396 protein-coding genes and 4 pseudogenes (2 of these 400 only partly in view) are annotated in these 461,373 nt (G+C 71.3%); 180 read left to right on the top strand and 220 right to left on the bottom strand.

Annotation, left to right across the window (positions count from 1 at the left end; translation table 11 throughout):
- Both OHA21_RS50885 and OHA21_RS50880 read left to right on the top strand, forming a co-directional pair.
- On the top strand, positions 1–766 hold the 3' portion of the coding sequence (locus tag OHA21_RS50885) for an arsenate reductase/protein-tyrosine-phosphatase family protein (RefSeq protein ID WP_328468112.1). The gene continues 287 nt to the left of window position 1, outside the view; only the last 766 of its 1,053 coding nucleotides appear in the window; its start codon lies off the left edge, out of view; the stop codon is at positions 764–766.
- Positions 763–1,146, top strand: a complete 384-nt coding sequence (locus OHA21_RS50880) for a VOC family protein (RefSeq protein WP_328468110.1) — start codon at positions 763–765, stop codon at positions 1,144–1,146. Before OHA21_RS50885 ends, OHA21_RS50880 begins: the two co-directional genes overlap by 4 nt.
- A gap of 1,004 nt (positions 1,147–2,150) precedes the next feature.
- Here the strand turns inward: OHA21_RS50880 and OHA21_RS50875 are convergent.
- Complete coding sequence (locus tag OHA21_RS50875) at positions 2,151–3,374, bottom strand: FAD-binding oxidoreductase (protein WP_328468108.1); 1,224 nt, start codon at positions 3,372–3,374, stop codon at positions 2,151–2,153.
- 91 nt (positions 3,375–3,465) lie between these two features.
- Between OHA21_RS50875 and OHA21_RS50870 the strand changes: the two genes are divergently transcribed.
- Complete coding sequence (locus OHA21_RS50870) at positions 3,466–4,113, top strand: DUF3159 domain-containing protein (RefSeq protein WP_328468107.1); 648 nt, start codon at positions 3,466–3,468, stop codon at positions 4,111–4,113.
- Between the two features lie 129 nt (positions 4,114–4,242).
- Here OHA21_RS50870 and OHA21_RS50865 read toward each other — a convergent pair whose 3' ends face one another.
- Positions 4,243–5,094, bottom strand: coding sequence for a slipin family protein (locus OHA21_RS50865; protein WP_328468106.1), 852 nt, complete (start codon positions 5,092–5,094; stop codon positions 4,243–4,245).
- 203 nt (positions 5,095–5,297) lie between these two features.
- Here OHA21_RS50865 and OHA21_RS50860 point away from each other — a divergent pair, with 203 nt between their 5' ends.
- Positions 5,298–5,831, top strand: coding sequence for a hypothetical protein (locus OHA21_RS50860; protein ID WP_328468104.1), 534 nt, complete (start codon positions 5,298–5,300; stop codon positions 5,829–5,831).
- Here the strand turns inward: OHA21_RS50860 and OHA21_RS50855 are convergent.
- Positions 5,821–6,015 carry a ferredoxin gene (locus OHA21_RS50855; RefSeq protein ID WP_328479051.1) on the bottom strand — a complete coding sequence of 65 codons (195 nt, stop codon included), beginning with the start codon at positions 6,013–6,015 and terminating at the stop codon, positions 5,821–5,823. The two genes, OHA21_RS50860 and OHA21_RS50855, sit on opposite strands and share 11 nt — an antisense overlap.
- A 77-nt stretch (positions 6,016–6,092) precedes the next feature.
- Complete coding sequence (locus OHA21_RS50850) at positions 6,093–7,298, bottom strand: cytochrome P450 (RefSeq protein WP_328468102.1); 1,206 nt, start codon at positions 7,296–7,298, stop codon at positions 6,093–6,095.
- Between the two features lie 66 nt (positions 7,299–7,364).
- Between OHA21_RS50850 and OHA21_RS50845 the strand changes: the two genes are divergently transcribed.
- Entirely contained in the window at positions 7,365–7,976 is a 612-nt protein-coding gene (locus tag OHA21_RS50845) for a TetR/AcrR family transcriptional regulator (protein ID WP_328468100.1), read from the top strand.
- 974 nt (positions 7,977–8,950) lie between these two features.
- Here OHA21_RS50845 and OHA21_RS50840 read toward each other — a convergent pair.
- Positions 8,951–9,253, bottom strand: a complete 303-nt coding sequence (locus tag OHA21_RS50840; RefSeq protein WP_328479049.1) for a DUF1905 domain-containing protein — start codon at positions 9,251–9,253, stop codon at positions 8,951–8,953.
- Between the two features lie 51 nt (positions 9,254–9,304).
- Between OHA21_RS50840 and OHA21_RS50835 the strand changes: the two genes are divergently transcribed.
- Positions 9,305–9,757, top strand: a complete 453-nt coding sequence (locus OHA21_RS50835) for a YybH family protein (protein WP_328468098.1) — start codon at positions 9,305–9,307, stop codon at positions 9,755–9,757.
- Positions 9,758–9,761: 4 nt separating this feature from the next.
- Here the strand turns inward: OHA21_RS50835 and OHA21_RS50830 are convergent, their stop codons facing one another.
- From OHA21_RS50830 to OHA21_RS50820, 3 genes are all read right to left on the bottom strand, one after another.
- Positions 9,762–10,094, bottom strand: coding sequence for a hypothetical protein (locus OHA21_RS50830; RefSeq protein WP_328468097.1), 333 nt, complete (start codon positions 10,092–10,094; stop codon positions 9,762–9,764).
- A gap of 324 nt (positions 10,095–10,418) precedes the next feature.
- Positions 10,419–11,534 (bottom strand): FAD-dependent monooxygenase, encoded by a 1,116-nt coding sequence (locus OHA21_RS50825; protein ID WP_328468095.1) that lies wholly within the window; start codon positions 11,532–11,534, stop codon positions 10,419–10,421.
- Positions 11,535–11,544: 10 nt separating this feature from the next.
- A complete protein-coding gene (locus OHA21_RS50820; RefSeq protein ID WP_328468093.1) occupies positions 11,545–12,732 on the bottom strand; it encodes a PucR family transcriptional regulator in 1,188 nt (395 codons plus the stop codon).
- A gap of 126 nt (positions 12,733–12,858) precedes the next feature.
- Between OHA21_RS50820 and OHA21_RS50815 the strand changes: the two genes are divergently transcribed.
- The 3 genes from OHA21_RS50815 to OHA21_RS50805 all read left to right on the top strand — a co-directional run bounded on the left by OHA21_RS50815 (position 12,859) and on the right by OHA21_RS50805 (position 20,252).
- Positions 12,859–15,075 (top strand): aminotransferase class III-fold pyridoxal phosphate-dependent enzyme, encoded by a 2,217-nt coding sequence (locus OHA21_RS50815; RefSeq protein ID WP_328468092.1) that lies wholly within the window; start codon positions 12,859–12,861, stop codon positions 15,073–15,075.
- Entirely contained in the window at positions 15,076–16,668 is a 1,593-nt protein-coding gene (locus OHA21_RS50810; protein WP_328468091.1) for a xylulokinase, read from the top strand.
- Between the two features lie 137 nt (positions 16,669–16,805).
- Positions 16,806–20,252 (top strand): CHAT domain-containing protein, encoded by a 3,447-nt coding sequence (locus OHA21_RS50805; RefSeq protein ID WP_328468090.1) that lies wholly within the window; start codon positions 16,806–16,808, stop codon positions 20,250–20,252.
- A gap of 3 nt (positions 20,253–20,255) precedes the next feature.
- Here OHA21_RS50805 and OHA21_RS50800 read toward each other — a convergent pair whose 3' ends face one another.
- Positions 20,256–20,786 (bottom strand): DUF6817 domain-containing protein, encoded by a 531-nt coding sequence (locus tag OHA21_RS50800; protein ID WP_328468089.1) that lies wholly within the window; start codon positions 20,784–20,786, stop codon positions 20,256–20,258.
- A gap of 110 nt (positions 20,787–20,896) precedes the next feature.
- On the opposite strand from OHA21_RS50800, the gene OHA21_RS50795 reads away from it, so the two are divergent.
- From OHA21_RS50795 to OHA21_RS50785, 3 genes are all read left to right on the top strand, one after another.
- The gene (locus tag OHA21_RS50795; protein WP_328468087.1) at positions 20,897–21,466 is read left to right on the top strand and encodes an RNA polymerase sigma factor; all 570 of its coding nucleotides are present in this window, start codon (positions 20,897–20,899) and stop codon (positions 21,464–21,466) included.
- Complete coding sequence (locus tag OHA21_RS50790) at positions 21,463–22,239, top strand: hypothetical protein (protein ID WP_328468085.1); 777 nt, start codon at positions 21,463–21,465, stop codon at positions 22,237–22,239. The genes OHA21_RS50795 and OHA21_RS50790 overlap by 4 nt, the downstream gene beginning before the upstream one ends.
- 73 nt (positions 22,240–22,312) lie before the next feature.
- Positions 22,313–22,693, top strand: coding sequence for a hypothetical protein (locus tag OHA21_RS50785; RefSeq protein ID WP_328479047.1), 381 nt, complete (start codon positions 22,313–22,315; stop codon positions 22,691–22,693).
- A 36-nt stretch (positions 22,694–22,729) separates the two neighbouring features.
- On the opposite strand, the gene OHA21_RS50780 is transcribed toward OHA21_RS50785, so the two are convergent.
- Positions 22,730–23,230: a QsdR family transcriptional regulator gene (locus OHA21_RS50780; protein ID WP_328468084.1), complete on the bottom strand. Its 501-nt coding sequence runs from the start codon at positions 23,228–23,230 to the stop codon at positions 22,730–22,732.
- 196 nt (positions 23,231–23,426) lie between these two features.
- Here OHA21_RS50780 and OHA21_RS50775 point away from each other — a divergent pair, with 196 nt between their 5' ends.
- From OHA21_RS50775 to OHA21_RS50755, 5 genes are read left to right on the top strand one after another with little or no spacing between them, the layout of a single operon-like run.
- Complete coding sequence (locus OHA21_RS50775) at positions 23,427–26,294, top strand: glycoside hydrolase (protein ID WP_328468082.1); 2,868 nt, start codon at positions 23,427–23,429, stop codon at positions 26,292–26,294.
- A 42-nt stretch (positions 26,295–26,336) separates the two neighbouring features.
- Positions 26,337–27,788, top strand: a complete 1,452-nt coding sequence (locus OHA21_RS50770) for an MFS transporter (protein WP_328468080.1) — start codon at positions 26,337–26,339, stop codon at positions 27,786–27,788.
- A gap of 9 nt (positions 27,789–27,797) precedes the next feature.
- A complete protein-coding gene (locus OHA21_RS50765) occupies positions 27,798–28,385 on the top strand; it encodes a TetR/AcrR family transcriptional regulator (protein WP_328468078.1) in 588 nt (195 codons plus the stop codon).
- 28 nt (positions 28,386–28,413) lie between these two features.
- Entirely contained in the window at positions 28,414–30,213 is a 1,800-nt protein-coding gene (locus OHA21_RS50760) for a glycoside hydrolase family 15 protein (protein WP_328468076.1), read from the top strand.
- A 7-nt stretch (positions 30,214–30,220) separates the two neighbouring features.
- Positions 30,221–30,979 (top strand): sulfite exporter TauE/SafE family protein, encoded by a 759-nt coding sequence (locus OHA21_RS50755; protein ID WP_328468074.1) that lies wholly within the window; start codon positions 30,221–30,223, stop codon positions 30,977–30,979.
- Here OHA21_RS50755 and OHA21_RS50750 read toward each other — a convergent pair whose 3' ends face one another.
- The gene (locus tag OHA21_RS50750) at positions 30,980–32,947 is read right to left on the bottom strand and encodes a methyl-accepting chemotaxis protein (RefSeq protein WP_328468073.1); all 1,968 of its coding nucleotides are present in this window, start codon (positions 32,945–32,947) and stop codon (positions 30,980–30,982) included.
- A gap of 104 nt (positions 32,948–33,051) precedes the next feature.
- On the opposite strand from OHA21_RS50750, the gene OHA21_RS50745 reads away from it, so the two are divergent.
- Complete coding sequence (locus OHA21_RS50745) at positions 33,052–33,594, top strand: RNA polymerase sigma factor (protein ID WP_328468071.1); 543 nt, start codon at positions 33,052–33,054, stop codon at positions 33,592–33,594.
- A complete protein-coding gene (locus OHA21_RS50740) occupies positions 33,591–34,265 on the top strand; it encodes a hypothetical protein (RefSeq protein ID WP_328468069.1) in 675 nt (224 codons plus the stop codon). The genes OHA21_RS50745 and OHA21_RS50740 overlap by 4 nt, the downstream gene beginning before the upstream one ends.
- Here OHA21_RS50740 and OHA21_RS50735 read toward each other — a convergent pair.
- Positions 34,262–35,677, bottom strand: a complete 1,416-nt coding sequence (locus tag OHA21_RS50735) for a sensor domain-containing diguanylate cyclase (RefSeq protein WP_328468067.1) — start codon at positions 35,675–35,677, stop codon at positions 34,262–34,264. The genes OHA21_RS50740 and OHA21_RS50735 overlap by 4 nt on opposite strands.
- A 79-nt stretch (positions 35,678–35,756) precedes the next feature.
- Positions 35,757–36,530, bottom strand: a complete 774-nt coding sequence (locus OHA21_RS50730) for an arylamine N-acetyltransferase family protein (protein ID WP_328468065.1) — start codon at positions 36,528–36,530, stop codon at positions 35,757–35,759.
- Positions 36,531–36,634: 104 nt separating this feature from the next.
- Here OHA21_RS50730 and OHA21_RS50725 point away from each other — a divergent pair, with 104 nt between their 5' ends.
- The gene (locus tag OHA21_RS50725) at positions 36,635–37,003 is read left to right on the top strand and encodes a PadR family transcriptional regulator (protein ID WP_328468063.1); all 369 of its coding nucleotides are present in this window, start codon (positions 36,635–36,637) and stop codon (positions 37,001–37,003) included.
- Positions 37,000–37,989, top strand: a complete 990-nt coding sequence (locus OHA21_RS50720; RefSeq protein WP_328468061.1) for a permease prefix domain 1-containing protein — start codon at positions 37,000–37,002, stop codon at positions 37,987–37,989. Before OHA21_RS50725 ends, OHA21_RS50720 begins: the two co-directional genes overlap by 4 nt.
- On the opposite strand, the gene OHA21_RS50715 is transcribed toward OHA21_RS50720, so the two are convergent.
- Positions 37,970–38,731 (bottom strand): SDR family oxidoreductase, encoded by a 762-nt coding sequence (locus OHA21_RS50715; RefSeq protein ID WP_328468060.1) that lies wholly within the window; start codon positions 38,729–38,731, stop codon positions 37,970–37,972. The genes OHA21_RS50720 and OHA21_RS50715 overlap by 20 nt on opposite strands.
- A gap of 122 nt (positions 38,732–38,853) precedes the next feature.
- Here OHA21_RS50715 and OHA21_RS50710 point away from each other — a divergent pair, with 122 nt between their 5' ends.
- Complete coding sequence (locus OHA21_RS50710) at positions 38,854–40,215, top strand: hypothetical protein (RefSeq protein ID WP_328468058.1); 1,362 nt, start codon at positions 38,854–38,856, stop codon at positions 40,213–40,215.
- A gap of 72 nt (positions 40,216–40,287) precedes the next feature.
- Here the strand turns inward: OHA21_RS50710 and OHA21_RS50705 are convergent, their stop codons facing one another.
- The 3 genes from OHA21_RS50705 to OHA21_RS50695 form a co-directional block, all read right to left on the bottom strand.
- Positions 40,288–40,776 carry a helix-turn-helix transcriptional regulator gene (locus OHA21_RS50705; RefSeq protein ID WP_328468056.1) on the bottom strand — a complete coding sequence of 163 codons (489 nt, stop codon included), beginning with the start codon at positions 40,774–40,776 and terminating at the stop codon, positions 40,288–40,290.
- 125 nt (positions 40,777–40,901) lie between these two features.
- Complete coding sequence (locus OHA21_RS50700) at positions 40,902–42,515, bottom strand: ABC-F family ATP-binding cassette domain-containing protein (RefSeq protein WP_328468054.1); 1,614 nt, start codon at positions 42,513–42,515, stop codon at positions 40,902–40,904.
- Between the two features lie 105 nt (positions 42,516–42,620).
- A complete protein-coding gene (locus OHA21_RS50695; protein ID WP_328468052.1) occupies positions 42,621–43,040 on the bottom strand; it encodes a ribosomal maturation YjgA family protein in 420 nt (139 codons plus the stop codon).
- A gap of 3 nt (positions 43,041–43,043) precedes the next feature.
- On the opposite strand from OHA21_RS50695, the gene OHA21_RS50690 reads away from it, so the two are divergent.
- Positions 43,044–43,781, top strand: a complete 738-nt coding sequence (locus OHA21_RS50690) for a TetR/AcrR family transcriptional regulator (protein WP_328468051.1) — start codon at positions 43,044–43,046, stop codon at positions 43,779–43,781.
- A gap of 27 nt (positions 43,782–43,808) precedes the next feature.
- Here OHA21_RS50690 and OHA21_RS50685 read toward each other — a convergent pair whose 3' ends face one another.
- Both OHA21_RS50685 and OHA21_RS50680 read right to left on the bottom strand, forming a co-directional pair.
- Entirely contained in the window at positions 43,809–44,084 is a 276-nt protein-coding gene (locus OHA21_RS50685) for a hypothetical protein (RefSeq protein ID WP_328468050.1), read from the bottom strand.
- A 175-nt stretch (positions 44,085–44,259) separates the two neighbouring features.
- Entirely contained in the window at positions 44,260–44,949 is a 690-nt protein-coding gene (locus OHA21_RS50680) for a DUF4386 domain-containing protein (RefSeq protein ID WP_328468048.1), read from the bottom strand.
- A gap of 86 nt (positions 44,950–45,035) precedes the next feature.
- Between OHA21_RS50680 and OHA21_RS50675 the strand changes: the two genes are divergently transcribed.
- Positions 45,036–45,698: a TetR/AcrR family transcriptional regulator gene (locus OHA21_RS50675; RefSeq protein WP_328468046.1), complete on the top strand. Its 663-nt coding sequence runs from the start codon at positions 45,036–45,038 to the stop codon at positions 45,696–45,698.
- Between the two features lie 14 nt (positions 45,699–45,712).
- On the opposite strand, the gene OHA21_RS50670 is transcribed toward OHA21_RS50675, so the two are convergent.
- Positions 45,713–47,101: an aminotransferase-like domain-containing protein gene (locus OHA21_RS50670; RefSeq protein WP_328468044.1), complete on the bottom strand. Its 1,389-nt coding sequence runs from the start codon at positions 47,099–47,101 to the stop codon at positions 45,713–45,715.
- Here OHA21_RS50670 and OHA21_RS50665 point away from each other — a divergent pair.
- A complete protein-coding gene (locus OHA21_RS50665; RefSeq protein WP_328468042.1) occupies positions 47,100–48,092 on the top strand; it encodes a DMT family transporter in 993 nt (330 codons plus the stop codon). The genes OHA21_RS50670 and OHA21_RS50665 overlap by 2 nt on opposite strands.
- Here OHA21_RS50665 and OHA21_RS50660 read toward each other — a convergent pair.
- Genes OHA21_RS50660 through OHA21_RS50650 form a run of 3 tightly spaced genes read right to left on the bottom strand, consistent with a single transcriptional unit; the run spans position 47,999 to position 50,717 of the window.
- Positions 47,999–48,835, bottom strand: coding sequence for a carbohydrate kinase family protein (locus OHA21_RS50660; RefSeq protein ID WP_328468040.1), 837 nt, complete (start codon positions 48,833–48,835; stop codon positions 47,999–48,001). The genes OHA21_RS50665 and OHA21_RS50660 overlap by 94 nt on opposite strands.
- 2 nt (positions 48,836–48,837) lie before the next feature.
- Positions 48,838–50,298, bottom strand: coding sequence for an FAD-binding oxidoreductase (locus OHA21_RS50655; protein WP_328468038.1), 1,461 nt, complete (start codon positions 50,296–50,298; stop codon positions 48,838–48,840).
- A gap of 53 nt (positions 50,299–50,351) precedes the next feature.
- Positions 50,352–50,717: a hypothetical protein gene (locus OHA21_RS50650; RefSeq protein ID WP_328468036.1), complete on the bottom strand. Its 366-nt coding sequence runs from the start codon at positions 50,715–50,717 to the stop codon at positions 50,352–50,354.
- A gap of 83 nt (positions 50,718–50,800) precedes the next feature.
- Between OHA21_RS50650 and OHA21_RS50645 the strand changes: the two genes are divergently transcribed.
- Positions 50,801–51,346, top strand: coding sequence for a PadR family transcriptional regulator (locus OHA21_RS50645; protein WP_328468034.1), 546 nt, complete (start codon positions 50,801–50,803; stop codon positions 51,344–51,346).
- 12 nt (positions 51,347–51,358) lie between these two features.
- Positions 51,359–53,059 (top strand): acyl-CoA dehydrogenase family protein, encoded by a 1,701-nt coding sequence (locus OHA21_RS50640; RefSeq protein ID WP_328468032.1) that lies wholly within the window; start codon positions 51,359–51,361, stop codon positions 53,057–53,059.
- Positions 53,060–53,143: 84 nt separating this feature from the next.
- On the opposite strand, the gene OHA21_RS50635 is transcribed toward OHA21_RS50640, so the two are convergent.
- From OHA21_RS50635 to OHA21_RS50605, 7 genes are all read right to left on the bottom strand, one after another.
- Positions 53,144–53,467, bottom strand: a complete 324-nt coding sequence (locus OHA21_RS50635) for a hypothetical protein (protein WP_328468030.1) — start codon at positions 53,465–53,467, stop codon at positions 53,144–53,146.
- A gap of 58 nt (positions 53,468–53,525) precedes the next feature.
- On the bottom strand, positions 53,526–53,822 hold the full coding sequence (locus OHA21_RS50630; RefSeq protein ID WP_328468028.1) for a hypothetical protein: 297 nt from the start codon (positions 53,820–53,822) through the stop codon (positions 53,526–53,528).
- A gap of 11 nt (positions 53,823–53,833) precedes the next feature.
- Positions 53,834–54,823 carry a WXG100-like domain-containing protein gene (locus OHA21_RS50625; RefSeq protein ID WP_328468027.1) on the bottom strand — a complete coding sequence of 330 codons (990 nt, stop codon included), beginning with the start codon at positions 54,821–54,823 and terminating at the stop codon, positions 53,834–53,836.
- Positions 54,820–55,140 (bottom strand): WXG100 family type VII secretion target, encoded by a 321-nt coding sequence (locus OHA21_RS50620; protein WP_328468026.1) that lies wholly within the window; start codon positions 55,138–55,140, stop codon positions 54,820–54,822. The genes OHA21_RS50625 and OHA21_RS50620 overlap by 4 nt, the downstream gene beginning before the upstream one ends.
- Positions 55,134–55,466, bottom strand: a complete 333-nt coding sequence (locus OHA21_RS50615; protein WP_328468024.1) for a YbaB/EbfC family nucleoid-associated protein — start codon at positions 55,464–55,466, stop codon at positions 55,134–55,136. Before OHA21_RS50615 ends, OHA21_RS50620 begins: the two co-directional genes overlap by 7 nt.
- 64 nt (positions 55,467–55,530) lie before the next feature.
- On the bottom strand, positions 55,531–56,205 hold the full coding sequence (locus OHA21_RS50610; RefSeq protein ID WP_328468022.1) for a DivIVA domain-containing protein: 675 nt from the start codon (positions 56,203–56,205) through the stop codon (positions 55,531–55,533).
- 157 nt (positions 56,206–56,362) lie between these two features.
- Positions 56,363–56,710 (bottom strand): hypothetical protein, encoded by a 348-nt coding sequence (locus OHA21_RS50605; RefSeq protein WP_328468020.1) that lies wholly within the window; start codon positions 56,708–56,710, stop codon positions 56,363–56,365.
- A gap of 225 nt (positions 56,711–56,935) precedes the next feature.
- Between OHA21_RS50605 and OHA21_RS50600 the strand changes: the two genes are divergently transcribed.
- Entirely contained in the window at positions 56,936–59,431 is a 2,496-nt protein-coding gene (locus OHA21_RS50600; RefSeq protein WP_328468018.1) for an ATP-dependent Clp protease ATP-binding subunit, read from the top strand.
- Between the two features lie 3 nt (positions 59,432–59,434).
- Here OHA21_RS50600 and OHA21_RS50595 read toward each other — a convergent pair whose 3' ends face one another.
- Together OHA21_RS50595 and OHA21_RS50590 are read right to left on the bottom strand one after the other, a co-directional pair.
- Positions 59,435–60,214, bottom strand: a complete 780-nt coding sequence (locus OHA21_RS50595; RefSeq protein WP_328468016.1) for a hypothetical protein — start codon at positions 60,212–60,214, stop codon at positions 59,435–59,437.
- Between the two features lie 37 nt (positions 60,215–60,251).
- On the bottom strand, positions 60,252–61,127 hold the full coding sequence (locus OHA21_RS50590; RefSeq protein ID WP_328468014.1) for a LysR family transcriptional regulator: 876 nt from the start codon (positions 61,125–61,127) through the stop codon (positions 60,252–60,254).
- Between the two features lie 70 nt (positions 61,128–61,197).
- On the opposite strand from OHA21_RS50590, the gene gabT reads away from it, so the two are divergent.
- From gabT to OHA21_RS50575, 3 genes are all read left to right on the top strand, one after another.
- Positions 61,198–62,520: a 4-aminobutyrate--2-oxoglutarate transaminase gene (gene gabT, locus OHA21_RS50585; RefSeq protein ID WP_328468012.1), complete on the top strand. Its 1,323-nt coding sequence runs from the start codon at positions 61,198–61,200 to the stop codon at positions 62,518–62,520.
- Between the two features lie 118 nt (positions 62,521–62,638).
- The gene (locus OHA21_RS50580; RefSeq protein ID WP_328468010.1) at positions 62,639–64,015 is read left to right on the top strand and encodes an NAD-dependent succinate-semialdehyde dehydrogenase; all 1,377 of its coding nucleotides are present in this window, start codon (positions 62,639–62,641) and stop codon (positions 64,013–64,015) included.
- 217 nt (positions 64,016–64,232) lie between these two features.
- Positions 64,233–65,006, top strand: a complete 774-nt coding sequence (locus OHA21_RS50575) for an SGNH/GDSL hydrolase family protein (RefSeq protein WP_328468008.1) — start codon at positions 64,233–64,235, stop codon at positions 65,004–65,006.
- Here the strand turns inward: OHA21_RS50575 and OHA21_RS50570 are convergent.
- Positions 64,975–66,060 carry a hypothetical protein gene (locus OHA21_RS50570; protein ID WP_328468006.1) on the bottom strand — a complete coding sequence of 362 codons (1,086 nt, stop codon included), beginning with the start codon at positions 66,058–66,060 and terminating at the stop codon, positions 64,975–64,977. The two genes, OHA21_RS50575 and OHA21_RS50570, sit on opposite strands and share 32 nt — an antisense overlap.
- Positions 66,061–67,107: 1,047 nt before the next feature.
- Here OHA21_RS50570 and OHA21_RS50565 point away from each other — a divergent pair.
- On the top strand, positions 67,108–68,778 hold the full coding sequence (locus tag OHA21_RS50565; RefSeq protein ID WP_442874930.1) for an ISAzo13 family transposase: 1,671 nt from the start codon (positions 67,108–67,110) through the stop codon (positions 68,776–68,778).
- Positions 68,779–69,160: 382 nt separating this feature from the next.
- On the opposite strand, the gene OHA21_RS50560 is transcribed toward OHA21_RS50565, so the two are convergent.
- Positions 69,161–69,481, bottom strand: a complete 321-nt coding sequence (locus tag OHA21_RS50560; RefSeq protein ID WP_328468004.1) for a PadR family transcriptional regulator — start codon at positions 69,479–69,481, stop codon at positions 69,161–69,163.
- Between the two features lie 53 nt (positions 69,482–69,534).
- On the opposite strand from OHA21_RS50560, the pseudogene OHA21_RS50555 reads away from it, so the two are divergent.
- Positions 69,535–69,693, top strand: a pseudogene (locus OHA21_RS50555) (SDR family NAD(P)-dependent oxidoreductase); the annotation flags it as partial.
- 207 nt (positions 69,694–69,900) lie between these two features.
- The gene (locus OHA21_RS50550) at positions 69,901–70,539 is read left to right on the top strand and encodes an SDR family NAD(P)-dependent oxidoreductase (RefSeq protein WP_328479045.1); all 639 of its coding nucleotides are present in this window, start codon (positions 69,901–69,903) and stop codon (positions 70,537–70,539) included.
- An 11-nt stretch (positions 70,540–70,550) separates the two neighbouring features.
- Here OHA21_RS50550 and OHA21_RS50545 read toward each other — a convergent pair whose 3' ends face one another.
- The gene (locus OHA21_RS50545) at positions 70,551–72,203 is read right to left on the bottom strand and encodes a methyl-accepting chemotaxis protein (RefSeq protein WP_328468002.1); all 1,653 of its coding nucleotides are present in this window, start codon (positions 72,201–72,203) and stop codon (positions 70,551–70,553) included.
- A 182-nt stretch (positions 72,204–72,385) separates the two neighbouring features.
- On the opposite strand from OHA21_RS50545, the gene OHA21_RS50540 reads away from it, so the two are divergent.
- Positions 72,386–73,840, top strand: coding sequence for a glycoside hydrolase family 43 protein (locus OHA21_RS50540; RefSeq protein ID WP_328468000.1), 1,455 nt, complete (start codon positions 72,386–72,388; stop codon positions 73,838–73,840).
- A 27-nt stretch (positions 73,841–73,867) separates the two neighbouring features.
- Here OHA21_RS50540 and OHA21_RS50535 read toward each other — a convergent pair whose 3' ends face one another.
- Both OHA21_RS50535 and OHA21_RS50530 read right to left on the bottom strand, forming a co-directional pair.
- Positions 73,868–74,557 (bottom strand): response regulator transcription factor, encoded by a 690-nt coding sequence (locus tag OHA21_RS50535; RefSeq protein ID WP_328467998.1) that lies wholly within the window; start codon positions 74,555–74,557, stop codon positions 73,868–73,870.
- On the bottom strand, positions 74,554–75,732 hold the full coding sequence (locus tag OHA21_RS50530; RefSeq protein WP_328467996.1) for a sensor histidine kinase: 1,179 nt from the start codon (positions 75,730–75,732) through the stop codon (positions 74,554–74,556). The genes OHA21_RS50535 and OHA21_RS50530 overlap by 4 nt, the downstream gene beginning before the upstream one ends.
- 173 nt (positions 75,733–75,905) lie before the next feature.
- Between OHA21_RS50530 and OHA21_RS50525 the strand changes: the two genes are divergently transcribed.
- The 3 genes from OHA21_RS50525 to OHA21_RS50515 all read left to right on the top strand — a co-directional run bounded on the left by OHA21_RS50525 (position 75,906) and on the right by OHA21_RS50515 (position 80,247).
- Positions 75,906–78,038 (top strand): MMPL family transporter, encoded by a 2,133-nt coding sequence (locus OHA21_RS50525; protein ID WP_328467994.1) that lies wholly within the window; start codon positions 75,906–75,908, stop codon positions 78,036–78,038.
- A gap of 90 nt (positions 78,039–78,128) precedes the next feature.
- On the top strand, positions 78,129–79,280 hold the full coding sequence (locus OHA21_RS50520; RefSeq protein WP_328467992.1) for a monooxygenase: 1,152 nt from the start codon (positions 78,129–78,131) through the stop codon (positions 79,278–79,280).
- A gap of 10 nt (positions 79,281–79,290) precedes the next feature.
- Positions 79,291–80,247 (top strand): TIGR03885 family FMN-dependent LLM class oxidoreductase, encoded by a 957-nt coding sequence (locus tag OHA21_RS50515; RefSeq protein ID WP_328467990.1) that lies wholly within the window; start codon positions 79,291–79,293, stop codon positions 80,245–80,247.
- Between the two features lie 91 nt (positions 80,248–80,338).
- Here OHA21_RS50515 and OHA21_RS50510 read toward each other — a convergent pair whose 3' ends face one another.
- Entirely contained in the window at positions 80,339–80,917 is a 579-nt protein-coding gene (locus tag OHA21_RS50510) for a TetR family transcriptional regulator (protein ID WP_328467988.1), read from the bottom strand.
- Between the two features lie 64 nt (positions 80,918–80,981).
- Between OHA21_RS50510 and OHA21_RS50505 the strand changes: the two genes are divergently transcribed.
- The 3 genes from OHA21_RS50505 to OHA21_RS50495 all read left to right on the top strand — a co-directional run bounded on the left by OHA21_RS50505 (position 80,982) and on the right by OHA21_RS50495 (position 83,398).
- Positions 80,982–81,764, top strand: a complete 783-nt coding sequence (locus tag OHA21_RS50505; RefSeq protein WP_328467986.1) for an SDR family NAD(P)-dependent oxidoreductase — start codon at positions 80,982–80,984, stop codon at positions 81,762–81,764.
- A gap of 126 nt (positions 81,765–81,890) precedes the next feature.
- The gene (locus tag OHA21_RS50500; protein ID WP_328467984.1) at positions 81,891–82,466 is read left to right on the top strand and encodes a hypothetical protein; all 576 of its coding nucleotides are present in this window, start codon (positions 81,891–81,893) and stop codon (positions 82,464–82,466) included.
- A 353-nt stretch (positions 82,467–82,819) separates the two neighbouring features.
- The gene (locus OHA21_RS50495) at positions 82,820–83,398 is read left to right on the top strand and encodes a pentapeptide repeat-containing protein (protein ID WP_328467982.1); all 579 of its coding nucleotides are present in this window, start codon (positions 82,820–82,822) and stop codon (positions 83,396–83,398) included.
- 754 nt (positions 83,399–84,152) lie between these two features.
- Here OHA21_RS50495 and OHA21_RS50490 read toward each other — a convergent pair.
- A complete protein-coding gene (locus tag OHA21_RS50490; protein ID WP_328467980.1) occupies positions 84,153–85,124 on the bottom strand; it encodes a hypothetical protein in 972 nt (323 codons plus the stop codon).
- 58 nt (positions 85,125–85,182) lie between these two features.
- Here OHA21_RS50490 and OHA21_RS50485 point away from each other — a divergent pair, with 58 nt between their 5' ends.
- Complete coding sequence (locus tag OHA21_RS50485) at positions 85,183–86,169, top strand: hypothetical protein (RefSeq protein WP_328467978.1); 987 nt, start codon at positions 85,183–85,185, stop codon at positions 86,167–86,169.
- 154 nt (positions 86,170–86,323) lie between these two features.
- Here the strand turns inward: OHA21_RS50485 and OHA21_RS50480 are convergent, their stop codons facing one another.
- On the bottom strand, positions 86,324–86,971 hold the full coding sequence (locus OHA21_RS50480) for a GntR family transcriptional regulator (RefSeq protein WP_328467976.1): 648 nt from the start codon (positions 86,969–86,971) through the stop codon (positions 86,324–86,326).
- A gap of 87 nt (positions 86,972–87,058) precedes the next feature.
- Here OHA21_RS50480 and OHA21_RS50475 point away from each other — a divergent pair, with 87 nt between their 5' ends.
- The 5 genes from OHA21_RS50475 to OHA21_RS50455 are packed head-to-tail and all read left to right on the top strand — an operon-like array spanning position 87,059 to position 91,656.
- The gene (locus OHA21_RS50475; protein ID WP_328467974.1) at positions 87,059–88,030 is read left to right on the top strand and encodes an aldo/keto reductase; all 972 of its coding nucleotides are present in this window, start codon (positions 87,059–87,061) and stop codon (positions 88,028–88,030) included.
- A complete protein-coding gene (locus OHA21_RS50470) occupies positions 88,027–88,851 on the top strand; it encodes an amidohydrolase family protein (RefSeq protein WP_328467972.1) in 825 nt (274 codons plus the stop codon). Before OHA21_RS50475 ends, OHA21_RS50470 begins: the two co-directional genes overlap by 4 nt.
- Positions 88,848–89,672, top strand: a complete 825-nt coding sequence (locus OHA21_RS50465; protein ID WP_328467970.1) for a fumarylacetoacetate hydrolase family protein — start codon at positions 88,848–88,850, stop codon at positions 89,670–89,672. The genes OHA21_RS50470 and OHA21_RS50465 overlap by 4 nt, the downstream gene beginning before the upstream one ends.
- Positions 89,669–90,940, top strand: coding sequence for an enolase C-terminal domain-like protein (locus OHA21_RS50460; RefSeq protein WP_328467968.1), 1,272 nt, complete (start codon positions 89,669–89,671; stop codon positions 90,938–90,940). Before OHA21_RS50465 ends, OHA21_RS50460 begins: the two co-directional genes overlap by 4 nt.
- Positions 90,931–91,656, top strand: coding sequence for an SDR family NAD(P)-dependent oxidoreductase (locus OHA21_RS50455; protein WP_328467966.1), 726 nt, complete (start codon positions 90,931–90,933; stop codon positions 91,654–91,656). Before OHA21_RS50460 ends, OHA21_RS50455 begins: the two co-directional genes overlap by 10 nt.
- On the opposite strand, the gene OHA21_RS50450 is transcribed toward OHA21_RS50455, so the two are convergent.
- Positions 91,653–92,141: a hypothetical protein gene (locus tag OHA21_RS50450; protein WP_328467964.1), complete on the bottom strand. Its 489-nt coding sequence runs from the start codon at positions 92,139–92,141 to the stop codon at positions 91,653–91,655. The genes OHA21_RS50455 and OHA21_RS50450 overlap by 4 nt on opposite strands.
- A gap of 155 nt (positions 92,142–92,296) precedes the next feature.
- Between OHA21_RS50450 and OHA21_RS50445 the strand changes: the two genes are divergently transcribed.
- The 3 genes from OHA21_RS50445 (at position 92,297) to OHA21_RS50435 (ending at position 94,522) form a co-directional block, all read left to right on the top strand.
- Positions 92,297–93,037 (top strand): pectate lyase, encoded by a 741-nt coding sequence (locus OHA21_RS50445; protein ID WP_328467962.1) that lies wholly within the window; start codon positions 92,297–92,299, stop codon positions 93,035–93,037.
- Positions 93,038–93,151: 114 nt separating this feature from the next.
- Complete coding sequence (locus OHA21_RS50440; protein WP_328467960.1) at positions 93,152–93,514, top strand: VOC family protein; 363 nt, start codon at positions 93,152–93,154, stop codon at positions 93,512–93,514.
- Positions 93,515–93,577: 63 nt separating this feature from the next.
- Complete coding sequence (locus OHA21_RS50435) at positions 93,578–94,522, top strand: GlxA family transcriptional regulator (RefSeq protein ID WP_328467958.1); 945 nt, start codon at positions 93,578–93,580, stop codon at positions 94,520–94,522.
- Here the strand turns inward: OHA21_RS50435 and OHA21_RS50430 are convergent.
- A complete protein-coding gene (locus tag OHA21_RS50430; protein ID WP_328467956.1) occupies positions 94,519–95,070 on the bottom strand; it encodes a CGNR zinc finger domain-containing protein in 552 nt (183 codons plus the stop codon). The two genes, OHA21_RS50435 and OHA21_RS50430, sit on opposite strands and share 4 nt — an antisense overlap.
- 69 nt (positions 95,071–95,139) lie before the next feature.
- Here OHA21_RS50430 and OHA21_RS50425 point away from each other — a divergent pair, with 69 nt between their 5' ends.
- Positions 95,140–96,114: an EamA family transporter gene (locus tag OHA21_RS50425; protein WP_328467954.1), complete on the top strand. Its 975-nt coding sequence runs from the start codon at positions 95,140–95,142 to the stop codon at positions 96,112–96,114.
- Here the strand turns inward: OHA21_RS50425 and OHA21_RS50420 are convergent.
- Positions 96,047–96,700 (bottom strand): alpha/beta fold hydrolase, encoded by a 654-nt coding sequence (locus OHA21_RS50420; protein ID WP_328467952.1) that lies wholly within the window; start codon positions 96,698–96,700, stop codon positions 96,047–96,049. The genes OHA21_RS50425 and OHA21_RS50420 overlap by 68 nt on opposite strands.
- 56 nt (positions 96,701–96,756) lie before the next feature.
- On the opposite strand from OHA21_RS50420, the gene OHA21_RS50415 reads away from it, so the two are divergent.
- Positions 96,757–97,740, top strand: a complete 984-nt coding sequence (locus tag OHA21_RS50415; protein WP_328467950.1) for a helix-turn-helix transcriptional regulator — start codon at positions 96,757–96,759, stop codon at positions 97,738–97,740.
- Here the strand turns inward: OHA21_RS50415 and OHA21_RS50410 are convergent.
- Positions 97,717–98,043 (bottom strand): winged helix-turn-helix transcriptional regulator, encoded by a 327-nt coding sequence (locus tag OHA21_RS50410; RefSeq protein WP_328467948.1) that lies wholly within the window; start codon positions 98,041–98,043, stop codon positions 97,717–97,719. The genes OHA21_RS50415 and OHA21_RS50410 overlap by 24 nt on opposite strands.
- A gap of 84 nt (positions 98,044–98,127) precedes the next feature.
- Here OHA21_RS50410 and OHA21_RS50405 point away from each other — a divergent pair, with 84 nt between their 5' ends.
- Entirely contained in the window at positions 98,128–98,772 is a 645-nt protein-coding gene (locus tag OHA21_RS50405; protein ID WP_328467946.1) for an alpha/beta hydrolase, read from the top strand.
- 19 nt (positions 98,773–98,791) lie between these two features.
- Positions 98,792–99,493 carry a class I SAM-dependent methyltransferase gene (locus OHA21_RS50400; RefSeq protein ID WP_328467944.1) on the top strand — a complete coding sequence of 234 codons (702 nt, stop codon included), beginning with the start codon at positions 98,792–98,794 and terminating at the stop codon, positions 99,491–99,493.
- On the opposite strand, the gene OHA21_RS50395 is transcribed toward OHA21_RS50400, so the two are convergent.
- A complete protein-coding gene (locus OHA21_RS50395) occupies positions 99,466–100,266 on the bottom strand; it encodes a cyclase family protein (protein WP_328467942.1) in 801 nt (266 codons plus the stop codon). The genes OHA21_RS50400 and OHA21_RS50395 overlap by 28 nt on opposite strands.
- Positions 100,267–100,276: 10 nt before the next feature.
- Positions 100,277–100,474 carry an SAM-dependent methyltransferase gene (locus tag OHA21_RS50390; RefSeq protein ID WP_328467940.1) on the bottom strand — a complete coding sequence of 66 codons (198 nt, stop codon included), beginning with the start codon at positions 100,472–100,474 and terminating at the stop codon, positions 100,277–100,279.
- Between the two features lie 270 nt (positions 100,475–100,744).
- Between OHA21_RS50390 and OHA21_RS50385 the strand changes: the two genes are divergently transcribed.
- Together OHA21_RS50385 and OHA21_RS50380 are read left to right on the top strand one after the other, a co-directional pair.
- Positions 100,745–101,032, top strand: a complete 288-nt coding sequence (locus OHA21_RS50385; protein ID WP_328467938.1) for a hypothetical protein — start codon at positions 100,745–100,747, stop codon at positions 101,030–101,032.
- Between the two features lie 39 nt (positions 101,033–101,071).
- Complete coding sequence (locus tag OHA21_RS50380) at positions 101,072–101,953, top strand: helix-turn-helix domain-containing protein (RefSeq protein WP_328467936.1); 882 nt, start codon at positions 101,072–101,074, stop codon at positions 101,951–101,953.
- A 6-nt stretch (positions 101,954–101,959) separates the two neighbouring features.
- Here the strand turns inward: OHA21_RS50380 and OHA21_RS50375 are convergent, their stop codons facing one another.
- Positions 101,960–102,157 carry a DUF397 domain-containing protein gene (locus OHA21_RS50375; RefSeq protein WP_328467934.1) on the bottom strand — a complete coding sequence of 66 codons (198 nt, stop codon included), beginning with the start codon at positions 102,155–102,157 and terminating at the stop codon, positions 101,960–101,962.
- A gap of 313 nt (positions 102,158–102,470) precedes the next feature.
- Between OHA21_RS50375 and OHA21_RS50370 the strand changes: the two genes are divergently transcribed.
- Positions 102,471–102,719, top strand: coding sequence for a hypothetical protein (locus OHA21_RS50370; protein WP_328467932.1), 249 nt, complete (start codon positions 102,471–102,473; stop codon positions 102,717–102,719).
- Between the two features lie 94 nt (positions 102,720–102,813).
- On the top strand, positions 102,814–103,776 hold the full coding sequence (locus OHA21_RS50365; protein ID WP_328467930.1) for a hypothetical protein: 963 nt from the start codon (positions 102,814–102,816) through the stop codon (positions 103,774–103,776).
- A 2-nt stretch (positions 103,777–103,778) separates the two neighbouring features.
- Here the strand turns inward: OHA21_RS50365 and OHA21_RS50360 are convergent, their stop codons facing one another.
- The 3 genes from OHA21_RS50360 to OHA21_RS50350 all read right to left on the bottom strand — a co-directional run bounded on the left by OHA21_RS50360 (position 103,779) and on the right by OHA21_RS50350 (position 110,015).
- Complete coding sequence (locus tag OHA21_RS50360; protein ID WP_328467928.1) at positions 103,779–106,574, bottom strand: FAD-binding and (Fe-S)-binding domain-containing protein; 2,796 nt, start codon at positions 106,572–106,574, stop codon at positions 103,779–103,781.
- Positions 106,575–106,710: 136 nt separating this feature from the next.
- Positions 106,711–107,460 carry a TetR/AcrR family transcriptional regulator gene (locus OHA21_RS50355; protein WP_328467926.1) on the bottom strand — a complete coding sequence of 250 codons (750 nt, stop codon included), beginning with the start codon at positions 107,458–107,460 and terminating at the stop codon, positions 106,711–106,713.
- Between the two features lie 104 nt (positions 107,461–107,564).
- Positions 107,565–110,015, bottom strand: a complete 2,451-nt coding sequence (locus tag OHA21_RS50350) for a GH36-type glycosyl hydrolase domain-containing protein (protein WP_328467924.1) — start codon at positions 110,013–110,015, stop codon at positions 107,565–107,567.
- 274 nt (positions 110,016–110,289) lie between these two features.
- Between OHA21_RS50350 and OHA21_RS50345 the strand changes: the two genes are divergently transcribed.
- On the top strand, positions 110,290–110,793 hold the full coding sequence (locus tag OHA21_RS50345; protein WP_328467922.1) for a VOC family protein: 504 nt from the start codon (positions 110,290–110,292) through the stop codon (positions 110,791–110,793).
- Here OHA21_RS50345 and OHA21_RS50340 read toward each other — a convergent pair.
- Positions 110,788–111,813 carry a hypothetical protein gene (locus OHA21_RS50340; RefSeq protein ID WP_328467920.1) on the bottom strand — a complete coding sequence of 342 codons (1,026 nt, stop codon included), beginning with the start codon at positions 111,811–111,813 and terminating at the stop codon, positions 110,788–110,790. The two genes, OHA21_RS50345 and OHA21_RS50340, sit on opposite strands and share 6 nt — an antisense overlap.
- Positions 111,810–112,151 carry a PadR family transcriptional regulator gene (locus OHA21_RS50335; RefSeq protein ID WP_328467918.1) on the bottom strand — a complete coding sequence of 114 codons (342 nt, stop codon included), beginning with the start codon at positions 112,149–112,151 and terminating at the stop codon, positions 111,810–111,812. Before OHA21_RS50335 ends, OHA21_RS50340 begins: the two co-directional genes overlap by 4 nt.
- Positions 112,152–112,259: 108 nt before the next feature.
- Here OHA21_RS50335 and OHA21_RS50330 point away from each other — a divergent pair, with 108 nt between their 5' ends.
- Positions 112,260–112,877 carry a M23 family metallopeptidase gene (locus OHA21_RS50330; protein WP_328467916.1) on the top strand — a complete coding sequence of 206 codons (618 nt, stop codon included), beginning with the start codon at positions 112,260–112,262 and terminating at the stop codon, positions 112,875–112,877.
- Here the strand turns inward: OHA21_RS50330 and OHA21_RS50325 are convergent, their stop codons facing one another.
- Both OHA21_RS50325 and OHA21_RS50320 read right to left on the bottom strand, forming a co-directional pair.
- Positions 112,878–113,588 carry a hypothetical protein gene (locus OHA21_RS50325; protein ID WP_328467914.1) on the bottom strand — a complete coding sequence of 237 codons (711 nt, stop codon included), beginning with the start codon at positions 113,586–113,588 and terminating at the stop codon, positions 112,878–112,880.
- Positions 113,589–113,609: 21 nt separating this feature from the next.
- Positions 113,610–114,161 carry a thymidine kinase gene (locus tag OHA21_RS50320; protein ID WP_328467912.1) on the bottom strand — a complete coding sequence of 184 codons (552 nt, stop codon included), beginning with the start codon at positions 114,159–114,161 and terminating at the stop codon, positions 113,610–113,612.
- A gap of 140 nt (positions 114,162–114,301) precedes the next feature.
- Here OHA21_RS50320 and OHA21_RS50315 point away from each other — a divergent pair, with 140 nt between their 5' ends.
- Positions 114,302–115,159: an AraC family transcriptional regulator gene (locus tag OHA21_RS50315; RefSeq protein WP_328467910.1), complete on the top strand. Its 858-nt coding sequence runs from the start codon at positions 114,302–114,304 to the stop codon at positions 115,157–115,159.
- Here OHA21_RS50315 and OHA21_RS50310 read toward each other — a convergent pair.
- The 4 genes from OHA21_RS50310 to OHA21_RS50295 are packed head-to-tail and all read right to left on the bottom strand — an operon-like array spanning position 115,156 to position 120,006.
- Complete coding sequence (locus OHA21_RS50310; protein WP_328467908.1) at positions 115,156–117,015, bottom strand: glycoside hydrolase family 127 protein; 1,860 nt, start codon at positions 117,013–117,015, stop codon at positions 115,156–115,158. The genes OHA21_RS50315 and OHA21_RS50310 overlap by 4 nt on opposite strands.
- Positions 117,016–117,017: 2 nt before the next feature.
- On the bottom strand, positions 117,018–117,824 hold the full coding sequence (locus OHA21_RS50305) for a carbohydrate ABC transporter permease (RefSeq protein WP_328467906.1): 807 nt from the start codon (positions 117,822–117,824) through the stop codon (positions 117,018–117,020).
- Positions 117,824–118,714 (bottom strand): carbohydrate ABC transporter permease, encoded by an 891-nt coding sequence (locus OHA21_RS50300; RefSeq protein WP_328467904.1) that lies wholly within the window; start codon positions 118,712–118,714, stop codon positions 117,824–117,826. The genes OHA21_RS50305 and OHA21_RS50300 overlap by 1 nt, the downstream gene beginning before the upstream one ends.
- A complete protein-coding gene (locus OHA21_RS50295; RefSeq protein WP_328467902.1) occupies positions 118,711–120,006 on the bottom strand; it encodes an ABC transporter substrate-binding protein in 1,296 nt (431 codons plus the stop codon). Before OHA21_RS50295 ends, OHA21_RS50300 begins: the two co-directional genes overlap by 4 nt.
- Before the next feature lie 152 nt (positions 120,007–120,158).
- On the opposite strand from OHA21_RS50295, the gene OHA21_RS50290 reads away from it, so the two are divergent.
- A complete protein-coding gene (locus OHA21_RS50290; RefSeq protein WP_328467900.1) occupies positions 120,159–121,166 on the top strand; it encodes a LacI family DNA-binding transcriptional regulator in 1,008 nt (335 codons plus the stop codon).
- Here OHA21_RS50290 and OHA21_RS50285 read toward each other — a convergent pair whose 3' ends face one another.
- Positions 121,167–122,144 (bottom strand): intradiol ring-cleavage dioxygenase, encoded by a 978-nt coding sequence (locus tag OHA21_RS50285; protein WP_328467898.1) that lies wholly within the window; start codon positions 122,142–122,144, stop codon positions 121,167–121,169. It abuts the gene before it with no gap.
- 140 nt (positions 122,145–122,284) lie between these two features.
- Between OHA21_RS50285 and OHA21_RS50280 the strand changes: the two genes are divergently transcribed.
- Positions 122,285–123,100 (top strand): SAM-dependent methyltransferase, encoded by an 816-nt coding sequence (locus tag OHA21_RS50280; RefSeq protein WP_328467896.1) that lies wholly within the window; start codon positions 122,285–122,287, stop codon positions 123,098–123,100.
- Between the two features lie 464 nt (positions 123,101–123,564).
- Here OHA21_RS50280 and OHA21_RS50275 read toward each other — a convergent pair whose 3' ends face one another.
- The 5 genes from OHA21_RS50275 to OHA21_RS50255 all read right to left on the bottom strand — a co-directional run bounded on the left by OHA21_RS50275 (position 123,565) and on the right by OHA21_RS50255 (position 133,901).
- Positions 123,565–124,572: a 1-aminocyclopropane-1-carboxylate deaminase gene (locus OHA21_RS50275; RefSeq protein WP_328467894.1), complete on the bottom strand. Its 1,008-nt coding sequence runs from the start codon at positions 124,570–124,572 to the stop codon at positions 123,565–123,567.
- 8 nt (positions 124,573–124,580) lie between these two features.
- On the bottom strand, positions 124,581–125,216 hold the full coding sequence (locus OHA21_RS50270) for a GntR family transcriptional regulator (RefSeq protein WP_328467892.1): 636 nt from the start codon (positions 125,214–125,216) through the stop codon (positions 124,581–124,583).
- A 38-nt stretch (positions 125,217–125,254) separates the two neighbouring features.
- Complete coding sequence (locus tag OHA21_RS50265; protein ID WP_328467890.1) at positions 125,255–131,272, bottom strand: DUF7507 domain-containing protein; 6,018 nt, start codon at positions 131,270–131,272, stop codon at positions 125,255–125,257.
- A 298-nt stretch (positions 131,273–131,570) separates the two neighbouring features.
- Positions 131,571–132,752, bottom strand: coding sequence for a hypothetical protein (locus OHA21_RS50260; RefSeq protein WP_328467888.1), 1,182 nt, complete (start codon positions 132,750–132,752; stop codon positions 131,571–131,573).
- 681 nt (positions 132,753–133,433) lie between these two features.
- Positions 133,434–133,901, bottom strand: coding sequence for a nitroreductase/quinone reductase family protein (locus OHA21_RS50255; RefSeq protein ID WP_328467886.1), 468 nt, complete (start codon positions 133,899–133,901; stop codon positions 133,434–133,436).
- A 52-nt stretch (positions 133,902–133,953) separates the two neighbouring features.
- On the opposite strand from OHA21_RS50255, the gene OHA21_RS50250 reads away from it, so the two are divergent.
- Both OHA21_RS50250 and OHA21_RS50245 read left to right on the top strand, forming a co-directional pair.
- The gene (locus tag OHA21_RS50250) at positions 133,954–134,790 is read left to right on the top strand and encodes a MarR family winged helix-turn-helix transcriptional regulator (protein WP_328467884.1); all 837 of its coding nucleotides are present in this window, start codon (positions 133,954–133,956) and stop codon (positions 134,788–134,790) included.
- A gap of 627 nt (positions 134,791–135,417) precedes the next feature.
- Complete coding sequence (locus OHA21_RS50245; protein WP_328467882.1) at positions 135,418–138,555, top strand: SCO7613 C-terminal domain-containing membrane protein; 3,138 nt, start codon at positions 135,418–135,420, stop codon at positions 138,553–138,555.
- A 6-nt stretch (positions 138,556–138,561) separates the two neighbouring features.
- On the opposite strand, the gene OHA21_RS50240 is transcribed toward OHA21_RS50245, so the two are convergent.
- The 4 genes from OHA21_RS50240 to OHA21_RS50225 all read right to left on the bottom strand — a co-directional run bounded on the left by OHA21_RS50240 (position 138,562) and on the right by OHA21_RS50225 (position 150,493).
- Entirely contained in the window at positions 138,562–142,539 is a 3,978-nt protein-coding gene (locus OHA21_RS50240; RefSeq protein WP_328467880.1) for a bifunctional nitrate reductase/sulfite reductase flavoprotein subunit alpha, read from the bottom strand.
- A 178-nt stretch (positions 142,540–142,717) separates the two neighbouring features.
- The gene (locus OHA21_RS50235; protein ID WP_328467878.1) at positions 142,718–143,797 is read right to left on the bottom strand and encodes a DUF3068 domain-containing protein; all 1,080 of its coding nucleotides are present in this window, start codon (positions 143,795–143,797) and stop codon (positions 142,718–142,720) included.
- 64 nt (positions 143,798–143,861) lie between these two features.
- Entirely contained in the window at positions 143,862–148,817 is a 4,956-nt protein-coding gene (locus tag OHA21_RS50230) for an alpha-(1->3)-arabinofuranosyltransferase domain-containing protein (RefSeq protein ID WP_328467876.1), read from the bottom strand.
- Positions 148,814–150,493 (bottom strand): substrate-binding and VWA domain-containing protein, encoded by a 1,680-nt coding sequence (locus tag OHA21_RS50225; RefSeq protein WP_328467874.1) that lies wholly within the window; start codon positions 150,491–150,493, stop codon positions 148,814–148,816. Before OHA21_RS50225 ends, OHA21_RS50230 begins: the two co-directional genes overlap by 4 nt.
- A 161-nt stretch (positions 150,494–150,654) precedes the next feature.
- On the opposite strand from OHA21_RS50225, the gene OHA21_RS50220 reads away from it, so the two are divergent.
- Positions 150,655–151,836, top strand: coding sequence for a glycosyltransferase family 4 protein (locus OHA21_RS50220; RefSeq protein ID WP_328467872.1), 1,182 nt, complete (start codon positions 150,655–150,657; stop codon positions 151,834–151,836).
- On the opposite strand, the gene OHA21_RS50215 is transcribed toward OHA21_RS50220, so the two are convergent.
- Genes OHA21_RS50215 through OHA21_RS50200 form a run of 4 tightly spaced genes read right to left on the bottom strand, consistent with a single transcriptional unit; the run spans position 151,821 to position 156,294 of the window.
- Positions 151,821–151,979, bottom strand: a complete 159-nt coding sequence (locus OHA21_RS50215; RefSeq protein ID WP_328467870.1) for a hypothetical protein — start codon at positions 151,977–151,979, stop codon at positions 151,821–151,823. The two genes, OHA21_RS50220 and OHA21_RS50215, sit on opposite strands and share 16 nt — an antisense overlap.
- Positions 151,955–153,682: a hypothetical protein gene (locus OHA21_RS50210; RefSeq protein WP_328467868.1), complete on the bottom strand. Its 1,728-nt coding sequence runs from the start codon at positions 153,680–153,682 to the stop codon at positions 151,955–151,957. Before OHA21_RS50210 ends, OHA21_RS50215 begins: the two co-directional genes overlap by 25 nt.
- A 3-nt stretch (positions 153,683–153,685) precedes the next feature.
- Positions 153,686–155,539 carry a hypothetical protein gene (locus OHA21_RS50205; RefSeq protein ID WP_328467866.1) on the bottom strand — a complete coding sequence of 618 codons (1,854 nt, stop codon included), beginning with the start codon at positions 155,537–155,539 and terminating at the stop codon, positions 153,686–153,688.
- Positions 155,536–156,294 carry an FkbM family methyltransferase gene (locus OHA21_RS50200; RefSeq protein WP_328467864.1) on the bottom strand — a complete coding sequence of 253 codons (759 nt, stop codon included), beginning with the start codon at positions 156,292–156,294 and terminating at the stop codon, positions 155,536–155,538. Before OHA21_RS50200 ends, OHA21_RS50205 begins: the two co-directional genes overlap by 4 nt.
- A 101-nt stretch (positions 156,295–156,395) precedes the next feature.
- On the opposite strand from OHA21_RS50200, the gene OHA21_RS50195 reads away from it, so the two are divergent.
- From OHA21_RS50195 to OHA21_RS50155, 9 genes are all read left to right on the top strand, one after another.
- Positions 156,396–157,601, top strand: a complete 1,206-nt coding sequence (locus OHA21_RS50195) for a nucleotide sugar dehydrogenase (RefSeq protein WP_328467862.1) — start codon at positions 156,396–156,398, stop codon at positions 157,599–157,601.
- A complete protein-coding gene (locus OHA21_RS50190) occupies positions 157,598–158,383 on the top strand; it encodes a glycosyltransferase family 2 protein (RefSeq protein ID WP_328467860.1) in 786 nt (261 codons plus the stop codon). Before OHA21_RS50195 ends, OHA21_RS50190 begins: the two co-directional genes overlap by 4 nt.
- The gene (locus OHA21_RS50185) at positions 158,380–159,405 is read left to right on the top strand and encodes an NAD-dependent epimerase/dehydratase family protein (RefSeq protein WP_328467858.1); all 1,026 of its coding nucleotides are present in this window, start codon (positions 158,380–158,382) and stop codon (positions 159,403–159,405) included. The genes OHA21_RS50190 and OHA21_RS50185 overlap by 4 nt, the downstream gene beginning before the upstream one ends.
- A gap of 11 nt (positions 159,406–159,416) precedes the next feature.
- Positions 159,417–160,637 carry a polysaccharide biosynthesis protein gene (locus tag OHA21_RS50180; RefSeq protein ID WP_328467856.1) on the top strand — a complete coding sequence of 407 codons (1,221 nt, stop codon included), beginning with the start codon at positions 159,417–159,419 and terminating at the stop codon, positions 160,635–160,637.
- 109 nt (positions 160,638–160,746) lie between these two features.
- On the top strand, positions 160,747–161,898 hold the full coding sequence (locus tag OHA21_RS50175) for an AI-2E family transporter (protein WP_328467854.1): 1,152 nt from the start codon (positions 160,747–160,749) through the stop codon (positions 161,896–161,898).
- Positions 161,899–161,974: 76 nt separating this feature from the next.
- Positions 161,975–163,384 carry a DUF4331 domain-containing protein gene (locus OHA21_RS50170; RefSeq protein WP_328467852.1) on the top strand — a complete coding sequence of 470 codons (1,410 nt, stop codon included), beginning with the start codon at positions 161,975–161,977 and terminating at the stop codon, positions 163,382–163,384.
- Between the two features lie 55 nt (positions 163,385–163,439).
- Positions 163,440–163,874 carry a hypothetical protein gene (locus OHA21_RS50165; RefSeq protein WP_328467850.1) on the top strand — a complete coding sequence of 145 codons (435 nt, stop codon included), beginning with the start codon at positions 163,440–163,442 and terminating at the stop codon, positions 163,872–163,874.
- 39 nt (positions 163,875–163,913) lie between these two features.
- Positions 163,914–164,534 carry a sigma-70 family RNA polymerase sigma factor gene (locus OHA21_RS50160; protein WP_328467848.1) on the top strand — a complete coding sequence of 207 codons (621 nt, stop codon included), beginning with the start codon at positions 163,914–163,916 and terminating at the stop codon, positions 164,532–164,534.
- Positions 164,531–165,544 (top strand): maleylpyruvate isomerase family mycothiol-dependent enzyme, encoded by a 1,014-nt coding sequence (locus OHA21_RS50155; protein WP_328467846.1) that lies wholly within the window; start codon positions 164,531–164,533, stop codon positions 165,542–165,544. The genes OHA21_RS50160 and OHA21_RS50155 overlap by 4 nt, the downstream gene beginning before the upstream one ends.
- Here the strand turns inward: OHA21_RS50155 and OHA21_RS50150 are convergent, their stop codons facing one another.
- From OHA21_RS50150 to OHA21_RS50135, 4 genes are read right to left on the bottom strand one after another with little or no spacing between them, the layout of a single operon-like run.
- The gene (locus OHA21_RS50150) at positions 165,545–166,381 is read right to left on the bottom strand and encodes a carbohydrate ABC transporter permease (protein ID WP_328467844.1); all 837 of its coding nucleotides are present in this window, start codon (positions 166,379–166,381) and stop codon (positions 165,545–165,547) included.
- Entirely contained in the window at positions 166,378–167,268 is an 891-nt protein-coding gene (locus OHA21_RS50145; RefSeq protein ID WP_328467842.1) for a carbohydrate ABC transporter permease, read from the bottom strand. The genes OHA21_RS50150 and OHA21_RS50145 overlap by 4 nt, the downstream gene beginning before the upstream one ends.
- Positions 167,265–168,293: an ABC transporter ATP-binding protein gene (locus OHA21_RS50140; protein WP_328467840.1), complete on the bottom strand. Its 1,029-nt coding sequence runs from the start codon at positions 168,291–168,293 to the stop codon at positions 167,265–167,267. Before OHA21_RS50140 ends, OHA21_RS50145 begins: the two co-directional genes overlap by 4 nt.
- Positions 168,294–168,296: 3 nt before the next feature.
- The gene (locus OHA21_RS50135) at positions 168,297–169,697 is read right to left on the bottom strand and encodes an ABC transporter substrate-binding protein (protein ID WP_328467838.1); all 1,401 of its coding nucleotides are present in this window, start codon (positions 169,695–169,697) and stop codon (positions 168,297–168,299) included.
- A gap of 94 nt (positions 169,698–169,791) precedes the next feature.
- On the opposite strand from OHA21_RS50135, the gene OHA21_RS50130 reads away from it, so the two are divergent.
- From OHA21_RS50130 to OHA21_RS50115, 4 genes and pseudogenes are all read left to right on the top strand, one after another.
- Positions 169,792–170,277 (top strand): RrF2 family transcriptional regulator, encoded by a 486-nt coding sequence (locus OHA21_RS50130; RefSeq protein ID WP_328467836.1) that lies wholly within the window; start codon positions 169,792–169,794, stop codon positions 170,275–170,277.
- Between the two features lie 54 nt (positions 170,278–170,331).
- Positions 170,332–171,612, top strand: a complete 1,281-nt coding sequence (locus OHA21_RS50125; RefSeq protein ID WP_328467834.1) for an FAD-binding oxidoreductase — start codon at positions 170,332–170,334, stop codon at positions 171,610–171,612.
- A 441-nt stretch (positions 171,613–172,053) separates the two neighbouring features.
- Positions 172,054–173,723 (top strand): annotated as a pseudogene (locus tag OHA21_RS50120) (ISAzo13 family transposase).
- 160 nt (positions 173,724–173,883) lie between these two features.
- Positions 173,884–174,735, top strand: coding sequence for a M15 family metallopeptidase (locus OHA21_RS50115; RefSeq protein ID WP_328467832.1), 852 nt, complete (start codon positions 173,884–173,886; stop codon positions 174,733–174,735).
- Between the two features lie 424 nt (positions 174,736–175,159).
- Here OHA21_RS50115 and OHA21_RS50110 read toward each other — a convergent pair whose 3' ends face one another.
- The 4 genes from OHA21_RS50110 to OHA21_RS50095 all read right to left on the bottom strand — a co-directional run bounded on the left by OHA21_RS50110 (position 175,160) and on the right by OHA21_RS50095 (position 184,209).
- Positions 175,160–180,352, bottom strand: coding sequence for a diguanylate cyclase (locus OHA21_RS50110; protein WP_328467830.1), 5,193 nt, complete (start codon positions 180,350–180,352; stop codon positions 175,160–175,162).
- Positions 180,353–182,722: a putative bifunctional diguanylate cyclase/phosphodiesterase gene (locus OHA21_RS50105; protein WP_328467828.1), complete on the bottom strand. Its 2,370-nt coding sequence runs from the start codon at positions 182,720–182,722 to the stop codon at positions 180,353–180,355.
- A 78-nt stretch (positions 182,723–182,800) separates the two neighbouring features.
- Positions 182,801–183,550, bottom strand: coding sequence for an MBL fold metallo-hydrolase (locus OHA21_RS50100; RefSeq protein ID WP_328467827.1), 750 nt, complete (start codon positions 183,548–183,550; stop codon positions 182,801–182,803).
- A 68-nt stretch (positions 183,551–183,618) separates the two neighbouring features.
- Positions 183,619–184,209: a TetR/AcrR family transcriptional regulator gene (locus tag OHA21_RS50095; protein WP_328467826.1), complete on the bottom strand. Its 591-nt coding sequence runs from the start codon at positions 184,207–184,209 to the stop codon at positions 183,619–183,621.
- Positions 184,210–184,314: 105 nt separating this feature from the next.
- On the opposite strand from OHA21_RS50095, the gene OHA21_RS50090 reads away from it, so the two are divergent.
- Entirely contained in the window at positions 184,315–185,139 is an 825-nt protein-coding gene (locus tag OHA21_RS50090; RefSeq protein ID WP_328467825.1) for a hypothetical protein, read from the top strand.
- A gap of 1 nt (position 185,140) precedes the next feature.
- Here OHA21_RS50090 and OHA21_RS50085 read toward each other — a convergent pair whose 3' ends face one another.
- From OHA21_RS50085 to OHA21_RS50060, 6 genes are all read right to left on the bottom strand, one after another.
- Complete coding sequence (locus OHA21_RS50085; RefSeq protein WP_328467824.1) at positions 185,141–186,091, bottom strand: hypothetical protein; 951 nt, start codon at positions 186,089–186,091, stop codon at positions 185,141–185,143.
- A gap of 2 nt (positions 186,092–186,093) precedes the next feature.
- Positions 186,094–186,579, bottom strand: coding sequence for a SigE family RNA polymerase sigma factor (locus tag OHA21_RS50080; protein WP_328467823.1), 486 nt, complete (start codon positions 186,577–186,579; stop codon positions 186,094–186,096).
- A gap of 51 nt (positions 186,580–186,630) precedes the next feature.
- Complete coding sequence (locus OHA21_RS50075) at positions 186,631–187,851, bottom strand: alpha-amylase family protein (protein ID WP_328467822.1); 1,221 nt, start codon at positions 187,849–187,851, stop codon at positions 186,631–186,633.
- 38 nt (positions 187,852–187,889) lie between these two features.
- Positions 187,890–191,102: a helix-turn-helix transcriptional regulator gene (locus tag OHA21_RS50070; RefSeq protein ID WP_328467820.1), complete on the bottom strand. Its 3,213-nt coding sequence runs from the start codon at positions 191,100–191,102 to the stop codon at positions 187,890–187,892.
- 57 nt (positions 191,103–191,159) lie between these two features.
- Entirely contained in the window at positions 191,160–192,131 is a 972-nt protein-coding gene (locus tag OHA21_RS50065; protein WP_328467818.1) for a helix-turn-helix domain-containing protein, read from the bottom strand.
- Positions 192,132–192,309: 178 nt separating this feature from the next.
- Complete coding sequence (locus tag OHA21_RS50060) at positions 192,310–193,533, bottom strand: MFS transporter (protein ID WP_442875224.1); 1,224 nt, start codon at positions 193,531–193,533, stop codon at positions 192,310–192,312.
- Positions 193,534–193,612: 79 nt separating this feature from the next.
- Between OHA21_RS50060 and OHA21_RS50055 the strand changes: the two genes are divergently transcribed.
- The 6 genes from OHA21_RS50055 to OHA21_RS50030 all read left to right on the top strand — a co-directional run bounded on the left by OHA21_RS50055 (position 193,613) and on the right by OHA21_RS50030 (position 201,174).
- Positions 193,613–194,245, top strand: coding sequence for an alpha/beta fold hydrolase (locus tag OHA21_RS50055; RefSeq protein ID WP_328467816.1), 633 nt, complete (start codon positions 193,613–193,615; stop codon positions 194,243–194,245).
- Between the two features lie 421 nt (positions 194,246–194,666).
- Entirely contained in the window at positions 194,667–195,641 is a 975-nt protein-coding gene (locus OHA21_RS50050; RefSeq protein WP_328467814.1) for a TerC/Alx family metal homeostasis membrane protein, read from the top strand.
- Positions 195,642–195,795: 154 nt separating this feature from the next.
- A complete protein-coding gene (locus OHA21_RS50045) occupies positions 195,796–197,310 on the top strand; it encodes an ABC transporter substrate-binding protein (protein WP_328467812.1) in 1,515 nt (504 codons plus the stop codon).
- Positions 197,311–197,312: 2 nt separating this feature from the next.
- The gene (locus tag OHA21_RS50040) at positions 197,313–198,254 is read left to right on the top strand and encodes an ABC transporter permease (protein WP_328467810.1); all 942 of its coding nucleotides are present in this window, start codon (positions 197,313–197,315) and stop codon (positions 198,252–198,254) included.
- On the top strand, positions 198,251–200,200 hold the full coding sequence (locus OHA21_RS50035; protein ID WP_328467808.1) for a dipeptide/oligopeptide/nickel ABC transporter permease/ATP-binding protein: 1,950 nt from the start codon (positions 198,251–198,253) through the stop codon (positions 200,198–200,200). Before OHA21_RS50040 ends, OHA21_RS50035 begins: the two co-directional genes overlap by 4 nt.
- A gap of 80 nt (positions 200,201–200,280) precedes the next feature.
- Complete coding sequence (locus OHA21_RS50030) at positions 200,281–201,174, top strand: ABC transporter ATP-binding protein (protein WP_328467806.1); 894 nt, start codon at positions 200,281–200,283, stop codon at positions 201,172–201,174.
- Here the strand turns inward: OHA21_RS50030 and OHA21_RS50025 are convergent.
- Entirely contained in the window at positions 201,135–204,005 is a 2,871-nt protein-coding gene (locus OHA21_RS50025; RefSeq protein WP_328467804.1) for a hybrid sensor histidine kinase/response regulator, read from the bottom strand. The genes OHA21_RS50030 and OHA21_RS50025 overlap by 40 nt on opposite strands.
- Before the next feature lie 126 nt (positions 204,006–204,131).
- Here OHA21_RS50025 and OHA21_RS50020 point away from each other — a divergent pair, with 126 nt between their 5' ends.
- Positions 204,132–206,153 (top strand): response regulator, encoded by a 2,022-nt coding sequence (locus OHA21_RS50020; protein WP_328467802.1) that lies wholly within the window; start codon positions 204,132–204,134, stop codon positions 206,151–206,153.
- Positions 206,154–206,219: 66 nt separating this feature from the next.
- The gene (locus OHA21_RS50015; protein ID WP_442875051.1) at positions 206,220–208,076 is read left to right on the top strand and encodes a VanW family protein; all 1,857 of its coding nucleotides are present in this window, start codon (positions 206,220–206,222) and stop codon (positions 208,074–208,076) included.
- Positions 208,077–208,170: 94 nt separating this feature from the next.
- On the opposite strand, the gene OHA21_RS50010 is transcribed toward OHA21_RS50015, so the two are convergent.
- Positions 208,171–209,253, bottom strand: coding sequence for a class I SAM-dependent methyltransferase (locus tag OHA21_RS50010; protein ID WP_328467798.1), 1,083 nt, complete (start codon positions 209,251–209,253; stop codon positions 208,171–208,173).
- 58 nt (positions 209,254–209,311) lie between these two features.
- Positions 209,312–212,296, bottom strand: a complete 2,985-nt coding sequence (locus OHA21_RS50005) for an AfsR/SARP family transcriptional regulator (RefSeq protein ID WP_328467796.1) — start codon at positions 212,294–212,296, stop codon at positions 209,312–209,314.
- Positions 212,297–212,701: 405 nt separating this feature from the next.
- Between OHA21_RS50005 and OHA21_RS50000 the strand changes: the two genes are divergently transcribed.
- The gene (locus OHA21_RS50000) at positions 212,702–213,625 is read left to right on the top strand and encodes a diacylglycerol/lipid kinase family protein (protein ID WP_328467794.1); all 924 of its coding nucleotides are present in this window, start codon (positions 212,702–212,704) and stop codon (positions 213,623–213,625) included.
- 70 nt (positions 213,626–213,695) lie between these two features.
- Positions 213,696–213,848: pseudogene (locus tag OHA21_RS49995) on the top strand (ribonucleotide-diphosphate reductase subunit beta); the annotation flags it as partial.
- Positions 213,849–213,899: 51 nt separating this feature from the next.
- Here OHA21_RS49995 and OHA21_RS49990 read toward each other — a convergent pair.
- Positions 213,900–214,847: a sulfite exporter TauE/SafE family protein gene (locus OHA21_RS49990; RefSeq protein WP_328467792.1), complete on the bottom strand. Its 948-nt coding sequence runs from the start codon at positions 214,845–214,847 to the stop codon at positions 213,900–213,902.
- 165 nt (positions 214,848–215,012) lie between these two features.
- Between OHA21_RS49990 and OHA21_RS49985 the strand changes: the two genes are divergently transcribed.
- Together OHA21_RS49985 and OHA21_RS49980 are read left to right on the top strand one after the other, a co-directional pair.
- On the top strand, positions 215,013–215,378 hold the full coding sequence (locus tag OHA21_RS49985) for an MmcQ/YjbR family DNA-binding protein (RefSeq protein ID WP_328467790.1): 366 nt from the start codon (positions 215,013–215,015) through the stop codon (positions 215,376–215,378).
- A gap of 184 nt (positions 215,379–215,562) precedes the next feature.
- Positions 215,563–216,126, top strand: a complete 564-nt coding sequence (locus tag OHA21_RS49980; RefSeq protein ID WP_328467788.1) for a GNAT family N-acetyltransferase — start codon at positions 215,563–215,565, stop codon at positions 216,124–216,126.
- Between the two features lie 114 nt (positions 216,127–216,240).
- On the opposite strand, the gene OHA21_RS49975 is transcribed toward OHA21_RS49980, so the two are convergent.
- The 16 genes and pseudogenes from OHA21_RS49975 to OHA21_RS49900 all read right to left on the bottom strand — a co-directional run bounded on the left by OHA21_RS49975 (position 216,241) and on the right by OHA21_RS49900 (position 228,726).
- Positions 216,241–216,957: a YcnI family copper-binding membrane protein gene (locus OHA21_RS49975; RefSeq protein WP_328467786.1), complete on the bottom strand. Its 717-nt coding sequence runs from the start codon at positions 216,955–216,957 to the stop codon at positions 216,241–216,243.
- Positions 216,958–216,968: 11 nt separating this feature from the next.
- Entirely contained in the window at positions 216,969–217,568 is a 600-nt protein-coding gene (locus tag OHA21_RS49970; RefSeq protein WP_328467784.1) for a copper resistance CopC family protein, read from the bottom strand.
- Positions 217,565–218,094 (bottom strand): annotated as a pseudogene (locus OHA21_RS49965) (Dyp-type peroxidase); the annotation flags it as partial. The gene OHA21_RS49970 and the pseudogene OHA21_RS49965, both read right to left, overlap by 4 nt.
- A 39-nt stretch (positions 218,095–218,133) precedes the next feature.
- Positions 218,134–218,394 carry a hypothetical protein gene (locus OHA21_RS49960; protein WP_442875223.1) on the bottom strand — a complete coding sequence of 87 codons (261 nt, stop codon included), beginning with the start codon at positions 218,392–218,394 and terminating at the stop codon, positions 218,134–218,136.
- Between the two features lie 61 nt (positions 218,395–218,455).
- The gene (locus OHA21_RS49955) at positions 218,456–218,770 is read right to left on the bottom strand and encodes an ArsR/SmtB family transcription factor (protein ID WP_328467782.1); all 315 of its coding nucleotides are present in this window, start codon (positions 218,768–218,770) and stop codon (positions 218,456–218,458) included.
- Complete coding sequence (locus OHA21_RS49950) at positions 218,767–219,543, bottom strand: metal ABC transporter permease (protein ID WP_328467780.1); 777 nt, start codon at positions 219,541–219,543, stop codon at positions 218,767–218,769. Before OHA21_RS49950 ends, OHA21_RS49955 begins: the two co-directional genes overlap by 4 nt.
- Positions 219,540–220,370 (bottom strand): metal ABC transporter permease, encoded by an 831-nt coding sequence (locus OHA21_RS49945; RefSeq protein WP_328467778.1) that lies wholly within the window; start codon positions 220,368–220,370, stop codon positions 219,540–219,542. Before OHA21_RS49945 ends, OHA21_RS49950 begins: the two co-directional genes overlap by 4 nt.
- The gene (locus OHA21_RS49940; protein ID WP_328467776.1) at positions 220,367–221,098 is read right to left on the bottom strand and encodes a metal ABC transporter ATP-binding protein; all 732 of its coding nucleotides are present in this window, start codon (positions 221,096–221,098) and stop codon (positions 220,367–220,369) included. The genes OHA21_RS49945 and OHA21_RS49940 overlap by 4 nt, the downstream gene beginning before the upstream one ends.
- Before the next feature lie 2 nt (positions 221,099–221,100).
- Positions 221,101–221,937 carry a metal ABC transporter substrate-binding protein gene (locus OHA21_RS49935; protein ID WP_328467774.1) on the bottom strand — a complete coding sequence of 279 codons (837 nt, stop codon included), beginning with the start codon at positions 221,935–221,937 and terminating at the stop codon, positions 221,101–221,103.
- A 180-nt stretch (positions 221,938–222,117) separates the two neighbouring features.
- Positions 222,118–223,014, bottom strand: coding sequence for a hypothetical protein (locus tag OHA21_RS49930; protein ID WP_328467772.1), 897 nt, complete (start codon positions 223,012–223,014; stop codon positions 222,118–222,120).
- Positions 223,015–223,145: 131 nt separating this feature from the next.
- Positions 223,146–223,835: a TIGR03943 family putative permease subunit gene (locus tag OHA21_RS49925; protein WP_328467770.1), complete on the bottom strand. Its 690-nt coding sequence runs from the start codon at positions 223,833–223,835 to the stop codon at positions 223,146–223,148.
- Positions 223,832–224,827, bottom strand: a complete 996-nt coding sequence (locus tag OHA21_RS49920; RefSeq protein ID WP_328467768.1) for a permease — start codon at positions 224,825–224,827, stop codon at positions 223,832–223,834. Before OHA21_RS49920 ends, OHA21_RS49925 begins: the two co-directional genes overlap by 4 nt.
- 235 nt (positions 224,828–225,062) lie before the next feature.
- Positions 225,063–225,470 carry a hypothetical protein gene (locus OHA21_RS49915; RefSeq protein ID WP_328460650.1) on the bottom strand — a complete coding sequence of 136 codons (408 nt, stop codon included), beginning with the start codon at positions 225,468–225,470 and terminating at the stop codon, positions 225,063–225,065.
- 8 nt (positions 225,471–225,478) lie between these two features.
- Positions 225,479–226,306 (bottom strand): IS5 family transposase, encoded by an 828-nt coding sequence (locus tag OHA21_RS49910; RefSeq protein ID WP_328460648.1) that lies wholly within the window; start codon positions 226,304–226,306, stop codon positions 225,479–225,481.
- A gap of 979 nt (positions 226,307–227,285) precedes the next feature.
- Positions 227,286–228,347, bottom strand: coding sequence for a calcium:proton antiporter (locus OHA21_RS49905; protein ID WP_328467767.1), 1,062 nt, complete (start codon positions 228,345–228,347; stop codon positions 227,286–227,288).
- A gap of 85 nt (positions 228,348–228,432) precedes the next feature.
- Positions 228,433–228,726, bottom strand: coding sequence for a SelT/SelW/SelH family protein (locus OHA21_RS49900; protein WP_328467765.1), 294 nt, complete (start codon positions 228,724–228,726; stop codon positions 228,433–228,435).
- 72 nt (positions 228,727–228,798) lie between these two features.
- Here OHA21_RS49900 and OHA21_RS49895 point away from each other — a divergent pair, with 72 nt between their 5' ends.
- On the top strand, positions 228,799–229,614 hold the full coding sequence (locus tag OHA21_RS49895; RefSeq protein ID WP_328467763.1) for an SGNH/GDSL hydrolase family protein: 816 nt from the start codon (positions 228,799–228,801) through the stop codon (positions 229,612–229,614).
- Here the strand turns inward: OHA21_RS49895 and OHA21_RS49890 are convergent.
- The 4 genes from OHA21_RS49890 to OHA21_RS49875 all read right to left on the bottom strand — a co-directional run bounded on the left by OHA21_RS49890 (position 229,604) and on the right by OHA21_RS49875 (position 234,755).
- Positions 229,604–230,722, bottom strand: a complete 1,119-nt coding sequence (locus tag OHA21_RS49890; RefSeq protein WP_328467761.1) for a glycosyltransferase — start codon at positions 230,720–230,722, stop codon at positions 229,604–229,606. The two genes, OHA21_RS49895 and OHA21_RS49890, sit on opposite strands and share 11 nt — an antisense overlap.
- Positions 230,712–231,644, bottom strand: a complete 933-nt coding sequence (locus tag OHA21_RS49885; protein ID WP_328467759.1) for a glycosyltransferase family 2 protein — start codon at positions 231,642–231,644, stop codon at positions 230,712–230,714. The genes OHA21_RS49890 and OHA21_RS49885 overlap by 11 nt, the downstream gene beginning before the upstream one ends.
- Positions 231,645–231,771: 127 nt before the next feature.
- Positions 231,772–233,493, bottom strand: a complete 1,722-nt coding sequence (locus tag OHA21_RS49880) for a glycoside hydrolase family 3 protein (protein WP_328467757.1) — start codon at positions 233,491–233,493, stop codon at positions 231,772–231,774.
- A 32-nt stretch (positions 233,494–233,525) separates the two neighbouring features.
- A complete protein-coding gene (locus tag OHA21_RS49875) occupies positions 233,526–234,755 on the bottom strand; it encodes an MFS transporter (protein ID WP_328467755.1) in 1,230 nt (409 codons plus the stop codon).
- Positions 234,756–234,878: 123 nt separating this feature from the next.
- On the opposite strand from OHA21_RS49875, the gene OHA21_RS49870 reads away from it, so the two are divergent.
- The 4 genes from OHA21_RS49870 to OHA21_RS49855 all read left to right on the top strand — a co-directional run bounded on the left by OHA21_RS49870 (position 234,879) and on the right by OHA21_RS49855 (position 239,577).
- Positions 234,879–235,541 carry a TetR/AcrR family transcriptional regulator C-terminal domain-containing protein gene (locus tag OHA21_RS49870; protein WP_328467753.1) on the top strand — a complete coding sequence of 221 codons (663 nt, stop codon included), beginning with the start codon at positions 234,879–234,881 and terminating at the stop codon, positions 235,539–235,541.
- Between the two features lie 30 nt (positions 235,542–235,571).
- A complete protein-coding gene (locus tag OHA21_RS49865) occupies positions 235,572–238,067 on the top strand; it encodes an HAD-IC family P-type ATPase (protein WP_328467751.1) in 2,496 nt (831 codons plus the stop codon).
- Between the two features lie 136 nt (positions 238,068–238,203).
- Positions 238,204–238,746 (top strand): DUF1269 domain-containing protein, encoded by a 543-nt coding sequence (locus OHA21_RS49860; RefSeq protein ID WP_328467749.1) that lies wholly within the window; start codon positions 238,204–238,206, stop codon positions 238,744–238,746.
- A 150-nt stretch (positions 238,747–238,896) separates the two neighbouring features.
- Positions 238,897–239,577, top strand: a complete 681-nt coding sequence (locus tag OHA21_RS49855) for a hypothetical protein (protein ID WP_328467747.1) — start codon at positions 238,897–238,899, stop codon at positions 239,575–239,577.
- Here OHA21_RS49855 and OHA21_RS49850 read toward each other — a convergent pair.
- Positions 239,564–240,127: a GNAT family N-acetyltransferase gene (locus OHA21_RS49850; RefSeq protein WP_328467745.1), complete on the bottom strand. Its 564-nt coding sequence runs from the start codon at positions 240,125–240,127 to the stop codon at positions 239,564–239,566. The two genes, OHA21_RS49855 and OHA21_RS49850, sit on opposite strands and share 14 nt — an antisense overlap.
- A gap of 109 nt (positions 240,128–240,236) precedes the next feature.
- Positions 240,237–241,187, bottom strand: a complete 951-nt coding sequence (locus OHA21_RS49845; protein WP_328467743.1) for an NmrA/HSCARG family protein — start codon at positions 241,185–241,187, stop codon at positions 240,237–240,239.
- Between the two features lie 150 nt (positions 241,188–241,337).
- Here OHA21_RS49845 and OHA21_RS49840 point away from each other — a divergent pair, with 150 nt between their 5' ends.
- Together OHA21_RS49840 and OHA21_RS49835 are read left to right on the top strand one after the other, a co-directional pair.
- Positions 241,338–243,998: an ATP-binding protein gene (locus OHA21_RS49840; protein ID WP_328467741.1), complete on the top strand. Its 2,661-nt coding sequence runs from the start codon at positions 241,338–241,340 to the stop codon at positions 243,996–243,998.
- Between the two features lie 135 nt (positions 243,999–244,133).
- A complete protein-coding gene (locus OHA21_RS49835) occupies positions 244,134–244,643 on the top strand; it encodes a GAF domain-containing protein (RefSeq protein WP_328467739.1) in 510 nt (169 codons plus the stop codon).
- Between the two features lie 14 nt (positions 244,644–244,657).
- On the opposite strand, the gene OHA21_RS49830 is transcribed toward OHA21_RS49835, so the two are convergent.
- Positions 244,658–245,476: a siderophore-interacting protein gene (locus OHA21_RS49830; protein WP_328467737.1), complete on the bottom strand. Its 819-nt coding sequence runs from the start codon at positions 245,474–245,476 to the stop codon at positions 244,658–244,660.
- Entirely contained in the window at positions 245,454–246,218 is a 765-nt protein-coding gene (locus OHA21_RS49825; RefSeq protein ID WP_328467735.1) for a helix-turn-helix transcriptional regulator, read from the bottom strand. The genes OHA21_RS49830 and OHA21_RS49825 overlap by 23 nt, the downstream gene beginning before the upstream one ends.
- A 102-nt stretch (positions 246,219–246,320) precedes the next feature.
- On the opposite strand from OHA21_RS49825, the gene OHA21_RS49820 reads away from it, so the two are divergent.
- Positions 246,321–248,105 (top strand): siderophore-interacting protein, encoded by a 1,785-nt coding sequence (locus tag OHA21_RS49820; RefSeq protein WP_328467733.1) that lies wholly within the window; start codon positions 246,321–246,323, stop codon positions 248,103–248,105.
- Here OHA21_RS49820 and OHA21_RS49815 read toward each other — a convergent pair.
- Complete coding sequence (locus OHA21_RS49815; RefSeq protein ID WP_328467731.1) at positions 248,083–248,580, bottom strand: DUF3592 domain-containing protein; 498 nt, start codon at positions 248,578–248,580, stop codon at positions 248,083–248,085. The genes OHA21_RS49820 and OHA21_RS49815 overlap by 23 nt on opposite strands.
- A 55-nt stretch (positions 248,581–248,635) precedes the next feature.
- Between OHA21_RS49815 and OHA21_RS49810 the strand changes: the two genes are divergently transcribed.
- Positions 248,636–249,448, top strand: coding sequence for an alpha/beta hydrolase (locus OHA21_RS49810; protein WP_328467729.1), 813 nt, complete (start codon positions 248,636–248,638; stop codon positions 249,446–249,448).
- A 145-nt stretch (positions 249,449–249,593) separates the two neighbouring features.
- Here OHA21_RS49810 and OHA21_RS49805 read toward each other — a convergent pair whose 3' ends face one another.
- On the bottom strand, positions 249,594–250,394 hold the full coding sequence (locus OHA21_RS49805) for a DUF559 domain-containing protein (RefSeq protein WP_328479041.1): 801 nt from the start codon (positions 250,392–250,394) through the stop codon (positions 249,594–249,596).
- Between the two features lie 485 nt (positions 250,395–250,879).
- The gene (locus tag OHA21_RS49800) at positions 250,880–251,488 is read right to left on the bottom strand and encodes an HAD-IA family hydrolase (RefSeq protein ID WP_328467727.1); all 609 of its coding nucleotides are present in this window, start codon (positions 251,486–251,488) and stop codon (positions 250,880–250,882) included.
- A gap of 387 nt (positions 251,489–251,875) precedes the next feature.
- Here OHA21_RS49800 and OHA21_RS49795 point away from each other — a divergent pair, with 387 nt between their 5' ends.
- A complete protein-coding gene (locus OHA21_RS49795; RefSeq protein ID WP_328467724.1) occupies positions 251,876–253,564 on the top strand; it encodes an ABC transporter ATP-binding protein in 1,689 nt (562 codons plus the stop codon).
- Positions 253,564–255,297, top strand: a complete 1,734-nt coding sequence (locus OHA21_RS49790) for an ABC transporter ATP-binding protein (protein WP_442875222.1) — start codon at positions 253,564–253,566, stop codon at positions 255,295–255,297. The genes OHA21_RS49795 and OHA21_RS49790 overlap by 1 nt, the downstream gene beginning before the upstream one ends.
- On the opposite strand, the gene OHA21_RS49785 is transcribed toward OHA21_RS49790, so the two are convergent.
- Both OHA21_RS49785 and OHA21_RS49780 read right to left on the bottom strand, forming a co-directional pair.
- Entirely contained in the window at positions 255,294–257,753 is a 2,460-nt protein-coding gene (locus OHA21_RS49785) for a LuxR C-terminal-related transcriptional regulator (RefSeq protein WP_328467721.1), read from the bottom strand. The genes OHA21_RS49790 and OHA21_RS49785 overlap by 4 nt on opposite strands.
- Before the next feature lie 193 nt (positions 257,754–257,946).
- The gene (locus tag OHA21_RS49780; protein ID WP_328467720.1) at positions 257,947–258,816 is read right to left on the bottom strand and encodes a hypothetical protein; all 870 of its coding nucleotides are present in this window, start codon (positions 258,814–258,816) and stop codon (positions 257,947–257,949) included.
- A gap of 402 nt (positions 258,817–259,218) precedes the next feature.
- Between OHA21_RS49780 and OHA21_RS49775 the strand changes: the two genes are divergently transcribed.
- Both OHA21_RS49775 and OHA21_RS49770 read left to right on the top strand, forming a co-directional pair.
- Positions 259,219–260,487, top strand: coding sequence for a threonine/serine ThrE exporter family protein (locus OHA21_RS49775; protein WP_328467719.1), 1,269 nt, complete (start codon positions 259,219–259,221; stop codon positions 260,485–260,487).
- Positions 260,488–260,539: 52 nt separating this feature from the next.
- Entirely contained in the window at positions 260,540–261,013 is a 474-nt protein-coding gene (locus tag OHA21_RS49770; RefSeq protein ID WP_328467717.1) for a DUF2231 domain-containing protein, read from the top strand.
- Here the strand turns inward: OHA21_RS49770 and OHA21_RS49765 are convergent.
- The 6 genes from OHA21_RS49765 to OHA21_RS49740 all read right to left on the bottom strand — a co-directional run bounded on the left by OHA21_RS49765 (position 261,004) and on the right by OHA21_RS49740 (position 264,705).
- Entirely contained in the window at positions 261,004–261,540 is a 537-nt protein-coding gene (locus tag OHA21_RS49765) for an HdeD family acid-resistance protein (protein WP_328467715.1), read from the bottom strand. The genes OHA21_RS49770 and OHA21_RS49765 overlap by 10 nt on opposite strands.
- Before the next feature lie 22 nt (positions 261,541–261,562).
- Positions 261,563–262,024 carry a hypothetical protein gene (locus OHA21_RS49760; RefSeq protein ID WP_328467713.1) on the bottom strand — a complete coding sequence of 154 codons (462 nt, stop codon included), beginning with the start codon at positions 262,022–262,024 and terminating at the stop codon, positions 261,563–261,565.
- A gap of 11 nt (positions 262,025–262,035) precedes the next feature.
- Complete coding sequence (locus OHA21_RS49755; RefSeq protein WP_328467711.1) at positions 262,036–262,704, bottom strand: potassium channel family protein; 669 nt, start codon at positions 262,702–262,704, stop codon at positions 262,036–262,038.
- Positions 262,705–262,733: 29 nt separating this feature from the next.
- Positions 262,734–262,982, bottom strand: a complete 249-nt coding sequence (locus OHA21_RS49750; RefSeq protein WP_328467709.1) for a hypothetical protein — start codon at positions 262,980–262,982, stop codon at positions 262,734–262,736.
- A gap of 7 nt (positions 262,983–262,989) precedes the next feature.
- The gene (gene ppk2, locus OHA21_RS49745) at positions 262,990–263,775 is read right to left on the bottom strand and encodes a polyphosphate kinase 2 (RefSeq protein WP_328467707.1); all 786 of its coding nucleotides are present in this window, start codon (positions 263,773–263,775) and stop codon (positions 262,990–262,992) included.
- A gap of 78 nt (positions 263,776–263,853) precedes the next feature.
- Positions 263,854–264,705, bottom strand: coding sequence for a M48 family metallopeptidase (locus tag OHA21_RS49740; protein ID WP_328467705.1), 852 nt, complete (start codon positions 264,703–264,705; stop codon positions 263,854–263,856).
- Between the two features lie 86 nt (positions 264,706–264,791).
- Here OHA21_RS49740 and OHA21_RS49735 point away from each other — a divergent pair, with 86 nt between their 5' ends.
- Positions 264,792–266,108 carry a diacylglycerol/lipid kinase family protein gene (locus OHA21_RS49735; RefSeq protein WP_328467704.1) on the top strand — a complete coding sequence of 439 codons (1,317 nt, stop codon included), beginning with the start codon at positions 264,792–264,794 and terminating at the stop codon, positions 266,106–266,108.
- A gap of 110 nt (positions 266,109–266,218) precedes the next feature.
- Here the strand turns inward: OHA21_RS49735 and OHA21_RS49730 are convergent, their stop codons facing one another.
- On the bottom strand, positions 266,219–266,764 hold the full coding sequence (locus OHA21_RS49730; protein WP_328467703.1) for a hypothetical protein: 546 nt from the start codon (positions 266,762–266,764) through the stop codon (positions 266,219–266,221).
- A gap of 143 nt (positions 266,765–266,907) precedes the next feature.
- Between OHA21_RS49730 and OHA21_RS49725 the strand changes: the two genes are divergently transcribed.
- From OHA21_RS49725 to OHA21_RS49715, 3 genes are read left to right on the top strand one after another with little or no spacing between them, the layout of a single operon-like run.
- Entirely contained in the window at positions 266,908–267,318 is a 411-nt protein-coding gene (locus OHA21_RS49725) for a hypothetical protein (RefSeq protein ID WP_328467702.1), read from the top strand.
- Between the two features lie 22 nt (positions 267,319–267,340).
- Entirely contained in the window at positions 267,341–267,754 is a 414-nt protein-coding gene (locus tag OHA21_RS49720) for a DUF7144 family membrane protein (protein WP_328467701.1), read from the top strand.
- On the top strand, positions 267,751–268,743 hold the full coding sequence (locus tag OHA21_RS49715) for a YihY/virulence factor BrkB family protein (protein ID WP_328467699.1): 993 nt from the start codon (positions 267,751–267,753) through the stop codon (positions 268,741–268,743). Before OHA21_RS49720 ends, OHA21_RS49715 begins: the two co-directional genes overlap by 4 nt.
- Here OHA21_RS49715 and OHA21_RS49710 read toward each other — a convergent pair.
- Positions 268,668–270,104, bottom strand: coding sequence for an MFS transporter (locus OHA21_RS49710; RefSeq protein ID WP_328467697.1), 1,437 nt, complete (start codon positions 270,102–270,104; stop codon positions 268,668–268,670). The genes OHA21_RS49715 and OHA21_RS49710 overlap by 76 nt on opposite strands.
- 27 nt (positions 270,105–270,131) lie before the next feature.
- Positions 270,132–270,716 (bottom strand): Rv1733c family protein, encoded by a 585-nt coding sequence (locus OHA21_RS49705; protein ID WP_328467695.1) that lies wholly within the window; start codon positions 270,714–270,716, stop codon positions 270,132–270,134.
- A gap of 106 nt (positions 270,717–270,822) precedes the next feature.
- Between OHA21_RS49705 and OHA21_RS49700 the strand changes: the two genes are divergently transcribed.
- Positions 270,823–271,317: a hypothetical protein gene (locus OHA21_RS49700; protein WP_328467693.1), complete on the top strand. Its 495-nt coding sequence runs from the start codon at positions 270,823–270,825 to the stop codon at positions 271,315–271,317.
- Here the strand turns inward: OHA21_RS49700 and OHA21_RS49695 are convergent.
- From OHA21_RS49695 to OHA21_RS49680, 4 genes are read right to left on the bottom strand one after another with little or no spacing between them, the layout of a single operon-like run.
- A complete protein-coding gene (locus OHA21_RS49695; RefSeq protein WP_328467691.1) occupies positions 271,314–272,066 on the bottom strand; it encodes a metallophosphoesterase family protein in 753 nt (250 codons plus the stop codon). The two genes, OHA21_RS49700 and OHA21_RS49695, sit on opposite strands and share 4 nt — an antisense overlap.
- 1 nt (position 272,067) lies before the next feature.
- Entirely contained in the window at positions 272,068–273,255 is a 1,188-nt protein-coding gene (locus OHA21_RS49690) for an arginine deiminase (protein ID WP_328467689.1), read from the bottom strand.
- A 1-nt stretch (position 273,256) separates the two neighbouring features.
- Positions 273,257–274,129: a class II glutamine amidotransferase gene (locus tag OHA21_RS49685; protein ID WP_328467687.1), complete on the bottom strand. Its 873-nt coding sequence runs from the start codon at positions 274,127–274,129 to the stop codon at positions 273,257–273,259.
- A gap of 27 nt (positions 274,130–274,156) precedes the next feature.
- Positions 274,157–276,166, bottom strand: coding sequence for a phage holin family protein (locus OHA21_RS49680; RefSeq protein WP_328467685.1), 2,010 nt, complete (start codon positions 276,164–276,166; stop codon positions 274,157–274,159).
- Between the two features lie 85 nt (positions 276,167–276,251).
- Here OHA21_RS49680 and OHA21_RS49675 point away from each other — a divergent pair, with 85 nt between their 5' ends.
- On the top strand, positions 276,252–277,145 hold the full coding sequence (locus tag OHA21_RS49675) for a YhjD/YihY/BrkB family envelope integrity protein (protein WP_328467683.1): 894 nt from the start codon (positions 276,252–276,254) through the stop codon (positions 277,143–277,145).
- Here the strand turns inward: OHA21_RS49675 and OHA21_RS49670 are convergent.
- From OHA21_RS49670 to OHA21_RS49645, 6 genes are all read right to left on the bottom strand, one after another.
- Positions 277,127–279,760, bottom strand: a complete 2,634-nt coding sequence (locus tag OHA21_RS49670) for a LuxR C-terminal-related transcriptional regulator (protein ID WP_328467681.1) — start codon at positions 279,758–279,760, stop codon at positions 277,127–277,129. The genes OHA21_RS49675 and OHA21_RS49670 overlap by 19 nt on opposite strands.
- Before the next feature lie 360 nt (positions 279,761–280,120).
- Positions 280,121–282,775: a LuxR C-terminal-related transcriptional regulator gene (locus OHA21_RS49665; protein WP_328467679.1), complete on the bottom strand. Its 2,655-nt coding sequence runs from the start codon at positions 282,773–282,775 to the stop codon at positions 280,121–280,123.
- Positions 282,776–282,889: 114 nt separating this feature from the next.
- The gene (locus OHA21_RS49660) at positions 282,890–284,359 is read right to left on the bottom strand and encodes an alpha-amylase family glycosyl hydrolase (protein ID WP_328467677.1); all 1,470 of its coding nucleotides are present in this window, start codon (positions 284,357–284,359) and stop codon (positions 282,890–282,892) included.
- A complete protein-coding gene (locus tag OHA21_RS49655) occupies positions 284,356–287,088 on the bottom strand; it encodes an MGH1-like glycoside hydrolase domain-containing protein (protein WP_328467675.1) in 2,733 nt (910 codons plus the stop codon). Before OHA21_RS49655 ends, OHA21_RS49660 begins: the two co-directional genes overlap by 4 nt.
- Positions 287,089–287,141: 53 nt before the next feature.
- On the bottom strand, positions 287,142–288,827 hold the full coding sequence (locus tag OHA21_RS49650; RefSeq protein ID WP_328467673.1) for a SulP family inorganic anion transporter: 1,686 nt from the start codon (positions 288,825–288,827) through the stop codon (positions 287,142–287,144).
- Positions 288,828–288,891: 64 nt separating this feature from the next.
- Positions 288,892–289,386 (bottom strand): DUF1269 domain-containing protein, encoded by a 495-nt coding sequence (locus OHA21_RS49645; protein WP_328467671.1) that lies wholly within the window; start codon positions 289,384–289,386, stop codon positions 288,892–288,894.
- A 227-nt stretch (positions 289,387–289,613) separates the two neighbouring features.
- Here OHA21_RS49645 and OHA21_RS49640 point away from each other — a divergent pair, with 227 nt between their 5' ends.
- From OHA21_RS49640 to OHA21_RS49615, 6 genes are all read left to right on the top strand, one after another.
- Positions 289,614–289,892, top strand: coding sequence for a hypothetical protein (locus OHA21_RS49640; protein ID WP_328467669.1), 279 nt, complete (start codon positions 289,614–289,616; stop codon positions 289,890–289,892).
- 10 nt (positions 289,893–289,902) lie between these two features.
- On the top strand, positions 289,903–290,346 hold the full coding sequence (locus OHA21_RS49635) for a DUF7144 family membrane protein (RefSeq protein ID WP_328467667.1): 444 nt from the start codon (positions 289,903–289,905) through the stop codon (positions 290,344–290,346).
- A gap of 57 nt (positions 290,347–290,403) precedes the next feature.
- On the top strand, positions 290,404–291,579 hold the full coding sequence (locus OHA21_RS49630) for an AI-2E family transporter (RefSeq protein WP_328467665.1): 1,176 nt from the start codon (positions 290,404–290,406) through the stop codon (positions 291,577–291,579).
- Entirely contained in the window at positions 291,576–292,070 is a 495-nt protein-coding gene (locus OHA21_RS49625; RefSeq protein ID WP_328467663.1) for a DUF1269 domain-containing protein, read from the top strand. The genes OHA21_RS49630 and OHA21_RS49625 overlap by 4 nt, the downstream gene beginning before the upstream one ends.
- Entirely contained in the window at positions 292,067–293,455 is a 1,389-nt protein-coding gene (locus tag OHA21_RS49620; RefSeq protein WP_328467661.1) for a DUF2252 domain-containing protein, read from the top strand. Before OHA21_RS49625 ends, OHA21_RS49620 begins: the two co-directional genes overlap by 4 nt.
- A 791-nt stretch (positions 293,456–294,246) precedes the next feature.
- Positions 294,247–295,548 (top strand): IS256 family transposase, encoded by a 1,302-nt coding sequence (locus tag OHA21_RS49615; protein ID WP_328467659.1) that lies wholly within the window; start codon positions 294,247–294,249, stop codon positions 295,546–295,548.
- A gap of 277 nt (positions 295,549–295,825) precedes the next feature.
- On the opposite strand, the gene OHA21_RS49610 is transcribed toward OHA21_RS49615, so the two are convergent.
- Positions 295,826–297,283, bottom strand: a complete 1,458-nt coding sequence (locus OHA21_RS49610) for a hypothetical protein (RefSeq protein ID WP_328467654.1) — start codon at positions 297,281–297,283, stop codon at positions 295,826–295,828.
- 209 nt (positions 297,284–297,492) lie between these two features.
- Between OHA21_RS49610 and OHA21_RS49605 the strand changes: the two genes are divergently transcribed.
- From OHA21_RS49605 to OHA21_RS49590, 4 genes are read left to right on the top strand one after another with little or no spacing between them, the layout of a single operon-like run.
- Positions 297,493–297,942, top strand: a complete 450-nt coding sequence (locus tag OHA21_RS49605) for a DUF6325 family protein (RefSeq protein ID WP_328467652.1) — start codon at positions 297,493–297,495, stop codon at positions 297,940–297,942.
- A gap of 8 nt (positions 297,943–297,950) precedes the next feature.
- Positions 297,951–298,154: a hypothetical protein gene (locus OHA21_RS49600; protein WP_328467650.1), complete on the top strand. Its 204-nt coding sequence runs from the start codon at positions 297,951–297,953 to the stop codon at positions 298,152–298,154.
- A 9-nt stretch (positions 298,155–298,163) separates the two neighbouring features.
- Entirely contained in the window at positions 298,164–298,637 is a 474-nt protein-coding gene (locus tag OHA21_RS49595) for a DUF6325 family protein (RefSeq protein ID WP_328467648.1), read from the top strand.
- Positions 298,638–298,642: 5 nt separating this feature from the next.
- Entirely contained in the window at positions 298,643–298,960 is a 318-nt protein-coding gene (locus tag OHA21_RS49590) for an SHOCT domain-containing protein (protein WP_328467646.1), read from the top strand.
- A gap of 58 nt (positions 298,961–299,018) precedes the next feature.
- Here the strand turns inward: OHA21_RS49590 and OHA21_RS49585 are convergent, their stop codons facing one another.
- From OHA21_RS49585 to OHA21_RS49570, 4 genes are read right to left on the bottom strand one after another with little or no spacing between them, the layout of a single operon-like run.
- On the bottom strand, positions 299,019–299,141 hold the full coding sequence (locus OHA21_RS49585) for a hypothetical protein (protein ID WP_328467644.1): 123 nt from the start codon (positions 299,139–299,141) through the stop codon (positions 299,019–299,021).
- Between the two features lie 4 nt (positions 299,142–299,145).
- A complete protein-coding gene (locus tag OHA21_RS49580) occupies positions 299,146–299,604 on the bottom strand; it encodes an RDD family protein (RefSeq protein WP_328467642.1) in 459 nt (152 codons plus the stop codon).
- Positions 299,601–300,080, bottom strand: a complete 480-nt coding sequence (locus OHA21_RS49575; protein WP_328467640.1) for a hypothetical protein — start codon at positions 300,078–300,080, stop codon at positions 299,601–299,603. Before OHA21_RS49575 ends, OHA21_RS49580 begins: the two co-directional genes overlap by 4 nt.
- A gap of 18 nt (positions 300,081–300,098) precedes the next feature.
- The gene (locus tag OHA21_RS49570; RefSeq protein WP_328467638.1) at positions 300,099–300,587 is read right to left on the bottom strand and encodes a DUF6069 family protein; all 489 of its coding nucleotides are present in this window, start codon (positions 300,585–300,587) and stop codon (positions 300,099–300,101) included.
- A gap of 186 nt (positions 300,588–300,773) precedes the next feature.
- On the opposite strand from OHA21_RS49570, the gene OHA21_RS49565 reads away from it, so the two are divergent.
- From OHA21_RS49565 to OHA21_RS49550, 4 genes are all read left to right on the top strand, one after another.
- Positions 300,774–302,042: a pyridoxal phosphate-dependent aminotransferase gene (locus OHA21_RS49565; protein WP_328467636.1), complete on the top strand. Its 1,269-nt coding sequence runs from the start codon at positions 300,774–300,776 to the stop codon at positions 302,040–302,042.
- A 68-nt stretch (positions 302,043–302,110) separates the two neighbouring features.
- Entirely contained in the window at positions 302,111–304,198 is a 2,088-nt protein-coding gene (locus OHA21_RS49560) for an ATP-binding protein (RefSeq protein ID WP_328467634.1), read from the top strand.
- A gap of 20 nt (positions 304,199–304,218) precedes the next feature.
- A complete protein-coding gene (locus tag OHA21_RS49555; RefSeq protein WP_328467632.1) occupies positions 304,219–305,406 on the top strand; it encodes a GAF domain-containing sensor histidine kinase in 1,188 nt (395 codons plus the stop codon).
- A gap of 29 nt (positions 305,407–305,435) precedes the next feature.
- Complete coding sequence (locus OHA21_RS49550; protein ID WP_328467630.1) at positions 305,436–306,020, top strand: hypothetical protein; 585 nt, start codon at positions 305,436–305,438, stop codon at positions 306,018–306,020.
- Between the two features lie 51 nt (positions 306,021–306,071).
- Here the strand turns inward: OHA21_RS49550 and OHA21_RS49545 are convergent, their stop codons facing one another.
- Positions 306,072–308,114 carry an ATP-binding protein gene (locus OHA21_RS49545; RefSeq protein ID WP_328479039.1) on the bottom strand — a complete coding sequence of 681 codons (2,043 nt, stop codon included), beginning with the start codon at positions 308,112–308,114 and terminating at the stop codon, positions 306,072–306,074.
- A gap of 118 nt (positions 308,115–308,232) precedes the next feature.
- Between OHA21_RS49545 and OHA21_RS49540 the strand changes: the two genes are divergently transcribed.
- The 3 genes from OHA21_RS49540 to OHA21_RS49530 all read left to right on the top strand — a co-directional run bounded on the left by OHA21_RS49540 (position 308,233) and on the right by OHA21_RS49530 (position 312,707).
- Positions 308,233–309,399 (top strand): S8 family peptidase, encoded by a 1,167-nt coding sequence (locus tag OHA21_RS49540; protein ID WP_328467628.1) that lies wholly within the window; start codon positions 308,233–308,235, stop codon positions 309,397–309,399.
- Positions 309,400–309,483: 84 nt separating this feature from the next.
- On the top strand, positions 309,484–311,652 hold the full coding sequence (locus tag OHA21_RS49535; RefSeq protein WP_328467626.1) for an ATP-binding protein: 2,169 nt from the start codon (positions 309,484–309,486) through the stop codon (positions 311,650–311,652).
- A gap of 122 nt (positions 311,653–311,774) precedes the next feature.
- On the top strand, positions 311,775–312,707 hold the full coding sequence (locus tag OHA21_RS49530; protein ID WP_328467623.1) for a 1-phosphofructokinase family hexose kinase: 933 nt from the start codon (positions 311,775–311,777) through the stop codon (positions 312,705–312,707).
- On the opposite strand, the gene OHA21_RS49525 is transcribed toward OHA21_RS49530, so the two are convergent.
- The gene (locus tag OHA21_RS49525; RefSeq protein WP_328467621.1) at positions 312,691–313,251 is read right to left on the bottom strand and encodes a dephospho-CoA kinase; all 561 of its coding nucleotides are present in this window, start codon (positions 313,249–313,251) and stop codon (positions 312,691–312,693) included. The two genes, OHA21_RS49530 and OHA21_RS49525, sit on opposite strands and share 17 nt — an antisense overlap.
- Positions 313,252–313,428: 177 nt before the next feature.
- On the opposite strand from OHA21_RS49525, the gene OHA21_RS49520 reads away from it, so the two are divergent.
- On the top strand, positions 313,429–314,400 hold the full coding sequence (locus OHA21_RS49520; protein ID WP_328467619.1) for a glycosyltransferase family 2 protein: 972 nt from the start codon (positions 313,429–313,431) through the stop codon (positions 314,398–314,400).
- On the opposite strand, the gene OHA21_RS49515 is transcribed toward OHA21_RS49520, so the two are convergent.
- The 4 genes from OHA21_RS49515 to OHA21_RS49500 form a co-directional block, all read right to left on the bottom strand.
- Positions 314,397–316,649: an FdhF/YdeP family oxidoreductase gene (locus OHA21_RS49515; RefSeq protein ID WP_328467617.1), complete on the bottom strand. Its 2,253-nt coding sequence runs from the start codon at positions 316,647–316,649 to the stop codon at positions 314,397–314,399. The genes OHA21_RS49520 and OHA21_RS49515 overlap by 4 nt on opposite strands.
- 107 nt (positions 316,650–316,756) lie before the next feature.
- The gene (locus OHA21_RS49510) at positions 316,757–319,024 is read right to left on the bottom strand and encodes a ricin-type beta-trefoil lectin domain protein (protein ID WP_328467615.1); all 2,268 of its coding nucleotides are present in this window, start codon (positions 319,022–319,024) and stop codon (positions 316,757–316,759) included.
- Positions 319,025–319,250: 226 nt separating this feature from the next.
- Positions 319,251–320,459, bottom strand: coding sequence for a hypothetical protein (locus OHA21_RS49505; protein WP_328467614.1), 1,209 nt, complete (start codon positions 320,457–320,459; stop codon positions 319,251–319,253).
- A 29-nt stretch (positions 320,460–320,488) separates the two neighbouring features.
- A complete protein-coding gene (locus OHA21_RS49500; RefSeq protein ID WP_328467613.1) occupies positions 320,489–322,477 on the bottom strand; it encodes an MDR family MFS transporter in 1,989 nt (662 codons plus the stop codon).
- Between the two features lie 107 nt (positions 322,478–322,584).
- On the opposite strand from OHA21_RS49500, the gene OHA21_RS49495 reads away from it, so the two are divergent.
- On the top strand, positions 322,585–323,577 hold the full coding sequence (locus OHA21_RS49495; RefSeq protein WP_328467612.1) for an SDR family NAD(P)-dependent oxidoreductase: 993 nt from the start codon (positions 322,585–322,587) through the stop codon (positions 323,575–323,577).
- Position 323,578: 1 nt separating this feature from the next.
- Here the strand turns inward: OHA21_RS49495 and OHA21_RS49490 are convergent, their stop codons facing one another.
- The gene (locus OHA21_RS49490) at positions 323,579–324,121 is read right to left on the bottom strand and encodes a TetR/AcrR family transcriptional regulator (protein ID WP_328467610.1); all 543 of its coding nucleotides are present in this window, start codon (positions 324,119–324,121) and stop codon (positions 323,579–323,581) included.
- Between the two features lie 166 nt (positions 324,122–324,287).
- Here OHA21_RS49490 and OHA21_RS49485 point away from each other — a divergent pair, with 166 nt between their 5' ends.
- Positions 324,288–325,352, top strand: a complete 1,065-nt coding sequence (locus OHA21_RS49485) for a hypothetical protein (protein WP_328467608.1) — start codon at positions 324,288–324,290, stop codon at positions 325,350–325,352.
- Positions 325,353–325,406: 54 nt separating this feature from the next.
- Here OHA21_RS49485 and OHA21_RS49480 read toward each other — a convergent pair whose 3' ends face one another.
- The 8 genes from OHA21_RS49480 to OHA21_RS49445 all read right to left on the bottom strand — a co-directional run bounded on the left by OHA21_RS49480 (position 325,407) and on the right by OHA21_RS49445 (position 336,012).
- Positions 325,407–325,703 carry a MoaD/ThiS family protein gene (locus OHA21_RS49480; protein WP_328467606.1) on the bottom strand — a complete coding sequence of 99 codons (297 nt, stop codon included), beginning with the start codon at positions 325,701–325,703 and terminating at the stop codon, positions 325,407–325,409.
- Positions 325,700–326,815, bottom strand: coding sequence for a WD40/YVTN/BNR-like repeat-containing protein (locus OHA21_RS49475; RefSeq protein ID WP_328467596.1), 1,116 nt, complete (start codon positions 326,813–326,815; stop codon positions 325,700–325,702). The genes OHA21_RS49480 and OHA21_RS49475 overlap by 4 nt, the downstream gene beginning before the upstream one ends.
- An 88-nt stretch (positions 326,816–326,903) precedes the next feature.
- Positions 326,904–328,445 carry a methyl-accepting chemotaxis protein gene (locus OHA21_RS49470; RefSeq protein ID WP_328467594.1) on the bottom strand — a complete coding sequence of 514 codons (1,542 nt, stop codon included), beginning with the start codon at positions 328,443–328,445 and terminating at the stop codon, positions 326,904–326,906.
- A 70-nt stretch (positions 328,446–328,515) separates the two neighbouring features.
- Positions 328,516–329,184 carry a response regulator gene (locus OHA21_RS49465; protein WP_328467592.1) on the bottom strand — a complete coding sequence of 223 codons (669 nt, stop codon included), beginning with the start codon at positions 329,182–329,184 and terminating at the stop codon, positions 328,516–328,518.
- The gene (locus OHA21_RS49460) at positions 329,181–331,658 is read right to left on the bottom strand and encodes a DUF4118 domain-containing protein (protein ID WP_328467590.1); all 2,478 of its coding nucleotides are present in this window, start codon (positions 331,656–331,658) and stop codon (positions 329,181–329,183) included. The genes OHA21_RS49465 and OHA21_RS49460 overlap by 4 nt, the downstream gene beginning before the upstream one ends.
- A gap of 24 nt (positions 331,659–331,682) precedes the next feature.
- The gene (locus tag OHA21_RS49455) at positions 331,683–332,915 is read right to left on the bottom strand and encodes an SLC13 family permease (protein WP_328467588.1); all 1,233 of its coding nucleotides are present in this window, start codon (positions 332,913–332,915) and stop codon (positions 331,683–331,685) included.
- A gap of 34 nt (positions 332,916–332,949) precedes the next feature.
- Complete coding sequence (locus OHA21_RS49450) at positions 332,950–334,245, bottom strand: hemolysin family protein (RefSeq protein WP_328467586.1); 1,296 nt, start codon at positions 334,243–334,245, stop codon at positions 332,950–332,952.
- 96 nt (positions 334,246–334,341) lie between these two features.
- Positions 334,342–336,012, bottom strand: a complete 1,671-nt coding sequence (locus OHA21_RS49445) for an FAD-binding protein (protein ID WP_328467585.1) — start codon at positions 336,010–336,012, stop codon at positions 334,342–334,344.
- A gap of 79 nt (positions 336,013–336,091) precedes the next feature.
- On the opposite strand from OHA21_RS49445, the gene OHA21_RS49440 reads away from it, so the two are divergent.
- Positions 336,092–336,643: a TetR/AcrR family transcriptional regulator gene (locus OHA21_RS49440; protein ID WP_328467584.1), complete on the top strand. Its 552-nt coding sequence runs from the start codon at positions 336,092–336,094 to the stop codon at positions 336,641–336,643.
- Between the two features lie 35 nt (positions 336,644–336,678).
- Positions 336,679–337,689, top strand: a complete 1,011-nt coding sequence (locus OHA21_RS49435) for a DUF2278 family protein (protein ID WP_328467582.1) — start codon at positions 336,679–336,681, stop codon at positions 337,687–337,689.
- Positions 337,690–337,945: 256 nt separating this feature from the next.
- On the opposite strand, the gene OHA21_RS49430 is transcribed toward OHA21_RS49435, so the two are convergent.
- From OHA21_RS49430 to OHA21_RS49420, 3 genes are all read right to left on the bottom strand, one after another.
- A complete protein-coding gene (locus OHA21_RS49430) occupies positions 337,946–338,143 on the bottom strand; it encodes a hypothetical protein (protein WP_328467581.1) in 198 nt (65 codons plus the stop codon).
- Between the two features lie 391 nt (positions 338,144–338,534).
- Positions 338,535–341,360 carry a PAS domain S-box protein gene (locus tag OHA21_RS49425; RefSeq protein WP_328467579.1) on the bottom strand — a complete coding sequence of 942 codons (2,826 nt, stop codon included), beginning with the start codon at positions 341,358–341,360 and terminating at the stop codon, positions 338,535–338,537.
- A 91-nt stretch (positions 341,361–341,451) separates the two neighbouring features.
- The gene (locus OHA21_RS49420) at positions 341,452–342,024 is read right to left on the bottom strand and encodes a TetR/AcrR family transcriptional regulator (RefSeq protein ID WP_328467577.1); all 573 of its coding nucleotides are present in this window, start codon (positions 342,022–342,024) and stop codon (positions 341,452–341,454) included.
- A gap of 140 nt (positions 342,025–342,164) precedes the next feature.
- On the opposite strand from OHA21_RS49420, the gene OHA21_RS49415 reads away from it, so the two are divergent.
- The 5 genes from OHA21_RS49415 to mdlC all read left to right on the top strand — a co-directional run bounded on the left by OHA21_RS49415 (position 342,165) and on the right by mdlC (position 347,841).
- On the top strand, positions 342,165–343,730 hold the full coding sequence (locus OHA21_RS49415) for a CocE/NonD family hydrolase (protein ID WP_328467575.1): 1,566 nt from the start codon (positions 342,165–342,167) through the stop codon (positions 343,728–343,730).
- Between the two features lie 115 nt (positions 343,731–343,845).
- Positions 343,846–344,811: an ABC transporter substrate-binding protein gene (locus OHA21_RS49410; protein ID WP_328467573.1), complete on the top strand. Its 966-nt coding sequence runs from the start codon at positions 343,846–343,848 to the stop codon at positions 344,809–344,811.
- Entirely contained in the window at positions 344,808–345,560 is a 753-nt protein-coding gene (locus OHA21_RS49405) for an ABC transporter permease (protein ID WP_328467571.1), read from the top strand. The genes OHA21_RS49410 and OHA21_RS49405 overlap by 4 nt, the downstream gene beginning before the upstream one ends.
- Positions 345,557–346,285, top strand: coding sequence for an ABC transporter permease (locus OHA21_RS49400; protein ID WP_328467569.1), 729 nt, complete (start codon positions 345,557–345,559; stop codon positions 346,283–346,285). The genes OHA21_RS49405 and OHA21_RS49400 overlap by 4 nt, the downstream gene beginning before the upstream one ends.
- Complete coding sequence (gene mdlC, locus OHA21_RS49395; RefSeq protein ID WP_328467567.1) at positions 346,282–347,841, top strand: benzoylformate decarboxylase; 1,560 nt, start codon at positions 346,282–346,284, stop codon at positions 347,839–347,841. Before OHA21_RS49400 ends, mdlC begins: the two co-directional genes overlap by 4 nt.
- On the opposite strand, the gene OHA21_RS49390 is transcribed toward mdlC, so the two are convergent.
- The 4 genes from OHA21_RS49390 to OHA21_RS49375 form a co-directional block, all read right to left on the bottom strand.
- Positions 347,821–348,591 carry an ABC transporter ATP-binding protein gene (locus OHA21_RS49390; protein WP_328467565.1) on the bottom strand — a complete coding sequence of 257 codons (771 nt, stop codon included), beginning with the start codon at positions 348,589–348,591 and terminating at the stop codon, positions 347,821–347,823. The genes mdlC and OHA21_RS49390 overlap by 21 nt on opposite strands.
- A 523-nt stretch (positions 348,592–349,114) precedes the next feature.
- Positions 349,115–350,656: a hypothetical protein gene (locus OHA21_RS49385; RefSeq protein ID WP_328467563.1), complete on the bottom strand. Its 1,542-nt coding sequence runs from the start codon at positions 350,654–350,656 to the stop codon at positions 349,115–349,117.
- Between the two features lie 130 nt (positions 350,657–350,786).
- Entirely contained in the window at positions 350,787–351,449 is a 663-nt protein-coding gene (locus OHA21_RS49380) for a class F sortase (RefSeq protein ID WP_328467561.1), read from the bottom strand.
- Positions 351,446–352,708, bottom strand: a complete 1,263-nt coding sequence (locus tag OHA21_RS49375; RefSeq protein WP_328467559.1) for a hypothetical protein — start codon at positions 352,706–352,708, stop codon at positions 351,446–351,448. Before OHA21_RS49375 ends, OHA21_RS49380 begins: the two co-directional genes overlap by 4 nt.
- A 203-nt stretch (positions 352,709–352,911) precedes the next feature.
- On the opposite strand from OHA21_RS49375, the gene OHA21_RS49370 reads away from it, so the two are divergent.
- Positions 352,912–354,351 carry a serine/threonine-protein kinase gene (locus OHA21_RS49370; protein WP_328467557.1) on the top strand — a complete coding sequence of 480 codons (1,440 nt, stop codon included), beginning with the start codon at positions 352,912–352,914 and terminating at the stop codon, positions 354,349–354,351.
- Here OHA21_RS49370 and OHA21_RS49365 read toward each other — a convergent pair.
- Entirely contained in the window at positions 354,332–356,257 is a 1,926-nt protein-coding gene (locus OHA21_RS49365; RefSeq protein ID WP_328467555.1) for a PAS domain-containing sensor histidine kinase, read from the bottom strand. The genes OHA21_RS49370 and OHA21_RS49365 overlap by 20 nt on opposite strands.
- A 176-nt stretch (positions 356,258–356,433) precedes the next feature.
- Here OHA21_RS49365 and OHA21_RS49360 point away from each other — a divergent pair, with 176 nt between their 5' ends.
- From OHA21_RS49360 to OHA21_RS49335, 6 genes are all read left to right on the top strand, one after another.
- Positions 356,434–357,408: a 3-oxoacyl-ACP synthase III family protein gene (locus OHA21_RS49360; protein ID WP_328467553.1), complete on the top strand. Its 975-nt coding sequence runs from the start codon at positions 356,434–356,436 to the stop codon at positions 357,406–357,408.
- Positions 357,405–358,145: a glycosyltransferase family 2 protein gene (locus OHA21_RS49355; RefSeq protein ID WP_328467551.1), complete on the top strand. Its 741-nt coding sequence runs from the start codon at positions 357,405–357,407 to the stop codon at positions 358,143–358,145. Before OHA21_RS49360 ends, OHA21_RS49355 begins: the two co-directional genes overlap by 4 nt.
- A 2-nt stretch (positions 358,146–358,147) precedes the next feature.
- The gene (locus OHA21_RS49350; RefSeq protein ID WP_328479037.1) at positions 358,148–359,599 is read left to right on the top strand and encodes a class I adenylate-forming enzyme family protein; all 1,452 of its coding nucleotides are present in this window, start codon (positions 358,148–358,150) and stop codon (positions 359,597–359,599) included.
- A gap of 160 nt (positions 359,600–359,759) precedes the next feature.
- A complete protein-coding gene (locus tag OHA21_RS49345) occupies positions 359,760–360,518 on the top strand; it encodes a glycosyltransferase family 2 protein (RefSeq protein ID WP_328467549.1) in 759 nt (252 codons plus the stop codon).
- The gene (locus OHA21_RS49340) at positions 360,515–361,582 is read left to right on the top strand and encodes a cytochrome P450 (RefSeq protein WP_328467547.1); all 1,068 of its coding nucleotides are present in this window, start codon (positions 360,515–360,517) and stop codon (positions 361,580–361,582) included. Before OHA21_RS49345 ends, OHA21_RS49340 begins: the two co-directional genes overlap by 4 nt.
- 277 nt (positions 361,583–361,859) lie before the next feature.
- On the top strand, positions 361,860–362,759 hold the full coding sequence (locus tag OHA21_RS49335) for an NAD-dependent epimerase/dehydratase family protein (RefSeq protein WP_328467545.1): 900 nt from the start codon (positions 361,860–361,862) through the stop codon (positions 362,757–362,759).
- 586 nt (positions 362,760–363,345) lie between these two features.
- Here the strand turns inward: OHA21_RS49335 and OHA21_RS49330 are convergent.
- Complete coding sequence (locus OHA21_RS49330; protein WP_328467543.1) at positions 363,346–364,524, bottom strand: amidohydrolase; 1,179 nt, start codon at positions 364,522–364,524, stop codon at positions 363,346–363,348.
- A 183-nt stretch (positions 364,525–364,707) separates the two neighbouring features.
- On the opposite strand from OHA21_RS49330, the gene OHA21_RS52890 reads away from it, so the two are divergent.
- Positions 364,708–365,346, top strand: coding sequence for a GtrA family protein (locus OHA21_RS52890; RefSeq protein ID WP_442875050.1), 639 nt, complete (start codon positions 364,708–364,710; stop codon positions 365,344–365,346).
- Here OHA21_RS52890 and OHA21_RS49320 read toward each other — a convergent pair.
- The 5 genes from OHA21_RS49320 to OHA21_RS49300 form a co-directional block, all read right to left on the bottom strand.
- A complete protein-coding gene (locus OHA21_RS49320) occupies positions 365,231–365,788 on the bottom strand; it encodes a TetR/AcrR family transcriptional regulator (protein ID WP_328467539.1) in 558 nt (185 codons plus the stop codon). The genes OHA21_RS52890 and OHA21_RS49320 overlap by 116 nt on opposite strands.
- A 373-nt stretch (positions 365,789–366,161) precedes the next feature.
- A complete protein-coding gene (locus OHA21_RS49315) occupies positions 366,162–367,508 on the bottom strand; it encodes a hypothetical protein (protein WP_328467537.1) in 1,347 nt (448 codons plus the stop codon).
- Positions 367,509–367,653: 145 nt separating this feature from the next.
- Positions 367,654–369,402: an aa3-type cytochrome oxidase subunit I gene (gene ctaD / locus OHA21_RS49310; protein ID WP_328467535.1), complete on the bottom strand. Its 1,749-nt coding sequence runs from the start codon at positions 369,400–369,402 to the stop codon at positions 367,654–367,656.
- 93 nt (positions 369,403–369,495) lie between these two features.
- On the bottom strand, positions 369,496–370,062 hold the full coding sequence (locus tag OHA21_RS49305) for a S41 family peptidase (RefSeq protein ID WP_328467533.1): 567 nt from the start codon (positions 370,060–370,062) through the stop codon (positions 369,496–369,498).
- Between the two features lie 638 nt (positions 370,063–370,700).
- Positions 370,701–372,383, bottom strand: a complete 1,683-nt coding sequence (locus OHA21_RS49300) for a DNA polymerase IV (RefSeq protein ID WP_328467531.1) — start codon at positions 372,381–372,383, stop codon at positions 370,701–370,703.
- Between the two features lie 266 nt (positions 372,384–372,649).
- On the opposite strand from OHA21_RS49300, the gene OHA21_RS49295 reads away from it, so the two are divergent.
- Positions 372,650–374,803 carry a sigma-70 family RNA polymerase sigma factor gene (locus OHA21_RS49295; protein WP_328467529.1) on the top strand — a complete coding sequence of 718 codons (2,154 nt, stop codon included), beginning with the start codon at positions 372,650–372,652 and terminating at the stop codon, positions 374,801–374,803.
- 12 nt (positions 374,804–374,815) lie between these two features.
- On the opposite strand, the gene OHA21_RS49290 is transcribed toward OHA21_RS49295, so the two are convergent.
- The gene (locus OHA21_RS49290; RefSeq protein WP_328467527.1) at positions 374,816–375,322 is read right to left on the bottom strand and encodes a hypothetical protein; all 507 of its coding nucleotides are present in this window, start codon (positions 375,320–375,322) and stop codon (positions 374,816–374,818) included.
- Between the two features lie 157 nt (positions 375,323–375,479).
- Here OHA21_RS49290 and OHA21_RS49285 point away from each other — a divergent pair, with 157 nt between their 5' ends.
- Positions 375,480–375,746 carry a GlsB/YeaQ/YmgE family stress response membrane protein gene (locus tag OHA21_RS49285; RefSeq protein WP_328467525.1) on the top strand — a complete coding sequence of 89 codons (267 nt, stop codon included), beginning with the start codon at positions 375,480–375,482 and terminating at the stop codon, positions 375,744–375,746.
- Positions 375,747–375,802: 56 nt separating this feature from the next.
- On the top strand, positions 375,803–377,035 hold the full coding sequence (locus OHA21_RS49280) for an NYN domain-containing protein (protein WP_328467523.1): 1,233 nt from the start codon (positions 375,803–375,805) through the stop codon (positions 377,033–377,035).
- Between the two features lie 40 nt (positions 377,036–377,075).
- Here OHA21_RS49280 and OHA21_RS49275 read toward each other — a convergent pair whose 3' ends face one another.
- The gene (locus OHA21_RS49275; protein ID WP_328467521.1) at positions 377,076–377,684 is read right to left on the bottom strand and encodes a TetR/AcrR family transcriptional regulator; all 609 of its coding nucleotides are present in this window, start codon (positions 377,682–377,684) and stop codon (positions 377,076–377,078) included.
- Positions 377,685–377,833: 149 nt separating this feature from the next.
- Between OHA21_RS49275 and OHA21_RS49270 the strand changes: the two genes are divergently transcribed.
- Together OHA21_RS49270 and OHA21_RS49265 are read left to right on the top strand one after the other, a co-directional pair.
- Positions 377,834–379,087, top strand: coding sequence for an MFS transporter (locus OHA21_RS49270; protein WP_328467520.1), 1,254 nt, complete (start codon positions 377,834–377,836; stop codon positions 379,085–379,087).
- A gap of 18 nt (positions 379,088–379,105) precedes the next feature.
- Positions 379,106–381,334 (top strand): glycoside hydrolase family 3 C-terminal domain-containing protein, encoded by a 2,229-nt coding sequence (locus tag OHA21_RS49265; protein WP_328467518.1) that lies wholly within the window; start codon positions 379,106–379,108, stop codon positions 381,332–381,334.
- Positions 381,335–381,356: 22 nt separating this feature from the next.
- On the opposite strand, the gene OHA21_RS49260 is transcribed toward OHA21_RS49265, so the two are convergent.
- Positions 381,357–381,731 (bottom strand): response regulator transcription factor, encoded by a 375-nt coding sequence (locus OHA21_RS49260; protein WP_328467516.1) that lies wholly within the window; start codon positions 381,729–381,731, stop codon positions 381,357–381,359.
- Positions 381,732–381,892: 161 nt separating this feature from the next.
- On the opposite strand from OHA21_RS49260, the gene OHA21_RS49255 reads away from it, so the two are divergent.
- Together OHA21_RS49255 and OHA21_RS49250 are read left to right on the top strand one after the other, a co-directional pair.
- Positions 381,893–382,135, top strand: a complete 243-nt coding sequence (locus OHA21_RS49255; RefSeq protein WP_328467514.1) for a hypothetical protein — start codon at positions 381,893–381,895, stop codon at positions 382,133–382,135.
- Between the two features lie 164 nt (positions 382,136–382,299).
- Positions 382,300–384,084, top strand: coding sequence for an anthranilate synthase family protein (locus tag OHA21_RS49250; RefSeq protein ID WP_328467512.1), 1,785 nt, complete (start codon positions 382,300–382,302; stop codon positions 384,082–384,084).
- A 62-nt stretch (positions 384,085–384,146) separates the two neighbouring features.
- Here OHA21_RS49250 and OHA21_RS49245 read toward each other — a convergent pair whose 3' ends face one another.
- Positions 384,147–385,163 carry a fatty acid desaturase family protein gene (locus tag OHA21_RS49245; RefSeq protein WP_328467510.1) on the bottom strand — a complete coding sequence of 339 codons (1,017 nt, stop codon included), beginning with the start codon at positions 385,161–385,163 and terminating at the stop codon, positions 384,147–384,149.
- Between the two features lie 142 nt (positions 385,164–385,305).
- On the opposite strand from OHA21_RS49245, the gene OHA21_RS49240 reads away from it, so the two are divergent.
- Positions 385,306–385,884, top strand: coding sequence for a DsbA family protein (locus tag OHA21_RS49240; RefSeq protein WP_328467508.1), 579 nt, complete (start codon positions 385,306–385,308; stop codon positions 385,882–385,884).
- Between the two features lie 42 nt (positions 385,885–385,926).
- Here the strand turns inward: OHA21_RS49240 and trpA are convergent, their stop codons facing one another.
- On the bottom strand, positions 385,927–386,658 hold the full coding sequence (gene trpA / locus OHA21_RS49235) for a tryptophan synthase subunit alpha (RefSeq protein WP_328479035.1): 732 nt from the start codon (positions 386,656–386,658) through the stop codon (positions 385,927–385,929).
- Between the two features lie 2 nt (positions 386,659–386,660).
- Entirely contained in the window at positions 386,661–387,842 is a 1,182-nt protein-coding gene (gene trpB / locus OHA21_RS49230; RefSeq protein WP_328467506.1) for a tryptophan synthase subunit beta, read from the bottom strand.
- A gap of 143 nt (positions 387,843–387,985) precedes the next feature.
- On the opposite strand from trpB, the gene OHA21_RS49225 reads away from it, so the two are divergent.
- Positions 387,986–388,258, top strand: a complete 273-nt coding sequence (locus OHA21_RS49225; RefSeq protein ID WP_328467505.1) for a hypothetical protein — start codon at positions 387,986–387,988, stop codon at positions 388,256–388,258.
- Between the two features lie 196 nt (positions 388,259–388,454).
- Here the strand turns inward: OHA21_RS49225 and OHA21_RS49220 are convergent, their stop codons facing one another.
- From OHA21_RS49220 to OHA21_RS49195, 6 genes are all read right to left on the bottom strand, one after another.
- The gene (locus tag OHA21_RS49220) at positions 388,455–388,862 is read right to left on the bottom strand and encodes a VOC family protein (protein ID WP_328467504.1); all 408 of its coding nucleotides are present in this window, start codon (positions 388,860–388,862) and stop codon (positions 388,455–388,457) included.
- A gap of 146 nt (positions 388,863–389,008) precedes the next feature.
- Positions 389,009–389,272: a LuxR C-terminal-related transcriptional regulator gene (locus tag OHA21_RS49215; RefSeq protein WP_328479033.1), complete on the bottom strand. Its 264-nt coding sequence runs from the start codon at positions 389,270–389,272 to the stop codon at positions 389,009–389,011.
- A 122-nt stretch (positions 389,273–389,394) separates the two neighbouring features.
- Positions 389,395–391,968 (bottom strand): FtsX-like permease family protein, encoded by a 2,574-nt coding sequence (locus tag OHA21_RS49210; RefSeq protein WP_328467503.1) that lies wholly within the window; start codon positions 391,966–391,968, stop codon positions 389,395–389,397.
- Positions 391,965–392,636 (bottom strand): ABC transporter ATP-binding protein, encoded by a 672-nt coding sequence (locus OHA21_RS49205; protein ID WP_328479031.1) that lies wholly within the window; start codon positions 392,634–392,636, stop codon positions 391,965–391,967. Before OHA21_RS49205 ends, OHA21_RS49210 begins: the two co-directional genes overlap by 4 nt.
- 151 nt (positions 392,637–392,787) lie before the next feature.
- On the bottom strand, positions 392,788–393,090 hold the full coding sequence (locus tag OHA21_RS49200; RefSeq protein WP_328467501.1) for a hypothetical protein: 303 nt from the start codon (positions 393,088–393,090) through the stop codon (positions 392,788–392,790).
- Between the two features lie 118 nt (positions 393,091–393,208).
- Entirely contained in the window at positions 393,209–395,845 is a 2,637-nt protein-coding gene (locus OHA21_RS49195; RefSeq protein WP_328467499.1) for an MGH1-like glycoside hydrolase domain-containing protein, read from the bottom strand.
- A 90-nt stretch (positions 395,846–395,935) separates the two neighbouring features.
- On the opposite strand from OHA21_RS49195, the gene OHA21_RS49190 reads away from it, so the two are divergent.
- Entirely contained in the window at positions 395,936–397,819 is a 1,884-nt protein-coding gene (locus OHA21_RS49190; protein WP_328479029.1) for an amylo-alpha-1,6-glucosidase, read from the top strand.
- Positions 397,820–397,876: 57 nt separating this feature from the next.
- The gene (locus OHA21_RS49185; RefSeq protein WP_328467497.1) at positions 397,877–399,364 is read left to right on the top strand and encodes a GGDEF domain-containing protein; all 1,488 of its coding nucleotides are present in this window, start codon (positions 397,877–397,879) and stop codon (positions 399,362–399,364) included.
- A gap of 87 nt (positions 399,365–399,451) precedes the next feature.
- On the opposite strand, the gene OHA21_RS49180 is transcribed toward OHA21_RS49185, so the two are convergent.
- Positions 399,452–400,126, bottom strand: coding sequence for a response regulator transcription factor (locus OHA21_RS49180; RefSeq protein ID WP_328467495.1), 675 nt, complete (start codon positions 400,124–400,126; stop codon positions 399,452–399,454).
- A complete protein-coding gene (locus tag OHA21_RS49175; RefSeq protein ID WP_328467493.1) occupies positions 400,123–401,496 on the bottom strand; it encodes a sensor histidine kinase in 1,374 nt (457 codons plus the stop codon). Before OHA21_RS49175 ends, OHA21_RS49180 begins: the two co-directional genes overlap by 4 nt.
- Positions 401,497–401,718: 222 nt before the next feature.
- On the opposite strand from OHA21_RS49175, the gene OHA21_RS49170 reads away from it, so the two are divergent.
- Positions 401,719–402,153 carry a DUF1707 domain-containing protein gene (locus OHA21_RS49170; RefSeq protein ID WP_328467491.1) on the top strand — a complete coding sequence of 145 codons (435 nt, stop codon included), beginning with the start codon at positions 401,719–401,721 and terminating at the stop codon, positions 402,151–402,153.
- A 101-nt stretch (positions 402,154–402,254) separates the two neighbouring features.
- The gene (locus OHA21_RS49165; protein ID WP_328467489.1) at positions 402,255–403,076 is read left to right on the top strand and encodes a metal-dependent hydrolase; all 822 of its coding nucleotides are present in this window, start codon (positions 402,255–402,257) and stop codon (positions 403,074–403,076) included.
- A 192-nt stretch (positions 403,077–403,268) separates the two neighbouring features.
- Here the strand turns inward: OHA21_RS49165 and OHA21_RS49160 are convergent, their stop codons facing one another.
- Positions 403,269–403,838 carry a TetR/AcrR family transcriptional regulator gene (locus OHA21_RS49160; protein ID WP_328467487.1) on the bottom strand — a complete coding sequence of 190 codons (570 nt, stop codon included), beginning with the start codon at positions 403,836–403,838 and terminating at the stop codon, positions 403,269–403,271.
- Positions 403,839–403,912: 74 nt separating this feature from the next.
- On the opposite strand from OHA21_RS49160, the gene OHA21_RS49155 reads away from it, so the two are divergent.
- Positions 403,913–405,433 carry a carboxylesterase/lipase family protein gene (locus tag OHA21_RS49155; protein WP_328467485.1) on the top strand — a complete coding sequence of 507 codons (1,521 nt, stop codon included), beginning with the start codon at positions 403,913–403,915 and terminating at the stop codon, positions 405,431–405,433.
- Between the two features lie 40 nt (positions 405,434–405,473).
- Here OHA21_RS49155 and OHA21_RS49150 read toward each other — a convergent pair whose 3' ends face one another.
- Both OHA21_RS49150 and OHA21_RS49145 read right to left on the bottom strand, forming a co-directional pair.
- A complete protein-coding gene (locus OHA21_RS49150) occupies positions 405,474–406,673 on the bottom strand; it encodes an NAD(P)/FAD-dependent oxidoreductase (protein ID WP_328467483.1) in 1,200 nt (399 codons plus the stop codon).
- 44 nt (positions 406,674–406,717) lie between these two features.
- Positions 406,718–407,140 (bottom strand): winged helix-turn-helix transcriptional regulator, encoded by a 423-nt coding sequence (locus OHA21_RS49145; protein WP_328467481.1) that lies wholly within the window; start codon positions 407,138–407,140, stop codon positions 406,718–406,720.
- A gap of 79 nt (positions 407,141–407,219) precedes the next feature.
- Here OHA21_RS49145 and OHA21_RS49140 point away from each other — a divergent pair, with 79 nt between their 5' ends.
- Entirely contained in the window at positions 407,220–408,149 is a 930-nt protein-coding gene (locus OHA21_RS49140) for an NADP-dependent oxidoreductase (protein WP_328467479.1), read from the top strand.
- Between the two features lie 730 nt (positions 408,150–408,879).
- A complete protein-coding gene (locus tag OHA21_RS49135; RefSeq protein WP_328467477.1) occupies positions 408,880–409,059 on the top strand; it encodes a hypothetical protein in 180 nt (59 codons plus the stop codon).
- Here the strand turns inward: OHA21_RS49135 and metH are convergent.
- The 4 genes from metH to OHA21_RS49115 form a co-directional block, all read right to left on the bottom strand.
- The gene (metH, locus tag OHA21_RS49130; protein ID WP_328467475.1) at positions 409,044–412,643 is read right to left on the bottom strand and encodes a methionine synthase; all 3,600 of its coding nucleotides are present in this window, start codon (positions 412,641–412,643) and stop codon (positions 409,044–409,046) included. The genes OHA21_RS49135 and metH overlap by 16 nt on opposite strands.
- A gap of 118 nt (positions 412,644–412,761) precedes the next feature.
- A complete protein-coding gene (locus OHA21_RS49125; protein ID WP_328467473.1) occupies positions 412,762–414,402 on the bottom strand; it encodes a bifunctional 3'-5' exonuclease/DNA polymerase in 1,641 nt (546 codons plus the stop codon).
- A gap of 30 nt (positions 414,403–414,432) precedes the next feature.
- Positions 414,433–415,422 carry an L-glyceraldehyde 3-phosphate reductase gene (gene mgrA, locus OHA21_RS49120; protein ID WP_328467471.1) on the bottom strand — a complete coding sequence of 330 codons (990 nt, stop codon included), beginning with the start codon at positions 415,420–415,422 and terminating at the stop codon, positions 414,433–414,435.
- Position 415,423: 1 nt separating this feature from the next.
- A complete protein-coding gene (locus OHA21_RS49115; protein WP_328467469.1) occupies positions 415,424–416,278 on the bottom strand; it encodes an aldo/keto reductase in 855 nt (284 codons plus the stop codon).
- Positions 416,279–416,356: 78 nt separating this feature from the next.
- Here OHA21_RS49115 and OHA21_RS49110 point away from each other — a divergent pair, with 78 nt between their 5' ends.
- Positions 416,357–417,244 carry a LysR family transcriptional regulator gene (locus OHA21_RS49110; RefSeq protein WP_328467467.1) on the top strand — a complete coding sequence of 296 codons (888 nt, stop codon included), beginning with the start codon at positions 416,357–416,359 and terminating at the stop codon, positions 417,242–417,244.
- Positions 417,245–417,270: 26 nt separating this feature from the next.
- Here the strand turns inward: OHA21_RS49110 and OHA21_RS49105 are convergent, their stop codons facing one another.
- The 8 genes from OHA21_RS49105 to murD all read right to left on the bottom strand — a co-directional run bounded on the left by OHA21_RS49105 (position 417,271) and on the right by murD (position 426,891).
- On the bottom strand, positions 417,271–418,179 hold the full coding sequence (locus tag OHA21_RS49105; protein WP_442875221.1) for a carbohydrate ABC transporter permease: 909 nt from the start codon (positions 418,177–418,179) through the stop codon (positions 417,271–417,273).
- Positions 418,180–418,191: 12 nt separating this feature from the next.
- Complete coding sequence (locus tag OHA21_RS49100; protein ID WP_328467463.1) at positions 418,192–419,097, bottom strand: carbohydrate ABC transporter permease; 906 nt, start codon at positions 419,095–419,097, stop codon at positions 418,192–418,194.
- Between the two features lie 33 nt (positions 419,098–419,130).
- Positions 419,131–420,576 carry an N-acetylglucosamine/diacetylchitobiose ABC transporter substrate-binding protein gene (gene ngcE / locus OHA21_RS49095; protein ID WP_328467461.1) on the bottom strand — a complete coding sequence of 482 codons (1,446 nt, stop codon included), beginning with the start codon at positions 420,574–420,576 and terminating at the stop codon, positions 419,131–419,133.
- Positions 420,577–420,592: 16 nt separating this feature from the next.
- Positions 420,593–421,450 carry a carbohydrate ABC transporter permease gene (locus OHA21_RS49090; protein WP_328467459.1) on the bottom strand — a complete coding sequence of 286 codons (858 nt, stop codon included), beginning with the start codon at positions 421,448–421,450 and terminating at the stop codon, positions 420,593–420,595.
- A complete protein-coding gene (locus OHA21_RS49085) occupies positions 421,450–422,421 on the bottom strand; it encodes a carbohydrate ABC transporter permease (RefSeq protein ID WP_328467457.1) in 972 nt (323 codons plus the stop codon). The genes OHA21_RS49090 and OHA21_RS49085 overlap by 1 nt, the downstream gene beginning before the upstream one ends.
- Positions 422,422–422,481: 60 nt before the next feature.
- Positions 422,482–423,792, bottom strand: a complete 1,311-nt coding sequence (locus tag OHA21_RS49080) for an extracellular solute-binding protein (RefSeq protein ID WP_328467455.1) — start codon at positions 423,790–423,792, stop codon at positions 422,482–422,484.
- A gap of 41 nt (positions 423,793–423,833) precedes the next feature.
- Positions 423,834–424,811: a MurR/RpiR family transcriptional regulator gene (locus OHA21_RS49075; RefSeq protein WP_328467453.1), complete on the bottom strand. Its 978-nt coding sequence runs from the start codon at positions 424,809–424,811 to the stop codon at positions 423,834–423,836.
- A 727-nt stretch (positions 424,812–425,538) separates the two neighbouring features.
- Positions 425,539–426,891, bottom strand: a complete 1,353-nt coding sequence (murD, locus tag OHA21_RS49070) for a UDP-N-acetylmuramoyl-L-alanine--D-glutamate ligase (protein WP_328467451.1) — start codon at positions 426,889–426,891, stop codon at positions 425,539–425,541.
- 89 nt (positions 426,892–426,980) lie between these two features.
- Between murD and OHA21_RS49065 the strand changes: the two genes are divergently transcribed.
- Positions 426,981–428,282 (top strand): hypothetical protein, encoded by a 1,302-nt coding sequence (locus OHA21_RS49065; RefSeq protein WP_328479027.1) that lies wholly within the window; start codon positions 426,981–426,983, stop codon positions 428,280–428,282.
- 162 nt (positions 428,283–428,444) lie between these two features.
- Here the strand turns inward: OHA21_RS49065 and OHA21_RS49060 are convergent, their stop codons facing one another.
- The gene (locus tag OHA21_RS49060) at positions 428,445–428,894 is read right to left on the bottom strand and encodes a MarR family winged helix-turn-helix transcriptional regulator (RefSeq protein ID WP_328467449.1); all 450 of its coding nucleotides are present in this window, start codon (positions 428,892–428,894) and stop codon (positions 428,445–428,447) included.
- 72 nt (positions 428,895–428,966) lie between these two features.
- Between OHA21_RS49060 and OHA21_RS49055 the strand changes: the two genes are divergently transcribed.
- Both OHA21_RS49055 and OHA21_RS49050 read left to right on the top strand, forming a co-directional pair.
- Complete coding sequence (locus OHA21_RS49055; RefSeq protein ID WP_328467447.1) at positions 428,967–430,058, top strand: serine hydrolase domain-containing protein; 1,092 nt, start codon at positions 428,967–428,969, stop codon at positions 430,056–430,058.
- A gap of 10 nt (positions 430,059–430,068) precedes the next feature.
- A complete protein-coding gene (locus OHA21_RS49050) occupies positions 430,069–430,431 on the top strand; it encodes a signal peptidase I (protein WP_328467445.1) in 363 nt (120 codons plus the stop codon).
- Positions 430,432–431,306: 875 nt separating this feature from the next.
- Here OHA21_RS49050 and OHA21_RS49045 read toward each other — a convergent pair.
- Complete coding sequence (locus OHA21_RS49045) at positions 431,307–432,977, bottom strand: FAD-binding oxidoreductase (RefSeq protein ID WP_328467443.1); 1,671 nt, start codon at positions 432,975–432,977, stop codon at positions 431,307–431,309.
- Positions 432,978–433,064: 87 nt separating this feature from the next.
- Here OHA21_RS49045 and OHA21_RS49040 point away from each other — a divergent pair, with 87 nt between their 5' ends.
- The gene (locus OHA21_RS49040) at positions 433,065–433,571 is read left to right on the top strand and encodes a hypothetical protein (protein WP_328467442.1); all 507 of its coding nucleotides are present in this window, start codon (positions 433,065–433,067) and stop codon (positions 433,569–433,571) included.
- Between the two features lies 1 nt (position 433,572).
- Here the strand turns inward: OHA21_RS49040 and OHA21_RS49035 are convergent, their stop codons facing one another.
- The 4 genes from OHA21_RS49035 to OHA21_RS49020 all read right to left on the bottom strand — a co-directional run bounded on the left by OHA21_RS49035 (position 433,573) and on the right by OHA21_RS49020 (position 436,802).
- Complete coding sequence (locus OHA21_RS49035) at positions 433,573–434,424, bottom strand: TrmH family RNA methyltransferase (RefSeq protein ID WP_328479025.1); 852 nt, start codon at positions 434,422–434,424, stop codon at positions 433,573–433,575.
- Entirely contained in the window at positions 434,391–435,056 is a 666-nt protein-coding gene (locus tag OHA21_RS49030) for a hypothetical protein (RefSeq protein WP_328467441.1), read from the bottom strand. Before OHA21_RS49030 ends, OHA21_RS49035 begins: the two co-directional genes overlap by 34 nt.
- A gap of 155 nt (positions 435,057–435,211) precedes the next feature.
- Positions 435,212–436,321: an SPFH domain-containing protein gene (locus OHA21_RS49025; RefSeq protein WP_328467440.1), complete on the bottom strand. Its 1,110-nt coding sequence runs from the start codon at positions 436,319–436,321 to the stop codon at positions 435,212–435,214.
- Between the two features lie 31 nt (positions 436,322–436,352).
- Positions 436,353–436,802, bottom strand: coding sequence for an NfeD family protein (locus tag OHA21_RS49020; protein WP_328467438.1), 450 nt, complete (start codon positions 436,800–436,802; stop codon positions 436,353–436,355).
- A gap of 111 nt (positions 436,803–436,913) precedes the next feature.
- On the opposite strand from OHA21_RS49020, the gene OHA21_RS49015 reads away from it, so the two are divergent.
- Positions 436,914–438,218, top strand: coding sequence for a serine hydrolase domain-containing protein (locus OHA21_RS49015; RefSeq protein ID WP_328479023.1), 1,305 nt, complete (start codon positions 436,914–436,916; stop codon positions 438,216–438,218).
- Positions 438,219–439,028: 810 nt separating this feature from the next.
- On the opposite strand, the gene OHA21_RS49010 is transcribed toward OHA21_RS49015, so the two are convergent.
- Entirely contained in the window at positions 439,029–439,970 is a 942-nt protein-coding gene (locus OHA21_RS49010) for a DMT family transporter (RefSeq protein ID WP_328467436.1), read from the bottom strand.
- Between the two features lie 65 nt (positions 439,971–440,035).
- Here OHA21_RS49010 and pdxR point away from each other — a divergent pair, with 65 nt between their 5' ends.
- On the top strand, positions 440,036–441,454 hold the full coding sequence (gene pdxR, locus OHA21_RS49005; RefSeq protein WP_328479021.1) for a MocR-like pyridoxine biosynthesis transcription factor PdxR: 1,419 nt from the start codon (positions 440,036–440,038) through the stop codon (positions 441,452–441,454).
- On the opposite strand, the gene OHA21_RS49000 is transcribed toward pdxR, so the two are convergent.
- Positions 441,435–442,241: a DUF3097 domain-containing protein gene (locus OHA21_RS49000; protein WP_328467434.1), complete on the bottom strand. Its 807-nt coding sequence runs from the start codon at positions 442,239–442,241 to the stop codon at positions 441,435–441,437. The genes pdxR and OHA21_RS49000 overlap by 20 nt on opposite strands.
- An 89-nt stretch (positions 442,242–442,330) precedes the next feature.
- Between OHA21_RS49000 and OHA21_RS48995 the strand changes: the two genes are divergently transcribed.
- Both OHA21_RS48995 and OHA21_RS48990 read left to right on the top strand, forming a co-directional pair.
- Entirely contained in the window at positions 442,331–443,113 is a 783-nt protein-coding gene (locus OHA21_RS48995; protein ID WP_328467432.1) for a hypothetical protein, read from the top strand.
- Positions 443,113–443,616 (top strand): NUDIX domain-containing protein, encoded by a 504-nt coding sequence (locus OHA21_RS48990; protein ID WP_328467430.1) that lies wholly within the window; start codon positions 443,113–443,115, stop codon positions 443,614–443,616. The genes OHA21_RS48995 and OHA21_RS48990 overlap by 1 nt, the downstream gene beginning before the upstream one ends.
- Position 443,617: 1 nt before the next feature.
- Here the strand turns inward: OHA21_RS48990 and OHA21_RS48985 are convergent, their stop codons facing one another.
- From OHA21_RS48985 to OHA21_RS48960, 6 genes are all read right to left on the bottom strand, one after another.
- Positions 443,618–444,694 (bottom strand): hypothetical protein, encoded by a 1,077-nt coding sequence (locus OHA21_RS48985; RefSeq protein ID WP_328467428.1) that lies wholly within the window; start codon positions 444,692–444,694, stop codon positions 443,618–443,620.
- A 93-nt stretch (positions 444,695–444,787) separates the two neighbouring features.
- Positions 444,788–445,183: an NUDIX hydrolase gene (locus tag OHA21_RS48980; RefSeq protein ID WP_328467426.1), complete on the bottom strand. Its 396-nt coding sequence runs from the start codon at positions 445,181–445,183 to the stop codon at positions 444,788–444,790.
- A 5-nt stretch (positions 445,184–445,188) separates the two neighbouring features.
- Positions 445,189–446,025 carry an HAD-IIA family hydrolase gene (locus OHA21_RS48975; RefSeq protein ID WP_442875220.1) on the bottom strand — a complete coding sequence of 279 codons (837 nt, stop codon included), beginning with the start codon at positions 446,023–446,025 and terminating at the stop codon, positions 445,189–445,191.
- Positions 445,968–446,996, bottom strand: a complete 1,029-nt coding sequence (locus tag OHA21_RS48970) for a ferrochelatase (protein WP_328467422.1) — start codon at positions 446,994–446,996, stop codon at positions 445,968–445,970. Before OHA21_RS48970 ends, OHA21_RS48975 begins: the two co-directional genes overlap by 58 nt.
- Before the next feature lie 20 nt (positions 446,997–447,016).
- A complete protein-coding gene (gene fabI / locus OHA21_RS48965) occupies positions 447,017–447,784 on the bottom strand; it encodes an enoyl-ACP reductase FabI (protein ID WP_328467420.1) in 768 nt (255 codons plus the stop codon).
- A 39-nt stretch (positions 447,785–447,823) separates the two neighbouring features.
- On the bottom strand, positions 447,824–448,528 hold the full coding sequence (locus tag OHA21_RS48960) for a beta-ketoacyl-ACP reductase (protein ID WP_328467418.1): 705 nt from the start codon (positions 448,526–448,528) through the stop codon (positions 447,824–447,826).
- A 205-nt stretch (positions 448,529–448,733) separates the two neighbouring features.
- Between OHA21_RS48960 and OHA21_RS48955 the strand changes: the two genes are divergently transcribed.
- Both OHA21_RS48955 and OHA21_RS48950 read left to right on the top strand, forming a co-directional pair.
- Positions 448,734–449,825 (top strand): sensor histidine kinase, encoded by a 1,092-nt coding sequence (locus tag OHA21_RS48955; protein ID WP_328467416.1) that lies wholly within the window; start codon positions 448,734–448,736, stop codon positions 449,823–449,825.
- Positions 449,822–450,466 (top strand): response regulator transcription factor, encoded by a 645-nt coding sequence (locus tag OHA21_RS48950; protein WP_328467414.1) that lies wholly within the window; start codon positions 449,822–449,824, stop codon positions 450,464–450,466. The genes OHA21_RS48955 and OHA21_RS48950 overlap by 4 nt, the downstream gene beginning before the upstream one ends.
- Positions 450,467–450,795: 329 nt before the next feature.
- Here OHA21_RS48950 and OHA21_RS48945 read toward each other — a convergent pair whose 3' ends face one another.
- From OHA21_RS48945 to OHA21_RS48935, 3 genes are read right to left on the bottom strand one after another with little or no spacing between them, the layout of a single operon-like run.
- Complete coding sequence (locus OHA21_RS48945) at positions 450,796–451,746, bottom strand: VWA domain-containing protein (RefSeq protein ID WP_328467412.1); 951 nt, start codon at positions 451,744–451,746, stop codon at positions 450,796–450,798.
- On the bottom strand, positions 451,743–452,756 hold the full coding sequence (locus OHA21_RS48940) for a DUF58 domain-containing protein (RefSeq protein WP_442875219.1): 1,014 nt from the start codon (positions 452,754–452,756) through the stop codon (positions 451,743–451,745). Before OHA21_RS48940 ends, OHA21_RS48945 begins: the two co-directional genes overlap by 4 nt.
- Positions 452,738–453,901: an AAA family ATPase gene (locus tag OHA21_RS48935; RefSeq protein WP_328467408.1), complete on the bottom strand. Its 1,164-nt coding sequence runs from the start codon at positions 453,899–453,901 to the stop codon at positions 452,738–452,740. The genes OHA21_RS48940 and OHA21_RS48935 overlap by 19 nt, the downstream gene beginning before the upstream one ends.
- 321 nt (positions 453,902–454,222) lie before the next feature.
- Between OHA21_RS48935 and OHA21_RS48930 the strand changes: the two genes are divergently transcribed.
- From OHA21_RS48930 to OHA21_RS48915, 4 genes are read left to right on the top strand one after another with little or no spacing between them, the layout of a single operon-like run.
- A complete protein-coding gene (locus tag OHA21_RS48930) occupies positions 454,223–454,462 on the top strand; it encodes a hypothetical protein (RefSeq protein ID WP_328467406.1) in 240 nt (79 codons plus the stop codon).
- A gap of 9 nt (positions 454,463–454,471) precedes the next feature.
- On the top strand, positions 454,472–455,038 hold the full coding sequence (locus tag OHA21_RS48925) for a PH domain-containing protein (protein WP_442875044.1): 567 nt from the start codon (positions 454,472–454,474) through the stop codon (positions 455,036–455,038).
- Positions 455,035–456,642 (top strand): PH domain-containing protein, encoded by a 1,608-nt coding sequence (locus tag OHA21_RS48920; RefSeq protein ID WP_328467404.1) that lies wholly within the window; start codon positions 455,035–455,037, stop codon positions 456,640–456,642. The genes OHA21_RS48925 and OHA21_RS48920 overlap by 4 nt, the downstream gene beginning before the upstream one ends.
- A gap of 9 nt (positions 456,643–456,651) precedes the next feature.
- The gene (locus tag OHA21_RS48915) at positions 456,652–457,044 is read left to right on the top strand and encodes a thioesterase family protein (protein WP_328479017.1); all 393 of its coding nucleotides are present in this window, start codon (positions 456,652–456,654) and stop codon (positions 457,042–457,044) included.
- 53 nt (positions 457,045–457,097) lie between these two features.
- Here OHA21_RS48915 and OHA21_RS48910 read toward each other — a convergent pair whose 3' ends face one another.
- Positions 457,098–458,036: a carbohydrate kinase family protein gene (locus OHA21_RS48910; RefSeq protein ID WP_328467402.1), complete on the bottom strand. Its 939-nt coding sequence runs from the start codon at positions 458,034–458,036 to the stop codon at positions 457,098–457,100.
- Between the two features lie 358 nt (positions 458,037–458,394).
- Here OHA21_RS48910 and OHA21_RS48905 point away from each other — a divergent pair, with 358 nt between their 5' ends.
- The 3 genes from OHA21_RS48905 to OHA21_RS48895 are packed head-to-tail and all read left to right on the top strand — an operon-like array spanning position 458,395 to position 460,955.
- Positions 458,395–458,958, top strand: coding sequence for a superoxide dismutase family protein (locus OHA21_RS48905; protein WP_328467400.1), 564 nt, complete (start codon positions 458,395–458,397; stop codon positions 458,956–458,958).
- 33 nt (positions 458,959–458,991) lie between these two features.
- Positions 458,992–460,443 (top strand): aminopeptidase P family protein, encoded by a 1,452-nt coding sequence (locus OHA21_RS48900; protein WP_328467398.1) that lies wholly within the window; start codon positions 458,992–458,994, stop codon positions 460,441–460,443.
- Between the two features lie 29 nt (positions 460,444–460,472).
- A complete protein-coding gene (locus OHA21_RS48895; protein WP_328467397.1) occupies positions 460,473–460,955 on the top strand; it encodes a hypothetical protein in 483 nt (160 codons plus the stop codon).
- Here OHA21_RS48895 and OHA21_RS48890 read toward each other — a convergent pair.
- On the bottom strand, positions 460,952–461,373 hold the 3' portion of the coding sequence (locus OHA21_RS48890) for a response regulator transcription factor (RefSeq protein ID WP_328467395.1). Its footprint extends 238 nt past the window's final position; the window shows 422 of its 660 coding nt (coding positions 239–660); its start codon lies beyond the right edge, outside the window; its stop codon occupies positions 460,952–460,954. The two genes, OHA21_RS48895 and OHA21_RS48890, sit on opposite strands and share 4 nt — an antisense overlap.

Below are 461,373 nucleotides of genomic sequence, written 5' to 3'. Positions count from 1 at the left end.
GCTCGCCCCCGCCGCCCTCGCTCCGCCCCCACATCCACTCACCGCCCCACCCACCGCGACGGCCAGCCACACCGGCACCCTCCCCACACCGCCACCCACCGCCGGCACCACCCATGCCGGCGCCCTCCCCACACCGCCACCCACCGCGACTGCCGGCGACCTCCCCGCGCCGCCGCCCGCCGCCACTCCCAGCCACGCCGCCGCGCGATCCGCCGCCACTTCCGGCCACGCCGACTCGCGCGTCCCCATGGACACCAGCCCTCGCCCGACCCCGCACTCCCCCACGCGCAGCCATGCCGGCCCGCGCCGAAGCTTCGCCGGTTCCGGTGACGTTCCGCGGGCAGCGAGCCCACAACGCACGAGGGTGTTGTTCGTCTGCACCGGTAACAGTGCGCGCTCACCGATCGCCGAAGCCTTACTGCGCCACCGGTCCGGCGGCCGGGTCGAGGTCGTCAGCGCCGGCTCCCACCCACGCTCCGCCGGCCTGCATCCGCACGCGGTCCGCGTCCTGCGCGACCAATACGGCATCGACGTCGCCGCCAGCCGCCCCCGTCACTGGGACACCTTCGCCGACCACCGTTTCGACTATGTGATCAGTCTCTGCGACCGCGCCCGCGAAACCTGCCCGACCTTCCCCGGCGAACCCCGCCGAGCGCATTGGAGCCTGCCCGAGCCCACCGACTACCCCGGCCATCTGCGCACCGCGGCCGGCATCGACACCCGCATCCGGCACCTGCTACCGCTACTCGAGGAGGTCCAGCCATGACCACACCGACCCAGTACGCCAGCGTCCGCTACCTCGTCGACGACGTCCCCGCAGCCGTCGACTTCTACACCAGCCACTTGGGCTTCACCCAAGGCCCCAGCGCCAACCCGGCTTTCGCCGACGTGATCCGCGGCCCGCTGCGCCTGTTGCTCTCCGGCCCCGCCAGCTCCGGCGCCCGAGCCACCCCCGACAACGCCCGAACCGCCGGCGCCAACCGCATCCACCTCGAATTCGAAGACCTGGCCACCGAGATCACCCGCCTACGAGCCGCCGGTGTCACTTTCACCAGCGACATCGTCACCGGCCCAGGCGGCAGCCAGATCCTGCTGACCGACCCCGCAGGCAACCTGGTCGAACTCTTCCAGCCCGCCACCCGCTAGCCACCCAACGTCCCCGCCATCCGCGCCGACCCCAAAGCCACTCAGCCCCAGCCCACCTGCACCCACCACGGGCACCTCCGGCTGGCGCTGAGTGTTGCTTCCCGCCCTCGCAAACAGCTCCGAAAGCCAGCCGAACCGACCGGCTGACGCTCAGCGTCGTTTCCCACCCACGCAGACAGCCCCGAAGACTAGCCGAACCGCCCAGCTGGCGCCCAGTGTCGTTTCCGGCCCACGCAAACAGCCCTGGAAGCCAGCCGAGTAGTCCGGCTGACGCTCAGTGTCGGTATCTATCAAGCCGGTGCTCGAACGCCTCGGCACGCCGGTCAGCCAGGAGAAGAAGTCAGCGCAACGCGGTCAGCTGGCCAAGCAGCCGCTCGAGGCGGGTATCGCCGAACAATTACCAGCCTGCGCTACGGCTGGCGCGCTGGATCCTGGAGCTGCCGAGGCCGACGCGAGGCCGCGAGCCGTCGCCCACGCTTGCTATCGAGGTCGATTACCAGCATCCGGTACGGCTGAGGACCGCGAGCCGTCGCTCACCCTTCCTACGAGGGTCCGAAGGCCAGCGTGCGCTACGGCCGAGCGCACCGAGCCGTCGCTCACCCTTCCTTCGAGGGGTCCGATTACCAGCGTGCGTTACGGCCGAGTGCACCAAGCCGTCGCCCACGCTTGCTACGACGGCCGGATTGCCAGCATCCGCTACGGCCGGGCACGGTGAGCCGTCGTGCACGACGGCTCGGTTACCAGTTTGGACACGAGTGAGTTCGAAGAGGTCAGCACAGCGCTTCGCGGAAGACCGGATGTGGAGAGATTCGCCCACGGTCATCGCGGGCGCGGCGTTGGGAGAGTTCAACCCCGATGGCCAGGTTGGAGACCACGGTAAGACCGGCCAGGATCGGCTGCCGCGCAGCGGCGCCTCGTCGAGGAAGCGCCGGGAGACGGCCGAGGCCGGCTGGCGCTGGGTGCCGTATAAGCAGGCTGCGTTGTACCTGGTCGGGCACGGTAGATCAGGCGGAGGCCTGCAGGGCGGCCGGCGGGACAGCGAGCCCGGCGCTGAAGAAAGCGCCCGGGTCGTAGGCGGCCTTGACCCGGCGCAGCGCCGCCCAGTTGGCCGGGGTGAAAGCCGTCTCGACCCGAGACGGGTCGGGAAGGAAGTTGAGGAAGCTGCTGCCGATTCCGTCGCGGGCCAGCGCATCCGTCACCCGCGCCGAAGGGACGGTGTCCAGGATGACCGAGAGCGGGGCGTCGCGGTGAGCGGCCGCGCCGGTGTCGCGGGCGATGCGGCCGCCCCAGTGGCGGATCTCCACGGTGGTGTCCGGCTCGTTGACCAGGGCGTGCACCAGGTCGTCGGACAGGGCACGGACCTGGTCGAACGTACGCGCGAACGTCCCACCCATAGCCGCCCCGGCGTAGTCGACGACCTGCATCGTGTCCGCGAGCGGAGGACCGGCGGCCTGCCACAGCGGGGCCAGCAGGCGGCGGCCCCGGTCGAGGTCGTCGCCGGAGTACATCGCCTTGACGACGAGCCGGCCGTCGCGGGTCAGGAGCAGAGCGGTGCTCAGCTCGTCCGGCGCCTGCTCGATCCAGCGGCGGTAGCAGGCCAGCGTCTCGGCGGCACGCTCCCGGCCGAAGGTGACCGCACCGGCGTAGACGCGGCTCACCGGGTAGAGGCGGAACTCCAGGTCGGTGACGACGCCGAACGAGCCGCCACCGCCGCGCACCGCCCAGAACAGGTCGGCGTTGCGGTCGGCATCGGCCGTGACCAGTTCGCCGTCGGCGGTGACGATCCGGGCGCGCTGCACGCTGTCCGCGGCGAGGCCGTGCCTGCGGGCCAGCCAGCCGAGGCCGCCGCCGACGGTGTAGCCGGTCACGCCGACGTCCGGCGACGAACCGGAGAGCGGCGCCAGCCCGAACGGCGCGGCCGCGGCGAGCACGTCGCCCCAGCGCGCGCCCGGGCCGACCTTGGCGATCCGGCGGTCCGGGTCCACCAGCACGGACGCCATCCGATGGGTACGCAGCAGCAGCGCGCCGTCGTGCGCCACGTGCGTGCCGTGCCCGGTGGCCTGCACGGCGAACGCCAGCCCGCGACGGCGTGCGCTGAGCACGGCGGCGCGGACGTCGGCCGTGGTTTCGGCCAGGACAACTTCGGCGGGGTACGGGTCAAGCGCTGGATTCAATGCCTTGCGGTTGTCGTCGTAACCGGCGTCGCCGGGCTGAAGATGAATGCTCATGCCGGTACGACCAGTGTCGCGCCCGGAACTCATCGGTAGAGGCCGCACGACAGTGAGTTAGGCTCGCCTAACCTCAACAGACAGGGTGGAGATGGCACAGCCGGAATCGCTGACGCAGTTGCTCGACGGGCGGCGGGCGGCAGTCGACGCCTCGCTGCCGGCGGTCGGGTTCGTCGCCGGCTGGCTGCTCGGCGGCCAGTCGATCTGGGGCGGCACGATCGGTGCGGCGATCTTCGCGCTCGCGGTCGCCGGGTGGCGGCTGCGCGCCGGCGACCGTCCCCGGGCGGTGCTGATCGGGCTGCTGGGTGTCTCCGTGGCGGCGCTGATCGCGTTGCGTACCGGTAAGGCCGAGAACTTCTTCCTACTCCAGCTGTTCAGCAATGCGGCGAGCGCGCTGGCCTGGGCGGTCAGCATCGTGATCCGCTGGCCGCTGCTGGGCATCATCGTCGGCGCCGTCCTCGGCCAGAAGACGAGATGGCGGCGGGATCCGGCACTGCTGCGGGCGTATTCGCGCGGCAGCTGGGTGTGGGTCTGCCAGTACCTGATCCGGATGGCGGTGTTCCTGCCGCTGTACAGCGCGGGGATGGTGACCGCCCTGGGCGTCTCGCGGGTGGCGCTGAGCTGGCCACTGGTCGCCGCCTGCCTGACGGTGAGCTGGTGGGTGATCCGCCGCAACCTGCCGGCGGACCACCCGGGCCTGCGCCACCCGGTCGACCAGCCCGCCGACCGTTCGGTGTGACAAGGCCGACCGCCGAAAACGTGCATGAGCCCGGCGGTCGCCGGGCGGCCGGGAGTGGGCACCCGGATCGCGCCGTAGTGGGGGACGCGTAGCTGCGGTTGGGGACGGCGTCGCGCGTACCAAATAGGGTTATTCGGTATTGAGCCGGTCGCTGTGCTTGTCGAAGCCGATGTAGAGGCGCGCCGCGGCGTTCGCGCCGAGAGCGCCCATGGTCTCCAGCTCGCGCAGGCGCAGCAGCGCGGGGTGCTCGGCGTAGGCCTCGGCCGCAGCCGCGAGCCGGCGCAGGGCGTCCACCTCGGCCTCGGCACGGATGCGCTTGGCCTCGGCGTCGGCCTCCGCGGCGAGCCGGGTGGACTCGACGCGGGCCTGCGCGGCGACCCGCTCGGCGTCGGCCTTCGAGACGGCCTCGAGGGCTTCGCGGTCCGCACGGGTACGGGCCTCGACCATCTGCGCCTCGGCGAGGCGCTGGGCGGTGAGCACCCGGTTCATCACGTCCTGCAGGTTGCCGGGGAAGACCAGGTCCTTCACGTCGGCGCGGATGATCTCGACGCCGTAGCCGGCCGAGACGCCCTCGACGTCGCGCAGGATGTCCTCGCTGAGCTGGTTGCGGTTGGTGAGGATGGCCTCGAGGGTCATCGACGCCAGGTACCGGCGGGCGGCGAGCTGCACGTCGCTGTAGACGCGGTCGACATAATCGGTCACGCGCTCGATCGCGGCCACCGGGTCGACCACCCGGAAGTGCGTGATGATGTTGACCCGGACCGCGACCTTGTCGGCGGTCAGGATCTCCTGGCCCTTGATGTTGAGCTCGCGCTCGCGCAGGTCGACCGAGACGACGTCGACGGTCGGCACGCGCCGGCCCGGGAAGCGGCCGGCCGGCATCTCGTAGCGGCCCGGCTCGAGGACCTGGTCGAATCGGCCGTCGACGTAGCGCAGGCCACGGAATCCGCTGCGGACGATCACCTCGCGGTTCTTGGACATGGTTCACCTCTGTGACAAATAGATAAGGGTGGCCCCGTAGCGGATCCGACGGGAAGGATCCGTCGCCGGGAAGGCAGCGGGACGAGCGTGGTTTGATCGCCAGTGCGTCCGCTGTGGAGGCGCTTTCTTCTGGAGCCGCCGGGGCCGCATTGAGAGTGGCAAACTCTCCGATCGACCACAACGCAATATCGACAGGGGGCGCCGTGCTCGCCGAGTACGTCCGTGATGCCGCGATGACCGCGGCGATCTTCGGGTTCTTCGCGATGGCCTGGTTCGGCTGGGCATTGGAGGCGCCGCCGCCGGCATGGCGCCGTTATCTGTACGGCGGACTGGTCATTTCCGGACTCACGCTGGTGGCCGGCGCCGTGGTGGCGGCGACCCACTGGTCCGACGGGACGGTTTTCGACGAGTCGGTGAGCCGCACGTACGGGATCATCGTCGGCATCGAGTTCGGCGTGGCCGGGATCGGCGCGGCGATGCTGGGGGTGGCGCGCCGGCAGTCGCTGATCCCGGTCTGGATCGCGTTCGTGGTCGGCGTGCACCTGTTCCCGATCGCCGCGCTGCTGCACTACCCGGCGATCCACGTGGTCGGGGTGCTGGTCACGGCCGTGGCGCTGGCCGCGATCCCGGTGTCCCGGGCCACCCGGTTGCATCCGAGCGCGATCACCGGAGTGGGCACCGGCGTGTCGCTGCTCGCCGGCGCCCTCTACTCCCTGGTGGTCGCCCTCATTCTCTGATGCTGATCGCGCTCGTCGGGCACACGGCCGCGGCCTCCCGCGCGACGTCGTGCAACTGCCCGGGCGGCTCCGGGTCGAGCACGGTCACGATGCCGTCCTCCTCGCGCTGGTCGAAGACCTCCGGCGCGAGCAGGACGCACTGCCCGGCGCCGCAGCATTTGTCCTGGTCGGCGCTGACGTGCATGGCCACCTCCGGCTCAGTCGTGGAACGTGGCGCCGCCGCAGACCACGATGCTCTTGCCGGTCAGGCCGAGCATCGGCTCACCACCGGACCATCAAACGTTCCAGGCCGCCGATGATCAGGCCCTCGCGGCGCGGCAGCTCCTCCGGAGAACCGTCCAGGCGCAGGCCGGGCAGGCGGTTTAGAAGGACATTCAGGGCGGTCTGCAATTCGGTACGCGCCAGCGCCTGCCCGATGCACGAATGCGGGCCGGCGCCGAAAGCGAGGTGCGGGTTCGGCGTACGCCGCAGGTCCATGTCCCCGGCGTTGTCGAACGCCTCCTCGTCCCGGTTCGCCGCCGCCATGCTGCTGATCACCGTCGTACCGGGCGGCAGCTTCGTGCCGCTGACCTCGATCTCCTCGGTGAGGTAGCGCGGCATCCCGAAACCCGGGTTCGCGTCGAACCGCAACGCCTCCTCCACCGCCGACCGCACCAGCGCCGGCTCGGCCAGCAGCTGCTCCCAGCGGTCCCGGTCGGCGAGCAGCATCGCGGTCATCTTGCCGATCATGTTGGCGGTGGTCTCGTGCCCGGCGACCAGCAGGCCCTGCGCGGTGCCGATCAGCTCCATCTGGGAGAGCTGGCCGTCCTCCGCGTCGGCCACCACGATCAGGTCGCTGATCAGGTCGTCACCGGGCTCGGCACGCTTGGCGTCGATGTGCGCCCAGATGTACTCCCCGAACTCCAGCTGCGCGGCGTTGATCTCGTCCTGCCGGTACCGGGTCAGGCTGAGCATGTGGTCCGACCAGTAGGCGAACTTCACCCGGTCACTGTCCGGCACGCCGAGCAGGTCACAGATCACCCAGACAGGCAAGGGGAATCCGTACGCCGAGACGAGGTCGGCCGGGGCGCCCCCAGCGACCATCTCGTCCAGCAACTGTTCGGCCATCGCCTGGATCCGCGGTTGCATGGCGGCCATCCGTTTCGCGGTGAAATACCGCCCCACCAGCCGCCGCCAGCGCTGATGCCCCTCGCCGACCGGCGTCCGCTCGGCCTGCTCGGAGCCGAAGACGCCGCCGGACTCGTTCGCGGTGACCCGGGCGGCGTCGTCAGCGTTCAACAGTCGGCTGAACCGGGGATCGCTCAGCACCTGCCGCACGTCCTGATAGCGGGTCAGCACCAGAGCCTGGTCGCCGCTGGCCAGCCGCACCTCGGCGACCGGGCATTTCGCACGTAGCTCGGCCCACTCGGCGGGAGGTTCCAGGGCGGTCGGTTGCGGGAAAGGGTACTCGGGAAGATCGATGGTCATTGGCGCTCCTCGGTCGCGCTCCACTGACAATCGTCAATCTAAGACGACCCTCTTAAGCTGACAAGGATGAAAACCCGGGACCTGATCGTCACCACTGCGGAGCGGCTGTTCGCGCTGCACGGGGTCGCCGCGGTCTCGAACCGGCAGATCAGCGAGGCGGCGGGCCAGGGGAACAACTCAGTCATCGCCTACCATTTCGGCAGCCGGGCGGATCTGATGCGCGCCATCGTGCGGCCGCACAACCTCGACATCGAACAACGCCGGCTCGACCTGATCGCCGCCGGCACCTTGCCGGACACCCTGGCCGGCTGGGCCGCCTGCCTGGTCCGGCCGATCACCGGCCACTTCGCCGGTCTCGGGCCCCACAGCTGGTACGCCCGGTTCGCCGCCCAGGTGATCACCGACCCGGTGCTGCGGGAGGTGATCACGGAGGAGGCGCTCTCCACGCCGTCCACACAGCTCACGCTGCAGGAGATCACCCTGCGCACGCCGGCGTTGCCGCCGGTGGTGCAGCGCCAGCGCACCGACATGACCCGGCTCTTGGTCGTCCACATGTGCGCCGAGCTGGAGCGCGCCCTCCATGACGGCACCGCCGAGGTCGGCTGGCCGGAGACAGCTGACGCACTGATCGACGCCTTGACCGGCTTGTGGACGGCGCCGGTCACCACTCCCCGCTGAGACCGACCACCGGAGCCATCCCGTCCCGTCCCTCGCTTCCAGTCCCGCGACAACTCCGCCCACCGGCCGGGTCACCCCCATCCGGCTGTCGCTCAGTGCTGCCTCCCGCCGCGGATGCATCCCCCACGGTCAGCCGGCCTGCTCAGCTGACGCCCAGCGCTGCCTCCCAGCCCCGGAAGCAACCCTCACCGTCAGCCGGGCCGCTCAGCTGACACCCAACGCTGCCTCCCACCCCCGGAAGCAACCCTCACCGTCAGCCAGCCCGCTCAGCTGACACCCAACGCTGCCTCCCACCCCCGGAAGCAACCCTCACCGTCAGCCAACCCGCTCAGCTGACACCCAACGCTGCCTCCCAGCCCCGGAAGCAACCCTCACCGTCAGCCAGCCCGCTCAGCTGACACCCAACGCTGCCTCCCAACCCCGCAAGCAACCCTCACCGTCAGCCAACCCGCTCAGCTGACACCCAACGCTGCCTCCCGCTTCCCCGCGAGCAGCCTGGCGGCCGGCCTGGTTCCCGGCTGGCGCTCAGTGTCGTTTCCCACCGGCTGAAGCAGCGGTCACGACCAGCTGGATTGCCCGGCTGGCGCTCAGTGCGGTCTCCTGGGCACCGAAGCAGCCCTGGCGGCCAGCGAGCCGTAGCTCACGCAGGCTTCACCGACCCGATTGCCGATATGGGCTACGGCCGAGCATGGCGAGCCGTCGTCCACGCCGGTTACACCGGCCTCAAACCAGCGTGCGCTACGGCCGAGCGTAGCCAGCCGTCGTCCACGCCGGATACACCGGCCCCATAGCCAGCGTGCGCTACGGCCGAGCGTGGCCAGCCGTCGTCCACGCCGGTCACGCCAGCCCCATAACCAGCGTGCGCTACGGCCGAGGGCGGCGAGCCGCCGTCGGCGCGCTACGGCGGTTCGGCTTCGGGCGGCTATTTTGCTCGGCTGACTGACCCGCGTCTGTTCGCGGGCTCGCTGTGGTGCCTATAGGTCTACCAACTCGATGGTCACCGGCGTGGTGTCGCCGGCGGACACCTTCTCTGCGTTGCGGATGGCTCGTTTTACCGGGAGCACGTAGGCGCCCCTTCCGCTGTCCGGGAAGATCGATGTGGTCCACGTGCTGCCGCCGATCGTGGCTCGCACGCGCACTGAGCCGAAGCCGCGCGCCCGGCCGCCGACCAAGTCGCGGATCTCCTCGGAGTCCTCGACTGGCAGGCTCACGAAGGTCCAGCTTTCGTCCTTGCGGGCATCCCAGATCCACAGCTCGGCCTCGAACTCGACAATCACCAGCGCAGCATGGCACGGGGGTACGACAAGAAACGGCCGCACAATGACGGCATGGCCGAACAGGACGTAGAGCATCTTCTGACGCTTGTCTCGGACGCGGCTGGTGCGTTCATCAACGGGGACATGCGCCGGTACGCCGAGCTGATCAGGCACACCGACGACTACACGCTGATGCCGCCGTTCGGTGGGGATCCGGTACGCGGATTCGACGACTCGGTCGAGTCCCTGGCAGCCACGGCTCGGTGGTTCACCGGGGGTGAGGCGAGGGTTGAGCTGGTCGAGTCGTACATCTCGGGTGATCTTGCTGTTCTTGTCGTGCTGGAGCACAACCGTGGCGTCGTCGGTGGCCGGCCTGCTCAGGACTGGCCGTTGCGGGTCACCCTGGTGTTCCGGCGCGAGGACGGTGAGTGGCGGCTGGCCCACCGGCAGGCCGACATCCTGCTGCACCGGACCGACCCCGACCTGGCTGCTGCCCTGGCTCGCGGCACTCCCCCGCCGATGTGACGCCTCACCGGGGAGGTGGGGCGCCGAACTTCGCCGCGAGTTCCCGGAGTTTCGCGACCGCGCCGGTGGCCTGGCTCGCGGTGAACACGCTGCCGGGTGCGAGGCCGAGGTCCAGCACGAGGTCGGCGAGCCGCAGATGCTCGCGCTGTGCGAAGGCTCGGCATGGCAGGCAGGTGACGGCGTCCGGGTCGCCGGAGGTCATCGCCAGCGGCACTTGTTGCCCGCAGCCGGTGGTCACGGTGGTCGGCACGTCGGGAACCAGCCGGAACGTGGCCGCCAGCATCTCGCGCACGGCCAGGTCGGCGCGCAGCTTGGTGTCGATGTGAATCGCATCCACCCCCATTGCCTACCACGTTGCGACGCGCGGAGGAGGGGGTGGCGGCGCGGCGCGCGAAAGGAGGGGTGGGGGCGCGGCGCGTGGAGGAAGGGGTAACGGCGCGCAAGAAAGACGCGGCGCGCGAGGAGGCGCGCCCGCGCGAGGAAAGCAAGAGGAGGCGCGCCCGCGCGAGGAAAGCAAGAGGAGGCGCGCCCGCGCGAGGAAAGCAACGCGAGGAAAGCAGCGCCAGGAAAGCGCGCAAGGTAGGCACGCAGCGGCGCGCGAAGAAGCATGGCGGGACGGCGCGACGCAAAGGAAGGCGGGGCGCGAGGTTAAGGGCGGTCGCTACCAGGCCTCGGTGCGCCAGGCTGGGTCGCGGAGAGGGGCGTACGTCTCCTCGTAGGTGCGCGTCCCGATGATCGTGAGTAGGCGGTCGCGCAGCCAGATGGGCAGGCCGGCGGCCCGGGCGAAGCGGTCCGTGGCGGCCTGCACATGGGTGACCCGGGGGCGGCGGTGCTGCTCGAAGCGGGCACCGACCGTGTCCCAGTCGCCCTCGGCGAGCAGGTCGGCCAGGACCAGCGCGTCCTCGATGGCGAGGGCGGCGCCCTGGGCCCACACCGGGGCGGTGGCGTGGGCGGCGTCGCCGATCAGCACGCGGCGGCCGGATGACCAGGACGGCAGGCGGATCTCCTCGATCGGCGAGTGCAGCAGCGCGTCCGGACGGTCGCGGACGCTGTCCAGCACCGCGCGCACCGGCGCCGGGTAGCCGCCGAAGGTGGTGTGCAGCCAGGACGGGTCGGCGTCGACCGGGCCGCCGCGGACGGCGGACGCGTAGACGTACACCTCGGTGTCGTCGACCGGGATGAGGAGGGCGGCGCCGCCGGCGCCGGACCAGACGGTCCAGCAGTCCACGCCCGGGTTGGGCGCCATGAAGCGCCAGCTTGCGGCGCTGAGCAGCGACGCGCTCACCGAGGTGGCGCCGAAGAGGGCGGCACGGACGGTCGAGCGTACGCCGTCCGCGCCGGCCACGAATCCGTAAGTCTCCCGCTCGCCGCCACTGAACGTGACCTCGAGGCCGTCCAGCGAGGCGACCTCGACCGGCTGCCGCACCTTCACGTCCAGGCCGTCGGAGAGCAAGGTCAGAAGATCGGAGCGGCGTACGCACCTCGGCCGCGCCTCCGCACCCCAGAACTCGTCCTCGTCCACCGCGAACAGCAGCTTCCCCCGCGCCGACCGGTACTCGCGCCGCGCGATCGGCCGCCCGAAACGTGCCAGCCGGTCGCCGAGACCGAGCGCCGCGAACGCCGCCACCGCGTTGCCCGGCAGGTTGATCGCCAGCCCGCCGGTGCCGCCGGCGCTCCGCTCGGCCACCTCGACCGGCAGGTCGCGGGCGCGCAGGGCACGGGCCAGCGCGAGGCCGGCGATGCCACCGCCGACGACGAGTACGGTTTCCTCGCTCATCGGTCCACCCTTACTCCGTCCCATCGACGATCGCCAACGCTTTTTCCCGGTACGCGAGGACCAGCAGCAATTCGAACCGGGCCGTCGGGTCGTCCAGGTCGGCGCCGAGGAGGTCCCGGAGCCGGTTCAGGCGGTAGCTGACGGTCTGCGGGTGCACGAACATTTCGGCTGCGACCGCCGTACGCGATCCCCAATGCCGCAACCAGCTCTCCAGCGTGACCATCAACTGCTCGCGCTGGCCGGTGCGCAGCGCAGCGAGCGGCGCCAGCCGGCGAGCCGAGAGCACCGCGAGCGCTCCCTGTTCACCGCGCAGGGCCAGCGCCGCGAAGTGGTCGTCGGTGAACACCGGTTCGGCGCCGGTCCCGGCCAGTTCCCGGGTGCTCTCGGCGAGCCGGACCGCTTCGGGCACCTCGGCCCAGCCCAGCGCCGGGCCGACCACCGCGTCCCGGCCCTGCAGAGCTTCGGTGAGGGCGGCGCGTTCGGCCCGGGGACCGGCGCGCAGCAGCAGAACGGCGTCCCGGCCGCGTTCGGCGACCACCCCGTCGGCGCCGAACCGGAACCGGGCGTCGCGCGCCTGGTCGGGCGGCAACAGGACCGGCACCACGGTGTCCGGGGCCGGCCAGCCGATGCCGCCGGCCGCCTCGCGCAGCACCTCGGGCGGTGCGCCGCCGCGCAGCAGCAGGTCGGCCACCCGGCGCCGGCGCCGGTCCCCCTCGCCGGCCTGTTCGCGCAGCTGGCGGGCCAGGCCGTCGGTGCAGGCCGCGGCGAGCTCGTCGACGTACGCGCTGGTCGCGTCGGCCAGGTCGATGAGCTCGTCGACGGTGACCGGGCGTACCTCGGCGAGCGACTGGGAAGCGGTCCGCAGCAGCATCCGGGCCGCCGTGCGCAGGGCTCCGAGCAGCAGTTCGGGTCCCCGGTTCTCGCGGGCCTCGCCGGCGCCGAGCGCCACGAACACCTCGCGGATCCGTGGTGGCAGCGCCGGTTCGCCGGTGCCGGCCAGGTCGGCGAAGCGTTCGAGGGCGACCCGGACCGCGGTGTGCACGTCGCGTTCGAACTTGCCGGCGGAAGCCGCGCCGAGCGAGCCGGACGCGGCGAAGGCCGGAGCCGTGCCCGCGACGATCGCCTGCACGGCGTCCGGCAACCGGGGACGCATAGCGGCCGCGAGGTCGGAGGGCAGACGCTGCCAGGGAGTGTCCATCGTCGCCGATTTTGTCACGCGGTGATAAAGGTACGGTCGTATCTTGCTGGTCGGGAGACGGTGCTTCGTACCCGGAACAGGATGACGATGAAGGTTCGTGGACCCCCGAAGGATCGGACACCGCCCGTGAAACACCTCATGTCCCGCCGGCACGTGGTCGACATGTGTCGCACCATGCTGGAACGCGGATACCTGAAGGCCACCGAGGGCAACGTCTCGGTCCGGATCCCGGGCCACCAGCTGTACGCGGTCACGCCGAGCAACTACGACTACGACAAGATGCGGGCCGAGGACGTCTGCATCGTCGACTTCAACGGCAAGCACGTTCCGGACGAGGGCGGCGCGGGCGGGCTGGTTCCGTCGATCGAGTGCGGGATGCACGCGAACATCTACCGCGAACGGCCCGACGTCAACTCGATCGTGCACACCCATCAGCCGTACGCATCCGCGCTCGCTTTTCTGCGCAAGCCGATCCCGGCGCTCACCGATGAGCAGGTGCGCTTCCTCGGCAAAGAGGTGGCGATCATCGATTACGCGCCGTCGGGGACGTCGTTCCTGGCGAAGAACGTGCAGAAGAAGGTGGCGAGCGGGGACAACGCGTTCATCATCGCCAACCACGGGGTGGTGGCGCTGGGCACCGATCCGGACCGGGCGGTGTTCAACATGGCGCTGCTGGAGAAGGTGTCGATCGCCTATCTGATGGCGCTGACCAGCGAGGCCGGCAAGGTCTACAAGATTCCGGTGACGATCCGGGAGATCGCGTTCAGCAAGCTGCGCAAGGACGAGAAGCGGATCGCCGCGCAGATCACCGAGGCGGTCGAGCCGATCCGGGTGGCCGACGAGGAGGAGCTGCCGAGCGTCGCGGACGTGCCGGAGGTCCCGGAGAAGCCGGAAGACCTCGGCTACTCGATCACCGAGTACCTCGACGTCGACGACACCATGCGCCGCCTCAAGGCTCTGGTCGACCAGCCACTGCGCGGCCTGCGGCACGACGCCCTGCTCGACGTCCTCAACTACTTCGAGACCAAGTGCACCGCCTCCAAGGAGATCACCGAGCGCGCCAAGAAGCGCATCCCCGGCGGCGTCCAGCACAACCTGGCCTTCAACTACCCGTTCCCGCTGGCCGTCGACAAGGCGCACGGCGCGCACCTCACCGACCGCGACGGCAACGTCTACATCGACTTCCTGCAGGCCGGCGGCCCGACCATCCTGGGCAGCAACTACGGCCCGGTCAACGAGCGGGTCGCCGAGGTGATCAAGGAATCCGGCCCGGTCACCGGCCTGTTCCACGAGTACGAGCTGAAGCTCGCCGAGATCATCAACCGCTACATGCCGCACATCGAGATGTACCGGTCGCTCGGCTCCGGCACCGAGGCCGTGATGGCCGCGGTGCGCGCGGCGCGCGCCCACACCGGCAAGAAGATGGTGATCAAGGTCGGCGGCGCCTATCACGGCTGGTCCGACACCATGGTGTACGGCCTGCGCGTGCCCGGCAGTTTCCGGATGAACGCCAAGGGCATCCCGTTCGGCGCGACCGGCCGGACCCGGGAGGCCTTCCCGCACGACCTGGGCACGCTGCGGCGCAAGTTGATCGAGAACCGGGTACGCGGTGGCACCGCCGCCGTCGTCGTCGAGCCGCTCGGCCCGGAGTCCGGCACCCGCCCGGTTCCGCACGACTTCAACGCGAACGTTCGCAAGCTGTGCGACGAGTTCGGCGCCATGCTGATCTTCGACGAGGTGGTGACCGGCTTCCGGACCGGTCTCGGCGGCGCGGCCGGCTACTTCGGCGTCACCCCCGACCTGACCGTTTTCGGTAAGGCGGTCTCGGGTGGTTACCCGATGGCCGGCGGGGTCGGCGGCAAGGCCGAGGTGATGAGCGTCTTCGGCTCCGGCCTGGACGGCAAGAGCGGCGCGCACATCCAGGTCGGCGGCACGCTGTCGGCGAACCCGCTGTCCTGCGCGGCCGGGTACTTCGCGATCCAGGAGATGGCCCGCACCAACGCGCCGGTGATCGCCGGCCGGGCCGGGGACCGGCTCACCCGCGGCCTGCAGAAGCTGATCGACAAGTACGGGCTGCCGTACGTCGCCTACAACCAGGGCTCGATCGTGCACCTGGAGTGCAGCGGCGTGATGCTGCTCGACATGCGCAACCCGATCAAGCTGCTCAAGGAGAACAAGGGCCGCAAGCGGCTGATGGAGCAGATGGGCGCGGCGTACGCGGCGCACGGCATCATCACCCTCGCCGGCTCCCGGATGTACACCTCGATGGCCGACACCGACGAGGTCATCGACGACGCTCTGTCCCGGTTCGACCAGGTCTTCGCGCAGGTCGAGGGAGTCTGAGTGACCATTGCGCCGCAGGTGCTGGCGATCGACCTGGGCACGTCCGGGATGAAGGCCGCCCTGGTCGCCGCCGACGGGACGGTGACCGGGTGGGCCGAACGCCCGGTCCCGCTGCACGTGCTGCCCGGCGGCGGGGCCGAACAGGACCCGGTCGCCTGGTGGGACGCGCTCGCCGAGGTGGTCGCCGACCTGGGCCGGGAGCATTCGGAGCACCTGCGCGCGGTGACCACGATCTGCTCGTCGACGCAGGGCGAGGGGACGATCGCGGTGGACGCGAACGGCGACCCGCTGACCCGGTGCATCAGCTGGCTCGACATGCGCGGGGCGGCGAACCTGCGGAGACAGTTCGGCGGCTTTCCCGCGTACGATGGCATGTCGATCTTGAAGATCGCGCGCTGGCTGCGCCTCACCGGCGGCATGCCGTCGGTGACCGGAAAGGATCCGGCCGCGCACATGCTGCTGGTCCGCGATGCCATGCCCGAGGTGTACGCGAGGACCGCGACCTTCCTGAACGTCCTCGACTGGATCAACCTGAAGCTGACCGGCCGCACGGTGGCGACCGTCGACTCGATCCTCACCTCGTGGGTCACCGACAACCGCAGGGCGGACGCCATCCGCTACGACACCGGCCTGGTCGCGGCGAGCGGCATCGACCGGGACAAGTTCCCGCCGATCGTGGCCTGCACCGAGGTGATCGGCACGCTCGCCCCCAGCGCTGCCGATCACCTCGGTCTCCCGGCGTCCGTGCAGGTGGTGGCCGGTGCGATCGACAACACCGCGGCCGCGATCGGCGCCGGCACGGTCCGCGACAACGAACCCCACCTCTACCTCGGCACGTCGTCCTGGATCGCGGCGCACGTACCGAAGAAGAAGACCGACGTGCTGACCGGCATCGCGTCCATTCCGTGCGCGATCCCGGACCGCTATCTGATGACCGCGCTGCAGGCCACCGCCGGCGCCAACCTGACCTGGCTGCGCGACAAGATCGTCGAATACGACGATCCCATCGTCAGCGCCGGGCACGTCAGCCGCGACGAAGGCACCATCTTCGACGCCTTTGACAAGATCATTCCGATGGTCCCGGCAGGCGCGAACGGCGTCATCTACACCCCTTGGCTGTACGGCGAACGCGCCCCGGTCGACGACGCGAACCTGCGCGCCGCGTTCCTCAACATCTCCCTGGAGACCACCCGCTCCGACCTGCTGCGCGCGGTCTTCGAGGGCGTCGCGCTGAACACCCGCTGGCTCGCCAAGGCGGTCGACAAGTTCCTCGGCGCCCCGGTCACCTCGATGGTGATCACCGGCGGGGCGGCCCGGTCCGGCTCGTGGTGCCAGATCTTCGCCGACGTGCTCGGCATCGAGATCCGCCGCGACGCCAACCCGGTCACGGTCAACGCCCGCGGCGCCGGCTGGATCGGCGCGGTCGGCGCCGGGATGATCGACTTCGCCGATCTGACCGCGTTGGCCCGCAACGACCACGTCTTCGAGCCGGGCGCCGACCACGCCACCTATGACGAGGTCTACGACATCTATCAGGACCTGCACAAACGGCTCGCGCCGGTGTATCGGCGGCTCAACCGGCAAACGCGCTGACCCGGACGGGGGAACGGCATGTCGGCTGGTGACAGAGGCCTTCCGGGGAGTCCGCGCAGTCGGTTACGTTGACAGCCTCTCACCGGCGCCGCGACTCCGGCCGGTGCCACTCGCGCTCTCCTCTCCGGGAGGCCGTCGTGACCGTTCCGCTGCGCCCCGGCTGGATGACCCTCGGTTCACTGAACACCGAGGATCTGCACGGCCGTCCCGGTCCGGCCCGGGCCGCCGCGCTGCGCGCCGCCGCCGACGATCCCCGGCACCGGATGCTGCACCTCACCGACGCCTGTTACGGCGCGCTCTCCGCCGGCGAGGCCAAACACGCGCTGCGGCTGCTCGACGAGCTGGAGAGCGGCGCCGGCGCCCCGGACCGGCACCTGACCGCGCTGCGCGCCTGGGCCCTGCAGCTCGACGGGAACTGGTATCCCGGCGGCATCGGCGCGGAGACCACGATGGACCCGGCCGGCGCCTTCGTCACCCCGGCGCCGGGCATCCCGGAGACCGAGCTGATCGAGCACCTGGTCGCCGACGGCCCGCCCAGCCTCGCCACCGTCCGCGCGCACACCGAGGGCATGCTGCGCTCCGGCAACGAGGCGGCCGCGGGACAGCTCGCGGTGCAGGGGATCCGGTCCCTGGAGACCCTGGCCTGCCTGGCGAACCGGCTCGGCGCGGTGGCTCTCGGCCACTGGTGCGACATCGCCGGCGCGGACCTGATGCACCGGATCGGCCTGGACGGCGAGGCACGGCACATGCTGGCCCAGGCACGTACCGCGGCGACGCTGCTCAACCTGCCCGGGCTGGTCGGAGTGACCTATCTGGTGGAGGGCGACTGGTGGGCCACGCCCGGGTCGCATCCGGAGAGCCTCGGCTACGACCTGGCGCCGCAGCCCGGTCCCAGCCCGGCGCTGCGCCACCGCGACGTGGTCCGCGCGGCCGACTGCTACACCGCCGCGGCCAGCTGGGCCGCCGGTCTGCCCCTCCCCCGCCTGCACGCCGCGCTCGAGTTGCGGCAGGCGACCCTCGCCTGGTTCGCCGGGGACCGGCCGGCCCGGCGACGGCATCTGCTAGCCGCCCGGGACGCGTGGACCACCGCCGGGGACACCGCGGGGGTGCAGCTCAGCGCCGTCCACCTGCTGATCGCCGACCTCGACGAGGGACGGGTGCCGACTCTCGGCTGCGGGAACCGGGCGCCGGAGCGCGGACCGGTCGCCGGCGTGCTGAACTGGGCTGCCTCGGTCGGCAGCCGGGCCTGGTGCGCCGGGCTGGGCAGGCTGCTGCAACGCGCCGCCGAGCACTGGCAGGCCGACGGCAGCCTGTCCCGGGCCCGGCTCGGCTACCTGGCCGCGCTGCCGCTGCTCGCCGCCGACCCCGCGCTGCCGACCCGGTCGGTGGTCACCGCGCTGGCCGGCCTGGAGTCCCGGACCGGGCTCACCGACGAAGCGCTCATCCGGCTGGAACGGCTCGGGCACGCGCCGGGCGGCCCGCCCGAGTTCGTGGCCGCCCACCAGCTCGAGGCGGCCCTCGGCATGGTCGACGCGCACCGGCGGCGAATCGACTCGGCCGACGCCGAGCACGCGGCCCGCGGGCTACTGCGCCTGCGCGGCCGGCTCGACGAACTGCTGCCGCGGCTGCGCGACCCGCACCCGGCGATCCAGGCGCTGGCCACCATCGACGTGCTGGTGCCGCTGGCCCGCTGCGGCCACGCGAACCGGCGCGGCATGCCGGAACAGGCCGAGCAGTGGTACCGGGTGGCCCTGGAAGCGGCCGAGCGGCCCGGCGCCCCGGCCGACCTGCGCCCGTTGGTGCTGGTGGCGGGCGAGCGGCGGGCCGAGGCCTGCACCGCCCTGACCGAACTGGACCGGGACCGGGTGCTGCCCGGCGAGGTGCTCGCCCCGCTCGCGCTGCGGGCCGGGGACTTCGCGCTGGCCGGGCGGGCGTTCACCCGCTCCGGCGGCCCGGCGCGGGCCCGGTGGGACTGGCCGGAGGCGCTGACGGCCGCGGAGATCGCGCTGGCGCACGGCGATGCGGCGGCGGCGTTCGGGTACGCCGGGACCGGTGTCGGCCTCGTCGAAGAGTACGCCGGAACCTTGCTCAGGGACGCGGACCGGGCCGCTGTCCACCACCGGGCCGTCGGGTTGTACCTGGTCGCCGCCAAGGCGCTGGCGATCCTGGCGCACGCCGAACATCACCGGCCGGACGCGGCTGACCTGCGGCGGCGCTCCTTGGCCGCGGCCGAGCGGTGGCTGGCGCCCGCTGCGCGTCCCGAGCCGGACCACGCCGGCAGTGGCGCCATGGGCATTCCGGCGCTCGCCGACGCCTGGCAGCAGTGGCGGCAATGCACCGCCGACCGGACAGCGCACGCCGGGCGGCTGCTGGCCGCGATCGACACGCCCGGCGCCGGGGACGCCGGCCCGCTGCTCCAGATCGTCGACACAGCGGACGCCGCGTTGACCCGCGCCGAGTGCGAGGTGGAGCGGGTCAGCCCGGGTGCCCTGCTGCGCCGGGCCGCGCCGCCGGAGCCGCTCGACGTACGGCTGTTGCAGAGCCGGCTCGCCGCGGATACCGTGGTGCTGGAGTATCTGACCGCCGGATCGGAGCTGCTGCTCTGGGCGGTGACCCGCGACGACGTGCTCGTGCACCACAGCCGGGTGTCCGAACGGCACCTGGCCGCACTGGTCCGCCGCTTCCACAGCCGCTGTGCCGCCGGGCATGCGCCCGGACCGGAGGCGACCGAGCTGTCCGCCCTGCTGCTGACCGACGTCGCAGCGGTGCTCCGCCGGCACCGGCGGGTCGTGGTGGTGCCGTCCGGACCGCTACGCCTGGTGCCGGTGCACGCCCTGCCGTTCGAGGACCGGCCCCTCGGCATGGACCGGGTGGTGTCGTACGCGCCGAGCCTCACCCCGCTCGCCGACTGCACCACCGCCCTGGACCAGCCCGTCGTGCCGGCGAAGCCGCTGATCGTGGCCGACCCGGCCGCCGAGCGGTCACAGCGGCCCGGCCTGCGGCCCCTTCCCGGCGCGCGGGTCGAGGCCCGGGCCGCGGCGGCGATCCTCGGCTGCGGGCCCGACGAGGTGCTCGTCGACGAGGCGGCGACCAGATCGGCGATCCGCGAGCGCTCACCCGGCCGGGACGTGCTGCTGTTCGCCACGCACACCAGCGCGTTCCCGTCCGGCGACGGGGTGCTGAGCGGCGCGGAGTTGGCGGTGCTCTCCGGCGGCGACACCGGGCGCACCACGGTCACCCTCGGCGACGACGTGGCCGGGTTGACCCGGGCCATGTCACGCGCCGGGATCCGCCAGGTGGTCCTGCCGCTCTGGCCGGTCGACGACGCGGTGGCGCCCGTGGTGATCTGCCGCTTCCTGCGCGGGCTCGCCGACGGGGCGCCGCCCGCCTACGCCCTCGCCGAGGCGCAACGGTTCGTCGCGCGGGCCGGGGCGGACCGGCTCCGGGCGGAGTATGTCGCGCTGGGTGGCGTACCGGGTCCGGTGGTGCTGCGGGGCGTCAAGCCACGCGACGACGAGTCTGCCGAGCCGCTCGGCGGCGACGCCGAGCGGCACTGGGCCCCATTCGTGCTGATCGGCCTGTAGAGGTCAGCGACTGGCGAACAGGCGGTCCACCTCCTCGGCGACCGGGGCCGAGGCCAGCGGGCGCCAGGCGGTGAAGACCTTCTTGAAATACGCCCGGTTCTTCTCCAGCACCGCCGGCGCCTGCTCGAAGACGTCCAGCTCGTTGACGATGCTCAGATCGACGAACGGGGTCAGGTCCTCGGCGGTCAGCTCCGCGGTCCCGCCGGTGAACCGGTCGGTGATCTGTTTCGTCTCGGCCAGCCGTGCCCAGGTGCGATCCCGGTCGCACGCCCCGTACCGGTACACCAGCTCCTCGGCCGGGGCGCCGACCAGGTCGCGCAGCCGCTCCCGCTCCTGCCAGAAGACCAGCGCCAGGTCGAAGCCGTCGGTGCTGTAGGCGGCGTGGGTCAGCCCGGCGGCGCACACGTCGTCGCCATGACCGAGCTTCCCGAGCCGCTCCTCCACCCGGCACAGGTGGGCGTAGAGGGTGCCGCCCGGATGCCGGATCGTGTCGGCTCCACTTTGCTGTAACCACTCGCGCACGTCAGAGCTCATACCGAGCAACCTATGGTTCACCGGCGCCGGCCCGCCGCCCCGGAGAGTGCGCCCTTGGTCACAAATAGTGGGCATGAAACAGTGACTGCCGTGCCGGACAGGTAGCGGGTGTGAGGACAGTGGGACCGGACCGGGAATCGCGCTTCCGGGCGCTCTACGCCGACAGTCATGCCGACGTGCTGCGCTTCGCGCGGCGCCGGGTGCATCCCAGTCACGCCGAGGACGTGGTCGCCGACGCCTTCCTGGTGGCCTGGCGGCGGTTCGACGAGGCGCCGCTCCGGACCGCCGACGCGCGGGCCTGGCTGTTCGGCATCGCCCGCAACTGCCTGCTCAACACCGCTCGCGGGCTGGGCCGGCAGGACGCGCTCGCGGTCCGGATCGCCACGGTGGCGCCGCCCGCCGAGGCCGAAGCGGGCGACGAGTCGGTCGCGCACCGGCTGGACCTGGCGGCGGCCTGGAAGCAGTTGACCGCCGGTGAGCAGGAGACGCTGGCGCTGACCGTCTTCGAGGACCTCACCTCACCGCAGGCCGCCCGGGTGCTGGGGATCACCGCGACGTCGTACCGGTTGCGGCTGCTGCGGGCCCGGCGTGCCCTGCGCCGCCACCTCGATCAGGCCGGGACGAGCCCGGAGGGCTCACTGGCCGCTCTCGGCCTCGACACCATGGAGAACCCGTCGTGACACTCGATGAGACGCTGCGCAGCCTGGACGCCGCCGGCCCGGTGACCGAAGAGGACCACGAACGTGCGGCGGCCGCGCTGGACCGGATCGTGGCCACGCCGTACGACGCCACCCCGCCCGTCCGGCGCTCCCGGCGCCGCCTGCTGATCGCCGTGGCGGCTGCCGCGGCCGCGGCAGCCGGCGCGATCGTCATCCTGCCCGGCAATCTCGGCGGCGGGCGCGCCTACGCCTCCTGGACCCCGGTCCCCAGCACGCTGACCGACGCCGAGATCGCCATGATCGGACCGGAGTGCCGGGACGGCCTGAAGGACGGCTCCCTGGACATCGAACGGGCGGAGCTGGTCCTCGCCGAACGGCGCGGCGAGTACGTCGCCATGCTCTACCGCACCGACGACCCGGACGTGTCCGGCTCCTGCCTGGCGCACAACGTCCCGGGTGACGACGACGTGGACGACGTGAATTGGGGCGTGGGCGGCAGTTCCGGACCGTCCGAGACGGCGCCGGCCGGCCACTACATGCAGGGCGCCATCGCCGATTTCAAGGACGCCTCGATCACCGACGGCGCGGTCGGCCCGGACGTCAGCGCGGTGACCATCCGCACCGGCGACCTGACTGTGCAGGCCACGGTGCGCAACGGCCGGTACGTCGTCTGGTGGCCCGGCCCGGCCTTCGAGTGGGCGAGCAAGACCGAGCTCCGCGAGATCTTCACCGTCGACCTGACCCTGCGCGACGGGACGGTGATCACCGCGGCCGAGCCCTGGCGGCCACGCTGAGAGTTTGACGGCACGGCCGATCGGAAACGCTACGCTCCCGATCGACGTTCGTGACGGAAGGACCCGGCCCGTGATGGCTCTGCTGCTCGACCTCGCCAACATCTTCGGCGGTCTGCTGCTCGCGATACCACTGCTGCGGCGGCTGCCGTCGGTCGGCGACAACATCGGCCGCTTCGCCGACCGGATCGCCCGCTGGGCCTGGCTGATCGGGGTGGTCGCCCTGGTCGCGGGCGGTTACTACCTGATCGTGCACCTGATCTCGGGGCCGCACCTGTTCCACTTCGAGGTGGTCGGGATCGGCGTCGGCCTGGCCCTGCTGTGGGACCGGCTGACCGGCCGCAAGCCACTCGACGGCGCCACGCAGGGCGAGCCGTCCGGGCGGGCGCTGCTGCTGGCGATCTTCGGCCTGATCGCCATCGTGGTGGGCATCCAGGGCCTCTTCACACCCAATTGACAGGCCCTCCATGGGAGCGCTCCAATGGCATCGGAATCAATGCGGCAGCAGTGCTCGCAATGCGGGTTCGGCGAGGTCGAATTCGACATTCCCGACGCCTAGCAACTCGCTGTACATGACCGATCCGAGAAGCCGGACATAAAGGTACGCACGGCGGCGCAGATCCTCCTCGTCGCCGGCCAGACCGGCCTCGTGGAAGATCTCGAGCTGCGCCGCCACACCCCGCTGCTGGAGATCGGTGGCCGGGGTGACCAGCACCCGCGCCGCGGTCTGCGGCTCGGCCGCCACGAACTGCCGCAGCTGCTGAGCTGAGAACATCAGCTCCGCGAACACCCGGGACACCTCGATGACACGGTCCGGCCCGGCGCCGGCCGCCTCGCCGCGGGCCTCGTCCAGCAGCAGCCGCGCGAGCGCCCAGAGGACCTCGCCGAGCAGTGCGTCCCGGCTGCCGACCGCCCGGTAGAGCGTGGCCCGGCTGATCGACAATTCGCCGGCCAGCCCTTCCATGTCCAATCCGGAATGGTGCAGGTAATGCATCACCGCACCACGCAACAAAACGTCCGGTGCGATCACACGCCGACTCGCTGGCAACGCCCCACCCCCATTTCCTGATACGGCCGGAACAGCGGTCCCGGATCAATTCCGGCCGGACCGGCTCTTGACATCGATGGACATGCATGCGACAACAGGGGTCCACCGACATGTTTACGTAAACAAGCCGAAAGGCCCGTCCATGATCGGACCCGCCGCCGCCCTCACGGCACTGGCGCTGGCAGCAGTGCCGGCCTCGGCCGTTCCCCCGGCGAACACGCAGACCCCCGGTGTCACCGTCACCATCGACCCGTCGTATCAGCAGCCCGAGTTCCAGGGCTGGGGCACCAGCCTGGTCTGGATGGCCGAGGCCACCGGCGACTACCCGGACGAGATCCGGAAGCGTCTCGTCGACCTGGTCTTCGGCGCCGACGGCCTGAACCTGAACATCGCCCGCTTCAACATCGGCGGCGGCAACGCGCCCACGGTCCGTCCCTATCTGCGCCCGGGCGGCGCCGTGCCCGGCTTCTGGAAGGCTCCCGAGCCGTACGGGCCGCAGGACAAGGAGTGGTGGAACCCGGACGACCCGGCGCACTGGGACCTAGACGCCGACCCGGCGCAGCGCTGGTGGGTCGACCAGGTCAAGGACCGGATCACCCACTGGGAGGCGTTCAGCAACTCCCCGCCGTGGTTCCAGACGGTCAGCGGCTACGTCAGCGGCGGCTTCGACCCGAACACCGACCAGATCCGGGCCGACCGGGTCGAGGAGTTCGCCGAGTACCTGGTCCGGGTCACCGAGCACCTGGAGGACGCGCACGGCATCGCGTTCGACACGATCGACCCGCTGAACGAGCCGAACACCAACTACTGGCGGACCACGCTCGGCGCCGACGGGCAACCGACCGGCGGCCGTCAGGAAGGCGCGCACGCCGGCCCGGCGCTGCAGGCACAGGTGGTGACCGCGCTGAAGAACCGGCTCGCGAGCGCGTCCACCGGCGCGCTGGTCTCCGCGCCGGACGAGACCAACCCCGGCACCTTCGTCACCGACTGGTACGGCTACCCGCAGGCCGCCCAGGACGCGGTCTCCCAGCTCAACGTGCACACGTACGGGACCGGGCAGCGCACTGCGGCCCGCGACGTGGCCAAGGCCGAGCAGCGCCCGCTGTGGATGAGCGAGGTCGAGGGCAGCTGGGGCAACGACTACACGAGCATGAACTCCGGGCTCGGCATGGCCCAGCGGATCATCGACGACATCCGGGAGCTGGAACCGTCGGCGTGGGTGCTGTGGCAGCCGATCGAGGACGCCGACAACATGGTCGCCGAGGGCAACCTGCAGTGGGGCTCGATCCACGTCCCGTTCGACTGCACGCCAACCGACACCTTGGCGACCTGCCCGATCCGGACCAACACCAAGTTCGACACGATCCGGAACTTCACCCACTACATCCGGCCGGGCGACCGGATGGTCAAGGTCAGCGACACCGCCACCACCGCGGCGATCCGTAGGGACGGCAAGGGCGCCACCGCGGTGCACGCCAACCAGACCGCACAGGAGCGGGCGGTCACGCTGGACCTGTCCAAGTTCGGCACGATCTCCCGCCGGGCCACGATCACCCCGATCGTGACCAGCGCGGACGGCAAGCTGGTCAGGGGCGCCCGGGTCGCGGTGTCCGGCAAGAAGGCCACCCTGACCGTGCCGGCGCAGTCGGTCACGACGTTCCTGATCGACGGGGTGTCCGGGGTCGCCGGGAAGCACCTCATGAACGGCCACACGTACCGGATCGAGGGGGTGCAGAGCGGCCGCTCGCTCACGCCGGACGCCGGCGGCGCCGCCATCCGGACCAGCGATCCGGCGGCGGCCGGGCAGCTGTGGACGTTCCGGGCGCTGGGTGACGGGCTGAGCAACCGGGAGCGGTACGTCATCAGCAACGCCGGCACCGGACAGCGCCTCGCCGTGCGGGATGGGGCGGTGGTCGTCGAGGACGACAGCGGCACGGCGGACGACGGCGCGCAGTGGGTGCTGTCGACGACCGGTGACGGCACGTACACGCTGGTCAACGTGGCGGCGCGGCGGTTGATCGACGTGCCGGGACAGGCGACCGCGGACGGCACCCGGGTGAGCCTCTACCAGCCGACGTCCGGAGCCAACCAGCGCTGGGCGGTACGCGACGAGACCGTGGTGGAAACCGCGCAGGTGGCGGCGTACACAGTCCCGGGTCTTGCTCCGACCCTGCCCGCGACCGTGACCGCGGTGCAGGCCGGCGGCGGCCGGGCCAGCCTGCCGGTCACCTGGCGGATGCCGCCGGAACGGCGATGGAGGACGCCCGGGACCGTGACTGTCCGTGGCACCGCGACCGACGTCCTGGGCCGGACCGTCGCCGCCGAAGCACGCGTCGTCGTGGACGTGTTCACCCGGACCAGGCCGGCGAGCGCGGCCACCTATGTCGGCGGCGAGCCGGTGCTGCCGGCCACAGTGACCGGCCTGGGCCGGTACGGCGGACGCGCCGAACTACCGGTGACCTGGAATCCCGCCCCGGCCGGCGCATTCGACACGATCGGCGTGGTGACACTGACCGGCACCGCGACCGTGGTGGACGGCACCACCGTCCCGGCGACGGTCCGGGTGCGGGTGACCGAGGCGGTCGAGGGCCGGGCCGAGGTCTCGTCGGTCACCGCGACCTTCACCGAGGGTGGTTACTCGACGGCCGGCCTGGCCAACGGCGACACCACCGACAAGGCCTGGTCGAACTGGAAGCCGAGCGACCGCAACCCGTCCGACACGATCACCGTGCGGCTGCCCGGCGTGCGTGACGTGACCCGGGTGGTGACGCACTTCTACCGGGACAACGCGAGCGGCGGCGGCCTGGCCCAGAGCCTGCGGGTCGGCGTGCCGGCCGCCGACGGCACCTGCGCCGGCGGCGAGGAGATCCCGGTCGGCACGGCGAGCCCGCTCGCCGTGCCGGCGCCGGTCGGCAGCCGCACCGACGCGGTCTGCGTGGTGCTGACCGCGGTGCCGAACGGATACCTGACCGTCGCCGAGATCGAGGTCCTGGCGAAGGTGGCCGGATGACCGACTTGCAAAACTGTACCGTCCGGTCGGTACAGTATTGGCATGAGCGTGACCCTCACACAGACCAACCGGCGCTGGGCCGCGCTCGGCGTGCTGGCCGCCGCAGTGCTGCTGCTGTCGATCGACGGCACGGTGCTGGCGCTTGCGGTGCCGTCGCTGACCGAGAGCCTGTCGCCGACCGCCGAGCAGATCATCTGGATCGGCGACATCTACTCCCTGGCCCTGGCCGGCCTGCTCGCGCTGATGGGCAACCTCGCCGACCGGTTCGGCCGCAAGCGGATCCTGCTGGCCGGCTCGGTGCTGTTCGGCCTGGTGTCGCTGCTCGCTGCCTTCGCCACCACCGCCGAGCAGCTGATCGCGGCCCGCCTGCTGCTCGGTGTCGCCGGCGCGACGCTCATGCCGTCCACGCTCTCGCTGATCCGCAACCTGTTCCCGGACGCGGCCGAGCGCACCCGCGCGATCGCCGTCTGGTCGGCCGCGTTCGGCGCCGGCTCCGCGGCCGGGCCGATGGTCGGCGGCTTCCTGCTCGAGCACTTCTGGTGGGGCTCGGTCTTCCTGATCAACGTGCCGGTGATGGTGGTCGTGGTGATCTCCGGGCTCTGGCTGCTGCCCGAGTCCCGCGATCCGAACCCGGGCCGGTTCGACGTCGCCTCGGCCGCGCTCTCCATGCTCGCCGTGGTCCCGATCGTCTACTCGATCACCCACCTGGCGACCGGCAGCTTCAGCCCGCTGATCATCGTCGGGGTGATCGCCGGTGTGCTGTTCGTCCGCCGGCAGCGCCGCCTGGCCGACCCGATGCTCGACGTCGACCTGTTCCGCAGCCCGGCCTTCTCCGGCGCGGTCGCGGCCAACGTGATCTCGATCTTCGCGCTGGTCGGCCTGCTCTTCTTCTTCTCGCAGTACCTGCAGTTCGCCCGCGGCTTCAGCCCGCTGCAGGCGGGGCTGGCCGAGCTGCCCGCGACGCTCGCGTCGATCGTGGTGATCGCCCTGGTCGGCTGGGCGATGACGCAGCTGGGCCGGGGCCGCGCGATCGCGGCGTCGCTCGCGGTGGCAGCCGCGGGTCTCGCTCTGGTGGCGCCTGCCGCGGGCCAGTCGTCGTACGTGTGGCTCGCGCTCTGCCTGATCCCGGTCGGTCTCGGCGTCGGCCTGGCCATGACGCTCGCCGGCGACGCGATCGTCTCGGCCGCGCCGCCGCACAAGGCCGGCTCGGTCTCGGCGGTCACCGAGACCGCGAACGAGCTCGGCGTGGTGCTCGGCATCGCGGTGCTCGGCTCGATGCTGACCGCGCTGTACCGGTCCAACCTGGAGCTGCCCGCCTCCGCGCCGGCCGAGGCCACCGACTCGCTCGGCTCGGCGCTGCAGGTGCTGGACCCGGGACTCGCGCAGGTCGCGAAGGACGCGTTCGTGTCCGCCATGCAGACGACCTCGCTGGTCGCAGCCGGCTTCACGGTCGTGGCCGCCGTGGTCGCGTGGCGTCTCATCCCGGCTCGATAGCCTCAGCGGATGGGACGAACAGCCGGCCGTTCACCGGAGGCCACCCGGCGGGCCCTGCTCGACGCGGCGGGCGAGGCCATCCGGACGCGCGGGGTCAACGCCACCCTCGACGAGATCGCCCGGCACGCCGGTGTCTCCAAGGGCGGACTGATCTACCACTTCGCGAGCAAGGACGAGCTGATCCTGGAACTCGCCCGGGATCTGCTCGCCACCTGGCGGGCACAGGTCGAGAGCCGGCTCGACCCGGCCGACACCGGGCCCGGCCGGCTCACCCGGGCGTACGTGCGGGCGCTGCTCACCCCCGCCGAGGACGCGGTCGCGGCCCGCAAGTCGATGGCCCTGATCAGCCAGCTGGCGACCGTTCCGGCGGTGGTCGAGCTGGTCGAGGCCGACACCCGGCAGCTCAACGCCGACCTGCACGCCGACGGTCTCCCGGCCGACGTGCAGACCCTGGTCACCGCCGCGGCCGACGGCGTGAGCAGCGCCCCGCTGTGGGGCGAGTCCCTGCACGGCCCGGAGATCCGGCAACTCGAGCGACGGCTGATCCAGCTCACCCGGCAGCCGGACCTCTGGCAGCAGCTCCCCTGGGAGGCATGACCCCGAGGGGCCTGGGTATGTCGAGGTCATGGCGCTGCCCATCGAGGACTACGCGATCATCGCCGACACCCAGACGTCCGCGCTGGTCGGGCGCAACGGGTCGATCGACTGGCTGTGCGTGCCGCGCTTCGACTCCGGGGCGATCTTCGCGGCCCTGCTCGGCGACGACGAGAACGGGCACTGGACGCTGAGCCCGGCCGGCGAGTTCACCGCCCGCCGCCGGTACCGGGACGAGACCATGGTGCTGGAGACCGAGTTCGAGACGCCGGACGGCCTGGTCCGGCTGATCGACTTCATGCCGCCGCGCACCGAGTCGCCGTCGGTGGTGCGCATCGTCGAGGGCGTCCGCGGCCAGGTCGAGATGAGCATGGTGCTGCGGCTGCGCTTCGACTACGGGCACGTGGTGCCGTGGGTCTACCGCGAGCAGGGCGATCTGGTGGCGGTGGCCGGACCGGACGCGGCCTGGCTGCGCACCCCGGTCGAGACGCGCGGCGAGAATCTGGCCACGCACGCCGATTTCACCGTACGCGCGGGCGAACAGGTGCCGTTCGTGCTGACCTGGCGACCGTCGCATCTCCCCCCGCCGGATGCCCTCGACCCGGTGCACCAGCTCGGCGTCACCGAGGGCTACTGGCGGGGCTGGGTGTCGGCGTGCACCTATGAGGGCGAATGGCGCGATGCGGTCGTACGCTCGCTATTGACCTTGAAGGCCCTGACCTATGCCCCGACCGGCGGCATCGTGGCCGCCGCGACCACCAGCCTGCCGGAGAAACTCGGCGGCGTCCGCAACTGGGACTACCGGTTCTGCTGGCTGCGCGACGCCACCATCACGCTGCAGTCGCTGCTCTACTCGGGGTTCCAGAGCGAGGCGACCGCGTGGCGCAAGTGGCTGCTGCGGGCCATCGCCGGCAATCCCGCCGAGCTGCAGATCATGTACGGGGTGGCCGGCGAACGCCGCCTCGACGAGTACATCGCCGACTGGCTGACCGGCTACGACGGCAACCCGGTGCGGATCGGCAACGCCGCCGCCGAGCAGTTCCAGCTGGACGTCTACGGCGAGGTGATGGACGCCCTGCACCAGGGCCGGCGGGCCGGGCTGAAGGCGGACGACCCGGCGTGGGGGCTGCAGGTCAAGCTGATGGAGTTCGTCGAGGAGCACTGGCGCGACCCGGACGAGGGCATCTGGGAGGTCCGCGGCGGGCCGAAGCAGTTCGTGCACTCCAAGCTGATGGCCTGGGTGGCGGCCGACCGGGCGGTGAAGGCGGTCGAGGAGTTCGACCTGGACGGTCCGGTCGAGCGGTGGACCCGGCTGCGCGACGACATCCGCGCCGACATCCTGGAGAAGGGGTACGACCCGGTCCGCCGGACGTTCACCCAGTTCTACGGTTCGGCGGAGCTGGACGCCGCGCTGCTCATGGTGCCGCTGGTCGGTTTCCTGCCGGCCGGCGACGAGCGGGTGGCCGGCACCGTCGCCGCGATCGAGGAACACCTGCTGGTGGACGGGTTCGTGCAGCGCTACACGCAGCATCCGGGCACCGACGTGGACGGGCTGCCGCCGGGTGAGGGCGCGTTCCTGGCCTGCACGTTCTGGCTGGCCGACAACTACGCGCTGATGGGCCGGCACGACGAGGCGCGGGAGACGTTCGCCCGGCTGCTGGCGTTGCGCAACGACGTCGGCCTGCTCTCCGAGGAGTACGACACCGAGGCGGGCCGGCTGGTCGGCAACTTCCCGCAGGCGTTCAGCCACGTGCCGTTGATCGACACTGCCCGTACGCTGACCAGCGCTCTCGCACCGACCGAGGCCCGGGTGCGGGAGGGTCTACGATGATCCACTCGTGACCCTCCTCGAAGCTGTCCAGATCCTCGCCGCGGGTGTCGCGGCCGGGGCGATCAACACGCTGGTCGGCTCCGGCACGCTGATCACCTTCCCGGTGCTGCTGGCCCTCGGCTACCCGCCGGTGGTGGCGAACGCGTCCAACACCGTCGGGCTGGTGCCGGGGTCGGTCGCCGGCGCGTGGGCGTACCGGGCCGAGCTGGCCACCCAGAAACACCTGCTGCTGCGGCTCGGCACCACCGCCCTGCTCGGCGGGATCACCGGCGCGGTGCTACTGCTGGTGCTGCCGGCCGAGGCGTTCAGCGCGATCGTCCCGGTGCTCATCGTGCTGGCCCTGATCCTGGTCGTGCTGCAGCCGTGGCTGTCCCGGAAACTGCGCGAACGCCAAGCCCTCCCGGCCGATTCCACCCGCTCCCAGCTGCTGCTGACCCTCGGGATCTTCGCCACCAGCATCTACGGCGGCTACTTCGGGGCGGCGCAGGGAGTGTTGCTGCTCGGCATCCTCGGCCTGCTGGTGCCGGCCACCCTGCAGCAGCTCAACGGCGTGAAGAACGTCTTCGCGGGCCTGGTCAACGCGGTCGCCGCAGTGATCTTCATCGTGGCCGGCACGGTCTCCTGGGCGCCGGCCGCGCTGATCGCCGCCGGTTCGATCACCGGCAGCCTGGTCGCCGGCCGGTACGGTCGCCGGCTGCCCGATCCGGCCCTGCGCGCGGTGATCGTGGTGGTCGGTCTGACCGCGGTCGTCCGGATGCTGGCCTGATCAGTAACGGAACGCGCCGACCAGCCCGCTCAGTTCGGCGGCCAGCTGGGAGAGGTTCGCCGCGGCCTGCTGGGTGCTCCGGGCGCCGTCCGCGGTGGAGGCTGCGACCTGGGCGACGCCGGTGATCGTGCGGGCCACGTCGCCGCTGTTGCCGGCCGCCTCGGTGACCGTCCGGCTCATCTCGGCCGTGGTGGCGGTCTGCTCCTCGACCGCCGAAGCGATCGTGGTGGTGTAGTCGCCGATCTGGTTGACGACGTGCGCGATCTCCCCGATCGCGGTCGCCGCCGAGTCGCTGGAGGCCTGGATCGCCGAGATCCGCGCGGTGATCTGCTCGGTCGCCTGCGCGGTCTGCTGGGCCAGCTCCTTCACCTCGCCGGCCACCACCGCGAAGCCCTTGCCGAGCTCACCGGCCCGGGCCGCCTCGATCGTCGCGTTCAGCGCCAGCAGGTTGGTCTGCTCGGCGATCGTGGTGATCAACCGGACCACCTCGCCGATCTCGTTGCTGGCCGCGCCGAGCTCGGCGACCTGCTCGTTGGTGCGCTCGGCGATGTGCACCGCCTGCGCGGCGACCTGGGCCGCCTGGGTGGCGTTCGACGAGATCTCGGCGATCGAGGCGCTCATCTGCTCGGCGCCCGCCGCGATCGCCTGCACGCCGGCGTTGACCTCCTCGCTCGCGGCGCTCGCCGAGCCGGCCTGGTCGGAGGCCTCGGTGGCGCCGGACTGCAGGCGGCGGCTCACCTCGGTGAGGTCCTGCGCCGCGGTGGTCAGGGTTCCGGTGGAACCGGCGATGCCCCGGATCGTGACGGCCACCTTGTCGACGAACCGGTTGAACGCGCCGGCCAGCTGGCCGGCCTCGTCGTCACGGGCCGCGGTGACCCGCTGGGTCAGGTCACCGTCGCCGTCGGCGATCTCGGCCATCCGGTCCCGCAGCTTCTCGATCGGCCGCACGATCGTCCGGGCCAGGAAGAATGCGGCCGTCGCGGCGATCAGCACCGCCACCAGGGTGATCACGATGCTGATCCAGCGGGTCTCGTTCGCGCCGGCGAGCACCGAGCCGGTCGGCACGGACACCACCAGCGTCCAGGTGTCGCTCTCGCCCAGGTGCAGCGGCGCGGCGATCCACAGGGTCTCCTCGCCGTCGCTGTCGCTCACGCTGCGGGCGGCCGCGTCCGACTCGGACGCCCGGGCCGACATCGCGGTGGCCTGCTCGGGGGCGGCCTTGCCGGCCTGGGCGACGTCACCGCCGGCGACCAGCAGCCCGCCGGTGCTGACCAGCATCGCCGTCCCGCTGCCGAACGGTTTCACCTGGCCGACCAGCTCCTGCAGCATTCCCAGCGACATGTCGATGCCGGCGACCCCGACCGCCCTGCCGTCCATCTCGATCGGCACCGAGATCGACGTGATCAACGTGTCCACCCCGCCCACCGCGTAGGTGTACGGCTCGACCACCTTCTCCTTGCCGGTCGCCATCGGGACCAGGTAGTAGTCGCCGGCGCCGCTCTCGGTGTACCCGGTGAGCGGCTCGGTGCTGATGCCGTCGCCGTCCCGGAACCAGTACGGCACGAACCGGCCGGTCGCGTCGTGCCAGCCGTTCGCGTTGCGGAACCGCCGGTCCCGCCCGTCGTACGCGTCCGGCTCCCAGCCCGTCCAGGTGCCCACGTAGTTCGGGTGCGCGGTGAGGACCGCCCGCAGCTCGGCGGAGGCCTCGTCCCGGCCGGCGCCCTCGGCCTGATCGGCGGCGAGCACCTGGGCCAAGTCGCGCGCGGTGCCCAGCCCGGTCGCCAGCACCTCCTCGATCTCGGTGGCGTGGTGCAGGGCCATCTCCTCGGCGTACGCGAAACCGGTGTCCCGCGCGTCGTCCGCGTTGCGGCTGGTGATGAAAGCGACGACGGCGGCCATGGCGACCACCAGCATCGCCACCATCGAGGCGATGACACGAACCTTGATCGTGATCCGGGAGCGGGGCACATCACCCTGTTCGGCACCCCGGGGACAGGACTGAGCGCGGCCCGGAGTTCCCCGGATTTCCCAGTCGTGCGTAAATCGGGACGTGCTCCCGGACATTACGTGACGTGAGATCGAAGCAGACGCCCCAGGACCAGCAGCGACTCGTCGCGCTGTGGACCGGGCACGCCCCGCGCGTGCTCGCCTACGCGTTGCGCCACGTCGATCCGGACACCGCGCAGGACGTCGTCTCCGAGACGTTCCTGACCGCGTGGCGCCGGCTGGCGAGCGTCCCGGACGACCCCCTGCCCTGGCTGCTGGTGGTCGCCCGGAACACCATCGCGAACCAGCGCCGGTCCGGCCGGCGGCAGGTCCGGCTGGCCGCCGAGATGGAACGGCTGCACCGGATCGCCGGCCCGGCGGACGCCGCCGACGTGCTCGCCACCGAACGCGCGGCGGTGCTCGACGAGCTGGCCGCGATGACGCCCCGCGAACGCGAGGCGCTGCTGCTGGTCGCCTGGGACGGCCTGGAACCCGCGCAGGCGGCAAAGGTCGCCGGCTGTTCGCTGCCGGCGTTCCACGTGCGGCTGTTCCGGGCCCGGCGCCGGCTGCGAACCGAGCCTCGCACCGTCACGACGCAACCCCTTACCTCTCCCGGGAGTGGAGCATGACCGAGGACACCCTGCGCAGAATGAAGCCGTCCGCCACCGTGGATCCGGGCGGCCTCGACCGCCTGCTCGCCGCCGCCGCAGCGACCCCGCAGAAGCCGGACCGGCGGCGTCTGGTTCTGGCGGGCGCGGCCGTCGGCCTGGTCGTCTCCGCCGGCGCGGCCGGCCTGCTGCCCGGCTCGTTCACCGACTCGCTGTCGTTCTGGCGGTCGGAGACCGGCGGCGGCGTGACCGCCGAGTCGGGCCGCCGGCTCGCCCAGCAGACCGGCCCGGACGGCACCGTGCTGACCGTCTGGTCGGCCACCGGCACGGACGGGACCACCTGCGTCTCCGCCCTGTACGAGACGCCGGGCCCGCTCAACCGGCCGGCCCCGGCGGACTTCCACTCCGCGGGCGGGCAGTGCACCCCCGCCGGCGGCCCGGCCGAGCCGTTCGGCAGCGTGGGCGGCTCGGCCGGCCAGGACGGCGTGCACACCATGTGGGGCACCGCCGGAACAGCGGCGCGGGCCGAACTCCGGTTCCCCGACGGCTCGACCCGCCCGGCGCTGTCCGCAGCCGGTTTCTTCTTCTGCTGGTACACCGCCGACCCGTCCGCCCCGACCCCGGAGCTGGTCGGCTACGACGCGGACGGCCACGAGGTGGGCCGCACCCCGCTGCCGAACCTGACCCGCTAGGCGTGCCGGCCGGTGTGGGCCAGGGTCCGCATCGGCGGCGCCACCTCGAAGCCGTGCGCGCCCGCCCGCTTGGCCTCGTACATCGCCAGGTCGGCGCGGCGCAGCAGCTCGCCCGCACCGGCCGGGACGCCCGGCGCGCTGACCGCGACGCCGATGCTGGCCCGGATCACCAGTTCCCGCCCGGCGAAGACGACCGGCTCGCTGAGTCCGGCCAGGATCCGCTCGGCCGCCTGCTCGGCGCCGCCGGACGGCAGCGGGATGATCACGCCGAACTCGTCGCCGCCGAACCGGCCCACCGTGGCGCCGCGCGGCGACCAGCGGGTCAGCACGTTCGCGGCGGCGACCAGCAGGGCGTCACCGGCGTCGTGGCCGTACGAGTCGTTGACCTGCTTGAAGCCGTCCAGGTCGACGAAGAGCACCGCGGTCTCGCCGGCCGCGCACGCCGCGTCCAGCTCCCGGCCGAAGGCGGCCCGGTTGACCAGCCCGGTCAGCGCGTCGTGGGTGGCGGCGTACGCCAGCCGCTCCTGGATGGTCTTGCGGTCGTGGATGTCGCGGATGTTGATGACGTAGCCGAGCACGTCCGGGTCGCCGGTGAGGTCCCGGATGGTGCACTCGGTCCACCGGTAGGTCCCGTCGGTGGACCGGATCCGGATCTCCGCGGTCTCCAGCTGCTGGCCCGGCCCGGCGGCCCGCTCCAGCAGGCCCCGCCCGATCGGGATGTCGTCGGGGTGCACGCAGCCCTTCAGCGCCTCGAACCCGCCCAGGTCCGGGTCCAGGCCGGTGAGCTGCCGGATCGCCGGGCTCACGTATCCGAGCCGGCCGTCCCGGTGGTAGACCGCGAAGACGTCGGCGGAGTCGTGGATCAGGGCCCGGTACCGGCGCTCGGTGGAGCGGGTGGTCACCTCGGCGTGCTGACGTTCCTCCCCGGTGACGCCGATGGTGCGGATCAGCAGGGCGGACAGGACCACCACGCCGACGGCGATGACGTGCACCGACGGCTCCGGGATGTACGAGTCGGCCCAGCCCAGCGCGATGCCGGCCTGCCCGGCGAGCGCGCAGAGCACGGTCCAGAACAGCCCCTGCTTCCACAGGTGGGCGCCGGAGAAACGCATGTGCATCGCGACGACCAGGCTCAGCCCGCACAGCATCACCGCGCCCCAGCCGGTGGCGTAGATGAACGCGGTGGCGGTGGCCATCAGCAGGGCCATCCGGGGAGCGACCCAGCGCTTGAGGTCGCCGCGGGCGAGCCAGCGCTGGACCCGCGGCTGCTGCTGCAGGGCGCCGAAGAGGCCGACCCCCAGACACCACCACGGTGAGTCGCCGCCGTACCCGGACACATACATGGCCAGGTACACGGCGATCACCGCGATGGCGTCCAGGCTGTGTCCGGCGAGGGTCCGTAGACGACTCAACGCATCCTCCAGCCGCGTGCCCATGGTGCTTCGCGCTGCAGCATCGGCCCGGGGCCGAAGGTCCTGAGGATTCCGCCGGTCACTCTTGCGAGGCCACCGCCGGCACGCGGTCCAGGACCACGCCGAACTCCTTCCGGTACGCCGTAAGCACCTCTTCGTCACTGCCCAGCGGGGTCTCCACCCGCCCGTCCCGGTCGGTGCGGATCAGCTTGCGGCCGCTGATCGTGATCCGGGCGTCGCCGTCGAGCCGCGTGCAGACGTCGCTGCGGGTGAAGTGCGAGTCCGGCGAGGTCTGCTGAAACCAGCAGGTCGGCCAGAACTCACCGAGCTCCCGGGCCCGCTGCTCGATCCGGTACACCCGCTCGCCGTTCTTGTACAGCTCCAGGTCCCCGTCCGGCGCCTCGGCCAGCCGGAACCGGCCACCCGGGTCGTCCTGCTCGCCGCGGTCGGCGAACCGCAACGGATAGGTGCTGTGACTGCCGAACCCGACGTCGACCAGCCACGGCCCGTCCCCGTCCGCCGTGGTGACGCGCAGCAGCAGGTGGTCGAAGGGCGGACCGTAGCGTTCCCCGCCGAACACCCGGGCGGCGAGCCGCTCGACCCGGTAGCCGAGCTGCTCGAGCAGGATCGCGAACAGGCCGTTCAGTTCGTAGCAGAAGCCGCCACGCCTTCTTCGTACGATCTTGTCGAAGAGCTCGTCCGTGCCGAGCTTGATGCGCTCGCCCAGATGGATGCTCAGATTCTCGAAGGGCACCGCGTTCTGATGCGCGCGATGCAGCTCGCGCAGATAGGCCGCGTCCGCCACGGTCGGCGGCTTGATGTCGATCCGGTCCAGGTAGGCATTGACGTCCATGCGCCCAGCTTCCGACCTGAACCGCACTTGAGGTCAACACCCTTCCATCAACACAACGCTGTACCGGGTTGCCATAGTGTGTGAGACACAGTATGGTGAGTGACATGACATTGGATGCGACGCTCTCCAGCCACCTGCAGGAGTTGCGCCGCGGCACGGTCGTCGTCGCGAGCCTCACCGTCCTGCGCACACCGGGGTATGGGTACTCGCTGCTCGAAACGTTGAGCGCGGCCGGGTTCGAGGTGGAGGCCAACACCCTCTACCCGCTGCTGCGGCGCCTGGAGACCCAGGGCCTGCTGACCAGTTCGTGGAACACCGATGAGGCCCGGCCGCGCAAGTTCTACCGCACCACCGAGCAGGGCGACGCGATCGCGGCCGCGCTGCGCGACGAGTGGACGCGGCTGGACCGCGCGGTCACCGACCTCGACACCACCGACACCCCCGCCGGCACTGTTTCAGGGAGCGACCAGTGACCACCCTCATCGACCGCTACGTCTACACCGTTCTGCGCCGCGTGCCCGAGCAGCAGCGCACCGAGATCGACCGGGAGCTGCGCACCTCCATCGAGGACGCGGTCGACGCCCGGGTCGACGGCGGCCTGACCCGTGACACCGCGATCGAGCAGACCCTGACCGAGCTCGGCGACCCGGACCGGCTCGCCGACGGTTACTCCGACCGCCCGCACTACCTGATCGGCCCGGAGCTCTACCCGCACTGGCGCCGCCTGCTGACCATGCTGTCCTGGATCGTGCTGCCGATCGTCATCACCGTCATGGCGGTCCTCGACGCGATCGACGGCGCCGGTTTCGGCGAGATCATCGGCGGCGTGATCAGCGGCCTGATCACCGTCGGCGTCAACCTGGCCTTCTGGGTCACCGCGGTGTTCGCGATCCTGGAGCGCACCGGCATCGGCCGCACCGAGCTGCGCAAGGGCCGCGCCTGGACGCCGGACGACCTGCCCAGTTACGAGCCGGGCTTCCTGACCCTCGGCCAGCTCGCCGGAAACCTGCTCTGGCCGGTCCTGGTGATCGCCGCGCTGGTCCTGCAGCAGTTCACCTTCACCGACGTGCCGGTGCTCGACCCCGACAACTGGACCTTCTGGTGGCCGTTCGTCATCGTCGTGATGCTGCTCGAGTGCGCCTACGCCGTCTGGCTCTACCGCAGCCGCGGCTGGACCCACACCGCCACCGTGGTCAACGCGGTGCTCGGCCTGCTCTTCGCCGTCCCGATGATCTGGCTGCTCAGCAGCGAGCAGTTCTTCAACCCGGCGTGGATCGCCACGCTGGACTGGGGCACCGTCGACCCGCTGTCCTGGCTGACCGGCATCAGCATCATCATCCTGGCGCTCGGCACCGTCTGGGACATCGTGGAGACCGGGGTCCGCGCCGAGCGTGCCCGGCGCGGACTGCCGACCCCGGTGCCCGGCACCGGCGCCGAGTTCAGCCGCCCGCTCGGCTGACCTCTTCCGCGGCCAGCCACTCGGCGAACCGCATCCGGCCCAGCGTCACCTCCCCGGTGGGCAGCTGACCACCCCCGGCCATCGCACGGCCGACCGAGCCCGGCACCCGGAACGGCAGCAGGATCCGCCGTTGGTGCCGGGCTCGGATCACGTCCCGGGCCATGTCTGCGATCCAGAGCTGCTCCGGCCCGGCGATCTCCGGAGCGAAGCCCTGCGGCTCCCTGCCCGCGAGCCGGACCAGCTCGGCGGCCACCTCGGCGGCGGCCACCGGCTGGCTGAGCATCTTCGGCATCGGGGTGAGCAGGCCGGGCAGCTGGTCCAGCATCTGGCCGGCGAACTCGAAGAACTGGCCGGCCCGCAGGATCGTCCAGGGCACCGGCCCGGCCGTGACCAGCTCCTCCTGCCGGCGCTTCCCCGCGTAGTACCCGTTGTCCACCCGGTCGATCCCGATGATCGACAGGAGCACGTGGTGGGCGACTCCGGCCCGCTGTTCGGCCGCGAGCAGGTGCCCGGTCGTGGTCTGGAAGAACTCCACCGACTTCGCCCGGCTCATCGTGGTGACGTTCGCCGTGTCGATCACCACCTGCACGCCGCGCAGGGCGTCGTCGAGCCCCGCCCCGGTGCTCAGGTCCACCCCGTTCGACCGGGAGATCACCCGCACCTCGTGCCCCTCGTTGCGGGCCGCCTCGACGACCCGCTGTCCGACAACGCCGGTTCCACCGGCCACCGCGATAACACTCATGTCATCAGGACGGGACAGCAAACCCCGATGTGACAGCGATTTCGGATGGTTCTTGGACACCTTCGTTGACTCGCGGTCAGCGCGCGAGTCCGCTGGAGGTCTCGGCCTCAGGAGGTCTTCCGATGTCCCTAGAACTCGACCGCCGGATCGCTGACTCCGGTACCCGTTTCCGGATCTTCCCGCAACCACGCTTCCTTCAGAAAGCCGACGGCTCCGGCCCACTGTTCCCGGAACCGGAGCAGGTGGTCATCGCGCTCGAACCCGCCGCGATCCAGGCCGGTCCAGCCGACGAGCGGATGTTCGTGGTGGACGCGGTCGGCAAGCTGCCGTACAACCGGTTCTTCCGCCCGCCGTTCCAGGGCAGCTCCCGGCCTCCGGTCCGGGCCGGCGAGGACGGCCACTTCGACCACCTCGACCCGACCAGCCGGGAGTTCTCGGCCGCCACCATGTACGCCACCGTGCGCCGGGTCCTGGACATCTGGGAGGACTACTTCGACCACACCATCCAGTGGCACTTCGAGTCCGACTTCGCCCGGCTGGAACTGATCCCGCTGATCGAGTGGAACAACGCCCAGTCCGGTTACGGCTTCCTCGAGTTCGGTTTCGGCCGCACCGCCAACGGCACCATCGACCACACCCGGCCGTACTGCGAGAACTTCGACGTACTCGCCCACGAACTGGGTCACAGCATCATCTTCTCCGAGGTGGGCTTCCCGTCCAGCCCGGCCGACCAGGGCATCGACTACGGCGGCATGCACGAGTCCTCCGGCGACCTGGTGGCCATCATCGCCTCGCTGCACTTCCACTCCGTGGTGGACCACCTGCTGGAGAGCACCAAGGGAAATCTGCTCACCATCAACGGCCTGGACCGGGTCGGCGAGCTCTCGGACAGCCGGCAGATCCGGATCGCGTTCAACGGGCTGCGCATGTCGGACGTCAGCGAGCAGCCGCACGAGCGGTCGCTGCCGCTGACCGGCGCCATCTTCGACACCATGGTCGAGGTGTTCCAGCACGACCTGGTCGCCAAGAAGCTGATCAGCGACGACCTGCGGATCCGCTCGACGAACCTGCCCGGTACGTCGCACGACCTCACCCAGATCCAGGAGGAGTTCACCGCGGCCTACACCGGCAACGAGTCCGCGTTCAAGGAGTCGCTGCTGCTCGCCCGCGACTACGTGGGCCGGCTGCTCGCCGTAACCTGGGGCACCGTCTCGCCGGACTTCCTCACCTATCACGGCGTGCTGCGGACCATGCTGCAGGCCGACCGCGACCTCACCGGTGGCGTCAACGCCGCCATCATCCGCGAGTGCTTCGCCTGGCGGGAGATCGCCCCGCTGCCGACCTCGCTGATGTTGCGCCAGCACACCCTGGCGAGCTGCGGATTCGAGACGGCCGAGCCGTCGCCGACCGCCGTCATCGGCAACGCCGGTTTCCGGATCCCGTCACCGCGCCCCGACGGCGCGGGGGTGTCCGTCAATCAGTAGAACGGTGGCTAGGGCGGCCACACCGGGGGTGACTTACCGGGTGGCCGCCGGCCACTCCAGATCGTCGGGGTTCTAGTTGGTCAGCACCACCTGGTCGGTGGCCGTTTCGGCGATCTCGGCGATCTTCTCCAGCACGGCCTGCGGGTCACCGTCCGGCTGGGCGAGATTGCCGCGCGCGAGCTCACCCACGTACCGCAGGAGCTCCCGCGCCGTCGTTGTTGTTTGCGGACAGGGAGCCAATTCGGCGACGCGTAACAGCGCCGTCAGATCGGCGATCGTGGTGCGGAGCCGCTGCGGGTTCAGACCGGCGACGACCACCGGCTGGGTGACCGGGACGGCCCCGCCGCGGCGGGACGCGGGGCCGTCCATCGTGCGGAGCACGCCGAGCCGGAACGCGATCGCGACAGCGTGCGCCTGGTCCCGGGCGCCGAGCTGCCGGTAGAGCGTCCTGAGCCGGGACTTGACGGTGTTCGTGGAGATGTACAGGCGCGCTGCCATCTCCCTTGCCGTCTCGCCCGCGGCGAGTGACTCGATGGTCTCCTGGAGGTGTGGAGCCAGCACTGGCCGACCTGATACGTCACCAGCGTGGCTTTGATGCGGTTGCAGTGACATGTCAGGAATTTAGATCTTTCACTTTGCGGCAGCCGGGAATGTTCGATACCGGACACAGGCTGGCAGATCAAGGATTAGTCCGCCAGCGTCAGTTCGGGCCAGCCGGACACGTCCCGCCGCATCTGCCGATCATGCGTGGCGACCACGACCGCGGCCGGGGTGACCCGCAACGCCTCGGTCAGTTCATCCACCAATGCGATCGACAGGTGGTTGGTCGGCTCGTCCAGCAGGAGCACGTGCGGCCGCGACGCCAGCAGCATCGCCAGGTCCAGCCGCCGCTGCTGCCCGGTGGACAACTCGGGCACCGGCCGGCCGCGATCGGCCGCCGGCAACAACCCCAGATCCGCGACCGCCTCCGTCACCCACGGTGGGCTCTGCGCGGCACGCTCCGGCGATTCCTGCGACAACAGCCCGATGCGTACGCCCGGAGCACCCCGAACCACCCCCGAAGAGGTCTCCTGCAGTCCCGCCAGGACGGCGAGCAGTGTGGACTTGCCCGAACCGTTCGGCCCGGTCACCACCAGGCGCGACCCGGACTCCACCGCGAGCGACACCGGCTTGCGCAGCCGCCCGTCGACCGTGACCTCCGCCGCCGACAGCAGCACGCCGGGCCGCGCGGGCAGCTCCGGCATCCGGAACCGCAGCGGCGGCGCCGGCGCGGTCACCGCATGCCGTTCCAGGTCGTCGCGGCGCCGGTGCACCGACCGGACGAGGCCCGGCGCGCGGGTCGCCCGCTTGTGCTTGCCGGTCCCCTTGTCCGGCCGCCAGCCGGTGACGAGGCGGTCCTGCGCCGCCGACAAGTCCTGGGTCAGCCGGGCGTGTTCGGCCTGCTGCCGCTCGTACTCCTGCTCCCACCGGGCCAGCGCCGCCGCCCGCCCGTCCTGATATCCGGCGTACCCACCGCCGTACACCGCGGGCCGGCCGTCCCGGCTCGGGTCGAGGTCCAGAATGGTGGTCGCCACGTCCGCGAGCAGCGCCCGGTCGTGGCTGACCACGACGATCCCGCCGGGGTGCTCGCGCAGCCGGGCGGTGAGGAAGTCCAGGCCGGCCGCGTCCAGGTGGTTCGTCGGCTCGTCCAGCAGCAGGAAGTCATGGTTGGCGCCGAGCAGGCAGGCCAGCCGCACCCGGTAGCGCTGCCCCACCGACAGCGTGCGCAGCGGCCGTTGCCGGTCGGTGACCGCGCCGAGGCTCTCCAGCGCGAGGTCGACCCGGCGATCCGCGTCCCAGGCATCGAGCAGCTCGGCCACCTCCAGCGCTCGCGCATAGGCCTCGTCCGCTCCTGGCCGCCCGCCGCTGAGGGCCGGCGCGACCTCGTCCGCTCCCGGCTGCTCGCCGCTGAGGGCCAGCGCGGCCTCGTTCAGGGCCCGGAGCGCCGCCCGGACGTCGGCCAGCTCGGTGTCGATCGTGTCGCCGACCGTCTCGCCGCCGGCCGAGGCCATCTCCTGCTCGGCCACGCCGATCGTGCCGAGCCGCTGAACGGCGCCGCTGTCCGGCGTGAGCACGCCGCTCAACACCTGAAGGAGGGTGGTCTTGCCGCGGCCGTTCTCGCCGATGACACCGCACCGCATCCCGGCCGAGACCGCCAGGTCCACACCGTCGAGCACGGTACGGCCGCCGCGGACGACGCGGAGTTGGGTAGCGACGAGTTGTGCCCGGGCGCGCGCGGGCAGAGTGATGCTGACAGACATCTTCTTTCCTCCGAGAAACCCTGCTCAGGGCAGGGTGAAGCCGACTCCGGTCTGAAACGGAGCCGAACTCAGAGGTAGAAGACGTATGACACGCGGCAAGAGTAGTCAGGCCCGGGCCGCGGTGGCCACCCGTTTACCGGCCAGCACGTGGTGCAGCGCGACCACGGGAAGCACACCGACCGGGTACCAGATGAGGTCGACCGGGTCGAAGGCGACCCCGAGCGCCAGCCGGGCGAGCAGGCTGCGCTCGGACAGCTCCGCGGGAATGCCGGTGAGCTGCAGGAGCTCGACGGTCCAGCAGGAAGCGATCGCCACCGCGCCGGCGACCATCGGCCGGGTGGCCGGAGCGAGCAGGAACACCCCCGCGTAGATCATCGAGGCGTACAGCGCTGTCCCGGAATGCTGTGCCAGGACGCCCGAGCCGTCGAGGACTCCACCGGTGCTGACCAGCAGCCGGATCGCCAGGGCCACGGCGAGGAACCCGCCCGCCGCGGCCAGCGCTGTCAGCCGTACCCGCCATCGCACGGCGTGACCGTACCGCCGGCGGTCAACGCGCCGGGCTCCAGGCCGGGTCGCGGCCCAGCAGCCCGAGCAGCCGATCGAGGGCCGGCGCGGTTTCGGGCACCGGAACCACCTCGCCCCCGTGACGACCGGGCGCGGGAGACCATCCTGCGGCGGGCCGCCGACCTCGCCTCCCAGGACGGCCTCGACGGGCTGACGATCGGGCGCCTCGCCACCGACCTGGGCCTGAGCAAGAGCGGGTTGTTCGGCTACTTCGGCTCCAAGGAGGAGCTGCAGCTCGCCACCATCCGCACCGCCACCACGGTCTTCCTCGACGAGGTGGTCGAACCGGCCCTCGCCGCCGAGCCCGGCCGGGACCGGCTGACCCGGCTCCTGGAGAACTGGCTGAGCTACTCGGAACGGCGGGTCTTCGCCGGCGGCTGCTTCTTCTTCTTCTCGGTCAACGCCGAGTTCGACGCCCGCCCCGGCCGGGTCCGGGACACGCTGACCACAGCCGGGAAAGGACTGGACCCGGCTGCTGGTCCGGACCGCCGAGGAGGCCCGCGACCTCGGCGAGCTCGCCGCCGACGTGGACGCCGAGCAGCTGGTGTTCGAGCTGGTCGCGTTCCTGCAGGCGGCCAACGCCACGTCACTGCTCCAGGACGACGCCGCCGCGTACCGCCGGGCCCGCACGGCTGTCGACAGCCGCTTGGCCGCCGCCTCCCGATCGGCCAGATGAGGCACGGGAGCCGCTGCGCCGGTTGACATCGTCCGCTTGTTGAGCGGCCGCCCTCAGCGCCGGGTGGTGGCCGAGGAGCGCCGCGCCAGCTCCGCCTTGGCGTTGAAGCCCGGCTCGACCTCGCTCACGCAGTGCTCCGCGTCGTCCTCCGGCACGCCCTGCGCGAGCAGCTCCACCAGGACGTCACCCGGAGTCCGCAGACTCCCGGCGACCGAGGCCGGCTGGATCACGTCGATCCGCCCGTCGGCCCGCCGCAGCTGGATCCGGAAATGGTCGCCGGCACGCTCGACCCGGACCGCGTGGACCGGGCTTTCCGCTGGATAACTCACGGACACCAGCCTACGGTCCGGCCGGGGCGCGGACGCTCTCCGGTGACCACGCCCACGTACCGAACGGGCTGGTCGACACGGTCGTTCCGGGGCAACACCAACAGCCGTGTTAACCAGCCACGGACGTGAACGGGCTGGTTAACACGGCTGTTCCGGGGCGGCCTGAACAGCCGTGTTAACCAGCCGCCGGGACCAAAGCGGGAGCGGCGACGGAGCGGCGGACGCCGCGGACGAGCAGGTAGCCGATGATCCAGAACTCGCCCACCGTGGCCGGGAAGGCGAGCGCGTCGAAGAACAGACCGGCGTCGGGCGCCAGGTAGCGCACGAAGGCGCTGAGCACGTAGCCGACGCCGCCGGCGACCAGGACCCAGCCGAGCGGGCGCGGCATCAGACCGGAATTGAGCACGCAGCGGCCCATCGGGATCAGCCACAGGCCGAAGAAGATCGCGCCGACCGCCCACAGGTTGTCGCTGACCAGAAAGAGCAGCTGCACGGTGGACGCGGTGTCGCCGAACGGATCCTGGGCGAGCTCGACGGCCGCGCCGAGCAGGCCCGCGCTGACCAGGATGACGGCCGCGTTGACCAGGCCGAACGCGGCGATGCCGAGGGCGTTGAACCGGTCCGAGTCGCGGAAGAGGCGGTAGAACCATACCGCCGTGAGGGCCTGGGTGAGGACGATGAGCAGCTCGAAGGCGACTCCGGCGCGGGCCAGCGACTCGTCATTGACCAGGTGGGCGAGGGTGCCGGCCGGATCACCGGCGGCGTAGAGCTGCGGCCGGATGATCAGGAAGCCGAGCATGCCGGTGACGGCGATGCCGAGGTAGAGCAGCCCGGTGGTCCGGGCGGTACGGATCAGCGTGTGCATCGGAACTCCTCCGAAACGCAACCTTACGACGTAAGGTAGTCGTACGCTGTAAGGTAGCTGCCGGAGTCAAGGGGTGGGAAGACCAGATGGCAGCGAAAGCGTCCCGCACACCGCTCAGCCGTGACCGCGTGTTGCAGGCGGCGGTGGCGATCGCCGACACCGAGGGGCTCAAGGCGCTGACCATGCGCCGCCTCGCCGCCGACCTGGACGTCGAGGCGATGTCGCTCTACTACCACCTGCCGGCCAAGGAAGCCCTGCTCGACGGGGTGGTCGAGACCGTCCTCACCGAGATCTGCGCGGTGGTCGCCACGCTGGACCCGGTCGAGGACTGGCGGGCGGCGCTGCGCGAGCGGTTCCTCACCGCACGGCAGGTGATGCTGGGGCATCCGTGGGCGCCCGCCCTGCTGACCTCCCGGAACAGCATTCCGCCCGTCGTGTACGCCTACTACGACGGCATCCTGGCCACCCTGGTCGGCGGCGGTTTCTCGTACCGGCTGGCGCACCGGGCGCTGCACGCGTTCGGCAGCATGACCCTCGGCTTCGTGCAGGAGATCTTCACGCCGGACGACGGGGAGGCCGAGGAGGAGGAGCTCGCCGCGATGGCCGAGGCCCTGCCGCACCTGACCGCGATGGTCGCCGCCGAGGTCCACGCCGCCGGCGACCCGACGCTGGGCTGGTGCGACAGTCAGGTGGAGTTCGAGTTCACCCTGGACCTGCTGCTCGACGGGCTCAGCCGAATGCGCGGCTGAGCCGCTGGACGGGCTCAGCCGAATGCGCGGCTGAGCCGCTGGACGGCCTCGTCCATCAGATCGGGCGGGGCGGCGGCGTAGGTCAGGCGCAGGTGCGGGGCGGGCGGCTCGGCCGCGTACCAGGGGCGACCCGGGAAGACGACCACTCCGGCGGTGGCCGCGGCGGCGGTGACGGCCACGTCGTCGGTGCCGTCCGGCAGGCGTACCCACAGGTGCAGGCCGCCGCGTGGGATGACTGGCGGGACCAGGGCGGGCAGGTGGCGGGCGAGCGCGGCGAGCAGGGCTTCGCGGCGGGAGCGGAGTGCGGCGCGCAGCGTACGCCGGTGGCGCCCCCACGCCGGAGCGGTGACGAACTCGAGGGTGGCCTGTTGCAGCGGGCCGGCCACGAAGAAGTCGTCGAGCAGGCGGGCGGACCGCAGCCGGGCGCCGGCCGGGCCCCGGGCGCCGATCGCGGCGATCCGCAGGCCGGGCGCGGCCGATTTGGTCAACGACCGCAGGTAGACGACGTGCCCGTCCGGGTCGGCCGCGGCCAGGGGTGGCGGCTCCTCGCCGTCGATCACCAGGTCGCGGGCGTAGTCGTCCTCGATCAGGAAGGCGCCGGCGGCGCGTACCACGGAAAGGACTTCGGCCCGGCGGTGCGCCGCCAAGGTCGCGCCGCTCGGGTTGGCGAACAGCGGCTGGCAGTAGAACAGGCGGGCGCCGGTGCGCGCGAACGCCGCGGCGAGCTGGTCCGGGCGTACCCCGTCGGTGTCGGCCGGCACCGGAACCACCCGCAGCCCGGCCGCCCGGGCCGCGGCCAGCGCGCCCAGATAGGTGGGCGACTCGACCAGCAACGTGTCACCGGGCGTGCCGAGCGCGCGCAGCGCGGAGGCGAGCGCGGCCTGCCCGCCCGGGCAGATCACCAGGTCGTCGGCGCGCAGCCCGGCGCCGGACTCCCGGGCGAACCAGTCGCGCAGGTCAGCGCGCCCCTCGACCGGCCCGCGCTGCCATGAGGCCGGCTGCCGGGCCGCCCGGGCGAGCGCCGCACCGAGCGCGGCGGTGGGCTGAAGATCGGCGTCCAGGTAGCCGCCGGAGAGCGGAATCGCCCCGGCCGGCGGTAACGCCAGTAACGCCTGCATCTCGGTCTCGCCGGCCGGGCGCGGCCCCAGGGCGACCGTCTGCCAGGAAAGATCCGGGGTACGCCGCGCCGGCGGCCGATCGGCCACGAAGGTGCCCCGGCCGGACCGGGTCTCCACCAGGCCTTCCGCGACCAGGTGACGGATCGCCCCGGCCACCGTCACCGGCGAGGCCTGGTGCCGGGCGGTCAGCTCGCGCACCGAGGGCAGTCGCGTGCCGGGCTCGGCGCCGGTCGCCCGCGCACGGAGATCTTGGATAACGCGGGCGCTTGCGTTACCGTCATTCATGAGAGACAAGAGTAGCGCTACTGCTACCGGCGCGATAACACTGGGCGCCCTGGGCGTCCTCGGCTTCAGCCTGTCGCTGCCTTTCACCCGCGTCGCGGTGCACGAGCTCGACCCGTGGTTCGTCGCCTTCGGCCGGGCGGTCGGGGCGGCGGCGCTGGCCTGGGTGTTCCTGAGCTGCACCGGCGCACCGCGGCCCACCCGCGCGCAGTGGAAGCGCCTGGCTGTCGTCGCGCTCGGCGTGGTCGCCGGGTTCCCGCTGTTCACCTCGCTGGCCCTGACCACCCAGTCGTCCTCGCACGGCGCGGTCGTGGTCACCGTGCTGCCCGCAATGACCGCCGTCTTCGCCGTGCTGCGGGCCGGCGAACGGCCACCGGCGCTGTTCTGGGTGGCGAGCGGCGGCGGGGTGATCGCGGTGCTCACCTTCCTGATCAGCAGCGGGGCGGTCGGCGGCGCCCTGTCGACGGCCGACCTCTACCTGCTGGTGGCGGTGATCCTGTGCGGCCTCGGATACGCGGAGGGCGGCGCGCTGTCCCGGGAACTGGGCGGCGCCCGTACCATCTGCTGGTCGTTGTTGCTGGCCCTGCCGGTCACCGTGCCCGCCACGCTGATCGCGGCCGTCATCCATCCGCCGCGGGCCGGCGCCGCCGCCTGGGCGGCGTTCGGCTACCTGACCGCGATCTCCATGTTCCTGGCCTTCTTCGCGTGGTACGCCGGCCTGGCCCGGGGCGGCGTCGCAAAGGTCGGGCAGGTGCAGCTCGTCCAGCCGGTGCTCACGCTGCTGTGGTCCGCCCTGCTGCTCGGCGAGACGGTCACCCCGGCCTCGATCGCCGCCGCGGCGATCGTGCTGGCCTGCGTCGTGCTCACCCAGCGCACCCGGCAGGCAGCCCCCGCGAAAGATCAGGCCGGGGCCAGTTCGCGGGACTGCACCGCCGCCGCTCCGGCCCGGGCCCCTTGGCGCAGGCAGCTCTCCAGCGACTCGCCGCGCAGGTGAGCCGCGAGGAAACCGGCGAAGAACGCGTCACCGGCCCCGTTGGTGTCCACCACCTCGGCCACCGGCTCGGCCGGCACCCGGACCAGGTCGCCGCCGCGCTCCAGCGCGATCGCCCCCTCGGCGCCGAACGTGCAGACCGCCAGCCGGGCCCCCGCCGCGATCCGCGCCTGCAGGAACGCCTCCGGATCCGCCAGCCGCTCCCCGCTGAGGAAGACGCAGTCGGCGTTCTCCACGAACTCCCGGTGGAACTCGCTCTCCCCGTCGTAATCGTGCAGGTCACACCAGACCTCCTTGCCGGCCGCGCGGGCGGCGCGCAGCACCGGCCGGCTGTGGTCGGCGAGATCGGCGACCACCACCGCCGCCTCAGCCAGCGTCCCGGACGGCACCGGGACGGGCTCGGCGGCGGCCGGCAGGGTCAGATAGATCGAGAGGCGACGCCCGTGCGAATCCATCAGGTTGGTGTGCCGCTCCGAGCCGTTGGCGCTGGCCACGGCCAGCACCTCGACCCCGGCGGTGGTCAGGCCGGCCGTGATGCGCCGGCCCGGCTCGTCGTCACCGAGCAGGGTCAACAGCGTCACCGGTACGCCCAGACGCGCCAGATTCAGCGCCTTACCCGCGGAGGTGCCGCCGATCGCCTCGTGATGCCAGTCGGCGAAGACGGTGTGCGGCTCCGCGGGCGGCAACTCGCCGACGTGGATCATGAGGTTCCAGGACGCCGGTCCGGCGATCAACACGGGTTGCACGGTCAGAGAGCGTACGGGGAGCGGAACAGACCCTGCGGATCGGTGGCGGTGCGGATCCACCGGAGCCGCGCGAAGTTCGGCCCGTAGTAGCGGGGCAGCACCGCCGGGCTCGGTTCCAGGTAGTTGACGTAGCTGCCGGCCGACCAGCGGCGCATGGCCTTGTGACCGGATTCGATCCACGCGTACCCGTCCGGCGCCGAGGCCGCGTCGCCGGCCGGCAGCCCGACCAGCCACTGCATCATCGTGTGCGCCCCGCGCCACGGGAACGCGGTGGCCTCCGGCGCGACCCGGCCCACCGCGCCGGTCAGCCGCTTGAGTTTCGCCAGCCCGGGACGGCGTTGCTGGGCCCGCCGCTCGACGGTGGCGAGCAGCGCGGCGATCGCCGTCTCGGGCAGGACCTCCCGGAAGATCTCGCTGCCGGCCAGCTCGGTCTGCCGGCCTGCGCAGCCCTCGGCATCGGCGCATCCGGCGCGATCGTGCAGCACGTCCAGGTGGGCACGGCGGTCCAGCTTCGCGGTGGCCGGGTCACGGCCGACGGCACGCGCGATCTGCTCCACCTCCGGCGCCGGGTCACCGTCGAGGACGACACCCGAGATCCGTACGGAGAGCCGGCCCCGCCGATCCGAGGCGAACTGGCACGACGACCAGGTCTCGTCGCCCGCGGTGAGCAGCCGCGCCTGCCATCCGGCCGCGACCCGGGCGGCGTCGGTCCACGGGTACTGCAGGACGAAGGTGCCGACGGTCCCGGTCCGGTGGGTGCGCATCCGCCAGCGGGTGACCACGCCGAACTGTCCGCCGCCGCCACCCCGCAGGGCCCAGAACAGGTCGGGCTCGCGGTCCGCGTCGACGGTCCGCAGCCGTCCGTCGGCCCCGACCAGATCGGCTGCGGTGACGGTGTCGCACGTCAGGCCGTACGCCGAAGCTGCCATGCCGATCCCCCCGCCCAGGGTGATCCCGCCGATCCCGACCGACCCGCACGATCCCGAAGGGATCGAGACGCCCGCGGCGCCGAGCCGGTTGTAGACGTCGATGAGCCGCGTGCCCCCGCCGATCTCGGCCGTCCCGCTCGCCGCGTCGGCACGGACGTCGTCGAGCCGCCGCAGGTCCAGAACCACCCCGGCGGCGGCGGTGGACGCGCCCACGTACGAATGACCACCGCCCCGGGTGACCACCGGAATGCGCAACCGGCGGGCGAAGCGCACCACCTCGGCGACGTCGGCGGCGGACGCGCAGCGGGCGACGGCCGGCGGAAGAACGCGGTCGAAACGGGGGTCGATCAGGCGCCGGGCGGTGTCGTAGTCGCTGGTCCCGGGCAGTGCGACGGTGCCGTCGAGCGAGGCGTCGAGGGCCGCCCAGTCATCGGCGGTGGGGAGGGCGCGGGCGGTCGCGGACGGCGGCTTGAACGCGGCGCCGGTCAGTGCGGCGGCACCGGCACCGAGGACGGCCCGGCGGGAGAGCGACATCACCGTATCGTGTCATATCGGACATATGGTGCGCCCTCATTGGCTGCGGCGCGTCAGTCGGCGCGCAGCCGGTCGATCCGGTCGACGCCGCGCTGCACACTCTCCCGGGAGCGCTCGAGGAACTCGTTGCTGCGCGCGGTCTTCTCCGCGGCCCGGGCCAGCGACTCCTGGAACCGGCCCATCGGATCGGCCTGCCGGCCCTCCAGTTCCCGCTCCTGATCGTCGAGGTGGCGCTCCCGCTCGTTGGCGGCGACCTCACGGGCGTCGGCCGCGCGCTCCCGCATGTCGGCCATCTCGTCCCGGCGGTCGGCACGCTCGTCACGTAGGTCGGCAGCGCGCTCACGCTCGAACACGCGGCGCTCCCGCTCACTCAGGACAGCCTCCACCACCGGCTCGTCCGAACTCGCTCCCCGACCCACATCCGAATGCTACCGATGCAGATGTAACGGCTACCAGTGGTGTATCGGTTGCTATGCAACTCGTTGCATAGCATGATGGCGGCATGGCCCTGGAACACGCGATTCTGGTCTCCCTGCTGGAAAAGCCCGGGTCGGGATATGAGTTGGCGCGCCGCTTCGAGCGGTCGATCGGCCGGTTCTGGACCGCGACGCACCAGCAGATCTACCGCGTCCTCAAACGGATGGAGGCGGACGGCTGGGTGATCGCCGAGGAAATCGGCCAGGACGGACGACCCGACAAGCGGGCCTACTCGGTGGCCGACGCCGGCCGCTCCGAGCTGATCACCTGGCTGCGTGACCCGGTGCAGCCGGAGGCGGTCCGGCACGAGCTGGCCGTCAAGATCCGCGGCGCGGCCTTCGACGACGCCGCCGGGCGGGCCGCGCTCATCGCCGAGGTGGAGCGGTACCGCAAGACCCACGAGGAACTTCTGGACCGCTACCTGCACGGCGAGGGCCGCGACTTCCCGGACGGGGCCGAGCTCGACGCCGGGCAGCGGCTGCAGCACGTGGTGCTGCGCGGCGGCATCGCGTACGAGCGGATGCTGCTCGACTGGCTCGACGACGTCCTCGCCACTCTTCGCGCCCTCTGAAAGGACCCACCCTTGCTGCTCAACCCGCATACCTACGACCCCGCGCACCTCGACCCGGAGTCGCGCCGCCTGCTGCGCGCCACGATCGACTTCTTCGAGGAGCGGGGCAAGAAGGCGCTCCTCCAGGCACACATCGACCGCGAGTGGTACTCGGACTTCCTGGAGTTCGCCGGCAAATCCGGGCTCTTCGCGAAGTTTCTGACGCCCAGCGCCGACGGCGCCGGCACCCGCTGGGACACCGCCCGCAACGTGGCGCTCAGCGAGATCCTCGGCTTCTACGGCCTCAACTACTGGTACACGTGGCAGGTCACCGTGCTCGGCCTCGGCCCGGTCTGGCAGAGCGGCAACGCGGAAGCCCGGCAGCGCGCCGCGCAACTGCTCGACGAGGGGCACGTGACGGCGTTCGGGCTCTCCGAGCGCTCGCACGGCGCGGACATCTACGCCACCGACATGATCCTCACGCCCACCGCCGACGGCGGTTTCCGGGCGACCGGCAGCAAGTACTACATCGGCAACGGCAACGTCGCCGGCCTGGTCTCGGTCTTCGGCCGGCGCGCCGACGTCGACGGCCCGGACGGCTACGTGTTCTTCGCCGCCGACAGCCGCCACCCTGCCTATCACCTGGTCAAGAACGTGGTGAACTCGCAGATGTTCGTCAGCGAGTTCCGGCTCGAGGACTACCCGGTCGGTCCGCAGGACATCCTGCACACCGGCAAGGCCGCCTTCGACGCCGCGCTGAACACGGTCAACGTCGGCAAGTTCAACCTGTGCACGGCCGCGATCGGCATCTGCGAACACGCCATGTACGAGGCGGTCACCCACGCACACCAGCGGATCCTGTACGGCAAGCCGGTCACCGCCTTCCCGCATGTGCGGCGGGAGCTGACCGACGCGTACGCCCGGCTGGTCGCCATGAAGCTCTTCGCCGACCGGTCCGTGGACTACTTCCGCTCGGCCGGCCCCGACGACCGCCGCTACCTGCTGTTCAACCCGATGACCAAGATGAAGGTCACCACCGAGGGCGAGCGGGTCATCGACCTGCTCTGGGACGTGATCGCGGCCAAGGGCTTCGAGGCGGACACCTATTTCGACAAGGCCGCCAAGGACATCCGCGGCCTGCCCAAACTCGAGGGCACGGTGCACGTCAACCTGGCGCTGATCCTCAAGTTCATGCCGAACTATTTGTTCCGCCCTGCTGAGTATTCGCCGGTCCCGACCCGGCACGACGCCTCCGACGACGAGTTCCTGTTCCGCCAGGGCCCGGCCCGCGGCCTCGGCCAGATCCAGTTCCACGACTGGCGTCTCGCGTACGACGCCCACGCGGCGGTGCCGAACGTGGCCCGCTTCCGCACCCAGGCCGACGGCCTCTGCGACCTGCTGCTCAAGCACGCGCCCGACGAGACCCAGCAGGCCGACCTGGACTTCCTGCTCTCCCTGGGCCAGCTGTTCGCCCTGGTCGTCTACGGCCAGCTGATCCTGGAACAGGCCACCCTGACCGACCTGGACGGCGCCCTCCTCGACGAGATCTTCGCAATCCTGGTCCGCGACTTCTCCGAATACGCGACGGAGCTGCACGGCAAGGCCGCAACCACGGACGAACAGGCCGAGTGGGCCCTCACCCAGATCCGCCGCCCGGTGATCGACGAGGCCCGCACCGCCCAGGTCTGGCAGCAGGTCCTCTCCCTGGTAGGCGCCTACGAGATGCACCCCTGACCGCCGGCCGGGGCCGCCCCACCGGCCCCGGCCACTCAGCGCTTTGCGATTCCAGTGCTCGCACCGTCATGGCAGCGCTCGGCGTCACGCTGCGCATACGCCCTCATTCCGGAATGACCCATTGATCGTTGATCGTTGATCGAGAACTCGGCCTGGGTCCCCCTGATGGCGATGGATCTCCACGACCGAGTCCATGATCAGCTCCATGGTCGCGTCCGGGATGGTGCCGCCATCGCTCCAGACCGGAGAGCTCGGCAGATGGAACCCGTAGGAATCAGGCGCTCGATCCACCGACAGGTCCAGAGTCCGGCCCTCATACTCCACACGGATCGTTTCGCGATCGATGCTGCGCAGCAGCACACCCCGATCGTTGCGCGCCGCCTGATCGTTCAGGATCTCAATATTCACACCGGCCTTCCTCGCATCCGCTCGCACTGCCACTGTGAGGCCTCCGCGGCGTCAGTCGCTATTCCGCCTTGATCCACTCTCCATCGATCTTGAACATCACTTCGACGCCCTTATGGCCCCGGATCTCCCGGATCGAGTCCTTGATCAGGCTCATGGTCTCCTCCGAGATCGAGGTGCCGTCGTTCCAGAACGGATCGCTCGGCAGGTAGAAGCCGTAGGAACCCGGCGCCCGGTCCACGTCGAGGTCGAGAGTCCGTCCCTGGTACTCGACCTGCATGGTTTCCCGATCGACGCTGCGCAACAGCACGCCCCGGTCGTTGCGTGACTCCTGACTGTTCAATTCCTCCACTGCCACGGCTGTTCTCCCTACGGTGCCGCTATCGGATCGATCACGTTAATGTTCGTGACGGCCGGGTTCTTCGCCAGAGCGTCCCGCTCCGAGGTCAACCAGACGCTGTTCGGATTCGGTTGATGGATCCAGGCGGTCACCTCACCCTGAGCATTCTCGGCATACCGTTGTGACAGCCGCGTCCAGACGACGTCCGCTTGGTCGAAGTCGATCGGTGAACCCTTTTCGTACAACAGCTTGTCATCGAATTTCTTGCCGCCCGGCGTCTGCTCCAGGACGACGGAGTTGACGCCGTCGACATTGGCCTCGGCGTACTCGCGCATTCGCTTGCCCGCGTCGGTCTTCCCGGAGTAGAAGTTGGCACCGTCGACCGGGCTGCGCACGTCGGCGAGTTCCACCTCACGCAGCAGGCCCTTGAGCGCGGTTGTTTTGCTGCGTGCGGTGACGCGGTCCGCCAAGTCCTTGCGGCCGGCCTTCTTCAGCAGGGTCGCGGCCTTGCGGAGCATGGTGGCTATCTGGCCCTCGACCAGGGCCATGGCCTGCTGGATCAGCTTGCGGCAGGCGACCCGGGTCAGCGCGATCCACACCGGGATCTGGGCCGCTGCCGCGCCCGCGGTGGCGAACGCCGTGACCACTGCCTGGCCGACCTGGAAGGCCAGGGCGGTCAGCTGGGCGATGAACGCCGTCTTCATCGCGATGGTCACCCCGGCCATCGCGATCAGCGCCGCGCCGATCAGCTCAGCTGCGGTGGCCGCGTCGTTGAGGTGGCGGTGGGGGCCGTCCTCGGTGTTCCACCAGCGTTCGAAGGCTTCGATGGTGGCGCCTTCGCTGGACATCCAGACCTGCTGGGCGGTGGCGGTGGCCTGTTCGGCGTGGGCGCGCAGCCGGGTGCCGTGGTCGATCCAGGCCTGGCCGTCGGCCTGCAGCTGGTCCTCGTCGGCTTCCGGCCATTCCAGGCCGATCCAGCTGAGCGGCTCGGTGAGGGCGTCGGGCAGCGTGATGGTCATGACGGCGGGCCGCCGTAGAGGGAGGCTGCGTTGGCGTCGTCGGTCTCGGCGGCCGAGCGGGCCTGCATGACCAGGGTGGCGGCGGCGAAGCCGACCTGTTCGGTGTACGACGCGAACGCCTCGAAGGCCTCGCCGACCACCGCCTGGTACGCGAGCCCGAACACGCTCCCGGCCTCGTCACCGCCCCACGGGCTGCCGGAGCCGGCCACCGCGTTCTCCAGCGCCGCGTTCTCGTCGATCATCTGCTGGGCGCGCCCGGCCAGCTCGCGACCGGCCGCGGCGACGCTGTCCGGGTCGAGGCGTACCTGCTCTACCATGACCGGCCCGCCCGCCGGCTGATGTCGAACAGCGCGGTGGAGATCTCGGCGAACCGGCGCTCAGCGGCGTCGGTGGCCTCGGTCAGCGCCGAATTCAGCTCTTCCGCGGAAGCCGCGGAAGCCGCGGAAGCAGCGGGGTACTCGGGTGGAGGCTGGGACTGGACCTCCTCGAAAGCAGAGGCGAAGGCCGTGAGGAGCGCGACCCGCAGCTCCTCGACCGGAAGGTACGCCACCCGCGGGTCCAGAACGATATCCCGCAGCGTGCCGTCGGCGTCCAGTTCCACCTGCACCCGCCCGTCGGCGGCCTGACCTACGAAGGCATCCATGCGGGCGTATACAGCAACCGCCCGCCACCTGGTTCAGTGGCGGGCGGTCACTCAAAAGAGAAGATCAGGTCTCCGGGTTGCTCGTCAGGTCCATCAGCTGCTGGGTGACGTGGTTGGTGAGCGCCTCCTGGTAGCTGGAGGCGAGCTGACCCAGGCGCTCGATCTCGTCGAGCAGGGCGGCCCGCTTCTCCACCAGGCTGTCCATCGCCTCGGTGTGGTTGCGCCGCGCGTCGGTCTCGATGGTGCTGGCTTTCAGCTGTGCCTCGCTGACCAGCTGCTCGGACTTGGTCTGCGCGTTGGTGATGATGGTCTCCGACTCGCGCTGCGCGTCGCGCATGTGCTCATCGGCGGTGCGCTGCGCCATCATCAGCACCCGGGAGTTGCGGTCGTCGTCGCCGGCGGACGGGCCGGGACCGGCCGGTGCCGCGCTGCGGGCCCGCTCGAGCTGGGACTGCACACTCCGCGCGTTCTGCTCGGCGCGGGCGCGGGCCTCCTGCAGCCGCTCCAGCTGGGCGGTCAGGTCGGCGAACTCGTTGTTGAGCACCATGGTCGAGGCCGCGTTGCCGCCACCGCCGCGCTGCATCTGGTCGCGGAGGGCGCCGTTCTCCTCCAGGAGGCGGGTCAGCTCCTGCTCGACCTCGTCCAGGAACGCGTCGACCTCCTCCTCGTCGTAGCCCCGCTTGCCGATCGGAGGCTTCTTGAAGGCGACGTTGTGGATGTCTGCTGGAGTGAGCGGCATCGTGCTTCCCGGTTTCCCCTCGGTTGCGGTGGTGCGGCAGAGATCCTACTGGGCAGTATCTTACGGCCGTCGACCACCGGCGGCTGATCGAGCGTACGCTGCCCCGGCTGAAGTCGCTGGCCGCGGCGGTGCCCGAGTTGGCGGTTGGTGCCCGCCCTCAGTGCCAGAAGACGGCGACCGCCGCGTTGATCACGGTCAGCGCGATGATGCCGATGAAGTGCCCCTTGTTGATCTCGGTCCGCTTCCGCGGGATGAAGACCATGATGAAGATCAGTACGGCGAAGAGCAGCTTCACGCCGAGCTTGATCGGATTCGGCTCGTCGTCGCCCCCACCGCGCAGCGGCGCCGACAGCAGCAGGCCGGAGGCGAGCTGGATCACCGCGCCCCACAGCACGGCCGGGTTGATCCGGTACTTACCGGACAGGAACTGCGTGATCGCGCCGCCCAGCAGCAGCGCGAACCCGATCAGATGGATGAAGAGCAGAATCAGCCGGATCGCTTCCACGAGCGAAAAGCTTGCCAGCAGGGGTGACAGCTGATCACGCCGGGGTTGGTGTGACTGGGTTAGCATGCTGGTGGGTGGAGCGCCCGCCCGTGCCACGAGTGGCTGCCCACGTCAACCATGCGACGTGGCCAAGAGTCTCCGACTCAGCGCCGAGAGACCGCTGCGGTGCGTGCGCGCCGTCCGTCCGGCGGGTGACGTGGGTGCCCGCTCGAGGACGTGATGGGCATGTTCGAGCGGTTCACCGACCGAGCGCGTCGGGTTGTCGTCCTGGCCCAGGAAGAGGCCCGGATGCTGAATCACAACTACATCGGGACCGAGCACGTGCTGCTCGGCCTGATCCACGAGGGTGAGGGCGTCGCGGCCAAGGCTCTGGAGAGCCTGGGCATCTCTCTTGAGGGAGTGCGGCAGCAGGTCGAGGAGATCATCGGTCAGGGCCAGCAGGCGCCGGCCGGGCACATCCCGTTCACCCCCCGCGCCAAGAAGGTGCTGGAGCTGTCGCTCCGCGAGGCGTTGCAGTTGGGACACAACTACATCGGTACGGAGCACATCCTGCTGGGCCTGATCCGGGAGGGCGAGGGCGTCGCCGCCCAGGTGCTGGTGAAACTCGGCGCCGATCTGGCCCGGGTCCGCCAGCAGGTGATCCAGTTGCTCTCCGGCTACCCCGGCAAGGAGCCACCGGTGCCGGGTGTCACCCCGGCCGGCGGCGAGGGCACTCCGGCGACCTCGCTGGTCCTCGACCAGTTCGGGCGCAACCTGACCCAGGCCGCGCGCGAGGGCAAGCTCGACCCGGTCATCGGGCGGGAGAAGGAAATCGAGCGGGTCATGCAGGTGCTGTCCCGCCGGACCAAGAACAACCCGGTGCTGATCGGCGAGCCCGGCGTCGGCAAGACCGCCGTGGTCGAGGGTCTGTCCCAGTCGATCGTCAAGGGCGAGGTGCCCGAGACGCTCAAGGACAAGCAGCTCTACACGCTGGACCTGGGCGCGCTGGTCGCCGGTTCCCGCTACCGCGGTGACTTCGAGGAGCGCCTGAAGAAGGTGCTCAAGGAGATCCGTACGCGGGGCGACATCATCCTGTTCATCGACGAGATCCACACCCTGGTGGGTGCGGGTGCCGCCGAGGGCGCGATCGACGCCGCGAGCATCCTCAAGCCGATGCTGGCCCGCGGTGAGCTGCAGACCATCGGCGCGACGACCAGCGACGAGTACCGGAAGTATGTGGAGAAGGACGCCGCCCTGGAGCGCCGTTTCCAGCCGGTCCGGGTGGAGGAACCCAATCTGGAGATGACGATCCGGATCCTCAAGGGCCTGCGGGACCGGTACGAGGCGCACCACCGGATCAGCATCACCGACGCCGCCCTGGTCGCGGCCGCGACGCTGGCCGACCGGTACATCTCGGATCGTTTCCTGCCGGACAAGGCGATCGACCTGATCGACGAGGCCGGCGCCCGGATGCGGATCCGCCGGATGACCGCGCCGCCGGACCTGCGCGAGTTCGACGAGCAGATCGCCCAGGTCCGCCGCGACAAGGAGTCCGCGATCGACGCGCAGGACTTCGAGAAGGCGGCGCAGCTGCGCGACAAGGAGAAGCAGTATCTCGGGACCAAGGCGCAGCGGGAGACGGAGTGGAAGGCCGGCGATCTCGACGTCGTCTCGGAGGTCGACGACGAGCAGATCGCCGAGGTCCTGGGCAACTGGACGGGCATCCCGGTCTACAAGCTGACCGAGGAGGAGACGACGCGCCTGCTGCGCATGGAGGACGAGCTCCACAAGCGGGTGATCGGCCAGGAGGACGCTGTCCAGGCCGTTTCGAAGGCGATTCGGCGTACCCGGGCTGGTTTGAAAGATCCTAAGCGGCCGAGTGGTTCGTTCATCTTCGCCGGTCCGTCCGGTGTGGGTAAGACCGAGTTGTCCAAGGCGCTGGCCGAGTTCCTGTTCGGCTCCGAGGACGCGCTGATCCAGCTGGACATGTCCGAGTTCCACGATCGGTACACGGTGTCGCGGCTGGTCGGGGCGCCTCCCGGATATGTGGGTTACGACGAGGGTGGCCAGCTGACCGAGAAGGTGCGGCGCAAGCCGTTCTCGGTGGTGCTGTTCGACGAGATCGAGAAGGCGCATCCGGACGTGTTCAACACGCTCCTGCAGATCCTGGAGGACGGTCGCCTGACCGACGGCCAGGGCCGGATCGTCGACTTCAAGAACACGGTCATCATCCTGACGACGAACCTGGGCACGCGGAACGCGGCGAAGGCCGTGCAGCTCGGGTTCCAGACGTCGGAGAGCACGGAGAACAACTACGAGCTTATGAAGACGAAGGTCAACGACGAGCTGAAGCAGCACTTCCGGCCGGAGTTCCTGAACCGGATCGACGACACGATCGTCTTCCACCAGCTCTCCGAGGACGAGATCCTGAAGATCGTCGACATCTTCGTCGCCCGGATCGCGGAGCAGCTGAAGAGCAAGGACATGGGCCTGGAGGTCAGCGCGAAGGCCCGCAAGTTCCTGGCCACCAAGGGGTTCGACGCGGTGATGGGCGCCCGGCCGCTGCGCCGCACCGTGCAGCGCGACCTGGAGGACCCGCTCTCCGAGCAGATCCTCTTCAACGAGCTGCGGCCCGGCCAGACCGTGGTGGTCGACAGCAAGGGCAAACCGGAGAAGCTGACCTTCCGCAGCAAGGGCCGGGAGAAGGTGCCCGCGGCCGCGGGCGGGGAGGACGAGAAGTAGCCGTCATTGCCCGGCGAGCACGACCAGCTCGCCGGGCACCGTGGTCAGCACGGTCGCGGTGCCTTCGACCTGCACCCGGTACGCCGTGGGCGGGCCGGGCGGCCCCCACTCCGCGCCGACGATGGTCGCGGTCCGATTCCGGTACGGGTCGGTCAGGATCCGGACCCGCGCGCCGGGCGCATGGCCGTCGTTGGCGACCATCAGCAGCGCGTCGAGGATCTGCCGGACGCCGGTGAAGTGCGGCCCGTCGAACGGCTCGCGGCCCACCAGCGCCCGGGCCTCCCGGTCGAGGTCGGCGCACTCCATGTCGACGGCGGTCTCCTCGCCCATCTCGGCGATCCAGGCCAGGCTGCCGACCGGCGGCACCAGGCCCGGGGCGCGGGCGGCAACCGCCGAGTACAGCATCGAGAGCAGCCCCTGGCGGCCCTCGCCGTGATAGAGCATCCCGACCCGGGAGCCCGGCCGGCCGCGGGTCGGTGGGAACCGCTCCACCAGGTGCTGAGCCCGTCCGTCCGGCAGCAGCGCGGCGCGCCGGGTGTCCGCTCGGCGCTGCTCGAACGTACGCAAAGCGCGCTCCTCGACCAGACGCTGACGGTGCGTGTCGTGCCCGGCCGGGTAGATGGTGCGCCCGTAACTGGCGATCGTCTCGCCGGACTGCAGACCCACCGCGTCCAGTTGGCGCGCAGCGACGGAGTAGGCGACGCCGGCGCGGGCCGCCTGCGCGCGAATCGCCCGTTTCCGGGCCCGCCCCCGCCGAGGCGTCCCTCGATTGTGATCAGTCATGCTGCTCACCGCCTACCCCGGATGATATCGCCGGGGGTCACTCGGCGGGGGCGTCGTATCGGCGACGAACGAACCGGCCGAGCCGGCCGGCGAACTCGGCGATGGTCGCGGCGGCCACGTGCCGGGAGTCCCAGACCGCGGCGAGCCGAATGCTGAGCCGCTGGTCACCGGTGGTCACGGCGAGCGGGACCAACCCGAACCGCGGATCGTCGGAGACCACCGCGATCCCCCGGCCCGCGGCGGCCAGAGCCTGCGCGACCGTGCCGTTGGCGGCTTCGATCGCCGTCGCATATCCGGCGCCGGCGTTGTCGAGGGACTGCCGCGCGGTGAACGCCGGCGGCAGCGCGATCAGCGGTTCGGCCAGCAGCTCGGCGAGGGGCACGCTGCCCCGGCCGGCCCACGCGTGGCCCTCGTGCACGTACGCCCAGACCGGCAGCACAGCGAGGGCCCGCGACCGGTACGGCGCCGCCGGGCGGACCGTGCCGATCGCCAGGTCGGCGCCGAGCCGCAGCGTCTCCGCCGGGGAGAGCCCGTCCGCGCCGAGCACGTCGATGGTCGGGTCCTCGGGCGCCAGCGTCGCGATGAAGGGCGACACCACGTCGGTCAGGGTGACCGTCGGCGCGCCGATGGTGAGCCGGGACAGCCGGCCCTGAGCGTGGAAGCCTGCCGCGACCCGCAACGCGTCGGCACGTTGGAGCAGGTCACGGGCTTGCGGGAGGAGTTCCCGGCCGGTGGTCGAGAGCGCCAGCCGGCCGCCGGAGCGGTCGAAGAGGACCACGCCGAGGTCGCGTTCGAGCTGCCGCAGCTGGCGGGACAGACCGGGCTGGGTGAGGTGCAGGCGTTCGGCGGCGCCGCTGACCGTGCCGGCCTCCGCGGTGGTCACGAAGTACCGGAGGTGCCGGAGCTCCATCATGCCTCCGAGGCATAGCTGAGGTGCTCAGATGGTAATGGACAGGCATAGCGGGCGATCCGAGACTGGCGGCGTGAGCATCGAACAGCAGCGCCGGCTGGTCACCGACCTCCCCGGCCCCCGCTCCCTCGACCTGATGAGCCGCAAGACCGCGGCGGTCCCCGACGGCGTCGGCACCACGATGCCGGTCTTCGCCGCCCGCGCCGGTGGCGGCATCGTCGTCGACGTCGACGGCAACCACCTGATCGACCTGGGCTCCGGGATCGCCGTCACCTCGGTCGGCGCCAGCGCGCCCCGCGTGCAGGCAGCGGTCGCCGCGCAGCTCGAGGCCTTCACCCACACCTGCTTCATGGTCACGCCGTACGACGGATATGTGGCGGTCGCCGAGACGCTCAACCGGATCACGCCGGGTGACCACGAGAAGCGGACGGTGCTGTTCAACTCGGGCGCCGAGGCGGTGGAGAACGCGGTGAAGATCGCCCGCGTGCACACCGGCCGGGACGCGGTCGTGGTGTTCGATCACGCGTACCACGGGCGGACGAACCTGACCATGGCGATGACGGCGAAGAGCAAGCCGTACAAGCACGGGTTCGGGCCGTTCGCGCCCGAGGTGTACCGGGCTGCGGGGTCCTACCCGTACCGGGACGGGAACCTGGACGGGGCGGCCGCGGCGGCCCGCGCGATCGACCAGATCGACAAGCAGATCGGCGCGGAGAACCTGGCGGCGCTGGTCATCGAGCCCATTCAGGGTGAGGGCGGGTTCATCGAGCCGGCGCCCGGGTTCCTGCCCGCGCTGGCGGCCTGGTGCCGGGCCAGCGGCGTCGTCTTCGTCGCTGATGAGGTGCAGACGGGCTTCGCGCGTACCGGTGATCTCTTTGCCTGTGGGCGTGAGGGTGTGGTGCCGGACCTGATCGTGACCGCGAAGGGCATCGCCGGTGGCCTGCCGCTCTCGGCGGTGACCGGCCGTGCCGAGATCATGCAGGCGCCGCACGTGGGCGGCCTGGGTGGCACCTACGGCGGCAATCCGCTGGCCTGCGCGGCCGCTCTCGCGGCCATCGAGACGATCGAGGCCGACGGCCTCGCCGAGCGGGCCCGGAAGATCGAGGGCTTGCTCGTGGAGCGTCTGTCGCGGTTGCGGGATCGAGACGATCGCATCGGTGACGTACGCGGACGCGGCGCCATGATCGCCGTGGAACTCGTTCGACCCGGCAGCACCGAACCCGACCCGCGACTCGCCCGGGACGTCGCCCGCGCCGCCCATCAACAGGGTGTGATCGTGCTGACCTGCGGCACCTACGGCAACGTACTGCGCTTCCTGCCCCCACTCACGATCAGCGACGAGCTGCTGCACGACGCCTTCGACGTGCTCGACGCCGCCTTCGAGGCCGTGCGATGAGCGCGGCCGCCGCGCCTCGCATCCGCCGCCACACCGGCGCCGCGCCCGCTATCACGGTGCCTCGCTTCCGCCGCCCCGCCGGCGCCGCGCCCCACCTCACCCCCCAGGAGATCGCCCGATGAGCCGGACCTTCGAAGTCCTTGACCCGGCCACCCTCGACGTGGTCGCCGAGGTGCCTGACCAGGGCGTCGCCGAGGCGCGGCAGGCTGTGGACGCGGCCACCGCCGCCTTTCCCTCCTGGTCGCGGACCGCGCCGCGGCGGCGGTCGGAGATCCTGCACCGCGCGTTCGAGCTGATGCTGCGCGATCGGGACGAACTGGCCCGCTTGATCAGCCGGGAGAACGGCAAGTCGCTGTCCGACGCGGCGGGCGAGGTGACGTACGCAGCAGAATTCTTCCGCTGGTTCGCCGAGGAGGCGGTGCGGCCTGGTGGCGAATACGGGGAGGCTGCGGCGGGCGGCGCCCGTACCCTCGTCTCGCATCACCCGGTCGGCGTCGCCGCGCTGGTCACGCCCTGGAACTTCCCGGCCGCGATGGCCACCCGCAAAATCGCGCCGGCGCTCGCGGCCGGCTGCACCGCGGTCCTCAAGCCGGCCGCGGAGACTCCGCTGACCGCCCTCGCGGTCGCCCGGCTGCTCACCGAAGCGGGCCTGCCGGACGGCGTCGTCACCGTGGTCACCACCACCGACTCGTCCGGCGTCGTCGGCGCCTGGCTGAACGACGAACGGGTCCGCAAGATCTCCTTCACCGGGAGCACCGCGGTCGGCCGGGTGCTGCTGCGGCACGCCGCCGACCGGGTGGTCAACTCGTCGATGGAGCTGGGCGGCAACGCGCCGTTCATCGTCACCGAGGACGCCGACCTGGACGCTGCCGTCGCCGGAGCGATGGTCGCCAAATTCCGGAACGGCGGGCAGGCGTGCACCGCTGCGAACCGGTTCTATGTGCACGCGGCGGTGGCGGACGAGTTCGTGGCCCGGTTCGGCGCGCGGGTGGAGAAGCTGATCGTGGGGCCGGCCGGTGACGGGTCGGACATCGGGCCGCTGATCAGCGCGGCGGCGGTCGACCGGGTTCGGCGCGCGGTGGAGGAGAGCGGCGCCCGGATCGCCCATCAGGCTGCTTGTCCGGAGGGTGCCGGGCATTTCTACCCGCCGACTGTGCTGGTGGATGTGCCGGCGGGGGCGGCGATTCTGCGCGAGGAGATCTTCGGACCGGTCGCGCCGGTGGTCACCTGGACCGACGAGGCCGCGCTCCTCGCACAGGTCAACGACACCGAGTACGGGCTGGCCGCGTACGTCTTCGCCGGTGATCTGGCCCGCGCTCTGCGCCTGGGCGAGTCGATCGAGGCCGGGATGGTGGGGATCAACCGCGGGCTGGTCTCTGATCCGTCCGCGCCGTTCGGTGGGGTGAAGCAGAGCGGTCTTGGGCGTGAGGGCGCCCGCGATGGGCTGCGCGAATTCCAGGAGACCCGCTACCTGAGTGTCGACTGGCCGGCCTGATCCCGGGCCTCGCCCCGCTCGGGTTCTCGGCCGGCTCGGCATGGGCCGGCTTGGCGCCGGCCGGCTCGGCTCGGTGGCGGCTGGCTTGGTGTCGTGCGGCCCACAAGGCTGCGCAGAAGGTGCCTACCGCCCGGTAGCGTCGGGCTGGTCAACACGGCTGTTTCGTGGTCTTCCGAACAGCCCTGTTAACCAGCCGGATTTCAGCGGGGAGGGCGAGATGACGCGGTATGTCGCGATCGGGGACAGCTTCACCGAAGGGCTGGGCGACACCCAGCCGGACGGGACCGAGCGTGGCTGGGCCGACCTGGTCGCCGCCGGCATCGCAGCCGGTGAGGGCGAGACGATTCAGTACGCGAATCTCGCCATCCGCGGCCGCCTGCTGGAACCGATCGTCACCGAGCAACTCGACGCGGCACTGGCTCTCTCCCCGCAGCCGACCCTGCTCTCGCTCAACGGCGGCGGCAACGACATGATGCGCCCAGGCGGTGACCTGGCCCACCTCGTCCGGCTGACCGAACGCGCGGTGCAGCGGTGCAACGAGGCGGGCGTACGCGTCCTGCTCCTCAGCGGCGCCGACCCGTCCGGGCATCTGCCGTTCGGCAGCCGGATGCGCCCGAAGGGCGCGGCCCTGACCGATGCGGTCCGCGGGTTCGTGGACAGGTACGACGTCGTCTTCGTCGACATGTTCAACGACCGGGAGATCCAGCGGCGCGACTACTGGTCGACCGACCGCCTGCACCTGAACGCGAACGGACATCGCCGGGTCGCCAGCAAGGTGCTCACCGCGCTCGGCTACCCGACCGAGGCACACGTCATCGCGCCCGGACCGGCTGCTTCACTGAACCTGATCGCCGAGGCCCGGTACTACCGCGAGCATGTCCTGCCGTGGATTCAGCGACGACTCGCCGGCCGGTCGTCCGGCGACAACCGGACCGGCAAGTACGTGGACTGGGTGCCGGTCAGCTCACCGGCAGTACCCGAGCGATCCTGATCGAGGTGTTGCCACTGCCGGCGGCCGGGTAGGCGGCACTGCCGTCTGGGTACGCCTTGAACGCCTGGTAACTGTGGTCCTTCACCTTGATCGTGAACTGGGCGCCGACCGCCTTGCCGGTGCCGGAGTCATACACCCGGGCGGCCATCGTGGACCCGGACTGCCAGGCCAGCAGCATCCGCCCGGCGCCGTAGGACACCAGGTGCGGATGGGCGGACGACACCCCGGTGCGGATCGTGGTGTCCGACTTGCCGGTGGTGAAGTGCTCAAGGCGTACCGATGCGCCCTGGCTCCAAGCAGTCCAATAGCCCTTGCTCTTCGCAAGCACCAGATCGCCACCGAAGAGCGTGCCGTCGCACTTGCCCGCGGCCACCGTCCGGTACGGGTTGGGCCGCGCGATCCGGCAGTTGTTGTCGGTGGCGCAGACCGCGACGAACCGCTTCGTCCGCGGATCCCAGACGATCCGCGACGTCCAGGCGTGACTGCAACCGACCTCGGCGGCGTCCTTGTGCCCGCTGACCAGGTTGCCCTTCGCGTTGACCACCTGGATCCGGTCGCCCTGGTGAATGTCGACGCAGTTGCCGTTCTTGACGGTGATCGCCGTACCGAAATAGGCCGCCCAGTTCTTGCCGTCGGTCGCCAGCCGGCCGTGATGCTGGTACCACCAGACGAACCGCGCCCCGTCGTCGTACCCCTGGCGCCCGCCGGTCAGGTTCGTGACCTGCCGCTGCCAGACCTGCTTGCCGGCATTGTCGAACCGGATCATGTGCATGGTGTTGCACGGGCTGGACTCGCCGCCGCAGAGCGGGCCGGTGCCGCAGGTGCCCTTGCGGGTGAGCAGCAGTACGCCGCCGTTGGCGTCGGCCTGCACATCCTGCAGGTCGATCCCGGCGAAGCTGGTGGGCTTGCCTACCAGCTTGTCGTCGCAACCCAGCTTGCCGAGGTAGACCTTGCCGTCGGCGCCGCGCCAAGCCAGCCAGGAGCCGCCGTCGGGGCGGGCCGCGATCGCCATCGGCAAGGGGTCGGTGTCGGCCTCGCCGCTGTAGCCGGTCACCTTTGTGCCGAGCTTTACCTCGGTGATCCTGGTTGTGGGCTTGGTGGAGGCTTTCCGGCCGCATGGTCCAGTGGCGGCAGTCGCCGTCCCGGGTCCGGCGCCTGGCCCACCGCCCGGTCCAGCTCCCGGCCCGGCTCCTGGTCCGGCTCCCAGCCCAGCTCCTGGTCCGGCTCCCGGCCCAGCTTCCGGTCCGGCGGATGGCGCGCCGGGTGCTCCCGCGGCCGCCGCGGCACCGGGCTGCGCGGCCGAGTTCGCGGCGACCTCGCTGGCGTCGCCGGTGGCTGCCGGGTCGCCGTTGGAGCACGCTCCCGTCGCCAGGGCGGCGATCACGGCGACCGCCGCCGCGATCGAATGCGTTGCGCGCATGTCCATTTCCTCGGTTGTTTTAAGTTTCAGTTAGGGGCGGCTTAAATCGCGCTTCAACGATCCCGAAGAATGCGCAACGAAAGACCTTACTGCCCTCTCATCCCCGGTCAACCCCTTGATCATCGAGAAGTGGCGCTAATTCCAAAAGCGCAGCAAAATGGGGCTTCAACTATCAGCGGCGGCTGATATAGCCGCTTTATTTCCAATTCCCGCGTGGCTGCTGACACACGCCGTTTCCCTTTGCAGCCTCCCCAGCACCATCTGCAGATGGCGCCCTACCTCGACCTTGCCGCGCCCCAGCTCGCCACCCATCGCTCGCCGCCCACCGCTCGCGGCCCATCGCTGGCCGCCCACCGCTCGCCGACTCGCGCCCACAAGATCAAGACTGCCCGCACGTCAGCCGGCTGGCCGCCACGCACCTCTCCGATGACCCCATTCCGTGCTTCAGCCCAAGCCGGACCCAACCCGGCTGGCCGTGACGCACCTAATAACGCTGCTGTTCCATGTCTGAGCGACGGCTGGCCGGGCCGAGCCGGCGGTCACGCAGGTAATCCGGCCGCTATTCCATGCCTGAGCGACGGCCGGCCGAGCCGAGCCGGCGATCACGCAGGTAATCCGCCGCTATTCGGGCTCGTCGAAGAACAAGCCGTTGCTTGGCGGATTTCGATGCGTTGATCTGTTATGGCGGTATCGGAGGAGGAACGGGGCAGGCTGGCAGCGAAGTTTGAGGTGATCTTGCCGCATCTGGACGAGCGGCAACGCCGGTTGCTGCTGGGTGCTGAGGCTCGGGTGCTGGGGCATGGCGGGATCCGGGCGGTAGCGCGAGCTGCCGGGGTCCGGGAGGGCACGGTGGCTGCGGGCGTCGATGAGTTGGAGGCCGGGGTGGCGCCGCTGGGCCGGGTCCGCCGTGCCGGTGGCGGCCGGAAGCCGGTGACCGAACATGATCCCGCTCTGATGCCGGCGTTGTTGGGGCTGGTCGAGCCGGACGAGCGGGGGGACCCGATGTCGCCGCTGCGATGGACGACGAAGTCGTTGCGCCACCTTGCGCAGGAACTGGCCGGGCGGGGTCATAAGGCCGGGCCGGACACGATCGCTGCTCTGCTGCACGGTGAGGGATTCAGCCTTCAGGGCAATGCCAAGACTCTGGAAGGCAGACGCCATCCCGACCGCGACGCCCAGTTCGGCTACATCAACGAGCAGGTCAAGGATTATCTGTCCAGCGGTGACCCGGTCGTCAGCGTCGATACGAAGAAGAAGGAACTCGTCGGCGCGTTCGCGAACAAGGGCCGCGAGTGGCGGCCTGCCGGTGAGCCGGCCGTAGTCCGCACCCACGACTTCGCCGATCCGCAGCTGGGACAGGTGATCCCCTACGGGGTCTACGACTTGGCCGCCGACACCGGCTGGGTCGCCGTCGGCACCGACCACAACACCGCCGCGTTCGCCGTCGCCACTCTGCGCCGCTGGTGGGACGGCTACGGCCGTGACCGCTACCCGAACGCCGGACGGCTCTTGATCACCGCGGACGCCGGCGGATCCAACGGCTACCGCACTCGCGCCTGGAAAACGGATCTGGCCGCTCTCGCCGCCGAAATCGGGCTACCGATCACCGTCTGCCACTTCCCGCCCGGCACCAGTAAATGGAACCGTATCGAGCATCGCTTGTTCGCCCACATCTCGATGAACTGGCGGGCACGACCCCTGACCAGCCACGAGACCATCGTCCACACGATCGCCGCGACCACCACCAGCAGCGGGCTGCGCGTGCACGCCGAACTCGACACCGGCCACTACCCGACCGGCGTCGTCATCACCGACGAGCAGATGAGCACCCTGGCCATCGACCGTCACGACTGGCACGGCGACTGGAACTACACCCTGCGCCCCGACCCGGCCACACCCGCCGGCGAACCCGCGACAGCCCTACCACCGCTGCATCACCTGGCCGCGCTGGTGCACCCGGCCATCACCGGCATGCCCGACAGCGCATGGAACGACCTGATCAGCCGGCTCACCGTTCCCCATCAAGCCCAACACGAAGCGTTCCTGCACAACCTGCGCGGCCACGCCCGGCCCCGCGGCGGCGGCCGCAAGATCCGCGTCACCCTCAGCCACCAACTACTGGCCACCTTGCTCCACGACCGCTACCAACTGCCCCGCAAGGTCATCGCCGATCTGTTCGGCGTCGCCGGCACCACCATCAACGTCGCCATCCGCAACACCCGCACCCTGCTCACCCAAATCCAGCACCCCATCGAACCCAGCAACATCCGCCTCACCAACCACACCGACCTCGCCGCTCACACCCGCGCCGCCGGATTCACCGCACCCGCCTTGATCAAAACAGCGAGTTAAAAATCGACGAGCCCTTCCATGCCTGAGTGACGGCTGGGTCGGCTGCGATGTGCCTGGGCCGAAGTTGATCATGCCGGAGGCCGGTAGCCGGTGGCTGCATCCGCGGCCGGGAAACAACATTGAGCGACAGCTGGGCACGGCGGCTGACGCCCACGGCTGCATCCGCGGGCGAGAGACGACACTGGGCGACAGCTGGGCGCGGTGGCTGACAGCCAGAGCTGCATCCGCGGCCGGGAAACAACATTGAGCGACAGCTGGGCACGGCGGCTGACGCCCACGGCTGCATCCGCGGGCGGGAGACGACACTGGCCGACAGCTGGGCGCGGTGGCTAACGGCCAGGGCTGTTTCGTGGCGGGGAAGGTGCCGGGTGAGGCTGAGTGGCTACCAGGCGGGGTTGGGGGTTCCGGGGGTGGCACCGGGGATGGAGGTCTGGGCGCGGAGCTCGGCCAGGGCCTGTCGGGCGTTGACGGCGCCGTCCGGGGTGAGGCGGTAGAAGCGGCGGGCCGGGCGGCCCTGGGCGGAGGGGTCGATCTGCTCCCAGCGGGCCTCGAGCCAGCCGGCCTCCTGGAGGCGGTGCAGGATCGGGTACAGGCTGCCGCTGGCCAGGCCGGTCGACTGCATGAGCTCCAAACCGTACCGATCCGCGTCGGGCTCCGTGAGGAGCGCGGCCAAGATCCGCGCGGTCGGTATGGTGATCCGCATACAGGTCACTGTATCCGGACTCTATATAGGGTCGGAACCCCTCGAGGAGCGACATGAAGGCGGCAGGGAAAGTACTGGTCGTCACGGGTGCCGGCAGTGGCATCGGCCGTGCGGTGGCGCTCGAGGCGGTGCGGCGTGGTGCGCGTGTCGCGGCCGTCGACCTCAATGCGGCAGCGCTGGCGGAGACCGCGAAGCTGGCCGCGGACCAGGCCAGAGCCGCCGCCGGAACCAGGACGGAAGCCGCAGCCAAGCCCGGCGCCCGGACAGAAGCCGGAGCCAGGGCGAAAGATGGAGCCTGGACGGAAGCCGGAACCAAGGCAGGGGTCGGAGCCGACACGAAAGCCGGAACCAGGGCGGGAGCCGGGACCGCGGTGGGGGCTGGGAGCGGAGCCGTCGACGGGCCTGGGGATCTGCTGTCGGTGCACGAACTGAACGTCGCGGACAAGAGCGGAGTGCAAGCACTACCCGCAACGGTCGCCCGGCGATGGGGTGCGGTTGACGGCCTGGTGCACTGCGCCGGGATCATTCAGCCGTTCACACGGCTCAAGGATCTGGACTTCGAGACCATCGACCGGGTCTTCTCGGTCAACTGGTCCGGCACGCTGTACCTGACCAAGACCTTCCTGCCGGTGCTGCTGGACCGGCCGGAGGGGCACATCGTCAACGTGTCCAGCATGGGCGGCTTCCTGCCGGTGCCGGGCCAGACGATCTACGGCGCTTCCAAGGCCGCGGTGAAGCTGCTCACCGAGGGGCTGCACGCCGAGTGTGAGGGCACCACGGTCCGGGTGACCAGCGTCTTCCCGGGCGGTGTCGCCACCAACATCGGCGCCAACTCGGGCGTCGCGATGCCGGTGGACGAGGCCGCCGCGGCGAGGCAGGCCGGCCGGATCACCACGCCGGAACGCGCCGCCCGGGACATCCTCGACGGGATGGAGCGCGACGCGTACCGGGTCCTGATCGGATCCGACGCCCGGATGATGGACCGGCTCTACCGGCTGAGCCCGCGGCGCGCCGCGGGCCTCATCGCCACCAAGATGAAGGATCTGCTGAACCGCTAGGTCGCCAGAAGCTAGATCCGGAAGCGGCCGATCACCCGCTGCAGCTCGGCGCTGATCCCGGCGAGCTCGGTCGCCGTGCCGGTCGCCTCGACCAGGTTGGCGGTCGTGCTCTGGGTGGCGTTCGCGACGCCGGTGATCGTGCTGGCGATCTCGGTGCTGCCCTGCGCAGCGTCGCCGACGCTGCGGCTCATCTCGCCGGTGGTCGCGGTCTGCTCCTCGACCGCCGACGCGATGGTCAGCTGGTAGTCGTTGATCCGCGCGATGATCGTCGAGATCTCGCCGATCGCGGCGACCGCGTTGGCGGTGTCCGACTGGATGGCCTCGACCCGCCGGGAGATGTCCTCGGTGGCCCGGGCGGTCTCCTGAGCGAGGTCCTTGACTTCGCTGGCGACTACGGCGAAGCCCTTGCCCATCTCGCCGGCGCGGGCCGCCTCGATGGTGGCGTTGAGGGCCAGCAGGTTGGTCTGCTCGGCGATCGAGGTGATCACCTTGACCACGTTGCCGATCTCGGCGCTGGAGTCGCCGAGCTTGGAGACGGTCGCGTTGGTGGTCTCGGCGACGCCGACCGCTTCGGAGGCGACCCGGGCAGCCTCGTTGGCGCTCTCGGCGATCTCCCGGATCGAGACGCCCATCTCCTCGCTGCCGGCGGCGACGGTCTGCACGTTGGAGGAGACCGAACCGGCCGCCGCGGCGACCGCGTCCGCCTGGTCGGAGGCTTCCCGGGCTGATTCGCCGATCCGCTCGGTGGCGCCGGTCAGACGCTGGGTGGACTGCCCGAGCACCTGCGAGCTGGTGGTCAGTTCGCCGACCATCTCGCGCAGGCCGTCGCGGGCGGTGTTCACGGCTACCGCCATGCCGCCGAGCTCGTCGCGGACCTGCACCTCGGCCGGGACGGTCAGGTCGCCCTGGGCGACCGCGGCGAGCGAGGTGGAGACGCTGCCGAGCTGCCGGACGATGACCCGGCAGACGAAGGCCGCCAGGCCGAGACCGAGCAGCAACGCCACCGCCACAAAGATGATCATTTGGGTACGGGCGTTCCGGTAGGTCGCCGCAGCCTCCGCGGCCATCTCGGCGGACTCGGCGGACTCGACCCGCTGCAGTTCCTCGATGGCGCCCTTGAGGTCGGCCTGGGTCTTGTTCCAGACCGGCACGATCTGATCGGTGGCGGGCATCTCGAAGCCGGCGGCCGGCGCCTCGCGGAACAGGGCCACGTCGCGCAGGTTGCGGTAATAGGCGAACGTGTCACCGAGCTTGCGCGCCGCCTCCATGCGCTCCGGCGAGTCGGTGGCCAGGGCCCGGTAGGAGTCCAGCGCGGTCACGAAATGCGTGTCCGCCTCCTCGGCGAGCTTCCGGGAGTTCTCCTTGGCGGCGGCCTCCGTGTTGATGGCCCATCCGAAGAGACCCTGGAAGCCGTCACCGGCTGCGCCGCGCAGGATGCTGAGCTGCACGAGCGCATCGACATGCCGGGTCTTCATCTCGGTGATGCCGTCGTTGAGGGTGCTCATCCGGCTGATCGCGAGGGCGCCGATGGCCAGTGCGGCGACGGCGATGGCGAGCACCGACACGTAGATCTTGGTACCCACCCCGAAGTCGGCGAGCCGGCCCGCCACCGGGTTGCGCTTCGCGGTGACCTGGCCTGCACTCGGCCGCACTCCGATTCCCATGTCCGACTCATCGGCAGATTCGGCCGACAGATGAGGCCGACCTACGGCAACGTTCACATCCCGGCGCGCCACCCCGAACATCTTGACAAGAAAGTTACGGCCGTCAACACTCCGAAACAATCTGTTGCAGCGACACCGAGCGATGCGTTAGCGCTAACAGAATCCCCAGCAGAGAAGGTCCGATGCATAGAATCCTCGTCCGGATCAGCACCCTCCTCAGCCTCGCCATCCTCACCGTCACCGGCTGGACCCTGGCCGTCGTGAGCCCGGCCGCCGCCCTCGACCCGTTCACCGGCTACCTGATGGCCCACTTCATCGGGGAGTCGGCCCGCGGCGAGCAGATCTACCTGGCCCACAGCAAGGACGGCCGGAACTGGACCGACCTCAACAACGGCAGCCCGGTCCTGCTCTCCACCGTCGGCACCCAGGGCGTCCGCGACCCCGCCATCATCCGGAACCCCGCCGGCAACCGGTACTGGATCATCGCCACCGACCTGCGGATCGCCAGCGGCACCTCGTGGAGCGACGCCGCCAACCGCGGCAGCAAGTCACTGGTCGTCTGGGAGTCCACCGACCTGGTCAACTGGTCCGCGCCCCGGCTGCTCAACGTGGCCGGCGCGATCACCGGGGCCGGGGACGCCTGGGCGCCCGAGGCCGTCTACAACGCGGCCACCGGCGACTACGTCGTCTACTGGGCCACCAACTCGGCACTGAACGGCGTGACCAAGCACCGCATCTGGTACGTCCGGACCAGCGACTTCCGCACCTTCACCGCCCCGCAGCTCTACATCGACCGGGGTACCGGCCAGGGCATCATCGACACCCAGATCATCGAGGTGCCGAACAGCCTGGGCGGCTACCGCTACTACCGCGCCTCGGCGGACGGGCAGATCACCATCGAGGGCAGCAACTCGATCCTCGGCTCCTGGACCCGGATCGGCGACCTGCAGCACCTCGGCATCTCCAACGGCGCCACCGGCGGCAACGTGGTCGAGGGCCCGATGTGGGCGCAGACCAACGGTACGAACGAGTGGAACCTCTGGCTCGACCAGTACGCCACCGGCCGCGGGTACATGCCGGTGACCTCGACGAACCTGGGCAGCACCCAGAACTTCCGGACCCGCACCGACTACAGCCTCGGCGTCACCCGCAAGCGGCACGGCTCGATCCTGAACCTGACCGCCGCCGAGGAGAGCCGGGTGCTCGCCAAGTGGGGCACCTCGACGCCGCTCAACCGGATCCAGTCGTACAACTTCCAGACCCGCTACGTGCGGCACTCCAACCTCGACGTCCGGATCGACGCCTCGGTCAGCCCGGCGCAGGACGCCCAGTTCCGGGTGGTGCCGGGCCTGGCGAACAACTCCGGGTACGTCTCGTTCGAATCGGCCAACTACCCGGGCTACTACCTGCGGCACTACAACTACGACATGGTTCTCGCGCCCAACGACGGGACCAGCACGTTCGCGGCCGACTCGACATTCCGGCAGGTGGCCGGCCTGGCCGACGCGAGCTGGTCGTCGTTCCAGTCCTACAACTATCCGACCCGCTACCTGCGGCACTACAACTACCTGCTGCGGGTGGACCCGATCAGCACCGCCACCGAACGCGGCGACGCCACGTTCCGCATCACCAGCTGAGAGATCGAAGTCGTGACCGGGCCGGGCTCACCGGCCCGGTTCCGGCAGCACGTCGGTCGGTCTGAGCAGGTCGTTCTGGTACGCGATGACGACGAGTTGCGCCCGGTCCCGAGCGTTCAGCTTGATCATCGTACGGTTGACGTGGGTCTTGACCGTCAGCGGCGAGACGTGCAACCGCTGGGCGATGTCGTCGTTGCTCAGCCCGTGCGCGACCAGCACCATGATCTCCATCTCCCGCTCGGTGACCAGGTCCAGAGCCGGCAGCCGGCGCACCGCCGGTGACCGGATCTGGTGGATGAACCGGCTGACCAGCCCCCGGGTGGCCTTCGGCGACAGCAGTGCTTCACCGGCCGCCACCACCCGGATCGCGTTCACCAGTTCGGCCGGCGCGACGTTCTTGCCGAGGAATCCGCTCGCCCCGGCCTGCAGCGCGAGCACCACGTTGTCGTCGTTGTCGAACGTGGTCAGCACGAGTACGCGTACCCCGGCCAGCCGCTCGTCGGCGGCGATCCGCCGGGTGGCCTCGATGCCGTCCATGTGCGGCATCCGGATGTCCATCAGCACCACGTCGATCCGCGCGGTGTGGCACAGGTCGACCGCCTCCCGCCCGTCCTCGGCCTCCCCCGCCACCGCCAGCCCGGGATCGGCGTCGATGATCATCTTGAAGCCGGCCCGGATCAGCGCCTGATCGTCGGCGAGCAGCACCCGGATCGTCACGTCAGCACCTTCCGGTCGCTGTCCATCGCTGCCGCGGGCAACACGGCGTGGACCCGGAACGAGCCGCCCGCAATGGCCCCGGTGGTGATCGTGCCGTGCGCGGCGGCGGCCCGTTCCCGCATGCCGATCAGGCCCAGACCGGATCCGGAGCTGTGCGGCTGCGGCCGGGCCGTTCGGTTGGTGATCTCGAGGGCGACGGTGTCCGGGCCGTACTCGATGTCGAGCAGCGCGCTGCCGTCGCCGTACTTGTGGGCGTTGGTGAGCGCCTCCTGCACGATCCGGAACGCGGCCAGGTCGACCACCGCGGGCAGCGGCCGGGTGTCGCCGCGCTGCTGCTGCCGGACCGCGAAGCCCATGGCCCGCAGCCCGTCGAGCAGGTCGGGCAGCCGGTCCATCCCGGGGGTCGGTTCGGTGCTGGTCATCTCGTCCGGGTCGCGCAGCACGCTGATCACCGATTTGATCTCCTCGAGGACGGTGTCCGCGGCGGTACGGATGTGCCCGAGCACCGGCCACACCTTCTCCGGCTGGTCGCGCAACGCGTGGTCGGCCGCTCCGGCGTGCACGCTGATCACCGCGATGTGGTGGGCCACCACGTCGTGCAGTTCGCGGGCGATGCGCAGCCGCTCGTCCATCACCCGCCGCCGGGCCTCCTCCTCGCGGGTCAGCTCGGCCTGGCGGGCCCGTTCGGTCACCTCGGCGATGTAGGCGCGGCGCATCCGGGTCGAGTCGCCGGCCCCGGCCCCGCCGAAGATGAAGGCGAAGAGCCCGAACTGGCCCGGCTCCCACCAGCTCCAGCCGTGCTTCGCGGTCCCGGCGGCGATCAGCGTGCCCCACACCACCGCGGCGTAGAACCAGGGACGCCGGCGCGAACTGTAGAGCGCGGCCGAGTACGTCAGCACGCCGACCGTGATGAACAGTCCGCCGCCCGGCGTCCCGGCCACGATGGTGATCACCGCTAGGACGGTGGTCAGAGCCAGGAGATGCTCCGGGTACCGCCGGCGGAGCAGGGTGGCCCCGGCAGCGAACAGGGCCAGCAGAGCCAGCCATCCGGTGACCGGTCCGCCGTCCAGCCGCAGGACCACCACGAGCTGGGCAGCCGCGAGCACCACGTCACCGAGCCGCGCCCGATGACGGTTGAGCCAGGGCGGCACCCACCGATGTTCCAGGTATTGCACGATCACGACGGTAGGCGGCCGGGCCCGCCGCATCGTCCTGTTCCCGCAGTAACGAGGCGCACGCCGGATACCGCGGATGCAGTACACCGGCGCCTGCGCAGGCCGGACGACCGCCGGCCGTTTCTCCGGGATCGTGATCAGCGTCCGATCACGCCCGAAGCGGAGGACCTCTCGTGGCAACCCTGTTGTACCGGCTCGGCCGGTTCTCGTTCCGGCAACGCCGGCTGACCCTGGCGGTCTGGGTCACCGTGCTGGCCCTGTTCGGCATCGGCGCCGCGACGCTGTCCGGCCCGACCAGCAACGCCTTCTCGATCCCGGGCACGGAGTCGTCGCGCGCCATGGAGGTGCTCGAGGAGAAGTTCGGTGGCGGTGGCGACGCCGCCTCCGCCAAGGTCGTCTTCACCGTGACCGGGCAGGCGAAGCTCACCGGCGCCGAGCAGAAGGCCGCGGTCGAGGCGGCCGTCGCCGCGCTGGCGAAGGCCCCGCAGGTCGCCTCGGTGGCGGAACCGTTCGAGGCCAAGACGATCTCGCAGGACCTGCAGACCGCCTACGCGACCGTCACCTACGCGGTCCCGGCCGCGGACATCACCGTGGCGGACCGCGAGGCGCTGCTGGCAGCCGGCGACAGCGCGGAGACCGCCGGTGTCGCGATCGAGTACTCCGGCGAGGTCACCCAGACCGCCGAGCAGAGCCATCTCGCCGAGGGCATCGGCATCGCGGTCGCCGCGCTGGTCCTGATCATCACCTTCGGTTCGCTGGTCGCCGCCGGGTTGCCGCTGCTGACCGCTCTGATCGGGGTCGGCATCGGGATGCTCGGCATCCAGGTCGCCACCGGCTTCTTCGACCTGTCGTCCTCGACCTCCGCGCTGGCCACCATGCTCGGCCTGGCGGTCGGCATCGACTACGCGCTGTTCGTCGTCTCCCGCTACCGCCATGAGCTGGCCGCGGGCCGGGACGGCGAGGAGGCCGCCGGCCGGGCGGTCGGCACCGCCGGTTCCGCGGTCGTCTTCGCCGGCCTCACCGTGATCATCGCGCTGGCCGCGCTGAGCGTCACCGGCATCCCGTTCCTCACCGCGATGGGCGTCGCCGCCGCCGGCACAGTCGCCGTCGCCGTGGTGATCACGCTCAGCCTGGTCCCCGCCCTGCTCGGCTTCGCCGGCCGCCGGGTCCTGCCGAAGCGGCACCGGCGGAGCAGCGCCAAGGTCCCGTTCGGCGAGCGCTGGGCCCGCGGCGTGCTGCGGCACCGCTGGGCCGCGCTGCTGATCTCGCTCGGCCTGATCGCCGTCGTCGCCCTGCCGGCCACCGAACTGCGGCTCGCGCTGCCCGACGACAGCACGGCCGCGGTGGAGTCCACCCAGCGCAAGGCGTACGACCAGCTCGCCGAGGGCTTCGGCGCCGGCTCGAACGGCCCGCTCGTGGTGGTCCTCCCGGCCGCCGGCGCGGAACAGGCCCAGCAGGTCATCGGCAAGATGAACGACGTCGCCATGGTCACCCCGCCGACCGTCAACAAGGCCGGCGACACCGCGATGCTCACCGTCATCCCGGCCTCCGCGCCGACCAGTGAGGCGACCAAGGACCTGGTGCACGAGATCCGCGCCTCCGGCATCCCCGGTCTCGCCGTCACCGGCACCACCGCCGTCAACATCGACATCTCGGAGAAGCTGTCCGGCGCGCTGATTCCGTACCTCGCGATCGTCGTCGGCCTCGCGTTCGTACTCCTCATGCTGGTCTTCCGCAGCATCGTGGTGCCGCTCAAGGCCACCGCCGGATTCCTGCTCAGCGTGGCGGCCGCATTCGGGGCGCTGGTCTTCATCTTCCAGGAGGGCCACCTGGCGGGCCTGATCGGTCTGGACTCCACCGGCCCGCTGGTCAGCATCATGCCGATCTTCCTGATCGGCATCCTGTTCGGCCTGGCCATGGACTACGAGGTCTTCCTGGTCACCCGGGCCCGCGAGGAATACGTGCACGGCGCCACGCCGGACGAGGCCGTGGTCGCCGGGATGAGCCACGGCGCCCGGGTGGTCACCGCGGCCGCGCTGATCATGATGAGCGTCTTCGCGGGATTCATCCTGGCCGACGACACGATCATCAAGATGCTCGGCTTCGGGCTCGCCTTCGGGGTCGCGGTGGACGCGTTCCTCGTACGGATGACCATCGTCCCCGCCGTGATGTCGCTGCTCGGCCGCTCGGCCTGGTGGCTGCCGCGCTGGCTGGACCGGATGCTGCCGAACGTGGACGTCGAGGGTGAACAGCTCACCAAGCAGCTCGCCGCCGCCGAGCGGGAGCGGGTCCCGGCCGACGTTTAAGGGTCTATATCCGGGTTGTCACGGATCCGCCGCCGGCAGCACCGTTGGAATGATGGGCGCTTCTCGTCACCTGGCCTTGGGGAGGCCGACATGAGATTCAGCCGTCTCGGTGCTGCCGGCGCGCTCGCCGTCGTGCTGCTGGCCGCGGGGTGCGGAGCCGATCCAGCCGCTGATCCACCCGCCGCGCCCGCCACCGACCCGCACACCGGGCACAGCGCCGGCTCGGCGCCACCGCCGGCGCCGCTGCGCACCGGGGAACGCTTCGCCGACATCGGGCTCAGCCGGCCGTACAAGCCGGCGGCACCCAACGGCGGCACCGACGAGTACCGGTGCTTCCTCGTCGACCCGCAGCTCACCGAACCGGCGTACCTGACCGGCAGCAGGTTCCTGCCGCAGAACGCGGCCATCGTGCACCACGCGATCTTCTACCGGCTCGACCCGGAGCAGGCGAAGGCCGCCGGCCAGGTCGACGCCGACACGCCCGGCGAGGGCTGGACCTGCTTCGGCGACTCCGGCGTGCAGGGTGAGACCGCCTGGGTCGCGCACTGGGCGCCCGGCGCGGGCGAGACGCTGATGCCGGCGGGCTACGGCTTCGAGATGCCGCCCGGCAGCAAGCTCGTCATGCAGGTGCACTACAACCTCCTCGGCGGCGCCGGCAGCGACCAGTCCGGCATGCAGATGCGCCTCGCCGACGGCAAGACGCAGCTCAAGCCGCTCGAGACCGCGCTCGCGATGGCCCCGATCGAGCTGCCCTGCGAGCCCGGCGGCACCGGACCGCTCTGCGACCGCGAGACCGCCGTCGCCGACGTGGCGAAACGCTTCGGGGAGGAGTCCGGTCAGACCGTCGACCAGCTGGTCCAGTGGTGCAGCGGCGGCACGCCCAAGCCGGGCAACACGCAGAGCTGCGACCAGCCGATCGAGCAGGCCGGCACGATCCACATGGCCGCCGGTCACATGCACCTGCTGGGCCGCTCGATCAAGGTCGAGCTCAACCCGGGCACGGCCCGGGCGCAGACCGTCCTCGACCAGCCGAACTACAACTTCGACAACCAGGCGCTGGTGCCGCTGGCCAAGCCGATCAAGGTGACCGGCGGCGACGTGGTCCGGGTGACCTGCACCCACGACGCCACGCTGCGGGCGAAACTGCCGCAGCTCAAGAGCCTGCCGTCCCGGTACGTGGTGTGGGGCGAGGGCACCAGCGACGAGATGTGCCTCGGCATCATGGTGATGTCCGCTGGGTAACAACCAGCCCATGACCGAGTACGGCATTCACGCCTCGCACGAGCAGATCCCGCCCGGCGCGCTCCTGGAAGCGGTGATCGCCGCCGAACGCGCCGGCTTCGACGCCGCGATGTGCTCCGACCACTTCTCACCGTGGAGCACCCGCCAGGGCCAGAGCGGTTTCGCCTGGTCCTGGCTGGGTGCCGCGCTACAGGCCACGAACCTGTCGTTCGGCGTGGTCAACGCGCCCGGCCAGCGCTACCACCCGGCGATCATCGCGCAGGCGATCGGCACGCTGGGCTCGATGTACCCGGGCCGGTTCTGGACCGCGCTCGGCACCGGCGAGTACAGCAACGAGCACATCACCGGCGGCAAGTGGCCCCGCAAGGAGGTCCGCAACCAGCGGCTGCGCGAGTCCGTCGACGTCATCCGCGACCTGCTCAACGGCGAGGAGGTCTCCCGCGACGGGCTGGTCACCGTCGACCGGGCCCGGCTCTGGACCCGCCCGGAGATCACCCCGCCCCTGATCGGCGCCGCGGTCAGCACGAAGACGGCCCGCTGGTGCGCGGAATGGGCCGACGGCCTGGTCACGGTCAACGCCCCGGAACAGCACCTGCGCGAGATGATCTCGGCGTACCGGGACGCCGGCGGCCGCGGCCCGATCTGCCTCCAGGTGCACCTGAGCTGGGCGCCCACCCAGGCCGAGGCTGAGGAGATCGCCCACCACCAGTGGCGCAGCAACATCTTCCGGCCGCCGGTCTGCTGGGACCTGGCCACCGCCGAGGAGTTCGACGTGATCTCCGAGAACGTGCCGGTCGAGCAGGTGGCGAAGACCGTCAACGTCTCCGCCGACCTCGAGCGTCACATCGCCCTGCTGCGCGGTTACGCCGCGCTCGGCTTCGACCGCATCTACCTGCATCACGTGGGCCAGGATCTGGGTCCGTTCGTGGAGACGTTCGGCGCGAAGGTCCTGCCTGCATTGCGATGATTTCGGTACGGGCTACGAAAGGTACCTCGGCTACCGCGCGACCACCTGCCCGCTCCCGGCCCCAGCGCGGCCGCCGGGAAACGGCAGGTGGTCACCGGTGGATGGCCGCGGCCGCCTTGTCGAACAGGTCCTCCAGCGGGACCGCCCCCGCGCTGCGGGCCCACGCCTCACCCGCCACGTCGAGGCAGGTCAGCACGCAGGCGACGAGCGCTTCCGCCCGTACCTCAAAGGGGTCTTCGGGATCGGCGCCCAGCCGGCGGCGGACCTCGGGGGTGAGCAGTGCCTGCCATTGCAGGTGTTTCTCGATGCTGCGCGCGCGCAGCGAGGGTGTCTCATGGACCATCGTGAAGACCTTGAGCATGTCCTCGTCGGTCTCCGATGAAGCGTCCTTGACGCTGTGCAGCGCGCTGACCAGCGCGGTCCACGGCTCCTCGGTGTCCGGGCGGGCCTCGAGGGCCTCCTTGATCAACTCGCCACGGGCGGCCAGGTCGCCGAGGACCACGTCCTCCTTCGTGCCGAAGTAGCGGAAGAACGAGCGCCGCGAGATGCCGGCCGCGGCGGCGATGTCGTCGATCGTGGTGGCGTCGAAACCGCGCGCCAGGAAGAGCTCCATCGCGGTCCGGGTGATCTCGCCGTAGACGGCGTTGCGGGTCCGGGACCAGAGCGTCATGACCCCGAACCTAGCACGCCATGCCCCATTGACACTCAGTGCCAGATAGACATAGCGTGTCAGCATGGCTGTCGACTACCGCAACCAGACCACCCTGATCACCGGCGCCAGCTCCGGGCTCGGCGCCGAGTTCGCCCGCCGGCTCGCCCAGCGCGGCTCCCACCTGGTCCTCGTCGCCCGCCGCGGCGACCGGCTCGAATCGCTCGCCACCACGCTCACCGCCGACCACGGCGTCACCGTCACCCCGATCGCGATGGACCTGGCCGTCCCCGGCGCGGGCGCCAAACTCGCCGCGGCCGTCGACGGCATCGAGATCACCAGCCTGATCAACAACGCCGGGTTCGGCACGCACAGCCTGTTCCACCAGGCCGACCCGCAGCGGCTCACCGACGAGATCACCCTCAACGTGACCAGCCTGACCGAGATCAGCCGCGCGTTCATCGAGCCGCTGCGCCGCCACGGCGCAGGCATCCTGGTCAACGTGGCCAGCATCGCCGGCTACCAGCCCGGCCCGACCCTCGCCGTCTACGCCGCCACCAAGGCCTACGTGCTCAGCTTCACCGAGGCGCTGCACTTCGAGTCCCGCGGCACCGGCCTGCGGGTGATGGCCCTGTCCCCCGGCGCCACCGACACCGAGTTCTTCGACGTCGCCGGCCAGGGCGCCGACGGCGGCACCCGGCGGATGAAAGCCGACCAGGTCGTCGCCCTCACGCTGAAGGCGCTGGACCGCCGCACCCCGCCACCCAGCCTGATCACCGGCCGCGCCAACCGGCTCATGATGGGCGCCGGCCGGCTCGTCGGCCGCCGCCTGACCACCGCCGCCCTCGGCCGGATGATGACCCGCTGACGCCGGCACGCGCAGGCGCTGCTGCTCACCGCCACCGCGCAGGCGCTGCTGCTCACCGCCACCGCGCAGGCGCTGCTGCTCACCGCCACCGCGCAGCCGCTCGCATCGATCGATCACCATGGGCGGGTGCCCCGCCGCCCGCGTACCGCCCTGACGAGATCCGCAGCCATCTTCGGCAGCTATGTCGGCGCGGCCGCCGTCGCCGCCACCCTCCCGTTCTGGGGCCTGCCCGGTGACCAGCTGACCACCGCCCTGGGGATCGTCGTCCTGGCCGGTTTCTGGTGCGGCCAGCAGCTGGTCCGGTACCACGGCGCCCTCCAGGTCGGCGGCGTCTTCCTGGCCGCCCTCCTGATCATCCCGACCGGCCTGGCCACCCACGCGACGATGCTGGCCCGGTGCGGCGACCAGGTCACCACCGTCGTGACGCCGGACCACCTTCACACGCTGGACGCGATCCCCCAGCCGCTGCAGCGGGACGGGCCCGACTCCACCCTCGGTGACCAGGTCGACATCGTGGTCGACCCGGACGGGCGGGTCCCACCGAAGACGGCCGGCGAGGCGGCTGCGGCGACCCCACTGTGGATCACCGCTGGGGTCGGGCTGGTGCTGACCTTCGCCCTGTCCGTGGCCGGGGGCCGCAGCCGCGGCTCCGGCCGGGCACCTCGAAAGGGCCCCCTCGGCCTATGGTGGTCCGGCCACTGACCCCGCTCACGCCGGCATTGCCCGGCTGCCTCTGGCCGGCAGGCTCAGCCAGTGCTCGGCCGGCCATTTACTGGGTTGCTCGACCACTGACGCCCTTCGGCCACTGGTCTGTCGGCCGCTGATGCCCCTTCGGCCGTTGCTCTGGCCGCCGCTGACGCCCTTCGGCCGTTGGCCTGGCCGCCGCCGACGCCCCTTCGGCCGATGGCCTGGCCGCCGCCGACGCCCCTTCGGCCGATGGCCTGGCCGCCGCCGACGCCCCTTCGGCCGTTGGTTTGTCGGCCGCTGACCGGCCCGGTCGGCCTTCGCGGGCCCGGCTGCCGAAAATGTCGGTGGTCGCGCCTAGGCTGGCCGGCATGACCTACGTGACCACCCAGGACTGGGACGCCGGCGCCTCTGAGCTGCGCAGCCACGAGGGGGTCACGTTCCCCGACCTCGACCTCTGCGAGACCGACGTGCAGGGCGTCGAGTTCTCCGCCTGCACCTTCCGCGACGCCCGGTTCAACTGCTCCCGCCAGGTCGACGTCGCCTTTGTGAACTGCACTTTTGTGAACTGCACGTTCTTCGACGCCACCTTCACCAATTGCAAGATGGTGGGCAGCACCTTCGAGCGCTGCACCTTCGACATCATGACCGTCGAGGGCGGCGACTGGTCCTTCGCCCAGCTGGCCCGAGCCGACCTGAGCAGCGCCACCCTGACCGGCGTCCGGATGCGCGAGACCGACCTGACCGGCGCCCGCTGCCACGGCGGCACCATGCGCGACCTGGACCTCTCCGGCGCCGTCCTGACCGCCGTCGACTTCACCGGCTGCGACCTGCGCGGCACGGACTTGTCCGCTCTGGACCCGGCCACAGCCGAGCTGCGCAACGCCATCATCACCGTCGACCAGGCCATCAGCGTGGCGATGGCCTTGGGCCTGCAGATCCGGGACTGACGCGCTCGCTTGTCGCTCAGTGTCGCTTCGCGCAGCCGGATACAGCCTTGACCGCCAGCCAAGGCAACGAGATGGCGGTCAAGGCTGTATCTGCGGCTTCGAAACAGCACTCAGCGCCAGCCACGCCAACCGGCTAGCGCCCGACAGGTCGTCCGGAAGTGTTACGTGTCTCAGCGGCGGCCCGGCACCACCGGCCGCCGCCCACGCCGGTATCCGGAAAGGGATTACCCGTCTCAGCGGCGGCCCGGCACCACCGGCCGCCGCCCACGCCGGTATCCGGAAAGGGATTACCCGTCTCAGCGGCGGCCCGGCACCACCGGCCGCCGCCCACGCCGGTATCCGGAAAGGGATTACCTGTCTCAGCGGCGGCTCGGCACCGCCAGCCGCCGTTCACGCGGGTATCCGGGCCGGGGTTACCCGTCTCAGCGGCGGCTCGGGACCACCGGCCGTCGCTCACGCGGGTATCCGGGCTGGGATTACCTGCCTCGGCGGCGGCTCGGCACCGCCAGCCGCCGTTCACGCGGGTATCCGGGCTGGGATTACCTGTTTCAGCGGCGGCTCGGGACCGTCGGCCGCCGTTCACGCGGGTATCTGGGCTGGGATTACCTGTCTCGGTGACGGCTGGCTGGCGTCGGCCGTCGGTGGTGTGGGGAATGGCAGACGCGTTGGCTGCGTCAGGAGCGGCTCGGTTTCGGCGGCCGGCGGTCACGTTGCGCAGATCAACAGGGCCGGCGGGGAGGCGGGGAGCCGGCGGTCAGCTGAGTAGCTTTGCGCGTTCGGCGTCCAGCCGTTGTAGGCGGGTGCGCAGGTCCGCGATTCGGGCGGAGAGCGACGTGCGGAGTTCGCGGACCCGGACGGCGGCACGGCCGATCTGCGCCAGGCCGTTGTCGATCTGCGAGCGTACGTCCAGGTCGGTGAAGATGTTGTCGAAGAAGATGTCGATTGTCCGGGTTGTGCCGTCTACACCCAGCGGAGCAGCTACCGGGGCGGCCAGGTCGCCGGCGGCCAGGTCGCCGGCGTCCAGCTCGTCTCGCAGGGTCTTGAGCAGCCGTTCTGCACCGGCCACGTGGCCGGCGGCCTCCTCCAGGCGGTGGTGCTTGGCGCTGCTGCTTACGGAACCGCCGCCTAGGAACGTGTCCGCGGCCGACCAGGCGTCGGCCGACTCGAGCAGTCCGTTCGCCTCGCGTAGCGCCTCGGCGGCCTGTCCCGCGGTCGCCGCCGCACGCTGCAAGTGATTCAGCTCGGCGGTCAGTCGCTCCCGCTCGCCGGCGAGTTTTGTGAGCCTGTCGCCCGTACCGTTGCTGGTTTTTCGAAGGTGCTGCTCGCGTTCGGTGAGCGCGGCCGCGTATGTCGCCGGTGCCGTTCCGGTGGCATCCATCCTGGCCGTCACCTGCCTGAGTTGCGCATGCAGATCGTCGAGGCGCGCTTGCGCCCCGGCGACCAGATCCCGGGCCTGCCGCACTTCGGCGCGTTCCCGGTCCAGGCTGCGGCCGTGGGCGCCGCGCAGCGTGGTCAGGACCCGGTCCACCGTGAAACCCTCCAGCCGGCCGACGTCCTGCTCCTCCTCGGCCAGCTGCCGGCGCAGCCTCTCCAACTCGCTGCTGACCTGCGTGATCGCCGCGGTGATGCCGGCCCGCCGCGGTATCAGCTGCTCCCGCTCGCGCATCGTGGCGGCAAGGCGGGCGATTTTCGCATCGAGATCCTCAGGGTCTTTCGGTGCGTCCATGTCTTGAGGAAAGCTCAGGCGCGCAAGAGCCGCTTTCCGGCCAGACCTGAAAGGCGACATGACGCACCCGTATTGGGCCGGCGACCCCTACCGGCAGGCCCGCATCGCGCTGCAGCACGGTGACCCCACTCCCGCACTCGGCCTGCTCGCTGCCGCGCGGGGCGATGCCACCTACCGGATTCACGCGATCTGCTGGTTGGTCGACGGGGTCGTCCCGCAGCTGCCGCTGCTGGAGACCCGGCTCGGCCAGGACCCGTGGAACCCGGACCTGTGGCTGCTGGTCGGCGCCGTCCAGCAGGAGGCGGCCTGGGACGCGCGCGGCGCTGACCGCATTGCGAACACCAGCGAGGACCAGATCCGCGGCCTGCTGCACCACATGACCCGCGCCCGCTCGTCGCTGCGCCGCGCCGCGGAGCTGCTGCCCGACGACCCCGCGCCCTGGTTCCAGCTGATGAGCTGCGCGATGGCCGCCAAGTCCTACCCCGGCGAGATGCACGACATGTGGAAGGAACTGGTGCAACGCGGTGGCGACGTGGCCTACCAGGCGAACCGGCTCCGCCTGGTCTGCCTCACCGAGAAGTGGCACGGCAGCGAGGCGGAATGCTTCGCCTTCGCCCGGGAACGCACCCGCGACCTGCCGCCCGGCCATCCACTGCACGCGCTCGTCCCACTGGCTCACGTCGAGGCGTACGTCGAGCTGCGCAGCGCGGACCGCGTGACGACCCGGGTCTGGGCGGCGATCCGCTACCTCAGCAAACGCCCGGTGAAGACCGAGATCGACCAGGCCTCGGACCGCCTCCTCGCCGGCTCGGACGCTTTCGCCGGCCATCCCGCCTCGCGGGAGGCACACCAGGCTTTCGCCTGCGTCTACGCCGACAACGGCGACCTCGACCGGGCCCGCCACCACCTGATCCGCAGCGGCGACGAGGCCACCTGGCCATGGACCTACTTCGGCGACAAGGACGAACTCTTCGAGCGCGCCCGCGTCCGCGCCGGCCTGCCACCCCGGCACAGCCCGCCAGGCCGGCCGGCTTCACCACGCTGACCCCGAGCCACGGCGCGGGTGACGGTCGGGGCGGCCTGGCCGCCGGAGGGGGCAGGCAACGCGGGCCGATACCTGCGTGCGCGACGGCCGGCGCGGCGGGGCCGGCGCTGTGACTGTCGGCCGGATACCTGCATGGGCTACGGCTGGCGCGGGGTCAGGTGTCGAAGGCGGCGAGGTGGCGGGTCCGGGCGGCGGCCAGATGGGCGTGCATCGCGGCCTCGGCGGCGGCCGGGTCGGCGGCGGCGATGGCGGCGGCGATGTGGTGATGTTCCTGGCTGGTGGAGGCCGTCTCGGCGAACGGGAAGTACAGCCGGTGGATGTGCAGGTGCGCGTGAAGCCGGGTGATCGCGTCGCGGAGCAGCGGGTTCGTGGCGGCGGCTGCCACGTGGTCGTGGAAGAGGGCGTCGCGGGCCGTGAACGAGGCGTGCGAATGCGGCCCTTCCGGGTCGGCGATGGCCGCGGAGCCGAGGATCAGCGCGCGGGCGTCACCGGAGGCGCGGGCGGCGGCCCAGCGGGCGGAGGCGCCTTCGAGGACCATCCGCATGTCGAACATGTCGTTGAACTCGTCGCGGGTCAGCAGCGGGCTGACCGTGTATCCGGCGAGGGGCCGTTTCCGGACCAGGCCTTCGGATTCGAGGCGGGCCAGGGCTTCGCGGACCGGCGTCGGCGAGACCTGTAGGGAGCGGGCCAGCCCGTCGATGTTGAGCTTCGCCTCGGGGGCGAGCTGGTGCGAGACGATGAGTGCCTTGAGCGACTCGTGCACGTCGTCGCTGAGAACCGAGCGGCGGATCGGTGCCGACATCGTTACCCTCCGGGTTGACGGAGACATCGACAGGCGTTAAACAGTTTCGTGGAGTGGATCCTATAGGATCTACGAAAGGAATCCCGCGTGGACCCGTTCGAAAGAGTGCCGCTGGGCGACACCGGCGTCACGGTCACCCGGCTCGGCATGGGGCTGGCGCCGATCGGTGGGCTCTACTCCCCGGTCGGCGATCAGGTCGCGCGTGAGGCCGTCGACGCGGCCTGGGAGCACGGGATCCGGTTCTTCGACACCGCGCCGCTCTACGGCGCCGGGCTCTCCGAGCGGCGAGCCGGCGCGGCACTGCATGGCCGCAACGGATACACGCTGTCCACCAAAGTGGGCCGGCGCCTGAGGAAGAACAACGGCGAACCGGAGACGATGTGGGCCGAGGCCGGCGACGCCGCCCCGGTCTGGGACTTCTCCGCCGACGGCGTACGCGCCTCCCACCAGGAAAGCCTCGACCGGCTGGGCCTGGACCGGGTGGACCTGCTGCACCTGCACGACCCGGACGACCACTACGCCGACGCGGTCGGGACGGCCCTGCCCGCCCTGGTGGAGCTGCGCCGGGAGGGCCGGATCGGCGCGGTGTCCGCCGGGATGAACCAGTCGGCGATGCTCACCGAGTTCGCCCGGACCGGCCACTTCGACTGCTTCCTTCTCGCCGGGCGGTATTCGCTGCTCGACCACTCCGGGCTCGCCGACCTCCTGCCGGAGTGCGAGCGGCGCGGCATCTCGGTGATCGTCGGCGGGGTCTACAACTCCGGGGTGCTCGCCGACCCACGGCCGGGGGCGTCGTTCGACTATCGACCCGCCCCACCGGTGGTGATCGCCCGGGCTCAGGCGATGGCGCAGGTTTGCGAGCGGCACGGCGTACCGTTGCGGGCTGCTGCTCTTCAATTTCCTCTGGGGCATCCAGCGGTCGCATCCGTGCTGGTCGGGACGCGGTCTCCGGAGGAGGCCGCGGATGCGGCGGCGATGGCGAGCGTGAAGATTCCCGGCGAGCTCTGGCGGGACCTGGTCGCCGCCTGGCTCCTCGACCCGGAGGTCCCGGTGCCGTGATCATCGATGCACACCAGCATTTCTGGACGTCCGGCTACTTCTGGCTGGCCGATCCCGCGCTGGCCCCGCTCCGGCGCGACTACACCGTCGACGATCTGCGCCCGCACCTGGCGAAGACCGGCGTGCACCGGACCGTGCTGGTCGAGGCCGCGCGCTGCGAGCCGGCCGAGACCACCGAGTTCCTGGCGCTGGCCGCGGCCACGCCGGAGATCGCCGGGGTGGTCGGTTACGCGTCGCTGGCCGGCGCCGACCTCGTCGACGTGATCGCCGAGCACCGGGCCGGACCGGGCGGGCATCTGCTGGTCGGGATCCGCGACCAGATCCAGGCCGGCCCGGACGATGTGCTGGACCGGCCCGAGGTGCGGGCCGGCCTGACCCGGGTGGCCGCCGCCGGGCTGGTCAACGAGCTGGTGATCCGGGCCGAGCAGCTGCCCGCCACGGTACGGGCGGTGGCCGCGCTGCCGGACGCCCGGTTCGTCCTCGACCACCTCGGCAAACCGCCGATCGGCACGGGTGAGCTGGAGCGCTGGCGCCGGATGATCACGCCGGTGGCCCGGCAGGAGAACGTGGTGGCCAAGCTCTCCGGTCTGGTCACCGAGGCCGGCCCCGGCTGGACCGTGGCGGCGCTCCGCCCGTACGTGGAAACCGCTCTTGACCTTTTCGGCCCGGACCGCCTGATGTTCGGCTCGGACTGGCCGGTCTGCGAACTCGTCGCCGATTACGAGCAGGTCATCGACGCCCTGACCGTGATCCTCGGCGGCCGGCCGGACCCGATCTTCGGCGGCACGGCCGCCCGCTTCTACCGATTGGAGCTGTCATGAGGTATCTGCGCGTCGGCCCGCCCGGCGCCGAGCGGCCGGTGCTGTACGCCGACGGGGCCCTGCTCGACCTGTCCGGCGTGACCCGCGACATCGACGGCGAGTTCCTGGCCGCGGGCGGGTTCCGCGGCGACCCGGCGGACCTGCCGCCGGCCGGGGTGGACGGCAGCCGGATCGGCCCGCCGATCGCCCGGCCCGGGGTGGTGCTCTGCGTCGGCCAGAACTACGCGGCGCACGCTGCCGAGTCGGGCGCCGAGCCGCCGAAGGAGCCGATCATCTTCTACAAGGCGCCGAACACGGTCATCGGCCCGGAGGACGACATCCTGCTGCCGCCGGACTCCGTCCGCACCGACTGGGAGGTGGAGCTGGGCGTGGTGATCGGCCGGACCGCCCGCTACCTGTCGTCGCCGGAGGAGGCCCTGGAGCACGTCGCCGGGTACGTGATCTCCAACGACGTCTCCGAGCGGGACTACCAGCTCGACCGGTCCGGTGGGCAGTGGTCCAAGGGCAAGTCGTGCGAGACGTTCAACCCGCTCGGCCCGTGGCTGGTCACCGCGGACGAGCTGGCCTTCCCGCTGCGGCTGCGCTCCTGGGTGGACGGCTCGCCGCGGCAGGACTCCAGCACCGCCGACATGATCTTCGACGTCGGGTTCCTGGTCTGGCACCTGTCGCAGTTCACGGTTCTGGAGCCGGGGGACCTGATCAACACCGGGACACCGCAGGGGGTGGCGCTGTCCGGCCGGTTCCCGTACCTGCGGGCCGGCGACGTGGTCGAGATGGAGATCGACGGGCTGGGCCGGCAGCGGTGCGTGGTGAAGGGGTGAGGGTCGAGACGTTCGACATCAGGTTCCCGACGTCGCGGGAGCTGGACGGTTCCGACGCGATGAACCCGGATCCGGACTATTCGGCGGCCTATGTGGTGCTGCGAACCGAGGACGGGGCCGAGGGGCACGGTTTCACCTTCACCATCGGCCGGGGCAACGAGGTGGTCCGGGCCGCTCTGGACGCGCTCGCCCCATTCGTCGTCAACGGCCCGGTCGATGATCTCGGGGAGTTCGCCCGCCGGCTCACCCATGATTCGCAGATCCGCTGGCTGGGCCCGGAGAAGGGGGTCATGCACCTGGCCGCGGCCGCCTTGATCAACGCCGCCTGGGACCTGCGTGCCCGGAAAGCCGGCAAGCCGCTCTGGGAACTCATGTCCGAAATGTCGTCCGAAGAGATTGTCGATCTCGTGGATTGGCGATACCTGAGCGATGCGCTGACCGCCGACGAGGCGGTGGATCTCCTGGCGGCAGCGCTACCCGGGCGCACAAGTCGGACAGAAGCCCTGAAACAGCACGGTTATCCCGCATACACCACCTCCGCCGGCTGGCTGGGCTACGACGACGCGAAGATCGACCGCCTGGCCCGCCAGGCGGTCGCCGACGGCTTCCGCTTGATCAAACTCAAGGTGGGCGCCGACCGAGCCGATGACGTACGCCGATTCGCGCTCGCCCGCGCCGCGGTCGGCCCCGACGTCCGGATCGCCGTCGACGCCAACCAGCGCTGGGACGTCCCCGAGGCGATCGAATGGATGTCCGCCCTGTCCGCGTACGACCCGTGGTGGATCGAGGAACCGACCAGTCCCGACGACATCCTGGGGCACGCCGCCATCCGCCGCGCACTCACCGGCAAGGGCATCCGCGTCGCGACCGGCGAGCACGTCGCCAACCGGGTCGTCTTCAAGCAGCTGCTGCAGGCCGGCGCGATCGACATCGTGCAACTGGACGCGTGCCGGGTGGCCGGGGTCAACGAGAACGTCGCGATCCTGCTTCTGGCCGCGAAGTTCGGCAAGCCGGTCTGCCCGCACGCCGGTGGGGTCGGCTTGTGCGAGGCGGTCCAGCACCTCTCCTACTTCGACTACGTCGCCGTCTCCGGCCGGCTCGACGACCGGGTCATCGAGTACGTCGACCACCTGCACGAGCACTTCACCGACCCGGTCGTCGTCGAACGCGGCGCCTATCGGCCGCCGTCGGCGCCCGGATTCTCCACCCGGATCAAGCCGGAGTCGCTGATCCGGTACTCCTACCCCGAGGGAGCGGCATGGAACTGAACGGGCGGGTCGCGGCGATCACCGGCGGCGCCTCGGGCATCGGCGCCGCCTGCGCCGCACGCTTCGCGGCGGCAGGCGCCAAAGTGGGCACTCTGGACATCTCCCCACAGGCTGACTTCACCGCAGATGTACGCGACCGCGCGTCCCTGGAAACCGCGATGGCCGAACTGGCGGACCGCCACGGCGGGATCGACATCCTGGTGAACAGCGCCGGGATCGGCGCGGTCGGCCCGGTCGAGGGCAACGACGACGAGGAGTGGGCGCGGGTCCTCGACGTGAACGTCACCGGCGTGGCCCGGGCCAGCGCCGCCGCACTCCCCTACCTGCGGCGCAGCGACCACGCGGTGATCGTCAACCTGTCGTCGATCGTGGCGAACGCGGGGCTGGTGCAGCGGGCGCTCTACTCGGCGTCGAAGGGCGCGGTGCACGCGCTCACCCTCGCGATGGCGGCGGACCTGGTCGGCGACGGGGTGCGGGTGTGCTGTGTGGCGCCGGGGACCGTGGACACTCCGTGGGTGGGGCGGCTGCTTGCGCGTACCGATGATCCGGAAGGTGAAAAAGCCCGGCTGGCGGCGCGGCAGCCGACCGGGCGGCTGGTGACCGCGGACGAGGTCGCCGCCGCGGTGCTGTACCTGGCCGGGCCGGCGTCCGGCGCGACAACCGGCATGTCCCTGGCGATCGACGGCGGACTGTCCGGCCTGCGGCTTCCGCGTTAGCGCCCGGCGAGATCCCTGAGCCGGGCCTGGAGCGCCGACTCCAGCGCCGCGTTCGTCTCATCGGACCGTTCGCCGCCGAGCAACTCGTCGTGCAGCCGCTCCGGGAAGATCCGGTCGAGCCGGTCGCCGGTGGACCAGTCCCAGTCCGCGGGGTACTCGACCCGGGTGGCCGGGGCCAGATGCACCGCGACCGGCACCAGGGTTCCCGAACGGACACCCTGACGGGCTTCACAACTGGCCCAGCCGTAGACGACCCGCACGTCGGCGGCCCTCCGCGTGGACGCCGGCTCGGTGCCGACGGGCTGCACGGCACAGGCCATCCGGTCGGCGCCGTCGGAGATCTCGTCCTCGACGAGCGGGACCGCGCGGGTGGCCAGCTCCGCCGAGAGCGCCGAGTCCAGGGGCGGCTCGCCGTCATCCTGGAGGTACCAGAACGCGGTGGCGCCGAGGGCGGCGACCGCCAGGATCGTCAGCGGGATCTTCACCGGCGGGATCGTACCCGCGGTCTTCAAATCTTCCTTAAGTTCCGGATCATCAGGAAACCGCTTTCTCCCTGATTACGTGCTACTCCCCAGACATCGCCTTGCGGCGCCCTGCTAGGGAAAGGCACGGTATGAGCGGAATCCAGCAAACCAGAGCCATGATCGCGGCAGCGGTCCTGGCGGTCGGGGTGGGTGCGGCCGTCGTCTCCACCAACTTCGCCGCAGCCGACGTGCCGCCCGCCACCGGTGAGCAGGTCGTCACCGAGACCATCGAGGTCAGCGGGGTCTTCGACGGGGAGAACCAGCGCTTCACCGGCGGTGGCGCGCTCGGTGACGGCGGCCAGGACGAGGGGCAGGACCCGCTGTTCCGGCTGGCCGCGGGCGCGACGCTGCGCAACGTGATCCTGGGCAGCCCGGCCGCCGACGGCGTGCACTGCGCCGGCAGTTGCACGCTCAGCGGGGTGCACTGGGAGGACGTCGGCGAGGACGCCGCCACCTTCCGCGGCACGAACGCCACCGTCCTCATCGAGGGCGGCAGCGCGGCGGGCGCCGACGACAAGGTGTTCCAGGACAACCGGGGCGCCGGCGGCTCGGTGACGATCAGCGATTTCGAGGTCTCCGACTTCGGCAAGCTCTACCGTTCCTGCGGCAACTGCTCCACCCAGGCCGCCCGCACAGTCACCATGCGCAACATCACGGCGACCGCGCCCGGCGACACGCTGGCCGGTATCAACGTCAACCTCGGCGACCGCCTGACCATCGACGGCGTCACGCTGGTCGGCGACGAGATCGGCCTGTGCGACCTCTTCGAGGGCAACGACACCGGCGACGAACCCACGAAGATCGGCGAAGGCCCGGACGGCACCGCCTGCATCGCCACCGGCATCACCGGCCCGTAGATCGAACCCAGCCGGCTCTGAGGGCTGTTTCCCGCCCGCCGGAACAGCACTCAGAGCCGGCCGAGATGGCCGGCGGCGGGTTTATCGTCGGGAGCGGACCACTTTGGAGGCGGCATGCAGCTTGCGCACCTGGGGCTTCCGGTCACCGACCTGGCGCGCTCCCGGCGGTTCTACGAGACCTATTTCGGGTTCGATCCGGCCACCGCTCAGCGGTATGACGACGGCACCGTGATCATCCGCAATCGGCAGCGGTTCGATCTGGCGCTGCACCCGTGCGCGGCGGTCGGCGCGGTGCCCGAGTTCCTGCACTTCGGGTTCCGGCTTGATCGGCGCGACGACGTCCGGGCGCTCAAGGAGCGTGTGGCGGACGATCAGGTGCCCGTCGTCGAGTGGGACGACGAGCCGGAGCTGTGTTCGTTCAAGTGCCTCGACCCGGACGGGCACCGGGTGGAGGTCTACTGGGAGCCGGCCGGATAACGGCACTGGCTGGATTGACCTCCGGCAACGGATTCTGGCCAACCCGGCGGCTAGGGTGGCCCGGTGCACATCGTCGCCGTCCTCGCGCTCGACAAGGTGATCCCGTTCGACCTGGCCACGCCGGTCGAGGTGTTCAGCCGGGTGCGGCTGGCCGACGGCAGCAGCCCTTACGAGGTGCGGATCTGCGCTCCCACCCCGACTGTCGACGCCGGGGTGTTCCGCTTGCAGGCACCGTGGGGCCTGGACACTCTGCTCGCGGCGGACACGATCATTCTGCCGGGCTGTGCGGATGGCGCTTCACCCGTACCCCGAGAGGTTCTTGATCTTCTGGGTAAAGCCGCCGCCGGCGGCGCCCGGCTGGCCTCCATCTGTGCCGGCGCGTTCGTGCTGGCCGCGACCGGGCTGCTGGACGGGCTGCGCGCGACCACGCACTGGCTGGCCGCGCCGATGCTCGCCGAGCGTTTCCCGAGGATCGACGTCGATCCGAATGTGCTCTACGTGGACAACGGCCAGTTCCTGACCTCGGCGGGTGCGGCCGCGGGGCTCGATCTGTGCCTGCACATGATCCGGCGTGATCACGGCTCGGCGGTCGCCGCGGACGCCGCCCGGCTGTCGGTGATGCCGCTGGAGCGGGAGGGCGGGCAGGCCCAGTTCATCGTGCCGGAGCAGCCGCCCACGCCGCGCGGGTCCGGCCTGGAGCCGCTGCTGCGCTGGATGCAGGAGAACACCGAGGTCGATCTCACCCTGGCCGATCTGGCGGGCCGGGCCGGCATGAGCATCCGTACGCTGAACCGCCGCTTCCGCGAACAGACCGGCACGACCCCGTTGCAGTGGCTGTTGCGTGCCCGGATCCGGCGGGCCCAGCACCTGCTCGAGGCCACCGATCAGCCGGTGGAGCAGATCGCCGGCCGGGTCGGGTTCGGGTCGCCGACCGCGTTCCGGGACAGGTTCAAGCGTGTCGTCGGCACCAGCCCGCACTCGTACCGGGCCGCGTTCCGCCGCGCCTAGTCCTGGCTCTGGCGCGCCCGGAAAGCGATCATGTTCATCCGGTTTCCGCAGCGTACGCTGCAGAACCGCTTGGATCCGTTGCGGGAGAGGTCGAGGAAGACCCCGCTGCAGTCGTCGGCCGCGCAGACCCGCTGCCGGTGTGTCTCGTTCATCCGGATGGCGTCGATGAGGGCGAGGGCGGCCTCGACCCGGATCCGTTCGGCGAGCGGTTTGTCCGGCTCGGTGGCGTGCAGGTGCCAGTCCGAACCGTCGTGCCGGGTGAGGTACGGCAGCGCGCGGGCCTCCCGCAGCATCCGGTTGACCGCCTCGACCGCGCCGTCCCGGTCCAGCGTCCACACCTCGCGCAGCTGCCCGCGCGCCTCCCGGACCGCGGCCAGTTCGGCCTCGTCGTGGTCGATCCGGCCGGAGTAGCCGTACCGGGTCAGCAGCGCGTCGAGCTGGTCGACGGTGACCAGCTCGTCGTCGCCGGATCGGGACGCGCCGGCCTCGGTGTTGACGAGCGCGACGACGAACTCCAGCGCCTCCTCCGTGTCAGGGGCAAAAAGCAATTTGACTCCTCACGAATCCCAGCCTAGCGTCAGGGGTGACGCTAATTTAGCCCATGACAGGGGAATGCCGTGAAGTTCAAGCCGCAATCCGTCGGACTTGTCGCCGCGGTGACGTCGGCGGCCACCTTCGCCACATCCGGCGCGTTCATCAAGCCTCTGCTCGAGTCGGGCTGGTCGCCGGCCGCCGCGGTCACCGCCCGCGCGCTGCTCGGCGGGATGCTGCTGCTGCCGTTCGTGCTGTTCTCCCTGCGGGGCCGGTGGGACGCGCTGTGGCGGGCCCGCTGGCGGGTGGCCGGCATGGGCGTCATCGCCGTCGCGTTCACCCAGCTCACCTACTTCGCCGCCATCCACCGCATCCCGGTGTCGACCGCCCTGCTGGTGGAATACCTGGCGCCCCTCCTGCTGGTGGTCTGGGCGTGGGCCACCACCCGGCGGCTGCCGCGGCCCGCCGTGTTCCTCGGTTCGGCGCTCGCGATCGGCGGCCTGGTCCTGGTGATCGGCCCCGGCGCGCTGCAGGCGGTCGACCCGGTCGGCATCATGCTGGCGTTCGCGGCGGCGATCGGCTGCGCGGTCTACTTCGTGGTCGCCGCCCGGCCGGCCGACGGGCTGCCGCCGGTCGCGCTGGCCGGCACCGGTCTGCTGCTCGGCGCCGCCTCCCTCGGACTGGCCGGGGCGGTCGGGCTGGTGCCGTTCACGGTCGCCTTCGACGACGTGCAGCTGCTGGGCTCGACCGCCCCGTGGTGGGTGTCGCTGACCGTGGTCGCCGTCTTCGCCACCGCTATCGCGTACGCCACCGGCATCTTCGGTTCCAGCCGGCTCGGCTCCCGGCTCGCCTCGTTCGTCGGCCTGCTCGAGGTGGTCTTCGCCTCGATCTTCGCCTGGATCGTGGTGGGCGAGCAGCTCACCCCGCTGCAGATGGTCGGCGGCGCGCTGATCCTGGCCGGCATCGCCGCCATCCCCGGCGAGCCGGTCCCGGTCACGCCTTCAGCAGAAGGGACGCCAGAGCCCGCGGCTCCGAGAACATCGGCCAGTGTCCCGTCCTGAGCTCCTGATAGGTCCAGTCACCCTCGACCATCAGCGCGAAGACCGGCACCGTCGCGGCCATCCCGCGTAGCTGCTCCTCGGTGAAGGAGCACAGGATCGCGGTACGCGGCACCGCCCGCCAGGCCCCACTGTGGTGCACCGGGCCGGTGGCCGTGTCGATCGGCTGGGGCCGGCCGCGCTCGCGGACCACCGCCCAGTCGAAACCCGTGGCGATCGGCGGCGCCTCGGCCGGCACCGGCAGCATCCCGTCCACCGCCACCGGGTCGGACCCGTCGAAGTCGGCCTGGGACAGACCGCTCGGCAGCGGACCGGAGTCCACCCAGATCAGCCGGGCCACCCGCTCCGGCACCCGGTCCGCCGCCGCGGTGATCACCATCCCGCCGTAGCTGTGGCCGACGAGGACCACGTCGTTCAGCTCGTTGAGCACGGCGACGAGCGCGTCGACGTGGTCCTCGACGGTCGTACCCCGGTCGAGAACCGGCGAGATCTGGTGCACGTCGTGACCCGCGTCCCGCAGCGGCGCGGCCACCTCGTCCCACGCCCAACCACCCAGCCAGAACCCCGGTACCAGCACGTATGTCGTCATGAGAAAGACGGTAGGCCGAATACCGGGCAGCTTCCGCCCGATATAAAGTGTGGCCCATGCCACAGTCGCTCGCCCGGGTACTCGGACTGCTCGAGCTGCTCCAGGCCACCCCCGCGGGCGCCACCGTCGGCCGTCTCGCCGAGCGCCTCGGCGTCGACGAGCGGACCGTCCGGCGCTATGCGGCGCACCTCTGCGACCTCGGCATCCCCGTCGAGGGCCGGCGCGGGCGGTACGGCGGCTACACCCTCGCCCCCGGCTACCGGCTGCCCCCGCTGATGCTCACCGACGACGAGGCGGTCGCCGTCCTGCTCGGCCTGGTCGCCGGCCGCCGCAGCGGACTGGTCCCGACCGCGACCGCCGGCGAGACCGCCCTCGCCAAGATCCAGCGGGTGCTGCCGAAGGCTCTTCGCACCCGGACCGACGCCCTGCTGTCCACCCTGGAGTTCGCCGCGGACCGCGCGGCGCCGGCCACTCCGGACCTGGCGACCGGCACGCTGCTGGTGCTGGCCGGGGCGGCCGACGAGCGGCGGCCGGTCGCCTTCACCTACACCCGGCCCGGCGCTGACCCGGCCGAGCGGCGGCTGGATCCGTACGGGCTGGTCTTCCACGGCGGCAAGTGGTTCGTCACCGGGCACGACCAGCAGCGCGACGCGGTCCGTACCTTCCGCCTCGACCGGATCAGCGCGGCCGTCCCACTCGACGGCACCTTCGAAGTCCCGGCCGGCTTCGACCCGGCCGCCCACGTCGCTGCCGGGCTGGCCACCGGCGCCTGGCGGCACAAGGTGTCCGTCGTGCTGCACACCGGCCTGGAGCAGGCCCGCCGGCGCATCCCACCGACGGTGGCCACCCTCACGGCGACGGTCGACGGGGTGCGCCTGACCGCCCGCGCCGAACGCCTCGACGGGATGGCGCAGATGCTCGCCGGTCTGGGCTGGGACTTCACCGTCGAACGTCCCGGCGAGCTGCGTGACGAGGTGGTCGCCCTGGCCGGCCGGCTGACCGCGCTGGCCGCCGGACTACCCGTGCTCGGTCGCCCATGAGCAGATGGCGGCCAGCGGGGCTTCCAGGGTCTTGCCGAGGGCGGTCAGCGCATACTCCACGTGCTGCGGCGGCCGTTCCTTGAGGACCCGCCGCTCCACCAGGCCGTCGGCCTCCATCTCGCGCAACGTCTCGGTCAGCATCTTCGGCGAGATGCCGGCGACCCGCCGGCGCAGCTCGGCGTGCCGCTGCGGCCCGGCCAGCAGCGCGTAGATCAGCAGCACCCGCCACTTCGACGCGAGCCGTTCCAACGCCTGCCGCGTCGCGCAGCTCTCCTCGAGCACATCCGGAACGACGAGCGCCATACGCACCTCAAAGTGCCTTCTATCCGGCGGCCGACCGCGCGGCCTAGGTTCAGGCCAACGATAGACGTCGAAAGGAACCCACGGATGTCCGAGCACGTCACGTTCACCGCCGACGGCATCACCCTGGCCGGGACCCTCGCGGTGGCCGCGGACCGGGCGCCGGCCGTCGTGCTGACCGGGCCGTTCACCGGGGTGAAGGAGCAGGTCGCCGGCACCTATGCGGCCCGGCTGCACGAACGCGGACTGACCACACTGGCCTTCGACCACCGCGGTTTCGGCGAGAGCGGCGGGCGCCGGGCCCACGAGGACAGCCAGGGCAAACTCGCCGACCTGCGGGCGGCGGTCAGTCACCTGGCCGCACACCCGGCCGTGGACCCCGGCCGGGTCGCGGTGGTCGGGGTCTGCCTGGGCGGCGGCTACGCGGTACGCGCCGCGGCCACCGACCCTCGGATCAGCGCGGTGACGTACGGATCCCTGCACTCCCTGATGACCCTCGACGCCCTCGGCTCGGCACCCCTGCTCGGCCGCACCCCGCTGCTGATCGTGCACGGCCGCACCGACGACTACTGCTCCCCGGAGCTGGCCGAAGCCGCCTACGACCAGGCGCCCGGCCCGAAGGAACTGCTCTGGCTCGACGCCGCCCAGCACATCGATCTGTACGACCGGGAGCCGTACGTCTCCCAGGCGGCCGACGCCACCGCCCGCTTCCTCCACCACCATCTGCGGTAGGGCCACTATGGTTCCTCCGGTGGATGCGAAGACCGAGGAGCTGCGGGCCGCGCACGATGTGCTGGCGGAGTTCTACGCCGAGCGGCTCGCCGATGTGATGCCGCAGATGCCCGTCGACCGGGCGGTGCTCGACCTGTTCTGTGAGCTGACCGTGGCGGCGGACGTCGGGCGTACCGTCGCGGATGTCGGCTGTGGCACCGGCCGGCTGGCGCCCTACCTGGCCGCTCGCGGGCTCGCGCCGCGCGGTGTCGATCTCTCCCCGGAGATGATCCGGGTGGCCCGGCGCGACTACCCGGACTTCCCCTTCGAGGTCGCGGACCTGCGGCAACTGCCCTTCGCCGACGCCTCACTCGCCGGCGTGATCGGCTGGTACTCGCTGATGTACCTGGCGCCGTCCGACCGCCCGGCCGCCTTCCGCGAACTCGCGCGGGTGGTCCGGCCGGGCGGCTATCTGGCGGCCGCGTTCAAAGCCGGCGACGGTACGCTGCGCCGCGCCGGCCAGGCCACCGGACTCGGCATCGAGTTCGACATCTACTGGATGCCGCCGGACGAGATGGAACGCCGGCTCACCGAGGCCGGGTTCGCGACGGTGTTCTGGGGTGGCCGCCCCCCGGAGCCGAACCTCGACTACGTGCCCGGGAAGGCCGCCGCCCCGCAGCCGCAGGGCTACCTGGTCGTCCGGCGGCTGGCGGATCACCAGGTGGCGAGCACCCGGGCCTGACCGCCGGAGCCGCCCTCGTACGGGATCAGGCCGACGAAGATGGTGGCGCCGGAGCGCGGGATACGGTCGAGGTTGGCGAGGTTCTCCAGGCCGTAACGGTCGGCGCCGGTGAGGACCAGGTGCGTGTCGAACGTGGCCGAGTTGCCCGGGTCGATGCTCAGTGTGTCGACGCCCAGGCTGCGGATCCGGCGGTGCCGCAGCAGCCACTCGCAGGCGTCGGTGCCGAAGCCGGGGAAGTGCAGGCCGCCGGCCGAGTCAGTTCCCCGGTACGCCTCCGCGTCACCCACCTTGGCGCCCCACCCGGAGTACATGAGCACCGCCGCTCCGTCCGGGATGCGACCGTGCCGGCGCTCGAACCGGCGCAGGTCGTCCACGGTCACCACGGTGTCCGGGTCCCGGGCGGCGCGGTCGGCGATGTCGACGACCACGGCCGGGACGATCAGCTCGGACGGCTGGAGCTCGGTCGAGACGCGGCCACCCACGGTGAAGTGGGCGGGGGCGTCGACGTGCGTACCGATGTGCTCGATGATCCGCCACTCCTGCATGAAGTAGCCGTCGTCCTCGATCGTGACGACGGTGCGGCGGCTCGCCTCCTCGCCCGGCGCGAACGCCGGGAAACTGGTGGTCAGCGGATAGGTGAGGTCACGCAGCCCGGGCCGGCCGCTCGCCTGTGCCGGCGCCGGCGCGGCGACCGCGGCCGAGGCGACGACGGCCGCCCCGCCGAAGAGCGCTGCGCGGCGGCTCAGACCATGGGTGCCCGAGTCGGTACACATACTGTTCTCCCTAGTCCTCTCGCCTGGTCCTTGACGGCCCGGCGATCTGCGCGTCGACCAGCCGGCGGATCGCTTTCCGGGCGGCCTCGTCGTCGCGGATGAAGTGCACGATGCCGAGCAGCGTCAGCGCGACCGGCCGGGAGAAGTCGAGGATCTCGCGGCTCGGCCATGGGCGCCCTTCGAAGGTCCACAGTGCTCGGTGCTTCACATCATGCCCCACCTGGAGTCATCGGCGTCGCTGATCTGACGCCGCGACGAGCAGCGAGTTCTGCCCGCTCGATGACCTGGTGCAGTAGGGTATGTAGCAATCGACGGAGGGTTGAGCAGGACAACAAGTCAGGGCTGGAAGATCCAACTTTTGATACATGTCATGGCTGAGACAGTCACATCTTGGCACCCCTCGCATGGAGGCGTAGCATCATGCACAACTCCACCACGGCACATGTCTCCGATGTGTCTGCGACCCGGGGAGGTACCAGTGACGCCACGGCAGGATCAGGGGGATCTTTCGCCGCCGCCACGTCCAGGCTGGACAAAGAAACTGGTCATCTTTGTCGGCTTGATCGCGGCGACTGCCGCCGTGACGTGGCTGCTCGTCGGCGTTTGGCACGTCGAGTTCACAACCGAATACTGGTATGTCGCCATCACCGCGGGCGCCATCACCCTGTTCGGCGCCACGTTCGTCGGAGTGCGGTGGGCGCTCCGCCGGGCCCGGCAGGCCATCGACCGCCCTCGTCGATTGCCCGAGGAGGATCGCCGTTCGTGACGCCCTCCTACATCTCGAAGATCGGAATGAGGAAAGACCGTGGCTATCGATTATGAGCTCGCCGTGGAGCGCCGCCGCCTGCGGGGCGCGCTCCGGAAATGGCGGAGAATCGCTGGCCATTCTCAGCAGCAGGCCGCCTCAGCCATGGGCTGGTCGCTGTCCAAACTGGTTCGCCTGGAGAACGGCAGCGGCAAGCCGATCCCGGCGGATGTGCTGGCGCTGCTGACCCACTACGGCGCCCCGGCCGACGACGCTCGCGAGTTCTACGAGGTCGCACGGCGGCTACCCAGCCGCATCCTGCAGAACGAGGAGACCCTGCGCTCGGTCTTCAACCCCGCGTACGTCAGCTACCTGGAGGCCGAGCGAGGCAGCAGCCAGGTGCGCCAATGGCACCCCAGCATGGTGCCCGGCATCCTCCAGACCGAGGAGTATGCCTACCAGTTGCTGACCAAGGCATTCAAACGAAGCCACGAGGATGCCAAACGCATCATCGATGCCCGGCTCGAGCGCCAGAATCTGCTGGACCTGGAGACCGGCCCGCGTTTCCACTTCATCCTGGACGAAGGAATTCTGTTACGCCCGGTCGGATCGGCTCAAACCATGCGAAAGCAGATCGAGAAGATCGTGGCATTGGTGGACGACGGGCCCGGCAACAACAAACGTGTCCTCGTCCAGGTGCTGCCGTTGAGCGCCGGCCTCACCCCCGGAATCCGTGGCCCGTTCATTCTGCTGGAATTCGACGATGACGACAGCCAGGATGTCTTGTTCATGGAAACGCCGAAGGGCGACTTCTTCTCGAAGGACGAGAAGGAGGAGGTCGAGCCGTATCAAATCATCTTCGGCGAGCTGGAGGAGCTGTCCATGTCCATCGAGTCGATGCGAGAGCGCATCGATCGCCTGATCGAGCAACTCCACGACTGAGCCTGCTCACAAGTCGAACTTTCCGCCCTTGACATCGTCCAGAAAGGTGAGCCATTCCGTCGGACTGAAGGCTACGATGCCTCCGGCAGGATCCTTGGAATCGCGTACCAGAACCTGATCCGAAAGTTGCAAGACCTCGACACAGTTTCCCGTTTCACTGTATGAGCTCTTCTTCCACCCTGATGAATGCCGTTCGTCCGCCACGAACCCTCCGTCCTGACTCGCAGTGGGAGCCACCGCATGCTGATGTTACGAGATCATTTGGAGACTCGTCGATGCGTCGTCACGCCCCGCAGCCAGGCCGGTACCGATAGCTCCACTGTGGTACAGTCAACCGCCCAGGAGGCACCATCTGCAAGTTCTGGGCGGCCACTCGCGATCAGCGGCGGTCGGCGCGGCATTCCAGGCTGGAATCGACTCGTCTACCGATGGAGCTGATGCGGCCATGCAGGGAGCAGGTCCCGGACGCTCGCCGGCTACGAGCCTGATCGGCTCGACGGCGGCAAGACTCGGCCGCTTGGAGCGGCACGAGCTCAAGGTCGCACTCGCCTATCCCATTGTCGCCGCGGTCGGCGTGGTGCTGGTGGCAAATCTACTCGGCAGCGTCGCCACCACCGCCTTCGGAGTTTCGAAAGACATCGTCGCGACATTCGCGGTGGTCCTCGGCGTCCTGTTCTTCGCCTGGTGGGCCGAGTCGATCGTGAAATGGGTCCTGACCCATTGGACACGCAACGAGACCGCCGACGCGATCCGGAAAGAAGGCTGACCCCGGCGGGGTGAGGCGCATTCGGCGTTCATCATCGCAGTCGTTCTCAGGATCCCGCGGCCGCCAGCCGCGCCGAGACAGCGGGAGCATTCCGATGGCACTCGACAAGACGATTACCGAACTCAAATCAGGCCCTCCCACCGCCGCTCGCGATATTGCTCCGGCAGCCGGCTCGGCCACCGCGAGCGCCCGGCCCGGCATCCTCGATATCGGTTTCACGGTCACCCTGCTCGGCCTGCTGTCCTACGGTTTCGCACGTTTTCTTGTCGACGGCTTCCTGGCGCCGTTCCATCTGTCCTTCGACGAAATCGGCCTGGACTACGGGAAACTGGTCGCCTCCGGCATTCTCTTCACCATTCCCAGCACCATCGTCATCCTGGTCGTCTATCGCACCTCGGAGAACTTCTGGCGGCACCGAGTGCCCCGGCTGATGAACGCGCGCACCGACGCGAGGCGTCTCGCCGCATTCGCCATGGCGTTCGCCCTTGCCGTCGCACTGCTGTACGGGCTCTACTTCCTGGCCCGCCGCTACCTGCCGCTGCCCGACCACGGCCGCGAGACGTGGTGGGGCGAAACCACCCGCTGGCTGCTTCTGGGCGCCCTGATCACCGCGATTCTGGCGCTGCTGTTCGATTCCCGGTTGTTCTTCCGTAAGTACTGGCAGCAGGCTGTGTCCCGGGTGCGGGACGAGCCGGCCGGACCGATGCCCGGGCGCTGGCCGATCGTCGTCGGCGGTGTGATGAGCGCGGTGCTTCTGGGGTTGTTCTGCTTCACCGGCTATTCGCTCGGCTCCCGGTACGCGGCGACGGTGCAGGCAGGTCAGCGGCTGGATCTCACCGTCCTGGGGCTACGGCTGCCGGGCGTCGCCGCCAAGCCGGTCCGGATCGTGATGGTCGACAGCACGGCGCCGGCGCCGCGGCCGGCCGGGAGCTGTCTGCTCATGATCGGGGAGCGGGGCGAGACCGTGGTGTTCTACGACCACCGCACCGAGGAGATCTTCCGGATCTCGACGCAGAACATGTACACGGTGGAGGACGTCGACGCCGACAGCTGCTGACGTCAACGGCGGCCGTGTTCCCGCAGGAGCTGGACCAGGTGTTTGCCCGGCGTGTCCGCCAGGTCGGCGGACTGGGTGCGGCAGGAGAAACCGTCGGCCAGGAAGATGTCGCCCTCCTCGGCCTTCTCCAGCGCGGGCAGCAACTGCTGCTCGGCGACCTGCACCGACACCTCGTAGTGGCCGCGTTCGACGCCGAAGTTGCCGGCCAGACCGCAGCAGCCGCCGAGGCGTTTCACCGTCGCGCCGGCCTTCTTGAGCAGCTTGGCGTCGGCGTCCCAGCCCATCACGGCGTGGTGGTGGCAATGCGGCTGCGCGATCACCCGTACGCCGGTAAGTGACGGAGGCGTGTAACCGGGAGTGGCGGCAAGCAGCTCAGCCACGGTCTTGGTCGCCTCGGCGACCGCGCGGGCCGCCTCGTTGTCGACCAGCTCGACCGCGTCGCCGCGCAGCACTCCGGTGCAGGAGGGTTCGAGGCCGACGATCGGGATGCCCTTCTTGACGGCGTCGTGCAGTTCGTCGACCGTGCGGCCGAGGATGCGGCGGGCCGCGTCCAGCTGGCCGGTGGAGATCCAGGTGAGGCCGCAGCAGGCCTTGCGGCTGGTGATCTGCGGGGCGTAACCGGCGTCGACCAGCACCTCGACGGCCGCCTCGGCGATCTCCGGAGAGAAGTGGTCGGTGAAGCTGTCGACGAACAGCACGACCGGTTTGCCGGTCTTGACCGGCTGGTAGGAGCCGCGGAACGTCTTGTCGGCGAACGCGGGGATGTTGCGCCGCTTGTCGACGCCGGCCAGGTAGAGGGCGAGGCCGCGGATGCCGGGCATCCGGGTCATCAGGTTCGCCAGGGCCGGCATCTTCGATGCCAGCCGCGACCAGCGCGGCAGCCAGCCCAGCGTGTAGTGCGAGCGCGGCCGGGCGCGGCCCTTGTAACTCTGGTGCAGAACCTCGGATTTGTACGCCGCCATGTCGATGCCGGTCGGACAGTCCGACGCACAGCCCTTGCAGGACAGACAGAGATCCAGGGCATCGTGTACGGCCTCCGCGCGCCAATCCGGCGCAAGGTCACCGTCGAGCATCTCCTGCAGTACGCGCGCCCGCCCCCGGGTGGAGTCCTTCTCATTCTTCGTAGCCAGGTACGACGGGCACATCACCCCGCCGAGCACCGTGGTGTCGGCCCGGCACTTGCCCACCCCGGTGCACCGGTGCACGGCCTGGTTGAAGTCGCCGCCGTCGTGGTGGTACGCCAGCGCCAGCTCGGTCCGGACCGGCCGGGCCTGCGACACCCGGATGTTCGCGTCCACCGGATCCGGGTCGACGAGGTTGCCGGGGTTGAGCAGGTTCCCCGGGTCGAAGGTGTGCTTGATCTGCCGGAACAGGTTGATCGCCTCGGGTGAGTACATCCTGGTCAGCAGCTCGCTGCGGGCCCGGCCGTCGCCGTGCTCGCCGGAGAGCGACCCGCCGTAGCTGACCACCAGGTCCGCGGCGTCCTCCAGGAACGCCCGGAACTTGCCCGGCCCGCCCGGCTTGTCCAGCGGGAAGTCGAGGCGGACGTGCACACAGCCGTCGCCGAGGTGCCCGTACGGCATCGCGGACAGACCGTGCTGCTCGGTCAGCGCGTCGAAGTCGCGCAGGTAGGCGCCGATCTTCGCGGGCGGGACCGCGGCGTCCTCCCAGCCGGCGTGCGCGGGCAGACCGGACGGCGCGCGCCCGGCCAGACCGGCGCCGTCCTCGCGGATCTTCCACAGCGGGGCGGCCTTCGCGGTGTCCTCGACGACCAGCGAGTCGACGGCCGCGGCGACCGCGACGAGCTTGCCGACCCGGTCCCGGACCTCCTCCTGGTCCTCGCCGGCGATCTCCACCATCAGCCAGGCGGTGCCGCCGGGCAGCGGCGGGACGGCGTCCGGGCCGCGGCGGCTGCGGACCACGTCGCAGATCCGGTGGTCGAGCCCTTCGCAGGCGGTCGGCTTGAACTCCAGGATCGTCGGGATGATGTCGCCGGCGGCGCCGAAGTCCGGGTAGCCGAGCACGACGAGGGTCCGGAACGTGGGGTCGGCGACCAGTTTCACCGTGGCTTCGGTGATCACCGCGAGGGTGCCTTCGCTGCCGACCAGGAACTCGGTGAGGTTGAAGCCGTTCTCCGGGAGCAGGTGCTCGACCGCGTACCCGGAGACCTGCCGGCCGAAGGTGGCGAATTCGGTGCGCCCGACCGCGAGGTTGGCCCCGATCAGGTCCCGCAGCGCTCCGGTGACCTTCTCCGCGCCCTTCAGCGGATCGGTGACCAGCTGTTCGCCGTCGATCGTGAACGCGGTCAGGCCGGCCACGTTGTCCGAGGTCCGGCCGTATCCGAGGGTCCGGGAGCCGCACGAGTTGTTGCCGATCATGCCGCCGATCGTGCAGCGGGTGTGCGTCGACGGGTCCGGCCCGAACCGCAGCCCGTACGGTTTGGCCGCGGCCTGGAGCGTCGCCTGGATCGTGCCGGCCTGCACCCGGGCGGTCCGCGACTCGGGGTCGACCTCGAGCACCCGGTTCATGTGCCGGCTGAAGTCGAGGACCAGGCCGGGGCCGATCGCGTTGCCGGCCACCGAGGTGCCCGCGCCCCGCGCCGTGATCGGCACGCCCAGCTCACGGCACACCTGCAGGGCCGCCGCCACGTCGTCGTCGTGGCGCGGCCGCACGATCGCCTGCGGAACCACCCGGTAGAGGGAGGCGTCACTCGCGTACGCGGACCGGTGCGCCGCGTCGGTGAGGACGTCGGTGACACCGGCCTGGCGCAGACGGGCGACGAGGTCAGCACTGGTCACGCGAACTCCAAGGCTGTGTTGTGCTGGTCCGCCGTGGGCACGGTGCGGCAGTGAACGTGCTTCGGACGTCGCCGCCATGGTAAACGCCGGCCGAACACGGGGTATGCGGCGGCGGGAGGGCTGTGAAGTCGCTCGCCTATCGGCGCTGCTCCGCGCACGGGGCGCTGACCGGGGCGGACCGGTCCACCGGGGCCTCCAGCTCGGCCTCGGCGGCGGCCCGGCCGAGGAACGGCGCCATCATGAAGTAGCTGAGCACGGGCAGCCGGGCCGGCAGTTCGGCGACCCGGCCGGCGTCGACGTACCGGTAGATGGTGGCGTAGACACCGCCGACGACGGCGCCGACGAGTTCGCCCCGGGCCGGGCCGGCGGGGTGCGGGGCGTCGGCGAAGAAGCGGGCGAAGCGGCCCAGCAGTTCGGCGCGTTCGGTGCGGGCCCGCGGGCCGACGGCGTCGATCTCCACGACTGCCATCACCGCGAACGCGGGCACGCCGGCCAGCACGTCCAGTAGGACGCCGAGCGCGGCGCGGGCTCCGGCACGCCAGTCGGGGGCTTCGGCGTACGCCTGATCCATCAACCGCAGCAGGACGCCGATGCCGTGCCGGTAGGTCGCCAGGAAGGCGTCCTCCTTCCCGGCGAAGAGCGCGTAGAACGCCGGCCGGGTGACGCCGGCCGCGGTGCAGATGTCGCTGACCCGGGCGTTCGCATAGCCCTTCTCGGCGACCGTGTGCACCAGTGCGTCGAAGAGACGTTCCCGCTGCGTCGCGGCGATCACCTCGGCGGGCAGCCGTCGCGGCCCGCGCTTGATCGCCCGGGCCGGATCACGCCCGGTGCGGGCGCCCGGCAGCGAGGTGGGGTGGTCGGAAGCGGTGGATACCGGACTTGCCATCGTCGTCCCCCGATGTCGTCGCCGACGGGTACGCCCAGTATCACCCCGCCGACGCCGGATGGGCGCCGGCGGCGGCTCCCCCGAGGCCGCCGCCGGCGCGGTCCTCACCCGATGACCGCCTCGACCCGGACCACGGCTCCGGGCGCCGCGGGCGGAACCAGGTTGCCGGGCACCGGCACGCCGTCCACCGAGAGCTCGGTGACCCGGTCGGTGGCGCCCGCCGACCGGCGCACACTGATCTCGTAGGTGGCGCCCCGGAAGGAGCGGGTGACCTCGAAGGACGGCCAGCCGGCCGGCAACACCGGGTCGATGCGCAGGCCGTCAAAGTCGGGGCGGACGCCGAGGATCCACTGGGTGATCGCCACGAAGTTCCACGCGGCGGTGCCGGACAGCCAGGAGTTCTTGGCCTCGCCGTGGGTCGGCGCGTCCTTTCCGGCGATCATCTGGGCGTAGACGTACGGCTCGCAGCGGTGCACCTCGCTGATCTGCTCCCGGGCGGACGGGTTGATCCGCCGGTAGTAGTCGAAGGCGCGGTCGCCGTTGCCCACGATCGCCTCGGCGATCATGATCCACGGGTTGGTGTGGCAGAAGATGCCGCCGTTCTCCTTGTAACCCGGCGGGTACGTGGAGATCTCCCCCAGCTCGATGCGGTAGCTGGAGTACGCCGGCTGCTGGAGCACGATGCCGTGCGGGGTGGCCAGCCGGTCCGCGACGCTGTTCAGCGCCTTCTGGGCCAGGCCGTCGTCGATGCCGACGCCGCCGAGGATGCACATCCCCTGCGGCTCGATGAAGATCTGCCCCTCGTCGTTCTCCCCGGAGCCGATCACGTTGCCGTAGTAGTCGTACGCCCGGCGGAACCACGCGCCGTCCCAGCCGTGCTCGGCGATGCTGCCGGCCATCTTCTCCGCGGCGGCCCGGTAGAAGACCTCCTCGCCGTCGCGTTCGAGCAGCTGGGCGATGCCGGCGAGCTCCTTGGCCGCGAGGACGAACTGTCCGGCGATGAACACCGACTCGGCCACGCCGCCGGTGACGTTCCCGGTGGTCTGGAACGGTTCGCCCGGGGTGTCGGAGAAGCAGTTCAGGTTGAGGCAGTCGTTCCAGTCGGCCCGGCCGATCAGCGGCAGCCCGTGCGGGCCGAGCCGCTCCAGGGTGTAGCGCAGCGAGCGGCGCAGGTGCTCGTAGAGCGGCACCTCGCTGCCGGGCTCGTTGTCGAACGGCACCCGCTCGTCGAGCAGCGACAGGTCGCCGGTCTCCTTCAGGTACGCCGCGACGCCGAGGATCAGCCACAGCGGGTCGTCGTTGAAGCCCTCGCCGATGTCGTTGTTCCCGCGCTTGGTCAGCGGCTGGTACTGGTGGTACGCCCCGCCGGTCTCCTTCTGGGTGGCGGCGATGTCCAGGATCCGCTGCCGGGCGCGCTCCGGGACCATGTGCACGAAGCCGAGCAGATCCTGGTTGGAGTCGCGGAAACCCATGCCGCGGCCGATACCGGACTCGTACCCGGAGGCGGACCGGCTCATGTTGAAGGTGACCATGTTCTGGTACGCGTTCCACACGTTGACCATGCGGTCGGTGTCGCCGTCCGGCGTACGGACCTGCAGGCCGCCGAGCAACGAGTCCCAGTAGGCGCGCAGTTCCGCGTACCCCTGCTCCACGGTCTCGGGCCGCAGCCAGCGGTCGATGACCGGCCGCACGCGGGTCTTGTTCAGGGTCTGCGAGCCGGGCGGGTCGAACTTGTCGTCGCGCGGATTCTCCGCGTACCCCAGCAGGAAGACGACCTCGCGGGTCTCGCCGGGGGCGAGCGCGAGCCGGACGTGGTGGCTGCCGATCGGCTGCCAGCCGTGCGCGATCGAGTCGCCGGCGGAACCCCGCTCGACGGCGGCCGGCCGGTCCCACCCGCGGTACGCCCCGAGGAACGCCTCGCGCTGCGTGTCGAACCCGGCGAGCGGCTCGGAGCAGGCGAAGTACGCGAAGTGGTCGCGACGTTCCCGGTACTCGGTCTTGTGGTAGATGACGCCGTCGACGACCTCGACCTGACCGGTGGAGTAATTCCGCTGGTAGTTGGTGGCGTCGTCCTGCGCGTCCCAGAGACAGAACTCGATCGAGGAGAAGAGCGACAGCTCGGCCGGGGTGTCCCGGTCGTTGGTGACCCGGACCCGCCAGACTTCGAGGGTCTCGCCGAGAGGCGCGAAATACAGCGTCTCGGCGCGGATGCCGCCCCGCGACGACGCGATCTTCGTGTAGGACATGCCGTGGCGGCACTCGTAGTCGTCGAGCTCGCGCTCCGGCGTCGGTTGCCAGGACGGCGACCAGTAGTCGCCGGTGGCGTCGTCGCGAACGTAGACGTACCGCCCGCCGACGTCGAGCGGGGCGTTGTTGTAGCGATACCGGGTCAGCCGGCGCAGCCGGGCGTCACGGTAGAACGAGTACCCACCCCCGGTGTTGGAGACGATGCCGAAATAGGCGTCGGTGCCGAGGTAGTTGATCCACGGCAGGGGTGTGTCCGGCCGCTCGATCACGTACTCGCGCTGATCGTCGTCGAAGTGCCCGTAGCGCAAAAGGTCCTCCCCGGTGGCGGGTAGGCCGGTCCGGCGGCGCGCCGCCCGGCATATGGGAGCGCTCCCACATGTGACATATTTTACCGCTCGACAGCGTTTACAGAACCCGTCAAACAGGCCTTTCGGCCGAAAGTTTCGACGTCGGCCCGGAAGAGGACCGACCGCTTCTGTCAATACGTGCGCCGGCAGCGGCGTACCCTGCCGTTATTGCCGGGTGCTGAGGAACGTGCCGGAGTTCGCCCCGTGCCGGGCGGCGAGCAGGCAAGATCCGGGGATGGGTGACACTCAGACCGATCTCGCCGCCCTCGAGGCCGCACGACACCGCATCCGTGACGCCTACCTGCGACCGGTCGGCGACCGGCCGTCCAGCACCGCCCGCGGCCTGCACCACACGGCTCTGATCAGCAGTGACGTCGAGCAGACCGTCCGGTTCTACCAGGATCTGCTGGGCTTCCCGCTGACCGAGCTGATCGAGAACCGGGACTACCCCGGCTCGTCCCACTTCTTCTTCGACATCGGCAACGGCAACCTGCTCGCCTTCTTCGACCTGCCCGGCCTGGACCTGGGTCCGTACGCGGAGGTGCTCGGCGGGCTGCACCACATGGCCATCTCGGTGGACCCGGCGCGCTGGGACGAACTCGTCACCCGGCTCAGTGAGGCGGGCGTCGAGCACACCGTCCACAGCGGCGTGTCGGTCTATTTCCAGGACCCGGACGGCGCCCGGATCGAACTGATCGCCGACCCGCTCGGCGAGATGTACGGCACCAAGGTCCTATGACGGCTGCCGCCAGGCCCGATACCGCCGGCGGGTGAGGCTCACGGCCAGCGGCAGGGCGAGCACGCCGAGGACGACGACCCACCATCGGCGCTCGACGACGGCCTCCACCACGGCGAAGAGCCACCAGGCGACGGCGAAGAGCGTGGCCAGCAGGGCAGCGGTGGCGCCGCGCCACCACGGGCCCGTCCGGACGGACTCGCCCGCGGGCAGCTCCCGCGCATAGCCGTCGAGGGAGGGGAACTCGTCGGACGGGAGGGCGCCCGCCTCGGCGACGTGCGCACGGGACTCGGCGACCAGCTCAGCCGCGCGCCCGGGCGGCACGTCGAACCGGCCGATCAGCACCGCCTTCAGCCGGGCGAACCAGGCGTCCGGGTCGCGCGGGTCGTGACCCTCGGCGCCGGGCCAGGCCAGCGGCTCCGCGGGCGCCGGCCCGGGACGGGTCAGCCACCAGCAGGCGACCAGGGAGATCGCCAGCAGCACGAGCGCCGGGAACTCGCCGATCCGGGTCCGCGGGAGCAGGGTGAAAGCACTGGCGCCGGCCACCACCAGCACACCGGTCAGGACCAGACCCCAGGGCGCCAGGCGCGGACGGCCGGCGGCCCGCAACGCGCCCGGGGTGCAGCCGGCCAGGACGGCCAGCGCGAGCACCAGCACCCCGGTCAGCCCGGCCACGGTGACCGGAATGGTGAACCCGCCCGCCACCCAGGCGCCGATCACGGCCACCAGCGCGCCGAGGAAGGCCATGACGAACAGGCCGTCGCTGAAATGGTCGCGGACGTTCTTCCCCGAGGTGTCCCGGCCGGCCAGGGCTGCCGGGTTGGCCGCCGCCACGTCCGCCGCGAACTGTGCGGGCGTGCCGAGCACGTCCACCGGGCGCTGCCCGCTCGCCGCGTGGTGCTCGCGGGCCTCCTCGATCAGCGGCGTCGCGTGGTGGTAACCGATGCCGTACTCCCCCAGCGCATACCGCGTACTGTGCTCCCAGTGCTCGAAGGAGCTCTCGAATTCCTCGATGGCGTTCATGCTGTCCCCGTTGTGTGCTCGATGAAGCGGCCCATGGTGTCCGCGAAGCGGCTCCAGGACGCCCGTTGCCCGGCCAGCCGCTCCCGGCCGGCCTCGGTGATCGCGTAGACCTTGCGGCCGGGACCGCCCTGGCCCGCCTGCCAGGTGGACTCCACCACCGCGTCCGCCTCCATCCGGTTGAGGACCGGATAGAGGACTCCGCCGCGGATCGTGCCGAGCCCCGCCTCGGCGAGGCGCTGGCCGATCGCATATCCGTGCTGGTCACCCTCGGTGAGAGCGACCAGCACGGCCAGCTCGAGCGCGGCGCGCACCCAGCCGGCTTCGGCATCCTGTGGCATGCCGTCCTTTCAAGTAAATCCGATCAGCAACTAGTCTGGATTTAGACTAGCAGACGTCTGGCCGATCACGGACAGCGGAAGACGTCGATGTCCGCCTAGGGTGACGCAATGCGATTGCTTCCCCGCTTGTCCGCATTGACGGTGATCGCCGTGACCCTGACCGGTAGCGCCGGCGTGGTCGCTCCCGCGGCCGAAGCCGCCGCTGCGGCGGCAGCAAGAGCCAAATACTTCTTTCCGGTACGCGCGACGAACGTCTCCATCCCGAAGACGCACTCCGGCTACCCGGCGACCGACATCTTCGCCGCCTGCGGCAAGCCGGTCCTCGCCACCACCAGCGGCGTCGTGCTGGAGGTCAGCCGCAAGGACAAGTACGTCGACGGCGCTCCGGCCGGGCCGAACAACGGCGGCAAGTTCGTCTCGATCCAGGGCGACGACGGTGTGCGCTACTACGGCTCACACCTGAGCAAGGTGACCGCCGGCCTGAAGAAGGGCGTCCGGGTGAAGGGCGGCCAGGTGATCGGCAAGGTCGGCCGGACCGGCAACGCCAGCAACGTCTGCCACCTGCACTACGGCATCTCGCCGCCGTGCCGGAAGACCGGCGACTGGAAGGTGCGGCGCGGCGTCGTCTGGCCCGCGAAGTACCTGACGTCGTGGCGCAAGGGCGGCCAGAAGAGCCCGGTCGCGGCCGTGCAGGCGTGGCAGAAGAAGCACCGCTGCAAGGCCTGATCAGTCGAGGGCGAGCCGGGCTCCGACCAGGGTGAGATACCACTCGGAGTCGGTGAAGCCCGGCCCGGTCTCCGGCCCGATGTAGGCGTCGAGGTGCTTCGGGCCGCCGAGACCGGGCGTGAACTCGTCGGTGATCCGCCAGGCGGCCTTGCGCAGCGCGGTACAGACCGCGGACGGGGCGCGCGATCCGTCCTCCTGGGTGCCGCAGGCCGCGACGGTGAAGCGGGTGCCGTGCGGCAGGACGTCCGGGTCGGCGGCCGCGGAGACCCACGGGGTGAGCACGTTCCCGTCACTGCTGCGCGGCGCCGAGTCCAGCCAGAAGCCGACGTCGTGGGACCAGTTCAGGTATTTCCCCGAGCTGGTCCGTCCGGTGCCCTCCTCCTCGACAGCCTCGACGAAGCCGGCCGGGTAGGTGCCCAGGTCGTCGTCGCCGTTCGAGCACTCCAGCCGGGGACAGCCGGTGACCTGCGTCGGCTCGCCGTCGTGATACTTCTCGACGGCCGTGTAGTAGACGGTTATCTCCCAGCCGGAGGTGGTGCGCTTCGGGCGTACCGAGCGGGGTGGTGAAGCCGGCGCGGACGGAGAGAAGGCCGCGGCAGAGGGAGAGGTCGCGACAGCGGAAGGCGAAGCCGCGGTCGCGGAAGGCGCCGGTGGCGGCGCCGTGCCGCAGCCGGCGAGCACGGCGGCGAGCAGAAGCGGGCAGGCACGCACCAGGTGAGCATGCCAAGCCGGTCAGGGCAGCACGACGCAATGCCGGCAGCGGGCCTCGTACGTGTACGTGCCGTCGTCCGGCAGCGCGGTCGACGGGGCGAGCTCGCGGATCATCGGCTTGCCGTGCTCGAGGACCTGGGTGTGCGTGGCCTCCAGCGACCGGCAGACGTCACAGACCGCCCGCCGGTAGATCACCTTCGCCGGGGCCAGCTCGAACAGCGCCCGCACCGGCGCGAACAGCTGCCCCCGATGGTCCAGGTCGATCCCGGCGACGACGACCTTGACGCCGGACCGGACCGCCACGTCGAGCACCGCGATGTCGTCGACCGTGAACATGTGGATCTCGTCGACCCCGATCACCTGGACCTCGCCGTCGACCGCGCCGGCGAGCGAGTGGACCTTGACCGTCTGCAGGGTGCCGCCGGAACGCGACATCACCGCGGTGTCCCGGCCGTGCCGGGCCGACTGGTAGACGCAGTGCGGAATGCCGGCGTGCTGCAGCGGGGACAGCAGGCTGATCATCTCCAGCGACTTGCCGCCCTTCATCGGGCCGAGGATCACGGTCAAATCCATGGCGGAGACCGTGCCATGAAATCCCGGTCCGGGACAGTGGCCGAGACGACTGACACACCGCGGGATGATCGGACCGGATCGCCGCGATCGGGCGGGACCGGGGTGCGCCCGGCCAGGCTGGTAGGCGAAGGGAGGCCACCGTGATCTCAGCACTCAACCGGCTCGTGGACCTGGTCGAGGAGGACTTCGACCTCGGGGAGCTGGCGCGGTCACTCGGCACCACCGAGTACCACCTGCGCCGGATGTTCTCGTCGCTGGCGGGCATGCCGCTGTCGGAGTACGTGCGGCGGCGCCGGATGACCGTCGCCGCCGCCGACATCGTGCGTGGCTCGGACGACCTGCTCACCATCGCGGTCCGCTACGGGTACGGCTCGACCGAGGCGTTCGGCCGGGCGTTCAAGGCTGTGCACGGCGCCAACCCCGGTGACGTACGCCGGGACGGTGGCCCCCTTCGCACACAACCACAACTCAGGTTCCGCCTGACCGTCGAAGGGAGCATCCCCATGGACACCCGCATCGTCGACCGCCCCGCGTTCCGGCTGATCGGGCACGCCGCCCGGGTTCCGCTGATCCACGAGGGCGTCAATCCGCACATCCAGCAGCACATCGCCGCGATCCCGGTCGAGGAGCACGGCCGGCTGAAAGCGCTCGGCAACACCGAGCCGGCCGGGTTGCTGCAGGTCACCGACGATCTGGAGCCGGACAGCCCGGAGGGCAGCGAGCTGACCTACCTGCACGGGGTCGCGGTCACCGGGGACACCGCGGTGCCGGACGACCTGGACGCCATCGAGGTGCCGGCCGGGCGGTGGGCGGTCTTCCGTACCTCCGGGCCGCATCCGCAGGCGCTGCAGACGGCGTGGGCCGCGACCGCCACCGAGTGGTTCCCGTCGAACCCGTGGCGGCTGCGGCCCGGCCCGTCGATCGTCGCGATCCTGGACCGCGCGGCCGACTTCAGCACCGCCACCTGCGAGCTGTGGATGCCGGTGGAGCCGGCCTAGGTGGGCAGCCAGACCCGCATGGTGGCGGGGCCGCGATTGGCCCAGTCGTGGTACGCCACCAGCGGGATCTCCCCGAGGTCGGCGCCGGGCGCCCGGGCCGGGCCGTCCGTGTAGGGCCACGTCCGATCAGAAGCGGCGACCTGGCGGAGGTGGACGACGACCCGCCCGTCCACCAGCCGCGGCGGTTCGTCCGGGTCGACCCGCACGTCGTCGACGGTCAGCCCGCCGGGCAGGTCCACCGACTCCAGGGCGTAGACGACCGGGCCGCGTTCCACCGCGACGCAGCCCCGCACCGCGTCGACCCGCGGATCCGGGTACGTGAACCGCGGCACCACCGGCAGGCAGAGCAGCACCTCGTCGCCCTGCTTCCACCGCCGCCGCTCGGTCACGTACCCGGGTTCCACCTCCCAGGTGTGCCCGCCGACGGTCAGCGTCGCGCCGTCGCCGGCCCACGCCGGCACACGCAACGACAGCGACCACGGCTCGTCGCTGTCCCGGTCGATCCGCACCCGGATCTCGCCCTCGGCCGGGTACCGGGTGGTGACGGTCAGGCGCCCGGCGACCGTGCCGGACGCGTACTGGTGCAGTTGGATGCCGTCGCCGTCGGTGGTGGCCAGATAGCCGGCGAGGCTCGCCACGGTGCGGGCCACGTTCGTCGGGCAGCAGGACACCTCGAACCAGGGCGCCCGCACCGGCGCGACGGGCCGTGGGTGCGGCCGGTCCGGGTCGGGCACCGGGCCCGCCGTACGCCGGTGCAGCGTGTTCGCGTAGAAGAACGACTTCCCGTCGGCCGCCGGAGAGGTGGCGACCACGTTGTAGAGGGTGCGCTCGATCAGGTCGGCGGCGGCCGGGTCACCGTGGGCCAGCAGCAGCCGCCAGGCCACCATCACCGAGCCGACCGAAGCGCAGGTCTCCGAGTACGCCCGGTCCGGCGGCAGCACGAAGTCCTCGCCGAACGCCTCGTCCATGTGCCGGGAGCCGATCCCGCCGGTCAGGTAGACCCGCCGGGCCACGGTCCGCCGCCACTGCCGGGTCACCGCGTCGAGCAACTCGCCGTCACCGGTCTCGTCGGCCAGGTCGAGCGCGCCGGACGCCAGGTAGACGGCCCGGACCGCGTGCCCGCGGAACACCGTGGCGTCCCGGATCGGCATGTCGTCCTGGTAGTACTCCCGGCCCCACTCGATCTCCGGCAGCACGTGGTGGCCACGCCGCTCCAGGAAGAGCCGGGCCTGTTCCAGGTAACGCGTCTCGCCGGTGACCCGGTACAGCTCGACCAGCGCCGGCTCGATCACCGGATGCCCGTCCACGGTGGCCAGACCATCGGCCCCGAAGACCTCGCACACCAGGTCGGCGGCCCGGCAGGCGACCCGGACCAGCAGGTCCTCCGGATGGCCGGTCCGGGCCCGGGCCACCGCGGCCTGGATCAGGTGGCCCAGGCAGTACAGCTCGTGCCCCCACGCCAGGTCGGACCAGCGGGGTGGCTGCCCGGGCCGGCCGAACCAGGTGTTCAGGTAGCCGTCCGGCTGCTGAGCGGCGGCGACCCGCGCCACGATCGCGTCGTAGCGCTCGGCCAGCACCGGGTCCGGCTGGGAGCCGAGCTGCCAGGCGAGCGCCTCGAGGAACTTGTAGATCTCGCTGTCCGAGAACTCCCGGCCGCGCCGGTCGGCCGGGTCGGCGGAGAAGTTGCCGAGCCAGCCGGCCCGGTCCAGCCAGTGGTCGATGTGCGGCAGGATGGCCCGCCGGTTGCGGTCCTGCAGCTCGGCCCAGAAACCACCGATGATCCGTACGCGGTCCGGGGCGAGCGGTTGCAGCCGGGAGCGGCTCGGCCGTACCGGCCCGCCCGTTTCGTCGGTCATGGTCACCCTTTCAGTGCGCCGGACATGAAGCCGCGGATGTACTGCCTTTGCAGGGCCAGGAAGAGCACGATGCACGGGAGCGCCAGAACGACCACGCCCGCCTCGGTGGCGCCGTAGTCGATGATGCCCATGACCTGCTGGCGCAGGTTCGCGACGGCCAGCGGCAGGGGCGCCTTGTCGGCGTCGCTGATCAGCACGAGCGGGGTGATGAAGTCGTTCCACGCGGCCAGGAACGCGAACAGGCCGACCGTGACCAGCCCGGGCCGGACCGCCGGCAGCAGCACCCGGAACAGCGCCCGGAGCGAGCCGCACCCGTCGACCAGAGCGGCCTCCTCCAGCTCGGTCGGCACCGCCTCGAACGAGATCCGCATCATGAACACCGCGAACGGCAGCTGGAACATGGTCAGCACCAGGGCCAGGCCGAGCAGCGAGTTCTGCAGGCCGATCCGGTTGAGCAGCACGTAGAGCGGGATCAGCAGGGTCGCGTACGGAACCATCAGGATGGCGAGGGTGAGCAGGAACAACGCGTCGCGGCCGGGGAAGCGGAACCGGGCGAACGCGTACCCGCCGAACAGTGAGACGCCGACCGTGAACAGCACCGTCAGGCTGGAGACGATCACGCTGTTCAGCAGGTACTGCCCGATGCCGGCCTGGTAATCGGCGAGGGTGCCGTAGTTGGCGAACCCCCAGCCGTCGGTCTGTGCGGTGCCGCCCTGCGGCGAGACCGAGGCTGCGCCGGCCCAGAGCAGCGGGAAGAGGAAGAGCAGCGCCAGGGCGCCGGTGAAGACGTAGTAGGGCATCCGCCGCATCAGCTCTCCCTCCCGCGCAGCCAGCGGAACTGGCCGGCGTTGAGCAGCAGCAGCGCGCCCAGCACCATGATCGAGAGGGCGGCGGCGAGGCCGAGGTCGTTGCCGCCGGCGAACGCCGCGTTGTAGATGAGCTGGACGATCGTCACGGTGCTGTTGTCCGGGCCGCCCTTGGTCAGGATGTAGAACTGGTCGAAGGCGAGCAGCGAGCCGGTGACGCAGAGGATCGTGCACAGCGCCAGCGCCGAGCGCAGCAGCGGCAGCGTGATCGACCGGAAAGTGCGCCAGCGGGTGGCGCCGTCCATCTCGGCCGCCTCGTAGACGTCGGCGGAGATGCCCTGCAACGCGACCAGCAGCAGGAGCATGTAGAAACCGGCGAACCGCCAGACGATCAGCGCGACCGTCGACCAGAGCGCGCGCTCCGGAGTGCCGAGGAACGAGTCGATGCCGAGGAAACCGAGCGGGCTGCTCTGCGGCGAGTAGAGCGCGTAGAACAGCAGCGACGCGGAGGCCAGGCCGAGCGCGCTCGGCACCAGGATCGCGGTCCGCAGGAACGCCGACCACCGGGTCGCCTCCTGGACCAGCAGCGCCAGGCCGAGCGCGAGCCCGATCAGCAGCACGGTGGTGATCACCGTGTACTTCACCGTGAACCACACCGCCGGCCAGAACAGCCGCTGGTCGACGGCGTCGACGAAGTTCTCCGGCGCGTTCAGGCCACGGTTCCCGGCGAACAGGCCCCAGTCGGAGACCGACATCTGAGCGACCAGCAGGACGGGCACGGCGAAGAAGATCACAACAAAGAGCGCGGTCGGTGTCGCGTACGCCCAACCGGTGAGTGCCTGACGCCGGGCCCGGGGCGGCTGCTTGGCCACCCCGGGCTGTGTCACGGTCATTTACTGAGAACCTCGGTGATCGCCGTGTTCCCGGCGGTCGGGTCGGTGCCGCCGGCGAAGACCTGGTCCCGGAAGAGCGCGACCCAGGGGCTGCCGGCCGCATTGAAGGCCTGCTGGAAGTTCTTCGCCACCGGGGTCTTGCTGGCCGGCGCGCCGGCCACCTCGTTGATCGCCAGCACCCGCGGGTCCTTGCGCGAGTACTCGTTGTCGGCGAGGTCGCTGCGCGAGACCACGGTGTTGTTCGCCGCGAGCACGTTGACCTGGGCTTCCTCGGACATCATCCAGGACAGGAAGTTCCACGCCTGAGCGGTCTTCTGCGAGTCCTTGGAGATGCCGATGCCGTCGCCGCCGACGAAGGTGGAGGCCCCGCCGCTGACGCCGGGCAGGGCGGCGACCCCGGTCTTGACGGTCTTGTCGGCGGTCTGCAGCAGGGTGGCCGGGTACGGCATCACGCCGATCTTGCCCTGTTGGAAGCCGGCCACCCAGGTGGCTCCCGTCTCGTCCCGGCTGCTCGGGTCGACCGCGCCGGCCGCCCACAGCTCCCGCCAGGTCGAGTAGACCTGCTTGGCCGCGGTGCCGGCCAGCAGCGACTCGGTGCCCTCGGCGTTCATCACCTCTTCGCCGGAGGCCCAGACCATCGGGAACCAGGTGAAGACGCCGCAGCCGCCGCAGTTGCCGCCGAACGACGTGCCGTACGTGTCCTTCTTCTTCAGTTTCTGGATCGCGAGCGCGTGCTCCTTGAACTCGGTGAGGTTGGCCGGGCCCTTCTCCGGGTCGAGGCCGGCCTCGGTGTAGAGGTCCTTGTTCCAGAACATCACCGAGAGGTCGAGCACGAACGGCAGCACGTACTTCTTGCCGTCCAGGGTGCCGGCGTCGAGATGACCCTTGTTGATCGACCCGACGTACGGCAACGCGTCGATCTGCTTCGTGATGTCGGCGAACAGGCCGGCGTCCGTCCAGTTCGGCACATAGACGATGTCGGCGGCGAACAGGTCGGGCAGGTCGCCGCTGCCGGCCGCCGCACCCACCTTCGCCACGTAGTCGTCGTTGGGCACGATGGTCAGCGCGACCTGGTTCTGGTGGCTCTTGTTGTATGCGTCGACGAGCAGCTTGGCCTGCGCCTCCAGCGGGGCGCGGGTCCACAGGGTCAGTTTCGCGCCGTCGTCGGTGCCCTCGATGCCGCCGGTGTCGACGGCGCCGCCGTTCTCCTCGCCGTCGCCGCCGCAGGCGGTGAGCGCGGTGGCGAGAACGACGGCCATGGCGGTGGCGAGAATGCGTCGGGTTCTGGTCATGGACCATCTCCAGGGATCGGTCACGTCACATCCGAAAACGCTTTCCGAAAAGTAACCTGTGTCACATCGATGGTCAAGAGTGCCCTGGGCGCTACCGTGTGTTCCTGGAGTCGCGCGAGACGGAGGACGCGGTGACCTCGACGGAACAGCCCATGACCGGACGGCCCGCCACCCTGCACGACGTGGCCCGGCTGGCCGGCGTCTCGATCGCCACCGCCTCCAAAGCCCTCAACGGGCGAAAACACGTTTCGGCGACGACCCGGGCCGAGGTGCTGCAGGCGGCCGCCCTGCTGGCGTATTCGCCGAACACCCTCGCCCGGGGCCTGGTGGCCGGCCGCACCGGCATGGTCGGGCTGCTCACCTCCGACCTGGAGGGCCGGCTCTCCATCCCGATCCTGATGGGCGCCGAGGACGCCTTCGGCGCCGACCGGACCAGCGTGCTGCTCTGCGACGCCCGCGGCGACGCGATCCGTGAGGGCCACCATCTGCGTACGCTGCTCAGCCGGCGGGTCGACGGGCTGATCGTGGTCGGCGCCCGGCCCGACCCGCGCCCGTCGATCGGGCGGGACCTGCCGGTGCCGGTCGTGTACGCGTACGCGCCCTCCGCCGATCCCGCCGACCTCTCGCTGGTCAGCGACAACGTCACGGCCGGGCGGACGGCCGTCGGGCACCTCGGGGACCTGGGCCGCCGGACGATCGCGCACATCACCGGCGACCCGACGTACGGCGCCGCGCAGGACCGGGCCAAGGGCGCCCTCGCCGAACTCGCCGACCGGCGCCTGCACCTGGCCGGCGACCGGGTGTTCTTCGGCGACTGGTCCGAGGCCTGGGGGCGTACCGCGACGCGGATGCTGCTCGCCCAGCACGTCGCGATCGACGCGGTCTTCGCCGGCTCGGACCAGATCGCCCGCGGCGTGATCGACGCCCTGCACGCGGAGGGCCTGGACGTGCCGCGTGACGTCGCGGTGATCGGCTTCGACAACTGGGAGATCTTCACGACCAGTTCGCGGCCGCCGCTGTCCAGCATCGACATGAACCTGGAGTCGCTTGGCCGGGTCGCCGCCGAACGCCTGGCCGCGGCGTTCGACGGCGCCCTCGGCTCCGGCATCGAGCGGCTCCCCTGCCGCCTGGTGGCGCGGGAGTCGACCGTCGCCGGTTGATCAGGCCGGTGGCTGACCGCCCGGCGGCCGGCCACCCGGAGCGCCGCTGGGTGGGGTGCCGCCTGGACCTCCGCCACCTTCCGGTCCGCCACCACCGGCGGGTGGGGCACCGCCGCCGGTGGGTGTCGTGCGGGTGTCCACGCCGACGCTGAGGGCTACGACATAACCGCTGCTCACGTCCCCGGTCACGGTGGCCAGTTGGCTGGCGCCGCCGTCGTCGCCGAACACGTTGTCGGTCTCCAGGGTCAGCTGCGCGAGGTTGGTGACCGACTGCTCGTACCCGGCCTCCTTGAAGACCGTGTCGCTGACGTCCTTCGGCAGCGCCACCTGGGAGGTGGCGATCGCCTTCGTGGAGTCGGTGATGCTCGCCTGGTCCGGGTAGACCTCGAAGTGGACGTGCGGCCAGCGCCCGGTGTAGCAGGCCGGGAAGATGCTGGTGAACGTCACCTTGCCGAAGTCGTCAGCGATCTGCACCCCGCGCAGGTAGTTCTCCGCGGTGACCCCCTCGGAGTACATCGAGTAGAGCCCCGCCCGGTCACAGTGCCAGACGTAGACGGCCACGCCCGCGAAGGCCGCGCCACCGTTGGCCAGGTCCTTGACGGTCAGCTCGAGCGTCATCGGCACGCCCTCGGCCGTCCCGCTCGCGTCGCCGAAACTGGACCGGATGTCGCTGCGCACGATGCCGCTCTGCTCCAGGACGTCCGGGCCGTTCGAGCCGTCACCCGGGTACGGCCCGGCGGTCTCGTCGGGAATCTCCCCCGACGAGGTGGTCGCGCCGGTCGTCGTCGTGGTCGTGCCGGAGGACTCGCTGCTGCAGGCCGCGAGCCCGAGCGCCGCCGCGCCGATCCCGAACGCCCGCAGGATCTGCCGGCGGCCCATCAGCGTCCCGAGGTCGAACCCGAGCCCCTGGTCGAACACCTCTTCAGCCGGATTCGGCAGACGCCGCCCCTGATACGTCGGTTCCTGCTGCCTTCTCACTGATCCTCCGCAATATGCCGATTGCCTGGGGACCATGCAAACACCGGAATCTATGGTTGCGCTGTGCGCGCGGCATGATTCACCGATCGATCTCCGCTAGGGTCTGGGCATCGCATGACGTCGATACGGGGAGACGGGCTGTGAGCGACGAACTGGTGCCCCCTGGGCTGGACACTTCCAAGGCGCACCCGGCGCGCCGCTACAACTACTGGCTCGGCGGCAAGGACCACTTCGCCGCCGACCGCGAGTCCGGGGACCTGCTGGAGCGGCACCACCCGAGCGTGCGGCTCACCGCCCGGGAGAACCGGGCCTTCCTGCAGCGCGCGGTGCACCATCTCGCCGCCGAGGCGGGCATCGACCAGTTCCTGGACATCGGCACCGGCCTGCCCACCGCGGACAACACCCACGAGGTCGCGCAGCGGATCAACCCCCGCTCGCGGGTGGTCTACGTGGACAACGACCCGATGGTCGGCGTGCACGCCCGGGCGCTGCTCACCAGCACCCCCGAGGGCCGCACCTGCTACCTCCAGGAGGACCTGCGCAACCCGGAGGAGATCCTCGGCGACCCGCAGCTCAAGGAGATCCTCGACCTGGACCGCCCGGTGGCGCTGATGCTCATCGCGGTGCTGCACTTCATCGCCGACCATCAGGAGGCCCGGGAGGTCGTCGCCCACCTGGTCGGCGCGCTGCCGTCGGGCAGTTACCTGGCCGCCTCCAACTTCACCCTGGACTACACCCCGCCGGAGCAGGCCGCGGTGGCCCTCGACATGATCGCCAAGGGCCAGTCGGACGCCCATCCCCGCACCCGCGAGCAGTTCGGCGACTTCTTCAGCGGCCTGGAGCTCATCGGGCCCGGCATCGTCCCGGTCTCCGACTGGCTGTCCCCGGTCCCGGCCGGCCAGCGCCCGACCGCCGCGCAGGTCGCCATCTACGGCGCGGTCGGCCGCAAGCCCTAGAGGACTTTCGGCGTCGGGGTCTCGCCGTCGGTCCGGAGCCGGCGGCCGTCCGCCGTTCGCCTCGATCGCGAGATGTGCCGACCGGCCGGCCGGCGGGTCTCGGTGCAGGCGCACCAGCCCGCCCTCCCTTCGATCCAGCCGGACCCGCACGGCTGGCAGAGCACCGTGCGCGCGGCGGCCGGCGCTCTGCGGCGGGAGACCTTCCGGATGAACGGCCACACATACAGCGGGTGTACCTACACCCACTACGGGTGTGCCGGCGTTCGGGAACTCATACCGCCGTGCCTGCCCGCTGGGTGGCGCCGAAGGCAGGCCCGACCCGAATGAGACTCGGCCCGCCGGCGGGCCGACTCTAGGAGGCCGCCTCCGACGCGTGCGATGCCGCACCGGCCTGATCGACGGCTACCTCACCGGCACAGGTCTCTCTCCACCAACCGCAGCCGAACCCTGACCACGAAGGTGTTCTAGAACAGCGCGGAGTACGCGTTGAGTGCCGGCTGGCCGCCGAGGTGGGCGTAGAGGACGGTGGAGTCCGCGGCGATCTCGCCGCGCTGGACCAGGTCGATCAGGCCGGCCATCGACTTGCCCTCGTAGACCGGGTCGGTGACCATGCCCTCGGTGCGGGCGGCGAGCTTCATCGCGTCCAGCGTGGACTCGTCGGGGATGCCGTAGATGCCGGCGTGGTACCGGTCGTCGAGGATGATCTCGTCCTCGGTGAGCTCCCGGTCGACGCCGATCAGGGCAGCGGTCGCGCGGGCGATCCGGGCGACCTGGTCGCGGGTCTCGGTGGGCTTAGCCGAGCCGTCGATGCCGATCACCCGGCGCGGGCGGCCACCGGCGGCGGCGAACCCGGCGATCATGCCGGCCTGGGTGCTGCCGGTCACCGAGCACACGATGATCGTGTCGAAGAAGACGCCCAGCTCACGTTCCTGCTCGATCACCTCGTACGCCCAGCCCGCGAAGCCCAGCCCGCCGAGCCGGTGGTCGGAGGCGCCGGCCGGGATCGCGTAGGGCACGCCGCCGTCAGCCCGCACCGACTCGAGAGCGGCCTCCCAGCTCTCCTTGAAACCGATGCCGAACCCGGCCTTGACCAGCCGCACGTCCGCGCCGGCCAGCCGGCTGATCAGGATGTTGCCGACCTTGTCGTAGACGCTGTCCGGCCAGTCCACCCAGCTCTCCTGGACCAGCACGCACTTGAGGCCGGTGGCGGCGGCGACCGCGGCGACCTGACGGGTGTGGTTGGACTGCACGCCGCCGATCGACACCAGCGTGTCGGCGCCCTGCGCGAGCGCGTCGGCCACCAGGTACTCCAGCTTGCGGGTCTTGTTGCCGCCGTAGGCGATACCGGAGTTGCAGTCCTCCCGTTTCGCCCAGATCGCCGCGCCGCCGAGGTGGCGGGTCAGGCGGTCCAGCCGGTGCACCGGGGACGGGCCGAACAGCAGGGGGTGGCGGGGGAAATCGGCGAGCGCCATGACGGCTCCTAAAGGTCGACGCTGTGGTGCAGGTGGCCCCAGATCGCCGCGTTGACGGCGACGGCCCGCGCTTCGTCGCGCGCGGCCAGGGCATTGATGAGGTCGTCGTGCAGCTGCACCGAACGGGACGCCTGAGGAGAGGTGAACAGGAGGCGTTCGGCTCGGCGTACCAGAGGGGTGCATCTCTCGACGGTGCCGAGGGCCGCGGCATTGCCGTAGGCCGCCAGCGGGATCGCGTGCACCTCGTCGTCGGCGGCCAGGGCCGCCTCGACGTCGCCTGCGGCAACGGCGGCAGCGAATCGGGCGTTGGCCGCGCGCATCGCTGCCAGGTGGTCGGTGGAGAGCTTTCCGGCGATGTTGCGTACGGCCAGATCGTGCATCGCCCCGAGCACAGCGGCCGCGTCCTCGACGTCTTTCGGTACCACCGCGGTCACCCGGGTGTAGCTCTGCGGTTTCGTCTCGACCAGGCCCTCACCGGCCAGCCGGGAGATCGCCTCGCGGATCGGCGCGCGGGACAGCCCGAGCCGCTCGGCCAGCTCGTCGGGTCGCAGCGCGGCGCCGGGAGCGAGCGTGCCGTCGACGATCGCGCCACGGATCCGCTCGTAGGCCGCGTCCCGCAGCAGGTGCCGTCCGATGCTCTCCATAACTGAAATGTTAGATACCAACCGTGGTGATCGCAAGATCAGCGCGCCGGCCGGGCGTGGCGGCCCGGACGCCCGGCGTGGCGGCCCGGTGGCTGTTCGGTCAGGAGCAGCAGGGCGAGTCCGCCGACGATCAGGACCAGGGCAGTCATCAGGTACGACACGACGGGCGGGCCGGTGACCGGAACTGTTCGGGGTGGCGGCGAACCGCGGGACGGCTCGGCGGGGATCACCACGGTGGACGGGGCGCGGGCCTCGGCGCCCGGGGAGTCGGCCACGGTCATGTCGCCGGTGACGTGCGCCTCGTACGTGTGCTTGCCACTGGCGATCTCCGCGGCGCTCAGGTGGTAGACGCCGGACACGCAGGTCACCGAAGCGCCCGGCGCGACCGCGGTCTTTGCGCAGGTCACCGCGGCGGGCAGCCCGGTGACCCGGATGTTCACCAGCGTCACGTTGCCGGTGTTGGTGACCACCACGGTGGAGACGACGTCGTCGCGGATGCTCAGCTTGCCGTCACCGTCGGTGTCGGTCCAGGCGGCCTTCTGCGCGGCGGCGAGCCGCGGGCTGGGCGCGGCGACCGGGACCGAGACCTGCGCCGGGCCGGAGGAGACCGCGCGGTCCGTTCCGGACCAGACCCCGCGGGCGTACGCGCGAGCCACGATCGCCCGTCCGGCGTCCACGTCGTCCTGGGTGACCCGGTACGGCTCCTCGGCCGTGCAGCCGGTGCCGGCGCCCACGGCGAGACGGGTGTCCTCGCAGGTCACGGCACCGGCCCGCGGGTCGTCGACGGTCACGTTGCGAACCGTCACGTTGCCGGTGTTGCGGACCTCGTAGCGGTACCGAATCACATCGCCGGCCCGGACCGCCGGGCTGACCGCCGCCGTGGTGACCCCGATCGACATCTCCAGGGTCAGCGTGGGACGGGCCTCGACCACACCGACATCGACCGTGAACGGGCCGAACCGCTGTGCCCCGCCGGAGCCGGGTGGGGTGCCGGCGACGAAGATCTCCTCGGTGATCGGGGTCGCGGCGTCGATCTCTTCCTGAGTGACGATGTGCGCGTCGCCCGTACAGATCATGCTCGATCGGACCGTGAGCGCCGTTGCCGGGCAGCGCACCGTGCTGCCGCGGCTGCTGGTGACGCTGATGCCGGACATCACCTGGTTGCCGGTGTTGGCCACCTCGTAGCGGTAGGTGATGGTGTCGCCGGCCTCGACGGCGTTGCGGTGCGCGGGCGGCGTGACCACCGGCGTGATCTGCGCGCGCAGCGCCGGTTCCGGGACGAGCAGGTTGATCCCGACCATCACCGGCGCGTAGCTCAGGTCCCGGCCGTCGGGCGTGCGGCCGCTCATCGACACCCGGTTCGTGATCTCGCCGCCGGTGTCGACGTCGGCGCGGGTCACCGTGTAAGGCCGGGGCGAAGCGCAGGTGACGGACTCGCCCGGGCCGAGTGCGGTGCCGGGACAGTCGGCCGGGCCGAACAGGCTGTCGGTCACCGCGATCTGCCGGATCGTGACCGCCCCCGCGTTGGCCACCACGTACTCGTAGTCGATCTCGTCGCCCTCGTCGACGGCAGTGCGGTGGTCGGCGGGGCTGACCAGCGCGCGGGCGTCCAGGGTCAGACCGGGCGAGCCCACCGCGAGTGGGACGCTGACCGGGACCGACGCGTACGGGACGGCGCTCGCCTGCCCCGGGCTGCGTCCCCGGACCCGCGCGGTCGAGTCGAGCGTCCCGCCCCGGTCGACGTCCCCCTGATTCACCGTGTACGGGGTGGACGCGCAGACCATCTCGGTGTTCACGAGCACCGCGGTGTTCGGGCAGGTGGCCGAGCCGGCGAGGGTGTCCACGACGGTGACCTCGCGCATCGTGACGTTGCCGGTGTTGCGGACCCGGTAGGCGACGTCGATCCGGTCACCGCGTGCCACCCCGGTCGCATGGTCCGGCGGGATGACCATGACGGTGGCCGTGATGCTGAGAGCCGGCCGGGACGGATCGACGGCGAGTGACGTACCGCCCTCGGCGGCCACCGCCGCGCTGCCCGGGGTGGCGCCCTGGCCGGTGACCATGGCGTCGTTCTCCACCGGGTGCCCGGCGTCGACGTCGTCCTGGGTGACCCGGTACGGCTGGGCCGGCGCCGAGTAGCAGGTGACCGTGGCCCCGGCCGCGATGGTGGCCGGGCAGTTGTCGCCGGTGACCTTCGTGTCGCTGACCTCGACGTTGTTGACGGTGACGTTGCCGGTGTTGCTCAGCCGGTACCGGTAGGTGATGCCGTCACCGGCCGTGACCGGCACCGGGACTGTGGAGTCCACCGTGAGGGTGAGTGCCGGGTTCGGCGGTGCGACGGTGACGCTCGCCTGATAGGTGCCGTACGGCGCGAGGCCCGTGACACCGGTCGGCCGGGCCGTGACGGAGACGGCGTCGGTGATCGGCAGGCCGGCGTCCAGGTCGCTCGGCAGGACCGTGTAGCCGGCGCCGGCCTGGGTGTGGCACGTCATCGAGAGGCCGATGTCCAGCGTCGACGCCGGGCAGGTCACCGGGCCGGTCCTGGTGTCGGCCAGGGCGATGTCGACCATGTGCACGTTGCCGTTGTTGGTTACCTGATAGTCGTACTCGATCGTGTCGCCGGCGGCCACGGCGTGCAGCCGGCTCGGCGTCGAGACCCTGGGCGTCACCACGGCGGCCAGAGCGGGCCGGGCCACCACCACCGGAACGTTCGCGGTGACCTGGGCGTACTGGACCGGCCCGGTGTCGATCGCGCTAGCCGCCATCACCGTGACGGTGTTGCCGATCGGCACGCCGGCGGTGATGTCGGCGGAGGTGACCGGGTAACTGCCGGCCGCGCAGTCGGTGGTGTCGCCCGGCGCCAGGGTGGTGCTGAGGCAGGAACCGGGTACGCCGCGGGTGCCGACCGCGGTGAGCTGGCTCAACGCCAGGTTGCCGGTGTTGGTCACCCGGTACACGTAGCCGATGCTGGTGTTCACGGCCGCGCCGATGGTCGAGGCGGGACTGAGGGTGGTGAGCACCGAGACGGACAGGGCGGGAGCAGCCGCGGTCGCGGTGACAGTGGCCGAGGCGGCGTTGTTGGCCGGGGCGGGATCGGTGCTGCCGGACGCGGTGACCCGGGTCCAGCCGACGAGAGTGCCGCTGTCCCGGGCGACACCGGAGACGGTCAGTGTCTGTGGACCGTCGGCGACCGTGAGGCTCGGGATGCTCCAGATCAGGGTGGCCATGTCGAAGGCTCCCGCGGACGGCGTACCCGCGGTGAGCAGCACCAGCCCGGACTGCGGCTCCTCGCGGAGCAACACGCCGACGGCGTCCGACGGTCCGTGGTTGCGGACCGTGACGTCGAACTGCACGGTGCCGCTCTGCACGAGCGACGTGGGGGTGGCCGTCTTGGTGACCCGCAGGTCGGAACGGCGCTCCACGTCCCGGGTGGTGACCACGGTGTTGTCGGAGCTGTCCGGGTCCGGCGAACTCGCCGAGACCGTCGCGGTACGCGCGTAGACGGCGCCCGTGTATCCCGGCGACAGCAGCACCCCGGCGAAGTTGATCCGCCAGGACGATCCGCCGGCCAGGGAGGCCAGGTTGCAGACGTACGCGCCGCCGTCCGGAGTCATCCCGCCGAGGTCCACCGTGCCCTGGAAGGCGCACGAGCCGGCACTCGGGGTGGCGGTCGGAACGGGCCGCCCGGCCGGGATGGCCTGCCGCAGCACCACACCCTCGGCCCGGGTCGGACCGTCGTTGTCCACGGTGACGACGCCGAGCACGTTCTCGCCCGCGACCAGCGGGTTCGCCGGCGTGGTCGAGTTGCTCAGGTCCTGCGACACCCGCAGGTCGGCCTCCAGCTCGATGGTGAAGGTGACCACCGAGGTCTCGTCGCCCGGCGCCGGATCGACGGTGGACGAGATGATCGTGGTGCTGGCCTGCTGGACGCCGGCCGCCGCGGTCAGGCCCACCACGGCCTTGCCGCGAATCAGTCGCGTGACGCCGGACGGAAGCTCCTGGATCGTGCAGGCCGTGCTGGTGCAGATCGGGCTCGGATCCCGGACGATCGTGAACCCGGGCGGCACGACGGTGTTGAACGAGACGTTCCGCGCCGACGACGGGCCCCGGTTCCGGACGGTCAGCGTGAACGGCACCTCGGCGCCGGGCTTCGCGGTGCTCGCGTCCAGCGTCAACTGCACACTGAGGTCGGCCTGCTTGAGGCTCGGCGCCTTCACCGCGGCGTTGTTGTCGGTGACGTCGGACTCCGGGGTCGACGAGCTGACCGAGACGGCGTTGTGGATCGAGTCGGTGTCGGCGTCGTCCAGCTGCACCAGGATGTCCACCGACGTGGTCTGGCCGGGATCCAGGGTCGGCCAGGTGCAGGTCAGCGTACGAATGGGGACGCCGACGTAGGCGCAGGCGCCGCTACCTGCCGGGTTGGAGCTGAGGTACGTCGAACCGGTCGTGACCGGGTTCGTGAGCGTGACCGCGAGTGCCCGGGACGGCCCGTTGTTGGTCACCACCGCCCGATAGGTCACCGTGTCGCCCTGCACCGGTGTGGCCGGCGAATAGGTCAGCACCACGTCCAGATCGGTGAGGGTGACGACCGTGGCGCTCACCGAGGTGGCGTTGTCCGCCTGGCTGATCTCGTAGGTGCTGCTCGTCACCGAAGCGGTCAGCGTCGCCTGCGCACCCGGGGTGGCCTGCGCTATCACCGTGCCGGACACGGTCATCGTGGCGGGTGTCCCGGGCGGCAGGGTGCCGAGATTGCAGGTGGCCACGGAGAGGGTCACCGAGCAGCCGCCCGGGTTCGAACTCGCCGTGATGCCGCTGATCCCGGCGGGGACCACGGCGCTCGCCACCACCGAGCCCGCGGCATTCGGCCCGTTGTTGACGATCGTGATGTCGGTGGTCGCGGTCTGCCCGGCGATCACGCCCGGCGCGGCCACGACGGCGGTGATCACCAGGTCGGCGGCCGCGGCGACGGCGGTGCTGACGTCGCTGGAGACCGAGGTACGGGTGGTGTTGCCGAGATCGTCGCGGAAACTCACGGTGGCGTCGTTGGTGATGGTCGTGGTGGCGGCGGCGGGGTTCACGCGTACCTGATAGGAGAAGGACCGGCTCTCGCCCACCGGAATGGTCCCGCCGGTGGCGGCGCCCGCGCCGGTGCCGGTGCGGACCCGGACCGACCTGGTGGCCGCGTCATACTCACCGATGTCGGAGTCTGCGGCGTCGCTGACCGGAGTGCTGGTCGCCCCGCTGATGGACCGGATCGAACCGGGCACGAACGTCACGTTCGCCGGCAGGTCGTCGGCCATCACCGCGTTCTTCGCCGGGTTACCGCCCTTGTTCTGCGTGTTCACCGTGTAGGTGAGCAGCTCGCCGACGTTCGCCGAGGTGCCGCTCACCGCGGTGGAGGTCTCCAGGCAGGCCGCGGTGCCGAACGAGATGCCGTCCAGGAAGTTGCCGTGCGTGGGCTTGTTCTGCGCGGTCGAGACCGACTCGAACCCGAACCGGGTGGTGGTCTGCCCCGCCGGAACCGTGTACGTCCCCGACCAGGAGCCCCAGGCCGCCGGCGGATCCGCCACCGGCGTGCTCTGATTGGGTACGAACGTCGTGCTCGGCGCCGTCGGCGGCGGCCCGATCCGCACCGCCATGACGTCGTTGCCCGGCCCGAGACGGCCGCGGTGCCTGAGCTCCCAGCGCAACGTCAGGCCCGGAGTGGTCGGCAGATCCTGGTAGAGCTCCGAGACGTAGTTGGCGTTGAGCTCGACGAACTGCCGGCCGGAAGCCGCGTTGAAATTCTGCCGGACCTCGCGCCACAGCTCGAACTCGTCGTCTGGGGCGGTGGTCAGCCAGCCCGGCATGGCGCCCTCTTTGATCAGCTCCATGGTGGCGGCGGTGCGGATGACCGGTGCTTCGAAATCGCCGTTGGTCAGCGTGACCGGCAGGGCGCAGGTGGTCTGGGCTGCGCGGGCGGGATGCTGCGGGCCGGTGAGAACCGAGGGGAAGACCAGGAAGAACGTGGCGAGCATGATCAGTACGCCTAGGGGGGCGCAGCTCCGCAGACGCATTTTGGGCAACCCGATCCGGTTCGGGCGGCTTCTGACCGCCACGTCGTCACGAGTAACCTAAGTCAGCTTTGAGAAATTTTCACTCTTTTGTCGGACAAGGTCGGCTTGCGCCGACCTTGTCCCCGTCCCGGCTCGTGGTCGCGGCCCTGGTCCTGGCTGACGCCGAGCGTCCCTTCAACCGCCCGGAAGCAACACTCAGCGTCAGCTGAGAGGCTGGGCTGACGGCCAGCGCCCCTTCGACAACGCTCAGCGTCAGCTGAGCATGATCTGGTACGCGCGGGAAGTTGGTCTCGAGCTGTCAGACCTCGGCAGCGAGCTTGCGCAGAGCGGTCTTCGCGATCTTCTTGAGCTCGGCGGTGCTGGGCGTCGGCGCGCCGACCAGGGCCACGGTGACGTACACGTCCTGGTACGCGATGGCGACCAGCTTGCCGGTCACCGAGACCTCGAAGCCGTTCTCCTTGAGCGTGACGTCCATGGTCACGGCTACCGAGGCGTCACCGAGATCCGGCATCTTCGGCAGCGGGGCCATCTCGATCCGGAGACCCTCGTTCTCGATGTCGGGGCAGCGTTCCAGGACCTCCGCGGTCTGCCAGACCATGGTCTGCGCCTGGCGGCGGCCTACGTCGTACAAGGTTTCCATGAGCACGGGGCCAGCCGCGTCCTTGATGAAGGCGGCGGCTTCCAACTTCGGTTCGGCGGTGGCCATCACCTTGACGGGGCGGTCGGTCTTGGTTGCGTCGTCGCCCTTGGTCGGCCTGTCGCCCTTGGTCGGCCGGTCGCCCTTCGTCGCGTCGTCCTTCGTGGGCCGGTCACCCTTGGTTGTGTCGTCGGTTTTCACGGGCCAGTTGCCGGTGATCGGCCGGTCGCCTGGATTGCCCTTCACCGGCCGATCCACCTTCAGCGGCAATTCGACCTTCAGCGGCCATTCGACCTTCAGCGGCCATTCGCCCGAGGTGGGCCGGTCGCCCTTGGTCGGACGGTCACCCTTCGTGGGGCGCTCGCCCTTGATCGGCTTGTCGTGCTTGTTGGGCCAGTCGTGCTTGTCGGGCCGGTCGTGCTTGTCGGGCCGGTCGTGCTTGGTGGGCTTGTCGTGGTTCGGCGGTCGATGCGGGCGGTTCGGTCGCCACGGCGTGGTTGGCCACTCCGGCACCAAGTCGTCGTCGGAGGGCTGGAGCAGTTCGTCAGTGTCGACCGCGTCCGCCGCCACGCACGGGTCGCCGCTTGCCTGCTCGGGGCCGATCATGCCGGCGATGGCCTCGGCTGGATCGAAGTCGAGAGCCGCGTACCCGGCCGGAAGATCGTCCGCTGTCAGCAGCGCGTCCTTGAGCGAGGCCGGGTTCATGAGAGGTGCGGCGGCAGCGGGACGTGCGGTTCCCGCGACGTCGGCTACCGCCATCGGCAGGCCTACGCCGACCGAGAGACCGACAGTCAGCGGAAAACCGGCGGCAAGCCTGACAACCTTGTTCTTCAGAATCCCCATCGCCTCACCCTAGGGTGACAATCGGCGATGACTGCGCGCTTTCTGACAACGCGCTCACGTCGGATTCAGCCGTGCGGGAACCGGCAAACGGCACTCAATTTTACCCTTGCCGGGAGCTCAGCGCGCCGCTTTCGGTCTGCCGCCGGGGACGCCGATCATCTCGCCGGCCGGCTACGACATGCACGGATCATCGGCCGCAACCACGAGTTAAGCCGATACCCCGTCGACGGTGCGGCGGCACGTGCACGACATCCGGGCCGCCGCCAACCCAACGGCTCCGGACGACCCCCGGGTACACCCGCCGCAAGTCCCAGCCCGCCGGCAAAAGACGGCACATTAGAGGCATCAGCTGTGACTCAGGCACCGATAAATAGACGGGAAGCAGCAATAAAGCACAGCCAGACGATCGAATAGGCTGAAAATATGGGCCCAGCTGTGAATTGTTGCTGATCAGGCCCCGCCGAGTATCTTCGAGGAATGGCCGACTGACGCTGCTTCCGGTCTGCCGCCCGGCGGCCCGGGTCCGGAGGACATCCAGCGTGCAATGCACCGCCCCGCGACGCTGACCGCGGGCTGGGCTGCAATGCGCCGATCCGCGACGCTGGCCCACGGACTGGGCTGCAATGCGCCGATCCGCGACGCTGATTCACGGACTCCGGGCCCGCAATGCGCCGCGGTGTCTCAACGTGGAGCGGAGTGCACGATCTCGCGGATCTCGAAGACGGCGACGTGGTCTGCCGCAGCGGCGAACTCGTCCGGGTCGTCCTTCGTCACCAGGCCGAGCCGGACGAAGAACGGAACCCCGCCGGGCACCTCGACCGGGAACGCCCGCATCACTGAACGCCTCTCGTCCGGGTTGGACACCTCGACGAGACTGACCGAGGCCTGGCGCCGGCCGGAGGTGAGTTCACCGCGACCGGCGGCGCGGACGTTGCGCGCCCAGTCTCCCTCCGGCAAGCCGGCGACCAGGTAGCGGCGTCCGTCCACGGTCAGCGGCGAGACGGGCGTCGAACGTGCGACGCCGGACCGCCGTCCCGGAACGGTCAGCACATGGATCGTGCCGAGCCGTAGACCGAGACGGTTTAGCGCTCGAACGACACGGTTCGCGAACGGCAGCCAGCCCGGCAGGCGGCGTATCGCTTGCGACATCGCAAATCCTTTCGACGATCGAAGCTTTCGCCTGAACGGTATATTCCTTCGAGTGTCGAAGCAAATGCCCGAGGCGGACGGACCGGCTCCTCGTTCAAAAACAACGGGCCGGTGGTCACCGCGCCGCACCGAAGCTCCACACCAGCAGCCGGCAGCTGTTGATGCCCACCCGGCGGCGAGCCAAGGCAGCATCCCGACGGCTGCGGCCGACCCGCCCGCGGCACAGGGCGACTCGCGGACGGCCGAGGCAGATGCGGTCGCGGAGGCCGGCATAGGCAAGGCCGCGGATGTCGCGTCGGACCAGGAGAGCGACATCGGGACGGCGGCCGCGGCTGACGCGGCGCTCGGGCTGGGCGATATTCGAGCGGCCACCGATGACGCGGCGCTCGGGCTGGGTGATATTCGAGCGGCCACAGATGACGCGGTGCTCGGGCTGGGCGATCTTCGGACGGCTGCGGCTGATGCGGCGGCCGAGTTTGGGGCAGCCGCGGACGAGGTGGATGACGCGGCGGCTGGGCGGCTTGGCGTCAACCGGACTGACCTGCGCATCCTTGGTTTGGTTGGGGCCGCGGGGGCGATGACGGCGGGGGTGCTTGCGGAGGCGGCGCGGCTCAGTCCGGCCGCTACTACGGCTGCTATTCAGCGGCTGGTTGCGGCTGGGCACCTGCGCCGCGAGGTTGATCCGGTGGATCGGCGCCGGGCCGTGGTGACCGTTACCGAGGGGACCGTTGAGACGCTGGACCGCGTGTACGGGCCGATCGGTGACGTTGGGCGGCGGCTTCTCGACCGCTACTCCCCTGCCGAGCTCGCGCTGATCACCGGGTTCCTGCGTCTGGGGCGGCGCATGCAACTTGAGCAGGCTGAACGTATCCGCATGATGCGCGAGTGAAGAGTTTGCGCACAGGACAGAGAATTTCGGTGAGTTGCTGGACACTGTGCTCCACCCCGGGTCCCCCTCACCACTGGAACGGCCGTGACCACTTCGTACCCGTGCCCATACTGCGGCGCCACCGCCTCCTCGGCGTCCGGCTGTCCGTCCTGCGGGCGCGCCCCGGACGCCGACGCGATCGAGGTGATCCGGCTGGATGCGGAACTCGCCGGCCTCCACCAGCGCCTCCAGGCGGCCCGCGCCGAGCTCGACGCCATGCAGCGCCACCTCAGCGACGTCACGACCCGGCGCAACGCGGCAGCGTTCCGAGTGGGCGCGGCAGTCCAGGCAGCCGCAGCCCAAGCGGCCGCGGCTCAAGCCGCCGGAGGCCAGGCTGCAGCTCAGCCGGCCGGGTTCCAAGCGGCCGGCGCCCAAGCAGGAGGGGCCCAGACAGAAGGGGCCCAGGCAGGAGGCGCCCAAGCAGGAGGGGCCCAGACAGAAGGGGCCCAGGCAGGCGCGGCCGAAGCGACCGCAGCCCAGGCGGCCGGACTCCAAGCGGCTCCAGCCGGCGGGGACGCGCAGCACGGGCCGGGCACGCCGCGGGCCGTGGGGGCTGAGGGGAAGTTGGCGCAGGTCACCGTACAAAATGTGCTTTTTGCGCTTGGTGGGTTGCTGTTGATTGTGGCGGCCGCGGTCTTCACCGCGGTGGCCTGGGCCCAGGTCGGCGTGCTCGGGCGGGCGTTGCTGCTCGGCGCGGCCACGGCTGCGGTGCTGGCGGTGCCGCCGTTCGCGGCTCGGCGTGGCCTGACGGCCGCCGCGGAGACGCTGGCGGCGGTCGGGCTTTTGATGATTCTTCTTGATGGGTACGCGGCCTGGGCGGTCGACTTTCTCGGGGTGGCGGGTTCACCCCCGGAGATGTACGCCGCCGCGGTCTGCACGGTGACCGCGGTGACGGCCCTCGGGTACGGGCGGCTGGTCGGGCTGCCCGGTCCACGGCTCGCGGCTCTGCTCGTTGCCCAACCGGTGCTGCCGCTGGCTGCGGCGGCGGCCTCGCCGGATCTGCTCGGCTGGGCGCTCGCGCTGACCGGGGTGGCCGCGTTCAACGTGGTGGTGCTGCGGGTGCGGCCGTCCCGGTTCGCGGTGGACGGGGTGGGGCTGATCGCGTACGTCTGTGGCGGCGCCGCGGCTGCGCTGGCCGCTCTGCTGACGCTGCCGGAGTTGATCGCCGCCGACGGGTTGGCGCGTGCGGCTGCCGCCGGTGGTGTGCTGGTGCTGGTCACCGCGGTCGTAACCGGCGCCGCGTGGCTGAGCGGCAGCCGGCCGGCGCAGGCGGTCACCGGCGGGCTGCTGGTGGTCGCGCTGGGCACGGCGGCCGCGGGCTGGGCGGTGCGGCTTGATTTCGGTACGGGCACCCTGCGCCTCGCCGTGGTCGGACTGATCCTGGCCGCACTCGCGGCAGTGGCCCGGCCGCGGTTGCCGGGAATCGTCGGGTACGGCCCGTGGATCGGCGCGCTCGTCGTGGTGGCCGTCCCGGCGGTCGCGGTTGCCGGCTGGACGGTCGTCGCAGCGCGCAACAGTGTCGAGGCCGCCTGGCCACTGTTCGAGGCGCCGTGGGCGGAAACGGTCACCGGCGTGGGGCGGGATCTGCCGGTGGCGGCGGGGGCGGTCGTTTGCGCGTACCTCCTCCTGTTACCCGCCCGAACCCGCATCGACCTCGGCCTGACCGCTCTGGCGGTGGTGGGGTTCCTGGCGCCGGCGGCCTTCCGGCTGCCGTGGTGGTCGGCAGCGATCGTCGGCATGCTGGTCGCCGCGGTCGCGCTGGCGCTTGCTGCACGGGCCCGGACCCCGGGCACGCTCGCGGTCCGGCTCGTGGTCTCCGCCGCGGCGGCCGGGCACGCACTGCTCACCGGCCTCGGCCGGCCCGGGGTGGCCGCGGGTGTCTGCGCCGCGATCGCGCTGATCACTATCGGTATGGCCCTGGCGGTACGGTCCGGACCACGCCGCGCCGACGCCGGCGCGGGCGCCGTGGCGATCGGCCTGCTCGCGGTCCCGGCGGCGGTGTGGCTGGCCTTGATCGCGGTGGAGGCCTCCCCGACGGTCCAGGTGCGCACGGTTTTCGGGGTGGTCGTCCTGCTCTGCGGCGCGGTGTGGTTGCTCCCCTGGTACGCGGGCGAGGCTCTCGCGATCGCCCTGCTGCTGACGACGTCGAGTCCGTTGTGGGCGTTCGCCGGGGATGATCCGGTGGCGCTCTACGCGGCCGGCGCCTTGCTCCTGGTGGCGGCGATGCTGTGGCTGCGCGCCGCGAATGCCGGGGCTTGCGCGTCCGCTGTCCCGGTGCCCGCGGTGGTGCTGGTCGTGGTGACGTGGCCGGATCTGGCGGTCGTTCTCCTCGAGCCGTATGAGGAGCTGGCCGGAATGTGGTCCGGCGTGGTGCCGGCGGTCTCGCCGGTCGCTTGGTCGACCGTGACCGCGGTGCTGATCGTCGCGGTGGGGACCGCCCTCACCGGCTTGCACGCCGCCGGCCGCCCAACAACCGCGCCGAACGACCCGAGCCCGGCCGACACGGCAAGCCCGGCCGACACGGCAAGCCCGGCCGACACGGCAAGCCCGGCCGACACGGCAAGCCCGGCCGACACGGCAAGCCCGGCCGGCACGGCAAGCTTGGTGCGCGCCGCGGTATCGGCGGCCGCACCGCTTCTCGCCTTGGCGATTCCGCTGGCGTTCGCTGCCGCGCGGGCGCCCTGGCCGACCGTCCCGATGGCCGGGCTGATCGTCGGCCTCACCGGCCTGGTAGCGCTCGCCCTCACCACACCCCGGACGATTGCAGCGCTGTTCGGCGCGCTCGCCGCAGCCGGCCTGGCGGGCTCGGCCCCCACCTACGGCGCCACCCTGGCCGCCCTCGGCCTCCTGACAGTGGCGGCAGCCGTGATCGGCGTCAGCGCCCGCACCGAGTCCGCAAGGACCACCGGCTGGGTAACCGCAGCGCTCGCCGTGACCGCCCTCGCCTACACCTCCGCCGACAGCGCCGGCCTGGACGCCGACAACACCGCCCTGACCGTCCTGGCCGCCGCCGCAGCGGCAGCCGCATTGGACGCTGCCCTGACCCGCTACGGTCGGCCGCACGAGGCCAGACCGGTAGCCGCCGTCGCACACTCCACCGCGGTGGTCGCCCTCTTCCTGACCGACACCACCGAACGCGCAGCCGTGATCTGCACGCTCTGGTCCACCGTCCTGGTCCTCCGGGCTCTGCTACCAGGGGAGAGCCGCCGCACCCGCTTCACCTACGCGATCGCGGCAGGCGGCGCCGCCCTACTCGGCTGGTGGCTGTTCCTCGTCTCGCTCGACGTGGAAACGGCCGAGCTCTACACCCTCCCCGCCGCCGCGCTGGCCTTAGCCGCCGGCTGGTTCGCCCGCCGGGGACGACCCGGTCTGCCGTCGTGGACCGCGTACGGCCCAGCGCTGGCCGCCGGCTTCCTGCCCACCCTCGCGGTGATCAGCAACAGCGCCTCGTACAACCCGGAGTACGGCCGGCGCCTCCTGCTCGGCGTCGCCGCCCTGGCCGTACTGGTGATCGGCGCCCGGGCCCGGCTCCAAGCGCCGGTGGTGACCGGCGGCGGCGTGCTGGCGCTGGTCGCACTGCACGAGGTGATCCAGTTCTGGGACCTGGTGCCGCGCTGGGTGCCGCTGGCCATCGGCGGCCTGCTGCTGGTCGGCATCGCCACCACGATGGAGCAGCGCCGAAAAGACCTGCTGCGCGTGCGCAACGCGGTCAGCCGGATGGGCTGACCGCGGTCAGTACACGTCGCGGACGTAACGCTTGTCGGCGGCCAACTGCTTCAGGTAAGCCGTGGCCGCCTCGTCGCTCAGCCGCCCATGGTTGACGGCGATGTCATGCAACGCCCGGTCGACGTCGCGCGCCATCCGGCTGGCGTCGCCGCACACGTAGAAGTGGGCGCCGTCCTGCAGCCAGGCCCACAGGGCCGCGCCGTGCTCCCGCATCCGGTCCTGGACGTACACCTTGGCCCGCTGGTCCCGGGAGAACGCCAGGTCCAGCCGGGTCAGCGTGCCGGCGTCCTGCAGTGCGGCCAGTTCCGACGCGTAGTAGAAGTCGGTCGCCCGGCGCTGTTCGCCGAAGAACAACCAGTTCGGGCCGGGCGCGCCCAGCACCTGCCGTTCCTGGAGGAAGCCGAGAAAGGGCGCGACTCCGGTACCCGGCCCGACCATGATCATTGGGATGGCCGGGTCGGCCGGGGGCCGGAAGTGCGGGGCCTTCTGCACGAAGATCGGCACCTCGGCGCCCGGGGCGGCGTCCGCCAGATGGGTCGAGCAGACGCCCTTGCGGGGACGACCGAGGTGGTTGTCGAAACGGACCACGGACACGGTCAGGCTCACCTGGCCGGGCTCGGTCAGCGAGCTGGAGCTGATCGAGTACAGCCGGGGCTGCAGCCGCTTGAGCACGTCCACCCACTCCTGCGCGGCCGCCCGGACCGGGTGCTCGGCGATGACGTCGACGGCCTGCCGGCCCCACGACCATTTGGCCAGTTCACCCTTGTTGTCGGCGCGCAGCAGGGTCTTCAGGTGGCCGGCGTGGCCCCGTTCCGCCGCGAAGCGCAGCAGGTCCTTGGTGATCCGTGTGATGTCCAGCCGCCGGGACAGCGCGTCACCCAGCGTCATCGGCTCGTCCAGGTCGACGACGGTGTCCGCGGACAGGCCGGTCGCGGCCAGGAACTCGGCCACCAGCTCGGGACTGTTGACCGGCCAGACGCCGAGCGCGTCGCCCGCCCGGTAGTCGAGGCGGCCGCCGGTGTCGAAGGTGAACCGGCGCACCTCCTTGGCCGATCCGGGCAGGCTGAGCAGCCGGTTCCCGGTGAGGGTGGCGGTCAGCGGCGCGGCCCGGGTGGGCGCGGGGGCCGGTGCGGCGGCGGTCAGCGCGGCGACCACGCTCTCCAGCCAGCCGTGCGCGGTGTCCTCGAAGTCGGGTTCGCAGTCGGCGCGCGGCGCGAGCCGGACCGCGCCGAGTTCGGCGAGGCGTTCGTCGAGGCGGCGGCCGTGCCCGCAGAAGTCGTCGTAGCTGGAGTCGCCGAAGGCGAGCACCGCGTACCGGCGGCCGTCGAGCCGGGGCGCGGTCTCGCCGGCGATCGACTGCCAGAACACAGCGCCGTTGTCCGGCGCGTCGCCGTCACCGAAGGTGCTGGTCACGACGAGCAGGTCGGCGCCCGGGTCGAGCAGTTCGGCGGCGTCGCCGTCCATGCCGAGCATGCTGATCTGCCGGCCGGTGGCCGTCAGCCGGTCGGCGAGGGTGCGCGCGAAATCCTCCGCGGTCCCGGTCTGGGAGGCCCAGAGGATCTGCAGGCGGCCCGCCGCCGGGCTTGAGGGTCGCGGCGTCTCGATGCGGGGTACGCCCAGCGCGCTCGCCAGATAGCCGTTCAACCACATCGCCGTCCCACGGTCGAACGGCGCGTTCTCCGGCAGCACCGGCGGCACGGTCTGCCCGGCCGGCACCCCGGCGAGGAACCCGGACAGGTAGCGCCGCTGATCCTCGTCGAGCGCGGGCGGCGTGAGGTCGAGGCCCAGCATCCCGTGCCCCGCCAGCGACGGCGTCGCCGGGACGACAGCGACCACGGGTTCGGGAGCCGGGAGTGCCGTCGCCACCCGGGTCAGCGAGACCGCGCAGACCTTGAGCTCCGGCTGGAAGGAGAGCGGGTCGACCGCGTCGCTGGTGACCGCGTTGACGCTGACGTACTCGCCGAACAGGTCGTTCCAGTGGAACGGCGCGAAGCAGGTGCCGGGCAGCACCCGGTCGGTGAGAACCGCGGGCAGCACCGCCCGGCCACGCCGGGAGGCGATCTCGACCTGGTCGCCGGCACTGATCCCGAACCAGTCCGCGTCCACCGGATTGATCTCGACGAACGGTTCCGGGTTGAGCCGGTTCAGCTTGGCGATCTTGCCGGTCTTCGTCATGGTGTGCCACTGGTGCTGGAGCCGGCCGGTGTTGAGCACGAAAGGGTAGTCGTCGTCCGGCATCTCGGCCGGGTCCAGGTGCGGGCGGGCGTGGAAGACCGCCCGGCCGCTGGGGGTGGCGAACCGCAGGCCACCGTCAGCCGTGCGGTAGCGGATCGGGTTCCGTGCCGGGCCGTCCGGGGCGGCCGGCCACTGCACCGGGCCCTGGTTCAGCCGTTCGTAGGTGACGCCGCGTAGGTCGTACCCGGTCTGCGGGTTGGCGAATTGTTTGATCTCCTCGAGGATCTCCTCGACGCAGGTGTAGTCGAACGCCGCCGCGTAGCCCATCTCGGCCGCGACCCGGGCGATCAGCTGCCAGTCCGCCAGCGCCTCGCCCGGCGCCTCGGCGACCGGGTGCACGAGCGTGAGGTTCCGCTCGGAGTTGATCATGATGCCGTCGGTCTCCGACCACATCGCCGCGGGCAGAGCGATGTCGGCGTACGCATTGGTCTCGGTCTCGGCGAACGCGTCCTGCGTGATGACCAGCTCGGCGGCCTCCAGGCCGGCGATCACCGTGCGGCGGTTGCCGACCGACGCCACCGGGTTGGTGCAGATGATCCAGCAGGCCTTGATCCGGCCGGCCGCCATCTGCTCGAACATCTCGACCGTGCCCTTGCCGACCTCGGTGCGCAGGGTCCCGGCCGGTACGCCCCACACCTTCTCGGTGAACTCGCGATCCGCCGGCACCAGCACCGACCGCTGCCCCGGCAGGCCCGGCCCCATGTAGCCCATCTCCCGGCCGCCCATCGCGTTCGGCTGGCCGGTGAGCGAGAACGGCCCGCTGCCGGTACGGCAGATCGCGCCCGTCGCCAGATGCAGGTTGATCAGGGCGTTGGTGTTCCAGGTGCCGTGGGTGCTCTGGTTCAGCCCCATGGTCCACAGGCTCATCCAGTCGCCGGCCGCGCCGATCCACTCGGCCGCGGTGCGGATGTCCGCCTCCGGGATCCCGGTCAGCTCGGCCACCCGGTCCGGCGGGTAGTCGGCCAGGAACTCCGGCATCGCGGCCCAGCCCTCGGTGTGCGCGGCGATGAAGTCCTGGTCCGGAGTAATGAGGTGCAGCAGTCCGTTGAGCAGCGCGAGGTCGGCGCCGGGCCGGATCTGCAGGAACAGGTCGGCCTTCTCCGCGGTGGCGGTACGCCGCGGGTCCACCACGATCAGCTTGGCGCCGGCCTTGACCCGTTCCATCATCCGCAGGAAGAGGATCGGGTGGCAGTCCGCCATGTTCGAGCCGATCACCAGGAACACGTCGGCGTGGTCGAAGTCGTCGTACGACCCGGGTGGCCCGTCGGAGCCGAGCGAGAGCTTGTATCCGGTGCCGGCGCTGGCCATGCAGAGCCGCGAGTTGGACTCGATGTTGTTGGTCCCGAGGTAGCCCTTGACCAGCTTGTTCGCCAGGTACTGGGCCTCCAGGGTCATCTGCCCGGAGACGTACATGGCGAAGGCGTCCGGCCCGTGCTCGTCGACGATCGCGCGCAGCCGGCGGGCGGTCTCGGTGATTGCCGCGTCCACGCCGGCCGGGCGGGGACCGGCGCCCCGGTCGGCGCGGATCAGCGCGGTCGACAGCCGTCCCGGCGCACCCAGCAGCTCGGCGCTGGTCGCGCCCTTGGTGCAGAGCCGGCCCGCGTTCGCCGGGTGGCCCTTGTCACCGCTCGCCTTGATCACCCGGCGGCGGCCGTCGCTGCCGGTGGCCACGTCGAGGACGATCCCGCAGCCGACGCCGCAATACCCGCACACGGTTCGCACCTGGGTGACATCGGCAGCCACACGCACCTCTTCCAGCCTGAGTCCGGTGACTCACGCTAGAAAGTCGCGGTTTCCGAACGGTCAAACGAAAGTGCGTCCCCGATTACCCGCGTGTCACCTGGTGCCGGCCGGCATTGTGACCCGCCGGAAACGATCCGCCCCACCGGACCTTCGGGTCCGATGGGGCGGTCGTCAGCGGGGAACGCTATTTGTCGGACTTCTCCGGGCCGGTCCCGGCGATCGCCTCGGTACGGTCCTCGTCAGCCGGCTCGTCGTTCTGCGCGGCGTGCCGCGGGCTGTCGGAGCGCTGCGCCGGCACACCCGCGTCGGCCGTCGCCGGGCGGCGGGCGATCATCACGACGCCGACGATCGCCAGGATCAGGCCGAGCAGGCCGAGCAGCAGCGGGCCCCACAGACCGACCAGGTTCAGCTTCTGCCGGTTGTCCGCGGCCGCCTCGGCGGCGCGCTGGGTGGTGTCCTCGGTGTAGACGAAGGTCGCGTCGAGGATGTCGACCGAGGTGCCGTTGTCACCGACCAGCGTCTTCTTCTGCTCCTCCTGCACGCGCAGGAACTGGCCGGTGGTCGGCTCGACCCACACGGTACGGGTGTTGCTGTAGCTCACCTGGCCGGACGTGGCGCCCGGGATCAGCTGGCCGAGGATCACCTGGAGACGGTCGGCGGGCAGTTCCTGCGTCGCGTTCTGGATCTCCTGGGTGAACTGGTAGGTCTCCAGTCCCTCGATCTGCTCGGTCTGCACGAACTTCGCCGGCTGCGCGGACAGGATGTCCCGGTCGAAGATGTCGTAGCTTTCCTTCTCGGTGCCGAACGGGAACTTGTACATGTGGCCCGTGTACTCGACCGGCTGCCGGTCGCTACCGGTGTCCAGCCAGGCGCCGTCCCAGTCCGCCGCCGCGCCGGTCTTGCGGTCGACGGCGAGCGACGTGCTGTACGCGCTGATCAGCTCGTTGGTGTCGGTCCGCATGACCTGCTGGCCGGCCAGCCACACCAGGGCGCTGCCGTCGAGGTCACCGGTCAGCTTGGCGGTCTCCGCCGCGTCCGGCTGCACCGTGACGGTCGAGCGCAGCGTGCCGGACTCGACCGTGGCCTTGCCGTTGGTGATCTGCAGGAAGCGTGCGCCCGGAGCTTCGGCGACGGATTGCGTCATCTCCATGTCGTACGGCAGCTGCGAAACCGCGGGCGCCACGATGAACGCCAGGCCGCCGGCGAATACCAACGCCAAGACGCCGAGACCGAACAGCACGGTGCCGATGACGCGGGACTTCATATGTCCTCCACGAGGTGGAAACGAAAAAGTGGCAATGGATGTATGCCGAGCTTGCAGGAGGTTACTACTGAGTCACATCCGGAAGCGAGACCCTGGCCACATCTTCCTGAACGACAGTTGAATCGGACTCACCTGTGCGCCGGAGCACGACGGTGAAGTTCCACGTCAAGGTCTCCCGCAGCACTGGGACCCGGGCGACCCACTTCGCCCATTTCGGGTGGTAACGCGGCAGTACATCGACGACGGTGACGTCGCCGGCCCGGCGGGCGGCGCGGACCCATCGCATGGCCCGGGCCGCAGTGACCGGGAACAGCGACTCCATGAAGCGGTTCTTCGGCTCGCGGCCGTTCTTCCGCTGGTAGCGGCGCCGGGCGTACCGGCCGCCGAGGAAGTGCCAGGGCGCCGTCTCGTGCCCGCCGTGCGGCGAGTACCAGGGCGTGAACGAGACGTACACGGTGCCGCCCGGCCGGGTCACCCGCAGCATCTCGTCGAGCATCGCCTCCGGCGCGTCGACGTGCTCGAGCACGTTGGACGAGTAGCAGACGTCCAGCACGCCGGTGCGGATCGGCAGCGCTGTGCCACTCCCCCGGACCATGCCGCTGACCTCGGCGCCGGCGGCGGCGAAGTCACCGACCGCCGGGTCGATCCCGAGGTAGGTCGCGCCCGCCTTCTCGAACTCGGACGAGAAGTAGCCGGGCCCGCCGCCCACGTCCAGCACCCGCGCGCCGTCCAGCTTCACGTACGACCCGAGCTGCCGGACCGAGTCGGTGGCGAGCAGCGAGTAGAAGCGGTCCGGGTCGGTCTGCTCGACGAGGAAGGTGCGGAAGAGGCCGATCGACCGGCGCAACGTGGCTCGGTACGGCTCCGCGGCAGCAGGTTCCTCCGACGGCGTCTCGGCAACGACTTCCGGCTCCTCGGCCGGGCGGCCGGCAGCCGGCGCGGCGGTCGCCGCGACCCAGCAGACCGCCGCCAGCATGGCCAGCTGGACCGCCGCGCCGTACGCCAGCTCCTGCCCCTCGCCGAGCAGGCGCCCACCGACGGCGACGACCAGTCCGGTCGCGGCGCTGATGAACGCGAGGGCGGGCAGTGCGTTCGGCCAGAGCTGCCGCACGATGAGCGCGATCAGCAGCAGAACCGCACCGGCGGCGCCACCCAGCGTGACGACCAGAGCCATCAGCGGCACCAGCATCCAGGCCTCACCGCCGGGGAAGCGGCGCGACGGCCGGCCCTGCGGGTGGGCGGCGGGAGCCCAGCGGCGGCGGACCGGCGCGAGGGCGAGCAGCAGCACGAGGACGACGCAGACCGCGCCGACGGCCAGACCGGCCCGGTACGGCTCGTCCGGTTCGAAGCGCAGGGTGACGGTGCCGCCCTCGCCGGCCGGGAGCTCGAACGCCTGCTGCCAGCCGTCCACGCGTACCGGGCGCAGGTCCTGGCCGTTCAGGCTGGCGGCCCAGCCGGCGTTGAGGTTCTCCGGGACCACGAGCAGAGCCGCCGCGCCGGAACCGACGGTGACCGTCCGCTCGGTGGCGTCCCACTGCCCGATCTTGACGTCGCGCCGGGTCACGGCCGGCACCGCGGTGCCGCCGTCCCGCACGAGCGTCGCGGATTCGCCGACGAACGCCGTCGACGGCAGCGTGCGCAGGTGGTGCTCGCCGGCCGTCAGCGGCACCGACTCACTGGCGAAGTCGTCACAGATGGTGACCGGCAGCGGGCGGCTCGCCCGGACGTCGCCGAGCGTGCCGGTCACCGACGTCGGGTAGGAGACGCCGTCGATCTCGACGGCCGGGCCGGTTCCGCAGGGTGCGACCAGCGGGGTGCTGTCGCTCGCCGGCGACAACCGGTTGCCCAGCGCCGGCACCTCGACCTCGGCGATGCCCGCCGGGGCCGGCCAGCCGTTGCCCCGCGGGTCGGCGATCGCCTTCTCCGCGGAGTTGACGATGATGTCGAGGCGCGAGGTGGTCACGGCCGGGAACCGCACCCAGCCGTCGGCGCCGACGTCGGCGGCGAAGTCCCCGGCGTCGGTCCCGAGCACCACCTGCGTGGTCCGCGCGGCCACCGGTGCCTGCGGCACGACCAGGCGGATCCGGTCCATCCGGCGGGCGCCGCTCCAGGCCAGCCGCAGCACCGGCTTGTCCTCGGTCGGCTCGGCCAGCCAGGCGGTGGCCGGGTCGCCGTCGACCGCCGCGTGCGCCCCCACGGTCACGTCACCGGTCAGGGTGGACGACGCGGACGCGCTCACCGGCCGGCCGAGCGGCAGCGCGGCGCCGGGCCGGGGCAGGGCGGTCAGCTTCAGGTCGTACGCGGCGTCGACCGGCGTGCTGAAGTACCGGTCCACGCCGAGCGGCTCCTCGCCGGTGCGGGCCAGGAACTGGTCGCAGCGGGTCTGGCCGGAGGCGGTGAAGCAGGCGCCCCGCTGCTGGGTGGCCCGTTCGAAGGCGAAGACCGGCGCGGTCGTACCCAGATCGGACGGGACCCGCATGGCGCGCTCCGCGGTGAGGCCGGGGATGCCCAGCTCGCGCAGCGCGATACCGCCCTGGTAGCCCTGCCGCAGGGCGAGCACGGTCACCTTCACCGAGGTGGTGAGACCGGGCAGGGTGGACAGCCGGTGCGGGCCCGGAGTGGCCGGCACGCCGCGGTCCACCACACCCTGATCGGTGGTGAGCCGGACGATCGCCACCGGCGCCGCGACCCGTACGTCGTCCACGAAGTCGACGGTCACCGCGGTGACCCGCTTCGCCGTCTCCAGCTCCACCTCGATCCACTGCCCGGCGGCCGGCTGGAACGGGTCGGAGCGCCAGGCGGTCGACGCGTCGCCGTCCAGCGCCGCGAACGGCAGCGTGGACGGGTCGCTCGGGCCGATCGAGTCGGAGAAGCTCATCCCGCTGGACGCCTCGACCGACCGGATGCCCTGGTAGGCGGCGACTGTCTGGTGCCCGTCGGCGTCGAACGGCAGCAGGTCGGTGCGCACCCGTCCCTGCCGGGTCTCCTCGTCCTCGGTCAGGGTGTGGCTGACGTTGTCCCGCATCCGGCCGATGTTCAGCTCGCGGCGGCGCAGTCCGTCGGTGACGATCTGCTGTGCCGGCGTCTGCGGCAGGCCCAGGGCGCTGTCCTGGTCGCCGGCCAGCACGGTCGGCTGGGCCGGATCGATCAGTCCCTGTTCCAGGACGGTGAGCAGCGACTCCGGGCCGCCGGAGACGACCGGCACGGTGTCGGCCGTGGTCGCCGACACCGCCGGCGCCGGCTGCTCCACCTCGAAGATCTCGATGGACGGCACCGAGACGGCCGCGTCGACCGGGCTGGGCTGTGCGCCGCCCGCGCCGACCTGCGGGCCGAACGTGGCGGCCGCGGTCAGGCCGGGTGAGTTGGTCACCGCGCGGCGGACCACCGCGATCGGCGGGGCGCCGGACGCGGTGCGGTTCAGGTCGTGCCGCAGCAGCAGGTAGCGGTAGCCGTTGCGGGCCAGGAACGCGGAGAGCGCGGACGAGCCGCGGCCCTGTGCCAGGACGGCCTCGACGGTGTCCATCACCCGGATGTTGCCCTCGGACCCGAGCGGGATCTGGTGCCGCGTCGACCAGGGCGCCCCGGCGAGCGGCTGGATCGGCTCGTCCACCGTCCGGCCCCAGGTGTGCTGGGCGAAGCCGGTCCCGGGAACCACCAGCGTGCGGGCCTGCGCGTCCCGGTCGGCCAGCCAGTCGGCGGCCTGGCTCCAGTAGGGCGGCACCGACGACCAGCCGGGCCCGGGACGCAGCACCAGCATCCACGCGGGCGCCACCGCCACGATCAGCAGCGCGGCGACGACCGGTGCGGACGGCATCCGGACCCGCAGCCGCGGCAACGCGAGGGTACGGCCGGCCGCGTACGCGATACCGAGCGCGACCGGCAGCCGCAGCACCGGCTCGAACTTGTGCACGTTGCGCAGCGGGGCGAGCGGGCCGTCCAGCCACTCCCGGATGTACGGGGCGAACGGGCTGTCCAGCGTGCCGACGTATCCCATGGTCAGCAGGCTGAGACCGGCCAGCAGGCCGATCACCAGGAACCGCCGCTCGGGCAGCCCGCGCAGGGCCAGGCCGACCAGGCCCACGGCGGCGAGCAGCGCGGTCGCGGCCATCAGCACCGGGTTGTCGACCAGGATCCAGCCGGCCGGCCACCACGGCTCGCCCTGGACGATGTAGCCGCTCCACTGGTTGGTGCCGCGGACCGCCTGGAACAGCGAGGTCACGGCGGTGGTGGTCGCGGAGGACTCGATGTAGTCCAGGAACGGCAGGCTGTACTCGCCGAACAGGAACAGCGGGACGACCCACCACAGGGTGGCCAGCGTGACGCAGAGGACCCACCAGGCCATCAGCCGGGCCAGGTCGCGGTCCCAGCGCCGGGTGATCAGCCACAGGCCGGGCAGGACCAGCGCCATCACCACGGCGGCCGCGTTGATGCCGCCCATGCAGAGCACGGCCAGGGCGGAGAGTGCGGCGGCGCGGCGGGGCGAGCCGATCCGGCGTACGCACACCAGCGGCAACAGCACCCAGGGCAGCATGACGACCGGCAGCATCTCCGAGGAGAGCGGGCCGATCTCGGTGAGCATCCGGGGCGCCAGGGCGTACGCCAGCGCGCCGATCACCCGGCCCGCCTCGTTGCCGATCCGCAGGGCGCGGGCCAGCAGCAGCACGCCGAAGTAGGCGGCACAGAGGAGCAGCGCGCACCAGACCCGTTGCGTGATCCACGGGGGTACGCCGAGCAGGTCACCGGCCGCGAAGAACGGGCCCATCGGGAACAGGTAGCCGTACGCCTGCTGCTGCAGCTCGCCCGAGGTGGCCCACGGGTTCCACAGGTGCAGGGCCCGTTCCATCAGGCCGAGCGGGTTCTCGGCGAGGTCCAGTTTCGTGTCGAACGTGGTCCGGCCGGGACGCTGCAGGAACGACAGGACCACGAGCACGAGCGCGCCGGTCCAGGCCAGGTACGAGCGACGCGGGGCGGGCGGTGTCGCAGCCACGGTGGGCGTCCGCTCCCGGAGGGCGGCAGTCATCGGCGGCACTCCGGGGGCAGGCAGCTGAATTGGGCGAGCGAAGTGTAGAAGATTTCTCGGATTCCGGAAGGCTTCTTGGTCAGCGCGACCTGTCCGCCGGTGACCTTGGCGATCTGGTTCAGCTCGTCCTTGTCGATCTCCGGCCCGACGCCGATGAACAGGATCGGCAGCGGCCGCTTCCGGTCGACGAGTTCGCCCAGCTCACGCAGCAGCCGGGAGCGGCTGATCCCGTCCGGGTTGTCGTCGCGCCCGTCGGTCAGGATCAGCACCATGTTGATCTTTCCGGGGGTCCAGTTCCGGGTCGCGTCGCGGTAAGCGGCCAGGGTGGTGTCGTAGAGGCCGGTGGCGCCGTTCCACTCGACCTTCATCTGGCCCACCCGTTTGAGCATCTCCTCCCGGCGCGGACCGATCGGGCGGACCGGGAACACCTCCCGGTAGTCGCGTTTGCCGTCCAGATCGGTGGAGAACTCCCAGACGCCGAGTTCGGTGGTGCCGAGGAGCAGGTTCGACCCGTCCTGGGCAGCCTTGATGGTGGCGGACATCCGGGTGTCCCCGGAGCCGGGCACCGCCTCGGCCATCGAGCCGGAGATGTCGAAGACGGCCAGCATCCGGGCGCTGATGTGCACCCCGCCCCAGGTGTTGAGCAGGTCCTCGACGGCCGCCACGGCGGGCAGCGCGACCGGCGCGTAGTCCGCGGTGCGAATCTTGGTGGCGGCCGGGATCCCCTCGGGCGCCTGGCCGGCCGGGGTACGCAGCCCGTACTCGGTGAAGGTGGTCGCGCCGCCCTCGGCGAGCAGTTCCCGCAGGAACTCGGTGGCCTCCTCGCGGTCACTGCCCTCGGTGGTCAGCACCGCGTACGGGTAGTCCGGCCCCGGAACGGCCGCCGGCGGATAGACCGCGACCTGCCGCTTGCCGGCCTCCGCGTTGCGCAGGACCTGCTGCTCGGTGCTGATGATGCCGAACTCGTTCGCGCCGGGACCGCCCGGATCCGGGACCGCCTCACCGGCCGTCGAGACGGTGTCCCGGGAGAGCCCGCGCATGATCTTCACGGTGGCGGCCGGGTCCGACTTGGCCAGGGCCTGGATGCCGACCAGCGCGCCGACGCCGAGCGGGCTGGTCGCCGGGTCGGGCAGCGAGACCGGCACCGGCAGCTTGGCGGCGCCGACCAGGGTGGGCCAGCCGAGGGCGTGGCCCTGGCGGGTCAGCCGGGCGGCCGAGGACTCGTCGAGGGCGAGCACGACCGGGGTGGTCGCCACCGTGACCCCGTCGTCGGGGACCTGGAAGGCGCCGACGGCACGGGCCCGGCGCAGCCACAGCGTCGATTCCGGCACCCAGACGTCCGGCACCGGAGTCACCATCTGGCCCGAAGCCGTGGGGGCCGAAGCGGACGGCGCGGCGGCCGAAGCCGACGGCGCGGCGGATCCGGAGGGCGTCGCGCCGGCCGGCGCGGTCCGTGCCACGGTCCGCAGCACGTCCGCCGACTCGCGGCCCTCGACCAGCACGTCCAGGCACGGCTGGCGGTTGGTGTACCGGTCGGCGACCGCGCGGACCGGCTCGGCGATACTCGGCGCCGTCGCCACCCGCAGCGTGGTGCGCTCGGCGCAGCCGGGGTCGCTGCGGGTCCGCTCGGCGTAGGTGAAACCGGCCCAACCGCCGAGCACCGCGATCAGCGCCACGCTCAAGAGCGTGACCGGCCAGAACTCTGGTCGCGCGCGGAGGCTCCCGTCGGCCACGCGATCCCTCCCGTTGTTACGCCACCGTTGCGGATGTTCGCGGGGCTGCCCTAGTGTGACGCGACCGCGAATCGTACTCGCTAGTAGGGGTGGCAGAGTAGACCATGACGGATGCCTGCGGCGGTCACGTTCTGTTCCTCAACTGGCGGGACACCAAGCATCCCGAGGGTGGCGGTTCGGAGCTCTTCCTCGAGCGCGTTGCCGCCGAGCTGATCAGCCTCGGCTACCGCGTCACGCTGCTCTGCCAGGCGCACGGTACCGCGCCGGCCCGCGAGATCACCCCGGAAGGCATGCGAATCGTCCGCCGCGGAGGCCGGCACACCGTGTACCTGATGGCCGCGCTGACGTACCTGATGGGCGCCCTCGGTTTCGGTCCGCTGTCGCGCCGCGGGCTCGGGCGTCCGGATCTGATCATCGACGTCGGCAACGGCATGCCGTTCCTCAGCAAGCTGTACGCGCGGCGCCCGGTGATCGCCCTCGTCCACCATGTGCACCGTGAGCAGTGGCCGGTCGTCTTCGGACCGCGGGTCGCCCGGATCGGCTGGTGGATCGAGTCGAGGTTGGCCGTTCGGGTCTACCGCAACTGCTCCTATATAACAGTGTCCGAATCCACCCGCGAGGAACTCGTCGGGCTGGGCGTCGACCGGCACCGGATCAACGTCGTCCACAACGGCACACCCGAGGTCACCGGGCGGGCGGTGGCGCGTACGCCGTACCCGAGCCTGATGGTGCTGGGCCGGCTGGTGCCGCACAAGCGGGTCGAGTTCGCGCTGCGGGCCACCGCACTGCTCGCCACCGAGCTGCCGGACGTCGAGCTGGTGGTGGCCGGACAGGGCTGGTGGGACGAGCCGCTGATCCAGCTCGCCGCCGACCTGTGCATCGAGGACCGGGTGCAGTTCACCGGTTTCGTCTCCGAGGAGCGCAAGCACGAGCTGCTCTGCGGCTCCTGGCTGATGCTGATGCCCTCGCTCAAGGAGGGCTGGGGGCTGACCATCGTCGAGGCCGGCGCCCGGGGCACGCCCGCGGTGGCGTTCCGCTCCGCCGGTGGCGTCGCCGACGCGATGGTCGACGGGGAGACCGGCGTGCTCGTCGAGAACGAGTACGACTTCTACCTGCGGGTGCGTGAGCTGTTGCTGGACGCTCGCCGGCGGACCGCGATGGGCGCCGCCGCAACGACACATGCCCGGCGATTCACCTGGGAGAAGGCCGGTGAGGCCTTCGCCGAGGTGGTCGCCGGGCAGCTTCCCGCTATCCGGACGGCGCCGGCAGATCAGCGGGTGCCGTAAACCGCCGGCTCCGCATCGGTGGATGTTTCGCTGGCGACGTGGTCGGCGGACGGGCTAACCGCACCGACAGTCGCGACAATGCCGACGATGCCGAGGACACCGCCGGCGATGGTTGCGACTACGAAGGTGGCCAACTTGGCCATGTTTCTTCCTCCCCGGACTCGTGGGTGCGCGGACCGTACCACGATCTACGGCGTATACGCAGTAGCCCGAGACCTGCGAGGATCACGACTGAAGCGGCGAGAATATGCGCTGCCAGAGCGGGCCATCGGCGGCCCGCACCGGCGGTCCGGGACGCCGAGGTTACCGACGGGTACTCCCACAGGCGCAAATGCGGTCCGTCGTACACCAACGTCATCCCGGCAAAGACGTTCGCCGATGGCTCCGCGACCGCTCCCCGGCGGACCAGAACCCAGCGCACGCCGAGTTCGGACGCCGGCCGCCCGGCCGCCAGCAACTCCTGCGCCCGCGTGGCTCGCGGGTTCTCCCCGTCGACGATGACCGCGCCGACCCGCAGGGCGTCGTTCATGAGCACCGGGGCGTCCAGATAGCGCGGCGCCGGGTCACGGACCACCACGCCGCGAGTCCAGTCGTAGCGCTGGTAGCCCTCGAACGGCAGCGACAGCACCTCGCCCGGCGCGGCCGCCACCTTCGCCGCCACGACGTCCCAGTCGGCCGGATACCGTACCGGGCGCAGCGCCCCGGCCCCACCGAACGCCAGGTCGGGCATCACCACCACCGGCATCAGCAAGGCCGCGATCAGCAGCACCCGGCCGGCCGTGGGCTCGAACCGCCGGGCGAGGCGGCCGGCGAGCAGCTCCGCGCCGAGCGCGAAGCCCAGCGCGACCACCAGCGCGTAGGGCAGCAGGAACTTCTGGCCGTCGCGCAGCAGTCCGGCGCCCGGGACGTGCACGACCAGCCACTCCAGCACCACCGCGGTCGGCCCCACGCCGACGGCCGCCAGCACGAAGCCGCCGGCGGCCAGGACGAAGAGCCGGTCGGCGCCACCCGGCCAGCGCCGGCGCAGCTCGCGCAGGCCCACGAAGGCCACCGCCAGGATCAGCACGGTGATCACCGGCACCAGGACCGAGGACCGGCTGCCCGGTACGGTCTGCGCGTTCCAGATGCCACCGGTGCCGGCCAGCGCCGCCCACGCGCCGGCCCAGTTCTCCGCCCGGGCCGCGAACTGGGCCACGCCCTCCGGGTCGGAGCTGCCGCCGGCCGCGCTGGCCAGCGTGGCGAACAGCCAGGGCGCGTTGAGGGCCGCGACCGCGCCCAGGGCGATCGCGGTGGCGCGCGACCGCAACGGCAGCAGGACGGCGATGGTGGTCAGCGCGATCAGGCCGCCGGTCGGTGTCACCGCGGCCGGTGCGGCGGCCAGCACCAGGCGCGGCAGCGCACCGGGACGGCGGGCACGCACGTCACGCGCGGCAGCGACCAGCCAGGGCAGGGCGGCGTACGCGAGAAGCAGCGCCCACTGTCCCAGGAGCAGCCGCTCGGCGAGGTAGGGCGTCCACGCGTACGCCAGAGCCGCGACGACCCGGGGCAGCGTGCGTGCGCTCGGCAGCAGCCGGGCGGCGCCGAGCGCAGCGAGGTAGACGACCGCGACCAGCGCGATCCGCTGCAGCAGCCATCCCGGCACGGCCAGGTTGGCGACCGACACCAGGGCGTCCAGCGGCACCGCCCGGGGCAGCGCGTCGGCCGGCGCGATCATCTCCCAGCTGAGCGGCTGCCGCGGCACGAACACCATGTCATAGCGCAGCACGTACCCCGGCAGGGCCAGGGGCGCGAGCACCACGGCGGTGACGGCCGCGGCCACCCCGTGCAGGATCAGCCCACGGCGCACCGGTTACCTCGGCTGCGGCACCAGCGCGCCGATCTCGATCTCGTCGGTGCAGACGTTGGCCTTCGGGTCCCGCAGGGTCAGCTCGACCTCGTTCCCCTTCACCACCAGCAGCAGGAACTGGGCGTTCAGGCCGCGGTGCACGTCGAACGGCACCGGGTCCCCGTCACCGATCCGGATGGTCGCCGCCGTGTCCCGGTCACTGAGGTAGCCGATCCGCACCGCCTGCCAGTAGTTGATCACGTCCGCCTGCAACGGGATCTTCACGGTCTTCCCGCCGGTGATCCGGTAGCCGCAGCCCGGCAACCGGCCGGGCTTGTTGCGGACGCCCTTGACCCAGGCGGGCCGGACGTGGCCGGAATCGTCGATCACCGACAGCTTGGACGCCTCGGTCACGAACACCGGCCCGTTCTCGACCGGCCCGAAGAACTTCGACTGCATGTTCCACGGGTACACCAGGTCGGGCACGATCAGCTCGGGAACCGGCTGATCCATGAAGACCGTGCCGGGCTCGGCCGCGGCGATCTCAGCCTGCGCGGTGTGCAGATAGTCGCGGCCGGCCTTGGACGCCCAGTCGGTGGCGAAGTCGACGCCGCTGTAGACGCTGCTCGCAATGAGCAGCACCAGGCTCACCCCGAGGCCGACGACGAACTGCTGCGGGTGGCGGCGCACCGGCGCGGGCAGCGAGTCGTCGACCGCCTCGCCGTCGGGGCCGGGGCGGCGCAGCCCGCACACCGCCACACCGACGCAGAGGGCCGCGAGCGGGAAGACGTCACCGAGGTAACGCGGCACCAGGCCGGCCACGCCACTCATCTCCGAGCCCAGCCGGGTGAACGCGATCAGCCCGGCGGCCATGGCGGCGAAGACCACCATCAGCGCCCAGGCCCGCGCCGCGACACCGCGGCGCAACCAGACGGTGAGCGCGACCAGGACGGCGATCAGGGCCCACGAGACATATTGCGCCGTCTCGGTGGGCGCGGCGACCGCCGGGCCGTCCGAGGCGTCCAGCCAGCTCCACGGTCCGCCGAGCAGGCCGGAGGCGAGCGACGAACCGAAGAACTGCACCAGGAAGTCGCGGACCTCGTCCGACGAGTGCGGCACCCGCAGCGACGAGCCGGTGGCCATCGCCAGGTAGAGGGCGAGGAAGAGCAGCGCGATGGCGGTCAGCATCGCCCAGGCCATCCACCAGCGCCGGATCGTGGTGACCACGGCCTTGACCGGGCCGCCCGGCGCGTAGAAGAACAGCGTGGTCAGGAAGACCAGCGGGATGATGAGCAGGGCCTTCTCGAAGAAGAGCAGACCGATCACGACGGTCAGCCCGAGGGTGACCAGATGCTTGTGTTCGCCGGTGTGCACGTATTTGACCTGGGCGCCGAGCGCCACGATCATCGCGATCTGCATCGGCAGCAGGTTGAGACCCACCGCCCACCAGGCGCTGACCTCCAGCGTCAGCGGGTTGAAGAGGAACAGGGTCAACGGCACCAGGATCGCCCATCCGTACGGCAGCACGACCCGCAGCAGCCGCCAGAACAGGATGCTGACGGCGATCTGCCCGAGCAGCATCAGCGTCGCGTACGGCCAGTACACGTACCCGGTGAGCTCGTTGACGAGGTAGGTGATCAGCCGCCCGGCCGGCATGAAGTGGTTGTTGTAGAGCGTGAACAGCCCGCCCAGGCCGAACTCGTCGGCCTGCGCGATGATCGGGAAGTCGTCGGTGGTGAGATAGCCGCGCGTCGTGATCGAGGCCCGCCAGAGCACGCTCGCGGTGATCAGGACGGCCGCGATCGCGCCGATCGGGTCCAGCTTGCGGGCCGGCTCGGTGGCCGGGCTGTCCGCGGTGGTGGCCGTGCCGACGCTCATCGGGCGGTCTCCGGGCGGAAGAGCAGCATGTTGACGTACCGCGGCTTGGGCCAGACCACCCGGCGCGCGAAGCTCTGATCGATCCGGGCCAGCGCGCCGCGCTGGTGCTCGATCAGGTCGAAGGTCTCCAGCGGCACCCACTCGCTGTCCGGCATCACGTACGGCCGGTAGCCCCAGCCGGCGAGCAGGTCCAGCACCGGCTGGATCGGCTGGATCCGCTCCTCCAGCTCGACCAGCAGCAGCGGGCGGTCGCGCCGGATGGTCTGCTCGCCGCCGAGCAGGGCCGGCATCTCGTGTCCCTCGACGTCCAGCTTCATGAAGCCGACGCCGGTCAGCTCGAGTTCGTCCAGCGTCAGCCGGGTGACGGTCACGGTCGCCCCGGTGCCGTGCTCGATCGACGAGGTGCCGGTGCCCGGTCCACCGGACGGCAGGAAGAGTTCGGCCGTTCCGGCGTGGTCCGAAGCGACCGCCTCGACCACCCGGACGTCCGGATATGCCGACCGCACACACCGGGCCAGTTCGGCCGTGGGTTCGATCGCGACGACCCGGTCGGCGATCCGGCGCAGGCCCCGCGTCCAGGGTCCGTACCAGGCGCCGACGTCCACCGCGGTGGCGCAGCGCGGCACATAGGAAGCGAGCTTCGCCAGCTCCGGTTCGACCCGGGGATACGCCGTGCGCACGGCGGCCGCCACGGCGCGCGGGGGCAGCGCCGCGGCGATCCGTGAGCTGAGTGGAGTGGGCTGCGTACCGACCATGGTGACGAACCATAGCGGCTTTGCTACGCATGGGTAGACCCGAGTGTGACTCACGAGTAACCTGCACACACGCTGGTGCCCGGTGTGGATTGTGAGGCGTTATGACCGAGGCAATGCACGCCCCCGGCGTGGATGTCTGTGTGGTCGGCGGGTGCGGCCGGGTCGGCCTGCCGCTGGGCATCGCGCTCGCGGCGCGCGGGCTGTCGGTGGTGCTCTACGACATCGATGAGACTGCTGTGGCACGGGTCAACTCGGGTGCCATGCCGTTCACCGAGCACGGTGCGGACGAGCCGCTCGCCGAGGCGCTGTCCGCCGGCCGGCTGCGGGCCACCACCGACCCGACCAGTGTCGGTCTCGCCGAGGCTCTGGTCGTGGTCGTCGGCACCCCGGTCGACGAGCACCTCAACCCCGATCTGGGCGCGGTGCCGCGGGCCATCGAGCGCTGTGTCGAGCACATGCGCGACGGCCAGCTCGTGGTGCTGCGCAGCACTGTCTACCCGGGCGTCACGGCACTCACCGAGAAGCTGCTGACCAGCCGCGGCCTCGCCGTCGACGTGGCGTTCTGCCCGGAGCGGATCGCCGAGGGCAAGGCGATGACCGAGCTCTTCACGCTCCCGCAGATCGTCGCCGCGCGTACCCCGCAGGCTCTGGACCGGGCCGAGAAGCTCTTCCGGCACCTGACCGAGTCGATCGTCCGGCTGGAGCCGGAGGAGGCCGAGCTCGCGAAGCTGTTCACCAACACCTGGCGCTATCTGAAGTTCGCGGCCGCCAACCAGTTCTGGATGATGGCGAACGATTTCGGGCTGGACTTCGAGCGGATCCGGCACGCGGTCACCTTCGACTACCCGCGCGCCGACGACCTGCCGATGCCGGGCTTCGCGGCCGGGCCGTGCCTGCTCAAGGACACCATGCAGCTCGCGGCGTTCAACCGGAACAACTTCGTGCTCGGCCACTCCGCGATGCTGATCAACGAGGGCCTGCCGCTCTACCTGGTCTCCCGCCTGGAGGACCGGTTCGACCTGTCCGATCTGACCGTCGGCATCCTGGGCATGGCGTTCAAGGGTGGCAGCGACGACCCGCGCGACAGCCTGGCCTACAAGCTGCGCAAGATCCTGACGCTGAAGGCGCGCGAGACCCTCTGCACCGATCCGTACGTGGCGGACGACCGCTTCCTGCCACTGGAGGACGTGCTGAAACGGGCCGACCTGCTGGTGATCGCGTCGCCGCATCCGGATTACGCCGGGCTGCAGACCGACAAGCCGCTGATCGACATGTGGGGCCTGACCGGGCAGGGGGTGCTGGTGTGACGCCCCGGGTCTCGGTGGTCATCCCGGTCTACAACGAGGGCGAGGGCGTGGTCCGCCACCTCGAGCGGATCCTGCGTGAGGTGATGCTGCCCGCGGAGATCCTCGTCGTGCACGACATGCCCGAGGACACCACGGTGCCGTTCGCGCAGGAGATCGCGCGCCACGACCCGCGGGTGCGCACTGTGCTCAACACGTACGGGCGGGGGCCGGCGAACGCGATCCGGTTCGGGATCGACGCGGCCCAGGCGCCGGTGGCGGTCGTGACCATGGCCGACGGCTGCGACGACCCGCGGCAGATCGACGACCTGGCCCGGCTGGTCGACCGGGGCGTGGTGGTCGCGGCGGCGTCGCGCTACATGCCCGGTGGGCAGCAGGTCGGCGGGCCGCGGTTCAAGCGGATGGCGTCCCGGTGGGCCGGGCGCACCCTGCACTGGTTCGCCCGGGTCGGCACCCGGGACGCCACGAACAGCTTCAAGGCGTACGACACTGATTTCGTGCGCGAGGTGGGCATCGAGTCCAACACCGGCTTCGAGATCGGCATCGAGCTGACCGCGAAAGCGACCCGGATGCGCCGGATGGTCGCCGAGATCCCGACCATCTGGCTGGACCGTCAGCTCGGTGAGTCGCACTTCGACGTGGGCCGGTTCATGCCGTCCTACCTGCGCTGGTACTTTTTCGCGTTCGGCCGGCCGTTGTCCGGCGAACAGCTCGCCGCCCGCTGGGCGGCCCACAGGCCGGACCAGGCGCCGGCGGATCGCGACAAGGAGGGCACCCGGGCATGACGAAGGTGCTGGTCACCGGCTCGGCCGGGTTCATCGGCGGCTACCTGGTGGAGGAGCTGCTCGGCCGCGGTCACGAGGTCGTCGGGCTGGACAACTTCTCGAAGTACGGCCCGGTGTCGCACAGCTACGACAACCACCCGCGGTACCGGTTCGTGGAGGGCGACGCCCGCGACGTCGACCTGGTCACCGAGTTGCTGGCCGACTGCGACCATTTCGTCGCCGGCGCCGCGATGATCGGTGGCATCTCCTACTTCCACGCGTACGCGTACGACCTGCTCGCCACCAACGAGCGGATCATGGCGGCGTCCTGCGACGCGGCGATCGCGGCGCACCGCTCCGGGCGGCTGAAGAAGATGACGTACGTGTCGTCGTCGATGGTCTTCGAGTCGACCGACCGGTGGCCCAGCAAGGAGGGCGACCAGCACGAGGTTCCGCCGCCGCGATCGTCGTACGGGTTCCAGAAGCTGGCCGTGGAGTACTACGCCCGCGCCGCCTGGGACCAGTACAAGCTGCCCTACACGATCGTCCGGCCGTTCAACTGCGTCGGCGTCGGCGAGGGACGGGCGCTCGGCTCGGCCGAGGTGCTCTCCGGCAACGTGAAGCTGGCCATGTCGCACGTCGTCCCGGACCTGGTGCAGAAGGTTCTGAAGGGTCAGGACCCGCTGCACGTGCTGGGCAGCGGGGAGCAGGTGCGGCACTACACGTACGGCGGTGACCTGGCCCGCGGCATCGCCACGGCGATGGAGCACGAGGCCGCGGCGAACGAGGACTTCAACCTGTCCACCGCCGAGTCGACGACCGTGCTGGAGCTCGCCGAGCTGATCTGGCGCAAGATCAAGGGTCCGGACGTCCCGTTCCGGCACGTCAGCGACGAGCCGTTCGCGCACGACGTGGCGCTGCGGGTCCCGGACGTCACCAAGGCGCGCGAGGTGCTCGGCTTCACCGCGGAGACCTCGCTGGACACGATGCTCGACGAGGTGATCCCGTGGATCAGGCAGGCGGTCGAGGAGGGCCGGCTGTAACCGGCGCCGCCATGGAGGACCCCGCCAAGACGGTCCGCGACCAGTACAAGCGGCGGATCGGACTCTCCGGAGCCGCGGTGGCCGTCGCCACCGCGGTCACCAGCGGCCTCGGGTACGTCGTACCGGTGCTCGGCGCCCGCCGGCTGGACGCCGCGGACCTCGGCGCCCTCGCGACCGTGCTGGCGATCGTGGCCATCGCCAGCGTGCCCGGCACCGGCCTGCAGATCGCCGTGGCCGTGCAGCGCGCCCGGCACCCGGGTTCGACGGCCCGGCACGTCGGGTGGATCACCGCGGGTGTCTGCGCCGGCGTGGTGGCCCTGCTGACGCCGATCGCCGGCCCGGTGCTCGACCTGCCGCCGCAGCTCATGCTGCTGCTGGCCGTCTACACCGGCGCGATCGTGGTGGCCGGCCGCTGGCTGGGGCAGCTCCAGGGCGACGAGCGGTTCCTGCGGCTCGCCCTCGGCATGGCCGTGCTGGCCGCCGGCCGGTACGGCGGACTCGTCGCCGGTCTGCTGCTCGGCGCCGGGCTGACCGGATCGGTGCTGATCGCCACGGTGGTGTCCCTGCTGATCCCGGTCGCGCTCACCGCGGTGGCCCGGGTGCCCGGTTCCCCGCCCGGCGACCGTGGCGTCTCGGCCCGGCACGTGATCACGGCCGGCTCGGCGACGCTGGCGATGCTCGTCGTCTCGTACGCCGACCTGCTCCTGGCCCGCGCCCTGCTGCCGGCTGCCGCCTCCGGTGCCTACGCGGTCGGCACCGTGCTCACCAAGGGCGCGCTGTGGGCGCCGCAGGTGGTCACCGTGCTGGCGCTGCCGCGGCTCGCGCAGGGCAGCCGCCGCGCGCTGATCATCGCGGTCGGGCTGGTCGCCGGCTCCGGCACGCTCCTGGTGGCGGCGTCCGCGCTGGCCGGCGGGCTGGCGTTCCGGTTCGCCGGCGGCGACGGATATGTGGACCTGGGCCGCTACGCGCCGGTCTTCGCGCTGACCGGTGCCCTCTACGCACTGGTCTTCGTGCTGGTCAACGCGCAGGTGGCAGCCGGCGCGAAGTGGCCGTCAGCACCGCTGTGGGTGTCCACCGCGGTGCTGGTCGTGGTCGCCTGGCTGGCGCCGCACACCTTCCCGGTGATCATGTGGTGCGCGGCGGGCACGGCCGCGCTCGCCCTCGCGGCAACCGCCTGGGCGACCGTCCGCAGTGGCGCCGGCAAGCTGACCGGCGCGGCGCTGACCTCCTGAGGCGCAGCGCCGATCGCGCCGGCCGCCGGGCAGTTGCGCGCCGGCGACTTCCTGCGGTTCGCCCTCGACCTGTAGAGCGGCGCTGGGCGGGGGTCCTTAGGGTGATCACATGGGCCCCACGCTGAGCGCCAAGAAGGCGCGATCCGCACTGCGCACGTCGGCGAGCATCTCGCTGCAAACCCTGCTGGTCCTGCTCATGACCTGGGTCGCGTTGTGGCTGCTCGGGAAGATGTGGTCGGTGATGTGGCCGCTCGTCGTGGCCCTGTTGCTGACCACTCTCACCTGGCCGCCGGTCCGGTTCCTGCGCCGGCACAAGTGGCCGCCCGCCCTGGCCGCCTCAGTCGTGACCGTGCTGTTCCTGGTGATCGCGGCGGGCACGCTGGTCGGCATCGTGGCACCGGTGGCCTCCGAGTCTCCGCAACTCGCCGACGGCGTGGTCAACGGCATCCAGACCGTGCGTGACTGGGCTTCCGGCCCGCCGCTGAACATCGGCGACGACGAGGTCAACTCGGCGGCGAACAGTGCCATCGACCAGCTGCAGAGCCGCGTCGGCAGCATCGCCACGGCCACCCTGACCGGTGTCAGCACCGTGGTGAACGGCCTGGTCACCACGATCCTCGCACTGTTCCTGATGTTCTTCTTCCTCAAGGACGGGCCGCGTTTCCTGCCCTGGCTGACCCGGCAGCTGCCGGGCCGGCTCTCGGTCGACGTGCCGATCGTGGCCGCCCGCAGCTGGGAGACGCTCGGCGCGTTCGTCCGCTCGCAGGCGTTCGTCGGCCTGCTGGACGCGGTGGCGATCGGCATCGGCCTCTGGATCGTCGGCGTGCCCTTGGTGCTGCCGCTGGCCGTGCTCACCTTCGTGGCCGCGTTCGTCCCGATCGTCGGCGCCCTGTTCGCCGGCTTCGTCGCGGTGCTGATCGCGCTGGTCTCCAACGGCTGGACCGACGCGCTGATCGTGCTCGGCATCATCGTGGCGGTGCAGCAGCTCGAAGGAAACGTCTTCCAGCCGATGGTGCAGAGCCGCGGCCTGGGCCTGCACGCCGGCGTCGTGCTGCTCGCGGTCACCCTGGGCAGCAGCCTGTACGGCATCGTCGGCGCGCTGCTCGCGGTGCCGGTCGCCGCGATGATCGCGGTCCTCTGGAACTACCTGCGTGAGCAGCTCAGCGACTCGCCGGCGCCGTCACCGGACGATCCCGCCGACGGCGCCGCCGAAGAAGCTATTCGCAACCCGGAGACCGCCGGACGGCCGGAAGTCGCCTAGCCGACAGAAAACCATCCGCGGCCGTGCGCCGCCCCGAACCCTCCTGCGACAGGCCACGGAGCCCGCAGGAGGACAGATGCACCACCGCCCCATCCGGAAACCGGCGCTCGGCGCCGCGGCCGCTCTGGTCGCGGCGGCGTGTGTCGCCTCGCTCGCACCGACCATCGGGTCGGCGTCGAGTCACCGCGAGGCGCCACTCGTCGCCGGTGAGCCGCGACTCGACAACACCGACGTCTACGCGTTCGTCAGCCCGGACTCGCCGGACACGGTGACGATGATCGCCAACTGGCTGCCGTTCGAGGAGCCCAACGGCGGTCCGAACTTCTACTCGTTCGCGACGGAGACCGCGTACGACATCAACATCGACAACGACGGTGACGCGCTGCCGGACATCACGTACCGGTGGACGTTCGACGACAACTACCGCAACCGCAACACGTTCCTCTACAACACCGGGCCGGTGACCACGCTCGACGACCCGGACCTGAACTACTTCCAGACGTACCGGCTCCAGGCGATCACCGAGAACGGCACCAGCACGCTGATCCGCAACGGGAAGGTCGCGCCGTCGCGGGTGGGGCAGGCGTCGATGCCCAACTACGGCGCGCTGGCCGACGCGGCGGTCACCAAGCTGCCGAACGGCGGGCAGACCTTCGCCGGGCAGGCCGACGACCCCTTCTTCATCGAGCTGGGCATCTTCAACCTGCTCTACAACGGTGACTTCTCGCAGATCGGCACGGACACGGTCAAGGGCTACAACGTCAACACCCTGGCCATCCAGGTGCCGAAGAAGGCCCTGGCCCTGAAGGGCGACAGCACCCGCAACCCGGTGGTCGGCATCTGGAGCACCACCTCCCGCAAGCGCATCGAGGTGGTCGGCACCAAGAACCAGCGGGACCGCTCCGGCGAGTTCCGGCAGGTGTCGCGCCTGGGCATGCCGCTGGTCAACGAGGTCGTCATCCCGGTCGGCCGCAAGGACGAGTTCAACGCGACCGAACCGAAGAACGACTCCCGCTTCCTCAAGTTCGTCACCGATCCCGAGGTGCCCAAGCTCGTCGAGCAGATCTACATGATCCCGGCGCCGAAGACACCCCGGCAGGACCTGGTCGAGACGTTCCTGACCGGATTCTGCAAGGACTGCGGGCCGGTCGCGGTCGACCTGAACTCGCAGCGGCTCAACAAGGACGTCGACGTCAACAAGTTCCGCCCCAGCGAACAGCTGCGGCTGAACATGTCGATCCCGCCGGCCGCCTCGCCGAACCGCCTCGGCGTCATCGCCGGTGACAACCAGGGCTTCCCGAACGGCCGCCGGCTCGCCGACGACGTTCTCGACGTGACCCTGCGGGTCGCCGAGGGGGTCCTGCTTCCCGACCACCCGGCCGCCGTCGACGGACTCGGTGACGCGGTGGACACCAACAACGTGAAGTTCCGGGGCGCGTTCCCGTACGTCGCCCTCCCCAACGCCATCGGCGTGAACCAGCAGTAGACCTACGAACTCCAGGCCCGCCCCCCGGCGGGCCTGGAGACATAAGGAGCGCCCCGTGAAGCGTCTCATCGTCGTGGCCGCCGTGGTTCTGGCGGCCGTCCTGGCCGGCGCCGCCTTCCTGGTGACCCGGCAGTCGTCCGCGCCGCAGGCGGCCGGACCCGCCCTGCCGGAGGCGGACGAGTTCGCCCCGGGCGTCTGCCGGGACGCCGCCGACAGCATCCTCGCCCTGGCCCGGGTGACCCGGCAGACCGACGTCGCCGCGGTCTCCGAGGCCGACCGCGCCGAGCTGCGCACGCTGCAGACCCGCCTGTGGGAGCTGCGGGTGAAAGCGGACGGCGCGGTCCTCGACTCGATGACCGAGGTGGTCCTCAACCTCGGCTACCTGCGGGTTCGGCTGGACAGCCGGACCGCCGAGCCGCAGTACCTGGAACAGGCCGAAGCCGCCCGGGCCAGGCTGCAGAAGTCATGCCTGGCATCCGCGGCCCGGTGACTCGGCCGACTCATGCGCCTAGAGTGGTGCCGGGGTGGGGTGAGCGCCTTGGTGCAGCAGCGATCCACCGAGCGAACCGCGGCGGAGGTCTCCGAAGAGGACGGGCGGCTCCGCGATCGACTCGTCTTCGGCGACGAGAACGCTTTCGACGAGGTGTACGAGCGTTACAGCTGCCTCGTCTACACCATCGCCGTCCGGGTCACCCGCGACGAGCGCGCCGCCGAGGACGTCGCGCAGGAGGTCTTCCTGGCCTTCTGGCAGCGGCCGTTCGCTTTCGACCCGGCGAAGGGCAGCCTGCGCGGCTGGCTGGCGATGATCGCGCACCGGCGCGCGGTCGACCTGGTGCGGCGCGAGGAGGCACACCGCCGCGGCACCCAGGACCCGCAGCTGAGTGTCGCGGCGCTGGGCGGCGGCGACCCGGTCGGCGACCAGGTCTCCGACGCCGACACCACCCATCGCCTGCGGCTGGCGTTGCGCACCCTGCCCGAACCGCTGCAGAGCGCGATCACCCTGGCGTACCTGCACGGGCGCACCTACCGTGAAGTAGCGATCGAGCTGGGACTCCCGGAGGGCACCGCCAAGTCGCGGCTCCGCGAGGCGTTACGCAGACTGACCGTGGCGTTGAGCAATCACCATCAAGGCGCCTCGGAGGCACCATGAGCAACACGCAGACCCATGAGGCGATCTACCCACTCATCGGGGCGTGGGCACTGGACGCCTGCTCCTCGCAGGAGGCCGACCTGGTCCAGGCGCATCTGGACGACTGCGTGGTCTGCGCCGAGGAGGCCCGCGCCCTGCGGGAGACGGCCGCCGAGTTCGGCGGCGAGGACCTGCTGCCCCCGGCCGGGCTGGGCATCCGGTTGCGCTCGTCGGCGCACCTGCGGCGGCGTCCGGCGCCGCGGGCCCCGGGGTACGCGAAGCCGTACGCCGCGCAGGTGGCCGCGCTCGACCTGATGCTCTCCGGCCTGCCCGGCGGCGGCTGGCGGCAGATCACCGTGAACGACGAGATGAGCGTCCACGAGCTGCTGGCCCATCTGATCGCCACCGACGGGATGGTCGCCGACGCCCTCGGCGTGCCGGTGCAACCGCCGATGGAGCCGGGCACCGACGCGCAGGCCAGGACCGTCGTGGTGCTGGCCCAGGAACGTCACCGCCCGGTCGAGCAGACCCTGCTGTTCTGGCGGGAGCAGGCCGAAGCCGTGTGCCGGGCGCTGCCGCACCGGCCGAACGGCGCCACGGTGACGCTCGGCTTCCCGATGCCGGTTCCGGACGCGGTGCTGGCCCGCGCGTTCGAGACGTGGATACACACCGAGGACATCGCCGGGGCGACCGACAGCCCGGCGATCCCACCGCTGCCGGAGCATCTGAACCCGATGGCCGACCTGGCCGCCCGGCTGCTGCCGAAAGTCACCGCACGCCGTTTCCCGCAGGGCGGCAGCATCCGTCTGCACCTGACCGGGCCGGGCGGCGGCGTCTGGACGGTCCCGGCCGGCCGGCACAGCGATGCGGGCGGCCGGCCGTACGCCGAGGTCACCGCCGACGTCGTCGAGTTCTGCCGGCTGGTCGGCGGCCGCCGCGACCCGGCCACCTTCCCGGCCGGGATCCGCGGCGACGCCGGCCTGGCCCGGGAGTGGCTGGCGGCCGCCCCGGACCTCGCGCCCTACCCGTGATCAGCCCTTCACCGCGCCCTGGGTGAAGCCGGCGATGAACCGGTCGAGGAAGATGTTGAAGACGATCGCGATCGGGATCGCCGCGAGCACCGTGGCGGCCTGCAGCGACTGCCAGAAGAAGACGTCGCCGCGGACCAGTTCGGTGGGCACCCCGGTGGAGAGCACCTTCTCGGTGGTCGGGGAGACGAACGCCAGGGCGTAGATGAACTCGCTGGCGGTGAGCGTGAACGCGAAGACGACCACGGCCACGATCCCCGGGAAGGTCAGCGGGACCACCGCCCGCCAGAACGCGGCGAGCCGGCTGTAGCCGTCCACCATGGCCTGTTCCTCGATGTCCTTCGGCACCGCCTTGAGGAAGCCGATGAGCAGCCAGATCGAGACCGGGATGGTGATGGTCGGATAGATCAGCACCAGCGACCAGGTGGAGTCCTGCAGGCCGACGCCGACCACCAGCCGCGACAGCGACAGGAACAGCAGGCTCGGCGGCACCAGGTAGACCAGGAAGATCGCGACGCCGAACCAGCCGGCCCAGGGGCGGTCGAGGCGGGCCAGGGCGTACGCCGCCGGCAGCCCGAGGGTCAGGGTAATCGCCACGACCAGCACCCCGACCCAGAAGGTGTTCCACGCGAACGTCACGAACGACGTGTTGTCGAAGAGGTAGAGGACGTGGTCGGAGGTGGCCGGCCGGTTGTAGCGGAACGGGTTGTTCTCCGGGTTGTAGAGGTCCCGGTTCTGCTTGAACGCGGTGACCAGGCTCCACAGGAACGGGGCGGCGGCGAACAGCGCGAACCCGATCGCCAGGGCGTAGAGACCGGTACGGGACAGCAGGTGCCTCATGACACCTCCATCCGGCGGACCAGCCGCAGGATCGCGATGGCCACCGCGAGCAGCAGCGGGAACAGGAACAACGCGATCGCCGCGCCCTGACCGACGTCACCGCCGTCGATGCCGCGGAAGAACGCCCAGCTGGTCAGCACCTGGGTGGCGTTGTTCGGCCCGCCGTTGGTGAGCACGTCGACCACGGCCATGTCGGTGAACGTGAAGATCGCCCCGAACAGCGCGGCCACCGCGGCCACCGGCAGGACCAGCGGAATCGTCACCTCGAACATCCGCCGCCAGTAGCCGGCCCCGTCGACCCGGGCGGCCTCGTCCAGGTCCCGCGGGATCGCCACCAGCCCGGCCACCATGATCACGGCGGCGAGCGGGGTGAGCCGCCAGACGTGCACCGCGATCACGCTGGCCATCGCCAGGCCCGGTTCGCCCAGCCAGTACATGTTGCCCTGGATCAGGCCCAGCTCGCGCAGCACCCAGTCGATCGGCGAGAAGATCGAGTCGAGCATCCAGAGCCAGGCGATCGACGACAGCGCGACCGGCGTGGTCCAGGGCAGCAGCACCAGGAACCGGACCACCCACTTGCCCCGGAAGTCGGCGACCAGCACGTTCGCCAGGATCTTCCCGAGCACCACGATCAGCGCCATCGAGATCAGCGTGAAGACGAAGGTGTTGCCGAGCGAGCGCCAGAACACCGGGTCCTCGAAGACCCGCTGGAAGTTGCGGAGGCCGACCCAGTCGAAGCTCGGGTCGCCGGCGGTCACGTCCGAAAGCGAATACCCGATGGCGAGCAGGAACGGCAGCGCCACCAGCGCCAGGATGTAGACCACGCTGGGCATCAGGAACAGCCAGGCCAGCGTCCCCTCACGGTCCGCCGTCCGGCGGCCGGTCACGACAACCCCTGATGCGTACGCGCACCCGACTGCGAATCGAACATGCGGACTCTCCGCTCCGGCACCAGGAACTGCTGCTCCTCCCCCACGGCCACGTCGGCGTCCACGGTTGCCGGCAGGCGGGCCACCACGCGGGTGGGCTCGCCGACACCGGTCGCCGTCCCGTAGACGTGCCGGTCCCCGGACAGGTACTCGAGCCGGTCCACCTTGAGGCTCACCGGCAGGCCGCCGCCGGGCACCACGTCGGCCGGGAGCAGGTGCTCGGGGCGGAAACCGACCAGCAGATCGCCCCGGGGCACGAGGTTCATCGGGGGCGAACCGATGAACGTCGCGACGAAGGTGTCGGCCGGGTCGTCGTACACCTCCATCGGTGGACCCACCTGCCGCACGCGGCCCTGCGAGAGCACCGCGATGCGGTCGCCGAGGCCCATGGCCTCGGTCTGGTCGTGGGTGACGTAGACGGTCGTCGTGCGCACCTCGTCCTGGAAGCGTTTGAGCTCGTCCCGCGCGGTCGCGCGCAGCTTGGCATCCAGGTTCGACAGCGGCTCGTCGAGCAGGAAGACCTTGGGCTGGCGGACCAGGGCCCGGGCGAGCGCGACCCGCTGCCGCTCGCCGCCGGAGAGCTGCCGCGGCTTGCGACCGAGCAGGAGGGCGATGCCGAGCAGGTCGGCGGCCCACTTCGCCTTGCGCTCGCGTTCGGTTCGCTCCACCTTCGCGGCGCGCAGCGGGAAGACGATGTTGCCGAGCACGGTCTTGTGCGGGTAGAGCGCGTAGCTCTGGAACACCATGGCCACCTGCCGGGCGCGGGGTGGCAGGCTGCTGACCACCGCGCCGTCGATCAGCACGTCGCCGGAGGACTGCTGCTCCAGCCCGGCGATCATGCGCAGCAGGGTGGTCTTGCCGCAGCCGGACGGGCCGAGGAGGACGAGATACTCGCCCTCCTCGGTCGCGAGGTCGATGCCGTCGACCGCGCGGACCCCGCCGGGGAACTCCTTGACCAGGTTGCGTACCTCGACGATGGCCACGTCTTATCCCTTGCCGACCAGGCCCTGGGCGCGCCACTTCTCGAAGACCGCGTTGACCTGCGACGTCGCGGCGGTGACCGAGTCGGCGGCGCTCTGCTCGCCGCGGGCCACCCGGGCGAACATGTTGGGGATGACGAAGGTGTTGAAGATTTCACCCTCGGCCGTGTTGGCCGGGCCGGGGTAGCCGATGTTGACGCTCCACTTCGTCGCGTCGGCGAGCAGTTTCAGCTTGTCCGGTGGATTCGAACCGAACGGGTCGGCGCCGAGCCAGCCGGTCAGCTCCGGAGTGCGCTCGGCGAAGGCGCAGAAGTCGTAGAGCTTGCTGGCGTACGTCGCGGCCTTGAAGTTGCTCGTGTAATGCAGCAGGAACTCCTTGGCCGCATCCGGGTTCGCGGCATGCTTCGGGACGATCCAGTTGTAGAGCACGTGCTGCGCGGCGAACTGCCCCGCCGGGCCGGTCAGAGCCGGCACGAAATGCACGTCGTCGGCGACCGCCGGGTTGGTGCCCTGCGAGGTGCGCCATGCCGAGATCGAGTTGACGATGTACGACATCTTCCCGGCGACCAGGCCCTGGTTGTTGCTAGCGGCGTTCCACGAGAACACCTCGTTGGTCATGCTCTCCTTGAACAGCCGGGCCATGAACTCGACCGCCTGCACGGTCTCCGGCGAGTTGAGCACCACCCGCTCGTTGGCGTCCTGGATCGAGGCGCCGTGCGTCCACATCAGCCCGCGCAGCACCATGTTGGAGTCGATTTCCTGGGACATGCCCAGGCCCATCTGTACGTTCTTCGACTTCTTGATCTCACCGCCGCCCTTGAGCAGGTCCTCCCAGGTGGCCGGCCCGTTCGGGAAGCCGGCCGGCTCCCACAGCGACTTGCGGTAGTTGCCGGGGTCGGGGACCCAGCCGGGCGAGTACGCGTAGAACTTCCCGGTGCTCGGGTTGAAGCTGGACTTCTGGCAGAGCTCGAGTTGCGTACCCCAGCGCTTGCTCGCCTCGTCGGTGAGATCCTTGAGATCCAGCACGCTCGGCTCGAACTGCGACAGCGGCGCGATGAACTGGATCATGTCGTGCCCCTGGCCGGCCGAGATCTCGGCGGCGATCCGGGTGGTGATCTGGGCCTGGTCGATGTGGTCGACCTTCACGTCGACGCCGGCCTTGCTGCCCCAGTCCTTGGCGAACTTGTCGAACCAGGCGTCGTGGCTCGGGACGAAGTGGCTCCACAACAGGATGCTCAGACCGCCGGAGAGCTTCTTCGACGGCTCCTCGTAGGTCTCCGCCGGAGCGTTGCCCGGCGCCCCGGTGGGCCCGCCCGGTCCGGCGTCCTCCTCGCTGGCACAGCCGGCGAGCATCGCGCCGACCGCCAGCGCCCCCGTGGTGCGTAGGAAATTCCTCCTATTTGTCATCGGTAGCTCCTTCTTCAGGCATTCATCGATGACCGTAGGGTGTTGTGATCTAGATCACTAGTGGTCAGGTATTCTGGATATGTAGTGTCCAGGTATGCGGATGAGCGAAGGCGTCGAGTGGGCACTGCACACGTGCCTCAACCTGACCTGGCTGCCGGACGACCGGGCAGTCCCGGCGGCCAAGCTGGCCGCCTTCTACGAGCTGCCCGCGGCGTACCTGAACAAGCAGATGCAAGCGCTCGCCCGGGCCGGCATCGTCACCTCGACACCCGGCCCGCGCGGCGGCTTCCGGCTGGCCCGCGCTCCGGAGCAGATCACCGTGCTGGACATCGTGGTCGCGATCGAGGGGCCGGAGGAGGCGTTCCGCTGCGAGCAGCTGCTCAAGCAGGGGCCCGGCGCCGACCCGAGGGTCGATTACCGGCAGTCCTGCCTGATTTCCCGGGCCATGCGCCGGGCCGACCTGGCCTGGCGGCGTGAGCTGGCCGCGCAGACCATCGCCGACCTGAAGGCCGACGTCGAGCAGCAGTTCCCGGCGACGCCCGGCAACACCGCGAATCGATTTTCTGCGCTGCGCGCCTGACCGGTTTTTCAGCGGTTAATTCTAGACATAAGATATCCAGAATTGGAGAACGTCATGAACCTCGACTCCGTCGTCCGCGGCCAGGTCTGGCTTCCCGGCACGCCTGGCTTCGACACCGCCCGCCAGCCGTGGAACCTCGCCGTTCAGCAGCCGGTCGCCGCCGTCGTCGAAGCCGCCGACGCAGGCGACGTCGCCGCGCTGGTCAGACACGCCCGCAGTGCCGGGTTGACGATCACCACCCAGCCCAACGGGCACGGCGCGACCGGGCGTACCGAAGGCACGATCCTGCTGCGCACCCGCCGCCTCGACACCCTGGAGATCGACCCGGTCGCCCGGCGCGCCCGGATCGGCGCCGGCGTCTCCTCCGGCCGGTTGCAGGCCGCCGCCGCGGCACACGGCCTCACCGGCCTGCCCGGCAGCTCACCCGTGGTCAGCGTGACCGGAGTCGCGCTCGGCGGCGGGCTCAGCTGGTTCGGTCGCGCCCACGGCTGGGTCTCCGACGCGGTGACCGCCTTCGACGTCGTCGACGCCACCGGCACGCCGCGCCACCTCACCGCCTCCTCCGACCCCGACCTGTTCTGGGCCCTGCGCGGCGGTGGCGGCGACTTCGCTGTCGTCACCGCCCTGGAGTTGACGCTGCACCCGGCGCCACACCTCTACGGCGGCCGGGTCCTCTGGTCCGGCGAGCACACCGCCGAGGTCGCCGAAGCCTTCCGTGACATCGTCGCCACCGCGCCCGGCGAGCTCACCACCTGGCTCGACCTGCTGCACTTCCCCGGCGCCGACCCGATGGTCGCCGTCGACACCACCTACCTGGGCGCCGAACCGGAGGCCCGCGAACTGCTCGCCGCCCTCGACCGCCTTCCCGTCCCACTGGCCGACAGCCGCCGCGTCATGCCGGCCGACGAACTCGGCGCCATCACCGCCGAACCCACCGACCCCGCCGCCGGCCTGTCACGCTGCGAGCTCCTCACCGACCTGGACCTCGGCAAACTCCTGGCCGAGCCGATCGCCCCGCTGCTCAGCGTGCAGATCCGCCACCTCGGTGGCGCGTTCACCCAGCCGTCCGACAGCCCGCACGGGCCACTGACCGAACCGTTCGCCCTCTACATGTTCGGCCTGCCCACCTCCCCGTCCGCCGCCGCGGCCGTCACCGCGCGGCAGGCCGCGCTGGCCGCATCGCTGCCGGTCAGCGGCCGCAAGCCGGTCACCTTCCTCAACCCGTCGGAGAGCATCGCCGACGCCTTCACCCCGGAGGTGGTCACGCGGCTGCGCGCCGTCAAGCAGCAGCACGATCCGGCGGGTGTCTTCCGCAGCAACTTCCCGGTGTCCTAGAGACTCTTCGGCGTCGAGCCCGGGTCCGATCTATCGGATGGCCACAGCGCTGCCCGGGGCTGACTACCGCACTGCCCGGGGCTGACTACCGCACTGCCGGCGCTGACTACCGCACTGCCCGGCGCTGACTACCGCACTGCCCGGCGCTGACTACCGCACTGCCCGGCGCTGACTACCGCGCTAACGTGCGGCTGGGGCCGCTGTTTCGGCCTACTCGATCACTCGGCCGCCCGCCGGCGCTGCCTGCCGGGCGGTATGACAGCACCACCGCACGGCCGACTGATCAACTGAGCCCGAAACGAGCCCCCAGCCGCGCGGCAGCGACGTCACCGACGCCGAACTGATCGTCGAGACCCACAGCGGCCCAGCCGTCGTCCGTGCGCGTAAGGGCTCGTCGAAGAACAAGCCGTTGCTTGGCGGATTTCGATGCGTTGATCTGTTATGGCGGTATCGGAGGAGGAACGGGGCAGGCTGGCAGCGAAGTTTGAGGTGATCTTGCCGCATCTGGACGAGCGGCAACGCCGGTTGCTGCTGGGTGCTGAGGCTCGGGTGCTGGGGCATGGCGGGATCCGGGCGGTAGCGCGAGCTGCCGGGGTCCGGGAGGGCACGGTGGCTGCGGGCGTCGATGAGTTGGAGGCCGGGGTGGCGCCGCTGGGCCGGGTCCGCCGTGCCGGTGGCGGCCGGAAGCCGGTGACCGAACATGATCCCGCTCTGATGCCGGCGTTGTTGGGGCTGGTCGAGCCGGACGAGCGGGGGGACCCGATGTCGCCGCTGCGATGGACGACGAAGTCGTTGCGCCACCTTGCGCAGGAACTGGCCGGGCGGGGTCATAAGGCCGGGCCGGACACGATCGCTGCTCTGCTGCACGGTGAGGGATTCAGCCTTCAGGGCAATGCCAAGACTCTGGAAGGCAGACGCCATCCCGACCGCGACGCCCAGTTCGGCTACATCAACGAGCAGGTCAAGGATTATCTGTCCAGCGGTGACCCGGTCGTCAGCGTCGATACGAAGAAGAAGGAACTCGTCGGCGCGTTCGCGAACAAGGGCCGCGAGTGGCGGCCTGCCGGTGAGCCGGCCGTAGTCCGCACCCACGACTTCGCCGATCCGCAGCTGGGACAGGTGATCCCCTACGGGGTCTACGACCTGGCCGCCGACACCGGCTGGGTCGCCGTCGGCACCGACCACAACACCGCCGCGTTCGCCGTCGCCACTCTGCGCCGCTGGTGGGACGGCTACGGCCGTGACCGCTACCCGAACGCCGGACGGCTCTTGATCACCGCGGACGCCGGCGGATCCAACGGCTACCGCACTCGCGCCTGGAAAACGGATCTGGCCGCTCTCGCCGCCGAAATCGGGCTACCGATCACCGTCTGCCACTTCCCGCCCGGCACCAGTAAATGGAACCGTATCGAGCATCGCTTGTTCGCCCACATCTCGATGAACTGGCGGGCACGACCCCTGACCAGCCACGAGACCATCGTCCACACGATCGCCGCGACCACCACCAGCAGCGGGCTGCGCGTGCACGCCGAACTCGACACCGGCCACTACCCGACCGGCGTCGTCATCACCGACGAGCAGATGAGCACCCTGGCCATCGACCGTCACGACTGGCACGGCGACTGGAACTACACCCTGCGCCCCGACCCGGCCACACCCGCCGGCGAACCCGCGACAGCCCTACCACCGCTGCATCACCTGGCCGCGCTGGTGCACCCGGCCATCACCGGCATGCCCGACAGCGCATGGAACGACCTGATCAACCGGCTCACCGTTCCCCATCAAGCCCAACACGAAGCGTTCCTGCACAACCTGCGCGGCCACGCCCGGCCCGCGGCGGCGGCCGCAAGATCCGCGTCACCCTCAGCCACCAACTACTGGCCACCTTGCTCCACGACCGCTACCAACTGCCCCGCAAGGTCATCGCCGATCTGTTCGGCGTCGCCGGCACCACCATCAACGTCGCCATCCGCAACACCCGCACCCTGCTCACCCAAATCCAGCACCCCATCGAACCCAGCAACATCCGCCTCACCAACCACACCGACCTCGCCGCTCACACCCGCGCCGCCGGATTCACCGCACCCGCCTTGATCAAAACAGCGAGTTAAAAATCGACGAGCCCTAACCACGCCGGGCGGGTGCCCGGAGCAGTCGGCTGGTTAACAGGGCTGTTCCAGCGACGGCGAAACAGCCCTGTTAACCAGCCGGGCGGGGCTGGAGTGCGCGATTCGCCTGCGGTGGCGGGTCTCGGGGGTGAGCCTGATAGCCATGTGGAAACGTCCGCCGGCATTGCTGGCCGCCCTGCTGTTGACGATCCCGGCCGCAGCCGCGCCGATGGCGGGGGCGGCTCAGGCTGTCGGCGGCAACCAGCCGGGACCAGATCAGGTGGAGGCGGTCGTTCATGTGATCCAGCGCGGCGACACCCTGTCCGAGATCGCCGCACAGCACGACGTGAAGCTAGCTGACCTGCGCGAATGGAACGGCCTGAGCCGCGACTACGTGCTGCGGGTGGACGGGATGCTGCGACTGACCGCCCCGGACCGCCCGCTGCCCGGCTGGCGCACCCGGGTGGAGACCGTGACCGCGGCCGAGGCGAACGGCGACGCGGCGAAGAAATGCCCGGTTCCCACGGCCGACCTGCGCCGGATCTGGGTGCGCTACATCGACTTCCGGGGCATCGCCCGGGACGGCCACCTGATCATGCACCGCACCGTGGTGACGCAGACCAAGCGGGCGTTCCAGACCCTGTACGCCTGGCGGTTCCCGATCATGGTGATGCAGCCGATGTCGGTCAACCTGCCCGGCCTGACCGACCAGAGCGTCCTGACCAGCGGATACGAATGCCGCTATGCACCCGGCACGACGACGTGGTCACAGCACTCCTACGGCCGGGCGATCGACGTGAATCCCCGGCAGAACCCGACGATCCGCGGCACGTACCCGAACCACACCTACCTGGACCCGCCGGACAGCGCCACCTGGCTGGCCCGCGAGAAGCACTGGACCGGCATGCTCCACGCCGGCGGCGCGGTGGGCGCCTTCACCGCGAACGGCTTCGCCTGGGGCGGCCGCTGGACGACCTTGAAGGACTACATGCATTTCAGCACCAACGACCGTTAGACCGGTTTCGGGCTCGAGGTCTGTCCTCCCGATGGCGCCGTTGGAGAGCCGTAACTCCCAGCTGAGGGTTTCACCAGGTTGGTCTGCAGGGGCCGGCTGGGAGCTGTTGCTGCCTCAGCCGCCCGGAAGGGTGCGCAACTCCCAGCCGAATGATCAACAAGCCCGGAAATACCGGCTCGGCTGTGCCTTACGGTTATCGCCCGCCCCGAACCCCCTTCGACAGCTGGACCCGGCGGGAAGCCGAAGGCCTCGACGACCAGTGCGGCGTCGATAGCCGTTCAAGCCCGGGGACCGCCGCACAACCACCGGCGGGCGAGCCCTGCCTAGGAAAAAGACCGGAACAGCGGCCTCAGCCACCCGTTGGCGCTGTCACCCGCTGCTCCCCCAGGCACCCTTCGAGACAGACCCCGACCCCGGAAGGGGTTCAGGCGGTGATTACGCGGTTGCGGCCGGCCTCCTTGGCTCGGTAGAGGGCGTGGTCGGCCCGGGCCAGCAGTTCGTCGAGGGAGGCGTCGCCCGGCTCCAGGCGGGTCAGGCCGACGCTGATGGTCACCGGGATCGGGCCGGCCTGGGTTTCGACGGGGTCGGCGGAGACGGCGAGGCGCATGCGTTCGGCGAGTTCGGTGGCGTGGCCCTCGTGGTCGGGCAGGACGACGGCGAACTCCTCGCCGCCGTAGCGGCCGAGGACGTCGGAGTGGCGCAGGCGGGCGCGGATGCGGGCGGCGACGGTACGGATGACCTCGTCCCCCACGCCATGCCCGTACGTGTCGTTGATGGCCTTGAATTTGTCGATGTCCAGCATCGCCGCGGCCAGCTGGCGCCCGTTGCGTGACGCCGCCTGCACCAGAGCCCCGGCGATCGCGTAGAAGTGCCGCCGGTTGTGCTGCCCGGTCAGTTCGTCGGTGGTGGCGAGTTCCCGGACGCGGCTGAACAGGCGCGCGTTCTCGTACGCCGTCATGCCCTGGGTGGCCAGCGCGGCCGCGACCTGGCGGCTGGTGTCGTCGAGCCCGGTGCCGCCGAGCAGCACCAGCCCGGCGCATTCGTCGCGGGCGCGCAGCGGCACGGCGAGCGCCACCGGCGCGCCGTCCAGCAGCCGCTCGCGCACACTCGCGGAGGCCGACGGTTCGAGCAGCGCGGGGCTGCCTTCCGGTCGCTCGTCGAGTTCGACAGTGCTGCCGATCATCTCGGCGGGTGCGGCGCCGACCACTTCGACGACCGAGCTGCCGGGGCCGAGCAGGGCGCCGGCGGTGGCGCCGAGCTGGGTCTGCAGGGTGGCGCACAGCTGCTTGAGCAGGCGGTCCGGTTCGAGGATGGTGCTCAGCTCGGCGAGGCTGGCGCGCAGCATCTCGGCGAGGGCCTGCTGCTGGCGGGCGGCCTGGACGGCGGAGTGCAGCTGCGCGGCCCGGGCGGTCTCCAGCGACACGGCGACGTGGCTGGTCACCGCGGTCAGCACGGCCACGTCGTCGTCGGTGAAGATGCCGCGGGCCAGTCGGCTGTCCAGGTAGACGACGGCGACCAGGCGTCCCTTGAACTGCACCGGCGCGACCAGGATGCTACGCAGACCGTGCACGACGGCGCTGCGGGAGCCGAGCGCGGCGCCCTGTTCGGTGCCGGTGACCACCAGCGGTTCGCCGGTCTCGGCGACCCGGCGGACCAGGGTGGCGCCGTACTCCGTGGTGTCGGCCAGATCGCCGTCGGCGTCGCGGCCGGCGAATCGGACCGGCTCACCGGCGTCGTCGAGCAGGAAGAACAGGGCCCGTTCGGCGCCGAGGATGCGCAGCATCTCGTCGAGGGCGACCTGCGCCAGCTGCTGCGGGTCGAGGATGGTGGCGGCCGCGGTGCCGACCTGCTGCAGCGCATCCAGGTGCCGGTTGCGGCCGGAGCTGGGCCGGCGTTCCGCGACGGTACGCCGATGCGTGCCGGCCCCCTCGTCCACCCCGAACTCGGTCCGGGTCTGCCGTCGCCGCTGGTCCCAGCCGTGGAAGACGGCCAGCCCGAGTGCGAACCGGGCCTGCCGGTCGGCCTCGTTGGCCATGCCGAGCGCCCGGAACGCGCGCGCCCGGATGCGGCACACCTCATACTGGATGAACGGCGCGTCCACCGCACGCAGCCGGCGTTCCGCCTCGTCGGCGGTCCTGATGCAGCGCTGGTGGTCGCCGGCCACGTAGTACAGCGAGGCGCGGGTGGTCTGGTGCACGGCCCGCAGCAGCGGGGTGCCGCCGACCTTGCCGAGGTCCTCGACGGCCTTGCGGGCCACCGCCATCCGGCGCGGCCGGTCCTCGTCGGAGGCGTACCGCAGCTGGATCAGCCGGGCGTGCGCCTGGTAGACGTAGATCCACTTGTGCTGGGGCATCAGGTCGCCGGGCCGCAGCCCGAGGGCGTGGAACTCGGCGAGCACATCCTCGATCTGCTGGCCGACCTCGCCCTGTTCGAGCAGGACACAGGCGGCCGCGGTGAGGATGTTGGCCCGCTGCACGCGGGTGCCGGCGCCCTCCGGGAAGGCGGCGCGCAGCCGCTGCAGCGCCGCGGCGGCGTCACCGAACCGGCTCTGACCGGCCGGGATCATCACGCTGAGCATGCCGAGCGAGGTGCCGAGGGCGCTCTGCGGGTCGGCCAGGTGGCCCATGCCGCGCTCGTACTCGCGGTCCGCCTCGGCGACGTAGCCGCGCAGCAGGAACCGCAGGCCGAGCGTGGCGTAGCCGGGGATCAGCTGGGCCGGCACATACCAGCGGACGTTGCGGGTGATCACCTTCTCCCAGGCGGTGCCGTCGTCGTACCCGCCGAAGAGCAGCGCACAGCCGCGCATCCACTCCACGTAGGCGGCCAGCGCGGGATCGTTCAGCTCGGCGGCGACCCGTCCGGCCCGGCGCAGGCACCGCTCCGAGGTGCCGCGCAATTTGATCACCGCGGTCACGTAGCCGATCAGCGAGTAGATCCGGACGTACTCCGGGCAGGGACCGATCCGGTTCACCGCGTACAGGCCGCGCAGTGCCAGGATCGCGGCCTCACGCAGGCGCAATCCGATCCCGGCGGCATAGCCGCCGGCGTCCAGCACGGCAGTGAGCGCGGCCAGGGTTTCCCGGCGCCGGCCGGTCGCAGTGCCGAAACCGATTCGGGTACGCCGTACGAAGCCGCCCGCCATCGCGATGAACAGGGTCGACAGCAGGACCAGCAGTCCCCGGCCGGGCAGGGGCCGGCGCAACTCGGCGAGGGCCGCCCCGGCCGCCTCCAGCGCCTTGCCGTCGTCCCAGACCGTGTGGTGCAGCTCGATCATGGTGGTGAGCAGCCGCGCCCGGATCAGCCGGTCGGTCTCGCCGGCCAGCGCCCGGTTCAGTGTCGCGGCGCACTCGTCGAACCGGCCGGCCCGCAGGTACGCCTGGGCGAGTGGGTGCAGCAACGCCGTGCCGGGGGCGGGGTCGCCGTCGATCGCCTCGCTCAGGTAGTCGATCGCCTCGGCGGGCGCCTGGTCGGCGAGGGCACGCAGGCCGGCCGCCGCGGCACTGCGCCGCCGGTCCGCGGCCGGCACCAGGTCGCCGGCGCGCCGGTGGTGGCGGGCCACCGCGTACGCATGGCCCTCGTCCCTGAGGTCTTCGGGTAGTTGCTCGAGCGCCCCGGCGAGGTCGGCGTGCATCCGGCGCCGGTGCTCCTCGTCCACTCGGTCGAGCAGCACGTCGCGCAGTTGCGGGTGGACGAACGCGTACCAGCCGCCGGGGCGGGGTTCCAGCACGTGCCGGTCGACGCCGGCGGCGAGGGCGGCCACCACGTGGTCGGGCTCGCCGATGGTGAGCAGCGGTTCCGGCCGGAACCGGACCCCGGCGACGGCCGCCACGGTGAGGCAATCCACGGTGTGGCCGGGCAGCCCGTCGAGGCGGGTGGCGAGCAGGTCACGGACGTCGGCGGTGGCCGGCAGCGCGTCGGCGCCGGCCGTATCCAGCCGCCAGACGCCCCAGAACGGGCTGAGCAGGCCGGCGTCCAGCAACCGGATCAGCTGCCCGACGACGGAGAGCGGTGTCCCCTCGGCGCGCGTCGTCACGTACCGGGCCAGGTCGGCGGGGACCTCGGCGCCGGGCAGCCGGGAGCCGATCAGGTCGGCGACCGCCGGCGCCGGCAGCGGCCCGCAGGTCACCTCGAGCGCGCCGCTCGCGCCCAGCGCCGCGGCCGGGTCGGCGGCCTCGTCCGGCGCGGTGAGCAGCAGCAGGATCGGCAGGCCGGTCAGCTCCGGAAGGAGCTTGGCGAGCAGCTGCCGGGTGCCGGAGTCGAGCTGGTGGGCGTCGTCGGCGACCACAAGAAGGCCGCCGGCCCGGGTGGCCAGCTCACCGAGCAGCGACACCCCGGCGGCCAGCACGTGCTCGTCGCCGCCGGGCGCCGGGGTGGCCGGCTCGGCGGCGGCCGGACCGAGGTCGCCGAAGAGCCGGCCGATCAGGGCCGGGCCGGCCACCGCGGACGACTCGGCGATCTGCTGCTCGACGACGGCCCGCCGATGCTCCGGAAGCCGGCGGACGGTCGCCAGCCAGCCCTCGACCGCCTCGCGGGCGGCGGACAGCGGCGACTCGTCCGGGCGGCCGGTGGCCCAGAGCACCGGCACCTCGTCGGCGACGGCCTGCCGGGCGACTTCCTCGGCGAGCCGGGTACGCCCGGAGCCGGGCCCGCCACGGATCACCGCAACCCCGCCGTGCCCGGCGCGGGCCCGCTCCCACCGGCGCAGCAGGCGCCCGGCCTCCGCGTCGCGCCCGCACAGCGGCCAGCCCGCGACGGCCGGCCGTTCGGCGGCCTCGCCACCGGGGCAGTCCCGCAGGTCGGCGAGGAGGGCGGCGGCATCCGGGTAGCGGTCGTCGGGGTCCTTGGCGAGCAGCCGGTGGACCACCGCCACGAGCGTGGGGTGCAGGCCGGGACGCAGCTCGGCCATGTCCGGCGCCGGGGCGGCCAGGTGCAGGCGGAGCAGCTCACCGACGTCGTCGGCCTCGAACGGGAGCCGGCCGGTGAGGCACTCGAAGAGCACGACGCCGAGCGAGTACAGGTCGGAGCGGCCGTCGACCGGGCGCTTCAGCATGCCGGACTGCTCGGGCGGCGCGTACAGGAAGGTGCCGACCGCCTCGTCGGCCTTGCCGGCGGCGTCCGGGCTGCCCGGCTGCGCAACGTCGAGCTGCGCGAGACCGAAGTCGATCAGCTTGGCCGGGCGGTCGCCGGAGACCATGATGTTGCCCGGCTTGAGGTCGCGGTGCACCAGGCCGAGCCGGTGCGCGGCGGCCAGTCCGCGGGCCAGCTGGGCGGCGATCTCCACCACCCGCTCCTGGCTGAGCAGGCCACCGACCAGCAGGTCGGCGAGGGAGCCGCCGGGCAGATGTTCCAGAACCAGGGTGGGTACGCCATCGAGCTCGCCGGCCGCGAACACGCCGACCACGCCGGGGTCGTCGATGCAGGCCAGCAGGGCCGCCTCGCGGTGGAAAGCGGCCCGGATCTCCGGGTAGGCCTCCGGATCGGCCAGCGGACGCTTCACCGCATACCAGCGGTCGCCGCGGCGGGCCCGGTGGACCATCGTGAACGCGCCCCGGCCGAGCTCCTCACCGACCTCCAGGCCGGTCAGTTCCGCCGGGCGTGCCCGTCCTGTTTCCGTCACCTACACACTCACTCCGCATCCGGCGTCGTTCTGCTGATCGGCTGAAAGCGGGCAGAACTGAACGATCGCGGCGAACATGGCGGCCAGCTCGGGCGCGGGGATCGGCCGGGCGAAGTGGTAGCCCTGGCCCCGGTCGCAGCCCAGCGTGCGCAGCAGGTCGGCGTGGTACGCGGTCTCCACCCCCTCGGCCACCGTGGTCAGTCCGAGGCTACGCGCCAGATCGACGATCGTGCGCACCAGAGCTGTCTGCTGTCGGTCACTGTCGCCGTGACCGTCCCCCGCAGGCATGAACGACCGGTCGATCTTCAGCACGTCGATCGGCAGATCGCGCAGGTACGCCAGGGACGAGTAGCCGGTGCCGAAATCGTCGATCGCCACGCGTACCCCCTCGGCGCGAAGCGCGGAAAGGTGCCCCAGCGCCTGCTGGGCGTGCGCGCCCGAGCGGACCAGGACGCCCTCGGTGATCTCCAGGGTCAGCGCAGCGGCCGGCAGGCCGCTGTCACGCAGCGCGTTCGTCACCTTGCCGGTGAAGTGCGGGTCGCTCAGCTGGCGGGGCGAGACGTTCACGGTGAGCGTGGTGCCCCACCGCCGGTACCAGGGCGCGGCGTCCCGGCAGGCCCGGCGCAGCACCCACTCGCCGAGCACGACGATCAGGCCGCTGTCCTCGGCGGCCGGGATGAACCGGTCCGGGCCGATCATCGGCTGTCCGGGCGGGATCCAGCGCACCAGCGCCTCGGCGGCGGTCGGTGTGCCGTCCGCCAGCGCCACGATCGGCTGGTAGTGCACGGCGAACTCACCGGCGTCCACGGCCGTGCGGAGGCGATCCAGCAGGCGGATCCGTTCGCACTGCTCCTCGCGCATGGACACGTCGAAGACGGCGGCGCAGTCCTTGCCGGCCGCCTTCGCGGCGTACAGGGCCAGGTCGGCGTCGGCGAGCAACTGCACGGCGTCGGCGTCGGGCTCGATCACGCGGATGCCGACGCTGGCGGTCACGTGCAGCACCTGCTCGCCGGCGGTCACCGGGCGGCGCATCGTGTCGACCAGCAGGCGGCCGTCCGTGCCGGGGCTCATCAGCAGGGCGTACTCGTCGCCGCCCAGCCGGGCCGCGTACTCGCCCTCGCCCAGCAGCTCGCGCAGCCGCTCGGCGACCGCGATCAGCAGGGCGTCGCCGGTCGGGTGGCCCAGCCGCTCGTTGACGTCCTTGAAACCGTCCAGGTCCAGCAGCAACAGCACCCGGCCGGCCCCGCTGCCGGCGGCCTCGGCGATCAGCCGGGTCATCTCCACCCGGTTGGGCAGGCCGGTGAGCGCGTCGTGGCGGGCCTGGTGGCTCAGCGAACGCTGCAACTCGGCCTGCTCCCGCAGGGACTCGCGGAGCCGGGCGGTACGCCGGTTCGCCGTCCACATGGCGTGGCTGGAGCGGATGACCAGCAGCACCGCGGTGAACGCGGTCGCGGCGAGCGGCACGATCAGGTCGAACCGGTCCAGGTCCTCGGTCGACTCCTCCCCGAGAACCAGGTACGCCGTGGCAGCCGGCCCGACCAGCACGAGCACCACGTTGAGCGCGACCGTACGCAGCCCCCGGCCGCTGCCGGCAGCCTCCTCCGGGCTCGGCGGCGCGCCCGCATCGGGGTGCAGAGCGGCCGCCCCGATCAGCAGGAACGTCAGCACCCAGCCGGCGGCGCTCCACGTCGGCCCGGCCCAGGAGCCACCGTTCGCGGTCGCCACGAAGTACACGACATCCGCCGCGGTCAGCACCACGGCGGCCACGACGAGCAGCAGGTCGGACCAGGTGAGCCGGCGCAGCACCACGATCAACCGGGTCACCGCGGCCAGCACCAGCAGGTCCAGCCACGGGTAGGCGATCACACTGGGCGAACCCGGCCACGGGCGGCCGTCGTCGTACAGCAACGGGTCGTAGAGCAGGACCCAGACCAGCACCGTCCCGGTGCACAGCACGATGCCCGCCTCGGTCAACCCCGACCAGCGGGAACCCAGCCGGCCGGCGGGCAGCCCGAACAGCCCGATCATCAGCAGCACGTACATGCTCAGGTAGAGCACGTCGATCGCGGAGATCCGCATCGGGATCGACTGCCCGGCGGCCAGCCCGGCGCCCCAGACCGCGTTCGCGGCGCCGCAACAGACCATGGCGGCCGCGATGGCCCGCCACGGCCAGCGCCGGGCCGGGCGGTGCAGGCGAGCACCGGCCACGCCGGCGACCAGGGCGACACCGGAGGCGAGGACGTACGCGAACTGCCGCGCCACGTCGTCCATCAGCGGAGCCGCGACCGCGACCAGCACGCCGATGACGAGACACCCCAACCAGGCCCGGTCACGCCACGCGGGCGCGCTGCTGAGCGAACTGCGGTCCACCGGCGTGCCCCTCCGTAGTCCAGCCCCGACCGGCTCACCATCCCCGGCCGGGGGTGCGAAAGGGTTGCAGCGCGGGGATCAGAGGGTGGCGGCCAGCTTTTTCAGGGCGTCGCTCGCTCCGGTGGTCAGCGGCTCGCCGTGCCCGGGGAGGATGGCCAGCACGTTCAGCGCGGCCAGCTTCTTGACCGAGGCGGCCGCCTGGGCCGGGTCGGAGGTGTACTGCGGGGCGGAGCCCTCCAGCCCGTTCTCGTTGCGCAACGCGTCCCCGGCGACCAGCACGCCGGTCGACGGCTCGAAGATCGACACGTGGCCGGCGGTGTGCCCGGGCGTACCGACGATCTGCAGGCCGAAGACCTCGTCGCCGTCGGCCACCGCGGTCAACGGCTTCTCCGAGTTGATGCCGGTGACGTCGGCCTGACCGGCATACAGCTTCGCGGAGACCAGCGGCGCGATCCCGGCGAGCCCACCGGCATGATCCTCGTGCTGGTGCGTGAGGATGACGTGCTTCACCGCGGCCCAGTCGCTGCCGGCCGCCTTCAGCGCGTCGCCGATCGCGGTCTCCGAGCCGGGCGTGCCGGTGTCCACGACGGCCGCCTCACCACCGCGAATCACCAGGTACGCCGAGACGAACGAGAGGTTGACCCGCTGCCAGTCACCGACCAGCGCGGGCGCGGCGGAGGCGGGGCCCGCGGCGGGACTCGAAGCGGTGCTGGAAACGGCTGGATCGGACGAGCCCGAGCAGCCGGTCAACGTGTTCAGAACGGTCACGCCGAGCACGCCCGAGCCGGCGGTGAACAGCAGTCTGCGGCTGAGTCTGAAGTCCGTCATCCATCCATCGTCGGCACTACCGGACGACCGCGGGGGGACCAGTCAGCGGATCGTTGCCCGATCGACACTCAGCGCAGCCACGGGCGCAGGCAGAGGTCGATCATCCGGATCTGCCGGGCCGGCTCGGCCAGCTCGGACCCCATGATCGCGTGCACCTGCTGGCCGACCGCGATGGTGAGCAGCACGTCGATCACCTCGTCGACCGGGGTGCCCGGGTCCAGCCGGCCGTCCTGCACCGCCTCGGCGAGATAGCGCCGCAGCAGGTCGTGCCAGTGCTCGTCGACGTCGGCGCGGGTCGCGGCGATCCGGTCGTTGGCGGCCAGCCGGCCCCAGAAACCGACCACCACGTACGCCTCGTCGACGGTCTCCTTCTCCAAGGGGAGGATCTCGCGCAGCATCGCGTACACCGCGTCGAGCCCGCGCAGCCGGGCGGTGGCCACCGCGATCCGCTGGTTGGTCCGGTCGGTGATCCGCTGATAGGCACCGGCCGCCACCGCGTCGAAACCGTCGAAGTAGTGCCAGAGCGCCCCGGTGCCGACACCCAGCTCGGCCGCGATCGCCCGGGTGGTGGCCGCCGGCAGACCGTCGCGCGCGACGACCGTGAGGTAAGCCTCGACGATCTCGTCGCGCCGCTGGTCGTGATCGACGATCTTGGGCACTGTCCTCCCCTCGGGCCGAAGCGAGGGTACAACTGTTGCGCACCTGACAGTCCAGTTCGGTGGTTCGGGACACACGCGAGCATCGATGGGCGGCATGCTGAATCGATGACGACTGCTCTGCGGGGGGCCGGAATCGACGAGGATCAGCGGGTGATCGCCCTGGTCACGGAGCTCACTGCGGAGGCCGTCAGGGAGGTGCCGGCGCAGATCGTGAGCTGGCGGGCCACCGACGACGGGCCGGTGGCGGTTCCGGCGCTGGACGAGGTGCTTCTGCGCGTACGCGAAAGGTGGCTGCAAAGCCTGACCGCGGCTGATCGTCTCGCCGTGCACGTGGCCGCGCTGGAGCGCTCGCCGCGGCCGACGCCGGTGTCCGAGGCGGTGACCGCGTGCCGCCTCGCGGCCGACTGCGGGCACCGGGTGCAGCTGCCCGAGTTCACGTCGCTGACCTGCGGCTCGGTGAAGCCGGGCCGGCGCGGGACCTGGTCCGCCGAAGCCGGCACCCGGCCGTACGGGATCGGCCGGATCGGCGACTACGGCAGCGTCCGGGCCGCGAACGCCGCGGTGTGGGACACCATCGAGACCAACCGCGAGGTGCTGCGCGACCGGATGCGGGCGGCGACGCCGATGCTGGCCGGGATCGCCGGGCGGGCCTGGGAGGAGCCGCAGGTCAGCATCTGGGCGTCCGCTCAGCAGCGGGACGAGGACGATCCGGAGCTGATGACGATGCATCAGATCGCGCACCGGGCCGGGGTGAGCGTCACCCGGGCCGGGCGGTGGCGGGCCGAGCATGCGGCGTTCCCGCCACCGGAGCCGGGCACCTCGGTGTGGTACTGGCCGCTGGTCCAGCGCTGGCTGGCGGACACCGGCCGGCTGCCGGCCGACGGTCCGGCGGCGGACCGGCCGGTGCTGCCCCGCGAGCTGGGTTACTGACCTAACGCTGCAGCCAGCTGGTGTCCGGGGGCCGGCCGATGCGCACCTCGTTCGCGACGTGGATCAGCTCCTCCAGGGTTACGTCCTGCGGGGACAGCCCGCTGAGTCTCAATCGGCGATCGCCGCCCAGGTCGACATCGACGAGCGGCACCGATCCTTCACGGACGAGCGCGTCGTGCCCTCGCACGGTGGCTCTCGTGCCTCCCGGTGACGGCTCCGGAATCGGCCCCATCTGCACCACGATGCGGGCGGGACCGTCCTTGTGCTGCACGATCAGGGTCTCGTTCGTAGATTTCGCGATGCGGCCCAAGCCGATGGTTCGCACTCCCGCGAACCGCTCCGGCAACCACCCGAAGGTCAACGAGACCTCGCAGACGGCTGACGACTCGGCGGTCACCGACTCGGCCAGCTTACGGGCGACATCAGCCTTGTTCCCGGGCACCCGAGCGCCGACCATCAGCCACGTTTCGTCATCGATTTCGAGGTATATCTGGTGCGATGGCTCTCCCGGGAAGTCCCATGCCAGCCGACCCGCGATCGTGGTTGTCCGGAGGTGGCGCCGGAGATTCATCTGAGCCGGCTCGAGCTGCAGGTAGATCTGGCCGTCGCCGCGCCAGTTCCGGCCCTGCTCCTCCACACCGCTACCGGGGACCGTGGCGCTGCGGCTTTCCTCGGCGAATCCGGCCGGCACCCACCCGAGGCCGTAACGCAGCGGCACCCGGATGCCCGGGCCCTCCGCGACCGGCGTGGTCCGGCTCGACCACAGCCATCCGGCCACGCCGGTGCCGCCCAGCACCGCCGTCGTCCCCGCCGCGCCGGCCGCCATCAGCAACCCACGGCGCTGCCGGTGGGTCCGCGCCCGCGCCACGATCTCCGGCGCCAGCCGGGCCGGGTCGTGCGCCTGCCCGGCGATGTCGCTGAACAGTGCCCGCAGCTGCTCGTCGTGGCTCACGCTCACTCCCCCACAATCTTCAGCTCGCCGGACCGCAGCCGGGTCAGCGCGTTCGACGCGTGGACGCGCACGGTGGACGGCCGGCAGCCCAGCAGGTCAGCGATCTCGTCATAGGTGTGGCCCTCGAAATAACGCAGCGCGATCACCGCACGCTGCTTGGGCGGCAGGGCACGCACGCTGCGCATCAGGGCGTCCCGCTCCGGGAGTACGGCGTGCGGGTCCGAACCTTCGGCCCGGCTGTCCAGCTGCTCGTGGCTCATCGGAACGGTCCGGCCGCGGCGGCGCCGGGTGGAGAGGAACTCGTTGAGGACCATGCGTTTCACGTACGCCTCGGGCTGTTCCATCCGCTCGATGCGCCGCCACCGGGACGAGGACCGCACCAGCACCTCCCCGACGATGTCGTCGGCCAGGTACGGATCGCAGGTGAGCGCCGTCGCGTACCGCAGCAGGGCACCGAGCCGCGCGGTCACGAACTCCTCGAACGTCATTGATCCCCCAGGCTCCGACTGCACCTACAACGCCGGGCCCGGGCGATCCGCTTAGTCCACGTCCGGAGAAATCTTCCAGTCGTGTGCCGGGACCTCGATGCCGGACGGGAACCGGTACGGCTTGTCGCCGACGTTGAGCATGACGACCAGCTGGTTCGCCGGGTCGGCGGGATCGGTGGCGGAGAACGCGGCCGCCTCGTTGGTCAGGTGCACCGCCTCGGTCCGGGCCTTCGCCAGCCACGGGTGCCGGCGGCGCACGCTGATCAGCCGCTGGTGCAGGTGGTAGACCGGCCATCCGTACGGGGCCAGGTCGTCCGGCCGCGCCGGGTACTCCGGGCGGACCGCGTCGTCGCCACCGGCCCGGTCCTCCTTGACGCCCCGGAACGCCTGCTCGTCGCCGTAGTAGATGCTCGGCACACCACCAACGGTGAGCAGCACGGCCAGCGCGTGCCCGGTGTGCCGCTGGTCGGTCAGCCGGCTCGCCAGCCGGGTGACGTCGTGGTTGCCGACGAACGTGAGCGGGGTCCCCGCGGCGAGCACCTCCTGATGCCGCTCCAGGGCCCAGGCCAGCTCGAACAGGTTGCCGTCGTTGAGGCTGCTCCAGATCGCCTTCCACAACTCGTACTGCGTGATCCCGTCGAGGGTGCTCTCCCGCAGATACTCCGCGTAGTCGCCGTGGATCACCTCACCCGCGAACCAGGCATCCGGATGCTGCGGGCGGACGCGCTCCAGCACAGCACGCCAAAACCGCGGGGGTACGGCGTAAGCCGCGTCCAACCGCCACCCGGAGGCGCCCCGGTCGAGCCAGTGGTTCATCACCCGCGCCACGTGATCGAGCACCTCGGGCGAGTCGTGGTCGAGCTCGACCAGGCTGCCGTGCCCCTCGAACACCGCGTACTCCCCCGGCCCGGGACCGGTGCGCCGGAACCACCGCTCCGGATCGGCCACCGGAAAACTCCGCCCCACGTGGTTGAACACCCCGTCGAGCACCACCCGCAGGCCGCGCTCACGGGCCGCGGCGATCAGCTTGTCGAAGTCCGCGTCGTCGCCGAGGCGCGGGTCGATCCGGAAATGGTCGACAGTGTCGTACCCATGTGTCTCGGAAGCGAAGATCGGGCCCAGCTGGAGGCCGGAGACGCCCAGCTCGATCGCGTAGTCCATCCAGTCGACGATCCGGGTGAGCCGGTGACCGCCCGGCTCGGCGTGCAGCGCGCCGGTGAAACCCAGCGGGTACACGTGCCACCAGATCGCGTGGTCGATCCAGGACTGCACGGCGCCTCCACCGGTTGGCTGGTCACTGACCGCCCACGCTATCTCGGAAGCTGCCGGCGGGATGTCACGGCCAGCTTCCGGAACACCTTGCGCAGGTGGTAGTCGACCGTGTTCGCGCTGAGGAAGAGCTGCTCGGCGATCTCGCCGTTCGTGGCGCCGGAGGCGGCGAGCCGGGCGATCGCCGCTTCCTGGGGCGTCAGGCTCCCCGGCGCACCCGCCGTGGTGCTCCCCGGCGCCCGGCGCTCGGCAGGCCGCCCGGTGGCGTCCAGCTCCTGCGCGACCCGGACGGCGAATCCGGTGGCCCCGATCGCCTCGAACCCCGCCAGCGCGGTCCGCAGTTCAGCCCGGGCGTCACGGCGGCGCCGCTGCCGGCGCAGCCACTCCCCGTACAGCAGGTGCGCCCGAGCCAGGTCGGCCCGCGCCGGGGTGCCGGTGAGCAGGAGGACCGCCTTCCGGTACAGCGCTTCGGCCCCGGCTGGCGGGGCGAGCAACGCCTGAGACCGGGCGAGCAGACCGAGCACCCAGTCGGTGCCGGCCGCCGTGGCCTGCACGGTCAGCGCGGCGAGGGCCCGTTCGGCCAGCAGCCGGTCGCCGCTGCGGATCGCGGCCTCGACCAGGTCGGGCAGTACCCGCGAGTACAGGCCGAGGGTGTCGGTTTCGAACACCTCGCGCGCCACGTCCCGGGCCCGCGGGTAGTCACCGCGGCTGAGCGCCAGCACCACCAGACCGATCCGGATCAGCGACTGAATCGAGCCGGACCCCAGCGACCCGGCCGCGGCGAGCCCAGCGTCCAGCTCCGCCGCCGGGTCGGTGAGCCCGGCGCCCGGCTCCGCCGCGGGGTCGGCCGGCGCGGCGTCCAGCTCCGCCGCGGGGTCGGCCGGCGCGGCGTCCAGCTCCGCCGTGGGGTCGGTGTTGCGCGGTGCGCTGCGCCAGGCCAGCAGTTCGGGATGCCGCTGCACCGCCCACAACTCGTCGGTCGCCCCGATCGCCGCCCGGATCTCGTCACTCTCAGCTAGCAGCGCGCGGCCCGCGGCGGTCTCGCCGAGCTGCACTTCCAGGGTGGCCGCGCAGTACAACCCGATCACCAGCTGCCAGAGCGCCCCGGACTCGCGTGCGATGCCGATCACCCGCCGCCACAGTGCGCGCTGCTGGTCGGCGTCCCAGAGCAGGGTGCTCAGCACCGCGCCGATCAGGTGCCGGCGCAGCACTTCGTCGTCCGGGGCCGCCGGGTCGAGCAACGCCTCAGCGGCCTGCCGGATCCGTGGCAGAGCGGCTTCCACTCCGGCCGAGGCCAGTGTCGCGAAAGCTTCCAGCAACAGCTCTGCGATAAACGAACCGGAATGCTCCGTTCCGTTCTGTTCCGCGGTCGGTTGCCGGGCTCCGCGCAGGGCTGCACCCGGCTTCTCAGCACCGGGCCGGCCCGCGCTCGGTGGCGTGGCGCCGGGCTCAGTGGCGGTTCGCTTCGCGGCGGCGGCGATCTCTGCGGGGCTGGTGTCGTGGACCAGGTGGCCGGCCCGGATCAGGTGTTCCACGGCTTCGAGCAGGGCATCGCGAGCGAGGCGCGGCTCGCTGCCGGCGAACGCGTGTGCGGCTGCCAGGCAGAGGGCGGATCCCTTCGCGTACGCTTCCGGGCTGCCGAGCATGACCTGCGCGTTTGCTCGTACGATCAAGGCCCGGCCGTGGGTGACGTCGTGCTCAGGCGCGAGTCCGGCGGGAAGCGCGAGGTGATCGTGCCGGCCGGTATCAACCGACGGTTGGTCGGCTGCGGGCCAGGGCGTGCCGGTGCTCAGGGCGGCGTCGGCCGTGGCCAGGGCCTGAACGGGCGCGCCAGCGGTGAGGGCGGCCTCGGCTGCGGCCAGCAGGCGTTCGCTGCGGTGCGGGCCTTCGCGGGTGAGTTCTGCGGCGCGGGTCAGGTGTGCGACCCGGGCCGGATATCCGCTGCGTGCCGCGGCCCGGTCGGCGGTGCGAACGAGTTCGGCGGCGATCTGCTCGTCCGGGCCTACGCAGGCCGCGGCCCGATGCCAGGCCCGCAGGTCCGCGTCGGTCGGCCTCGTCGTCACCTCGGCGAGTGCGGCGTGAACAGTGCGTCGCTGCACGCCGGTCGCGCCACTGTAGATGGCCGAGCGGACCGATTGATCCCGAAATACGACCTGAGGGCCACCGGTCAGCAGATGGGCGACTCCAGCAGGAAGGGCTTCGGCCGGGGTGACGCCGGTCGCGGTGACGCCAGCCGCAGTGAGGCCAGCCGGGGTTACGCCGGCCGAGGCGGCACCGGCTGGAGTGACGCCGAGGCGGGTGGCGGCGGCGCTGATTGCTTCCTGGTCGCCGCGGGGTTCGGCGGCGGTGAGCAGTAGCCAGAGACGGGTGGGTTCGGGAAGACGGCGGAGGTGCCGGAGGTGGTGTTCGGCCAGGCGGCTGCCCACCGGGAGCGGGTCGGGCAGGGTTCGGGCGCCGGTGAGCTGGTCGGCGGTCAGTTCGCGGCCGAGGTTGTGCAGGGCGAGCGGGTTGCCGTCGGTGGCGGTGACCAGCCGGGCGGCCACGCGCTGGTCGAGCGGGCCGGTGACGATCGAGCGCAGCAGTTCCACGCCGTCGGCCTCCGAAAGGCCCGCGAGCTTGAGGATCGGCAGCCCTGCGAGGGGACGCATGTCACCCGAGCCCGAGGCGAGGCTGGGGCTGGGGCTGGGGCTGGGGCTGGGGCTGGGGCTGGGGCTGGGGCTGGGGCTGGGGCTGGGGCTGGGAGCCGGGACAGGGCTGGGGGTGGTGATCGCGAACAGCAGGGCCAGCCGCGGGCGTTGGTGGGCGACGTGGGCGAGCGCCGAAAGCGACTCGGGGTCCAGCCAGTGCGCGTCGTCGATGCAGCAGAGCAGTGGGCCGGCCGCAGCGAGGGCGGTCAGCACCGTGTGGGTGGCGCGGCCGGCCAGGTGCGGGTCTACCGGTGGACCGTCGGCCAGGCCGCAGGCGACCTGCAGGGCTTGGCGTTCGGCCGGGGGCAGCGCGTCCCAGCGGGACGGTTCCAGCACCGGGATCAGCAACCGGTGCAGGGCCGCGAACGGGAAGTCGGCCTCGGCTGCCACCCCGGCCACCTGGATCACCCTGGCCGGCCGCGCCGAGGCGGCGGCGTACTCGAGCAGGGTGGTCTTGCCCATGCCCGGATCGCCGCTGAGGACCAGCACGCCACCGAGTCCTTCGCGCAGGCCGGCGGCGAATTCGCGGAGCCTGCGGCATTCCTCGGTTCTCCCCCGGACAGCCATGACTGCCTCGGACGCTATCCACGGTGGAAGCCGCGCAGGCTGGCTGTGCGTGCACGGCTATCGGCTGACGATGCGCTCCTCCGCGGACTGCCGCCGCCACTGGCTCGGGGACACGCCGTACCGGTCTTTGAAGCGGCGGGTGAAGTGCGTCGGGTCGCGGAACCCCCAGCCGCGGGCGATCGCCGCGATGGAGCGGTGGGCGCTGGCCCGGCGTACCAGTTCCTGGCGGGCGCCCTGGAGCCGCTCGGCGATGATCCACTGCTCGAGGCTGAGGTCGGCGCGGGCGCAGATCTGGTAGAGGTGCCGCAGCGAGATGTTGTGTGCGGCGGCGATCTGCGCGGGGGTCAGGCCGGGGTCGGTGAGGTGCTGGCGCACGTAGAGCCGGATCCGGGTGAGCAGGGTGTCGGCGAACGCCTGCCGGGCGTGCCGTTCGGCGCGGCCGGCGGAGGCGAGCAGGGCCCGGCACAGGTCGATGCTGGCCGCGGCGATGGTGGCCACGGTCGGGTCGGTGGTGATCCGGGCCGGGTCACCGGCCAGCTGGGCGATGTGTGCGGTGACCATCCGGTAGAGCGGGCTGGACCGCAGGCTGCCGAGGGCCGGGCGGAGCACGTCGACCGGCAGCCCGAGCCGGTCGAGCGGGATCTGGACGCAGCCGGCCGCTCCGTCGCCGGCCCAGGAGTAGTCGTACGCGCCGGACAGGTCCACGCCGAGCAGTTCGCCGGGCGGGGTGAGTTCCTGCCGGTCGCCCTGGGTGAGCCGCCCGGAGCTGCGCTGCTGCACGGAGAGCGCGATCACCGGCATCGCGTCCTGCCGGGCCAGTTTCGCGGTGCGCACCAGCCGGATCCCCGAGGACCGTTGCGTGAAGATGTTGGCGTCGCCCAGGTCCCAGACCTCCATCCGGGCGTAGACCGGGCCGTCCGGGTTCTCGTGGATGACGTGGCACGGGGCCGACGCGTACCGCATCGCCGTGTTCACGGCCTCCAGCCGGTCGTCGGCCGCGATGCCCGCGGTGTCGAGTACGAACCCCATGTCTGTGCAGCGTAAGCGGCCACCGGCGGCGCCGGAACGGGATGACCGGGCATCGGCAGGGATCGCACTGGCAGGAACGACTCTGGGACCAGCGCGATGCGGATGCTCACCGGGGACGATCACGTGCGTTCGGCCGGACGACACGGTCATGACGGGCAACGGAACGGTCGGCGACAAGTTATCGCACGCGGGTCAGGGTCACCGCCAGCAGCGCCGCGGCGAGCACCTGGGTGGCGGCGAGCACCACGGCGAGGGCGGTGATCGAGTAGCCGTACAGGCCGCCGGCGAGGGCGCCGCCGAGCAGGGCGGCGACACCCTGGATCGCGGCGAACACCCCGTAGGCGGTGGCCCGTCGCGGCGCCGGGACCAGGTCGGCGACGAGCGCTTTCACGGTGGAGTCCTGGACGCCGACGGCCGCGCCCCAGAGCACGGTTCCGGCGACGATCGCGGCGGTGCTGCCGGAGAGGGCGAGCGCGGGGGTGGCGGCGGCCAGGGCGGGCAGGCCGTAGAGGACGCGGGCGCCCCAGCGGTCGTACAGGTGACCACTGGCCAGGGCGGCCAGGGCGCCGGCGGCCATCGCGCCGGCGTACAGGATCGGCACCGCGGCCAGCGTGATCCCGCCGCTGCGGCTCGCGTGGTAGGAGATCAGGCCGAAGGTGATCAGCCCGGCGGTGGAGGCCGCCGCGGAGGCGGCGAACCAGTGGAACCGCCGGGGCAGCGGGCCCGGCGCCGGGTCCGCCGACCGGTCCCCGGTCCGGGGCGCCGGGCCGGGGAAGCGCCGCCGCATCCAGACCAGCAGGATCATCGCGATCACCGCGGGAACGGTGAGCGCGGCGAGCGCCGGCCAGAGCGTTCCGGCCACCGCGACCAGGGCGGCGACCAGCAGCGGGCCGGCGAACGCGCCGATCTGGTCGAGGGCCTTGTGCACCGCGAACCCGCGGCCCCGGCCCACCTCGCCGGCCGCCTCGGCGAGCAGCGTGGATTTCGCCGGGCTGCGGATCGCCTTGCCGACCCGTTCGGTCACGATCAGGAACGCGGCGACCGCCAGCCCGGCGGCGCCGAGGAACGGCGTCACCGCGAGCAGGGGTACGCAGATCGCGGTCAGCCCGTACCCGAAGATGGTGAGCGCCCAGTAGCGTGCCGTGCGGTCGGCGAGCGGCCCGGAGACCAGCCGGAGCAGCAGCGCGGCGGCCTCGCCGGCGCCGGTGATCAGCCCGACCGCGAGGGCGGACGCCCCGAGTTCGGCCAGCAGCGGCCCGCTGATCGAGCGGGCGCCCTCGTAGACCATGTCGGCGGCGAGGCTGACCACACCGAAGCCGGCGATCGCCCGCCAGGGTGTCAACAGCCGGGATGTCACGTGCGCCGTCACCGAGATTCCTCCGCTTCCTTCGACCGGAGACATCATCGCGTCCGTAGTGAAGCGGTGAGCGTCCCCCCAGGCGCATGTTTGACGTCCGCACGAAGTTGGAAGACCGGAGCTCATGCATCCCCGACCGCCGCGCCGCACCACCCACGCCTTCGGCACCCCGAAGAACCGGCTCGTCTACGACCGGTGGGGCGCCTACGGCCGTCCGGTCGTGCTGCTGCACGGGCTGCTCTACGACCGCACGATGTGGTGGCCGGTCGCCGCGGACCTCGACAACGCGTGCAGCGTCCTCGCCGTCGACCTGCCGGGGCACGGCCAGTCCGCGCCGCGCGGCGACTACGACCTGGACGCGCTCACCCAGGATCTGGCCGTGCTGATCTCCGGTCTCGACCTGCACCGGGCCCCGGTGGTGGTCGGTCACGGCGAGTCCGCGCTGCTCGCGAACGCGTTCGCGGACGCCTACGCGACCCGGGCGGTGGTCACCCTCGACGAGCCGGTGGCCGAGCCGGCGGACAGCGTGGAGCAGCATCTGGCGGCCGTCGATCTGGGCACGATTCCGGCGCCGTACCGGCAGTTCGCGGTGGCCCGGGAGGACGCGGCGCTGCTTCGCGCGTACCGATGCTGGTTCAAGCGGCCGGATGCCGGCCGTGCGCGGCCGCACCCGGTCTCCGCCGCCCGGCCGCGCTCGGGTTTCCCCCATCTGCGGGAGCCGGCGTCCTTCGCGGCTACGCTACGTGACCTGCTGTGAAGCCCGGCCCGTTTGCCGGGCCGGGCGGAAGGTGTCAACCGTGCCGGTGATGACGGAAATGTCCGTGCCGGCGTGGCGGTAGAAGTGCGGCACTGCTGACCACGAGGCAGAGCATCAGCATGGTGCCGACCAGGATGTCGATCAGCATGCGGGACCTCCCCGGTACCGCGTCGTGGTTCGTTTCCTCACCGTCCCCCGCAAGTCACCGTACGTCAACCCGATTCGGTTATTTCGGCGTTCGGGATAGCCGCGGACCGGCCGGGTGCCTATCCTGCCGGGTGAGGGGAGTACCTCCGCAGAGAGCGTCGCGGTCATCACGGGCACGCCGAACGTGCCCCCGTGCGCTCGCCCGTGATCCCGCGCGAAGGCGCGGCGGGTGAGGGAGACCTCGGACTACGCAGCGTGTCCGAGGAGGCTCCCTGTGACAAGTCTGTCGTCAATCGCGTCCCCACAACTGTGGGCGATCACCATCGCGGTCCTGCTGGCCCTGCTGGCCGCGGATTTCGCGGTCACCCGGCGCCCGCACGAGGTGGCGATGCGCGAGGCGGTCGGATGGTCGATCTTCTATCTCGCGCTTCCGGCCGCCTTCGGCGTCCTCGTCTGGCAGGTGTACGGGCGACGCCCGGCCATGGAGTTCTACACCGGGTACGTGGTGGAGAAGTCACTGTCGGTCGACAACCTGTTCGTGTTCATGCTGCTCCTCGCGGCGTTCGCGGTGCCCACGGCGCTGGCGCAGAGAGTGCTGCTGTACGGCATCGTCGGGGCACTCGTGCTCCGGGCGATCTTCATCGCCGCCGGCGCGGCCGTGCTGCAGACCGGCGCCTGGGCGTTCCTGCTCTTCGGCGCGGCGCTGCTGGCCACCGCGGCGAAGGTGCTGCGCGACGCGATGCGCCACGAGCAGTACCACGTCGACATCGAGAACATGCGCAGTGTCCGGTTGATGCGCCGGTTCATGCCGGTGACCGGTGAGTACCACGGTGGGAAGCTCTCCGTCGTGCTCGGCGGGCGGCGCACCCTCACCCCGCTGGCCCTGGTCGTGGTCGCCGTCTTCATGACCGACCTGGTCTTCGCCGTCGACTCGGTGCCCGCGGTGTACGGGGTGACCGAGGACCCGTACCTCGTCTTCGCGACCAATGCGTTCGCCCTGCTCGGCCTGCGGGCGCTGTATTTCGTGCTGCGCAACGTGCTGGACCGGCTGCGCCACCTGAACTACGGGCTGGCGATCATCCTCGGCTTCATCGGCGTGAAGCTGGTGCTGCACTGGGCGCACAAGGTCTGGCCGCAGGTGCCGGACATCCCGACCGAGGCGTCACTGGCTGTCATCGCCGTCACCCTCGCTGTCGTGACGGCCACCAGCATGCTCGCCAACCGCAGGGAGGCGGTCGCCGCTCGCTGAGGGGTCAGAGGCGGTTACCCGAACGAAACTGCATCTTTACTTTGCGCCTCGAGGTGTGGCTCGGGTCACCTGCCGGCGGCAGCATGACTCGCAGTTCATGACGCGATTCTCTCTCGCACCGCCCCCCAATATCGCAAGGAGGCGTCTGTCCATTATGGAATTTTCCACGAAGCGAGCGCTGGCCGTTCCGGCCGTCGTGGCAGCGTTGCTGACCGTCACCGCCTGCTCGGGCAGCGACAGCAACGAGTCCACCACCGCCGCCACCAACGCCACCCTGCGGGTCAACTGGGGCGGCTTCCCGGAGAGCTGGGCCCCCGGCGCCGAGGGTGAGGCCGGGTACACCCGGGTCCCCTACGAGAACCTCGTCGAGGTCGTGAAGGGCGAGGTCAAGCCGGTGCTGGCCGAGTCCTGGGAGCAGACCGACACGGCGCTGACCCTGAAGCTGCGCCAGGGCGTCACCTTCCACGACGGCACCCCGTTCAACGCCGAGGCCGTCAAGGTCAACCTGGAGACGGTCCGGGACGCGCCCGGTCCGTACGCCGGCCCGCTCAAGGTGATCAAGTCGATCGACGCGGTCGACGAGACCACGGTGAAGCTGAACCTGGCCGAGCCGACGCCCTCGATGCTGACCACCCTGTCCACCCGGGCCACCCCGATGGCCAGCCCGAAGGCGATCGCCGACAAGTCGATCGCGCAGACGCCGGTGGGCACCGGCCCGTGGGCGTACGACGCCGCGTCGTCCACCGCGGGCACCCGGATGACCTTCAAGTTCTACGACAAGTACTGGGGCGGGGCGGACGCCGTCGGCTTCAAGACCATCGCCCTGTACGCGATCCCGGACGACAACCAGGCGGTCGGCGCCCTCTCCAGCGGCGAGATCGACCTGAGTGACGTGGAGCCGAGCGCGGTCGACCGGCTCAAGGGCTCGCCCGGCATGGAGACGCTGATGTACCCGGCGATCCGCAACAACCCGCTCTTCTTCGACCGGGGCCCGGGCGGCGTCTTCGAGGACGTGAACGTGCGCCGGGCGGCCTGTTACGCGCTCGACACCGCGACCTACGTCAAGGTCGAACCGGACATGGCGGTCCGCACACAGCACTTCGCCGAGGGCGAGCCCGGCCACAACCCCGCGGTCACCGGTTACCAGCACGACCTGACCCAGGCGAAGAGCCTGGCCGGCGGCAAGCAGGTGAGCTTCGAGGTGCTCGCCGCGCCGTTCACGCAGAAGCAGAACGAGGTGTACGCCAGCCAGCTCTCCGAACTCGGCTGGGACGTCAAGGTGCAGGTGGCCCCGCCGCCGCAGTGGGCGTCGACCTGGAACAGCGGCAAGTACCCGTTCGGTCTGGGCGCCAACGACGAGCTGACCCCGTTCGACTGGTACAAGGCCTGGTTCGCCGCCGACGCGCCCGGCAACCCGTCGAAGGTCGAGAGCCCGGCCCTGAAGGCGGCCGCCGACAAGGCCATCGCCGCCGGCGCCACCCCCGAGGCGAACGCGCTCTGGGCCGAGGTCACCAAGGTGATCGCGGACGAGGCGCTGACCTGCGGGCACGTCGTCGGCCAGGAGACCCTGGCGTGGAACAGCGCCAAGGTCACCGGCATCGCCGCACCGGCCAACGCGTGGGAGCCGAACCTGGTCAACTACCGCGACCTGAAGCCGGCCGGGGCCTGACCGTGGCCCGGCTCATCGCGTACCGCCTGGCCCTGGCCCTCCCGCAGCTCGCCGCGGTCTCCCTGGTGGTCTTCCTGCTGACCTACCTGATCCCGGGGAGCCCGGCGGCCGCGATCCTCGGCACACAGGCCAACCCGGAGAGCATCGCGCAGCTGGAGGCCCAGCTCGGCCTGGACCAGTCCCCGCTGGTCCGGCTGGGCGAGTGGTTCAGCGGCGCGGTCGCCGGGGACCTGGGCACGTCGATCCGGTCGGCGCTGCCGGTGACCGATCTGCTGCTGACCCGGCTGCCGGCGACGCTGTCTCTGGCCCTCGGCGGAATGGTGGTCGCGACGGTCGCCGGGATCGGACTGGGCGTGCTCGCCGGTGTCCGGCCCGGCGGCCCCCGGGACCGGGTCATCACCGCCGGAACGTCGGTCGGTCTGGCCGTACCGGAATTCTGGTTCGGCCTGATCCTGTCCCTGATCTTCGCGGTGCAGCTGGGGTGGGTCCCGGTGATCGGCTACACGCCGCTCACCGACGACCCGGCGGCCTGGCTGCGCGGCCTGATCCTGCCGTCGATCGCGCTGGGCATCGGCGCGGCCGCGCTGATCGCGCGGCAGACGCGCGGCGCCATGGCCGAGGCCCTGGCCTCGCGCTACGTCGACACGCTCACGGCCGCCGGTGTCCCCCGCCGGCGGATCATCGGGTACGCCTTCAAGAACGCGATGGTCCCGGTGCTCGCCACGATGGGGATCACGTTCCGCATCCTCTTCGCGACCAGCCTGGTCGTGGAGGTGGTCTTCGCCTTCCCCGGCATCGGGAACCTGCTGCTGACCAGCGTCATCGGCAAGGACTTCCCGGTCGTCCAGGGCGGCGTCCTGATCATCGCCGCGCTGGTGATCGCGGTGAACCTGCTCATCGACGTGGGCTACGGCCTGCTCAACCCCCGGGTGCGTCCACAATGAACCTTTTTCAACGTGGCCAGGGCGGCAGCGCCTTGCGCCTGACCAACCGCCCGGAACCTTCGGCCCGACGCCAGGTTGAAAAAGGTTCACCGAGTACTTCTCGCAGACTCTTCGGCCGGTTGCGCAGTCAGCCGATGACCCTGATCGCGCTCGGGTTCCTGCTGCTGGTGGCGGTCGCCGCGGTGGCCGCTCCGCTGCTCGCGCCGCACGATCCGGCCGCCACCGACTTCGACGCTCTGCTGCAGGGTCCGTCGGCGGCGCATCTGCTCGGCACCGACGACCTGGGCCGGGACACCTTCAGCCGGCTCATATACGGCGCCCGCGTCGCCCTGCTGGTGGCGGTCGGCTCGGTCGCCGTGGCGATGCTGATCGGTGTGCCGCTCGGCCTGCTGCTCGGCTACCGCGGCGGCTGGTCGGACCGGATCGGCTCCCGCTTCCTGGACATCGCCGACGCCCTGCCGGGCATGCTGCTCGGCTTCGCGGTGATCGCCATCCTCGGCCGCGGTCTGGGCAATCTGATGCTCGCCATCGGGTTGATCTTCTGCGGCGCCTTCGCCCGGATGACCCGGGCGATCACCCTCGCCGAACGGGAGAAGCTCTACGTCGACGCGGCGCGGGTGGCCGGGCTGCGTACGCCGGAGATCCTGTTCCGGCAGGTGCTGCCGAACCTGGCCGGCCCGCTCGCGGTGCAGGCGGCGATCTTCCTGGGCTCGGCGATCATGGTGGAGTCGGCGCTCAGCTTCCTCGGCCTCGGCCTCGACCCCAGCCAGGCCTCCTGGGGCGGGATGCTCGGGGCGGCCGCCGAGGACCAGGCCACCCAGCCGTTCCTGCCCTTCCCGCCGGGCGTGATGATCGTGCTGACCGTGCTCGCGTTCAACCTGGTCGGCGACGGCATCAGCGCGGCTTTCGCCGGCGCCACCCCCCGCCCGGTACGCCGCCGCCCGCTGCCGATCGTCAAGCCCGCGTCCGGTCCGGTGGAGACCGGTGGGGTGCTCGACCTCCACGGCGTCACCGTCGTGCTCGACCGCCCCGGCGACCCGGTCCCCCTGGTCCAGGACGTGTCGCTGAGCCTGCGCCGCGGCGAGGTGATCGGCCTGCTCGGCGAGTCCGGCTCGGGCAAGTCGATGCTGGCCCGCTCCGCGCTCGGCCTGCTGCCGGGCGGCACCCGGCTGGCGTCCGGCTCGATCCGGTTCGAGGGCCGGGAGATCGCCGGGCTGCCGGAGAAGGACCTGCGCGGGATCCGCGGCCGTGGACTGGCCGTGGTCTTCCAGGACCCGCTCTCCGCCCTGTCGCCGGTGCACACCATCGGTAGACAGCTCTGCGAGCCGATCCGTACGCATTTCGGGCTCTCCCGGGCCGACGCCCGGAAGAAGGCGGTCGAACTGCTCGAACGGGTCGGGGTGGAGGACCCGGAGCAGCGGCTCGACGCGTACCCGCATCAGTTCTCCGGCGGCATGGCTCAGCGGGTCGGCATCGCGATGGCCCTGGCCACCGAGCCACGGGTGCTGATCGCCGACGAGGCCACCTCGGCGCTCGACGTGACCACCCAGAGCCAGGTGCTCGACCTGCTGCTGGACCTGCGCGACGAGTTCGACATGACGATCCTGGTGATCACGCACGACCTCGGGGTGGTCGCCGAGTCCTGCGACCGGGCCGCGGTGATGTACGCCGGACAGATCGTCGAGGTCGGTGACGTCTCGGACCTGTTCGAGCGGCCGCGTCATCCGTACACGGCGGCGCTGCTGGCCGCCAACCCCGGCCTCGACGGCAAGGCGGACCGGCTTCCGACCATTCCCGGCCGGGTTCCGCTCGCCGGGGAGTGGCCCTCGGGCTGCCATTTCGCGAACCGGTGCTCGTTCGCGGTCGACCGGTGCTCGACCGCGGCGATTCCCCTGGATCGGCAGGTGCGCTGCGTGCGCTCGGAAGAATTGGTGCTGGGCCGATGACGCTTCTTGAGATACGCGACCTTTCGGTGACCTATAAGTCCGGGTTTATCAGAACAAGTCGCTTCGACGCTGTGGACAGCGTGAACTTTGACGTGGCGCCGGGCGAGACCTTGGGCCTGGTCGGCGAGTCCGGCTCGGGCAAGAGCACCACCGGCCGGGCCATCCTGAAACTCGCCGAACCCACCTCGGGCACGATCCGCTTCGAGGGGCGCGACATCGGCACGATGGGCCTGGAGTACCGGCGGGCCGTCCAGGCCGTCTTCCAGGACCCGGCGTCGTCGCTCAACCCGCGCCACGTCGTCGCGGACGCGGTGATCGCCTCGCTGCGCCGGCACGGCCTGGACCGGCCGGACGAGCGGGCCGCCGAGGCGTTCGAGCAGGTCGGGCTCTCCCGGGCGCACCTGAGCCGGTACCCGGCGGAGCTGTCCGGCGGTCAGCAGCAGCGGGTGGCGATCGCCCGGGCCCTGGCTCTCGGCCCGCGGCTGGTGGTCTGCGACGAGGCGGTCAGCGCGCTCGATCTGTCCACCCAGAGCCAGATCATCAACCTGCTCGCCGACCTGCAGGCGGAGACCGGGGTGAGCTATCTGTTCATCGCGCACGACCTGGGCATCGTCCGGCACCTGTCGCACCGGATCGCGGTCATGCTGGCCGGACGGATCGTCGAGATCGCGCCGGCCGACCAGCTGTTCCAGCACCCGCGGCACCCGTACACCCGGGCGCTGCTGGCGGCCAGTCCGGTGGCGCATCCGTCCGGGCGCCAGGAGCACCGGATCAAGCGGGCGGCGTACCGGCCGTTGCACAAGGGCGCGCCGATCAAGCGGGATGCGGTGGGCTGCCCGTTCCGGGCCCGCTGCGGCCGGGTGATGGAGATCTGTCACACCACCACCCCACCGGTGTACGACCTGTTGGACGGGCAGCAGGCCGCGTGCCACCTCTACGCGGAGGACGCCCTGCTGAACCGGGGACGGATCTGATCCACCGCGGTCCGGGTGAGCGCGATCAACGGGCGGGCGTGGGCCAGTGACGCCACGGCGGCATCGAGGTCACCGGCGCGGGCGTCGGTCTCCAGCCGGCCGCAGGCGTCGGTGGCCGCGCCCGCCCCGAGATTCGCCATGATCCCCTTGAGCTGGTGCGCCTCGTTGCGCAGCGCGTCCGCGTCGTCGAACGCGAGCGCGTGGATGATCCGGTCCAGATGCTCGGGAATCTTCGCGGACAGCGCGCTGAGCAGACCGCCCAGCGCCTTCGCGGTGGCCGCCGGGTCGGGGCCGCGCAACTGGTCGAGCCGGTGTTCGATCTCGGCGACCACGGCGGCCGGCTCCGGCACGGTCAGCGGGCTGGTCCAGCGTTCCAGGACCTTGGCGACGTCCGCCGGGATCAGCGGCTTGGCGATGTGCCCGTCCATCCCGGCGGCCAGACAGCGGGCCCGGTCCTCGGGCAGCGCGCTCGCGGTGAGCGCGATGATCGGCACGCGCCGGCCCCGCGGTTCGCGGCGCCGGATCTCCTCGGTGGCGGCGTACCCGTCCATCTCCGGCATCAGACAGTCCATGAAGATCGCCCGGTATTCCTGCCGGCCGGCCCGCTCGACGGCCTCCAGGCCGTTGACCGCGATGTCGGCGCTGTAGCCGAGGTTCGCGAGGATGCCGAGGGCCACCGTCCGGTTGATGTCGTTGTCCTCCACCAGCAGCAGATGGCCCCGGCCCACCGGGGTCTCGGCGGTGGCACCGACGGACTGGTCCTCCACACGGTCGGTGAGCGCGCCGACCAGCGCGTCGTAGAGCTGGGACTGCCGCAGCGGCTTGGCGAAGGCCGCCGAGAACCGGTCCGGATCCGGCTCCTCGGGCAGGTGGTGGGCGTCGTCGGCGAGCAGGATGGTCTTCGGCGCCGGGCAGCCGGCCGGGGCGATGGTCAACCCGCCGATCTCCATCCCGTCGTCGCGGGCCGTGCCGATGTCGACGATGACCAGGTCGACCGGGCGGCCCGCGGCAGCCGCGTCGCGCAGCGCGGCGCCCGCGCTGGCTGTGTCCACGGTTCCGGTCGCCTGCATCGACCACGCGGTGAGCTGGTCGGCCAGGACACTGCGGTCGTTCTCGTCGCTGTCGACGATGAGTACCCGCAGCCCGTCCAGCGAGTGCCGGTCGGAGAGGTGCAGGTCGTCGCGGGCGGCGCGCAGCGTGACGGTGAACCAGAACGTGCTGCCGTGCCCCGGCTCGCTCTGCACGCCGATCGTGCCGCCCATCAGCTCGACCAGATCGCGGCTGATCGCCAGGCCCAGCCCGGTGCCGCCGAACTTGCGGGTGGTACCGGCGTCGGCCTGGGTGAACGCCTCGAACAGCTCCTCCTGCTGGTGCATGTCGATGCCGATGCCGGTGTCGCGCACCTCGAACCGGATCGGCACCGCGTCCGGGCCGCTCGGATGCCGCTCGTCCCGGGTGGCGGTGACGGTGACCTGCCCCTGGTTGGTGAACTTCACCGCATTGCCGGCCAGGTTGAGCAGCACCTGCCGTAGCTTGGCCGGGTCGCCGCAGACGGTGCCCGGCAGGGCCGGGTCGCAGACCCCGGTGACCGTCACCGAGTCCCGGGTGTCCGGCGGGGCGACCAGCGACACCACGTCGGCGATCAGCCGGCCGACCTCGAAGTTGGCGTCCTCCAGCAGGACCTTGCCGGCCTCCAGCTTGGAGAAGTCGAGGATGTCGTTGATCACCGCGAGCAGCGCGGAGCCGGCCGCGCTGATGCCCTCGGCGTACCGGCGCTGCTTGTCGTCGAGCGGCGAGCCGAGCAACAGCCCGGTCAGGCCGATCACCCCGTTCATCGGCGTCCGGATCTCGTGGCTCATCGACGCCAGGAACTGCGACTTCAGCCGGGCCGTCTCGATCGCCTGGTCGCGGGCCTCGGCCAGGGCCTGCTCGGTCTGCCGGCGGGCGGTGATGTCGCGGACGAAGCCGTGGAAGTGCACCCCTCCGTCGTGACCGATCCGCCACATGGTCAGCTCGGCCGGGATCTCGTGACCGTCCTGGTGGTTGGCGGCGATCTCGGTCGGCCGGTCCAGCACCCAGTCCCACCGGCCGTCGAGCACCCGTTCCAGCGGTCCCCGGTAACGGGCCGGCAGGATGGTGCCGGCCACGTTGCGGCCGAGGATCTCCTCGCGCGGCCAGCCGAAGACGTGCTCGGCCTGCCGGTTCCACTCGGCGATCACACCGTCCCCGTCCATCGTGAAGAACGGGTCGCTGGCCGCCTGCATGATCATCTCGAGCTGCTCGCGCTCCACCCGCAGGCGCTGCTCGGCGTGCACGCGGGCGGTGATGTCGTGCGCGACGGTGGACGCGCCGATCACCGTGTCGTCGGTGTCGCGCATCGGGGCCATGCTCAGCGACACCTCGATGATGCTGCCGTCTTTGCGCTGGCGGCGGGTCTCGTACCGGCTCAGGGCCTGTCCGCCGAGCACCCGGCCGAGCAGCTCCTTCTCCTCGCCCAGCCGGTCCGGCGGCAGCAGCCGGGTGACGTCGCTGCCGACCATCTCCTCGGCGGTGTAGCCGTAGAGCCGCTCGGCCCCCGGGTTCCAGGTGTGGATCGTGCCGTCCAGCGCCTTGCTGACGATGGCGTCCTGGGAGGCCTCGACGATGGCGGCCAGGCGGGCGTTGACGTGGCTCTGCAGGCGGCGCTCGCTCTCGAACCGGCCCTCGGCGAACCGCTGCGCGGCACGATGGAAGTACCGGTCGAGGCCGCGGCGCAGCAGCTCCGCGACACCGGCCACGGCGACGACACCCACCGCCAGCAGGGCCGGAGCGACTACAGTCCGACGTTCCAATGCGCAGCACTCCCCCGGGTGCGGAGCCGAATCCGATTCAGCATCACCGTACATGTGGAGATTTTCTGCTTTAGCCTTATATCGGACAAAGACTCAGATCTTCCCACCGCCGCAGAGGGAGACGCCGTGGCGACAGTGATGGTGGTCGACGACGTGGCCGCCAACCGGGACATCGTGCGCATGTTGCTCGGGTACCGGGGTCACGAGGTCATCGAGGCGCACGACGGGGCCGACGCGCTCCGGCTGGCCCACGTCCACCATCCCGACGTCGTCGTCTCGGACGTGCTGATGCCCGGCATCGACGGCCTGGAACTGGTCCACCGGCTGCGCACCGACCCGGACCGGCAGGCCGCGCAGGCGCCGGTGATCTTCTACACCGCCAACTACCTGGAGCCGGAGACCCGGCCGATCGCCGAGGCGTGCGGGGTCAGCCAGGTGGTGCTGCGCTCGCAGGATCCGCACACCCTGCTCGACGCGGTCGACACCGCCCTGGCGAACGGCCCGGTCACCGTCGAGGTCCCGGCCGCCGACGAGGCGTTCGCCCAGGCGCACCTGCACGCGGTGAACGCCAAGCTGATCGAGAAGGTCCGGGCCCTGCACGACACCGAGCGCCGGTTCGAGGCGATGGCGATCGCCTCACCGGTGGGCATCGGGATCATCGACCGGCACGGCAACGCCGACTACATCAACCCGCGGCTCGCCGAGATCATGCAGGTGTCGCTGGACAGCTTCCTCGGCCAGGGCTGGCTGGCCTGCCTCGACACCGACGCGCAGGATGCCGCGCTGAGCCTGCTGCACGGCGCCGGCAACACCGCCGAGCTGAAGTTCGACCATCGGATCACCTGGTCCGACGGCACCACCCGGCGGCTGCGGCTGCACCTGCGGCAGATCCACGACGACGATGACGGGCAGCTCGCCGGCGGCGTGCTGATGGTCGACGACGTCACCGACCTGGTCTCCGCGGAGGACCGGCTGCGCGAGGAGACCCTGCGCCGGCAGGAGGAGGCCCGGCACCGCGACGCGGAACGCCTGGACAGCCTGCGCCGGATGGCCGGCGGCACCGCGCACGACTTCAACAACATCCTGGGTGCCATCCTCGGGTACGCGACGCTGGCCATCGAGACGATCAGCGACGCGCAGACCGACGGCACCATCCCGGCGGAGACGGCGGAGTCGCTGCTCGGCGACCTCGGCCAGGTGGTCAAGGGCGGCGAACGGGCCAAGACGCTCACCCAGCAGCTGCTCGCCTTCGGCCGCCGCGAGGTCACCCAGCCGACCGCGCTCAACATGAACAAGCTGCTGCGCGACGCGCACGGCGCCCTGCGCTCCGCGGCCGGACCCGGGACCGAGCTGGTCCTGGACCTGGCCCCCGACCTGCCGGACGTGCAGGCCGACCCGGCGCAGATCACCCAGGCGGTGCAGAACCTGGTCCGCAACAGCGTGGAGGCGATGCCCGCCGGCGGCACGGTCACGATCACCACGGCGGTGGAGGACGAGCACGTGGTGCTGCGCATCCGGGACACCGGCACCGGCATGCCGCAGCACGTCCTGGACCGGGCCTGCGAGCCGTTCTTCAGCACCAAGCCCACCGTGGGCACGGCCGGCCTCGGCCTGTCCACCGCGCAGGGGATCGTGAGCCAGGCCGGCGGGCAGCTCAAGCTGCTGTCCCGGGAGGGGCAGGGCACCACGGCCACGTTCGCCCTGCCCGCGGTGATGACCACACCGGCCGCCCCGCCGCCGGTGGACGAGCACCAGGGCTGCCCGGGCGGCGAGACCCTGCTGCTGGTCGACGATGAGGTGGCGCTACTCCAGGTGACCGCCCGGATCCTCGACGGCGCGGGCTACCACGTGCTGACCGCCTCCGATGGGACCGAGGCTCTGCAGGTCCTCGAACAGCACCCGGGACACGTGTCGGCGCTGGTCACCGACGTGGTGATGCCCGGCATGAACGGCCGTCAGTTGGCCCAGATCGCCACCTCCCGGCAGCCGAACCTGACCATCGTCTTCGTCTCCGGTTTCGCCGAGGCGCTCTTCGACGAGCAGGGCAACAATCTCGAGCCGGGTTCGACCATCCTGGCGAAGCCGTACAACCGGGAGACGCTGGTCAGCACGGTGCGGTCGGCGCTGAACGCGGCACAGCACAGCTGACCCACAGGTCAATCGGGCCCGGCGTCGACTACGATTCTTGGCCCGCGACGTGATCGGCGTCCGCGAATGCGTCCAAACCCGGACGTAGCGCCCAGCGACCCCCGGAAGGACGCCCCGGTGAGCACTGCGAGTGAGCAACCGCCTACCGCTGAGGACCTGCCGACCCTCCGGCTCCCCCAGCAGGCGACGCCGGTGCACGACAACATCGACGTCCCGCCGGCCGAGTCGCCGCAGCCGCCACCGAAGCGGCGCGGGCGCAGACTGCTGATCGCCGGCGGCTTGGTGCTCGTCCTCGCGGTCGGCGCCGGCGCGGCGGTGAACTGGGCGTTCCAGGGCGACGTCCCGCGTGGCGTCACAGTTCTCGGGCTGGACCTGGGCGGGCTCAGCCGGACCGAGGCGGCGGGCGCGCTGCGGACCAGGCTGGCGTCGGACCAGAAGCTCACCGGCCCGGTCACGATCCAGATCGAGGGCACCGGGAAGACCGCCTCGGTGCAGCCGGCCGACGTGGGCCTGGTGGTCGACGTCGAGGCGACCGTCGACGCCGCCGCCAAGGGCCGCCCCTCACTCTTCGCGGACCGGTCGGTGACCCCGGTCGTCGCCGTGGACGCCGACCTCCTCGACGCCGCGCTGCGCAAGGCGGCCGGCAAATTCGGCACCGCGATGACCAGGCCCGCGGTCGTCTTCGACGGCGTCAAACCGAGGGCCGTCCACCCCGAGCCGGGCCGCGACCTGGAGCCGGCGCGCTCGGCCGAGGCGGTCAAGGCCGGCTGGCTGAGCGGCGGGACGATCACGGTTCCGCTGGTCGAGGTGCAGCCGGTGACCACGGCGGCCGAGGTGGACGAGCTGGTCGAGACGCTCGCCCGCCCGGCGGTCGCCGCCCCGGTGACGGTGACCTCCGAGCGCGGCACGCTGACCATCGCGCCGGCCGCCATCGCCAAGAGCCTGGTGCTGACCGCGGACAAGACCGGCAAGATCGAGCCGCGGATCGACGAGAAGAAGTTGCGTGCCGCGGTCGCCCCGCAGCTGTCCAAGCTCGAGGTGACCGCCCGCGACGCGCGCTTCACCTTCGCCGCCGGCAAGCCGAAGATCGTCGCCGGCGCCGACGGGGTCACTCTGGATCTGGGCGCCGCGGCGCCGCAGCTCCTCACGGTTCTCCAGAGCAGCAGCGATCGTACGGTGGAAGCCGCCCTCACCAAGTCGGCGCCGAAACTGGGCGCGGCCGACCTGGAGAAGCTCGGCGTCAAGGAGAAAGTCTCCACCTTCACCACGAAATTCACCGGTGGCCTCGGCTCGTCCCGCAGCCAGAACATCGTGCAGGCCGCCAAGCAGGTCCGCGGCGCCCTGGTGCTGCCCGGCAAGACGTTCTCGCTGAACAAGCACACCGGCGAGCGCAGCTACAAGCAGGGCTACAAGGACGCGCCGGTGATCCTGGGCGGCAAGCTGGTGCCCGGCGTCGGCGGCGGCGTCTCGCAGTTCACCACGACGCTGTTCAACGCCACCTACTACGCCGGGCTCGAGGACGTCGAGCACAAGCCGCACTCGTACTACTTCGACCGCTACCCGGCGGTGATCGAGTCGACGATCTTCTACCCGGACCTGGACTTCAAGTTCAAGAACGACAGCCCGCACGGGGTGCTGCTCGACACCGCCTGGACCAGCAACTCGATCACCGTGTCGGTGTGGAGCACCAAGGTCTGGGACAAGGTGAGCACCAAGTACAGCCCGCGTCGCAACATCACCTCGCCGCGGACGATCACGCTGCCGGACGGGCCGAGCTGCATCGCCACCGGCGGGCTGCCGGGCTTCACCCAGGACGCGTGGCGCCAGTTCCACAAGGACGGCAAGATCGTCAAGCGGGAGAAGTTCACCTGGAAGTACGACGCCGAGCCGAACTACATCTGCGGCCCGGCCGAGTCCGACTGACGTCTCGTCCGGACCGCGCGAAGTGGCCGGCCGATTCGGGCTACGCGAGGCGGCCCGGCCGGGAGGCACCGGCCGGACCGCTGGTCGAGGTGGCCTATCGCCTGGTCGCAGAGACGACCAGGTTGAAGCCGGTGTCGGCCGCCACGATGGGATTCGTGAAGCCGGCGCCGGCCAGCAGCTCCAGGCGCTTGGCGGGGCCGCCGGCGGTGCCCAGGCCGTAGGCGCCGGGCTGGCTCAGCGAGCCGGGGGTGCAGAGGGCGGTCGAGGAGGCGTACCCGATCCGGGTGATCGGCAGGCCGATCGTGGTGGTGAAGTCGTCGGCCGACCACGGCTCCACCGCGACCACGATGCCACCCGGCGCCAGCGCGTCGTAGGCCGCCTTCAGCGCCGCCGCCGGGTCGCCCAGGTCGTGCAGCGCGTCGAAGTAGACGACCACGTCGAACTGCCCGTGGCCGGCGATCTCCGCGGAGTCGGCCACATGGAACGCGACGTTCGCCGGGCTGCCGGCCTCGATCGCGCGGGCCCGGGCCGTGGCGATCGACGGCTCGTGGTTGTCGAAACCGGTCACCGCCGTGCCCGGCCAGGTGCTGCCGATCAGCAGGGTGGCGAACCCGTGGCCGCAGCCGACGTCGGCCACCCGGGCGCCGGCATCCAGCTTGCCGAGCAGGCCGGGGACGGCCGGGAACCAGGTCTGGGCGAGGTGGTTGACGTACGCCGTACGGAAGTAACGCTCGATGCCGTGATGCGTGCAACCCGGCACCTCCTCGTAGGGCAGGCCCCCGTTGCCGCGGAACGCGGCCTCGACCTGGTCCAGCGAGAGGAAGTGACCGGTGATGATCTCCCCGGCCGCCACGATGTGGGCCGGCGAGTCGACCACCGAGAGGGCCAGCGCGTGCTCCAGCGGAAGTTCGAAGGTGTCCCCGTCGACCGTCAGGTACCCGGAGACGGCCTGCTGCTTGAGCCATTCGGTGACCAGGCGCGGGTGCAGGCCGGTCTGTGCGGCGAGCTTGTCCGCGGTGACGGGTCCGGCGCCGGTCATGGCCCGGTACAGGCCGAGCCGGTCGCCGAGAACGGTCATCACGGTGGTGGCGGCCCCGGCGATGTCGGTGACGAACTGTCCGACGAAGGCTTCCACGCGGGCCTCGTCGATGGTCGGGTTCTGCTGCGTCTGTGTCATGCCCCTACCGTGCGGGCCCGCCCTTGCCCGGCCCTTGCCGATCCCTTGCCGCGCCCTGTCAGCCGTGCCGGTCGAGGGCGGCCAGCGCGTAACCGGTGATCGAGGCCGCGTCCGCGCCGGCCGGTGGCAGCGGGTGCGGCGACCCGGCCGCGGCGCGCAGGCGGGCCTGGCGGTCCCGGTCCGGGCCCATCACGGCCGGCGCGAGCGGGTCGGCGTCCGCGGCCCGGACGATCACCGCGGCGGCCGGCGCCGCACCGAGGTCGGCGAGCAGTTCGGCGGTGAGCCGCAGCATCGTCCACACCTGGGCGGTCATGCCGACCGACCGGACCGCGGCGAGCACCTCGCGGCAGGCGGCCACGGCGTCCGGGCGCCGCCGCAGCCGGATCAGCACGGCGGCCCGGGCCACCCGCGCCACGTTGCCCATGTAGACCTGGTTGACCCGGTCGCTGGCCACGATCGAGCGTTCGTACCAGTCGAGGGCCTGCTCCGGGTCCTCGGCGGCGAGCAGTTCGCCGCGGGTGAACGGGACGAAGCCGTCCAGCCCTTCGGTGTGCAGCGCGGACGCGTACTTCTCCAGCCAGCGCCGGCCCGTCTCCGCGTCGCCGCCGTAGGCGTCCATCAGCGCGGCGCAGCAGATGCCGGTCGCCCGCGCCCAGACCGGCGCCTGCGGCTCCTCGGCGATCCGTTCGGCGTCGGCGCGCACGTCGTCGGCCCGACCGCCGAACATCGCGTTCGAGATTCGGCTGACCAGTGCGCTCCAGCGCAGCGGGTGGCCCACCGGCATCCGCGCCAGCGCCGCGCTGAGCAGCCGCTCCGCCTGAGCCTGATGGCTGGAGAGCAGCGCCGCGGTGCCGGCGGCCAGCGCCCGGTACACCTCGCTCTCGGTCTCCACCCGCTGCGGCGCGAACCTGGCTAGCTGCTCGGTGAGGCCCGGGTCGGGGGCACCGGCCCCGATCACCCCGAGCAGCGCGGCCATCCGGGCACCGTCGTCGCTGTCGCCCAGCCAGGTCAGCGCCTCCTGCAGGTTTGCCAGCTCCCGGCGCAGCGCAGGCGTGGTCCACGGATCGCGGTCGCGGCCACGCTCGACCAGCTCGGTGGCGTGGCCCAGCATCCAGCGGGCGTGCGCGTCCCGGGCCTGCCGTTCCCCGTCCGGCCCGAGGTGGCTGAGGCCGACGTGCCGGACGGTCTCCAACAACCGGTATCGCGGTGGGTCGGCGCGCAGGTCGGAGGTGACGAGCGAGGCGTCCACCAGCTCGGCGAGCAACTGCTCGGCCTCGCCGGGCTCCGGTCCGTCGCCGAAGAAGGGCAGCGCGTCCAGGCCGAAGCCGCCCCGGCAGACGGCGAGCCGGTCCAGCAGGCGCTGCGCCGCCGGGTCGAGCAGACGGTACGACCATTCGACCGTCGCCGACACCGCGGTGGCCCGGTCGCCGCCCCGGGCCGGGTCCAGGACGTTCAGCCCGGCGCCCAACCGGTCCCGCAGGTGGACCAGGCCGAACACCGCCTCGCGCCGGGCGGCCAGCTCCACGGCGAGCGGGAGGCCGTCGACCAGACCGCAGATCTCGGCGGCCAGCTCACGCGTACGCGAATCGTCGGAGAAATCGGCGCGCAGCAGCGCGGCGCGATCGCAGAAGAGCGCCACCCGGTCGTCCGCCGGCAGTGGGCCGACCCGCAGCACCCGCTCGCCAGCCACGTCGAGACGCTGGCGGGAGGTGGCCAGCACGCGCACCCCCGGGCAGCGCACCAACAGCTCGTCCACCAGGTCGCGGACCGCGTCGAGCAGATGCTCGCAGTTGTCCAGCACCAGCACGGCCGGGGCCGAACCGAGCCGTTCGGCCAAGGCTGCGACACCGCCGCGCGGCGCGGCCCGCAACCCGAGCGCACCGGCGACCGCGGCCGCCACATCGGCCGGCACGGAGCGTTCGGCCAGCTCCACCACCAGTTCGTCGCCGGTCAGCGCCTCGGTCATCAGCCGGGTCTTGCCCACCCCGCCCGGCCCGACCAGGGTGGTCACCCGCCCGGCGGTGAGCGCGGCGCGCACCGCGGCCAGCTCGCCGCGGCGCCCGAAGAACCGATCGGCCCGCCGCCGCATCGGGGCGGCCGCCCGCTCCGGCGCCGGTCTGCCCAGATCGAGCCTGTCCGGCCCGAGCTCGCCCGGCCTGAGCTCGCCCAGCCCGAGCTCGTTCGGCCTGAGCTTGCCCGGCCCGAGCTTGCCCGGCCCGAGCTCGTTCGGCCCGAGCTCGTTCGGCCCGAGCTCGTTCGGCTCGTTCGGCTCGTTCGGCTCGTTCGGCTCGTTCGGCTCGTTCGGCTCGTTCGGCTCGTTCGGCTCGTTCGTGAGGATGCGCCGCTGCAGATCGGTCAGGGCCGGTGACGGGTCGACGCCGTGCTCCTCGGCCAGCCGCGCGCGGAAGGCGCGGGCCACCCCGAGCGCCTCGGCGGTCCGCCCGGTCGCGTGCAGGGCGCCCATGTGCAGCAGTTGCGGGCGCTCACGCAGCGGCTCGGCCGTTGCCAACGCCTCCACTTCGGGCAGTGCCGCCGCGGCGTCCCCGGCCTCGAGGCGCCGGTCCAGCCACTCCTCACGCAGGTGCCGGCGCCACTCGGTCAGCCGGGCCACGTCGGGGGCGAACACCAGGCGGTCGGCCACGTCGGCCAGCGGGGCGCCGCGCCACACGGCCAGCGCCTCGGCGAGGGTCGCCGCGGCCTGCTCGGACGGCTGCTGCCGGGCCAGCTGGACGAGCCGCTCGGCGCGGGCGGTGTCGAGGGCGCCGTCCGGCAGGTCCAGCCGGTAGCCGCCGGGCTCACGGCGGATCGTGTCGCCGCCGGTGTGCCGCCGCAGCCGCGACACGTAGCTGTGCAGGTTGCCGACCGCGTTGTCCGGCGCCTCGCCCTCCCAGAGCGCGTCGATCAGGTCGGCCACCGGGACCGCGCGGCCGGCCGCCAGGGCCAGCCGGGCGAGCAGGATCCGTTGCGGCGCGCCGGTGAGCGGGACCGGCACACCGTCCCACGTCAACTCGACCGGCCCCAGCACACCCACCCCGATGCCCACGGCGCCATTCTCGCCACAGCGCCGCACGCATGACCAGTCGGTTACTGCCGGGCTGACACCCAGAGCTGCCTCCCGCCCTGCGAAGCAGCAGCAGCGATCAGCCGCCTTCACCCAGCTGACACCCAAAGCTGCCACCCGCCCTGCGAAGCAGCAGCAGCGGTCAGCCGCCTTCACCCAGCTGACACCCAAAGCTGCCACCCGCCCTGCGAAGCAGCAGCAGCGATCAGCCGCCTTCACCCAGCTGACACCCAAAGCTGCCTCCCGCCCTGCGAAGCAGCAGCAGCGATCAGCCGCCTTCACCCAGCTGACACCCAAAGCTGCTTCCCGCGCTGCGAAGCAGCAGCTGCGGTCAGCCGGGTGGGTTGGTGGTGATCGGCGGAAACAGGTGGGCGATAGGGTCGCCCGGTGCGGACCAAGCAGCAGCTGACCAAGGACATCCGGCGCGAGCGACGGGCGGTGCTCGTGGTCAACGCCCGGTCACGGCGCGGACGGCAGCTGTACGAGGACGCGCACGCCCGCCTGCTGGCCGCCGGCTTCAAGCTGCTGGGCGCGTACGCGGTGGACCGTGACCTGGAGAAGTCACTGGAACGGGCCCTGGACCAGGGCCCGGACCTGCTGGTCGCCGGCGGCGGGGACGGCACGATCAGCACCGCCGGGCGGATGCTGGCCCACCGTGACGTCGCGCTCGGTCTGCTGCCGCTGGGGACGACCAACAACTTCGCCCGTACCGTCGGGATTCAGCCGAGCCTGGACGAGGCGATCGCGACCCTGGTCGACGGCCACGTCATCGACGTGGACCTGGGGGTCGCCGGCGACATGCCGTTCACCAACCACGTCGGCGCCGGCCTCTCCGCCGAAGTGATGATCAGCGCACCGAGCCGGCTGAAAAGGGTGATCGGGCGTCTGGCGTACCCGATCACCGCTCTGGGTCTGCTCACCCGGCACCGGCCGCTGCGCGTGACCGTCCGCGCTGATGGCGTGGAGCAGGTTTTTCTGACGCATCAGGTGTACGTGGCGAACGGCGGCTTCCACGCCGGCCGCCCGATCACCGCTGACGCGCACGCCGACGACCGGCTGCTGGTCGCCTACCCGGTGGGCGGCGGCACCCGGCGTGAGCTGCTGCGGGAGACCGCCCGCAACGCCCTCACCGGCCACCGGCGGACCCTGCACGAGCGCCCTTTCCTGGCCGTCGGCGAGCTGTGGCTGGAGACCGACCGGCCGGCGCACGTGGAGGTGGACGGCGAGCCGTGCGGCAGCACCCCGCTGCGCATCGCCCTGGACGCCAACGCGCTGCGGATCATGGCGCCGCCCGGCACACCTGATCTCTGACGTGACACGCAACTGCCGCAGCGGGCGCTGATCGACCTGGCTGCCGCCCGGGCGCCCTACATCGACCAGGCCGATGTTCCGCGACGAGAGCATGCACATGGCGTTCGCCTTCGACGTGGTCGACCAGGTCCGCGCCGAGGAGCCGGACCTGTTCGACGCCGCGATGGAGCAGCAGGTCCGCGACATGCTCGCCGAGGCCGTCGAGTGCGAGGTGCAGTTCGCCTGGGAAGCAGAATGCCCCGGGAGTCTCGGCTCCCGGGGCATTCGCCGTACGTCAGGCGGGGGTCGGCGCCTTCTCGTCGGGCTCGCCGGCCGCCGCGGCGGCCTCCGCCTCGGCGATGATCTGCTTCTCCTCGTCGCGGTTCTTGCGGTACTGGCTGAAGGCGTAGACCAGAGCCGCCGCCCAGGCCACGTAGATCACGGCGTAGATCGAGTAGCGGACCGGGTCGGACGCGTCGATCCAGTCACTGCGCAGCAGCGAGCGGCTGTTGGTCAGGATGATCACACCGCCGACCGCGGCGCCGAGCACCCGCGGCGGGATGTGCCGGACCAGCCACGCCGCGATCGGCGCCGCGATCACACCACCGATCAGCAGGGCGGCAACCCAGCCGAAGTCGATGTTCTCCGAACCGATGCCGATGATGAAACCGAGGCTGGCGGCGACGGCGACCAGGAACTCGCTGGTGTCGATCGAGCCGATCGTCTTGCGGGGCTCGAGGCGGCCGCTGGCCAGGATCGCCGGGGTGCCGACCGGCCCCCAGCCGCCGCCACCGGTGGAGTCGACGAAGCCGGCCACCACACCGAGCGGGGCGAGGAAACGCTTGCGCAGCGGCTTGCCGAGCTGGCCCTTGGGCAGGCCCTGGAAGGTGAAGCGCAGGAAGACGTACAGACCCAGGGTGAGCAGGATGATCGCCATCAGCGGGGCGGCGGTCTCGGTCGAGATGTTCGACAGGAACGTCGCGCCGGCGAAGGCCCCGACGGCGCCCGGGACGCCGATCTTCAGGACGACCTTCCAGTCGACGTTGCCGAAGCGCCAGTGCGAGAGGCCGGACACCAGCGTGGTGCCGATCTCGGCGAGGTGAACGGTGGCCGAGGCAGCCGCCGGGTTGGTGCCGATCGCGAGCAGCAGGGTCGTTGAGGTCACGCCGTAAGCCATGCCCAGGCTGCCGTCGACAAGCTGGGCTCCGAGACCGACGAGGGCAAGAAGGAGGAGTTTCTGCATGTCTGTACCGCCAGAGCTGGGTGTGGGCTTCGGTCCGTCGGCCGCATTGCCGACCTGCTATGCCTAACCTGTATTTCCTATTTATTGGATCGGAGATTAGTGGCTCGGACGCCGGACGGCAAGGCGGGATCCCGCCAGCCGGACAGCGAGCCGTAACCTGTGCCCATGGCTGACGCGGAAGACGTACGCCGGCTGGCACTGACGCTGCCGCACGTCGTGGAGATCGACAGCGACGGCTTCGACTTCCGGGTGGCGAACAAGGGGTTCGTCTGGTCGTATCCAGAGCGCCTCCCCGGGAAGCCGCGGGTGATCCGCACCGACGTGGCCGTGCTGTTCGTCGGCGACGAGGCGGAGAAGCAGGCGCTCCTGCTCGGCGAGCCGGATCTGTTCTTCACCACGCCCGGTTACGACGGGCTGCCACTGGTCATGCTCCGGCTGCCCGCGGTGTCGGTGGACCGCCTGCGCGAGCTGATCACCGACGCCTGGCGGATGCGCGCTCCCGAGGAGATCGAGGCCGAACTGGGCGCCTAGCGCGGACCTGCCGGCAGGCGGGCGGCGACCTCGGCGCTCGCCGGAGCGGAGCGCAGGGCAGGGCATTGCATCCGCTTTCGCTCTTCGTCCGCCTGAATGTTCGGTAAGCCGCGCTGACGAACCTGTGGGTAGCTTGTGAGACCATCTGTTTAGGTAAGGCTTACCTAATCAGGATGGATCAACTATGACTCAGGAACACGCCGTGTACGAAGAGAGCACGGTGGAGATCACCGACAAGGTCGACATCGAGGCGCTGGCCGCGGTCTACCGCCGGGTGCACGCCGCTGACCTGCATCTTCTCGACCACAGCATCCCCACCGTGGAGGAGCGCCTGATCTGGACCGCGGAGGCGCCGGGTTTCCAGGCCGCAGTCGGTTACGTCGACGGTGAGATGGTCGGCACCGTGATGGGCTGCCCGCTGCCCGCGGAGACCCTGTGGTGGCGTGACCTGACCGACGCCACGGACCCGGACCTCGCGGTCGAGTGGGCGGGCCGCACCTTCGCCGTGTGCGAGGCCTTCGTGCTTCCGGAATTCCGTAAGCACCGTCTGGGCGTACGGATGATGAGTGATCTTCTGGGGCAGCGCCCCGAGGAACGCGTGTCGCTGGCGGTGACCGAGACCAACACCCGGGTCTGGGGCGCCCTGCAGCGGCTGCGCTTCGAGCATGTCGGCGACCTCGTGCCGTTCCCGGGCTGGCGTTCCCACCGGATGCTGGTGCGCGCGCTGCCGCTCAGCGCGTCCCGCTAGTCACCAGGCCGGCTCCGAGGGCTGGCCGGCGGCCGCCGAAACAGCCATGAGAGCCAGCCGGGTGCGGCGCTGGGCAGCAGCGTCGCACCCGGCTGGAGCCTGCGGGACCCGGCGTCAGGCGCCGGCGCCCTGCGCGGCCTTGCGGTAGGCGAGCAGGCCCAGCACCAACCCGGCCAGGCCGGCCACCAGACCGGCGATGCCCCAGGCAGCGCCGCTGTTGCTCTCCTCGGCGTCGGCGGAGCCGGAAGCGTCGGCCTCGGCCGGAGCGGACGCCGGGGTCGAGGCGTCGGAGGCCGCGGCGAGCTTGAGGACCGGGGCGGGGCTCTCCGGCTCGGTGCCGTCGGTGGTCGGCTCGTCGATCCAGCGGACCACGGTGCCGTCGGAGTAGGTCTGCAGCGCCTTGAAGACCATCTGGTCGGTCTCCGGCAGCGGGCCCAGCGAGACGTCGAACTCCTGGAACGTGCCGGGCTTGATCTCGGCGCCCTTGTCCGCGGTCCAGGTGATCTTGGTGACCGCCTCGGTGATCTCGCTGTCGTGCGCCTTGATCGGGGTGGCCAGCTTGGTCTTCACCGGCGCCGCGGTCCAGCCCGGGACCGGCTTGATCGAGACGGACGCGACCGGGGCGTTCTCCGGCAGGTTGATCTCGAGCTTGGTGGTCGACGCGGTGTCGCTCTCGTTCGGCACCCGGAACGACACCTTGGTGTAGCCGCCCTGGGTGGCGGTGCTCGGGTTGACCGTCACGTGGGCGGCCGCCGGGCCGGCGACGGCCAGGACGAAGGCGGCCGCCATCGCGGAGACGGCGGCGGCACGGCGCAGAACTGCTTGCTTCATCACGGGACCTTTCACGCCTTACGGCGACGGGCGTACAGGAAACCGGCCAGACCGGCCAGGACAACTACGACGGCGATCACGATGGCGATGATCGTGCCGTTGCCGGACGATTCCTCGGTCGCGGCCACGGCCGATGGGGCGGCCACCGGGGCAGCTGACGAGGGAGCGGCGGCGGAGGGTGACGGCGCTCCGGTGGCGGACGAGGAAGCGGCGGCGGAGGGTGACGGCGCTTCGGTGGCGGACGGGTCGGCGACGGTGAACTCGTACGAGCCCTTCACCGTGTGCCCGTCGGTGGAGACGACCTGGTAGGCGACGGTGTAGACGCCGTTCGGCAGGGTGTCCTCCAGCGTGATGGTCCCGGTGCTGCCCTTCACCGCGGGCTCCGAGGCGGGCATCTGCTGCTTGTCCGCGGAGCTGACGGTGATGGTCGTGTAGTCGGGATCCAGCTTCTGCAGGAACCGCAGCTTCACCTCGGTGGGCGCCTTCTTCAGGGTCGCCTTCTTGGCCGGGCTGGCCTCGGCGAGCGCGTTGTGCGCCCAGGCCGGGGCGCCCGGCGCCAGTACGAGCAACGCGGCGACCAGCGCCAGCAGGAGTCGGACGGGTGCGCTCATCCGAGCACCCGCTCGCCGATCCAGCCGCCCTCGGAACAGCCGGGCGGGATGGCGAAAATCGCGGATCCGATCGGTGTCGTCCATTCGTTCAGTAGATCCTTCTCGGCGAGCCGCCGTTGGATGGGGAGATATTGGCGGGTGATGTCAGCTTGGTACGAGACGAATACGAGCCTGCTGTCGGGTCGCCCGAACGAGTCGGGCGCCTCGTCGTGTTCGGCCGTACCGGTCAGGGGCGCGCCGGACCGCATCCACCGGCCCACCGCGGCCTCCTTGTCGGCGACGCTCAGCAGGTCCCACGTCTCGATCTCGGCGCGGATCCGGCGAACCACCAGCGTGGTGCTGCCGTCGGGCTGCCAGACCGCGGTCTCCATCGCCGCGTCGCGCGGGTTCGCGGTGCCGTCGAGCCGGCCGGGTGCACGCCGGGGCTGCGCCGTAAGCCGCGCTGCACCCAGCGGACCGCGGCGAACGGCCGGGTGTCCTTGATCAGCATCCGCTGGGCCAGGGTGACGGTGAGCGCGTCGTAGGCGGACCGCGTCGTCGGTCAGCAGTGCCCGCCGGCCGATCGTCACGAGCGCGAACCCGGGTCGTAGGTCTCCTGCGCGCCGGCGAACGGCTTCGCGATCGCGGTGAACTCGACGCTGTCGCCGCTGCTCAGCTTGACGGCCGCGGACGGCTTCATCAGCATCAGGTGGTCGCCGAAGGCCGCGGTCATGCCGGTGTCGGCCGCTTTCACCCACGGGTCCCGCACGGTCAGCGCAGCCGAAGCGGCCGGCGCCGGCTCGGGGGCGCTTTCGACGCTGTCCGCGCAACCGGTCAGCGCGAACAGCGCAAGAACGGTGGCCGGCGTGGCGCTTCAGCATCTTCTTCCTCAGGCTCGGGAACTCCCGTTAGTCGGCCCGGGGCCGCGAAAGGTTCCCGGCGTTTTCTCCGGCGTGCCGGAGAACCTCGTTGATCAGGTGGCGGGTGGCGTCGTCGGGCAGCGAGTAGAAGACGTTGCGCCCGCGCCGCTGCCGCCTGACCAGCCGGGCGTCGAGCAGGCAGCGCAGGTGATGGGCGACCGCGGTGGGATCGGTCGGCACAGTGGCCGACAACTCCCCCGCGGTCCGCTCGCCGTCCCGCAGCAGGACCAGGATGTGCAGCCGGTGTTCGTAGGCCATGCCGCGCAGCACGGTGACCGCGCGGTCGAGCAGGTCCGGGGTCATCGCACCACCCAGCGCAGCACGGCGGACACCACCAGCGTGCCGGTCGCGGCCAGGGCGATGCTCGCGCCGGCCGCCAGATCCCACCGGGCCGAGGCGAAGAGCCCGGCCAGCCCGCTCGTGACGGCGAACACCACGGCCAGCCCGGTGATCACCGAGACACGGGTGGACCACAGCCGGGCCGCGGCCGCCGGGGCGACGATCAGCGCCACGGCGAGGATCGTGCCGACCGCGGGCACCAGCGTGACGACCACCATCTCGATCAGGAGCAGCAGCAGGAGCGTCCAGGCGCCGGTGGCGTACCCGGCGGCCCGCGCCCCCGACGGATCGAAGCCGGTGAACAGCAGCGGCCGGTTGAAGACCAGCAGCGCCGAGCCGACCACCACGAGCGCGCCGGCCGTGATCACCAGGTCCCGGGCACTCACCGTGAGGATCGAGCCGACCAGGAAGGACGAAAGGTCCCGGCTGAAGCCGCTGCGCATCGCCACCAGACCGGCGCCGAGCGCGAACCCGGCCGCGAGCAGCACACCGGTGGCGGCGGTGGCGTTCTGGCCGCGCCGCCGGCTCAGCGCGGCGACGCCGAGGACCACCGCCACGCCGGCGACCATGCCGCCGAGCAGTAGGTCCACCCCGATGATGGCGGCGATCACCACGCCCGGGAAGGTGGCGTGGGTCAGCGCCATCGTGAAGAAGGACAGCCGGCGCAGTACGACGTGCACGCCCACCAGGCCGGCGAGGGTGCCGGCGAGAACGACCTCCGCGATCGCCAGGTTCACGCGGGTCGCCTCCGTGCGATCGGGAGCAGGGCCAGGTATGCCACGACCAGGACCAGCACCACAGTGGAGGCCGAGGTGAGGGCGATCCCGTAGTTGACCGAGGCGTGCCAGCTGATCAGCAGGCCGGCGTACCCGGCGAGCAGCACCAGACCACTGCCGAGCAGCGCCATCACGACCGGCCGGTGACTGACCAGGCGGGCCGCCGCCACCGGCACGATCAGCAGCGCCACCACCAGGATGGTCCCGACGGCCCGGACCGCGGCCACCACGACCAGCGCGACGATCACGTTCAGCCACAGGTCGAGCCGGAACACGCGGTACCCGGCGGCCGTCGCGGCAGCCGGATCGAAGGCGCGGAACAGCATGGCCCGGGCCCCGACGGCCAGCAGCCCGAGGATCACCGCGGCGAGCGCGGCGGTCTCGGCGATCTGCTGCGCGGTCACTGTGAGCAGGCGCCCGAACAGAAAAGACGTCAGATCCGAGGTGTACGACGAGCGCCGCGACACCAGGATCACCCCGATCGAGAACATGGCCGTCAGCAGGACCGCCGTCGAGGCGTCGTCGGTGATCCCGCCGCCGCGGGTCAGCACGGTCAGCACCACCGCGGTGAGCAGGCCGGCGACCAGCGCGCCCAGGAAGATCCCGTCGACCCCACCGGCCAGGAACCCGACCACCACGCCGGGGAACACCGTGTGGGTCAGGGCGTCCGACACGAACGACAGCTTGCGGGCGAAGACCAGGACCCCGACCGGGCCGCAGATCAGCGCCAGCAGTGCGATCTCGGCCAGGGCACGGCCCATGAACGGTACGGTGAACGGCTCGATCACGGTTCCACCAGCACCGCGTGCTCGCCGTAGGTGCGGCGCAGCGTCCCGGCCGTGAGCACCTCGTCCGGCGCGCCGACCGCCCACTGCCGGCCGTTGACCAGGCAGACCTCGTCGGCCAGCTCCCGGGCCAGCACGAGATCGTGGGTGCTCAGGACCAGCGCGGCGCCGGCCGTGGTGAGGTCCTTAAGCACCGCGAGGATGGTCTCCTGGCTGACCGCGTCGACCCCGTTGAACGGTTCGTCGAGCAGCAGCAGCCGGGGTTCGGCGACGATCGCCCGGGCCAGCAGCACGCGCTGCCGCTGCCCGCCCGAGAGCAGGCCGAACCGGCGCCCGGCGTGCTCGGCGAGCCCGACCTGCTCCAGCGCGTCCCGGGCCGCCCGGCGGTCGGCGGCGCCGGTCGGCCGGAACCAGCCGATCCGCCGGTAGCGGCCCATCAGCACCACCTGCCCGGCGGTGACCGGGAAGTCCGGGTCGAGGTCGCCGGCCTGGGGGACGTACCCGCACAGCTCCCGGCCCCGCTCCGGGCTGCGGCCGTAGATCCGGGCGGTGCCGCCGAGCACCTCGGCGAGCCCGACGGCGGCTTTGATCAGGGTGGACTTGCCGGCACCGTTCGGGCCGACCAGCGCCAGACGACGGCCGGCCAGCAGCTCGAGGTTCACGTCGGTGAGAACCGGCGAGCCCTGGTAACCGACGTCGACCCCGGCACATTGCAGGGCGGCGTCGGTCACGCTCAGCCGCCCAGGGCTTCGACGATGACCCGGGTGTTGTGCTCCTCGGCGGTCAGGTACGCACCGTCGGGGCCGAGGCTGTCGCCGTACAGTGCGTCCTCTCCCGCAACCACCTCGACGCCGGCCCGGCTCGCGATGGTCTCCGCGGTCTTGGCCGGCAGTGAGCTCTCGGCGAAGATCGCCTTCACGCCGGTCTCCCGGATCCTGCGGACCAGGTCGTCGAGCTGCTTCGCGGACAGCTCGGCCGAGGTGTCCAGGCTGGGGATCACCGAGCCGACGAACTCCAGGTCGTAGCGGTCCACGTAGTAGCCGAGGGCGTCGTGGTTGGTGACCAGCTTGCGGTTGGTGAGCTTGGCCAGGGCCGCGGCGTTGTCGGCGTCGAGCTTGTCGAGCTTCGCCGTGTACGCGGTGAGGTTCGCGGTGAAGCTCGCCGCGTCGGCGGGGGCGGCCGCCGCGAGGCCCTTCTCGATGTTCGTCACCATGATCTTGGCGTTGCGCGGGTCGTGCCAGATGTGCGGATCGTGCTCGTGCTCCTCTTCGGCGTGCCCCTCTTCCTCTTCCTCCTCATGAGAATGGCCGCCTTCGCGCAGGGTCACGCCCTGGCTGGAATCGACGACCGCGCCCTGGAAACCGGCCGACTCGATCGTCCGGTCCAGCCATTCCTCGAGGCCGACCCCGTTCTTCACGACGATTTTCGCCTCGCCGATCGCCTTGATGTCGGCGGGCGTCGGCTCGTAGTCGTGCGGGTCGACATTCGGCTTGATGATCTGGGTGACGCTCACCCGTTCGCCGCCGATGTTGCGTACGAAGTCCGCCACCTCGGGTGTCGTCGCAACCACCGCGAGGGCTCCGGCACCTTTCTCTTCGGCTTCCGCAGCGCAGCCCACGAGAGCAAAAGCCGTCACCACCGCAACAACACCTGCAATTGATTTCACGGGACGGACGGTAATGACCGCACCCATTTATCGTCTAATGGCGAGGTGACGATATGTTGATTCCCATGCGTAATTGCAGATATGTCAAACCGTGCGCAGATCGAGGGTGTGCCAGACCCCCGACTCCTGATTTCCGGTGGACCACCAGAGCATTCCGTCGCGGGTGGCGGCCAGGTCGGCCGCCCGCGCCAGAGTGACGCTGCGCCCGGTGGCCAGGTCGTGCACGACGAGGCCGGCGGTTCCGGTCACGTCGGAGTCGGGCCGCAACTCGGAGAGGATCTCGAACCGGTCCAGCACCGCGACGTCGGTGACCGCGGACTGCGCGCCGGCACCGGCGACCCGCCGCCGGTCCGAGCCGTCCGGGCGCATCAGATCGATCCGGGCCAGGCCCTCGCCGGACATCACCATCACCCGGCACCAGGCCGGGCTGCACATCCGCCACTCGGCGCCGGACGAGACGACCTTGATCTCCCGGCCGGACTCCATGTGGCGCATCCGGATCGTGCCGGCCTGCCCGCCCACGTCGTCGGTCAGCCACGGCCAGGCCGTGAGTGCCCACTGGCCCTTCTCGGTACGAACCCGCACGTCCCCACCGCTCAGCGCCACCGAACGGATCTCGGTGCTCTCGTCGCCGTCCCCTGCCGCCCAGTGCACCCGGCCGTCGGCCACCACGAGGTCGTGCTGGGTGCCGTAGAACAGCACGTTCCCGGTGTCGGCGGTCAGCCTGCGCGGTGCGTCGCTGCCTTTGGCCGCCCAGATCTCCACCGGCCGGTCGCCCACCGATTCGGTCCAGAACAGCTCGCCGCCGGCCGCGGTCACGTTGTCGAAGCGGGGCTCGCCGTCCTCGGGGAGGCGGCGCAGTTCCCGCTCGACGCCGTCGGCCGTCTCGGTCAGCAGGCGGACGAAGCCGCCCCCGGTCACCGTGCCGACCGCTGTCTTCGAGTCCAGGAACAGGAGCGGCTCGACTTCCAGACTCGCCAAGTCAGCTTTTTCGGCATTCGGCCATATTTGCTCCAGTGTCAGCGTTTCTGGAGAGCTCGGCGGTGCCTCGGGAAGACCGCCGGCGAGCAGGGCGCCCGCGGCCAGCAGGGCCGTGACCAGGGCTGCTCTCTTCACTCGTACGGTTGTTTCGGTGGCGTGATCGGCTGCCACTCGGCGACCTCCAGATACGCGATGTCGGCCTGGTTCACCGGGTCGGTGCCGCGTTTCGCGCTGTGCAGGCCGGTGACCTGCACCCAGGTGCCGGACGGCACGTCGATCGCCGGGCCACCGGTGAGCCCCACCTTGATCGGCCGGCCGTCCGCGGCGCAGCAACTCACCACGATCCGGGCCAGCATCGGGGCGCCGTCCGGTCCGGACGCGACGAAGCCGGTCAACTGCACGCGCCGGCCGGCCAGGCTGCGGCCGTCGTCGTAGAGCGCCCGCGACGCGTAATCGAGCAACCCGATCGGTGCAGGATCGCCGTCCGGCAGCGGCGCATAGTCCGAGTCGGACACCGGCAGCGTCCCGGACTGCGCCGCGGTGAACGAGCCCAGCGCGGGCGGGGCGACCAGCAGCAGGCCCAGCACCGGGAGGATGAGCAGCCAGCCGACCCGTGGCTCGTGGTGGTGGCCGTGGTCGTCGGTGGCGCGACGTTCGTACCAGAGGGTGGCGACCGCGGTGGCCACCAGCGCCACGCCCGCGGCGATCAGGAAGGGCCGCAGGCCCTCCTTCACATACCGCAGGTAGAGATCGCTGAGCGAAGCCTTCAGAATGGCGCCGCCGAAGAGAAACAGCACCACGGCCTGCGCTTGCCGGTTCACAGCAGCACCACTCCCGCGAGTGACCCGGCCAGCACCGCGATCACGAACGTGGCCGGCGCGAACCGCGCGGTGAACCGGCGCCCGAACACCCCCGCCTGCACCGAGATCAGCTTCAGATCGACCATCGGCCCGACCACCAGGAACACCAGCCGTGACGTCAACGAGAACTGCGACAACGACGCCGCCACGAACGCATCCGCCTCGCTGCAGATCGACAGCAGCACGGCCAGCACGGCGAGGGCCAGCACGGACAGCACCGGATTGCTCGCCAGCGTCTGCAGCCACGCCTCCGGCACCAGCACATTGATCGTCGCGGCCGCCGCCGCGCCCAGCACCAGGAACCCGCCGGCATGCACCACGTCGTGCCGGCAAGCCGACCAGAACGCCCGTCCCTTCGACGCGCCCTCCAGGTCCGGCCGGTGCGGCAGTCTGATCCAGTCGGCCCGGCCGAGGCGCAGCCACAGCCAGCCCATCACCATCGCCACCACCAGGCTGGCCAGCCCGCGCGCGAGCACCATCTCCGGGTTCTGCGGAAAGGCCACCGCGGTCGCGGTCAGCACGATCGGGTTGATCGCCGGAGCGGCCAGCAGAAAGGCCAGCGCCGCAGCCGGAGTCACCCCACGCCGAATCAGCGACCCCGCAATCGGAACGCTGCCGCACTCACACCCCGGCAGCACCACCCCCGCCACACTGGCCGCCGGCACCGCAAGCGCCGGATGCCGCGGCAACGCCCGCGCCCAGAACGACCGCGGCACGAACACCGCGATCACCGCCGACAGCAACACCCCGAACACCAGAAACGGCACCGCCTGCACCAGCACCGACACGAACACCGTCGTCCACGTCTGCCAGCGCGCCCCCGAAACCAGCCCCTCAAGCTGCCCGCGGAAGATCACCAACAGCACGAGCAGCGCCGCCAGCACCTCCACCGACCCGATCCCCCGCGCCTGCGGCGCTTCCCGTTCCAGCGTGCGGGCCTCGGCCACCCTCACTCCCTACCGTCGGCTGCGACGAAGAAATCTACCGCCCACCCCCAAACCCATAACCCTTTCGTGTACGCACGACGCCGCCCCACCCGCCCCGTCCCGCCTCCCCCGGCGGCCAGGTGCCCACTGTGCGCCGCCGGCCTAAACCCAGCTGGTTAACACGGCTGTTCCAGCAACCCTGAAACAGCCCTCAGCGCCAGCCGGGAATGTCGGGCTGGCGCTGAGAGGCCGGTTTGAGGGCTTAGGTCCGTTTCTCGGGTAGGGCAAATACTCCGGGTTCGTTTTCGGTGAGGATGTTGCGGCTGACCATGCGTTTGAGGCGGGCGCGGGCGCTTTCGACGTGGCTGGGTGCGGGGTCGACGCCGACGGCGAGGCAGATGTCTTTGGCCCGCATGCCGGCGGGCGCGGCGTGCAGGACTGCCAGGATCTGCTGGTAGGGCGTGCTGGCGATGGTCGGGTCCTCGGCGGTGAACTCGGCTGCGGTGAGTGCTTGCAGGGTGGTGCGGGTCGTGGCGAGGTCGGCGAGTTCGGTGTCGGTCTGCGCGAGTTGCGCGGTCAGGGCGGTGATCTGTTCTCGCAGGCCGGTGGCAGTTTGGTTGGCGGCGGCTTCGCGGATGGCGATCAGGTCGAGGATCGTGGTGATGTTCATTGGCGGGTTCACCGCCAGGTCGGGGTGCTGGTGCCGGTCAGTCGGCGCACGATGTTGGCCATCGAGGCCCAGAGGGTGCGTGACACCGATGACTCGGGTCGGCTTTCGTATTCGCGGGTCAGCCGCCGGTGCAGCATCAACGTGCCGTTGACCTGCTCGACGATCCACCGCTTCTTGACCGGCACGAACCCGGCGGTGGTGTCGGATCGTTTGACGACCTCGACGTCGACGCCCAGAACCGCGCCGTGCAGGGCGAAGTCCTGCTGGAACCCGGCGTCGACCCATGCTCGGGTCACCGTGGGGGTGTGTTCGGCGATCTTGTCGAGCAGCTTGATGCCGAGCACGTTGTCGCTGATCGACGCGGCGGTCACGACCACGGCGATGATCAGGCCAAGGGCGTCGACGGCCAGGCCTCGTTTGCGGCCGGGGACCTTCTTGCCGGCGTCTTTACCGGTCGTCGCCGCCGGGACGTGGTTGGCGGCGCGCAGCGACTGGGTGTCCAGCACGACGGCGCTCGGGTCCTCGGCGCGGCCGGCCTTCTCTCGCGCCTGACAGCGCAGCAGGTCATGGATCGCCTGGTCAGTACCGTCGTCACGCCACAACGCGAAGTAGTAGTACGTCGCCGATTTGGGCGGCAGGTCGTGCGGCAGATAGGCCCACTGGCAGCCGGTCCGGGTCTGGTAGAGGATCGCGTTCACGATTTCCCGCAACTCGTAGCCGCCGCCCTGTTGGCCGGTCACCGAGACGCGTTTCGCCTGCCACGCCTGCAAAAACGGCCCGATCAGGTCCCACTGCGCGTCGGTCACGTCGCTCGGATACCGCTGTCGATCACTCATGACCAGCGCAACGCTGCCATGATCTCCCGGTCGCGATCGAGGCTCACCTTTCAATCCTTCGAGTGATCACCATCTATGACAAACCTCTGGAATGATCCCCAACCGGACCCAACACATAGATCAACGCGAAGACCACCGAACCACCCTCTGAGGGCTGTTCGGCGAGCGTTGAGACAGCACTGAGCGCCAGCCGAGCAACCCGGCTGGCCGCCACGGCCGTTTCCCGGGCCCGAAACAGCCCTCAACGCCAGCCCGAACCATGAGCCTCCGCGCGGCTGGCGCTCAGTGTCGTCTCAAGACGGCCGAAACAGCCCTCAGCGCCAGCCCGGACCATGAGTGTCCGCGCGGCTGGCGCTCAGTGTCGTTGCGAGGCGGTCGAAACAGCCCTCAGCGACAGCTGAGCAAACCGGCTGGCCGCCACGGCTGTTTCCCGAAGCCCGAAACAGCCCTCGGCGCCAGCCTGGCCGCGGGCTTCCGCCCGGCTGACCGCCAGCGCTGTCTCATCGCCCCCCAAACAGCACTCAGCGACAGCTGAGCAAACCGGCTGGCCGCCACGGCTGTTTCCCGAGGCCCGAAACAGCCTTCAGCGCCAGCCGGGCCGCGGGCTTCCGCCCGGCTGACCGCCAGCGCTGTCTCATCGCCCCCCAACAGCACTCAGCGACAGCCGGAGAAACCCAGCTGGCCGCCACGGCTGTTTCCGGAGGTTCGAAACAGCCGTCAGCGCCAGCTGAGCCCCCACGTGCATCCGCCCGGCCCCGGCGGCTGGCGGTCGGTGTCGTTTCGGACGGCCTTGGGCGGCGCTCGGCGGCGGCTGGGGGACGGCTGGGGGCCAGGGCTGTTTGACGAGGTGGGACGGTGTTTGGGGTTGGCTGGGGGCGTGCTTCAGCCCGGCGGCGGCCGGGCGGCCTGGAGTGGGCAGCTGGTCGCTGGGAGGAGGCGGGACGGGGTGGCGGGGTTGGGGCGGCGTCGCGCGTACCGATCAGGGGCTTGCGGCCAGGAACAGGAAGACCGCGAGCAGGCCTAGATGCAGGCCGCCCTGCAGGATGTTGGCCCGGCCCGGGACCACGGTCAGCGTTCCTACCACGACGGTCAGGGCGAGCATGACCATCTGGGTGCCGCCGAGGCCCAGCAGCAGCGGCCCGGGCAGCCAGATCATCGCGACTGCGATGGCGGGGATGGTCAGGCCGATGCTGGCCATCGCCGAGCCGAGCGCGAGGTTGATGCTGGTCTGCATGCGGTCGCGGACGGCGGCGCGGACCGCGGCGATGGTTTCCGGGAGCAGGACCAGAAGCGCGATGACCACACCGACCACGGCGTGGGGTAGGCCGGCGGCGGCTACGCCGGACTCGACGGCTGGGGAGATGCCTTTGGCCAGGCCGACCACGGAGATCAGCGCGAGCAGGAGGAGGCCGAGGCTGTTCAGCGCGGTGCGGGTGGTCGGCGGGTCGAGGTGTTCTTCGGCGTCGATGACTTTGCCGGAGGTGGTGATCGGCAGGAAGTAGTCGCGGTGCCGGCGGGTCTGTACGGCGACGAACAGCAGGTAGAGGCCGAGCGAGACGACGGCGGCGAAGGCGAGCTGCGCGGGGGTGAACTGCGGGCCCTGGCTGCTGGTGGTGAAGGTCGGCAGTACCAGGCTGAGCGTGGCGATCGCGGCGACGGTGGCGAAGGCGGCGCCGGTGCCTTCCGGGTTGAAGACGGCTACGCGGCGGCGGATGGCGCCGACCAGCAGGGAGATGCCGAGGATGCCGTTGCAGGTGATCATCACGGCGGCGAAGACGGTGTCGCGGGCGAGCGACTGGGACTTCTCGCCGCCGCTGATCATCAGGGTGACGATCAGGGCTACCTCGATCACGGTGACCGCGACGGCGAGGATCAGCGAACCGTACGGTTCGCCGACCCGGTGGGCCACGACTTCGGCATGGTGGACAGCGGCGAGGACGGCCGCGCCGAGCAGCAGCGCTACGACCACGACGGCCGGTGGTGGCAGGTCGCGTCCCCACGTCAGGACGAGGGCCGCGACGGCCATAATCGGTACGTACATGGTCCAGCGGGACAAATATGAAACGATCTTCGCCATCACCCGTCAACTCTGCCAAACCGTGGGTGATGGCGCGCGGGAAAGTTGCTCAGCTCTCGTGCGGCCGGTCCGAGTGCCCGAGACTGCGGCCGGGCGCGATCCGGTCCCGGATCTCCCGTTTGAGGTGCGGCAGTTCCGGGAAGCCGCCTTCGGCCTTGCGGGACCAGAGGGTCTCGCCGTCGAGCCGTACCTCGAAGACGCCACCGATCCCGGGGACGAGCGCCACCTCGGCGAGCTCCTTCGAGAAGGTGGTGAGCAGTTCCTGGGCGGTCCACGCGGCGCGCAACAACCAGCGACACTGCGTGCAGTACTCGATCTCCAGGCGGGGCTGTCGGATAGTCACAGCTGACGAGTATGCATTCCGCGGGCCGTCATGCATGATCATGACGCGATGGCCGGTGGGTGGGGAGACGAGTTGAAGCGACGCTGGATCAGTGTGGTGACCGCGGTCGTGACGGGGTTCGCGGTGGCGGCCTGCGGCGGCGAGGGCGATGGGGACAGCAGCGCGTCGAAGGAGGCGCGCGACTACGTTGCGCTGGGTGACTCGTACGCGGCCGGGCTGGGCGCCGGGAACTACGCGGACACCGAGTGCTACCGGAGCACCGACTCGTCGTACCCGCAGTTGTGGGCGAAGTCGCGGCCGGCCGGGACGCTCGGCGACGTGGTCGACAACACCTGCAGCGGCGCGAAGATCCACACGGTGCGGACGAGCCAGCTGCGCGAGCTCGGCGAGGAGACCGGGTGGGTGACGCTGACCGTCGGCGGCAACGACGCGGGCTGGTCCAGCACGGTTCAGCAGTGCCTGATGGGCAACGACCAGACGTGCGCGTCGGCGGCCCAGTCCGCGGTCGCCGCCGCCAAGGTCACGCTGCCGGCCGATCTGGACGGGCTCTACCAGGCGATCAAGGACCGGGCGCCGAACGCGAAGGTGTTCGTGCTGGGTTATCCGCACCTGGTCGCGGAGGGCGACAAGGTCAAGTGCGAGTCGTTGACGGCGGGGCACCGGAAGGCTCTGAACGAGGGCGCCGACAACCTCGACGAGATCATCAAGGAGCGGGTGGCCGCGGCCGGGTTCACCTTCGTCGACGTTCGGGAGGCGTTCGAGGGGCACGGGGTGTGCAGTGCGGCGCCGTGGATCCACGGGGTTCGCGACCAGTTGGCCGAGTCGTTCCACCCGACGGCGGACGGGCAGAAGGCGTACGCCACCGCGCTGACCGCCGTCACCGGCTGACCATCGGCGCGTACGCGACCTCGTCGTAAAGCTGCTCCAGCTGCCCGGTCTGGGTCGCCAGGTTGAAGCGTGCCGTCACGTGCGCGCGCGCCTGCGTGCCCAGCCGGCGGCGCAGATCGGCGTCGCCGAGCAGCCGGCGCATCGCCGCGGCCAGCGCGTCCGGGTCGGATTCCGGGCAGAGCAGGCCGGTCTCACCGTCGGTGACCGCCTCCGGGATGCCGCTGTGCCGGGTCGCGACGACCGGCAGGCCCAGCGCGGCCGCCTCCAGGATGGTGGTGGGCAGCCCTTCGGTGTCGCCGTCGGGCGCGGTTCTGGACGGGGCGACCAGCATCCGGGACTCGGCGAGGTGACGCTGCACCGAGGCGGGTGGCTGGGCGCCCACGAAGGTGGCGTCCAGGCGCAGCTGTTCGGCGCGTTCGCGGATCGCCGGCTGCAGCGGGCCGTCCCCGATGAACAGCGCCCGCGGCCGCGGGGAGTGCATCCCGGCCAGGGCGGTGAGCAGGTCGTCGGCCCCCTTCTTGGGGACGAACCGGCCGACGAAGGCGACGTCCCAGCGTTTCGGGACCATCGGCGGTTCGGCGGGGACGGGTACGCCGGTGTAGTGCACGCGAATCTTGGCCGGGTCGGCGCCGCACTCGATCGCCCGGGACCGGATGACCTCGGAGACCGCGATCAGGGCCGTGGCGCGCTGGAAGACGGTTCGCAGGTTGCGCCGGTACCGCAGGCCGTGCAGACCGGGCTGCCGCGCCTGGCGGGTGACGTCGTGGCCGTGCAGGGTGACCACGAGCGGCAGGCCGAGCCGGGCCGCGGTGCCGCTGATCAGCCAGCCGTCGCCGCCGAAGTGGGCGTGCACGAGGGCCGGCTGCTGTTCGGCGAGGGCCCGGCGCAACCGCGGTGAGCTGCCGGTCAGGCGCAGCCGCAGGAAGGCCGCCCGATCGCCGTCGAACACCACGACGTCGCCGGGCCGGGACAGCGCGGAGGTGACCCGCTCAGCGCCCAGGTAGACCGGGCGCCAGCGGGTCAGCGCGTCGCCGTGCCCGCGGACGAACGTCTCCGATCCGGGCAGCATCGCGCTGCGCCAGATGACGACGCGCCGCTCAGGCGGCATTGACCCGGTTTCCCATGATCATGTCGCGGACCCGGTGCCGCAGGCCGGGTGGCAGCGCCCAGATCTGCGCATGGGTCAGATAGTCGAGCGCGCCGGGACGGCCGTGGGCGCGGGCCTCGGTGAGCAACTCCCGGAAGTGCCGGCCCCGGCGCGACGGCGCGGCCATCGAACTCATCACGCTGAGTGTGAAGGCGGCGTACGCCCGGGGCGTGAACAACTCCCGGTTGGCGCGCAGCCAGGTCATCTGCTGCTCGTACGGCATCTCGAGGCTGATCCGGTGCCGGTTCTCGTCCTGGTGCCAGAGGACCAGCGGCTCGGCGGCGTAGATCAGTTCCACGTCGGGGTCGCGAACCGCCCGCAGCGTCCAGTCCAGTTCCTGCTGGCGGCGCAGGCCCACGGTGAACGGGATCCGGCGCAGCAGCTCGGCCGGGGCCAGGATGGTGGAGGTCTGGATGAAGCCGTCGCCGTAGAACAGGCCCTTGCGCACGGTGAAGTATTCGCTGAGCGGCTCACCGTCGGCCGGCAACCGGCGCGGCATCACCGAGTCGGCGCGCGGGGTACGGCTGATCAGCCGGCTCGCCACCACCGGCGACTTCGCCGGCGACGCCGCGGCGAGCGCGAGCTGCGTCGCGAGCTTCTCGGGCAGCCATTCGTCGTCGTCGTCGAGCAGGGCGACGTACCGGCCGCGGGCCTCACGGGCGCCGACGTTGCGGGCGTTCGGCGCGTTGCCGCGGACCGGGAGCACCACCACGCGCAGCCGTGGGTCGCCGACCTCGGCCAGCGCCTTCTCGGTGGCCTCGTCCGGACCGTCGACCACGACGATCACCTCGAGGTCGCCGTGGGTCTGGTCGAGAGCGCTGCGGACGGCGCGGACGGCCAGGTTCGGGCGGTTGCAGGTCGGAATGACGACGCTGACGTCCATGGCGGCCGACGTTATGGGCATTGAAAGGCCTGAACATGAATGCCAGGCAGCGTACGAGTACCGCCCAGTCGAGCAGTTGCCCCGCCCCGGCGCGTGAGCAGCGATGCCGGGGCGGGGTGGCCGGGGATCAGGCGTAGCGCAGGCCGTGGCCGAAGCGGAACGTCGGGTCGGCGGTGTCGAAGGGCACGTCCGGGCGGCTCGCCTCGACCGCCGCCATCGAGGCCGGGATGTCGAACGGCAGGCTGCCCTGTGGCTCGGCCTCCCCGAACAGCACCCGCACGATCGCCTCGTCGGTCGCGCCGAAGTTGGCGAGCAGCGAGTGCGCGGCGCCGGCGACCGGCGCCAGGATGGCGGGCCGGTCCAGGTAGACGTCGGCGACGGTCGGCACCGCGGCGGCGACGGTCCGGATCCGCTCGATCTCCGCGTCCGGGAACTCCAGGGAGCCGGCCCGGAAGAACGACTCCACCGTGGTGCCGTCGCCGCGCTGCTCGAACGGCGCCTGCAGCTTGAGGATCGCGACGTCGGCCTCGGCCGGGGTGCCGACCAGGGTGCCCCGGTCGCCGAGCGCCTCGGCGGACAGGCCCTCGGCGTAGATCTTGAGACCGGTGGCGAGCGGCAGCCGGGCCGGGCCGCCGCCGGCGTTGGTCAGCAGGGTGTGCGCGGCGGCCTGGGCAGCGAGGCCCTCGGCCCGGGCCTCGGCGGATCCGACGATCTGCTCGGCGCGGTCGGCGTCGACGTACGGGTTCTCGAAGAGCCCGAGACGGAACTTCTCCCGCAGCAGCCGGCGGACCGACGTGTCGATCCGGGACTCGCTGATCGTGCCGTTCTTCACGAGGCTGACCAGCACGTCTGCCCGTACCTCACCGCCGAACTGGTCGACGCCGGCCTCGATCGCCTTGACCATGCGCTCCTCGAAGCTCAGGTGCTCGACGCCCCAGCAGGTGTTGGACAGGATGCCCCAGTCGGTGCAGACGATGCCCTCGTAGCCGAGCTTCTCCCGCAGCAGCCCGGTGATGATCTCCTGGTTGAAGCCGAAGCCGACCTCCTCGACCCCGTCCAGCCCGACCGGCATGCCGTAGTAGGGCATCAACTGGGCGACACCGGCGTCGATGGCCGCCTTGAACGGCTCCAGGTGCAGGTCGAAGAGACCGCCCGGGTAGATCTGCTCCCGCCCGTACGGGAAATGCGGGTCTTCGCCGTCCTTCTGCGGCCCGCCGCCGGGGAAGTGCTTGGCCATCACCGACACCGAGGCCGGCCCGACCTCGCCACCCTGCAACCCGCGGATGTACGCGACACCGAGCCGCGTGGTCAGCCCGGCGTCCTCCCCGAAGGTGGCCGACTGCCGGGCCCAGCGCGGCTCGGTCGCCAGGTCGATCTGCGGGTGCAGGGCGACCCGGATGCCGATGGCCAGGTACTCCCGGCGGGTCAGGTCGGCGAACCGCTCGACGAGCTCCTCCGAACCGATCGCGGCCAGCCCGAGCGGCTCCGGGAACTGCGCGAACGGGCCGGACAGCAGCGCCGCGGCCGGGTTGTCGGTGAAGCTGTGCCGCGGGTCGCTGGAGATGGTGACCGGAATGCCGAGCGGATGCTTGCGGGCCTCGTCCTGCACGGCGTTGTGCCACTCGGCGATCTCCCGCGCGCTCGGCGCGAACAGGATGTTGAAGTGGGTGAGGCCCTGGCCCAGCATCTCCCGCATCGACGGCGAGCCGAACAGGCCCGGCGCGTCGAACTCGCCGATCGCGGCGATCTGCTGGAAGAGCAGGCCGGCCTTGTCTTCGAGGGCCATCCGGGAGAGCAGGTCCTCGACGCGCTGCTCGATGGCGAGGGTGGCGTCCTGGTACGGGTACATGGCACAGCCTTTCTGGACTGATCTTCTCTGGGCTAGCGGACCGCTTTGATGGGCGCGACGGCGAAACCGCCGAGGATCATGAGCGCGATGGCGATCGGGAACAGGGCCGCGTAGCCGACGGCGACGACGATCGCGCCGGCCACGCCGGGGGCGAGGACCTGCGGCAGGGTGGCCGCGATGTTGACCACGCCGAGGTCCTTGGCGGCGTCCTCCTGGGCCGGCAGCACCTGGCTGACCAGCGCGGTGTCGACCGACTGGAAGAGGCCGAAGCCGAAGCCGGTGACCAGCGCGAAGATCACCATGCCGGTCCGGGTGGGCAGCACCCACGGGCCGGCCAGGCCGATCGCGCAGACGATCGACGCGGCGTAGATGAAGATCTTGCGCCGGCCGGCGCGGTCCGAGAGGGGCCCGCCGATCGCGGTCGCGATCAGGGTGGTCACCAGCATGAGAAGACCGAGGATCGGTACGAAGTCGACCGCGTCGTCGCCCAGGCCGATGTGCTCCTGGAGGATGTAGAGCTGGTACCCGGTGATGCCGAAGTAACCGAGGTAGAGCAGGAACCGGCCGAGGAACGCCCACGCGAAGTCGGGGTGCCGGCGCGGGTTGAACCAGAAGCTGCGGGCCAGCACGGCAGGTGAGAACGGGCGGCGGTCGTCGGCCCGGTTGTCGCGGTCCGGGCTGAAGACCACGAAGACGGTGAACACGACCAGGGCGAGACCGGCGAAGAGCAGATAACCGGCGCCGACCCGCTCGGCGAACCGGGTGCCGAAGATCTGGCCGCCGAGGGCGCCGAACATCGCGGCGAAACCGATGACCGCGGCGAACGTGCCGCGCTTCTCCTCCGGGACCCGGTCCGGCATGACGGCGCTGAGCGGGCCCTGCGCGAAGTTGTAGGCGATCTGCACGATCGTCCAGGCGATGCCGATCTGGACCAGGGTGTTCGCGGCGGCCATGCCGACCAGCGCGAGGCCGCCGGCCAGGGCGCCGCCGATGATCCAGGGCGCTCGTGGGCCGTACCGGCTGCGGGTGCGGTCGGAGAGGGTGCCGGCGAGCGGCTGGGCCAGCATCGCCACGAAGGCGCCGAAGGTGGCGACGACGGCGAGGTTGGCCGCCTTGTTCGCCGGGTCGAGGTCCTCGATCTGCAGCGGCAGCAGGATCCCCGGGATGGCGCCCCAGAGCAGGAACATCCCGACGTTGGCGGGGAAGAGGGTGAGCTTCAGGCGGCGCAGGGACTGCCGCGGGGGAATCAGCTGCGTCGTCACGGCAGGTCCTTTCGAGATTTCAGCCCGGTTAATTTCCCGGCGGGGGAAAATTAAGCCGCGATGTCGGCGCAGGTCAAGAGGGTGGGGCAACTTACTTCCCGGCCGGGGAAATATGCTGTGCGGATGCCGGACACCGCACCCCGCCGCCGCGGCCGCCCAGCCCGGATCGATCGGGCCCGGATCGTGGCCGCCGCTCGCGACATGGATCCGCAGACGCTGACCATGCAGGCCGTCGCGGAACGGCTCGGCGTGGACCGCAAGGCGCTCAACTACCACGTCAGCGACCGGGAGGGGCTGCTCGAGCTGGTCGCGCTCGACGTGCTCAGCGGTGAGGTCAGCGAGATTCCGATGCCGGCCGGCGGCGACTGGCGCGATCAGCTCCGCGCGTTCGCCCACAACATGCGCGCGGGCCTGGTCCGCACCGGCGCGCTCTTCGAGTACGTCCGGATGCCGGTGGCCGGTGGGCTGGCCGGCATCGCGGCCGCGGAGAAGCTCATGGAGTCACTCGTCGCCGCCGGCTTCGCCGAGCGTGACGCCGGCCGTGCCATCGGGTTCGTGGCCGAGTTCGTCTTCTCCTCGGCGCGCGACGCGGTCATGATCGAGCGCTTCGGCGAGCACCCGCAGGTCACCGAGCTGCGCAAGGCGCTCGACCGGGTGCCCGAGGACCAGCACCGCACGCTGCGGCGGATGATGACCGGGCACTTCCGGGCGAACGACGAGCAGCTCGAGTTCGACCTGCAAGTGTGCATCGCCGGGCTGGAACAGATCCTCGCCAAACAGATATAAGGCTTAAAACCGGAATGTACGGTGAGGCCGGTGGACCAGCTGATGCTCGCCCCGGCGCAGGGACTGACCGGCGCGGAGGCCGAGGCCCGGCGCCGGCGGGGTGAGGCGAACACCGCCGGCAAAGGTGGCGCGCGCGGCTACGCCGAGATCCTGCGGACCAACGTCTTCTCGTTCTTCAACCTGATCCTGTTCGTCATCGGCGCCACCCTGCTGATCCTCGGCCGCTACAACGACGCCCTGATCAGCGTCGGCCTCGGCCTGATCAACGCGGTGATCAGCGCCGGGCAGGAGATCCGGGCCAAACGCAAGCTGGACCGGCTCCAGCTGCTCGACCGGTCCGGCGTGCTGGTGGTCCGCGACGGCCGGGAGGTGGAGATCGACCCGAGCCTGGTGGTCCGCGGCGACGTGCTGCGGGTCCGGCCCGGCGACCAGATCGTGGTGGACGGCCCGCTGCTCGACGGTGGCCGGCTGGAGGCCGACGAGTCGCTGCTCACCGGCGAGTCCGACCCGGTGGTCAAACACCCCGGCGACGACCTGCGCTCGGGCAGCCTCTGCGTGTCCGGGGACGGGCATCAGCTGGCCCGCGACGTCGGCGCGCACAGCTACGCCGGCCGGCTCACCGCCGAGGCCCGGCGCTCCACCACCGACCGGACACCGCTGCAGCGGAGCATCGAGACGATCGTCCGGCTCGTGATGGCGCTGGTCGCCCTGATGAGCGGCGCCATCCTGGGCCAGGCGGTGATCGAGGGGTTCACCGTGCTGCGGGTCGTCCAGATCACCGCGGTGCTGTCAGGACTCGTACCCTATGGGCTGTTTTTCTTGATCGCCCTGGCCTACACGGCCGGCGCTGTCCGCATCGCCCGGCACGGCGCCCTGATCCAGCAGGTCAATGCGGTCGAGTCGGTGAGCAACGTGGACGTGGTCTGCACCGACAAGACCGGCACGCTGACCACCGGGCAGCTCACCGTCGAGGAGATCATCCCGCTCGGCGCCACCGAATACGCCGAGGTCGCGGCCATCCTCGGCAGCGTGGCGCACAACGCGGCCACCCCGAACCTGACCGCTCTCGCGCTGGCCGCGGCACTGCCCGGGGAGGTCTGGGAGGTCCGCGACGAGGTGCCGTTCTCGTCGTCGCTGCGCTGGTCCGGCCTGGTCGCCGCGGAAGGCACCTGGGTGCTCGGGGCGCCGGACGCTTTCGGACCGCGGCTGCGCCGGCCACTGCGCGCCGGCGAGGTGACCGCGCGGACCGGGCGAGGACTACGGGTGCTGCTGCTGGCCCGCGCCGAAGGGCCGCTGCGCGACGACGCCGGACGGCCGGAGCTGCCGATGCTGGAGCCGGTCGGCCTGGTCGCCCTCGCCGACGAGCTGCGGGACGACGTGGTCGCGACGATCCAGCGGTTCCGCGAGGAAGGCGTCGAGGTCAAGGTTCTTTCCGGCGACGATCCGCGTACGGTCGCCGCGATCGCCCGCCGCGCCGGCCTGGACGCCGACGAGCCGGTCCCCGGCGCGGACCTCGACGACATGGACGACGACGCGCTGGACCGGGTGGTCGCCCGCACCGCCGTGTTCGGCCGGGTCGTCCCCGAGCACAAGGAACGCATCGTCCGCGCGCTCCGCCGGCAGGGTCACTACGTCGCCATGATCGGCGACGGGGTGAACGACGCCCGCGCCCTCAAGCAGGCACAGGTCGGCGTGGCGATGCGCAGCGGCAGCGCGGTCACCCGCGACGTGGCCGACATCGTGCTGGTGGACGACTCGTTCGCCGCGCTACCGCCGGCGCAGAGTGAGGGCCGCCGGATCATCAACGGCATCGGGATCTCGCTGTACGTCTTCCTCGCCCGGGTCGCCAGCCAGGGCCTGGTCATCGTCGCCGTGACGATGCTGGGGCTGGGCTTCCCGTACTCCCCCACCCAGGTCGGGCTGACCATGTTCACCGTCGGCATCCCCACGGTGTTCCTCACGTTCTGGGCGCGGGCCACCCCGCCAGACCCGCATCTGGTGCGCAACCTGGTGCGGTTCGTGGTCCCGGCCGCGGTGGTCACCGCCACGTTCGGCACGGCTGTGTACACCGCCCTCTATGAGCTGCTCACGGTGGGGTTCAGCTCCGGGCGTACGCCGGAACGCATCATCGACGAGTTCGAGCAGTACACCGGCCTGCAGTCCGGGGGCGACGTCGACTTCACCACGGCCTCCGCCACGATCCTGGCGCAGACCGGGCTGTCGACGTTCTTCTGCTTCGCCTCGTTCCTGCTGATCCTGTTCCTGGTGCCGCGCTCCCGGGTCTTCGCGGCATGGACCTCCCCGACCGGGGAGATCCGGCCGGTGCTGCTGGTCTGCGCGCTGTGCCTGATCTTCGCGGCCATCCTGAACGTGCCCGTGCTCTGGGATTACTTCGGGTTGATGGGGCCGTCCCGGCCGGTCTTCCTGGTGGTGCTGCCGGCTCTGATCCTCTGGTACGCCTCGCTCACCGCCGTGTTGCGCTTCCAGCTCTTCGACCGGCTGCTCGGCCTGCAGCCGCCGCGCTGACCCTCCCGCGGCCCCGCTCGATCATGCTCGGGCTGGCGCGATTGAAGGCCTGGGTCATCCGCTCGGGAGGAAGTGCGGGGCTGGCGTGTGCGGCAGGGTCGGGGTAGGACGCGGGAAACCAGCGGGAGGACCGGAGATGGTTGTCGACACGTACACGGTCTATGTCGGCGTGTATCCCAGCGTGGCCGCAGCGATGGCGGACTACGAGACGGTGAAAGCTCTGCACCTGGAGCGAGGGCTGATCGACGACTATGACGCGGCCGTCCTGGAGCGCAGCGCGGAGCACAAGACGAAGATCATCAGGAAGCACGAGACGCCGGCCAAGAGTGGTGGTGGGTTCGGTGCCGGGCTTGGGCTGGCGGCCGGGCTGGCGGTGGCGATCTTCCCGTTCGCGGCGGTTGGTGGCGGTCTGCTGCTGGCCACCACGGCCGGCGGCACGGTGATCGGCGCGGTGGCCGGGCACGCCGCGGCTGGGATGAGCCGGCACGACCTGAAGGAACTCGGCGAGTACCTGGACGACGGGGAAGCCGGGCTGGTCGTGGTCGCCAAGGGTGAGCTGGGTGAGCAGGTGGAACTGGCCCTGCACAAGACCGCGGAGAAGGTGATCTCCCGCGAGCTGAAGGTGGACCACGCCGCGATCCATCAGTCGGTCCGGGCCGCGGCCCAGCCGGCCGGCTGAATCTCGCCGGGCGGAGCTGCCCGGTCGATGATGTTGAGCGCTGCGGCGTCGCCGCAGGGACGCACCCCGCAGTTTGCGGTTGCGCGGCGGCGGGCCGCACCCCTAGGTTGAGCGGAACAACGTTTCCCTCAACGAAACAGGGGGCCGGGCATGGTGAGCACGCTGTTCGGGCTGATCGCCGTCACCGAAGTCGTGCTGCTCGCCCTGGTCGTCACGCTCCGCCGCAAGCACCCGCACTGGGTGCTCAACCTGCTGATCCTCGTCGTCGCGGCGCTCATCTGGGACAACGTCGTCATCGCGATGGGCAGCACGATCGGTTTCGGCGACGTTCTGCACGCGCTGTCACTGCCGCGGTTCTGGACGCACGCGTTGCTCGTACCCCTGCTCATCATGGTCGGGGTGGGCCTCGGCCGCGGCTACGGCCTGCGTCTTCTCGGCGGGCGGGCGGCGCCCGCCGCCTTCGGCGTCCTCACCGTGCTGCTGATCGCCGCCGGGGTCCGGGAGGAGATCATCGCCCTGGATTTGGAACCTACCCGGTACGCCGACACGCTCCGTTACACCAACGCGGCCTCGGAGGGCCCGCCGATCCCGGCGATCATCGCGATCCTGGTCCTGATCGGCATCGGCGTCGCGCTGCAGGTTCGGGCCCGGTGGCCCTGGCTGCTCGCCGGGGCGGCGGTCATGTTCGTCGCAGCAGGCGCCGGGGCGGCGGTGCTGTGGGTGAGCAACCTGGGCGAGCTGGCCCTGATCCTGACCGTGTGGCTGACCGCGGCCAATCTGCTGCGCACCGGCGAACCGGCGCCCGGCCGCGACCGGCTCACTGCTGCATGATCCAGATCGGCAGCGGGGCGGACACCTCGCCGACCACCTGCCAGCCCGCGCGGCGGTAGAGCTCGACGTTGCCGGGTTTGCTGGTCTCCAGGACCGACGGCAGCCCTTCGGCGGCGGCCCGGCGCAGGCCGGCGGCCATCACGGCACGGCCCCAGCCGCGGCCGGCGCTTGCCGGATGGGTGCCGAGCACGCCCAGGTACCAGAACGGCGTCCTCGGGAGGGCGGCGTGCACCGCCTCGTCATAGGTCTTCATCCGGGCCAGGACATCGGCCGGCAGGTCCGGTTCGGCAACTCCGGCCGGCGCCACGCCGTCGGCAGCCGGCGGTTCCCAGATCGCCACGGACGCGCCGGCGCCGATCGTCCAGATCGACTGCCGGTGGACCCGCTTGTCGAAGAGGTGGCCGAAGAAGGCGGCCGCGTACTCCGGATATGTCTCCGGGTCCGGGAAGAGATGGCGCAGCACCGGGTCCTGCGCGAACGCGGCGACCAGGGAGTCGACGATCGGGGCTCGCTCGGCCGTGGTGGCCACGGTGATCTCGGGTGCTGACACAAGCCGCACTGTAGCCAAAACACTGCCGCACCGGTCCCGGGTGGGATCGGTGCGGCAGTCCCCGGCGGTGACGGCGGCCGGCCCCCCAATCAGTCGGCCGCCGGAAGCGTCACGCGGTGGGGATGGTGTGGCCGTTGGCGGCCAGCCACTGGTCGAAGGTCTGCAGGGCCGGGTTCAGCTTGCGGACCTCCGCCAGGTCGCGGACGCCGGTGAAGTAGTCCTCGAACTCGGTGTAGTACTGGAGCATGTTGCCCGCCTCGTCGGCGCCCGGGAAGCCGAGGTCGCGGTAGGCGTCGTGGGTGAGCGGGCGGTAGACGACCGGCTCCCCGACGGCGCGGCTCAGGCCCGCGGCGATCTGCTCTCCGGTCAGGTGCTCGCCGGCGATGTGGACGGTACGTCCGGCGTAGGAGCCGGGGCCGGCCTTCAAGATGCCGTACGCGGTGCGGCCGATGTCCTCGACCGCGATGCCGGCCAGCCTGCTCTCCCCCATCGGCAGGGTCAGGGTGAGCACGCCGTCCGCGTCGCGGGTGGCGCCCCAGCCGTTGGCCAGGTTCTCCCAGTAGAAGGTGGTGCGCAGGAAGGTGGTGGGCACGCCCGCCGCGCGGAACAGCTCGTCCGCCTCGGCCTTGGCGTCGAAGTGCGGGACCTTGTACGCCTCCTGCAGCGTCGGCATCCGGTCGTCGGTCACCGGGATGTGGTCGCGGGTGTCCTCCAGCGTCGACCAGATCACATGCTGCAGGCCGGCGCTCTTCGCCGCGTTCGCGAGGTTGGTGGCCTCCTCGAGTTCCTTGGCGGCCGACATGTGCGCCCAGAAGTTCGTCACCAGGAACGCTCCGTACGCCCCGGCGAACGCCCGCTCCAGCGACGACGCGTCGTAGTTGTCCGCCTGGACCACCTCGGCGCCGAGCTTGACCAGCTCCTGCGCCCGGGGCGAGGTGGTATCCCGGGTCAGCGCCCGGACCGCGTAGTCGCCGTCGGGGTCGGCCAGGATCGCCTTCACGAGCCCGCCGCCCTGGGAACCGGTGGCGCCGACAACCGCGATGATCTTCTTCTCGCTCATCTGTTTCTCACTCCTCGTGTCCGGGGCGGGGGCCTGATCGCCGCTCGCGGACGGCACAACCAGTCTTTCAAATTTTAAATTCCCGGGTGAGTGAGACGGCTGTCACCCCTTCGCGCTCAGTGACCGCTTTGCAGAGCCGATCGGGAATCCGTGACGGCGCGCGAAAAAGATCTGCTGACGGAGGCCGCCAGCGGGGGCTCCGCGCTGGATCGGCTGATCCGGGCGGCCGCCCGGATCCTGCGCGCCCCGATGGCGGCGGTGGTCCGTCCGGGCGACGGACGGCCGGATCCGATCGGCCGCCGGGTGATCGACGCGAACGCGCCGGTGGTCGTCGAGGACGCCGCTGACGGGCAGCGGGTGGTCGCCTACGCCGGACATCCGCTGCACGGCCCGAACGGGACCGCCACCGGCGCGTTCTACGTGGCCGACATCGTGCCGCGCCGGTGGACCGGCGAGGACCTCGCGAACCTGCGGGACCTGGCCGCCGCGGCCGAGTCGGAGATCGCGCACGGTGAGGCGCGGGCGCGGTTGCAGGCCGTTCTGGACGGTACGAACGACGCGTTCGTGTCGATGTCCGCCGACGGCCGGATCAGCGCCTGGAACGTGGCCGCGGAACAGCTGTTCGGCTGGCCGGCCGCCGAGGCGCTGGGACGGCGGGCCACCGAGTTGATGATCCCGCCCCGCTTCCGCAAGGCACACGACCGGGGTCTGGCACGGGTCCGGCACACCGGCGCCTCGGCGCTGGCCGGCCGCCGCCTGGAGTTGACCGCGACCGACCGGGACGGCCGGGAGTTCCCGGTCGAGATGACCCTGCAGCTGCACCGCGAGCACGGTGAGCCGGTGTTCCACGCGTTCCTGCACGACATCACCGAGCGCACCGCCGCGCGTACCGATCTGGAACAGGAGCGGGCCTTCCTGCAGGCGCTGCTGAACAGCCTGGACACCGGGGTGGCGGCGTGCGACAGCGAGGGGCAGCTGGCCCAGTTCAACCCGGCGATGCGGGAGATCCACGGGATCGGGCGGCGGCCGGTCGGCGCCGGGGAGTGGGCCGGCACGTACCACCTGTTCCGGCCGGACGGGCGTACCCCGATGGAGGCGGACGAGGTGCCGCTGGCCCGGGCGTACGCCGGAGAGACCGTGCAGCACGAGGAATTGGTGGTCTGCGCGCCGCAGCGGCCGCCGCGCCGTTTCCTGACCAACGCCCGGCCGATCGACACCGCCGACGGCCGGCGCCTCGGCGCCGTCGTCGCGATGCACGAGGTCACCGAGGCGCATCGCGCTGAGACGTTGCGCCGCTGCCGGCACGCGGTGGCGAACTCGCTCTCCGAGGCGGTCTCGGCCCGGGAGGCGGCGGTGGCCGCGGCCACCGCGGTCGCCATCGAACTGGGCTGGGCGTGCGCCGAGTACTGGGAGATCGGCGAGGAGATCGAACGCGCCGGATCCTGGGCCCGGCACGCCGATGAGGACAGCAGCGGGCGGGGCGTGGCTGACGCGGTCCGGGAGCGCGATGCCGTTGTCTGGGAGGTGTACGAGGGCTGCCGCACCACGATCGGCCTGCCGGTGCACAGCGACCACCGGGTGGCCGGCGTGCTCACCTTCTGCACCGACACCGAGATGGCCCGCGACGAGGACGTGCTCACCGTCCTGCACGACATCGCCGCGCAGGTCGGCCGCTTCGTGGAACGCCGCCGCGCCGAGGACCTGACACTGGCGCTGGCCGCCGCCCGGCGCGACTTCGAGCGGGTGGTCAGCAACGTCAACGACTGTGTCTGGACCGTGGAGATCATGCCGGACCTGCACGTCCGGCCGGTATTCATCACCGCCGGCGCGACCGGGGTGTTCGGCGGCGAACCCGACGACCCGGAGGAGCAGGTCGAGCGGATGCACCCGGACGACCTGGACGCCTTCCTCGAGTTCCGGGACCGGCTGGTCGACGGGCACCCGGCCGAGGTGGAGACCCGGCTGCTCGGGCACGACGGGCAGACCCGGTGGGTGTGGACCCGGGGCACGCCACGGCTGGAGGACGATCACCTCTACGTCGACGGGATCAGCACCAACGTCACCGAACGCCGGGAGCTGGCCGACCGGCGGGAGCAGCTGCTGGCCGGCGAGCAGCAGCAGGTCCGGCGGCTGCGCGAGCTGGACCGGATGAAGGACGAGCTGGTCGCGGTGGTGAGCCACGAGCTGCGCAATCCGATCGGGATCATCGCGGCGTACACGGATTCGCTGCTGGAGGAACCGGAACTGGCCGGCCGCCCGGAGCTCGCCGTCATCGAGCGCACCAGCGCCCACCTGGTGCACCTCGTCGACGACCTGCTGGATCTGGCCCGGTTCGACATCGGGCAGACCGCGATCGACTCCCGCCCGCTGCGCCCGGACCGGCTGCTGCGCCAGGCCGTCCAGGAGCATCAGCGTCAGGCCGACGCCCAGCCGGTCACCCTGGTCGCCGAGATCGGGCCGCTGCCGGTGGTGCCGGGCGACGCGGCCCGGCTGCGGCAGGTGCTGGACAACCTGCTCTCCAACGCGATCAAGTACACCCCGGCCGGCGGCACCGTGACGGTCACCGCGGACGCCACCGAGACGTCGATCGTCTTCGCGGTGACCGACACCGGCATCGGCATCCCGCCGGAGCAGTACTCCCAGCTCTTCACCCGGTTCTTCCGGGCGAGCACCGCGACCAGCCGCAAGATCAAGGGCACCGGGCTGGGGCTGGCGGTCACCAAGGCGATCGTGGAGGCGCACAGCGGCACGATCGCCGCCGAGCCGGGGCCGTCCGGCGGCACCCGGTTCACCGTGACACTGCCCCGGTGACCAAACCCCGGCAACCGGACCGCAACCGTACGCGTACCGCCCCGCACCCGGCGACCGGGAGTCTTCATCTCGCCTGCCGGTCTCCCCCGGCGGGTCTCGCCTGCCGGTGACCCCGGCCAGTCGAAAGGATCACCGATGCCCCAGTCAGGTTTCGAGGCCACCACTCTCGACGTGCTGGTCGACACCCGCGCCGAGACGGTCACCAACCTGCTCCAGGCCACCACCCCGGTACGCGACGAGCTGCAGACCGCCGTGCAGGGCCTCGCCGCCCGGCTCGACGTGCCGATCGCCGCGGTGAACCTGGTCCGCGACGACGCCGTCCTGGTCGCCGCCGCCACCGGGCTCAGCGGCTGGGTGGCCGAGACCCGCGCGATCCCGGCCGGCTGGTCGGTCTGCCCGCGGGTGGTGAACCCGGACCGGCCACTGCTCGTCGACGACCTGCACGCCGAGGAGTGGGGCGCGTTCCCGGGGGCGAGCCTGTTCGGGTCGCTCCGCGCCTATGCCGGTGTGCCGCTGCGGGTCGCCGGGTCGGTGGTCGGCACGGTGTGCGCCCTGGCGCCGGCGCCGAACACCTTCGACGACGGCACCGTGACTGTGCTGGAGGACTGGAGCAGCCTGGCCGTACGCCTGCTGCACCGTCCCTGAGAGCAGTTGCCGGATCAGTTGCCGGCGGCGCGCCCGTGCCGCCAGTAACCGATGAAGTCCACGTGGTTCTTCGGCACCCGTTGCTCCTCGACGAGGTGCCGCCGGCCACCGGTGACCAGCGCCGACTCCCCGACCAGGTAGGCGTAGACGCTGCCCTCCCGCGGCGCCGTCTCGCGCAGGCGGCTCAGGGCGAGCCCACCCGGCACCCCACCGTGCCCGTTGCGCGGCACCCACTCGAGCTCGATGCCGGCCGGCACCCGGAAGTCCTGCTTGTCCTCGATCGACGGCAGCTCCACGATGGCCACGCCCTTGGCGTCCTCGGGCAGCGACTCGCAGATGCCGGCCACCGCGGGCAGCCCGGTCTCGTCGGCGACGATCAGCGTCCAGTCGTGCTCGTGCCGCGGGTTGTAGCCGATCCCCTGGTCCAGCAGGCCGACCTGGTCGCCGGCTTTGGCGTTCAGCGCGAACGACGCGGCCGGGCCGCAGCTGCCGTCCTCCTCCAGGTGCACGACGAAGTCCACGTCGAGCTCGCGCGGGTCGTCGCGGAAGGCGCGGACCGTGTAGTTGCGCACCCACGGCCGCTTCGGCTTGGCGGTGGTCAGGTACTGCGCGTACCAGAGGCCGGAAGTGGCGGTCGGCAGCTTCAGGGTGTCCTGGCCCTCCCGCGGCAGGAAGAGCCGGAACCACTGGTCGAAGCCGATCGGGGTGAACCGGTCGAGGCCGGCGCCGCCCAGCGTCACCCGGACCACGTTGGGCGAGATCCGCTCGCTGCCGACCACATCGAGCATGATCACGTGCGGGTCGACCGCTTTACGAATCTTGAAGCTGGCCATCGTGGGGTCCTCCGGGGGAGTTGCGGCGGGCGATGTAGGCGCCCGGCGTCTCACCGAAGTGCCGCCGGAACGCGAGGATGTAACCGTTCGCGCTGGTGAAGCCGACCCGGGCGGCGACCGCGCCGACCAGCATCCCCTTCGCCAGCAGGTCCAGGGAGTGGTTGAGCCGCAGCCGGGTGCGCCACTCGGTGAAGGCCAGCCCGGTCTCGGCGCGGAACGCCCGGCGCAGGCTGGTGGAGCTGGTGTAGTGCTGGGCCGCCCACTCGGTGGCGGTCCGCGGGTCGCCGGGCGCCCCGGCCAGGCAGCGGGCGACGGCCCGGGCGATCGCGCTGCGCGGCTCCGGCAGCGGCAGCCGGCTGCCGCGCAGGCCGGTCAGGACCGCGAACAGCGCGGCGTCACCCAGCTCCTCCACACCGGACCGGGTACGCGCGAGCAGCCGCTCCCGGGCGTGCGAGGTCACCTCCACCGGTGTGGCTTCCCGGTACGGCAGGTCGTGCTCCCACGCGTCGAAGTGCTCGGCGACGATCAGCGCGTCCCGGCTGAACCAGGCGCTGTGCTCGACCTGCGCCGGGATCCAGAGGCCGGTCGTCGAGCCGACCGGGTGCTCGCGGCCGTCCACCGTGACGACGATCCGGCCCAGCGGGACGTAGAGGAACTGGTGCACATCGTGACGGTGCGGCGGATGTCCCCGCTCGGTGAACGGCAGCGCCTCCACCACGTCCCATGTCGCCGTGTCAGTCACGGAGGTAAGGCTACCCTAACCAATCGTCGGCCTGTGCTCCGGAGATGACGAGCCGGTTCCTGCGTTGGATCGGCGGGCGGCACCTTTCTATAGGTTGAGTCCGTGTCCAGCCGAAGCCTGCGTTCCACCGTGACGTTCCCGATCGTGCTGCGGGAGTTGACCGTTCTCCGGGTGACCGACGTCAACGCCGGCACCCGCCGGATCACTGTCGGGGGCCCGCAGCTCGGGGCGTTCCACCGGGACGGGCTGGACCTGCCGGCGCTGCGTTCGGAAGGCTTCGACGACCACGTCAAACTCTTCTTCGCCGCGCCGGGCGCCGACCGGCCGGTCCTGCCGCGCCAGGGAGTGGCCAGTCTGGACTGGTCGGTCGAGGCCCGGCCGATCGCCAAGGACTACACGCCGCACCGGGTCACGCCCACCGAGATGGACCTCGACTTCGTCCGGCACGGCAGCGGACCGGCCGCGACCTGGGCGGAGAACGCCCGGCCCGGTGACCCGCTGTGGATCGCCGGCCCGAAGATGTCGCTGAGCCACCCGGCCGGCGCCGACTTCATCCTCGCGGCCGGCGACGAGACCGCGCTCCCGGCGATCCGCCGCTGGCTGTGGGAGATGCCGGCCGGCACCAAGGCCCGGGTCTTCATCGAGATCGCCGACGACGGCCGCCGCCAGGAGCTGGCCACCGCGGCGGACGCCGAGATCACCTGGCTGGTCGCGGGCACCCGGTCGCTGGCCGAGGCGGTCAGCACGATGCCCTGGCCGGACGGGACGGTCTTCGCCTGGGTGGCCGGTGAGGCGGGGGCGATCAAGCCGCTGCGCCGCTACCTGCGGGTGGAACGCGGGTTGCCGCCGGAACAGGTGGAGATCACCGGGTACTGGAAGCAGACCGCTCCGGTCACCGCCGCGGACGAGGAGGACGACGCCCACGAGCGTCTCCACGAACTGACCGAGCTCGCCCCGGCCCTGGTGCTGCGCGCGGCGGTCACGCTCGGCCTGATCGAACTGGTCAACCTCGGCGCGGACACCGCCGACCTGCTGGCCCGGGAGACCGGCGCCGATCCGGACACCCTGCGCCTGCTGCTCAGCTACCTGGCCGGGCTCGACGTGCTCACCGTCGACGGGGACGGGCGCTACACGCTCGGCGAACTCGGTGACGAACTCCTCGAGGACGCCGACTGGTACCACCTGGACGGCGCCGAAGCCGCCCTCGACCTGTCACTGCTCGGCCTGGTGCAGACAGCCCGCACCGGACGGCCGGCCACACCGCTGCGGGCCACGTTCGAGAGCGACAGCGGGCTCGGCGGTGCGGCGCGGGCCGGCATCGAGGACGCGGCCCGGTGGGTGGTGCCGACACTGATCGGTGGGCACGACTGGTCGGGCGTACGCGCGGTCGCGGCCGCCGGGCACGGTGCGGGAGTCACGGTGAACGGGCTCGCGAAGGCGTACCCGGACATCGAACTCAGCGTGGCGGCGCCGCCGTCGGCGCTGGGCGTGCTCCGCGACCAGATCCTCGACGCCGGTGTGGCCGCCCGCGCCGAACTGGTGCCCACCTCCGGAGCGATCCCGGTCCGGGAAGGCGCCACCCACCTGCTGGTGCGCGCGCTGGAATGGCTGCCCGACGACGACGCCCGGCACGTGCTGACCGAGTTTGCCGCGGCCCTGCCGGCCGGCGCCGAAGTCGTGCTGGTCGAGGAGTGCCGGCCGGCCGGCGACACCGACCTCGAAGAACTCGAGTACGACCTCAAGATGCGCTGCGCCTTCGGCAGCGGGCGGCGCACCCCCGAACGCATCGCCGAACTGCTCACCGCCGCCGGCCTGCACATCGTCCGGACCGTCGACATCGGCTGGTCACATCACCTCTGGCAGCTCACCGCCGGCGCTTCTTCTTGAGCCTGCGCCGTACCGACCGGGACGCGCCCGGATAACCGCGCGGCTTCAGAATCGGAGGCTGCTCCCCCGGCTCGTTCCACAGGCGCCGCGCCAGCAGGAACGCGCCCAGCGCGGGCAGGCTGCCCAGGCTCGTTGCGAGCAGATAGCCGCCCCAGTTGTCCCGGACCCAGCCCTTCATCGCCACATCGCTGGGCTCGTCCTCGTCGACGTAGATCTCGACCAGGTCACCGCGCCGCGGATCCCCGAACACCCGCTCCGTCGACGCCTGATAGGGCGCACCGTCCCACCGGAACGACAGGTCATACCTGGCCCCGCCGTTACGGTCCAGGTAGAAGACCCGCTGAACGACGGCCGTCGTCTCGACCCCGTTGGTCCGGTAGAGCACGGCAGTTCCCACATCCACCAGCGCCTTGCCCCAGATCGCCAACGAGATCAGCGCGAGAATGGGGATACAGAGAATCAGCCGCCAGTCCACCTGATCATCGTGACAGGTACGCGCATCAATACAGTTCTCGGCGGACAATCATGGGATGAACCGGAGGATGCTGGTGCGCGGTGCTCTGGTCGTACCCCTCGCTCTGGTGTTGATCCTGACCCTGGCCTGGGCCCTGCAGCGCAAGCTGATCTACTTCCCGGACCGCGCGGCGCCGCCGCAAGCGGCCGGCGCGAGCAGCATCACCCTGCGCACCTCGGACGGGCTGCGGCTGAGCGCCTGGCTGATCAAACCCCCGCCGGGTACGCCGGACCGGCGCCGCGCCATCCTCGTGGCACCGGGAAATGCCGGCAATCGGTACGGGCGTGAGCCGCTCGGCGCCGCGCTCGCCGGCCTCGGGCTGACCGTGCTGCTGCTCGACTACCGCGGCTACGGCGGCAACCCGGGATCGCCCAGCGAAAAAGGCCTCGGGCGGGACGCGCTCGCGGCGCACGCCTATCTGACGTCGCAGGTGGGGCTGCCGATCCTCTACTACGGCGAGAGCCTGGGCGCCGCGGTCGTGACCGCCCTGGCAGTGCAGCATCCGCCGGCCGGGCTGGTGCTGCGCTCGCCGTTCACGTCGCTCGCCGCAGCCGGGCGCGAGCATTATCCGTTCCTGCCGGTCGGGTGGCTGCTGCGCGACCGCTTCCCGGTGTTGTCACTGATCGCCCGGGTGAACGCCCCGACAGCCGTCATCTACGGCACCGCCGACACCGTCGTCCCGGCCGCCCAGAGCGCAGCGGTCGCAGTCCGCGCCGCCGGCCTGGTCGCCGAGGTGCCGATCCACGGCGCCGACCACAACGACCGCGTCTTCTCGGACGGGCCCCAACTGCTCGCCGCCGTCGCTGCCGTCGCCGACTCCCCACCCTGACCCGGCGTCGCCTCTACCCCGGAAGCCGCACTCACCGTCAGCCCGACCACCCCGGCTGACCGCCAGCGCTGCCTCCCGGCACCGGAAGCCGCACTCACCGTCAGCTTGCCGAGTCGGCTGACCGCTAGTGCTGCATCGCGGCGTCTCAGCGCAGGCGGGACAGCTCGGTCACGACGGTTGCGGCGGTGACCTGCGGGTTGCGGAGCACGTCGTCGGCGGTGAAACGCAGCACTGTCCAGCCGGCCATGCGCAACCTGTTGACCCGGCTGACGTCACGGCGGTACTGGTCACGCTCGCGGTGGTGATCCCCCTCGTACTCGACCGCCAGCCGCGCCGCCGGCCACGCCAGGTCGACTCGGGCGATGAGTTCGTCGCGGTGATCGCGTACCTCGAACTGGGGTATCCCCGGCGGAACGCCCTCATCGTGAAGTACGAGCCGCAGACGTGTCTCCATCGGTGACTCCGCTCGGCCGTCCGCCAGGCGAAGGATCTCGTTGAGCTGCGCGATGCCCGGCCACCGATGGCGTTGCCGGGCCAACTCGCTGACCGACCCGAGATCCAGCGTTTCCGCGCGGAGCATGGCGTCCAGCACAGCCAACGCACCGCTCCGCCGGAGACGACGGCCCAGGTCGAACGCCGTACGCTCCGGTGTCGTCACCGGGAGATCACCTATCGATGTGACGTCAGCCTCGTCGATGACGGTGAAATGTGCGGCGATTCGGGAGACGCGGTTGACTCGCCGGTCCCCGGGTGTCACCACTGATACCGGCGTATCGGGGCGAAGAAGGTCGACTCCCCAGAGGTAGGCGGCGCTGAGTCCGCCGATCGCTGCACCGCTCGGGAGGGTCAGGCTGACGGCCGCGCACCAGAGCCGGTGATCGACGGCCACTCCACGGTGGGCGTAGACGTCGGGAAGCAGTCGTCGCCAGGCGCGGCCTCGAAGCATTCCTGCGGTGAGCAGGCCTTCCGCGATCGCGGAGGAGCCACGGAACGGCTGCCGGGACAGGGCTTCGGGTACATGCGGGTGTGCGGGCATCGGGCCACCATCGCTGCTTCGGCGGCGCGAGGCTTCAAGGGCTGTGGACAGACCAGCATTGTGGATAACCGGCTGACGGCCGGCGCAGCATCGTCGGCCTTCGTGGGCAGCCGAACACCACAGCTGACAGCCGGTGCGGCATCACGACAGTGGGCGTCAGCCCGACCACCCGGCTGACCGCCAGCGCTGCATCACAGCCGGGGAAGCAACACTGACCGTCAGCCCGCCGAACCGGCTGACCGCCAGCGCTGCATCACAGCCGGGGAAGCAACACTCACCGTCAGCCCGCCGAACCGGCTGACCGCCAGCGCTGCATCACGGCCCAGGAAGCAGCGCTGAGCGTCAGCCCGGATGGGCGGCAGGACTTTGTTGCCGGGGAAGGCGTGGTTGGAGGGTTAGATCAGGCGGGCTAGGTCGGAGAGGGAGGTCAAAGGGAGGTCGGCGGGGGTGCCTCGTAGGCCGGCGGTGTGGGCACCGGCGGCTCGGCCGGCCTGGACGCCTACTGGGGCGTCTTCGACTACCAGGCAGCGGGTGGGGGCGACGCCCAGCGCGGCGGCGGCGTGCAGGTAGCCGTCGGGGGCGGGCTTGCCTTCGGCGATGTCGTCGATCGTGACGAGCAGGGGTGGGGTGATGCCGGCGGCGCCGAGGCGGGCGTGGGCGAGGCGTACGTCGGCGCTGGTCACCACGGCCCAGGGCAGGGATCTGGCGGTTAGGGCTGCGAGCAGCTCAAGAGCGCCGGGGGCGGCGGTGACGTCGGCGAGGTCGTCGTACTGGAGGTCGAGTTGGCGGGCGGCCGCGACGGCGATGGTGTCGTCGTCAGCGCCGGGCAGGAAGTGGCGGGCGGTGGTGTGGGACGGGGCGCCGTGTGCGACGGCCAGGACCGCGTCGGCATCCACGCCGTGTTCGAGAGCCCAGGTGCGCCAGGCGCGTTCCACGGCTGCATGGGATTCGACCAGTGTGCCGTCCATGTCGAGCAGGACGGCGTCGATCTTCGACAGGTCCACGAGCACCTCCCCCAATAAAGTCCTCCGGAGAGCATAATCCGCCGACGGCCGTTCCTACGGTGTTGGTTAGGCTTACCTCACTTCAGGCGGTGGGTGCCGGGCGGGTTCGCCCAGAGCCTCCTGCGTGCGACGACGCCGGCGATGGGGGCGGGTGACCTCGTCCTGAACCGCCTGCGCGCGACGGCGCCGCGGGAAGGCAGGGAGCGAGACGGCGCCGCGGAGAGGCAAGAGAACGAGACGGCGCCGCGGGAGAGCCGAAAGAGAGACAGCGCCGCGGGAAGGCCGAGAGTGAGACGGCGCCGCGGGACGGCAGGGAGCGAGACGGCGCCGCGGGTGGGCCGGGAGCGAGACGGCGCCGCGGGACGGCGGGGAGTGAGAGGGAAGGCATTGAGCGATCGACTCCTGCGGCAAGCGCTGCGCAGGCAACGGGCGCGGCTGGCCGGCGGGGTGGCGCTGCTCTGCCTGCATCAGGCGACCGAGGCGATGGTTCCGGTGGCGATCGGTGTGATCATCGACCGGGCGGTCGCCACCTCGGACACCGGCGCGCTGCTGGTCTCGCTGGCCGGGCTGGCTGCGCTTTTCGCCGTCCTGGCGTTCGCCTGGCGGACAGGGGCGCGGCTCTCGTTCGGCGCGGCCGAGCATGAGGCGCACTGGGCGCGGGTCCGGATCGCTGAGCGGGCCCTCGACCCGCGCGGGCACCGGAGCGGGCTGCGCAACGGCGAGCTGTTGAGCATCGCCGCGCAGGACGCCGACCAGAGTGTGGAGGCGATCCGGGCGGCGGGGATGGCGGCTGCGGCGTGTACCGCGCTGATCGTCTCCGCGGTCGCTCTGCTGGTCGTCAATCTGCCGTTGGGGATCGGGGTGCTGCTCGCCGTACCCCTGGTGTTGTCGGGTCTGCAACGCCTTGCGCCGCTGCTCACCCGCCGCGCTGATGCCCAGCAGGAGGCCCTCGCGGCCACCACCGCCCTGGCGGTGGACCTGGTTTCCGGGCTGCGGGTGCTGCGTGGCATCGGCGCGCAGCACCACGCGGCCGGCCGCTATGCGGTCGCGAGCCGGCGCGCGCTCACCGACACGCTGCGTGCCGCCAACACGAAGGGTGTGCACCTCGGGCTGACCACCGCGGTGAACGGGCTGCTGCTCGCGGCCATCACCGGGGTCGCCGGCTGGCTCGCGCTGGAGGGCCGGATCACCGTGGGTGAGCTGGTCGCGGTGGTCGGGCTGGCGCAGTTCATCGCCGAGCCGGTGCAGACGCTCGGCTGGTGCGTGCAGATGTTCGCGACTGCCCGGGCCTCGGCCCGGCGGATCAGCCGGGTGCTGGATGCGGCGCCGGCGGTGCGGCCGGGCGAGGCGGGCACGCCGCCGCCGGCTGTGGAGCGGGTCGTTCTCGACGAGGTCGGGTACGGCACGCTGGGCGGCCTGGATCTGCGGGTCGCGGCCGGTGAGGTGGTGGGGGTGCTGGCGTACGACCCACGCGACGCCGAAGCCCTGCTGGCGCTGCTCGCCGGAACCGTGCCGCGCGAGGAGTACCGGGGTTCGGTCCGGATCGACGGCGCCCCGGCGGAGACGCTGGACCTGGCCGCCGCCCGCGGCGTGGTGCTGGTCGAGAAGCACGACGTGACCCTCTTCGAGGGCACGTTGCGCACCAACCTGGCCGCCGGCGCCGCCCCGGACGACCACGGTCTGCTGGCCGCCGCCCGGGTGGCCGCCGCCGAGGACGTGCTGGACGGGCATCCGGACGGGCTCGACCAGGTGCTCATCGAGCGCGGCGCGAACCTCTCCGGCGGGCAGCGGCAGCGGGTCGCGCTGGCCCGGGCGGTCGCCGCCGCCCCGCCGGTGCTGGTGCTGCACGACCCGACGACCGCGGTGGACGCGGTCACCGAGGCGCTGATCGCCGAACGGCTCACCGCGGTACGCCGGCAGCCGCCCCTGGCCACGCTGGTGGTGACCAGCAGTCCCGCCCTGCTGCGGGCGGTGAGCCGGGTGGTCGTGCTCGACGCCGGCCGGGTCGGCGCGGAGGGCACGCACGAGCACCTGGTCGCGACCGAACCCCGCTACCGGGAGGTGGTGCTCCGATGATGCGGCTGCCCACCGCGAGCCCACGGGAGACGTGGGCCGCCACGCGCGCCGAGTTCGCCCGGCTGCCCGGGCTCAGCGCCGCCGCGGTCGCCCTGCTGGTCGGTGCCGCGGCGACCGGGCTGGTCGCGCCGTGGGTGCTCGGCCGCCTGGTGGACGACGTGATCGACGGCACCGGCACCACCCGGGTGCTGGGCTGGGTCGCGGTGATCGCCGCGGCGGCGGTGATCGGTGGCCTGCTGACCGCGGCGGGTGCGGCGGTCGCGGCCCGGCTCGGCGAGACCGTGCTGGCCCGGCTGCGCGAGCGGGTCGTCGACCGGGCGCTGCACCTGCCGTCGGCCACCCTGGAGAAGACCGGGACCGGGGACCTGGTGGCGCGTACCGGGGACGACGTCGCGGTGGTGGCCGGTGCGATCACCGGCGGCGGGCCGCTGCTGGTCGGGGCCCTGTTGTCGGTGGTCCTCACGGCTGCCGGGCTGTTCGCCCTGGACTGGCGGCTCGGGCTCGCCGGTCTGGCGGCCGCACCGGGGTACGCGCTGGCTCTGCGCTGGTATCTGCCGCGGTCGGTGCCGTACTACGCGCGGGAGCGGATCGCTTCCGGGGAACGGGCGCAGGCGCTGGCCGGTGCGTTGCAGGGGGCGGCGACGGTTCGGGCGTACCGGATCGAGGAAACGCACGTGGCCCATGTCGCCGAACGCTCGGTGACCACCCGCGACCTGGCGCTGGACGTGTTCCGGATCTACACCCGGTTCACCTCGCGGGTGAACCGGGCCGAGCTGATCGGGCTCTCGGCCGTGCTGGTCGTCGGGTTCCTGCTGGTCCGCGACCAGCTGGCCACGGTCGGCGCGGCCACCTCGGCGGCGCTCTACTTCCACCGGCTGTTCAACCCGATCGGCATGCTGCTGTTCGAGGCGGACACCGTGCTGCAGGCCGGGGCCAGCCTGGCCCGGCTGGTCGGGGTGGCCAACCTGCCGGATCGGCCGCGGGTCGAGGGAGCGGACCCGATCGGGCCCGGGACGCTCGAGGTGGTGGTCCGCAAGCACCGGTACGACGACGGGCCGGTGGTGCTCGCCGACGTCGTCCTGCGCCTGGAGCCGGGGGCACGGGTCGCCCTGGTCGGGGCCAGCGGGGCGGGCAAGACCACCCTCGCCGCCATCGCCGCCGGCATCGTGAACCCGACCGACGGCGAGGTACGCCTGGACGGCGTACTCCTCGGTGCGCTCGGCGAGGAACGGACCCGGCGGCGGATCGCGCTGATCAGCCAGGAGGTGCACGTCTTCGCCGGCACGCTCGCCGACGACCTGCGGCTGGCCCGGCCCGGCGCGAGTGACGACGAGCTGCTGGCCGCGCTCGGCCTGGTCGGCGCCACCGGCTGGTTCATTGCCCTGCCGGACGGTCTGGAGACGCACGTCGGCGAAGGCGGTCACCGCCTCACCGCGGCGCAGGCCCAGCAGCTCGCCCTGGCCCGGCTGGTGCTGGCCGGCCCGGAGGTCGCCGTCCTGGACGAGGCCACCGCGGAGGCGGGCAGTGCGGGCGCCCGGGACCTGGAAAGGGCGGCTGGTGCGGCCACCGCGGGCCGGACCACACTGATCGTGGCGCACCGCCTCACCCAGGCGGCCACCGCGGACCGGGTGCTGGTGCTCGACCACGGCCGGGTCGTCGAGGAGGGCTCGCCGGAGGAGCTGATGCGGGCCGGCGGCCGGTACGCCGAGCTGTGGGCGGCCTGGAGTCCCTAGAGAAGCCCGAGGCGGTGGGCGTTGTCCACCGCCTCCCGGCGCCGGGCCGCTCCGAGCTTGCGGTAGATGGCCCGCATGTGGGCCTTCACCGTGTTCACCGAGACGCCCAGGTTGCCGGCGATCTCCTGCGCGGTGAGCACGCTCGGCAGGAACCGGAGGACCTCGCTCTCCCGCTCGCTGAGCGGATCGGCGAGCACCTTGGCCGGGCTCTGCGGGCGGTGTTCCGACGCTGCTTCGGGCCGGCGCGGGTGCAGCCGGCGGAACGGCCGGCGGATCCCGTCCGCCTCGGCCAGCGCGGCGGCCCGGTCGATCGCGTCGTCCTTCTCCCCGCGGGTCTCGGCGAGCAGACCGAGGCTGATCAGCGCCTGCACCGCCGCGATCCGGTCCGGTCCGGCGGCGGCCCGGGTCAGCAGCTGCTCGCCGGCGGCGAGGTGGCCGAGTTCGGCCAGTGCCCGGCCGAACACGGCCTGCTCGGCGGGGTTCGGCGCCCGCCGGGACCGGTAGCGGGCCGCCACCTTGGCCGGGGCGCCGAGCGCCAGATCGATCTCGCTCTCCACCAGATCCAGCCACCGCCGCAGGAACGGGGCGTCCAGCGAGTCGACGCCGTCCTGCCGGACCTGTCGCAGGTAGAGCCGGGCCGCGGCCGGATCGTCGGCGGCCAGCAGCAGGTGGACCAGCACCGCCGACCCGACCACGGCGAGCGCGGCCTCCGGCGGATTGGCGTCGACGTGCAGCGCGCTGCGGAGCACGGCCTGCGCCTCGGGGATCCGGTCCCGTTCCAGCTCGACCAGGGCGAGCGCCAGATGCGCGGCCGCGGCCTGCGCCGTGGTGACCAGCCCCAGCCGGTCGGCGAGACCGCACGCCGCGAGCGCGTGTTCCTCGGCTTCGCCGAGCGCTCCGCGGAAGAACGCCAGCAGGGCGAGATGCCCCTGCGCGTTGAGCTCGACCAGCTCCAGGCCGGTCGCGCGGGACGCCCGCAGACCGGACCACAGATAGCGTTCGGCCTGACCGGGGCGGTCGGTCCAGAGCAGGCCGACGCCCTTGTTGGCGACCGCGATGGCCCGGAACTGGAGCAGCAGCGGGATCTGCGTGCTGTCGGCTGCGCGCAGCCGCGCCAGCACCGCCGTGGTGGCCGTGACCAGGGCCGGCATCTGACCGCGGATCCGGATGACGGTGGGCGCCTCCAGGCAGTCCAGGGCCATGTCGACGGGCAGCCGCTGCTCCGGTGACCGGCCGGCGAGCATTGTCCGGGCCCGACCGATCAGCTCGGGTATCGCCAGGTAGTCACCGGTGACCAGCATCAGCAGCGCGGCGCAGAGGGACAGCTCGGCGGTGGTGGCGAACAGCTCCGGCGGGATGCGCTGCACGGCGTCGACCACGAGCCGACGCTGGGTGGAGACGATCCGGGTCACCGCCAGGGTGGCGACCAGCTCGCCCAGGTACTCCCAGTCGGCGGCCTCGGCGGCGTGCCAGAGCGCTTCGGGGACCATCTGCTCGTGGGCGTACCAGCGGGCGGCGGCCGCGTGCAGCCGGCCGACGTCCTCCGGCGTCTCCAGCTCCAGGCGCCGCCGCAGCATCCCGCGCAGCTGGCCGTGCGCACGGAACCACCGCTGATCCTCCTCGCGGCCGGTCACGAACCCGAGGCCGCGCTCCAGCCCGTCGAGGATCCGCCGGCTGTCCACCGTGCCGGAGAGCCGGTCGGCGAGAGCCGGGGTCATCGCGTCCACGATGCTGGTGCGCAGCAGGAAACGGCGTATCGAGGCGGGCTGGACGGCGACGACCTCACGCCACAGGTAGTCGTCGACGGCGTCCGGCCCGGAGTTCTCGGCGTCCAGCCGCAGCCCCAGCGGCCAGCCCTCGCCAGCGGCCGGGTCGGCGCCACCGTAAAGGTCGGCCAGGGCCGCGGCTTCGCCGGCGTCGAACCGCAGATCATCCACGCCCAGCCTGGTCACGCGGCCGACGGCAGCCGGGTGGTCCAGCTGCAGCTCAGGCTCGGTACGGGTGAGCAGCACCAGCCGCAGGCCGGGCGGAGGATCGGTCACGACGGCGGCCAGGGCGTCCATCGCCGGTGTGCCGTCCAGGACGTGCAGGTCGTCGAGGACCAGCACCACGGGTTCGCGGGACTGATCGAAAACGGACCATAGCTGGGGAAGTAGAGGATCGAGCCGGGGAAGTAGCGAACCGGCCGCGGGCAGCGCGAGTCCGGCGGCCCGCAGGGCTGCGGCGAGACCGCCGGAGAGCTCCGCGACCCCGGTGTGCCGGTGCCGGACGGTGAGCCAGGCGATCCGGTCCGGCTCGGGGCGCTGCGCCGCCCAGGCCGCCACGAGCGCCGTCTTCCCCCAGCCGGGACCGGCCCTGAGCAGGGTGACCGCCCGTTGCGCACCCAGGTCGAGCGCGGCGTGCAGCCGGGGTCGCGGCAGGTGCGGTTGCGGTACCGCGGGCCGCCCGGAACCCACCGCGAGATAGTCCGCGGGGGCTCGGGGGTCAGGGGCACTCACAGTCGAATCACCCGCGATCACTGTCGGAACGACCAGCGGCGGTGCGCAGTTGCCGCACCTCACCGGCCGAAGCTACGCGCAACCCGCGTATCCCACCGCTCACTGGCGGAAACGCGACAGCTGATCATAAAGGATCAGGCGGTGATTCCCGTCATGCCGGATAAGGAGCCGGTCCGGGATCCGGCGGCGGCACGGTTCCGGTAGCGGGGCGCGGGGTGAGGATGGCGTTCAACGCGTCCAGGATGCTGTCCACTTGCGGACGCAGCCGGTGCCAGTCCCGGCCGGCGGCGAGCGCCTCGTTCTCCGCGTCGACGGCCGGGACGAGGTCCCGCAGCAGGGCCGCGGCGGTGCCGGCGGAGGCCTGCTGCGCCTCGCCGGTGGACCGCTCGGCCAGGCCCGCCCAGCGGGTGGCCAGATCGATCAGGTCGTCGCGGACCGGGGGCCAGGTGAGGGCCCGCTCGGCGGTGGTCCGGGCGGTGAGCACCGGGGGCAGGCGTACGCCGGTCACGCTCCGGGTTTCGGCAGCCAGCGCGGACGCCTCCGCCGCCCAGACCGCCTCGCGCCGGGAGCGGGTGACCAGCACGATCGCGATGCTGCCGCCGAGCAGCACGAACAGCAGCAGCCAGCCGAGGAAGCCGCTGGAGCCGGTGTCCTCGGAGACCGGTACGGCCGCCGCCGGGCTCTGCGCCGGTTCCGTCGTCTCAGCGGGTTCCTGTGTGGTGCGAGTCGGCTCGGGCTCCTGCGTGGTGCGCGTCGGCTCGGGCTCCTGAGTGGGTTCCTGTGTGGTGCGCGTCGGCTCAGGCTCCTGAGTGGGTTCCTGTGTGGTGCGCGTCGGCTCGGGCTCCTCCGTGCGCTCCGTCGTGCGGGTCTGCTCCGGTGTGCTCCGCTCGGTGCGGTCCAGCGAGACCTCGACCGAGGGCCGGCCCGACGGCAGGGCGATGCCCTCGCCGTCGCCGCTGCACGCCGCCGCTCCGAGGAGCACCGCGACCAGACCGATCAGAACATGCCGACGGGGCGTCATTCCGGTTTCCTCACTCTCGACCCGGGCAGAGGGCCGGCTCGCAGCACCGTCTCGTCCCCCGAGAGACGACGCTGCGAGCCGGCGGGGCCCGGGCGGGACATGCACCGGGCCCGGCCGCTGCGACACCCCGGCTGGTCTCCAGTGCTGACCCCGCCCCCACGGGGGAAGCACTGTGAGCCAGCCGGGCCCGGTGGGGTGGCACCGGGCCCGGGTCGCTGCGGCACCCGGTGTCTCTCAGAACTGTCCAGCCCCCGCAGGGCAGCGCTGGAGATCGACCGGGTCAGGTGACGTCTTGAGTTGTCGATGTGATCACTTTCCCGGCCCCGGCAGGTTCCGGGATCCTTCGTGGCGGATGATTCCGTCGCGTCGCCGAGGCCATAACTTGCTGCGGGAGGAGGGCAGATGACCAAGGCGACCGCCACTGAACGCGAGCTTCTGGAATTCCTGCTCTATCTGGGCAGCGGGCTCACCGCCGCGGGCGAGGCGGTCAACCAGATCCAGGAGCACCTGCTGCGGGTCGCCATCGCGTACGGCGCACCGGACGCCCGGATCAGCGTCTTCCCCACCTTCCTGGTGGTGTCGCTCGCCCCGGGCCGGCCGGTGACCCAGGAGCCCACCAAGCAGCTGGGCGGCGGCCTGCGCCTGGATCAGACGGCCGAGCTCTACCGGCTGCTGCGGACCGCCGAACGCGGCGAGGTCGAACCGGCCGTGGGCAGCCGGCGGGTGCTGGCGGTGGTGGCCATGCGACCGCGTTTCGGCACGCCGGTACGCGTACTCGGGCATGCCGTGCTCACCGTCGGCATCTGCATGATCCTCATACCCACCTGGAGCGACCTGCTGCTGGCCGGGCTCTTCGGGGTGCTGGTCGGGTTCATCAAACTGGCCGGCAACCGCTGGACCAGCCTGCAGATGATCATGCCGGTGATCGCCTCGTTCACGGTCGCCTCGATCACGTTCATGCTGGCCGGCTCGGGGTGGGGCGAGGCCGACCTGCGGGCCATGGTGGCGCCGCTGTGCACGTTTCTGCCCGGCGCCATGCTGACGATGGCGGTGGTGGAGCTCTCGGCGTACGAAATGGTCACCGGAGCGAGCCGCCTGGTGGCCGGCATCCTCCAGCTGACGCTGCTCGCCTTCGGCATCATCGGCGCCGCTCAGGCGGTCGGCGTGCCGCCGCCGGGCGCACCGGCCGACGTCGCCACCAACACGCTGGGCTGGTGGGCGCCCTGGGTGGGCACCGCGGTTGTCGGGCTGGGCAACTACCTGATGCTGGCCGGGCCACCACGCTCGCTGGGCTGGCTCTGCCTGGTGCTCTACGCCGGCTGGACGGCCCAGTACCTGGGCGGCATGGTGCTCGGCGGCTACCTGAGCGGGTTCGCCGGCGCGCTGGCGCTGACCGTGGTGGCGTACCTGGTGGAGCGCGCGCCGTCCGGGCCGCCCGCGCTGGTCTCCTTCCTGCCCGGCTTCTGGCTCCTGGTGCCCGGCGCGCTGACGCTGATCGGGGTGACCGAGTACCTGGGACAGTCCACCGTGCGCGGCGCCGAGGACCTGATCGACGCGGCCGGCTCGATGGTGGCGATCGCTCTCGGAGTCCTGTGCGGGCACCCGCTCTACCGGGCTCTGGCCGGCGCGATGCACTGGAGCATTCGGCGGAATCACCCGGTAGAACGCTGATTCACCCGCCCGGGATGACGTGCCGGCGGGCCGTCCGGTCGAGGCTGGAGGCGTGCAGAGCCGACTCCGTCTCGCCGGCCAGGCGGTGCAGCCGTTGCTGCTGATGTTCCCGCTCGGCCTGTTCGCGATGGCGATCCTCTTCGACCTGGCGACGGTGCTCGGCGCGCCGGACCTGATCGGCACGCTCGCCTACTGGAACGTGGTGGCCGGGCTGGTCGGCGGCCTGGTGGCGGCGCTGCTGGCGGCCGGCTTCGACGCGTTCGGCGCGCGCAGCCCGATGGTCGCCCGGATCGCCTTCATCAGCCTGCTGCTCGACTTCGGGGTGCTGATCCTGTTCGCGGTCCTGACGCTGATGCGCTTCCGCAGCCAGGACCGGGTGATCGACCCGGGGCTGCTGATCGTCGAGCTGGTGGGGCTGGCGGTCGCCGGGTTCGGCGCCTGGTACGGCGGCCGGTTCGGCGACCCGTACGCGCCGATGGTCCGCCTGCAACGCCGGCGGACCATCGGCCGGCAGCGTCAGGCGTAGACCGACGGCCGGGAGCGCAACCCCGCGATGGCGATGAAGGCCAGGCAGATGCCGAGGAAGCAGAGCGTCGTGGCGCCGATGAAGAGGAACGCGGTGAGCCCGATCCCGGGCCAGACCAGCAGGGCGATCGCGGCCAGGATGGCCACCACTCCGAAGGCGATCCGCCAGCCCTTGGCCGAACCCTCGGTGCTGGTCGCCAGGACGATCTCGGCGAACCCGTCGAGCATCCAGCCGATCGCGACGATCAGCAGCAGCAGCGCCACCGAGCCGGCGACGTTGCGCAGGCAGAGGATGCCGACGATGGCGACGAAGACGCCGAAGATGATGCCGAGGACCCGGTTGAGCATCGGGTAGCCGTGTGAGAAGAGCAGTGCCACGGTCCGCGCCAGGCCACCTACCAGCAGGTTCAGGCCGAACAGGAAGCCCACCACCCGCAGGGTGGCCTCCGGCCAGGCGAACGCGAGGATGCCGAGGACGAAGGTCAGCAGGCCGGCGACGAGTTGCACCCAGCTCCAGGTACGGGACATGGCACCACCTCCAGGGTTCACATCAGATGTCGCGCCGGGGAACCGGCGCCTTGGGCAGGTCGTTGAAGGCCGCGGCGAGGTAGGGCCCGACCAGCTCGGTGCGCTCGGTCTCGGTCGCGGTCACCTCGGCCAGGGATCCGTCGGCCAGCCAGAGCCGGACGGCGATCGGGTGCACCCCGCACCGCTTCGCGTCCCGCGGCGGCAGCACGTAGACGCCGACCGGCGAGACCCGGGCGGCCAGCCGGATCGTCCGGTCGAACACCGGCCCGCGCCGGATCACCAGCACGTCGCCGGTCCAGCGCGCCCACATCCGCCGGGACCAGCGCCGGCGCAATCGGCGCCAGTCGCGGGGCGCCCCGCCGGTGGCCCGGAACCGGCACCAGAAGGCCGCACCGCCCTCGGCGAAGGCACGCCGGCCCCGGCGCTCCCGGGCGACAGCGCCGAGCAGCAGCAGGAACGCGAGGAACAACAGGGACCACAACACCGGAACTCCTTTCACCGCCGGCCCTCGCCGGGCGTGTCATCCCCGGTGAGCGCGCCTTCCTTGGCAGGTGCGGCCCAGTTCCGCGGCCGCCAGTTCTCGACCACCTTCGCCACCGCGGTGACCAGGAACAGCTGGCCGATGAGTGCCTCCAGCACGGCGATGCTCTGCGCCGGGTTGGTGGCCGGCACCAGGTCGCCGTAGCCGGTGGTGGTCATCGTGACGAAGCTGAAGAACATGATGTCGGCGAGGGAGCCGTCACCCCGCTCACCGAAGAGCGGGCCGGGCTGGATCGCGGCGATGCACTCGTACGCGAACGCGAACGCCATCCCGATCAGCAGGTACGCGGCGAGCGCCCCGAGCATCGTCTGCCCGTCCACGCCGCGCCGCCGGCGGCCCAGGTCCCGAACGATCGAGAACGGGGCCAGCAGATACAGGGCGCTGGCGGCCAGGAACGTCCAGCCGATCAGCGGAAGGTTCCGGGCGAAGATGTTGAGTCCCGCCGCCACCAGCGCGAGCAGGAAGACCACCCCCGCGACCAGCCGGGTCCCGGCGTGGGCTCCGGACACCCGCAGCGTCTGCCACACCGTGCCGGTCTGCACGAACAGCAGCACCGCCACCATCCAGCGTTCCTCGGTGAGCAGCGCCAGCACGTAGGTGATGACGATCAGGGCCAGCACCATGCCGTACCCACCGCGGGGTTGCGGCGTTCTCAAAGCGACGGCCCCGGCTGGATCTCCGGACCCTCCTCCGCGGGCAGCCGGCGCACCTCGATGAGCCGCAGCCCGAGGCCGTGGATCCGGGAGATCAGGCCGACCACCGCCGACTGGTCGGGCAGCGACCCGTGCAGCACAGTCTCCGGTGGCTCGACGCTGACCGTGAGGTCGCGCAGCTCCGCCAGCACCTCGTCGGGAATCACCCCGGAGACTCTGACCTGGTATGACGCCTCGGGCACGATCATGACCTCCTCACCCGGTGAACCTGCCGCTCCGCTCGCGCTGGGCATCCATCACGGCGATCTCGTCCACGCCGGGCACCACGATCGCGGCGTCCGGTGTGAAGTCGAGGTCGGGATTGCGGCCCTTGTAGTCGACCGCGTTGAGGATGACCTTCATGGTGTTCAGCCGGGCACGCTGTTTGTCGTTGGAGCGGACGATCAGCCACGGAGCGGCCCGGGTGTCGGTGCGATGGAGCATCTCGTACTTGCGGAAGGTGAAGTCGTCCCAGCGGTCCTGGGCCTGCAGGTCGATCTCGCTGAGCTTCCACTGCCGCAGCGGGTCGGTGCGGCGCCGCTCGAAGCGGCGGGCCTGCTCCTCGCGGGTGACGCTGAAGTAGAGCTTCACCAGGACCGTGCCCTGCCGGACCAGATCCTTCTCGAAACCGGTGACGCCGAGCAGGAAGTCGCGGTACTCCTTTGGACTGCAGAAGCCGAAGACCCGCTCGACCATGGCGCGGTTGTACCAGCTCCGGTCGAACAGGACCATCTCGCCGCCGGCCGGGAACTGGGCCACGTAGCGCTGGAAGTACCACTGCGAGCGCTGTTCCTCGGTCGGCCGGCCGAGCGCGACGACCCGGTAGTGCTTCTCGTTCATGAACCGGGTGACCCGGCGGATGCAGCCGCCCTTTCCGGCGGCGTCGCGGCCCTCGAAGAGCACGATCATGCGAAGCTTCTCCCGCTCCAGGTGCCGCTGCAGTTTGAGCAGCTCGACCTGCCAGGGACGCAGCCGGCGTTCCGCCTCCGCCTTGCGGGACATTCGCGCCTCCTTGATTCCGCTGTGCCAAGACTTTCGGTCCGCGCGGCGCGGCACGTCATCCCGAACGGATGAGGCCGCTCAGACCGGTTGACCCTGCTCGGCCTCCCGCACGTGAGCCTGAAGCAGTCCCAGCCGGAACAGCCGCTCCAGCCGCCGTACGGTGAACGGGTGCGACATCGGCAGCTGGGCCAGCTCGACCCAGAAACCGCGCAGCCCCTGCCCCTGCCGGACCAGCTCGTTCACGTCGGTGGTGTGTTCGGTGTGCCGGCCGGAGGCGAGCAGCACCAGCCCACTGGCGCCGCCCGGGCAGAGGTGGGCGCCGTGCCGGTCGCAGGAGTACTCCCGCAGGCGGGACAGGGTCGGGCCGAGGATCGGGATGCGCTCGGAGTAGGCGACCGAGAGCTGGTACCAGAGCGAGACGTGGTGCAGTTTGATGTGCCCCAGCTCGTGACCCAGGATGAACCGCAGTCCCTCCCGGTTGTTGTTGTAGAGGTTCACGAACAGCTCGTTGGCCAGGACGACGTAGTCGTGGCCGGTGGCCTGCGCGGCGAACGCGTTCAGCGTGCCGTTGCCGTTGGCCAGGAAGAAGTTCGGCCGCCGGGACAGGCCCAGCTCGTGGGAGAACTCGTCGGCCACCCGGTACAGGTCGCCGTACTGCCGGGGGGAGAGTTCGACGGCGGTGCCGCGGATCGAGGCACGCTGGGTCTCACGGATCACCACGAGCATCGGTACGAGCAGCAGCAACCCGATGAAGGCGGAGCGGATCGCAGCGGCCCAGCCGGTGTCCTGCAACCGCTCCGGGAGCAGGGGCAACGTAATCGCGGCCTGGATGATCAACCAGATGATCAGCAGGTTGAGGATCACCATGAACACGTAGAAGGGGACTTCCGCGGGGTGGCGCAGCGGGGCGCCGTGCGCTGACTTGGACACGCCGTCCACGTTCCGTTCGAAACGGGTTACGCACCTCATCCCGCCGGAATGAAGCGGGGCGGCCACCAGGGCGGAACGCTGTGCACATGGTGGAGCTCGTCGATACCCCCTCGTCGCGGCCCTGGCTGGCCCGACTTTCCTTCGTCACCGCCGCCGCGGCCGTCCTGCTGGTGCTGATCGGCGCCGGCGTGCGCGGCAGCATCGGGCTACTCCTGGTGGGTGGCATCGGCTCGGCCGCCGGGCTGGCCGCCGCGTGGTGGTTCCTCACCCATCGCGGCGTGCTGCGCTGGCTGGCCGGCGCGATCGTGGTGCTCGCCCCGCTGGTGGTCGCGGTGCTCTTCGCCCGGGCCAACCTGATCTGGGTGATGGTCGGCTTCGGGCTGCTGTGGTGGGCCGCGGTGGCCGCCGGGCGGCGGGCACTGGCGCCGGCCCACGAGGAGACCGCCGCCGAGTACGAGACCGCGCCGCCCCGACGCCCGTACCTGATCATGAATCCGCGCTCGGGCGGCGGCAAGGTCGAGAAGTTCCACCTGGTGGAGCGGGCCCGCGAGCTCGGCGCGGAGGTGTACGTCCTGAACGGACCGTCGGTGGACGTGGCCACGGTCGCCCGGCAGGCGGTCCGCGACGGCGCCGACCTGCTCGGGGTGGCCGGCGGCGACGGCACCCAGGCGCTGGTCGCGGGCATCGCCGCCGAGCACGGCCTGCCGTTCCTGGTCGTCTCCGCGGGCACCCGCAACCACTTCGCACTCGACCTGGGTCTGGACCGCGAGGACCCGTCGAAGTGCCTGGACGCCCTCACCGACGGGGTGGAGCTGCAGATCGACCTGGGCCTGATCGGCGACCGGACGTTCGTCAACAACGCCTCGTTCGGCGCGTACGCCGCGATCGTGCAGAGCCCCGCCTACCGCGACGACAAGGTCGGCACGACGCTGAACCTGCTGCCCGAGGTGCTCACCGGCGACCACGGGACACACCTGCGGCTCGACGTGGACGGGGTCACCGTGACCGGGCCGCAGGCGGTGCTGATCAGCAACAACCCGTACGCCGCGGACGACGTGGCCGGCCTGGGCGAGCGGCCCCGGCTGGACGGCGGGAAGCTCGGCGTGCTCGCGGTGACCGTCCGGGGCGCCGCCGACGCCGCCGGGCTGATCAGTGAGCGGGGCCGGGCCAGGGCGCTCACCGTCCGGTCGACCGCCGAGGCCGTGGTGGACGCGGACGCGCCGACCGTACCGGTGGGTGTCGACGGGGAGGCGCTCCTTCTGCCGACCCCGGTGCACTGCACGATCCGGCCCGGCGCCCTGCGGGTACGCGTGCCGCGTCACCGCCCCGGCGTCCGCCCGGCCCGCCCGGAGCTGGACTGGGCACGGCTGCGGCGGCTGGCTCTCGCCCGCCGCCGCAGCTGATCACCGGCGCCGTCGTTACCGGCGGCGCCGTTCCACCCGTCGTGCCGTGCGCCGGCTCGTCCGGCGGGCCACCCTGCGTGTCGCGAACATCGCGTATCCCCTCTCCTTGTCTAGGCCTTGGCTCCGGCCGTCTCCAGGTCGTGCAGTTCCTTGGCCTCCTCGGCCGCGAGCAGGCCGATGCCGACCAGGTCCAGCGGGCTGATGAAGCCGTCCGCCACGCGGAACCCGCCGGCCCGGGCGATCGCGTCGCGCAGCGGCACCGCCCAGTGGTGCTCGATCAGCAGCAGCGCGGCGGCGCTGTCGTTCGGGATCTCGGAGAGCACGTCCCACGTCTCCGGGTCGTCGAAGACCTCGACGCCCTCCTCGGACGCCAGCTGCGCGCCCTTCATGGCGCCTTCCGCAGCGCCGGCCTCACCCTCGAAGCCGAGGCCGATCAGCGCACCGATCTTGCTGCCGAACTCGATCGCCTCGTCGCGGCTGAGGTTGCTCAGGTGCTCGGCCTCGAATTCACCTTCGGCCGTCTTGTAGACCGCGAGCGCGTCGATCACCCGGACCGTGTCGCTCTGCTTGAGCCGCTCCAGCTCCTCGATGATCTCGCCATGGAAATTCGGGTGTTTGAAGCCCAGCACCAGCAGCTGGACGGGACCGATGGCCATAGGATTCCGCTCCTAACTCGACGAAGCTCGACGATCCGGGGCGTACTCCGAGCCCCACCGCCGATCGTGCTGGCGGACCCCGGCGCCGTCCTCATCCGGTGCGGGTGACGTACCGGGCGGCCGGCGGCGGCATCCTCGGCGGTATGAGACGAATCCCGATGTTCCTGGCCGCGGTGCTTCTCGCGGCCGGCGGCTGTACGGCCACCACGACCGCGAACGACGGTGGCAGCGAGGCTCTCTGCGACGCCTTCGCCGAGGTGCAGAACACCGTCAACCAGATCAAGAACGCGAACGTCTCGGAGAACGGGCTGACCGCGATCCGCCCGTACGCCGCCGAGCTGCTCAACCAGCTCAACCAGCTGGTCCTGGAGGCCAAGTCCCAGTTCGCGCCGCAGGCCGACCAGCTCAAGAGCTCGGTGGACGAGCTGAAGACCGTCGCCGAGACGGCACGTACCGATCCGAACGCCACCAACCTGTCCGCGGTGCGCGTCTCGATCCAGTCGGTCCGCGAGAGCGCCGAGAACCTGCGCGACGCGATGTCCGGCGCCTGCTGACCCGGCCGAGAGGAGATCGGCGATGCAAGTGGAGGAGAGCCGGGCCACCGGCTGGATCGCCTGGGTGCTGTTCGGCGGCATCATCCTGGTGCTGCTCGGCACCCTGCACTTCTGCCTCGGCCTGATCGCGCTGATCAGCCCGGAGGTTCTGGCCGGCACCCGGGCCGACCAGCTGCTGCCGGTGTCGCTGACCGCCCTGGCCTGGCTGCACCTGGTGCTCGGCGCGGTCGCCGTGGTCACCGGTGTCGGCCTGGTCCGCGGCCTGACCTGGGCGCGGGTGCTGGCGATCGTGATCGGCTGTGTGGCGGCCCTGGTGAACTTCGCGTTCCACCACGTCCATCCGGTCTGGTCGGTGCTGGCGATCGCGCTGGCCACCGTCGTCGTCTACTCGGTCGCCGCGCACGGCCGCGAGCTGGCCGACGCGTACGGGTCGTGATCGTCCGGCGCCTGGACGACCTGCAACGACGGCGTCCCGCGCTGGGCTTCTGCTACGCGGTGATCTGCAAGTACCTGGACGACTGCGGGTACCGCGAGGCCGCGCTGATCACCTACTACGGGTTCATCAGTCTCTTCCCGACCCTGCTGCTCGGTGTCGCGATCGTCTCCGAGGTGCTGTCGCGCCGGCCGGAGCTGCGGCAGGAGCTGGTCGCGGCGATCGTCCCGGCCGGGTTGCAGGAGGACATCTCGGGTTCGATGGCGGTGTTCTCCTCGTCGACGACCGCGCTGGTCGTCGGCGTGGTGGGGCTGGTCTTCTCGGGGACCGGGGTGGTCGTCTCGGCGTACGAGACGGTCAATCACTTGGCGGCCGTGCCGTTCGTGCGGCGCTACGGCGTGCTCGCCCGCTATCTGCGGGTGCTCGGCGGCCTGGGGATCATCCTGGCCGGAACCGTCGCGATCGGCGTGCTCACCGTCGCCGTATCGGCGCTGCCGATGCTGCCCGCCTTCTCCCGCGCCGGCGCCGTGCTGGGCTCGTGCGGGGTGGCGTTCGTGGTGCTGGTGTCCGTCGCCCGGCTGCTGCTCGCCCGCCCGGCGCCGCTCGCCTCGCTCTGGCCGGCCGCGTTGCCCGGCGCGGTCGCGGTGGTCCTGGTGCTGAACCTGGGCGCCACGGTGATGCCGGAGATGGTGCGCCGGGCCGGCCCGGTCTACGGCGCCTTCGCCACCGTGGCCGGCTTCTTCACGCTGTTCTACCTGCTCAGCAACGTGCTGGTGCTGGCCGGCGAGATCGCCGCGGTACGGCACGGGCGGTTGTGGCCGCGCGCGCTCGACCCGGGCCGGCCGACCGCGGCCGATGCCCGGGCCATGCTGCTGCTGGCCCGGGAGCAGGAGCGGTTGCCGGCCGCGGCGATCGACTACGTGCTGCGGGACCCGCCGGCCGGCGCGGGCTGCGCGTCGGACGCCGGGGTGAAGCCGCCGCGCGGCAGGTAGGCGGCGGCCACCAGGCCGATCACGCCGGCGCCGGCCACCGCGATCATGGCCCAGACGTACGCCCGCCCCGGCGCCGAACTGTCCACCTGGGCGACCAGGATCGTGCCGGTCAGCGCCGCGCCGAGCGACGAGCCCAGGTTGGAGATGCTGCGGGACAGGCCGGAGATCTCGCCCTGCAGGTCCTCGCCGAAGCTGGACTGCACCACGTTCACCGACGGGGTGAGCATCCCGCCCAGGCCGAGGCCGATGACGAACAGGCCGGGCAGCATCGTCCAGACGCCGGCCTCGGTGCCGCCGAGCAGGAGCAGCAGGGCGATGCCGGCGATGGTGACCAGGAACCCGCCGATGATCAGCGTGCGCTGCGGCCGCCGCCGGGCCATCCGTCCCGCCGCCAGTGACGAGAGCAGCACGCCGACCGTGGTGGCGGTGAACACCCCGCCGGTCTCGATCGCGTTGTAGCCCTGCACCACCTGCAGGTAGGTGGAGATCACGAACGAGCTGCCCATCACCATCAGCCACTGCATGTTCTGGGTGACCAGCCCGAGGTTGGAGGTGCGGTTGCGGAACAGCACGGTGGAGAGCAGCGGCTCCCGGCCGGTGCGTTCCTTGGCCCGGACCGTGGCGAAGAACCAGACCAGCATCAGCGCGCCGGCCAGGACCAGGCCGAGCATCGCCCAGACGTTGTTGTCGCTGACCAGGATGCCCAGCACGATCAGGATCAGTCCGGTGGCGGAGAGCACCGCGCCGAGCACGTCGAACGGCATGCTGCGGTCGGCCGGCAGTGGGTCGCGGACCGCCCTACGGGCGAGCAGCACGATCACCGCGCAGATCAGGGCCTGCAGGACGAAGGCGGCCCGCCAGTGGATGGCGGAGGCGACCAGGCCACCGATCAGCGGGCCGGCCACGGCGCCGATGCCGCCCATCGCGCTGATCGCGCCGAACGCCTTCGCCCGCGAGCCGATGTCGCGGAACAGCAGCGTGGTGAGGATGTAGACGGGTGGGATGAGCAGCGCCGTGCCGATCCCCTCCATGATCGAGTAGCCGATCACCATGACCCACAGGGCCGGCGCGAGCGCGCTGAGCAGCGCGCCGGAGCCGAACATGGCCAGGCCCGCGATCAGGCACCACTTGCGGCCGAGCAGGTCGGTCAGCTTGCCGCCGGGGATCATCAGCGCGGCCATCACCAGGAGGAAGAGGGTGATCGCGAGCTGCACGCCCTGCACCGTGGTGTCCAGGTCGTCGCTGATGTCGCTGATCATCACGTTCATGTTGGAGCCGGCGAAGCTGCAGATGAACTGGGCCAGCGCGAAGGCGATCAGCGCCTGTCGCAGATCGGCCGGGAACCGGGTTCTCTCCGTCATCCGCTCAGCCTTCGCCGCACGCCTCCGCTAGGCGTCACTCGCACCGGATGAACGGCTCCACTGCGGGCCGACCTCGCGCCATTCCCGCTGCCAGGCCCGGGCCCGGTGCCGGTCGAGCAGGGCACGGCCGACGGCGCAGATCCCGACCAGCGCGGCGGCCATGCAGAGCAGCACCGCGCCGGCCACCACCACGGCCTGCCCGACCGGGTGGCGTTCCAGCGGCGGTACGCGCAGCACGCCCCGGTCGTCGACCCAGACCGGGACCCGGTCGCCGAGCCGGGCGTCCTCGGCGACCTGCACGATGCCGTGGCGCGGCGTGCCGTCCGGCGCCGGCCAGGTGGCCCGGGCCGCGCGCGGGGCGACCGTCCGGGAGTCGCTGCCGCCCAGCATCTCCGGCTCGCTGACCAGTACCGCCTCGACCTGGAAGATGTGGGTGCGTTCCCACTCCAGGCCACGGATGTCGGCCTGATAGCTCGTCCGGCCCGCCCACCAGGCGAGCAGCGGCGCGCCGGCCAGGAAGAGGACGAGCAGCGTCGCGATCATCGCGCGCTCGACCCGGTCCGAGCGGCGGCGCAGCACGTTGCCCATCTTTCGTCCCCCCTGCCGTTCCATGACGAGCATCGGCGTCCGGGCCCGCGCGTGGTTCACCCCGGCCGGATGAGGAGTCCGCGGACCCGCTCGGCGACCCTCGACGGGAGACCTGCCGATGGGAGACCTCATGTCCGGTTCCATCCGCGTCCGGCTGACCCACGACAGTGAGGAGGCCACCGCGTCCGGCATCTACGGGCTGATCGTGGGCGGTGCGGTGGTGGTCGCCGCGCATGCGAAGACGGCGGTGGCGGTGGTGGTCGGGGTGCTGGTCACGCTCACCGTGTACTGGGCGGCGGAACGGTACGCCCGGATCGTCGCCGAGCGGATCCACTCGGGGCACCGGCCGACCTGGCAGACCGTACGCCACCATCTGACCCACGGCTGGGAGCTGGTCACCGCGACCGCCCTGCCTCTGCTGGTCCTGCTTCTGGTCCGGCTCACCGGCGCGCGGCTGCTCAGTGCGGAGCTGGCCTCGCTGATCTGCACCACCGTGCTGCTCTGCGTGGCCGGCTGGCGGATGGGCGCGGGCGGCCGGCTCTCACGCGGCGAGCAGATCGTCTCCACCCTGGTGGCCGGCGCGTTCGGCGCCGCCCTGATCGGCCTGAAGACCTTCCTGCACTAGCCGGGGGGAAAGGTCACCACCCGCCCGGTGTGCCAGCCGGACGGGCCGAAGTAGCGCTCCCGGACGACGACCTCGCCCCGGTCCACGCTGATCAGGCTCCACGAGCGCTGGGTGCCGCGGACCCGGCGGCTGGTGGCGGTGCCGGCGACCACGAAGACCGGCCGGGACTGCTGCGCGATCCGCACGTCCGGCACGTGGGTGTGCCCGGCGAGCACCAGGTCGACCCGGGCGGCGCGGACCGCGCCGAGCAGCCGGCGCCGGCCGACGATCCGGGCGGTTCCGGTGGCCAGCGGCGGGTGGTGCAGGGCGAGCAGCCGGACGTCGCCCTCCGGCGCGCCGCCCAGGACATCGGCCACCGAGGTGGCCTGCCCGGCGGTGACCAGGCCGTTCTTCCACCGCCAGCGCGGCATCGACTGAAGACCGAGGGCGGTGAGGCCGGGGACGCGGACGACCGGGTCCAGGTCGGCATCGATCCAGCTTTGATAGCGGGCGTACGGGTCGAGCACCCGCTGCGTGCTGAACAGCGGCAGGTCGTGGTTGCCGGTGACCGCGAGCACCGGCCCGGGCAACCGGTCGAGCAGCTCCCGGACCTGCTCGAACTCGGCTGTGCGGGCCCGCATCGTGCTGTCCCCGGTGACCACGGTCAGGTCCGGGCGGGCGGCCGCGACGTCCACCACGAGGCCGTCCACCGCGTCCTCGTGGTGTGCGCCCAGGTGCAGGTCGGACACGTGCGCGACGAGGACCGCCATCTCAGCCGGCGTCGCGTTCGATCGGGCAGGCCAGGCAGCGCGGCCCGCCACGCCGGCGGCCGAGCTCGCTCCCGGCGACGGTGATCACCTCGAAGCCCTGTCCGCGCAGGTACGTGTTGGTGGTGACGTTGCGTTCGTACCCGATGAGCACGCCGGGTTCGACGGTGAGCAGGCTGGCGGCATCGGTCTCCAGGGCCTGGATCTTGTCGGGGTCGGTGTCGGCGGTCCCGGCGAGGGTGGCGAACAGGTCGTCGTTGCGGGTCACCCGCAGCTCGTCCGGGCCGGCGGCGGGCCGCACGGTCCACGACCGCAGCGGCTGGCGCAGCTCAGGATGCACCACGAAGGTCTCCCGGTCGATCATCGTCAGCACGGTGTCCAGGTTCATCGTGGCCCGGGACCGCGGCAACTCGACGGCGATCACGGTATTCGCCACGCCGGCCGTGAACAGGCTGCGGGCCAGGTTCTCCAGGCCCATCGGGGTGGACCGCTTCCCCAGGCCGATCAGCACCGTGCCGCCGCCCAGCACGTGCACGTCACCGCCGTCCAGGGTGGCCGGCTGGTGGGGCTGATCCTCGCCGCCGTACCAGACGGTGAGGTCGGCGAGCATGAACATCGGATGGAACCGGTAGATCGCCGCGCAGTGCACCGACTCCCGCAGCCGGGCCGGCCGGGCCATCGGGTTGATGCTGACCCCGCTGTGGATCCAGGCCGAGCTGTCCCGCGGGAACAGGTGGCCGGGCAGCGGCGCGAGCACGAAGTCGTCGGCGCCGAGCAGTTCCCAGCGCAGGCTGTGGACGGTGAAGCCGGACAGGTCGCTGCGGCGCACCCCGCCGATCAGGTATCCGGCCAGCGACTCGCTCTCGGCCTGTTCGGTGAGCCGGCGCAGCGGGCCGGCCAGCGCCGGCCCGACGGTGTCGCCGGTGACGACCCGGTCCAGGATCCAGGACCGGGCCCGCGGGATGTCCAGCACGTCGGCGAGCAGCCGGTCGAAGTAGTGCACCTTGACCCCGCGTACGCGCAGCACCTCGGCGAACGCGTCGTGCTCCTCCCGCGCCCGGCGGGCCCACGGGGTGTCGTCGAAGAGCCCGTCCCGGACGTTTCCCGGGGTCAGGCCGGTCAGCTCGGCGCCGGGCCGGTGCAGTACCACCTGACGCAGCCGCCCGACCTCGGAGTCGACGTGGAAGCCCATCTCACGGCACGGCGGGTTCGAAGCGTCCCAGCTCGTCGTCGCCCTTCTGGATCACGCCGTAACTGGACTCCGGCACCGGCTGCCAGGCGCCCTCCAGATCGGCGAGCGGCTCGGAGACGACCAGCCGGGTCTCGTCGGAGAGCTTGCGCAGCCGCTCGTTCTCCGGGTACAGCGTGTGCAGCGCGGTGATGTCGGTGCTGTAGTACAGCGAACGGCTGTGTCCCTCGCTGGAGTAGCGGAAGCACCAGGTCCGGTCGCCGTCGGTGGTGGCCACGGTCATCTGCAACGGCTGCGGCACGCCGTACGCCCGGCCCACCGACTCAACCAGCCCGGCCATCCGTTCCACCGCGGCCACCGGCCGGTCGCGCAGCCCGAAGGTCAGCGCCAGGTAGAACATCACCTCGGAGTCGGTGGACCCGGCCAGGTACGGATACAGCTCCGGATCGACGGCCAGGATCAGGTCCCGCTTGAGCCGGTGGAAGTCGCGGATCGCCCCGTTGTGCAGCCACAGCCAGTTCTCGTACCGGAACGGGTGGGAGTTGGTCTGCTGGACCGGGGTGCCGGTGCTGGCCCGGATGTGCGCCAGGAACAGCGGCGAGACCGTCGACCGGGCGATCTCCCGCAGGTTCGCATCGCTCCAGGCCGGCCCGACGCCGCGGAACAGGGCGGGTGCGGCCGGGCCGTCGACCGGGTACCAGCCGACCCCGAAGCCGTCGCCGTTGGTGGTCTCCACCCCGTAGCGGGAGTGCATGCTCTGGTCGATCAGCGAGTAGCGGGGTTTGTACAGCAGTTCTTCGAGCCGGATCGGCGTACCCGAATATGCCAGCCAGCGGCACATGGCGATGTCCTCTCCCCGAGGGACGGTGAACGTCATCGTCCGCCGTTGCACCTGCGGCCTGGTTCACCCCGGAAGGATGAGGTCCCGTTTCGCGGTCCGGCAGCCGACCTGCTCCATCCAGTCGCAGAGCAGATGGTGCACGGCATCGGCGCCGACCAGCTGGCCCGGCGCGGACAGGGTCCGCGGGTGGATCAGCACCGGCCGGTTCTGCCAGCCGCCCAGCCCGCCGTGGCACCCGATCAGCTCCTCGAACGCGGCGACCTCCTGGGTGACCGGATCCCACAGGCTGTTGATCACCAGGTCGCCGGTGTTCGCGAGGCCGTCGTGCCGGCGCAGGTCGTCGGCGGCGAGCGGGCCGAAGCCGAGCAGCGGATCCAGGCCCTCCACCTTGTCGTCGTCGAGCCGGCGCCGGCCGGACCGGCCGATCACCACCGGCCCCTCGGAGCGGGACCGCACCATCACCCACCCGACCCCGGGGTGTTCCACCAGTCCGGTCAGCAGCTTCGGGTGCCGCTCCTCGATTTCTTCGAGGAGGACCCGGCCGGGCAGCCGGGTGAAATACACCAGGGCGAGGTTCCCGGAGGCGGCGATGACTATCTCCGGGCGCTCCGGCGCCGGCTTCGCCGCCGGTTGCGCTTCCGCCTGCGGCGCCTTCGGGGTACGCGTGAGCCCGGCCCGCAACGCCCGGGCCCGGCCCTCCTGCTCGTTCTCCTCGGTGACCACCACCTGGTCGGTGTCGGTGAGCCGTTCCACCAGGTCGTCCAGGCGCAGACCGTAACGCTGCTCGAAGGTGGCGCCCTGGCTCTGCCCGTGGTCGGAGAGCACCACGAAGTGGTACGGCCGGGGCGCCGACGCGGCCACCTCCTCCAACGTGGCCAGCACCCCGTCGATGCCCTCCAGGGAGGCGAGCGACTCAGGCCGGGCCGGGCCGGCGTGGTGCGCGATCTCGTCGTAGTCGACGAAGTCGCAGAAGACCGACGGCGCGCCGCGCATCATCTGCTCGGCGACGATCGCCAGGTTCAGGTGCCGCATCAGCACGTTGGTGGCGCCGCGCAGCAGCACGTACGAGCCGTGCCGGCGCATCCGCGGCTGCACGTGACGCAGCTTCTGCCGGCGCGCCTGGTACAGCTCCTTGATCATTTCGCCGATGGTCAGCACCAGCGAGCGGGTCAGGCCGAACGGGTCCATCAGGTACGCGCTGAGGTAGCGGGCCGGGCCGGGACGCCGTTTCGCCTGGACCGTGCTCATGGTGAGCAGCGAGGTGGCGGCGTCACCGGAGAAGACGTTGCTGACGCTGACCCCGCCGTCGGCGAGCAGGCCGCGACCGGTCGTGCAGCGGGACTCGACCAGGGCGCTGTCCCGGGGATGGTTCGTCACGACGAGGCGGCCGGCCGTCTTCTCGTACCACCGGAATGCCGGAACCTGCGCGCTCGCGCCGTGCAGCAGCCCCGCCTGGCTGGCCGGCGTCGTGGCCGGCAGTTGCGCGTGCCACTCGGCGAGCGTGTGGCTGCCGGTGCGCAGCCACCGGCCCAGGGTCGGCAGGTTGCCGGCCTCGACCGCCCACCGGGCCAGCGGCGCGGACAGCCCGTCGATCTGGATCATCACGAAGCCCGGCACCTCGCTGGTCGGCACGCTGCGCCGGAAGTGCCGGTTGACCCGGAGCAGATGCTGGGTGACCGCGCCCGGCTGCCCGGCGGTGACCGCCCAGTGCCCGATGCTCATCAGCGTGGCGCCCAGCCAGGACGCCCAGAACGCGGTCCAGAAGTCGTGCACGTGGATGCCCGGGACCAGCGACAACGCGGCGTAGACGAGCAGCGACTGGACGATCAGCCAGCCCAGCACCACCCCGGTCCAGCCGAGCGCCGACAGCACAATCACCAGCAACGGGCGTACCACGGCCCCGAACAGTCCGATCAGGACCGCGGCCGCCAGGATCGCCCATCCGCTGTCGGCGGTGATGCCGGGCATCAGAGCGACGGTGACGGCCACCGCCACGGCGCCCAGGGCTACCGGCACCAGGGCGGACAACACCGGCGCCGCGAACCGGCGCGGCTGGGGTTCGGCTTGCTGCATGCCGTCAGTGTCGGCGCGGCCGGCGCCGCCGACGCCATCCGTGCCGGATGATGCTCGCTGCGCCCGGGCCACCGACCATGACGGAGTGACCGAGCCGACGCCGGGTCCCGACCGGCCCTTCACGGCGGGCAGCGTGCTCGCCGCGATGCCCGCGTGGCTGCGCCCGCGCGCCGCGCCGATCCTGCGGAACCGGGTCGGGAACCTGCTGCTCGACACGGCCAGCGAGCTGATCCGGGTGCAGATCTTCGACCGGTCGATGACCCTCGCCGCCCAGGCGTTCACCTCGATCTTCCCGATCCTGATCATGTTGGGTGCGCTTCTCGGCCATCGCGCCCGGGAACGCCTCGACGACCTGCTGAACCTGCCGGAGAGCAGCGTCCGGCTGGTCGACGAAGCGCTGAGCGGCAGCCGCAGCGGAGCATTCGGGGTGGCCGGCGGCCTCATCGTGATCATCTCCGCGACCGGGCTGGCGCGGGCGCTGAACCGGGCGTACCGGGCCATCTGGACGGCACCCGGCCGCAAGGCCGGCCCCGCCGCGACCGCCTGGCAGATCGGCACCGTGCTGCTGCTCGTGCTGTTCCTGGTCACCGCGCGGCTGCTGGGCTGGCTCAGCGGTCTGCTCCCGGCGCCGCACCTCGCCGGCGCGATCCTGACCTTCAGCGCCGACTTCGCGCTGGCCTTCCTGCTGCCCCGGATCCTGCTCGGGCCGTGCCTGTCCCGGCGGCGTCTCGTGTCCAGCGCGCTGCTCTTCGGCGCGGTGATGGTCGGCGTCCGCGCCGCGGGCAGCGTCTACCTCCCGCGGGCGATGCAGGTCAGCGCGGAACGGTACGGGACGATCGGGCTGGCCTTCACCTTCATCGGCTGGCTGTACGTCATCTCGTTCGTGCTGCTGCTCACCGCTGTGGTGGGCGGGCTGCTCGCCGACCTGCGTTCCTCATCCCGGATGGGTGAGCAGCCGGCTCAGAGCAAACCGAGCTGACGGGACTGCACGACCGCCTCGCGCCGCCGCCCGGCGCCGAGCTTGCGGTAGATCGACCGCATGTGCGCCTTGACCGTGTTCACCGAGATGCCGAGGTTCTCCGCGATCTCCCCGGCGGTCAGGACGGTCGGAAGGTACTGCAGCACCTCCAGTTCCCGCTCGCTGAGCGGCCCGGCGGTGTGCGCCGCAGCGCCGAGCACCGGCAGTTCCCCGGTGATCTCGGCGAGCACCCCGTCGCTGACCGGCCCGCGCAGCTCGGTGAGCCACTGCTGCCGTTCGGCCAGCACGGTCACCCGGGGCGCGTCGAAGTTGCGGAACGGGCGGCGGATCAGCTCCGGCTCGGCGTCGGCGAGCGCCCGGGTGAGCGCCTCGCCGGCCCGGGCGCCCCGGCCGTGCGCGTCCGCGGCGAGCGCGGTGAGGAGCCAGGCCGAGACGCCGGAGACCCGGTCCGGGCTCTCCCGTACGCGCGACAGCAGGCTCTCGGCGGCCGGCTCCCGTCCGGCGGCGAGGTAGGCCCGGGCCAGGCACACCTGCTCGGCGGGGAGCAGCGCGGGCACGGCCGGGCGGTGCGCGTACCGGGCCAGGACGGCGCCCGGCTCGCCGAGCGCCAGGTCCGCCTCCGCGACCCCGAGCCCGACCAGCCGGTCCAGCAGCGGAGCGGACAACAGTGGCCCGGCCTCCTCACGGGCCCGCCGCAGGACCGACCGGGCGGCGAGCGGCTCACCGCGGTCCAGCAGCAACCGGGCGCGGACCAGCACGGCCACGATCGCCAGCGTGGCCTCCGGGTTGTCGCCGAGCGCGTGCAGGCCCCGGCGCAGCGCGCCCTCCGCCTCGGCTTCCCGGCCGCGTTCGGACTCGATCAGGGCGTCGGTCAGGTACGCGAGCGCGACCGCGGGCCGGACCCGGGCGTCAATCCGGCGGGCCACGTCGGTGGCCGCGATGACGTGCTCGCGGGCGCCGTTCAGCGAGCCCTGCACGAAGGCGAGCAGGGCCAGGTGAGCGAAGGCGCTGATCTCGACGAGCGGCACCCCGGCGGCCCGGGCCCCGGAGGCGGCCGCCCACAGATAGCGTTCCGCGTGGTCCAGACGGCCGGTCCAGAGCAGGCCGGTGCCCTTGTTGCTGAGCGCCATCGCCCGGTACTGCAGCCGGGCCGGCACCTGGTCCCAGCGCAGCGCGGCCAGATCGTCGAGCATCTCCGAGCTGGCCGTGGTGAGCCGGGCCATGTCGCCGTGCCGGCGCAGGACGGCGCCGGACTCCAGCACGGTGAGGGCCAGGTCGATGCCGGCCCGGTACGCCGGGCCCCGGCCGGCCAGCAGTGACCGGGCGCGGGCCAGCCGTTGCGGGATCACGTCCAGATCGCCCTGGGCGAAGGCGAGCAGGGCGCTGCTGACGATGAGCTCGGGGCTGTCGGTGAGCCGCTCGGCCGGGATCCGCCGCAGCACCTCGATCACCTCGGCACGGTCCACCGAGGCGAACAGCTGCAACCCGCGGTCCACCACCAGCCGGGCGACGAAGTCCCAGTCCTGGGCCGCCGCGGCGTGGTTCAGAGCGGTCAGGCCGTTGCCCTTTCCGGCGTACCACTGGGCGGCGAGCAGGTGCAGCCGCGGCACCACGTCCGGCTGGGTGAGGGCGAGCTGGTGGCGCAGCGCGGCGCGGAACATCTGGTGGTAGCGGAACCACCGCCCGGGGCCGATCCGCTCCACGAAGACGTTGGCCCGTTCGAGCCGTTCGAGGGTGCGGTGGCCGTAGCGCTGGCCGGTGAGCGCGTCGGCCAGCTCACCGCAGATCCGGTCCGGCACGCTGGTCCGCAGCAGGAAGTCCCGGATCTGCGTGGGCTGCTCGGCGAGCACCTCCTGAGCCAGGAAGTCCTCGACGGCGCCGGACGCGGACGCGGGCTCCAGCGTCAGGCGCAGGCCCGCGCCCCAGCCCTCGGCACGCCGGACCAGGGCGGCGAGATCCGGAGCAGGCGGCCGGCGGCCCTGCAGCGCGAGGAGTTCACCCGCCTCCTCGACCCGGAACGCCAGGTCGGCAGCACGCAACTCGGTCAGGTGGCCGGCCGCCCGGAGCCGGTGCAGAGGCACCGCCGGCTCGGTACGCGAGATCAGCACGAACCGCAGCCGCTCCGGCAGATCCGCCAGCAGCCCGCCGAGCCCGCCCACCACCCGCGGATCGGTCACCCGGTGCAGGTCGTCGAGGACGACCACGGTGACCGCGGGCAACCCGGCCAGCGCGGCGGTGAACGCGCGCCGGAACGCCGAGTCGTCCTCAGCGGTCCGCGGCCCCGGCTCGGGAACCGAGTTGGTCGGCGGGATGGCGCCGGCTGTCCGCAGCGCGAGGATCAGGTCGGACCAGAAGGCCAGCGGGTCGTCGTGCTGGGTGTCGAGGGAGAGCCAGGCGATCGGGCCGGACAGCGACCGGGTGCCGGCCCACGAGGAGACCAGGGCGGTCTTGCCCCAGCCCGGTCCCGCGCAGAGCACGGTGACCGGGCGGCGGACGCCGGCGTCCATCGCCTCGGCCAGGCGCGGGCGCCACAGCACGCCTTCGGGCACGCGCGGGCGAACCACCCGCCCGACCGCCGTCGATATGTGCAACCCGCTCGGCCCGATCTCCCGCATACCGCATTCCCCCAAATACGGCACCGCGGGTCGCCCGGTCGCGGAACGGGCGAACACCCGCGATGCCTTTGTCCGAAGCCGTCCTGGCCCGTCGGGCGAGCACTGCCCGGTGCTCACCGGCCAGGACGCGCAACAGACACGAAGCGTCACCACCAACGGGGCGTCGTCGCCGGCGAGCCCGTCGCTGCAGAACTATGTGATTTCGGAGGGTGAATCATCGGCTGGCCTTCACCGTCACCGAAGCACACCCCGTAGGCGAACAGCAACCCCTCGTATTGATGGGATTTGCAGATGCCGTGGTCAACGTGCAACTTGCACAATCGGGCCGGAGGTCTTATCTCAAAAAAGGTGCAACACGGGTCAGATGAGGTTGAGTGCCCGCGCCCGGCGGACCGCCTCATTCCGCCGTGCCGCCGACAGCTTGCGCAGGATGCTCCGCACATGCGTCTTCACGGTGTTGACCGAGACGTACAGTGACGCCGCGATCTCCTCGGTCGGCAGCATCGCCGCCATTCCCTTGAGCACGTCGAGCTCCCTCTTGCTCAACGCCTCCACCACGACCGGTTCGGTCACCGGCGCCGCCCCGGCACCGGGACCCGCCCCGAGCGCGCCGTACTGCACCGCCAGCCGGTCGTCGTCGCGCAGCAGCCGCCGCAACTGGCTCCACACCTGGTGCACCGGCCGCCGGTACGACTCCCCGGCCGCCACCCGCAACGCCCGGCGCAGCGCCTCGCGCGCTCCCGCGGTGTCCTCCTGGTTGGCCGCCAGCATGGCCAGCAGCAGCCAGGCGTCCAGCGCGACCGGCACCGGCGCCCCGGCGGCGTCCGCCACGGTCCGGGCCACGTCGTGCGCCAGCTTGGCCTCGCCCCGGGCCATCGCCAGCGCGGCCCGCACCACCGCGACGTCCGGCGTGCAGGGGTCCGGGTAACGGTCCAGCAACCCGGCCGCCTCGTCCAGGTGCCCGCCCGAGATCAGCATCCGGGCCCGGCCGAGAACCACCTCCCGGGCCAGCCACTTCGGCGCCGTCCCCGCCGTGTCGGACTCGTCCGCGGCCCGCAGGGCGTTGGTCGCTCCGCGCAGCTCACCGCGGGTCTGCAGGCGGCGGGCACGGACGATCGCGTACGACAGCACGGCCAGCCCGTCCGCCCCCGCCCCGCAGAGCGGCTGTGCGGCCCGGATGTGCCGGTCGGCGGCCTCGATGTCGTAGCGTTCCAGCGCCACCCAGGCCAGCGTCACCTCGGCCACACCCGGTCGATGGCGCCGGTCGAAGCCGTACTCGCCGGCGAGCTCGAGCGCCTGCCGCGCCACCGTCTCGGCCCGGCCCAGCCGCCCGCGGTAGGCCTCCAGCAGGGCCAGCCGGCTCAGGCAGTCGATCCGCAGCGACTCGCAGCCCGGCAGCACCCCGGCGGCCGTGTCGCCGAGCACGTCGACAGCCGCGTCCACGGCGCCGGCGTTGCACAACGCGACCCCCTCCGCGGCACGCAGGAGCAGGCGCAACTCGGGATGCCGGGCCAGCCGGTCGGTCGGCGCGACGGCCAGGAACGCCTCGGCGACCGCCACCAGCTCGCTGACCCGCTCCGGTTCCGGACCGTCGGCCAGCAGCAGGATCTGCACCAGGAAGCCGGTCAGGGTGAGCCCGTCACCGCAGGCGCTGCCGCGCACGCTGAGCAGCTTTCCGGCGTACGCCAGACGCTCCGCCGCCTCTTCCCGGCGACCGTCGCCGTAGGCCATCGCGGCCCGGACCATGACCGCCTCGGGCAGCTCCAGCTGCTCCGGCAGCCGGGCGAAAATCGTGCCGAGCCGGCCCGAGCTGCCCTCCACGATCAGCCGGCCGACCGCGTAGTCCTCGACCACCATGGCTGCGGCGGTCCCCCAGTCGCCGCCCTGCACCGCGTGGTCCACTGCCTCGAGCAGCCGGCCCTGCTCGGCCAGCCAGACGGCCGCCCGCCCGTGCAGCACCGCCACCTCCTCCGGCTCGGTCCAGGCCAGCTGGGCGCGCAGGAGTTCGGCGAAGAGCCGGTGGTAGCGGTAGACCTCGGAGCCCTCACCGACCGGCTGGATGAATGCGTTCTCCCTGGTCAGCGTGGTCAACATCCGGTACGCGTCCGGCCGGGCGGTGACCACCGCGGCCAGCTCGGGCGTGAAGGTGTCCAGCACGCTGGTCTCCAGCAGGAACCGGCGCACCTCCGGCGTCTGCAGTCGCAGCACCTCACCGACGAAGTACTCGGCGATGGTCGACTCGTTCCCCGAGATCGTCTCGACCATCCGCTTCGCGTCCGACCGGCCCTGCAGGGCACAGGCGCAGAGCCGGATCCCGGCCGCCCAGCCCTCGGTGTGCTCGAGCAGGGTGGCCAGTTCCGGCTCGCCGAGCTCGACCCCGTGCAGCTCCATCAGCCGGGCCGCCTCCGCCGCGGTGAACGCCAGATCCGCGGTGCGCAGCTCGCGGAGCTGGCCGGAGAGGCGGTACCGGTACAGCGGTAGCGGCGGGTCCCACCGGCCGGTGAGCACGACCCGCAGGCCGCGGACGTGGCTGAGCAGGAACTCCAGCCCGATCGCCCAGTCCCGGCCGGGCAGCTGGGAGGCCCCGTCCAGCACCAGCACGACCGGCGTGGGTTGTTCGTCGACAGCCGTCGCGAGGCGGCCGAGGACGGCGCGGCTCACCGCGCCGCCGGGCATCGGGGGCACTTCGACGCCGGCCCGGCGCAGCCCCTCCATCACGTACGTCCAGAAGGTGGACGTCTGCTCGTCACCCTGCTCCAGCGTGATCCACGCGACCGGCCAGTTCACCGCGCGGCTGTTCACCCAGGAGGCCAGCAGCTGCGTCTTACCGCTGCCGGCCAGTCCGGTGACCAGCGTGACCGGGCCCTGAACCCCCTCGGTGACCCGGTCGATCAACGCCGGCCGGGCCACCATGAACGGCGGCGCGGCCGGAACCGCGAATTTGGAGTCGAGCAACGAGTTGTCCGGGCCGTAGCTCATCACGCCGGACGGATCCGCCATCAGTTCGATAGACACGTCTGCTTACCTCCGAGAGCCGACCCCATTTCGATCTCTCGTTCAGACTCGTCTCGGCGGCTGACCCCGCGCATCGTCCGGATCGGATAATCGTGACCCTCGGTGTGACGGCCACTACTCCACGGAAAGGACGTGCGCTCCCCAGGGCGGAAGGTCCACGTACAGACCGTCTCCGGCCAGTTCGTCACCGTCGCGTTCGAACACCCGGCCGTCGAGCAGATCGGTGAGCCGCCAGGCCCGTCCGGACAGGACCGGCCAGGGCAGGGCGACCCGGCCCTGCGACGGGTGATCCCCGAAGTTGATCGCCACGACGTGCCGTGGGGTGCCGCCGTCGGACCAGGCCCAGGCGAGCACGTCGTGGTGGCTCGGGTTGTCCGGCCAGCCGTGGCAGTCGAGCAGCCGCCAGTCACCCCGGCGTACCGGTGCGGTCACCTCGAGCAGCCGGTGGTGGAAGTCGCGCAGATTCAGGTCGAGCTGTTCCTCCGGATAGCGGGCCAGGAAGACCGGGAGGTGCGTACGCCGCCCCTCGAACTGACCGTCGTGCCAGAGCGCGGCGCCGGGCAGCGTCGCGATCGCGGTCACCGCGGCCCGGCCCCGGTCGCCGGGCAGGGTCGCGGCGGCCCTCGGCTCGTCGTGGTTCTCCACGAAGCGGATCAGCCGGTCCTGGAAGTCGCGGCCGGCGCTGAGGTGCTTGCGGACCGCGTCGGCGTTCTCGTGGGCCAGCCGGTCGTAGAGCCGTTTGTCGTAGCAGAAGTCGAAGCCCTGCTGCTGCAGCGTCCACTCCATGTCCCAGTACGCCTCGGCGATCAGCACCAGACCGGGGTGGGTGGCCCGGACCCGCTCGACGACGTACGGCCAGAACTCGGCGGCCGGCGCCGCGCCGGCCCACCGGCCCCAGGTCCGGGCGAAGATGTCGTTGGTGACCAGCATCGCCATGTCGCAGCGCACCCCGTCACACTGCTCACCGATGGCGGTCAGCGCGGCCACGGTCGCCTCCCGCAGGCCCGGGTCGAACGCGTTGAGCTGGGCGACGTCCGGCCACGGCGGGAAGTACGGGTCCCGGCCGTGCGCCAGCACCCGCCCGGCCGCGGTGAACCAGCCGGCCGGGTCGTCGAGCTGGTCGGTCGGGCTGCCCTGGATGAACCAGTTCGGGTGCTCGACCGTCGCCGGATGGTCCGGGGCCACGTGGTTGGGCACGTAGTCGAGGACCAGCCGCAGGCCCCGCCGGTTCAGCTCGGCGCGGGCCGCGGCCAGCCCGGCCGGGCCACCGAACCGGTCGTCGACCCGGTACCGGCGGACGCAGTACGGGGAGCCGACGATGTCAGCGGGCGTGAGATCCGGCAGAGCCGCCCGGAACGCCCGCTGCAGCGACTCGTTCGCCCGGGCCACCTCGAGCCCGGCCGGGCTGCGCTCCCAGACGCCCATCAGCCAGACCGCGTCCAGGCCGGTCGCGGCCACCTCGTCCCAGATCTCGCCGGGCACGTCGGCCAGGGTCAGCGGGCGGCCCAGCCGCTGCTCCACCCCGGTCAGCCACGGCCAGGTGTCGATCTCGTAGATCGCCGGCGCGGACGGCCATCCACTCATTGCTCCTCCTCCAGCCCGGGCGCTGTGCGCAGCACTCCGGTCATGCCATGGTCCAGCAGATCGGGTCCGGTCAGCCCGGCGAAGATGTTCGGGAAGACCGCGACGAGCCCGGTCCACCCGGTCTGGTGCGCCGCGCCGAGGCCTGCCCCGTTGTCGCCGTGGAAGTACTCGGAGAAGGTAATCAGATCACGCCAGTGCTCGCTCGCGAAGATGTGCTGGCCACCGAAGCACGGACGGCGGCCCTCCTCGTCGGGCAGGAAGATGCTGGTCAGGCGCTCGGAGAGGTCCTTGGCCACCTCGAAAAGCGTCATTTTCACGCCGGAGCCGGTCGGGCACTCGACGGTGAAGTCGTCGCCGTGGGCGACGTACAGGTTGAGCAGCGCGCGGATCAGCAGCACGTTCATCGGGAACCAGATCGGGCCGCGCCAGTTGGAGTTGCCGCCGAACATCCCGGTGTCCGACTCGGCCGGCTGGTACTTCACCGAGTACGTCTGGTCGCCCACCCGGAACTCGAACGGGTGTTCGCCGTGGAACTTCGACACCGACCGGATGCCGTACGGGCTGAGGAACTCGTCCTCGTCCAGCATCGTGGTGAGGATGCGGCGCAGCCGCTGCTCGTCGAAGAGCGCGAGCAGGTGCCCGCCGTTCTGCCCCTGCGCCCGCCCGGCCAGCACCGACCGGACGCTCGGGTGGCGGGTCACGAAGTCCTGCATGCTCTCCACCAGCTGCGGATGGCGCGAGGTCAGGTCCTGCGGGTACACGGTGGCCGCGGCCAGCGGCAGCAGCCCGACCAGCGAACGCACCCGCAGCCGCTGGGAGTCGCCGTTCGGCAGCCGCAGCAGGTCGTAGAAGAAGCCGTCCTCCTCGTCCCACATGGTGGCGCTGCCGGTCGCGTGGTTGACGGCCACGGTGATCCAGGCGAAGTGCTCGAAGTACGCCTGAGCCTGCTCGACGTACGTCGAGTCGTGCTCCGACAGCTCCAGGGCGATCTGCAGCATGCTCTGGCAGTACAGCGCCATCCACGCGGTGCCGTCCGCCTGGTCCAGGTAGCCGCCGGTGGGCAGCTGCGCGCTGCGGTCGAAGACGCCGATGTTGTCCAGGCCGAGGAAGCCGCCCTGGAAGATGTTGTTGCCGTCGTGGTCCTTGCGGTTCACCCACCAGGTGAAGTTCTTCGACAGCTCGTGGAAGACCGACTCCAGCCAGACGTGGTCGCCCTGGCCGCCGCGGCGGGACTTGTCCAGCTCGTAGACCAGGTGGGTGGCCCACGCGTGCACCGGCGGGTTGACGTCGCTGAAGTTCCACTCGTACGCCGGGATCTGGCCGTTGGGGTGCAGGTAGCGGCGGCTGAGCAGCAGGTCCAGCTGGCACTTGGCGAAGCCGAGGTCGACCAGGCTCAGCGCGATCGTGTGGAAGGCCAGGTCCCACGCCGCGAACCAGGGGTACTCCCAGGGGTCGGGCATCGAGATCACGTCGTGGCAGACCATGTGGAACCAGTCGCCGTTGCGGGTGCCGCGGGCCGCGAGCGGGTCCCGGCCGTGCTCGGTGAGCCAGCGCTCCACGTCGTAGCCGAAGTACTGCTTGCTCCACAGCATGCCGGCCAGCGCCTGCCGGACCACCTGGCGCTGCGCGTCGGGCAGCGCCGGGTCGAGCAGGCCGGCGTAGAACTCGTCGGCCTCGGTACGGCGCCGGTCCACCAGGGCGTCGAAGGCGTCCCGGGACGCGCGGCGGTCCTCGACCCCGGCGACGATCGGCTCGTCGGTGAGGTGGACCCGGACCACGGCCGACCCGCCGGCCGGCACGTCGAGCGTGACGTCCGCGGCGACCTTGGTGCCCAGCCCGGCCGGGTTCACCGCCCCGGTCTCGCCGTGCACCACGTAGCGGTCGAAGCTGTCCTTGCGGTACGGGCTGCTGTCCGGCCGGCCGAACACCCGCTCGGTGTTCGTCTCGTTCTCGGTGAACAGCAGCGGCGCGTCACCCAGGCAGGCCAGCCAGCGGGTGCCCAGCCGTGGGTGGTCCGCCTCGGCCACCGACAGACCCGGGACGCCGGGCACCGACCGCAGCACCGGTTTCGGCTCCGGCTCGCTCCACGACCAGGTGTTGCGGAACCAGGCGGTCGGCAGCACCCGCAGCGTGGCCGCCTCCGGGCCCCGGTTGTGCACGGTGATCCGGCACAGGATCGACTCCGGGCCGTCCTTGGCGTACTCGACCTCCACGTCGAAGTACCGGTCCTCGGCGAAGATCCCGGTGTCGAGCAGCTCGTACTCGAAGTCGTGCGGCCCGCGGTCCCGGTTGGTGGCGACCAGGTCGTCGTACGGGAACGCCCGCTGCGGGTACTTGTACAGCATCCGCTGGTAGGAGTGGGTCGGCGTGGCGTCGAGGTAGAACCAGTACTCCTTGGCGTCCTCACCGTGGTTGCCCTCGGTGTTGGTCAGCCCGAAGAACCGCTCCTTGAGGATCGGGTCGTTGCCGTTCCACAGCGCCACCGACATGCAGAGCAGCTGCTCCTCGTCGCTGAACCCGCCGATGCCGTCCTCACCCCACCGGTACGCCCGGGAGCGCGCGTGATCGTGACTGAAGTAGTTCCAGGCGTTCTCGTCCTGGCTGTAGTCCTCGCGGACCGTCCCCCACTGCCGTTCGCTGAGGTACGGTCCCCAGCGCCGCCAGGGCACGGTGTCGGTGTCGGCGTCGTGCAGGCGCCGTTGCTCGGCGCCGGGTTCGGTGATGGCCATGCCGCCAGCGTCATCCGGCGGTCACGCCACGTGTTCCCCCGGCGCGGATGAAATCATGAAGCGGAGATCCGGTACGCCGCGACCGCGTCCTCGATCGTCGGATAGAAGTGCTCGGGGTTGATCGTACGGGTCAGCTTGTATCGGTCGATCTTGCGCCGGACCGGATCCTTCATCTCCGCGAAGATCAGCGAGATTCCCTTCTCGTTGAGCTCCTCGTCGAGGTCCTCCAGCATGTCCGCGGCGGTGGTGTCGATGTCGGTGATCGGCTCCGCCGCGATGATGATCCATCTCGGGGGCGGGTCGGCGTGCGCCAGATGCCGCATCTCCTCGCGGAACGTCCGGGCGTTCGCGAAGATCAGCGGCGCGTCGAACCGGTACAGGACGAGCCCCGGGATCAGTGCCGCGTCGGGATACGAACGCAGATCGTGGTAGCCGGTCACCCCGTCGGCCTGCCCGAGCACCGCGCGGTACGGCCACCACACCCGGCGGAACACGTTCAGCACCGACAGGCACACCGCGACGAGGATGCCGGGCAGCACGCCGAGCAGCGCCACGCCGAGGAACGCCGCGACCGCCAGGCTGAACTCGACCCGCCGCTGGCGCCACAGCCGCCGCATCCCGGCGACGTCGGCCAGCGACAGCGAGGCGGCGATCACCACCGCGGCGAGCATCGGCTGTGGCAGGTTCTTCAGCAACCCGGGCGCCAGCACCAGCATCAGGGTGATCAGCGCGGCGCCGACCAGGCCGGTCAGCTGGGAGCGGGCGCCGGCCTGCACGGCCACCGCGGTCCGCGACGCGCTGGTGCTCACCGGGAAGCCCTGGAAGAAGCCGGCCGCGATGTTGGCCGCACCGATCCCGGCCATCTCCTGGTTCCCGCGGACCTCCTGCCCGGTCCGCTCGGCGAAGGCCGAGGCGGTGGAGATGGTGTCGGTCACCGAGACGAGCGTGATGCCGAGCGCACCGGCGGCGAGCAACCCCAGGTCCGACCACTCCACCGACGGGATGGTGAACGGCGGGAAGCCCTGCGGCAGCGCGCCGACCACGTCGACGCCGTCATCCGACAGGTTGAAGTAGCCGACCGCGACGATCCCACCGAGCACCGCGATCAGGATGCCCGGGATCTTCGGCAGCCAGCGGTTCAGCACCAGGATCACCAGCAACCCGCCCGCCCCGAGGGCGAGCGCCGCCGGCACCGTCTCCCCGGAGGTCACGCCGGAGACGAATCCGACCGCTTCCTCGATCAGCCCCTCGCCGTCGACCGAGAAGCCGAACAGTTTCGGCAGCTGTCCGATCAGGATGGTCAGGGCCAGGCCGTTCATGTAGCCGAGCTGGGTCGGGTGCGACAGCAGGTCGGCGACGAAACCGAGCTTGAAGACCGCGGCCAGGGTCATCATCACGCCGACCATCAGGCCCAGCATCGAGGCGAGCGCCACCGCCCGGGCCGGATCACCGTCGGCGGCGACGATCGGCACGATGACTGCGGCGATCATCGGGCCGAGCGAGGAGTCCGGGCCGAGCACCAGGACCCGGGACGGGCCGAAGACCGCGTATCCGAGCAGGCAGAGGATCGTGGTGTACAGGCCGGTGATCGCGGGCAGGCCGGCCAGTTCGGCGTACGCCATGCCCTGCGGCACGAGCAGGGTGGTCAGCACGATGCCGGCGACCAGGTCCCGCGGCACCCAGGCGGGTTTGTACTCGGCGGCCGCCCGCAGACCCGGGATCCAGTCGGTGTTCGCCATGGTCTCTCACCTCCACGAAGGACGCCGCCCGGTTCACGGGCGGCGTCCGGACGTGATCGGAACCTTACTGCTGGCCACCGCCGTGCAGGGCGTCCTGCAGCTCCTGCTCGGTCTCCTTCGGCAGCGAGGACTTCAGGACCGTGCCGCCGTACTTGCTCAGCGCCTCGACGGCCTTGTCCGGGGTGACCGCCTCGACGACCAGGAACAGCGCCGACGTACCGGGCTGCAGTTCCTCGCGGATCCGCTCCTGGAACTCCTTGTTGATGGCGTTCTTCGTGAGCTTGCCGGTGAGCGCGCCCAGGCCGGCGCCGATCGCCATGCCGAGCACCGGGACGAAGAAGAGCATGCCGAACAGCAGGCCCCAGAACATGCCCCAGGTCGTGCCGCCGGCCACCGCGTGATGGTTGGTCGTGACGTGGTACTTGCCCTCACGGTCCCGGATGATCGTCGCGATGGCGTCGGGCTGGATGATGAGGTCCTTCGCCAGCCGGTCGGCTTCCAGCGACGCCGCTGTTGCCGTGGTCTCGTCGGGGTAGCCGATGGCGACCAGAGTTGCCATGACTTTCTCCTTCCATAGCCGCGCGTCTATGCCTTGCCGCCGCGGCGCGGCACGGCGGCGTCGACGACAAGTGAGCCACGGCAGGCGACCACTCCTCCTCATTCCGGACGGATGAATGACGGACTAATCCGTGCCCGGTTCATCCCGTACGGGGGAGCCGCGGAACGTGACCGTTGCGCCACCGTCAGTAGGAACAGCCGACCGACGGGCAGCGAAGGAGTTCTCCCATGTACGAGCGCTACGAGTTCCGGGTGCGCGGCTTTCTCGGCCCATTGCTGCGGATGGCGTTGCGCGACCTTCGCTGCCGGGTTCTGCCGTACCAGAGCACGATCCGGGGCCGGCTCTCCGACGCCGACCTGGAAAGACTCCTCACCCGCCTGGACGACTCCGGGTTACAGGTGGTCTGCCTGAGCCGGGTGGGCGCGGGTTCATCCGTCACGGATGGCGTGCCGGCCACCACGACCGGCACACGATCAGGTCTCAGCCGCACACCCTCTGATAAGTAGGAGATGGAGCATGACCGACACAGAATCCCGGCGGTCGTACGACGACCCGCCGTACGCGGCCTCCCGGCGGGAACCGACCGGCTGGGTGGGGATGGTCGTCTTCGCCGGCGTCATGTTGTTGATGCTCGGCTCGTTCCAGGCCATCGAAGGGCTCGTCGCGCTGTTCCGGGACGACTTCTACCTCACCACCAACAGCGGTCTCGTGATCCCGATGGACTACAGCGCCTGGGGCTGGACACACCTGATCCTCGGGCTGATCGCGGCCGGCGCCGGCTTCGGCATCCTCTACGGGCAGATGTGGGCACGGATCGTCGGCATCGTCATCGCGGTGTTCAGCGCCCTGGCGAACCTGGCGTTCCTTCCGGCGTACCCGGTCTGGGCCTCGATCGTGATCGCCATCGACGTCCTCGTGATCTACGCCCTCACCGCGCACGGCCGTGAAGTTCGGTACTGACACCCGCCCGGCCGGGACCGTTCGAGGAGGCGGTCCCGGCCGGCTCGGGCCCCTCTCATGAACCGCCTGGTGTCCCGGCCGGCCCGTCACGGTGTCCGGCCGGGCTCCACCGTCCCGCTGCCCGGCCTGCCCCGCGGCGTGATCGTCCTGCTCGGAACCGCGTGCGGGGTGGTCGTCGTCGCCGGGATGCGCGGGGTCGCCGACCTGATCGGGCCGGTCTTCCTCGGGCTGATGCTGACGGTCACGGTCAGCCCGATCACCGAGTGGCTGCGCCGGCACGGCGCACCGGTCTGGGCCGCGATGCTGGCGACGATAACCGCGGTCTACCTGATCCTGATCGCGCTCGGGACCGCCCTGGTCGTCTCGATCGCCCGGCTGATCGACCTGCTGCCGCAATACCAGGACCAGTTCGCCCAGCTGCGCACCGACCTGGTGAACACGCTCGCCGGGCTGGGGATCAGCGAGGAGCAGGTGCGTACCGCCGTCACCAGCGCGAACCCCAGCACCGTGGCGCACGCGGTCGAGGTGGTCTTCGGCGGGGTGGCGGGGCTGCTGTCCAACTCACTGTTCCTGCTCGCCGTGGTGCTGTTCATGTGCGTCGACGCGGTGGGCTTCCCGGCGAAACTGCGCGCCACCATGGGCGAACGCCCGCAGGTGGTCACCGCGTTCCGCTCGTTCGCCCAGGGCACCCGGCGCTACCTGTGGGTGTCCACGGTGTTCGGGCTGATCGTGGCGGTCATCGACACGCTGCTGCTGTGGGCGCTGGACGTCCCGCTGCCGCTGCTGTGGGGCCTGCTCTCGTTCATCACCAACTACATCCCCAACATCGGCTTCATCATCGGCCTCGTGCCGCCGGCGCTGCTCGGCCTCCTGCAGGGCGGACCCGAGCTGATGCTGACGGTCATCGCGCTCTACTGCGCGGTCAACTTCGTGATCCAGTCGGTCATCCAACCGAAGATCGTCGGCGACGCGGTGGGGGTCTCGGCCTCCGTCTCGTTCCTGTCGCTGATCTTCTGGGCCTGGGTGCTCGGGCCCCTCGGCGCGCTGCTGGCGATCCCGCTGACGCTGCTCACCAAGGGCCTGCTGGTCGACATCGACCCGTCGACCCGATGGATCAACGGCCTGATCTCGTCCGGTACACCGGCCGATTCCCCCACCACCCCGGAAGAAGAGACGCCGTCGCGCAACGGCGCAGGATGGCGGCGTCCACGACCCGCGAGGAGCAACCCATGACCACCTTCACGGTATGGAAGTTCGACGACCCGACCCGCGCGGAGCAGATGTCCAACATCCTCAAGGACGCCGCCGCCGACGGCCTGGTCCACATCGTCGACCACGCCGTCGTCACCTGGCCCAAGGGCGCCGAGAAACCGGAGACCCACCACGAGCACGAGCGGACCTGGCACGGCACCGGCTGGGGCGCCTTCTGGGGCGTCGTGATCGGCGGCCTGTTCCTGGTCCCGGTGGTCGGCGGTGTGGTCGGCGCCGGCATCGGCGCCCTCGCCAAGGCCACCGCGGGCACCGGCATCGACAAGGAACAACTGGAGAAGATCCGGCTCCAGATCACCGAGGGCACCTCCGCCCTCTTCCTGGTCACCGAGCGGGGCAACCTGGACCGGCTCGGCGAACGCTTCCACGGCCTGCACAGCCAGCTGATCGCCACCAACCTCACCGAGGGCGAGCGGGACGTCCTGCTCGAGACGTTCGGCGACCACACCCGATGAACAGCGACCCAGCCGCCCGGGCGGCCACCGGCCGGGCGGCCCGCAAACGCGTCCCACCGGACCTGCACGCCGACTTCCAGCCGGCGGCTGACCGGCCCGACCCGGTCGACCTGCTCGTCGCCGACGAGACCGACCGGCTGCCCGAACTGCTGCCGATCCGGCACGGCCGGATGGCCGCGTCCCCGCTGGCCTTTCTGCGTGCCTCGGCCGTCGTGATGGCCGCCGACCTGGCCGGCACGCCGTCGTCCGGGCTCGTCAGCCAGCTCTGCGGTGACGCGCACATGTTCAACTTCGGGCTGTACGCCTCACCGGAACGGCGCCTGGTCTTCGACCTGAACGACTTCGACGAGACCCACCCCGGCCCGTTCGAATGGGACGTCAAACGGCTGGTCGCGAGTCTGGCCCTGGCCGGCCGGGCCAACGGCTTCAAACGCAAGGAGCGGGCCGCGATCGCCCTGGCCGCCGCCCGTAGCTACCGGGAGGCGATGACGCAGTTCGCCGGCATGCGCGAACTGGACGTCTGGTACGCCCGCGCGGACGTCGAGGAACTGCAGAAACAGCTCGGTGATCAACTCGGCAAGGAACGGCGGCGACGGCTGGAGAAGGCCGGGGCCAAAGCTCGCACCCGGACCAACCTGCAGGCGTACCGCAAACTCACCGCCCTGGTCGACGGCGAACGGCGGATCGTCGCCGACCCGCCGCTGCTGGTCCCGGTCCAGGACCTGATCCCGGACGTGGCCCGCAAGCAGCTGGAAAGCCAGATCCGCGACCTGCTGGCCGGATTCCGCGACAGCCTCCCCGACGACCGGCAGAAACTGTTCGACGCATTCGACTTCGTGGACCTGGCCCGCAAGGTGGTCGGCGTCGGCAGCGTCGGTACCCGCTGCTGGATCGTGCTGCTGACCGGCCGCGACGACGACGACCCGCTGCTGCTGCAGGTGAAGGAGGCCGGCCGCTCGGTGCTCGCCGCGTACACCCCGGACGCCGACTACCGACACGAGGGCCGGCGGGTGGTCGCCGGCCAGCGGATCATGCAGGCTGCCAGCGACATCTTCCTCGGCTGGCACCGGGTCGCCGGCTTCGACGGCAAGACCCGCGACTTCTACGTACGGCAGCTGCGCGACTGGAAGGGCGGCGTGGTGGTCGAGGTGATGGACCCGCGCGGCATGCGAGCATACGGCGAACTCTGCGGCTGGACCCTGGCCCGCGCCCACGCCCGCGGCGGCGACCGCATCGCGATCGCCGCCTACCTCGGCGACGACGACCGCTTCGAACGCGGCCTGGCGCTGTTCGCCGAGCTCTACGCCGACCAGACCGAACGCGACCACAGCACGTTCACCGCCGCCATCAGCGACGGCCGCCTCAGCGCCCAGACAGGCATCTAAGTCACGCTTGGCCCTTCTTGCGCCGGCCGGGCATCACATCCCGGCCGGCACCCCTTTCCGGTACGCACGACGCCGCCCCGCCGCATTTTCGCCGTCCCCGCTCTCCCCCGCGACCACCAGCCCACTCCAGGCCTCAGCGCCCCCACCGGGCTGATGCGGTGGTCCAGCTGACACCCAGCGTCCCCTCCCACCCGCCGAAACAGCGCTGACCGTCAGCCGAACCCCTCCAGCTGACGCTCATGGCCGCTTCCCGGCCCGGGAAGCGACACTCACCGACAGCTGACCCTGCCCGGCTGAGGCCCAGCGCTGCCTCCCGCCCGCCGACACCACCCTGGCCGTCAGCCAACCAACCCAGCTGACTTCTAGCGCTGCCTCCCGCCCCGGGAAGCGACACTCAGCGACAGCTGAGCCCGTCCGGCTGACGCCCAGCGCTGCCTCCCGCCCGCCGACACCACCCCGGCCGTCAACCAACCAACCCAGCTGACGCCCAGCGCTGCCTCCCGCCCCAGGAAGCGACACTCAGCGACAGCTGAACCCATCCGGCTGACGCCCAGCGCTGCCTCCCACCCGCCGACACCACCCCGGCCGTCAACCAACCAACCCAGCTGACGCCCAGCGCTGCCTCCCGCCCCAGGAAGCGACACTCAACGACAGCTGAACCCATCCGGCTGACGCCCAGCGCTGCCTCCCACCCGCCGACACCACCCCGGCCGTCAACCAACCAACCCAGCTGACGCCCAGCGGGGACTGTAAAAAGAACGGTGTAACTCCTGATCAAGGAGACGCACCTGATGACCATGATGACGGAGGCCGTGGATACTTCCGCGGTGGCCAAGAAGAAGGACCCGGCAGCCTTGTCTGGGAGTGTCGATGCCGAACTGGTCGGCCGGCTCGTGGAGCAGGCTCGTGCCGCGGGCCTGCAGCTGACCGGTGAGGGTGGTCTGCTGCAGCAGCTGACCAAGCGGGTGATCGAGGCGGCGATGGACGGTGAGATCACCGACCACCTCGGCTATGAGAAGCACGATCCGGCCGGCAAGGACGGCGGGAACTCCCGCAACGGGTCGAGGGCGAAGACGGTGCTCACTGATGTCGGCCCGGTCGAGATCGTCGTGCCGCGGGACCGGGACGGCTCGTTCGAGCCGCAGATCGTCAAGAAGCGGCAGCGCCGGCTGACCGGGGTCGAGGACATGGTCCTGTCGCTGTCGGCGAAGGGCCTGACCACCGGGGAGATCAGCGCTCACCTGGCCGAAGTCTATGGCGCCGAGGTGTCGCGGCAGACGATCTCCACGATCACCGACAAGGTGATGGACGGCATGGCTGAGTGGCAGAACCGGCCCCTGGACCGTGTCTATCCGGTCGTGTTCCTCGACGCGATCAACGTCAAGATCCGCGACGGGAAGGTCGCCAACCGGCCGATCTACGTCGCTTTGGCGGTCACCGCCGAGGGCACCCGCGACATCCTCGGGCTGTGGGCCGGCGACGGCGGCGAGGGCGCCAAGTTCTGGTTCAGCGTGTGCACCGAGCTCAAGAACCGCGGCGTCGAGGACGTGCTGATGGCCGTCTGCGACGGCCTCACCGGCCTGCCTGACGCGATCAACACCGTGTGGCCGCAGACGGTGGTCCAGACGTGTGTGGTTCACCTTCTGCGCAACTCGTTCAAATACGCCGGCCGGCAGCACTGGGACGCCATCGCGAAGGCGTTGAAGCCGGTCTACACCGCACCGACCGAGCAAGCCGCCGAGCAGCGGTTCCTGGAGTTCGCCGAGGTCTGGGGCGAGCGATACCCGGCGATCGTCCGGCTCTGGGAGAACGCCTGGGCCGAGTTCGTGCCGTTCCTGGCCTTCGACGCCGAGATCCGCAAGGTCGTCTGCTCGACCAACGCGATCGAGAGCGTGAACGCCCGGATCCGCCGGGCCGTGCGGGCCCGCGGGCACTTCCCGAACGAGCAGGCTGCCCTGAAATGCGTCTACCTCGCCGTGATGGCCCTGGACCCGACCGGCACCGGCCAGCGCCGCTGGACTATGCGCTGGAAACCCGCCCTCAACGCCTTCGACCTCGCCTTCGAAGGACGCCTCACCGCAGGCCGTAACTGACCTTCAACAAATCGAGTTACACCGTTTTCTTGACACTCCCGCCCAGCGCTGCTTTGACGAGGCGCAAGCAGCACTGAGCGACAGCCGGGCGGGGTCGATGGGGTGGGTGCGGCGGCTTGTCAGGTGGTTGGGGTGGGCGGGCAGGTCGCGGGGTGGGCGGGCAGGTCGCGGGGTGGGCGGGCAGGTCGCGGGGTGGGCGGGCAGGTCGCGGGGTGGCCGGGCAGGCCGCAGGGTGGGCGGGCAGGTCGCAGGTTGGGGTGGGGTGGCGGGTGGGTGGTCAGGTGGCGGGGTGGGGGGTGGCGGGCGGGGTCGCCGGGTGGTCGGTGGAGTCGTCGTGGCGGCGGGCGATCAGGGTGACCGCGACCTCGTAGGCGGCCAGGAGCAGCACGATCACCAGCAGCGAGGTCCAGGACGACAGGATCAGGGCGAGGACGGCGGCCACGGCGATGCCGCCGATTCGGATCGGGTCCAGGTAGGTGGCTATGAAGCCCGGTCCGCGGGTGGCGGCGACGTCCGTACCGATGCGGATGCCTCGCCAGGTGGCTGCGGCCCCGCGCCGGACCTGGCGGCGCAACCAGACCGGGAAGCGGCCCGGGCCGACCAGGTAGGCGACCAGCGCCAGGATCGCGCCGATCCAGATGATCTGGGTGCCGCGTTCGCGCAGCGTGCTGAAGACCGTGGTCACCGCGGCGTCGACGCCGTCGCGGTAGGCGCCCGACGGGATCTCGGCGATGATCTGGCGGCGCACCGCACGGACTATCGCGGTGATGGTGACCGCCGCGATGATCAGCCAGATGCCCAGCTGGACCGTGGTGCGCCGGCGGCGCGGGGAGACCGCGAACGCGGCGATCAGCAGCACGATGGTCGCGCCGACGAAGAGGACCAGGTCGCGTTTCGCGGTGGCGACGGCCTGCTGCGCGGCCCACAGTTGCCCGGAGTCGTAGACGGTGAACTGCGCGAAGTTGGCCGGCAGGGTCACCCCGAGCTGTTCCTCGACCCGCAGCCGCAGGTTCTCCGGGATCGCCCCGCTGCTCAGATCGGGCAGCGTGATCGTTTTCCCGAACAGGGTGGGCAGCTGGGCGCTCAACTCCCGCAACACCTGATTGATCAACGGGAGCAGGTCGATCTGGATCCGGTCCTGCTGCGCGCTGATCAGCGTGCTGGTGCCTTCCAGGACGGCCAGCACCCGCTGGTGCAACTGGCGGTTCAGCTCGACCCAGACGGCCTGGAAGCGTTCGCTGCCGAGCACGTTGCGCACGGTGTTGTAGACCTGCTCGCGGAGCTGACCGGTGATCGGTCCGGCCACGAAGGCGGCCTGCGGCGGCAGCACCTCGCGCAGCCGGGTCTCCACGTCAAGGACCTGGAACACCTCGGCGGTGGCGTACTGGGCGACCGCGGTGTTGATCTTCGGGTCCTGCGGCAGCGGCGCCACGGTCGCCACCCAGCGGTCGGTGTTCAGCGTGGTGCGCGCGGCCCACAACCCGACGACACTGGTGACCAGGGCGAACGCGGCGAGCGCGACGAGGATGGCGGCCAGCGTGCGGCGGACCATGCCGCCGCCCGCCGGCTTGCGGGGCCGGGTCTGCGCCAGTTGCGAGCGCAGGGTGGCCACCTCGGCCCGGAGGCGCTCCAGCTCGACATCGTCGGGTACGGCCTCCGGGGGCGCAGCGACGACCGGACGGGGTACGTCGCCATCGGGTGAGGTCGCGGGTGACGGAGTCGCCGGGATGGTCATCGTTGCCTCCTCGCTGCCGGCAAACGGGCCGGCGAGCCACCTGTTCGCGCGGGATCGAAGTGCGCTCGCCGGCTTGCATCGACGCTTCCCGACCCCCAGCGCGGACGCCTCATCCGGTGCGGATGAACACCCCACGGCCCGCTCGGCGCGGCGCAGGTTCACCCCCGGCGGATGAAGTTGCCGGGGCCCGGGACGAGCACGCTGAGGCCATGGCATTCGGGCCGCTGGAACTGATGGTCTTGTCCTTCCCCGCGGATCGGTTCGACACCGGTGTCCGCACCACACTCGACCGCCTCACCGCGGCGTGGGAGATGAGGGTCGTCGACGTTCTGGTGGTCCGTACCGACGCCGCGGGCACGGCGTCGGCTGTGGAGCTGAGCGAGCTGCCCGGCCTGCGGGACGACCGGGTCTGGCTGGCCCGGCTGGCCAGCGGACTGATCACCGAGTCGGACGTCACCGAGGTGGGTGCGCAGATCGGCGACCGGAGAGACGCGCTGGCGGTGCTCCTCGAGCACCGCTGGGTGCGGGACCTGGCCGACGAGGTCGCCGCCTGCAACGGAACGGTGGTGGCGCTCACCCACATCCCCGGCGCCCCGGATCACTGCCCGGTCCGCACCCGGAGCATGCCCGACCCGAACCGCCTGATCACGACGAGCTGAGGAGAACGATGAGCAGGAGACAGAACACCCGGCAGCGCGCGGTCGCCGCGTACGGCGTCCTGCGCGGCCGGCCCACCCGGCCCGACTACGGCGTCCTGGTCGTGCTGCCGCTGGTGGCGGCGGCCGGTGGCGCACTGATCGGCCTGGGTGTGGAGTCCGCTGTCGGCCGCCGCACCGGCGCGCGCGGCCATTCCGTTCCGGTCGCGAGCTAGGGAGGCGCTGTGCCTGAAGAACTGCTGGAAGAGATGGGCCCGATCGACTACCTGTGCATCGAGTTCCCGGACGGCAGCCTGAACGGGAAGGCGTTCCCGCTGCTGGTGGATCTGGTGGACCGCGGGATCGTACGGATCCTGGACATCCTGTTCGTCAAGAAGTCGCTGGACGGCAGGGTGTTCGCCGTCGAGGGCCGCGACCTGGAGCTGGCCGACCTGGGCGTCTTCCACGGCGCGGCCTCCGGCATTCTCGGCGGCGACGACCTGCGCGAGGCCGGTTCGGTGCTGACCGCCGGTTCGGCCGCCGTGGTGATCGTCTACGAGAACACGTGGGCGGCGCCGCTCGCCGTCCAGTTGCGGCGCAACGGCGCCCAGCTCGTGGCGGGCGGGCGGATTCCCGTACAGGCGCTGCTCGCAGCCCTGGACGAAACCGATGCGGAGATCGCCGCCGCGGCCTCCACCAGCGTTCCCGGAGGAAGGTGAGTCTGATGCCCGGACTTCTGCGGGGTATGGCCCGGACCGCGGTGATCGCCGGCACGGCGACCGCGGTCTCCAACCGCGTCTCCCGTCGGCAGGCCGGCCGCTGGCAGCGGCAGGCCAACGAGCAGGAAGCGCAGCAGTACTACGAGGAGCAGCAGTACCAGCAGCAACAGCCGCAGCCGCAGTACGCGCCGGCACCCGCCGAGCCGGCCGCGGATCCGATGGCCGCGAAGCTGGAGCAGCTGAAGCAGCTCGGCGAGCTGAAGAGCCAGGGTGTGCTCTCCGAAGAGGAGTTCCAGCAGCAGAAGGCACGCATCCTGGGCTGACGCCCGTTCCCCGCGACGAGGTCCCCGGCCCGCCCGGGGACCTCGTCGTGCCGCCCGGTCAGACGCGCAGCGACATCGGGGCGGTCGCCTCGGCCAGGGCGCCGGGCGCCGATCGGACCGGCCGGGCAGGGCGGCGCTCCGCCAGCAGCAGGAATTCCTCGTCAACCCCCATGGTCAACACCGGTTCAGGGTGCGACCCGGGCCACCACCGTCACCTCATCCCGCGGGGATGAGTGCCGCAGCACGGCGGTCCGCGCGATCTTGTCCTGCAGTCCCTGCCGGCGACGGTCCACCAGCAGCCAGAGCGCCCCGATCGGGAAGAAGGCCAGCAGCAGCGCCCGGAACAGCGCGGCGAACCAGCCCGGCGGGCCGCCGTCGAACCGGACCACGCGCAGGCCGAGCACCGTCATCCCGGGAGTGCGCCCGGCGAGCGCCCAGAACAAGGTGCAGTAAAGAGCAAAGATGAAGGGCAGGAACTTGAGGTACGACGTGAGCACCATCTGCGACAACTCGGTGGCCACGTTCCCGACCACCGACGCCACCATGCCCAGCGTCTTCGCACCGAGCATGGTGAACACCGCCACGATCAGGGCGTCGAGGACGTACGCCATCGACCGGCTGATCAGTCCGGCGTAGACGGTCACGTCGGATCAGCGCCGCCGCCGCGACGCGACATCCGCAGGGTCAGCCGGTCCACCGCCGCGTCACCGGCTGCCGCGCCGGCCCGGACCCGTCCGACGACCTCGCCGACCATGGTGTCGCGCGCCCCGCGGACCAGTCCCTGTATCCGGTCCGGCTCGTTCTCGAACAGGTCGAGCATCCGGTCCACCTGCACGTCCACGATCCGGTTGATCAACGGCGAGGAGGCGATGGCGGTCAGCGTGGCGTCCCAGGCCGCGGCGGCCCGGGCCCGGGCCTCGGTCTCCCGTTTCGCGGTCTCGGCCGCACCCCGCTCGGCCAGCGCGGCCAGCCGTTCCCGCATGCCACCGGTCTCGGCCGCGGCCCTCTCCCCGGCTGCCTCGCCGGCGGCCCGGATCCGGGCCAGCGCCTCGGCGGTGGTCTCGCCAGCCCGGAAGGCGGCGCCGATCGCGACGTTGCCGAGGTAGAACAGGCTTGGCATGGCAGTGCTCCTTCGGTCTCAGCCGTATGTCCGGGGATAGGGCCGGGGCGCCGGGCGCGGCGCGACCAGGGTCGTCGAGGTCCTGGCCACCCCCGCGACCAGCGAGCCGATGGCGATGCCGAGCACCAGGTTGAGCCCGGCGGTGTAGAGCCGTGCGCCGAGGCTCGCGTCGGTGACGAAGGGGGCGAGCATCGCGGCCACCGTGCTGAGGCCCACCACCCAGCCGAAGAAGCGCATCGGTCGTGGAGTGGTCACGATGAGGACGTGTGCCAGGCCGGTGGCGAGCAGGGCGGCGATGGCGGCGCCCAGGGCGTACCAGCCGGTGCTGGCGTCACCCCAGGTCCCCTCCCCCTTCGGCGCGAGCACGTCGATGTCGAACAGCCCGCGTCCGAACAGGATCCCGACGACCGCGATGAGGGCCGCGACGGCGGCGGTGGCGGTGCCGCCGGCCCAGAGTTTGCCGGCGTTGACGACCGGGCGCGGCGACGGGTCCAGCGGAGCATTCATTCCGGTCATGGTGCTGAGCCTCATCGGTGCCCGTCTGCGGCGCCTCATCCGGTGTGGATGAACCCGCCGCCCGACGGTCAGGGCACGATTGTCGACAATTTCGTGAACCCTTGAGCTGAACGATTTCGCGTCCCGGTCCGTACTGGCTGACGGCAACACGTCAACCGAGGCGTTCGGGAGGACACCGTGGCACGGACCGGAATCGACACGTCGATCCTGCACAAGGGTGCGCACAGCGCGTCCTACTTCGACCTGGCGCGGGCCGCCGGCGAGGGTGCGGAGATCGTCGACTTCTGCATCCCGTGCAACCCGTACTTCCCGACCCCGGAGATGTTCGACGAGCTCACCCGGGATCTGAAAAGCATCCTGAAGTACTACCCGAGCGACTCGGCCACGATCACCAAGAAGCTGGCCAGCGTGCTCGGCCTGCACCCGCAGACGGTGGCGATGGCGAACGGCTCCACCGAGCTGATCACCTGGATCGACCACCTGCTGGTCAAGGAGAGCCTGGCCATTCCGATCCCCACCTTCGGCCGGTGGACCGACCAGCCGCTGGAGACCGGTAAGCGGGTCGACATGTTCCCGCTGCAGGAGCGCGACGGCTTCCGGCTCGACCTGGAGGAGTACGTCGAGTTCATCCGGGAGCGCAAGTCGCGGGTCGCGGTGGTCTGCAACGTGAACAACCCGGACGGCAACTACCTCCCCCGCCGGGACGTCATCCGGTTCATGGACGCGCTCAGCGACCTGGACCTGGTGGTGGTCGACGAGTCGTTCATCGACTTCTCCGACGCCGAGCGCTACCCGTCGGTCGGCCCGGACGCGGTGATCCGCCCGAACGCGGTGGTGCTGAAGAGCCTCGGCAAGAACTTCGGCCTGCACGGCATCCGGTTCGGCTACCTGCTCGCCAACCCGGCGATCGCCGGCAAGATCGCCAAGATGCTGCCCAAGTGGAACCTCAACTCCCTGGCGGAGAAGGTGGTCCACATGATCCAGGACCACGAGATGGAGTACGAGGAGAGCCTGCGCCTGCTCAGCCGCGACCGCCGCTCGATGGCCCGCGAGCTGAGCCGCATCCCCGGCCTCACCGTCTTTCCGTCGCAGGGCAACTTCTTCCTGGTCAAGCTCCCCACCGAGTGGTCCGGCGTGGCGCTGCGCGACTACCTGGTCGCCAACCACGGCATCATGACCCGCGAGTGCGGCAACAAGCTCGGCATGACCAGCCAGTTCATGCGCCTGGTGGTCCGGCCGACCGCGGACGTCGAGCGCCTGGTCGACGGGATGATGGACTACGGGCAGCGCTTCCACGGCCGATCGGTCTACGACATGGACCCGATGGAGTCCACCGGCCGCCGCTGGGCCACCGAGTCGTACGACGACCAGCAGCCGGACAACCTGATTCCGTACCCGAGCCACCGCAGCACCGAGTACACCGCCCGCCGCGCCGCGGTGAGCTGACGACTCAGTTCGCCCTCGCACCCGCCGATAGGTCACCGACAGACCTTCTCGGGGCGGAAGGGCGAGTGATGACCTACCGCAGATCGCTGGCGCGTACGGCGATGTTCGCCGTTGCCTTCGCGATCGCGACGGTTGCCGGGCGCCTGACCGTGATGGACGCGGGCAATCTGAGCCTGGTGTGGCCCGCCGCGGGGGTCGCCGCGATCTGGTTCTGCGCGCAGCGGCAGGCGCCCGCCCGGTGGGCCGACGTCCTGGCGCTGTCGCTGGCCACCGTGGCGGCGAACATGGCGACGAAGGCGTCCGCACCGATGGCGGTGGCGTTCGTGGCGGCGAACCTGACGCAGGCCGCCGCCTTCGCTCATCTGCTCGGCCGCTGGCGCCCGAACCTGTGGGGCGCCGGCGGGACCGAGCCGTTGCGCACCCCTCGCGACCTGTGGGGACTGGTGGCGGCCACGACCGCGGCCACGACGGCCGCCGCGCTGCTCGGCTTCACGAGCATCTGGCTGGTCACCGGCCGCTTCTCGTGGCCGGCCCTGTCGGCGTGGCTGGCCCGCAATGCCGTGGCGGTCCTGCTCATCGGTGCGGCCGGCATCTGCCTGGGGCACGCGTACACCCGATGGCGGGACGGCACGGCCCGGCCGCCGCGACTGCAACGCCGGCGGGCCGCCGAGTACGCCGCGCTGCTCCTCTGCTCGACGCTGGCCTATCTGGCCGGGTTCGCGTACAGCCGGGGCCTGCCGCTGACCTTCCTGATGATCGCCGTGACGGTGTGGGCGGGTTCCCGGTTCAGCACCTTCTTCGTGGTGCTGCACAGCCTGTTCGCCGGGATCGTGGTGATGGGCTTCACCCTGCACGGGACCGGGCCGTTCGCGAACATCCCCGGGCACGCCGACCGGGCCGTGGTGGCCCAGCTCTTCGTCGCCATGGTCGGCGTCATCGGCCTCTCCCTGGCTCTCGGCCGCGAGGAGCGGGACACCCTGCTGACCGCGCTCGCCGAGGACCGCGCCGAGCTCGCGGTGCAGCGGGAGCGGGCGTCGCAGCGGGCCGAGCTGCTGCGGGCGATCATCGATTCGACCGCCGACGGGCTGGCCGTGATCGACGAGACCGGCCATGTGGTGCTGCGCAACCCGGCCGTGAAGCGTCTCCTCGGCGATCACCTCCGGCCCGGCGACACCGTGGCCGGCCCCGCCCACTACGGGCTGTTCCACATCGACGGCACCCCGCTCACCGACGAGGAGATGGCGCATGTCCGCGTCCTGGCCGGCGAGGAATACGGCGACCAGGACCTGCTGATCCGCAATCCGTCCGTGCCGGGCGGGCGGGTGGTCAACGTGCGCGCCACCACGCTGGACAACGGGGACGGCACCCGCAGCGCGGTCGTGCTGTTCCACGACGTCACCGCCGAACGGCGGCATCGCGACGAGCTGGCCAACTTCGCCGGGGTGGTGGCGCACGACCTGCTCAACCCGGTGACCACGGTCGAGGGCTGGAGCGACGCGGCCGTCGAGTCGCTGAGCGCGGCGCCCGACCATCCGGCCGTCCGGGACGCCCGCGACGAGCTGGCCCGGGTCAACCGGGCGGCGGTACGGATGCGCACGCTGATCGACGGGCTGCTGGCCTACACCACCGCGCGGGACGCCGCGATGCGGATGGTCCCGGTCGACCTGGCCGAGGCGGTCACCGAGGTGACCATCGCCCGGCTGGACAACGCGATCGCGGCGGGCAAGCCGGCGCCCCGGTTCACCGTCCGGGACCTGCCGCCGGTGCTGGCCGATCCGGTCCTGCTGCGCCAGCTGCTGGACAACCTGATCGGCAATGCCGTGAAGTACACCGCGAAGGGGGTCACCCCGGCCCTGACGATCACCGCGGAGCACGACGACGACATGGTCCGGGTCCGGGTCGCGGACAACGGCATCGGCATCCCGCCCGGGCAGCACGAGGCCATCTTCGGCGACTTCCACCGGGCGCACCGGGCCGGGCCGTACGCCGGAACCGGCCTGGGCCTGGGCATCTGCAAACGGATCGTGGAGCGGCACGGCGGCACCATCACGGCCGGGGACGCACCGGGCGGCGGCGCCTGCTTCACCTTCACCGTCCCGGACGCCGCCTCCGCCCGGGAGCCGCAGCGGGTCGCCGATTCCGCTCAGCTTCGATGAGCCGGGGCCGATTGACAGTCGTGGACGAAGACGAAGAGGCACGGCTCGCCGCGCTCCACTCGTACCGGGTCCTCGACCGGCCCCGCGCCCCCGTGCTCGATGACCTCACCCGGCTCGCCGCAGGCATGTTCGACACGCCGATGGCCGCCGTCTCGCTGATCGACCGGGACCGGCAGTGGTTCGCCGGCAGCGTCGGCCTGGCCGACGAGCAGACCTCGCTGGACGTGTCGTTCTGCACGCACGTCGTCGGCGCCCGCAAGACGCTGATCGTGCCGGACGCCACCCGCGACGCTCGTTTCGCCGGCTACCCGAACGTCACCGGCGCACCGAACATCCGGTTCTACGCGGGCGCCCCGATCATCGACGAGCAGGGCCACGCGCTCGGCGCGATGTGCGTGATCGACGACGCGCCCCGCGGCACCAGCGACCGGCAGATCGACCACCTGGTCACCTTCGCCGGGCAGGCCGCCACCCATCTCTCGGCGATCCGCAACCGGCTGTGGGTGGCCGATCTGGGCGACGAGCTGGCCCGCTCGGCGCAGCGCGAGGACGACCTGGTCGCCAACATCACCCACGAGCTGCGTACGCCGGTCGCCACCATCCAGGGCTATCTGGAGCTCCTCGGTGATCAGGAGGACCTGGCGCCGTACCGTCGCCTGATCGAACCGATCCACCGCAACGGCCGGCGGCTGGTGGACATGGTCGACCACATCCTGGCCGGCACCCGGCCGCCGGGGGCGCCGTTGCCGGCCCCGGTCGGCACCCTGGACCTGGGCACCGTGGTGGCCGCCGCGGTCACCACCTGCCGGCCGCTGATCGCGCTTCGTCCGGGACCGGTCACCGTCGAGGCGGCCGAGCCGCTGCCGGTCCAGGCCGACCTGGCGCGGCTGGCGCACGCGATCGAGCAGGTGCTGCGCAACGCGCTGCTGTTCACCCCGGCGGACCGGCCGGTCACGGTACGCGTGACCGCCCGCCCGTTCCCGGTGGTGGAGATCATCGACGCCGGTATCGGCATCCCGGCCGACGAACTGCCGCTGATCTTCGACCGGTTCCACCGCGGCCGCCACGCCCGGGCGCAGGCGGTGCCCGGGGTGGGTCTGGGGCTCACCATCGCCCGCAACATCGTCGAGGCGCACCAGGGAACGCTGACCGTGACGAGCGCGCCCGGTGGCACCACCGTCCGGATCACACTCCCCGGCGCCGACTGAGGACGCCCGTGCACCGTTACGGTGAGAAGATGGACCGGTCCGGTGCGATGCGACTCGACGACGTCGTGGCCGTGATCCTGGGCCGCCTCGCCGAGCAGCAACGCATCGTCCCGGAGTACATCGTGCGGGACGCCGTCGAGGCCGCGCTGCGCCGCCGCTTCCCGGATCAGCCGCTCGCCGGGCTCACCGTGCCGGGCGCCGTGGCCGACGAGCTGATCAGCGGTTTCTGTTCCGGCGCCGGCGAGACCGAGGACGACTCGGCGACGATGCCCGCGGTGCTCAGCGGCGACGAGACCGGCCGGCTGGTCACGGCGCTCGGTCTGGCCGTCCACGTGGCGGCCTTCAACCTGGACCGGGACCGTCTGCACGTCGCCCAGATCCTGAACGGGTCCGCGGCCGCGCTGGTCGCGCTCGGCGCCGCCGCCCGGGCCGCGCACGACGACGGCACGTCTGCCGTGCTGCTCTCCCCCGCCACGCTGCGGACCGTGCGCAGCACCATGATCGGCGTGCTGTCCGGGCTGCGGGAACGCGGCTGGCAGGCCCAGCACCTGGATCAGGCGGCCACCAGCACGCTGTTCGGCGGGGTGCTGGACATGCTCGGCACAGCGCCCTGAGCCGTCACCGGATCCACCCGGTGCGCGGGGAGGCCGGCGGACCCGCCGCGGTCACCGGCTCGGGGCCCGCTGCGCCCACTGGTTCTCCAGGGTCCGCGCGTACGCGGACCGCCCGGCCGGCAGGGTGAAGGACATCCGGGTGCCGTTGCCGTACGGATTGGCCATGGCATCGATGGTGCCACCGTGCCGCTCCACGATGCGCTTGCAGATGGCCAGTTCGAGGCCGGTGCCACGACTGTTCTCGCCGCGGTGGAAGCTGGTGAAGACCTCGTGGCGCTTGCCGGGCGGCAGCCCGATCCCGTTGTCGATGATGTCGATCCGCAGCATGCCGTTCGGTCCCGGCTGGCAGGAGATCCCGACGTACGGGACGATCCCGGCCGGCACCTGCTCGACCGCGTTCTCGACCAGGTTCTCCAGCAACTGCCGGACCAGCACCGGGTCGGCCTCGACCGCGTCCAGCTGCCCCACCTCGATCTGCGGGACCACCGTGCCGAACGTCTCCGCCTGGTCGAGGCGGCTGTTGACGATGTCGCGGACGAGCAGGGCGAGGTTCACGGTGGTCGGCATCAGCTTGCCGTCGCGGGCCGCGGTGTAGGCGAGCAGCCCGTTGAGGAAGGTCCGCATCCGGGCGGCGGCCCGCTGGATGCGGGTGACCCGTTCCGCCGGGCGGTACCCGGGGAGTTCCTGCTCCAGCACCTCGGCCCAGCCCTCGATCGTGGTGAGCGGGTTGAGCAGGTCGTGCGCCACCAGACCGGCGAACGACATCAGCTCGTCGCGGTGGCGCCGGTCCGCGGTGACGTCGTGGAAGACGACGACCATGTGGTGCGGCCCGTCCGGCTGCACGGCGAGCCGGGCCACGTTGAACCGGACGATCCGTCCCTCGGGCACCCCGGCGTTGCGGACCAGCACGTCCATCGGCTGGACGTCCTGACCGGCCAGCGCCCGGGTGTAGGGCAGCTCGCCGGTGGCCAGCGGGGTGCCGTCCGGGTGGAAGAAGCCGTAGTCGCTGCCGAGCGCCACCCCGCCGGAGACGCTGTTGACGTTGCCGAGCAGCCGTCCCGCAGCGGGGTTGCGCAGCACCAGCCCGCCGTTCGGGTCGAGGATGGCCAGGCCCTCGGTCATCGACTCGACGATCGTGGTCATCATCCGGGCCTTCTCGGTGGCCTCCTCCTCGGAGACCCGCAGGCGGCGGATCAGCGCGTCCCGCTCGTCGCGGCCCAGCGCCAGGGCGAGCCCGACCGCGACGTGGATCCCCAGGTAGAGCTCGATCACCAGGCCCCGCGGTCCGGGGTCGGCGATGGCGGCGTAGGGGCCGCTGCCGGTCAGCGTGAAGAGCGCGGCGGCACAGTTGAACACCACGCTGTAGGTGATCACCAGGGGGGTGGACATCCGTACCGCGGCCCAGACGGTGAGCACGAGCAGCAGGAAGCCGATCGGCAGGCTGTGGTTGAACAGGAACGTGTACCAGTAGGCGCCGGTCGAGACGGCGAAGATCGCGGCGTACTCCAGCGCCTGCGGCCCGGTCGGGGCCCGCCGGAGGCCGCGGATCAGGTATCCCGCCTGCCGGGTCGCCACCCCGAAGATGAGCACCCCGGCGATGTCGCGGGCCACCCGCATCACCGCGACCGTGGTGCTCACCTCGACGCCGAGCAGGCGCTCGCCGAGGGTGGCCAGGAACGAGCCGGTCACGGCGGCGAGCCCGGCCGCCAGGATGACGCGCCACAGCTCGGTCAGGTGCGACAGCGGCCGGCCGCCGCCCTCACCGGCCCATAGCCCGGGCAGCCACCGGCCGGCCGCGACCGCGAGGACCAGCGCGGCGACGACGGCGGCGACACCGTGCACGGCGGCGAGTTCCGGGCTCGTCCCGGTGATCGCCATGCCGGCCATGGTGAGCAGGGCGACCAGAGCGATGTCCACGCCTCGCGTGCGCGAGTCACGCTGCACCACCAGCCACACGGCCGCCACGCCGGCCGCCGGCCAGAGCACCGGTTCGTCGAGTCCGGGCAGCTCGGTGAGCTGGCCGGCGACCACGGCGAGCAGATGAAGTGCCCCGAAACCCAGCGTGCGGGGGACGGACGACCGAGAACTCATCATCACCCGTCAGATCGGCACGATCGGGCCGGCACTGACGCTGATATATCTATTTCGATATATGGATGAAGTCCGGTTTCGCCCATACGCTCTCCCCAGGCAGGCGTGAGAGAGGAAGAACATGGCGATTCGACGACACGGCCGTACCCTGGCCGCCGGTCTGTTCGCACTGGCCACCGCGGTGGTCGCGACGGGAACCCCGGCCGCGGCAGCACCGGCGACAGGTGAGATCCGGCTCGCCGGCAGCGCCGACGCGATCCCGGGCAGCTACATCGTGGTTCTCAAGTCCGGCGCTCAACAGGCCAAACTCAGCAAGGCGTACGGGGCGACGGTCAAGCGCAGCTTCGGCCGGGCGCTGAACGGCTTCGAGGCCGGGATGACCGAGGCACAGGCGAAGCGGCTCGCGGCCAACTCGGACGTGGCCTTCGTCGAGCAGAACCAGGAGATCCAGCTCAGCGCCACCCAGACCAACGCCACGTGGGGTCTGGACCGGATCGACCAGCGGGCCCGTCCGCTGAGCACGACCTACACCTACCCGGTCACCGCCTCCAACGTCACCGCCTACATCATCGACACCGGCATCCGCTACACGCACAGCCAGTTCGGCGGCCGGGCCACCCCCGGTTACGACGCGGTGGGCACCGGCGCGGTCGACTGCAACGGGCACGGTACGCACGTCGCGGGCACGGTCGGCGGTTCCACCCACGGTGTGGCCAAGGCCGTGAAGCTGGTCGGCGTCAGGGTGCTGAGCTGCACCGGCAGCGGCACCACGGCCGGCGTCATCGCGGGCGTCAACTGGGTCACCCAGAACGCGCAGAAGCCCGCGGTCGCCAACATGAGCCTCGGCGGCGGCGTCAGCACCGCCCTCGACAACGCCGTGGCGAGCTCGATCGCCTCCGGCGTGACGTACGCCCTGGCGGCCGGCAACTCCAACGCCAACGCGTGCAACTCGTCGCCGGCCCGGGTGGCCAGCGCCATCACCGTCGGCTCCACCACCAGCACCGACGCCCGGTCCAGCTTCTCGAACTACGGCACCTGCCTGGACATCTTCGCGCCCGGCTCGTCGATCACCTCGGCCTGGTACAACAGCAACACCGCCACCAACACCATCAGCGGCACCTCGATGGCCTCGCCGCACGTGGCCGGCGCGGCTGCCCTGGTGCTGTCCCGCACCCCGAGCGCCACTCCGGCCCAGGTCCGCGACAGCCTGGTCAACAACGCCACCACCAACGTGGTGACCAGCGCCGGCACCGGATCACCGAACCGCCTGCTCTTCGTCGTGCAGTAACCAGCTCCGGCGCGAGGGGGCCCGCACACGCGGGTCCCCTCGTTTTCGCTCAGCCGGGCCGCAGCGGCATCCGATATTTCTCCCGTGGAGCTCTTCCGGGCGGGCAGCGGGCGGAGCCGGGCCGTCGGGCTCAGCGCGCTGGTCGCCCTGCTCGGCTGCGGGGCGGCGCTGGGCGTCGGCACGGTGCTCGCCGAGCGCGAGCAGGCCGCCGCCGAGGTGCAGATGGACCGCCGGACCGCCACCGCCGCCGAGACGGTCCGGTTCGAGACCCGGCGCTACGTGGACGCGCTGCGGATGGCAGCGGCCGCCGCCGGCGCGCAGCAGACCCTGACCAGGGCCGAGTACGCCGAGATCACCCAGCCCTTGCACGACATGCGGATGGCCGGCGCGTCATCGGTCGCCTTCGTGGTCCCGGCGGCGGCCGATGAGGTGGAGCAGGTCGAGCAGACCTGGCGGGACCGGGGCGCCACCGGCCTGACCCTGGACCCGCAGCGCGACGGCGATCACGCCTTCTCGGTCTTCGTGACGTCGCTCGACGGCGGCGAGGTGCGTACCGGGATCGACATGATGCAGGCCTCCGCGCCGGCCGCCGCCCTGGCCGAGTCACGCCGGAGCCGGGACGTGAGCGTGTCGGACACCTACCACCTGCTCGTCGACCGCAGCCTGACGGCCGAGCAGCGGCAGAACTCGTTCGTGCTGGCCGCCCCGGTCCATCGCGCGGGCGAGCTGCTGGGCTGGGTGCAGCTCGCGGTCCGCGGCCAGTCGTTCATGGGCGCCACCTTCGCGCAGGCCGCACAGGGCGTGCTCGATCTGACGCTGCGGGCCGACGACTCGGACGGCCGTCAGGTCACCGTCGCCGGCCTGCGCTCCAGCGTCATCGGTGACCGTGATCTGGAGCGGACGGTGTCCGTGCCGGTGGCCGGCGGCACCTGGACGCTGCACCTGGACGCCGTGGGCAACCGGCTGCCCGGCGCGCGCAGCGGGCTGCCGATGGCGGTGACCCTCGGCGGGTTGATCGCGACCGCGCTGCTCACCGTCCTGGTGTGGGTGCTGGCCACCGGCCGGGAACGGGCGCGGGCGCGGGTCCGGGAGGCCACCGCCGAGCTGCGGGCCGGCGAGGCGGAGAGCCGCCGGCAGGCGGCGCTGCTGCAGGCTGTCCTGGACGGCATCAGCGACGGTGTCGGGGTGGTCGGCCCGGACGGCCGGTTCCTGCTGCACAACCCGGCCGCCCGGCGCATCCTCGGCCGGCACGAGGCGGACGCGGGCAGCGACTCGTGGCAGCAGCACTTCGGGCTGTTCCGGCTCGACGGGGTCACCCCGGTGCCGAACGAGGAGCTGCCGCTGGTCCGGGCGATGGCCGGGGACAGCTGCGACCAGGTCGAGATGGTGGTCCGCAACGACGTGCACACCGACGGACGGGTGATCAGCGTGTCGGCCCGGCCGATCGAGACCGCCGCGGGTGTCCGCGGCGCGGTCGCCGTCTTCCACGACATCACCGACCGCAAGCACGTCGAGACCGAGTTGCGGGGGTTCGCCGGTGTGGTGGCGCACGACCTCAAGTCACCGCTCACCTCGGTACGCGGCTTCGCCGAGCTGATCGCCGACGCGCTGGACTCGCAGCCGGCTGCCGTCGACCAGGCCCGGTACAGCGCGGCCAAGGTGATCGCCGGCGCCGCCCGCATGGAGAAGCTGATCGACGAGCTGCTGGACTACACCGCCGCTCGTGACGCCACGCTGCGGATCGCCGAGGTGAGCCTGCGCGCGGTCGTCGACGACGTGGTGACCGCCCGCATCGACGCCCCGGACGAGAACGGCTGCCGGCCGGACATCTTCGTCGGCACCCTGCCGGCGGTGCTGGCCGACCCGGTGCTGCTGCGCCAGGTCGTGGACAACCTGGTCGGCAACGCGATCAAGTACACCCCGCCCGGCCGGGCGCCGCGGATCGACATCACGGCCCGTGCCGGCCAGGGCGGGGCGGTACGAATACAGATCGCCGACCGTGGCATCGGCATCCCGGACGGCGAGCATGCCGCGGTGTTCGGCAGTTTCCACCGGGCCAGCAACGGCGCGGCGCATCCCGGCACCGGTCTGGGACTGGCGATCTGCCGCCGGATCGTGGAGCGGCACGGCGGGCACATCGAGGCCGCACCGAACCCCGGCGGGGGCACGGTCTTCACCTTCACGATCCCGGCCGTACCCGACGACGAATCGGATGCCCGTCGGCACAATGGGACTTCCGCGGCGAAGACCTGACGGAACACCCGTTGCCATCCACTGGGGTGGAGTCGACGGCATTCTTCGGCGGCACTTCGTGACCGGCATCACAGCTGGCGCCGTCAAGGGTTGATCCAGGAGAAGCGGGGTAGGGCCCCCTCATGCCTGCCGACGACCTCGGCACCGTCATGGTCTTTGCACCGGTGCCCCAGCTGACAGTGACCATCGAGCAGCAGAACGACGAAGCCGAGCTGCACGTGCACCCCGGTGGTCAGGGGATATGGCAGGCGAGAATGTGCGCCGGCCTCGGCGCTTCGGTCACTCTCTGTGCCGCCGTCGGCGGCGAGATCGGCACCGTCATCGCGAGCCTGCTGGGCGGCGAGGACATCGAGGTACGCGTGGTCCACCGCTCCACCGGCAGCGGCTGGTACGTGCACGACCGCCGGGACGGCTCCCGCTCCGAGATCGCCGAGCACGGTGGCGTCCCGCTCGGCCGGCACGAGCTGGACGAGCTCTACAGCAACGCCCTGGCCGCCGGGCTGCGCGCCAAGGTCAGCGTCCTCAGTGGAGTCGAGGCGCCCGGTGTGGTCGACCCGCAGGTCTACCGGCGCCTCGCCACCGACCTGACGACGCACGGCAGCACGGTCGTCGCGGACCTCTCCGGCGACGACCTGACCGCGGTGCTCGCCGGCGGTCTCCGGTTCCTGAAGGTCAGCCACGAGGAACTGCTGGACGCCGGCCGGGCCCGCGACGACAGCCCGGAGGCGCTCGTCGAGGCCGCCCGCAAGCTGCGCGAGGAGGGCGCCGAGTCGGTGCTGATCAGCCGGGCCGACCAGCCGGGCGTGGCGCTGCTCGACGGCGAGCCGTTCCTGGTCGAACTGCCGTCGCTCGAGGTCGTCGACCATCGCGGCGCGGGCGACTCGATGACCGCCGGAGTGGCCGCCGTGCTGGCCCGCGGCGGCGATCTGCGGGAAGCGGTCCGCACCGGAGCCGCGGCCGGAGCGGTCAACGTGACCCGGCACGGGCTGGGCACCGGGCGCCGCGAGGCGATCGACGAGCTCTGCCGGCGGGTCGACCTCACCCCGATTCGATGATCAGGCCGGCCGATTCCCGGACGCCCTCGGCCGCATAGAACGCGGCCTCCTGCCGGGCCCAGCGGTCCCAGTGCGGGGCATAGACCGCGCCGTCGCGGGCCAGGGCACGTCGCTTGCGCACCTCAGTGGGGCTTTCCAGCCAGACGACACCGCACAGGTACGGCCGGAGCATCCGCCCACCCGACCCGACGCCCTCGACGACCAGCCAATCACCGTCCGGCACCCGGTGCGACTCGGCGTACTCCCCCGCCGCCCAGTCCCAGCGCTGCCAGACCGCCGGTCGGCCCTCGGCGAGCGGGACCAGGATCCGGTCGCGCAGGGCGGTGACCCCCTGCTCCAGACCGTCCCAGCCGGCGTACAGATCGTCCATGTGGATCAGTGGAGCGTGGAGCCGGCCGGCCACCGCGACGGCGAGGGTGGTCTTGCCCGAACCGGACCGTCCCTCGACGGCGAGCACCCGCCGCCCCGGTCCCGCCGGAAGCTCGCCGGCCCAGGAGACCACCCGGTCCGTCGCTGTTCCCGGCCAGATGCCGCCCGCCCGCATTCCGCAGAAGCTACGCCACAGCCGGACATAGTGATCATCGGTTCCACGGGATCTCCGTCACAGGGGAACCAACCGTGATCTGCCGTAACCGAAACCACAGGCTCACCACAGGATCCTCGGCCAAGCTCCGTTCGCCCTCACTCATGATCTTCCGCGCAACGCTCAGGAGCACCGGCTTTGGAGCCCACGACCAGCACCGCCGTCAGCATCGTCATTCCCACCCACAGCGAGAAGCGGTGGGCCTCGCTCAGCCGGACGATCGGGTCCGCCCAGGCTCAGACGCACCGGGCCGCCGAGATCGTGGTCGTGGTCGACCACAATCCGGAGATGGCGGCCCGGGTGAAGCGGACGTTCGAGGGCGTCACCGTGCTGGAGAACGCGTACGCCCGCGGCGCCTCCGGTAACCGCAACACCGGGGCGTTCCACACGCGTACGCCGTTCATCGCCTTCCTCGACGACGACACGGTGGCCAGCCCCACCTGGCTCGGCGAGCAGCTCGCCCCGTTCTTCGCCGACTCGCGGGTGGTCGGCACCGGCGGCGGGATCATTCCGGCCTGGGAGCGCGTTCGCCCGCGGTGGATGCCGGACGAGCTGCTCTGGACGGTCGGCGTCTCCTACACCGGGATGCCCACCACCACGTCGCCGATCCGCAACGTCTGGTCCGCGAACATGATCGTGCGGCGGGACGCGTTCCTGGCGGTCGGTGGGTTCCGGACCGGCTTCGGCAAGCTGGGCGACCAGAACCGGCCCGAGGACACCGAGCTGTGCCTGCGGATGGCCGCGGCGAACGACGGCTACTGGGTGTACGTGCCGCACGCCGTCATCGACCACGAGGTGCCGGCCGACCGGTCGACGTTCGGGTTCCTGATGCGCCGCTGCTACGCCGAGGGGCGGGGCAAGGTGCAGATGGCGACCTTCATGCCGAAGGATCAGAAACTCGGCGCGGAGACCGACTATCTGCGGCGTACGCTGCCCCGGGCCGTCGGCCGCAACCTGGTCGAAGCCGGCAGCGGCCGTGGCATGTTCCACGCGCTGCGGGCCGCGACCGTGGTCGCCGCGGTGTTCGCCGCCGCCTGGGGCGGCGGCGTGGAGACCCTGGCCGGCCTCTTCGAGAGCAGCGCCGCCACCACCAGCGTCGACAACAGCTAGGCCGGGCGCTCCAGGCGGACGATCACCCACTTCGACGTCGGCGTCCCGCTCTCCTCGGCCTGCGAGTCGAGCGGGACCAGCGGGTTGGTCTCCGGGTAGTAGGCGGCCACGCAGCCCTTGGGAGTGTCGTACTCGACGAGCCGGAACCGTTCGGCCCGGCGGGTCACGCCGTCCGCCCACTCGGAGACCAGATCGACGACGTCGCCGTCCGCGTGACCGAGCTCGGCCAGGTCGGCAGCGCTGATGAACACCACCCGGCGCCCGGCCCGGATGCCGCGGTAGCGGTCGTCCAGCCCGTACACCGTGGTGTTGAACTGGTCGTGGCTGCGCAGGGTCTGCAGGACGAGCCGGCCCGGCGGCACGGTCATCACCTCGAGCGGGCTGACCGTGAAGACACCCCTGCCCTCCGGCGTCGGGAAGGTGCGGGAGTCGCGCGGCGGGTGCGGCATGGTGAACCCGCCACTGTTGATCTTCTCGGCGTAGCCGTCGCACCCCGGCACGACCCGCCCGATCCGCTCCCGGATCCGCTCGTAGTCCTCGGCGAAACCGGCCCACGGGATGCCATACCGGTCGCCCAGCGTCGCCTGCGCGATCCCGCACAGGATGTCGACCTCGGAGCGCAGCAGCGGACCCGCCGGGGTGGACCGGCCGCGGGAGGCGTGCACCGCCGACATCGAGTCCTCCACGGTGACCCGCTGGACGCGGCCACCGGTCCGGTCCTGCTCGGTGCGGCCCAGAGTGGGCAGGATCAGGGCGGTGCGGCCGGCCTCGACATGGCTGCGGTTGAGCTTCGTGGAGATCTGTACGGTCAGCGCCGCGCTACGCATCGCGGCGGCAGTGACCTCGGTGTCCGACATAGCCGCCACGAAGTTCCCGCCCAGCGCCACGAACACCGACGCGTGCCCGTCCCGGAACGCCTTCACGGTGTCCACCGCGTCGTGGCCGTGCGCCCGCGGCGGCTCGAAGCCGAACTCGTCGCGCAGCCGGTCCAGGAAGATCGCCGGCGGCTTCTCCCAGATGCCCATGCTCCGGTCGCCCTGCACGTTGGAGTGCCCGCGCACCGGGCACAGTCCGGCGCCCGGCTTGCCGATCATGCCCTGCAGCAGCGCGACGTTGACGAACTCCTTGATCGTGGCGACCGCGTTGCGGTGCTGGGTGATGCCCATCGCCCAGCAGTGCACGATCCGATCCGCGGAGGCCAGCATGTCCGCCGCCGCCTCGATCTCGGCCCAGGCCAGGCCGGTCGCCCGCTCGACCTTCTCCCGGTCGATCTCGGCGAGGTGCGAAGCCCACGCCTCGAAGCCGACCGTCGACGACTCGATGAACTCGCGGTCGGCCACTCCACGACGAAGCAGGAGGTGCCCGATCGCCTGCCACAACGCCAGGTCGCCGTTCGACCGGATCCGCAGCAGCCGGTCCGCCAGGGCGGTGCCGTGACCGGCCATCCCCCGTACCTTCTGCGGATTGTCGAACCGCAACAGCCCGGCCTCCGGCAGCGGGTTGATCGCCAGGATCTTCGCCCCGTCCCGCTTGGCGATCTCCAGCGCGGTCAGCATGCGCGGATGGTTGGTGCCCGGGTTCTGCCCGGAGACCACGATCAGGTCGGCCCGGTGCAAATCCTCCAGGGTGACCGAGCCCTTGCCGACGCCGATCGTGCGCATCAGCGCGGTGCCGGTCGACTCGTGGCACATGTTCGAACAGTCCGGCAGGTTATTGGTCCCGAACGCGCGGGCGAACAGCTGGTACACGAACGCCGCCTCGTTGCTGGCCCGTCCCGAGGTGTAGAAGGCCGCCTCATCCGGGCTGCCGAGCGCGTTCAGATGCTTACCGACCAGGGCGAACGCCTCGTCCCAGGAGATCGGCTCGTAGTGCACCGCGCCGTCCCGCCGGACCATCGGGTGGGTGAGCCGCCCCTGCTTCTCCAGCCAGTGATCGGTCTGCCCGGCCAGGTCGGCGATCGAGTGCCGGGCGAAGAACTCCGGCCCCACGGTGTCGCGCTGCCCCTCCCAGGAGACCGCTTTCGCCCCGTTCTCACAGAACTCGGCGACGTGCCGGTGCCCCTGCGGATCCGGCCAGGCACAGCTCATGCAGTCGACGCCGTCGTGCTGGTTGAGCGTGCGCAGATTGCGCACGGTCTTGCGCACACCCATTTTCTGTACGGCGTTCGTCAGGCTCAGCCGCACCGCCCGGAATCCCGCCGCGTGATCGGCGGGCGGGCCGACCTGAAGTCGAGCGTCTTCGTCGGGCATCGGACCTCCAGGTGGCGCGGGGCGGATCACCGAGAAGTCTTGGTGATCCGCCCCGTCCGGGCAACTCCCGGAGGCCGTGCACCCGCAATCTAAGGATGCGGACCCGGTCAGGCCGCTACCGGGATCTTCCACTTCTGGTTGGCGCCGGTGTTGCAGGCGTGGGTGTACAGCTGGGTGCTGTTGGCGGTGCTCTGCACGTCGAGGCAGAAGCTGGTGCCGGTGTTGTACACGGTGCCGTCGGCGCGCTGGTGCCACTGCTGGGTGGCGGTGCCGTTGCAGCCGTACAGCTGCACCCGTCGCTCGGTGGCGACACTGCCGATCGCGGTGCCGAGGTCCACGCAGGCGCCGCCGATCCGCAGGGTCCCGTCACCGGGCGACGTGACCTGCTGGGCCGAGCCGGTGTTGCAGGTGTAGATCTGGACGACGGTCCCGTTGGCGTTCGCGCCGCCGGCCGCGTCGAGGCACTTGCTGCTGACACCGGTGATCGACCCGAAGCCGGGCTTGGCGACCGGCGGGAGGGTCCACTTCTGGTTGGCGCTGCCGTCGCAGGCGTTGATGTACAGCTGAGCCGTGCCGGCGTCCAGGCAGCGGTCGGTCCCCGGCTGGTAGACAGTGCCGTCGGCGCGCAGCTGCCACATCTGGGCAGCGGTGCCGTTGCAGCCCCACAGGTACACCAGCCGATCGCCGGCGTCACCGGTCGCCGGGCCGGCCCCGTCCACGCACTTGCCGAACACCCGCAGCGAGCCGTCACCGGGCACGGTCACGTCCTGGGCGGCGGTGCCGTTGCAGGACCACGCCTGGATCTTGGTGCCGTTGGCGGTCGCGCTGTTGGAGACGTCGGCGCACTTGCCGCCGGTCACGGTCAGCTTGCCGAAGCGGACCGTGTTGGCGTTCGGGATGTTCCACTTCTGGCCGTCGCCGTTGTTGCACGTGCTGATGAAGAGCTGAACAGCGTTGGCGGTGGACTCGAGGCAGCGTTCGGTTCCCGGCTGGTAGAGGGTGCCGTTGGGCCGCTGCTGCCATTTCTGGGCGGCGGTGCCGTTGCAGCCCCACAGGTACACCAGCCGGTCGCCGGCGGATCCGGTCGCCGGCCCACCCGAGTCGACGCACTTGCCGAGCACCCGCAGCGAGCCGTCACCGGGCGAGGTGATGTCCTGGGCGGCGTTGCCGTTGCAGTTGTTCAGCTGGATCGAGGTGGCGTTCGCCGTCTTGGCCCAGGCCACGTCGAGGCATCCGCCGGCCGGCTTGGTCACCCGGCCGAACCGGACACCGCTGCTCAGCGCGTCCGGCCGGTCCGGCGCCACCTCGTACTGTCCGGTGTAGAGGAACCGGGTGACGTCCTCGGGCGTGCCGGCAAGCGCCTTGCGCGCGGCCGTCGGCAGGTTGACCTGCCCGGCCTTCTCCGCCCGGGCGAGCAGTTCCTCGACCAGACGACGTTCCTCCGCCGCCTTCTTCTCGGCGGCCTTCTGGATGTCGCGGTCCTTGGCCTGGTGGATGCCGGTGTCGATGAACGCCTTCCAGACCGCCGCGTCGAGGCTGCGCGAGGCGTTGCTCGCGGCGATCTGCACCTCGGTGCCGTCGGGTGCGAAGTTCCAAACCGTCACGACGAAGTCCTGGTCGGGCAGGTTGAGCAGTTCCTCGGTGACCGGCAGACCGATCCGGTTGGCCGCGAACTGCTTCGCGGCGCGGGCGAGCGCGGCGATCCGCTCGGCCTCGGTCTGCTCCTCGTCCCGCCTGATCCGGTCCTCGACGTCCTCCTTCGCGGCGGCGGCCAGACCGGTGGCGATGAACTCGCGCTGCTCCTCCGCACTGCCGCTACCGGCCGCCGAGGCGGCGGCCTTGACCTTGGGCCACTTCGCGTCGTCCTTGACGGCCTCCCAGATCAGCTCGGCGAACCGCTCGTCGGTGGCGTTCAGGAGAGTCGCGTCGGCGGTGATGTCGATGGCCGCGGCCGCGGTGGCACGGGCCACATCGCTCTGGCGCTTCTCCTCCTTCTCCCGCAGTTCCCGCGCGACGTCGCGGTCGAACGCCGCGTACACGTCGGTGACGATGAACTGGGTGCAGGCGTCGAACGAGGTGGTGAAAGCCTGTTCCGCGGCCGCGACGACCTCGAGATGGTCGGACTTGCCGTCGAGGAGCTTCCAGAGCTCGATGACGAAGTCGCGATCGTCCTTCTCGAGCAGGGCGGTGTTGTCCCCGAAGCCGAACTTCACGGCGACGGCGAGCTTCTGCTCGTACGGATCGGCGGCGGCCCGGACCACCGCCGCGGCGGGCAGCGCCTGGGCCGGGGCGGCGACCGCGGCGGCCGGTGCGGCCGCGATCAGAGCTGCCGCGGCGAAACCGGCAGCAAGAAGTCTTCGGGTAAGGCGTGGCATGAGGTGAATCCCCCGTAGTGAAATAACCGCGAAGCGTCCTTACAAATAGACCGAGGCCTAAATGGACGCCCGGGCAAGCTAACGAGGGCTCCGGGCGGCTGACAAGACCGGGAGACTATGACAGATCCCTCAGAAGAAGCATTTCCCCTGATGAATGGCCGTTAATTGCTATTTCGGCGCGCGAGCGGGGATGCGCGAACGCATCGTATATGATTTCCTGGCCGACTCAGTCGATCTCGTGGCTGCGCAGCTCGGCCATCACAGTGGACGGCGGCCAGTCGTCCACGCGGTATCGCGACGGCGCGAGAATCGGCTCCGGCTCCAGCCCGGTCCGCTCCTCGACGACGTGCCACGGCACGCGGAACTCGACACCGGTGCCGGCCCGGGCGAAGGCCACCGAGTCCGCCCTCGGCAGCAGCGTGCTCGACCCCTCGACCCAGGTCGCAATCGTCTCGGCCGGCCCGCCGTCCTGCGGCTCGACCGCGATCAACCGGCCGATGTGGACGTCGACGCCGGCCTTCGCGTACTGCTCGGCGAGCCAGTCGGTCTGATTCGAGTACTCGGTGAGGGCCAGCAGGGCCTCGGCGCGGCGGGCGGCGATGTGGTGCGGGTGGCCGATCGGCGGAGCGTACGGCACCGCGGGACCACCGGGGCCGGCGACGTAACCGACCGGCGACAGATACCGCACCGCCTCCTGGAAGTTCTTCTCGACCAGGGTGTACAGCTGATCGGGCTCGTCGTCGGGGAGCGGGGCGAGCAGCAGGGTGTTGTTGTCCGGGGCGAACGCCAGCACCGGCGCGCCCATCCGCTCACCCACCTCGGCCAGCCAGCCGGGAGTGAGCAGCAGGGACGTGAAATAACCGTCGCCGTCGTCGATCATCCGGATCACGCTGGGCCCCGCGGGCCACGGCTGCTCCAGCGAGCGGCGGGCGATCTCGGCGAGGTTGTCGCGGGCGGAGGCGAAGACCTCCTCGGCGGTCACACCCCACTCGTCGAGCCGGTCCGGGATGACGTAGGCCATCGCCTCGGGAGTGTCGATCACGACGAGCTCGCGCAGGAACGGCATGGCGGGCCGGGACAGCGGCGGGCGTAACCCGACCGGGCCGGCGACGCCGAACGTCACCGGGCGCACGACGGGGCGCAACTTCGCGCGTACCGTCTCCCAGGTGTCCTCGGGGGGTGGGGCGGCCATCAGCCGGACCAGCTTGACCAGCCGCTCGCGGCGCTCGGCCTGGGTCGCATCGAGCGTCTCGCGGTAGACGTTGGAGAGGTAGAGATGCGCCGGGCCGGCGCCGCCGGCGCGGTGGATCTCGATGGCGAACTCGTCGGGCTGGTAGGCCGCGCGGTCGACCCCGGGGGTGCTGCGCGCCACCCGGAGGGCGAGCTGGGCGAACCGGCGCTGCGGTGAGCCGATGAACCTGTCCAGCATTCCCATTGCTGGACAGTAGCCGACTCAGGTAGCGCTCAGGATGCCCGCTGCTCGTCCACCAGACGGGTGGCGATGTTGCCCAGAGCCTCGTCCAGCAGCGCCCGATCCTGCGGGTCGGCCATGGTGATGTCGTCGAGGTGCGCGTCGAGCCACCCGCGCCAGGCCTCCCAGACCCGGTCGAACTGCTCCTCGCCGGCGTCGGTCAGATGGACCGTGTCGCCGTCGATCCGGGCGTATCCCGCCTGGCAGAGGTCGGTGAACGCGGGCCGGAGCACCTCGGGCGGGATCCGGTAGCGATCGGCGATCTCGGGCAGTTCGGCCCGGCCGCGAGCGGTGGTGTGCAGATGCGTCTGGCCCATGGCCCACGCCTGCGACCGGCTCAGGTCGGCGCCGGAGTCGGCCAGGACGGTCTCCAGGCCCGCGCCGCCGCGGCGGATGGTGTCGCTGATCTGCCTCTCCAGCTGGCTCACCCGATCGTCGGAGGCGGGCGGCGAGAAGCCTTCGCCGACGTCCGTCGCGTGGGCCCGGGCGCTGTCGCGCAACGGCAGCTCCTTGAGGAACCAGGCGACCACGAAGCCGAGCACGGCGACCGGCACCACCCAGCGGAAGACGTAGTTGATCGCGTCGGCGTAGGCCGCGATGATCGGCGCGGCCCGGGCCGGATCGAGGGCGTTGAGCGCGGCCGGCTCCTGCGCGGTCAGCGGCGGCACCCCGGTGGCGGCGAGCGCCGGGCCCATCTCCGACTCGAGGCGGCTGCTGTAGAGGCTGCCGAAGACCGCGGTGCCGAAAGCGCTGCCGAGCGTACGGAAGAAGGTCACTCCCGAGGTCGCGGTGCCCAGATCGGCGTACGGCACGGTGTTCTGCACGACGATCGTGAGCACCTGCATGGACAGCCCGATCCCGGCGCCCAGCACGAACATGTAGAGCGACTCCAGCCAGGTGCTGGTGGACGAGTCCATGGTCGACATCAGGTAGAGCCCGACCGTCATCACCGCGGCGCCGGCGATCGGGAACACCCGGTACCGGCCGGTGCGGCTGACCAGGTTGCCGGAGAGGATCGAGGTGACGAACAGGCCGGCCACCATCGGCAGGGTGCGCACCCCGGAGGCGGTGGCCGAGACCCCGTCCACGTATTGCAGGTAGGTGGGCAGGAACGTCATCGCACCGAGCATCGCGAACCCGACGATGAAGCTGAGCGTCGAGCAGACGGTGAAGACCGAGTTGCGGAACAGCCGCATCGGCAGCATCGGCTCGGTGGCCCGCAGCTCGACCAGGACGAAGCCGGTGAACAGGGCGATCGAGCCGGCGAACAGACCGATGATGATCGGGGAGGACCAGGCGTACTCCTTGCCGCCCCACTCCAGCGCCAGGATCATGCTGGTCGCGCCGGCGGCGACCAGACCGATGCCGGCGTAGTCGATGATCGGGCGGGCCGCGGACCGGATCGACGGCAGCGCCCGCGCCGCCATCACGATCACCACGGCGGCCACCGGCAGGTTCACGTAGAACGCCCACCGCCAGCTCAGGTGGTCGGTGAACAGACCGCCCAGGGTCGGTCCGACCACGGTCGTGATGCCGAAGACCGCGCCGAGCGCGCCCTGGTAGCGGCCCCGGTCGCGCAGCGGGATGACGTCGGCGATCAGCGCCATCGCGGTGACCATCAGCCCGCCGCCACCGATGCCCTGGATCGCCCGGGCGGCGACCAGCATCAGCATGTCCTGGGCCAGGCCGCAGAGCGCCGAACCGGCCACGAACACGATCGCGCTGACCTGGAAGACCAGCTTGCGGCCGAACAGGTCGCCGAACTTGCCGGCCAGAACCGTGGCCACCGTCTCGGCCAGCAGGTACGCCGTGACGACCCACGACATGTGCCCGGCCCCGCCGAGGTCCGCCACGATCGTCGGGAGCGCCGTCGACACGATCGTCTGGTCCAGTGCGGCGAGCAGCATCCCGAGCAGGATCGCGACGAAAACGACGTTCCTCTGCCGGTTGCCGAGCACGGCCGGTGCGGTGGCGGTGGCCATGATCCGAGTCTTCCGGGCGGCGGGCCGGGATGTGGCGGCTATCCGAAATCGCCGAAGTAAACTAAGTTGACTTCGACTTTCCCGCAGCTCACGAAGGATGTACGAGAATGGCGAACCCGCTCACCGCCGGCAGCACGGTCGGCGACTGGCTGGACCACCCCGAGGGCGGACCGGCCCTGCGCGCCCTGCTCGGCCAGGGTGGCTTCGACGAGTCGGTCCTCGCCCCGGTGCGTCAGCTCCCACTTCAGCAGATGGTCGCCCTCAGCCAGGGCAGGATCCCGCAGAGTGTCGTCGACGACCTGGTCCTGCAGGTGAACGGCGGCGTCGCGCCCACGGCCGAGGCGACGAACGGAACCGAACGGATCGTGGCCGGCCGGTTCGACGGGCAGACCGTGATCGTCACCGGCGCCGCCTCCGGCATCGGCCGCGCCACCGCCTCCCGGATCGTCCGCGAGGGTGGCCGGGTGATCGCCGTCGACATCACCGGCGACAAGCTGAAAGAGCTGGCCGACGACAACGTGGTCACCGTCGAGGCCGACATCACCAAGCCCGAGGACGTGGAACGCATCGTCGCGGCGGCCGGCGACCGGATCGACGGCCTGGCCAACATCGCCGGTGTGGTCGACGACTTCAGCCCGATCCACGAGACCGCCGACGCCGTCTGGGAGCGGGTCTTCGCGGTCAACGTCGACGGGGTCTTCCGGCTCACCCGCGCCGTCGTCCCCTCGATGCTGTCGGCCGGCCGCGGCGCCATCGTGAACGTCGCCTCCGAGGCCGCTCTGCGCGGCAACGCCGCGGGCGTCGCCTACACCGCCTCGAAGCACGCGGTGGTCGGCCTCACCAAGAACACCGCATTCATGTACGGCCCACAGGGCATCCGCACCAACGCGGTGGCACCCGGCGGAGTCGCCACCGGTATGGCTCAGCCGTCGAACTCGTCGGCCTTCGGTCAGGGCCGGACCGGCCCGTTCCTGCGCCTGATCCCGCCGGTCGCCCTGGCCGAGCACCTGGCCGCGTCGATCACCTTCCTGCTGAGCGACGACGGGGTGAACCTCAACGGCGTGGTGCTGCCGTCCGACGGCGGCTGGTCGGTGCAGTAACTCAGGTCGTCAGCACCTGCTGCAGCAGGGTTCCGTAACGCACCACCAGCTCACGGTGGTCGGCGGCGAGCAGCGTCTCGTCGCCGACCACCCACAGCGCGTACAGCAGACCGCCCACCACCGCCGCGGCCAGCCGGGCCCGCAGATCGGCGTCCGGGCCGGACAGCCGGGCCCGCACCGGGCCGACGAACGTACGCTCGTGGATCTGCTGCAACCGCGCCTTGATCTGCTCCTCGTTGCTGCCGCGGACCAGCGCCAGATAAACCCCGCGGATGTCGTCGTCAGCGAGCAGCACCTCGACGAACCGCTCCCCGAACCCCTCCAGCGGCACGTCCAGCAGCGGCTCGTCGTCGATGCTCAGGTGCATGGTCTCCAGGAACAGCAGTTCCTTCGTACCGAAATGCCGGATCACCAGCGCCGGGTTGCTGCGGGCCAGGGCCGCGATGTCACGCACCGACGTACGCGCGAACCCGCGCTCCCGGAACAGCTGCGTGGCAGCGATGCGGATCTCCTCCCGGGTCGCTTCGCCGGTGCGTCTGGCCATGCCCTGAATCGTATGGGTACGACTTTTCGCACGTCACGTGGCCCGCTTAGCCCTTCGGGGCCAACCCGCGGGCCGATGGAGCCGGATTCCCCCGAACGAGGAAGACGCCTGCGCGTCTCGTGCTCAGCTTGCCAAGTCATGGCAATTTGCACGAGAAAGGTATGACATGCGCAAGGCGACACGAAGCCTGACCATCGCCGGCCTCGGGCTGCTGGCCGGTGCGGCGATCGGGGCGGGACCGGCTCAGGCCGCACCCGGCAACCCGCCGCCGCCCGGTTCCGACAGCGTCGTCGGCACCTACGACACCCAGAAAGCATGCGAGTCGGTCAGCGGCCTCGGCGCCCACCTCGGGCTCTGGGACCGGAACGACTGCGCGGGCGCCTTCCACGGCGTGCGTCGGGTCTTCGTTCTCTACGCCGAGTTCGACACCGGCGCACCGCCGGCGTGGCCCGGCGTGCCCAGCGGCCCCGGCACGCCCGGCGGACCGGGAGCTCCGAGCATGCCCGACCCCGCGACACCCACACAGCCCACCACGCCGGACCAGTCTGGGACGGGCACGCCTGCCCAGCCTGCGCCGGGCGACACGACCACACCGCCTACGGACGCCACGCCGCCCACCGACACCGCACCGCCTGCGGACACCGCGCCGCCTGCAGACACCGCACCGCCTGTGGACACCGCACCGCCCGCAGACACCGCGCCGCCGGCGGACACTGACGCCGGTGCGCCGGCTGAGCCCGCGCCGACCGACACCACCGCGCCCGACACCACCGCGCCGGGCACTGGCGAGCCGGGCACCGAGCCTGGAACTGAGCCGGGCACGGCTGAGCCGGATGTCACCGAGCCGGGCACCGCTGCGGCAGTGACCGACACCGACGCCACCACGACCGACGCCGCCGACGCCAATGCCGCGGACGCCAGCACCGCTGCGGACGCCAGCACCGCTGCGGACGCCAACGCCACGGACGCCAACGTTGCCGACGCCAATGCCACAGACGCCAACGTTGCCGACGCCAACGCCGACGCTGCGGACACCAATGCTGCTAACGCCAGCGCTGCGGACGTCAGCATGAACGACGCCAACGCCACGGACGCCGGTATGACCGACGCGACCGGCACCGATGCGGCCGGCACCGACACTGACGCCGCCGACACCACGAGCACTGACACCACGAGCACCGACGCCTCGGATGACACGGCCGCCGCTGACGCGACGACCGCGACTCCCTGAGCCAGCGGCGATCCGACGGCGGCCGGGGATGATCCCCGGCCGCCGACTGCCGGCTCAGCCTCCGGCCATCGCCCCGACGATCAGGAACGGCTCCTCGCCCTTGACGACCCGGTCCGGCAGCGGTGCGTCCGGCGGCTCGTTGGACAGGTCCTCCTCGCACGCGAAGAAGCGGACCAGTGGCCGCCGCTCCCCGGTCCGCCGGTCGCGCATCGTGCCGAGCAGCATCGGGAACTTCTCCTCGACCGCGTCGAGCACCAGCCGCTGGGTGACCTCCCCGCCGACCTCCACCTGCACCTCACCGCGGACGTGGGCCAGGGTCCGCAGGTGCGGTGGCAGGATCACCCGGATCACGGCAGCACCTGGGCTTCCACCGAGAGCACCGGCGGCAGGTCCCGGACGATCGCCTGCCACGTGTCCCCGCTGTCCGCGGACCCGTAGACCTGGCCACCGCTGGTGCCGAAGTAGACACCGCACGAGTCGAGCGTGTCCACGGCCATCGAGTCACGCAGCACGTTGACGTAGCAGTTCTCCTGCGGCAGGCCCGCGGTCAGCGGCTCCCACTGCTCACCACCGGTCCGGCTGCGATAGACGCGCAACTTGCCGTCCATCACGTAGTGCAGCGAGTCGCTGGTGACCGGTACGACGTACAAAGTCTCCGGTTCGTGTGCGTGCACCGCGATCGGGAAGCCGAAGTCGGTCGGCAGGTTTCCGCTGATCTCCCGCCAGTTCGCTCCGGCGTCGTCGGTGCGCATCACGTCCCAGTGCTTCTGCATGAACAGCGTGTCCGGCCGGGACGGGTGCTGCGCGAGCCGGTGCACGCAGTGCCCCACCTCGGCGTCCGGGTCGGCGATGCCCTCGGACATCAGACCCCGGTTGATCGGCAGCCAGCTGTCACCGCCGTCGTCGCTGCGGAACGCGCCGGCCGCCGAGATGGCCACGAAAATCCGGTCCGGGTGCACCGGGTCGAGGATGATGGTGTGCAGGCACATGCCGCCCGCACCGGGCTGCCATTTCGGCGCCGACGGGTGGGTCCGCAGCCCGGTCAGCTCCACCCATTTCTGGCCGCCGTCGGTCGATCTGTAGAGCGCCGCGTCCTCAGCCCCGGCATAGACGACGTCCGGGTCGGTGGGTGACGGCTCGAGGTGCCAGATCCGCTTGAACTCCCAGGGACGGGGTGTCCCGTCGTACCACAGGTGGTCGCCGACCTCGCCGTGGTAGACGAAGTCGTGGTCGACCTGGTTCCAGGACTTGCCGCCGTCGTCGGACCGGTGGATCAGCTGGCCGAACCAGCCGCCCGACGCGGACGCGTACAGCCGGTCCGGGTCGGCCGGTGAACCGTTGACGTGGTAGACCTCCCAGCCGCCGAAGTGCGGGCCGTCGACCTTCCAGTCCTGGCGCCTGCCATCCGAGGTAAGGATGAATGCGCCCTTGCGGGTGCCGACCAGCAACCGAACTCCGCTCATCTCCACTCCCTCCGTAGCAACTTATGAACGCATCATCGTCCATCTCGGCGTACGCATGGGGGCTCGGACGAATGTTCGACCGATCAGGTCAGCCCTGCAGTGCCCGGGCCATTTCGGCCTGCTCGGCGAGGACGTCGTTCATCCGGGCCTGGACACTGTCCATTTTGCCGATCGTCTCGCTCGTGGTGTGGATCCCGGCCGCCACCGTCTCCGCGCTGGCCTGGATCCCGGCGATCTGATCGGCGACCTTCTGGGTGGCCTCGGCGGTCTCCCGGGCCAGTTCCTTGACCTCGCCGGCGACCACCGCGAAGCCCTTGCCGCTCTCCCCGGCCCGCGCCGCCTCGATGGTGGCGTTGAGCGCGAGCAGGTTGGTCTGCTCCGCGATCGATTCGATGATCTTGATGACGTCGCCGATCGCCGCCGACGCCTGGCCCAGCGCGGCGACTTCGGCGGTCATCGCGGAGGCCCGGTCCACCGCCTGCTCGGCGACCGAGGTGGCGTCGCCGCTGGCGCTGCGCAGCCGCTCCACGGTGTCCAGCAGGGCGCGGGCGTTGGCGGCGGCCCGCTCCGATCCGCGCATCACGTCGAGCCGCTGGGAGACGAGCTGCTGCACGTTGCGCAGGGCGGCCGCCCGCGACTCGGACAGGTCGATGTACTCGGTGGTGAAGAAGTCCATGGTGCCGACGATCCGGTCGCCGCTGAGGATCGGGAAGCAGACGCCGGACCGTACGCCGGCCCGCTGTGCCGCCGGCGCCCGCACGCAGTCGGTCAGCTCCGCCAGGTCCCGGACGAAGACGAGGTCCTTGGCCCGCCAGGCCCGCCCGGACAGCCCGACCCCCTCGGCGAAGGTGGCCGCCAGGGTGACCCGCCGGAACTCGTCACCGGCCGACCCGGACTCGACCTGGAACTTGAGCACGTTGTCGGCCGGGTCCACCTCCCAGTACGACCCGTACGCCCAGCCGAACGCCGTCCGCACACTGTCCAGGGCCAGCCGGATCGCACTCTGGCTGTCCGGGGCCGTCCCGAGCCGGGTGACCACCGTCGTCACCGCCGTACGATCGTCGGCGACCTGCCGCAGCTCGGCCGCGGCCACCGCGCTGCTCCGGGACCGCTCGGCGATCCGGGCGATCGAGGCGAACTTCTCCCGCCGCGGCGCGTCCAAGTGCAGCGGGTGGGCCGAGTAATACTCGAGGAGCGCGTACACCTCGGTGCCCTTCGTGACCGGCAGCACGACCGCGCTGACCATGCCGGCCTGCAGCGCCGTCAGGCACCGCCGGCAGTCACCACACTCGGCCGGCGACTCCACGTAGACCGCGTTCCGGGTCCGGAAGGCCTTGCCCACGATGCCGCCGTCGCCCTGCAGCTTCGGGCCTCCGTTCGTGGCCTTCAGCTGCGGCGTGATCCGCCCGGTCTCGTGCGCCAGTTGCAGCGTGCCGTCGGCCGCCGGAAGCCAGACCGCGCCGTAGCCGAAGTTGTACGACTCGACGGTGCTGGCCACCGTGATGCGCCACGCCGTGGCCTCGTCGATCGCCGACTCCAGCGCGAGGACCAGCTGCTCCAGCGCCTCCACGTCACGGGGAGTGGGACGGGTGACTTCCGGGCTCGCCGGCCGGGAACCGAACAACCGCACGGTGTCATCTCCTTGTCGCAGGCCAGCCCGAACGCCGGATACCAGACATATCGGCCCAGAGCCGCGGAGATTAAGGACGGAAGCGGTACCCCATGCCGGGTTCGGTGAGCAGGTGCCGGGGCCGCGCCGGGTCGTCCTCCAGCTTGCGCCGCAGTCGCGCCATGTACTGCCGCAGATAGTTCGTCTCGGTCTGGTACTGCGGCCCCCACACGTCGTGCAGCAGCTCCCGCTGGGTGATCAGCTTGCCGGGGTGGCGCAGCAGGTGCTCCAGCAGCTGCCACTCGGTCGGGGTGAGCCGCACGTCGCCGGAGATCGACCGTTCCGCGAGGTCGACGGTGTGCGCGCCGATCCGCACCACCGGCGCCGCCTCGCCCGCCGGCCGGTTGCGGCGGGTGACCGCGCGGATCCGGGCCAGCAGCTCGTCGACCCCGAACGGCTTGGTCACGTAGTCGTCGGCGCCGGCGTCCAGAGCGGCCACCTTGTCACCGCTGTCGGCCCGGCCGGAGAGCACGATGATCGGCACGTCGGTCCAGCCGCGCAGCCCGCCGATCACCTCGGTGCCCTCCATGTCCGGCAGGCCCAGGTCCAGCACCACCAGGTCGGGGCGGTGCTGCACGGCCAGGTGCAGCGCCGAGGCGCCGTCGCGCGCGGTGTCGACCTCGTACCCGTGGGCCTTCAGGTTGATCCGCAACGCCCGGACGATCTGCGGCTCGTCGTCGACGACCAGAATCCTGGTCATCCGGCAGCCGCCGGCAGCGCGAGGATCATGGTGAGGCCGCCTCCGGGGGTCTCGTCGGGGGTGAGGGTGCCGCCCATCGCCTCGGTCAGGCCCCGGGACAGCGCCAGACCGAGTCCCACACCGGTGTGGGCGTCGCGGTCCCCGAGCCGCTGGAACGGCAGGAAGACATCGTCCCACTTCTCGGCCGGGATGCCCGGACCGTGGTCGATGACCCGCAGCTCGACGGTGCCGCCGAGGCTGCTGCCGGTGATCATCGGCGGTCGCTCCGGCGGGCTGTAGCGCAGCGCGTTGGCGACCAGATTGACCAGCACCCGCTCCAGCAGGCCCGGATCGGCCCGCAGCAACGGCAGATCATCGGGCACGCGCACCACGACGCGGCGGCCGTCCGGGCCGAGATCTTCCAGCGCCATCGGTACGACGTCCTCCGCGCCCACCTCGATCGCGGCGACCCCGAGCGCCCCGGCCTGCAGCCGGCTCATGTCCAGCAGATTCGCCACCAGACGGCCGAGCCGGTCCAGCGACTCGTCGGCGGTGGCCAGCAACTCCGCGCGGTCCTGTTCGTCGAACTCGACCTCGGTGCTGCGCAGACCTTCCACCGCTGCTTTCGCAGACGCGAGGGGCGTACGCAAGTCGTGGCTGACCGCAGCGAGCAATGCTGTGCGCAACCGGTTCGCCTCGGCGAGTGGCCTGGCGGTGGCCGCCTCGGCGGCGAGCCGTTCCTGGCGCAGCGCGACCGCCGCCTGCGCCGCGAACGCCTCCACCACCCGGCGGTCGGAAGCCTCCAGCGTGCGGCCCTTGAGCAGCATCAACAGGTCCGCGTCGACCTGCACCGTGTCGTCGGCCGCGGGCGGCTGCAGACCCGGCCGGCCCACCTCGGCGACGGTCGTCCCGCTCTCCAGCAGCGCGACCGACTCCAGCGCGAACGTCTCCCGGAGCCGGTCGAGCAGCGCGGTCAGCGGCCGCTGCCCGCGCAGCACCCCGCCGGCCACCGTCGCCAGCGTCTGCGCCTCGGCCGACGCCTGCGCGGCCTGCCGGGTGCGTCGGGCCGCGGTGTCCACCACCCAGCTCACCGCCACCGCCACCACGATGAAGATCGCCAGGGCGATCAGGTTCTGCCCCTGCGCGATCGAGAAGCGCCCGTAGGGCGGCGTGAAGAACCAGTTCAGCAGCAGGGATCCGGCGACCGCGGCGAACAGCGCCGGCCACAGCCCGCCGACCAGCGCGACGCCGACCACCGCGGCCAGGAACAGCAGGATGTCGATGATCAGCGGCGGTTCCGGCACGGTCGCCAGCACCACGGTCAGCAACGGCAGGCCGGCCACCGCGAGCCCCAGACCCGCGATGCGGCGGCCCCGCGACAGCGCCGCCGGCACCCGATCGGTACGCCGCCCGCGCCCCGCCCGCTCATGACTGACCAGGTGCACGTCGATCGACCCGGACAGCAGCGTGGTGGTCGCGCCCACCCCGGCGCTGAACAGCCGCGCGAACCGACCACGGCTGGACACCCCGAGCACGATCTGGGTGGCGTTCACCCCGCGCGCGAACTCCAGCAGCGCCCGCGGCACGTCCGTGCCGGACACCTGGTGGTACGACCCGCCGAGGCTCTCCGCCAGCACCCGCTGCCGGGCCAGCACCGCCGGATCCGCCCCGGCCAGGCCGTCACTGCGGGTCACGTGCACCGCCAGCAGGTCGGCGCCCCGGCTGCGGGCGGCGATCCGCGCGGCCCGGCGGATCAGCGTGTCCCCCTCGGCGCCGCCGGCCAGCGCCACCACCACCCGCTCCCGGGTCTCCCAGGTGTCGTCGATGTCGTGGTCGGCGCGGTACCGGTCCAGCTGCTCCTCGACCTGATCGGCCAGCCAGAGCAGCGCCAGCTCCCGCAGCGCGGTCAGGTTGCCGGCCCGGAACCAGTTGCCGAGCGCCGCGTCGATCTTCTCCGGCCGGTAGACGTTGCCGTGCGCCATCCGCCGGCGCAGCGCCTCCGGCGTCATGTCGACCAGCTCGACCTGCTCGGCCGCCCGCACCACCGCGTCCGGAACGGTCTCCCGCTGCTCGACACCGGTGATCCGGGCGACCACGTCGTTCAGCGACTCCAGATGCTGCACGTTCACCGTGGTCAGAACACTGATCCCGGCGTCCAGCAACTCGTGCACGTCCTGCCAGCGCTTGGCGTTGCGCGAACCCGGCACGTTGGTGTGCGCCAGCTCGTCCACCACGGCCAGCTGCGGTCGCCGGGCCAGCACCGCGTCCAGGTCCATCTCGGCGAAGTCGGCACCGCGATACTTCACGCCGCGCCGCGGCACGATCTCGAGCTCCCCGATCATGGCCGCGGTGTGCTCCCGGCCATGCGTCTCCACCAGGCCGATCACCACGTCGGCGCCACGCCCGGCCCGCCGCCGCGCCTCCTCGAGCATCGCGTACGTCTTGCCGACTCCCGGCGCCGCACCGAGATAGATCCGCAGTTCACCGCGAGCCACGATCAGACATTGTCCCGGATCGGCTCAGAGGCCGGTCAGGCGCAGGGTCGCCCAGAGGGCCGTCACCGCGGCGAGCAGGCACAGCGGTACGGTCGCCGCGCCCAGCAGCAGGAACTCGCGGGTACGGGGCGCAGCCTGGCGGGCGTGCAGGATCCGCCGCCACAGCAGGGTGGCCAGCGAGCCGGCGTAGGTCAGGTTCGGGCCGATGTTGACGCCGATCAGGACAGCGAGCAGCAACCCGGGTGATGACGACACCGCGGGGAGCAGGACAAGTGTGGCGGGCAGGTTGTTGAGCACGTTCGCCAGGACCGCGGCGAGCACGGCCACGCCGAGCAGGCTGAGGAAGCCGGCGTCCGCCGGGACCAGGCCGTCGACCCAGTCGCCCAGGCCGGCCTCCCGGACGGCCAGCACCACCACGCCCAAGGCCAGGACGAATGCGCAGAACGCCGGGTTCGACGAGGTCAGCAGGTCGGCAGGGCGGATCGTGCGGTCGCGCAGCAGCGGGACGGCCAGGGCAGCGGCGCCGGCGGCCGCGGACCAGGCTGGTTCGACACCGAGCGGCTGCAGCACGGCGAAGGCGGCCAGCGTGCCGGCCAGCACGGTCAGGGCGTAGCGGGGTGCCGGGCCGGGCGCCTCCGGGACGCGTTCCGCGGGGGCGGACAGGTCGCGGGCGAAGAAGAGCTGGAAGACCAGGTACTCGACCGCGATGACGGCGAGCCAGGGTGCGGCCATCAGGGCGGCGAAGCCGGCGAACGTCAGGCCGCTGGCGGCGAACGCGAGGAGGTTCGTCAGGTTGGAGACCGGCAGCAGCAGCGAGGCCGAGTTGGCCAGGTGGTTGCAGGCGTAGGCGTACGGGCGGGGGCGGACCCCGGCGCGGGTCGCGACGGCGAGGACGACCGGGGTGAGCAGGACGACGGTGGCGTCCAGGCTGAGCGCCGCGGTGGTCACCGCGGCGGCGCCGAAGACCGAGGCGAGCAGGCGGCGCGGCCGGCCCCTCCCGGTACGCGCGACGACCGCCCCGAGATAGCCGAACACGCCGTGCCGTTCCGCCGCGAACGCCAGCACCAGAACCGCGGCCAGGAAGGCGACGGTGGGCGCGAGTTCGCGTACCTCGGAAAGAGCCGCCGCCGGAGTGACCAGGCCGAGCAGCAGGGTGAGCAGCGCCGCGGGAACCGCGGCCGCGGCCTCGGGCAGTCCCCGGGGCCGCGCCACCGCGAAGCCGAGCACCCCGCCCAGCAAGCCCAGCGCCGTGATCACGGCACCGGCATTGCCCTGCCGAGCGGGTGCTCAATCAGACCGGAACGTCCTCCGCCGGCCGCTCGGCCAGGGGACGCAGCCGCAGCCTGGTGATGGCCCGGCCGGTGATCTCCACCACCTCGGCGGTGTGGCCGTCGATGGCCACCGTCTCGCCCGGAGCGGTCGGGATGTGGCCGAGGCGGGCCAGGACCAGACCGGCGACCGTGGTGTAGTCGCCCGCGTCGAGCTCCTCGATGTCGACGCCGATGTCCGGCAGGTCGTGGATCGGGAAGGTGCCGGGCAGCAGCATCGCCCCGTCGTCCTCGCGGATCACCGACTGCACGTCCCGGTCGGTCTCGTCGTAGATCTCGCCGACGACCTCCTCGACCAGGTCCTCCATCGTCACGATGCCGTCGATGGCGCCGCGCTCGTCCACCACCAGGGCGAACTGCTGGCGCTGCACGCGCAGCTGGCGCATCGCGTCGGACACCTTCAGCGTCTCCGGCAGGAACAGCGGGGTGAACATGTGATCGCTGACCGGGCCCTCGGCGCCGATCAGGTCACGCAGGTGCACCACGCCGAGCACGTCGTCCAGACCCATCGGCCCGGTGACCGGGGCCCGCGAGTGGCCACCGGCGACCAGCCGGTCCAGGGCCTCGCCCGCCGGCGTGTCGGCCGGCAGGATCACCACGTCGCGGCGGGGCACCAGGATCTCCCGCAGGATCCGGTCGGCGATCTCGAACGCGCCGGAGATGATGGTGCGCTGCTCGGCGGTGATGTCCTGCTGCTGCGCGACCATGTCGCGGATCTCCTCGGTGCTGACCTCCTCGCGGCCCGCCTCCGGGTCGCCGCCGGCCAGCTTGACCACCAGGTCGGTGGCCTTGCCGAGCAGCCAGTTCACCGGCCGGGCGAGCGTGGAGAGCACATCCAGCGGACGGGCGACCAGCATCGCCCAGCCCTCGGCGCGCTGCATGGCGATCCGCTTGGGCGCCAGCTCACCGAGAACCAGGGTGAAGAACGTGAGCACGATGGTGATCAGAAGAATCGCCACCGGTTCGGCGGCGGTGCCGATGAGGCCGCTCAGCGGCTCGATCAACGGCTGGGCCAGCGTGGTGGCCGCGGCAGCCGAGGCCAGGAAGCCGGCCAGGGTGATTCCGATCTGAATGGTGGCCAGGAACCGGTTCGGGTCCCGGGCCAGCTTGGCGAGCGTCCGGCCGGTGCGGGACTGCCGCTCCAGACGTTGCAACTGGCTCTCCCGCAGCGAGATGAGCGCCATCTCACTACCCGAAAAAGCCGCGTTGAGCAGCACAAGCACTACGACGAGGACAACTTGCCACCCGTATCCGCCCACGGCGGAAATCAACTCCTTCGCTGACAGAGATGCGAAGTTCCCAGCCTACCCAGGAAAGCTGTGAGTCATTCCCAGGTAGGTGGGTGTCGATCTTCGTCAGGCGGTCGCAGCCGTTTCTTTCACCCGTGCGGCGGCGTCCCGGCCGGCCCGGTAGCCGAAGACCACGGCCGGGGCGATGGTCGAGCCGGGGCCCGGATAGGTGCGGCCCATCACCGAGGCGGTGGTGTTGCCGGCCGCGTACAGGCCGGTGATCGCCGCACCGTCGGCGCGGACCGCACGGCCCTCGGCGTCGGTCAGCAGGCCGCCCTTGGTGCCGAGGTCGCCGGGGACCAACTGGACCGCGGTGAACGGGCCCTTCTCCAGCGCGCCCAGGTTCGGGTTCGGCTTGACGGTCGGGTCGCCGTAGTAGTTGTCGTAGACCGTACGGCCGCGCTCGAAGTCCTCGTCGACGCCGCTGCGGGCGAAGCCGTTGAACCGGTCCACGGTGGCGCGCAGCTTCGCCGGCTCCATGCCCAGCTCGGCTGCCAGTCCCTCGATGGTGTCCGCGGACCGGACGATGCCCGCCTCCCGCAGCTTCTTCGTGCCCTGCAGGAACGCGTTGAACAGGTAGCGCCGGCGGTGCCGGACGTCCAGGATCAGCCAGCTCGGGATGGCCGGGACGGTCTTGTTCCGCTCCAGGATGGCGTGCCCGAAGTCGATGTAGCTGGCCGACTCGTTGGTGAACCGCTCGCCGGAGGAGTCCACGACGATGCTGTACGGCATCGACCGCTCGGAGAGCACGAACTGGTGGTGGTCGCCGCCGGGCAGCGGCACCGAGGCGCCCCACCACGCGTCGTCCATCAGCTCCAGCCGGGCGCCGGCCGCCTCGGCGATCCGGATCGGGTCGCCCAGGTCGCCCTCGGAGGCCGAGCTGTAGCCGGGCACGCCGTGGTGCTGCTCGCGCCACGCGGTGTTGTGCGCGAACCCGCCCCCGCCCAGGATCACGCCGCCGCGGGCCCGGATGCGCTGGGTCGTACCCTCCGCGGTCCTGACCACCGCGCCGGTCACGGCGCCGGTCTCGTCGGTGATCAGCTCGGTGAGCGGGGTGTTGAGCCGGATCTCCACGCCCTGCTTCAGCAGGATGGTCAGCATGCTGGCGGTGAGCGCCGAGCCGAGACCGAAGAGCCGCTTGCCGCGGACCAGCCCGAAGATCGTGCGGAACACGAAGCGGGCGCCGCGGACGAACCCGTCCGGTGTGGACCAGGCACGCGACAGCAGCCAGACGTCGTCGGTCTTCAGTGGGGCGGGAAGGCTGTCCCGGCCGCGGAACGTCGCGTACCACTCGCCGAGCTTCTTCGTGTCGAACGGCTCGACCTCGATGCCCCGGCCGACCATGCCGCCGGGCCGGTCCGGGTAGTAGTCGGGGTAGTCCTTCGACGCGGTCCACCGGACGCCGAGGCGGGCCAGCAGCTCGTACACCTCGGGGATGGTCTCCACGAACGCGCGCCGCCGCTCCGGCGAGCTGGCCGGGCCGGCCTCGCCGATCGCCGCCTCGAGGTAGGTGAGCGCCTTGTCCACCGAGTCCTCGCCGCCGTGCTTCGCGATCAGCGGGTTGGTGGGCATCCAGAGCCCGCCTCCGCTGAGCGCCGTGGTGCCGCCCCATTTGCCGGTGCTTTCCACCACGAGCACGCCGGCGCCGGCATCAGCCGCGGCGATCGCCGCCGCCATGCCGGCCCCTCCGGTGCCCACCACCAGCACGTCTACTTCGCGGTCCCATGTCTGGGTCATGTTGCCTCCCTAGCCGCTCGGCTACGCGGCAAGGTAGCCGATCGGCTACCCGGCAACAAGGTCTCGGTACGATCCGGCCGTGAACGGGAGCGCACGGGAGCGGGTTCTGGCCGCCGCACTGGAACTCTTCGCCGAACACGGGGTCAGCGGCACCTCGCTCCAGATGATCGCCGACCGGCTCGGCGTCACGAAGGCGGCCGTCTACCACCAGTTCCCCACCAAGGAGGAGATCGTCCTCGCGGTGATCGACCCGGCACTGGCGCGGCTCGGCCCGCTCGCCGAGGCCGCGGAGTCCCGGCGTACCCCGGCCGCCCGCCGCCGCGCCGCCCTCACCGGCGTCGTCGACCTGGTGGTGGAGTACCGCCGCCTCTCCGCGGTGCTCAGCTTCGACCCGGTGGTGAGCCGGCTGGTCCGCCGGCACCCCGCGATCGCCGCCATCCAGCGCGTCGTCGCGCTGCTCACCGGCGCCGACCCGGACGACGCCACCCGGGTGGACGTGCTGATGGTCGCCGGCGGCCTGGTGCTGGCCGGCACCGAGGGCAATCTCGCCGATCTCGACGACGAAACCCTGCGCCGCCATTTGTTGACAACGGCCGGGCGCACATTACGCCTCAAGATGTCATCGGGCTGACGGACAGCGGCGACAATGAGGCGTTCACTGTTTTCATGCCGCTGAAAAGATATGGCGTGCTACGGGCCGCCGTGATCGACCGCCGGATCGAGACCACCGACACGCCGCATTATCAGATCCAATTACGGGCCGCCGGGGTCGATTACCGCGCGGCCGTGAACGTACGCTCCCAGCAGTCCCCGCCGGACCTGCTGTATCTCGGCGTGAGCCGGTTCGTCCACCCGGTCACCGACAAGCTCCGCGGCCTGCCCGACGGCTTCAACGAACTGGAGAGCCGGTCCGGCGGCGCCGCCCTCGATTACATTCGCGGAAATCTGTTCCAGCGTGATCAGATGCGTCCCGTTCCGACCTCCGCACCCGGCCCGGAGAACGATCTCGGCGATTTCCTCGATCATTTCGTCCGGCGCGCTATCGGCGATTCCGAAGCCCGCTCATACGTCTTCGGCGAAGCATGGGGACCGGAGCAGAAAGCCGACAAGATCTTCAATTTCCGGCCCGGTAACGGCATTCACGACGTCCACATGAACCAGGGCAACGCCGGCCGTTTCGCCGGCGACAACGGCGTCCATCAGGACGGCGCCCTGCTGCTGCACTTCCCGGCCACCGACGACTGGGTGGCGATCTTCCTGGCCTTCCAGTCCCAGGTCTGGCACACCGACGACATCACCGGCCACCCGCTGCCGGACGTCAGCCGCCCCGGGCCGACCCCCGGCCCCAGCGAGCCCGACCACCTGGTCCGCATCGTCGCCGCCCTGGTCAACCCGCGCGGCCCCGCACCCGAACCGGAGTCGGTCACCCTGCTCAACGCCTCCCCCGACGACCTCGACCTGACCGGCTGGTCGCTGATCGACGCGGCCGGCGCCCGCCTCGAGCTCTCCGGCCACCTGCCGTCCGGCGCGACCCTCCAGCTCCGCACCAGCCCACCCTTGACCCTGAGCAACCGCGGCGGCGCGCTGACCTTGCTGAACGCCGCCGGCCTCAAGGTGGACGGCGTTGCCTACACCGCCGGCCAGGCCTCCCGCGAGGGCTGGACAATAACTTTCTGAACCCCTTCGGGGTACGCGCGACGCCGTCCCCAAAACCCTGCCCGTCCCGCGAGTCCGCGCGGGCAGGCAGCCACGCCAGGCCCCAGCGCGGCCGCCGGGCTTAAGCACGGGGCCGCCCACCGTCCAACACCCACCACCCACCAGCCCCCAGCCACCTGATCGCCGACCGCCGCGCAAGCCCGCCGATCAACCAGCGAGCCGCCACTGCGATGCCGACCTTGATCAAATACGCCTGACGCTCAGCGTTCCCCACGGCCTACGTCCAGCGACGAGCGGCTGCCGCGGGCAGGCGGCGCTGCGGCAGGCGGCGCTGCGGCAGGCGGCGCTGCGGCAGGCGGCGCTGCGGCAGGCGGCGCTGCGGCAGGCGGCGCTGCGGCAGGCGGCGCTGCGGCAGGCGGGCGGGGCTGCGGGCGGGCGGGCGGGGCTGCGGGCGGGCGGGGCTGCCGGCGGGCACTGACGGCTGCGGCGGTCGGCTGATCCGGGCGCCGCACGGCCGGTCGTGGCGACGATGACCAGCGTGAGCTACGGCCGAACGCCGCCAGCCGCCACCCACGCCTGCCACCGCAACCGCATAACCAGCCTCAACGACGGCCGAACGCCGCCAGCCGCCACCCACGCCCGCTACCGCAACCCCATAACCAGCCTCAGCGACGGCCGGACACCACCAGCCGCCACCCACGCCCGCCACCGCAACCCCATAACCAGCCTCAGCGACGGCCGGACACCACCAGCCGCCACCCACGCCCGCCACCGCAACCCCATAACCAGCCTCAGCGACGGCCGGACGCCGCCAGCCGCCGTTCACGCCTGGATAGCCGGAAGGCGAGGCTGCGCGAAAGGGTGGATCAGGTGGCTGGCTCGGTTTCCAGGATGAAGTGGGAGCCGCCGGCGGGGGCGGGCTCGTGCCGGATCTCGCCGTGGTTGGCGCGGGCCAGGCTGCGGACGATGTACAGGCCGAGGCCGGTGCCGCGGACGGTGCCGGCGTCGCGTTCGGCTCGGGCCAGGCGGTCGAAGAGGCGGGGGCGGAACTCGGCGGGGACGCCGGGGCCGGCGTCCTCGACGCGCAGCCGGACCCGGGCGCCGTCGGCTTCGATGCGCAGGGCGGTCGCGCCGCCGGCGTACTTGTCGGCGTTCGACAGCAGGTTGGTGAGGATCTGCTGCAGGTGGCCGGGGTGGAAGAGGACCCGCGCGTCGCCGCCCAGGACCGGGACGCCGCTGTTGCCGGTGCTCGCCAGGAATTGTTCCACCTCGGCCCGCAGCGAGATCTCCTGCCGGACCGCGTTGATGTTGCCGGCGTCGATGCTGACCATGGCCAGCACCTCGCGCACGATGTCGTCGAGGCGTTGGGCCTGCCGGCCGATCACCGCGACCGCCCGGCCGGTCGGTGTCTCCGAGGGCACGTCGTCGGCGAGCAGGTCGCTGTAGCCGAGGATGGCCGACAGCGGGTTGCTGATCTCGTGCCCGAGCATGCCGATGATGTCGAGTTTGAGCTGGTTGGCGGTCTCCAGTTCGGCGTTGCGGTCGGCGAGCGCGGCCGCGGCCAGGTCGCGGGCCCGTTCGGCGGCGCGCCGCGCGGTGGTGTCGGTGGCCACGACGATCAGGTGTTTGGGGCGGTCGTCGGCGTCCCGGACGAGGGAGACCGTGGCGTCGATGTCGACCCAGTGGCCGTCGGCGTGCCGCAGCCGGGCCTGGTGGGTGTACGAGTCCGCCTCCCCCGCGAACAGTGTGGCGATCTGCCGGTGGGCGTACCGCAGGTCCTCGGCGTCGAAGAGTGCCTCGTCGACGTTGCGGCCGGCCAGTTCCTCGGGCCGGCGACCGGCCATCGTCGCGAACGCCCGGTTGACCGCGATCAGCGTTCCGTCCAGGGCACGGATGATCTGCCCGGCCGGCGAGTCGGTGAACTGGGCCCGGAACCGCTGCTCGTTGAGCGCGATTGCCTGTTCCGCGGCGCGGGCCGCGGTGACATCGGTGTTGATCTCCAGGACCTGGATCTCGCCGGCCCGGTCACCGCCCGGTTCGGGCTGGTAGACCACCTGACGGCAGAGCACGGTGACGGTACGGCCGGTCGCGGTCCGCCGCTGCAACTGCCCCTCCCAGCAACCGTCCTGTTCCAGCGCCCGGTTCTGCTCCTCCACCGAGCCGGAGCCGACGAACGCGGTGCCGAGCAGCCGGTGGGTCACCGTGCCACGGGCGGCTTCCAGCGACCACCCGTACAGTTTCTGCGCTCCTTCGTTCCACCAGCGGATGCGGCCGTCGAGCGTACGGATGATGACCGCCGCCGGGATCAGCTCGAGCAGCTTGGCCTGCTGGTGCAGACGCGCGTCCGCCGCACGCTGCGCGGTGACGTCCTCGACCTGCACGACGACGTACGACGGCGCCCCGTCCCCGTCCCGCACCACGGCGACCCGCACCGACACCCAGATGGTGCGCCCGTCCTTGTGCCGGTAGCGCTTCTCGGCGCGGACCGTGTCCACACCGTCGGCGAGCATCCGGCTCAGCGCGTCCGTGGTGGCGGAGACGTCGTCCGGGTGCTGCAGGTCCTTGAAGCTCATCCGGGTCAGCTCGTCGGCGCTGAACCCGGTGATCGCGCACATCGCCGGGTTCACGTGCAGGTAGCGGCCGAACGTGGCGGGGTCGACGCTGGCCAGGATCAGGCCGAGCGGCGAGTTCTCGAAGGTGAGCCGGAACCGGTTCTCGCTGGCCTCGAGAGCCTCCAGGGCTCGGATGCGCTGGACCAGCAGGGCGGCGTTACGGGCGTAGTCGTCGGCGTGCAGCAGCGCCGAGGTGAGGCTCGCGGAGAGCAGTTCGAGCTGGTGGGCGTCGGCCGCGTCGAACGCGTCCGGCCGGGCGCTGGCCACCTTGAGCACACCGATCGGCTGGTCGCCCCGGTAGAGCGGAGCGATGCACATCGAGCGGATGCCGAGCCGCCGGCAGAGTTCCGCGTTGACCCGGGGATCGGTGGCCGCGTCGGCGCAGCGGACGGCAGCGCGCGCGGCGATGGCGAGCCCGCTCAGCGAGCCCTGCGCGGCCAGCCGTGTGCCGGGATGGGCGCCCAGCGTGCCGGCAGCCGCCGCGTACACCAGGCTTTCGCCGTCGAGCATCTCGACCACGGCGCCGTCGGCGGCCGGGAACGCGGCCACCGTCTGCTCGGCAACCACGCGCAGGGCCAGGTCCCGGTCGTACGCGACCGCGGTGACCGCCCGCTGCGCCTCGATGGTGGAGAGCAGCGCGCTGGTCTGCCGGGCGACCCGCTCAGCTGCGGCACGCTGTTCGCTGGTGTCGCGCAGGAAGGCGTAGAACTGCCGCTCGCCCTGCACCCAGGACGGCCAGATGGTCAGCTCGACGTCGACCCGATGACCGTCGCGGTGCAGCGCCGGCAACTCGACCGGGCGGCCGATCACCGCCGCCTCGCCGGTGGCCAGGTATCGCGCCATCCCGCGGGCGTGCGCCTCGCGCAGCTCGGCCGGGATCAGCGTCTCGGTGAGCGGCCGGCCGATGATCTCCACCGGCTCCCAGCCGAGCAGTCGCGTCGCCGCCGGGTTCCAGGCGGTGACCACCCCGGCCTCGTCGGCCGAGACGAACCCGGTCGGGCCGGTGGCCACGACCTGACGCAGTCTTTCGAGTTCTGCCCGTTCCGACGCGCTGAGCGCGCCGAGTTCCGAACCTTGCACCGTCACCACCGCTGTGCCATGAGCCTCCAGGACACCGGAACCGTCTTCCCGGCAACCCAGGCAATCGGCAGCTTGCGGCAGGACTTGAGTCTCAGTCCGCACTACCTGCGCGGAACACTCCGTCGAGAACCAGGTCGACCGAGCGGTCGGCTGCGGCCCGGGCGGCGGAGACGTCACCGGTGATCTCGGCGACGCCCTGCACCATGGCGAGGAGCAGGGACAGGTCCGCGGCGACCAGGTCGGCTCGCACGAAGCCGGCGTCGCGGGCCCGGCGCAGCGGTTCCTCGAAGGCGGCGATCAGTCGCTGCCGGTAGCGCTCCTGCACCGCGGGATCGAGCCGGCGGACCAGGCTGACCAGGCCGCGCATCTCGATCTGGTGGTGCAGCACCTGACGCAGCAGCTGGTGGAACTGGGCCGGGTGCGAGTGGGCCGCGGCCCGGGCCTCCAGCAGGTCGAGCTGGTAGGTGAGCACGGCGGCGGTCAGGGCGTGCCGGTCGGCGAAGTGCCGGTACAGGGTGGCCTGGCCGATGCCGGCCCGGCGGGCGATCTCCGGCATCAGGGCGACCACGTCGTCTCCGGCCAGCACCTCGCTGGCGGCCTCGAGGATGGCCGCTCGGTTGCGTTGGGCGTCTCTGCGACGCGCGGTCGGGGCCCCGTAGAGCACGCACACCCCCTTTGCTACCGACGAGTCACGTTACTAGTCGGTAACGAGAATGTCACCATCTTCAAATTCTCGGAACCGCTTCCTACGCTGCCGCCACGACGTCGCCATATTCACATCCGTCCTTGTCCCGAGGAGTGCGCATGGCGCCTCGCCGTTGGTTCACGCTGCTCGCCGCTCTGCTGCTGGCGGCGACCACCCTGATCGGAATCGCCGGGCCGGCGCAGGCCGCCGTGGCCACCACCGGATTCAAGGCCGTCGACATCACCGGCAGTGACGGCGTGATACTCAAGGCCAACGTGATCGCCCCGGCCGCCACCGGGCGCCATCCGGCGGTCGTCCTGCCGTCCAGCTGGGGCCTGAACGACCTGGAGTACCTCGCGCAGGCCAAGATCCTCGCCGGACGCGGGTACGTGGTCGTCTCGTACACCCCGCGCGGCTGGTGGCTCTCCGGCGGGCAGATCGACACGGCCGGGCCGAAGGACATGGCCGACCTGTCCGAGGTGGTCGACTGGACGATCGCGAACACCGCGGCGGACCCGGCGCGGATCGGGGCGGCCGGCATCTCGTACGGGGCCGGCATCAGCCTGCTCGGCTCGGCGTTCGACGCCCGGATCCGGGCCGTCGGGGTGCTCAGCGGCTGGACCGACCTGGTCTACTCGCTGTACGCCGACTCGACCCGGCACCGCCAGTCGGCCGGCCTGCTGGAGCTCGCCGCGCAGATCGTCGGCAAGCCGAGCGCGGACCTGACCGACAAGATGGCTGACTTCAACGCCAACCGGGACGTCGCCGAGGTGATGAACTGGGCGAAGGTCCGGTCCGCCGCCACCTACATCGACGCGATCAACGCCAACCGGCCGGCCGTGCTGATCGCCAACGGCTGGGGTGACACGTTCTTCCCGCCGAACCAGCTGGTCGACTTCTACGGCAAGCTGACCACCCCGAAGCGGCTCGAGCTGCGGCCCGGTGACCACGCGATCGCCGAGCTCACCGGCGTGCTGGGCCTGCCGAACGACGTCTGGACCAGCCTGTACGCGTGGCTCGACCAGCACCTGAAGGGCACCGGGACGACCGGCGCCGACCCGGTACGCGTGAAGCCGCTGAACGCCGCGTACGAGGCGTACCCCGACTGGGCCGCGCTGACCGGCTCCAACCGCCGCTACGGCCTCGGCCGGATCCGGGTCCTGGACGGCACCGGCCTGCTCGGCGGCAACCCGAGCAGCGGGTGGACCAAGAGCATCCCGACCGACCAGGACACCGTCGCCGGCGGCGGGGTCGTGCTGATCACCAACGGGGCCGCCGCGATCACCGGTGAGCAGCCGAAGATCTGGCTGCCGTTCGTCGACCGCGGCAAGGCCGGCGTCTGGGCGGCCGAGCGCCCGTCCAGGGCCCAGAGGATCCGCGGTTCGGCGAAGCTGCACCTGGAGCTCTCCGGGACCGAGGCGCAGGGCACCCTGGTCGCCTACCTGTACGACCTGGACGCGGTCGGCAACGCCAAGCTGATCACCCACGCGCCGGCCACCTGGCTGTCCGGGGGCGGTTCACGCAGTGTCGACCTGAAACTGCCGGCCACCGCGTACGACCTGCCGGCCGGGCACTCGCTGACCCTGGTCGTCGACACGGTGGACCCGCTCTACTACGACGAGAACGCGTCCGGCGACTCGATCACCATCGGCGGCGGGTCCTACCTGGACGTCCCGCTGCGGTAGCCGGCCGCAACCACCTGCCTGGGCCCGGCGGCCGCGCTGGGGCCGGGACCGGGCAGGTGATCGCGGCTCTGTCGTACGAAATCAAAGATCGATGAATTGCTATATCGTGCGTCGCATGAGCCGGACCTGGAAGGCACCGCTCGCGCTGGTGATGGTGGCCGCCGTGGCGGCTGCCTGCGGTGAGGACGCCGCGCCGCAGCAGGCCGGGAGCGGCCTCGAGAGACCCACGATCAACGTGGCGATGTTGTCGCTGGTGGTGAACGCGCCCTACTACATCGCGGTGCAGGAGAAGCTCTTCGAGGCGGAGGGGCTGACCGTGCGCACCCAGCCGGTGCAGCAGAGCACGCAGGCCTATCCGGCGCTGAAGGCCGGCGACGTGGACGTGGTGTTCGCCAACAACGCCTCGATGCTGCTCGGCCACGACAAGGGCGACCTGCGGGTCAATCTGGTCGCCGAGGGCAGCCGGCTCACGCCGAAGTTCATGGGCGTGCTGGTGATGCCGGACTCGCCGATCACCGACATGAAAGGCCTGGAAGGGCACAGTCTGTCGGTACACGTGCTGAACAACATCCAGGCCATCACCTTCGACGCGATCGCCGCCACCGGTGGGGTCGATCCGGCCAAGCTGGAGTACCGGCAGGTGGTCTTCCCGCAGATGGCCGCGACCATGCAGAAGGGCGACCTGGACGCGATCCACACGCAGGAGCCGTTCCTGACCGACACGGTGCAGAAACTCGGCGCCCGGATGGTCGCCGACGGCGGCGCGGCGCCGGTCACCGACCTGCCGCTGGACGGCTACTTCTCGCTCGACACCTGGACGAAGCAGTACCCGAAGACGGCCGCCGCCTTCCAGCGGGCGATCCAGAAGGCCTCCGGGATCGCCGCCGACCGGGCGCGGGTCGAGGCCGTCCTGCCGACGTACGCACGCGGCATCGACCCGGCCGTCGCGAAGGCGATGACCATGCCCACCTTCGGCACCTCGAACAGCGCCGAGCGGATGCAGAAGCTGATCGACCTGATGGTCGAGCAGCAACGCCTGACCAACCGGATCGACGCCGGCACGATCGTGTTCTCGCCTTGAGACGGATCGCTCGCGGGGCGGCCGGGATCGCGCTGGTGATCGCGGCCAGCGAGGCGCTGGGCCGGGCCGGCATCGTGCACCAGGACTTCCTGCCGCCGGCCTCGGTGATCCTCGCCCGGGCCGGCGAGCTGGCGTTCGACCCGCTGTTCCGCAGCGACGTCCTGGCCACCATGACCGCGTGGGCGCTGGGGCTGCTGATCGCGATCGGCGTCGCCGTCCCGCTCGGCCTGGTCCTCGGCAGCGTCCCGGCAGTGTCCCGGGCAGTCACCACGATCGTCGAGTTCCTCCGGCCGATCCCGTCGGTGGCGCTGATCCCGCTGGTCGCGATGCTGCTCGGCACCGGCCTGGAGATGCGGCTGACCGTGATCGTGTACGCCTCCGTCTGGCCGATCCTGTTCAACACGATCTACGGCCTGCGCGAGGTCGACCCGCTCGCCAAGGAGACGTTGCGGTCGTTCGGGTTCGGCCGGTTCGCCGTGCTGCTGATGGTCTCGCTGCCGTCGACCGCGCCGTTCGTCGCCACCGGAGTGCGGATGGCCGCCGCGGTGGCGCTGATCCTGGCCGTCACCGCGGAGATGTTCGGCGGGTTCGGCTCGGGCATCGGCATCTTCATCGCCCAGGCCGCGAACTATCCCGGCGGCATCGGCGACACCCTCGCGGCGACGGTGTGGGCCGGTGCGCTCGGGCTGCTGATCAACGGGCTGCTCTGGCGTGGCGAGCGGCGGGTGTTCGGGTGGGCGTACCGATGAATCGCTTTCTGCAACGCTGGCTCATCTTCCTGGCCGGTGTGCTGGCCTGGCAGTTGGCGGCCTCGGCCGCTGCCGACCCGTTCTTCCCGCCGCCGGCGACGATCGTGCGGCATCTCGGCGCGCTCACCGGCGACGTGCTGCCCAGCCTGGCCCGGCTCGCCGCCGGATTCCTGCTCGGTTCCCTGATCGGGGCGGTCCTCGGCGTCGCGATCGGGCGGTCCGTGTGGGCCTACGAGTTCCTCGACCCGGTGCTCCAGTTCTTCCGGGCCATCCCGCCGCCCACCCTGGTCCCGGTCTTCATCGTGCTGTTCTCCATCGGGCCGGCCATGCAGGTCGCCTCGATCGTCTTCAGCGTGCTCTGGCCGGTGCTGCTCAACACCGCCGACGGCGCCCGCACCGTGGAGCCGCTGCAGATCGAGACCGCCCGCGCCTTCCGGCTCACCGCCACGGAACGCCTCGGGTTCGTGATCCTGCCGGCCACGCTGCCGAAACTCTTCGCCGGGCTGCGGCTAGCGCTGTCCCTGTCGCTGATCCTGATGGTCTTCTCCGAGCTGCAGCCGGGCGTCGCGAACGGCATCGGGTTCCGGCTGCAGGAGGCCACCACCCGCTTCGACTACGAAACCGTCTGGGCGGCGATCGTGCTGCTCGGCATCCTCGGATATCTGCTGAACGCCGGGCTCCAGCTGGTGGAGCGCCGGGTGCTCGCCGGGAGGGCCGCCACATGACGACAGTTCGCGAGGTCTTCTTCGACGTGTGCCGGGACGCCGGTCTGACCACCTGGTTCGGCAATCCCGGCTCGACCGAGCTGCGGATGCTGCGGGACTGGCCGGACGGCTTCGAGTACGTGCTGGCCCTGCAGGAGGCGTCGGCGGTCGGGATCGCCGCCGGCCACGCGATCGCCACCGGCGGTCCGGCGCTGGTCAGCCTGCACTCGGCGGGCGGGGTGGGGCACGCGCTCGGTGCGATCTTCAACGCCCACCGGGACCGGGTTCCGCTGGTCGTGGTGGCCGGGCAGCAGACCCGGGCGATGCTGCCGACCCGGCCGTTCCTGGGCGCTGACGAGCCGGCGACGTTCCCCCGCCCGTACGTCAAATGGAGCCGCCAGCCGGAACGCGCCGCCGACGTGCCCGCCGCGCTGGCCGAGGCGCTGCGGGTGGCGATGACGCCGCCCCGCGGTCCGGTGTTCCTGTCGGTGCCGGAGGACGACTGGGATCGTCCCGCCGGCCCGGTGCCGCGGCGGTTCGTGCACACCGCCTTCACCACCTCGCCCGGTGCCCTGCATGAGGTCGCGGAAGCCCTGAACACCGCTCGGGCGCCGGCGGTGGTGGCCGGACCGGGCATCGACGAGGACGGCGCCTGGGACCAGGCGGTCGCGCTCGCCGAAACCGTGCGGGCCGCGGTGTGGGCGGCGCCGATGCCGAGCCGGGCCGCGTTCCCCGAGGACCACCCGCTGTTCCAGGGCTACCTGCCACCGGTCCGGTCGTCGGTGGCGTCCCTGCTGGCCCCGCACGACGTGGTCCTGGTGATCGGGGCGCCGGTGTTCACCTACCACGTGCACAGCGAAGGCCCGATCGTCGCGGACGGCACCAGGCTGTTCCACCTGGACTGCGACCCAGCGGCAGCCGCGTGGGCGGCGGCCGGGACCAGCATCCTGACCACCGTGCGTGCCGGTCTCACCGCGCTGCTGGATCTGGTCGAGCCGTCGTCCCGGCCCGCACCGCCGGCCCGCTCCCGGCCGCCGGCCGCTCCCCTGACCGATCCGCTCACCGCCTCCGCGGTGCTCGCCCTGCTGCACCCGATGGAGTCGGTGCTGGTCGAGGAGGCGCCGTCGCACAAGGACACCGTGCACGAGCAGGTCCCGATCACCCGGCCACTCGGCTATGTCACCACCGGCAGCGGCGCCCTCGGCTGGGGCCTGCCGGTCGCGGTCGGCCGCGCGCTCACCGGCGAACGGGTGATCTGCGTAGTCGGCGACGGCTCCAGCCTCTACTCGATCCAGGCCCTGTGGACCGCGGCCCAGCGACGCGCTCCGCTGACCGTGATCGTGCTGAACAACCGCGGCTACGAGGCGGTCGCCTCACTCGGCCGCCGGATCGGCATCACGTCACTGCCCGGCGTGGCCCTGCCCGAACTGGACCTGACCTCGCTGGCCCACGGCTTCGGTGTCCCCGCCGCGCGGGTGACCAGCGCCGCCGCACTACCGGCAGCCTTGAAGCGGGCGCTCGACGGCCCGTACCTGCTCGACGTCCACGTCACCACCTCAGGCGGTTCGCTCTACTGACCCGCGCCCGCGCACCAGGCGCCCCACCTCCGACCGCAACGCCACGAACTCCGGCAACTCCCGGGTGGCGATCTGCTCCCGCGGGCTCGGCAACACCACCGGCAGATCAGCGCGCACCCCACCCGGCGAACCACCGAACACCACGACCCGGTCCCCCACGTACACGCTCTCGTCGATGTCATGCGTGACCAGCAGGATCGTCATCCCGTACCCGCCGCGGATCGCCAGCAGCAGGTCCTCCAGCTCCTCCCGGGTCTGCGCATCCACCGACCCGAACGGCTCGTCCATCAGCAACAGCCGCGGCCGGAACGCCAGCGCCCGCGCAATCGACACCCGCTGCTGCATGCCACCGGACAGCTGCCACGGATGCTTCCCCGCCGACGGCCCCAGCCCCACCGACTCCAGCGCCTCCCCCGCCACCCTCCGGCGCGCCGCCCGGTCCATCCCCCGCCGCCGCAGCGGCAGCGCGACGTTGTCCCGCACCGTCAACCACGGGTACAGCGACCGGCTGTAATCCTGAAAAACCACCGCCAGCCCGTCCGGCACGCCGTCGATCGGCTCACCGTCCAGCCGGATCTCCCCTTCGGCCGGCCTCTGCAGCCCGGCCACGCACCGCAGCAGCGTCGACTTCCCACACCCGGACGGCCCGACGATGCTGACCAGCGCACCCTCCGCAACCCGCAGGTAGACGGCGCGGATCGCCACGTGCCCGTCCGGATAGGTGTGGGTCAGCCCGCGAACTTCCAGCATCCATCGATCGTAAGGAATCGATCTATTGGTTGCGGTCCGCTTCTCGGTCACTGACCTTTTCCGGTACGCGTTTGCGCAGGGTCCCCGCTCTCCCACGCGATCTCCGCTCAGCTCAATGCCACAGCGCGCCCGCCGGGCTCATGCAGGCGGTCACCCTCCCCAGCCCCCACCTCACCCCAGCCACTCCACCGCCTCCACCCCCAGCTGACCCTCACTGCTGCCTCAACCCACACGAACCAACCCTGACCGTCAGCCCCGCCCTCCCGGCTGACAGCCAGCGCTGCCTCAACCCACGGGATACAGCCCTGACCGTCAGCCCAGCCCGCCCGGCTGACGCCCAGCGCTGCCTCAACCCACGGGATACAGCCCTGACCGTCAGCCCAGCCCGCCCGGCTGACAGCCAGCGCTGCCTCAACGCGCGGGAAACGACCCTGACCGTCAGCTCGGATGCCTGGCTGACACACAGGGCTGCTTCGGCGCCGCCGACACAGCCCTGGGCGTCAGCTGGGGGAGCCCGGCTGACTCACAGTGCTTCTTCGGGTGGATCTGGGCTGCTCTCGGCGTCGGGTGGGCTTGATCCGTTCGGGACGGTGGCTCGGCCCTGGGCCGGTGGGGACATCGGGTTCGGGGAACGCGGGCCGGCGCCGAAGTCACCCGTCACCGGGCGGTCCGCCGTGCCTCCGAGTTCGCCGCCGACCAGCCGGTCCGGGCGGCCGCTGCGCAGCCCTGATCGGCCCGGATCGCCATGCGCCGAGGGCTCCGGGCTGCCGAGACCGCCGGACGGTCCGCGGGCGGCAGAGCCCGCGGGTTGTCCGGAAGCTGCCGACGATGCTGAACGGTCGGCACCGGCCCGGGGCCGCCTCGGGCCGGCCGCGGACGTGGCTCGGCCGGCCAATGCCGCGGACATGCGTTGACCGGCGGGTGTCGAGGATGCGGGTTGGCCGGCCGATGCCGGAGACGAGGCGCCGCCGCCGGGTGCTGGAGACGAGGCGCGGCCGCCGGCTGCTGGAGACGAGGCGCGACCGCCGCGTGCCGGGGACGAGGCTCGGCCGACGGGTGCCGGGGACGAGGCGCGGCCGACGGGTGCGGGGGATGTGGGTCGGCCGGCGGCTGGGCTTGTCGGCGCGGATCGGCGGGATGCGCGTCGCGACCGGAGGATGACCGCGATGAGCAGCAGGAACAGGCCGGCGGCCGCGGCTGCCAAGAGCCAGTTTCGTGGTGAGGATGAGCCGGGCTGCTCGGCTACTACGGCTTCGCCGGTGAACGTGGAGTCGCCGGTGTTCACGGTGACCTCCACCCGGGCCGGCAGGTCGGGCGGTGTCGGGAAACGCACCAGGTAGCGGCCGCTCAGGGTGGTCTCCACCTGGTCCAGGGCCGGAACCACCACCGGGTCGCCGGCCGGGGCGAAGAATCCGCCGGTGCCGGCTGCCGCCGCCGACCAGTAGGGGCCGGCTGCCGCGGTGCCGACCACGACCAGGATCGTGCCGGCGGTACGGTAGCGCGCCGCCAACCGGTCCGCGCTGAGCCCACCCGCGTCCGCCGCGGTCGTGTAGAGCAGCACCACACGCCGGCCGGCCGCAGTCTCGGGGAACTGTTGCCCGGCCAGTTCCAGGGCGGCGGCGGTGTCGCGTTCGCCGCCGGAGCGCACCGTGTTCAGAGAGCGGACGATTCCGTAGGAGCCGCGCTGCGGTGGTCCGACGACGGCCGCGGGCGCGCGATCCGGAATGATCACGGCACGGGTGCCGCCGGGTGCGGCGAGGACGAACCGGGCGGCGGCGCTGAGCCAGGCCGGCAGGGTCGCGGCACCGGCGGCGGAGGCGTCGACGACCAGGGTGACCGCCAGTCCGTCGGCGACAACCGGTTCCAGCCGGGCCGTCTGAGCAGCACCGTCGTGGGTGACGGTGGCAGTGCTCGTCGCGGCGGGCGGATCCGAGATCAGATCGACCACAACGGTGGTCTCCGACCCGGAGGTGATCGTGGCCGCAACCGGAAGCGGCAGCGGCGGAGGAATCTCCGCCGGGACCGGCATCGCCGGCGGCACCACGAACACAGCAGCGAGCAACACGGCCGGCAGCCGCGGCGCCCGCCGACCGGACTTCCCCGGTCGGGCAGCAACAAGGGCGGCAGCGTGGGCGGCAACAAGGGCGGCAGCCTGGGCGGCAGCGCAGGCGGCGGAGGGGCCCGGCGGGTGGGAGTCAGGCCGGGTCGGCGTACGCGATGACATTGTCGCGGTAGCTCCCTCTGCTCCGGTCGAAGCCGCCGCCGCAAGTGACCAGCCGCAGCGTGGCGTCGAGGGTGGGGGCGTACACCAGGTCGGTGGGGAACTCGTCCTTCGGCACCCGGGTGATCCGGCTGATCCGGAAGGTCACCGTGGTGCTGTCGGCGCGGTCCACCTGGATCTCGGTGCCGTCCGGGGCGCCGGCCAGTTCGGCGAAGATGCCCGGCCCGGCTTTGGAGTCGACGTGGCCGAGGATCACCGCCGGGCCGGGCTGGCCGGGGCGGGGCCCGTGCGCGTACCAGCCGGCGACGTGCGGGCTCGACGGCACAGCGACCGTGCCGTCCCGCTGCTTGCCGAGACGGTCCAGTCTGCTGTCGACCCGTAGGGAGGGAATCCGCAGGCGCACCGGCAGGGCCACCTCCGCGTAGTCGCTCTCCGATCGGAATCGGTCAGCCGCGATCGGCCCGCTCACCGCCGGCACGGGTTGTTCGCCGCCGGCCCGGCCGTGCGCGGGCTGCGCCGCGGGAAGCTGTCCGGCGCCGCGGCCTGCGGGCTGTGCGCCGGCCAGTCCGGCGATGCCGCCGGCCACCAGAAGGAGCAACACCAACCCGCGGACGTACGCCCCACGCCGCAGTCTCATCCGGTGCCGGTCCGCGCGAGGCCGCCGTACCCCGTCTGGGCACCGCCTTGCGGGAGGCGCTCCGCGACCGTCTCCCCGAACGCGTCCGCGAGCTGGCGCGCCAGGTCGAACCCGTGCTCGTACGTCTGATAGGCGATGTCATGGGCGGTCGCGTAGTCGCGTGCCGCGTACGCATCGGCGTGTTTCAGCAGCATCTCGTCGTGCGCGGCGAAAGCCGCGCTGAGTTCCGGCCGGGTCATCCGGTCCGCGGTGGCCTTGCTCAGGAAGCCCGCGACGCCCTGCTCGTATTTCTGCAGCTCGGCCCGGGCCTCGTCGCGTCCCGCCTGATCGCCTTCGGCGGTCGCCCCGGCGTACGCCACCAGCTCCTCCACATGCGATCCCCACAGTTTCTGGAACTGCCGGGCCGTGCTGGCGCCGAACAGGCTGTCCATCGCGACTGTCAGATCGCGCGTGTTCGCGTTGATCATCCGGGCGGCGGCGTCGAAGTCGGCGGTGTTGGTGACCGCGGCCCGGGTCACGTCCTCGACCAGGACGACGTGTTCGGCGAGGAGTTTGCCGAGCTGGGAGCGCAGCCGCCAGACCGGTGCGCGCAGGGCCGAGCGGTCACCGGCGGGCAGCAGCGTCTCGGCCAGGGTGAGTCCCAGGTCGTACATGTGCTGGTAGCCCTGGCGGTTGGTGCGGTCGGCGGTGAGGTAGTCGCCGGCCGCGTACGCGTCGGCCTGCTCGGTGAGGTGCGTGACGTGCATGCCGAGGGCGTGGTGGGCGTCGGCGGTCTTGAGCCGCCCCTTGGACAGGCCGGCCAGGAACTCGCTGAGCTCGCGTTCGTACTCGATCAGCTCGTCGCGGGCGTGCTCCCGGGCGGTGTCGTCGCGGGCGGCGAGCGCGCTGGCGTACGCCACCAGCTCGACGACGTGCTCCGCCCACAACGGACCGAACGTGCTGACCATGTCCTCGCCGAAGAGGGTGTCCATCAGGTCGGTCATGGCGTCGGTGTTCTTGCCGAGGGCCGCGTCGGCGGCCTGCACGAAGTCGTTGTCGCCGCGGATCCGGCTGCGCATCAGGTCGGCGGCGAGCACCGAGTGCTGGCCGAGGAGCGCCTGGAGACGGATCGCGTGGTCGGCCGCGCCGGCGGGGGCGAGCGCCGCGCGCGCGGGGGGATGACTGTGCACCGGCGTCCGCGGCCCGGCAGAGGACGGTGGCCCGCTCACAAGTGCCGCGAGCAGGCCGGCACAGAGGAGCGCGATCGAGTGTGTCCGCATGTCGCCTCTTCGCCCAGGATGCGATGCGCCCGGCGCCCGCAATGGGGGTCACTGTGGACAACCGGGCGACTGCCGACGGTTACGTCTCCGCCGACGTTACGCCGCCCGTCAAGGTCCGGTCATGCCCCAAAATCCGACAGTTGCCGGCTGGCGCGGCTGCAGTAATGTCGGATGGGCTGCTGACGCACATCAGAGGTGACGGCATGACGCCTCCAGGACTCGTCTCCGGGCGCTACCGCATCATCCGCCCGCTTTCCGCCGGGGGCATGAGCCGTGTCTGGCTCGCGTCCGACGAGGCCTCCACCGCGCCCATTCCTCCGCTGGTCGTGGTGAAACAGTGCACTGTCCCGGAAGGGCTCGCTCCTCCGCAGCGCGCGGTCGTGCACCGGTGGGCGCTGCACGAGGCGGAGGCCGCGGCCCGGCTGCTGCACCCCAACCTGATCCATACCTACCGGGTGCTGCCCGACCGGGACGGCCCGTGGATCGTGATGGAGTACCTGCCGTCCCGCTCACTGCAGGAGATCGTCGAGGATTCCGGCGCCCTGCCCCCGGCCCGGGTCGCCGAGATCGGGCTGGCCGTGCTCGCCGCGCTGAAGGCGGTGCGCCGCGCCGGTCTGCTGCACCTCGACGTCAAACCCGGCAACGTGCTGGTCACGGCCGACGGCCGGGTGGTGCTCACCGATTTCGGCCCCGCGGTCAGCCCGGCCGGGATCGCCGCGCTCGCCCGGGCCGGGGTCGTGCTCGGCTCGCCGAAGTACATCGCTCCGGAACGCCTTTTCGAGCGGGTCTCCGACGAGCGCTCCGACCTGTGGTCGCTCGGCGCCACCCTCTACCACGCGGTGGAGGGCCGGCCGCCGTTCGTCCGGGAGAACACCACTGCGATCCTGCGCGCGCTGGCCGACAGCCTGCCCGATCCGCCCCGGCAGGCCGGCCTGCTCACCCCGGTGCTCACCGGCCTGCTGCGCCGCAACCCGGCGGACCGTCTCACCGCCGCCGAGGTCGAGGTCCTGCTGGGCAAGGCCGCGCGGCCGCAGCACGCGGTCGCCCGCCGACCGCGCCGGGCGGTCCGGCGCCGGGTCACCGCGCTGGCCGCGGCCGGCACCGTGCTCATCACTCTCGCTTCGGTCGCCGCCAGCGCCCAGGGTGGGCAGATCTCCGGTACGCCGCAGGCAGTCGCCCCGTTGATCGCCACCTCGGATACCGGGGTCACCCGGCCCGCCGACTTCGTCTGGTGGGTCGACCCGAGCGGGTTCCGGGTCGCGCTGCCGCAGGGCTGGAAGATGATGTCCGGCCCGGACGGGTCCGTCGTGTTCGCCGATCCGCGCGGTGGGCCGACGCTGCAGGTGACCCGTTGGCCGAAACGGCCGAAGAACCTGGTCGCCGCCCTGCTCGCCGAGGAGCAGAAGATCCAGTTGGAGGCGTACCGGCGGTTGCGGATCGAGGCGCTGGCCACCCCGCCCGGCGCGATCTGGGAGTACACGTTCCTGGCCGCCGGTGAGGTGTCGATGCGCGGGCTGCGCCGGGTGATCGGCACTGCTGGTCAGACCTATCAGCTGGAGTGGCGTACCGATCGGGCCGGCTGGGTCGACGGCCTGCCCCGGCTCACTGTCGTGCTGAACAGTTTCAGCGCAATGGGGTCGTAGCGCGTTCCCGGACCACCTCGGCGATCTTGTGCAGCAGGTCGTGCGCGGTGAACGGCTTCTCGATGAACGCGATGTCGCCGTCCAGCACGTGCGTGGTGCCGAGCAGCCCGTTGCTGTATCCGGACATGTACAGCACCGGCAGGTCGGGCCGGCTCTCGTGGATCACCTCGGCCACCCGCCGCCCGGACATCTCCGGCATGATCACGTCGGTGAGCAGGACGTCGCAGCCGTGCTGCCGGAACAGGCTGAGCGCCTCGGCGCCACCGGTCGCGGTCAGCACGTGGTATCCGCCGTTCACGAGGATCCGGGTGACCACCCGGGCCAGCGCCGGCTCGTCCTCGGCCACCAGGATCGTCCGGCCGTCGCCGCGCGGTGGGGGCGCCTGCCGCAGCGCGGTGGCCGGGGACCGGCCGGGCGACACGACCATCGGCAGGTAGATCCGGAAGGTGGTGCCGACGCCGAGCTCGGAGTACACGTTCAGGCTGCCGCCGGCTTCGGTGACGATCCCGTAGACGGTGGACAGGCCCAGTCCGGTGCCCTTGCCCCGCGGCTTCGTCGTGTAGAACGGCTCGAAGATCCGCTCCGCCACCTCCGCCGACATGCCCTCCCCGGTGTCGCTGACCAGCAGCCGGGCGTACCGGCCGGCCGGCAGCGGCGGCTGCATGGCGAGCTCGTCGCCGTCCAGCTCGGCGGCGTTGGCCTCCAGGACCAGGGTGCCGCCGTCCGGCATCGCGTCCCGCGCGTTGATCGCGAGGTTGAGCAGCACCTGCTGGATCTGCCCGGGGTCGGCGTGCACGACGACCGGTTCCTTCGACGGTACGGCCATCAAGTTGATGTGTTCTCCGATGGTCCGCCCGAGCATCGCGTGCACCTCGGCGATGGCCCCGTTCAGGTCGACGTCCTGCGGCTGGATGGTGTCGCCGCGGGTGAAGGTCAGCAGCTGCCGGGTCAGGTTGATGGCCCGGTCGGCGGCGCTGCGGACGTGTTTCAGGTCGGCCTCCAGCGCCGGGTTGCCGGCGGCCTCCTCGGCGGCGAAGTCGGTGTAGTTGACGATGATCGCCAGGATGTTGTTGAAGTCGTGCGCCACCCCGCCGGCCAGTCTCCCGAGGCTCTCCATCCGCTGCGCCTGGTTGGTCCGCTCCTCGACGGCCCGCTGCCGTTCGGCCGCCTCCTTGGCCGCGGTGATGTCCCGGACCACCACCGAGATGCCGGTCACCCGGCCGGCCGCGTCCCGGATCGGCGCGACGGTCAGCGCGGCCTCGACCGGGGTGCCGTCCTTGGCATAGCGCCGCGACTCGTAGTAGACGCCGCGTTCACCGCGCATGATCCGGGTGATCACGTCACGCTGCTCCCGGGCGCCGGACGGATCGGCCAGCAGCGCCGCCGGCCGGCCGATGATCTCGGCGGCCGAGTAGCCGAAAAGCCGTTCCGCGCCGCCGTTCCAGGCGGTGATCACGCCGTCCAGGGTGACGCCCACGATGCCGTCGTCGGTGTGCTCCACGACCGCTTCGAGGGTGGAGCGGGCCGCCTGTTCCCGGGCGGCGGCCTCGGCGAAGCAGCGTTCCGCCTCCGGGTCGACGTAGATCGCGCCCGGGTTCACGATGATCCGGCGGCGCAGCGTCCAATAGTAGGCGCCGGCCAGGCCGCAGACCACGTTCCACCAGGCCAGCGCCCAGACCCAGAAGAGCGGTACGGAGTGCTCGGCGCGGTCCAGGTTGCGGAACGCCAGGAAGGCGTGCAGACCGTGCCCGATCGCCGCGGTCAGGAAGATCAGCGCGGTGGCCACCGCGAGTTTGTTGCTGCGCAGCTGTCCGGCCCGCGCGACCGGCACCGCGACAGCCACCGTGATCGCCGCGTACGTGATCATGGTGCCCAGATTGCCGACCAGGAAGAGCTGTTCCGGCACGGTCGTCTCTTCGGTCGGGCAGCGGCGCTTCTGAGGATTCCGCCCGCGCTGGACGATAGGTGGGTACCGCGGCCTCGACCGCGCGATGGACAATGGTCGGCCGTGATCATCCAGAACGGGAAAATGATCATCTGACGAGGGGAAACGCGCAGCTGATGCGGGTCGGGATCACGGGCGTGGGCGCCCATCTGCCGGAGCGCGAGGTGACCACGGCCGAGCTGCAGGACAGCGTCTCCCGGTCCGGGGCGGTGCGGCTGCCACGCGGCCTGTTCGCCCGGCTCACCGGCATCGAGCGGCGCCGGCTGGCAGCCGACGACGAGTACGCCTCCACGCTCGGCCTGCACGCCGCACGCAACGCCCTCGCCGACGCCGAGCTGGACCCGCTCGACATCGACCTGCTGCTGTTCGCCTCGGCCAGCCGGGACATGGTCGAGCCGGCCACCGCGCACATCCTGCAGGACAGCCTGGGCAGCCGGGCCCACGCGCTCGACGTCACGAACGCCTGCAACAGCTTCGTCAACGGCATCGACCTGGCCCGGTCGATGATCCTCGCCGGCCGGGCCCGGCGAGCCCTGGTGGTGACCGGGGAGACGCCGTCGCGGGTGATGCGCCCCGGGGTCGCCGACCTGGCCGAGGCGCGGCGCTCGTTCGCCGGGTACACGTTCGGCGACGCCGGCGCGGCCGTGGTGGTCGAGCCGGTGCAGCGCGGCGGCATCCTGGACGTCGACACCGAGACGCACTCCGAGCACTGGACGGTCGGCGGCATCCCCGGCGGCGGGTCCCGGCATCCGCGCGGCGACGAGCACACGTACTTCGCGGGCGACGGCCACCGGCTGCGCGGCGTCTTCGAGAAGGTCGGCGCGAGCATCCTGGACCGGGTCCGCAGCCGGACCGGATTCGAGTACGCCGACTACGCCCGGATCCTCGTGCACCAGGTGACGCTGCCGTACCTGGATCGCTTCGTGGAGGTGACCGGCGTGCCCCGGGACCGGCTGGAGGTGACCGTGACCGGGCTGGGCAACCTGGCCAGCGCCACGCTCGGCGTGCAGCTGCACCGCGCCCGCCCGGAGCTGCGGGCCGGCGACCGGGTGCTGTTGATGGGACTCGGCGGCGGGGTCAGCATCATGACGATGGTCTGGGAGTGTTCGTGACGACCCGGATGTGGGTGGTGGTCCCGGCGTACAACGAGGCGGCCCGGATCAGCGCCACCCTGTACGCCCTGGCCGCACAGACCGACACCGACTTCACTCTGCTCGTGGTCGACAACGGTTCCACCGACACCACCGTCGACGCGGTGCGCGCCTTCGAGGGGTGCGCGCCGTTCCCGGTGCACGTCCTGGTCGAGCCGGAGAAGGGGGTGGGCTGTGCGGTCGACACCGGGTTCCGGCACGCCATCGCGGCGGGGGCGGTGCTGATCGCGCGTACCGATGCGGATTGCCTGCCCCGACCCGGCTGGGTGGCCGCCGCCCGCGCTGCCCTGGAGTCCGGCGCCGGCATGGTCTGCGGCCGGATCACCGCCCGCCGTGACGAGCACGGGCCGGCCGGCCGCGCGGTCTTCTCCGGTCTGGTCGCGCTCGCCGCGCTCTTCGGCCGGTTGCGCCCCGCGCACCGTGGCAGCGGTTACCTCGCGCCGTACCGGATGCACGCCGGCAACAACATGGCCATCACCGGCGAGCTCTACCAGGCCTGCGGCGGGATGCCGCGGCGGCCGTCGCCGACCGACCGGCTCTTCCTGAACCGGGTCCGCAGCACCACGGCGTCGATCGCCCGCAGCCGCACGATGGTGGTGGAGAACTCGACCCGGCGGCTGAAGGCGTACGGCGTGCTGCGGACCGCCAAGTGGTACCTAGACCGGGGCAGCGGCGTGCTGAGCCCGGATCCGAGGTGACGATGCTCGCCGACCTGCGACCGGGCGACGACACCCCGGCCCTGATCCGTGGCCGGCGGGTCGTCTCCCGGGGTGATCTCGCCGAACTCCGCGACCGGTATGCCGCCGCGCTGCACGCGCGCGGACTGCGACCCGGGGACACGCTCGGGCTGGCCGTCCGTCCGGGGCCCCGGGCGCTGACGGTGGTGCTTGCCGCGTACCGGCTGGGGGTTCGCGTCGCGGTCCTGGACCCGACCGCCGGACCCGACGTGCTCACCGCACGCCTCGCTGTGGCCCGTCCGAATCTGATCGTCGCCGACGCGGCCGCGCAGGCGGTCGCCGGGTGGGCCGCGCCGCTGGCCCGCCGGGCCGGGCTCGCCCTGCCCGACCTCGCTGCGCTGGCACCCACCGTGACCGTGGGCCGGCGTCTGCCCGGCTCCGCGCCCGCTCTGCCGCCGGCCACCGGACCGGCGCCCACGTACGACGGGGACGGCGACGCGGTCATCATCTTCACTTCCGGCACGACCAGCAGCCCACGGGCTGTCGTGCACACCCGGTCCGGTCTCGGCACCGGACTCCGGGCGGTATCCGAGCTGGTCAGGCCGCGCCCGGGCGTACCGGTTCTGGGTGGCACCTTCTTCGTGATGCTGCCGTCACTCGCCGCCGGCGCCCCGGTGGCGCTGCCCGCCCGCCGCCCGCGCAACCTGGCCCGGCAGATCGCCACGCTGCGCCCGCAGGCCACCTATCTCACCCCGCCGCAGCTGCGCGCCGCCCTCGACGGTGGCGTGCCGTTCACGGGCCGTGTCTACAGTGGCTCGGCGCCGGTCTCCGCGAACCTGCTCAACCGGGTCCGCGCGGCCGGTGCTGATGAGGCGTGGGGTGTCTACGCGCTGACCGAGGTGTTCCCTGCAGCGGCGGTGGAATCCCGGGAGAAGTCCGAATTCGATGATCCCGGAGATCTGGTCGGCGATCTGCTTCCCGGCGTCCGAGCCCGCCTCGCTGAGGGCGGCGAGCTGCTGCTGGCGGGCGCCGGGGTGTGCGACCGCTACCTCGGTGCGGAACCGCACGAATGGGTCGGGACCGGCGATATCGCTCGCCTGTCCGGCCGGCGGGTGGTCCTCGGTGGACGCTGCAAGGACATGATCCTGCGCCGCGCCGAGAACATCTATCCCGGCCTCTACGAGCCGGCGCTGCATGTTCCCGGCGTCGCTCTGGCCGTGCTGGTCGGCGTTCCCGCAGGTGACGGCGATGAAAAGGTGGTCGCGGTGATCGAGACGGCGCCGGGCGCGAGCGAGGCTTCGGTCCGGGCCGCCCTGCGCGAACCGCTACGCCGGATGGGCGCGGCCGCCCCGGACCGGGTGCTCTTCGCCGCCGTTCCGCTGGCCGGCCGCTCCCGCAAACCCGACCGGGGTGCGGCCGCGTTGCTCGCCGCCGGCATCCCTCACCAGCGGAAACCCTTCGGGGTACGCGCATGAGCACCCGAACCGCCCTCAGCGGCCCCTGCCCCACGGCGACCTGCGCCCCTTCTTCCACCCGCGGCCCCGCCTCCGGCCCTCCTTCCACCCGCGGCCCTGCCTCCGGCATTCCTTCCACCCGCGGCCCCGCCTCCGCGGTCAGTCCTGCGGGAGCCGGACGGTGACGGCGTTCGCGGTGGTCGTGCCCGCCTACAACGAGGCCGCCTCCATCGGCGACACCCTGGAAGCGCTCGCCGCGCAGACCGACACCGGCTTCCGGCTGGTCGTCGTCGACAACGGCTCCACCGACGGGACCGGCGATGTCGTGCGCACATTCGCAGCCCGCGCACCCTTCCCCGTCGAGGTGATCACCGAGACCGAACGCGGCGCCGGAACCGCGGCCGACACCGGCTTCCGGCACGCCATCGCCGCCGGTGCGATGCTGCTCGCCCGCACCGACGCCGACTGCCGGCCGGCCCCCGACTGGGTGGCGACTGCTCGCGCGTACCTCATCGGCGGAGCCGCCCTGGTCTGCGGCCGCAGCGTGCCGCGCCGTGACGAACGACCGTCCTGGCCCGAACGCCATGTCTTTCCCACCGCGGTCCGCGCCGCCGCCCTGTACGGCCGGTTCCGGCGCGCCCATCGCGCCCCCGGATTCCGCACCCCATACGTGCTGGTGCACGGGCACAACCTGGCCCTCACCGCCGACCTGTACCTGACCTGCGGCGGTACCGCCCGCGAACCCCTGGAAGCCGGCTCCGAGGACGTGACCCTGCTGAACCGCGCCCGCCGCCACACCGACCGCATCATCCGCGCCGAGGACCTGGTCGTGGAGGCCAGCCTGCGCCGCCTACGGGCGTGGGGCGCCCGCCGAACCCTGCTCTGGTACTGGGACCGCCGCTGGCGCCCCGGCTCGTCCGCCGAGGTCCACGTCCGATGACCCGGGCACGACGGCGGGACCGGCGGGTCTACCTGCTCAGCCATCCGGTCCTGTTCGCGCTGCTGGCAGCCACCCGGCGGCGTCCGGTGACCCGGCTCGGCGGCACCGTCCTGGCGCATTCCCGGGAAGCCTTTGTGGACGGCCTGACCCGGGTACCCCTGGACCGCACGGCCGAAGGCACCACCGGGGGCGCCGCCGGTCAGCTCACCGGCGGCAGCCTCCTGTTCGATCAGGAAGGCGACGCCCACCGCGGCACCCGCCGCTCCCTGGCCGACTCTCTCGGCGCGGACGGCGTAGCACGCCTCCGCCCGACCTGGCAGAAAGTGCTGGAGCGCCGGCTGGCCCCACTCGCTACCGGATCCGAAGTGGATCTGGTGGACGTAGCAGCCGACCTGGCCGGAACAACCGCGGCCGCCCTGCTCGATCTCGACGTGGACGGCCGCGAACTAGCCACCGCCGCCCGCAACGCGGCCGCAGCCGGCGCCCGCGAGCACCTGCCCAGCCCACCCCGCCCGGGCGCCCGCCGCACCGCGCAGGCCGCCGCGAACCACTTGAACGCCCTGCTGGCACACCCCACCGACGGCCTCGCGGCGATGCTCGCAGTCGCGGCGATCAATACGACGGTCGCGGCACTGCCCCGGGCTGCGGCTTGGTGCGCCGACGACAACCTTTGGGGGTACGCGGAAACCGCCCCCGACACCCTGACCACAGAACTGTTGCGGGTCACCGCGCCGACACCGTTGCTCCCCCGGGTAGCAGCGGAGAACGGACAGGTCGCAGGCCGCCCGGTAGGCAAGGGCGACCGCCTGATCCTGATCGCCCGGCACGCCGTAGACGCCCACCGTCGCAACCCGTCCCCAGAGCACCCGGCACCACCACAAACCGCGCAACTCGTCTTCGGCGCCGGCCCACACGCCTGCCCCGGCGCCCGCCTCGCCCGGCAGCAGCTGACCGACGCGCTGGTCGCGCTGGCCGCCCACCGTCCGGTGGTAATCCGCGCCAAGGTCGACCGGCGAAGCGCCCTCCCCGGTTGGTCATCCCTGACCGTCCGAGCCGGACGATGACCGGCAGCCGGCACGCCGCGGACGCCTGGCGCCGACCAGCTCACACGCGAAGCACCGCAGACGCCACAGGCCGGCCGGCGGCAGTCAATCGTGGCCGGGCGGTGCCAATCGATCGTGGTCGGGCGCCGGCGTTCGATCGCGGCCGCGCGGTGCCAATCGATCGCGGCCGGGCAACGGCAACCGATCGCGGCCGCGCGGTGCCAATCGATCGCGGCCGGGCGCCGGCAATCGATCGCGGCCGCGCGGTGGCCATCGATCGTGGCCGGGTGGGCAGCCTGTGAAAGTCCAGTTGCGGGGTTTGCGGATCGCGGTGACCGGGGCGAGCGGTTTCTGCGGCGGCGTCGTCGCACAAGCCGCCGCGGCCGCCGGAGCCGAGGTCGTCTGCCTGGGGCGGCGGCCCGGTCCAGTCGGGGAGTCGCGGTTCTGGGACGCTACGCGTACCCCGCCCGATCTGACCGGAACTGATCTCGTGCTGCATCTCGCGGCCGCAGTGGGTGACCCCCTGCCCGGCCGCGCTGCGGAGTCCGCGTTCCACGCGGTGAACGTCGACGGCACCGCCCGCCTGCTGGAATCCGCCGGCGACCGCCCGGTGGTCTGGGTGAGCAGCGCCAGCGTCTACGCCAGGTCCGGCCCAGAACCAATCCGTGAAGATCATCCGCTGGGCGGGCTGACCGCTTACGGTCGCACCAAGGCCGCCGGCGAGCGGCTGGCCCTATCGGCCGGGGCGGTGATCCTGCGGCCGCGAGCGGTCTACGGCCCGGGTGATCCGCACCTGCTGCCGCGACTACGCCAGGCGGTCCGCCGCGGCCGGGCAATACTCCCCGGACCGGACATTCCACTGAGCCTGACGGCGGTAGAAAACCTGGCCGACGCCTGCCTGACCGCCCACACCTGGCCATCCGGCGCCTACAACATCGCAGACGCCACCCCCTACCAGCGCGACGAGGTGGTCGCCGCGGCCTGCGGCGTCCCGGTCCAGCACGTACCGATCACCCTGACCCGCGCGGCCGCCACAATCACCACCGGCTTAGCGCGCCTCACCCACCGCGAGGCAACCCTTTCCCGGTACGCCGTAGAGCAACTGACCAACAGCGTCGTCCTCGACATCTCCCGCGCGCGGGACCAGGGCTGGACCCCTGCTCGCACGTTCGCCGACTTCCTGGCGGCCCGACCGTAGACCCTCCCGCGACCGCCGTCCCACCACCTAGATCAGTCCAGCTGACCCCGAGCGTCGCTTCCCAACCGCGCAAGCAGCACTCGCCGTCAGCCGAATCACTCGGCTGACCCCCAGCGTTGCCTCTCAACCGCGGAAACAACACTCGCTGTCAGCCGGGGATGCTCGGCCGACGCCCACGGTCGCTTCCCGGCCGCGGAAGCAGCACCCGCCGTCAGCCGGATCACTCGGCTGACGCCCACGGTTGCCTCCCGACCGCGGAAACAACACTCGCCGTCAGCCGGGGATGCTCGGCTGACGCCCACGGTCGCTTCCCGGCCGCGGAAGCAGCACCCGCCGTCAGCCGGGGTGATCGGCTGACGCCCACGGTTGCCTCCCGGCCGCGGAAACAACGCCAGCTGTCAGCCGGGGATGCTCGGCTGACGCCCACGGTCGCTTCCCGGCCGCGGAAGCAGCACCCGCCGTCAGCCGGGGTGATCGGCTGACGCCCACGGTTGCCTCCCGACCGCGGAAACAACGCCAGCTGTCAGCCGGGGGTGCTCGGCTGACGGCGAGGGTTGCCTTCCGGCTGCGGAGGCAGCAGTGGCTGTCAGCTGGGGTGCGTTGGGCGGGAAGCGTGGAGGTTGATGTAAGCGGCTCGGGCGGCTGGGTCTCGGGCCAGGTCCAGGCCGGTGCGGGCGAGCAGCTTCGCCGCGTGCGCCAAGGCCTCGTCAGCAGCGGGGGTGATCGCGTAGGCGGCGAACTCGTGGGTGTGGGGCATCGCGGTCACGCCGTGCAGGGCGATCGTCGGGTGGATGGATGGGAGGGCGTGGCTGACATTGCCCATGTCGGTGGAGGCTGCGTTCAGGCCGGGTGGCAGGTGTACCGCTGTGCGGCCGAAGTCGGGGAGGTGGCTCGCGTACCGTTCGATCAGCCACGGGTCGTTGCGCAGGTCCAGATAGTCGGGGCCGGTGGGGCGGAAGGCGACGGTTGCGCCGGTGGCCAGGGCGCCGGCTTCGAAGCAGGCGTGGACGCGGCGGCGCAAAGTGGGTAGCTGGGCGGCTTCGGGAGTGCGCACTTCGTACTCAAGAATGCAGTTTTCCGGGATGATGTTGGTCTTGTCACCGCCGGCACGGATAAAACCCGCTATTCGGTACGCCGGAGGTGTCTGATGGCGCAGCAGGCCGATCGCGACCTGGGCGACCACTGCGGCGTCCGCGGCGTTCACGCCCTCCCACGGTGCAGCGGCGGCGTGCGCGGGCCGGCCCCGGTAGGTGACTTCGAAACGGCTGCAGGCCTGGGTGCTGTCGCCGGCGCCGGCGAGGTCGGACGGGCCGGGGTGGGCCATCATCGCCACGGTCACGTCGTCGAAAGCGCCGGCGGCGAGCATCAACTGCTTGCCTCCGCCGCTCTCCTCGGCTGGTGTGCCGAGGAGTTTGACGCGGAACCCGTACCGATCGGCGGCAGCTTTGAGGGCTATCGCCGCGCCGGCCGACGCCGCGCAGATGATGTTGTGACCGCAGCCGTGGCCGATGCCGGGCAGCGCGTCGTACTCGGCGCAGATCCCGATGGTCAGGTCGCCGTCGCCGTACTCGGCGGTGAGCGCGGTCGGCAGCTCGCCGACGCCCTCGGTGACCTTGAAGCCGGCGTCGTCGAGCAGCGCGGCCAGCTTCCCGGCCGAGGCGTGTTCGGCGAACGCGACCTCGGGTTCGGCGTGCAAGCTGTGGCTGAGCGCGGTCAGCCGGTCCTGCCATTCGTCGATCGTGGTGTCGGTAACCGTGTATCCCACGCCGCTCCTCTCGACCCGCTCGGACCCCGCAACCCGGTCGGTTCCCGGGCAGTGCCGTAGAGAAACTGTCCACATACGGACAGTGATGGGGTAAGCCTTCTCACGGTGTCAACAGCGTTGACAGCCGGGGTCAACACTGTTGACACTACGACGGTCATCATCGCTGTCCGAAAGCGTTCAGTCATGCGTCTCACTGCCGCGCACCGCCGCCTGCTCTGGTTCATGCTGGTCGGCGCAGTCAGCACGGTCGTGCAGACGATCGTCTATGTGGGTGTCCGGGAGGCTGTCCCGGCGACCTGGGCGAGCTGGCTGGCGTTGCTGGTGGTGACCCCGCTCAACACCGAGCTGCACCGGCGAGTCACGTTCGGTGTGCAGGTCAGCGCGGTCGGGCGGCTGCATGGGGAGGCCGGCCTCACGTCGGTCGCGGTCTACCTGGCGAATCTGGCTGCCGCGCCGTTGTTCGACGGACTTGCCGGCCCGAACCCGCATGCGGTGACCGAGGCGCTGATCCTGGCACTCACCGGAAGCCTGATCGGCGGCGCCCGTTACCTGCTGCTTCGCAGCTGGGTCTTCGCCGCGCACCGGCACCAGCCGACAGATCAACCACCCCGGCACCGGCGGGCAGATCAACCACCCGCGCACCGGCCGGCGGATCAACTAACCGCGCACCAGCCGGCAGACGAGGCGCCCGGCCGGATGCAGTGCTTCAGGCCGGGTCGTCGCTGTCGAGCAGCCGCTGGATCGCGTCTCCGTAGAGCTCGACGATCACCGGCCGGTCGGCGCTCCGCAGCACCGGATCAGCGACCAGCCAGTACGCGCTGATCAGCCCGGCGAACTGAGCCGCAGCCAGCCGCGCCCGCAGTTCCGGGTGGGCGCCACCGATGCGGTCCGCGAGCGGTCCGGCGAACACGTCGTGCATCGAAGCCCGCAACCGCTCCTTGATCTCCGGCCGGTCCGAGGCGCTGAGCATCGCCCGGTAGACCCCGGCGACCCGGCTCTCCGACGCCTCGAGGACGAAACGGACAAGCTCCCGCCCGAGTGTCTCGATCGGCCCGGCCAGGATGCCCGGCAGCTCGGCGGAGGCCGGCACGGTGGCCAGGAACAGCCCTTCCTTCGACCCGAAATGCCGGATCACCAGGGCCGGATCACAGCCGGCGACCGACGCGATGGCCCGCACGGTGGTGGCCGCATAACCGTCGCGCACGAACAATTCGGTCGCCGCGCAACGAATCGCGTCCCGGGACGGGGGGTTCGGCGGCGGCACCGGCCCATCCTATGGCGCGGCGCCGACCGACCCGGAACACCAGGCCGATCGGCGCCTGCCCCAGCCGCGAACCGGCACCCGCGCCGGCCCCAGCCGCGAACCGGCCAGCGGCAAGTCCGAGCCTCAAGCCGGGGCCGGGCCGGGGCCGGGGGCTGGGGCCGGGGCTGGGGCTGGGGCCGGGGCCGGGGGCTGGGGCCGGGGCCGGGGGCTGGGGCCGGGGGCTCGGGCCGGGGCTGGGGCCGGGGCCGGGGGCTGGGGCCGGGGCTGGGGCTGGGGCCGGGGCCGGGGGCTGGGGCCGGGGCCGGGGGCTGGGGCCGGGGGCTCGGGCCGGGGCTGGGGCCGGGGCCGGGGCCGGGGCTGGGGCCGCTGGCGCTCAGCGCTGGCGGCGTCGACCCAGGACGAGCGCGACCACCCCCGCCACGACCAGGCCGGCACCGCCGACACCGATCGCGGCCACATTCGTACCGGTCAGGGCAAGTGCGCCTCCACCCGTACCCCCGCTGCTCTTGATCGGGGCACTCACCGCAACCGGCTGGGTGGCCGGCGGCTTGGACGGCGTGGCCGAGGCCGAAGGCGAGGCGGAGGGCGAAGCCAAGCGGGACGTGACCGCAGGCGTCGGGACCGGCTGGTGGGTGACGGACCGGCCGCGGGCCGGCGCCGGAGCGCAGGCAGCCACCGACAGATGCCCGAGCGCCACGTCGAGCAGATGCACCCGCCCGATCTTGACTTCGAGGCGCAGGGTGGACGCCTCGGCGCCCACCTGCCGCCCGCGGAACTCCGAGCGCACCTTGCCGAGCGAGAGGCGCACAGCGAGCGCGGACGGCTGCCGCTCGGTGATCCGGCCGAGCAGGCTGAGCGACACGTCGGCGCCGGCGTCCTTGAGCGTGCTCACCTTCTTGCCGCCGGTGCTGATCTCGAGCACCGCGGGCCGATAGTCGACCTTGGAGTGGGCGCGGTCGCCGCCGGCGGTGACTTCGAGGGTGGGCTGGGTGACTACCTTGATCGAGACTTCCTGCGGGGTGCCGGCGAAGAGGCTGAGGTCACCCAGGGCGACACCGGCCCCGGAGCGTACGCCGATGCGCCCGCCCCGCAACGGCACGAGATCGGTGGCGCTCTGCGTTGATCCGGTCGGCCCGACCCGGAGCAGGCTGGTCCTGCGCGCACTGTGGGTGATGTCGTTGATCGCCTGGATGCCGGGCACCTTGGCGTTGCCCTCGAACACGGACAGCCCGCCGAGCATGGTCGCGGACCGGGTGAGCGGGCCGGTACGCCCACACCGGTACCCGTCCTCCCAGGTCGCCGCGGCGGTCGCCCTGCCGAGTTTCACCGTCGCGATGCCGCCGACGTCCAGGCCCGCGAGGTCCACACCGGCCGGTCCGGAGCGGCTCGGCGCCCGGTGCACGGCGGCCGCGTCGGTGAGCGGGATGCCGAGGATGCGGCCGTCGGCGTACCGGCCGGTGGCGACGGCCTTGTGCGGCTTGCCGGAACTGTCCGCGCGGCCCTGAGCGACGGCGAGCCGCACGTCGGCGAGGGCGGGCAGGTCGGGCGCGAGCGGGCCGGGGTCGAGCACCGTGATCTTCGCGAGGTCGGCCTGCGAGCGGGCGGTGAAGCCGCCGACCGAGCAGTCCGGGCTGCCTTGGAAAGCCGCAGCAGCGGCAGGTGTGGCGGGCATCAGCAGGGCGGCCACGGCTGAGGCGGCTCCGAGACGGGCGATCGGCATGAGCATCCATTCCGGGTGGGGAAGTTGTCCGACCTTTCATCGCCTCGCCCGGTTGGAGAGCTACGGGGGTTTTGAGCAGCACTCACGATGAGCACACACCGGCAAAAGGGGCAGATACCTAGTTACCGGGGCGCAGCTGCGTCGTTCAACGATCCGTCCGGTCCTCCTGGTACGTCGCCCCGCCAGTGGATTCCTCGGTCAGCGGGCGCGCCCCGCCCTCGGGCGGCCCGGCCACGGACTGCTCGCCGGCTGCCAGTTCGGGGAACTTCTCGTCGAACGCCGGGCGCTCGGAGCGGATCCGCGGCATCCGGTCGAAGTTGCGCAGCGGCGGCGGGCTCGAGGTCGCCCACTCCAGCGAGTTCCCGTGCCCCCAAGGGTCGTCGAGAGTCGTCACCTGACCGGCCTTGTACGACTTCCACACGTTGTAGAGGAACGGCAGCGTCGCGATGCCCAGGATGAACGAGCCGATCGTCGAGACCATGTTGAGCGTGGTGAAGCCGTCGCCGGGCAGGTAGTCCGCGTACCGCCGGGGCATGCCCTCGGCGCCCAGCCAGTGCTGCACCAGGAACGTGGTGTGGAACCCGATCAAGGTCAACCAGAAATGCAGCTTGGCGAGCCGCTCGTCGAGCATCCGGCCGAACATCTTCGGGAACCAGAAGTAGATGCCGGCGAACACCGCGAACACGATCGTGCCGAACAGCACGTAGTGGAAGTGGGCCACCACGAAATAGCTGTCGTGCACCTGGAAGTCGATCGGCGGCGACGCGAGCAACACCCCGGTCAGGCCACCGAGCAGGAAGGTGACCATGAAGCCGATCGCCCACAGCATCGGTGACTCGAAACTGATCTGGCCGCGCCACATCGTGCCGATCCAGACGAAGAACTTCATCCCGGTCGGGATCGCGATCAGGAAGCTGAGCAGGCTGAAGAACGGCAGCAGCACCTGACCGGTGGCGAACATGTGGTGCGCCCACACGCTCATCGACAACACCGTGATCAGGATCGTTGCGGCGACCAGGGTCTTGTAGCCGAACACCGGCTTGCGGCTGAAGACCGGGACGACCTCGGTGATGATGCCGAAGAACGGCAGGGCGATGATGTAGACCTCGGGATGGCCGAAGAACCAGAAGAGGTGCTGCCACAGCATCGGGCCGCCGGTCTCCACGTTGAACACTTGCGCGTCGAGGATCCGGTCGGCGGCGAGAGCGAACAGCGCCGCCGCCAGGAACGGGAAGACCAGCACCACCAGCAAACTGGTGAGCAGAATGTTCCATGTCATGATCGGCATCCGGAACATGGTCATGCCCGGTGCCCGCAGGCAGATCACCGTGGTGATCATGTTGACCGCGCCGAGGATCGTGCCGACACCGGAGATCGCCAGGCCGACCACCCACATGTTGCCGCCGACGCCCGGCGAGTGCGCCCCGGTGCTCAATGGCGTGTACGCCGTCCAGCCGAAATCCGCCGCCCCGCCCGGCACGAAGAACCCACCGAACGCGATCAGGCCACCGAACAGGTACAGCCAGTAGGCGAAGGCGTTGAGCCGCGGGAACGCCACGTCCGGCGCGCCGATCTGGATCGGCACCACGAAGTTCGCGAAGGCGAACACGATCGGTGTCGCGAAGAACAGCAGCATGATCGTGCCGTGCATGGTGAACAGCTGGTTGTACTGCTCCGGCGAGAGAATCTGCATGCCCGGCCGGCCCAGCTCGGCCCGCATCATCAGCGCCATCGCGCCGCCGATCACGAACCAGGCCAGGGCGGTCGCCCCATACATGATGCCGATCTGTTTCGCGTCCGTGGTGCGAAGGGTCCGGGCCAGCCAGGAGCCGCGGACCTGGCGGCGAACAGGGTGCGGCCGGGTCTGCACAGGGCGCGGTGCGACAGCGGTCATCGGAAACTCCTCCGGGGCATCGACTACCCGCTCTGCACCGTTCGTACCGCTGTTGCGGCAGGTTGCCAACCCGGCCACATCCATCAGCGCGGATCAAGCCCCGGGACGTGCACCATCTGCACAAGCAAGCATCGCGGCCGCCATCTCGTCGCCTTCGGCGACCTCGATATCCGGGATCACGCCGGTGCCTTCCCAGTTGCTCCCGGTCAGTGGATCAAGGACCACCCCATAGGGAACAAGAGCGACGACGTACGCCGAGACGCGCACCGGAACACAATGGTCCGCGGCCCCGGCAGTGCGCCGGCCGACCACCGCGACGCCGCGGTTCTGCAGGACGTACGCCAGCGCCTCCCCGGACGAGTAGGTGCGCTCGCTGACCAGCACTGCGCCTGTCTTTGCCGAGCCCATCGGAATCGTGCGGTATTCATCGACCCGCTCGTTGGTGGTGACCGTCGCCAGTGGAACCACCTCGGGCCCGAGGACGAAACTGGCGAACCGGGCGAGGGTCTCCATGTCACCACCCCCGTTGCGGCGCAGGTCGAGGATCACGCCCCGGCAGTCACGTGCACGGCCGAGCGCCTCCTCGACGAACGGCCCCGCAAACTTCCAGGCCTCCAGGCTGTCGACCCGCACCACCGCGACGTCCGCATGCCGCTCCACCGACGCCACCCCACCCCCGGCCCGAGCAACGGCCGCACCGTCCGGCGGCGGCCAGCCCATCGGCTGCCCCTGATCCGGTACGAGCCCACCGCCCCGCCGGAACTCAAGAGTCAAATGCCGCGAGTAGGCGTGACACACCTTCTCGATCCGCCGACAGTTCTCCGCGGTGATCCGCTCGGTCGCGCCCCTGAACTCCCGACCCAGCGCCCCCGCGAGCAGTCCCGCCCGTTCCCGGTCCGGCAGCAGCCGCTCAACCCACGTCCCGATGGCAGCAGCAACGCCGGCCACAGTGTCCCCAGCCCCAGCCCCAGCGCCTGCCCCTGCGTGGTCAGTCACATCACTCATGCGCCGACGCTAGGCCGCCCCAGCGATCCGATATGCCGCCTTCATCAGGCAAGGTCCACTTTGCCGCACCCGCCTCTGCCCGAGGCAGATCTGCCGGCCGCAGAAAGCAACCGAAGATCGAGGCGCGATGCGCGCTTGCCCGAGGCAGATCTGCCGACCGCTGAAAGCAACCGAAGATTGGGGCGCGATGCGCGCTTGCCCGAGGCAGATCTGCCGACCGCAGAAGGCGACGATGATCGAGGCGCGATGCGCGCTGCGGCCGGTGTCGTCTGCGGCCCTACTTCCAAGTCACGTCACCCCTCCTTCTCCCGCCAATCGGGTGGGTCCGCGGGCCGCAGGCATGGATCGTCCGCAGCAAAGGTCCGCACCGGCCCCGGCGGAGTGTGCGGCCCTTCGAACCGGACCGTGACCCGGCCCAGCCCGCTCCCCCAAACCCAGCCCGCGCCGCGCTCCTCATGCCACACGTCCTGTCCCGGCCGCCAGACCACCGCCGCCCCCGCACGGTCTGTCCCGGTCGTATCCACAGACTCCCGATCTTGCAGTGCGGGCCCGGCGGAACTCGGCCCACCAGCCACCGGGGAGCCCGGCCCGCCGACCAAAACCCCGGCCGGGCTCATCCGCTCCGTCAGGTCCGATGCCTGGTCCCTTGGCCGACCGGCTTCCGGAGCACGCTGCTGCCCAGAATCCGCCGCCTCCGGCGGATCACCCGGCGGGCCGGCAAAGACATGGTCGAACCCCTCGTCCGCCAGGCTTGCCGGCCCGGCCGGAACCGCCGCCGACCACAACGAAGCCGGCAGCGACGAGAACGGCTCGTCCCGCGCGGATTCCGGCAGCGACGAGAACAGCTCGCCCCGCGCAGATTCAGGCAGCGACGAGAACAGCTCGCCCCGCGCGGATTCCGGCAGCGACGAGAACAAATCGTCCTGCGCGAAATCCGCCAGGGTCGACACGCCCACGCCGAGCAACCGGATCCCGCCCGACGTGTCGATCTCGGCGAGCAGTCGCCGGGCCAGCTGGGCCACCAGGCGGGGGTCGTCGGTCGGCTGGTCTCGGGTGATCGCCCTGGTCACCGTGGTGAAGTCATGGTGGCGGACCTTGATGTTCACGGTCCGCCCGGTGATGCCGCCGGCCCGCAGGCGGCCCGCGACCCGGGCGGACAGCAGATCCAGCTCCCGGTTGAGCCGCCCGGCATCGGTGAGGTCGACGTCGAAGGTCTCCTCCGCCGAGACCGATTTGGCCTCCCGCTCCCCCACCACCGGCCGGTCGTCGTCGGCGCGGGCCAGACGGTACAGCCCGCCGCCGTGCGCCACCCCGAACCAGTCGACGAGGTCTTCCAGGGGGACCTTGGCGAGCTGCCCGACCGTACGAACTCCGGCTCGGTGCAGGCGTTGCTCGGTGGCCGGGCCGACGCCGCCCAGCCGGCCCACCGGCAGGGGGTGCAGGACCGTGAGCTCGCCGCCGGCCGGGACCACCGTCAGACCGTCCGGCTTGTTGAGCTCCGAGCCGATCTTGGCGAGAAGCTTGGACGAGGCCACGCCGACCGACCCGGTGACGCCGCCGGTAGCCTCGGCGATCTCGCGTTTCAGGCGCAGGGCGAGCTCGGTGACGCCGCGCGGGCTCAGATCGTGGTCGCCGGCGGCCAAGTCAAGGTACGCCTCGTCGATGCTCACCTGCTCGACCAGCGGGCTCACCTCGGCCAGCAGCGCCATCACGACCTGGCTGGTCATCTTGTACGCCGCGAATCGCGGTGACAGATACGCCGTACCGGGTGGGCAGAGCCGCCTGGCCTGGGCCATCGGCATCGCGGAGCGCGCACCGAACGCCCGTGCCTCGTAGGACGCAGTGGACACCACGCCCCGGCCGGCCACCCCGCCGACGATGACCGGCCGGCCGCGCAGAGAGACCTTGTCTCGCTGCTCCACCGCGGCGAACATCGCGTCCAGGTCGACGTGCAGGATGCTCGGCTCGGCCCTCATCGGCCCTCCCCCGCCCACCCGTCACACCACACCCCCGAAGACTAGGCCGGGGGTATGACAAGACCGGCTGAAGTAACCCCAGGTGAGCCCGAGAAACCACGAAACCTCTCGATGGGAGCGTGACCATCCTCGCTTTACAGCCCTCCGGGGCTGTGCCACGATACGGCTCGATCATCAGCCAGTCGCACATTGCCGCAGCTAGCGGACGCACCCCTGATCCCAGCCAGGCATGAGCGTCGATGTACGCGGCGGGAGAGAGCGGGACGGTGACAGACAGTCAGACTGCGGTCGCGGACGATGTCGGAAGTCTGGTCCGCGCCGCACAGGGTGGCAGTGTCGGCGCCGTGGATCAGCTCATCGCCGGTCACCTCTCGCTGATCTACAACATCATCGGCCGGGCGCTGGACGGCCACCCGGACGTCGACGACCTGGTCCAGGACACCATGCTGCAGGCCTTCCGCGGCCTCGGTTCCCTGCGCGACCCCGATCGTTTCCGTTCCTGGCTGATCGCGATCGCGTACCGCCGGGTCCAGATGCACCTGCGCACGCGCAAGATGACCCTGTCCCGGCGCCACCCGGAGCCGGTCGACGTGGCCGACCCGGTCGGCGACTTCGCCGAGCGCACCACCGCCGAGCTGGTCGTCACCGAGCAGCGCCGCGAGCTGGCCGAGGCCGGCCGCTGGCTGGACGAGAGCGACCGCCGGCTGCTGGCGCTCTGGTGGCAGGAGGCGTCCGGCGACCTGACCCGCGCCGAGCTGGCCACCGCGCTCGGTGTGAAGCCGAACCACGCCGCGGTCAAGGTGCAGCGGATGAAGGCGCAGCTCGACCTGAGCCGCAGCGTGGTCCGGTCGCTGCGGGCCAAGCCGATCTGCCCGGAGCTGGCGGAGCACGTCCGGTTCTGGGACGGCAGCACCGACTCGGTCTGGCGCAAGCGCCTGGCCCGGCACGTCCGGGACTGCCCGAAGTGCCGGATCCACCAGCGTGGCCTGATCACGCCGGAGCAGCTGCTGCTCGGCGTGGTGGCGCTGCCGGTTCCGGCCGCGCTGCTCGCCGGGATCCAGGCGGCCGTGCACGGCGGCGCGGCGGTGACCGCGCCGGCCGCCCTGGCCGGCGGCACGTCTCTGGTCGCGCACGTGCAATCGCTGGTGCACCACAAGACCCTGGCGGCGGCCACCGCGGTGACGGTCGCGGCGGGCGGCGGTTTCGCGTACGCCGTACTCCACACCCCCGCCGACCTGGACACTCCCGGCGCGCTGGCCCCGGCGCCGGCCACGGTCCCCGCCCAGCCCCCGGCCTCGGCCGGGCCCGCACCGGCCGCGAGCCGAAGCGCCAGTGCCGCGCCCGCGGCGAGCAAGGCCGCCCCGACCGCACGCCCCGTCGCCGGTCTCGGCGTCAACGCGGCCGACATCTACGTCTCCCCGACCGGCTCGGACGACGGCGACGGCTCCCTGGGCCGCCCGTTCGCGAGCCTGGCGAAGGCCGTGGCGGTGGTCCGGCCGGGCCAGACGATCGCGCTGCGAGGCGGAACCCACCGCCCCACCAGCCCGATCGCGATCACGACGAGCGGCACCTCGTCGCAGCCCATCGTGCTCAGCGGCTACCGCGGTGAGCGGGCCGTCGTCGACGCCTCGGCGATCCCGGCCGACGAGTGGGCGATCACCCAGGAGTCGTCGTTCTGGACCGTTCGGGACCTCGAGATCTCCGGGGCACGCAACGCCGCGTACACCTGCCTGGCCTGCACGAACAGCATCTTCCAGCGGCTGAGCGTGCACGACGCGGCCGGCTCCGGGCTGATGCTGCGCAACGCCGGGACGGCCGGCAACCAGGTTCTGGACAGCGACTTCTACGCCAACCGGGGCTCCGGGCTGGCCGTGCAGTTCGGCGAGGGCGACGGGAACGTGCTGCGCGGCAACCGCTCGTTCCGCAACGGTGGCGACGGGATCAACCTGGGCGCGTTCGGCAGTGCGGTGTCGGTTCAGTACAACTGGTCGTACGACAACGGGGCGAACGGCTTCGCGGTCGGCGGTGGCAGCCCGGCCGCAGCCGCCGCGCACCGGGTGCGCCACAACGCCTCCTGGGGCAACAACGGGCACGGCTTCGTCGACGAGGGCAATTCCGCCGCGATCGAGCTGGGCAACAACACCGCGTTCCGCAACGTCAACCTCGGGTTCGCGATGACCACCGCCCCGGCCGTGCTGCGCAACAACGTGGCGCTGGGCAACACCCAGGGCGAGTTCGGCCTGTCCACCGGCGCCAAGGCGAACAACAACAGCTGGCAGGAGGGCGCCTGGTCGGAGTCGGCCTTCGGGTCCACGGACGCGTCGGTCGCCGAGGGGGCGCGCGCCGGGGACGGCGGGCTGCCCGGCACGTCGTACCTCAGCACCGGCAACGGCGTGGGCGCCTCGATGTCCGGAGATTGACCGGCCCGGCTTTCAGCTTGCGCTGAGTGCCGCCGGGACCTGCCATTCGGGGTACGGGTCCACGTCCGGATCCTGTTCCGGCCCACCCGCCGCCGTGGCCCGCAGCAGCAGCGAGGTCCCGTCGGCGCAGTCGAGGCGCAGTCCGCACGGCGCCTTGCCCCGCTCTTCGGTCGGACCGAGGTCGGGCAGCGCCACCAGCTGCCAGGAGCGCAGGGCGGCCGGGCGGGCGGTGTCGAGCAGCCAGGCGGTGAACACGGCGATCCGGTCGACGCGCCGGGACGGCGGCGGCAGTTGCTCCGGCGTGGGCAGGGCGTTCTCCCGCGGCCACACCGCACCCCAGAGGTACGCCTCCGCGCCCGTCTCGTACCGGACGCGGATGCCCGCCGGCGACGCGCCGCCGGGCACCAGGTCGTGGCCGTAGCGTTCGACCGCGGTGATCTCGGGGTGGCCGCTCGCGGTGACCAGCGCCTCGATGACGTCGAGGATCCGGGAGAGGTGCACGGCTCCAGCCAACGCCATCGGGCCCGCACCGGGTCACCCACATTGTGCGATGCGGCCGGATGGCATGGAGGAGTCATGCTGAAGGTGCGCCCGTGATCCCCGGCTCAGCCGGTTTGCCGCCGGCGGTCGTCTGGGAACTCCGTGGGCGCATCCACCCCGGACCCGAGGAGCTGCAGTGGAAGTAACCGGCTTCTTCACCGCCATCATCATCGGTCTGATCATCGGAGCACTGGGCCGGCTGGTCCTGCCCGGCAAGCAGAGCATCCCGCTCTGGCTCACCCTCGTGATCGGCGTCGTCGCCGCGATTCTCGGTACGTTCCTGGCCGGCATCCTCGGCGTGGACGACACCCGTGGCATCGACTGGATCGAACTCGCCCTGCAGATCGGCCTCGCGGCCGGTGGCGTGGCCCTGGTCGCCGGCACGCGCGCCCGGCGCCCCTGAGCGAGCCGCGCCCGGGCCCGGCCACCCGGCCGGGCCCGGCACGGTAGGTTTCGGTCATGGCCCGCGTACGCGCCGCTCTGTATCTCGACTTCGACAATGTGTTCAGCGGACTCATCAAGCAGGACCCGGACGTGGCGATCCAGTTCGCCAAGGAGCCGGGCGCCTGGCTGTCCCGCCTGACCACGACGCTGACGGTCGACGGTCCGCGCCGCTGGCTGATCGTTCGCTGCTACATGAACCCGGGCGGCTGGGTGCCGCACCCCGATCCCACCGCCGGTCAGCCACGGCTCTACTACTCGCAGTTCCGGCCGTTCTTCGTGAACGCCGGCTTCGAGGTGATCGACTGCCCGCGGCTGACCCACACCAAGAACGCCGCGGACATCCGGATGGTGGTCGACGCGGTGGACGCGCTGGCCGACCCGGTGGTCTACGAGGAGTTCGTGATCGCGTCGGGTGACTCCGACATGACCCCGCTGCTGGTCCGGCTGCGCCGGTCCGACCGGCGGACCACGATCGTCTCGCCGTCGGACGCGGCGGAGGCGTTCATCGCCGTCGCCGACCGGTTGATCACCAGCCAGGAGCTGTTGGAGCTGGTCCAGGGCGAGCCGGTGGACAGCGACGAGGACCCGGTGGCGGTGGAGCCCGGCGAGTCCGACGGCCCGGTCACCTACGAACAGTTCCGGGACCTGGTCCGCTGGCGGTACGACGCCGCGCCCGGCCCGCTCAACCTGGCCTCGCTCGCCCACGACCTGCGCCGCCAGCTCGGCCCGAGCGTCGACCAGACGAACTGGTTCAGCTACGGCGGCTTCGTCCGCGCCCTGGAGAGCCTCGGCCTGGCGCACGCCAAGTTCTCCAACCATTTCGTCTGGGACGACAGCCGGCACGACCCGCCGGAGTCGTCCGGTGCGGCCGGCCCCACCCCGGAACCGGTGGGCCGTCTCAGCGCGCTGCTCAGCCTGCCCCGCCTGCCGCAGGAGATGTGGCCGGCGGTGTACCAGGCGCTCGCCGACTACGCCGCCTCGCACCATTTCAACCTGACCGAGGCCACCCGCTGGGCCCGGGACCGGCTGGCCGAGCAGGGCGTGGACGTCAGCCGGGCGGCGATCGCCTTCGTCACCCGGGGTACGGCGTTCGGCGGCGCCCCGCTCTACCGCCAGCCACCGCCGGACGCCGCCGAGATCGCCGTCGCCTTCGCCGCCAACGTGCTGAACCGCGCCGAGGCCGCCTCGATCAACCTCACCGACGACGAGGCCGCCCAGGTCCGCTCCTGGCTGGGCGCCAACCCCTGACCCCGGCTGGTTGACAGGGCTGTCAGCCAGCTGACCGGGGTTACGCGAAAAGACGCGCGGCGGCGGCGTCCCAGGCGGCGACCAGGTCGATCGTCCCGGGTTCGCGCAGCCACTGGATCTGCAGGCCGTCCATCATCGCGACGACCTGGCTGGCCACGGCACGCGGATCGGCGGGCGGCGGCACCAGCGCGGCGAGGGTGTTCATGGTGCGCTCCTGGCGCGCCTGGAAGTAGTCGTGCGCCGGATGGTCCGGGGCCAGTGACTCGGCCTCCAGCACCGCGAAGAGCCGGACGATCTCCGGCTGCCCGGCGTTGCGGCGGACCAGCGCGGCGCAGACCTGCTGGAGGCTGACCAGCGCGGGACCGTCCGAGTAGAGCCGTTCGACCGGCACGCCGAGTTCGCCGGCCAGCGAGCGGGCGTCGGCCTCGTCGCGGTGCTCCAGGACGGCGACGAGCAGGCTGTCCTTGGACCCGACGTGGTGCAGCAGGCCGGGCACGGTGAGGCCGCAGTCGTCCGCCACGTCCTGCATCGACAGCCCCCAGAACCCGCGCTCGGCGATCAGCCGGGTGGTCACCTCGATGATCTGCCGGCGCCGTTCGGCTGCGGGCAGGCGGGCGCGGTCGCGGCGTAATGGCTGTGCCCTCTTCACAGCGTCTTTCCTACCAGCAACCTATTGCCTTGCCCGGCGAGCCGTCGCTATGTTGCCAAGTAGTTAATACCTAGTAGGTACTCAGTAAGAATCTCCCCAGCTTGATCCCCCTTTCCGCGGTGTCCCACACCCCTCTGAGAGGACACTCCGTGACGACGACGTCACCAAGCGATGAGATAGCCCGCCCGAAACTGCGCGGCGCGAACCTGCGCCTGCTGATCGGGATGTTCCCCGCCAACGTCGGCATGTACCTGCTCTGGGGCGCCATCCCCGGCATCCTGCTGCCACTGCAGATCGAGGAGATCGACCCGGCGAACAAGGCCGGCAACCTGGCCGTCGTGGCGACCATCGGCGCGTTCGCCGCGATGCTGGCCCAGCCCCTCGCCGGCACCATCTCCGACCGCACCCGCACCCGGTTCGGCCGCCGCGCCCCGTGGATCGTCGGCGGCGCCCTGACCGGCGGACTCGCCCTGGTCGGCCTCGCCTCGGCGAACACCCTGGTGCAGATCGCGATCGCCTGGACGATCACGCAGATCGCCTACAACTTCGCGCAGGGCCCGCTCGGCGCGATCATGCCGGACCGGGTGCCGGCCGCGCTGCGGGGCACATTCGCCGCGGTCAGCGGTCTGGGCCTGATGCTCGGCGCGATGGGCGGGCAGATCGCCGCCACCGGCTTCGCCGAGAACATCAGCGCCGGCTACCTGACCTTCGCCGGGATCACCCTGATCGCGCTGACCCTGTTCGTGCTCTTCTGCCCGGACCGCGACAACCGGGGCGAGGAGCGCCGGCCGTTCTCGCTCGCCGCGCTGCTGCACAGCTTCTGGTTCAACCCGCGCCGGCACCCCGACCTGGGCTGGGCCTTCCTCGGCCGGCTGCTGCTCTACCTCGGTTACTTCCTGGTCAGCGGCTACCAGCTGTACATCCTGCAGGAGCACATCGGGCTCGGCGACGACGCGGTGGCGTTCGTGCCCGTGCTCGGTGTCGCCGCGCTGGTCACCACCCTGATCGCCACGGTGGTCGGCGGCCCGCTCTCGGACCGGTTCGGCCGTCGCCGGATCTTCGTCTTCGCCGCGTCCGTCATCTGCGCGGTCGCCCTGGTGATCCCGTGGGTGCTGCCGACGAAGACCGGCATGCTGCTCTACGCGGTGATCTCCGGCTTCGGTTTCGGGCTGTTCCAGGCGGTCGACACCGCGCTGATCACCGAGGTGCTGCCGGCCCAGGAGGACTTCGCCAAGGACATCGGCGTGGTCAACATCGCGGCCACCCTGCCGCAGGTGGTGGCGCCCGGCGCGGCCGGCGCGATCGTCGTCGCCCTCGGCGGGTACAGCCCGCTCTTCCCGGTCGGCATCGCCCTCATGCTTCTCGGCGGCCTGGCCGTCGTGCCCATCAAATCGGTTCGCTGAAAAGCGGAAAGGAAGATCATGTCCTCCGAGCCCACGACCGCCGAAGAGCTCACGACCGTCGAACAGGCGGCGCTCACCAGCGGTGGCGACTTCTGGCACACGGCGCCGGTCGAGTCCGCCGGCATCCCCGCCGTCACCGTGACCGACGGACCGCACGGCGTACGCATGCAGGCCACCGGCGGCGACCTGCTCGCCGGCGTCCCGGCCACCTGCTTCCCGCCCGCCGTCGCCAGCGCCTCCACCTGGGACCCGGAGCTGCTGCGCCGGATGGGCGAGGCGCTCGGCGACGAGTGCCGGGCCCAGGACGTCGCGGTCCTGCTCGGCCCCGGCATCAACCTCAAGCGCAGCCCGCTCGGCGGCCGCAACTTCGAGTACTTCTCCGAGGACCCGATCCTCACCGGCGTGCTCGCCACCGAGTGGGTGCGCGGCATCCAGAGCCGCGGCGTCGGCGCCTCGCTGAAGCACTTCGCGGTCAACAGCCAGGAGACCGACCGGATGCGGGTCAGCGCCGACATCGACGAGCGCACGCTGCGGGAGATGTACCTGCGGGCCTTCCAGCGGGTGGTCACGCAGGCGCAGCCGTGGACCGTGATGTGTGCCTACAACAAGATCAACGGCGTGTACGCGAGCGAGCACCACTGGCTGCTCACCGAGGTGCTGCGCGACGAGTGGGGATTCGAGGGCCTGGTCGTCTCGGACTGGGGCGCCGTGGTGGACCGGGTGAAGGCGGTCGCGGCCGGCCTCGACCTGACCATGCCGGGACCGGACGCCGAGGGCGACGAGGCCCTGGTCGCGGCGGTCGAGTCGGGGCAGCTCGACCCGGCTCTGCTGCGGATCAGCGCGGAACGCGTACGCAAGCTGATCGAGAAGGCCGGGAAGCGCCCGGCCGGCGGCTATGACGCCGAAGCGCACCACGCGCTGGCCCGGGAGATCGCCGGAAGGGCGATCGTGCTGTTGAAGAATGACGATGATCTGCTGCCGTTGCCGGTCGACGGCATCACCATCGGTGTCCTCGGCGAGTTCGCCCGCACCCCTCGTTACCAGGGCGGCGGCAGTTCGCAGATCACCCCGACCCAACTGGACGACGCGCTCACCGCGATCACGGCGGCGTCCACCGGCCCAGTGCGGTTCGCGGCGGGCTATACGGCCGACGGCGAGGACGAGGGCCTGCTGGCCGAGGCCGTGGAGATCGCGCGGCACTCCGACGTGGCGATCGTCTTCGTGGGCAGCGTGCACGAGACCGAAGGCGCCGATCGCGAGTCGATCGACCTGCCGGCCGCGCAGCTGGCGCTGATCGAGCGGGTCGCCGCGGTCAACCCGAAGACGATCGTGGTGCTCAACAACGGCGCGGTGCTCGCGACCAAGCCGTGGGACGAGAAGGTGCCGGCGCTGCTGGAGGGCTGGCTGCTCGGCCAGGCCGGCGGCAGCGCCATCGCCGACGTGCTGTTCGGCCGGGTCAACCCGTCCGGGCGGCTCGCCGAGACGATCCCGGTCAAGCTGGCCCACCACCCGTCACACCTGGACTTCCCGGGCGAGCACGGCCACGTCCGGTACGGCGAGGGCCTGCACGTCGGCTACCGGGGCTTCGACGCGCAGGACCGGGAGGTGGCGTACCCGTTCGGCTTCGGTCTCTCGTACACCACCTTCTCCTACGGCGCGGCGCGCGCGTCGGCCACCGCGACCGGCCTCGAGGTCCGCGTCCCGGTGACCAACACCGGCAGCCGGGACGGGCGTGAGGTCGTCCAGGTGTACGTGAGTGTGCCCGGCTCGAAGGTGCAGCGGGCCCCGCGCGAGCTGAAGGCGTTCGCCAGCGTCGCGATCACCGCGGGTGACACCGCCGAGGTGGTGCTGACCGTCGACCGCGACGACCTGGCCTACTGGGACACCCGGCTGAACCGGTGGATCGTCGAGGGCGGCGAGTACCTGATCGCCGTCGGATCGTCCTCCCGCGATCTACGCGCCACGGTGACCGTGCAGGTGGCCGGCGACCCGGCCCGGGTGCCGCTGACCGCCGAGTCCAGCGTCGGTGAGTGGTTCGCCGACGCGCGCGGCGCCGCCCTGCTCGGTGAAGCGTTCGCGGCGGCGACGGCCGGGGCCGGCAGCGACAGCCCGATGGCCGCGATGGCCGCCGACCCGGGCATGCTGATGATGCTGGGCAGCCTGCCGCTGAGCCGGATGGCGAGTTTCCCGGGCAGCCCGCTGCGGGCCGATCTGCTGGACAAGCTGGTCGAGGCCGCCAACGAGTGACGCGCTCTCTCACCCGGGTCCGTCAGGTGCGGGCCCGGGTGAGCAGCGCCTGGATCCGGGAGACCAGCTCGCGCGGGCTGAACGGCTTGGTCACGTAGTCGTCGGCGCCGGCGCTGAACCCGCCCTCGACGTCCTGCTCCTGCACCCGGGCGGTGAGCATGATGATCAGCATGCCGGAGGTGGCCGGCTCGGCACGGAGGGTCCGGCAGACGTCGATGCCGGAGAGCCCCGGCATCGACACGTCCAGCACCGCGAGGTCCGGTTGACGCGCCCGCGCGGTCTCCACGGCGGCCTGCCCGTCCCCGACGGTGATGACCTCCAGCCCCGCCTGTTCCAGCTTGAACGCCACCAGGTCGCGGATGTCGGCATCGTCGTCGGCCACCAGGACCGTCGTCACGGCAGCTCCCCCCGAGTCGTCAACTACCTGTCGAAGATATACCGTTAAAAGACGGTATGTGGAGCAACCCAGCCGCAACCGTTCCGCGCCTCGGTTGCATCCCGGAGACGGTGTGCTGGTCAGCAGGCAACCACCGCGCTACCGAACGGCTGGAGGATCCGATGACCGCTGTGATCGACGACGCCCGCTGTGACGCGCTCTTCGTCTCCTACCTGCAACGCTCGCAGGAACCGACCGCGGAGATCATCCGCGCCGCCGTGCACGCCACCGTCGACCGCCTCGGCGAGGCCGGGTGCGCGGAACTGGTCGCCCAGGAGTTCGGCGAACACCCGGACTGCGCTATCAGCCGGATGCTGTGGGCCCGCAGCGCGATCCAGTCGGCGTTCACCAATGGAGCCGGGTGAGAGTGTAGGCTCACCGCCATGCGCGCACATTTGACCATGTGGTGGCCCGCCTGACCGGCGGCCACACCCCCCGCGCGTAACCAACCACCGCGGCCGCCTCTCCGAGGCGGCCGTTCTGCATGGCCGGGTCTCGGTCGGGCGCCGCCGGACTCCGGAGGACCACGATGCCTTTCGCCCTGCTCCACCGTGACGGCGCCGACCACGTCGAAGTGCTCAGCGGTGACGTCGTCACCGTGTCCACGCTCGCCGACATCCCGATCGGGCCGACGCTCGCGCTGATCCCCTACCGGCAGATCGCCGAACGCGGCTTCGAGTGCGTCGACGACGGCACCCCGCTGGAGTGCCTGCTAATCAGCGACCGCCGCACCGAGCCGCTGGACGCCTTCCCGGCCGGCGACCTGCGGGTCCGCGACGGCGCGTTCGACCTCTCCGACGACGAGTACGGCGCGATCGTCGAGCAGGTGCTGCGCGACGAGATCGGCCACGGCGAGGGCGCCAACTTCGTGATCCACCGGGTGTTCCAGGCGAGCGTCGACGGCGATCCGGTCGAGGCCGCCCGCGCCGCGTTCGGCCGGCTGCTCGCCCAGGAGCAGGGCACCTACTGGACCTTCTTGGTGCACACCGGCACCCGGACCCTGGTCGGCGCCACGCCGGAACGGCACGTCAGCGTCGCCGACGGGATCACCATGATGAACCCGATCAGCGGCACGTTCCGGAACGGCTCCGGCGATCTGCTCGACTTCCTGCGCGATCCCAAGGAGATCGAGGAGCTCTACATGGTCCTCGACGAGGAGCTCAAGATGATGGCCACCGTCGCCGAGCACGGTGGGCAGGTCGCCGGCCCGTACCTCAAGGAGATGGCCCACCTCACCCACACCGAGTACCTGCTGGCCGGGCGGGGCTCGCTGGACGTGCGCGAGGTGCTGCGCGAGACCATGTTCGCGCCGACCGTCACCGGCAGCCCGATCGAGAACGCCTGCCGGGTGATCGCCCGCCACGAACGCCGCGGCCGCCGCTACTACGCCGGCGTGCTCGCGCTGCTCGACCACGACGAGGCCGGGCGCCAGACCCTGGACGCGCCCATCCTGATCCGTACCGCCGAGATCTCTCCCGACGGCACCCTGCGGGTACCGGTCGGCGCCACCCTGGTCCGGCATTCCACGCCGGCCGGCGAGGTGGCCGAGACACACACCAAGGCCGCGGGCGTGCTGGCCGCACTGGGCGCGGTTCCGGCAAACCCCTCCCCGGTACGCGTGAGCGCGCACTCCCCCGAGGTGAGGTCCCTGCTCGCCGCCCGCAACGACGAACTGGCCCGGTTCTGGCTCGACTCCCGCGAGCCGGGCGCCCTGGTGGTCCCCGAGCTCGACGGCCGGAGCGCGGTCATCGTCGACGCCGAGGACACCTTCACCGCGATGCTGGCCCACCAGCTGAAGGCGCTCGGGCTCAGCGTGACCGTCCAGCCGTGGACCGCGGAGGTGCCGGACGCGGATCTGGTGGTCGTCGGCCCCGGGCCGGGTGACCCGTCCGACCTCACCGACCCGAAGATGGCGAGGCTGCACGCGCTGGTCCGCTCTCTGCTCGACGCGGGCCGGCCGGTCTTCGCGGTCTGCCTGGGGCAGCAGATCCTGGCCTCGCTGCTGGGCTTCCCGCTGCGCCGGCGGGACTCGCCCTACCAGGGGCTGGCCCGCGAGGTGGACCTGTTCGGAACGGTCCGGCGGGTCGGGTTCTACTCGAGTTTCGCGGCGGCCGGGCCGGCGCCGGCCACCGCCCGGCCGGTCGAGGTGGCCTGCGATCCCCAGGACGGGCTGGTGCACGCGCTGCGCGGGCCGGGCTTCGCCGGGGTGCAGTTCCACCCGGAATCGGTGCTCAGCCGCGACGGCGTGGACGTGTTGCGGGAACTCTTGCCGCCTCTTCTGTCAGACGTGATTAGCCCCTCGATTAGCGGGTAGCGAAAACATTGTCGGTGGTCCAAGGCGATCGAGAGCCTCTCCTTGGGCCACCGGCCCGTATGTCAGCGCGTCGATGCGAAGGGCGCCCGGCCGACCTGGTCGAGATGCCGCAGGGCCTGCGCGTATGACTCGAAGAGGCCGGTCTCCAGGTACGGGATCCGGTGCTCGGCGCAGAAGTCCCGCACGATCAACTGGGCGTGCCGCAGGTTCCGGCGCGGCATCGACGGGAACAGATGGTGCTCGATCTGGTAATTCAGCCCGCCCAGGGCGAAGTCGGTGAGCCAGTTGCCGCGCACGTTGCGGGAGGTGAGCACCTGCCGGCGGAGGAAGTCCGCGGCCTCCTCCTCGCTCAGCGACGGCATCCCCTTGTGGTTCGGCGCGAACGCGCAGCCCAGGTAGAGGCCGAACAGCCCCTGGTGCACAACGATGAAGACGACGGCCTTGAGCGGTGACATCGACAGGAAGACCAGCGCGGTGTACCCGACCAGATGTGTCATCAGCAGCACCGCCTCCCAGATGCGCCGCTCCCCGCCGCCGCTCAGCAGGTACCGCACGCTGGAGGCGCGCAGGCTGAGCGCCTCGAGCAGCAGCAGGGGGAAGAAGATCCAGGCCTGGTAGCGGTAGTAGGTCTGGGCCACCCGCCCGCTGCCGAGCGCCTGCCCGATGGTGAAGGCCAGCGCCCCGGCCTCGACGTCCGGATCCTTCTCCTCGTCGTTCGGGTGGGCGTGGTGCCGGTTGTGCTTGTCGATCCACCAGCCGTAGCTGAAGCCGACGCCCAGATTCGCGAGCACCGTGCCGAGGGCGTGGTTCGCCCGCCCGGAGGTGAAGATCTGCCGGTGCCCGGTGTCGTGCCCGAAGAAGCCGACCTGCGTGGAGACCACCGCCGCGACGACCGCCACCGCGATCTGCCACCAGGAGTCACCGATCAGGACCAGGGCCACCCCGGTCAGCAGGACCAGCCCGCCGAGCAGAGCACCCTGCACGGCGTAGTAGCCCGGACACCGGTCGAGCAGGCCGGCGCCCTTGATCTTGCGGGAGAGCTCCGCGTATGCACTGCCACGCGGCCGGGTCGATTGCATCACTTACTCCAGTACGGTCGGTTCACCGGTCCAACGACGAGGCGCGATGACAGTTCCCGCCGACCAGAGAATTCGTTGATTGCACGAACGTCGCGCTCGGCACATACCCCGCAATCGCGATCCACTACCTAGGATCGGCGGCATGGAGGTTACCTTCTATTTCGACCCGGCGTGCCCGTTCACCTGGCGTACCTCGCGGTGGCTGCGCACGGTCGCGCCCGAGCGCGGGCTCACCCTGCGGTGGCGCCCGTTCAGCCTGGCCATCCTCAACGAGGGCAACGTGCCGGAACAGTTCCGCGCGGCCATGGCCGCGTCCAGCCGGGCGCTGCGGCTGGTCGCGGCCCTGAGCGCGGACGGCCGGCAGGATCAACTCGGCGACTTCTACACCGAGATCGGCAACCGTACGCACGAGGCCGACGCCAGGATCAGCGACGAGATCGTGGCCGCGGCCGCCGAGGCCGCCGGTGTCGAGAAGGCGGACACCGTTCTCGACGACCCGGCCTGGGACGAGGCGGTCCGCGAGTCGCACGAGGCCGCCATGGCGCTCGCCGGCCCCGGCATCGGCTCGCCGGTGCTGCAGGTCGCCGGGGCCGAGCGGGGCCTGCACGGCCCGATCATCGGCGAGGTGCCGTCGCTCGACGAGTCGCTGCAGATCTGGGACGCGACCGCCGCCCTGATCCGCGTCGGCACGTTCTTCGAGGTCAAACGCGGCCGAGGCTGAGGCACCCGCCGTCAGGCGCGGCCGAGGCTGAGGCACCCGCCGTCAGGCGCGGCCGAGGCTGATCGCTCTGCGGATGCCGGCCAGCATCGCTCCGATCTCGGCCGGTGACTCGCCGGCCAAGACCCGGCGCATGACCGCCGAGCCGATCGCCACCCCGTCGGCGTACTCGCACGCCGCGGCCGCCTGCTCGGCGCCGGAGATGCCGAAGCCGAGCACCACCGGCAGGTCGGTGTGCTGCTTCAGCGACATGACCAGTTCCCGGCCGGGGGACCGCAGGGATGCCTGCTCCCCGGTCGGGGCCATCACGCTGACCGCGTAGACGAAGCCCTGGCTGCGCTTGGCGATCTCGGCGCGCCGGGCCGGCGGGGTGGACGGCGACGCCAGCAGGACGACGTCCACCCCGTGGCGTTCCGCGGCCGCGCTGACCGGCCCGGCCTCGTCGATCGGCAGGTCCGGGGCGAGCAGGCCGCTCATCCCGGCGTCCCGCAGCGCGGAGCAGAAGGCGTCGGCGCCCCGGTTCAGGACCAGGTTGGCGTACGTGAACGCGATCAGCGGCACCCCCAGGTCGAGCCGGGACACCTCGTCGAACACGCCGGCGACCGTCGTACCGCGGCACAGCGCCTGGTAGGAGGCCTGCTGGATGACCGGCCCGTCCATGGTCGGGTCGGAGAACGGCAGCCCCACCTCGATCGCGTCCGCCCCGGCGTCGACCGCGGCGCGCAGCAGGTCGGTCCAGTCGCCGGTGGCTCCGGCGGTCACGTACGGCACCAGCATCTTCACGACAGCTCCATCAGGGTCGCCATGTCCTTGTCCCCGCGGCCGGACAGCGTGAGCACCACCGTCGAGCCCTGCGGGATCGTTCCGTCCTGCGCCGCCCGCAGCACCCAGGCCACGGCGTGCGCCGACTCCAGGGCGCAGAGGATTCCTTCGCTGCGGGCCAGCCGGTGGGTCGCGGCCACCACCTCGGCGTCGTCCGCCGTCACGTACGTCGCCCGGCCGGTCTCCGCCAGATAGGCGTGCTCCGGGCCCACCCCCGGATAGTCCAGCCCCGCCGAGATCGAGTGCGCCTCGGTGATCTGCCCGTGCTCGTCCTGCAGCACCCGGGAGCGGAACCCGTGCAGCACCCCGGGTCGTCCCGCGCCGATCGCCGCTCCGCCGGCCGCCTCCACCCCGATCAGCCGGGCCGGGGTGTCGAGGAAGCCGGCGAACGTGCCGGCCGCGTTGGACCCGCCGCCGACGCAGGCGACCACGAAGTCCGGTGTCGCGGCGGACAGCCGGCCGGCGCACTGCGCGCGGGCCTCGTCGCCGATCACCCGCTGGAACTGGCGGACCATCCACGGGTACGGGTGTGGCCCGAGCGCCGAGCCGAGGCAGTAGTAGGAGTCGTCGACCACGGTCACCCAGTGCCGGAACGCCTCGCTGGTCGCGTCCTTGAGGGTGCGGCTGCCCGCGGTCACCGGCACCACCTCGGCGCCGAGCATCTTCATCCGGAAGACGTTGAGTTCTTGCCGCTCGATGTCGCGCTCGCCCATGAACACCGTGACGTCGAGGCCGAGCAGCGCGCCCGCGGTGGCGGTGGCGACGCCGTGCTGGCCGGCCCCGGTCTCGGCGATCAGCCGGCGCTTGCCCATCCGCCGGGCCAGCAGCGCCTGCCCCAGCACGTTATTGATCTTGTGGGATCCGGTGTGGGTCAGGTCCTCGCGCTTGAGCAGCAGGGTGATTCCCAGCTCCGCGGAGAGCCGCACCGCCGGAGTCAGCGGCGTCGGCCGGCCCACGTAGACCGAGAGCAGGTGATGCAACTCGGCGTGGAACACCGGATCGGCCCAGGCCTCGGCGAACGCCCGCTCCACCTCCTCGCACGCCGGGACGAGCGACTCCGGGACGAACCTCCCGCCGTACTCCCCGAACCTGCCGAGTCCCGCCGGGCGGCGAGAGTCGGCGCGTACCAGCTGGTCCACGACAGCCTCCTAGAGTTCTAGAACAGTGCTGTAGTTGTAGCACACAGTTCTAGAACAGTTCCACCGTGCAGGTGATCGTGGTTTACCGCGCCCTTGCTCCCGGGTATCCCGCGCGGCGTCATCGTTCTCATTCGGAGGGCATCTTGGCCGAGCCGCACGTCACCCTCGACCCGCAGTCACTCAACCCCGTGGAGGAGAAACTCCGCGGCCCGCTCGAGGACCAGCTGAGTTCCGCGCTGCAGGCAGCAACGGTCAAGATCAGGCAGAGGTACGCCGGGGAAAGCGTCGACCAGGTCACCTGGATGCTGCTGGACCAGGCCAAAGCAGGCCTGCACCCCGACATCGCCGCCGGCTTCCACCCCGACCGCGACCAGTTGCGCCACGTAGCCGAGGAAATCGTGGCCCGCGCGTCCTGACCCACCGGCCGGCCCCGCAACACCAGACTTGAGACACGCCCGGACGGCGGCTCGCGACCACCAGCCGCCGCACAGACACCCAACACCCACCCCGAAACCCACCTCAGCGGCGGCTCGCCACCACCAGCCGCCGCACAGACATGCAACGGTGGGCTTGCGTGGGGCTGGGCGGCGGGAAGAGCGCGGCGGAAGGGGATCAGGCGGCGAGCGGGGTGTTGTGCCAGCGGCGGGTAGACAGCACCAGGCGGTATCCGTCGGGGTCGACGACCGTGACGCCCCACTGGTCCCAGTAGGGCCCCTGCGAGACCCGCCGCCCGCCGGCGTTCTCCAGTCGCTCCAGCAGTTCGTCCGGCACCGGCCCGTCCAGGTAGAGCACGAACAGGTCCTGCTCGGACGGGGTCGGCTCCGGACCGGCGACCAGCTCGAGGTGCCACGCGGCGCCGGCCCGGCCGAGCATCAGCAGGTCGTGCTCGCCCGGGCCTTCGGCGGTGGCCCGGTACAGGACTTCGAGGCCCAGCCCGTCGACGTAGAAGCGCTCGGCGGCGGCCAGGTCGCGGCTCGGGCGGGCCAACCGTACGTGCGTGGAGGCTTCGATCCCCGTCATGGTCAGCAACTCTACGCGCCGTGATCATCCATGCTGGAAAGACGGGCGAGAACCCGAAGAACGGCCGGCAACGGTATACCGCTCGCGAAAAGGCGAACGGCCCGGCGAAATGGACGCCGGGCCGTTCTCATGCCAATTTGATTTGCTTAGCGAATCATCTTTTCCCGGCAGCAGTTCTGCCATGCGAACGCCACCACGGCGGCGCGGACCCTGCCCTCCACATCCAACTTGATCAGGATCTGACCGATGTGTGCCCGCAGCGTACGCTCGGTCATGCACAACCGGTGTGCGAGCGCGCCGTTGGTGTGGCCGGACGGCAGTGCCATCAGGACTTCCAGTTCCCGGTTACTCAGGCGTGGAACACGAGCGACGGCCGCCTCGAGCTGTGCATCATGCCGGCACAATGTCACTTGGTCGTTTCGCAAAATCGTTCCCCCGTGGACAGATTCGGTAACCGCCAATCACGGTACCGAAAGGGGAACAGCCATCCAATATCGTCCATGCGTCGGCATATCGACAGAGCACATCCGTATCAGTTCACCCGGCGCACCAGACTCCGCGGCCGGGGGCTGCTCACCCATCCGCCGGCCGCCGCGACGACGACCGCGACCGCCCCGGTGCCGAGCAGCAGCAGCCATGCCTGTGGGCTCACCGGCACCGCCATGGCCCGGGTCTGCGCCGGGGTGATCAGCACCAGGGTGATCAGTCCCAGCAGCACGCCCAAGGTGGCGGTCACCGCCGAGTACGACGAGGTGAGCACGCGCCGGAACCGGCTGGTCGCGCCGACCGCGGCAAGCGTGGCGAACTCCGGGGCCAGCTCCTCGGTGGCGAGGCCGACGGCCAGCACCGCGACCGCCGCGGTCAGTGCGAGCAGGATGACGGCGCAGGTGGTCAGGACCGTGGCGAGCTGGCGGCTGCCCGGATTGCCGCGCTCCACATAGATCCGGGCCTGGCCTCCGCTGTCCGCGCTGAGCACCGCCCGCGCGGTGTCCTCGGCGGCTTCCGACGGCCGTCCCGCGCCCCGCATCAGGTACTGCACCTGGGGGTGCAGCTTCATCCCGGCGGTCTGCGCGCCCTCCGGCGAGATGAAGGCGAACGGCAACTCGACGTAGGCCTGCGCGCCGTCGGCGGCCACGGCCGGGTGTGTCCGGGAGCGTGCCTCCGGCGAGTTCTCCGGGTCCCGGTCGTAGATCCGGACCGAGCCGCCGTCGACCACCTGCTCGGAAAGGGCGATCACCTGGCCCTTCGTGAAGGCGTCGGTCTCGGCGCCGGTCATCGGCCGGCCGAGGACGGCCGCCATCTGCGCCGGCTCGACGATGCCCAAATACCAGAACGAGGTGTCCGGGAAGCCGCTGCGGTCGATGCACTCGCGCGGGTCCGACTGCGGGTCGCGGTAACACCGCGCCACCGGGTTGTCGACGGTCATCAGGTAGGTGTCGGTGCCGGCCGCGTCCGGCGGCATGGCCAGGTTGATCCGGGCGACCCCGGTCGCCCCGAGCCGGCGGGTCACCTCGGCCACCGTGCTCGCCGGGAGCGTGTCGTGGGTGTCGATGACGGCGGTGCCGTCCGGTGCGGTCGGGCGGTAGGACGCGACCGAGCGTTCGGCCAGCCCGCCCGCGCCGAGCATGACCAGGCCCGCGACGGTCACCACCGCGCCGATCGCGGCCACCAGGGCGGCGCCGCGGCCCGGTGCGGCGGCGTGTGAACGCAGCGCCACCCGCATCCCGGGCCGGGCGTTCGCCGCCCAACGGGCCAGCCGGGGCACTGCGACCCGGGTGGCCGCCGCGACGGCGACCACGGTCATGAAAGCGGCCAGGGCGGTCACGGCGACGTCGGCGGAGACGGTGGCGAGCGCCAGTAGCGCCAGCGCGGCGCACAGGGCGGTCACGGTCCAGCGACGGGTACGCCGTACCGCCCGGACGGCGAGCGCCAGCGGCCGCTCGTGCAGCGCGGTCCACGGGTCCATCGAGGCGGTCTGCCGCCCGGCCAGCCACGCGGCCACGACCGGCCCGGCCAGCCCGAGCAGGGCGAACCCGGCCAGCATCGTGGTGTCCAGCCGCAGCTGCGTCCACACCTGGTCGAGGCTGCGGCCGACCGCCGGATAGGCGACGGCAGCCGCACCCACCCCGGCGCCGAGGCCCAGCACCGCCGCGACCGCGCCGAGCACGAACCCGTTCGCGGTCAGCACCAGCCGCCGCTGCCCGGGGCTGGCCCCGGAGGCGGCGAGCAGGCCGATCTCGCGCCGGCTGGAACTGGCGGCGACGGCGAAGCCGGCACCGACCAGCAGGGTGGCCAGCGCCAGGGTCAGCAGGGTCACGCCCAGGGTCAGTCCGGGCAGCTCACCGAGCTGGTCGGCGCCGCGCTCGGCGAAGTCGGCCCGGGTCAGCGTGCGCCACTCGGCGTTGCGCAGCGTCTCGGCGGCGGCGCCGGCCTCGACCCCGCTCAGATGCCAGGCGATGGTGACCTGCCGGCTGGTGCCGGGCGGGGCGCCGGCCGCGGCCCGCTCGGCGATCGTCACCGCCGCCGGCACGCTGACCACGGCGAAGATCCGGTTGGTGTCGGCCCGGTCGACCACGGTGCCGGCGACGGTGAGTTCCTGCCCCTCGACCGTGATCGTGCCGCCGGGGGCCACCTCGAGCCGGCGGGCGATCGCGGCGGAGAGCGCCACCTCGCTGTCGCCCCTGGGCAGCTCGCCGTCCTCGATCGTGAACCGCCCGGCGTGCATCGGGCTGCCGGAGTCCAGGCCGAAACTGGCGCCGGCCACCTCCCGCTCGCCCTTGACCAGCCGGGACTCCTGGGTGATCACGGCCTGGACGTCGCTCGCGCCGGGGACCAGCCCGCGGATCGTCGTGGTGCCCTGCGCCAGCTTCTCGGCCGGCGGCAGGTCCAGGCCGGGCAGCTCGGCCCGCAGCGCGGCGGTGCCCAGCGCGCGGGTGGCGAACTCCTCCCCGCTCGGCACCGCCGTGGTGGTCAGCGTGCTGACGAACGCGGCCAGAGCCAGCGGCACCGCGACGAAGGCGGTCAGCAACAGGCTGCGGCGCAGGGTCCGGCGCAGCGAGCGGGACGCGATGCGCAGGGCGAGCGCAAACGTACGCAATCCGCTCACCGGGCCACTCCGACCGACGCTTCGATACGCCCGTCCCGCATCGTCACCACCCGGTCGGCCCGGCCGGCCACCGTGGCGTCGTGGGTGACCAGCACACAACCGACCCCCTGGTTGACCAGGTGACGCAGCACGTCGAGCACGGCCGTGGCGGTGGTCGAGTCGAGCGCGCCGGTCGGCTCGTCGGCGAGGATCAGCCGGCGCTCGCCGGCGATCGCCCGGGCCAGGGCCACCCGCTGCTGCTGACCGCCGGAGAGCTGGTCGGGGAACCGGTCCGCGTAGTCGCCCATGCCGACCGCGGCCAGCGCGTGCTGTGCCTGCCGTCGGGCGTCGGCGCGGCGCATCCCGGAGAGTTCGTCGGGCAGCGCGACGTTCTCGGCGGCGGTGAGCGTACGCATCAGGTTGTAGTCCTGGAAGACGTAGCCGATCGCCTTACGCCGCAGGCTGTGCAGGGCGCTGCCGCGCAGCTTCGCCAAGGGCTTCCCGGTGACCAGCACCTCGCCGCGATCCGGTGGGAGCAGGCCGCCGGCGATCGCCAGCAGGGTCGACTTGCCGCATCCGCTCGGCCCCATCACCGCGACCAGCTCACCGGGCATCACCTGCAGGGAGACGCCGCCGAGGGCTTTGATGTTCAATGTCCCGCTGCGATACGACTTCTCGATCATGACCATCTCCAGGATGGCCCGCTCGCTCGCTGACACAGTTAACAATTCCCATCGATCGGCGTTCATTTATGCATTCCTGGTGCAGAATGGAGCCGGGTTCCGGGCCACTGTCACTGGTCCGGAACCCGTCGAATGCTAGCGGCCTAGGCCAAATTGATCAGACCCAGGCGATGTACGCCGACTCGATTCCCTGCGAGCAGGAACCGTTGGTCTTGCGGTACTCGTACGACGTGCCGAACGCGTTCGAGTAGATGTTGAACGGCGACCAGTCGCACTCCGCCTTGATCCGCACCTGGCGGCCGGTGTGCTTGCACCGCGCCTCGGCCTGCTTGCCGCTGCTGATGGTGCGCGGCCCGTACTCACAGTAGTAGTCGGCGGCCGAGGCCGGCGACGCGACCGCCAGCACACCCGCCGCCGCGAAACCCAGCGCGGCGGTGGCGACGAATCCCTTTGCCCTCATGTGTCAACTCCCTGTTTCGAGAAGTGCAACGACTTGCTGGGCCAGTCTCACTGTCCAACGTGCACTCACACCATCGGCGCTTACGCCATGGCGGGATCGAAACAGGTTTATGGTTAAATCATTCTCGGCGACGCCGCCGGTCATTGTGCAGATCGAATACCAGATCGATCACCAGAGCGGTCCAGCCGGTCTGATGCCAGGCGCCGAGGCCCGCGCCGTTGTCGCCGTGGAAATACTCCGGAAAGGCGACCAGATCCTTCCAGTCCGGGTGGGTCTGGAACAGTTCGGTGGCGCCGTAGATCGGGCGCCGGCCGTCCTCGCCCGGCACGAAGAGGTTGATCAGGCGGCGGGACAGGTCGTCGGCGATCTCGGTCAAGTTCGCCTTGCGCTGCGCGCCGGTCGGGTACTCCGCCTTCAGGTCCTCGCCGTAGAACTCGGCGAACTCGCGCAGCGCCTGGACGAGCAGGAAGTTGACCGGCATCCAGACCGGGCCGCGCCAGTTCGAGTTGCCGCCGAACAGGCCGCTGGTGCTCTCCGCGGGCTCGTAGCCGACGGTGAAGTCGGAGCCGCCCAGCGAGACGGTGAACGGCTTCTCCAGATGCGCTCGGGACAGGGTGCGTAGCCCGTACGGAGAAAGGAATTCCTCCGGGTCCAGCAGCCTGGCCAGGATGCGCAGCAGCTGATCCTGGCCCACCATCGACAGCAGGCGCTGTTGGCGCCGGTCGGCGCCGCCCAGGCGCCGGGCGCTGATCACATCACCGAACTCACCCTGATGGTGCAGCATCCAGCGAACCCGTGAATTGATCTCCGGGAGCCGGTTGAGGGTCTCCGAGGTGAGCCGGGTGGTGGCCGCGAGGGGCAGCAGTCCGACGATCGAGCGGGCCTTCAGCGGCACCTTGTGGCCGTCCGGCAGGCGCAGCACGTCGTAGAAGAAGCTGTCCTCGTCGTCCCAGAGCCCCTGCCGGTACGCCGCCTCCGCGATGTACGTGAAGTGCTCGAAGAACTTCGTGGCCATGTCCTCGTAGGTGCGGTCGTGCAGGGCCAGGATGATCGCCATGTCGAGCAGGTTCAGCGCGTACATGGCCATCCAGCCGGTGCCGTCGGACTGCTCGAGCACCCCGGCGACCGGCAGGGCCGCGGACCGGTCGAACGGGCCGACGTTGTCCAGCCCGAGGAAGCCGCCCTCGAAGACGTTGTTGCCGCCGACGTCCTTGCGGTTCACCCACCAGGTGAAGTTGAGCAGCAGCTTGTGCATGACCCGGGACAGGAAGTCGTAGTCGCGCGACCCGTCGATCTCGAAGACCCGCAGCGCGGCCCAGGCGTGCACCGGCGGGTTCACGTCGCTGAACGACCACTCGTACGCCGGGATCTGCCCGTTGGGGTGCATGTACCACTCGCGCAGCAGCAGGACCAGCTGCGCCTTGGCGAAACCGGGGTCGACACGGGCGATGCTGACGCAGTGGAACGCCAGGTCCCACGCGGCGTACCAGGGGTACTCCCACGGGTCCGGCATGCTGATCACGTCGAAGCTGTTCATGTGGCGCCAGCCGTTGTTGCGGCCCCAGCGCCGGCCCGGCGGCGGCGGCGAGTTGCCCGGGTCGCCGACCAGCCACTGCTTCACGTCGAAGTGGTAGAACTGCTTGCCCCACATCAGCCCGGCGATCGCCTGCCGGGCCACCGAGACCTCCTCGGCCGAGGCCGCCGACGGGATCACGTCGGCGAAGAACTCGTCGGCCTCGGCCAGCCGGTCCCGCATCACCGCGGACCAGCCCGCGCCCAGATCGGCCTGCGGCAGCGCGGACTCGCTCTGGGTCAGGCGCAGGCGCAGCGTACGGGTCTCCCCCGCGGCCAGGGTGAGCCGGTAGTGCAGGGCCCCCTTGGTGCCGGTCCCGGCCGGGTTCACCGTCGGCGTGCCGAGGATCAGGTGGTCGTTGATCCCGTCCTTCGGGTACGGGCTGCGGCCGGGCAGACCCCACAGCCGCTGCGCGTTCGTCTCGTTGTCACAGAGCAGCGCCGGCGGGTTGCCCTGTCCCTCGAGCGTGAGGTGGCCCAGCGAGCGGTGCAGCCCGGCGAGGCGTCCCGGGCTGCCCTCGATGGTCGGCGTGTGCCGGTTCGGCAGCCCCCACGACCAGGTGTTGCGGAACCAGAGCGTGGGCAGCACGTGCAGGGTGGCGGTGTCCGGGCCCCGGTTGGAGACGGTGACCGCGATGCACACGTCGGTCGGGGACGCCTTGGCGTAGTCGACGGTGACGGCCCAGAACCGGTCCCGGTCGAAGATGCCGGTGTCGACCAGCTCGTACTCGCCCTCGTTGCGGGAGCGCTGGCCGTTGACCCGGACCAGCTGGTCGTACGGGAACTCGTCCTGCGGGTAGTGGTAGCGCCACCGCATCCACGAGTGGGTGGGCGTGGAGTCCTGGTACCACCAGTAGTCCTTGGCGTCCTCACCGTGGTTGCCGCCGTCGCCACCGAGACCGAACATCCGCTCCTTGAGGATCGGGTCCTTGCCGTTCCACAGGGCGAGCGCGAAGCAGAACGTCTGGCGGTCGTCGCAGAGGCCGGCCATGCCGTCCTCGTTCCACCGGTACGCCCGGGAGCGCGCATGATCGTGCGGGAAGTAGTCCCACGCCGTGCCGTGCTCGCTGTAGTCCTCCCGAACCGTGCCCCAGGCCCGCTCCGAGACGTACGGGCCCCACGCGCGCCACGGCTGCTCACCGGAGTCGGCCTGGGCCAGGCGTACGCGCTCTCTTTCCCCCACGACCCGATATCCCCCACAACCCGAAATTCGTCCCGGAGTCGATCACACTGAGACTGTCATGCCGCTGTGTCAAGTGAGGTCGAATCCGCAGTGTCCACGGTCCGCCCGATCACCTTCGGCCCACAGCTGTGCGCCCGCCTCACTGAGGGCGCCACCCGGGAATGGCTCCTACCCGACGGTACCGGGGGTTATGCCATGGGGACCGTGTGCGGTCTGCGTACCCGTCGCTACCACGGACTTCTCGTGGTCGCCGGGCGCACTCCGGCGGCCCGGCACCTCGCGCTCGCCGCGCTGGACGCGGTGGTCACCCTCCCGTCCGGGACCCAGGTGCGGCTCGGCGTCCATCAATGGGCGGACGGCGCGATCGCCCCGCAGGGACATCGGCAGCTGGCGAGCTTCGCGCTGATCGACGGGGTGCCGCGCTGGCGCTGGCGGATCGGCGCGACGGTGATCGAACGGGAGATCGCCATGACCGCCGGCCGGCCCGCCGTCGGGGTGGTGCACCGCCTGATCGCCGGTGGCCCCGTCACGATCGCGCTGGAAGCGCTCGGCACCTGGCGGGACGCGCACGGCGAGCGCACCGCCGGCGGTCCACCACCGGTGGTGACCAGCACGGCCGACGGGTGCGAGGTGGAGGGCGCCTACCGGATCGCCGGCCCCGGCTTCGCCGCGAGCGGCGAGTGGTACCGGGGAGTGCGATACCGCGCGGAGGCAGAACGCGGCCTCACCCCCACCGAAGATCTCTGGTACGCGGGAAGCTTCCATGCCGACCTGCCCCGCCCCGGCTCGGCCGTCGAGGTGTCGGCCTGGGCCGGTGGTGAACCGCCGCCGCCGGCAGCCCTGGCCGTGGACGCCGCCCGCACCCGCAACCGGGCCGTGGTCGCCGCCGCGTCGCCGGCCGACGAGACCCAGGCCGCGCTCGCCCTGGCCGCCGACGCCTTCGTGGTCCGCACCGCGACCGGCCCGGACGTGGTCGCCGGCTACCCCTGGTTCGGCGCCTGGTCGCGGGACACGATGATCAGCTACGAGGGGCTGTTCCTCGCCACCGGCCGCGCCGAACTGGGCCGTGAGCTGCTCCGCGGCTACGCCGGCACGCTGTCGCGCGGCATGCTGGCCAACACTGCCGACACCGGCGACGTCGAGTACAACACAGTCGACGGCACCCTCTGGTTCCTGCACGCGGTCGGCCGGCACGTGGCCGTCACCGGCGACCAGGACCTCGTGGCCGAGCTGCTGCCCGCACTGCGCGACGTCATCGACCACCACCTGGCCGGCACCCGGTACGGCATCGTCGCCGACCCGGCCGACGGGCTGCTCACCCACGGCGCCCCCGGCGAGGCACTGACCTGGATGGACGCCCGGGTCGACGGGGTGCCGGTGACCGCGCGGGCCGGCAAACCGGTCGAGGTGAACGCCCTGTGGGTCAACGGCCTGGCCACGGTCGCCTCGTTCGGGCACGCGACGGCCGAGAACGCCCACGCGGCCGCCCTGGCCGGGTTCGCCCGGCGGTTCCCGGCCCGCGACGGGCTGCTGCACGACGTGGTCGACGGCCCGGACGACTCCCTCCTGCGGCCCAACCAGTTGCTGGCCTGGTCGCTGCCGCACGCCCCGCTCAGGCCCGAGCGGCAGGCCCTGGAACGGATCGGCGCGCACCTGCTGACCCCACTCGGGCTGCGCAGCCTGGCGCCCGGCACGCCCGGCTACCGCGGGGTGCACCGGGGCGGACCGGCGGAACGCGACGGCGCGTACCACACCGGAACGGTCTGGCCCTGGCTGACCGGCCCGTACGCCGACGCCTGGCGCCGCCTCGGGGTGCCGGCCGATGACGTGCTCACCGACATCGACGGCCACCTCACCGAGCACGGGCTCGGGTCGGTCTCGGAGACCGCGTACGGCGACGCCCCGCACGACGCCACCGGCTGTCCCTTCCAGGCCTGGTCGGTGGCGGAGCACCTGCGCGTACGCCGGCTGTGACGAGGCGAACGTCGCCGCGCACCCCAATTGCAACTAGTAACCGCGACGCTACTTGATGTGAACAGGGAAACGCCGTCCGCCGGGCGGGCATGGGGCTGGTGGCTGGGCGTTCTGGCGGTCTGCATCGGCGCACGCGTGTGGCTCGACACGACCGGCAACTCGCAGCTGATCATCAGCGCGCCGTACCTCGCCGTCAGCATCGCGACGCCGTTCGTCATTCTCGCCGGCACGCTGTGGCACCGGCCCCCGCACCGGGCGGGCTGGCTTCTGCTGGCCGTGGCGCAGCTGTTCTACGCCGCCGCCGACACCCTCACGGTCCTGGACAACTACCTGTCCGGCGAGTTCCTCGAACCCACCCCGGCGGACCTGCTCTACTTCGTCTACTACCTGCTCATCGCGGCGGCCGTGCTGCTCTTCATCCGCCGGCGGGCCCCCGGGTGGGACCTGCCCAGCGCGGTCGACGCCCTCATCGTGGCGGTCAGCGCCGGACTGCTCACCTGGATCTACCTGATCGAGCCGCTCACCGCCGACTCGGAACTGCCGATGGCGGCCAAACTGACCCAGTCGGCGTACCCGGTCCTCGATCTCATGCTGTTGATCCTGGCGGTCCGCCTGATCCTCGGGCCGGGCACCCGCGGCCCCGTGCTGCGCCTGCTGCTGACCAGCCTCACGCTGATGCTGGCCGTCGACACCGTGTACGCGGTGCTCGGCGTCGTCGACGGCGGCGGCGTGAACGAGGCGTTCCTCGACGGCATGTGGATGCTCTCGCTCGGCCTGCTCGGCGCCGCGGCGCTGCACCCCGGGATCCGGCACTTCGACCAGCGAAGCAGCTCGGCGGTCCCGGACGCATCCCCGGCCCGTCTCGCCGTGCTCGCGATCGCCGTGCTCATGGCGCCCGTCGTCCAGCTCCTGCAGCACCTGCGCGACGACCCGGTGAACGTGCCACTGTGGAGCGCAGCCTGCGCGATCATGTTCCTGCTCGTGCTAGCCCGCATGTACGGCCTGGTGGCGGCACAGCGCCGGGCCGCGGTGACCGACCCGCTGACCGGACTGCACACCCGGCGCTACTTCACCGAGGCGCTCGCCGTGGAATGCCGCCGGGCCGCGCGGACCGGTCACGATCTCGGCCTGCTCGTCATCGACGTCGACCACTTCAAACCGATCAACGACACCTACGGGCACCCGGCCGGCGACCGCGTCCTGCGGGAGGTGGCCCGCCGCCTGAAGTCGGTGGCCCGCGCCGGCTCCGTGGTCGCCCGTTACGGCGGCGAGGAGTTCGTGGTGCTCGCCCCACAGGCCGACGGCGACACCCTGTACGCCTTCGCCGAACGCATGCGCCTGGCGGTCAGCGACCTGCCGGTCGACGCGGGCGAGCAGGCCCTGCTCAGCGTGACCGCATCGGTCGGCGCCGCAAGCGCACCCGGCCGAATCGCCGACCCCGAAGCATTGTTGAAGGCGGCAGACGAGGCGCTCTACGCCGCCAAGGCCGGCGGCCGCAACCGCTCGGTCGCGGCCGGGAACCGGGTCGAGCCGGCGGTGAGCTAGGCGCTTGGTCGCGGCCGGAAACCGGGTCGGGCCGGCAGTGAGCTAGGCGCTTGGTCGCGGCCGGGACCGCGTCGGGCCGGCGGTGAGCTAGGCGAGCCAGCCGGGGCGGATCAGGCCGGCCTCGTAGGCCAGCACCACCAGCTGTGCCCGATCCCGCGCGCCCAGCTTGATCATCGTCCGGCTGACGTGCGTCTTCGCCGTGGCCGGACTGATCACCAGACGGGCCGCGATCTCGTCGTTGGACAGCCCTTCGGCGACCAGCACCATCACCTCGCGCTCCCGGTCGGTGAGCTGCTCCAGCTCGCGCGGTGGCACCGGCTCGCGCCCGCGCCCGGTGCCACCGGCGAACTCGCCGATCACCCGCCGGGTCACGCTCGGCGACAGCAGCGCCTCACCGGCCGCCACCACCCGCACCGCCCGCAGCAACTCGACCGGCTCGGTGTCCTTCACCAGGAACCCGGAAGCCCCGGTGCGCAGCGCCTCGAACACGTACTCGTCCAGCTCGAACGTGGTCAGAATGACCACCCGGGTGCCGGCCAGGGCGGGGTCGGCGGCGATCCGGCGGGTGGCCTCCAGCCCGTCGACGCCCGGCATCCGAATGTCCATCAGTACGACGTCCGGGTGCTTGGCGCGCACCAGATCGACCGCCTGCAGACCGTCGGCCGCCTCACCGACCACCTCGATGCCCGGCTCCGCGCCGAGCAGCGCCCGGAAGCCGGCCCGGACCAGCGCCTGATCGTCCGCCAGCAACACCGTGATCATGCATCCCCCTCCGGCCCCGAAACCCGCACCGGCCCGCATTCCGGCTCGGCCGCCTCGCTCGCCGCCGGGCCGGCCCCCTCGCTCGCTGCCGGGCCGGCCGCCCCGCTCGCCGCCGGCAGGATCACCGAGACCAGGAAGCCGCCCTCCGGCAGCCGCCCCGCCGCGAACCGCCCACCCAGCGCCTCCACCCGCGCCCGCATCCCGGCGATCCCGCTGCCCCGCTCACCGTCCGCGGCCGGCGGCGCCCCCGCCGGATCCCCACCGTTACGCACCGACAGATGCAGCGCCGTAGGCAGATAGCCCACCGTCACCTCCGCACCCCGATCCGGCCCACCGGCATGCCGCCGCACGTTGGTCAGCGCCTCCTGCACGATCCGGTACGCCGCGCGGTCCACCTCAGCAGGCAACTCCCGCGGCTCCCCGTTGACCACGGTGCGCACCGGGATCCCGGCCCCCGCGGTCAACTCGTCCAGCCGGTTCAGCCCGAGCGCCGGCTGCCGGGGCGCCGCCTCCCCCTCGGTCCGCAACACCCCCAGCACGGCCCGCACCTCCCGCAACGCCTCCGCGCTGGCGCTCTTGATCGCGGTGAGCGCCTCCCGCGCCTGCTCCGGCCGGTTGTCCATCAGATGCAGCCCCACCCCGGCCTGCACGTTGATCAGCGACAGGTGATGCCCGAGCACGTCGTGCAGCTCCCGCGCGATCCGCAGCCGCTCCTCCGAGGCCTGCCGCCGCTCCTGCTCCTCCTCGGCCCGCGCCTGCTCGGCCCGCGCCTTCTTGATCTCGGCCAGGTGTTCGTGATGCACCTTCGACGCCATGCCGAACACCACCGAGCCGGTCAACCCGAGCGCGGCGAGCACGATCAGGCGCAGGTCCGGGCGGGTGCCCGCCGGAAGGCCGAGCTGGTCGGCGAACACCACGACCACCGACAGCCAGGCGACGAAGCCGGCCACCGCGCCGATGGCCGCGGTCCGCCACCGGCCGAGCCGGGACAGGGTGAACAGCGCGATCGCGGGCGCCGCCGCATAGGTGAAGTGCTGCGTCGCGCCGGCCGCGAACACCAGCGACGCGGCCGCGGCGACCACCAGCACGACGACCGGCGCCCGCCGCCGCCAGAACAGGGCGATCGGGCCGACCATCAGCAGGGCGTAGACGATCGGGCCCATGGTCCAGTAGACCCGGCCCTCCTCGGCCAGGTTGTGTGCCCCGACCATGTGGAACAGCGTGGCCACCAGCACCGCGCCGGGTGGCCACTCGGGCTTGGGGCGGCGCGGGAAACCGGCGTGCCGGCGCTGCCGCGCCCTCTCCCGCTGGTCGGCGCGGGCGGCGGCCATCCGCATCCCGGCGTCGAACCGGCGCTCCGGCTTTCCCATGAGCCGAACCTACGGCACCCGGCATGCTCCGGGCATCGCCGTGCGGGGGCCATTGCCGGTACCCCCACAGGGCGATCCGGCACCCCTCCCCGTACTCCCCAGGGAGTACACCGACGGCCCCGAATCTCCCCCCGGCACTCCCGCGGAATGCTCCGCCGGGGCGACGCGCGCCGACCGCGGAACCGCGACGCTGGTGGCAGACATCGACCCGAGGGGGCAGACATGAACCCGACCCAGGCACCCACCGCCCGGCTCCGCGCCTCCGACGCGGAACGCGAGCACGTCGCCGACATCCTGCGCGCCAACATGACCGAGGGCCGCCTCGACCTGGCCGAGGGCGAGGAACGGCTCGCCACCGCGTACGCCGCCCGGTTCCGCGACGAGCTGCACCCGCTCACCGCGGATCTGCCCGACGGCGGGCGGAGAGCACTCGCGCGTACCCCGCAGGCCCGCGTCGCGACACGCCGGTCGCTGCAGCGGCATGCCAGCTTCATCATGGTGATCGCCGGTGTTCTCACCGGCGTCTGGCTGCTCTCCGGCGCCGACTTCTTCTGGCCGATGATCCCGCTGGCCTTCCTGGTCATCGGCTTGATCCGGCATGCCCGCTACGGGCGGTACAAGTTGGAGTACACCGTCGGTCGCCACGGCCACATCTGATCACCGCGGCGCCCGGGTGACGAAGATGGACACGACGGTCGTTGATCTTCCCCGTTCGCTCTGCCAGAGTGGCCGAGTTTGTTCGGGGAGGGACAAGGCACATGATGGGTCCGTCGCACGCTCTCTCGGGAGCGGCCGCCTGGCTGGCCGGCAGTTGGGCGCTCGACCAGTTCGCCAACGTCAGCCAGACGCCGCTCGAGGTGGCGGTCGGCACGGCGATCTGTGCGGGTGGCGCGCTCCTGCCCGACCTGGACATGTCCGGCAAGGTGACCCGCAACCAGGGCGGCGCCACGGTCGCCCGCACGTTCGGCGTCTTCTCGCTGTTCGTCGCCGAGGTGGTGGAGAAGTTCTCGCTCGGCGTCTACACCGCCACCAAGCTCAAGCGTGACCCGCGGCGGGACAACGGGCACCGCACCTTCACCCACACCCTGCCGTTCTGCGCCCTGATCGGCTGGGGCACGACCGCCCTGGCCGCGAACTACGGCCACTGGGCGGTCGTCGGCATCGTCTTCTTCATGGCCGGCCTGGCGCTGCGCGGCCTCTTCGACGAGTGGGCGGAACGCGCCGGCTGGGTCATCGTCACCCTGGTCTCCGGCGTGATCGCCTGGTTCACGGCAGCCAACCTGCCCAGCGACCGCGGCTACCCACTCCTGGGTCTGGCGGTCGCCGTCGGCTGCTTCGTGCACATCCTCGGCGACATGATCACCAAGAACGGCGTGCCGATCCTGTGGCCGATTCCGATCAAGCGCCGCATGTGGCTGATGATCGGCATCCCGAACAGCATGGCGGTCCGGGTCGGCGGCAAGGTCGAGGTGATCGTCCTGCGCACCGCCTTCACGGTGATCTCGCTGCTCTCCATCGCCGGCCTGTTCGTCCCGGGCGTGCTGGAGCGCTTCAACCTGGACGTCTGGGCAAGCAGATAGACCCATCGGGGTACGCCTAAGCCGCCCCCGAAAGCTACACCTCCCCGAACTACCCGAGCGGCCTCAGCGCGGCTCCAGGCCGTAACGCCGCCGCCGGGCTGATGCGGTGGGCCGGCCTTCCCGCGCCGCTGGCGCAGCAGCGCCGGCGGGCTGATGCGGTGGTCGGGCCCGTTCCACGCCGGCTCTCGGCGGTCAGGTCAGCTTCGCCAGCTGGCGCAGGCCCTCCAGGATCTCCGCGGCGGTCGGGGCGTTCGCCGGGTCGCTGAGCGTCTGAACCATCACGCCGGAGATCAACGCTGTCTGGACCATGCCGAGCGTGCGGGTGCTGCGCTCGCTCACCTCGTCCTCCGGCACGCTCTGCAGGATCCCGGCCATGCCGCGCCAGCCCTGCGCGATCCCGCCGGCCAGTTGGGCGCGCAGCTCGGGCTGCCGCTGCGCCTGGAGGAACAGCTCCACAGTCGCCAGCCACAGGTCCGGATGCGCGGCGAACTGCTCGACCAGGCTCTCCCACATGCGCTCGAAACCGCGCACCGCGTCGTCGCCGGCCGCCGGGGCGAGGGCCCGGCCCAGGCTGTCGCCCCACTCGTCGAGGATCGCGAACAGCGCCTGGGTGAGCAGCGTCTCCCGGGACCCGTAGTGATAGCCGATCGCCGCCGTGCTGACCCCGGCGGCCGCGGCGATGTCGCGCACGCTCGTGCGGTCGTAACCCTTCTCCCGCAGACACTGCTTGGCCCCGTCGAGGAGGGCTTCCCGGTTTCCCACGCCCGAACCCTATCAGGAGAATTGCACGAACGTTTTGCGCGATCGTTTTGCGCGATCGTGCTACTTTCTCCGGCATGAAGAAACTCCTCTATGCCACCGCCCTCACCCTCACGACGATCGCGGCCGTCACGCTTGCCCCGGTTGCCGAGGCGACCACCGGCCCACCGATCGTCGTGACGACGCAGGGCGCGGTCCGCGGCACGGCGGGCCCGCAGGTGCACTCCTTCCAGGGCATCCCTTACGCCACCGCGGAGCGCTTCGCCGCGCCCCGCCCGGTCCCCGCCTGGACCGGCGTGCGCCCGGCGACCGCACCCGGCAAGGTGTGCGCGCAGCCGGCCGGCTATCCGATCGGCAAACCGAGCACCGACGAGGACTGCCTCGTCCTCAACGTCACCACCCCGGCCCGCACCCGCGGCAAGCTGCCGGTGATCGTCTGGATCCACGGCGGCAGCATGATGTTCGGGATGGGCGACCTCTACGGCCCGGACCGGCTCACCGCCGCCGGCGCCGTCGTGGTGTCGATGAACTACCGGCTGGGCGTCACCAGCTTCCTGACGCACCCGTCCCTGCCAGAGTCCGGCGCCCTCGCCCTGGACGACCAGCGGGCCGCGCTGCGCTGGGTGCGGGAGAACATCCGGGCGTTCGGCGGCGACCCCGGCCGGGTGACGATCATGGGCCAGTCCGGCGGCGGTTACGGGGTCTGCGGCCATCTGGCCTCACCCGCCTCCCGCGGGTTGTTCCATCGGGCGATCATCCAGAGCGCACCGTGCGGCGTCCCGGGCAACGCTTCCCGTACCCGGGCTGAAGCCCTGGCCGACAGCGCCCCGGTCATCGAGAAGGCCGGCTGCGCCGACCGCGCCGACGTCGCCGCCTGCCTGCGCAAGGTGAAGATCGCCGAGCTGCTCGCCGCGTTCGGCGCCGACCGCGAGCCGCGCCCGGTCAGCGGCACGCCCACCCTGCCCCTGCCGGTCGACGAGGCTCTGCGCACCGGCCGCTTCCACCGGGTCCCGGTCCTGATCGGCGTCAATCACGACGAGGAGAACGGCCGGATTCTCGGCCAGGAGCTCGCCACCGGCCGGCCGATGCCCGCCGAGGACTACGAGCCGGCGGTCCGCGCGGCGTACGGTTCCCGGGCCGATGCCGTGCTGGCCCGCTATCCGCTGGGCGCCTCGGCCGGCCAGACGCTCGCCGCGGTGCACACCGACGCCAACTGGGCGGTGCCCACCTTGGACTCCGCGCGTACGCTCGCCCGCTGGACCCCGACCAGGATGTACGAGTTCGCCGAGCAGAACACCCCGTGGTACGCCGGCTACCCCGCCCCGAGCTTCCCGGCCGCCGCCCAGCACATGGCCGAGCTGGCGTACCTGTTCGACCTGCCGCTCTTCGAGAAGCGAACCCCGCAGCAGGACGCCCTCGCCGACCGGCTGATCAGCACCTGGATCGAATTCGCGGCGACCGGTGAGACTGCCACCGGCGAGAGCGCCTGGCCCCGGCTGCGGGACGACGCCGACGGGTACGTCCAGTCACTGACCTCCGGCCAGTGGAAACGCGCCGACTTCGCGGAAGAGCACCACTACCGGTTCTGGAGCCGCTGAGAGGAGACCGGCCGTCCCTGGGACGGCCGGTCCATCACGGTTACGGCGCGACCAGCCGGCCCAAATTCTCCGGCGCGAAGAACTCGGCCGGCGACGTCACCCCCGAGTTGAGGCGGGCGAAGGCGTCCATCGCGTCCTGGTTGCCGATGATCGCGGAGACCAGCTGGACCATCTGCTCGTCCGGCGGTTGCAGCGAGGCGATCCCCAGCGTCATCTGGTAGACCGGCATCGCCCGGGTGTCGCGGCGCTTCTGGTAGCCGGCCAGCGCTTCCTCGTACGGCGTGGTGCCGGCCAGTGTCTCGTCGAGCGCCTGCGCCAGGTTCTCCGCGTCCAGGAAGGCGTCGGTGATGCCCTGAGCGGTGATGAAGTCCCGGTTGTAACCGGCGTCGCCGACCAGCGCCCAGCCCGGACCGTACGGCGCGCGGAAGTAGTTCGGCACCGACGTGCCGGCCAGCCGGGACTCCAGTTTCGCCCCGCGGATGCGCTCCGCGAACGCCGGCGACAGCTCGAAGGTCTTCCGGAGTGTGCCCTCGACGTCGTCGCGGTGCTCGGCCAGCTCCGCGTGCGGCCAGCCGCCGATCACCAGCGTCAGGTCGTCGTTGGTCGGGCAGACCGCCCAGCCCCGGCCGGGCCGGCTGTACGCCTCGAAGGTGTCGGTCGGCAGGTTGCTCCAGTACCCGTAGTAGCCGACGGTGAGGGGCGGGTGCTCCTCGTACACAGCGGGCTGCACGGCCTTGGCCACCACCGAGTTGCGCCCGTCCGCGCCGACCACCACGCGGGCCCGCTCCTCCACTGTGGCGCCGCCCTGGTCGCGGCCGCGGATCCCGGACACCGCGCCGTCGGAGAAGAGCACCTCGTCGACGGAGAACCCCTCCCGGACCTCGACACCGGCGGCCACGGCGGCGTCCACCAGGATCTTGTCGAGCAGGGTGCGGCGGGGCGCGTAGGCGTACGGTGACTCGGGTGTCCCCGGCGCCCCGGCCAGACTGATCGGCCCGAAGTCGAACGAGTACCGCCCCACCGGCGGGCACCCGGTCGCCGCGACCTCGTCGAGCAGACCCCACCGCTGCAGCGCGGCGGCGCCCGGCGGGTGGATGACGTGGGTGGACACCGTGTCACTGGGGAACGTGGCCCGGTCCACCAGCAGCGTCCGGTAGCCACGGCGGGCCAGCAGCATCGCGAGTGGCGCCCCGGCGCATCGCGCCCCCACCACGATGACGTCGAACCTAGGATCTGTCATGGTCTCCCTTAATTCGATCTTCCCGCCATAGTGGACGTTGCCGGTCATCGCTGTCGATCGGCCACCCGGCCGGTCATCCCGTCGTACTCGGCGCGGGCCTGGTGCACCTGCTCGATGTGCGTCTCGGCCCAGGCCTTGATCGCGCGCTGGAGCGGCAGCAGCTCCCGGCCCAGGCCGGTGAGCTCGTAGTCGGTGCGCACCGGCACCGACGGGGTCACCCGGCGGGCCACCAGCCCGTCGCGTTCCAGCTTGCGCAGCGTCTGGGTGAGCATCTTCTGGCTCGCGCCGGCCACCGTGCGCGACAGCTCGGCGTAACGCTGCGGCCCGTCGGCGAGCGCGTCGATGATCAGGGTCAGCCACTTGTCGCTGAGCGTGGCGAGCAGCTCGTGTCCCGGGCAGGCCGCCAGGTTGGCGTTGTACTGCCGGCTCTCCTCGGCCCGGCGCTGCGCCGCAGTCGTGGTCGCCATCGCGCGTACCTCCCCGTGCGTTACGCACTCCGAAGTGCGTCCTTACCGCGCCCCTGCCGCCGAACATAGCGTCGTCGCCATGAGAGCTGCCATCGTCCGCCACTTCGGCGGCCCCGAAGCGATCGAATTCGCCGACCTGCCCCTGCCGGAACCGGGCCCCGGCCAGGTCCGGATCAGGGTGGCCGCTGCCGCCGTCAACCGGATCGATCTGTCCACCCGCGACGGCAAACTCTTCCACGCCGGCCTGCTCACCCGCGCCGACAGCTACTCGCTGGGCTGGGACGTGGCCGGCGAGATCGACGCGGTCGGCCCGGCGACGGACTTCACCGTCGGGGACCGGGTCATCGGCCTGCGTGACGTGCTCTCCGCCCCGGGCACCTACGCCGAGCACGTGGTTCTGGACGTGGCGGCGGTCGCGCCGGCTCCGGTCACGGCGTCGGCGGCCGAAGCCGCCACCCTGCCGATGGCCGGGCTCACCGCGGATCGGTCCCTCGCCCTCGCCGGGCTGCGCCGCGGCGAAACCCTGCTGGTCACCGGCGCGGCGGGCAGCGTCGGCGGTGCGCTTCTCCAGCTGGCGGCACTGCGCGGCATCCGTACGGTGGCAGTGGCCGGCCCGGACGACCGCAAGATCGTGGAATCGCTCGGCGCCACCTGGTTCGTCCCCCGCACCGACCGGCTCGGCGCCGCGGTCCGCGCGGTCGTCCCCGGTGGAGTGGATGCCGTGGTCGACGCCGCGGTGACCGGGGTCGCCGCCCACGAGGCGCTGCGCGGCGGCGGCGTCTTCGTCGCGCTGGTCGCCCCGTTCGCCCCACCGCCGTTGCGCGGCACGCGGGTGGTCGTCCAGGAGGTGTACGCCGACGGCGCCCGGCTGACCGAGCTGTCCGCCCTGGTCGACGCGGGCCGCCTGACGTTGCGGGTGGCAGGAACCCTGCCGCTGACGTCGGCCGCCGAAGCACACACCCGCGCGGCCGCCGGCGGCCTCCGGGGCCGGCTGGTACTGGTCCCCTGACCCATCCCGCCCCATAGACCGCCCAGCCCACGACACATCCCACCAGGCGCGCCGGAGGCGCACTCGGCCCACACTCTCAGCCGCACCCGTCCCGGCTCCGCCGTGCCTCCGTCTCGAGCCACAGCCCGTCCTGACCGCTGACCGCTGACACTTCAGCGCTGCCGGCCCGCTGCTACGGACCAGCGCTGGAAGCACTCCTCACCCCTGCCGGCCCGCTGTTACGGATCGGCGGCTCGAAGCAGTCCTCACCCCTGCCGGCCCGCTGTTACGGATCGGCGGATCGAAGCAGTCCTCGAAAACGCAGCACACCCGCAGCGGGTGTATCCACATCCGTTGCGGGTGTGCCGGCAAATCGGAGTACCGGCTCCGACGAGAGTTATCCACAGGCAGGCCCACGGGCCGTCGCCAGACCTCCTCCTTCCGGCACCATGCTCGGCAAAGCCGGAGCAGGAGGCAGCGGCCCTGGACGCGGCGGCGAAGAGGCTGGGCTGTGGATGGGCGACGGATCGAAGGCGAGGGTGACGAGTGGCGGGGAAAGAGGCCGGTCCGACGGCGGATTCGGCGGTGGCGCCGGCTGGGGGATGGCTGGTCCGACGGGTGGGCCTGATGCTGCAGGCCGCGCGAGGGGATGCGCGCATGACTCAGGAGGTGCTCGCCCTGCGGGCCGGGACCTGATCCGGATCTCTCCGGGCCGGGTCCGCGCCGGTGGTTCGCCGCCGGGCTGACGGAGATGCGCGTCGAGATCGTGCCGAGCATTACCGGCCGCCTCGTGGTAGGAGCCGGCGGGCGGGAACTGGCCGTGGTCCCGCTTGCTGAACTGCTCGAGGAGGATGCGGACGTCGCTGAGCTGCATCGCGGGTACAAGCGCGAGGCAGCTCAGCGACGTGTGGACGGTCAGTCGATCGAGTAGGCGAGGTTGGGGCGCAGCCAGCGCTCCACCTCGGCGACCGGCATGCCCCGGCGGACGGCGTAGTCCTCGATCTGGTCCTTGGCGAGGCGGCCGACGGTGAAGTAGCGCGACTCCGGGTGGGCGAAGATCAGGCCGCTGACCGCCGCGGCCGGGGTCATCGCGAACGACTCGGTGAGGCCGACGCCGATCGAGGACGTGCCGAGCAGCTCGAAGAGGTCCTTCTTCTCGCTGTGGTCGGGGCAGGCCGGGTAGCCCAGCGCCGGGCGGATGCCGCGGAACCGCTCAGCGTGCAGGTCGGCCAGCTCGGGCCGGGCGTCCGGCTCGAACCACTCGCGGCGGGCCTTGAGGTGCAGGTACTCGGCGAACGCCTCGGCCAGCCGGTCGGCGAGGGCCTTGACCATGATGGCCCGGTAGTCGTCGTGCTCGGCCTCGTACTTCTTCGCGAGGGCTTCGGCACCGTGGATTGCCACCGCGAACCCGCCCAGGTGGTCTCCGCTGGGCGCAATGTAGTCGGCCAGGCACCGGTTGGCGCGGCCGGCCGGCTTCTCGGTCTGCTGCCGCAGCATCGGGAACGAGAACCCGTTGTCCAGCTTGATGTCGTCGCCGTCAGCGTGCGCGGGCCAGAAGCCGTAGAGGCCGCGGGCCTGGAAGGAGCCCTCGGCGATGATCTGGTCGAGCAGCGTGTTGGCGTCGTCGAACAGCTCCTTGGCGACCGGCTGGTCGAGGATCGCCGGGTACTTGCCCTTCAGCTCCCAGGCCAGGAACAGGAACTGCCAGTCGATCATCCGGCGCAGCTCGGCGATGGTGGGCGCGACTTCGCGTACCCCGGTGAAGGCCGGCACCGGCAGCTCGCCGAACTCGACCGTCTCGCGGTTGGCTCGCGCCTGCGCGAGCGTGAGCAGCGGCTGCGAGTGCCGCTTCTCGTGCTGCTCGCGCAACCGCTCCTGCTCGGCCCGGTTGGCCTCGTCGAGTTTCTCGGCGCGGTTCGGGTCGAGCAGGTCCGAGACGACACCGACCACCCGGGACGCGTCGAGCACGTGCACGGTCGACGCGTCGTACGCCGGAGCGATCCGCACCGCCGTGTGCTGCTTGGACGTGGTCGCCCCGCCGATCAGCAGCGGCGTCTTCATGCCGCGCCGCTGCATCTCGGCGCCGACCGCGACCATCTCGTCCAGCGACGGGGTGATCAGGCCGGACAGGCCGATCACGTCGGCGCCCTCGGCGATCGCGGTCTCCAGGATCTTCGCGGTCGGCACCATCACGCCGAGGTCGATCACCTCGTAGTTGTTGCAGCCGAGCACCACGCCGACGATGTTCTTGCCGATGTCGTGGACGTCGCCCTTGACCGTCGCGAGGACCACCTTGCCCTGGCCGCGGGAGCCCTCCGCCTTCTCCTTCTCCATGTACGGCAGCAGGTAGGCGACCGACCGCTTCATCACCCGGGCGCTCTTGACCACCTGGGGCAGGAACATCTTGCCGGAGCCGAACAGGTCGCCGACCACGCTCATGCCGTCCATCAGCGGGCCCTCGATGACGTCGAGCGGCCGGGGCAGCTTCTGCCGGGCCTCCTCGGTGTCCGCCTCGATGAAGTCGACGATGCCGTGCACCAGGGCGTGGCTGAGCCGCTCCTCGACCTCCGCCTCGCGCCAGGACAGGTCGACCTCACGCTTGGCGCCGCTGCCGGTGACCGTGGAGGCGAAGGTGACGAGCCGGTCGGTCGCGTCCTCGCGCCGGTTGAAGATCACGTCCTCGACCAGCTCCAGCAGGTCGGCCGGGATGTCCTGGTAGACGGCGAGCTGCCCGGCGTTGACGATGCCCATGTCCAGGCCGGCCTTGACCGCGTGGAACAGGAACGCCGAGTGCATGGCCTCGCGGACCACGTCGTTGCCGCGGAAGGCGAACGACAGGTTGGAGATGCCGCCGCTGGTCCGGGCGCCGGGGCAGCGTTCCTTGATCAGCGGGAGGGCGTCGATGAAGTTCTTCGCATATCCGTTGTGCTCGGCGATGCCGGTCGCGACGGCGAGCACGTTCGGGTCGAAGATGATGTCGGTCGGGTCGAAGCCGTCGCCGACCAGCAGGTCGTAGGCCCGGGCGCAGATCTCGACCTTGCGCTCGGTGGTGTCGGCCTGACCCTGCTCGTCGAAGGCCATCACGACGACCCCGGCGCCGAAGTCGCGGATCCGCCGGGCGTGCTCGAGGAAGGGTTCCTCCCCCTCCTTGAGGCTGATCGAGTTGACCACGCCCTTGCCCTGCACGCACTTGAGGCCGGCCTCGAGCACCGAGAACTTCGAGCTGTCGATCATGATCGGGATCCGGGCCACCTCGGGCTCGGTCGCGATCAGGTTGAGGAAGGTGGTCATCGCCCGCTCGCTGTCGAGCAGGTCGGCGTCCATGTTCACGTCGAGCAGGTTGGCGCCGCCGCGGACCTGCTCCAGGGCCACGTCGACGGCGGCCTGATAGTCGTCGGCCTCGATGAGCCGGCGGAACTTGGCCGAACCGGTGACGTTGGTCCGCTCGCCGATCATGACGAACCCGGTGTCCGGGCCGATCGCGAACGGCTCCAGGCCGCTGAACCGGGTGGTCGGGGCCGGCGGCGCGATCTGCCGGGGCGCCGCACCCTGAACCGCCTGGGCGACCGCGGCGATGTGCGGCGGGGTGGTGCCGCAGCAGCCGCCGACGATGTTGACCAGTCCGTCGGCAGCGAAGCCACGGAGCAGGTCACCGGTCTCGGCGGGCGTCTGGTCGTAGCCGCCGAAGGCGTTGGGCAGGCCCGCGTTCGGGTGGGAGGCGACGTAGACGTTCGACAGGCGCGCCAAATCGGCCACGTGCGGGCGCATCTCGGCGGCGCCGAGCGAGCAGTTCACCCCGACGACCAGCGGCTCGGCGCGCTCGATGGAACGCCAGAACGCCTCGACGGTCTGGCCGGAGAGGGTGCGGCCGGAGAGGTCGACGATGGTGACCGAGATCCACAGCGGCAGCTCCGGCGCCACCTCGCGGGCGGCGGCGACGGCCGCCTTCGCGTTCAGCGTGTCGAAGATCGTCTCGATCAGCAGCAGGTCGACGCCGCCCTCGGCCAGGGCCGAGATCTGTTCCGCGTACGCCGCCTTGACCTGGTCGAAATCGACCGCGCGGTAGGCCGGGTCCTCGACCTTGGGCGAGAGCGAGAGCGTGACGTTCAGCGGGCCGATCGAGCCGGCGACGAACCGGGGACGGCCGTCGCGGGCCTCGGCCTCCTCGGCGGCCTGCCGGGCCAGCCGGGCGCCCTGCACGTTCATCTCCCGGACCAGGTGCTCCAGGCCGTAGTCGGCCTGGGCGATGCTGGTCGCGGTGAAGGTGTTGGTGGTGGTGATGTCGGCGCCGGCCGCCAGATACTGCCGGTGCACGTCGAGAATGACGTCCGGCCGGGTCAGGATCAGCAGGTCCGGGTCGCCGGTGACGTCTTTCGGGTGGTCCGCCGGGATGAGGTCGCTGCGGTAGTCGGCCGGGGTCAGCTTGGCACCCTGCAGCATGGTGCCCCACGCGCCGTCGAGCACCAGAATCCGCTCGGCGAGCAGTTCACGCAGCTTGCTGACGGTCTGAGCCATGCAGTCACCTCCGAGATGAGTCGGAGGCGCCCTTGTTTCGGGTGGATCACCGGTCGAGCGTGACGGGTGGGCCCCGCTGCAGCGCCTCTCGGCCGGAGCAATAACGATACCCACCCTTTCACTTCGCGTCGGCGTAGGCACCAACCACTGAGACGTCCAGCGGAAAACGCACCGTCGTGGCGCCGAACAGCAGCCGCCCGGCCGTTGCCGCGCTCTCGTGCACGGCCCGCACCACGTCGCCGGCCTGCTCCTCCGGACAGTGCACCACCACCTCGTCGTGCACGAACAGCACCAATTCGGCCTCGGTGCCCTCCAGCGCGGTGCGCAGCGTGGCGAGCAGGACGAGCGCCCACTCGGCAGCGGTGGCCTGGATGACGAAGTTGCGGGTGAACCGCCCCCGGGCCCGGCCGGGTGGTGGCGCCACCTCGTCCGGCGGGTCCAGGCCGGCGTCGCGCAGCGCGCTCGCGGACGGCGGGCAGGTCCGCCCCAGCCAGGACCGGACCAGCCCACCGGCCTCCCCGGTCCGGGCGGCGGCCTCCACGTACTCGAACGCGGTCGGGTACTGCCGGCGCAGCACCGCGAGAGCCGGGATCGCGTTGCCGCCGGTCTGCCCATACATCGCGCCGAGCAGGGCGACCTTGGCCTTGGCCCGGTCGCCGTCGAACGAGTCGGTGGCGAGGGCCGCGTAGAGGTCGCCGGCCGCGGCAGCGCGGGCCAGCCGCTCGTCGCCGGAGACTGCGGCCAGCACCCGGGGCTCCAACTGCCCGGCGTCGGCCACCACGAACCGCCAGCCGGGGTCGGCGATCACCGCGCGGCGGACCACCTTGGGAACCTGCAGCGCGCCGCCGCCCCGGGTGGCCCAGCGGCCGGAGACGACGCCACCCGCGACATATTCCGGACGGAAGCGGCCGTCGCGCACCCAGGCGTCGCACCAGGCCCAGCCGTGCGCCGTCCAGATGCGGTAGAGCTCCTTGAACTCCAGCAGCGGGGCGACCGCCGGATGATCGACGCCGCGCAGCACCCAGCGCCGGGTGTTGGGCACGTCGACCCCGGCCCGGGCGAACGCGCGCACCACCTCGGCCGGCGAGTCGGGATGCAGGCCACGGGTGCCGAACGCGGCGTTGATCTCGGCGGTCAGCTCGGCGAGGCGGCGGGGCGGGCCGACCGGCTGGGGTGGGCCGAGCAGCTCGCGCAGCAGCTCGTCGTGCACGTCGGCGCGCCACGGCAGCCCGGCGTGGCCCATCTCGGCGGCGATCAGCGCCCCGGCCGACTCGGCCGCCACGAGCAGCCGGAAACGGCCGGGATGACCTGTTTCGGCGATGCGGTGCAGCTGTTCCCCGTACACCTCCAGCAGGTCTTCGATCTTGATCGATGGGGCCGCGACCGCCTCGAAGAGCGCACCCTGCGCGAAACCCGGTGGCTCGGCCCCGGGCCGCAACGGATCCGGCGGGGCCGGCAGGCCGCGCGCCCGCGCTCGGGCCGCCGCCGGATTGCGTGGCTCGCCCCAGCGCCCGGCATGGCCCAGCAGCAGCGCCTCGGTCAGCTCCAGGTCGTGGCACCGGGCCACCCGGACCCCGGCCCGGAGCAGTGCCGGATAGATGTCCGAGGTGGCCGCCCAGATCCAGCGGGGATGGTCGGCGGCCTCGCGCTCGGCGACCGCCCGCGCGAGATCGCCGACGTGCCGCGACGGCGTGCCGGCGGACAGCTCCGCCAGACGGCCGCCGCGGCCGTCGGGATCGGGTGAGACGGCTACCAGCACGCCGCCATTCTCACCCGGGGGTATGACACTTCAGTGCTGGCTGGACCCGGCCCAGAGGTTGATCCCGGAATCGGTGGCGTATTTGTCGATCTCGGCCAGCTCGTCGTCGCTGAACGAGGCGTTCGCCAGCGCCGCGACGTTCGTCTCGAGCTGGGTGACGCTGCTCGCGCCGAGCACCGTGGAGGTCATCCGCGGGTCGCGCAGAACCCAGGCGATCGCCATCTGGGCTAGGCTCTGCCCGCGCCGCTCGGCGATCGCGTGCAGGGCCCGGACCTTCTCCAGGTTCTCGTCGCTGAGCAGGTCGGTGCTCAGCGACTTGTCCTCACTGGCCCGCGAGCCCTCCGGCACCCCGTTGAGGTAGCGGTCGGTGAGCATGCCCTGGGCGAGCGGCGAGAACGCGATGCAGCCGGCGCCCACCCCGTCCAGGGTGTCCAGCAGGCCGTTCTCGATCCAGCGGTTCAGCATCGAGTAGGACGGCTGGTGGATCAGCAGGGGTGTGCCGAGGCTCCGCAGGATCGCGGCGGCCTCGGCGGTCTTCTCCGGCGAGTAGCTCGAGATGCCGACGTAGAGGGCCTTGCCGGCCCGCACCGCGGCGTCCAGCGCGCCCATCGTCTCCTCGAGGGGCGTCTCCGGGTCGAAGCGGTGCGAGTAGAAGATGTCGACGCAGTCCAGGCCCATCCGCTGCAGCGACTGGTCCAGCGACGCGGTCAGGTACTTGCGGGAACCCCAGTCGCCGTACGGGCCGGGCCACATGTCGTAGCCAGCCTTCGTGGAGATGACCAGCTCGTCACGGTGCGCCCGGAAGTCGGTGGCCAGGACGCGGCCGAAGTTCGACTCGGCCGACCCGTACGGCGGGCCGTAGTTGTTGGCCAGGTCGAAGTGGGTGATGCCCAGGTCGAAGGCCCGGCGCAGGATGGCCCGCTGGGTCTCCAGGGGCTTGTCGTCGCCGAAGTTGTGCCAGAGGCCGAGCGAGATCTCGGGCAGCTTCAGGCCGCTGCGGCCGGAACGGCGGTACTCCATGTCAGTTCAGCTCCGCGAGATCGTCGGCGGTCAAGTCAAGATCGACAGCGGCGGCGGAGTCGGCGATCGTTTCCGGACGCGAAGAGCCGGGGATCGGGATCGAGATCGGGGACTTGGCGAGGTGCCAGGCCAGGCAGACGCGTTGCGGGCTCACCCCGTACCGCTCGGCCACCGCGGCGAAAGCCGCCGCGTGCCCGCCCAGCTCGGCCGCCCGGCTGATCCCGCCCAACGGCGACCAGGGCAGGAAGGCGATGCCCAGCTCGGTGCAGAGCTCCAGCTCCGGCTCGGACGAGCGGAACGCCGGGGAGAACTGGTTCTGCACGGAAACCAGGCGGCCTCCGAGGATCTCCTGCGCCTCACGGATCTGCGCGGGGTTCGCGTTGGAGATGCCCGCCATCCGGATCTTGCCGGCGTCGAGCAGGTCACGGATCGCGCCGATCGAGTCCGCGTAGGGAACCCGCGGGTCCGGCCGGTGGTGCTGGTAGAGGCCGATGGCCTCGACCCCGAGGCGCTTGAGCGAGGCCTCGCAGGCCTGCTTCAGGTAGTCCGGGGAGCTGTTCAGGGTCCAGCTTCCGTCGCCGGGCCGCAGGTGCCCGCCCTTGGTGGCGACCAGTACGCCCGAAGCGTCCCCGCCATAACTCGCCAGCGCCCGGGCGATCAGCGACTCGTTGTGCCCGACCTCGTCCGCATGCAGGTGGTACGCGTCCGCCGTGTCGATCAGGGTCACGCCGGCATCGAGCGCGGCGTGGATGGTGCGGATCGAGCGGTCCTCGTCCGGACGGCCCTCGATCGACATCGGCATGCCGCCGAGGCCGATCGCACTGACTTCTACGTCACCGATTCGTCGGGTTTGCATGAGCTCCACCTTTGTCTGCGGGAGACGTCGCGTCCAACAGAAGAAACCGCTCGGATTAAGCAGCTAAGGTGCTCAATCGTGGAACTGCGGCATCTCGAGTATTTCGTGGCCGTCGCCGAGGAGCAGCACTTCACCCGTGCCGCCAAGCGGATGCGGGTGGCCCAGTCCGGGTTGTCCGCCTCGATCCGGGCGCTGGAGCGCGATCTGGACGCCGAGCTGTTCGTCCGGCACACCCGCCGGGTCGAGCTCACCGACGCCGGGCAGGCGCTGCTCACCGAGGCGCACCGGACGCTGGCCAGCGCGGCGGCGGCCCGCAACGCGGTGGCCGCGGTGCGCGGGCTGCTGCGCGGCAGTCTGGCGGTCGGCTCCGAGCAGTGCCTCGGGGTGATCGACCTGCCCCCGCTGGTCGCCGCTTTCCGTCGCGCGCATCCCGGCGTCGAGGTGCGATTGCGCTACGCCGGCTCCGGCCATCTCGTCGAGCAGGTGCGCACCGGGCAGTTGAACGCCGGGTTCGTCGCGCTCCCCGGTCCGGCGCCGGACGGGGTACGCCTGCTGTCGCTCGGCGTCGAGTCGATGATGCTGCTCTGCCACCCGGCACACGTCCTGGCCGAGCAGGACGAGGTGTCGGTGAGCGATCTGGCCGGCGAGGACTTCGTCGACTTCAGCCCGGACTGGGGCGCTCGCGGGGTCAACGACCTCACCTTCGCCCGGGCCGGGGCCGAGCGGCGCATCGCGGTCGAGGTGAACGACGTGCACACCCTGCTCGACTTCGTGCACCAGGGCCTCGGCGTCGCCCTGGTGCCCGCTCCGGTGACCCGCAAGCCGCACGCCAAGGGCCTGCACGCGGCCGCGGTCTCCGGTTCGGGACCGGCCTGGCAGGTCTCGGTCGCCCTGCCCTCCGGAACACCGGCAGGGCCGGCCACCGACGCCCTGCTACGGCTGGCCCTGCCGGACGGTCCGCGGTGAGCCCCCGTGACTCACCGAGGGCTCTTCTACTTGACCGCGCCGGCGGTCAGACCGGCCTGGATCTGCCGCTGGAAGATCGCGTAGACGACGATCATCGGCAGGATGGAGAGGGTGAGCGCGGCGAACAGCTGGCCCCACTGAGCCTGGTAACCGGCCGACACGCTGATGTTCGCGATGCCCTGGGTCAGCACGTACTTCGACTCGCTCTGCATGATCACGACCGGTAGGAGGTACTGGTTCCACTGGCCGACGATGTTGAAGATCGTGATGCTGACCAGGCCGGACTTCGCCATCGGCATCATCACCTGGAAGAACCGGCGCAGGTGCCCGGCGCCGTCCACGGTCGCCGCCTCCTCGATCTCGTACGGCAGCGTGCGGAAGAACGCCACCAGGAAGAAGACCGTGAACGACAGCGAGTAGGCGATGTAGATCAGGATCAGGCCGGTGAACGAGTCCAGCAGGTTCAGCGACTGCGCGATGCCGAACAGCGGGGCCAGCGCCATGAAGGTCGGGAAGGCCAGCCCGGACACGAACAGGTAGTAGATGAACCGGTTGCCGACGAACTTGTAGCGGGCCAGCACGTACGCGGCCATCGACCCGAGCAGCATGGTGCCGGCCGTGCTCACCAGCACCACGAAGACGCTGTTCAGGAAGTACTCGCCGATGTGCGCCTCGCGCCAGGCGTCGGCGTAGCTGGTGAACGAGAAGCTGGACGGCAGCCCGAACGGCTCGCCGAGGAAGATCTCCTCGTTGGTCTTGAACGAGGCCAGCACCACCCAGATCAGCGGGCCGACGGTGGCGAGCGCCCAGAGGAAGAGGGCCAGGTGCGCCACGCCGCCGAGCGGGTTGGCGCGGCGCCTCTCGCGGGACTTACCAGCGGCGCGCTCCGGCTTCACCGTCGCATCGGCGGTCTTCTCGCTGGTGAGGTTCGTCATCATGTCTCGCAATCAGGCTTCGACGCTGTCGCGACGGGTGACCCGCAGGGTCAGCCACGCGAAGCTCAGGGCCAGGAAGAACAGCACTACGCCGATCGCCGAGGCGTAGCCGGCCTGGGAGTACTTGAAGGCGTTGAGATAGATCTGCATGCTCAGCACCTGGGTCGAGTTGTTCGGGCCGCCCTGGTTCACGGTCATGATGTTGACCAGCGCGAACGCGTCGAAGGCGGCGATCCCGAGGTAGATCCAGGCGACCTGGATGTTGCCCCAGAGCAGCGGCATGGTGATCTTGAAGAAGAGGGTGATCCGGTTCGCGCCGTCCAGGGCGGCCGCCTCGTAGATCTCCTGCCCGATCGAGCCCATGCCGGCCGAGAAGAGCACCACGTAGAAGCCGACCGCCTGCCAGACCAGCACGATCAGGATGCAGGTCAGCGCCCAGTTCTCGTCGGCCAGGAACAGCCACGGCTCCCACGAGTCCGGGAGCAGGCCGTTGATCATGCCGCTCTTGTCCGGGCCGTACACCCGCTGGAAGATCACCGCGACCAGGGCCAGCGCCAGCAGCTGCGGGAAGAAGAAGACCACCCGGTAGACCTTCGAGCCCCAGACCCCGCGGGTCATGCCGCCCTTCGAGCCGCCGCCGACGTTCAGCAGGAAGGCGAAGAGCAGCGCGATCGCGATGGTCGCGAGCGGCATCACGAGCAGCAGGTAGGCGTTGTGCCGCAACGCCGTCCAGATGACCGGGTCGTTCCAGAGCTTCACGAAGTTGTCGAAGCCGATGTCCTTGAACGTGCCGTAGCCGGTCCAGTCGGTCAGCGACAGCCGGAACATCTGCAGGTACGCGCCGACCACGAAGATGGCGTACAGCGCCACCGGCACGGCAAGGAAACCGATGATGAAGGGATACTTGCCGTGCCGCATGGCGCTCTACCGTCCTACTAACTGGGGTTCTCGTCAGGCCCGGGTGTTCTTGGAGATCGAGGAGTCCTTGGCGACCTCCTGGGCCACCTTCTCCATCGTGTCGCAGAACTTCTGCGCGTCGCCGCCGTTGAACATCAGGGCGTTGACGGCCTCCAGCGAGGCGTCGTTCATCTTCTTGTACCAGGTGTCCCAGAGGTAGCCCATGAAGACGTCCTTGCCGGCCTTGCTCAGCATGTCGTTACCGCTGGTCAGACCGGGCGAGATGGTCTGGCCGTCGGCCGCGCCGGCGACCACGGTGAGCGACTTGGTGAGCTTGGTGAACTCCAGCGCAGCCGCCTTGGAGAGCATGACCCGCAGGTACTCCTTGCCGCCCTGGACGTTCTTGCCCTTGGTCGACGCGAAGTAGATCTCGCCGGCCGCCGCGTTGATCGCGGTCGCCGGGAGCTGGTCCGAAGCCGTCACGCTGGGGTACGGCATGACCGCGTACTCGAAGTTCGGCGTGATGCTGGCGGCCTGCTCGTTCTCCAGCCAGGAGCCGCACGGGTAGATCGCGACCTTGTCCTGGTTCTGCTGAAGCTGGACCTCGGTGTGCCGCAGGCCGAGGAAGCTCTTGTTCATGTACTTGGCGCCGATCTGGCCCCAGGCCTCGGCCGCCTGCTTGATGGCGGGGGCCTGCCACGCGCCCGGCTTGAGGTTGTCCAGGTCCTTCAGAACCTGCTCGGTGCCGATCTTGGCCGCGCTCGTCATGATCGCGCGGACCATGTAGTAGGAGGCGTTCGCACCCGCGTACGCGAACGGCGTGATGCCGGCCGCCTTGATCTTGTCGCACAGGGCGGTGAAGTCGGCCCAGGTCGTCGGCGCGGTCCAGCCGTTCTTCTCGAACAGCTTCTTGTTGTAGTACAGGCCGAAGACGGTGAAGGAGTAGTTCACCGCGAACGGCTTGCGGCCGCCCTCGACGTCGTACGTGCCCTGCTCGATCGCACCGGGAACCAGCGTCTCGCCGACGGTCTTGCCCTCGACGTCGAACGACGGCGCCGCGAACAGGTCGGTCAGGTCGGCCGCCTGGCCGGCCTTGACGATGGCGCCGAAGTCCATCATGTCCGCGCCCGAGTTGTTGATCATGTCGGGGGCGTTGCCGGCGTTGAGCCGCGGCTTGATCGTGGTGGCGATCTGCTCGGTCGCGTTGTAGGTGACCTTCGACTCCGGCCACTTCTTGGTGTACATCGGGGTGTCGACGTCGGTGGCGTACTTGGTGCCGAGACCACCGTCGAAGATGACGATCTCGATGCCGGCCTTCGGGTCGATGCCCAGCGGGTTGTCCGCCGACTTCGTCCCGGTGGCCTGCTCGTTCTCCTCGTCACCGCCGCCGCCGACGCAGGCGCTGAGCATGCCCACCGCGGGGATGGAGGCGAAACCGACCGCGGCCGTGCGACGGAGCAGGGAACGACGGTCCAGCTCGGAGTTCGTTATGTCAGACATCGATGTCCCTTTCAGATCAACCCTTGACGGCGCCGGCCGTCAAACCGGTGGCGATGTTGCGTTGGATCAGCAGGAAGAAGACCACCACAGGAATGGATGTGATGATCGCACCGGCCATGAGCGGGCCCCAGGCGGTACCCCGCTCGGTCTGGTTGTAGAGCAGCCAGGCCATCAGGTTCTGCTTTTCCGGACTGTTCAGCGTGTTGATGATGATGAACTCGTTCCACGCCTGGATGAAGCCGTAGACCGAGGTGGCGACCAGGCCGGGGCCGGTGAGCGGCAGGATGATCCGCCAGAACACCTGCGGCCGGGAACATCCGTCGATCATCGCGGCCTCGTCGAGCTCGCGCGGGATGCCGGAGATGAAACCACGCAGCGTCCACACCGTGTACGGCAGCAGCAGCACAAGGTAGACCAGGGCCACGCCCACCAGCGAGTTGGTGAGCTGAGCCCGCTGCATCATCAGGAAGAGCGGGATGAGCAGCGCCAGGAACGGCACCAGCTGCACGGCCAGCACGACCAGGATGATCGCCTTGCGGCCGTAGAACTGGAACCGGGCGATCGCCAGCGCCGCGAGGAAGCCGACCACGAGGGCCGCGGCCACCGCCATCGCCGTGATGATCAAACCGTTGATCATCGCCGGGATGAACAGCTCCTCGCCGAGGGCGGACTTGAAGTTGTCCAGGGTCGGGTTCGCCGGCAGGAAGGTCGGCGTGAAGCTGCGTACCTCGCTGTCCGGCTTGAAGGCGGTGTTCAGCACCCAGTACACCGGGAAGAGCATGACCAGGCCGAAAACGATGCCCGTGGTGTTCGCGAAGAACGTGCCCGTGCGGCTGCGTCCGACGGTGACGACACCCTCGTCGTGGCGAGCCATCAGTCCACCTCTCCGATCTTGAACATCTGGCGGATGTAGAACACCATCACGCCGAACATCAGCACCACGGTGATCACCGCGATCGCCGAACCGTAGCTGTACCGGGACTGCCCGAACGCCTGCGTGTACGAGAAGGTTGACAGAGTCTGATAGACCGGTTCGGGGTGACCGTCCCGCAATGCCCAGTTCTGGGTGAAGAGGCCGAAGTTCCAGATCACCGACAGCGTCGTGACGATGGTCAACAGCGGCTTCAGGATCGGCAGCGTGATGTTGCGCAGCGACTGCCAGGACGAGGCGCCGTCCACCGTCGCGGCCTCCAGGAGCTCCTTCGGCACCTGGGTGAGGCCGGCGCTCAGCGAGATCGCCAGGAACGGGATGCCGGCCCAGACCACCAGCGCGGTGATCACCGCCCAGCCCTCCCACGGGTTGACGAACCAGCTGTGATTCGCGAAATCCACCCCGGGGATCTTGTCGATCAGGTAGTTCAGGACGCCGAAGTCCGAGTCGGTCAGCCAGCGGAACGCCTGCGCGGCGACCAGCTGGGGCAGCGCCCAGACGAACATCATCGCGATCATCATGAAGATGCGAACCTTGGCGTGTACCCGGCGCATCAGCAGCGCGATGCTCAGGCCGAGCAGCACCGAGACGGTGACCGAGACGACCGTGAAGGCCGCGGTACGCGCCACGACCCCCCAGAAGACGCCGTCACCCAGCGCCTTTGTGTACTGCTCGAAGCCGACCCACGGCGGCGTCAAGCCGGTGATGAGCTCCCGCAGCCGCATGTTCTGGAACGACAGCACGATCATGCGGTACAGCGGATAGGCGAGCAGCGCTGCCAGGATCAGGAGCGTGGGCAGGGAAAGCAGCCACGGGACCCGGGTCTCGCTGCGGTTACGACGACGCGCCCGGTGCGTGGGCTGCGGCTTCGGCGGAGCCGGCTGCGTCTCCGGCGGGGAGTCGACGGCGTACATCAGTGATCCCTCCAGGCGTACCGCCCGCCCCCTCGATCAGGGAGCGGGCGGCACAGCGAATCAGGCCTCGTTGAGCGTGGTGTTGATCTGCTCGTCGGCCCACTTGGCGCCGTCGGCCACCGACTTCTTGCCGGTCAGGATGTCGGTCAGCATGGTCTGGAGAACGTTGCCCTTCTCCACGTCGGCCCACTTCTCCGCGTTCGGCGGGAACCAGCTCGACTTGGCGGCGAGCGCGGCGTTCGCGATGGCGGGGTTCTCAGCGGCCTTGTCCAGCAGCGCGGTCGAGTTCGGCAGCGCGTTGGCCTTGATCAGGCCCTCCATCGACTTGCTGTCGGTGAAGGCCTTGATCCACTGAGCGGCGAGCTCCTTGTTGGCGCTCTTCTGGGTCACGCCCAGGTTCGAGCCACCGAGGAAGGAGGGGATCTCCGGCATCGGCGCGGCGGCCAGCTTGCCCTTCACCTTGGTCGGGACCAGCGGCGAGTTCGGGTCGTTCGGGTCCTTGCGGGTCTCCTCCGCCGAGCCCTGCTCCCAGGCGTTGCCGTAGAACATGCCGCCCGAGCCCTGCGCGAAGATGCCGGCCTGCTCGTTCTCGTTCTTGGTGACGTCAGCCTTCGAGTACTTCTTGGTCATGTCGACCCACTTCTGCAGACCCTCCTGGGACTGCGGGGAGGACAGCTGGCCGACCCACTTGTCGCCCTCCTTCTTGGCGATCTCGCCACCGGAGGACTTGACCCACGACATCGCCGCGTACCAGTACTGGCCCGGCATGTAGACGGCGCTGAACTTCTTGTCCGCCGCGTTGCCGGTCTGCAGCTTCTCGGCGGCCGCGAGGAAGTCCGCGTACGTCTTCGGGGCCTCGGTGATGCCGGCCTTCTCGTACAGGTCCTTGCGGTAGATCAGCACGCGCGCACCGGCGTAGTAGGGCACGCAGTAGGTCTTGCCGTCCAGCTCGCAGGCGCCCGACAGACCCGACAGCCAGGTGTCGGAGTTCTCGAAGTCACCCTTGTTCAGCTCGGCGAAGCCGCCGTTGAAGACGTACTTCGAGAACTCGGTGTTGCCGAGCTCGACCACGTCCGGAACGTCCGAGCCGGCCAGCGTCGCGTCCAGCTTGGTGAGGTGGTTGGCCCACTGCTGGTACTCGACCTTGACCTGCGCGCCGGTGGCGTCGGTGAACCGCTTGGTGGCGTCCTCGACCACGCTCTTCCAGGCGGTCTCGGCGTCGACCATGAGCCAGACCTTCAGGGTCTTACCGGCGCCGTCGACCTTGGCGTTGGCCGAGGTGGCGCCCTCTTCGGCGTCCGAGCCACCGCACGCGGCGGCGCCGAACAGCGTTGCCGCGAGCGCCGCGGCAACCGCGATCTTGCGCTTCACTTTTCCTCCCCAGGGGGTTTTCATTCTTCGAAAAAGAGGGTTCAGCTGTCCTTCGCGGCCTTGTGCCCGTGCACCGCTTGAGCGGTGCGCTGGAACGCGGCATGCGAACGTTCGTGGGTACGTTGCGCGACGGCGACGTACAGGAGGTCCAGGACGACCAGCTGGGGATGGCGCGCGCTGAGCGCGTCCGGCCGGAAGGTCGTCGCCTGCGTGGCGGTGAGCAGGACGATGTCGGCGAGCTCGGCCAGCGGAGAGCGGGGGAAGCTGGTCAGCGCGATGGTGGTGGCGCCCCGGCTGCTCGCCTCGGCGAGCAGCTCGATCGTCTCGCCGGTCTCGCCACTGTGCGAGATACCGAGCGCGACGTCGCCGGGCCTCGACAGCGCGGCGCTGGCCAGACCGTTGTGCACGTCGGTCCAGGCCCACACCGGGATGCCGATGCGGTGAAGGCTGAACTGCATCTCTTCGCCGACCAGCGCACTTCCGCTGGCGCCGAAGATGTTCACCCGCGGCGCGGCGGCGATCGCCACCGCGGCCCGCGCCACCTCACCCAGATCCAGCAGCGAGGCGGTGTCGTGCATGGCCCGGGTGTCGGCCGCCATGATCTGGCCGAGGACCCGCTCCAGCGGGTCGTTCGGCTGGATCTCGCGGCCGATGTCCACGGTCCATCCGGCCGAGCGGGCCCGGCCGGTCTCCGCCGCGATGCCGAGGCGGAGGTCCGCGTAGCCGTCGAAGCCGACCGCCCGGCAGAACCGGGTGATGGTCGCCGGCGAGGTTCCGCTGCGCTCGGCCAGTTCGACGATCGTGGCCCGCGACGCGGCGGCCGGGTCCGCGAGCACCTGCTCGGCGACCCGCTGCAGCGCCCCGGTGAACTCCGGGAGCAGCGTGCGCACCCGCAGCAGCACTCCGTCGGTTGCCATGTCGTTCGCGAGCTGCGGAATCCCGTTAAGGGCGGCACGGTCGCGAACCAGCGAGTCGGCGACCGCGGTCAACGCGGTGCCGTCCATCTCCGGCTCAGCCATCGGACACCCTTTCAGGAAGGACTGTTTACTGTCGCGGTAAAAGTTCTTACTAACCGCCCCTCGCTGTCAAGACTGTGAAGGAAGTTTTCAAAACGTGACCTGGCCTGCGGCAATGAACAGATGTTTCGCGGAGGCCGGATGACAGCCATCGATCCGGAAATAACCCTTACGACGTGACCGCCATCACGTGCCCCTGTTAAGCCCGATTTGCCCTCGGCCGTTCGTCAGCAGTCGCCCAACCGATCGGCGGGCGCAAGGTAGGCCGTTCGGCCACTCCCGGTGACGCGGCGACATCGCGCCGTTACACACGAAACAAGATCAAAAAAATTCTCGGTACGGGTCCGCGCCGCGGCCGCCGGAGCTACACCTGCCCGCCACATCCGGCCCAGCCAGGCACAACACCGGGCCCTACGGGGGCCGCCGGGCTGATGCGGTGGTTCCTCAGCTGACGCTGAGTGCTGTTTCCGGCACCCGGAAACAGCACCAGCCGTCAGCCCCGCCCACCCGGCTGACGCCCAGCGTCGCTTCGCGACGCCCGAAGCAGCACTCACCGTCAGCCCCGCCCACCCGGCTGACGCCCAGCGTCGCTTCGCGACGCCCGAGGCAGCACTCACCGTCAGCCCGGCCACCCGGCTGACGCCCAGCGTCGCTTCGCGACGCCCGAGGCAGCACTCACCGTCAGCCCGGCCACCCGGCTGGCGCGCAGTGAGGGCGGAGGCGGCCAGAGCTACTTGGCGGTGTCGCGGACGGCCTGGGCGAAGGCCTCGGAGCGGTGTTCGAAGTTGCGGAAGCGGCCGTAGCTCGGCGCGGCGGGCGACAGCAGCACCACGCCGCCGGCCGGGGTCAGCTCGCGGGAGAGCCGGACGGCGTCGAACAGGTCCTCCGACGCGACCGTGCGCACCTTCGGCAGCCCGGCCAGCTCGGCGAGGATGCGCGGGCCGCTGTCCGGCAGGCCGATCACGGTGAGTTCCCGGGAGGCGAGGAAGTCTCGTAACGGCGTGTAATCAAGACCGCGGTCGGTTCCGCCGACGAGCACGGTGAGTGGCCGTCCCTCGTACGCTTCGATCGCGTGCATGGCCGAGTAGGGACTGGTCGACAGCGTGTCGTCGACGAAGGTCAGCCCGGACGGGTCCTCGATCTCGGCCAGCCGGTGCGGCAGCCCCCGGAACGACCGGACCGCCTCCTCGATGACCGCCCGCTGCCCGACCACGTCGACACCCATGCCGTCCAGGACCGCGAGTGCCACGCACAGGTTCCGCTCGTTGTGCCGGCCCTTCAGCGCCAGCGCCTCCCGCGGGAACAGCTCGTCGTCGCTGCAGAAGACCGTTCCGTCCTCGACCCGGAACCGGGAGTCGTCAGCCGCTGCCGGCACCGGCGGGAAGCCGCTGCGGTCGATCACCCCGCGGATCTCGTCGCGCAGCCGCTCGTCCACCCCGTTGACGACGATCAGCTCAGGCCCGTACTGAAGAATGTTGAGTTTGTCCCGGTAGTACTCGCGCTCCCCGCCGTGCGCGTCCAGGTGCTCGGGGAAGAGCGACGTGACCACCGCGACCCGCGGCGAGTCGGTCAGGTCCGCGCACTGGTAGCTGGAGAGCTCCAGCACGTACAGCTCGGCCTCGGGCAGGTCGAGCAGCGGAATGCCGATGTTCCCGCCGTACGCGTTGGGCTGCCCGACTGCCGCCAGCAGGTGGCTGATCAGGCTGGACGTGGTGCTCTTGCCCTTGCTGCCGGTCACCCCGACGGTCCGGGCGGCGTGCTCGGCCATCCACAGCGCGCTGCCGCCGGTCACCGTGATCCCCCGGGCGCGCAGCTCCTTGAGGTACGGGTGGGTCTGCGGCACCCCCGGCGACCGGACCACTACGTCGGCGGTCAGCAGCGCGGCCTGGGCGTGCTCGCCACCGGCCAGCGGGGCCAGCTGCGCCAGCTCGCCGGACCAGTCGACGGAGAGGTAGTTGGCGCTGTCGTCCACGGCGATCAACCGGGACGGCTCATGACGGGCGATCGCGGTCACCGCGGCCCGGCCCTCCCGGCCGGTGCCCCAGACCGCCACCGAGCGGCCGCGCAGATCTGCCAGGCGCACGTCGTCTCTCCTTGGTTGGAATCCAGCACGGCCGAACTAATATTGCCCGTCGGCCGAAAGACAGGAGTTCCCGGGTGCAGTTCGACGTCATGCACTTCCCCTCGTACGCGTTCGACCCGTCGACCGGGGTGGCGACGTTCGACTACCTGCTGGACGGGCCGGAGCCGCTGCACTTCACCGAGACGATCACGTTCCCGGTGCCCTCGCGGCCGGACGTGCCGGCCGCCTTCCACCGGGTGCTGGATCTGCTGCATGTCGTCGCCGGGGTCAGCTACTACAAGGTCGGCGCCCCGCCGCGGGTGGTCGCGCCGAAGCCGGTGCCGGCCGAGGTGGCCTCGTTCTTCACCGCGGTCTACACCGAAGGGCTGGCCGAGTACGCCTACCGCAACCAGCTCGCCCACGTGCTGGACCTGACCGTCGAGACCCCCGGCGTCGCCCCCGCGGCAGCCCCCGTCGAGACAGCCGGCCGCCCGCTCTCCGCAGTCGGCGGCGGCAAGGACTCGATCGTCACGTGTGAGATCCTGCGCGCCGCCGGGCTCGACCCGGTCCCGTTCTCGGTCAACCCGAACCCGGTGATCGAGAACGTGAACGCCGCCTCCGGTCTGCCCGCGCTGGCCGCCCGCCGCAAGCTCGACCCGCGGCTGTTCGAGCTGAACAAGGCCGGTGCGCTGAACGGGCACATCCCGGTCACCGCGATCAACTCGCTGATCGCGATCGCCACCGCGGTGTGGCACGGTCTCGGCCCGGTGGTGATGTCGAACGAGCGGTCCGCCTCCGACCCCAACCTGGTGTGGAACGGGCACGAGGTGAACCACCAGTGGTCCAAGGGGGTGGCGGCCGAAGGGCTGCTGCGGGAGGCGGTGACGGCGTACGCCGGGCTGGCCGACCCATACTTCTCGCTGCTGCGGCCGCTGTCCGAGCTGCACATCGCTCAGCTCTTTGCCGGTCACACTGCGTACGATGATGTCGTCACCAGCTGTAACAAGGCCTTCAAGCTGCACGACCCGACAGCGCGCTGGTGTGGTGACTGTCCGAAGTGCCGCTTCGTCTTCCTGGCGATGGCGCCGCACATGTCGCGGGAGCGGCTGGCCCACATCTTCGGCCATGACCTGTTCGCGGACGAGGCGCAGATCCCCGGCTTCCTGGAGCTGCTGGGCGTGGACGCGCACAAGCCGTTCGAGTGCGTCGGCGAGGCCGAGGAGTGCCTGGTCGCGCTCGCCATGCTGACCGACGACGCCCCGGTGCTGGTGGCGCTGCGCGCAGCCGTCCCGGACTCCGCCTGGGCCGACGCCTCCCACAGCAACGTCTTCACCCCGGGCGGCGCCAACCACATCCCCCCGGCCTACCGCAAGATCCTTGACGAGGCCGTGGCTCAGAGCCCCACCATCTGACCGCTCACCCAGCCGGGCCGTTCAGCATCCCGCCCAGCCGGCCCGGCCCGGCATCCCGTCCGGCCGGCCCGGCCCGTTCCCCCCACTCTGCTGGCCCGGCCCGCTCAGCCACCCACCCGGCCGCCCCAGTCCGCTCCCCCGCCCCACCCCCGCCGTGGGCGTTCAGCGGGAGCGTTGGTGCGCGGTCACCGTACGCAGCAGGTTTTTGAACTCGGCGTAAGCCGCGGCGCCGACGGCGGTCGCGGCGCTCTGCTCGAGGTCCGCCATGATCGCGTCGGAGCGCGCCATCTGGTCGAGGCCGCGCTCGGTCGGGACGATCAGCTTGGCGCGGCGGTCGGTGGGATCGGGGCGGCGTTCGACGTACCCCAAGGTCTCCAGTTCGTCGATCAGCTTGCCCACCACCTGCTTGTGCAGGCCGCTGAACCGGGACAAATCGGTTGCCCGGCTGCCCTCGGCGTCGAGGTAGGCGAGCACCGCGCCGTGCTGCGGCCGCAGATCCGGGTGGCCCTCGCGCGCGAGCCGCCCGAACAGCTCGTCCTGGACCGCGAAGAGCAACCGGCCGGCCAGGACGCCGAGGTCAGGATCGGTCTGCTTCCGTTCACCGCGCCGCATTCACGGGATCGTAACACTTAGTGATAGTCACCCTTGTTGACTATCAACATCGGTGACTATAGCGTCACCGGCATGGCGGTTCACGGCACTGTTGACAGCTCGTACACCGAAGTCCGCGACGCGTTCGCCAAGATGCTCGCCGACCAGCCCGGCGACCCGGCGGCGCAGCTCGTCGCCTACCAGCGCGACCGGATCGTCGCCGACCTGTGGTCCAGCGCGGCCGGTGACGGCGACGCGCTGACCGGCGTTTTCTCGGCGACCAAGGGTGCCACCCACCTGGTGATCGCCCGCCTGGTCCGCGATCGCGTCCTCCACCTGGACCGGCCCGTCGTGGCGTACTGGCCGGAGTTCACCAGCGACCTCACCCTGCGTGACCTGCTTGCCCATCGCAGCGGGCTGATCGGCGTCGACGGCGGCTTCACCTCCGCCGAGCTGGCCGACGACCGGATCCTCGCCGACCGCCTGCTCCGCCAGCAGCCGTTCTGGCGGCCCGGCTCGACGTACGGGTATCACGCCTTCGTAATCGGCGCCCTCCTCGGCGCGGTCGCCGAGCGCGCCACCGGCCGTACCATCCAGCAGCTCTTTACTGATCTGGTTCGGACGCCTTTCGCTGTCGAGGTCTTCCTCGGCTCACCCGACGAGTCCCGCTACCGGCCGGTCCTGCCCGCACCGCAGAAGGCCGAACTCCCGCCGGACAGCCTCATCGGCGTCGCCTTCAACCTCAACGCCGACCCACCCACCGACTTGGCGGAGTGGATCAACATCCCGTCGGTGCGCGCGCTCGGGCAGTCCTCCGCGGCCGGAGTGGCCAGCGCACGAGGGCTGGCAAAGATGTACGCGGCTGCGGTCTGGGGCGTCGACGGCGCCGAACCGCTGCTCGACCGGGACACGCTGACCACCTTCGCCACGGTGTCGTCGCCCGGCACCGACGTGGTCACCGGCGAGCCCGGGCACTTCGGTCTCGGCTTCGAGACCCAGACCCACTATCGTGGGCTCAGCCCGATCGCTTTCGGTCATAGCGGTGCCGCCGGGTCGCACGCATTCGCCGACCCTCGGACCGGGATCGCGTACGCGTACACGCGCCGCCGCTTCGCCTTCCCCGGAGGCGCCGCGCCGGAGAACGCCGACCTGATCGAAGCGGTCGTCCGCAGCGCCGGTAGGTAACGTTCCCGGCGTGACAGATGGGATCTACGTCGGGAACGCCGACCCGGACGCGCTCGCCGACCACGGCTGGCTGCTGGGCCACTTCAAGCCGGAAGGCGACCCCCGGCACAGCACCGACGTCGAGATCAAGTGGGGCCGTCATGCGCAGGGTGATCGCCGGGCCCGATGGGTACGCGGTGAGGCCCGCACGGCCCTGCTGGTGCTGATCAGTGGCTGCTTCCACATGGAGTTCCCCGGCCGCACCGTCATCCTCGACAAGCAGGGCGACTACGTGGTCTGGCAGCGCGGCGTCGATCATTCCTGGTACGCCGCCGAGGAGTCAGTCGTCCTGACCGTCCGCTGGCCTTCCGTCCCCGGCTACGCCGTCCGCTGACCCTTTCCGCACGGCTGTCACTCACGGCTGTCCCGGGACCGACGAAGCAACCCTGAGCGCCAGCCGGACAGCCCAGCTGGCGCTGAGGGTCGTCTCGCACCCGCGGAAACAGCCCTGAACGCCAGCCGGGCGGCTCGGCTGACACTCACGGCTACCTCGAGGAGCCGGAAACAACACTGAGCGCCAGCCGGGCGGCTCAGCTGACACTCACAGCTGCCTCCCGCCGCCGAAAACAACACTCAGCGCCAGCCGGGCGGCCCGGCTGACACTCACGGCTGCCTCCCGCCGCCGGAAACAACACTGAGCGCCAGCCGGGCGGCTCAGCTGACACTCACAGCTGCCTCGCAACGCCGGAAACAACACTGAGCGCCAGCCGGGCGGCCTCGGCTGACACTCACGGCTGCTTCGAGGAGCGGGAGACAGCACCGAGCGCCAGCCGGCGGGCCTGCAGCCCAGCTGGCGAGCCTGGCCCGCTCGGCCTCGGGGATGGAGTGAGGCGCGGCGCGGTAGGAACGAGGCGCAGGAACAGGCGGGAAGTGAGCGGGGCAGCTCAGCCAGGTGGGCGCGTGGGCGACGGCTCGGTTCGCGCGGCGCGGTGGATGCGGCGTCGGCGGTGAAGAAGAGCGAAGCGGTCGGGCAGGACGACTTGTTCGGCGGTTTGGCCGCTGACCTGGTCGGCGGGGCCGCGGTGGTGGTTCCGGTGATGGACGAATGGGACAAGCGCACGAAGCTCGGGTTCGAGCGGGAAGGGTGGAGCGAGGTAGGCCGGGAGATAGGTAAGCCCGGCGCGGGCGCTGGCTGCCTTGAGTTGTGCCTGGCCGCCTGGAAGCGGCGGGACGGGCATCGATTCGGGCGACGGCGGAAACCCGTACCCCCTATTCCGGAGCGTCGTGATGGATGCGCTCGGGCGCCACGCCCAGCTGCTGCAAGGCCGCGCTCGTCGCGGCGAGCATCAGCGGCGGCCCGGCCAGGTAGACCTCGCTGCCGGACCATTCGCCGTAGGCGGCGACCGCGTCCGTGACCAGGCCGGACGGGTACGGCCCCGGATCGCCTTCGGCGATCACCGGCACCACAGTCGCCCGCGGCGCCGACCGGGCGATTTCCGATAAATCAGGCATGTCGTAGAGTTCGTTGATGTCGCGCACCCCCCAGAACAGCACAGCCGGCCGCGGATCAGCCGTAGCCGCCAGCTCAGCGAGCATCGCCTTCATCGGCGCCACTCCGGTGTCCCCCGCGATCATCAAAACGCCACGACCCGGATCGACCGGCAGCCCCATCTCCCCCTCGGCCCGAGCGATCCGCACCTGATCACCGACGCGGGTGTCATAGACCAGCGTGCCACTGACCCCCGTCTCGGTCTTGGCCCGCACGTGCAGCTCGACCAGGTCGTCGCGGTGCGGGGCGAGGGCCAGTGAATACGGCCGCCAGACGCCCGGCACGTCGGGCACCTCGATGCGCGCGTACTGGCCGGGCCGGAACGGCATCGGCAGATACGGCCGGAGCCGCAGCACGGCGAGGTCCGGGCGGCGCAGGTCGTGACTGACCACCTCGGCGCGCCAGGTGGTCGGCTGATATCCGGTGAGTGTCCCGCCGTGCACGATCCATTCGTAGCTGTGTTGCCACGTCCAGCGCCAGGCGTGGTCGAAGTCCTGTCGCCAGGCGCCGGGCGCCATCCCGGCCCGCAGCGCCTCGGCGAGGGCGGCGCCGACCAGTTCGAGCTGTTTCCACTGCACCCCGGACTCGGCCAGGGCGGCGCCCAGCGCGGTGCAGCCGGCCACCAGCGTGGGCGGTGAGTCCAGGGTGTGGGTCAGCCAGATGAGCGCCCGGGCGATCTGGTCACGCTGGGTCTGCGGGGAGCCGGGCAGCACCGAGAGCAGGTCGGGCTGGGCCCGGTACAGCGCGTGCCAGAGCCGGTCGGCCACCTCCTCGGTGCCGCCGGCGAAGGTGAGGCTGGTGCTGAGCAGGCGCTGGGTGTCGCGCAGCGCGGCGTCGTCGGCCGGGTCCATGCCGTCCTGGCGCAGCGGGCCGGGCATGGTGGGACGGACCTGCGGCTGGATGACCGGGAATTCAGTGCCGGCCGCCCCGATGGGGCGGGGGCCCGCCACCGGTGGGATTTCGGGCACGGCGCCGGTGGCTCCGACCGGGTTCACCCCACTGACCGGTACGCCCCAAGCACCCCGCCGAGTCTTCCGGGCTGCCAACCCGGAGCGACCCAGCGTGGCCCCGGGATCACCGCGCCACAGCAACTCTGAGGTGCCGCGTTCGGCGGAGGGTGGCCCGGCGGCCGGCTTGGGCAGGATCCGGCGGCCCGGTGTGCCGCTCGACCTGCCGTAGGGCATCCCGGGCCCGGAAGCCGGCGGTGCCGCGGGCTCCGGGTCGGTGGCCGGCTCCGGTTCGTCGGGGGCGGGCAGCTCGGACAGCGCGGCCGCGGTGTCCGCCTCGCCGGCGGCTGCCGCGTCCGGCGCGTTCTGCCGCAGCCGGATGGCCCGCAGCAGGGCGAGCAGATGCGGGTCCGACCCCGGTCCCGAACCAGACGACACTGACACCCCCGGAGAAGAACGGTACGAGCCTCAAGGTCCATCTTCCCGCACCGGACGCCCCTGATGCTTGAAGAAGGACACTATGCTGCGCCGGTGATCGATATCCGGCTGCTGGTCATGGCAGTGGTGACCGCCGCTTCGCTGACCGCCTGCGGTTCGGGCAGCGTCTTCGGCGGCGGATGCAGCCACCGGGACCGCGCGTTCGCCGGCGACCTGAACGAGCTGGCGATCCTCGGCGTCCACCCGGACGGCGCGGAGGGGGTCGGCGAGGGGTTCGGCTGCGACGAGGACGACGGTTTCGCGCACGCCGGCCGCAGTTACCGGTCCCGGCTCGACCGGCCCGGGGTCCAGACGTTCTACCGCACCGCCGCCGAACAGGACGGGTGGACCTGGTCCGGCGACGGCCCGGGAGTGCCGAGCACCGGGCTCGTGGTGAGCGCCGCCCGCAGCTGCTTCACCAAGGAGGTCGACGGGACCACCGCGTACCTGGCGGTCTGGTTCCCCAGCGACTTCAACGACACCCCCGGGGTCCCGGACGCCCCGGCCGACGAGTACGGCCTCGAGGTGACCGCGTCCCACGACGGCGCCGCCTGGTGCTGACTCAGATTTCCAGGTCGTCGCGGCCGAGCTCCCAGAACGCCACCGCCGCCGCGGCCGCCACGTTGAGCGAGTCGACGTTGCGCCGCATCGGGATCTTGACCGGCACGTCGCTCGCGGCGAGGGCGTGCCGCGACAGGCCGGGCCCTTCGGCGCCGAGCAGCAGGGCCGCCCGTTTCCGCTGCTCAGGGGTCAGCCGCTGCATCGCGACCGCGTCCGGGGCCGGGGTCATCGCGAGCACGGTGAAACCCGCCTCCCGGACCTGGTGCAGGGCGTCCGGCCAGGGTTCGAGCCGGGCGTACGGCACCGCGAACACCTCGCCCATGCTGACCCGGACGCTGCGCCGGTAGAGCGGGTCCGCGCACGTCGGCGAGAGCAGGACGGCGTCGATGCCGAGCGCGGCCGCGCCCCGGAACACCGCCCCGATGTTGGTGTGGTTGTTGACGTCCTCCAGGATCGCGACCCGGCGCGCGCCGGCGAGCACCTCGTCCGCGCCGAGCAGCGGCGACCGGTGGAACGAGCCGAGCACCCCGCGGTGCACGTGGAAACCGGTGGCCCGTTCCAGCACGTCCGGGGTGGCCGCGTAGATCGGCGCGTCCTCGAGATCCTCGATCTGGGCGACCCGTTTGGCGTCGATCAGGTAGGACCGGGGACGGTAACCGGCCCGCAGCGCGCGCCGCAGCACCAGTTCCCCCTCGGCGATGAAGAGCCCGTTGGGCGGCTCCCACCTGGTACGCAACTCAAGGTCGGTGAGGGCGCGATAGTCACCGAGCCGCTCGTCGTCGGGGTCGGTGATCAGCTGTACGTCGGGCACCGGCCCGATTATGCGCGGGGCACCAGCCGGCCACCCGTCCAGGCCAGCCCCATCCCGGCGGCGAGCAGCAGCAGCGCCCCGACCGTCGGCACCGGCTGGGTCAGATAGGTGCCGGCGCCCATCGCCACCGCGGCGAGCATCAGCAGCACCCCGTCGGCCGGGTTGACCAGCTTGGAGCGGAACACCGCCCAGCCCAGCAGCAGCATCCCGGCGCCGGCGATCGTCCCGGCCGTGGTCAGCAGCCCCGGCTCGTGCCCGGCGACCAGCGGGGCGCTCTCCAGCACCGCGTCCTCGGGCAGTGCGGCGAGCGGCAGCAGCATGGTGGCGCCGGCCAGGGTGACCAGTAAACCGGCCAGGGCGCAGCGGCGGGTCCGCGAACCGGCGAGCAGGCCGGCCAGGGCGATCAGCGAGATGGTGGCCAGCCAGCCGGCGAGCAGGCCGACCGCCAGCGGACCGGGTGGGGTGTCGACGCCGAGGGTGAGCCAGCCGTACAGGACGGCGGCGACCGGTAGGGCCCAGAGAGCGAGGCGCGCGTACCGGCGGACCGACCAGATCCAGACCGCGTCGCGTACCGGAAGATGGTCCGCGCCGTCGGCCGGCGTTGCGGCGCCGACCCAGGCCGGAGCGATCCGCAGGGGACGGCCACTTGCGGTCTGACGCTGGCTGATGCTCATGGCTCCGCCTCGATCACAGGGGCAACAAGCCGAGCGGCCGGGGGGCACCGGTCGGAATCCTGCACGGAAGCATGCCAAACTTCTCCGGCCCATGTGTCGGATACCACAAAAAGGGCAGGGCCGGTCGGTGAAGGACCGGCCCTGCCAGACGACTGTCAGGCTTTCTCGACCTGGCTCGTCTCGTGATAGTCGGCGCTGCCCAGCGCTGCGGCGGGCGGGATGACGTCGGACGCCGGGAGGGCTTTGTCGTTGCCGCTGACTTCGGCTTCGGCTGCGCGTACCTCGGCATCCACCTTCTGTGCCTCGGCCGCCGCAGCCTCCGCGGCCGCTGCCGCCTCGCGCTCCACCGCACCCGCGTCGACCTGCGAGGAGGGCAGGTCACCGGCCATGTTCGCCAGGCCGCCGAGCGCGCCGCCGAGACCCTCGAGGGCCTTGGTCAGCTCGGTCGGCACGATCCACACCTTGTTCGCCGAGCCGTTGGCGATCTGCGGCAGCGACTGAAGGTACTGGTACGCCAGCACCTTCTGCGAGGGGTTGGCCTGGTGGATCGCGTCGAACACGGTCCGGATCGCCTTGGCCTGGCCCTCGGCCTGCAGGATGCGGGACTGCCGGTCACCGTCGGCGCGCAGCACCGCGGCCTGCTTCTCACCCTCGGCGGTGAGGATCGCCGCCTGCTTGTGACCCTCGGCGTTGAGGATGGTGGCCCGGCGCTCCCGCTCGGCGCGCATCTGCTTCTCCATCGAGTCGCGGATGCTGGGCGGCGGCTCGATCGCCTTGATCTCGACCCGGGTGACCTTGATGCCCCACCGGCCGGTGGTCTCGTCGAGCACGCTGGAGAGATGCTTGTTGATCTCCTCACGGCTGGTCAGCGCGCGTTCCAGGTCCAGGGAGCCGATCACGTTGCGCAGTGTTGTGACGGTGAGCTGCTCGATCGCCTGGAGGAAGTGCGAGATCTCGTACGTCGCGCGGACCGGGTCGACGACCTTGAAGTAGAGCACCGTGTCGATCGAGACGACCAGGTTGTCGGACGTGATCACGGGCTGCGGCGGGAACGAGACCACCTGCTCCCGCATGTCGACCTTGGTGCGGACCGCGTCGACGAACGGGACCAGCAGGTTCAGCCCCGGTGACAGGGTGCGCTTGTACTTCCCCAGCCGCTCGACGACGTCCATCCGCTGCTGCGGGACGATCCGGACAGAGCGGACCAGGGTGGTCACCGCGAAGACCGCGATGGCTATGACGAGGACCAGGATGATGACTTCCATGACGCCTCTCAGATGTTCGTGATGGGACTACTCAGACGTCGGGAAGGTCGTCGTGCCAGACCAGGACCGTGGCGCCACGGACCTTGACGACCCTTACGTGGTCACCGGGGGAAAATGTCTCGTTGCCGTCGAACGCGCGAGCCTGCCACAGCTCGCCGTCGATCTTGATCATGCCCTGGTGGGGGCCGACCTCGTCCACGACCGTGCCGCGCGCGCCCTCCATCGCCTCGATCCCGAACGGGGTGTCGCCCGACTCCAGCGCGGATCGCGCGTGCCGCATGACGATCGGCCGGACCGCGGCCACCGACACGCCGGAGACCAGCGCGAACACGATGACCTGCACCAGCACCGAGGCGCCCAGGCCGGCAGCGATCGCCGCACCGGCAGCGCCGGCGGCGAAGAAGACGACCAGAATCGTCGCGGTGAAGGCCTCGGCGACCACGAGGGCGATCGCGAGGATGATCCAGAGTACGGCGTCCACATCCACGATCGTGGCACGTCCGCGCACGTTCAGCGACGCCAGAATGCGGCGTACCCGAATCGACGTCGAACAGTTAGACCCATGAGTTCGCCACAGGAGAGGGACCCCAGCGTGTCGCTGCTTCCGGAGACCGGCCGACGGATCGATGAGATCGTCGCCCGGGCACAGTCCACCGGCCGGGTGCCTTCGCTCGCGTGCGCGGTGGTTCGCGACCGTGCGGTGCTGCACTTCGCGGGCGCCGGAGAGCAACCCCGGCCGGATCCGAAGACCCAGTACCGGCTCGGCTCGATCACCAAGACGATCACCGCGACGCTGGTGATGCAGCTGCGTGACGAGGGCTTCTTCGCCCTGGACGACCTGCTCTACCGGCATCTGCCGGGCACCCCGATCGGCGGGGTGACGCTGCGCCAGCTTCTCGGGCACGTCTCCGGGCTGCAGCGCGAACCGGACGGGCTGTGGTGGGAGCGCAACCCGGGCGGGGACGTGGACCAACTGCTCGCGTCCCTGACCTACGAGAAGCTCGCCGGTCCGCCGTACCGCCGGTACCGCTACTCCAACCTCGCCTACGGCCTGCTCGGCGCGGTCCTGGAGAAGGTCACCGGCCAGTCTTGGGCGGAGCTGGTCGGCAAGCGCGTCCTCGACCCGCTCGGCATGAAACGCACCAGCTACCACCCGGTCGAACCGTACGCCCGCGGCTACGTGGTGCACGCCCTCGGCGGCGCCCTGCACGAGGAACCCCGCCCGGACACCGGTGCGATGGCGCCCGCCGGGCAGCTCTGGTCCACCGTCACCGACATGGCGAAATGGGCCGGGTTCCTGGCCGACCCCGCCCCCGCGGTGCTGGCCCGGGAGACCGTCGACGAGATGTGCGCCCCGGTGGTGATCAGCGACCTGGAGTCGTGGACCGGCGGGCACGGCCTCGGCCCGCAGCTGTACCGGGTCGGCGAACGCGTCTACGTCGGCCACGGCGGCTCGATGCCCGGATACGTCGCGCACCTGGCCGTCCACCGCCGCAGCCGGCTCGGCGTCATCCTGTTCGCCAACGCCTACGGCCTCACCGGCGCCGGCATCAAAGAGATCAGTCTGGAGACCCTGACCACCGTCCTCGACAACGAGCCGTCGACGGTCCCGGTCTGGCGCCCGTCCGCGCCTCCGCAGGGTGAGGCCGCCGAACTCTGCGGCCGCTGGTGGTGGATGGGCCGCGAGTACGAGATCACCCCGGACGGCGACGGCCTGCTGATGACCGGGCCGCACCACCGCACCCGCTTCATCCGCGAGGCACCGGACCGCTGGCGCGGCCTCACCGGCAACAACGAGGGCGAGGTCATGTCGCTGGTGCGCTCCCCGGAGGGCACGATGGACCACATCGACATCGCGACTTTCATCTACCGCCGCAACCCCGAACATCTGGCATAGCCCAAGATCAAGCCCCTTTCCGGTACGGGTTTTCGAAGGAGTACCGCCAAGCCGCGCGATCACCGCACGGCCCCGGGCCCCAGCGCGCCCGCCGGGCCCATGCAGGTGGCCGCTCCAGTAGCCCCCGCGTTGGCCGGGCGGCCAGCTGACGCCCAGCGTCGCTTCCCGGCCCGGGAAGCAGCCCTGGCGGTCAGCCCGGCACCTCGGCTGACGCCCAGCGTCGCTTCCCGGCCCGGGAAGCAGCCGTGGTAATCAGCCCAGCACTTCGGCTGACGCCCAGCGTCGCTTCCCGGGCGCGGAAGCAGCCGTGGCGGTCAGCCCGGCACCTCGGCTGACGCCCAGCGTCGCTTCCCGGCCCGGGAAGCAGCCCTGGCGGTCAGCCCAGCACCTCGGCTGACGCCCAGCGTCGCTTCCCGGGCGCGGAAGCAGCCCTGGCGGTCAGCCCAGCACCTCGGCTGACGCCCAGCGTCGCTTCCCGGCCCGGGAAGCAGCCCTGGCGGTCAGCCCAGCACCTCGGCTGACGCCCAGCGTCGCTTCCCGGCCCGGGAAGCAGCCCTGGCGGTCAGCCCAGCACCTCGGCTGACGCCCAGCGTCGCTTCCCGGCCCGGGAAGCAGCCCTGGCGGTCAGCCCGAACCCTCAGCTGACACCCAGCGTCGCTTCCCGGGCGCGGAAGCAGCCCTGGCGGTCAGCCCGGCACTTCGGCTGACGCCCAGCGTCGCTTCCCGGGCGCGGAAGCAGCCCTGGCGGTCAGCCCGGCACTTCGGCTGACGCCCAGCGTCGCTTCCCGGCCCGGGAAGCAGCCCTGGCGGTCAGCCCGGCACTTCGGCTGACGCCCAGCGTCGCTTCCCCGGCGCGGAAGCGGCCGTGGTGGTCAGCTGGGGTGGGGTTGGGGCGGGGCGGCGGGTGGTCAGGCCGAGGGCGAGGCCGGCGGCGACGGTGGCTATGCCCAGCCAGACGAGCGGGCGCGGGGACGGGCCGCCCAGGGCCATGCCGGTCAGGGCGGCGGCGATCGGGGCGACCCCGGTGAGCAGGCCGGCGCGGCCGGCGCCGAGGCGGGCTACGCAGGTGTACCAGAGCAGGAACGCGACCGCGGTGAGCAGGACCGCGAGGTAGGCGCCGGCGAGCAGGTCGTCGGTGTGCAGGCGGGTGACCGCGGTGGGGCCCTCGACGGCCACCCCGGCCACGCCGAAGAGGACCGTGGCCATCGCGGTGGTGTGCACGGAGACGCCGAGCGGGCCGTGCCGGCCGAGCACCGGGAGGGCGAGCAGGGTGAACGCGGCCTCGCAGGCGAACGTCACGGCGGCCCAGAACAGACCGATCCCGTCGGTGCGGCCGAGTCCCTGCACCAGGGCGGCGCCGGCGGTGACCACGACCGCGGCGGCGATCACCCGGGGCGCCGGGCCGCGGCCTTCCAGCAGCGGGCCGCCGACCGCGAGCAGGATCGGCACGCACGCCACCGCGACGCCGAGCACCGCGGGTTCGGCGTGCATGCTGCCCCGGACCAGGGCGACGTTGAAGAGCAGCAGGCCGGTGCCGGTGACGCCGAGCAGCCACAGCCATTCGGCGCCGCGCGGCAGGCGCAACGGCGCCCGGGTCCACCGCGCCCAGCCGATCAGGAGCAGGCACGCGAGGGCGTACCGGAGACTCTGGACAGTGAGGTACGGCGCGTCGGCCAGCCGGCCGGAGACGGCGGCGCTGCCGCCGACGAAGGCCATGCCGAGGGCGCCGGCGAGGATCGGGAGTGTTTTCACACCTTGATGCTCGTCGCGAGTATGGTCCGGTTCGAGGACCAATCGAGGCGTGATGAGGTGGACCAATCACCGGTTCGGACTTCCTTCAGCTGCGCCCGGAGACGGCCCCGGCGAAAGGGCTGACCGCCTGGCTGGCCGACGGTCTGCGCGACGCCGTCGTCTCCGGGCGGCTCACCCCGGGCGACCGGCTGCCCGCGACCCGGCTGCTCGCCGGCGAGCTCGGCATCTCCCGGGGCGTCGTGGTGCAGGCCTACCAGCGGCTCGTCGACGAGGGGCTGGCCGGGGCGCGGACCGGCTCCGGAACCGTGGTCACCGGCCGGGGGACGGCGCTCAACGCCCGGCCGGCCGGCGACCGGCGGCGCACCCTCGCGGAGCTACGGCTGCCGCTGCGAGCTGCGGACGGCGTCGACCTGGACCTGTCGCCCGGGGTGCCGGATCTGCAGGCGTTTCCGCGTACCGCCTGGTTGCGGGCCGAACGGGCGGTGCTGGACCGGGTCACCGGCGCCGACCTCGGGTACGGCGACCCGGGCGGCACACCCCGGCTGCGGGCCGAGCTCGTCGGCTGGCTGGCGCGTACCCGTGGGGTCCGGGCCGAAGCGGACGACGTGGTGATCTGCAGCGGCGTGGCCCAGGGACTCGCCCTGCTCGCGCACGTTCTGCGCGGCCAGGGCACGGATGCGGTAGCGGTCGAGGACCCGGGCTCCCGCGGCGCCTGGGACCAGATGGCGTTCTGGGGGCTGCGGCCGGTCGGGGTGCCGGTCGACGACGACGGGATCCGGGTCGACGAGCTCGCCGCGACCGGGCTGGACGCGGCTGTGCTCACCCCGGCGCACCAGTTCCCGACCGGCGTGGTGCTCGGCCCGGACCGGCGGCGCGCCCTGTTGAGCTGGGCGGAGACGCGACTGGTGATCGAGGACGACTACGACGCGGAGCACCGCTACGACCGGGCGCCGGTCGCCGCGCTGCAGGGGTCGGCGCCGGACCGGGTGGCGTACCTCGGCAGCGTCTCCAAGTCGCTGGCGCCCGGCATGCGGGTGGGCTGGCTGATCGCGCCGCGCCGGATGCAGACCGAACTGCTCGCCGTCAAACACGCCAGCGACCTGGGCAGTCCGGCGCTGCCGCAGCTCGTGCTCGCCGAGCTGATCGCGTCCGGCGACTACGAGCGGCATCTGCGGGCGGTGCGAACCCGGCAACGACGCCGGCGGGACGCGCTGCTCGCGGGGTTGCGCGAGCACCTGCCGCAGGCCCGGGTGACGGGGGTGGCGGCCGGGCTGCACCTGCTGGTCATGCTGCCCGGGGACGGTGACGACACGCTCCTCGCCGAGCGGGTGGGTGCTTCGGGCGTACAGGTGCATCCGCTCAGCTGGCACCGCCGACGGCCGGGACCGCCGGGCCTGGTCCTGGGTTATGCGGCGCAGGCGCCGGACCGCCTCATCGAGGCCGCGCAACGCATCGGCCGCGTGCTCAGTCCTCCAGGACCGTGACGAAATCGATCAGGCGCTCCATCGAGTTGATCAAGGGGGTCTCGACGTCCTTGTAGCTGCGGACCGAGGCCAGGATGCGGCGCCACATCTCGGCCGGCTCGCGGACGCCGACGGCGGCGCAGACGCCTTCCTTCCACGGCCGGCCCGGCGGGATGACCGGCCAGGCGCGCAGACCGACCCGTTCCGGCTTCACCGCCTGCCAGACGTCCACGTAGGGGTGACCGGTGATCAGCACGTTCGGATCGGTCACCGCGGCCACGATCCGGCTCTCCTTGGAACCCGGAACCAGGTGGTCCACCAGCACACCGAGCCGCCGCTGCGGGCCGGGCCGGAACTCGGCGACCGCGGCGGCCAGGTCGTCGATGCCGTCCAGCGGCTCCACCACCACGCCCTCGATCCGCAGGTCGTCACCCCAGATCCGCTCGACCAGGGCGGCGTCGTGGATGCCCTCCACCCAGATCCGGCTGGCCTTGGCGACCTGTGCCTTCACCCCGGCGACCGCGACCGAGCCGGAGGCGGTGATCCGGCGCTGCGCGGGCGTCGCCTTCGAAGTGGGCCGGCGCAGGGTGACCACCTGCCCGTCGAGCAGGAAGGCAGCCGGTTCGAGCGGGAAGTTGCGGCGCTTGCCGTGCCGGTCCTCCAGCACGACGGCGCCGAGTTCGAAGCCGACGACCGCGCCGCAGAAGCCGGAGTCCGCGTCCTCGACCACCAGATCCGGTTCGGCGTCCACCTCGGGTATCACTTTGCGGCGGCGCCAGTTCCCCTCGAGCACATCCTCCCCATACATGACCCGCACGGTAACCCGTGATCAGGAACCCTCCGTCCGTGACGCTCCGAGCCGAGACAACCTTCCGCACCGGCACGTACCCTTGCCGCATGTCTCCCGCAGCTGAGGCGGCCACCCGTACCGCCCGCCGGTCCACCCGGTTCGTGGCCTGGGTACGTGCCTGGCGCGCCGGGCTCGTGCCCTTCGACGAGCTGGCCGACGAGATCGCCGACGGCGAGGAGCAGCTCGTCGCCGACGCCCCCGGCACCTGGACCGACGTACCTCTCCCCCAGGGCCTGCCGATCTTCGCGAAACTGCACCCGGACGAGATCCGGCTGGTGCTGCCCGCCCCCGGCGACCCGCGCGGCCTGCCCGGCCCGAGCGACCTGACCGGCGCCGCCCTGCTGGCCGGCGAGGCGGTGATGACGCCGTCCTTCGGGGTCGTGCCCGAGGTGCGCAAGCACACCTCCGGGTCCGGCGTGGAGTTCGCGACCGTGCTCTGGCGGGTGCTCCCCGCGCCGGAGTACCGTCCGGTCTTCCAGATGGGCGCCGCCGAGGCCGAGGCCGAGCTGACCACCGCGCTCACCGAAGCCACCACCCAGCTCACCAAGCTGGACGTGGCGCAGTGGAAACCCGAGCTGGCCGGCGCCCTGCAGGCGCTGCGGCGGCCGGAGAGCACCGCCACTCTGCCACCCGGCTTCGACCCGCGGGCCCGCCGGCTCTTCGCCCGGGCGGCCGTGCTCGACCAGGTGCTGGCGCTCGCCGGGAGCAACGCGCCGGGCGGGGCGGTCAACGGCTACGAGGCGCAGGCCCGGGACGCGGCCCTGCGCCCGCTGACCGCCGCCTGCCGGCAGGCGCTGGTCGCGGCCTGCAACTCCCCGCTGCGCCCGTAATGCAGGATCGTCACGCCCACTGCACGTACTGCGGGGCGCGGTTCCTGCCCGGTCAGCCTTGGCCGCGCCGCTGCGGCGCGTGCGGCGAGACGAGCTACCTGAATCCGAGCCCGGTCGCGGTCGCTGTCCAGCCGGTCGGAGCCGGCCTGCTGGCGGTTCGGCGCGGCGTTCCGCCGGCCGTCGGCCGGCTCGCCCTGCCGGGCGGTTTCATCGACGTCGGCGAGACCTGGCAGGCCGCCGCGGTCCGGGAACTGTTCGAGGAGACCGGCCTGGTGGCCGACCCTGCGGGCGTACGCCTTTACGACACGATCAGCGCCCCCGACGGCACCCTGCTCGTCTTCGCCCTGCTCCCGCCCCTGCCCGGCGCCGCCGCGCTGCCACCTCCGCTGGCGAACCCGGAAGCGCTGGGCCGGGAGATCCTCTACGGCCCGACCGAGCTCGGCTTCAGCATCCACACGGCGATCGCCACGCGATGGTTCACCGAGCTCGGCCGGAGACGGTGACTCAGCCGCGCCGCGCGATGACCGCACCGGTGCCGTCGGTGCCCACTCCCCAGAATCCGCCGGTGGTTCCGGGGATCGCGGCGAGCCCGGAGATGGCGAGGTCGCCGGTCCCCCGCTCGACCGTCCAGCGGCCGGCGCGGTAACTCAGGTAGAGCGCCAGCCGGCGGGTTTCGTCGTGACCGGCGATCCACACGGTGCCGCCGGCATCGACGGCGACCGTCTGCAGTGGGGCGTTCGACACCGGTGCGGCGATCTGCCGCCACGACTGCCCGTTGAAGTGCATGATCAGCGGCTGACGGGTGTAGCTGTCGTCGATCGTGCCGACCGCCCAGACGTCATTCGCCGAGCGCGCCGCCACGCTGAGGAGCCGGGCGTTGACGATGTCCGGCATCGGCATCACCCGCCATGCCCCGTTCCGCCGTTGCAGGGCCAGTGGGTACGGACCCGACCCGTCCGCCCGGTACGTCTCGCCCACCGCGGAGGTCACCCCGTCCGACGCGGTGGACACCGAGTAGAGCCCGTTGGACCAGCTGTCCGGCACGGTGACCGCGACATCGGTGAACCGCTGCCCGTCCCACTCCACGATCTTGGGGTTGGGGTGCTTGGAGCCGACGAACACCGCTCGTCCAGCACGGGCCGCCACGTCGTTCAGAGTCGCGAACCTGTCGTCGCCGAGGGGCCGGTGATTCGTCCACGTACGGCCGTTGAAGTGAGCGGCGTACGGGACGAACTCGTCGGCATGGCCGACCGTCCAGACGTCGGCGTTGCCCGCCGCGCTGACCCCGGTCAGGTTGCTGGGGTCGCCGGGCAGCTGCTCCTGCGCCCAGCGGGAGCCGTTCCACCGCATCACGGCGTAGAACTGCAGGCCGGCCGGCACACCGACGAACGAGTGGTTCTGGTAGCCGACCGCCCACGCGGCCGACGGGCCGGTCGCGGTCACGTCCTGCAGCCGGCTCAGCTGTGGCAGCGACGCCGACGTGACGCGCCAGGACGTCTCGGCAGCGGATGCGGGCGGCGGCGCGGCCAGCGCCACGCCCAGCGCGGTCACGCCGCCCAGCAGGGACTTCGACAGTTTCATGAGAGCCTCCCCGTTTCGGTCGAGGACCTCAGCCTCGCCGCCGTGGATCTCTCCGGCCACCGCTGGAGCGACCTCGTAAGGGATCGGTAAGGATCAGTCGATCAGGCCGGCATCCACGAGTTCGGTGAGCAGTCGCTGGATGGCCGGGGCGCAGCGGTGCGACTCGGCCGAGGAGAACCAGGCCAGCTCGGCGATCTCGTTGGCGGCCGCGGGCTCGCCGGTGGCCGGGCCGATGAAGCAGACCAGGCGGACGCGGGTGCCCGGCGGGCGGTTGTGCGCGGGCGCCTCGATGGTGGTGAACAGCCGCAGCGCCGCCGGGTCGACCGGGATGCCGACCTCCTCGCGGACCTCCCGGGCAGCGGCCTCGGCGTGGCTCTCGCCGGCCTCCGGCTTGCCGCCCGGCAGGTAGAACGCGTCCGAACCGCTCGCCCGGACCACCAGCACCCGCCGGTCGCGGACACAGACCCAGGCGGCGGCGACGACCTCCATCAGGCTCAGATCTCGTCGATCAGGTCGGCGACCGAGTTGATGATGCGGGACGGCCGGTACGGATAGGTCTCGCTCTCCATCCGGCTGCTGATCCCGGTCAGCACCAGGATCGTCTCCAGCCCGGCCTCGAGACCGCACAGCACGTCGGTGTCCATCCGGTCGCCGATCATCGCGGTGGTCTCGCTGTGCGCGCCGATCGCGTTCAGCGCCGAGCGCATCATCATCGGGTTGGGCTTGCCGACGAAGTACGGCTTCACGCCGGTCGCCTTGGAGATCATCGCGGCGACCGAGCCGGCGGCCGGCAGCAGGCCCTCGTTGGACGGTCCGGTGGCGTCCGGGTTGGTGCAGATGAACCGGGAACCCGCGTTGATCAGCCGGATCGCCTTGGTGATCGCCTCGAAGCTGTAGGTGCGGGTCTCGCCGAGCACCACGTAGTCCGGGTCGAACTCGGTCAGCACGTACCCGGAGGCGTGCATCGCGGTGGTCAGGCCGGCTTCGCCGATCACGTACGCCGTACCGCCCGGCCGCTGGTCGGCGAGGAACTGGGCGGTGGCCAGCGCAGCCGTCCAGATCGACTGCTCATCCACCTCGAAGCCCATCCGGGACAGCCGGGCCTGCAGGTCACGCGGGGTGTAGATGGAGTTGTTGGTGAGGATCAGAAAGGGCTTGCCGGACGCCTTCATCCGGTTGACGAACTCGGGGGCGCCCGGCACCGGCTCACCCTCGTGGACGAGCACCCCGTCCATGTCGGTGAGCCAGCTCTCGATCGCCTTGCGCTCCTTCATCAGGATGCCTTTCGTCGCGCGGGTGGGGGGCAACAGTCGGCCGGGCAGGCGTCCCAGATCGGCAGCGTACCGATCGAGGCACGCGCTTGATCATCGGTACGTTCCTGTACGAGTTCCCGCACCATTGCGACGAACTTCGGGTGAATCCCCGGGGTGGCCGCACGGGCGTACCCCAGGCCGAGGCGGGCGGCGGTGTCCTTCGCCTCGTTGTCCAGATCCCAGATCACCTCGAGGTGGTCGGAGACGAAGCCGATCGGGCTGACCACCACGTCGGTCACCCCCTTCTCGGCGAGGGCTTCCAGGTGGTCGTTGATATCCGGCTCCAGCCACGGGATCTGCGGCGGGCCGGAGCGGCTCTGCCAGACCAGGTCGTAGCCGAGGTCCATCGCGGCGGCGGCGTGCACGAGCCGGGCGGTCTCCTCCAGCTGCGCGTTGTAGCGGCCGCCGGTCGGACCGGCCGTGTTCGCCATGCTGACCGGGATCGAGTGGGCGGTGAAGACCAGCCGGGTGGTCGCCCGGCGGGCCGGGTCAAGCGTGCTGAGCGCCGCACTGACGGCCTCGACGTGCGGCTCGACGAAGCCCGGGTGGTCGTGGAACTGCCGCAGCTTGGCGATCCTGGGGGCGCGCGGGCCGACCTGGGCCCGGGCCGCGGCGATGTCCTCCCAGTACTGCTTGCAGGAGGAGTACCCGCCGTACGCGCTGGTCGCGAAGCCAAGCGCGTGCTCGACGCCGTCGTCACGCATCTGCGCGACGGTGTCGGCGAGCATCGGGTGCCAGTTGCGGTTGCCCCAGTACGTGGGGAGACCGATGCCATGATCGCGGAAATCCGACGAAAGAGCGGCCAGCAGATCGCGGCACTGCTGGTTGATCGGGGACACCCCGCCGAAGTGCATGTAGTGCTCGTACACCTCGGCGAGGCGCTCGTCCGGGACACCGCGCCCGCGCACCACGTTGCGCAGGAACGGCATCACGTCATCGGGTTTCTCGGGTCCACCGAAGGAGAGCAGGACGAACGCGTCGTAAACCACCCGACCATCCTGCCACCGGATCACGCGGCAAGCGCGTGGTAGCCCCCGTCGACGTGCACCATCTCACCCGTGGTGGCCGGGAACCAGTCGGAGAGCAGGGCGCAGACCGCGCGGGCGGTCGGCTCCGGGTCGGTCAGGTTCCAGCCGAGCGGTGCCCGCTGGGTCCAGGCGTCCTCGAAGTCGCTGAAGCCCGGGATCGACTTGGCCGCCATCGTGCGCAGCGGTCCGGCCGACACCATGTTGCTGCGGATGCCCTGCTTGCCGAGGTGCATGGCGAGGTAGCGGGACGCCGACTCGAGCCCGGCCTTGGCCACGCCCATCCAGTCGTAGAGCGGGTACGCCTTGGTCGCGTCGAACGTCATGCCGACGATCGAGCCGCCCGCCTGCATCAGCGGCAGGCACGCGGTCGCGAGGGACTTGTACGAGTACGTCGACACCTGGAACGCCTGGGCCACCTCCTCCCAGGTGGTCTCCAGGAACGCGCCACCCAGGGCGTTCTGCGGAGCGAAGCCGATGGAGTGGACAACGCCGTCCAGTCCGTCGACGTGCTCGCGAACCCGGTCGGCGAGGCTGTCCAGGTGCTCCTGGTTGGTGACGTCCAGTTCGATGACGGGCGCCGGCTCGGGCAGCCGCTTGGCGATCCGCTCGACCAGCGAGAGCCGGCCGAACCCGGTGAGCACCACCTTGGCGCCGTTCTCCTGCGCCAGTTTCGCCACCGAGAACGCGATCGAGGCGTCGGTGATCACCCCGGTGACGAGCAGCCGTTTTCCGGCCAGCAATCCAGACAAGTTCTCTCTCCTGACAGTGCCTATTGAGAAGCGCAAAACTCAGTGGCCCATGCCCAGGCCACCGTCGACGGGGAGCACGGCGCCCGAGATGTACGCCGCGTTGTCGCTCGCCAGGAAGGTCACCGCCGCCGCGACCTCGTCGGTGGAGGCGAGGCGACCCGCCGGAACCGCCTTGATGATCTCGGCCTTGCGCGACTCCGGCAAGACGGCGGTCATCTCGGTCTCGATGAAACCGGGTGCCACCACGTTCGCAGTGATGTTGCGGGTGCCCAGCTCACGGGTGATGCTACGGGCCATGCCGACCAGGCCGGCCTTGCTCGCCGCGTAGTTCACCTGGCCGGGGCCGCCGTACAGGCCGACCACCGAGGAAATGAAGATCATCCGGCCCCAGCGGGCACGCAGCATCTTGCCGCTGGCCCGCTTCGCGACCCGGAACGCGCCGGCCAGGTTGGTGTCGATCACCCGGTCGAACTGCTCCTCGGTCATCCGCATGAGCAGCGTGTCGTCGGTGATCCCGGCGTTGGCGACCAGCACCTCGACCGGGCCCAGCTCGTTCTCCACGAAGGTGAACGCCGCGTCGACGGCGGACGAGTCGGTGATGTCGCACTGCACGCCGAGCAGTCCCTCGGGCGCGCCGGATCCGCGGTGGGTGACGGCGACCCGGTCGCCCTGCTTCGCGAACGCCTTGGCGATGGCCAGGCCGATCCCGCGGTTTCCTCCGGTCACCAGCACGGTGCGAGCCACAACGCACTCCTTCGTCAGGTCATACCCAGGTAGGGGTGCCGGGTGGCACCGCAGGGTCACGACAGCCGCACACACTCGCCGTAACCTGCTGGGAATGGAGACTATCGGCCCTGGGTCGCCCGGCGGAGTGATGGGGCCGCTGACTTACCTAACGTTCAAAAGGGAAACGCCGAGGCCACCGGCCCGCGGCCGCGCACGGTACGCCGTGCCGCTGGCCATGCTCGCGCTGACCGGCCTCGCGTTCAGCGCCTCCGAATCCCTGGAGGACGCCCGGGCCATCCCCGGGTGGCTGATGGCGATCATCAGCGTGGGCTCGGTGCTGCCGGTGGCCCTGAGCTACCGGTTGCCGGTCTGGGCCTGGCGGGTGGCCTACCCGATGATGTTCGCCGGCACGATCGGCGCGGACCTCACCATCGAGCCCTGGCCGTGGAACCCGGTGCAGATCGTCGGCTTCCTCGTCGTCCTGGCCCGGCTGGCGACGACCAGCGAATCGATGGTGACGGTCTGGGCGACTACGCTCAGCCTGATCCCGGTCTTCCTCTATGCCCCGGACGCCAACGCGTGGGGCGCCGCGCTGCTGCTGGTCGTGATCGGCGCGCTGGGCAACATCGCGTCCCGGCGGAGCCGCACCCGCCAGCTCACCGAACTCACCGAGCTGGAACGGGCGAAGCGGGCGGTGCTCGAGGAACGGGCCCGGATCGCCCGGGAGATGCACGACGTGGTGGCACACCACATGTCGATGATCGCGGTGCAGGCGGAGACCGCGCCGTACCGGCTGGACGATCTGCCCGAGCCGGCCAGGCAGGAGCTGGCCTCGATCGCCGGCGCGGCCCGGCAGGCCCTCACCGACATGCGCCGGCTGCTCGGCGTGCTGCGCGCCGAGCACGCGGAGGCCGAGAAAGAACCACAGCCGGGGTACGCGGAAATCAGCGAACTCGTCACGACGGCGCGCCGGGCCGGGCTGCCGGTCACCAGCGAACTACCGGATCTCGGTGAGCTGCCGGAGGCGGTCGGGCTCACGGCGTACCGAATCGTGCAGGAAGCCCTGGCCAATGCGGCGCGTCACGCGCCCGGCGGCCCGGTGCGGCTGGATGCCCGCGCCGACGCCGCCCACCTGGAGTTGCGGGTGCGCAACGAGCTCACCGGCCCGGACCGGACCCGGCAGCAGGGCCACGGCCTGGTCGGGATGCGGGAGCGGGTCACCCTGCTCGGCGGTGAGCTGACCGCCGGCCCCGACGGCGACGGCGGCTACCTGGTGGCCGCCCGGATCCCCCGGCAACCGGAGGCCCACGAATGATCAGAATCTTGATCGCGGACGACCAGGCGATGGTCCGGCAGGGCTTCGGCGCGCTGCTCGGCGCCCAGCCCGACCTGCTGGTGGTCGGCGACGCGGCGAACGGCGCGGCGGCCGTCGAGGCGGCCCGGGAGCTGCGGCCGGACGTCGTGCTGATGGACGTGCGCATGCCGGTGATGGACGGCCTGGAGGCGACCCGGCGGATCACCGGGCCCAAGGTGCTCATCCTGACCACTTTCGACCTGGACGACTACGTCTACGAGGCGCTGCGGGCCGGGGCCAGCGGCTTCCTGCTCAAGGACGCCCCGGCCGCCGACCTGGTGCACGCGGTCCGGGTGGTGGCAGCCGGCGAGGCGCTGCTGGCGCCGTCGGTGACCCGGCGGCTGATCGCCGAGTTCGCCGCCCGGCCGCACCGGGACCGGCCCCGGCCGGTGGCGCTCAACGCGCTCACCCCGCGGGAGACCGACGTGCTGCGGCTGATCGCCCGCGGCCGCTCGAACGCCGAGATCGCCGCCGACCTGGTGGTCGCCGAGCAGACGGTGAAGACGCATGTGGGCCGGATCCTGGGCAAACTCGGTCTGCGGGACCGGGCGCAGGCGGTGGTCTTCTCGTACGAGACCGGACTCGTTGCCGCGGGAGAGTGACCCGATTTTCTTAAGCGGCGCTTAAGGAGTACGCTCCCACACGGTTCCCAGGCCCGACGACTTGACGGAGGTGATCGCTGTGCGAGATAGCGATCCTCCTAGTCGCGGCCGGGACACTCGTCAGCCTCGCTGACCAGTTCTCTCTTCCCGCGCATCCGGTGTTCACACGGCTCAGCCGTGCGCGGGTCTTTCCGGCCGCGACGTGACTCTGACCTCGTTCAGTCACCAGCGGAAGACGGTTCCATCATGAAGAACTTCGTCGCGCCCCTCGGTTTCACCCTGCTCTCGGCCTGGGTCGTCGTGCTTTTCGTGCTCGCGCACAACACGCCCTAAGGCAGCCTCGAGGTCCAGAGCAGGCTCATCGTGGCGCCCAGCAGGCCCAGCAGCAGGCCGGCGGCGGCATACCACTGCGTGACCTCACGTGGCTCGGTCCGGTGACCGATCGAGCTGCCCATGTCCTCGTACACCTGCTTCAGCTCACTGACCGACGCGGCCTCGTAGAAGAAGCCCTTGGTGTTCTCGGCCAGCTCCTGCAGGGAGAGCCGGTCCACCGGCACCCGCTGCACCGAGCCGCGGATGTCCACCACGCCGGTGTCGGTGCCGAAGGCGATCGTCGAGACCGGCACGTTGGCCTGCGAAGCCGCGGTCGCCGCGTCCTCGATCGACCGGCCGGACGTGCGGTACCCGTCGGAGAGCAGCACGATCCGGGCCGGCGGCGCGCCGTCCGCCCCGTCCGCCGGCACCGTGCGGATCGCGTCCAGCGAGGTGAACACCGCCTCACCGGTGGCGGTCGCCTCGGCCAGCGTCAGCCCGTCGATCGCGGAGATCACCGCGGACCGGTCCTTGGTCGGCGAGACCAGCACGTTCGCCGCCTTCGCGAACGACACCAGACCCAGATTGTAGGTGGGCGGCAACTCGCTGACGAACGCCTTCGCCGCCTCCTGCGCCGCCTCGATCCGGCTCGGCGCCACGTCGTCGGCCTGCATCGACAGCGAGACGTCGATGGCGAGCATCACGGTGGCGCGTTCCAGCGGCTGCTCGGTGTCCACCGACGGGCGCGCGGTCGCGGCCGCCAGCGCGCCCAGCATCAGCAGGAACGCTGCGGCGGAGACGTGCCGGCGCCAGCCCAGGCCCTTCGGCGCGAGGGTGCGCAGCAGGTCGACGTTGGTGAAGCGCATCGCGTACGAGCGTTTGCGGAACTGCCGCCAGACGTAGACGCCGGCCATCAGCAGGACCGGCAGGATCGTCAGCAGCCACCACGGTTCCAGGAAACGGATCATCGTGTGGTCCCTCGGGTACGGGCGTGGCGTTGAGCGGCCACGAAGCGGACCATGTCGAGCAGCCAGTCGGTGTCGGTGCGCAGGCGCAGGTGGGCGGCGCCGGCGGCACGCAGCGTCCGGGCGATCGCGGCACGCTGTTCGCCGGCCGCCTCGGCGTACCGCTGGCGCAGTTTCGGATCGGAGGTCTGGACCTCGTGCAGCGCGCCGGACTCCGGGTCGGCCAGCGTCAGCACGCCGACGTCGGGCAGCTCCAGCTCACGCGGGTCGACCACCTCGATCGCGAGCACGTCGTGGCGTACCCCGAGCTTGCGCACCGGCCGGGCCCAGCCCTCCACCGGCGCCAGGAAGTCGGAGATCACCACGGCCACGCCACGCCGTCGCGGCGGCCGGTTCAGCATGTCGATCAGGGCGCCCAGGTCGGTCCGGCCGGGCCGGATCTGCGTGCGGGCGATCGCCCGCAGCAGGCCCTGCGCCTCCTTGCGGCCGGGCCGCGCGGGCAGGCGGACCACCGGGCCGGCCGGGTGCGGCGCCGGCTGCGTCGCCGCCTTCCGGCGCCACCAGCTCGGGCTCTCCCCCTTCTCCGGTACGCCGGAGCCGGTGCCCACCACCGCGCCGATCCGGTTCCCGCCGCGGACCGTCAGATGGGCCATCGCGGTCGCGGCGGCGATCACCAGATCCCGTTTCAGCCAGCGTGCCGTACCGAAGTCCAGGCTCGCCGAGAGGTCGACCGCCATCCAGGTCTCCAGCTCGCGGTCGGCCACCGTCTGGCGCACGTGCGGCAGCGTGGTCCGCGCCGTCACCGGCCAGTCCATCCGGCGCACGTCGTCGCCCGGCCGGTACTCCCGGGACTCGCCCGCCTCGGTGCCCGGACCGGGCAGCAGGCCCGCGTAGTCGCCCTGCAGCAGGCCGTCCAGTTTCCGGGTGACCAGCAACTGCAGGCGGCCGAGGACCGCCTCCGCCCGGGCGGAGTCGTCCGTGGCGGGCGCGGTGGTCATGGCTGCCCGTGCCAGCCCGCGCCGGCCTGCGGATACGCCTGGCGGTTGTCGAAGGCCGCGGCCGGGACCCCGCTGGTCGGCTGCACGCCCGGCACCACCGCAGCGGTCGGCTGCCCGTTCGGCGAGGCGCCCTGCCGGGCGGCGACCGACGGCATCGGGACGGTCTGCATGATCCGGGCGACCACGTGGTCGGCCGGGATGTCGTCGGCCAGCGCGTCGTAGCTGAGCACCAGGCGGTGCCGCAGGATGTCCGGCGCGACGTCGGTCAGGTCCTGCGGCAGGGCGTAGTCACGGCCGCGGAGCAGGGCGAGCGCCCGGGTGGCCCGGACGATGCCGAGCGAGGCGCGCGGACTGGCGCCGTACTGGATCAGCTGGGCCACGTCAGGCATGCCGTGCTGGGCCGGCGCCCGGGTGGCCAGCACCAGCCGGACCGTGTAGTCGACCAGCGCGTTGTGCACGAAGACCTGGTCGGCGCGGCGCTGCAGGGCGAGCAGGTCCTCCGGGTTGAAGACCTGCTTCGGCTCCGGGGCGCTCACCCCCATCCGGTAGACGATCTCCCGCTCCTCGCTGTCGGTCGGGTAGCCGACCAGGATCTTCATGAGGAAGCGGTCGCGCTGGGCCTCGGGCAGCGGGTAGACGCCCTCCTGCTCGATCGGGTTCTGCGTGGCCATCACCAGGAACGGGCTCGGCACCTCGTAGCTCTTGCCGCCGATCGACACCTGGTGCTCGGCCATCACCTCGAGCAGCGCCGACTGCACCTTGGCCGGCGCCCGGTTGATCTCGTCGGCGAGCAGGAAGTTCACGAAGACCGGGCCGAGCTCGACGTCGAAGTTCTCACTCGACTGCCGGTAGATCCGGGTGCCGACGATGTCCGCCGGGACCAGGTCGGGCGTGAACTGCACCCGGGAGAACGTGCCGCCGACCACCTTGGCCATCGTCTCGACCGCGAGCGTCTTGGCCACGCCGGGCACGCCCTCGAGCAGGCAGTGGCCGCGCGCCAGGAGCGCCACGAACATCCGCTCGACCATCCGGTCCTGCCCGACGATGACCCGTTTCACCTCGAACATCGCGCGCTCGAGGAGCGAGGCGTCATGCGCCGGCGGCACCGGCGCACCCGCGTCGGGACTGGTCTCGCTCTCGGGCGTGCTCGGCTGCGCCACCGGTCGTCCTCCACAACGGTCGTGATCCGCCGGCGTGGATGCCGACGTTCAAGACTTACACGACACACAACAACACACGGCTGAGAGGTTCCTAGGAGCCGCTGCGGCAAGCCTAGGCGCAGGTGCCGTCAACCGGCCGGCACTGTCCCCATCGCTGCCCCGCACGCCATAGTCCGGTCGTGTTGATCTTTCTGCGCGATCCGCCGGATCGGGCATGGTCACCGGGTGGATACGCAACCGGCTGGAGCGTGTAGCATTTGGCTCGTCGCCGGGCGGCTTCCCCCGTGGCCGCCCGGCGCTCAACCTCCCTAGGCTCTGGTCATGGTCGAGGATCTCTTTCAGCCCGCAGTGCTCAAACCCCAGTGCTCGGCCAAGGGCTGCCGGGCGGACGCCGCGTGGCAACTGCGGTGGAACAATCCGAAACTGCACACCCCGGAGTACCGCAAGACCTGGCTGGCCTGCGTGGATCATCGGGAGTCCCTCGGCTCGTTCCTGGACGCGCGCAGATTCCTGCGTGAGGTCAGACCCTTCAGCGAGGCAGGAGATGCGGTCATCTCCTAGGCTTCAGGTGTGAGCGAGCCGTCCCGCACCAGTGACGCAGTTTCGGCCTCCGCGCCGCGAGGCGGCACTCCGGACCGAAACAACGTCATCGATGCCCTCGAACCCTGGCCGGACACGGTCGAGTGGCGCCCCGTCTCGCCGAAGCTGATCATCGTCGAGTTGATCGGGCTCAGCGCGTGGATCGCCTTCCTGGTCGCCGGGCTCAGCGTCGGCTGGGCGCTGGGCGGGCAGTCCTGGTGGCCGTTCGCGATCCTCGCGGTGGTCCTGATGGGCATCTGGCGTGCGGTGATCGAGGCCCGGGCGGTCAAAGCCTGGGGGTACGCGGAACGCGACAACGACCTGCTCGTCCGCCACGGGCTGCTGGTCCGTCACCTGTCCATCGTTCCGTACGCGCGGATGCAGTACGTCGACGTCACCGCCGGCCCGCTGGAACGTGCGTTCGGGCTGGCCACGGTGCAACTGCACACCGCCGCCGCGGCCAGCGACGCCCGGATCCCCGGCCTGCCGCCGGAGGAGGCGTCCCGCCTGCGCGACCGGCTGACCGCCCTCGGCGAGGACCGGGCCGAGGGCCTGTGACCAGCCCCGGCCTCCCGCCCACCCCGCCCTACGCCGGCCCGTCGTACCCGGCTCCGGTTCCGCCCGCCGAGCCGGAGGGACGGCAGCGGCTGCACCCGCTCAGCCCCCTGCTGAACGGGGCCAAGAGCATCGTGGTGATCGTCGCCGCGCTGTCCTGGCAGACGTTTAACCAGCTCGGCGCCGCGCACTTCGCCATGGTGGTGGCGGTCCTCGCGATCGGCGTGGTGATCTTCTCGGTGATCGGCTGGTGGAGCACCGGCTATCACGTGGTGGGCCGCGAACTGCGGATCACCGAGGGCCTGATCTGGCGGCGCAACCGAGCGATCCCGCTGGACCGGCTGCAGGCCGTCGAGCTGCGGCGGCCGCTGCTCGCCCAGCTGACCGGGCTGGCCGAGCTCCGGCTCGAGGTGGTCGGCGGCGGCAAGACCGAGGCGCCGCTGGCGTACCTCACGGTCCGCGACGCCGCGGCACTCCGGGAGCGGCTGTTGGCGCTGTCCGGGCGTACCACTGCTCCGGCACCCGGAACGACCACCGCGGACCCGGCGGCAAACGCCGCCGCGCCACCCATGGAAGCCCCGCTCTACCGCGTCCGTAACCAGGATCTGCTGGTCAGCCAGCTGCTGACGCCGCAGGCGCTCTTCCTGCCGATCGGCATCGCCTGGGTGTCCGCGCAGTTCGTGTTCGAGGGCTCCTGGACGTTCATCGGCATCGCGAGCACGGTGACCGCGATGGCCGGTGTGCTGCTCCAGCCGATCCGCCGGGTGCTGCGCGACTGGGACTTCCGGGCCGCCCGCGACCCGGAGCAGCGGCTGGTGCTGCACTACGGCCTGGTGGAGACGCGCAGCCAGGTGGTTCCTCTGCACCGCGTGCAGACGGTACGGGTGACCTGGCCGCTGCTGTGGCGCGCCAAGCGCTGGCTCAACCTGCGCCTGGACATCGCCGGTTACTCCGGCCCGGAGCCGGGCGACGACAAGGCCTCCGACCGCCTCATGCCGGTCGGTGACATCGGGACGGCCCGGGCGCTGGTCGCGGCGGTGTTCCCCGGCGTCGACCTGACCGCCCTGGCGACCTCGCCGCCGCCGGCCCGGGCGCGCTGGCTGCATCCGTTCGCGCTGCGCTTCTACGGCGCCGGCCTCACTCCGGACGTGTTCGTCAGCCGGTCCGGGCGGGTCACGCGGGAGATGAGCCTGGTGCCTTATGCGCGGCTGCAGAGCGTCCGGGTCGTTCAAGGGCCACTGCAGCGCCAGCTTCGCCTGGCCACCGTCTACGCCGACACGGCCGGCGGGCGCGCCGGGATCGCCCGGGATCGTGATCTGGCGGAGGCTTGGGCTCTTGCTGAGCAGTTGGCGCTGCGGGCGCGCCAGGCACGCGGGCTCTCCGCCGGCCCTGGCTTCTCTGCCGGCCCTGGCTTCTCCGCGCAGCCCGTGGGGTTCGGCTCGCCCGCGCAGGCGGCTGGGCCTGGCTCGCCCGCGCAGTCCGCGTTCCCGGCCGTGCCGCCCGGATCGGTGCCGCCTGGATCAGTGCCGGCCGGGGGCGGATACCCGCCGCCGGGGCCGGGCGCGCCGGACGATGAGACGTACTGGCAGCGGCCTTCACAGTCTTAAGCTTTGATGATGGAGCTTCCGGAGTTCGCGCCCGGTCTCAACGCCCGGGTCGAGTTGACCGTCACCGACGCCGACACCGCCCAGTCCCTCGGGTCCGGCGACGTGCCGGTCCTGGGCACGCCCCGGCTGCTCGCCCTGGCCGAGGCCGCGACCGTGGCCGCGACCGCCCGCCAGATGCCCGGCGGCGTCACCACGGTCGGCAGCCGCGCGGAGATCGAACACCGGGCGCCCACACCGGTCGGCCGCCGGGTCACCGCACAGGCCACGCTGAACAAGGTGGAGGGGCGAAAGCTCTACTTCGACGTCACCGTCCACGACGGGGATGCGCTGGTCGCCGAGGTCCGGGTGGAACGCGTGCTGCTGGACCGGCAGAAGTTCATCGCCCGCGCCCTGGGGGACTGACCCGCGACGCCATTGCCGCCGTTGCTCCGACGCGCCTCGGTCGCCGGCGCCGGTCACCGCAGGGCGCCCCAGCGGGCGGTGAGTTCGGCCGGGGTGGGCATGGCGGTGGCGCCGCCCTTGCGTTCGCAGACCAGGCCGGCCACCGCCAGGGCGAAGCGGACGTTGCGCTGCCAGCCGTCGAGATCGCCGGGCAGGCCGTCGGTGAGCAGGCGGTGGATCAGGGCGCCCATCACCGAGTCGCCGGCGCCGGTGGCGTCGATCGCGGCGACCGACGGGGCGGGCATCATCGCGGAGCCGTCGGCGGCCGTGACATGCGCGCCGGCCGAGCCGCAGGTGACGACGACCGCGCCGGCGCCCAGGGCACGGATACGGGCCGCGGCGGCTGCCGGGTCGTCCTCGCCGTAGAGCACCACGGCGTCGGCGGCGCTGAGTTTCACCAGGTCGGCGGAGGCGAAGAACTCCTCGACCAGATCGCGGAGGGCGGCCACCGCGGCGGCGTCCGGGAGCAGGGTCGGCCGGACGTTGGGATCGAAGACCCGCAGCGGGCCGGGCGTGGACCAGGCCGCGCGGGCCGCCGCCCGGAAAGGCTCCCGGAGCAGGCAGATCGAGCCGGTGTAGAGCACGGCGGCGCCGGCCACAGCGGAAACGTCCAGGTCGGTGGGGGCGAGCAGAGCGTACGAGGGCGGCTCACCGTAGAACGTGAAAGTCGGCTCGGCGCCCTCGAAGGTGGTGACCGCGAGCGTGGTCGAGACCGGCACCCGCCGCACACTGTCCCGGCCCACTCCCGCCTCGCGCAGGAACGCCGCGATCCGGTCGCCGAGCACGTCGTCGCTGAGGGTGCCCACGTATCGGGCGTCACCCCCGAGCCGGGAGACCCCGACGGCGACGTTGAGCGGCGCGCCACCGATCGCCTGCCGGTAGATCTGCTCGCCGTCGAGGTCGGCCTCGAGCAGGTCGATCAGCGCCTCGCCCAACACCATCGCGTAACCCATGTCCGCGTCCCTCCGCTGTCTCGTCCCGGCTCAGCGTCCCACCCGCCGCGCTCGGGCACAGCCTTCCATCCGGGATCGACGCCGGCCACGCACAGCCACCCGCTCCGGGCCCCGCCCGCCCGGTGCGCCATCTCGCTTGCTCACGGCGGTCCGATAGCTCACTGGAGTGGCCACATACGCTGCGGGTGTGCGCACACCCGCAGCGTATGTGGCGCCGGGTGCCGGCACTCCCGCACGGCCAGGCCCCCTGCGCTCGGATCGAGTGTGAATCGGGCATGCGGCATCTTCTCGCCGACGTCCGCCTGGTCAGCTCCGGCGAAAAGCCACCCGCTTTAAGGGGATTTGTCAGAATTTTAGGATGAATAGCTTGCTGCTCTTCGCAGTCCCGCTGATCCTGCCGAGCTACGTGCCCGCCGACGTCACCGAGGGCACCTTCCGCGCCTGGAACGAGGCCACGCCCGCCGTCACCTACGACACCACCGCGGTCCCGGAAGGCGCCACCGCCAAGGTCACGGTCACCGACGAGAAGACCGGCGTCAGCGTCCGGCTCAAGGTCACCGGTCTGGTGCCGGGACGGGCGTACGGCGCGCACCTGCACGTCAACCCCTGCACCGACAAGCCCGCCGACGCCGGCCCGCACTTCCAGCACCGGATCGACCCGGTGCAGCCTTCTGTCGACCCGGAGTACGCCAACCCGCGCAACGAGATCTGGCTGGACTTCACCGCTGACGCCGACGGGAACGCCCGCGCCGCCAGCAAGCAGTCGTGGCACTTCGACGTGGACCGCCAGCCCTGGTCGCTGGTGCTGCACGCGGAGCGTACGCACACCGCCCCCGGCGAGGCCGGCATGGCCGGCGCCCGGCTGGCGTGCCTGACCCGCACCGCCGTCTCCGCATACGGGAACGGCGGCGGGAGGTTGTAACGTCGCAGGCAGCGGAGAACGGAGGCACCCCACATGTCCGACCAGCCCAAGACGGAGTCCCACGACCCCGACTTCCCGGAGGCGTTTCTGCAGTTCATGCGCAGCGGCTGGCGGGAGGACCCGTTGACGGTCGCACCGCTGCCCGAGGTGCCGAACTACGCGAAGCGCCGCGCGGCGCTCTCCGAGGCCTTCCCCGGCGAGACGCTGATCATCCCGAGCGGCAACGAGAAGGTGCGGGCGAACGACACCGACTACCCGTTCCGCCCCGGCAGCGACTTCTTCTACCTGACCGGCGACCGCGACCCGGACAGCGTGCTGGTGCTGCGGCCGAGCGGCTCCGGTCATGACGCGGTGCTCTACACCCGGCAGCGCAATTCGAAGGACACCGACCGGTTCTTCCGGGACCGCAACGGTGAGCTCTGGATCGGCCGGACCCACACGCTCTCCGAGAAGTCGACGGAGCTGGGCCTGGACACGGCGCCGCTGGGTGAGCTGGGCCCGGCCCTGGCCCATTCGGCGCCGGGCCGGACCCGGGTGCTGCGCGGCCTGGACGCGAACGTGGACCGGGCGGTGCTGGCCTACGAGCCGGACCGCAGCCGCCCCCGCGACCGCGAGCTGGCCCGGGTGATCTCCGAGCTCAAGCTGGTGAAGGACGAGTGGGAGATTGCCCAGCTGCAGGCTGCGATCGACGCCACGGTGTTCGGCTTCGAGGACGTGGCGAGGGTGCTGCCGGCCGACCGCAGCGTCAAGGAGCGCCTGCTGGAGGGGGTGTTCGGGCTGCGCGCCCGGCACGACGGCAACGACGTCGGCTACAGCTCGATCGTCGGCTCCGGCCCGCACGCGACGATCCTGCACTGGGTCCGCAACACCGGGGTCACCACGCCGGGTGAGCTGCTGCTGATGGACATGGGTGTGGAGGGCCACAACCTGTACACCGCGGACGTCACGCGTACCGTGCCGGTCTCCGGGACCTTCACCCCGTTGCAGCGCCAGGTCTACGACATCGTGTACGCGTCGCAGCAGGCCGGGATGGACGCCATCCGGCCCGGCGTGGCGTTCCGCGACGTCCACCGGACCTGCATGCGGGTGCTCGCCGAGGGCCTGCACGACCTGGGCCTGCTCCCGGTCAGCGTGGACGAGGCGATGAGCGAGAAGAGCACCGTCTACCGGCGCTGGACGCTGCACGGGTTCGGCCACATGCTCGGCATCGACGTGCACGACTGCGCGAACGCTCGTAACGAGACCTACCGGGACGGCCGGCTGCAGGAGGGCTACGTGCTGACCGTCGAGCCGGGTCTGTACTTCCAGGCCGAGGACGACCTGGTCCCCGAGGAGCTGCGCGGCGTCGGCGTCCGGATCGAGGACGACGTGCTGGTGACCGCGGACGGCTGCCGCAACCTGTCGGCCGGCCTGCCGCGGTCCTCCGGCGAGGTGGAGCAGTGGCTGGCGTCGCAGCGTGAGGCCGGCCCGCGCCTGCCCGGCTGAGTTTGATCACCTCCGGCACACTGTCCGGCATGGACGACGTGCAGGAGACGCCGATCGATGTCCGGGTGACCGAGGGCCGGGTGGCGGTGCGGGCCGGCGGGTTCGTCACGATCGAGAGGATCGGCGACCCGGCGGCCCGCAAGCACGTGCCGATCGGCACCCGCGATCGCAAGCACCTGAGGATGACGATCGACGGCGTGCCGGCCGTCCTGCGGCCCGGTCCGGGGCGGTACACGCGCGGGTCGTACAAGGTGCGGGTGGTCCACGACGGCGCGGCCTATCTGCTGCGGCCCAAGGACCCGGAGACCAGCCGGCTGTCCCGCGACGGGTTCCGGCTCGGCGATTTCCAGGTCGTCGACGGGGAGGTGCGGGTGGACTGGGATCCGGACACCCGGATCACCCCCACCGGCGCCGACCTGGCGATCGGCTACGCCCTGACCGCGGCGTTCGGCGCCGGTGCCAGCTTCTTCATCGTGATGCTGCTGGATCTGCTCGGCCACGTGCCGGACTAGGCCTGCCCGGCACGCTTGCCCGGCCGGGTGATGAGGCCGCGGTCCAGGGCCACCACCACCGCATGCGTACGGTCACTGACGTCGAGTTTCGCGAAGATGCGCAGCAGGTGCGTCTTCACGGTCGCCTCGGCGATGACCAGCTTCCGGCCGATGTCGGGGTTGGAGAGCCCGTCCGCCACAGCGTTGAGCACCTCGATTTCGCGGACGGTCAGTGACACCGGCGCCGGCTCCCGCATGCGGGCGACGAGCCGCTGCGCCACCCTCGGCGCGAGGACCGTCTCGCCCCGGGCGGCGGCGTGCACCGCGGCCACGAGCTGTTCGCCGGTGGCGTCCTTGAGCAGGTACCCGACGGCGCCGGCCTCCACGGCCCGCTCGATGTCGGCGTCGGTGTCGTACGTGGTGAGGATCAGCACCCGGG

Source organism: Actinoplanes sp. NBC_00393 (genome assembly GCF_036053395.1).
In the GTDB taxonomy this organism is placed as follows: Bacteria; Actinomycetota; Actinomycetes; order Mycobacteriales; family Micromonosporaceae; genus Actinoplanes.
This window is presented reverse-complemented; position numbering and strand designations above follow the sequence as displayed.

Coding starts and splice junctions, on each gene's coding strand:
- OHA21_RS50880 (WP_328468110.1), top strand. CDS start 763: ATGACCACACCGACCCAGTACGCCAGCGTCCGCTACCTCGTCGACGAC.
- OHA21_RS50875 (WP_328468108.1), bottom strand. CDS start 3,374: ATGAGCATTCATCTTCAGCCCGGCGACGCCGGTTACGACGACAACCGC.
- OHA21_RS50870 (WP_328468107.1), top strand. CDS start 3,466: ATGGCACAGCCGGAATCGCTGACGCAGTTGCTCGACGGGCGGCGGGCG.
- OHA21_RS50865 (WP_328468106.1), bottom strand. CDS start 5,094: ATGTCCAAGAACCGCGAGGTGATCGTCCGCAGCGGATTCCGTGGCCTG.
- OHA21_RS50855 (WP_328479051.1), bottom strand. CDS start 6,015: ATGCACGTCAGCGCCGACCAGGACAAATGCTGCGGCGCCGGGCAGTGC.
- OHA21_RS50850 (WP_328468102.1), bottom strand. CDS start 7,298: ATGACCATCGATCTTCCCGAGTACCCTTTCCCGCAACCGACCGCCCTG.
- OHA21_RS50845 (WP_328468100.1), top strand. CDS start 7,365: ATGAAAACCCGGGACCTGATCGTCACCACTGCGGAGCGGCTGTTCGCG.
- OHA21_RS50835 (WP_328468098.1), top strand. CDS start 9,305: ATGGCCGAACAGGACGTAGAGCATCTTCTGACGCTTGTCTCGGACGCG.
- OHA21_RS50825 (WP_328468095.1), bottom strand. CDS start 11,534: ATGAGCGAGGAAACCGTACTCGTCGTCGGCGGTGGCATCGCCGGCCTC.
- OHA21_RS50820 (WP_328468093.1), bottom strand. CDS start 12,732: ATGGACACTCCCTGGCAGCGTCTGCCCTCCGACCTCGCGGCCGCTATG.
- OHA21_RS50800 (WP_328468089.1), bottom strand. CDS start 20,786: ATGAGCTCTGACGTGCGCGAGTGGTTACAGCAAAGTGGAGCCGACACG.
- OHA21_RS50785 (WP_328479047.1), top strand. CDS start 22,313: ATGGCTCTGCTGCTCGACCTCGCCAACATCTTCGGCGGTCTGCTGCTC.
- OHA21_RS50780 (WP_328468084.1), bottom strand. CDS start 23,230: ATGCATTACCTGCACCATTCCGGATTGGACATGGAAGGGCTGGCCGGC.
- OHA21_RS50775 (WP_328468082.1), top strand. CDS start 23,427: ATGATCGGACCCGCCGCCGCCCTCACGGCACTGGCGCTGGCAGCAGTG.
- OHA21_RS50770 (WP_328468080.1), top strand. CDS start 26,337: ATGAGCGTGACCCTCACACAGACCAACCGGCGCTGGGCCGCGCTCGGC.
- OHA21_RS50765 (WP_328468078.1), top strand. CDS start 27,798: ATGGGACGAACAGCCGGCCGTTCACCGGAGGCCACCCGGCGGGCCCTG.
- OHA21_RS50760 (WP_328468076.1), top strand. CDS start 28,414: ATGGCGCTGCCCATCGAGGACTACGCGATCATCGCCGACACCCAGACG.
- OHA21_RS50740 (WP_328468069.1), top strand. CDS start 33,591: ATGACCGAGGACACCCTGCGCAGAATGAAGCCGTCCGCCACCGTGGAT.
- OHA21_RS50730 (WP_328468065.1), bottom strand. CDS start 36,530: ATGGACGTCAATGCCTACCTGGACCGGATCGACATCAAGCCGCCGACC.
- OHA21_RS50725 (WP_328468063.1), top strand. CDS start 36,635: ATGACATTGGATGCGACGCTCTCCAGCCACCTGCAGGAGTTGCGCCGC.
- OHA21_RS50715 (WP_328468060.1), bottom strand. CDS start 38,731: ATGAGTGTTATCGCGGTGGCCGGTGGAACCGGCGTTGTCGGACAGCGG.
- OHA21_RS50710 (WP_328468058.1), top strand. CDS start 38,854: ATGTCCCTAGAACTCGACCGCCGGATCGCTGACTCCGGTACCCGTTTC.
- OHA21_RS50700 (WP_328468054.1), bottom strand. CDS start 42,515: ATGTCTGTCAGCATCACTCTGCCCGCGCGCGCCCGGGCACAACTCGTC.
- OHA21_RS50680 (WP_328468048.1), bottom strand. CDS start 44,949: ATGCACACGCTGATCCGTACCGCCCGGACCACCGGGCTGCTCTACCTC.
- OHA21_RS50675 (WP_328468046.1), top strand. CDS start 45,036: ATGGCAGCGAAAGCGTCCCGCACACCGCTCAGCCGTGACCGCGTGTTG.
- OHA21_RS50665 (WP_328468042.1), top strand. CDS start 47,100: ATGAGAGACAAGAGTAGCGCTACTGCTACCGGCGCGATAACACTGGGC.
- OHA21_RS50670 (WP_328468044.1), bottom strand. CDS start 47,101: ATGAATGACGGTAACGCAAGCGCCCGCGTTATCCAAGATCTCCGTGCG.
- OHA21_RS50655 (WP_328468038.1), bottom strand. CDS start 50,298: ATGTCGCTCTCCCGCCGGGCCGTCCTCGGTGCCGGTGCCGCCGCACTG.
- OHA21_RS50645 (WP_328468034.1), top strand. CDS start 50,801: ATGGCCCTGGAACACGCGATTCTGGTCTCCCTGCTGGAAAAGCCCGGG.
- OHA21_RS50625 (WP_328468027.1), bottom strand. CDS start 54,823: ATGACCATCACGCTGCCCGACGCCCTCACCGAGCCGCTCAGCTGGATC.
- OHA21_RS50620 (WP_328468026.1), bottom strand. CDS start 55,140: ATGGTAGAGCAGGTACGCCTCGACCCGGACAGCGTCGCCGCGGCCGGT.
- OHA21_RS50615 (WP_328468024.1), bottom strand. CDS start 55,466: ATGGATGCCTTCGTAGGTCAGGCCGCCGACGGGCGGGTGCAGGTGGAA.
- OHA21_RS50610 (WP_328468022.1), bottom strand. CDS start 56,205: ATGCCGCTCACTCCAGCAGACATCCACAACGTCGCCTTCAAGAAGCCT.
- OHA21_RS50600 (WP_328468018.1), top strand. CDS start 56,936: ATGTTCGAGCGGTTCACCGACCGAGCGCGTCGGGTTGTCGTCCTGGCC.
- OHA21_RS50595 (WP_328468016.1), bottom strand. CDS start 60,214: ATGACTGATCACAATCGAGGGACGCCTCGGCGGGGGCGGGCCCGGAAA.
- OHA21_RS50590 (WP_328468014.1), bottom strand. CDS start 61,127: ATGATGGAGCTCCGGCACCTCCGGTACTTCGTGACCACCGCGGAGGCC.
- OHA21_RS50580 (WP_328468010.1), top strand. CDS start 62,639: ATGAGCCGGACCTTCGAAGTCCTTGACCCGGCCACCCTCGACGTGGTC.
- OHA21_RS50575 (WP_328468008.1), top strand. CDS start 64,233: ATGACGCGGTATGTCGCGATCGGGGACAGCTTCACCGAAGGGCTGGGC.
- OHA21_RS50565 (WP_442874930.1), top strand. CDS start 67,108: ATGGCGGTATCGGAGGAGGAACGGGGCAGGCTGGCAGCGAAGTTTGAG.
- OHA21_RS50560 (WP_328468004.1), bottom strand. CDS start 69,481: ATGCGGATCACCATACCGACCGCGCGGATCTTGGCCGCGCTCCTCACG.
- OHA21_RS50545 (WP_328468002.1), bottom strand. CDS start 72,203: ATGGGAATCGGAGTGCGGCCGAGTGCAGGCCAGGTCACCGCGAAGCGC.
- OHA21_RS50540 (WP_328468000.1), top strand. CDS start 72,386: ATGCATAGAATCCTCGTCCGGATCAGCACCCTCCTCAGCCTCGCCATC.
- OHA21_RS50520 (WP_328467992.1), top strand. CDS start 78,129: ATGAGATTCAGCCGTCTCGGTGCTGCCGGCGCGCTCGCCGTCGTGCTG.
- OHA21_RS50515 (WP_328467990.1), top strand. CDS start 79,291: ATGACCGAGTACGGCATTCACGCCTCGCACGAGCAGATCCCGCCCGGC.
- OHA21_RS50510 (WP_328467988.1), bottom strand. CDS start 80,917: ATGACGCTCTGGTCCCGGACCCGCAACGCCGTCTACGGCGAGATCACC.
- OHA21_RS50505 (WP_328467986.1), top strand. CDS start 80,982: ATGGCTGTCGACTACCGCAACCAGACCACCCTGATCACCGGCGCCAGC.
- OHA21_RS50495 (WP_328467982.1), top strand. CDS start 82,820: ATGACCTACGTGACCACCCAGGACTGGGACGCCGGCGCCTCTGAGCTG.
- OHA21_RS50490 (WP_328467980.1), bottom strand. CDS start 85,124: ATGGACGCACCGAAAGACCCTGAGGATCTCGATGCGAAAATCGCCCGC.
- OHA21_RS50485 (WP_328467978.1), top strand. CDS start 85,183: ATGACGCACCCGTATTGGGCCGGCGACCCCTACCGGCAGGCCCGCATC.
- OHA21_RS50480 (WP_328467976.1), bottom strand. CDS start 86,971: ATGTCGGCACCGATCCGCCGCTCGGTTCTCAGCGACGACGTGCACGAG.
- OHA21_RS50465 (WP_328467970.1), top strand. CDS start 88,848: ATGAGGTATCTGCGCGTCGGCCCGCCCGGCGCCGAGCGGCCGGTGCTG.
- OHA21_RS50455 (WP_328467966.1), top strand. CDS start 90,931: ATGGAACTGAACGGGCGGGTCGCGGCGATCACCGGCGGCGCCTCGGGC.
- OHA21_RS50445 (WP_328467962.1), top strand. CDS start 92,297: ATGATCGCGGCAGCGGTCCTGGCGGTCGGGGTGGGTGCGGCCGTCGTC.
- OHA21_RS50440 (WP_328467960.1), top strand. CDS start 93,152: ATGCAGCTTGCGCACCTGGGGCTTCCGGTCACCGACCTGGCGCGCTCC.
- OHA21_RS50420 (WP_328467952.1), bottom strand. CDS start 96,700: ATGACGACATACGTGCTGGTACCGGGGTTCTGGCTGGGTGGTTGGGCG.
- OHA21_RS50415 (WP_328467950.1), top strand. CDS start 96,757: ATGCCACAGTCGCTCGCCCGGGTACTCGGACTGCTCGAGCTGCTCCAG.
- OHA21_RS50410 (WP_328467948.1), bottom strand. CDS start 98,043: ATGGCGCTCGTCGTTCCGGATGTGCTCGAGGAGAGCTGCGCGACGCGG.
- OHA21_RS50405 (WP_328467946.1), top strand. CDS start 98,128: ATGTCCGAGCACGTCACGTTCACCGCCGACGGCATCACCCTGGCCGGG.
- OHA21_RS50395 (WP_328467942.1), bottom strand. CDS start 100,266: ATGTGTACCGACTCGGGCACCCATGGTCTGAGCCGCCGCGCAGCGCTC.
- OHA21_RS50365 (WP_328467930.1), top strand. CDS start 102,814: ATGGCACTCGACAAGACGATTACCGAACTCAAATCAGGCCCTCCCACC.
- OHA21_RS50355 (WP_328467926.1), bottom strand. CDS start 107,460: ATGGCAAGTCCGGTATCCACCGCTTCCGACCACCCCACCTCGCTGCCG.
- OHA21_RS50345 (WP_328467922.1), top strand. CDS start 110,290: ATGGGTGACACTCAGACCGATCTCGCCGCCCTCGAGGCCGCACGACAC.
- OHA21_RS50340 (WP_328467920.1), bottom strand. CDS start 111,813: ATGAACGCCATCGAGGAATTCGAGAGCTCCTTCGAGCACTGGGAGCAC.
- OHA21_RS50335 (WP_328467918.1), bottom strand. CDS start 112,151: ATGCCACAGGATGCCGAAGCCGGCTGGGTGCGCGCCGCGCTCGAGCTG.
- OHA21_RS50330 (WP_328467916.1), top strand. CDS start 112,260: ATGCGATTGCTTCCCCGCTTGTCCGCATTGACGGTGATCGCCGTGACC.
- OHA21_RS50320 (WP_328467912.1), bottom strand. CDS start 114,161: ATGGATTTGACCGTGATCCTCGGCCCGATGAAGGGCGGCAAGTCGCTG.
- OHA21_RS50310 (WP_328467908.1), bottom strand. CDS start 117,015: ATGACCGACGAAACGGGCGGGCCGGTACGGCCGAGCCGCTCCCGGCTG.
- OHA21_RS50305 (WP_328467906.1), bottom strand. CDS start 117,824: ATGCGGCGGATGCCCTACTACGTCTTCACCGGCGCCCTGGCGCTGCTC.
- OHA21_RS50300 (WP_328467904.1), bottom strand. CDS start 118,714: ATGACCGTGACACAGCCCGGGGTGGCCAAGCAGCCGCCCCGGGCCCGG.
- OHA21_RS50295 (WP_328467902.1), bottom strand. CDS start 120,006: ATGACCAGAACCCGACGCATTCTCGCCACCGCCATGGCCGTCGTTCTC.
- OHA21_RS50290 (WP_328467900.1), top strand. CDS start 120,159: ATGACCGGACGGCCCGCCACCCTGCACGACGTGGCCCGGCTGGCCGGC.
- OHA21_RS50275 (WP_328467894.1), bottom strand. CDS start 124,572: ATGGCGCTCGCCGATTTCCCCCGCCACCCCCTGCTGTTCGGCCCGTCC.
- OHA21_RS50270 (WP_328467892.1), bottom strand. CDS start 125,216: ATGGAGAGCATCGGACGGCACCTGCTGCGGGACGCGGCCTACGAGCGG.
- OHA21_RS50265 (WP_328467890.1), bottom strand. CDS start 131,272: ATGCGTCTGCGGAGCTGCGCCCCCCTAGGCGTACTGATCATGCTCGCC.
- OHA21_RS50260 (WP_328467888.1), bottom strand. CDS start 132,752: ATGGGGATTCTGAAGAACAAGGTTGTCAGGCTTGCCGCCGGTTTTCCG.
- OHA21_RS50255 (WP_328467886.1), bottom strand. CDS start 133,901: ATGTCGCAAGCGATACGCCGCCTGCCGGGCTGGCTGCCGTTCGCGAAC.
- OHA21_RS50235 (WP_328467878.1), bottom strand. CDS start 143,797: ATGAAGTCCCGCGTCATCGGCACCGTGCTGTTCGGTCTCGGCGTCTTG.
- OHA21_RS50230 (WP_328467876.1), bottom strand. CDS start 148,817: ATGACTGCCGCCCTCCGGGAGCGGACGCCCACCGTGGCTGCGACACCG.
- OHA21_RS50220 (WP_328467872.1), top strand. CDS start 150,655: ATGACGGATGCCTGCGGCGGTCACGTTCTGTTCCTCAACTGGCGGGAC.
- OHA21_RS50215 (WP_328467870.1), bottom strand. CDS start 151,979: ATGGCCAAGTTGGCCACCTTCGTAGTCGCAACCATCGCCGGCGGTGTC.
- OHA21_RS50205 (WP_328467866.1), bottom strand. CDS start 155,539: ATGAGCGTCGGCACGGCCACCACCGCGGACAGCCCGGCCACCGAGCCG.
- OHA21_RS50200 (WP_328467864.1), bottom strand. CDS start 156,294: ATGGTCGGTACGCAGCCCACTCCACTCAGCTCACGGATCGCCGCGGCG.
- OHA21_RS50195 (WP_328467862.1), top strand. CDS start 156,396: ATGACCGAGGCAATGCACGCCCCCGGCGTGGATGTCTGTGTGGTCGGC.
- OHA21_RS50185 (WP_328467858.1), top strand. CDS start 158,380: ATGACGAAGGTGCTGGTCACCGGCTCGGCCGGGTTCATCGGCGGCTAC.
- OHA21_RS50180 (WP_328467856.1), top strand. CDS start 159,417: ATGGAGGACCCCGCCAAGACGGTCCGCGACCAGTACAAGCGGCGGATC.
- OHA21_RS50175 (WP_328467854.1), top strand. CDS start 160,747: ATGGGCCCCACGCTGAGCGCCAAGAAGGCGCGATCCGCACTGCGCACG.
- OHA21_RS50170 (WP_328467852.1), top strand. CDS start 161,975: ATGCACCACCGCCCCATCCGGAAACCGGCGCTCGGCGCCGCGGCCGCT.
- OHA21_RS50155 (WP_328467846.1), top strand. CDS start 164,531: ATGAGCAACACGCAGACCCATGAGGCGATCTACCCACTCATCGGGGCG.
- OHA21_RS50150 (WP_328467844.1), bottom strand. CDS start 166,381: ATGAGGCACCTGCTGTCCCGTACCGGTCTCTACGCCCTGGCGATCGGG.
- OHA21_RS50135 (WP_328467838.1), bottom strand. CDS start 169,697: ATGACAAATAGGAGGAATTTCCTACGCACCACGGGGGCGCTGGCGGTC.
- OHA21_RS50130 (WP_328467836.1), top strand. CDS start 169,792: ATGCGGATGAGCGAAGGCGTCGAGTGGGCACTGCACACGTGCCTCAAC.
- OHA21_RS50125 (WP_328467834.1), top strand. CDS start 170,332: ATGAACCTCGACTCCGTCGTCCGCGGCCAGGTCTGGCTTCCCGGCACG.
- OHA21_RS50115 (WP_328467832.1), top strand. CDS start 173,884: ATGTGGAAACGTCCGCCGGCATTGCTGGCCGCCCTGCTGTTGACGATC.
- OHA21_RS50100 (WP_328467827.1), bottom strand. CDS start 183,550: ATGACGGACTTCAGACTCAGCCGCAGACTGCTGTTCACCGCCGGCTCG.
- OHA21_RS50090 (WP_328467825.1), top strand. CDS start 184,315: ATGACGACTGCTCTGCGGGGGGCCGGAATCGACGAGGATCAGCGGGTG.
- OHA21_RS50080 (WP_328467823.1), bottom strand. CDS start 186,579: ATGACGTTCGAGGAGTTCGTGACCGCGCGGCTCGGTGCCCTGCTGCGG.
- OHA21_RS50070 (WP_328467820.1), bottom strand. CDS start 191,102: ATGGCTGTCCGGGGGAGAACCGAGGAATGCCGCAGGCTCCGCGAATTC.
- OHA21_RS50065 (WP_328467818.1), bottom strand. CDS start 192,131: ATGGGGTTCGTACTCGACACCGCGGGCATCGCGGCCGACGACCGGCTG.
- OHA21_RS50060 (WP_442875224.1), bottom strand. CDS start 193,533: ATGTCTCCGGTCGAAGGAAGCGGAGGAATCTCGGTGACGGCGCACGTG.
- OHA21_RS50055 (WP_328467816.1), top strand. CDS start 193,613: ATGCATCCCCGACCGCCGCGCCGCACCACCCACGCCTTCGGCACCCCG.
- OHA21_RS50045 (WP_328467812.1), top strand. CDS start 195,796: ATGGAATTTTCCACGAAGCGAGCGCTGGCCGTTCCGGCCGTCGTGGCA.
- OHA21_RS50035 (WP_328467808.1), top strand. CDS start 198,251: ATGAACCTTTTTCAACGTGGCCAGGGCGGCAGCGCCTTGCGCCTGACC.
- OHA21_RS50015 (WP_442875051.1), top strand. CDS start 206,220: ATGCGTCCAAACCCGGACGTAGCGCCCAGCGACCCCCGGAAGGACGCC.
- OHA21_RS50010 (WP_328467798.1), bottom strand. CDS start 209,253: ATGACACAGACGCAGCAGAACCCGACCATCGACGAGGCCCGCGTGGAA.
- OHA21_RS49990 (WP_328467792.1), bottom strand. CDS start 214,847: ATGCAGAAACTCCTCCTTCTTGCCCTCGTCGGTCTCGGAGCCCAGCTT.
- OHA21_RS49985 (WP_328467790.1), top strand. CDS start 215,013: ATGGCTGACGCGGAAGACGTACGCCGGCTGGCACTGACGCTGCCGCAC.
- OHA21_RS49980 (WP_328467788.1), top strand. CDS start 215,563: ATGACTCAGGAACACGCCGTGTACGAAGAGAGCACGGTGGAGATCACC.
- OHA21_RS49975 (WP_328467786.1), bottom strand. CDS start 216,957: ATGAAGCAAGCAGTTCTGCGCCGTGCCGCCGCCGTCTCCGCGATGGCG.
- OHA21_RS49970 (WP_328467784.1), bottom strand. CDS start 217,568: ATGAGCGCACCCGTCCGACTCCTGCTGGCGCTGGTCGCCGCGTTGCTC.
- OHA21_RS49955 (WP_328467782.1), bottom strand. CDS start 218,770: ATGACCCCGGACCTGCTCGACCGCGCGGTCACCGTGCTGCGCGGCATG.
- OHA21_RS49915 (WP_328460650.1), bottom strand. CDS start 225,470: ATGAACATCACCACGATCCTCGACCTGATCGCCATCCGCGAAGCCGCC.
- OHA21_RS49910 (WP_328460648.1), bottom strand. CDS start 226,306: ATGAGTGATCGACAGCGGTATCCGAGCGACGTGACCGACGCGCAGTGG.
- OHA21_RS49905 (WP_328467767.1), bottom strand. CDS start 228,347: ATGTACGTACCGATTATGGCCGTCGCGGCCCTCGTCCTGACGTGGGGA.
- OHA21_RS49890 (WP_328467761.1), bottom strand. CDS start 230,722: ATGCCGCCTGAGCGGCGCGTCGTCATCTGGCGCAGCGCGATGCTGCCC.
- OHA21_RS49885 (WP_328467759.1), bottom strand. CDS start 231,644: ATGGACGTCAGCGTCGTCATTCCGACCTGCAACCGCCCGAACCTGGCC.
- OHA21_RS49880 (WP_328467757.1), bottom strand. CDS start 233,493: ATGTACCCGTACCAGGACGCCACCCTCGCCATCGAGCAGCGCGTCGAG.
- OHA21_RS49870 (WP_328467753.1), top strand. CDS start 234,879: ATGCCGGACACCGCACCCCGCCGCCGCGGCCGCCCAGCCCGGATCGAT.
- OHA21_RS49860 (WP_328467749.1), top strand. CDS start 238,204: ATGGTTGTCGACACGTACACGGTCTATGTCGGCGTGTATCCCAGCGTG.
- OHA21_RS49855 (WP_328467747.1), top strand. CDS start 238,897: ATGGTGAGCACGCTGTTCGGGCTGATCGCCGTCACCGAAGTCGTGCTG.
- OHA21_RS49845 (WP_328467743.1), bottom strand. CDS start 241,187: ATGAGCGAGAAGAAGATCATCGCGGTTGTCGGCGCCACCGGTTCCCAG.
- OHA21_RS49835 (WP_328467739.1), top strand. CDS start 244,134: ATGCCCCAGTCAGGTTTCGAGGCCACCACTCTCGACGTGCTGGTCGAC.
- OHA21_RS49830 (WP_328467737.1), bottom strand. CDS start 245,476: ATGGCCAGCTTCAAGATTCGTAAAGCGGTCGACCCGCACGTGATCATG.
- OHA21_RS49810 (WP_328467729.1), top strand. CDS start 248,636: ATGAACCGGAGGATGCTGGTGCGCGGTGCTCTGGTCGTACCCCTCGCT.
- OHA21_RS49805 (WP_328479041.1), bottom strand. CDS start 250,394: ATGCTTCGAGGCCGCGCCTGGCGACGACTGCTTCCCGACGTCTACGCC.
- OHA21_RS49790 (WP_442875222.1), top strand. CDS start 253,564: ATGCGGCTGCCCACCGCGAGCCCACGGGAGACGTGGGCCGCCACGCGC.
- OHA21_RS49780 (WP_328467720.1), bottom strand. CDS start 258,816: ATGACGCCCCGTCGGCATGTTCTGATCGGTCTGGTCGCGGTGCTCCTC.
- OHA21_RS49775 (WP_328467719.1), top strand. CDS start 259,219: ATGACCAAGGCGACCGCCACTGAACGCGAGCTTCTGGAATTCCTGCTC.
- OHA21_RS49765 (WP_328467715.1), bottom strand. CDS start 261,540: ATGTCCCGTACCTGGAGCTGGGTGCAACTCGTCGCCGGCCTGCTGACC.
- OHA21_RS49755 (WP_328467711.1), bottom strand. CDS start 262,704: ATGGTGCTGGCCCTGATCGTCATCACCTACGTGCTGGCGCTGCTCACC.
- OHA21_RS49750 (WP_328467709.1), bottom strand. CDS start 262,982: ATGATCGTGCCCGAGGCGTCATACCAGGTCAGAGTCTCCGGGGTGATT.
- ppk2 (WP_328467707.1), bottom strand. CDS start 263,775: ATGTCCCGCAAGGCGGAGGCGGAACGCCGGCTGCGTCCCTGGCAGGTC.
- OHA21_RS49735 (WP_328467704.1), top strand. CDS start 264,792: ATGGTGGAGCTCGTCGATACCCCCTCGTCGCGGCCCTGGCTGGCCCGA.
- OHA21_RS49730 (WP_328467703.1), bottom strand. CDS start 266,764: ATGGCCATCGGTCCCGTCCAGCTGCTGGTGCTGGGCTTCAAACACCCG.
- OHA21_RS49725 (WP_328467702.1), top strand. CDS start 266,908: ATGAGACGAATCCCGATGTTCCTGGCCGCGGTGCTTCTCGCGGCCGGC.
- OHA21_RS49720 (WP_328467701.1), top strand. CDS start 267,341: ATGCAAGTGGAGGAGAGCCGGGCCACCGGCTGGATCGCCTGGGTGCTG.
- OHA21_RS49710 (WP_328467697.1), bottom strand. CDS start 270,104: ATGACGGAGAGAACCCGGTTCCCGGCCGATCTGCGACAGGCGCTGATC.
- OHA21_RS49705 (WP_328467695.1), bottom strand. CDS start 270,716: ATGGAACGGCAGGGGGGACGAAAGATGGGCAACGTGCTGCGCCGCCGC.
- OHA21_RS49700 (WP_328467693.1), top strand. CDS start 270,823: ATGTCCGGTTCCATCCGCGTCCGGCTGACCCACGACAGTGAGGAGGCC.
- OHA21_RS49695 (WP_328467691.1), bottom strand. CDS start 272,066: ATGGCGGTCCTCGTCGCGCACGTGTCCGACCTGCACCTGGGCGCACAC.
- OHA21_RS49690 (WP_328467689.1), bottom strand. CDS start 273,255: ATGGGCTTCCACGTCGACTCCGAGGTCGGGCGGCTGCGTCAGGTGGTA.
- OHA21_RS49685 (WP_328467687.1), bottom strand. CDS start 274,129: ATGACGTTCACCGTCCCTCGGGGAGAGGACATCGCCATGTGCCGCTGG.
- OHA21_RS49680 (WP_328467685.1), bottom strand. CDS start 276,166: ATGCAGCAAGCCGAACCCCAGCCGCGCCGGTTCGCGGCGCCGGTGTTG.
- OHA21_RS49670 (WP_328467681.1), bottom strand. CDS start 279,760: ATGCGGGAGATCGGGCCGAGCGGGTTGCACATATCGACGGCGGTCGGG.
- OHA21_RS49660 (WP_328467677.1), bottom strand. CDS start 284,359: ATGAGTGGATGGCCGTCCGCGCCGGCGATCTACGAGATCGACACCTGG.
- OHA21_RS49655 (WP_328467675.1), bottom strand. CDS start 287,088: ATGGCCATCACCGAACCCGGCGCCGAGCAACGGCGCCTGCACGACGCC.
- OHA21_RS49650 (WP_328467673.1), bottom strand. CDS start 288,827: ATGGCGAACACCGACTGGATCCCGGGTCTGCGGGCGGCCGCCGAGTAC.
- OHA21_RS49645 (WP_328467671.1), bottom strand. CDS start 289,386: ATGGCAACTCTGGTCGCCATCGGCTACCCCGACGAGACCACGGCAACA.
- OHA21_RS49640 (WP_328467669.1), top strand. CDS start 289,614: ATGTACGAGCGCTACGAGTTCCGGGTGCGCGGCTTTCTCGGCCCATTG.
- OHA21_RS49635 (WP_328467667.1), top strand. CDS start 289,903: ATGACCGACACAGAATCCCGGCGGTCGTACGACGACCCGCCGTACGCG.
- OHA21_RS49630 (WP_328467665.1), top strand. CDS start 290,404: ATGAACCGCCTGGTGTCCCGGCCGGCCCGTCACGGTGTCCGGCCGGGC.
- OHA21_RS49625 (WP_328467663.1), top strand. CDS start 291,576: ATGACCACCTTCACGGTATGGAAGTTCGACGACCCGACCCGCGCGGAG.
- OHA21_RS49620 (WP_328467661.1), top strand. CDS start 292,067: ATGAACAGCGACCCAGCCGCCCGGGCGGCCACCGGCCGGGCGGCCCGC.
- OHA21_RS49615 (WP_328467659.1), top strand. CDS start 294,247: ATGACCATGATGACGGAGGCCGTGGATACTTCCGCGGTGGCCAAGAAG.
- OHA21_RS49610 (WP_328467654.1), bottom strand. CDS start 297,283: ATGACCATCCCGGCGACTCCGTCACCCGCGACCTCACCCGATGGCGAC.
- OHA21_RS49605 (WP_328467652.1), top strand. CDS start 297,493: ATGGCATTCGGGCCGCTGGAACTGATGGTCTTGTCCTTCCCCGCGGAT.
- OHA21_RS49600 (WP_328467650.1), top strand. CDS start 297,951: ATGAGCAGGAGACAGAACACCCGGCAGCGCGCGGTCGCCGCGTACGGC.
- OHA21_RS49590 (WP_328467646.1), top strand. CDS start 298,643: ATGCCCGGACTTCTGCGGGGTATGGCCCGGACCGCGGTGATCGCCGGC.
- OHA21_RS49575 (WP_328467640.1), bottom strand. CDS start 300,080: ATGCCAAGCCTGTTCTACCTCGGCAACGTCGCGATCGGCGCCGCCTTC.
- OHA21_RS49570 (WP_328467638.1), bottom strand. CDS start 300,587: ATGAATGCTCCGCTGGACCCGTCGCCGCGCCCGGTCGTCAACGCCGGC.
- OHA21_RS49560 (WP_328467634.1), top strand. CDS start 302,111: ATGACCTACCGCAGATCGCTGGCGCGTACGGCGATGTTCGCCGTTGCC.
- OHA21_RS49550 (WP_328467630.1), top strand. CDS start 305,436: ATGGACCGGTCCGGTGCGATGCGACTCGACGACGTCGTGGCCGTGATC.
- OHA21_RS49545 (WP_328479039.1), bottom strand. CDS start 308,114: ATGATGAGTTCTCGGTCGTCCGTCCCCCGCACGCTGGGTTTCGGGGCA.
- OHA21_RS49540 (WP_328467628.1), top strand. CDS start 308,233: ATGGCGATTCGACGACACGGCCGTACCCTGGCCGCCGGTCTGTTCGCA.
- OHA21_RS49530 (WP_328467623.1), top strand. CDS start 311,775: ATGCCTGCCGACGACCTCGGCACCGTCATGGTCTTTGCACCGGTGCCC.
- OHA21_RS49525 (WP_328467621.1), bottom strand. CDS start 313,251: ATGCGGGCGGGCGGCATCTGGCCGGGAACAGCGACGGACCGGGTGGTC.
- OHA21_RS49515 (WP_328467617.1), bottom strand. CDS start 316,649: ATGCCCGACGAAGACGCTCGACTTCAGGTCGGCCCGCCCGCCGATCAC.
- OHA21_RS49510 (WP_328467615.1), bottom strand. CDS start 319,024: ATGCCACGCCTTACCCGAAGACTTCTTGCTGCCGGTTTCGCCGCGGCA.
- OHA21_RS49505 (WP_328467614.1), bottom strand. CDS start 320,459: ATGGGAATGCTGGACAGGTTCATCGGCTCACCGCAGCGCCGGTTCGCC.
- OHA21_RS49500 (WP_328467613.1), bottom strand. CDS start 322,477: ATGGCCACCGCCACCGCACCGGCCGTGCTCGGCAACCGGCAGAGGAAC.
- OHA21_RS49495 (WP_328467612.1), top strand. CDS start 322,585: ATGGCGAACCCGCTCACCGCCGGCAGCACGGTCGGCGACTGGCTGGAC.
- OHA21_RS49490 (WP_328467610.1), bottom strand. CDS start 324,121: ATGGCCAGACGCACCGGCGAAGCGACCCGGGAGGAGATCCGCATCGCT.
- OHA21_RS49485 (WP_328467608.1), top strand. CDS start 324,288: ATGCGCAAGGCGACACGAAGCCTGACCATCGCCGGCCTCGGGCTGCTG.
- OHA21_RS49475 (WP_328467596.1), bottom strand. CDS start 326,815: ATGAGCGGAGTTCGGTTGCTGGTCGGCACCCGCAAGGGCGCATTCATC.
- OHA21_RS49465 (WP_328467592.1), bottom strand. CDS start 329,184: ATGACCAGGATTCTGGTCGTCGACGACGAGCCGCAGATCGTCCGGGCG.
- OHA21_RS49445 (WP_328467585.1), bottom strand. CDS start 336,012: ATGACCCAGACATGGGACCGCGAAGTAGACGTGCTGGTGGTGGGCACC.
- OHA21_RS49435 (WP_328467582.1), top strand. CDS start 336,679: ATGCCGCTGAAAAGATATGGCGTGCTACGGGCCGCCGTGATCGACCGC.
- OHA21_RS49415 (WP_328467575.1), top strand. CDS start 342,165: ATGGCGCCTCGCCGTTGGTTCACGCTGCTCGCCGCTCTGCTGCTGGCG.
- OHA21_RS49410 (WP_328467573.1), top strand. CDS start 343,846: ATGAGCCGGACCTGGAAGGCACCGCTCGCGCTGGTGATGGTGGCCGCC.
- OHA21_RS49400 (WP_328467569.1), top strand. CDS start 345,557: ATGAATCGCTTTCTGCAACGCTGGCTCATCTTCCTGGCCGGTGTGCTG.
- mdlC (WP_328467567.1), top strand. CDS start 346,282: ATGACGACAGTTCGCGAGGTCTTCTTCGACGTGTGCCGGGACGCCGGT.
- OHA21_RS49390 (WP_328467565.1), bottom strand. CDS start 348,591: ATGCTGGAAGTTCGCGGGCTGACCCACACCTATCCGGACGGGCACGTG.
- OHA21_RS49380 (WP_328467561.1), bottom strand. CDS start 351,449: ATGAGACTGCGGCGTGGGGCGTACGTCCGCGGGTTGGTGTTGCTCCTT.
- OHA21_RS49375 (WP_328467559.1), bottom strand. CDS start 352,708: ATGCGGACACACTCGATCGCGCTCCTCTGTGCCGGCCTGCTCGCGGCA.
- OHA21_RS49370 (WP_328467557.1), top strand. CDS start 352,912: ATGACGCCTCCAGGACTCGTCTCCGGGCGCTACCGCATCATCCGCCCG.
- OHA21_RS49350 (WP_328479037.1), top strand. CDS start 358,148: ATGCTCGCCGACCTGCGACCGGGCGACGACACCCCGGCCCTGATCCGT.
- OHA21_RS49340 (WP_328467547.1), top strand. CDS start 360,515: ATGACCCGGGCACGACGGCGGGACCGGCGGGTCTACCTGCTCAGCCAT.
- OHA21_RS52890 (WP_442875050.1), top strand. CDS start 364,708: ATGCGTCTCACTGCCGCGCACCGCCGCCTGCTCTGGTTCATGCTGGTC.
- OHA21_RS49315 (WP_328467537.1), bottom strand. CDS start 367,508: ATGCCGATCGCCCGTCTCGGAGCCGCCTCAGCCGTGGCCGCCCTGCTG.
- ctaD (WP_328467535.1), bottom strand. CDS start 369,402: ATGACCGCTGTCGCACCGCGCCCTGTGCAGACCCGGCCGCACCCTGTT.
- OHA21_RS49300 (WP_328467531.1), bottom strand. CDS start 372,383: ATGAGGGCCGAGCCGAGCATCCTGCACGTCGACCTGGACGCGATGTTC.
- OHA21_RS49290 (WP_328467527.1), bottom strand. CDS start 375,322: ATGGCGTTGGCTGGAGCCGTGCACCTCTCCCGGATCCTCGACGTCATC.
- OHA21_RS49280 (WP_328467523.1), top strand. CDS start 375,803: ATGGCCCGCGTACGCGCCGCTCTGTATCTCGACTTCGACAATGTGTTC.
- OHA21_RS49265 (WP_328467518.1), top strand. CDS start 379,106: ATGTCCTCCGAGCCCACGACCGCCGAAGAGCTCACGACCGTCGAACAG.
- OHA21_RS49255 (WP_328467514.1), top strand. CDS start 381,893: ATGACCGCTGTGATCGACGACGCCCGCTGTGACGCGCTCTTCGTCTCC.
- OHA21_RS49250 (WP_328467512.1), top strand. CDS start 382,300: ATGCCTTTCGCCCTGCTCCACCGTGACGGCGCCGACCACGTCGAAGTG.
- OHA21_RS49245 (WP_328467510.1), bottom strand. CDS start 385,163: ATGCAATCGACCCGGCCGCGTGGCAGTGCATACGCGGAGCTCTCCCGC.
- OHA21_RS49240 (WP_328467508.1), top strand. CDS start 385,306: ATGGAGGTTACCTTCTATTTCGACCCGGCGTGCCCGTTCACCTGGCGT.
- trpA (WP_328479035.1), bottom strand. CDS start 386,658: ATGCTGGTGCCGTACGTGACCGCCGGAGCCACCGGCGACTGGACCGAC.
- OHA21_RS49220 (WP_328467504.1), bottom strand. CDS start 388,862: ATGACGGGGATCGAAGCCTCCACGCACGTACGGTTGGCCCGCCCGAGC.
- OHA21_RS49205 (WP_328479031.1), bottom strand. CDS start 392,636: ATGGTCATGATCGAGAAGTCGTATCGCAGCGGGACATTGAACATCAAA.
- OHA21_RS49200 (WP_328467501.1), bottom strand. CDS start 393,090: ATGAGGGCAAAGGGATTCGTCGCCACCGCCGCGCTGGGTTTCGCGGCG.
- OHA21_RS49180 (WP_328467495.1), bottom strand. CDS start 400,126: ATGATCACGGTGTTGCTGGCGGACGATCAGGCGCTGGTCCGGGCCGGC.
- OHA21_RS49175 (WP_328467493.1), bottom strand. CDS start 401,496: ATGGGAAAGCCGGAGCGCCGGTTCGACGCCGGGATGCGGATGGCCGCC.
- OHA21_RS49170 (WP_328467491.1), top strand. CDS start 401,719: ATGAACCCGACCCAGGCACCCACCGCCCGGCTCCGCGCCTCCGACGCG.
- OHA21_RS49165 (WP_328467489.1), top strand. CDS start 402,255: ATGATGGGTCCGTCGCACGCTCTCTCGGGAGCGGCCGCCTGGCTGGCC.
- OHA21_RS49155 (WP_328467485.1), top strand. CDS start 403,913: ATGAAGAAACTCCTCTATGCCACCGCCCTCACCCTCACGACGATCGCG.
- OHA21_RS49150 (WP_328467483.1), bottom strand. CDS start 406,673: ATGACAGATCCTAGGTTCGACGTCATCGTGGTGGGGGCGCGATGCGCC.
- OHA21_RS49145 (WP_328467481.1), bottom strand. CDS start 407,140: ATGGCGACCACGACTGCGGCGCAGCGCCGGGCCGAGGAGAGCCGGCAG.
- OHA21_RS49140 (WP_328467479.1), top strand. CDS start 407,220: ATGAGAGCTGCCATCGTCCGCCACTTCGGCGGCCCCGAAGCGATCGAA.
- OHA21_RS49135 (WP_328467477.1), top strand. CDS start 408,880: ATGCGCGTCGAGATCGTGCCGAGCATTACCGGCCGCCTCGTGGTAGGA.
- metH (WP_328467475.1), bottom strand. CDS start 412,643: ATGGCTCAGACCGTCAGCAAGCTGCGTGAACTGCTCGCCGAGCGGATT.
- mgrA (WP_328467471.1), bottom strand. CDS start 415,422: ATGGAGTACCGCCGTTCCGGCCGCAGCGGCCTGAAGCTGCCCGAGATC.
- OHA21_RS49115 (WP_328467469.1), bottom strand. CDS start 416,278: ATGCAAACCCGACGAATCGGTGACGTAGAAGTCAGTGCGATCGGCCTC.
- OHA21_RS49105 (WP_442875221.1), bottom strand. CDS start 418,179: ATGACGAACCTCACCAGCGAGAAGACCGCCGATGCGACGGTGAAGCCG.
- OHA21_RS49100 (WP_328467463.1), bottom strand. CDS start 419,097: ATGCGGCACGGCAAGTATCCCTTCATCATCGGTTTCCTTGCCGTGCCG.
- ngcE (WP_328467461.1), bottom strand. CDS start 420,576: ATGTCTGACATAACGAACTCCGAGCTGGACCGTCGTTCCCTGCTCCGT.
- OHA21_RS49090 (WP_328467459.1), bottom strand. CDS start 421,450: ATGGCTCGCCACGACGAGGGTGTCGTCACCGTCGGACGCAGCCGCACG.
- OHA21_RS49085 (WP_328467457.1), bottom strand. CDS start 422,421: ATGTACGCCGTCGACTCCCCGCCGGAGACGCAGCCGGCTCCGCCGAAG.
- OHA21_RS49075 (WP_328467453.1), bottom strand. CDS start 424,811: ATGGCTGAGCCGGAGATGGACGGCACCGCGTTGACCGCGGTCGCCGAC.
- OHA21_RS49065 (WP_328479027.1), top strand. CDS start 426,981: ATGCACTTCCCCTCGTACGCGTTCGACCCGTCGACCGGGGTGGCGACG.
- OHA21_RS49060 (WP_328467449.1), bottom strand. CDS start 428,894: ATGCGGCGCGGTGAACGGAAGCAGACCGATCCTGACCTCGGCGTCCTG.
- OHA21_RS49055 (WP_328467447.1), top strand. CDS start 428,967: ATGGCGGTTCACGGCACTGTTGACAGCTCGTACACCGAAGTCCGCGAC.
- OHA21_RS49030 (WP_328467441.1), bottom strand. CDS start 435,056: ATGAGCATCAGCCAGCGTCAGACCGCAAGTGGCCGTCCCCTGCGGATC.
- OHA21_RS49025 (WP_328467440.1), bottom strand. CDS start 436,321: ATGGAAGTCATCATCCTGGTCCTCGTCATAGCCATCGCGGTCTTCGCG.
- OHA21_RS49000 (WP_328467434.1), bottom strand. CDS start 442,241: ATGTATGGGGAGGATGTGCTCGAGGGGAACTGGCGCCGCCGCAAAGTG.
- OHA21_RS48995 (WP_328467432.1), top strand. CDS start 442,331: ATGTCTCCCGCAGCTGAGGCGGCCACCCGTACCGCCCGCCGGTCCACC.
- OHA21_RS48990 (WP_328467430.1), top strand. CDS start 443,113: ATGCAGGATCGTCACGCCCACTGCACGTACTGCGGGGCGCGGTTCCTG.
- OHA21_RS48985 (WP_328467428.1), bottom strand. CDS start 444,694: ATGAAACTGTCGAAGTCCCTGCTGGGCGGCGTGACCGCGCTGGGCGTG.
- OHA21_RS48980 (WP_328467426.1), bottom strand. CDS start 445,183: ATGGAGGTCGTCGCCGCCGCCTGGGTCTGTGTCCGCGACCGGCGGGTG.
- OHA21_RS48950 (WP_328467414.1), top strand. CDS start 449,822: ATGATCAGAATCTTGATCGCGGACGACCAGGCGATGGTCCGGCAGGGC.
- OHA21_RS48945 (WP_328467412.1), bottom strand. CDS start 451,746: ATGATCCGTTTCCTGGAACCGTGGTGGCTGCTGACGATCCTGCCGGTC.
- OHA21_RS48930 (WP_328467406.1), top strand. CDS start 454,223: ATGGTCGAGGATCTCTTTCAGCCCGCAGTGCTCAAACCCCAGTGCTCG.
- OHA21_RS48915 (WP_328479017.1), top strand. CDS start 456,652: ATGGAGCTTCCGGAGTTCGCGCCCGGTCTCAACGCCCGGGTCGAGTTG.
- OHA21_RS48910 (WP_328467402.1), bottom strand. CDS start 458,036: ATGGGTTACGCGATGGTGTTGGGCGAGGCGCTGATCGACCTGCTCGAG.
- OHA21_RS48905 (WP_328467400.1), top strand. CDS start 458,395: ATGAATAGCTTGCTGCTCTTCGCAGTCCCGCTGATCCTGCCGAGCTAC.
- OHA21_RS48900 (WP_328467398.1), top strand. CDS start 458,992: ATGTCCGACCAGCCCAAGACGGAGTCCCACGACCCCGACTTCCCGGAG.
- OHA21_RS48895 (WP_328467397.1), top strand. CDS start 460,473: ATGGACGACGTGCAGGAGACGCCGATCGATGTCCGGGTGACCGAGGGC.